Below are 461,373 nucleotides of genomic sequence, written 5' to 3'. Positions count from 1 at the left end.
AAGCGGCATTTCCTATAAAGATTGCGGATAGCATCAATGCAATAAGTATCCAACGAATAGCTTTATTTGCAAACTGAGACTTCACTATTTCACTCAATCCTTGTTGCGTTACCAGTCCTAATCGCGCAGACATTTCCTGTAAAACAACACAAGCTACAATCGATAATACCAAAGCCCAAAGCAAGGTAAAACCAAATTGTACTCCAGCCATTGTGCAGACTGTAACGGTACCCGGGCCAATAAATGCAGCAGTTACTAAAGTACCTGGACCTATTTTAGGAAGCCATTTGATCATATAATTATAAATTAGAATGTTAGTAGAACAATGAACATTCGCTGAGAACATTCATCTATGTTTTTAGTGCTATGTTACTAGTCTATTTTTGAAGCGCGTAAATGGCAAAAGACCCAAGCCAATGACCTCCTTCATAACTATCTCCAACAAGGTTTGGTAATGAGTAGTTGACATGCTTATTTGCAATATTCACAAGATGTTCATACTCTGGATATTGATTTGCTAAACCATACAAAACCCATGCTCTACTAAAATTAAGTCCATCTAAGTGTACAAGTTTACCATCTGTTCTATCCGAAACCTCTCCTACTGGAATATCAAAATCCTTGTTTTTAAGTTGCGGCATAAAATCTTGAACCCAAGCATCAAAAGATGATTTGGATAAAATCTTTCTCATAATATCAACTTCTTCTAAACAAGGAGACAAAAAATCATATCCACTAGGTTCCCAACTTATCGGACAAGAGGTATCGTTTGTGTAAAACTCTTTTGCTCTTTTGGTTATAGCTTCTTTTAAAGATTGATGGTCTAAAGCAACCGCAAAATCGTATGCAAATGATAATCCAAAAGCAGTATTCGTATGCTCTCCTACTCGTATTGAGTATTTTAGTTTTGGTAGAAAATCGATGTATCGCTGGATAATAAGATCAGTAAGCGGTTGTAAATTCGTTTCTAATTCTTTAGCGACAGGATCATCCCATGAATGAATTTCTTCTGCTAATTTTAGCAACCATGCCCAACCATATGTTCGTTCATAAGAAGTATTGTGTTTCCCTTCAAAATAGACAACTTCTGCTTCAATATTCTTTTTAGAAATATTGGCTAAGAGCCTTGTTTTAATATCTGCAGCGTTTTCGAAATCTGGGAAGGATTTTAGCAACTTTACCAAGGACCAATGCCCATGCACCGAAGAATGCCAATCAAAACATCCGTAAAAAGCAGGATGCAATGCACTAGGTTCTCCGATATCTTCCTTACCGCCTAAGGTTTGCCCTAATTTATTTGGATATTCCGTATTGATACAAGCCAAAGGTAATTCTAATAAGGAAATCGCCTGTTTCTTGGTTAATTCTAAAGGTTTTTCAACAACTACTTTAATAGTATCCGATACTACCGTTATAGGTTCTTTTACGGTTTTTTCGGATGAAGATTCAGAGGGATTACAAGCTAATATTAGTATTGAAAAAAATACTACGATTAATCGATTCATGTGCCAATATTTTTAATTCTTGATACCCTGACTATTGGAATATATTCTGGTATCCAAAGACGATTGTTTTTAAAAATATTGATTTCCTCTTTTTAATCTATAGGATTGTTAATAACATGAATAAATAGTTCATAAACTATTAAAAATCACTTTATATAGTGATCATTTTACCTTCTTTTAAGTATTCTTTTTTCACACCCTCTAAAATAGTTTCTAAGAGAATTTCAGAATGTTTTGATGCGGCCGTCTTTAGACAAACATATTGTATCACATTCATAATGTTTGCTCCTGTAAGCGCATATTTTTTAGAAATCTCTTCGAGAGAAACATCATTGGCTAATGATACTTTATAAGGAAGGTTATTCTTCCACAATTCTAGTCGCTCTCTATAAGATGGATTCTCAAACTCTATAATAGATTGAAATCTCCTTGTGAACGCAGTATCGATATTATTTTTGAAATTAGTAGCTAGAATTACTAGACCAGGATGTGCTTCGATCCTCTGTAATAAATAGGATACTTCTTGGTTTGCATATTTATCATGAGCATCTCTAACATTAGTTCGTTTTCCGAAAATAGCATCTGCTTCATCAAAAAATAAAATCCATGATTTATTTTTAGCCTTATCAAAGAGTTTGGATAAGTTCTTTTCTGTTTCTCCGATGTATTTGGAGACTATCATGGAAAGATCTACACGATATACATCTGATCCAGTATACTTTCCTAACAAGGTTGCTGTAAGCGTCTTTCCTGTTCCTGGAGGTCCCGAAAACAAAATACGATAACCAGGTTTGATTCTGGATTTCATATCCCATTCATTTAGCACCATCTCATTAAAGTTAAGCCATGATTCAATCTCTTTTATTTGCTGTAAAGTTTTAGATTGTAATACTAAATCCGTCCATTCTAATTGAGTTTCTATTCTTTCAGCAGGAAAATCTTTACTCATCGTAGGTTTCAATATACTTCCTGTGGTAAATAGTGCTATATACTCTTCATCTAAAATCAAGCGCCCACTCATTCTGGGTTCTCCCATTGGAATGGAATCTAAATAAAGGACTCCTTCTTGTTTAAAAAGATGATCTTCGTGAAACATTTCAGTCAATGCTATCCTCTTTTGAATATCATTGCCTCCTAAAATAAACTGTACTGTTTCTCCAGTAGGGATGATACCTCTATGGTTTTTACCTTTTATTCCACCAAATTCTGGTAATTCTCCTCCATTTGGTAAAAAATCAGAAATGATAGACGTAAAAAAATTAGGCATAAGGTGAGGAACAACTGCCAGTAACAACGTGATTACCTCATCCTGTGATAATTGCTTAACTCTAGCAAACTCCGAAAATAACGAATCATCTGAAATGATCTCGTGAAACCTGGGAAAAACAGGAACATCATTTGTATAGCTATCTTTTAAACGATACGCTATTACTTCTCTTAAGTAAGACAACTTACTATCGAAATGTGCGGTGTTTTGAATTAATGTTTTTGTCATGTTTTTTTACACTAAAGGTTCTATTGAAAATACATCTATTTTAGATCTTCTAAAGCTTCTTGTTCTTTTCATTACTGCAACACCATTCCTAGAACCTTGGTGATTTGTATTTCCTTCTATAGTCTCAATAACATCATTATCTACATTAATGATCACTCCAGTATGCGTCCAATCCAATCTCGATTTTTGAATTAAGAAGATATCTCCTGGCTTTATAATCGTTGGATCTTGTCGAATCTTTTGATATCTGGATAACAATCCTTTTTCTAATCCTGTATTTCCAACAGTATCGCAACTGTATGTTAAGGGCATTAAGGTTTTAAAATTTTTACCCAAAGCACTTGCAGCCTGATCCAAAATTGCCTGTGCAAATCCCATACACCAAAACCATAAGGAACCATCATTTCCATCCATATAACTACGTACCCAAGGACCACTATTAGATTCTCCATTAATCGTTAACTCAAAAGGATGTTGATGTAAATGGTTTTCTGCAACTTCTACCATTAAATCTCGTAGGTTCGTGCTTAGTAATGGTTTTTCAAAAGCTTCTTTTAACCCAAAACACAACTTGCTAAACAATTCTTGGTCTACAATTCCAGTAGTTTCGAGATTATGGAATCTCTGGAAATTCTTCACTGCTCTTTCTGTTGCTGGACCAAAATCACCATCAATTTCTGTAGCGGTTCCACTTCCTGGATTAGGAATCGAAAACAGCGTTAGCCAAGATTGAATTTTCCTTACTTCTTTCCTACTATTGTCAACTCCTCTTCTTTTCTGAGTTGTTTTAATAACCAATTCTTTTTGATATGCTGTTTTTTTCATTGTAACACACTTTAGTGAATAATTGAGATTTAAACATTCAGATTTGGCTCGGTAATTTAGATCCTAAATTTACTTTTAATTAACTGATTTTAAATAGGGTTAAAAACTAATCTTTAGAGGGGTTTTTACCTGTGCTCTTTATGCCAGAACCTTTAACTAAAAGTTGTTACTCTTTGTCAGAACATTTATCATTGCCTAGAACACTTATTGCTCTTGCATACACTTTGGCTTTTAAAGCTGCTCTTCCTAAGAATTTTTCTTTTTCTTTTAATTTATTAATATCATTACCAGCGACCCAAGAGGATTCTGGCCCTTTTCCTTGAAATGATGGGTTCCCCTTAACATTTCCCGAAACAGCTACTCCACCTGCCATATGCATATATGCCGCAGAAAAAAGAAATGTAAATTCTGGATCTGAAGCTTTAGTAACATCTTTTTTAATAGCTTCGGATGCTCTATTAATTGTTTTTTTATCTTCTTCTGAAATTTTTTCATTTTCCAACAACGCATCGAGATATGCGAGCACTCTTACATAACCATCTCTATGTGTAGTATGAAATGCTCCTCTGCCTCTAAACTTTTCACCACCTCTATAATTAGCCATCCATTTGTTTTTAGTCTCTGTAAGACTCATAAGGTTATTGCTTTCTCCTGCTGCATGTGCAAGATATACTGCTTGAGCCTTGATAGTATCTATTCCTAATATCCTAAATGCATTATTAAGGTGATCAGCTACCTTATTATCTTTTAAAAATGAGAGATATTCCTCTTCACTTCTTAAGCACTGATTATTTTCAATTTCTTTACAAGTACGCCCTTGTTCATTCGTTTTTAACTGATCTAGAAGATCACCATCTTTAAAAATTGTGACCAAGTCAGTTTCAGAAATTACTTGACAAGGTTTTTCATCGTTTTCATTCCACTCGCTTGCACTTTTAAAAGTTTTATTTTTTTGGGTTAGAACTTCTATCATTTTCTTTGGAAGAATTCCATTTCCAATTGCCTTTACTATTAATCGAAAAATATTTATAATAGCATTCTTACCTCCTTGAGATGTTAAAGCATGAATCTGTTGCACTAATATATCTTTCCATTCTTCAAAAACTTCCTTTTCTTCTTCTGGAACTGTATAAGCGCTATTTTTGTCAATATTGTTAAAAATTACCTGAACCTCATAAGGCATATGGTTATTCCCTGAAAATGTATCTTCATACCATTCTTGATTTTCTTTTTCTTCTGCTTCTGTTTTGTTTTGGATTATTGGAGTTTTCAAAAAAGAAATTGGATTCATCTTTTGAGATGATGTATTATCGATTGTAACTTCTGATTCTACGGTTTCTTCTGGCCTATTAACATCTATTTTGGGCTGAATAAAAGTCCTGCCTTTTCCAAAAATTGATTGCTGACTGTTATATTTATGGGTTATATGTTGGTTTCTATCTTTGAACATATGCCTTGTTTATTTGGACCTTTTTTTTATAATTGGAACTGTAAACTCCAAATAGATTTTATTCAATTCTTCAGCTATTGGTTCTAATATGCTTATATTCTCCTTAGTCCAAGAAACAGCGACATCCTGAACTTTGTCCATTAAATCAATTAAATTTTCTAAATGTTCTTCTTGGGATATCTGGTCATTTTTAAGTAAAGCTTTCTTTTGAAGAATTTCATAAATTTCATTTTTATATTCATCACTAAAAAAATTGATCGCGTTGTAAAAGTCAATTTTATTTATTGGTGAACTTAAAAACCAATTAATTCCATTACACTCAATTTCATCAAATGTGACATAAACAAAGTACAACAAATGATATCCCTGATTAACACCATCTATAGGGGTATAATGCTCATTAAAAAATTTAAACAAGGTTAAATCTATTTCAATCCTTTCTAGTCCTGTAATATTGAAACTTTTTTTCATTATGTATTGCTTTCAATTGATTGAATTATTTGATAATTATATTGTGCGTTTAATGGTCTATTTCCACTAATTGCTTGCCTCAAAACAGATTCAGACCTACTCTCAATATTAAAAACAACCCCATTTATTGTAATTTCTTGACTATCTGAAAAATCTGCTGAAATTAATCTCGCCAAAGCACTGGCACTTATTCCTTTTTGATTTTTTAGAGCTGTTACTGCAGTGGTTGTGTAGGTGCTATTAATAGAATTCAAAATATCTATCTTACTTTGTAAACTTGTAATATCACTTTCATTAGATGAACTATTTTCGAATAACTGGATAGTTGCATTTTGATAAGCTTCATCGTTATTATTTAAAGCTCCTATTATTTGTTGTAAGTATTCGATAACATTAGCAATTGTTCTTTCGGTAGATTCAGAAAAATATCCATTAACCAAATCAGTTACTGTTGATTTACTCCTACCTCCATTAGTTAAGTAAGATTGATTACCACTGGATATTCCTAGTCCTGATAATTCGCCAGAAGCTTTATTCAATACGATTTTAATAGAATTTGGATCTCTTGCTATATCTAAAGATTCTTCAAAGGTAAAGGTTCTATTATCATGAATCTTTTCTCCTTCTGTAAACCCATCCCCTGTTTTCTCTAAATATCCTGCGTTTATTGTCAATTCAGTAGGGAAATTTCTATAAAGTTCATGATAATCACTTTGAGTTTCTTCTGATAAAGAAGTAAACTTTTCATGAGTAGCATAAATACTTGGTACTCCAGAATAGTATTCAGAAACGGTTACTTCAAAAAACATAATTTTCTCATCATTAATTTGATCAAGAATAGGTGTTTCTATTTCTGGCAAGTATCTATTTCGATTATCTCTGGTATGAGCAGGAACTAAATTCCAAAGTTCAGCAGGTCCATGCATCCCATCATGTAATAAGTGAAATCTAATCCAATACTGTGAATCCCATCTTCCCTCTTGCTCCCTAAAAATATAATCATATGCCCTAACTAGAGACCAACCTTGTATTTCAAGTCCTCCAGGAGTTTGTCCAGTAGTATTTCCTCTTACATTAGTAAGCGGATAAGCCCTGACACTGCCAGCTCTACTTCCATTCATTTGATGAGTAACATTAGTAGGAGGAGTTTCAACTTCTTTAGGTTCGCTATGAACATTCCTTTGTACATAGTTATAATTCCATGTATCACCTCCATCGGTAACAGATGTAATATCAATTATGGAAGCGTGATTAGTGTTCACATTATTTTTAATACCTTCTGCCTCTTCCGCGGTTACTTCTCCTTCATCTAATTCTCTTTCACTTTCTGTTCCAATTTCTGCCAAGGCTTCTGAAACCGGACCACTAGGCGTCTCTTCTTCAGCTTCTTCTTGATTACCATTTCTTCCCATCACTCTATCCAACAATGCCATACCGGTATCTACGGCTTTGTTTACCAACCAGGTTAATGCTTCATCAATTAACGCTCTTACAGATCCTATGATTTCTGCTATTCTAGCTCCAATGCCTCCTAATCCTACTTGATTTGCTAAAAAACCTATTACCACTGGCATGGATTGTCCCATAGTACGTTCCAAATAATCCGCAGCAGTAGCCACATTTCCTCGTGCGATATCTGCCACTCCATTTACGAAAGAGTTGATCACCTCTAGCATTTCTCTTAAATACTGAATAAAACTCTGAACCGCATTGAAGAAAGCAATTGCTCCATTCACTACTGCCATAATTCCAGTTGGATCTAGCATGCTTAATAATCTGGTCGTAACTTGGGTAATGATTCTGGTCATTACAAAGTTTTTCACTGCATCAATTACTACGTTCCACAGATTACTCAACTGTTCCTGAATCTTATCCCAAATTGCTGCGATTCCGCGTTCCTGTACATCTTTAATAAAAGTCCAAATTCCTTCCAGTGTATTAATTGCCCCACGTATTCTGGCTACTCGTTCTGGGCCGATGCGAGGATGTTCAGCTAGTTTTTCCCAAATACGTTCCATAGAAAGCCCTAAGACCTCCAATACCCAACTGATAACACCTTGTAATGAAAAATCTGTCAATTCCGGTATTCCAGCATCTCTTAATTCTCGCATTAACCATCCCATTACTCCATTGATCAAATGAGTAACGATGTTATCAAAGAACTTTACAAACCCTTCCTTAATCGCTCTCAGTATATTCTTAAGGAATCCAATAGGGTCTCTTTTGATATCTTCGATAGCCTGTAAGGATCTGGTAATGATATTTCCAATTAAATCGAACGGGAAATTCATGATTTCCAAAATCCCTACGATTACAATTCGAACTATCTCTGCCACAAAAGCAATAAGTCTACCGATAGGTTCTCCGAATCGTTCTATAATCCTAACAAACGCATCTATAGGATTTAAAAGATCATCTATGGTGAAAGAATTCCAAAGATCCGTAAATAACTGAACGATATACTGTGGAGTCATGTTTAGGGTATCTACTGCCGCTTGGATTTCTCCAACAATTCTGGCAATAGCTCCTGTTTCTTCCATTTGAGCATATTGTGCCTCGCCTCCTTCCATCAGACTCATAAAACCACGGATAAGGTTTGGCACTGTTCTAGGAACATGTTCATCAGTGAAAGGATCTTTACCTATAATAACTTTTACCAATGAGAATCCTCTGGTTTCATTGGCTACAGAAGAAAGCCAACTCAACAATGCTTTCTTAATAAGCTTTAATACTTCGATTGCTACTGTAGATGCGAATGCCCATACTCTTTCCAAGAATCCTGTAACTCTTCCTGATAAAGCAGTAAGGTTTGCCGAAATCTCTGTCAGGTTTGCAGGACGAATAGCCTCCCAAGCAGCATTGATCAATCCTCTTAACTCTCCTAACAAAGACATAAAAGTTCCTACCTGCGTATCTAACCAATCGGCAGTTTCTTGTAAGGTGCCTCGCTCTCGCATTTGCTCTAGCTCCGTTTCCTTACCAATGAGCATTAGAAAGTCTTCTAAAATTTCTACAGTGGTAGCCGTTACTTCCTCATCTCTTAATGGATCATAATGAATAATCTTTTTTATCAGAGACCAAGCTTGGTTTTCTGCTAAAATAGGTTCAGCCACATCAATCAAAGCTTCTTTAATCCAGTCTATGATTTGATCTACTAGCGAACTAGCAAAAGTGGTGACTCTATCCACCAAATCATTAAATTCTTCTCGTAATGCACCAATAAATGAAGTTGCAGAATTATTCTCCCAAGTTTCCTCTACCAGATCTAAAAGTGCTCGTGTAGTGAGGTTTAATTCACTTAACTTTCCTGTAACCCAATCAAAAACTCTCTGAAGAATTGCATACTCCTGTAACTTATCGAAAATTGCTACTCCAAATGGTACTAAACCTATGAGCCCTCTTAAAAGGTTTGTCGGTGTGGGTTCTACTCGCTCTCCTCGTAAAGGGTCGTATTGTATAATCACCGTAAACAACAAATAACCAGGTAGGTTACGCGCGTTATCCAATATCCAATCCGGTATCCAATCTAAGAATGATCCTTGAACCATTTTGGGAGCAGATGTTACTTCTACTGGCTTTTTTCTAACCGTAGATGCTCCTTGTTGTACTGTATGCGTCAATTCGTGCGCAAGTAAATGCTTTCCAGAATTGGAAGAAGTATCAAATTTACCTTCATTGAAATAAATATCATTACCATGTGTAAAAGCTTGCGCTCCCAAATCCTGACTCATTTGTTTTGCATTCGAATCAGTATGCACTCGTACATTATTGAAATCTCTACCAAAACCTGACTCCATTTGGGTCTTGGTATCTTTTGGCAATGGTGCCCCACTTCCTTTGGAGCTATGTAATCTAGATTCTATTGAGCTATCTGTTACTGATGCAGCTTGGGATTTCAGCTGTACCAATTGTACATCTTCTTCTTCCTCCTCTTTTTCCTGAATCTCCTCTTCCTGTTTCTGAAGTTCTGTTACGACATTAGTACCTTCTGCTTTTGGCTGTATCTGATTTTCTGGCAGTTCTCTGCTTTGGATTTCTTCTTCTGATTGTCGCTGAACCAAAGGAGTTACGGTATCGCCTAAAGATTTTTGTTGAACCTCATTATCCGTCAGTTCTTGTTTCTGAACATCCTCTTCTTGTTGTTTTTGTACTTGCGGAACTGGACTAAAAAAAGAACTACTTTGATCATTCCCTTTAGCAACAACTGTATCAGCAACTCTATCTGCTTCTATTTCATACTTATCACCAGGCTTACCAATATTCAACTTTGGTTGAATAAAAGCATTATTCGCCTTATCCTTTTGGAAAAGAGAAGTATTGCTAGATTTAGCGCTGGTAGTATTTCTAGTTGCCGTTGTAAACATGTTACTCTATACAGATATCTACTGTTATATCGATGTTTTAGTTTTTGACCTTTAAATTCCCCAAAGCTTTTCTTTTTATGATTTCTTTGGTTCCTACTAGTTCTTTATCAACTTTTAACTCATTTATCTTAGCATTTAAAGCATTGGTATCTATATCATTGCTGTTCATATTCTGAATTCGTGCTAACTGTTTTAACTGCTTTGCCTGAGCAGTAATTTTTGATTTTTGAGAAGCATTGACCGATGGATCTTTAGTTATTGACGTACTTTCTGAATCGGTTCTCTCTTTTCTCTCTTTCTCTATTTTAATAGCCTTATTAGCATATTGCACAGCTTCTTTACTGTTCCCTAACAACAATTTTGCTTTGCTAATCTCTATAATATCTTCTGGAGAATGAGCTCGCTCTTCGAGTTTTTCAGTGAGCTTTTCTAAGTTTTGTTTTGCAATAGTATCTTCAGGATTATTAATGTATTCTTCCTGATACTTCGAAAATGCAATTTTATCTGATGAGATTGTTATTTCTTTTACACTTGGATATCCTATCATTAAAATAGGAATTGGAAAGAACAGTAGTAATTTTTTAATCTCTTCTTTTTTGATAATATAATACACCAATCCAGCACTTAGAATCAGGAATAAAAAAACACCTAGTAACAACAGTACCAGTTCATAGAGATATAAATCATTTAATAATGCTTTCATGATGGTTAGTTTCAATTATTATTAAAAAAGTTACTTTACGAAAGAGCTTGATCTCATGGTTTTAATTTCCTCTGGAGTAAGTTTTTTGGGATTTGAAGCTGTGGAATGCATTAAATATGTATTATCCGGAACGACATGTGTTCCTCTGTTTAGCAGTACATGTCCCATTTCATGAGATACAGTATTATTTGTTCCTACGTTACTAACTACTACTCCTAAAAGTCCTGTTCCTGTGGCTGGCCAAAAAGCTTCTCCTAAACTACCTGCACTCAATTCTTTCACAAAAAACAAGGTGATTTCTCCAGATTTTTGATTTAAAGGCAACAATGCTTTTTCTTCATTGGTAGGACTCGTAGGGTTGGGATATTCATCTAAAACCAAATCATTACCAATAATCAGTTTTGATATAAAAGTTGGTAAACTGATTTCTTTTCCTTTCTTTACTTTAATATTGGCTTGATGATAGACCTCATTATTTGCATAATTAATAGCGCTTGAAACGTTTCCACTACTACCTTTTACATGAACCACATTCAGCGTTACAGTCTTTTGTTTAGGTTTCTTTTTCTTAGGTGTTGATGGTGGAACAGTATTAGGAATCGTGACTACTGCTCTTCTGTTAGGACCGAGAGATTTTGAAAATTGATTGGTCTCACCATTGGCAAAAGTTTTGATATTTGCCATTGGAATTCCTTGGGATCCATCTGACGGATTCATTAACTCTTCTGCAACCTTTTCTGCTCTATCGCAGGAAAGTCCCCAATTAAATGTTGGTTTCCCATCGATACTAGCAAAACCATCAATTCGAATAATATCTTTACCTCCAGAAGCATGCCAATTCATTGCCAGATTTGATAACATTGCTTTATCTGATTCTGTTAAATTACTACTTCCTACGCCATGATTAATGCTCATTTGCATTCCAAACGCACCATCATTAGCAACACTACACCCCATTCCTGATGGTGCATCTTTAGGATCATTCTCCAATTTATGCTTCTTTTGAATTTTCTTATTTACCATTCCACTTTGCTGAACGGTATGCGTTAGTTCGTGTGCTAAAAGATGTTTCCCTTCTTTAGAATCGGGATTGTATTTACCTTTATTAAAATACACATCATTTCCATGCGTAAATGCTTGTGCTCCCAATTCCTGACTGAGCTGAACTGCATTTGTATCTGTATGAATAGTTACATTACTAAAATCCGCACCAAAACCTGCTTCCATTTCATTTTTGGTATCTCCAGACATTCTATTTCCTCTGCCTTTACTAGATTTCAATCTTGCTTCTATCGAAGCGTTGGTCTTTACACCTGAAGAAACAGCATTCGGATTTGACTTCGCTTGTACGGATTCTTCCTCTTCCATCTTTTGTACACTTTCTTCACTTTCGCAATCATCACATTTGGACTGTACGGTTTCCTCCTCTTCCATTTTCTGAATAGCATCTTCTTCCTCTTTTTGTTGTACCGTTTCCTCTTCTTCCATCTTCTGAACAGATTCCTCCTCCTCTTTTTGTTGCACTGCTTCTTCCTCTTCCATCTTCTGAACGGTTCCTTCATTTCTATCTTTAAACATACTTCTTTGAACTAAAGGAGTTATTGTACTGGCTAAAGGTTTTTGTTGCACTTCTTCTTCCGAGCCCTTTTTCTGAATAGCCCCTTCTGTTTTGGAAGAAGGTTTATTTACTACTTGATCTGCCATTTTATCTGCTTCTACTTCGTACTTATCACCTGGCTGTCCTACCTTTAGTTTTGGCTGAATAAAAGCTTGTGATCCTTGATGCTGAACTCCTGGTTTTTTCTTTCGCTGTAATCTCATGCCGTATCTATTTATTACTTTATATCTAATTGTGTATTCTATTCGAAAACTTATAAAATCGTTCGACCTTTAGTTCTTTCTGCTTTTAAATTCACTTCGACAAGCTATGATTGAAACATTGTTTATATAACTATTATTCAATTCTATAGCTACTACTTCCCTGAAGGGAAGGTTGGGACGGGTGTTTTTCAACATCCTCCTCAATCCTCCTTCAAAGGAGGAAGTTTTGCCTAACCTTGAAAACAGATTTTGATTAACCTATTTATAGTACATATCTTAACTATCTTGTTTATGTTTTCACCATTCCACAAAAATCAGTTGATCGAACCATGGTAGTTTAATCATATTTAGATTCCATGGAAGTTTTTCTAATAGTAGGTCTTGAGTTTTACGCTCAATAATGATTCGATGTTTACCAGACTCTTGATCTAATAGTAACTTACCATCCCTTTTAATAAAGTTTTCTCTCAACCCATCTGCAGAAGTGTTCTTTAGCACCTGCCAATTTTGGATAACTGAATTCAGTAATTTTTCGCTTTCTTCTTTAAAACTTTTGGAGAGCTTTATATGCTTCCGAATTGGTTTATCTAATGGGTAGCCACATAGAAACTTTTCTAATGTTAAGTCTGTTTCCATCGGTTCTTCTTCTTTGGTAGCCAGATAGTGCAATAAATGGATTGCCAATTCTACTTTTTCTGGAACTATTGTCCCTACTTTATCTAAAAGTCCCAAAGCACAAAACAAGATTTTTAGATAAGGATGAAGCAAGACCAAACCTGCATTATGTATGTAAATAGCAAGATCTTCTATTTCATCTATTTCTTCTTCTGTATACTGAAATATTTGATCTTCGGCGATATCAATATTTTGTAAATTATTATCTACCTCGATGGCTAGTTGTTCATCTAATAATTCTTCGACAAAAGATTGTATTGCTTTTCGTGAACCAGCTTGTTTTTCTTTCACAAAGGTTGATAACTCCTTCGTAATTTCGACGATTAATTTCTTTAGCACCTTGTTGTTTATATTCTTTTTGAATTTATCATCGATGTGCTTTTCAATGTTCTTAGGCGAAAGTTTAAATACCTTATTTGCTTCTAGTGCTAATTTGATTTGTTTAGTACATACTTTCTCAATTATGCTTTGCAGTTCTGATAGTTTGATTTCTTCAGGAAGTAGATCCTTTTTTGTAAAATCTTTTAATCTTAAGTGTTTTTTGAAAAATTGAGAAACCTCTTTTTGAATAGTATTTTTTATAACAAAGTGATCAAACTTTTTAAATTCTTCGAGAAGTAACCTATTATTTTTATGCTTCTGAAACCTTATGATTGAATCCCAGAAATGTTCTCTCGTCTTTTGGTTTGTTAATGTTTTAGGAAAGGGAATATTATTTTTCCCACTACTGAAAATACTAATCAAAACCTCATCCGAAAATTGATATATCAATCTTTTTCGAACATTTGAATTTCCTATCTTTTCTAAAAGTTCCTTCTTAAAATTCTTCCTGGAAATGAGTGTATTTATCAATAATGGATCTTCTAATTTCTTTTCTGAATCCCACCAAGGATTTCTTCCTGTTTTTAAAAAATGGAAAAATGCATCTACATCACTTTTCTCTTTGGTAGTTCGTAAGAATGGAGCATCTTTTGTATTTAAAAACGCTTTATCATCCATATTCCCCAATTTTTTTTGAAATGCCTTGACAACATCCAACTGGAGTTGTACTTGATCTTTTACATTAGCACAATCAATATCTAGTCTAAGTGTATCGAATCGTAAGATTTGATCCCCAAATGTTTGTACACTATTAAAATAAGAGGTAATCGTAGGCAATAAACTATCTTTTAAAAACACATCTAGATGATCTTTGAGGTAATATGCCGTTTTAGTATCGGCCGTATTTACCTCAAAGAGTACTCTATTTATGATATGCTTGCTATTACCCATTACTTATAAAAGTTCTAATTGTTCTTTGATTCTCTCTTCTAAAAGAGGTTTGTCCGATACTTTTTCTAATGTGATTTCTAAAAATTCTTTTAATCTTCCATCAGTGTCTACAATCATTTGATTATTTCTAAACTCTTCTAATGCCCTTGTAATAGATGCCAATACCTCTTCTAATTCTCCTCTGAATTCTACGATTTGATCATTGGATTGACAGCATAAGATAGCATAGAACAATTGTATTTGTAGCCTGAAAATGTTGGTTAAAGCGTTAAATTCGAAACTATCTTGTTCTTCTATTCTTTTTAAAATTGCTTCTGCAGTTGCCGTAATTAGAGGGCCAAAACCGTTCCCTAGTTGATCATTGAACTTGCCTGTAATAAATGCATCCATATCCTCTACTACAGTTTTGTAAAGTGTGGATGTAGGCTCAAAAATGTTGACTCTTATTTCTTCGGATAAATCACTAAACTGTGGTAATTCTTCGAATCCTTTTTGGATAGTTCCTTTTGCATCAATTACACAATCTGTATCGATTACTTCTACTTCAAACTGAATATCATGAGAAACATCATGACTACATTTTCCATTAGTAATTGTTAATGTAACAGTTACTAAATTCTGATCATTTACCGGTAGTTTAAACTCGTGTCTTGGGTTTTCGTCTGTTCGGTTATCAGGCAATGTATTGTCTCCAAAATCCCAGAAATAAGTAACACCCGCAGGAAGGTTAACTCCTTGCACAGTAAAGTTTACTGAGGCTATCGTATTATCATTAGAATACCGTGGTTCAGAATTTTCAAAATCAAACTCTGGTCTTCTAAACACTGTGATTTTAGCATCTGTAATTTGATCATTTACTGTAAACGCTATTTCATTACCTAACAATTCTTCTGTCACTTGACTAGCATCAAAGAAGAATCGACCATCTATCTGTACTACTCCTCCATTTTGGCTTTCATCAACGCTTGCAGCCACAATTCCATCTGCCGGTACTACTTCAAAAGGAATTGGAGCAGTTTCATTATGTAGACAAATATGATCCACAGGTAATCGAAGTGAAACAGGTTGTTTAGGAATAATAAATGCTGTTGGAGCACAATCGGAACAACACATGTAGGGTAATGAAAAATCTGCTACCACTGTATTTTCTGTAACATTAGAAATTGGAACGGAAAAAAGGTCGTTTAGTCCTGTGAGATTAGCTACACTTAGTTCTGGAAGTATTGGATTTAGTGCTAAACTATTCGTATTTATATTCGTAAGCGGGTTTAACGTGATAGGATTATTTATAGTAGAAAAACTAAGTGGTGTAACTGCATTTGTCACAGGTGCTAAGGATAAAAACGTATTATTGGCTATTGATAATCCTTGTGTTTTGGTTCTCCCTCTGTATACCATTACAAAAGTTCCTCCTGGTTTTACACCTGCCTTATGCTCTAATCCAGAATTTTTTTCTACAAATTTTGACAATAGTTTTTGGGAAAGAACTTCTTCTTTGCGCTTTTGAATTTCATCTAGTAGTATTTCTATTTTCTCTGCTGCACAACAATTAATTGACAATTGATTTAACAACAATGCATATTGCTGTTCAAAACCTGTTCTTTGATAGTTTGATGCTTGCGAGTATAATAATCCTGTAGTTCTCTTTTTATAGGCTTCTACTTTTTCGCATAGACTCTCAATGGTGATCTTGTAATCATTAATTCGCTGCGGTTCCATTTCCTCTACACTGTTAGGAATATATCTAGTAGCTACTTTTGTATGCGCTAATATCTCTGCTGGCTGATCTATTGCTACTTCTTTTATTTCTGTTTCCCAAGCAGAAATAACAGGATCCTCCGCTATATCTTTTTTAATTACTGCGATAATATCCTCTGCAGAGCCTTCTGGTTTTTCTTTAAATGCTTTATCTATAAATTTTCCTAAAACATCTTCTTCTTTGATAATATTTTCCTCTACAACGGTATCTACATTATATACTGTTTCGAAACCTCCTATATTTGCAAAATTAGTCTCCAGAGCCAATGTATTTATAGAAGCAGTTCTACTAGTATCAAGTGCGATCGGAGCTAAAAAAGAACGCTCTTCAGCTACAAGTCCAGTATTATTGGTTTCAAAACTATTTACTCTGTAGTATTTATGTTTTCCTTTATCTTGTAAACTAAACCCTGAGAAAAATCTAGCCACACTTGCATTCAAACAATTTTGTTCCGCTCTCCAGGCTTTCAATACTGCATTAAGGTCTTCGAATTGGCATTTATAATCCGATAAATCTAAACTTTCTAAGGCTTCGTCAATACTTAACACTTTTATATCAAACGCTAACCCTTTTTCGGTTTTTATAGTATCTAGATCCTTTATTGCAGTGCGATAATCCTTTCCTAAATGACCTTCAATTCTATAGAAATCGTTTGTGTCAATATTATAATCTAAAGGGTTTTGAATAGCATCATTACTGGATAGATTCGAACTCCGATATCCTAAATTCTGATCTTCCTGGAATTTCTGGGTTTTTGTATAATTCCAATTTTGAATAAGGTTTTTAGAAGCACTGAAATAATAAGGTATTGATCTTTTGCTTAAATCTTCATCATAGTCTCTTGATGGTGTCACTTTTATTGCAGTAAAAGCGGATGGTGTAATTCGATACTCTTCTAACATATAGTGCATACGCAGAATTAGGTTTCGTATTTCTAACCATTTTTCTTTACCATTGGTAATAATTGATGAAGGGTAAAAACTATGTCTACATTCGAGATAACTTTCTTCAGAAACTAATTCACCTAATAAAAGATGCTTCGGAAATGCGTTTCTATTCGGACAACAAACCCATCTTAAATCGAATAATAAACATTTAATTTCTGCATAAGTACTTATCAAATCTTTTAAAAGGTCATATCTATATTGAATATCTATAGGAATATCATTTATACTAAAATCAAATAAACCATCTATATTATCAATAATACCTTTGATGCTATTTACTTCTAAAGAATCCGTATCTAATAAAGTTCTAAAATCCGTAAATAGACGAGTAATGGCTGTTTTTAAATCTGTTATGATAGAAGTACTTTTAATTACATCGTAATAGCTTTTCTTTAATCGGTAATAATTTGTTGTATTAGAGTTTTGAGAAATAACAGTATTACCAGAATTGTCTACTATGTATTGGTTTGTTAGGATAACACGTTTTACCGCTAATTCTGGAAGATTTATAAACTTCTTTGTGGTACTATGTTTGTTAAAGATTGGATCATTAGATTGATTACTAATTGTTTTTGCATCATTTTTAGATACTAATAAGATTCTAATGTTGGCAACTTGTTCTTGGCCTTGAGTATCGCAATCGGTAGAAGTACATGGCGTTTCTTCTTTTGCAAAATTTTCTAGATACAGCACAACCACTTTGTCGTTTATATCTTCTAATTCACTCAAGGCAAGGGATTCTGTAGTTTCTGATTCTTCTGTGGTGATCAGTTCATGGATGGTACTGATAGTATCAAATTTGCTATAATTAGCTTCACTATCTTCAAAAACTTTGATATGTGTATATGTCTTAGAAAGATACTTTAGCAAATCTCCATCTGTGGTTACTGCACATCCATCCGAAATGATTATAGAACTATTTTCTTCATACGAAACATCTAAACCACAGACGATTCCTACTCCACTTAAACAAATACGAGTAAGTCGATTTTGATCTTCGAAATATTCTATAATAGTATTTAATTGTTCTGCTGTCAATACCTGATCATCAACAAAAGATCGATATTGTGTTGTAATTTCTTCTAATCGTATTGTTGCCATGATTTTTCTTCTTTTTTAAAGATTCCCTATGTTGGTTCTTCCTAATATTATTTTGTTTCCTGTTTCTTCTGTTTCATCATTATCACAATCGTGTAATCTTCCTGTTTGATAAATTGTATTGGCCTTATTCATAGCTTCTATCAATTCATTTAAAGTAGCTCTATACTTCTCGATATCTGATTTGCTTTCTATAGTGGTATCACAATGTAATTGCTCTAAGAAGCTCTTATATTTGGTTTGAAGGTGTAGTATGTCATTTTCTTCATCTGGTACTAATCCTAAGGGATGTCCAATCCAACATATTTTGGCCAAAACATGGGCAGGTAGTTCTTCTCTAATCAATTGCTCGGCAAATCTTCTAAAATCTTTATCCCCAAATCTCTTCGTCCATCCTGGAAGTATGATCGAAACCCTAAAGGAGTATGGATCGAAAGGGCTGCATGACTTGCAATCTGTATCTATGCATACTGGCATAAAATTTTCTGGACTGGCATCGGGTTCTAATCCTGAAGGATCTTCAACATCAAATTGATCTAAATTATTCTTATCTGGTCTAAGCAGGATATGTTCTATGATATACATTCCTTCATCTGCGGTTACCTCTTTTATTAGTGTAATTAGAGCATCTCTCGCAGCTATCCCTTCTTCTTTAGTGTCTGTAAAAGCTATTCTTCTTGCAATAATCCAATCTTCATTCTCTGGATCATTGATATCAGGATTAATTAGGTTGAAATATGTCTGAGTACCATCTTCGGTTAACTTAAAGTTGTAATTATCTGGATTTTTAGCATAGTGATATGCTAAGAAAAGTTCTTTAAAAGCATCCTCTAAACTATGATAATGCTTACTGGAGGAAAGCAACACCTGACTTTCATTTTTAATCCTCCATCTGTATTCTGTTACACCATCATCATCGAGTTCTTCATAAACTTCTAAAAATTCGGAAGCTAAATCTCTTCTACTATGATTTACAATTCCAAGTAATTTTGCTATTCTTTGTTGAACACCTGAAACATTCACCGTATCCCAAATACCATTATAGTTTATCGTAGATTCTGGATTACAGTAGTTAAATCCCAATCCTCTTGCGCAACTGATTTCTTTATAATTTTGTAAAAAACTAAGCTTTGCCCTCAAAATTTCATCATTGGCAATATCATTATCGCCATAAATTAATTTCATCATAAAAGCGTAGTCACTAAATCGTTCGGCGAATCGACTAATCAAGTGATCTAATAATTGATTCCTTCGTTCATAGAACACCTCTTTTCCTGTTTTTTCTTCGTGCAGATCATTTATGATCTCCAGAAGATCAGATTCATAGTTCGAGTAATCCCCTACTATCATTTTAATATCAGTAACATCTTCAACTTTTTGTGCATAATAGGTTTGCCTATTCTTGAGTTCTTCTGCTTCCGTAAGTATTACATTATCCACATATAGTTTTTTCAGATGTTCATCCACGGATAACAAATCTTTTACTTTGGATAGATGCTGAAAATAATTGGCCAATATCTGATCAAAGAACAACAAATATGCTTTTAGTTGATTTGCTTTGGCCTTTCTTGGTTTTTTAGCATTTCCTGGAAGTCCAAATGGAGAAATCCCATAGGCATCAGGAAAATCATTCTGAATAGTTGTGTAACTTTCTGGCGCCATGTATTTCCCTAATGGCATTGCTACATCTTCTATCTCAACATCTTCATATTTGGCTTTTTCCTGTGCTTTTAGTTTAGCTAAGTGGGTCACTACTTTTTCTTTATTAATTCCTATTGGTAATAGTCCCTTGGTGAAATTAAAAGTACTTTTATCGCATCGTACTGGTTTATGCCAATCCTTAATACAAATATTCCATGCACCTTCTAACCCCAAAGTTTCTCCACAATTACTAATTGAGATATCCTTAATTACATGAACCCCTTCGATATTCATGATGAGCTGAATGATATCAGATAATCGAACATCCTTTCGAAGATCTGCTTTGATTAGTTCTTCTTTATCAATAAAACCACCTTTACCATTTTCTAAATGGGTGCATCCACTTGAAAAAGGAATAGGTCCTTCAAAAATTTGATCTGTTGTATATCCTTTATCAAACATTTGCTGTAAAGAATAAAAATTAACGGTTGGAGAAAAATAGAGGTCTATGGCTTGATAAATTAGTGCTAGTATATATTCTTCATCAGCACCTGGATCCAAATCTATATATGCACAGATCGCAATAGGATGTTCTTCTACAATAGAAACATCTACTACATCTTCGCAAAGATTTCTGTTCTGATGATATATGTCTTTTACTAAAGAAATAATAGTAGTTGGATCTTCAACTTCTTCTTCCAGATCAATAATTACATCATTAAGACCTTTTAATTTAAATGGTGCTGGAAAAGTTTGGTTTTCATCAAAAGGAGTATAGGATAATTGAGCCGGATGTTCTTTACAGTTGACATATATAAATTCTTCGTGCTGTTTTATCCATGCATTTTTTACACCATCAATATGAATAAAAAGATTGCGGTAATCTAAAGCTGTTATTGGTTTTGTAGGTAAAATATGTATAGCAGATAAGAACTGTTCGTGCATTTTTGCCATATTGTTGTCCTTAGACGCTAAAAGATTTTCTATAGGCATTTCGATACGTTGCGATAAATCTGTTATGGCATACGACAGCATTTCTAAAATAGTAATCCCAGGATCATGTACATTATAATCCGTCCATAGCTTACTCCCGATTTTCTCTATATAGTCTACTCCAATTTCTCGCAAGTATTCATAATCCAAATCATTTTTGGTGCTTACATTTTTGGGTATGGATATCGTTTCTTTCACGAGTTTTACTTTTTAATAATTAATTCTTTCTCCTACTTTTACTGTATTCTAAAAATCATCATCTTTATACTTTACATTCTTCTGAAGGACTCACTACACTTACAACGTGCTTTGTATATTCTACAGAAGTCAGAATCACTTTCGCACTTGATGGTACTACTTTCTTTGTTTGATTAAATATTTTTTTTCCGGTAGACGCGTCAATCCCTGTTTCTTGCAATAATTTAAAGTCAGTTATGTAGTCTACATATGATAACTTCTCGATATAATTAATTACCATGCTTTGATGTAGGGTAATCCCAAAATCAATTACCGAAGTTTCCTCAAAAGCCCAAGGAGCTAAAAGCTTAGCAATATCTTTTTGTAATTGGATACTATAAAAACTCTCATCTTTACCTTCGTAAAACTTCGCTTTTAAATTGACCTTAACTTCTTCGTATACTGGATTAATTACCTGAGCCGCAACATGGAGCGTATTCAGATTATTTATAAATCCCTGAATAGCATTACGTTTTGCTTTACTGATTCTCGGTTTATAAGGATCATATACATTTTGGTTAATGATATTCGGTATGACCACCAAGGTTACATCGCCAGGAGACAAAAAAGACGTTAAAGATGTATGATTTAAACAATTAACCTTATAGATGTCTGGAAATTCTTGTAATACCAGATTTTCGTAATCCCATATAGTAATAGCTCTTTGTTTATGTCTAAGGCGTTCACTAATTCTGCGATAAAAATCTTTATCAGTTTCTTCTGGTTTGCCATCAAAAGAACCATAATTCTGGGTAACTCCTTTTACATTTGCTAGCCGTTCTACTAACTTAGAGATTGTTCCTTCAGGAATACCATATCGTAAATGATTCAGATTATTATTGTTATTTTGAAATTGTGCTAAAACAGCTTGCGTCTTAATATCTATAAGCTGACTTACGGTATCAAAATCTCTTGGATTCTCTACTTTAACCCAGAATAATCCTGTTGGTAATTTTGTATTTTCTTTTGTAGCTTCTTTTGGAATCGAAAACTTTACTATTCCTGATTTTAGAAAATTATCCGTGTTGTTAGATATTATGTAATCTGTATTTAAAGACAGCCATTCATTATTGCATAATATAGACCATTCTAGTTTTTCTCCATCAGCAAAATCATTTGCTGTTTCAGGGTTTTCACTACCTTCTAAGGTTTGTACTAATAAGGAAACGTTTTGTAGATTTTTCGCATTTTCAATCCCTATAAACAAGCATCCTTTTTTATAAGCTGGTAATAATTTGATTTCTGGATTGGCAATAGCTAGTACAGATGCTTTTTTTAAATCTTCACTTTCTTCCGATATACCAAAAGGGTGTTCATGGAATAGCTGAACATTTGCATCCGTCGTGCTTGCTTGTGCGGCATATCCAACTTTTATTGTTTCTATCTGTGGAGTATACGGCGCATTTGGAATTAATGTGTCAGTAGCATTTTCTTTGGATAATGCCACAGAAAAAATCTTAGGGAACAGATCATGCAGAAATGATTGATTGAGAATAAGTTTGACAAAACCTTTTTTTATGGAAGCTGAAAACTTTTCTTTAGTAGGTATCTTTGATTGAAATGGAAGTCCTCCTTTTTGAAATTTTGGTAATGGATCCATAAGAAAATCCAAAAAACCACCTTTTTCACTTCCCACTTCAGCAGTACGGGTAATTGCTATAGTACTTTTATTGCGATCAGTTTCGCTAAAAAGTAAATGATCCAGATCTTTTGATTCCCAAACCCCATTCTCTAGAACTTGTATTTCTGAAGTAAAATAGTTTTCATTAGCTACAATAGCTTCTAAATTATCATCATTTACTAATCCTCCACTAGAATTTAAAGCTAACGTATATCTATCTTTACTAATTCTTTCTATAAACTCTGTTCTGTAAGCAATATAATTTTCGACCAAATTGGGTTTATCTTTCCAAGAGAAATCAATATTTATTTCTGTCCAATTTTTATCTAATGCTTCGGGAAGGCCAATAAAAAAATTAGATCCTTTTTTGGGTTGAGGACCAAAAGGATAAAAAGGTTTGGAAGCATCTAAAACCCCTAAATCATTTTCAATAGTTATATCCTGAATGGAATCTACAGAGACATCAATAGAGATATTATTTACCTTAGTAGCAGAAAATATATTTTGAAAGGTATTTCCAATGGTATTCGTAATACTATTTTTTATTAAAAATCTGGCTACTGGATCTGTAGTTGTATAGGGTTCCAAAAGCACTTCCTGGTCATACTCAACAATAGACTCTAGTCCTTCATTAAGTATAACCACTAGTTTTAGTTCCCCAGAAGCTATAGTAGATTCTGCAACATTAATCTCTCCTTCGATCCATTCTTTTTCTCCACTAAAAAAAATGGCTAATGCTTCTGGAATATCCGAAGTATTTATTCCTACTGCGCTAAACGCACCTAAACTTATAGTAAACGTTATTGTCCTTTTTCCTTCTTTTAGCAATAGAACAGGAGACGCGACTCCAAAACCAGTTTTTGCAAAAGGAAGATTCGGATAAGTTGCAGCATCTTGTGTTGGTCCTAATGTATCTGTGGGATATCCAAAAGGCCACCATCGTATCTGATCATCTGGAAAATCTTCTCCTAATCCATCGTATGAATTTGCAATCAAAGCATTTCTAACACCAACTCCTTCTTCATAGAATACATTACGTAGTGAAGAAACGGATGCCTCATTGACCACAATTTCTTCTTGTGCATAATATTCGCGCTTTATACCATCTTCATCTTTTCCTCCATCTAACTTAGTGTCTTTATCTATTTTAACCTCTGTAGCATTTTTAGCTAGTTCAAACAATACGTGCACTTTATCTTCTACAGCTGCCTTATTGCTCAATTTTAGAACTTCTTTATAATAAAAATCAAGATGTTTTTTAGACAAACTATTAAGTCGTTCTTGCGAAAAGCTAGTGAGCTTCAAAAAAGCTGCAAATAAAGAGAGATGTGGTTGAATACTTTTCTCAATTGAGATTTCAGCTTCTTCTAGTTTTGTAAGTCTTTCTACGAAACTTGCTATTTCTTCTTCTTTTACAAAAAAGTTACTCCAGTCACCCGAAACGGTATTACTTTCTGTATCAAAATATTGTACTTTTTGTGAGAACCTATATGCAAATCGCATCCAATCATCGATACTCAAATCGTGTAATTGTATACTTTCTGGATCTAATGCATCAATACAACGTTGACTTTGAGAAGTACCATTCCTCATCAATAATAGATCGTTATGTTCGCAACTGCTGCTCATTGTATTGTCTTTTTATTTTTGCTTAAATATTAGTACCCTCTTGTTTATAGAATGGAAACACCAAATTATTTCTAGCATTGGTTGCTCTAATTCGGTAATCGATATTGATTAATAATTCTCCATCCAATTCGTTGGTTTGATCAATCTGTATCTTCTCTGCATCTATTCTTGGTTCGTAGTAGAGAATGGCATTTTTTATCAACTCTCTTACAAAAGTTTTTAATGTGAGATTTAGAGGTTTAAATAAAAGTTCATCGAGATTGCATCCATAATTCGGAACCATTACGCGTTCTCCTAAACGAGTAGATAGTAAAACTTCTAGACTACTTTTAATATCACTTTCATCAGAAAGCATTGCTACTTTTCCGGACTCGTTACCTTCCTTTACAAATTCTGGTGGAAATCCCCATCCTGTTCCTAAAAATGATGTATTTGTATCCATAATCATCCTCCTATTATTACTGTTGGCAATCCCATCACTATGGTTCCTCCATGAGCTGTACTATCACCCATTCTTGCTGCTGGCATTCCTCCTATCATTACGGTTCCGGATCCCATAATGATTGTATCTGGCGGGCCTACACAAGTTGCCATATCTCCGACTCTTGCAGCTGGTAAACCTCCAATGAGCACTGTTGGTTCTCCTGCTGGAAGTATTGGACCTCCCACATGGGGAACTACTCCGGTTACCATAGGACATACATGCATATCTGTTATTCTTGCTGCTGGTGGCATTGTATTTTCTTTTTTTAGTTGTTAATTATTGGTTTATAGTTTCTGTCCCAAGAATTTGCTATCAAGCTCTTCTTTTCATTCTCTATATATTTCTCTAATTTATCTGTACTAAAGAACCTTTTAAGGTTGCGGTAGCACTCGACGACATTTCTACTCCTGCCGACCCTTCCGCTTTAAATTGTGCGTTGGCTTTAATATTTACATTGGTTCCTTCGATATTTACATCTCCAGAAGCTGTAAGATTGATATCGCTCGCACTTTCAATCGCGATACCAGAGCTATCGACCGTAATAATGTTAGAATTATCATCCTCCACTACTATGGATCCCGCATCTTCATCTAGCACTATTTTTTTACCTGCCGGAGTTTCAATACTTATGGATTTTTTATCATCATCAAAAAGTACTTTCATTTCACTTCTAGTAATAAATCCTTTTTCATGATTATCATCACTGGCTGTTATAGGAGCAGGCTTTGCACTGCTATTAAGCATTCCTAATACTACTCCATCATTAGGATCATCATTGATAAAACCTACAATTACCTCATCTGAGATTTCAGGAAGAAAGAATGCTCCTCTATTTTCTCCTGCATCTAAAGATGCAACACGACACCATATCCCTTGTTCTTCATTATTTATAATGGGTAACTGTACTAATATTCTATTTTCTCCATCAGGATCTTCTTCTAACTGACTCACAATTCCTATTTGGAGTCCACAGATTCCTGATAATAATCCAGAAGCTGGTAATGGATTAATATCATAGATTTCAGAAAACCATTTGGGGTTTATTCCAAATTGCGCATCTACTGTCCAATTACCTTCGGAAATATGATGACTTATTCCTGTAACATACACGTTGCCATTAAATCGATCACCTACTCCCTGAAGTTTTAAAATAGTACCAGGTTTAACAGCTGGGATTCCTTGAAATTTGACTCTTCCTCTTATCTTAGATAATTGCTGAAACATCCACTTTGCATCACTCCAATCTTGCATTTCGGTTGTAGAAAGTGATCCTCCATGTCTCAATTCTAGATTTTCCAATCCTATTATTGATGAAAGATCTGACGGTTCTAAATTTCCATTAAGAGAAACTGATGGATCTGCAGCCTCAATCTCCACAAGTTCCTGATCAGCATAATTCCAACTATACGAAGTAACCTTATCAATTTGATGTCTGGCATCAATCTCTGCATCTAGATCGAGCATTGTAGCTCCATAAGTTACCGTTTCTATTTCAGCACTAGAGAAGTCAGGTTTCTTAACACTTAATTTACCATCATCGACAAAGCATAACTTACCATTTGCTTGTGCTCGACTTACTATAAAATCCCAATCTGAAATATGGTATTGCACCAATTCTTTATGCTCATAATTTGTAGCTTCTACCTCTTTATCAATACCATATGCTCCAATAATTTCTTCGATAATATCACTATCTTTATTGTCATAGAAATAATTGCTTTTTCTACCAATCGTTAGCTTAACCGCTTCGTCTTTACATTCTACAATCAAATAAGAACCATTTGCCCTTATTTTGATATTATGTTTAATGATGATTCCTTTAAAAACCGTTTCTTCATCTGAATGATACCCAGCAGTAATTTCGATTTCTGCACCTGGAATTAGTAGTTCCTCATTACTTAGTTCAAAATCCTGTTTTGCAGGTTCTCCGTCGATCAAAATAATTTTAGCCGTAGGGATTCTATTCACTTCCTTTTCAATAGAAATCGTCTTTACCTGATATTTTTTAGACAGTTCATTTCCTCCCACCAAAAGTTTATGAGTGATCAGATCCGCACTTTTAGAGGTTTGTATTACACTTCCTTGCGCCATGATTATGAAATTTTTTCTATTGGTGGAAAAAAGAGTTCTGTTCCTACTTCCAGTTTTCTAAAAGATGTTAGTTCATTTACCTTCGCTACTTCGAGATAATATCTAGAATCTCCATAAATACGATGCGACATCAGTGGCAATGTATCCCCTTCCTTTACTAAGCGCACATGCGTTAGATCAGGAGACTGATTATTTTCTCTTGCCACTCTTAAGTCGTCTTCTACAAATCCTTGAAATTTTGCTTTGGCAACCGCTCGAATCGGAGTTCCGTCTGATTTAAAAAGCTTGAACTCTATGCTCATTTCAGTGAGTTTCCCTTTAAACAAAAGGGTTCCCCAATATATCATTACATAATTAGGAGCATGTTCTTCTCCATTATAATCTAGGATTACTTTTTTAAACTTTTCAATATCATCAATAACCCCTTCACCATTGTCTTTGAAAACAGTATTACCAGAACTTTCATTAGGATTATTACCATAATGAACAATGACCCCTGTTCTATCAAATAAAAACTCTAACTCCAGATCTTCTGGAAGTTTTTTATTGAATCTTGGAGAAAGATCACTTGTACCTGCCGCTTGATCTTCATTTTGTTCAATCTTATAATTAAACGTATACTTCTCTGGATTAATCAGAGTTGTAAACTCCCCATCTGCTACCTCATCGTTAAACTGAGGATCGCTATACGCTTTTACCCTAAGTTTTGTTAATTCTCCTGTACTCATGACTAACGATCTGTTTGTTTAGCAATTATTTCCATAATTTGTTCTACACACTCAGCAATAATGATATCCTTATCAGCTTTAGTACTTTTAGCTGCTTTGCCTTCAGATTTTTTTGCATCATTATCTACATTGATCTTAATATGCAATTCTTTAATTTCTATTGCTCCCATTTGTATTTATGTTATGGTATTGTAATAGTTATATACTAGTTCAATCGTCTCGATAACCACTTTGCTTTCTTCTGCATTAAAATCTCCGATGGACCATTTTATAGGGTATGCATGCACTATATTCCAGGATATCAGCGGTTCGTGTTTTTCGTTTAGTAACTTGACGATTAGATCTATTGGCTCAAAATCAAAGTTCTCCACAGCTTTTTTACACCAATTCACCACCTCTGAGTTTACTAGAAGTCCTCTTTTTAAAACCAGATTAGGGTATTTAGTTCTTACTGGAATTTTATGCTTAAACCTATTTTCTCCACCTTCGGTAACTTCTTCAGTTTCTATATCCACTGTTAATCCGGAGACAGACTGAAAATGATAGTCTTTTTCACCGGTAGACAAACCGGTGAATTCTACACTAAAATGAAAGCCTACTGGTGGATAATAGGTAGCCATTAGGATGCTAGTTTAAGACTATTAATTACAAACTCTGCGGATTCTATTGCGATCTCATTTCCATCTGCTTTTAGGTCCGTAGATTGCAGTTTAGACAACCATGCATCTGCAGCTTCCCAAGTGAGTATTGGCTCATGCTTTTCATCTAACATGCTAATGGTAAGGTCGCTTCTAAACTTCTCTTCTCCTTCTTGGAAGAAGACGTTTTTCTTCCACATTTCATAGAACTGTCCTTTAGTGGAGGCGAAAGTTCCTCTCTTGATAGCGATATTTGCAAACTTGGTCATTCCAGGTTGTTTCTTCTTGAAATAATCATTGTCTGCTCCTCCTCTATATTCTATAACTTCAGTTTCAAAATCTAAACCAGATACTTCTGTACAATTCAGTTCGGTGTCTCCACCGATAGTTACTTTAAAATGGAACTTTGGTAATGGATATTCTGCCATGATTTCTATGTTTTAAAATTTTATATTAGTTAAGGGTTATTATGCTTCTTGCATTTTATGAGAGAATCTAAGAATTATGAATTCTGCTGGTCGTACTACTGCCATTCCAATTTCTATGATCATTTTACCATCTAAAACATCATTAGCAGTCATGGTTTCTCCTAAACCAACATTTACGTAGAATGCTTTATCAGGAGTAGGTCCCGCGAGAGCTCCTGCTCTCCATTGCAGTGTTAAGAAATTATTTATCATTGCTTTTACGCGAACCCATGTATTTCTGTCATTTGGTTCAAAAACAAATTGCTCTGTAGCTTTCTTAATGGATTCTTCTGCCATGTTAAAAAACCTTCTTACCGGCACATATCTCCATTCTTTATCATTTCCTGCCAATGTTCTTGATCCCCAAACTAAGGTTCCTTTTCCTGTAAATGTTCTGATTGCATTTATTGATTTTCCCGCAGTAGTATCAACATTAAGTCTATCTTGGATATCATTGGTGATTTTTTGACTAGGCTTCACTGTATATTTTACAGAAACATTTGCTGGTGCTTTCCATACTCCACGATCATTATCCACTCTTGCATATATTCCAGCCATTGCAGATGATGGTGGTAATTCTAACGGAAGGTTATTGATAGCTGTTTTAATATTATTATATGTGGCACTATCCATATCTTTTATAGCACTCAACTTAAAACCATCTAAGTTTCCACTATCTGGATCCACGGCTTGTGCATTTGTAATTGCAGTTATTACTGGAGGTGTTATTAAGGCTTCCACAGCGTCTATGGTTGCATCTACTGTAGCTAAGGCTAAAACGGCATTAGCAGATTCTGTTTTTACTGCTGTTCCGTTTGCAGCCTCTTGAATAGTAGTTAGATGAGTACCTAAGGAAGTGATCAATGTCGCTATCGTTGAACTATCTTCTACAACTACTGCTAAAGCATCTGCAGCGGCGGTTGCGGCAGCGGAAACGACAGCGTCTTCGTTAGAGTTGGCTGCAGCCATACGAGCATTACTAACTATGGTATTTGTGTCTTCTACAATAGCGGATAAACTCTCTATGATCGGCGTGAGTGCATTCGTTATCGTTGATGAATTTGCTAGCGCATCACCAGCTGTCATTGCTTGTAAAGCTGTATCTTCTGTAGTAAGAGTTGTTACCAAACCTGTCATTGCAGCTTGCGCATCAGCGATATTCGTCAATAAATCGTTGGTATCACTTAAAAGTACTGGTTGATTGGTATTATGAGTGATTTCTAAAGCATCTTCATCATAATGATAATCCAAAATTGTTTTTAAATATGGAAAATACACTGCTCCATATTTCTTTTCATCAATATCCGAAGTGATCAAATTTCTCACTCCTTCTGGTTCATTCATTTCAACATCTTCATCATCTGTATAGGTGTCTATGATGCTAAATCTATCCTGCATTTTTTTACACTGCGCTAATGCATTATTATACAGGTTATAGAAATCTGCTTCATTAGCAAGTGAAGTTGCATCTGGAAACAATAATAATGTTGGTTCATCTTCTTTTTCTAGTGTATTTAAACCGTCAGTAAGGTCATTAAACTGTACTGGAGTTGATGAATTATTTGCAATTGCATCTGCATACGTATTTACAGAAACCACATAACACGGTCCTCCTCCATTAGCAAAATACATTTGCATGGCATAATACATTAAAAAAGGTGATTTTTCATCTTCTACAGGTTCTGTAACTGTAATGGATTTTTCTCCATCGACTTCGGTAATGGTAATTCCTAAAGCGGTTTCTTTTTTTGGAAACCCAAAGTGCACCTCGTATTCCAACATAGAGGTAATTCTCTTTGGATCCATATGTAGCGTCTCTGTAAGATCTTCTTCTTTCTCTTTTGCTTTCTCAGTATACCCTATAAAAGCTGGAATAGCTGTTTCTACTTGGGCTACCGAAGGAGGAAACTTTACAATTTCCTCTATATAGACCCCTGGTGTTTTGTACGTAGTTGCCATAATTTTAATTGTTTATTAAATAAAAATTTCAGAATATGTTGTTGTTATATTTGTATTTTCGTCTGTGACTTGTTTTATCATATTTGCAGTGGGATTTGGAAACATGTATTTATCAATATCCACTGGTAATACTCCAGAAAAGTCCGTATTGGGATCAATTTCTATAAAGCCATTTTTAGTCAATGGTTTTACCGAAGAAGTTTCCAATTCATTATCATCTGATTTTTTAATATACTTCCAGATTGTTTTTCTATTATCGAAATGAATTTTAAATGCTGGGAAGGGATCCAATAAAAAACTTTTACTCTCGTTAGGATCACTCGTATCGATTTCTACTACATCCATAGTATTATCTCCAATCATTTTTAACTCTATAATTCCCAATAAACCTTTCCCTGTCTCTTTTTGTATAGATTGCTCAATAATTAGTTTACCTTCATCAGTTATTAGGTCATCTTGATCTAATTCGGCAATTAAGTCCAATCGCTTATTGATTTCAGCATTTATATTTGCCTGTTGAATATCAAACCATAACTGTTGTGTACTTTCTTCAGTTATCAAAAAATCTTCTGTAACTAAATCATTAGAAATATTCGTTGGGATATAAGAGAACGGATTCGCTTCTGTTGCTGGTTTTCTATTCGAGAAATAATAGAGCTGATTATTCTCTTCAATTAATTCTGTATAATTATCAAATAAATAGTCCTTTTTGTATAAGAAAAATGTTAGTGTAAGTTCACTATTCAGGAAACTACTTGATTTTAATTTATTAGTATCTTCTAAAACATTGCTTAACACCTTAAAACCTCTGGACTCTTTAATTAAAATCAGTTTATGATTCTTCATTATTCTATAAGTAGCAAGAGATGGAATCACATCAATAGCATCCAAAAAGTTATACTTTTTCAATTGCTGTTCCTTCTCATCATCATTCATGGACTGAAATGTAACATCTCCATCATCCAGAAAATAGGAATGAAGTAGCTCTACAGAAAAGAGAGTATCGTATAAAATTCTAAACGCCATCTAATTATGATTTAAACTTCCATTAATTTCCGTTATCAATGCGCCTTCAGCCTGAGTAACATCTCTTTCTATTTCGAGTACACTTATTTTATATATCACCGAAGGGTACTGTTTTCCTCCCAGTGTTCCCCAAATGAAATTCATCTCTTCAAAAGATGGGCTAAAAAGTTCTACAGTGAATTTGAAATCCTTGATCTGATCCATTCCATCTAATGCTCTATCAAAATTTGTATTACTTTGAGTAAAAATCCTTTTAGACTGAAAGAATTCTATAACTTTTGATAGACTCTTTAATGACTCTGTATAATCACTTCTATTTGCTGAGAACATGACGTATAGATTCAAATGGACTTTGTTGTTTTTATAAATAACTTTGGCCCCTTCTATTTGATGATTAAGGATATTCTTAAGTGTTGCTTCTTCTTCGGTATGAAGTAATGATAGAATTACATTATTATTAGTACTGGAATTCTCATTTGCTTCTGAATCTATAAAAGCAATATTCTCTAGAGAAACTGGTTTTTCATCAATCTCTACATTAAAGAAATTATTGATTTCTTCAGTAATTATCTGTAATACCTCGAATATCATAGGTTTATATTAGTCTATTAGTAATATGGTTTTAAAGCTTAAGCTATTCATCTCCAACTCAGGGATGTTTTTAAACTTTACATAAATCAGGTAATCAATGATAAATAGGGGTAGTAATTCTTAATCTGTAAAAGGGAAATATGTGTCTGATTAAGATGATATAAAATTATGTTTTAGAAACATTAATTCACATAGCTAAAACACGGATTCTACATAGGAAAACAACTTTAAAACATAGGGGTAAATACCCCAAAGCATGATATTTAGTTACATCATATAATTCTCGAGTATTCTTTTGACTAGCAGTATTTTTAATATATATCGGTGCTAAGCAAGAACGCAAAGCTCTATCCCCTGAATTCAGTGAGAACATTTTCACTAAATGAAGTGTAGCTAAGCACATAGTATTTATAAATCTTTGTATTGTAAAAATTAAAACTCTTTTATCATGAGAACTGCATTTTTAAAATATACATTCATTGTTACAATTATTTTCATCTCAAAAACACAGTCACAAGAATTAGTTCTTTCCTCTACTACAAACACTTCTAACATATCAGAAAATATAGGTACGAATGGAAACACAAAGAAGACATTACACTATAGTAATGGTACTATTAAAGAAATACGAGAAACCAAAAATGATGTATTACATGGACTTTGGAAGTTTTTCTTTAGTAATGGGGAGTTAAAAAAAGAAGGTGCCTTTTCACAAGGCAAATCTATAGGTACCTGGAAAATTTACAATAAGAAAGGACAATTAATCTTTATTGAAAACTATAAAAACGGAAATGAGCATGGAACTTGGAAAGCATTTTTTCCTAACGGAAATGTAAAAATAGAAGGAGAATTTGTTTCTGGCAAAAGACAAGGACCTTGGAAAGTTTATACAGAAAATGGAGTACTTAAAAAACTGATAACTTTTGAAGATGATATTGAAAAAGGTGAAATTGAATTGAATGATCCGTCTAAGGATTTAAACTTCTTTTCGGTTCAACAATCTATTGGAAATTATTAAGTCCAATTTAAAATTCACACATTATGTTTACACTTACTTTACTATTCATGCTATCGATCATTATTGTTGGATATTATAAGTCATACTGGTCAAAAATTCAGAAACATTATGAATGTATCAACTATGAAAACTATGCATTGATCAAAGAATCTCCTTTCTCTGAGGAATGTAGTAACTACGAGATCTTAAAAAAAGAGAATCAAATCTGGTTTAAAAACGATGGGTATTCACTGTTTTATATTCAGTTAGTTTCTTTGGATTCTAAGAATGTTGAGCTTATTGGACTTGATGGGTATGGGATGAGAAATATGGAATTTAAAAAGTATGTATGTAAACTGATACAGAAGATAAAAATTAAACACAATACGGTATAAAATAAAATAAGGGATAAAATAAATTTTATCCCTTATCTAATTAATTTTTCTAATCTAAAAATTACATTTTTACATCAGATAGTTTTACTTCTTTTGCTTCTTTATCTAACATAATTACTTCATCAAAACCAGCATTTTTGAATTGTTCAAACTGCGTTGCTGCATCTCCAATTACCAAATACGCCATTTTAGATTCATCTAAATACTTATTTGCTAATGCCTTATGCTGCTCTAGTGTCATTCCTTCGATAATAGCTTCTTCTTTAGCAATGTAATCAGGAGCAAGATCATATCTTCCCATTTCCTGTAACATTCCTAATAACGCTCCTTGCGTTTCAAACCTACGTGCATTTGATTTAATCAATGCGTTTTTAGTAAAAGCAAGATCTTCTTCGGAAATACCTTTTTTGTATTTCTCGATTTCATCTTTAAAGATTTTTACCGATTCAAAAGTAGTATTGGTACGAACACTAGAAGATGCTGTAAAAGTACCTGGAATTTTACTACCTCTAAACCCAGACCTAGCTCCGTATGTATATCCTTTTTCTTCTCTTAGAATAAGATTTACATTTCCAGAAAAAGATCCTCCTAATTTATAATTCATAACAGTTGCTGGGAAATAATCCTCATCCGTACGAGCCATTGATAAATTTCCTATGTTAATAACAGACTGTTTTGCATTAGGTATATCTACAAAGTACAATGATGCTTTATCTCTATTGTTTACAATCTCATATTCTGGAATTGTTACTTCTTTACTTGCCCATTTGCTTTCTAAATTTTTAAGTGCTTCAAGAGCTTTGCCTTGACCTAAATCACCAACTATCTGAAACTTACTCACAGAAGGTGAAAAATTATTGTTATAAAACTGTTTTAAATCATCAATAGTAATAGATTCTACAGATGCTACAGTTCCGCTTGTTGGATACGCAAACATATGCTTATCTCCATACAATACTTTATTGTATACATTTCTTGCCACTACGTTAGGGTTAGCAGAAGACCTTTTTATATCATTAATAGTTTTAGTCTTGATTCTTGCAAATTCCTCTTCATCCCATCTTGGTTGTAGTAGAATTTCTTCTACAAGATTCATTGTTTTATCTAGATTTCTTACCAACGTATTTCCGCTAACAACTATTGCTTCTCGTGTTGTATACATATTGATTGAAGCTCCTAACAATTCGATTTCTTCCTCTAATTGTTCTGGAGTTTTAGTAGCGGTACCTTCCATCATAATATCCGTCATTAAATTCGCTACTCCAACTTTATCAAAAGAATCAAGCAAATGTCCTCCAGAAATTACTAAACTGAAATTAACCAAAGGCAATTCGTTTTGTTCTATTCCGTATACCTTCATTCCATTAGATAAAGTTGTATTCCAAGAAGAAGGGATATTTAGTTTTGGAGAATCTCCTTCTTTTGGTGCCACAGATCTATCAAAAGCAGAAGGTGTTTTTTGTATCTCCTCTTTCGAATCTACTACAGCTGTTTCAACATTTTCTTTGATCTCTTCTTCGACTACTGCAGCTACTTCAGAATCTTTTGCTGCTAAATCTGTTTTACCTTTAGGAACAAAACTAGTAATTACATAAGGCTTATCTTTAATATAGGTATTATATACTCTAAGCACATCTTCTTTAGTAACCGCTTTTATATTTTCGATATCTTGGGTAATAAACCCTGGATCTCCAGCAAATACATTATACTGTGCTAATTGAAAAGACTTACCAAGTACACTACTGATCCCATTATAGAATTGCGTTTCTAAACCTGCTTTAATTCTTTCGATATCTGTTTCTGTAATTCCCTCTTCTTCAAATTTCTTGAAAGCTTCAAAAACTCCAGCTTCAATATCCGCAAGGCTTTTTCCATCATTTGCAGTAATATTCACTCTGAATTTACCTGCTATTTCCATGGATCTATTCCAAGCATTTGTATCAGATGTTAATTCTTTTTCTTTTACAAGCACTTTATACAATGGTGCTTTTTTTCCTTCTGATAATAGCTCTCCTAAAAAGTCCAACGCATATGCATCTTTTGTATACTGCTCTACCGTTGGCCAAACCATATTAAGCTGGGCCGTAGTTGCAAAGTTATCCTCGTGCATAAATCTTTTTGTTTCGGACAACGTAACATTCTGAACTTTTAATTTTTCTACTGGCTGTCTTTTTTTAATTTCTCCGAAGTACTTTTCGATCATTGCTTTAGCCTCTGCAGTCTCAAAATCTCCTGCCAATACTAACGTTGCATTATTCGGTCCGTAATACTTATCATAGAATTCTTTTACATCCTCTACAGTTGCATTTTGAAGATCTACCAATTCACCAATTACCTGCCAGTTATAAGGATGTCCTTCTGGGAAAATATTCTTGTCAATTACCCAGTTTGTGTGCCCATAAGGATTGTTATCTACACGCTGTCTTTTCTCGTTCTGTACTACTTCCTGCTGATTATTAAAAGCACTTTCAGTAACTGTATTAATTAAGAACCCCATTCTATCAGACTCTAACCACATTACTGTTTCCATAGCATTTTTTGGTACGACTTCGTAATAAATTGTACCATCTTGCCAAGTACCACCATTAAGGGTTCCTCCTACATCTTGGATTTTTTTAAAAAATTGATCTTGCGGAACGTTTTCTGATTCCTGGAATAACATATGCTCAAACAAGTGAGCAAAACCTGTTCTTCCTTTCTTTTCACGATTAGATCCTACACCATATTGAATGGCTACAGAAACAATAGGATCTGATTTATCCTGATGCAAAACGACTTGAAGACCGTTTTCTAATTCGTACTTTTCGAAATCGATAGATAATTTACCAACTTCTTCGCTTTCTGATTGAGTTTCAGTCGTTTCTTTTTTACAAGAAATAACTGAAACAAATAAAAAGGACATTACCACAATAAAAGTCCTAGATATTCGAGTTTTCATGATGTATTATTTAGATTAAGCTTTAAAAGTACTTTAAGCAAGTGAGTATTCCCTTTGTTGGATTATTAAAAAAAAGTTAAAAAGGCTGTATTCCTTATAATTAGAACTCTTAAATGAGATGTTTTTTATGAATTCTTCAAGATATAGCCAAAAATTGGTTTAATCTTTAGGATGTTCTCATCTTTATCTTAAAAAAAGACCTCTAACCATTTAAAAATAGTAAGAGGTCTTTTGCCAGTTTAAGTTCTGATATAACTAGTATATCAAGGTTATCTTTTGATCATTTTCTTAATCACTTTTTTCTGATTATTCTCAATCATAACAAAGTATGCTCCAGAAGCTAATGAAGAAGTGGTAATTTCGATTCTTTTTGATGTTATATTTTGAATATTTACATAGTCATTTAATCTTCTTCCTCTAATATCAACGATATTAATGACTGGATTTACGAAATCAAAAGAATTATCTATAAACAATTTCCCATCTACTGGATTCGGATACATTTGGATGGTATCAATATTTATATCTTCTACACTAAGTGTTGCAGGCTGCACATCTAGAGTAAAATTAATTAATTGATTTGGAGTACCACAGTTCGCACCAAAAGTAACCTCTACGGTCCAATCACCATCCTCATTTCCATCTAACTCGATGTTAGCAAAATTAATAGTATCGGTATTATACGTCTGTCCTCCTGGAGCTGTCCATATCACAGAAGCATTATTACTAGACGCTGGTATCGTTAATTCTATGTCTAAAGTTTCGATAACAGATACCGTGTCTCCATCGCTAAAAGATGTAACAGTTCCTCCATCAATAGTATACTGACTATCACCATCCGTTAAATCTGGTACTTCGGACGTAACATTTACCGACACTGGTGTTCTTATAGATTCACATCTTCCTCCTTTTGAGGTAAAATTCCATTCGTAAAAAAAGTAATAAAAATCTAATGCATTAAATGAGTTTCCTATTATCGAAACAATATTAGAAGGAGAAGTATATGGATAGTTAACTCCGTTTCCTGTTGGAGTTCTTCTAAGCAATACCAAATCGCTAGAAACAGATATCACATTATTGTCTCCTTTGGGTACATTTAGATTAACAGTTACAAGTGATTCGCCTTCTGGTATATCAACTGTAGCCGATGCCACCAAATCACCAGAACTATTCGCCACCTGGATAGTTCTTTCTCCTGCCTGCATTGCAGATACCGTAAAAGACTCGATGATAACATCATCCGAAGTATTAAAAATAATTCCTGGAGAATTTGTATAATCAGTCGCTGTATTAACGCCTGGAGATGTAGTTTGTTCAGTTACGATCTTGCCAGAAACTCCAGAAACATAATATGTTGTAGTGGCTGTAATTGGCGAAGTAGTAAAAGAACTACCTGTAGCAATTTCAGTTCCTCCTGTGGCAGAAGTATACCATTTAAAATCTGAACTTCCCGATGCAGTGAGCACTGCTGTATCATCTGCACAAACATTCACATCTGATGCAATTGGCTCTAATGCTTCCTCTACATCCAATGTAAATGAATAATCAATAGCTCCACAAGTATTTGTCGAGTTAATTGTTACGATATACTCTCCTGCTTGATTTAATGAAATATCGTTAAACGTAATCGAAGAATCTGTACTTGAATAACCATTTGGTCCTACCCAACTAAATGTAGGATTATCACCTGTTAATACTTCTAAATTTAGTGCTACTGATTGTCCGGTGCATAATCCTTGTGCGGATCCTTGTTCAAATGCCCCATTATCCACAGAAAGCTCTTGTTCTGCAGTAATTGTTAAACAGCTAGGAAGTGAAGACCTCCAAATCCCTCGACCGTAAGTTGCTGCAGTAATAGAATTATCAGAAATATTTATTTCTAAATCATTAACTATTGTAGTTGGAAGATTATTCATAAAAGGTGTCCAAGAACCATTAGTAACACTTCTAAAAACCCCAATACTAGTAGCTACATAAATAGCATCTTGAGATTCTCCGGCTTGATGTACAATATCATTTATGAAAAAATATCTATCAGTAACTGGTAAATTAGAGGATATATTACTAAAATTAATACCTCCATCTATTGATTTTTGTACTCCAGAAGCTGTAGTAATCCATACGATATTAGGGTTGGTATTATGAATTGCAATTCCTCTGATATTACTCCCAAAAGTAAACACATCCGTAACAGTTGTTCCGGAATCTTCAGTTTTTTTAAGTGTACTTCCGACTGCTATATACATAATAGTGTTATCGGAAGGTGCTATTTCCATTTGATCCGCAGAACTTCCCAGACTTGCTAGCTGCACCCATCCGTTCTCTGTAGCATTTAATCTATATAGATTATCATAACCTGCAAATAACTCTCCATTACTATTCATTGCCAAAGGTGTAACCCAATTTCCACTAGATCCGTCAGGTTGAGCTACACTTCCTGAACTACTACTCCCTGCATTATTAGACATATAAAGACCACCTCCGTTTTGGATAAAACCATAATACTTATCATCATTGGTTGGATCTATAGCAGTATCCATTCCATCTGCTCCGTAATAATTCAACCAGTTACCATTCCCATTATTGTATGCATGTCCTCCATTATCTTGAAGTCCTCCAACCATTTTATTAGGGTCATTTTGAGAGATTGCAACCTTATAAAATTGACTTGCTTGAATACCTCCGGTGTGATCTGTAAAATTATCACCTCCATTTGTCGATGAATAGATTCCTCCATCGGAACATACGAATACTGTTCCTCCAAAAGATCTAATCATATGAATATCTGCATGAGTATACGACGGATCACCTGGAAGAAACCATTCATTTAATTTTGAAAAATTGGTGCCTCCATCATTCGATCTCCAGACATTTAAACAACCAACAAATACTTCTTCAGCATTCGTTTGAGACACTCCCAATGCCAAATCAAACCAAGCTTGGCTACTTTCGATAACATCTGTTGTCGTATTTCTTTCTACAAATGATTCTCCACTATCTTCAGAACGGTAAACTCCTTTAAATGTCAAATCTTCATTAACACTTAAAATATATACATAAGTATTATTTGCAGGTGTTACTTCTATTACTAATCTACCATTCGATGTTGGAACTCCACTTGTTATCGGGTTAAAAGAGTTTCCCCCATCTGTAGATTTGTAGTATTCATTTGTCGTTACCGCATAGATAGTATCAGGGTCTCCCGGTTTTAATTTTACATCCTTTATGTTTCCCGAAAGTGTTCTATTCCATGAAACACCTGAATCATTTGTCTTGTAAACCCCTTGATTTGTGGCTACCCATAAAATAGAAGAATTTGTCGGGTGCATATAAATTTCATTCATTGAACTTGGAGTATTATCCGGCCCTAAACCAGTTGGGTTCCATGTTTGCCCTCCATCTGTAGATTTAAAAACCCCTGCACTTTGAGTATCATTACCATCATCATCTCCTGTTGCGATATAGATGATATCAGAATTAGAGTAATCAACAGCTATTCCAGAAACTCCTATTTGTGGTAAGTTATCAGTTAAAGGAACCCACGTTCCACCTGAGTTAATAGATTTCCATAAACCACCGGCTGGGGTTCCTACATACCATGTATTTGTATCGTTAGGATCCACAACGATTACATTAGTTCTTGCTTGTCCAGATGACCAAGAACCTGTATTTGTATGAGTAAACGGCCCAATTGCTTCCCAATTACTTAAATCTACCGAAGCAAACTTATTTTCTATTTCGTTTCTATGCTCCCATGCAATCCATTTATCTTTTGCCGTCGGTAAATATCCTTCTTGGTCTACAATATCTTCCCATATATATTCCCATCTCTTGAAGGGTTTATAACCACTTCCTTTTTTATTCTTGTCGTGAGTTTTCCAATACTCATTAAAAGATCGTTGAATTTCTTGAAAAGTTGGCTTAACATCTTTACTTTTTTTACTTTGGTTCAAAGTACTCATCCAGGGAGCATCTGCATTATATTGTGCCGTTAAAACCCCTACTGATAATAACGCGAAAAAGAGATAAAAATACTTCATTGTTGATTAAAATTTTAGTGATTGATTAAAATGATACATATTATAATTGTGTAAAAAATAAAGTTCCTTTTATATTAACAGATATATTTATGATTACCCTACTCATACAAGTTATAAATAACATATAAATCTATATTTGTTTTTTATCCTAACCATCCTTCTCTATCCAAACTTCTATATTGGATCGCTTCGGAGATGCTATTTTAATTCAAAATACATCTACTTGTTAACTTGTATTAGTTTTTTTAACTTTTTAAAATAATCGCAATTTGAATATTTTGCAATCAGAGAAAGAATATTAGTTCATAACTTTTTAAAAAAGAGAATAATTCCCCTTTAAATTTTATTATAAACATATTACTTTAGATTCCTACTTTAATAAAATTAATAAGTAAATGGGATTTTTTTCAAACTTCAAAAATAACTTTACAAACAATAAAAAATTTAGAATTTTGACTATACTATCAGCTATCTTCGCTATCCTCTCAATAATAACTGGGTTCTGGGCAAATTCAATAAAAGAAAATCTGGATCATAAGGACCAAATGGAACGAGACAATAAAACCGATAAAATATTAGAATCCAACATTAAGACTGAATTTAATACCAGTAGCGCTAGGTTTTTCCAAGAAAATAATGATTTTGAAAAATATAGTAATTTTTTTAAATATGGTTTTGTTGTATATCATCAGAGTTTAGACTTTGACAAACCGTTTAAAAAGGCTTATGGTAGCAAAATTCATGTAGAATATATTGAGTATTCAAATTCGAAAATATTAAAACCGAAAAATAAAAATAAAAGATATAAATTACAGACAGATAGTAAATATAAGAAAGTTGCTGGGAATAGAAACCTTTCCAACAACACCTTTGTTTCTTACATAGACGTTGGTGTAGAAGCCGTTGGAAATATTCAATTGTTGAATGGCTTTGGTAATTATGGTCAACCTGATTATAATTTTTGTGATTACTTTGTATTGCTAAGCCCAGAACCACCTTTTACGTTTGCAATAGGACCTCAGGATTGTAATATTTTGAAGAAGATACGTAATTAGACCTAGATAATTTACATAATTAATTTTTGTATTACCTGTCTTCTTTTGACTTATCGCTAAGTTCATGTAATCTAAAAAGTCGTTCTCTAAATTAAAATTCTTTATGGTTTTTCCAATAGATCGTGTCATTATCTGCATCTGCCATAAATACCTTAGCTCTTATTGAATCTTTTAATTCTAGCTTTTTAGGTTTTGTTGTATTTGAATATGGATAAAGATTAAATAAATAGAATCAGTTAGTTTTCTATAGTTTAGGAAACTAGAATATTTATAAGCCTGTTGACCACCGTAAATTATTAGTGCAGAATCGCTTTGAAAGAAATAATATTATCGTACAAAGAATTCCCACTCACATCATTGTACATAAACCCTTTACCAACAATATCCTTTGTGCTTTACTTCCTTGAAATATAAATAGCATTATTACTAAACTAATATTTTGCAGAGATCACTGGTTTTTTCTTAATATAGGCTTTATGTAATCAACATTAAAAAAGGGATTTTCCCTAAGCTATTTTATTGACATAATTTAGAAATCATCCTAACCATCCTTCTCTATCCAAACTTCTATATTGGATCGCTTCAGAAATATGAGACCCTTTAATACATTCTGAACCTTCTAAATCTGCTATGGTTCTAGAGACCTTAAGAATTCTATCATAGGCTCTTGCCGATAGATTCAATCGTTCCATAGCTGTTTTGAGTAATTCTTTAGATGCAATATCTAACTGACAATATGATCGTAATTGTTTTACATTCATCTGGGCATTATAATGGATGTTTTTCTGGTCTCTAAAGCGTCTGGTTTGAATATCTCTTGCTTTTATTACTCTTTTTCTTATCTCCACACTACTCTCACCTTTTCTATCTTCGCTTAACTTATCAAAAGGTACAGGAGTAACTTCTATATGTATATCGATACGATCTAATAAGGGTCCAGATATCTTACTGAGATATCTTTGCATCTCGGCAGGAGATGAGGTTACAGGTGCGTCAGGGTCATTAAAATATCCACCAGGACTAGGATTCATGCTTGCCACTAACATAAAACTTGATGGATAGGTAACTGTAAATTTGGCTCTAGAAATGGTTACTTCTCTATCTTCTAAGGGTTGGCGCATCACTTCCAAAACTTCTCTTTTAAATTCTGGGAGTTCATCTAAAAACAAAACTCCATTATGGGATAATGAAATTTCTCCCGGTTGTGGATAACTACCTCCTCCTACCAGAGCGACATTGGATATCGTATGATGCGGGCTACGAAAAGGCCTTTGCGCCATTAAACCAACATTATCTTTTATTCTTCCGACTACACTATGAATTTTTGTAGTTTCCAACGCTTCCTGAAGTGACATCGGAGGTAAAATACTAGGTAATCTTTTACTAAGCATTGTTTTTCCGCTTCCTGGAGGTCCTACCAAAATAATATTATGACCACCTGCGGCAGCAATTTCCATACATCTTTTTATACTTTCTTGTCCTTTAACATCTGCAAAATCATACTCTGGGTTATCCAATTCTTTATAAAATTCTGTTCGTGTATCTACAAATGTTTGCTCTAATGTTCCAGCTCCATCAAAAAAATCAATAACTTCTTTAATATTTTCTACACCAAAAACCTGTAGATTATCTACAATAGCTGCTTCCTTAGCATTTTGTTTGGGTAAAATAAACCCTTTAAAGCCTTCCTCTCTGGCTTTTATTGCAATGGGCAATGCTCCTTTTATGGGTTGAAGACTTCCATCCAAAGAAAGCTCTCCCATAATAAGATATTCGGATATATCAATCCCTTTAATTTGAGAACTAGCAGCTAAAATCCCAATAGCTAATGTTAGATCATATGCAGATCCTTCTTTTCGTAAGTCGGCAGGAGCCATATTAATCGTAATTTTTTTTCCAGGGAGTTTATAGTGATTATTCTGAAGTGCAGCTGCAATACGAAAACTACTTTCTTTAATTGCATTATCTGGGAGTCCTACCAAATGATAACCAATTCCTTTGTCTATATTAACTTCTACAGTAATAGTTGTTGCTTCTACACCAAAAACAGCGCTTCCGAAAACCTTAATAAGCATATTCTCTTATTTTAATGGGAGTTATAGCCTCCCATAGAGTACAATTCTTATTAGTTTGTGTCTTTAGTGTAATAAATGTTACCCTAGAACATGATTTTTTTTAAAAAAATATTCTGGGAAAGTAAAAAGATTTAATATATCTAATTCATCTTGTAGGAGAGTTATCAAAAGAGAAAATATTACACTTTTGATTCCTACACGAAAAGGATATAGCAAAATTCTCTAAAACCAAAATCTTATTTGGACAAGGATTAATTAACGTATTAAAAATACTTTCACGAAAGTAAAAGTGACGATTGTATAAAAAACAAATAGGACTATTTCTAGGCGGTATTTTTCTATTATTCTCTTTAGCATCTCGGTTTGGTTTACATTCTTAGTTAAGTTCATATATAAAACAGTTAGCATACCAATTACCCTAAAATTAATAACAAAAAAATCCCAATCTTGGTTAGTTATTGGGATTTATCAAAAACAATAATTTTGATTGTAGCAAATTATTAATAGTCAATATTCTTATATATCCAACTATCTTTTCACTAATACTCATCAAATAACATAACAAACAATTTAAATCATTGCTTCCTGATGAGACAGAAACAATTTTTCATTTAAAAACCTAAGGGTTGGTATTTTATCTTTGGTTTCTACAAGAATTGAAATATTATTATTACTACCACCATAAGAAATCATTCTTACGGGTATATAATTTAATATTTCAAAAAGCTTGTGAGAATTTTTATCATTAATAACAGACTCTCCAACTACACAAATAATACTGTGATTTTGTTCTACTGTTATTTCGGCATAGTTTTCTATTTCCTTTACAATCTCGTCTATGTATGTAGTATCATCAATAGTTAAAGAAATTGCTATCTCCGAAGTTGTAATCATGTCTATAGAAGTATGGTAATTGTCAAATACTTCGAATATTCTTCTTAAATATCCATGAGCCATTAACATTCGGTTCGATTTGATCTTAATCGCAGTAATACCATCTTTTGCAGAAATCGCTTTTAAGCCTTTTCTGTAGGTTTTATTGGATATTACAGTTCCTGAAGCTTCTGGATCAAAAGTGTTCTTGAGTAAAACAGGAATGTTCTTATCTACTACAGGTGAGACAGTTTGAGGATGTAATATTTTAGCACCGAAGTAAGCCAATTCTGCCGCTTCATTATAAGTAAGATGCGAAATTGGATTTGTTCCTTCTACGTATCTTGGATCATTATTATGTAATCCGTCTATGTCTGTCCAAATCTGAACTTCTTTGACATTTAGTGCAGCTCCAATAATCGTAGCCGTGTAATCACTACCTCCGCGTTTTAGTGTACTTATTTGCCCTAAATGATCTCTACATACAAAACCTTGTGTAATATAGATTTCATGAGACTCTTCGGAACTTAACACTTGTTCTAATTTTTGAGAAACTTTAGAAATATTAGGATTATCTACGTTATCCACATACATAAATTCCTTTGCTGCTATCAGTCTATTTGCAACTCCTTTTGTAGAAAGAAAGTTTGAAAAAATATACGTCAATAAAGTTTCTCCAAAAGTCAAAACTTTCGCGTTTAAAACTTCTGTATATTCTTGGTTAGATAACTCTAACATTTCAGTAATCATTAAAGAAACCCTATCCTTCATCTCACTTCTTAAACCAGCATCTTCAATTAATGCATCAATAACATCTAAATGCTTGTTTTCTAATCTGTGTAAGTTTCGGGTAACTGCTTCAGCATCTTTTAATTTTATATAAGAAACTAAATTCACCAATTGATCCGTTACACCAGACATTGCTGAACATACTACGATCTTCTTATCATTGTCTCTAGAAAGAATTTGCTTTACTCTATGTAAGTTCTCTACAGATCCAACAGATGTTCCTCCAAACTTTAAAATCTTCATTGCATATAATTTTTTCAATGCATAATTAAACAATAGTTTATACAGAATAAATATTTTAATAAAAAAAGTCTATATTTACACATTGTGTTAAATATCTAACAAAATGAAAACAATAACAGATTGTGTACATAATATTCTTAGACATCAACCTTTTTTAGAAGATGCTCTCTCCAGAGATATTATTAATTTTAGTTCTTTAGCTACTGACTTACTACCGCAAGTAGAAAAAGAAATGAGAAAACCAGTAAAAGCAGGATCTATCGTAATGGCCTTGCGCAGATATCATCCCAAAAGAATTAAAAACTCGGAAAACCTTGGAAATCTAGGTGATATTGTTGTAAGATCTGGTATTACTGAGTATGCTTTTCTGAATTCCAATACGATACTTACCAGTCAATCAAATCTTTTGAATACTGTAAAAGATATGACCAAAACATATTTTACCTATTCCAGCAATTTTCAAGAAAGTAATATTTTAGTTTCATCTTCTCTAAAAGAAATTGTAGAAGATCACTTTAAAGATGAAACTTGCATTTCTGTAAAAGATGATTTATCATCAATGTCGATTGCTCTTCCGGATGACAGTTCCAAATCAATTGGTCTTTATTTCTATATATTTAAGCTTTTAGCATATGAGGGTATTCCAATTTTTGAAATCATATCTACCTCAAACTATTTTACATTATTCCTCGAAAAAGAATTTGTAAATGATGCCTTTTTATTAATGAATGAAATAAAAGAAAGGTAATTTCTATATGGACTTCAAGAATAAAAGAAAATCATATTTGATTCTCTCCTAACATATAAACATTGGGTTATTTTTCTTTTTTAATATTATATTAAATCGTATCCTAAATTTGGTTAAATGAATATATTTAACGGATTTTTACATATTATTTAATTTGGGGTGCTAGATGTTTAAAAAAATTAAGAAAAACATTGTTTTCTGGGTATTATTATGCTGTTTTGGAAGTATTGCACAACAAATTGATTCTTCTTCACAAGCATCAATCTATAATCGGCAAAACGATGTTGTATTACCTTTTGAGATTCAACAATTTATTCTGGAAGAAGATTCATTAGCACTTGTATCTAAGTTTATAAGAAATACTTATAAGATAAACCAAGACACTCTTTGCGCAATAAAAGGATATCAACTTTTCTTGAAACGTGGCATTAGCGAGAAAAATCTAAAAATTCAGCATTCTTGTCATTCAAGACTTGGCTTTATTTATTACAATCTATCAGAATATCAACAATCGATTTCTTATTATTATCAAGCACTTAAAACTGCAAAAAACCAAAGACATACAAAAAACATCATCAACAATAACAGCCAATTAGGTAGTATATTTTTTGATTTAGGAGATCTTGATAATGCATCAATTTTTTATACAAACGCTAAAGAATTGATAAAAAAATCAGATACTTTTTATAGCCCGGCGAAAAAGACAGAGAAACAATTAACTTTAGTTTTAAACATTGCTAATGTAAAAACCAGATTAAAGCGTTATGAAGAAGCTTTATTTGAAATAGAAAACGCTAAGGTTTTATTGGCTAAATTAAGTAAAGAAAAAATGGGAAAATATAAAAACGCTCATTTGTCTATGTTACTTAATAAAAGTTTCTGTGAACTTGAATTAGATCAGTTCGACAAGTCCGAGAAAACTATTGAAGAAGGCATAAACTTAGCTAAACAATACAAGTTTAAAAGTTTTATAGGAGACTTCTATGTCAATAAAGGTCTTTTATATTATAAGAAAGATGAATTAGAAAAGGCAAAGCAATATTTTGAAAAAGGCTTATCTATTTTCAATACCTATGAGAGCAAAAAGTTCTCTAATTACCTCATGGCAAACTACAATTTAGCTAAATGTCTTTTTGATCTAAAAAAAGAAAAAGAAGCATTAAAACTTTTAGAGAGTAATTTTGAGCAAGTTAATGGTATTTCTAATGTTCATAATATAGATAAGATGTATGAGCTTGCTATTCATATAGCCGAAAACTCAAACGACACTATAAAACAATTAATGCTCAGAAAAAATCTAAACAAGATCCAGAAAATAAAGACGAATGATCAACTAAAAGCTCGTGACATTATTCAAAAAAACGATTTCCAAACACATAAGAACCAGATAAACACATTTAAAACTAAAAACAAACAAAACACTACTATAAAAAATTTCTTTATTTCCATTAGTGTTGTTCTAATTATAACTTTAGTCATTTCTTTTCTGTTATATCGAAAAAATGCAATTTCAAATAAAAAAAGGTTCGAAGAAATTTTATTGAAACTTCATGAAACTGAAATACGAAAAGAAGAGAAAACCAAATCTAAAGTCCTAGAACCAGAATTATCTATAAAAGATGATCAGGTAATTGAAATATTGCAAAAACTAGAGAAATTAGAAAACTCTGATTTTTTTATACAAAAAGATTGTAATTTATATAGTACCGCAAAAAAAATTGGTACTAATACTTCTTATCTATCGAAAGCTCTTAATGAATACAAAAAACAATCTTTTGTAGAATACTTAAATAATTTACGGATTGACTACGTGCTAAAACGACTAAAAAATGATTCTAAATTTAGAGCCTATACGATTACTGCTATTTCGGAAGAAATAGGATATAAAAGTCCAAACACATTTACCAAAGCCTTTAGAAAAAAAACCAATCTTACACCTTCCTATTATATTAAACAATTTAATAAAGAGGAAGGTATGGATACCTCAAATTCATAAATTTGAGGTGCTAAGCTATATAATAGCTCTTTTCATAAGCTATTTTTGCATTAAAACTATCTCATGCAAAAAATCTTTTACCTCCTATTATGTTTACTTTTTTCGAAAACTATTATTTCTCAGGAAATTGATTATTATATTCCAATAGCAATTACTATCTCAGATAATCCAGATCTTTTAGATTCTCAAAAACAGATTTTCCAATTGTCATTTGAAGAAGAAATTCCCGAAACATTTTTTACCGATGATATTGTTACCTTTGATTTAAACATTTACAATCAATCTTCATATCCAAGACCTCGCTTGAAGATTGAATACGCACCTTGTTATGAATGCGATCAAAGAAGAGGTGGCTCATTACGTCCGATTATCATAGAACCTTGTGACGAAGTGGTTATTCTAAGTGGAGATGACGATTGCGATTCATTTCATCACCACCTTTTTCGAGGAGAAACTCTAAACTTAAAACAATTAGGTTTTAACGATTTACAATTAAATCTTTCTTATTTCGACCAAAGAGAATCACAATTTATAACAGTAGCACAGAAAACTGAATTGTTCCAGGTATTACCGATCCCTCCCGACCTAAAAGTAACACAAAAATACGCTCATATCACTTCGGGATCATCCAATAATAATATAAAATTGAGTGCTACAACCCTAATAAAAAACACTAGTAAAGTTTCTACTAATGAAACAAGTATCATTAATTATTATGCTTCAAAAGATGCTGTTTTTGATCCTTCCGACATATTACTTACTAAAAGACAAATTCCCGAAATGAAAGGTAATCAAGAAATTACCGTAAGCATTGGACAACAAATTTTTCTTCCACCATACTATAATGACATACCTAATAGTTTTTGTTATCTCATAGCCCTTATAGACCCTGAAAATTTGATACTGGAAAAAGATGAAACTAACAATATGGATTCTTTTCGTTTATGTTCTGAAAGTGATGACTATCATGGAAATCAAATACTAGTATATCCCAATCCAATAGAATCTTATGTATATGTAGAGAGCAAAAGCATGGATATAAACGAGGTAATTACATTAGAAGTTTATAACACCGAAGGAATTTTAATATACAATTCTACTTTACTACCTTTTCATTCTGAGAAAGAGAAAAACATCTATAGGTCAGAAAATCCTAATCTATCCAGAGGTTTATATCACTATCGTTTTCAAATAGGTAAGAACATTATACACAAAACTTTAGTTAAAAAATAAAGTAAACTATTTGAAATATTTTCATAAGAACAAATGATAACACAAGAGATGTAAATTTATAAATCTGCGTATACTGTCTTTCGTTATTAGTAAATCCACTCTTAGTTTAGCAATCGAAACGACGTCGATTCTTTTTTAATTCATCTTAAATCATTTTACAATATGAAAAAATTAAAAATTAAAATTTTAATGGTGATCGTCGCTGGTCTTTTATTTTCTTGTGAGGAAAACGAAACCGCAGAGGATCTACAACTCCTTGAATTGGATCACGATGTTATGATTACAACAAAAGGAGTGTTAGATTCTGAAGAAAGTCAATCGAAAAACTTCCGGGGATTCGAATTTAATTCAGGTACACTCTTTAGTAATGGATTACAAAGAACCTTAGATTTTTCTAGCAGAACCGTTGCACATACCACACAATGGGTTGATTTAACGATTTCTACAACGGTAAATATTGAAAGTTTAGACAGATCTGAACGAAATTCTAATATTGTTGCCACGGGAAGATCTGATATTCGATTAGATGGCGTTGGACAAGGATTAAGTCTTTTATATCGTAAACAAGGGATTTTTGGTAAAACAAAAGTTACTCCTTTTACCTCCGCTAGATTTCATTCTAATGTAGTATCAAGTCAAAATATTTATGCTGAAGATGGTCCTATGCAGTTAACCGTGCATGCAAATGAATTTGGATGGATGTGGATACGAATAAAACAAAACAATATAGAAAAGCATAGTGCATTATATCGTTTTACACCACCGTCCAATCCAAATAGTACTTTCTCTGGAGGAAGTATTCGTCTAAGTCGATTCGCCATTTCTGGTGGTAGCAATAATGAATTCGCTATTGCATCTTCCAGTTACAATGGTTATGCTGGTTGGTTTGAAGAACAATAAACTAAATCCATAACATTCTACAAAAAACAAAAGCCCTGATTTCTCAGGGCTTTTATTAATATTTTCTTTTAGTATGTTACCAAATACTCACTCTTTTTTCTGGAGCTAAATACATACTATCTCCTTCTTTAATATCAAAAGCATCATAAAACGCTTGTACATTTAATAAAGGTTGTATTGCTCTGGTAGTTCCTGGTGAATGAGGGTCTGTTTTAATTTGAGTCCTTAGAGCATCTTCTCTAATCTTTGTTCTCCATACAGTAGCCCAAGACATAAAGAATCTTTGTTCTGGAGTAAACCCATCAATATCTTCGGGTCTTCCATTTTCTTCTAAGTGCATTTGTAAACCATCATAAGCACCTAAAACACCTCCTAAATCACCAATATTCTCACCAAGTGTAAATTTACCATTGATAAAAACACTATCTAAAACTTCGATAGCGCTATATTGTTCCGCTAGAGCAGATCCTCGCTCTGTAAACTTTTTAAGGTCACCGTCTGTCCACCAATTTGAAAGGTTTCCTTCGGCATCAAAGCGAGCACCAGAATCGTCAAAGGCATGTGATATCTCATGACCAATTACAGCTCCGATCCCTCCATAATTTACCGCTTCATCAGCTGTATAATTATAAAAAGGTGGTTGTAATATTGCTGCTGGGAAAACAATTTCATTAAACAATGGATTGAAATAAGCATTTACTGTTTGCGGAGACATTCCCCATTCTGATTTATCTACAGGCTCTCCAATTTCTTCAATATTCTTTTTGAAACTCCATTTAGAAACTGCAATCATATTTTCGAAATAAGAATTTCCATCTTTTACATCTAATGTAGAGTAGTCTTCCCACTCATCAGGATATCCTATTTTGACTGTAAACTTATCCAATTTCTGAATAGCTTTTGTTTTTGTGCTGTCACTCATCCAGTCTAGAACTTCAATTCTTTTTTGATACGCTTTAATAACATTAGCGATCATTTTTTCGGCCTTAGCTTTTGCCTCTGGCGGGAACTTTTCATCTACATATAATTGACCTATAGCCTCCCCTACTGAACCATTTACTCTGGCCAAAGCTCTTTCTTCTAATGGTCTTTGTTTTATTGCTCCATTTAACGTTTTACTATAAAAGTCCCAATTTGCCTTTTCAATCTCTGTAGAAAGAGAACCTGCAGCGTTATTAAAAGTAGACCAACGCATCACAGTCTTAAGATCTCCGATGCTAGTGTTAGCAAGAACATCTTGCAATGCTACCATATACTTAGGCTGCATAACGATCACAGAATCTAAGTCTTTTTTTACCTCTAAATCCTTCATTAATTTATTCCAATCAATAGCAGGAGTCATTTCTGTTAATTGCTCCATAGATCTAGGATTGTTAAAGTTTCTTGTATCTCTACTTTCCACTTTATCCAAACGAGGTTCGGCCAATTTGGTTTCAATTAATAATATCGTTTCAGCATTTTTACGTGCTTGCTTTTCAGTTTCACCAATATATTGTAACATTCTGGTGATATGATCTAAATATTGTCCTCTTATTTCTTTAGATTTTTCATCTTGATCTAGATAATAATCGCGATCAGGAAGCCCTAAACCTCCTGTAGATATATAAGGAGCATTAACGGTACTATTACTCAAATTTGGAAACGACACTAAACCAGCGAACGGCGCTGAAACAGCAGTTTCTGAAGCTAATACTGTTTGCAGATCTTTTAAATTCTTAATTGCTGCAATTTTATCTAAAGTGGGTTTCAATGGGGTGATACCAGCTTTATCTCTTGCAATTGTATCCATAATAGATTCATAAATCAATATTGCTTTGTATTGATCTGTCCCTGCCGCATATTTTCCGCTAGCTTTTGCTTTAGCTAAAATATCCAATACATCGTAATCAGTTTTTTTCCTTAAAACTCCGAAACCTCCCCATCTGGTTCTATCTTCTGGGATTTCAGTGTTCTTCATCCAATTTCCATTTACATAGTTATAGAAATCTTCTTTTGGGCTCACAGAAGTATCCATGTTATCTAAGACAATCCCTGGAATCTTTTCTACTTTTGCAGTAGTTTCTTTTTGCCCTTCTTCTTCTTTTTTGGATTCATTCTTGCAACTGACGAAAGCAATTGAGAGTGCAACCAAAAAATACACTTTTCTCATTTTTGTATACATTTTATTAGCGAATTAAGTTTAGTTATTCAAAATATGACGTAAAAATTGAGGATTTGTTACTTATTTTGAATCTGGCAAGTTAGATAAATTGCAAAAATGAAGGAAATTCTTTACAAAATTTAACGAACTATAACAAACACCAAAAAACACAAGACACTGATTTACAACAAAAAACAATTAAACATTACCAAAGCATTAACTTTATATTAACATTTTAGTAATTTATCTTTCGTTTTCAAATTAACTGATCGTCCGTTAGAAAACAGATTTTAATAATCTAGAATCAAAATCGAAAGGTTCGATTTCTATTAATTTTACTAGATCAAAGTTTGGATGTAATGGATTAATCAATAGATTTTGCTCTCTTGGTACAATGATACTTGGTACTTTTAGGCCCAAATATTTATTCTCTGATATCCAATTCATAGCAAAATGTTGAATACCTGTAGATGGCGGTATTTTATTCCAATCCTTTGGTAACTCCTTTATATCGATAGTAGACACCAACTCGTCAGGTACCTCTATAGTGGCTAAAGACATATTATCTGGAAAGTAAGCAGCAGGAAGGTGAGCCAATACTTCTAAGACAGAAAGTGAAGAGCTTGTACTCGTATACAAAACTGCAACACCTTTAGGATTCCATCTACCTCCAACTGTTTTAGCTCCTATTCCGGTAAGGTCACGAATGTATTTTTGTTTCGCAATTCTATATACTAACATTATGCAAAAATTCCATGCTCAATACGAATTAATTCTTCGTTTAATAACTGAAATCCAAATGTAGTATCAAGCAATTCTTTTGGTCTTTTAGTAGCTAATGCAACATTCGGAAGTTCCATCCATCTTTTAAAACGTTCTAAATCTCCAAAGATACTCTCTCCTCTTGCATAAAGTTTTGCCAATTGTAATGCTTTTGCACTAGCTTCTGTGCTAAGTTTCTTTTTTAATTCGTATCGTTGTATGGTACGTTCAGAAACATGTAGGACATGCGCAAGCTCACTAAGATCAAAATCTATAGTTTTAGCAAGATGTAACAATGCTCTTTTATCTATTCCGTTTCGAGATAATTCTATAAAATCGTATACATTTCGTAAAGGGATATTAATATTTAAATATCTTAACAACCCCTGACTTTCTAGACTATCATAATCTAAAGGTGATACCGCGCTCATACATTACATTTTTTACATGACAAAAGTACGAAAAAAAATGACAAATGACTTATTTATTTTAAAATTATATCCAAATCCGATTTAATTGTATCTAATCTAGCCTCCATAGATCTAATTGCTATTTTGGATAAGTACCTTCCTAAAGGCAACACAGGTTTTATCTTTTCTTCATTTTTACGTTTAGAAATAGAATCTTCCAAATTTGTAGATGGTATTATTTCCGTTGGTTTCAACTCTACAATATGATCATCTCCTAATTTTTCCATTATTTCACGCGTATGACCATATCTTACATTCTGTAAGGTCGTTAAAGGTGCTGTTAACTGACTACTTGTTTTTGCTATTTTACGCTCTTCGCTATTAGTAATTAAGACATGCTTCATTTTTACTTTTTCAATCAACTCTGGAAAAGAATCTCTTAGGACTTTGGCAAGCACTTCTTCAATACCTTTTGATACTCTACCACCTATATTATCATAATATCCAGCATCTGCATACTGATCAGATGTTATTATATCCGTTCGGTCTTTTTTTCTTACCTCACCTACTGGAGTAACAAAAGGAAAACTTGCATTAATCCTCATAGCAGTTGAAAGATCTATAGATCCATTTGGATAACTAGATTGTACAGTATTAATAAAATCATTCATCCCCTCTAATGATCTTAGATGAGCATACGTTACTGGACTAATTATATTATAATTTCCAGTTTGCGTATGTGTTGTATTAATCAATAGTAAAGGTGGAATCTTAGGATCTGATATTTTCCTATTTTTAGAAATTACACCTTTATAAAAAGATAAAAATTCTTTGTTAAGAATTAGGTCCCCTTTTTCATCTGAAAAAAATTGCCCATGAGCTCGAATCCATTGATCTTCTAATAATTGTCCTCTATTTTTAAAATTAAATAAGCTAGTTACCTCTTTAAACAAATCTCTTCCTAATAATGACAATAATGCGGTAGAGAGGTAATTATCCTTATATATCACACTTGCTTTATAATTCAAATTAGGATTCTCAATATCAGATTGAATTTTAAAATCCGCCTTACGATTTGACATACTAGCATTACGAGCTTCAGCAAAAAACATAGCATTCCCAACACTTCCTCCAGAAGCCCCTGTTAACGAAAGTAAATTCCTATCAAAATAAGCCCCTTCTGATTTCTCGTATAAATAACTATGGGTTAGAAATGACCAAAGTCCTGCTCTCGAACCTCCTCCTTCTGCTGATACCATAATAATTGGAAACTTATTATCGGTATTTAAAATATCATCCTTCCTACTTTTTAGCCAATGATAAATATACGTATCTAACGAAACCCTATCTACAGTGGTTTTCTTTATTTCTAGTTGATAATGATCCGAGTTATCTGTAAAAAACCTTGAAGAAAAAATACAGATAATAGTAATAATAGATAAAAGAGGTAATCTAATCTTTTTTCCAAGTAAAATTAAAACAAAACAAATCATAAAAAGACTCAAAAGCGATAAAACCATTATCGATAAAGGATTTACTCTGGTAGCCCATTTTGGATAAAAATTGAAAATAAAGAAAGAGATTAATATCAAAAAGCCACCTACTAAGATAGTTCCATAGAATAACTTCTTTGGAAAACTTTTAAGGAATTTATAACTATTAAAAGACAAAGAAAAAAACAATAAAGTCAAGGCAGAATTAGCAAGAAATAATTTCCCCAGATCCTTTTCTGCCTGAGTATTTAGAGTCCCTAAAGAAATAATTAAAATCATTAGTCCAATAGAAATACAAAAAAATACAATTGTCGTATTTGCTATTTTATTGAGAAAATTCTTCAATAAAGTATATAACCTTGGTTCTGATAATAGTAACAATAGGAAAATTACTGATAGCAACATACTTGTTGAATCCAAAAACTTGGTATATGTATTTTCTAATCCAAATAATTCCATCGCATTAAGAATACTTAATGCAGATATCGCCAATAATAAAATCCCAAGAATCCTAGGCAATGTTTTTCTCATATGAATTCTTGTAGTATAAGAGTAACTAGCAGATTCACTCCTATCCTGAAATTTATAATGCTGATTAGGAATAAAACCTATAAGATTACGGATAGAAATATCCTTATAATTATGGTAGTAAAAATATTTAGGAATATTCCATATAATAAATGCCGAAATTGAGAGTAAACTAAAATATAAAGGAACTTCTAGCAAAAAGGTTTCTGTTTGGTTTAAAATCAGCAACAGATCTACCGTTTGAGGAAAATGCCATAACGCAAGGTATAGAAATCCTATAAAAATAATACTAATGATATTATTTGCTGATTCTCTAATTAGGCTTTTAAACCAGATACTAAAAGCTTGGAAATATAACAAAAGTTGGTTTTTCATCTTATTCAAATGTAGAACTAAAAATTCTGAAATTTCCCCTTATCTTAAAAATTACCTTTAAATTTTAAAATCACCTCTTCACTTTCCTAAATAGCTAAAAAAGTAATAAACTAACACTCAATATGTTAATAAAAATATAAATTTTAACATTTGTTAAAACACCTGTGTTTACAGGCTAAATGAGATTTTTTATAAAAACTAGGCTTCCGAAATCAATATTTTAGTTATAAAAATTACGGTTTTCACATAAAAAGTTGTATCTTGTCGTTAAATAAGTGTTTTACAACGATAAAAATACGTCATAAGTGAGATAATTCTTACTTTTTTAATTGCAGTTTAACCCAAAAAACTGAACCTTATGAAAAGAATATTACCCCTAGTTACCCTACTTTTTGCAAGTGTGGCATTTGCAAATGTAAAAATTGACATTTCGTACAAATTAATGTCAGTTACAGAGAACACCGTTATCAACGGATTAGACGAAAACACAGAAGAAGGTGTAATCTTTATTACAGAGAGTTTGCATATTGAAAATGGTGTACGAATTAAAATTAGAAATGCGTGCTTAATTATATTAGGAGACATTTCAGGAAACGGAATATTAGATGTTGATGAATCAGCAACTGTAACCTTAGAAGGAGAAAAGAAAGGAAGAATCACTTTCATAGATAGATTTCTAGCCGATTCTACTTGTCAGCAGAGTACAGGTCTAGAAACATTTAAAGATATTAAAGATGTACCTCTTGGTCTTACTTACAGTCTTTACACTTTAACAGGAAGGCTATTAGATAACGGAATAATAGATGAATACATCCATAACTATAGAGATCCAAAAACCTATTTTATTAAGGTGGAAGGATATAAACTAAGAAAAATAGTTTTTAAAGGTTAAATCAATCATAAAAAAGTAAGGTTTTATGATAGCACGGTCCTTTGGGCCGTGCTTTTTTTATTTTATCTCTATTATTTAAAATTTAGGTTTACTACACACAAAGCAATACTTTTACAGAAAATATTTGCATATGATTTCTGTAACTGAAGCACTATCTATAGTCTCTAATGTAAGTTATACTCCCAAAAAAACTACTGTTTTATTAAAAGATGCTGATGGTCTTGTTCTTAGTGATGATGTTGTTTCTCCTATAAACATGCCTCCTTTTCGACAATCAGCAATGGATGGATATGCCTTATCATTGCATGATAACAACTCATATGAAGTAGTAGGTGAAGTACCCGCTGGCAGTAGTATTGATTACTCTTTATCTCCTGGACAAGGAGTACGGATTTTTACTGGAGCCAGAGTACCTAATGATGCTGAAACCGTAATAATGCAGGAAAAAGTACACAGATCCGAGAATCATATATCGATCGAAGATCAGGTGCCAAGAAATAGCAATATAAGACCTATCGGAGAACAAATCAAAGAAGGAGAAGTTGCTTTAAAAAAGGGAACACAATTAACTCCTGCTGGTATCGGCTATCTAGCAGGATTAGGAATCACCGAAGTACAAGTTTTTAATCCACCAAGTATCGCTATAATAACAACCGGTAATGAATTAGTCACTCCTGGACTTCCCTTACAAGAAGGTCAAATCTATGAAAGTAATTCTGTGCAATTAGAAGTAGCACTGAAACGGTTGAATGTCAAAAAAATTCAGAACTACACTGTACAGGATGATTATGATAGTACGAAAAACACCGTAAAAGAGGCGATCACAAATCATGAAATAGTTCTAATAAGTGGAGGAATTTCTGTAGGGGATTATGACTTTGTAAAAGATGTATTAGCCGAGTTAGAAATAGAAGAATTATTTTACAAGATTAAACAAAAACCTGGTAAGCCTCTATTTTTTGGTCGTAATTCAGATACTTTAGTATATGCACTACCTGGTAATCCTGCTTCTTCCCTAACCTGCTTCTACATATATGTGCTCCCTACAATTAGAAAAATAATGGGGATAGCATCTGAAGGATTAAAAAGAACAACCAAAGCCATTACAAAGGATTTTAGTAAAAAAGGAGACAGAGCACAATTTCTGAAAGCAAAAGTCTCTGGTAAAGCTGTCGAAATTCTTGAAGGGCAGAGTTCCGCTATGCTATTAACATATGCAATAGCCAACGCGTTGGTCTATATTCCTGAAAATATGAATACAATTTCTAAAGGTGATTCAGTGGAAACAATTATTTTACCTAAATAGAATTCTTATCGTTTTTGAGATAAAAAGCTGTTATTATTCAATAGTTTGACTGAAATCCTATCTATTTTGAGAAAATCATAAAAATTTCTGAAAGTATCTTTTCTTCATTTTTTTCGTTATATCTTGCAGGAAACAACGGTGGAGATGTATCAAATAAAAAGTAGAATCTGGATAGAAGGTAAAGAAGGAGTTTTCCTTGGAGAAGGAAGAATAAAAATCTTGAAAGCTATCGCTTCTGAAGGTTCTGTTTCTAAAGCTGCTAAATCTTTAGGTATGTCTTATAAAAAGGCCTGGAACTTAGTAGATTCTATTAATAAAAATGCTTCAACTCCAGTTATCAAAACCAATACTGGCGGTAGTGGCGGTGGTGGAACGGAAATTACGGAGTATGGATTAAAAATGATCCTTGCTTTTGAAAACATTAATAAGAATTGTTGGGATTTTCTAGATGAGCAACTAAAATCATTACAGCTATGAATTTGTCCAAGGATACAGATATCACTGGAATTATATTAGCTGGTGGTAAAAGCAGGCGCATGGGAGAAGAAAAAGGCTTGAAACTTCACTTAGGAAAACCTTTCATTTCTTACATCATCAGAGCCTTAGAAACTATTACCAATAAGATATTCATCATTACGAAAAACGAGGATTATGAAGTATTTGGATATCCTTGTATTTCGGATGACTTTCCTAATTTAGGACCTGTAGGAGGCATCTATACAGGTTTAAAGAATACTTTAACTTCTCAAAATCTCATTTTGAGTTGTGATATTCCTTTTATCACTCCGTCTGTTTTACAAGAGCTGGTTTTAAAAAGTGATTCGGATTATGATGTCATTACTTATGAAAAGACACCCTTGGTGTCCTTATATAAATCCACTGTATTACCTATTTTTTTAGAAAGTATCCGGCAAAACCGTTTAAGTCTCTTTAGAACCATGGCAGCACTAAAGGTTAAAAACATACAAATAAGGAATGATATAAGACCATTTTTAGAAAATATAAATACGCAACAACAATATCAAGAAGCTATACAATGGAATTAAAAATTTTATATTTTGGAATGATAGCTGAAGCTACGAATTGTAATGAAGAAGAGATTTCTTTGCAATCGGGAAGTACTGTGGAACAACTAATTCATAAGCTAAATAACAAATACGATAAGTTGAAGGATCTATCCTTCAATATAGCTATTAATAAAGAAATTTCAGATCATTCTACACTACTTAATTCCAGTTCCGAAATCGCACTACTACCCCCTTTTGCTGGTGGCTAATTTGATAAAATTATAAGAATATTGATTAAAACCAACGGTACATTCCATTAAAAAAAGAACAAAAATACTAATGAAAAAGAGAAAAACTGTATTTGTAGAAGGACCAATTAGTCCCAGTTTTATTGCTAATTCTATAGAAAAACATCAAACAAAAACTACTATTGGTGCACACGATATTTTTCTGGGTCAGGTACGTGCTGATGAGATAGAAGGTAAAGTGGTACAAGCAATTGATTATACTGCTTATCAAGAAATGGCAGAAAACAAGTTCCACGAAATTAGAGAAGCTACCTTTGATAAATTTGATCTTACTTGTATGCATATTTACCATAGTCTGGGAAAAGTAAAAGCAGGAGAAATATGTCTTTTCGTTTTTGTTTCGGCGCCACATAGAAAAGTAACATTTCAAGCATTAGAATACTTAGTAGATACTATAAAAAAAGAAGTACCAATATTTGGAAAAGAAATTTTTGAAGATGAAACTCATACCTGGAAAGTTAATAGTTAAAAATGGTAGATATTACACATAAAAATAACACCCTAAGAATTGCAACAGCCCAAGCTATTGTAAACGTTGGTAGTACAAAAACAATAGAAGCCATTATATCCAAATCTATTCCTAAGGGAGATGTTTTTGAAATGGCTAAAACTGCTGGTTTATTTGCTGTAAAAAAAACAAGTGATATTATACCTGACTGTCATCCACTACCTATTGAATATACTGGTGTAGATTACAAAGTAAATAACCTTGAGATTGTTATTGAAATGACAGTTAAAACTATCTACAAAACTGGTGTCGAAGTTGAGGCAATGCATGGTGCGTCTGTGGTGGCTCTTACTATGTATGATATGCTTAAACCGGTAGATAAAAACGTAGAAATCAAAGAAATTAAGCTTCTTAGTAAAAAAGGAGGAAAATCTAGTTATAAGGATAATGGAGAACCTTATACTGCAGGAGTTGTAGTATGTTCGGATTCTATTTCTGCTGGTGAAAAAGAAGACAAAGCTGGTAAAGCTATTATTCAGAAACTAGAAGAATGTGGAGTGACTGTAGAAAAATATATTATCATCCCAGATGAAAAAGATGAAATACAAAAACAAGTAAAAGAATTGCACAATGCTGGTAATGACCTTATCATCTTTACTGGTGGCACGGGGTTATCTCCAAGAGATGTTACACCTGAAGCTATCAGCCCGTTAATAGAAAGAAGAATTCCAGGAATCGAAGAAGCGATTAGAAACTACGGTCAAAATCGTATGCCTTACGCTATGCTTTCTAGAAGTGTTGCTGGAGTTATTGGAGAAGCGATTGTGCTAGCATTACCAGGCTCTACTAATGGAGCAAAAGAATCAATGGAAGCTATATTTCCTGCCCTTTTGCATACTTTCCGTGTATTGAAAGGCGCTAAACACTATGGAAATTAACAAAGAAGATTTGAATACAAATAATAAGAACATATTAACAGATAATTTTGGGCGTAAGCATACATACCTCAGAATTTCACTAACAGAAAAGTGTAATCTAAGATGCACTTATTGTATGCCTGCCAATGGAATTCCGCTAACACCCCAAAAACATTTAATGACCTCAGATGAGATTTATGAAATTGCAAAAGGGTTTGTTGATTTTGGTGTTACGAAAATAAGATTAACTGGTGGTGAACCCATGGTTAGAAAGGATTTTCCGCTCATATTAGAACGCCTAGCAAGTTTACCTGTAGAAATTGGAATTACCACAAATGGCGTATTAGCAGATCGTTTTATTCCTCTTTTGAAAGAAAATAATATTAAAACTATAACTATTAGTATCGATTCTTTGCAAAAGAATAAATTTGAGAAAATAACAAGACGAAATGAATTTGACAAAGTCTGGAATACCATACAGTTGTTTCATAACGAAGGCTTTGCAATAAAACTAAACGTTGTTCTTATTAAGAATTTCAATGACGATGAGATTATAGATTTCATTAATCTTACAAAAGATCAAAATATTACTGTACGCTTTATAGAGTTTATGCCGTTTGATGGGAATCAATGGAACATGGAGAAATTAGTGTCTCTTCAGGAAATTTTAGATAGAGTACATTACACCTTTCCATTACAACTCTCTAGATTAGAAGATCTTCCAAATGATACTTCCAAAAATTATAAGATCAATAATTACCAAGGTCAATTTGCTATCATTAGTTCTGTAACTAATCCTTTTTGTGATACTTGTAATCGTATTCGCCTCACGGCAGATGGGAAATTGAAAAATTGCTTGTTTTCTGGAAATGAATTCTCCTTATTACAGCCCCTAAGAGATAAAAAGCCTCTAGCTCCAATAATTCAAAATGCTTTACAACATAAATTTAAGTCTCGAGGTGGAATGGACACCTCAGAAAAACTAGAAAACCCTGCATTACACACCCAAAATAGAAGTATGATTAGTATTGGCGGTTAAGTCCCTATCAATCAATATTTTCATCCATTTACAAAAAAACCACTATATTTAACCACATATCCCATTAAGGCCCCAAACTATCCTTATCGGATGATTAACTAACATAAGATTGTCGTTAATAAACCATCTATGAATCAAAAATCGTGGTTAAAATCTGAAGCAGCTAAATATGCTCTTTACGGAGTATTGTTTGGATGCGTATTTCCGATACTTGCAACTTCTATTGATATTGTAAAATTGGGGCAAGAATTTTCTTGGGAAGCTATTATTTTTGTACAGAAAAATTACCCTATTCACTATATTATAGATACGGCTCCATTTTTTCTTGGACTATTTGCCATGTTCGGTGGTCGTAATTTAGATAAATTAAAAGAAAAAAATAAACAGATTCTACAAGCCTCTAAATTCAAACAAGATTTTTTAGCAAACATGAGTCATGAAATCAGAACTCCTATGGTCGGAGTTATTGGAATGATTGATTTGCTTTTTAAAAATACTTCATTAAATGATTTACAAAAGGAATATGTGACTACCATACACCAGTCTTCTCTAAATCTTCTGGATATATTAAATCAGATTCTTGACCTATCCAAAATGGAAGCAGGAAAGTTTACCCTTTCACCGAAAGCCATTAACTTTAAAAAATTAGTTAATCAAAATGTTGATTTGTTTTTAGCCAATAGTAAGGCTAAAGGAATCAATATAGTGTCAGAATATTCGGATGAACTACCTGAGCAAATTTATGCAGATGATAAAAGACTTACACAAGTTATCTCTAACTTAATAGGTAATGCAGTAAAATTCACCAATGAAGGAACGATTAGAGTAAAATCTTCTTTGGTAAACAAAAAGAATGATGATCTTACCATAAAGATAGAAGTTATAGATTCTGGAATTGGAATTAGTAAACGTGATCAGGTATCCCTTTTTAAAAGATTTAGTCAAGTACATAATAATGAACTACTTGTTGGAGAAGGAACTGGTTTAGGGCTTACTATCAGTAAAAAACTTGTTGACTTACTTAATGGAAAACTTGGAGTAAGTAGTGAATTAGGAAAAGGAAGTAATTTTTGGTTCACCTTTAAAACAAAAGTATCAGAAGCTATTATTCCAGATGTAGAAAAGGCTTTTGATAAGAGTAAAGATCAAAAATTTAATCTTCATATTTTATTAGTAGAGGATTCTGACACTAATATACTTGTATCCAAACAAATATTGAAATATCTCGGTTGTACTGCTGATGTTGCTAAAACGGGACGAAAAGCCTTGGAGATGTTTGAAGAAGACACCTATGATCTTATATTAATGGATATTAATCTACCCGAATTGGATGGGGTAGAAACCTGTAAATTAATAAGACAAGGATATAAAAAAGTACCACCAGTGATCGCTATTACTTCTAATGCCTTGCCAGGAGACGCCGAACGCTTTATAGCAAAAGGTTTGGATGATTATATCACAAAACCGTTTACTACAGAAATATTAAATATAAAACTCAAAAATTGGTTCGGAGATCATAGTGGATATCACTAGAATTCTTATTTTATTTTTTTAATTCTTTTTTTGAAATGAAAACCAACTGTTTCCGTCTAACCCGAAAATATCGATGTTTTCGAAAAGCTCATAAAGATCTTAAAAATATATAATTGGCTCATTTTTAACTATTATAGTCAAAATCTCATTGGTAATTTTAGTATATTGTATAATTCGCATTCTACCTCCAATACTAAAGAATGAAATTATTAACTGAATAAATTTGTTATGAATAAAAAAAATACTTTTTTAAGCAAAAAGCATCTTTTCTATTTGCTTAGTTTATTTTTAATAGTAGGACATACCCATCAGCTTCAAGCGTTTAGTTTTTTTCAAGATACAGGGATTCAAGCGGGTAATACTTATGATGAATATAAAGGAATTGTAGTAGACCAACAATCTAATGATGTTTTGGTATCAGCTACCATTTCATTAAATGGAACTAACATATCTACAATTACGAATGCTGAAGGTGAATTTTTATTAAAAGTTCCAAAGAACAGCTCGAGTACAAATATTACTGTTTCGTTTTTAGGTTATAAAGACAAAATAGTTTCTCTTTCTTCATTAAAAGGAAATAACGCTAAAATTAAGTTAACTGCTACCATAACAGAATTAACAGCAGTAAACATTGATCCTAGGGATCCTGAAGCTCTTATAAAAGCAGTTATGAAAAAACGTGGTACAAATTATCAAAATGATAACACCATTATGACCGCATTTTATAGAGAAACCATCAAAAAACGTAGAAAATATGTATCCCTTTCTGAAGCCGTAGTAGATGTCTATAAAAAACCCTATTCCTCGGATAAAAATGATGTAATTAAACTATACAAAGCAAGAAAAAGTGCAGATTACAAAAAGCTAGATACACTTACCCTTAAGCTTCAAGGAGGACCATCCAGTACTTTATTTATTGATGTAATGAAAAACCCTGATCTTCTTTTTACAGAGGATATATTAAATATATATGATTTCACTTTTGGAAATTCTACCAATATCAATGATCGCTATATTTATGTATTAGACTTTAAACAAAAGCCTTACATAAAAGATCTTTACTATTATGGAAAGCTATATATTGATTCTGAAACCTTGGCATTAACCAAAGCTGAATTTAGCTTGAATCTTGAAGACAGAGAAGAGGCCAGTAAACTTTTTGTTAGAAAAAAACCATCGAGAGCCAAAGTATACCCAACAGTTGCTACTTATAATATGAATTATAGAGAGAAAAACGGTAAATGGTACTACGGTTATGGAAAAATTGATTTAGTATTTAAGGTAAACTGGAAAAAGAGATTATTTAACTCTACCTATAAGTTAAATATAGAAATGGCTGTTACAGATTGGAAAAAGAACCCAGATAATGAAAACCTTAAATTTAAGGATCGTTTAAAATCTTCTGTTGTTATTAGTGATGAAGCCTCCGGATTTTCGGATCCAGAATTTTGGGGAGAGTACAACGTGATTGAACCAGAAAAGTCAATTGAATCTGCTATCAAAAAAATCAAAAAGCAGCTACGAAAGCTAAATTAAATTTCGCTTTAAAGTTATAATAAAAACAGGTGCTAATAAAGTACCTGTTTTTTTTATGCTGTACTATAAATATTCACAAAACAGATTTATTATTTTTACACGATAGGAAAACAAAATGTCACATCTTTTTTAAAGAAGTGTCTTTAAACGTAGTATACACAAAATTTATCATATGAATCATATTGGGTACATGGTATCTTTTATTCTAATATCTACCTCGCTTTTTGCTCAAAAAAAAATAACATTAACCAAAGCAAAAGAGGACTTTAAAATATTCCAAAATATTCTTAAAAAAGGTCATCCAAGTTTGTATGATTATATCGATGAAGTAACATTTGATTCTTTAGTAGATAACACACAAGATTCATTCTCTGAAGAGATTACAGATATCGAATTATTTAAGAAGATGCAGTATATAACAGATCAGGTAAAAGATGGTCATTTAATGCTATTTGCACCAAATACGGTAAAAAGCACTCAGTATTATTTTCCTGTGATTATAAAAATTATTCAGTCAGATTTTTACGTAGACACAGATGATTTTGGAATTCCTATAGGTTCCAAAATAACCCATATTAATGATATCTCTACTGTTAAAATTTTAGACGATTTAAAAAAATATGCTCCTAGTGACGGTCATAATCTAACTAGAAAATATAGGGATATTGAATTAAAATTTGGCTTATTCTATATCTATGAATATGGATTACAGAAAGAGTATACCATCAAATATATAGAACCAAACGGGATTGAAAAAGTTATCACGCTTCCTGCAGAGTCTTTTGTAAATGTGAAACATAGAAATATTAACAGAAGCTCTTATTTCTCTAACTATCATGATGCTAAGGATAAAGTAGCTTTTTTCTCTAAACATATTAATAATAAAGAACCTTTTGTTTATTACAAAAAAGATTTAAAAACTGCTGTTCTCGTTGTCAATTCTTTTGGAGTAGACATTAGTGCTTTCAAATCTCGTTTAATAAAACTCTTTAAAGAGATCAATAAGAAAAAAATAAAGCATTTAATTATTGACATACGCCAGAATGATGGAGGTTTCCGACCTAATTCAGTGCATCTATTTTCTTTAGTTACCAATAAACTATTCAAACAAAGAACTAGTACGTTTGTTTCCTCTTTAGAAATACCTGAAAAATCTTATGCTACCAGAACATTTGGTGAAAAAGAATTCTTAAAAGACAAGTTTTATCATCACCCTACTTCAGATGGTTGGAAATTAGATTTTGATGATCTAGAAACTATAATGGTACCAGATAAAAATAGATTTAAAGGTAAAACCTATGTTCTTGCAAGCGGTACTACCTTTTCGGCTGGTTCTGCGTTAGCTCTTTTAGCTAAAAATGATCCCGATATACTTTTGGTTGGAGAAGAAACAGGAGGTGGTTATTATTCCCATATTGGTCAATTCCCAGTTTATTATGAACTACCTAATTCCAAAATAATGATGATAATGTCTATGGAAAAAATAAAACATTACGTTAAAGATAAAAATGTTCCTAATGGTTCTGGAGTAATACCTGATAGAGCGATATCAATTTCTGTAGATGACTTAATAAAAGGGAAAGATGCTCAGCTAGATTATATTTTGAGATTGATAAAAGGCTAGAGAACCACTATTCTTCATCAAGTAAAGAATCTAATAATTGATTATAATCGTATTGTAAATCCTCATGTAGTGTAGTTATAACCTTTCGTATACTTGCTATTTGTCTACTAAAAATACCTGAAAGAACTTTATTGTTAAAAATAGAAGGTTGAATTTGTTTTAGCTCGGTACAGAAATGAATCATTATCTCAACTTCTGTATCTTTCTTACCGGAATATCTTATATATTTCTTACTGTTCCTTAATATCTTACGTACACTTTTTTTAATGTAATAATAATTCTTAGTATTAATAAGATCGAATTCATTGGATATTTCTTTTTGTACTTCTAAAATGTAATTTCTTTCATCTGAAGCTTCATAAAGTAAATAAGTCAATAGTTCTTTGTTTTCCTTTTTAAATTTGGACAAACGTAAACATAGTGCTACTAGTTCTTGTGGAGAAGAATTCTCTAATTCTATTTTAAGTTCTCTTACAGTAGCTGCTTTCATGGGTAACAAAAAAGGTATTTGCGAACTTAGTTATAAAAATTAGATATATTTATAAATGGTGCATAGATATTTATAAAAAACAGGAATAGTATTTGATGAAAGCATACCTATGAAATCACTATAAAATCTTTAACAACAGAACATGAATAAATTTTTCTTAATAGTACTATTACTTTCTTTTGGAGTGAGCTTGAATTCTTGCGCTGACGAACCTAAAACACCTTATCAAATACCAAAAAATGCCATAGAATTAGTTTCCGGAACCTCTGGTAAAACATGGAAAATTGCTAAACGATATAATGATGGAACTCGAATGAATATGGCTGGTTGTTTTCTAACCTACAGGAATACTTATTTCCCTAATATGACCGTTAAAGATAACAACGACACTCAAAAAGACTGTGGACCTTCGTTAAAGGCAGATTGGGAGATCATTCAAAATAAAAAAGGACATTACTTTATTAAGGTAACCAGTGATCAACTTCCAGAACTCCTGAATACAGACAAAAATTATAAATTCTTTCAAATAACATATCTTTCTAAAGACAGCTTAGAGCTTAAATACAGACATGCTCAATTTTCGGGTCAGGTAAGATCTATTACAGATCTATATGTTCAGGAAGATATAGACGTTCCCAATAGAGATTTCCATAATAAATAAGAAAAAGAGATCGACTATTAAACCACCTCTAAGGTCATTTTCTCAAAATCTTCTTTTGGAGCATCACATAACGGACATTGATATGTTTCAGGAAGTTCTGAGAAATTCGTACCTGACGAAATTCCTGATACCATATCTCCGATAGATGGGTCATAAATAGTCTGACAATGCTTACATTGATAAACCTCTATTTCTGTTTTTTCTTTTTTAGCAGGACTTCCTGTATAACTTTCATTATCTCCTTCTCCTAAGTTTTGAAAATAGGTTTTGGTTAGCTCTAATAAAATCCCTGGTAGATCCATTTGATCTATATCTTGTGCGTACACAATATACTTTCTGGTATTAGGATCAAAGTTCTTAGCATATAAAACATTGTACGTAGGTCTAATCACAAAATCTTTTACAGCATCTGGAGTTTTATTTTCTTCAATAACAACTGAAGTAAAATATCTTTTTTGTTTTCTACGTATACTTATAGCAAAAGTCATCCCGTAGGTACTAATATCGTTTTGATCAAAATTCATGACCAAAAATTTCTTTAGATCTAATGCTTTCTGACTTCCTACTGGTAAATGCCAATTTAACTCTAGAGCAGAATGCCTTACATTTATACCAAATTGTCCTAAAAGCTTTTCTAATGCCAACTTACATTCTTTTGGAATTCCTTTGATAATAAATGACTTCCACGGAGTTAAACATATTTTCCCGATGCGATATTCTATACAAAATTCGCATAACGCTTTCAAAAACTTGAGATCATATTTATTGTTTCTCCAATACAATCCCAACCAATACTGATTGATCCCCATTTTATTCATCCCTTCATAATAAGGAAATGGCTTAAAACCGACACCTAAAGGCTTTTCTATGGTTCTATTATTAGTATCAATACTTTCATTTAAAAACTGGAATAACTCATCTACATTATTGACCTTTTTATAAATCTTTTCAATTTCTTCAGCTACTTTCGCTATATCCCAAGTATAGATCAATACTGGATAATAAACCTCTTCCCATCCTGGTAATTTCAAAAACAAATACCAATAATCTTCATGTATAGAAGCAATAAAGTTAAGATCTCCAGAAAACAACGAAACCATCTGTTGCTGAGGATCCGAGATATTAATTTTTAGTGTTGGTTTGTATCTAAATTGCTCTAAAATATAGAGATAGGTAGTACCTCGAAGCCAAACGGTAGAATTAAATATATCAATAGACACGTATGAGCAACTTATATTTTGCTCTACTTCTGGTGCAAAAAAATCTGGTTTAAAAGATTCTTTTTCCTCGACTAATCTTCCATTTTGATCTTTGGAAGGGAAAATAATATCCTGTCTAGATCCAAAATGAAAGGTATCTAATCCTAAATCCTCTGCATACAGGATAATTCGTTGCAATTCACTTGGTGATAAAATTCCACCTTTTATATTTACTCTATGCATAAAATCTTCCATACTAAGCTAACTGCATTACATTATTCAATACTTCTTTTACTTCTGGTTTACAACTACCACATCCTAATCCTGCTCCTGTTTTCGTACATAGTTCAGAGAAGTCCTCACATCCTCCTTTTATTGCCTCTTCTAAATTACCTTCTCCAACCTGACTACAAGAACAGATCAATTTACCTAGTACAGGTTCATCTGGTTGCGAAGATCGAAGTAACTCTTCTCTTTTTTCGGAGAGTTCGATTTTTTCTTCGATGAGCCTTTTAAAATCAGCAAACTCACTTTTATCTCCCATCAAAATAGCTCCTACTAACCAGTCATTTTTAACAATACATTTTTTATAAAACCTTTTACCAACATCCATAAATATCACTTCTTCATACGATGGATCATCTTTTGGCATATCTATATTACCAATACTACACAAGTCTAAATCTTCGAACTTCAAAATATTCATAAACACGGATCCTCTGTAAATTGCGCTAAAATCTCCTAACAGGTATTTAGCTACAATATCTGCTTGCTGCTCCGCAGCCGCGGTAATTCCGAACAAATTCCCTTCGAATTCCGCAATCTCACCAACCGCAAAAATATTAGGATCATTTGATTGCAAATATTGATTTACTAATATTCCGCGTCTGCAATCTATACCAACAGCTTTGGCTAAATCTATATTCGGAATAGTACCTATAGAGTATACTACTGCATTACAACTAAATGATTTACCAGATTTCAGATTTACCAATAAGGCTCCAGAATCCTGATTGAAGACTGTATCCACTTCGTTATCAAAATGAATTTGAATACCTTTTTCTCTTACATCTTCAGCTAGCAAACGACTGGCTATTATATCTAACTGCCGTTCCATTAATCTACTACCTCTCTGTATAATTGTAATTTTGACATCCTTTTTTCTTAGGGCTGCAGCTAATTCAAGTCCTAATAAGCCTCCTCCTACAATAGTAACGTGTTGCTCATTTTCTGGCAATCCACTATCATCAAGATATTTTTTTAATTTGTCTGCATCTCCTCTATCCCTCATAGTAAACCTTCCTGGCAAGTGAATTGGGACTTCTTTAGGTACAAATGCTCTACTTCCTGTAGCCATCAAAACGATATCATAATTGTGTTTATCACCTTTACTATCAATTAAGTATTTCTCTTCTCTATTAATTTCGGTAATTGGATTACTTGTAGACAAGGTTACATTGAGAGATTCCATGCTCCCTTCTCTCATTTTTTGTAATTGCTCCCATGTCAACTCTTCACTTACATATTCTGGAAGTAACACACGATTATAGAAAGGATACGGTTCCTTGGAAAAAACTATGATATCGTCTTCTTTATTATGCTCTCTATATGTTTGAATAAAACGATATGCTGCAGTACCAGCTCCGATAATGCAAATTTTCTGCTTTTCCTTTACAAATTTAGACACCTGTACTGCGGAAAATTTAAAATCCGGCTCCTTTGAGATGGGATCTATAATACTGGTAGTCAAATTATTTGCTCTACCAAAATCATTCCCTAATACTTTCCCCCAATGCATAGGAAGAAATACAACTCCTTTTCCAATCGTATCACTTACTTTTACTTTTACCTGAACCTTACCACGTTTGCTCTCAACCACTGCTATATCACCATCCTTTATATTCCGAAGAAAAGCATCTACCTGATTGATCTCTAAAAAAGGATGAGGAATATGCGTTAAGAGTCTATTTACTTTTCCTGTTTTAGTCCTCGTATGCCATTGATCACGAACTCTTCCTGTTGTTAATATTAAAGGATGTCTTTCGGTTAACAATTCTGAAGTCGGTTTTGTAAATCTGGGCACTACAAATTTTGCATTTCCTGTATCGGTATAAAACTTTTTATTTTCAAAAAGACGTGCAGTTCCTGAGTGATTACTTTCTGGTACGGGCCATTGAAAACTACCTTCATTTTTTAATCTTTCATAGCTCAACCCAGTAATATCAATATTAGTACCCTTAGTCAACTGACAGTGTTCTTTATACACTTCTTCTGCAGAAGTATAATCAAACCCTCTATATCCCATTCGTTGAGCAAACTTCCAAAGAATTTCGGCATCAGGCAATGCTTCACCAGGAGGATCTACAACTTTGTTTAAATATGTAATACGACGTTCACTATTAGTCATGGTACCTTCTTTCTCTGCCCAACCTGCCGCTGGTAGAATGAGATCAGCATATTCTAAGGTTTCGGAGCGATATGATATATCTTGGACTACGACGAATTTTGCATTTTTTAGTGCTTTTTCTACTTTGTTCACATTAGGAAGACTTACCAATGGGTTTGTACAGATTACCCATACTGCTTTCAATTTGCCGCTTTCTAAAGCATCAAACATTTCTGTAGCTGTTAATCCAGGTTTTCCAGAAATTTCTTTTCCTCCCCAAAAATTAGCAACTTCTGTTCTATGTTCTTGATTAGCTAAATCCTTATGTGCTGCAAGTAAATTAGCCATACCTCCTACTTCTCTACCACCCATTGCATTAGGTTGACCAGTTAGTGAAAATGGCCCTGATCCTGGTTTGCCGATATGCCCCGTAAGTAATGACAGATTTAATAATGCGTTATTCTTATTAACACCAATTGAGCTTTGATTTAATCCCATAGCCCATAGCGTAATAAATCCCTTGGCATTACTAATATAAGAAGCAGCTTTTTTAATATCGGCAACCGTTACTCCGCATATTTTTGCAGCCTCCGTTAAAGAGGTCGACTGCAAAGATTCTTTTAATTGATCAAAATTATCGGTGTGATTCGCTATAAAACTTTTGTCTATCTTTCTACGATCGATTAATCTTTTAGCTATAGCATTATATAAGACAACATCGGTACCAGGGATAATTTGCAAGTGTAAATCAGCGATATCACAAGACTGTGTTTTTCTTGGATCTACTACTATAATTTTAGTATTAGGATTCTTCTCTTTATGAGCTTCAATTCTTCTAAATAAAATTGGATGACACCAAGCGGGATTGGCTCCAGCTATCATAAAACAATCTGCCAGTTCTATATCTTCATAGGCAATAGGTACACTATCTTCTCCAAGTGCTTGTTTATATCCAACTACTGCAGAGCTCATGCATAACCTCGAATTCGTATCAATATTATTGGTTCCTATAAACCCTTTGGTCAGTTTATTTACCAAATAATACTCTTCAGTAAGACATTGTCCAGAAACATAAAAGCCTACACTATCGGGCCCGTATTTATCTATAATGGTGTTAAAAACCGCCACCGCTCTGTCTAAAGCTTTATCCCATGATACTCGCTGAAGTTCATGCCCTTTGCTCCATCGCATCTGAGGATATAAGATTCTGTCGCTTTTATCCTGAACTACATGATGTAGATTCATCCCTTTAGAGCATAACATACCTCTATTTACCGGATGATCCGGATCTCCTTCTACATTAATTACACCCTTCGCATCTTTCTTTGCTATTATTCCACAACCAACACCACAATACGAACAAGTAGTTTTATACGATTTAAAAGCCATAAAGAGTTTTCGTTAAAATTATATAGAAACACAAAATTAAGTATTATTACTTAAATTAAAATCAGAATTGACATCTATATATAGGAATACACTTGTTAATTATGGAATCCATAAAAGATGACTGATAAAAAATGATATTTAAAAAAAAGTGGTTCATTGATTCAGCAATTTTCAACACAAAACTTTGTTTTCATAACATTTAAAGGTTGTTAAAGCATAAAAAAACAAAAATCACCTAAGAAAAAATATTGTATTTCTGAAATCATAAATTATCGATTTTACAAAAAAAACACTGAATATTACGATTATAACAAAACTACAATTTATACGTATTAACACTTATTTTTACACAAGTCTCATTTTGTAAAACACAAATTAGATAATTCTTAATAAAATAAGTTAAAATATTAATAATTAATTACTTTTAAACTAATTATAAACAAAATAAACACCTAAATATATAATTTACTGAATTATACTCATTTGCATTTATTCCTTAGTTCAGATATATTTGAAAATAATTAAGTATTAATACTTAATAGCATCGTCTAAAATTTCACTTAAAAAATGTAATCATGGAAAAAAGCACAATTGAATTGGTACAAACCTCGTTTAGTAAAGTCGCTCCAATAGCAGAGACAGCTGCAGAAATTTTTTACAATAAATTATTCGAACTAGATCCTGAACTAAAGAAGATATTCCCAGCGAATGACGCAGAAGCGATGAAAGGTCAAGGAAACAAACTCATGACCATGCTATCTTCAGCTGTAGCAGGATTAACTAATTTAGATAGACTTATACCTATTTTACAAGATTTAGGAAAAAGACACGTAGACTACAAAGTAGAATCTTCTCATTACGATACTGTAGGAGCAGCACTACTTAGCACACTATCTGTTGGCCTTGGAGATGACTTTACTCCAGAAGTAGAAGCAGCTTGGGCAGAAACATATGGAGTTATGGCATCAGTTATGAAAACTGCAGCATACGGAGAAGTAGCGTAGCCTTACAATAGAAATTACCAACATTAAAACACAACACAATGAATCATCTAAAAACAAAGGGAATCTTTTTCTCAATGATAAGCTCTATCGTATTTTTAACGCAATCATGCGGTGGAGTTCCTGAAGAGACTTCTTCAGAAAACGGACCTTCAGATAAAGTATTTGCAGTCGCAGATATCCTTACCTTGGTTGCCGAAGAAAATGATATTACCAGAACACTATACACTAAAGGAATTGTAGGTGCAGGTAAAAAGCAAGGTTTAAAATTTGACGAGGATTGGCAAGACGATGAAGTTGAAGCTGGACCTCTTCCTGCATTATTCTTACGAGGAATCTCTTCAGACATTAGAAAAAGTGATGTTCCTCTAGGGTTATATCTAGGCTCTGATTTTCCGATCAACGCGTCTAATAAGTTTCATGGGAAACAAGCAGAGCTTTTCAAAAAAATTAAAGCAGATCAAAAACCACAACATTTTTACGAAGAAGATCAAAAACTTTATACCTCTATGTTTGCTGATCTTGCTGTGGCAGCACCATGCGTAAACTGTCATAATGATCATAAAAGCACTACAAAAACAGATTGGAAATTAGGTGACGTTATGGGCGCAACGACCTGGCAATATCCTTCAGATTCCCTATCTTATAAGGAAGCAATAGGAGTTATTAACGCCTACAGAAATGGAACAAAAGCGATTTATAACGCATATTTAGAAGAAATAGCAGCCTTTAAAGTTGACAGCACAAAACCTCAAATTGGGAACCAATGGCCTTCTAAAGGTTTTTACCTTCCTACAGCAGAAGTTTTCATCGATAGTGTAAGAAAATTAGCTTCTTATCATAGTCTTGAAAAACTATTATTAGCCGATACAGACAAAAATAAAATAACCAAAGGTTTAGCTGCCAATTAAAAAATATCGTAAACACAGTGAAGAAATCATATAGCTTCGTATTAATTGGGTTTGTTTTATTTGCTCTTTATATACTTCAGTTTGCGCTAGATATAAAGTGGCAATGGCTTTATGAACTTCAACTAAATGAACGATATAAACGCTGGTCCGGAGTATTTGTTGGAGCTTTTATAGTTTTCCAATGGATACTCACCTTGACCAGAACATCAAAAAAACTGATGAAACACTCCATCCGTTTTAGTTTATTACATAAATGGATTGGTGTATTATCTCCGATATTCTTTTATATACACGCGTTAGAATTTGGCTATGGATATCTTGCCTTACTTTCTTATATTTTTTTCATAAATATGATACTAGGCACTATTAACCTTGATATTATAAAAAGCCAAAAAGAGTGGATTTTCAAATCCTGGATGGTTACACATGTTCTCTTATCCGTCGTTATTACGTTTTTAGTAGTTTTTCATGTGGGCGTTGTATTCTATTATGAATAATAAAATAAGATCTTATGCAATTAACTGTAAAAGAAATAATTCACGAAACCGATGATGCAGTAAGTGTGATCCTTAACAAAGGAGGTTTCTTCAATAAAATAAAATATAAAGCTGGTCAATTTCTCACTGTCAAAATCCCTATTAAAAATAAAATTGAAAAAAGAGCCTATTCCTTTAGTAGCAGTCCATTTACAGACAAGTTCCTGAGAATTACTGTTAAGAAAGTTCAAAAGGGTTTAGTATCTAATTATATATGCGAACAATTGTCCGCAGGACAAAAAATAGAGATCGAAAAACCAGCTGGAAGTTTTTTTATAGAACCAGACAAAAATGCAAAACATCATTATGTGTTTTTTGCAGGAGGAAGTGGTATCACCCCAATTTTCTCTATTATCAAAACAGTAATAGAAAAAGAACCTTTATCGAATATCTTATTAATTTACGCTAATAAAAATGAAGAGTCTATCATTTTCAAAAAAGCATTAGAAGATCTTAGCGAGAATCATCCAAAACGTCTAAAGGTTGAGCATATACTAGAAAAAAGCACTTCTGATCAACCAAATTACCATCAAGATCTTCTTAATGAAGAACTAATTACAGAAATTATTCACAATCATGACCTGACTTATAATTTAGGAAAATATATGATGTGTGGACCTCAAGGTTTTATGGATAAAGCCAAGGAAATATTAGCACAACACGGAATCCAAAGAAATCAAATTAAACTCGAAGCTTTTAACGCTAATTTCATTACATCGAGTAACGCAAAAGACCTTATTAGCAACGTAATTATATATGACGAAAAAAAGAAACACGAAATAAGTGTTGCTGGAGACAAAACCATATTACAAGCAGCCTTGTCAGAAAACATACTACTCCCTTATTCCTGCAGATCAGGCATGTGCAGTAGCTGTAAAGCAAAATGCATCAAAGGAGAAGTAAAGATGATCGACGGTCATTTGTTATCAGACGAAGAAGTCGCTAATGGCGATATATTAACCTGCATAAGCTTTCCAAAAAGCAATAATGTAAGCATCAGCTTCATAAAGGATTAATTAATTTATGTTCAAAAAAAATCCATTAAGAAAAAGACAACGAATTGGCTCTTTAATAGGAATCGCAATCGGAATTATAATTTACATTGTCCTACCTTTAAAACAATCAGAAGAATACCTGAGCTTAGGACCTATGAATACTGGTCATGAAGGATTATCATGTAATGCATGTCATACCGATGCAAAAGGAAACCTAGTACAGCAGTTACAATCCAACATCTCCTACACTTTTGGAATGCGCAAAACCATGGCCGATTTTGGCACCGAAAATGTAGACAACAAAAAATGCATGGAGTGTCATGATCGACCAAATGATCGCCATCCAACTCATAGATTTCTAGAACCTCGATTTAAAGAAGCTATTGCAAATATTAATGCTACTGAATGTGAAACCTGCCATAGAGAACATAACGAAACAAGAGTTGTTCTTGCAGATGCTACGTTTTGCGTAAACTGTCATTATGACCTAGAAGTAAAAAACGACCCTATTGATGTACCACATGACAAATTAATAGCTAATAAGGAATGGAGCACTTGTCTTCAATGCCACGACTTTCATGGAAATCACATTTATAAGGTTGCCGAAAAAATCAAAGACACCATACCTCTAAATCAGATTCAAGCCTACCTAAAAGGAGGGATAGATCCATTTTCTGACAAGAAAAAACACCTTCCTCTAAGTGAAGAAGAATGGCAGAAAATGAAGAAGAAATACACAACGAAATAAATTGACATTGTACTAGTAACCATAAAAACACAGAAGATGAACTTCTCCAATTTTATTAAACAGGTATCAATTTTAGCATTATTAATTTCATTAATTTCTTGCAAAGGCGAACCTAAAGAGGAATGCGATATTCCAGAAAATATAACCTATAACGAACATATCGCTTCCATAATCGAAATTCAATGTTTTAAATGCCATGCCTCTGATGTGTACAAAGAAAAAGCATCTAGAGTGAAGATTTTTGATTACCCAAGTTTAAAAAAGATGGGAGAAAGTGGACAACTTGTTGGTTCGATTACTCATGCTCAAGGCTATATCGCTATGCCCTACAGAAAAGAAACAAAAATCGACAGTTGTACTATAGAAACTATCAAAGCTTGGGTTAACCTAGGAATGCAGGAATAACAAAGTACTATCCTTTATTACCAACAAATGATAGCACTTAAAAAAAATAAATATTGAACCATCTTTTAAAGATACTTTTCTCGAACCGCACAAGTGCGCTACTACTTCTTGTATTTGCTATTTCGATGGCAACAGCTACTTTCATAGAAAATGACTACAGTACAGAAACAGCTAAAGCCGTAGTATACAATGCAAAATGGTTTGAAATTCTTGTTTTACTACTTGCTATTAACTTTATTGGAAATATTTCAAAATACAATCTTTTTAGCCTAGAAAAAGCTCCAATTTTCATCTTTCATATTGCTTTTATCATCATCATTTTAGGAGCAGGAGTCACTCGGTATAGAGGTTACGAAGCTTTAATAACAATTAAAGAAGAAACCGCTAGTGACCGTATGATTTCGATTGATAGCCATTTACAAATTAAAGCAAGTAACGACACCTTTGATCAAAGCTACATTAGCAAACCAATACACATGAGTGAAATTGGCTTCAACAACATAAATAATAATTACGTTTTTGATAATAAAAAAGTGAATATAAAACTTCAAGAATATATTCCCAGAGCGCATTATGTAGTTAAAGACAGTACTTCAGGAGCAACATACTTGCATATCGTAATTGCAGACAAAGAAGAGCGGAAAGATTTTTATGTAAAAAAAGGTGATCGCACTAGTATTTATGGGATCCCCATCTCTTTCGAAAACGAGAACAAACAACCTGAGGATATTTTTATTACTAAGAAAAATGATATTTGGAAAGCTTCTTTTCCTAAAGAAACTGACTATTTCTCCATGACACTAAACAAAGCAAGTTCGTATCCAAAAGACAGTTTAGTCCCGTTACAGTTTAAAGCGCTTAGCGAAATCAATAAAATCCCTTTAGTCTTTAACGAAGTAATAGAAAACAAATATCTAACAGTTGAGTCCAAGGAAAGAACTGCTGACAAGAAAAATCCTGAATCTGCTATTAAATTATTAATCACATCAGATGAAAAACAACTAGAAACTACAATATTTGGCGGTCCAGGCTATATGAATCCACACCAGACTGTTTTCATAAATGGTATTCATCTAAATATTAGATACGGATCCAAACCCATACAACTTCCATTTTCTATATACCTCAAAGATTTTATTTTGGAACGCTATCCTGGATCAGACAGCCCATCGGCTTTTTATAGCAACCTACAGATTCAAGAAAAAAACAACATGTTTGACTATACCATTTTCATGAATAATGTTCTAAATCATAAAGGTTTTAGATTCTTTCAATCTGCTTACTTACCTGATGAAAGCGGAACCATTTTGTCTGTTAATCATGACTACTGGGGAACACTAATCACCTATATCGGATATAGCCTACTAGGATTGGGAATGCTACTTAGTTTATGCTGGAGAACATCATACTTTGGATTTATATTAAAACTACTACGTGAAAAATAAGTTTATCTATAGCATTATACTTTTTTTATTTGTCGCTACACCATCACTATCTGGGCAGCAACTGCACAATCTAACGACATACGAGCTGATTGAGAGACAACTTATCAATGAAATTCACGCTGAAAAAATTGCCAAAATCCAAATCCAAGATTTCCAAGGCAGAATAAAGCCAATCAGCACATTATCCCTAGAATTATTAAGAAAAACCTATGGTAAAAGTAGGTTTACATATCTAGATAAGGAACATAATAAAAAAAAGCTCTCCCCTACTCAAGTATTTATTGGCATGCAATACAAACCAGATTCATGGCAATTATTAGAACTCATAAAAATTGAAAAAAAAGCAATACATGAATTAAACCATTTGATTGAAATTAACAATTCGGGACACAGCAGTGTTTCTCAATTCTTTGATTTTCAAGGAAACTACAAACTAAAACATTTAGTTAACAAAGCTTACTCCAAAGCACCTGGAAAACGTTCTGCTTTTGATAAAGACATTATCAAAATTGACGAACGTGTAAACATCATCTGGGGGATTTTTAATGGCCAATTCTTAAAAATTTTTCCAGACAAAAACGATTCAAATCAAAAATGGCTCTGCCCAATAGATACAGATAGCAACTTTCAAAAAGAAGATCAACTTTTCTTTGATAAAATCATACCTACCTACTTTGAAAATCTTTCTAATGCTATCAAAACTAATGATTGGACAAAACCTGACAAAACGATTGAACTTATAAAGCAATTTCAGGAAGAGAATGGAGCTTCAATCATCCTATCAGAAAACAAGATAAATACTGAAATTTGGTTTAACAACAACCCAATATTTTTATGGTGCCTTATAGGATATTCCTTACTAGGGACTCTCCTAATAATTTTAAGTTTCTGGCAAATATTCAAAGATCAAAACAAATTCCTTAAAAAACTTGTCAAAATTATACTGATTGCCATATTTATAATTTTTATAACACACGGTTCGGGAATCATAATTAGATGGTACATTTCTAATCATGCTCCTTGGAGCAATGGTTATGAAGCTACTATTTTTATAGCATGGATTGGAATGTTAGCTGGATTTATTTTTCAAAAAAACAGTTCTTTTGCACCTGCAGCATCTTCTATCCTTGCGATTTGTTTGATAGGAATAGCCCACGGAAGTTTGATGAATCCAGAAATCACCAACTTAGTTCCTGTACTTAAATCTTATTGGTTACTCATACACGTTGCGGTAATAACCGCCAGTTATGGTTTTCTCGCACTAGGATCATTACTTTCATTAATCACCCTTTTGATCATGTGCTTTCAAGTTTTTTGGAATACCACTAATGCAGAAAAAACCATCCACAGACTCACCAACACAAATCAACTTACTAGTACAATTGGTCTATACATGCTAACTATAGGCACTTTTTTAGGAGGCATCTGGGCAAATGAATCCTGGGGAAGATACTGGGGATGGGACCCTAAAGAAACTTGGGCTTTGATTAGTATTATTATCTATTCCTTCGTCTTACATCTTAGAATTATTTTCCAAAAAAAATACATCTACATTTTTAATGTTTGTAACCTATTTGCACTTAGTAGCTTAATTATGACATTCTTTGGGGTAAATTATTATTTATCAGGTCTTCATTCCTACGCCAAAGGAGATCCATTCCCTATTCCTTATTGGATATATATTATCATCCCAATAGCATTGCTAATCTCCATAATACCCATTTATAGGAAACGATTTAATTAGAATAAAAAAAGCCGGTCATGATTCCTCATAACCGGCAACACAAGAAACACTTAAAGCTACTAGATCTTTAAGGTTTCAAACACTAAATTTTTATGGATTAAGTCCAATCAATATTATTTTTTAATGTAATCTTTTTGACATAGATGTATAATGGTATCCCTGCTTTAAAAGTGTATTATAAAAATACTTAAAAAAATAAACTTTGCCTATAATAACATTAGTTTTACACCCCAATATTACTTAAACAAAGTTTATTTATTGTACTTTTTCACAAAAAGTTGTGAACTATAACGTTAAAGCTTACGCAGCTTTTTCTATTCTTCTAAGCAAACCGATTTCTATATATTCCGTAATCTTGTCTGCCATTTCTATTTTTTTAGTATCAATTGGCATCCAACCATCAATTTTAATCATATCATTAGGATTACTACTAAAAAACATCTCATATTCATACTCCTCTGCATCTTTTGCAAGACCATAGACATGTGGACTATTTTTTACTTTATCGGTAATTCTATTTTTAACGATTTCGATCTTAGACGCAAAATTCAAATTTTCTGTTTCTCCATTTACTTCCACATCTAAAAACTCTGTAATAGCCTCTGTGATTAATTCATTTACATTCATAATTCATTTTGTTTTTGGGTTCATAATTTATTTAAAGCTAGCCAATCAGCAATATATCTTTATAACAACAGAATCAACTTAAGGAACTCCCTATCTTTCTAAGAAGACCTATTTCTATATACTCCTCTATTTTATCTGCTTTTTCAATTCTATCCGTATCTATCGGAATCCATCCATCAATTTTAATCATATCATTAGGATTACTACTAAAAAACATTTCGTACTCATATCCTTTCAATCCATTCACCATACCATAAGAATCTGGACTATTTTTCACCTTATTCGTAATACGTTTCTTTACTATTTCTATTTTAGACGAAAAATCAAGATTCCCAGTATCTCTATGCACTTCTACATCTAAAAATTCAGTAATTGACGCAGTAATTAATTCTTCAATATTCATATTCTTCTTTTATTTTCAAAAAAATCTAAATTAACCCCCTTTTTTTAAGGGTTAAATTAAAAATTAAATATATTTCTATGTTTATACCCCCTTAAAAACAATACAAATCTATATATAAAACACATATAAAAACAATTTAACCCCTAAAAAAATAGGGTTAAACACAAATAATTATGTTTTAACAAAAAAAAACCGTGATAAATTATCTTTTTGATAATTTAAGATCCAAAAAAATTAATGGAATAGTATTAATTATAATCCTAAAAAACCTATTCATTGTTTGCGAAATACTCATAAAATAAAAAACCTCGTACTATTTCCTATATATCAGGAATAGTACGAGGTTTAAAAAATAGTATCTATTTTCTAACTTCTAATGCTCTAAGAAATCAATCAAATGCTCTCTGTATTTATAATAATCTGGATGTTCTAAAACATCTTTTCTTAAACGTGGACGTTCAAAATCAATTTCTAAGATATCTCCTACTTTAGCTCTTGGCCCACTGGTCATCATAATTACTCTATCCGCCAAAAATATAGATTCATCAACATCATGTGTAATCATAATTGCAGTTATTTTTTCTTGATTCCAAACTTCTATAAGGACATCCTGCAACTCACCTCTTGTCAGAGAATCTAGCATTCCAAAGGGCTCATCTAATAGTAAAACCTTAGGCTTTAAAGCAAAAGCTCTAGCGATTCCGACTCTCTGTTGCATTCCCTGAGATAATTCTTTTGCCTTTTTGTACATAGCATCTTCTAATCCCACCTTAGACAGATAATACTTTACAATATCATCTCTATCCTTTTTCGTGCCATGAGCAAAAACCTGCTTAACTCCTAGCATCACATTATCATATGCTGTCATCCATGGCAATAAACTAGGCGATTGAAAAATAACACCTCTATCTGGACCTGGCCCTCTTACCGTTTCATTATTAGCTATTATTGTACCTCTAGAAATAGGATTTAAACCTGCTATCATTGTCAATAAGGTGGATTTTCCACAACCTGAATGACCAATAATAGAAATAAACTCTTCATGTTTTACTTTTAAATCCAGATCATCAAGTACAACATAATCTCCTTTTGGAGTAGGATAAATCTTCGTTAATTGAGATATATCTAACATATACTTATCCTCAAACAACCCATTATCAGATCTTCTAATTCCTAACTTTTCAACTGTCTCCATGCTTCATCTGTTTTTATTAACTAAAACTTAATCTTCTAAAAGGTTTTGGCTTGATTACTGGTTTTATATCTGGCAACACATAATCAGCACTTTTCTTAGAAGCTCTTTGCTCTCCAATTTGAATCAAATATTCCATAATACCATTACGAAGCTTTTTGTACTCTTCATTATGATTAAGAGCCGTTTTATCTCTTGGACGCTCCAGATTTATTTTATATTCTGGCCCCAACGTTGCCTTTGGACCAGGTTTCAAGGGAATGATCCTATCTGCCATCAATATTCCTTCATCGACATCATTAGTAATTAACAATGCTGTTTTTTTGTCCTTATTCCAGATATTCAAAATTTCTTTTTGAAGATTCCCTCTCGTTAAAGCATCCAAAGCACTCAATGGCTCATCCATTAGTATTACCTCTGGACTCATGGACAACGCTCTAGTAACAGAAACCCTTTGTCGCATTCCCCCAGAAAGTTCTTTTGGAAGTTTGCCTATCGCTGGGGAAAGATTTACCATTTCCACATAATCTTCCACACGCTTATTTCGGTCTTTTCTAGACATTTTTTTAAACGCCTCTTTTACCGCCATCCCAACATTATTTCTAACGTTCAACCAAGGTAATAAAGAATAATTCTGAAAAATAACACCTCTTTCGTGGCTAGGTCCTGTCACAGGCTTACCTTTAAATAACACCTCTCCTTCATCAGGCATTAATAAACCTGATATTAGATTTATTAATGTTGTTTTTCCACTGCCTGTAAAACCAACAATAGCAACAAATTCACCTTCTTCTATCTCTAAATTAATATTAGATAATACTTCTGTACAATCCTTTCCAGTACCAAATGACTTAGAAACATTTCTTAATTCTATGTATGCCATACTATATCTTTTAAGCAGCAGCTTCTTCTGTAAAAGTTACAAATTTCTGTACTGTAAACATTAATCTATCTAATAAGAATCCAATGATTCCGATCACAAACATTGCGGCTATTATTTTAGCATTTGAATCATTTGCACCATTCTGAAATTCTTCCCATACAAAAGTTCCTAAACCAGGACTTTGAGAAAGTAATTCAATTGCGATCAATACCATCCATGCAACAGAAACAGTTATTCTAAGACCTGTAAATATCAAAGGAAAAGACGAAGGCAAAACAATTTTAAATACTTTTTGCCCTACTCCCAAGTTTAAAACCTTAGCAACATTTATATAGTCTTTATCCACCGTTGAAACTCCTAAAGTAGTATTCACCAATGTTGCCCACATCGCACATAACCCAACTGCTATAAAAGAAATAATAAAAGACACATCTCCATTATAACTCAAAGTCATAGTTTTTACGATCATATACACCAATAGAAACCAAACCACTGGAGAAACAGGCTTAAATATCTGAATCAACCAATTAAACGAAGATCTTAACGTACTACTTAGCCCCAATATAATTCCTACAGGAACTGCTAAAAATAATGCTAAAAAGAATCCAGCAAACACTGTTTTCAAACTTGTGAATATCTGATCTACAAATGATGGTCTTCCTGTGTATTTTATCGGATCTAATCCTTGTTCTTCTCGCTTCGCATTCGTAGCTGCTACTTTTTCTTTAAAAGCTGCTTTCTTTGCTGTTATACTTCTATGATCTGCCAATAATGTTTTAAACGCATCCAAAACCGCACCTGGAGATGGTAAGGAATTAATAGAAGACTCTCCAGATTCAATTCTCTGTAACTCTAGAGTAACTCCAGCATCACCAGACGCTTCTTGAGCTCTTTCTATTTTAAAATCTTTTTCTACATTATATAAATAAGTAGCTCCGGCATGCCATAAAATCAAAAACAATCCTACCGACAAAACAGGTAAGAAAACTTTTTTTAACAAAGCAATTAAATTCTTCTTGGTTTCCTCTCCTGCCGCTAATCTAATAGCTGGTTCAAAAAACCCTAATCCTACAAAATTCAGAATATGAATAGATCTATCTTTCATGTCATTTAATTTATTGCTCCCCAACTACTATCTTCAGATTATGCTTTGTGTCAGAGATTACTTGATTGTTTCTTATTATTCAACTTACTTTTTCTGAGAGAAGGAGAAATAAAAGAGAAAACTCTCTTTTATTTCTCTATGCTTGAAACACCTTCTACATTTTCTTTATTTCCAATACCGAAACTATTAATGTATCCAATAGGATCTTTCGCATCGAACTTATTACCATCTATAAAATCTGTAGTAGCTGGCTTATACCCATCTGTTTTTGGTAATTCAGAAGCCTCTAAATGCCCTTCTGCTACTAATAAATTAGCTGCTTTAGTCCAAATGTCAGGACGATAAATATCTTTAATTGTTTTATCATACCACTCTGCTGGCTTACTTTCTGGAATTTGCCCCCAACGTCTCATTTGAGTTAAAAACCATATACCATCAGAATAGAATGGATATGTTGCATCATATCTATAGAACACATTAAAATCTGGCATCTCTCTTTTATCGCCTTTTTCAAATTCAAATGTTCCTGTCATAGAATTTGCTAAAACTGCCTCATCAGCACCAACATATTCTGGCATTGACAATATTTTTACCGCTTCTTTTCTATTACCTGGAGTATCTAACCATTTACCCGCTCTTATCAAAGCCTTTGTTACAGCTGTCGCAGTGTTAGGATACTGTTCAACGAATTTTTTAGTCATTACAAACACCTTTTCCGGATTATTTTTCCAGATATCGTAATTTGTAGTTACCGGTACTCCAATACCTTTAAATACCGCTTGCTGATTCCATGGCTCTCCTACACAATACCCATATATTGTACCTGCCTCTAAAGTAGCTGGCATTTGTGGTGGTGGTGTTACAGATAAAAGAACTTCAGCATCTATCTGACCCTGAATATTATCTTTCGAATACATACCAGGATTAATTCCAGCAGCAGCTAACCAATAACGTATTTCATAATTATGAGTAGAAACTGGAAATACCATCCCCATTTTAAAAGCTTTTCCTTCATTCTTATAAGACTCTATAACAGGTTTTAAAGCTTCGGCAGAAATAGGATGTATTGGTTTTCCATCTTCACCCTTAGGCACATTTGGTTTCATCTTAGACCAAACATCGTTAGAAACGGTGATTCCATTTCCATTTAAATCCATGGAAAAAGGTGTCACCAACTCCGCTTGTCTTCCAAAACCAGCACCAGCTGCAATTGGCTGACCTGCTAACATATGAGATCCGTCTAATTGCCCGTCGATCACACGATCTAATACATTTTTCCAGTTAGACTGAGCCTCTACTGATACAAAAAGCCCTTCATCCTCGAAAAAACCTTTTTCTTTTGCAATTGCTAAAGGCGCCATATCCGTTAACTTTATAAAACCAAACGTTAATTGAGGTTTCTCTATAGTTAATTTAGATGATTCTTCTTTGGCCTCTTCCCCACTTGAAGCGATTTCTTTCTTCTTTTCTCCTCCACAGGACAACATAACCAATGCAGTTAAGAAGATCCCTATTTTAAAATTCATTGTTTTCATAATTTGATTTTTGAAATTCAGCTAATAGAATACAACAAAATTAAGTATTAATACTTACTAAAAAAGTTTTAAGGAAAAAAAATACGTATTTATTGCGTTAATTACGTATTTCTCAAATTAGGTAGTTGTAGATTGAATTATTGATAATCTGAATAGGTCAAAAATTGAAATATGAACTCTCTTTAAAACTATTAAAATTGTAATGTTTTGAATATCAATATATTAACTGTATTACAGTATTTTTAATACGGTTTATCCATATTTAGAAAGAATCCCGTTTTACACAAAAAAAACTACGTACCAAATATTTGGTATTCTCAAAAAAAAATAAGTATTTTCGTACTAAATTACTTCAAAAACGTAAACATTTTCTTCTTAGTTTGTAAGTATTAATTTACCCAAGTTCATACCATACTATAGCACTAAAAAGTATAATTTCTTAAAAAATTATTTATGAAAAAAAGAACTATTAAAACCTTGCCCGTCATTTTTATTTTCTTAATAACGTGCGTCACAATAAATGCTCAATCTAATAGCTTTGGATCTATAACTTATGCCAAAGCGATTAATGTATCAGGAAAACAACGTATGTTATCACAGAAAATTTCGAAAGCATACTTATTAATGGCCAAAGGAATCAGCGATCCTTCTATTAAAAAAGAATTAAACTCGAGCAAATTTATATTTGAGAAACAACTTCAAATACTTACCACAAATGCTACAAGCTCCTCTACAAAGTTATCGCTAAAAAAAGTACAAACTTTATGGAATGATTTTAAGGCTATTATTATGAGCCCTCCAGATGTGCAAAACTCTTTGCGTATTGTAAAAACAAACACAGCTTTGCTAAAAGCCTGTAATGACGTCGTTATTAGTATAGAAAACAGTTATAATTATAATAATCAGTTTTTTCAAAATAAGAATAAGGATTTTGCAAAAACTATCAATATTTCAGGAAGACAACGTATGTTATCACAAAGACTATGTCTTTATTATACTGCTGCAACCATGTTTAAAGGCGAAGGTCCTGAATTTAAGAAAATACTTAGTGAAACTTACCAAAAATTCGATACTACCATTGGAGAATTACTTATAAGTAGTTATAACAGCACAGAGATCGAAGAAGAGTTAGGAGTTGTAATGTCGTATTGGGAAAAGTTTCAAACAAATCAAAGAGGATTACTTAACGGTGAATTCCCTTTACAAGAAATGTTTGCGACCACAAACCAGTTAACAAAGTCCTTTAATAAAATTACAGGTTTATACGAAGGAATAGCAAACAATTAGTGGATTAGCTTCTTAAAGTCAGGGAATCATATCAAATTCTCTGGCTTTTTTGCTAAGTTCCAATACATTTTTAACCCCCATTTTTTTCATCAGATTAAAACGATGAACTTCTGTTGTTCGTTTACTAATTTCTAATTCCGAAGCGATATCCTTGTTAGTCATACCAGAAACAGCCAATTTCAAAATTTGATTTTCTCTTTTTGTTAAATCAAAAGGGTTGTTCTTCGCTTGCTTCACCTTTACATCCGACTTTTCCTCTATTTGATCTGCTTTTTTAGCACTACCTTTATTAAGCAAGTTCTTTACTAATATAGAAGAAACATCACCGCTAAAATACTTATTTCCTTTACTAACAGTAGATAAAGCTTTCAAAAACTCTTCTTTTCCTGCGTCTTTTAGCAAATAACCATCTGCACCAGCATTGATCGATTGCAAAATATACTCATCCGAGTCATGCATAGACAACATAATGGATTTAGAAGCTACAGATAATTCAGTTAGCTTCTCTACAGTTTCTATCCCAGACATTTCAGGCATTCTAATATCACAAATTACAATATCTGGATTTAGAGATTGTACCAAATCTATTGCATCCTTACCATTAGAGGCCTCTCCGATAACCTTATATTGTTCTTCATCTTCTAAAAGAGAACGAATTCCATCTCTAACCAAAAAATGATCATCCACTAATACAATACTTACCATTTTAACTCAATACTTAATTTATGATTACTATAATTTACGTATCAATACGCCCTTCTATGAGTCAAAGATATGAATAATTCAAAAAAGGCTTCTAGAAATTGACAATCTTTGAAATAAAAATAAGTATTTTTATCTAAAAAACACAAAGAATATACGTATTAATACTTAGTTTTGAAAAGTTCAATTAATATATCAGCTAATAGGATTAATTGAAAAAACTTAGCAATGGTGTGAACAATTTATAACACACATTAAACAAAAACTTAAGAGATGAAAAACAAATTATTCTTTACCATACTATTACCGGTGATGGTATTTAAGGGAGAAGCGCAAGAGTTAAGTGTAGATGCTATGGTTCGACCTCGATTCGAATATCGTCATGGTTTTCAAGATGTTGCACCAGAAGATGTGGAAGGATCTGCCTTCGTATCACAACGTTCTGCCTTATTGGTTAAATATAGCGATTCCAAAATCACAACTTTTTTAGATTTACAAGGTACAAGTGTATGGGGTGATAGACCTCAACTTTCTACTGCTGATGACCAAGGAAATGGTGGATTTAGAGTAAACCGTGCCTGGGCATTACTTTCTCTCGGTGGCGGATGGTCAACAAAAGTAGGACGTCAATTCTTAAGCTATGACGATCAGAGAATTTTAGGGGCTCTTGGATGGGCTGATCAACAAAGAACTCACGATGCAGCTTTGATACGTTACAAAAACTCTGGCTTAAAACTAGATGTTGGTTTTGCGTTTAACCAAAACGGAATTAGTAATTTCGGTAATGTTTTCCAACCTTCAGGTGCTGGACAACCTGTGTTTCAGTATAAATCATTACAGTTTTTACACTTAAACAATAAATTCAGTGAATCATTTTCAGGAAGTTTTCTTTTCTTAAATAATCAGTTTCAAGCTCTTGACGGAACCGGAGCTGCTATAGACCGATTTATTTCCCGACATACCACTGGGGTTTACAGTAAGTACAAAAAAGGTGCATTTGGTTTAGACGGTAGTTTTTATTATCAGTTTGGAGATTTTACAGAAACAGTGAGTATTGGCGCTTACCAAGCGATGTTAAATTTAACCTATAAACCGGGTAAAACTTTATTTGGAATAGGAGCCGAAATTCTAAGTGGTAACGATCCTGATACTGCAGATAAAACGGAAGCATTTTTTCCGCTTTTCGGAACAAATCACAAGTTTAACGGTTTTCAAGACTTCTTCTACGTAGGTCGTCATGCAAACAATGGTGGATTATTAGATCTTAATGTTAAAGCTGTATTTAAACTAGGTGAAAAATCAACATTACTAACCAAAGCACATTATTTTTCAGGTTTAGAAGATGCTGCATTTAATGGAGCTTCATATGAAGCTGGCTCATATGGTACATCAGTAGATTTAGTGTTTACGCAAAAAATTACTTCATACGCTAAATTAAACATAGGGTATTCACAGTCTTTTCTTAATGAAGATTTTGCCAATGCAAGAGCTGGTGGAGAAGCTGATAGTATACAAAATTGGGGATGGGTAATGTTAACGGTAAACCCAAACTTATTTAAATGGAATAAATCAAAAGAATAAATCAACCGATTTTAGTTTATTTATGAAAACCTGCAATTATATTTTGCAGGTTTTTTTATGCATTATTTCGAATTTCTCAATGACAAACATATATAATTACGTAATTCTTATTAATTAAATACGTATTAATACTTAATTTTGAATTTTAAATACGTAACTAATGAAGAAGGTTGTAGTAATAGGTAACGGAATGGTAGGTTATAAGTTTTGCGAAAAGTTTGTAGCCTCAGAAAAGTTTAATGATTATAAGTTAATCGTATTTGGGGAAGAACCAAGACAAGCTTATGACAGAGTACATTTAAGTGAATTTTACGATGGTAAAACTGCTGAAGATCTAAGTATGTCAACAGCCAGTTGGTATGAAGAAAACAACATAGATCTTCATATTTCAGAAATGATTACTGAGATTAATAGAGAACAAAAAACAGTAGCCAATCATCGTGGTGACACTTATTCCTATGACTATCTTGTATTAGCTACTGGATCTTCCGCTTTCGTTCCTCCGATTGAAGGTGTTGATAAAGAAGGTGTTTTTGTATATCGAACAATTGAAGATTTAGAAGCTACAGAAGCCTACGCAAAAAAATTAAAAGCTCAAGGCAAAACAGAAGCTGCAGTTCTTGGTGGAGGATTATTAGGCTTAGAAGCTGCCAATGCAGTAAAAAACCTTGGACTAAATGCACATGTGGTAGAATTTGCTCCTAGATTAATGCCAAGACAATTGGATAAAGGAGCAAGTGATATGCTACAAGCTAAAATAGAAAGCTTAGGGTTACAAGTACATCTATCGAAACAAACAAAGTTTATACAAGGTGCAAAAGCGATTGAAGGACTACAATATATAGATGATACCGAATTAAAAGTAGATATGTTAGTCGTTTCTGCTGGTATAAGACCTCGTGATGAAGTTGCAAAAGAAGCTGGATTAGAAGTAGGAACTAGAGGAGGCATCGTAGTAAACCAGCAAATGCAGACTTCGGATGAATCTATTTATGCCATAGGAGAATGCGCCTTATTAAATAGTATGATTTATGGATTGGTAGCTCCTGGTTATGACATGGCAGAAATTGCTGTTGATCAAATTACTGGCGGCACTCGTGAAATGCCCGAGTATATTGATATGTCTACTCAATTAAAATTGATTGGTACCGAGGTTGCTAGTTTTGGAGACGCACTAAATGAAGCAAAAAAAGAAGTAGATGAGATTACTTATGAAAATAAACGCAAAGGAGTTTACAAGAAAATCAACGTATCTAAAGATGGCACTAAACTATTAGGCGGTATTTTAGTTGGAGATTCTTCAGATTATAATTCTCTTTTCCAAATTTATATTAATGGCTTAAAACTTCCTGAAGAGCCAGAAGATCTTATCCTAGGAAGCAGAGGTGCTGATGGAGGTGCTCTTTTAGGCGATGTAATGGATCTACCAGATGATGCACAGATTTGTTCCTGTGAGAGTGTTACTAAAGGACAAATATGTGGCGCCATAGAAAGTGGTGAAGCTAATGATCTTGGAGAAGTAATTTCATGTACAAAAGCTGGAACAGGATGTGGTGGATGTAAACCAATGGTAAAAGATTTAGTAAATGCTACTCTAACTTCATTAGGAAAAGAAGTAAAAGACAACATCTGCGAGCATTTTGATTATAACAGACAAGAACTGTATGATATTATTAAAGTAAAAGGTTATAGAACTTATGATGAAGTACTGGATACCTATGGTAAAGGTGATGGATGTGAAGTGTGTAAACCTGTAATTGCCTCTATCATGGCGAGTTTATACGCAGACACTGCTAATGAAGAAATAGCAATTCAAGACTCTAATGATCGTTTTCTAGCAAATATTCAACGAAATGGAACATATTCTGTAGTACCTAGAATTCCTGGAGGAGAAATCACTCCAGAAAAACTTATTGTTCTTGGAGAAGTAGGAAAAAAATACGATTTGTATACAAAAATAACGGGTGGTCAACGAGTGGACTTTTTCGGAGCTAGATTGGATCAATTACCGTTAATCTGGAAAGATTTAATAGATCATGGTTTTGAAAGTGGGCATGCATACGGTAAATCTCTTCGAACGGTAAAAAGTTGTGTTGGATCTACTTGGTGCAGATACGGAATGGATGAAAGTGTGAGCTTTGCTATAGAATTAGAAGAACGTTATAAAGGATTACGATCTCCTCACAAAATAAAAGGAGGTGTATCTGGATGCATTAGAGAATGTGCTGAAGCAAGATGTAAAGATTTTGGTGTCATCGCAGTAGAAGGAGGATGGAATTTATACGTTTGTGGAAACGGTGGAGCGAATCCTAGACACGCAGAATTATTAGCAGAGCAAATAGATAATGAAACTGTAATCAAATACATCGACAGATTTTTGATGTATTACATCAGAACTGCAGCTCCGCTTGAAAGAACAGCAAAGTGGTTAGATAATTTAGAAGGTGGGATTGAGTATTTAAAAGAAGTTGTTGTAGACGATAAACTACAATTAGCGGAAGAGCTTGAAAATGAAATGGCAAAGCTGGTTGATTCTTTCCAATGTGAATGGACTCAAGCCATACAGGATGAAGAAATCATGAAACGTTTCAATCATTTTGTAAATAGTGACGATACCGATGATAACTTGGTATTCGTTCCATTAAGAGATCAAAAAATGCCACAACATTGGAAGTAGACTATCCAGGAAATGAGTCTAACAAGTATGTAAAATAGTAAGAGTATGGAAGAAATTTTAGAAATATACAAGACTACTAGTTTAGAGAGTGTAAAAGTTTGGTTTGAAGCAGCTAAAGTAGAAGATTTTCCAAAAAATGGAGGTGCTTGCGTTAAATACAAAGGAAAACAGATTGCTGTCTTTAATTTTGAAAGAAAAAATGCATGGTACGCGTGTCAAAATGTGTGTCCTCACAAAATGGAAATGGTTCTAAGTAGAGGAATGATTGGAGATCACTCAGGAATACCGAAAGTTGCTTGCCCGATGCATAAAAAAACATTTTCTTTAGAAAGTGGTGAAAATTTAAATGGGGATTTAGCTGCTATTGCTACATACCCTGTTAAGGTAGAAGACGGAACCGTATTTATCGGTTTTGAAGAATAATCAATATTATATTCCTTATAAAAGCCTTACATTAGCAAGTATTCTAATCATAGTTTACTTTTATGCCAACCACAAAATTAGACCAAGTTTTTTCGCTTATCGATAAATTAAATGCTCAAGATCCGAATACTGAAAATGTTAATAAGGAACAGGTAGCAAAAGAGTTAATTTATGGACAAAGAATGAGTGCTACACTTTCTAAGTTTGAAAAGACCCCTTCTGAAGCATTACAAATAGCAGCTAGAGCTCAACATATATGTCGCTGGGAAATACCACGAAACCAGTATCCAATGGACCGTGTTGGCTATTTAAAATGGAGAGAAGAACTGAAAAAGTTTCATGCAGCTAAGACTTCTGAAATCATGTCAGAAGTTGGGTATGATCAAGAAATGATAGATAGAGTTTCATTTTTAATACAGAAAAAGAAACTTAAAAAAGATGAGGGAACCCAAATCTTAGAAGATGTAATTTGTTTGGTTTTTTTAGAGTTCTACTATACCGACTTTTTCGAAAAGCATTCTGACGAAAAAGTTATCGATATATTGCAAAAAACATGGAGAAAAATGTCTGAACGAGGACAGGAAGCGGCATTGCAATTATCGTATACCGAAAAAGGACTGGAATTGATACAAAAAGCGATCGGTTAATTTTGTTAAATTGAATAAATTAGAGTCACTAGATCTTCAAACGTTTAATCGCCTTAGTAAAATTTATATTATTGCGCTAGGCGCTATTGCTATTTTCACTATCGGAGGTCAGTTCTTTATTCAACGATATCTTAATTCTCAGATTGATGATTCTAAAATCATAAATATTTCTGGTAGACAAAGAATGTTAAGCCAAAAGCTTACTAAAGAACTATTACTACTTAGTAACGCTACCAATTCTATATCAAAAAAAAGATATTTGAATGACCTAGAAGCAACCATTAGTCTTTGGAAAACATCCCACGAGAGATTAAGACGCTATAATGATTCGATTCCTAAAGGTAAAAATGATAGTACCGAAATCAAGCGGATGTTCTTGGTTTTACAACCCTATTTCGAAACTATTTATGAAAATAGTTTGCAAATAGTTTCATTAGCCCGAAATGATTCCATTAACAATGAAATACTAACCCCATATCTAAATAGTGTTATCTTCAACGAACCTCTTTTCCTGAAACAAATGGATGCTATTGTATTTAGGTATGAAAAAGATGCACAAGAAAAAATTTCAAGCCTTAAACGGATAGAATATTTACTATTTGGATTGATTATTTTAATATTAGTCTTTGAGTTTTTCCTTTTATTTAGACCTGTAGCACTAAGTATTAAAAAGACCATATTTGATCTTCTGATCTCACAAAAAGACGCTACTGATATGGCAAAAAATGCTGAGAAACTGAGGAAAATTCAAAATGAAAATGTACAAGAACTTATTTCTTTAACCAAAGCATTAGATCAAACATTGCTTTACGCTAGAGTAAATGAACAAGGATTTATTAAAAATTTAGGAGAGCGTTTTCGAAAAGTTCTAAATGTAGATCAAAAAGTAGATCAAAAAAACCTTGTTGAACTTATGAAATTAAGTGAATTACAGACCAATAGACTTTTGCTTCTTATTGCACAAAACAAAGGTGGTGTTTTTAATGAAGAATTTGAATTTACTACAAGTGAAGGTCAAAAAATGTGGTTGGACATTTCTATCCTTAATGTATTTAAGGAATCTGGTAATAGTGAAAGGTTGGTTCTTTGTTCTGATATTTCTAAAAGAAAAGAAGCTCAATTAGAAATTAAAAGGTTAACAGATTTAGAATATCGCCAAAAAGAGGAATTACAAAAATCAAATGCCAGTCAGATAGTAGAAGCGCAAGAAGAGGAAAGAAAACGAATTGCCAAAGAAATTCATGATAGTATTGGCCAAATGCTTACTGCATTAAAATTTAATATAGAATCGATTAACACGGAGAATGTAGAGAAAACAAATCAAAAAATTGAAGGATTAAAAAAATTATCCAAAGATTTGATTCTTGGGATTAGAACTGCCACCTTTAATCTTACACCTCCAGAATTAAAAGATTATGGTATTAGTATTGCCCTTCAGAAAATGGCAAAAGAATTAACCAAACTAACCAGCAAAAATATCATTCTCCAAGACACATCTGACACAGATATTCGTTTTGATTCGTTAGTCGAAACCAATTTATATAGGGTTACACAAGAAGCCGTAAATAATGCTATTAAATATGCTAATTCTGAATACATACTCATTAAAATAAATAGCTCAGAATCCGTTTTAAGTATAAGTATTGAAGATAATGGTAAAGGTTTTGATCTAAGTAAAATTCCGGATAAGCCAAAAAACAATGCCGAAGGTGGAATGGGTCTATTTTTTATGAAAGAGCGAATGAACTATATAAATGGCCGAATATTTATAAGTAGTACACCCGAAAAAGGAACAAGAATTACCTTAAATTACAATTTTAATAAATAAAATATATACTTTTACCCAGAATTATTCCCCAAAAAAGAAAAGTGAAAACAACAAAGGAAAACATAAAGTATTTAATGAACTGGGATTCCAAAAGAATTTGGAAGGAAGAGACCATTAGCAAAAAGTTTATTAAATATCTTAAAGAAAAAGAGGTTGAAAAACTAATTTCGGACAACAAAACACAACTAGGAATTATTTCCGAAAGGGATGTAATAGATTGGATTGATCAAGAAGAGAATGACAGTTTTTGGCACAATGAAATGAAAAAACACATCTGCGAAAAAATAATCAAAGATGATGATGATTATTTTGTAGGTTGTGATTACGAGGATTTTGAAGGGTCTTACTTTTTTGTAGCTAGCTTATGGAAAATGGAAAAAGGAGAAAATCTGATAATTTTAGAACATTACCATTAACTTCTCCTTCTTTTAATTTTCTTCAAGGTAACGTTATCTTACCTATACGTTATTTGGATTTTTCTGAATCACATCATTTCGGTAATAATCTATAATACCGTCAATTGGTCTTCTTACGATATTACCAACCGTTAAATGATAAGGCCATACTGCTGCTCGGATAATATCCTCACTGAAATGTGCAATAGATCCAATGAAGTGTACTGGTACATTTTGTGCTTCAGGGAAACATAAAACCCTAGTTTCTACAAATTCCTGAATTCCTTCTGTAATAATTTTATAAAAGTATCCGTTACGTTCACTTGTAAAAATAAACTCTGCAAATGATGCTAGATAGGTATTAGGATTTTCCTTTTTATATAAATTTTCTTTTATAGTATCAGAGGAAAGGTCGAAACGTTTTTCAAACTCTCCTGCCACCTCCGGAGGCATCCTTTTATAATAATAATCTCTTATCAGCCGTTTTCCAAAATAGTTCCCACTAGCTTCATCCATTAAAATATACCCTAACGAATCTACGGCCATGTGTATATTATCACCATCGAAATAACAGCTGTTAGAACCTGTTCCTAAAATACACACAATACCAGGTTCTGTAGTTGCAGCATACACGGCTGCTACCATATCTTCTCTAACAATGACATCTGCATTGACAAAAAAGTTTTCAAACACTTTTTTTAGCATCGCAGCTGGTTTCTCCGTACCACATCCTGCTCCATAAAAGTGAACTGCCTCAATTGTTGTACTATGTTCGGTTAACTCGGCATTAGCCCGAACTCGCTTTTCTAACAAAGACTTTTCAAATACAGCAGGATTTAATCCTTCTGTACGCGTTTTAAACACGATTTCCCCTACATCATCAAGGAGAATCCAATCGCACTTAGTAGAACCACCGTCAGCTATTAAAATCATTTAAAAAAAAATTTGTTGTGTGTGTATGTATATCTAAGAAAAAAGCCCCAATAACATTCCGAAATCAGGGCAATATCATATATTACTCCTTATAGATTTCCTACGTATGATGAAAGATCAACTAATTTAGATGAGTATCCATATTCATTATCATACCAAGATACCAACTTAAAGAAATTGTCGTTTAAAGCAATTCCTGCTCCCGCATCGAAAGTAGAAGTATGATCTTCTCCAACAAAATCTTGTGATACTACATCCTCATCTGTATATGCTAGTACACCTTTCAATTCGTTTTCTGAAGCCTTTTTCACAACTGCCTTAAGTTCATCATAAGATACAGATTTCTTAGTTCTTACAGTAAGATCTACCACAGAAACATCAGCCGTTGGAACTCTGAACGCCATTCCTGTAAGCTTTCCATTTAACTCTGGAATAACTTTACCTACCGCTTTTGCAGCTCCTGTTGATGAAGGAATAATGTTATTTAGGGAAGATCTTCCTAATCTAAAGTTCTTTTTAGATGGAGCATCTACCACTGCCTGTGTAGCTGTAGCTGCATGCACTGTAGTCATTAATCCTTCTTCTATACCAAAGTTATCATTGATTACTTTAGCTAAAGGAGCTAAACAATTTGTTGTACAAGATGCATTAGAAACAATAGTATCTGTTGGCTTAACATCTTTATGATTTACTCCCATTACAAACATTGGTGCATCAGCAGAAGGTGCAGAAATCACTACCTTTTTAGCTCCTGCTTTTAAATGAGCATCCGCTTTATCTAAAGTGGTGAAAATACCTGTACAATCCATTACTACTTCTACTCCAGCTTCGTCCCACTTTAAATCTTCAGGGTTTCTTTCTGCAGTAACACGAATTGCTTTACCATCTACCACTAACTTCCCATCTTCTACTGCTATAGTTCCATCATACTTTCCGTGAACGGAATCGTACTCTAACAAATAAGCCAGGTGGTTTACATCTAACAAATCGTTAATAGCTACTATTTCTACATTCTCGCGTTTAGAAGCAATTCTAAAGGCAATTCTTCCAATTCTACCGAAACCGTTAATTCCAATTTTTAACGTACTCATACTTAATAATTTAGTTGTTTTTGATTTAAAACGTGGTTATATTTAAACTGAAGTTATATCAGCTACTTTTATTAATCTATCGTGTTTATGTGTTCTTTTTCCCAAAGCTGTGGTAAGCGGTACGATTGTAACCTGCTTGTGTACAATTCCGATCATTACCTGACTTTTTCCCTCTAATAAAGTTTCTACGGCGCCTACTCCTAATTTGCTTGCCAAAACTCGATCATAACAGCTTGGTGCACCACCTCTTTGTATATGACCAAGTACTGAAACTCTAACTTCATAATCTTCCAAATTTTCTTCTACATATTCTCCTAATTCGAAAATATTCTTTCCGGACTTATCTCCTTCAGCAACTACTATGATACTAGATGTCTTTCCTGTTTTTTTACTTTTTCTAAGGGACTCTATAAGTCTATCAATCCCCATATCTTCTTCAGGAATTAGTATTTCCTCTGCTCCTGCTCCAATTCCTGCATTTAGAGCAATATCTCCTGCATCTCTTCCCATAACTTCGATCAAAAATAATCTGTTATGCGAACTTGCCGTATCTCGTATTTTATCAATTGCTTCTACAACCGTATTTAGTGCAGTATCATATCCAATGGTATAATCTGTTCCATTAATATCATTATCTATAGTACCTGGAATACCTACTACCGGAAAATTGAATTCTTCTGATAATTTTAAAGCTCCGGTAAAACTTCCATCACCTCCTATTACTATAAGAGCATCTATATTGTTTTTGATAAGATTATCATGGGCTTTTTTTCTACCTTCTTCTGTCCTGAAGTCATTGGAACGTGCTGATTTTAGAAAAGTTCCTCCTTTATTTATAATATTTCTTACTGAACGCGCATTTAGTTTTTCCATTTCGTTATGTATAAGACCTTCATAACCTTTATACACACCAAAACATTCAACCTCATAATAACTACATGCACGAACAACTGCTCTAATAGCAGCGTTCATACCTGGAGCATCTCCTCCAGAAGTTAGAACCGCAATATTTTTCACTTTTTCCATCATTGAAGCCAAATCTATTGTTATTGATCACAATAACCTAATTTGCCTAAAATCTAAAACGTTTTCGGTTAATAAATTCAGTAATTGCTGACAAAAAAGGTACGGTTTTAACATATTTATATCTAAAATGTTAAGGAATAAGTAAAATTTCAAAATTGTATAAACATGAGTATATTTCCTTTATAATTCATACAAAATCAAAAAACGGCTTACATTCATAAACCGTTCCTTAAAATTTTAAACTTAAAATTATAAACTTTATAAAATTTTTACTTCACAAATTGTTTAGTAACTATTCCATCTTGAGAGGTATAGGTTTTTAATAAGTAATTCCCTTTTGGAAACTTCTTAATATCAATTGTATTAGAATGATATGTTCCTAATAATTGAAAGTTTAAATTATAAATTTCATGTTTTTCAATTCTTCCTTTATATTCTACATTAAGAATATTACTACTAGGATTTGGAAATATTTTAAGATTATTCCCTGGAGTAGTATCTACCGCACCTGCATTATTATCTTTAGGTAAGATATCACCATCTTTTCCAAAAGCACCAGAAAAAATAGTATTTACTGCACTACTATCTAACCTAGATGGTGAGCAATCTTGCATTTCTATAGCAGTCCAACGAATCACCCAATCTCTATCCTGAGCTGTACTTGCTCTTAAAGGATTAGGAAAATTAAGAGATCCGACAGTAGGCAAATCAGATGGAGCATCTGTCCATCGCAAATATACTCTAAAACCAGTTGGTGTTGTATTATAAATTGAAGGAACCCCAGAAATATACCAATGAAACCCTTTGTTACTTATGGATTCCAAGGTTACTAAATAATGAGGTGTCGTAGTAAAACCACAAGATTTCGTATCTACATCTACATAGATTCCCGTCGTGTTGTAATCAACCCAATCATTTGGAGATGTTACCCCTTGACCAATTTTAATTTGCGCATTGATCACCGAAAAATTAAAAGCGAAAAAGCAAATGAATAAAAGTGTTTTAAGAGTTTTCATAATTAAAATGAAGTTTAATGGTTAGAAATAATTGATTTAGCTAAATCTGAATCTCTAAATTATAGAAATACTGCTTCATTTTATTGTGGAAATACCTTTTAATTAAGGAAAAATTCCCTTAATTAATCATAAAATAACATAACTCAATAAAAAAGATCAATTTATAATCTTCATTTCAAATTCATCTTTCCAAAGTATCCTAGATTACAATTTAGAAACTTTAACGCCATCATAATTTAAAAAAACAAAAAAGCAGTGTTTTAGAAACACTGCTTTTACAATTCCTTTTATCTAGCTTAACTACTCAATTAAAATTAAGTATTGCCATGGATCTAAGTCATATTCTTGTCCTTTGGCACCCATTATAGATTCACCAGAAAGATATTCTTTAAACTCTCCTTCATATTCTGCGGTAAATTTCACAGGTTCTTTTGTCATGTTCGCCACAAAAATCACTTTATGATTTTCCTTTTCACGTTTAAACGCTAAAACTTTATCATCAGCAGAAGTTTTTATTCTTTCATAAGAAGCAGCACTTTTTCCTCCGTGTAATGCTATATTCTCATTTTTTAGCTTACCTAGTTTTTCGTATAATGGATAAAACACTCCCTTCTTTTTAATAATGGTATCCTTTTCAAAGAATAACAAACGTTTATCCATATCATATTCTTGTCCAGAATATATTAATGGCATTCCCGGTGTTACATAGGATAGTGCTGCAAATAGTTCTTTAGCATCTCCCATTCTTTCCTGTACGGTACCATTCCACGAGTTTTCATCATGATTAGAAGTAAAATTCATTAATATATCATCTGCAGCATACATAGAATCAACTTGTTTCATTCTCTTATCCCAAGCTGCTACTGTATTCTCTCCTTTTGCGATATGATTCATTACATGATGTGTATCCCATCCATATCCCATATCGAATGCGTTCTCCATCAATTCTGGTTCCCATCCTTCGGCTAACATAAATACTGGTTTTATTTTCTTTAGTTCAGCTACGGTAGATTCCCAAAAATCAACAGGGACCATTCCTGCTACATCACAACGAAAACCATCTACTCCTTCTTCTTTCAACCAATATTGCATAGCTTTTAACATTTCTGCTCTCATCTCCTGATTATCGTAATTAAGATCTGCTACATCTGTCCAATCGGTTCCTACCGTATGTGTTATTTCACCTTTATCATCTTTAGTATAAAATTCTGGATGTTCTTTTAACCAAACATGATCCCAACCAGTATGATTAGCAACCCAATCCAATATTACATAGATACCATTATCATGAGCAGTCTTTACTAAATCTCTAAAATCTTCTAAAGTTCCAAATTCAGGATTTACTTTTGTGTAATCCGAAATAGCATAATAGCTTCCTAATGGACCTTTACTTTTGGTAGTTGATATTGGATATATTGGCATAACCCATAATACTTTTACTCCAAGATTTTTTAATGTTGGAATGTCTTTAGTAAAAGCTTTAAAAGATCCTTCTTCTGAATACTGTCGTATGTTAGCTTCATATATAACAGCATTCTCCATCATTGCATTACTTATTGGTGCTAGTTCCTCTTTTACTTCCTCAGTAATAGTTTCCGTGACCTCTGCGACGGTTTCTTCCTTTTTTGTCTTTCCGCAAGAAGTTACAATACCCGCTAATAAAAGACCTAAGATTATTCTTTTCATTTGTTCTAGTTTGATTTTGATTTATTATTGTAATGTAAGTATCATGGATGTTCTAGAAGGTATCTCTATAGTTTCCGTCAAATCAATAGTATTATCCGTAATAATATCTTTCCCTACTTTGTGATTTTCTAAACCTTCTTTAAATCTTGTAACATCTAGCTTTTGATCTTCAGAATTATTATTAATAATCACCATAACACGTTCCTTTTCGGTATACCTAAAATAAACATACACGTTGTCAAAAGGGATATATTGTAAGAGTTCCCCTTTGTGAATAGCTTCGCTATTTTTTCTCCAATTCAATACCTTTTTCGTAAAGACATGAAAGGCTTCTTCATCCTTAGTTCTACCAGCCGTCTTCTGTTTTTCTCCTTCAGACACAAAAGCACTTCTTTTATCATCTGGCCAACCTCCAGGGAAGTCTCTACGAATATCACCATCTCCTTTTTTATCTCGGTTTCCTAACATGCCTATCTCGTCTCCATAATAGATCTGAGGGATACCTCTGGTAGTAAAAATAAGACTCATGGCCATCTTGTACTTACTAATATCACTCTGATATATTTCATTGATTCTATTCGTATCATGATTACCTGCAAAAAGTAGAATGTTATTAATATCGGGATACAAAAAGTCATTTGTGAAATTTTCATATGCTCGTATCATCCCTTTATCCCAAGAATTTCCTTCTTCGTGAAACATAACCATAATGGCATCATGCAAAGTAAAATCCATTACTGATGGAAGGTGAGAATTGAAGTTGTCGATAGCTCCTATTTTACTATCCTTTTGCCAATACGCCATTTGTGCCTGATCATGCATCCATACCTCACCAACAATATTAAAATTTGGATATTCATCCATAATTGCTTTCGTCCATTTAGCAATTCCTTCTTTATCATTATACGAATAAGTATCTACTCTAAATCCATCTAAATCTGCATATTCTATCCACCAAATGGCATTCTGTGTAATATACTGAAGAAGCAATGGATTACTCTGATTCATATCTGGCATAGTGGTATCGAACCACCCATCCATGCATCCTTTAGCATCTACTCTAGACGCATTTGTATCGAATTGAGTAGTCATTCTATAGTTACTTCTTCTAAACCCTTCTGGCCACTGGTGAATCCAATCTTTTGAAGGTAAATCTTTGATCATCCAATGTTTTGAACCCCAATGATTCGTAACATAATCCATAATTAGCTTCATATCTAATTTATGCATCTCAGTTGCTAATCTTTTATAGTCGTCATTTGTACCATATCTAGGATCAATTTTATAAAGATCACTCTGTGCATAGGTGTGATATGAATATACAGGCTCATTATCTTCTAATAAAGGCGTACTCCAAATCGCTGTAGCACCAAGCTCATTGAGGTAATCCAAATGATCAATAATTCCCTGGATATCTCCTCCATGTCTTCCTCCAGGTTTAGACCGATCTGCCTTTTCTACCGTATCTTTATGTGAATCATTAGACGGGTTTCCATTTGCAAATCGATCTGGCATGATCAAATACATAACATCACTACTATCAAATCCTTTTCGGTTAGCAGAATCTTCTCTTCTTTGTTTTAACTCATACGACTGTGAGAAAACAATCTTCTTGTTTTTTGTAAAATCTAAAATTACTTCACCTGGCTTTACTCCTTTAGTTTCGATGGTAACAAAAAGATAATTAGGATTCTCTGTTTTGGTAACATCAGTAATAGTTACTGTTTTGCTCTCAACATCATGTTCTGCTATATTTTTACCATAGCACATTAGCTGTAATTGACTAGATTTCATATCGCTCCACCAAAATGGAGGTTCTATTTTTTCTATTTGCCCGAAGGTTAATGAAACGATTAACCCAAAGAGCATGGTTAGTATGTTCTTCATGGTTTAATTTTTGATTTGTATTATTTAATTAGGTTTATCCTAATCTTAATAAAGAATTGAATTAAATACCCCAAAAACTTTCGCTTTTGGGGTATCACTAATTCATTTAAAAAATGAGTTAAACACTCATTAAACTATTTGGAGAAATGGTAAACTCCTTACCATCCACATATATTAACAGATCTTTTTCTCCTTCAAGATTAAAGGTAGTACCGTCTTGAGAAACGTTTACTTTTAAGATACTTCCTCTAAAATTAACATTAAAAGTATATCCTTTCCATTCTTTTGGAATTCTAGGCGCAAAAGATAATGTGTCATTTTTAACTCTTAGACCACCAAAACCTTCAACGATACTCATCCAGGTACCAGCCATGCTTGTAATATGTAATCCTTCTTCTACTTCTTTATTGTAGTCATCAAGATCTAATCTTGATGTTCTAAGATAAAATGTATAAGCTTGATCCATTCTATCTAAAGCTGCTGCTTGTATACTATGAACACAAGGTGAAAGTGAAGATTCATGCACTGTAAAAGGTTCGTAGAAATCAAAATGACGTTCTAACTCCTCTTTGGTAAAATGATCTTCAAACATATAAAAACCTTGCAACGTATCCGCTTGCTTGATATAAGGAGATCTTAAGATTCTATCCCAACTCCATTTTTGGTTAATAGGACGTTGAGAGTTATCCAGATTTTCAACGGTAATTAACTCTTTATCCAAGAAACCATCTTGCTGAAGATATACTTGATGTTTTTCTGAATATGGGAAATACATTTTTTCTGCCACTTCTAGCATTTGATCAATTTCTTTTTGATCAAGCTTTGTTTTGGCAATAATCCTATCGTAATCAGCTTTATAATCTGACTTTACCTTTTCGATATTTTCTACACAATACTCAATACACCATTTCGCTAAGTAATTCGTATACCAATTGTTATTGATATTATTTTCATATTCATTTGGTCCTGTTACTCCAAGAATGACATATTTTTCTTTATCTGTAGAAAATGTTGCTCTCTGATGCCAAAATCTTGCTACCCCGATCATCACTTCCAGTCCCATTTCGGGAATATAACTGTAATCACCTGTATAACGAAGATAGTTATAGATTGCAAATGTCATCGCTCCATTTCTATGAATCTCTTCGAAAGTGATCTCCCATTCGTTATGGCACTCTTCTCCATTCATAGTAACCATTGGATACAAAGCAGCTCCATTAGTGAAACCTAACTTTTCTGCATTTTCTATAGCTTTTTCTAGGTGATTATATCTATACTTCAGTAAGCTACGGGCAACTTGCTGATTTTTTGTAGCCATGTAAAACGGAATACAGTATGCTTCAGTATCCCAGTAGGTACTTCCTCCATACTTTTCTCCAGTAAATCCTTTTGGACCAATATTTAAACGAGCATCTTTTCCAAGATACGTTTGGTTTAGTTGAAAAATATTAAAACGTATTCCTTGCTGCGCTTTTACATCTCCATCTATGACAATATCTGCCATTTCCCATATACGAGACCAAGCTTTCTTTTGTAAATCCAAAAGTGCATCAAACCCTGATTCTGAAGCTTGCTTAAGTACTGCTGCACTAGCAGAAGCAATATCTTCTTTCTTATGATTCAGAGATACCGTATACCCACCGAACTTACATAAAACAGCAGTTTTTCCTTGTTTAGCGGTTACTGCATACCCTAAACTAGCTAGGGTTTTATTAGTTTCTACAACTGGGTAAACATCCTGTAACTCTCCGTCTAAAAACAACTGATTTAACATTCCTGTACAAACATGAAATTCTGTTTTCATTGTTTTAGATGAGATAAAAGCAGCATTCCCTTTATGTGATACTTCATAAGTATCCCAAAACTTATCATCCCAGTTACTATCTTCATTAGTAATTCCAGCATCTATATAGGGCTTAAAACTTACAACAGCTTCCTCATTTAAAGGTGTAACTTCATACTTGATCGCTCCTACTTCATCTAAATCCAGACTAAGGAAACGAGTTGATTTTACCGATACTTCTGTATTATTTCTAAGAATGGCTTTAAAAGAACGTTGATACCAACCTTCTTTCATATTTAATTCTCTTCGGAAATCCGATACTACTTTACACCTATGAAGATCCAGTTTTTCTCCATTGATTTCTACATCAATTCCGATCCAATTCGGAGCATTTAAAACTTTAGCAAAATACTCTGGGTATCCATTTTTCCACCAACCAACTCGGGTTTTATCAGGATAATATACTCCTGCAATGTAACTTCCCTGAAAAGTAGGGCCTGTATACGTCTCTTCAAAATTTGCACGTTGCCCCATGGCTCCGTTACCAATACTAAAAAGACTTTCTGAGGATTTAACTCTTTCTACATCAAATCCTTCTTCAATTATCGACCAGTTATCTGGTTTAATATAATCCTGATTCATCGGTTCTCTTTTTTAATTTTTAGTTGTTTGAAAAACTACCCAAGTATTTATGATCCCAAGGAAATTTCTCAAATTATTCTCATTATTTTTCGGTTGTAACTAATTGGTTAATGAATTCTTCTTTTATTTCAGTAAAATCTTTAAATACATAATCTGCTTCGTGTAAGACCTTTGGATCTCCAATACCAATACTTATCATATTGGCAATATTAGCTGCTTGAATACCTGCAACAGAATCTTCAAAAACAACACAATTTTTAGGTGCTACTCCTAACTTTTGTGCTCCAATCAAAAATACTTCAGGATCTGGCTTTGCTTTGGTTACATCGGTACCATCCACAATAGCATGAAATTTCTCTTTTAATAATACCTTATCAAGAATCACTCTTGCATTTTTACTGGCAGAACCCAGAGCTATAGCTTGTTCTTCGGTTAAAAGATATTCTAAAACTCTAGGAACATCAGGCAGAATTTCAGAGGTATCCATCGTTTCGATATAATTTAGATACTCCTCATTCTTTTTAGCCATTAAGGTCGTAAACTCTTCTTCTGAAATTGTTTTATTTCCCCATTCTAAAATTTTCTCTAAGGATTTTATTCGGCTAACTCCTTTCAATTGTTCATTCTGTTCTTCAGAAAAAGATATACCTAGTGTATTGGCTAAATTTTGCCATGCCAGAAAATGGTATTTTGCAGTGTCAACAATGACACCATCTAGATCAAATATGAATGCTTTTTTCGTCATTCTTTTTAACTTTTTGTATTAATTAAAGTATCGTCAACATCTTTTACTCTGATAACTAATAGTGCTGCAATTATAAAAGACACACCACTAATTACTAAAGCATAAATTGGATTTCCTCCATAAAAATATTTAACTACAGGTCCTCCTATAATTGCGTTTATAATCTGAGGCAGTACAATAAAGAAGTTAAATATCCCCATATAAACTCCCATTTTTTTCGCAGGAATAGAACCCGCTAGTATTGCATAAGGCATTGCCAGAATACTTGCCCAAGCAATTCCAATACCAACCATAGAAAGTATCAACCAATCTTCGTTTGGAGCTAGATAAATGGAAATAAGACCTAAGCCACCGATTATCAAAGATACAGCATGAGTTAGTTTTCTACCTATTTTTAACGCTATGTATGGTAAAAAGAATGCGAACACTGCGGAAACAGCATTATAAACCCCAAATAATACTCCAACCCAATCTCCAGCATTTTGATAAGCCTCACTGCTATGATCACTAAGTGGTAAATCATAGATATGATGTGCTATAGCAGGTGTGGAAAAAACCCACATTCCAAAAAGACCAAACCAAGAAAAAAACTGAACACCGCTCAATTGTTTCATAGTCAATGGCATTTTTCTAAAATCCGAAAAAATGTTCATTAAGGAAGATTGTTCTTCCTCTAAACCTTCTTCATCATTTTCAAATGCTGCTAATTCTTCTGGAGAATATTCTTTTGTAGTAAAAACAGTTAATAGTATACTTCCTATTAATACTGCTGCCCCAATAATAAAAGATAAAAGTAGATGAAAAGGAACTTCTCCGATTTGTGCTTCATTGGAAATACCTAACCAGTTTGCCATTACATATGGTAACCAAGATCCTATAACTGCGCCAATACCAATTAAAATAGTTTGAACGCTAAAACCAAGAGTTCGCTGATCGGATGGAAGATTATCGGCAACAAGAGCCCGGAAAGGCTCCATAGCAACATTAAAAGAAGCATCCATGATCATTAACATCCCGGCACCAACCCATAATGAAGGTAAGAACGCGGTGAACATATCTGCATTAGGCATTAGCAGCAACCCTATAGACGCAAGAATTGCTCCTGTAAGGAAAAAAGGCCTTCTTCGACCTAAACGTGTCCATGTTTTATCACTGTAATACCCGATGATAGGTTGCACAATCAACCCTGTTAAAGGTGCTACAACCCAAAACCATGATAATTCATGAACATCAGCTCCGAAAATCTGAAGTATCCTACTGGCATTTGCATTTTGTAAAGCAAAACCCATTTGTATTCCTAAGAAACCGAAACTCATGTTCCATATTTCCCAGAAACTTAGCTTACGCTTGTTCATTAAGTAAATCTTTAATAATTACTATGATAAGCGCGTACACTTATCAAAACTTATGTTAGTAGAAAGTGAAAATATAAGTTTTGATAGAGGTCAAATATATTATATTATTTTAAATAAAATAATTTTAGTGTGTTATTTTTTTGTTGATTGTCTTTGGATTAAGCTAGTATCTATAATAACGGTTTTATATTCTTCAGGAACGTCTTCTTCTCCTTCTAGCTTATCGATAAGCAACTTCGCGGCTCTAATTCCCATCTCTTCTCCATGCTGACTAATAGTCGTTAAACTTGGAATAAAATGTTTAGACAAAATACCATCGGTGAATCCAACTATAGAAACGTCATCTGGGACTTTTTTACCTTGTTCGTGTAAAACTCTTGCAGCTGTAACCGCAAATAATTCATTCACAGCAAAAATTGCATCTACCTCTTTATCTTTCAAAAAGCTAGATATTTCAGATTCGCAGTTATCGATATCTTCTATCTTTAAGATATAATCCTCTCTAGCAGTAATATCGTATGCTCGAAGCGCTCTTAAATATCCGTTAGTTCTAAGTTTACCAACACTGATATAATCCACAGTTGTAATAATTGCAATTTTTTTACATCCCAAAGAAAGTAGATGATTTGTAGCTGTTTGTGCTCCCTTTCCATCATCAATAATCACCTTATCACAAACGAGTTCGTCTATAATTCTATCAAAAAGTACCACCGGCATTCCTTGACTCATGGTCTCCTCGATGTGATGATAATCCTTCTTTTGTTGTGTTTCCTTCGCCACAGATAAAATAAATCCATCTGCACTACCACTGGCTAGCATTTCTAAATTGATCACTTCTTTGTCAAAGGAATTATTAGACGAACAAATGATTACATTGTACCCTTTTTCATTTGCAACCTTTTCTACTCCTCCAATAACAGTGGTAAAAAAATGGTGAACAATCTCTGGAATAATCACTCCTATAGTCTTGGTTTTTCGGTTTTTAAGACTCAGCGCAATGTTGTTAGGTTTGTAATTATACAACTTAGCGAAAGCTTTTACCTTTTGTCTAGTATCGAGACTAATTTCTACGCTATCTTTTAATGCTTTTGACACTGTAGAGATGGATACATCGAGCTCTTTTGCTATTTGTTTTAACGTAACTTTTTGCTTCATTTCCCTTGAATTTTTATTAAAAGCTAAATTTTAATGCGAAAATATGCGATATGATCACAATTACCCTTAAAATTTTAACAGAATTTTAAAAGTTATCCACACGCAAACGTTTTCGTAAGGTTACGGCTACACCGTACCTGAAATTTAACACAGATTTTACATACATTGGTTCTCAGAAAGTGAAAATATAAGGCTAAAAACAATTAAAAACTAATTTAATATTATATGAAAACATTTACTAAAAGCGCATTGTTTTTATTGTGGTTGATACCAATGAGCTTTTTTGCACAGTCGACAGTCACCGGTACTGTAACTGATGCTGGAAATGGTCAACCGATTCCCGGTGTGAATATCATAATTAAGGGGACAACAAATGGGACATCATCCGATTTTGATGGTAACTATTCCCTTAAAGGTGTAAACAATGGAGATATTATTGAATTCTCTTACGTTGGTTTTATTGCACAAGAATTTACATATTCTGGAAACAATAGAATTGATGTTGTTTTACAAGAAGACGCTGCTGAACTAGAACAAGTAGTAGTTATTGGTTATGGTGCTGCTAGAAAAAAAGATTTAACCGGTTCCGTAAGTACTGTAACTGCCGATGACTTTAATAAAGGGAACATTGTATCTCCAGAAAATTTATTAAATGGTCGTGTTGCTGGTGTTAATATTAATGCAGGTGGTGCTCCTGGATCTGGTGCAGCTATCAGAATTCGTGGAGGTGGTTCTCTTGCTGCTTCCAATGATCCATTGATTGTAATTGACGGGTTACCTGTTAATAACAATGTAGTTGGAGGTTCGCAATCAATCCTTTCTTCGATAAACCCTAACAACATTAAATCTTTCACCGTACTAAAAGATGCATCTGCAGCTGCTATTTATGGTAATAGAGCATCTGCGGGAGTTATCATCATCGAAACTATAAAAGGAAGTAAGGGGTTTCAGGTAGATTATAATTTTCAATCAGGTATTTACACAATTCCTAATACAATAGATGTTTTTTCAGCTAATGAATTTCGCGATGTTGTCAGAGAACAAGCTTTAGTGAATAATAATATCGATCCTACTTTATTAGGAAATGCAAATACTGACTGGCAAAAAGAAATATATAGAAATGCAGTATCGACGGATAACAACATTTCTATAAGAGGTTCTTTGTTTGATGTTTTGCCTGTTAGATTATCATTAGGACATCTTGATCAAGGAGGACTACGATTAACTAGTGAATTTGAAAGAAGTACCGCAGCTTTAGTACTTAATCCCACTTTTTTAAATGGAAACCTAAAGTTCAACTTAAATGCAAATGCTACTTTTGAAAAAAGAAGATTTGCTAATGGTGTTGAAGGAGCAGCTCTTGCTTTTGATCCAACACAACCTGTGATAGATCCCAACTCTCCCTTTGGTGGTTTTTTTGAATATGATAGCATAAATCCAGATGGTTCATTCAATGACGTTCTTGCTGTTTCTAACCCAGTAGCTTCGCTATTGCAAAGAAATAACCGTAGTCAAGTAGACCGTTACTTTGGAAATTTCAAAGTAGATTATTCTTTTTGGTTTTTACCAGAACTAACAGCTACAGTAAATGTAGGTTTTGATGAGCAGAATGGTGATGGTTTCAATGAACTATCAAGACAGAATAGCAGCGGACAACTATCTTCTGATGGTACTTTAGATGGTTCTAGAACTGAATTTGAAAGTTATAGAAGAAATACGTTATTTGATTCTTACTTAAATTATAAGAAAGATTTTGGAGGTTTCAATTTAGACCTAACTGGAGGATACTCTTATCAAAACTTTAGAGTTGAAGATTCTAATACTGGTGAACTAAGAGGTGATAACGAGTCTAATCAAGCCATTAGAGCATTTGATCCAGATCTAGTGTTAGTAGCTTTTTTCGGTAGAGCAAATCTTTCTGTAAATGACAAGTATTTATTAACACTATCATACAGAAGAGATGGAACATCAAGATTTAGTGAAGATAACAGATGGGGTAATTTTCCATCAGCTGCATTTGCATGGAATATTTCCGACGAAAACTTCTTAGCGGATTCCCAAACATTGAGCAATTTAAAACTGCGTTTAGGATATGGTGTTACTGGTCAGGAGAATATCGGAGCAGGACAATTTAACAAATTACCATATATAGCACAATATCAATTAAGTCAAAACACTTCTCAGTATATATTTGGAGATGCTTCTATAACTGTTGCTAATCCATCTCTAAGAAATGAAGAATTAAAATGGGAAGTTGCTACTCAATACAACATTGGTTTAGACTTTGGATTATTCAATGATAGAATCAACGGATCTGTAGATGTTTACCGTAGAGAAACGGAAGATCTATTTATTAGTGGTAGTTTACCAGATGGTGCTAACTTTGGAAATATTGGGCAGCAGAATCTTGGAGAATTATTAACGGAAGGTATAGAACTAAATCTTAATGCAGATATTGTAAGGAATGAAAACTTTTCATGGAATATCAATTATAACGCTGCGATGATTGACCAAGAAGTTCAAAAGCTTGTGGGTGGCGAAGATCAACTAGTTGGTGCTTCTGTTGGAGGTACAGGTGGTAATGTTCAACTACACAGAGAAGGTTTCGCTCCTTTTTCATTTTTGGTATTCAAACAATTATATGACGAAAATGGTGCTCCTATAGAAGGTGCATATGCTGATTTAAATGGTGATAACATTATCAACAGTGATGATAGATATATTTATCGAAATCGTGATGCTGATGTAACAATGGGATTCCAATCCAATATGACTTACAAGGGATTTGATTTTTCATTTAATCTTAGAGCGAGCCTTGGTAATTATGTATTTAACGCAGTAGAAAACTTGGCAACATACAATGCTATAAATAACAATGGAACACTAGCTAATATAAACACGTCGGTATTAGACACTAATTTTAATGTTTTCGGAGACACATTCCAATCAGACATTTATGTGGAAAATGCTTCCTTTTTAAAAATGGATAATATCACTTTAGGATATACCTTTAATAAGTTCTTTGGAGATACGTCTTCAATACGATTATGGGGTGGTATTCAAAACGTATTTATATTGACTGAATATTCGGGATTAGATCCTGAAATCTTTTCTGGGATCGATCAAACTATCTTCCCTCGCGCAAGAACCTTCTTAATGGGAGCTAATGTAAAATTTTAATTTATTGTTATGAAAACGAATATAAAAACTAATTATTTCAAGTATTTAATGATGGTGATGGGAGTCATAATCTTAAATTCTTGTACAAGTGATTTAGATCAAGATCCAAGAGATGACAGAGTTTTTATTGATGAAGAATTCTATTCTGAACCTGGAGCTTATGAGCAAGCTATCGCAGGAGTATATGGAAACTTCTCTCTTACAGGATTAACAGGCCCTACTTCTTCTAACATTGGAGGACTGGATGCGGGTACGAGTCAATATGGTCGTGGTATTATGAACATGCAAATATTTAGTACAGATGAAATTGTATGGACCTATATTAACGATGAAAGTGGATTTATAGATGATTTACAAACTTCTACTTGGACAGGAGCGAATACTATTCTTCGTGGATTCTTTAGTAGAGCGATGTATTCAGTTGCATTATCCAATGAGTTCTTACGCCAAACTACTGATGATAAGTTAAATTCGAGAGGAGTTAATGGTGAATTAAGAACAGAAATAGCTGCTTACAGAGCAGAAGCGCGACTAATAAGAGCATTGGCTTATTATCATCTAATGGATTCTTACGGAAGAGCTCCGCTATACACTGAAAACGATGCAGTGGGAAATACTCAAGGACCTGAAATGAATCGTCAGGAATTGTTTGACCTTATAGAAACTGAATTACTAGCTATAGAACCTGAGCTTGCGGACCCTAGACAAAATCAATATGGAAGAGCTGATAAAGGAGTAGCTTGGGCAATACTTGCCAAAATTTATTTGAACGCAGAAGTTTATATTGGAAGCAATAGATATAGTGATTGTATCACTTATTGTGAAAGAATTATAAACGGAGGGTACACTTTAGCGAATACGTATAAAGATCTTTTTAGAGGTGATAATGATACAAATCAGGCAGCTAACGAGATTATTTTTCCTTTAATTGCCGATGGTCAATTTGTACAAAATTTTGGTCCTACAACGGTAATGACAAATGGTGCTGTAGGAAGTATTGAGCAAAATGGAGAAAACCTTGGTGTATCCGCCGGAGGTTGGGGTGGCGCTATTAGAATATCACCTCAATTTGCTGAGAAATTTGATGATGCTGCTTTTACAAGCGACGAACGAAATACCATCTTAAAAGAAGACAGAACAGCAGAAATTACCAATATTACAGATCCTAGTACAGGTTTCGTTTTAGAAAAATATACGAACGTAACGACTGGAGGTGACACCGGAACAGATGCTAATAATACATTCTCAGATGTTGATTTTCCTCTTTTTAGATTAGCTGATTTTTATCTAATGTATGCAGAAGCCAATCTTCGTGGAGGAGGAGGCGATGAAAACATTGCTTTAGGTTATATCAATGATCTTAGAAATAGAAGTAATTCAGCTACTGTTTCTTTAGCTGATGTTGATCTTGATTTTATCATCGATGAAAGAGCAAGAGAATTATATTGGGAAGGACATAGAAGACAAGACCTGATACGTTTTGGACTTTTCTCCGGAGGAAGCTATAACTGGGCTCTTAAAGGAAATTCTCAGAATGGAATCTCAATTCCTGCATTCAGAGACCTATTCCCTATTCCAGATGCGGCAAGAGCTGCCAACCAAAATTTAGGCCAGAATCCTGGTTATTAATTATTAAACTCAATTCTTAAAAATAAAAGCAAAATGAAAAAAGTACTAATATTAATTCTAGCATTTGTTGGTGTTATTACCTTCAATGCATGTACCGACGATGACGCGCTTGTATTTACAGCACAAGACCCTGTTGAAGCTATAACTTTTGTAAATTCTTTTTCATCAGAATATGTTTTAACAGCTGAAACTTTTGACAACACAGCAGAAAGATTTGTATGGCAATCTCCTGATTTTGGAGTTGAGACCGCTATCAGTTATGAACTTCAAGGATCAGCGATGTCTTCATTTGATACTTTTGAATCCCTTGGAACTACGTCTGCGAATGATATTGCAATAACAGTAAAGCAGTTATTTGATCTTGCTGCAATCGCGGGAATAGATAATGATCCAGAAACAACTCAAGTCGACGGAGACGGAAACCCAGTTCTTGATGGTGATGGGAACCCATTACCAAACAATGCAGGTGAACTATTCTTTAGATTAGTAGCATCAGTAGGTACGACAACAGATGGTCCTTCTACGATTTCTGATGTATTACCCTTAGCTGTATTCTTGCCTGAGCCTACTGGTGAAGAACCAGTTGTTTTGTTAAGAGAATTATTTTTAGTTGGAAACGCAACCGCAGCAGACTGGAATAATAACAATAATAACACTCCATTAACTAGAGATCCAGGAAATGAAAATTCTTATAGCTTTACTGGATATTTTGTAGCTAACGAGTTTAAATTGCTTGAGACTAAAGGGCAATGGCAACCACAATGGGGATTAGATGGTGGATCTTTTACAAGTAGTGATATTCTTGGTGGAGATCCAGGATCTTTTGTAGTTCCTGCAACTGGATATTACACATTAACTGTTTCTGTAGACCCAGATAATTTATCTCATACATTTGATCCTTTTGATGCAAGTACTTCTCCAACATATGCTACAATTGGTGTTATTGGTAATGCCACTAACAGCGCTGACGATGATGGTGACGGAACTCCTGATGGATGGCAAAGTGATATGGACTTAACTCAGTCAAGTTTTGATCCGCATATTTGGTATGTTAACGGGATAACTCTAGAAGTTGGAGAGATCAAATTTAGAGCAGATGATGATTGGGCTGTAAATTGGGGTAACAATACCGAACTTACAGGTTTTGGTACCATGGGTGGACCAAACATTCCAGTATCTAGAGAAGGTGTATACGATATTTGGTTTAACGATCTTAACGGAAGTTATGTACTTATTCCAATAGTAGAATAATATATCCTTAGTTATCAAAAAGGCTGTTTAATAACAGCCTTTTTGTATTCTAAATAAAAATATATAGTCATGAAAAAATTTACTTTATTATTCCTATTCTTTCTAGGATTGACCTTAGCTCATGCGCAACAACAAAATGCTACCTTTACAATTGACCCGGCTGCTTTTAATGAAGATGATGAGATTACCATTACAGTTTCAGGAATCGATCTTAGCCTTTGGGGAAATGGTGATCTCTATTTATGGGCTTGGTATTTTGATCTTAATGATGATTTTGCAGGTAATGCTCCGAATAATGGAGATTGGACCGACTCTTCAAATGCTACAACTCCGCAAGTATTTACAGCCAACGGAGACGGAACCTATTCTATTACCTTAACTCCTACTACTTTTTACGGCGCTACAGGAATAGGAAGAATTGGAATGTTAGCTAAGGCTCAAGATGGAACCGGCGACAATAAAACTCAGGATAATCTTGTAGAAGTAGGAATTTTTCAACTTACTTTAAATACACCAACTGATGCTGTAAGTATTATTGATAACGGTAGTGATTTAGCAATTTCTGCTACCACTACAATTAATGCTGATTTTGAACTATTTGCTAACGGAATGTCGGTAGATACACAAACTGGGATTACAAACTACACCAACAACTATACAATCACAGAAGGTGTTGATTTTGAACTTATAGCTACAGAAACTGGAACGTCTAATTCCCTAACCGAAACATTCTCTGCAATTACAACGCCTGTAGTCACAGAATCTCCAGTTCCAACTGGAATGGAAGATGGATTAAACTTGAATGGCACCTCTGCAACATTCGTTCTTTTTGCACCAGGAAAAGATTATGTACATATTAAAGGTAATTTTAATGGTAATGACTGGAGTTTAGACAACACCTATTTATTAAATAAAGATAGTGCACAAGATAGATTCTGGATTACTATAGATATGCCGAATAACTCAGATATACTTTATCAGTATGTTGTAGATGCATCAATTTCGGTTGCTGACCCCTACTCTACTTTGATTCTATCTGAATTTAATGATGTTTTTATTGACAATGCTACTTTCCCTGATTTACCAAGCTATCCTACGGGGAAAACAAATGATGCGGTTTCATGGTTTAAAACTGGTGAAACCGAATATGTATGGCAAACTACGGACTTTCAGAGACCAGAAGTAACGGATTTAGTTATTTATGAATTGTTAATTCGTGATTTCGACAATTTACATACTTTCGACGCCGTAAAAAATAGACTAGACTATTTACAAGACTTAGGAATTAATGCCATAGAATTAATGCCTGTTTCAGAATTTGATGGAAACATAAGTTGGGGATACAACCCTTCTTTCCATATGGCTTTAGATAAATATTATGGTACACCAACTTCCTTTAAACAATTTGTAGATGAATGCCATGCTAGAGGAATTGCTGTAATTCTGGATGTAGTGTATAATCATGCTACTGGTCAAAACCCGTATTATAGAATGTGGAATGATTGTAATGGTTGTTACAATGGTCAAGCTACGGCAGAAAATCCAATATTTAGACAAACAGATTCCAACCCTACATTTTCTTTCTTTAATGATATTGATCATGAATCTTCTGCCACAGAGGAATACATAGATCGATTAAATGAATTTTGGTTAACCGAGTATAATGTAGATGGATTTAGATTCGACTTTACAAAAGGATTTACAAATACCATTGGAGATGGAGGTTCATTCGATCAAAGTCGTATAAATATCCTAACAAGAATGAATACTGCCATTCAATCAGTAGATCCAAATGCTTATGTTATTCTTGAGCATTTTGCACCTAATACAGAAGAAACTATACTTATTAACGAAGGAATGTTAGTATGGGGGAATCATAATTTCAACTACAACCAAGCAACAATGGGATATGGAGATTCTAATTTTCAATCAGTTTCCTATTTATCTCGTGGTTGGACGACACCGTCTAATATAAGTTATATGGAAAGTCATGACGAAGAGCGTTTAATGTACAAAAACATTCAGTTTGGTAATGCTACAAATGCTCCAACCTATGATGTAACAGAATTATCTACCGCATTAGATCGCGTAGAGTTAGCAGGTGCATTCTATTTTACAATACCAGGACCGAAAATGATTTGGCAATTCGGGGAATTAGGATATGAATTTAGTATCAACCGCTGTCAGGATGGAAGTAATAGTGATAATTGTAGAACTGATCCAAAACCAATTCGTTGGGATTACTTTGACGTTGCAGATAGAAAAGACGTATATGATTTGTATACCAAACTTATTCAGTTAAAGTTAAATGAAGATATTTTTAAAACAGATGACTTCACTTTATCTGTAGCTTCTCCAACATCCAAGAAAATTCAACTAACTAATAATTCTGCCACTGGAGATGAGATTAAATATGTAACGATTATTGGTAATTTCGGAGTAAATACACTTTCTATCAATCCAACCTTTCAAGAAACTGGTACTTGGTATGATTTATTAGATGATACAGGTGCAAGTATTGAAGTAACCGACGTAAATGCTACGATTAGCTTGGAGCCAGGAGAATTTAAAGTATATGCTAACGAACAAAGAAGCTTAAGTACTCCTGATATTGATAATATTACCAGTTTCAATGCTTATCCTAACCCTGCAAAAACGGCCTTTAGTATTAATGAATCCGTGCAAAAGGTATTTGTGTATAATATCACAGGAGCACTTGCTAAAAAGTTTGAAGGTAATTTTGAAGCTGGAAGTAGTTTTGAAATAGGAGATCTGGCTAGAGGACTCTATCTAGTACAAATCCAGAATGAAAAAGGAATAGCCACCACCAAGTTGAGTTTGCGCTAAGACGTATAACGCGCATGTATTTTTAAAAAGGAGTGTCACATAAGCACTCCTTTTTTTATTTGATTCTAACCATCCAAAACCAAAAATTTCTTCACTAAATTAATTTTATCAGCTAATGTCTTTATATCAATCATATATAGCTTATGATTGATATTCGAATCAGCAAACATTGCGAAATTAAAATATAACAAAACACCACCACAATAAATGTGATTCTCTTCAAAATCGTGTTAAAAATTGATAAAAACCACAACTTATTAACGCTACAACGTTTAAGTAGATTTTCTTCTAGTAACATTCTCTTCCTTTTATGCACTAGATAATAATAGTATACTATCAATAATTATTAATTTTTAATCTTTTGAAAGCTTAAACTATACGACCCTAATTTTAAAGGTATTAGTGAAAAACGTTTTCTCTATTTGAGAAAACACTATGATTTGTTAAATAAAACCTCTTGGAATGAAAAAACTAAAACTAAATTCATTTTAAATAAAACAGTAACCTATCATGAAGATGAAAATGATGATATTATACTATATTACAAATCTCCACAAGATCAAAAAATCACTACGATCACAATAGAAGATTGGGACTTTTTTATTTTTTATTTTGAAGAACCTACTACAATTAAAGAAGTTGCATCAGAAGCATTTTTGGATGAAGGTATATCCTCTCAAATGACTAAAGAACAATTAGAAGAAAAACTATATTCCATGGTTATGGATCGTTGCATGTATAATGAGATTCTAACGTTTTACGAAGACCAAAAATAAAAACTTTAAAATGAAGAGTTTAACGATCAACTAATAGCTTTTGATAATGTTTCATTAAGAGATCAATCTTAAAACTATATCGCTCTAAAACCCTACAAAACAATTATAAGCCATAGAATTACAAATTTCAACATAAAAATACTCTCTATGATCTTGAAAAAACATTCATACTTAAAACACCTGAATCCGAACACATTAAAGTGTCTCAACTATAACGAAAACCTACAATTACACTCGTACAATATTAAAAAATCATTTTAGGTGGGTAACAAATCCTAGGTTAAATAAACTAATATATAGACGCAATTTAGGAACTAAGATGAGTTTGATAGCAAAATCGAAAAGATTTACTTTTCTTTGTAGCGCAACTCATCACTCATAATTAAAACGTTTAATGCCAAAATTTCCCTTTTACAAACAAGCCGAATCAAAAGATTGTGGACCTACTTGTATAAAAATTATAGCTAAACATTACGGAAAAGTATTGAATACTCAGAAGCTTAGATCTCTTAGTGAAACCACTAGAGAAGGGAGTTCATTACTTGGACTAAGTGAAGCGGTAGAGAGTATTGGATTTAGATCCTTGGGTGTAAAGCTATCTTTAAATCAATTGTTGGAGGTTCCTTTACCATGCATAGTACATTGGAATAAGGTTCATTACGTGGTGGTTTACAAAGTGAAATCTACCAAAAAAAATGGGATGAAAATTTATGTGTCAGATCCCGCACATGGACTGATTACCTATACGCAAGAAGAGTTTATCAAAGCATGGATTGGTAATAATGCTGATCAAACTACAGAAGAAGGTGTTGCATTATTGGTAGAACCTACACCAAAATTTTACAGTGATAACATCGATGAGGAAGACGAAGAATTCGGATTCAAATTCATTTCAAAATACGTTTTTAAGTATAAAAAATTCATCTTCCAACTAATACTTGGATTAACAGCTGGGAGTTTGCTTCAATTAATAACTCCATTTCTTACACAAAGTATCGTTGATGTCGGTATCAAAAACGAAGATATTAATTTTGTATACCTGGTATTAATTGCACAATTATCCTTATTTATTGGTCGTACATTGATTGATGTTCTGAGAAGTTGGATCTTGCTGCATCTAAGTACGAGAATTAATATCTCGTTAATTTCTGATTTCTTCATAAAATTAATGAATCTACCTATCTCCTACTTTGATGTAAAAATGACAGGAGATTTATTACAAAGAATTAACGATCATAAAAGGATAGAACAAATACTTACCATGTCTTCGCTGAATGTGTTGTTTTCTATGGTAAACCTAATTGTATTTAGTATTGTTCTTATCTATTATAGCTTTTCTATATTCGCTGTTTTTGCTGTGGGTAGTGCTATCTATTTTGCTTGGATACTTATTTTCTTCAAAAAACGTAAAAAATTAGACTATAAACGTTTCTCTCAGATTAGTGAAGAACAAAGTAAGGTGATCGAATTGGTGAATGGTATGCAAGAAATAAAATTGCATAATGCCGAAAAAAGAAAACGATGGAATTGGGAATTTGTACAAGCTAAATTATTTAAAATATCTATTGAAAACCTAGCTTTAGAGCAATACCAAAGTGTTGGTTCAGCATTTATTAATGAGCTAAAAAATATACTAATTACAATTCTTTCTGCTGTTCTTGTTATTGATGGGGATATTACATTAGGTATGATGCTAGCCATTACTTCTATTGTAGGACAATTAAACGCTCCTATTACCCAATTGATCAATTTCTTAAGAGAATTACAAGACGCACAAATTTCTTTAGAGCGTTTGGGTGAAATTCATAATAAAGAAGATGAAGAAAAATCTGGTGATGAAAAGATAAGAGAAGTACCTGAAAATTCTGGTTTTGAAATCAAAAAATTAAGTTTTAGATATGTTGGTTCCGATAAGCCTGTGCTACAAAATTTGGATTTATCAATTCCTGCCAATAAAATTACTGCAGTTGTAGGTGTTAGTGGTAGTGGTAAAACTACGCTAATGAAACTTCTTCTAAAATTTTATGAACCAGATGAAGGTCAAATCTTTATAGGTACTCATGATTTAAATAACGTATCACAAAAAGCCTGGAGAGATCAATTTGGTGTTGTGATGCAAGAAGGATATATTTTTAATGATACTATTGCCAACAATATTGCCGTTGGCGAAGATTATGTAGATAAGAAAAAATTAGCACACGCAGTAGATGTGGCAAATATCAAAGAGTTTGTAGAGTCGTTGCCACTATCATACAATACTAAAATTGGCATGGAAGGTGTTGGTCTCAGCACTGGACAAAAACAGCGTTTATTTATAGCAAGGGCTGTGTATAAAAACCCAAAATTCTTATTCTTTGATGAAGCTACATCCGCATTAGATGCCAATAATGAAAAGGTGATCATGGAAAAACTAGATACGTTTTTTAAGAATAAAACGGTGATGGTGATAGCGCATAGATTAAGTACCGTTAAAAATGCAGATCAAATCGTAGTATTAGACAAAGGAGAAATTATTGAAGTAGGAAATCATGAGTCTTTAATTAAAGAAAAAGGAAGCTATTATAATTTAGTTAAGAATCAATTAGAATTAGGAAAATAATTTCTAATTAAGAATTACGAATTAAAAACTTAATGAAAAAAGAAAATATTATTCAACAAAAAAGTTACGAATTCGCCCTATTATGTATTGACTTATTTAGGAAGTTAACAAAAGAGCGACATGAATATATTTTGTCTAAACAGTTTCTAAGGAGTGGTACATCGATAGGAGCTAATGTAGAAGAAGCGATAGGTGGGCGAAGTACTAAAGATTTTTTATCCAAATTATCCATCTCTTATAAAGAAGCTCGAGAAACTCATTACTGGTTAAGATTATTAAGAGATAGTAATTATGTCAATGTGGAAGAAAGTAAAAATTTAATAGATAAATGTGAAGAATTACTTAGAATTATTGGTTCAATACAAAAAACTACCAAACTCAAAATTCGTAATTAATAATTTATAATTTTGAAATTATAACAGCATGCCAGATAATTTAGATGACATACAATTAAGGAGTGAAGAAGTTCAGGAAATTCTAACACGTGTTCCGCATTGGATGATTCGATGGGGAAACCTTCTGATTCTAACACTAATATTACTTTTACTTTTTCTTTCTTGGATGCTAAAATATCCTGATACCATTCCTGCACAAGCAGTTATTACAACCGATGTTCCTTTGCAAAAAGAGCAGGCAAATGTAAGTGAGAAAATAGAGGCGATATTCGTTAAAGAAGGTGATACCGTTCCAGAAAAAACTCCTTTGGCTATTTTAAGAAATACAGCAAACTATCTTGACGTTTTTAGTCTTAAAAGAGTTGTTGATACGATCAAAATCAATAATCAACAAATTAAATTTCCTTTTGAAAAAATGCCACCATTATTAGAACTCGGTGACATTCAGACTAGTTATGCTACTTTCGAAAACAACTATATCGAATACACTCTAAACAAGGAACTAAAACCGTTTTCTGGTGAAAACTTAGCAAATCAGATATCTCTGTCCGAACTTTACCGAAGGCAAGAAAGCATTTTAAATCAAAAAAGAGTTGAGCAAAGAACTTTAAGTTTAAGAAAAAAGACTTTTGATAGGCAACAAGAGTTGTTTGATAAAGGAAGTATATCTCTCCAAGAATATGAACAATCAAAGATTGAATACTCACAATTTGAGAATAATTATAAAAACTATACCAATCAACTTTCCCAAATAAAAGAGCAAATCAGTACAGTACAAAAAAACTCGAAAGGAACAGAATTTAATCAACAACGAGAAGAAATCAATCTACGAAATAAAGTAATACAGTCTTTTGACCAGTTAAAGAGGAGCATTAAAGATTGGGAACTTCGCTATTTATTGCAATCAGATATAGAAGGTAGAGTTTCTTTTTCCAATTATCGATTTGAAAATGAAAATGTAACTGCAGGAGATATTGTATTTATAGTAATCCCAATTCAGGACTCATTATCTTATGTTGCTAAAATAAAAGCCCCTACTCAAAATTCTGGTAAAATTAAAATTGGCCAAAAAGCCAATATTAAACTAGAAAATTTTCCGGATGATGAATTTGGTATGCTACAAGGTAAAGTAGATTATATATCCATGTTACCAGATAAAGATGGATTATATCTTATCGATGTAAAACTGCCTAAAGAGTTAGTTACCACTTATAATAAAAAAATTCCTTTCCAACAGGAAATGCGTGGTTCTGTAGAAATAATAACAGAAGATCTACGGCTAATAGAACGTTTCTTTTATCAGTTTAGAAGTTTAATGGATAAATAAGATTAGGCCGCTTTGGGTAGTGTGATACAAAAAACACTTCCCTTTCCTAAAACACTTTCCACTTGTATCTTACCTCTATTAAGTTCTATAAGCTCTTTACAGATTCTGAGTCCTAGGCCTGTTCCACTTTCATTACCAGTTCCTTTGGTAGTAAATGTATCTTCGGCAAATAATTTATGAAGATTAGATGGGTCAATACCTACACCAGTGTCTTCGAAACAAATCTCGTAATGATCCTCTTTCTCTATAGAAACTAATGCTATTGAATCACCAGGGTTACAGAACTTAATAGCATTTGCAATCAAATTCTGCGCAACAATACCAAACATATCTTTATCTGCATAAATTCTTGTAGGATTTAATTTATTGATCAATTTGATATCCTTTTTCTCTGCTTTGGGAGTAAAAAAAGTAAACTTATCTTCTATCACCTCATTAATATCAAAACTAACTGGTTTTGCATTAAGTTCTTTCATTTGCGATTTCGACCAATTCAAAAGATTATTTAAAAGAATAGACGTTTGATGCGTTCTATTAGCCAAAATTGGAATGATCTCGTTAAACTCCTGGTTGGAAATCGCATTATCTTTTAAAAGATTTAGACTTCCATCTAAACCTAGAATTTCATTTTTTAAATCATGAGAGATGATAGAAAACAACTTATTTTTTGTTTCGTTAGAATGGTTTAATTGAGAGATTAATTTCTTGCGATCTCTTCTTGTTTTAAAAATTATTATCAGGAAAGCCAAAACAGCAATTAAAACTGAAATCAATCCTAATGCAAACGTCTTGTACTTAAATAACTTTGCTTCATTATCTCTTTCTTTTCTTTCATTTTCATCGATCATTTTTAAATGTTCGATTTCTGCTTTATGCCTTTTCTCTGCTCTTTGTATTTTCTCTGCAGAAATTTTAATTCTCTTTTTTTCAGAAAGTTCTTGAGACTTTTTTTGCCAAGCAAGGACTTTATAGATATTACCTTGAACGGAGTCTAATTTGGCAGCTATTTTATAATTGGCCAATAAATGCTCCGTTGGATCTATATCTTTTATGGACAAAAACTCTTCTCTGGCATTATTTAATAGCACTTCTGCTTCTTGATAACGTTTTGTTTCTAGCGCTATTTTTGCCATTTGTTGTTTCGAAATTATTAAAGGTATCGTTAATGCGAAATGCTTAGTTCTAGAGCCTATGCTTAAAACGGTATCGTAGTACTTCTCTGAAGTAGTATATTCTTTTTCATGAAGTGCTATTTTCGCAAGAATATAGTAGGAATAGATTGTGTACACTGGTAAACTATCATTCTTGTTAATATCTAAGGCTACATCGACTATATTTTTTGCCTTTTCTGGCATTTTATTATTGATATATAGAAACGATAAATTATTCATAAAGAGACCAATTCCCTTTTTATCTTTTATCTTTTCCATTTGAGCAATAGCCTTATTGTAATATTGCTCTGCCAATTCAAAGTCTTCTAGTTTGGCATATAAATCGCCTAAATAATTATTCACGGTAGCGATACCATTCTTATCGTTTACTTCTGTGTAATATGTCTGAGATTCTAGTAAGTGTTCCGCTGCAACAGTTAAATTATCACTATAATACTCTAAAAAATAAAGATTTTTATAGGCTTTCGCTAAACGTCCTTTATCTTTTAATTTCTTTAGAATTTTTATCGCCTCTTTATAACTTTGCCCCGCATAATAATATTCATTTTGTTGGCTATATGCTTCTCCTTGATCGATAAAAGCATCACTTAAAACCACTGAATCTTTGTACTTATGTGCTGCGGATATCACTTGTTTTGAAAGAAAAAGTGCACTATCTATTTGCTTAACAGCTACTAAATGATTAAGAAATTGTTGAGCTTTATGAAGTTCTTCTGTTCCCTCTATATGACCTTGATACCACAAATGATTATTGATATCATCCTGTCCACGAAGCACAAAAACACAGCTCAAAAAAGCTATTAAATGGGTAATATGTTTATAATAGATATTCAATATACTATTTGTATATGTCTAAAAAAGACAGATATTAGCCCCTTTGGTAATTGAGATAACAAGATAGATCTTTACCTTATATCAAGAATATAAGTATTAGGCAGCTTTAGGTAATTGCACACAAAAAGTACTTCCTTTTCCCGGTATACTTTCTACCTCTATTCTGCCTCTATTAAGTTCTATTAGTTCTTTACAGATTCGGAGTCCAAGACCAGTTCCTGTTTCATTCTCCGTTCCATTAGTTGTAAAAGTATCTTCTGCAAATAGCTTATTTAAATTTTCTGGATCAATACCTACTCCCGTATCTTCAAAACAAATCTCATAAAAGTCCTCTTTTTCTCTCGCTGTCAATGCAATAGAATCTCCAGAATTACAAAATTTAATGGCATTAGCAATTAAGTTTTGCGCTACAATACCAAACATGTCTTTATCCGCAAAAATTTTGGCTGATCCCAACTGATTAATCAACTGAATATCTTTTTTCTCTGCTTTAGGTCTAAAAAATGTGAACTTATTACTGATAACTTCTGTAATATCAAAAGTTGTTGGTTTAGGATTCAATTCTTTCATTTGCGATTTCGACCAATTCAACAGATTATTCAACAAAATAGATGTTTGGTGTGTTCTATTAGCTAATAATGGTACAATTTCTTTAAATTCTTCCGTAGAAATTACATCTTCCTTCATTAAATTTAAACTACTTTCCAAGCCGTGTATTTCATTTTTCAAATCGTGTGATATAATCGAAAACAGTTTGTTTTTAACCTGATTAGACTCATTAAGTTCTTTGATATACCTTTTCCTTTCTTTTCTGGTTTTAATTATCAAGATCATAAACACTAGAATTACTGCTATCACCGCTAGACTAATAAATGTCATTAATCTATACTTGAATAATTGTTCTTTGGTTTGTTGCTCTCTTTTTTCCTTTTCGTCCTGTAATCTAAGCTGTTCTAACTGTGCTTCATATCTAGACTTTGTATTCTCTACTTTTTTGGTCGTTAGATCATTCATACGCTTATCAGAAAGTTCCTGATATTTCTTTTGCCAAGCAATGGCTCCTAGCAGATTTCCTCTTGTAGAATCTAGTTTAAAAGAATATTTGTAATTCTTAAGAATTAGAGAAGTAACATTAGATTTTATAAGGTCTTCTCTTGCTACTTTTAAATATTCTTCCGCTTTTTTGAACTCGTTTTGTTCTAAAGCTATGATTCCTAACTGTTGTTTTGCATTATGAACAATAAGCTTAAAATTAGCTTGTGTTCCAACGCATTGCGTCGTATCATAGAATTTTTTGGCTTTTTCATATTCTTTACCATACATGGCTACCTTTGCCATAATACTATAAGACTGTGCAGTATGTCTTAGATCATTTTCTGCTTTATTAATCTGTAGTGCCTCTTTTAATAGTACCTTAGCTTCTTCTAATTTCCCGCCTTCGGTATGAAGTAGAGCTAAGTTATTAATCGTTAAACCAACACCTTTAAGTTTAAGTCTTCTAGCCATCTTCATGGATTTAAGATAAAACTTCTCAGCATTCGGGATATCATTTAACTCTTTATAAATAATTGCTAGGTTATTATATACTGCAGTAAGTCCAATACTATCCTTTAGTTGTTCTCTCTGTAATTTAGCATCTAACAGATGATTAGCAGCCTCTTCAATATTACCTTTATTACGTTCTATGATATACCTATCATTACTTACCATGGCTAACCCATTCTTATCTTCAATTTTTTGAAAATTGAATGTTGCTTTTTCAAAGCTTTCATTAGATTCCAGATATCTATTTAATTCATTATTTAGTACTCCTTTTAATCTATATACTAAACCTAATCCTCTGGTATATTCGATATCATTTGCAATATCAATCAATTGATTGGCTAAAGGTTCTGCTATATCAAGACGATCTTCATTAACAAATTGCTGAAGCTTATTTACTTTATCATTGAAAGACAAAGAATCTTTTAATGTCTTAATTTTGGAAAGATCAATTCCAGTAAGTTCTTTTTGCGAAAAGCAAAAAAAACTTGTGAAACAGAAAACTAATACGGTAAAGGTTGCTTTATTCATACTATTTACTTTGGGGCTTAAATCAGATGAAATGCTACTTATTTTCAACAAAATACACAAAAAAAAGTCAAACAACAAAATAATGTAGTCTTATTCTTACATATTTTTATAGTTTTACCGTAAAAAGGAAACGATTATATAAAAAAAACAGCCTTTCCTGATCAGAAAGGCTGTTTTCAAAAATCTATGCTATTTTAGATTTATTACGAGTTTTCTTGAAGTGTATTGGTATTCTTTTTAGAGGTTATCCACTCATTAACCAGCTCTTCCAAAATGGTAAGTGGTACAGCACCATTTGTGAGTAAGACATCATGAAACTCTCTAATATCGAAATTATCATTCCCCAATGCTGTTCTTGCATTCTCTCTTAATTCCAGAATCTTATTCATTCCTATCTTGTATGCTGTAGCCTGACCAGGCATTACAATATGTCGTTCTACCATTTTAACGGCGTCACTCTCTGCATTCGGAGTATTATCGGTATAATATTTTATACCTTCTTCTCTTGTCCATTTCTTAGCATGTATTCCTGTATCTACAACTAATCTACAAGCTCTCCACAGCTCCATAGCTAATCTACCGAAATCTGAATATGGATCATTATACAGTCCTATCTCTTTTGGCAAGAACTCATTATAAAGTCCCCAACCTTCTATGTAAGCAGTATATCCGCCAAATTTTCTAAACTTCGGAATATCCTGTAACTCTTGCGCTATTGAAATCTGCATATGATGTCCTGGAATACCTTCATGATATGCTAGTGCTTCCATTTGATATATCGGCATAGCTTCCATATCATACAGATTTGCATAATATGTCCCAGGTCTGGAACCATCTGGAGTACCTCTCTGATAAAAGGCTTTTCCGGCACTTTTTTCTCTAAAAGGTTCCACAGCTTTTACAACGATATCAGCTTTAGGTTTTGTGATAAAGAGTTCATCTAATCTAGATTTCATATTATCTATTAATCCAACTGCTCTTTCCAAGTATTTAGCCTTACCTTCTTTATCGTTAGGATAGTAGAATTTCTCATCCTCCTTCATATACTTAAAAAAATCTTGTAAGGAACCTTCATACTTAACCTGTGTCATGATATCCTTCATTTCCTTATGTATTCTAGCAACCTCATCTAATCCTAATTGATGAATTTCATCGGCAGTCATATTAGTGGTGGTAGTCCGCTTTAATGCATTATTGTAAAACGCACTCCCTTTTGGAAATTTCCAAGCTCCATCATCTACCGTAGCCCTTTGCTGTTGATCTTCTAAAAGCGCAATTAATTTATCATAAGCAGATTTTACATCTTCTTTTAATGCTTTTTCTGCTTCAGCTATTAAAACCGTCTTATCTTCTTCTGCTATTTCTATTTTACCTACTTTACCTTTAAAATCTGAGAGTAAGGTGCTCTCTTTATTAGATTCATCGAAAGGCATTCCGGTAATTAAATTACGACAGTCGTTTAACACTTTTGCAAAAACAAACTTTGGTGGAACAATACCATTCTTCTCTCTGATCTTGATATTCTCTATTTGTTGTGCAAATAACTCATCCATTCCCTTAAGTCGGGAAATATAAGCTTCTGCATCACTCTTACTCTCTATTTGATGCATATTGATCAGAAATGCAGGGATTTCTGCTTGCATGCCATGCATTTGATTCACTGGATAATCATAAAACCTATATTGAAAATCATCTATAGCATTTTTTAGATCTTGTTTCATCAAACGATAACTCAAACTCGTAGATTTATTTAAAGCTGTAACATCTACCGAATCATTAAGGTATCTAAGTCTTCTTTTTGCTTTTTCAAGATCGTGTACCAATTTCTTAGAAGAAACATCATCCCACTTTCCATAATCGTCCGTTTTCAATCCTAAATACGTTTGCATCATTGGAGATTCTGCTACTTCTTCCTGAAATTGTGCCTCAAACCAATCATTTAGTTTTTGAGAATGTATTTCTATCTTTTGCTCATTAGAGATTTCGGATACAACCTTATTACCTTCGTCTTTACAACTAAAAGTTATTAATAAGAAGGAACAAGATAACAAAGTGAATTTTGTTCTGTTCATTTTCCTGGGGGATATTTGGATGGTTACTAATTTACTTCAAAATAGAAAATTCTATGGAAGAATCATCATATACGGTATGAGTTTGTTTTTTAAAATCTGATGATTTCGCTTTAAATATATTAGGAACATACGTTTGAGGATTTAAGTCAATGAACGGAAACCAAGTACTCTGTACCTGAATCTGAATTTTATGACCCTTTAAAAACGTGTGATGTATATCCTGAAGTTTTATAGAAACATCTGTTTTTTTGTTAGGAGTAAAAGCTTCTGGTTTACTAAAGCTATTTCTAAATCTTCCTCTTAGCACTTCACTTCTTACCATCATATGATAATTAGACATTTTAAGATACTTTTGAGTCTCTTCTGTGTCTTCTGCATCTGGAGGATATACATCTATAATTTTCACTACCCAATCCGCGGCAGTTCCCGTAGTTGCTACTTTTAATTTAGCTAAAATCTCTCCTGACAATGTCATATCGTCTGTAAGTACAGGTGTTTCATAAACTAATACATCAGGTCTTCTTGCTGCAAATCTCTGATCATCTGTCATATATTTTCTAGGTGTAAAAACCATTTTGATATCTTCTGTATACGGTACAGGCTTTTTAGGATCACTGATAAACTCTTGTGCTCCATTACCTTTATTTTCGGTTAATCCATTATTATTTAGATATAAAACTTTCTTTTCTATATTTTTTGGTGGCCAACTATCATAGGTATTCCATTCTTTTTTACCGGTATCAAAAATCTGAATCTCAGTTAAACCACTATTTTCATCACCAGCTCCTTTAAGAAAATGATTAAAGAATTTTGTCTCTATATTTTGTTGAAAGTTTAACGATATATCATCGCCGAAATATACATTTCCTATTGCTTGTCTCTTTTTATTTCGCGCCCAATCTCCATGACTCCACGGCCCAAAAACCATAATGTTATAATTGCTACTATTTTTCTCGATTTTCTCATACGTTTCAAACGGACCGTATAAGTCTTCTGCATCAAATAATCCACCAACTACCATAACTGCCGGTTTTATATCCTTAAGATGCTGAATAATGCCTCTTTTTTGCCAAAACTCATCGTAATTCGGATGTTCTTTTAATTGCGTCCAAAAAACATTGTCTTCTTTATAGTATTGATCTAATGTACTCAGTGGGCCTGCATCTAAGAAGAACTGATATTGATCTTTGCTATTCAGTTCTGGGAATGTATACCAACTTTCTTTTACTGGCTCTGTTTTTTCGTAACCAAACACTGCAGTTGCTCTCCAATAACTTAACAAATAAGCACCGTTATGATGAAAATCATCAAAGAAGAAATCTCCTATACAAGCTTGTGGAGATACTGCTTTTAGCGCTGGATGCGAATCTAATAATGAATATGTAGCATAAAAACCAGGATATGAAATTCCCCATATACCTACTTTTCCATTATTATTTTCAACATTTTTCACTAGCCAATCAATAGTATCATAGGTATCACTAGCTTCATCAAATTCCTTATCCTTCTTATTTGGAATATAAGCTCTCATGTTATCATAAACACCTTCACTCATCCATCTACCTCTTACATCTTGATAAACGATAATATTGCCCTCTTTCATCAAAAACTCATTAGGACTAATCTTAGATCTAAATTCATTTTCTCCATAAGGTCTAGAGCTATAAGGAGTTCTTTGCATAAGAATTGGATACTTCTTACTAGTATCCTTAGGAGAATAAATAGTCGTATGAAGTTTAGTCCCATCTCTCATTACGATATCTACTTCCTTTTTGGTATAATGATCTTTAACCTGATATTCCTCTTCTTCGTTAGTTACGGTCTGTTCCGTGGTTTTTTCAGCCTTCTTAGAATCATTTTGTTCGGTACAAGAAGTAATAAAAAATAAAAAACTTAAAATAAATAATAATGGTATTCTAGTTGATCGCATATGCTTGAGTTTAGTTGAAGCTGGAAGATAAAAAATTGGAATGCTGGCAAACCTCTATTTAAGGAGATTTTAACAATCAATGTTAATATATAAACTAATGAGCCTCCAGTTATTACTGAAGGCTCATCTACTAAGAACTTACTTTATCCCCAAATACAGTGTTCTTAGTTATTCTACTGTGGTTGGATATTAATCTCTATGATATTATATCCTCCTCTTGGATCACCTGTCCAAGTTACTCCTGGTGGACTACTAATAACTCCTTTTCCGAATTGTACATCTTCTAAATCTGATACTCTTCTTACAATATTATTAGCATCATCGTTTCCTGTATTAGGTCCTGATTGATTCATTACTTGATCCGTTCCAAAACCTACTGGTTGATCTACTTCTGTTCCAGCATCGTATAGATACGTTTTGGTACTCAAATCTGTTCCAGAATATGGTGTTACGCCATCTTCTAAGAATAAAGGTAAACCAGCATTGTTATAACTTACTACCCAATCGTTTGATTTTACAAACATGGTTCCAAAACCGAATTTATAATCCTGACCTCTTGGAACTTCTATTGTAAAAGTTTGAGATCCTCCAGGCATGATCGGTCCAGATTCATTACTTAATGCTACTGGAATTCCAAAGTCCTTCATATAATTGTATGCTATTGATCTATCTCCATCTTCAGCTATTTCTTCTAAACCATTATCTACACTTGTAGCTTCTCCTTGGACAAACCAGGGATCTCTATTTGTATTAAATGCATAGATGAAAGCTGGAGAGAAAGGTGTTAGTGATGAGGAAAGTCGTAAAGGTGTCCCTTGAGATCCAGTTTCTGTAAACCAATTATATAACACACCTGGCATACCATCTTCTGCAATACCTTCCAGTCCAACACCTCTATCTTCTTCACCAATTGTAAATAACGGTTCTGGTTGTGCATGTAATACTACTATTCCTGGTGTGATTACAAAACCATTATCCGAACTTGGATCAATAGAAGAATTGGGAGTATTGATAGCTGTAATCGTTAATGTAAATGTACCTGCAGAATTACCATCTCCATTGGTATAATCCAAAATAGCAGTCATATAAATATCTCCTGTATCTCTACCATCAACTAATCTAACTAGAGGATTTGCATCCGCTGGCCCTACATTAGCTCCCGCTGGAGGAAAAGTGGCTGGATCATTATCTGCTTCAGTACCTAAATCATATAATGATAGTTGACTTGCTATATCTACACCATTTAATGCCTGACCATTAGGAAACAAGTCTATCCCATTAAGATCTGTTGGTGCTAAAAACCAATCATTACTATTACCCATCATAGTCACTGGTGTAAACTTAGTTCCTGAAACTGCTTGGAATGAAACTTGATATTGTGCTCCATTAGTGGTTAGAGGTCCTGGAGTGGATGCTCCTACTGGAGTTGTAAATGTATGTACATTCAAATAATTAATAGTATTTGTAATGGTTACAGAAAATGTTGTTGTTTCAATCACAGTTGCATTTCCTAATCCAAATGTTGGATTTACTCTTTCTTCCCAGTCACTTGCAGCATCTCCTTCTCCATCATATGCAATACTATAACTTGGTAATCGTACTTCTGGTACAAAATCTCCTGCGGTCCAAATACCTGCAGAAACGGCTACATTTTCTCTAGCACTTCCCGCAGCTCCCCATTGAACGAAATCCATAATAGCATCTGCACTGGTAAAAGAACTATTAGCATATAAACCTAATCCTTCGCTATTGGTTAACTCATCCCAATTTACCACCACGAATTCTCCTGGATCTAAATTTGTATCTCCACTAGTAATGGAGGCATTTTGCATTTGAAGATACTGTCCAGGTCCAAGACATAACCAGTAGGAAGAAATATCAACAGCGACGGTTCCATTATTCCATAATTCAATCAATTTATCTTCTGCATAATTTACTTCATTTATTACTATAGAACGTACACTATTATCAGGAATTGTAAGGATATTTTCTGCGCCAAAGGTTATTGTAGATGTTTCTGCCCAGTTAGAAGATCCGTTTCCTTCTCCATCAAATACAATACTGTTATCTGGATTGGAAACAGTGGGTATAAAATCACCCGCTGTCCAAATACCAGCAGCAACAGCAACATTTTCTCTAGCCGTTCCACCAGCTCCATACTGCACAAAATCTATTAGTGCATCAGCATCTGTAAACGCATTAGACGAGTATAATCCTAAACCACCTGAATTATCTGGAAGCTCGTAAGATAATACTAAATACCCTCCTGCAGGAATATTTATGGTACCACTTTCTGGTGTAAGAGCACCAATTTGTTCATAGGTTCCAGGACCAAGACATAACCAATAGTCACTTAAATCCGCTTCTTGATTTCCTTGATTAAAGATTTCTATCAAGTCTGTTCCTTGATAACGAATCTCATTAAAAACAACCTGAATGTTCTCGTCATCAGTTTCTCCGTCTGGTGGAATTACAATATCATCATCTTCACTACAAGAGATGAAAGTAAATAATCCAATAATTAAATAGATAAAATTTCTTTTCATGATATATATTTTTTTGTTCATCAATCTGAAGCAAATATATAATCACATCAAAGTGGATAACGGTGATAAAAGTCACTGTTAAACGTTAAATAAATGTTATTTAATAGTCTGTAAATCAATTATTTAACAAATAAAAACACCAACACCAAAACATCGCTATTTGCGATGTTTTGGTGTTGGTGTTTTAAAGAACGATTTTTAGTTTTGACAATAAATACCTTTTGTCAATTCTATATGTCGTTTATGTTGTACCAATATATTTTGAGCTTGTAGTTTCTTAGTTATTCTAGAAACCACTTCTCTTGATGTTCCTAAATCGGCAGCAATTTCTTTATGAGACATTAGGATCATATTGCAATTCTGAAACTTTGCCTTTTCGTTTAAATAATTTATCAAGCGTTCTTCGATTTTATAACATACAACTTGTTTTGTGGTATGCAGCAAATCCTCATAATTACGCTGGAAATCTTTTAAAATAATTTGTGTAAAAGATGGGTATTGCACAAACCATTCTTTCACCTTATTTATTGGAATACAAAGAACGGTAGTATCTTCTTCTGTTTTTGCAGAAAAACGAACCGCCTCCTGACTAAACAAGTGATTAAAACTTAAGATACAACAGTGATTAGGATGTATGTAGTACAACAGAAATTCCACTTCATCTTCTTCTGCATACATCTTTATCAAACCATCTAGGATGATTGGCAAAAAATTGAGATAACTTCCTTGTCGTACTACATACTCTCCTTTGGGAATACTTTTAAAATGCCCGAAAGACATTATTTGCTCTTCGAGCTCTTTTTCTATAAAGGGGAAACACTGAGATAAGTTAATATTTTCCATAGACTGTTAGTTACTCTTCGTTCTACAATAAAGTCGGTAACTAACAGTATCCTTACAATATTCTTATAATAATTATTTATAATACTATAAGGAATCTATTTTTTTGAAAAATTTGCAATTCCCTCCTGTAACCATTTTAGGTATTCATTTTCATCTGGGGTGTAGCCTACAGGCTTATTAAGATTAGATTCTTCATGATCAATCAAAACATAATAAGGCTGTGCATTTGCTTTATACTTTGTAATCTGAAAGTCGCTCCATTTATTACCAACAGTTTTGATTTTTTTACCAGTAGTTTCAGAAACATACTGCTCTGATTTTGAAAGTTCTTTCTTATAATCTACATACAAGGAAATTAATACAATATCATTTTTTAGGGTTTTCAAAACTGATGGTTCCGACCAAACATATTCTTCCATTTTCCTGCAATTCACACAAGCATATCCAGTGAAATCGATTAATACAGGTTTATTCACTTTCTTAGCATATGCCAAGCCTGTTTCATAATCCGTAAATGAAATAATATCGTGTTCTCCATATTTTGCTCCTTCGGGTAATTCGGAAGTTGAGGCGCCTGCACTAGAAGTACCTCCAAAACCTCTTGGTGATTCACTATAAGTCTGTGGTGGTGGAAAACCACTAACAATTTTTAATGGTGCTCCCCACAGCCCTGGAATTAAATAAATGGTAAATGCCAAGGTTAATAATGCTATTGATAATCTACCTACCGATATATGTTCTGATGGAGAATCATGAGGAAGTTTAATTTTACCTAATAGATATAATGATAATGTTCCAAAAACTGCAATCCAAATTGCTAAGAACACCTCTCTTTGTAACCATCCTAGTTGTAGCACCAAATCCGCATTGGATAAAAATTTGAAAGCAAATGCTATTTCCAAGAACCCAAGAAATACTTTTACCGTATTTAACCAACCTCCACTCTTAGGAAGTGAATTTAACCAACCAGGAAACATTGCAAAAAGTGCAAAAGGTAATGCAATTGCTAAAGAGAATCCTAACATTCCGATTACAGGAGCCATTCCTCCTTGTGACGCTGCTTGTACTAATAAGGTTCCAACAATTGGCCCTGTACAGCTAAACGAAACAATTGCCAAAGCTAAGGCCATAAAAAATATACCTAAAAAACCTCCTTTATCGGCTTGCTGATCAACTTTATTTGCCCATGAATTTGGTAACATGATCTCGAAAGCTCCTAAAAATGACAATCCAAAAACAATCAATAACACAAAGAAAATTAGATTAAACCAAATATTGGTAGATAATGCATTTAACGCATCTGCTCCAAAAATTGCAGTTACTACAGATCCTAATCCAACATATATTACGATTATAAACAATCCATAGAAAATAGCGTTTCTAATCCCCGAAGCTCGGGTTTTACTTTGTTTGGTAAAGAAGCTTACTGTCATTGGAATCATTGGAAATACACAAGGAGTAAGAAGTGCTGCAAAACCAGATAAAAAAGCTAAAATAAAAGTTGCCCACAATCCTTTTTGTTCCTTTTCCTCTTCAATAGGTTTATCATTTTCATTTTTATGGGTTGATTTAGTATCACTTCCAAATGCTGTTTCCGCACCTGAAATTTTTCCAGAGATATTTAAATCAAACTCCACTACGTCAGGTGCCAAACATCTTTCATCATCACAAATCCCAAAGAACACCTCGGCTTTTACTGATTCTAGAGAAGGGTCTAAGCGTTTTATTTTTTGCGTAAACAACACCTTATCTTCAAAGTATTTGATCTCCATTTCAAATACCTTATCATATTTCTGGATACCTTCTGGCTCAGTAGTCTCTCCTATTAGCTCATATTTTTTGTCTTCATTATAAAAGGTAAACTCGGTAGCCGTTGGAGGTATACCATCTGTTTCTACTACCCTCTGTGAATAAATATGCCAACCTTTATCTAATTTAGCTTCGAACTTTAAGACATAAATATCCTCGGATTCTTGTTCTACATTGCTTTTCCACTTGATAGGTTCAAAAATTTTAGAAATATCAGACGTATTTGAATTTGCATTACCTTCATTAGACAAAGCTAAATCAAACTCCACTACGTCCGGTGCCAAACATCTTTCGTCATCACAAATCCCAAAGAACACCTCAGCTTTTACTGATTCTAGAGAAGGGTCTAAGCGTTTTATTTTTTGCGTAAACAACACCTTATCTTCAAAGTATTTGATATCCATTTCAAATACCTTATCATATTTCTGAATACCTTCTGGCTCAGTAGTTTCTCCTATTAGTTCATACTTTTTGTCTTCATTATAAAAGGTAAACTCTGTAGCCGTTGGAGCGATATCATCCGTTTCTACTTCCTTCTGCGAATATATATGCCAACCTTTATCTAGTTTGGCTTCGAACTGTAATACATAAATATCCTCGGATTCTTTAATAACATTACTATTCCATTTTATAGGTTCAAATATTTGGGAAAATAAAGTTGTTGAAAATAATAATGCTGTAAATAGTAGTAAAATATTCCTCATTTAGGTAATTGTTACTTTTAGTAATTGTTTCGTTTCGGGGTTTATTTTAAATCTGTTATCCGCTCTATAATTAATCACCCATACAATTTCTTCTCCAGAACATAATAACCAGACTCTTTCTTTGGCTAGTAAAGATAATTTTTCATCCTTAAAATACTTACTCAACTTCTTTTTACCTTTCATGCCTAAAGGGTAAAAATAGTCGCCTTCTTTCCATTTTCTTACAATTAAGGGATACTTTAACTTTTCTTTATCTACAAAAATAGTCTTCAAATCCGTATCGCAAAGCTCTGAAACTTCTTTTAAATGAATCATTCCAGATGGAATCATAATCCTATTTTCTTCTTCAGGAATATGATATACTCGATCCGGAACATCTTCAATAATTGGACAAAGCAACAAATATTCTCTATTTTTCACCAAACGATGGGTTGAAGAAAAAATTTGTTTCCCCGATTGCGCATTTAACATTCGGATTATATCATCCCAAGCAGTAAAACCATATTCCTTTAACAAAAAGTACAAGTACTTTTTAGGGTTATCATATTTCTGAAGTTTATGTATGGCAATCTTAATTGTATCCAATTCTCCATATTCAAAAACTTCTTTTCGAATACGATACATTTGACTCCTTATAAAATCCTGCGCATGCTTTAGATAATCTAATGTGTTTTCAAAATTGTTTAAAAAACTTGGATTAATAGAAATAAGTTCTGGGATTACATTATGTCTTAATTTATTCCTCAGATATTTGGTATCACTATTACTACTGTCTTCTCTCCATTCTATTTCATTTTTGGTAGCAAATTCCATGATTTGATTTCTAGAAAATGGTAAAAGTGGTCTTACATAATTTCTATTAATTTCAGGAATACCCGTAAGTCCATCAATTCCCGTACCTCGAGATAGATTTATTAAGAAAGTCTCTAGATTATCATCTTTATGATGTGCAGTTAGTACATAATCGTATTTATGAGCGCTTAACAAGGTTTCAAACCACTGATACCGTAGCTCTCTGGCAGCCATTTGAATAGATAACTTATTGTCTTGTGCATATTTTCCTGTTTCAAAGTTGGTCACAAAAAAAGGTACCTGGAATTTCTCAGCTATTGTAGACACAAAATTTTCATCTCCATCGCTCTCCATTCCTCTTAAACCAAAATTGCAGTGAGCAATTCCAATTTCAAAATTATTTACATGACATAGATAAGCTAATACTATACTATCTAATCCCCCACTACAGGCAATAAGTAACTTACTTTTTTGTAGAAAAGGTAATCGATTTTTGATATGATCTTTGAATTTTTGTTTCAAGTATTTATATAGTTGTTTTTGATTTTTAGACCGAATACTTTCGAGATGAGCGTTTTACATATTTTAAAATAACAACCTGCATATTAATATCAAATATACGATTTTGAAAAGGTTCAACAACCCTTATTAAACACTTCTTTAACTACTGAAATTCAGAGTTTTAACACATTTTGACGTAGCTTTTTATTATTTTTAAGGAACTCTTAAATACACAAATCATGAATAGAATTGACGAAATGCCCAAATATTATGAAGATACTCGTACGGAAGAGTTCGGTAAAAAATTATTAGCTGTAGTACCTCATCTTCATCCATACGTTAAACATCGCATATATATTGCAGAAAGCACTGGAATTTTACCAAGAAACATGTACTGCTCTAGTGGTCTTATAGACGATGCTATTGTAAAACTATATCATGATGATCATTTAGATATTGCAATGGACAAACTATCTCTGGAGTTGCAGTTGTTTAGGATTGCAGATCATTTAATAGATGAGTTATATCAGAAAGAAGGTTGGCACCAAAGATCTATTAGTACTAATTACTTTTTAAAAGAGGAATTGAATAAGTTAGAGGAATACTATACCTCTGCGGGTGATAATGAACTAATAATGACTGATGAGCTTAATGACATTTCGTATCATCAAAACCAGGAAAACAAGCAGCTATTCATTTATGACGATACAGATTCTGCAATTTTAAAGCTAATTGCATCAGAAGATTCTTCGGAGAATAAGAAGCAAAAATTACTCGGTAAATTTTATAGCTGGTTACCTCTAGAAACCTCCAAGATAATTGACCTATTCGTTTTTGGAAAACTCAATTTCGAGGAAATAGCAAGAATAAAAGATATGACTGCCAATGAGGTTAAAGAAGTCATCATTGACGTAAGGAAAAGTTTTAGAAAAAACCTTATTTAAATAGTTGTCTTACCAATATGTTATATGCCTTCTAGCACTTCGCGCATTGCTTTTGCTTTTACCAAGCACTCTTCATATTCTTTATCGGGATCCGATTTTGCAGTAATGGCACCACCAACAGTATAAGAAATATATTGATTTTCTTCGTTGTATAAGATACTCCTTATTACCACATTAAAATCAAAATCGTTATCTGGTGTAAAATAACCAACTGCACCACTATACAAACCTCTTTTAGACTCTTCTAATGCCTCGATAATTTTCATTGCCGATATTTTTGGAGCGCCTGTCATACTTCCCATGGGAAAAGAGGTTCTTATAACATCAACTGCAGAAGTGGTATTATCAATTTCTGAAACTACAGTAGAAATCATTTGATGTACCTGTGGGAAAGTATATATTTTACAGAGTTCTTCTACTTTTACCGAACCTTTAACAGCAGTTCTGGATAGATCATTTCTTACCAAATCTACAATCATCACATTCTCAGAACGTTCTTTGGGATCATTCTGAAGTATTTGTATCAGTTCTTGATCCTGTTCCTGATCTTGTGAACGTTTTGCAGTACCTTTTATAGGCTGTGATATAATTTTATTGCCACTTTTTCTTAAATAACGCTCTGGAGAGGCCGAAAGCAAGTATTGATGATTTCTCTTAAAAAAAGTAGCAAATGGTGGTTTAGAAATTTGATTGAGATGATGATACGTCTCTAATGGAGCAATACAACTATTTTCGGCAAAAAACTCCTGACAAAAATTTGCTTCATAGATATCTCCACGATGAATATGCTGAAGCATTTGTTCGATTTTTTGTCGGTATACATCTTTAGTGATTCTTAAACTAATTTTAATCTTCCCACAAGGGTTATCCTCATCAGATACTTTAATGGTAGTTGGAAATGTATCGATTAGTTTTCTATCCTCTTCTATTTCATCATCTACCATTCTTAGATACTGAACTTCTAATTCATTTCCTTTTAGTAAGAATATCTTTTTAGGTTGAAAAAAATATAAATCAGGAAATTCTAAGTTATCAGGATTCTTTGAGACTAAATTCTCTGTATCATTTTTTAAGTCATAGGATAAATAACCAAAAATCCAATCTGCTGTTTGCTCCTGATATTCTTTTAACGTATCGAAGCAGGAATAATAGTCTGTGTTAATAGAGGTAAAAGCATCTATCGCTAGTATTGCATCATAACTAGAATACTGTTGGATATAGTTATTAGAATCTAACCATATAATTTCATCAAATTGTTGCGCCCATTGTAATAGTTTATTCTTAAACTGTGATGGATTATCTAATGTATATGTCTTGGTAGTTCGCACTAATTATTTATCTGATGCGCAAAAGTACTTAGAACTTCTTTTAATCCCAACAAAAGTGTTTCATCCTTAATTGTCTTTTCTTCTGTAGAAAAATTAGCGTGAAAAGAAGGAAAACTAAAACTTTCTATAATCTCTCCTCCAAACCTAGGAAATACATTCTTTGCATATTCTAATGCTGTTAAACCACCTCGTTGTCCGGGAGAAGTGCTCATAAGCAATATTTTTTTACCTGCTAAAAAATTACGATCTATTCTAGATAACCAATCGATAATATTCTTAAAAAATGCACTTAAGCTACCATTGTGTTCATTTACAGAAATAATAAGTGCGTCTGCTTCTGAGATCTCCTGCTTTATCCCTAGAGCCATCCCTGGAAAACCATTTTCTCTTTCCTCGTCTTCACTATACATTGGTATTGGATAGTTAACCAATTTCATTATTTTGATTTTATGCTCGGAAATTTCAGAAGAAACATATTCGATAAGTTGTTGATTAATTGAGGTACTGCTGTTGGAACCAGCAAAAGCAAGAATATTTTTCATCTATTGATTTGTATTATGTTTGGATTCAAAAATAACCAAAATCAATAGCCTTACAAAACCCTTAAAACAAACCAATACAAAAATAATAACCGATAAAACTGAATAAAAAAAGATTACCTATCCTAAGCTTATCAATTCTTAGAACAGGTAATCTTGTGAATAAAAACACGATGCTTATTTTATCAGTATATTATAAAACTACCAACATATCTGGTTGATTGGTCTCCTAGAATAATATATCTATATACTCCAGGACTTAAATTTTTAGGTCTAAAGGTGATTGTTTTGGCTGCGTTCACCGGAATTTCTCGTTCTTCTTGCACTATCTTCCCCAATACATCTATCACGGATATTTTAACATTACCTGTTAAGGTTTCAGGTACTCTAATCGATGTCGAAATACGGAATGGATTCGGGTAGTTCATAACACCATTTGCTACTTCTTCTTCTATCTCATGATCTTCTACACCCAGTACTTCTGCATTGGTAAATACTACATCACTAATATTGATATTAAATGATTCGAAATCCTTATAATTTCCCTGTACAGAAAACACAATGCTTCTTACATCTGTTATCTCAGCACCAACACCTTGGCCATTCACAAACTGAGAGAAAGTAATCGTTTGCACTCCGCTTCCAGAATCAGACTTAATTGTATATCGCATCCTATCATTCCAATCTACAAGATCTTTGGTTACTAAAACTACTTCAATATCATTGTTCGTACTCATATCGAATTGCAATGCATCATACGATGTAACATCTAGCGTACGGTCTCCACCCAAAATATTTCTAAAAATATTCATAGTTTCTTTTACCTCTCCACTAACTGATATAGCTCTTTCTACATTATAATCTTCAGTATTGTCTGAATTATTGTTAGCTGTTTTAATATTAAATTCATTGATGTTAGCACCATCGGCATTATAATCTAATCCCCAAGGACCATCAGCAAGATACAGAGCATCCGTTTTGTCATTAACCATTATTGAGAATCCTATATCAAATAAATGTCCCGTTTCTATAGTAATACGCTCCTCATATGATCCGGACAAGGAAACAGAAGTTGTCATTAATTCTTCATTCGATAATTCTGTTACTCTTTTATTTCCTCTAAAATCAAATGTAGATGCCTGATTCTTATTAATGATATCTAATACTAATTTTCCATCTTTATAAAATCCTTTTTGAACAAATACCTCAGGAATACTCGCTGGGATAAAGGTTTCTCCCAGTCCTTTTTCTAATTGAAGTTTATCCAATATAGAATTAGCAATATTGACAACCTGAGGAATTGAGCCTCCCCAAATCTGGAAATTTAAAAAGTCTCCTTCTGGATATTGATCAATATTCCAAAGACTATAAAGCTCATTCTGATATTCGCCTAAGCGAACTGAAAAATGCAATGCTTGTTCTAATTCGCCAGAAGCTCTGCGTATTTTAGTATTTACCAATTCGAAATTTCGAACATTAATGGTTCTTATATCTTCTAATGTAGAACCATTTAATCGATCACAAATAGTTTTAGAGTGATCATATACAGATCCTTCTGTAGATGTTGCTAATCCTACACCTACTCTACTTTCTTCTAAATAATAATCGATAGAAAAGACAGAAGAGGCATTTGTAATTCCTATTAAATCATCTGGTGTAGATACATAAGAACTTTCCACTCCAGTTACTCCTGTTTCTGGGAAATATTTACTTAAATCTGTACCATTTTTGGCTGTTTTATAAGAACGTCCTTTCTTAAATTTTTTCTGTAATTCCTTTTTATTGTAAACTTCATTTGTTTTTGATCTGGTAAAATTTCTTTTAGCTATTAAACTAGCTAAATCTCCATTACTTTCCAGACCACCATCATTACCGGAAGACACTTCCCCTTCTTCTTCTAACTCTGGAATGTTATTCGTTTTAATAGATGAATATTGACCCGTTGTAATACAAAACAGTAAGTCGTTAAAATCATTATCTGTTTCAGAATAATCTCTTCTTATATCTTCAAAACCTAAAATAATTACCTCTTTAGATGTATCTTTTAGTAGTACATTATGTGGTTGTAATGATTCATCACACTCTGGATTAAACTCTGATTGAGAATACAATTGCCATAAACCTTCATTTAGCGCATTGGTATTCCATGCATCTGTTAACAACACCCATCCAATACCTGTATTGGCGGAGAAAGTTCCTAAATCAACAGTATTTCCCATCTCTAATCCGCCACCACTTCCAGAGGCTGAAGCATTAGGAATTATTACTGTAATATCTTCTGGATCAGGCGCTTTAGTTAATGGTGCATTAATATCATATGTATAATAACCTAAAACATTGTTATTATCAGTATTTTCACTTATAAAGGTTATTGCTACATTGGTAGATTGCTGTATAATAAGGTCTGTATCATATCCTCCATAGATATAATTTGGATTTCTACTAGGTACTGAATTTGCCTCTGGTAATGCATTATCAATTTTCGTTAAAATATCTGTATCAACATTGATATCCGCTACTAAATAATCTGGCACTCCAAAAACATCATATGTTCCCTTATATTGATATCTTTCTCCGATGCTTGCAATAGGATAGCTCGTTGGATTTTGTGATCCATTAGAAGAATCAAAAACAGTATCGGTGATATCAAAATTATCATCTAATCCATCTTGATCAGCATCATTATTAGCCAAGACTGTATCTGCGGTACCATCACTATTAGTATCATAGGCATCTACAGTATCTAAAATTCCGTCATTATTAGAATCGGTATCTAAAAAGTCTGGTGTATCGGTATTATCCGTATTTTGATACCCTTGTGGAGTACCACCCTGATCAGGATCGAAAGCGTCATCCATTCCATCTCTATCCTGATCTAATCCTGATAAACCTATAAAATTTTGACTGTTCTGACCCTCAACAAGATCAATAATTCCATCTTGATCAGAATCAATATCGTATGGGTCATAGATTAGATCACCATCAGCATCATCTGGATAAAAAACAACACCTGTTTGATCTACATCTACGATATCCGCAATACCATCCAAATCAGAATCCTGATAACTAGCATCCTGACTATTAAATTGACCATCTCCATTAGTATCATAACTTCCCAAACCAGCTTCTACAATATCAAAAATACCGTCGTTATCACTATCTAAATCCAATACATTTGGGATCCCATCTCTATCAATATCAAATGCTATCGAAACACCTCCATTACAGGTACTTCCAAAATCTGAATCTAAATAATTAAAAATATTATCTCCATCATCATCTCCGTAAGGATCAATTCCCCCTCCTTCTACTACATCAGGAATTCCGTCTCCGTCAGTATCTTTGTCAAAAGGATCCAATACCTCATCTCCATCGGCATCGATCGGAGAAACACCAGCTGCACATTTAAATCCATCATTTTGATTGGTTACTTCTGTATTATTAAGCAATGTTGCATATGGAGAAGCTCCTTCGTAATCATTTACTAAATGTAACCCACCTTTATTACTAGACACATATAGTCTGTTGCTTGTATCCGTATAGCAAGCTCCAAATGTATCATTAGGTAAATCAGTAACATCTTTAGAACTAAATACTGGAGTCGAAGAAGATAAATCCCATTTATAGACATCTCCTTTACTTCCACCATATAGATGCCCATTAATGAATACAATATCTGCACATGTATTAGGAGATGCTTGATTAGCTACTACGATCTCAAAAGTAGGTGCGCTAGAACCGTCATAGGTGTGAAGATTAATAATTTTATGGAAACTCTGTCGACCAAGATTATTCTGAAATACCCAAAGATTACCTTGATCATCCACATCTGCCGCGTAACCTCCACCAAATTCTACTCCTCCGTTAGGAGCTACTGCACCAAGATCTAAAACCTGATCCATTCCAATTCTTAATAAATGTCGGTCGCTACTTCGTATCGCATATAAAAAATCATCTACAACATTATATCCTCCAGCATTATAACTGGGTGTAGTATGTAAAGGATCAGAATAGGTTCCTGTTACCGGATCATAGGATCTAAGAGATCCTGAAATTACTTGATAAAATTTCGCCTCATTACAATCAAAAGGTTGTTGACCATAGGCAAAATTCATCAAAACACATGAGAATATGAATAGTACTATTTTTTTCATCGAATCGGGGATTGATATGCTCTAAACTCCTCATGCTTATTAATCATAAGATAAGGAGTGTAGATGCTTGAATTTGTTTGGTTATTTTGTTTTAAGTAGTTTCTGAAAGGGTTATAAACGAACCCTCTATTTTATAAGGAGACAAAGTAGTTATTTAGCCATAGACATTTGATTTTGTGTTATATATACTGGTTCTGCAACAGTAGTTTTCTTTCTTTTCTTGAAGCTGAAGTAATTAGCCCAAATAAATAATAAATTAAGCGGGATAAGGATCGAATCTCTAAAAGTTATTTTGGATCCTTCAACTTCTACCCAATTATCTAGCGGTTCCTCACTAATAGTGTTCATCAAATCTTTTACACCAACTTGTTTTTTTAATCTTAAAAAGATCTCTATATCAAACAACCACTTACTAATGAACTTTTTGTTGTAGATATTTCCTATAATCTCTTTCTTGAAAACTTTGGCACCACACTGCGTATCTTTAATAGGTAATTGCAGAATAAACTGTATGAAAAAACCCACGAAAGTAGATAATAAACTTCTAACCATACTTCTTTTAATTCCATCAGAATCACCTCCTTTTCTGGATCCAAAAACCATGGTTAAGTTTTGTTGACTATTTAGTTTTTTCGTTAGATTATCAAGTTCTTCCAGAGAAGTGGATAAATCAGCATCTAAGAATGCTATGTTATCAATAAAAGGAAGAGAATTAAGAAAATTAGCGCCTGTTTGTACTGCGGTAGCTTTTCCTTGATTTTGTTCTAAATCAATTACATAGATTTTCTCTTTGTTAGTTTCTTTAAGTTGATGAAGCATATATGAAGTGTTGTCGGTGCTTCCATCATTTACAAAACATAAGTAATAATTTTCATTGTTTTTTAAAAAGTTGCAAAATTTCTCTTTTTCTAGCCTATAGTACTCATTATAAGCAGGGATAATAATTCCAGTTTTAATCATCGTATTTTTAGATTTTAAAACTCCATAAGTGATTTTACTAATAAAAACTTATAAAGTAAAAGAGAACCGTTGTTGTTTAAAATTGATATAAATGTTCTCTATTTAGTTCATACTTTCTTCTGGGGCTTCCTGAAGATTAAATTACTTTTTTACTGATATTGAGCTCTGATTACCAGCACATTGTAAAAGTACTTCAAACACGAATTAGTTGAATACGGAAAAACCACAATTAAATTACGTTCTGTTAAAAAAATGTGCGTTTTATCCGATTTTTATGCTTTTAATACATTTTTTAACTCTCTTTAACAAAAAAAAAGAGGTATTGTACTACAAGTTAAGCGGAATTTACTAGTAATAATTTTACTATTTTAACAAAATTTAGGGGAAAAAACCCTTTTTTATTATCGAATAATTGAGGGAAAAATCCACTTTTTGATCATTTTAACCCAAAAAAGCGTTTTTCATGGAACTAAATATTCCAAAAATGATCATTTATATTACTCGAAAAACTTTAAATTTTATAAAAGATGTCCTTTAACACATTCACATTTGAAAACGCATTATAATAACAGAAAACAGCTAACTTATTTATTAGAAGTAAAATAGAAAGTTTTCAAGCTAATTAGCTTCTTAATTTTGAATTAGAAATAAGTATACTATACGGTAGCATAAAAAAATCCAATCACTGTACTAGTGATTGGATTTTGTCGGGGTGGCAGGATTCGAACCTGCGACCTCCGCGTCCCAAACGCGGCGCGATAACCGGGCTACGCTACACCCCGATAAGGTTATCCTTTTTGCGGGTGCAAATATAAAGAAACTCTTTTATTAAAACCTACTATTTTTTGAGATTTTATTTCAGAATTCTTTTTAATTGCAATGATAAAAGGTATCCCAATTTATTATAACACTCTCTTATTCTTTCTATATCACCAAATTCTCCGTAAGCGTAATTACCTATAACCTTTGGCGCCTGAGTAGCATACACTTCAGAATCCGATTCTGAAGTCTTCACAAACCTTAATGTAGTTTCTAATTTACCTTCTTCTCTTCCCACACTAGCAGATCCTCCATAACCCGTATATATCCAATCCGCTTCTATGATCAACGTATAATTCGTTTCTTGATCAGTCGTGACAAATTCCAAATCACTATAGGTTTTTAATCTCTCATTCAATCCTACTATAAAAGCATCTCTCCAAGTTTCTTTTTTAGCTATCTGATAGGTTTGAAACCATTTCTCACCGTTAGTAGGATCTTTTTTTCCATACTTTTTCTTCATGTTTTCTATGAATTCCTTCTCAGGATGACGACTATAAATAATAAGATCCTCCGGAAACGTAAGTTTTACCGCTACCTTAGTTTCATTTTTTAGAAACACTAACTTCTTTTTATCAATCTTAATTCGTTGAGCAAACGAAAGACTGCTCATACCTATTAGTAACAGGAAAATTGTTTTTTTAAGCATCCAATAAATATTTTAATAATTTTTCCATTTTTCATCCCGCTACAATTATAAGTTATTTTTAAGAACTCCTCCATAATTTGTTTCCGATATTTGATCAAAAATTGATCCTTTGAAAAAAACACTTGTTCTTCTCTTCTTTTGCTGCATTAACTTTTTACATTCTCAATTTAATATCTCTGGTATCATTAGAGATGAAACATCGTTGACACCTATTAATAATGTAACTATACTAGATCTTAAAACTGGAAAACAACACTTTTCTAATGAAAAAGGAAAATTTGATATACTTAGTAATGGAACCTTAAAATTTTCTCATCCTGGATATGAATCCAAACAGATAACTATTTCTAAAAATGCTACTATCGTTATTTCCTTAGCTCCAAAAGTCAACAAATTACAGGAGGTATTTATAAATAGTTTATCAATTCCATTACAACAAAAAAATGCAACAGAAGCCATTAGTATAATAAATCAACAACAAATTAATAGAGGTAATAATCTTGAACTACATCCTATTCTTAATAAAGTTCCTGGTGTATTTATGCAACACGGAACGTTAAATACTAATAGAATAACAATAAGAGGTATTGGCGCTAGAAATCTTTTCGGTACTGCTAATATTAGAACGTATTTTGGCGACATCCCATTAACGGATGGCAATGGAGAATCAGCAATTGAAGATTTGGAATTGGGAGCAATTTCAAGAATTGATATACGTAAAGGTCCTTCATCCAGTAGTTATGGTGTTGGCTTAGGAGGTACCATCTTACTGCATCCAGATTTTTCATTAAATACTCCGCTAGAATCTTCTATTTCTAGTACTATTGGCAGTTATGGTTTACAAAGAAACGTTTCCACTGTAAAAGTTGGTGGAAAGCTATACAACTTGAATGTTATTTATAGCAACAATAGATCCGATGGTTATCGTGAAAACAATACCTATCATAGAAATACACTTACTGTTACCTCTTCTTTAGAAGCTGGAAAAAAGAATCATCTTTCTCTCATGGCAAGTTATATAGATTTAAAAGCTGGAATTCCCAGTTCTTTAGATGAGGAAACATTCCGAACTAATCCAAGACAAGCAGCTTTTACTTGGGGAAGATCGCAAGCTTTCGAAGATGTTGCTTATGGAATCTTAGGTGTTAATTGGACGCATGACTATCATACTTCCCTTTCACATCATACCAGTATATTTTCTTCTTTTAGAAATAATTTCGAACCAAGACCTTTTAATATTCTAAAAGAAAAATCAAATACATTTGGGATTCGAACTCGTATTGTTGGTGATTCAAAAATCATTAGAAAAAATTTGAACTGGACTATTGGAGGTGAACTATTCTTTGACAATTACAATAGTAAAACATTCGAAAACCTATATGAAGACTTCCCTATTGGAACCGGAAGCGTATTAGGCGAACAACTCTCTGATCTAGATGAAAAAAGAAATTATTATAATCTTTTCCTAGAATCTAACTTGGAGTTCACTCCCAAACTGACCTTTAATTTAGGGGTTCATTTGAATCAAACGTTTTTTGAAGTTGAAGACTTGTTTACAAACAATGAGGATAGCTCTGGAGATTTTGATTTCGATCCTATTTTATCTCCGAAAATAGGTGCTAATTATGAGCTAAATAATAGCGTTATCATTTTTGGTAATATTGCACATGGTTTTTCTACACCTACAAGCGCAGAAACCTTATTGCCCGATGGAGAATTTAATGCAAATATAAAACCTGAGATAGGCTGGAATTATGAAATAGGAACTCGATACCAATTATTTGACAATAAATTATATGGTACTTTTTCTATCTATTCATTACGAGTAAGAGACTTATTGGTTTCTCGCAGAACGGAAGAAGATAATTTTTTTGCTATTAATGCAGGTAAAACAACGCATAACGGTATAGAAGGATCAATAAATTATCAACTATACCAATCCAAACAAAAGCAGTTGCTTTTTTCTTTGAATGGCACCATTAATGATTTCCAGTTTGATGAATTCATAGATCTTGATAATGATTTCTCCGGGAATGATCTAACAGGAGTACCTTCGCATGTATTGAATATTGGATTAGATTATTTCACAAAAAAAGGCATCTATGGTAATCTTAATTTCCAACAAGTTGGACAGATACCTGCTAATGATGCTAATACCGTTTATAGTGATAGTTATGAATTACTTAATGGTAAAATAGGATATCAAAATCAGATTGGATCACACATTTTTTATGATATTTTTTTAGGAGCTAATAATATCTTGGATAATATTTACACAGCACAATTACAAATTAATGCTCGCGGATTTGGTGGTAATGCTCCTAGATATTTTTATCCGGGATTACCTTTTAATATGTATGGTGGCATTAACATAAAATATAGATTATAAATAAAAAATATTTGTACTTTTCTATCGTAAACACAAGACATTATAATGAGAAACTTTTTAATACTTAAAACCGTTATTCTATCCGCTCTTCTCTCTTGTGCTCAAGAAAAGAAAAATGATATTACAATTGATCCTGACCCAAATAATTATACGACTGAGATTATAGTTCCTGATTTAGAAATTCCATGGGGAATGGTCTGGCTTCCTGATGGCAGTATGCTTATAACCGAAAAAAAAGGAGAACTGATTCATTATAAAGATGGCATTAAAAAAACTATTGGCAATATTCCCGAAGTATATAATAGAAATCAAGGTGGATTATTAGACATAGAAACCCACCCACAGTATAGCAAAAATGGATGGTTATATATTACATATTCTTCTAAAGAAGGTTCTGAAAAAGGTGGAAACACAGCGTTAATAAGAGCAAAACTGCAAAATGATCAACTAACGTCTATAGAAACTTTATACAAAGGTGCTCCTAATACCACTCGTGGTCACCATTTTGGATCCAGAATAGAATTTGACGATGATGGATATGTATACTTTAGTATTGGAGATCGTGGTAATAGAGATGAGAATCCTCAAGACATTACTAGAGATGGTGGAAAAATATATCGATTAAAAGATAATGGCAGCATTCCAAATGATAACCCTTTTGTAAACGACCAAACATCAAAAAAGGCTATATTTTCTTTTGGACACAGAAATCCACAAGGAATGGCAATTCATCCTACCACCGGAAAAATTTGGGTTCATGAACATGGCCCAAGAGGAGGTGATGAAATTAACATCATAGAAAAAGGTTTAAATTATGGATGGCCAGTAATTACCTATGGAATTAATTACAGCGGAACTTCTATAACAGATATTACGAGTAAAGAAGGTATGGAACAACCTGTATACTATTGGGTTCCTTCTATCGCACCAAGTGGAATGGACTTTGTAACGAGTGACATATATCCCGATTGGAAAAATGATCTATTAGTAGGATCTCTTAAATTTCAATATCTAGAACTGGTAGAACTAGACAAAAACAAAGTAATTGGCAGAAAAAAATTACTTGATGGTATAGGTCGTGTACGTAATGTACGTCAAGGTCCTGACGGATATATTTATGTAGCAGTTGAAAATAAAGGAATTGTGAAAATAGTTCCTAAGTAATATCTGATATTTTTCACATGAAAAAACGAATCAAACAAATCATAATTTTAGAAATAGTTTCGCTCATCTGTTGTATTTCGTTACTAGCGAAACAGCATAAGAATGTTGAAGAGTATAATATAATTCCAGATACTCAGGAAACAGATCTTTCCAAAAGTATCGAACGAGGAGAAGAAATATATACTGATTTTTGTATGCAATGTCACTTACCAGATGGAAAAGGTACTCCAAAAGTTTTTCCACCATTAGCTGGTTCGGATTGGTTAACAAACAAAAGAGAACAAAGTATTCATTCTATAAAATATGGTCTAAACGGGCCTATAACTGTGAATGGGGAAACATACAATAGCGCTATGACTTCATTAGGTTTGGACGATGAAGAAATTGCGGATGTTATGAACTATATTATGAATAGCTGGGGAAACAAACAAAGCAAAATGGTTACTGTAGAAGAAGTAAAATCTGTTAAACGATAAATGAACACTGTTTATTTCTGAATTTCCATTTTTCAAAAACCACGGATAACAATACTCCTAAAGTTTACGTTACTATCTTTGTATATTATAAAAACTTATTTCTAAGTTTTTATGGGTAAAGAATGGTAAAATACGAATAGATGAAATCTTCTTTATTTTTTGTACTACTTTTTATAAGCATTAGTGCTTACAATCAAGATATAGAAGATCTTTCTCCTAATCGATATAGATTTAAGTACAAGTCTCAAGTTTTTAAGGGAACACGGCTACAGATAACCGAACAACTTCGAACTATTAAAAACGGACCTAAGTTTTCTGGCATACCCGAAGAAATACAAACTGGAATTAACAAGCTTTTTAAGGACGCTAAAAGCCAAGCTTTTCCTAGAGTTTATAAAAGAAAAGCGATTGTATTTCTAGATGCCCTGTACGATTATGAAGCGTTTGTTATTATGTATAACGGGGCACTTTATGATGTAGTGGAGAAACTAAAAAGAGATATGAAAAAAATTGATTTCAAACTCGAAAGACAATTCATAAAAGCAAAAACCGCAGTAGATCGCATAAAAAAAACAGACTCCACCAATATAAAAGAAATAGAATTTTTAAGCAGTGAACGACAGAAAAGTTTGATTAGATTAGCGAGTCACAGATGGATGAAAAAAAAGTTCGATACTTATAAAGGAATTAATATTGTTGAAAATCCAGATGAATTAATTACTGAATTTAAAAAAGCGCAAGCCGGATATGTATTCTCTGTTTACAAAAAGAAGAGTGTGGATCAAATTAAACGATATCTGGAAAATGAAATTATCGATTTCTATTACAAAAAAGCTATCGTAGAAATCAATCCAGAAAAATTGGATCTTCAATATATCAACAAATACAACTAAAAGAGTCCATCACAAACAAATTAAATAATTTCAGAAATTTTGGCTTATGTAAATCCATATATCGGTCAAAATATTAATCAAAATGTTCTATTTTGCAGTCGCAAATGTCTACAAACTTTCTAACATATAAAGTAATTGGACTCATGTCTGGCACATCCTTAGACGGATTAGATATTGCTTATTGTCACTTTACAAAAAACACAAAAGGATGGTCTTTTTCTGTAGAAAAAACATCTGATGTTTCCTATTCTCCGGAACTCAAACAAAAACTCAAGAATTCTATCCACTTAAATCCTGTTGAGCTTTTGGCTTTTCACAATGAATATGGCACATGGTTAGGTAAACAAGTAAAGACATTTACAGAGCGTTATGACTTAGATCCAGATTTTATTGCTAGTCATGGACATACGGTTTTTCACCAGCCAGAAATTGGACTCACCTATCAAATGGGTTCTGGGCAACATATTGCCAATGCTAGTGAGCAAAAAGTAATTTGTGATTTCAGGACAAATGACGTAGCACTCGGTGGCCAAGGAGCTCCTTTAGTACCAATCGGAGATTTATTATTATTTCATGAATATGATTTCTGTTTAAATCTTGGAGGAATTGCCAATATTTCTTTTGAATTACACCAGAAAAGAATCGCATATGATATTTCTCCAGCGAATATGTTATTAAATCATATTTGCGGAACCATTCAGTTGGAGTATGATGATAAAGGAAATCTATCCAGAAATGGATCTTTAAACGAAGAATTACTAAAATCACTAAACGAATTAGATTATTACAAAAAGTCGTATCCTAAATCCCTTGGTTTTGAATGGTTTCAAGAAAAAATGCTTCCCATTATTAAAAACACTCAGGACACCACCGAAAATTTACTACATACATCGATACACCATATAGCCGAACAAATTGCCAATGCTGTCAAACAAACCAATAAACAAGGTTCAACACTTCTGATCACGGGTGGAGGTGCTAAAAATGATTTTTTAATAGAAACTTTAGAAAACAAAACTCATAGCTTTTGTAAAGTAATTACTCCTACCGAAGCTATTATTGATTTTAAAGAAGCCTTAATTTTTGCATTTATGGGAGTATTACGAGAACGAAATGAGGCGAATTGCTTAAGTTCGGTAACAGGCGCAAAAACAAATTCATCTTCTGGAGTAATTTACAATCCGTCATAAAACGAAATTCAGGTTTCGGATAAATCCAAAAAAACTCTACAAGTTAAACGTATAATAACTCAATAACTATTTCTAAATTTGCAAAAAAATATTGGGAATGTTAATTATTGGTATTGCAGGAGGAACTGGTTGTGGAAAAACAACCGTGGTAAAACAAATTGTCAACGAACTACCTGAAAATGAAGTTTGTGTAATCTCTCAAGATTCTTATTATAAGGATACTAGTCACCTTAGATACGAAGAAAGAACTAAAATAAACTTTGATCATCCGCAATCTATAGACTTCGATTTATTAGGAGAACATCTTACAGCTTTAAGAAAAGGAGAAACGATAGAACAACCCGTATATTCCTTTGTAGAACATAATAGAACTAAAGACACGGTTCTTACAAAACCAAGCAAAGTAATCATCGTAGAAGGGATTTTAATTCTTACCAATCCTAAAATTCGCGAGATGTTCGATATCAAAATATATGTTCAAACTGATAGTGATGAACGATTGATAAGACGTTTAAAAAGAGATATTGCAGAAAGAGGTCGTGATATGGAAGAAGTTCTAGACAGATATCAAAACACCTTAAAACCTATGCATCAACAGTTTATTGACCCAACTAAAGAATTTGCGGATCTAATTATCCCAAATAATAATTACAACAACGTTGCTATAGATATTGTGAGAACAATAGTAAAAGAACGCTTGAATTAACTTTTGTACCTTTATAACCAATTAATGATTTAATCCAAATTGAAGCTAAAGCAATATTTCGAAAAGCTTAGGAACACTCCTGCATTAATACCTGTATTTGCCATATTTTTTAATAAATATGTGTTGATTGTTTTGGTATTTGTGATTTGGATATTGTTTTTGGATACCAATTCATGGTTAATCCATCGCGAATTAGACCAAGAAATCAAAGAATTAAAAGAAAATAAAGAATATTACAAAAAGGAAATTGTCAAAGATCAAAAGGATATAAAAATTCTGAAAGATAGTACCGAACTTGAAAAATTCGCAAGAGAAGAGTACTTCATGAAGAAAGACAATGAAGAAATTTATATTATTGAATATGAAGACAGTATCCCTAAAAAAAAGAAAGATGACTAAAACTTTGTTTGAACAATTTGATCAAGTTTCTGCAAAAGAATGGAAACAGAAAATTCAGTTCGATCTTAAAGGAGCAGACTATAATGAGGCACTGATTTATAAATCATATGAAGGAATTGATGTTAAACCTTTCTACAATGAAGAAGATATCAGTCACATTTCAATCGATAATTTAAATCCATCCACTTGGAAAAATTCTCTAAAAATTGAGGTTCAAGATGCTACCGATGGAAATACCAGTGCTCTTGAAGCTATAAAGAAAGGTGCGGAAACAATCTATTTTGTTATTCTTTCAGAAAAAATAGATCCTAATATATTATTAGCCAATATTAAATCTGATATAGGGATTTATATTGAAACTGCCTTTTTATCCAGCACATATATTGAAAGGTTAAATGCAATTGTCAGCGAATCGGCACTTGATATTTTTGTTCTTACGGATATTATTGGAAACCTAAGTAAAACGGGGAACTGGTATACAAACCTAAAAGAAGATCATGATGTATTAGAAAAGGTTTTAGAAAAAGGAGCTTCATTAAAAAGTTGTATCAGCGTTGATTTAAGTACTTTTCAAAATGCTGGAGCTACAATGATTCAACAGTTAGCTTATGGATTAGCACATGTAAATGAGTACTTAAATTATTTTCAAGATAAAAGCCTTAACCCTTTTAACAATACACCTGTTATTTTTAAAGTAGCTGTAGGTGGAAATTACTTTTTCGAAATAGCGAAAATACGGGCATTACGAGTTTTATGGGATTCTTTAGCAGGAGAATATAATATGTTAAAAAAATGTTATATATTCGCACATCCTTCACACAGAAATAAAACGATTTTAGATTATAATGTTAATATGCTTCGTACTGCAACAGAATGCATGAGCGCTGTTTTAGGTGGAGCGGATGTTATACACAATGTAAGATATGATGAAATCTATAATCTAGAAAATGATTTTGGTACAAGAATTGCACTAAATCAATTATTGATTTTGAAAAGCGAAAGTTATTTTGATATTGTAAATAATCCTTCATCAGGTTCTTATTATATCGAAAGTTTAACAAATCAATTAGCCGAAAAAGCACTTGCTTTGTTTAAGAATATCGAAGAAGGCGGAGGCTATTTGATTCAATTAAAAGCTGGAACTATTCAGAAGAAAATAAAAGAAAGTGCAGATAAAGAACAGGAGCTTTTTGATAAAGAGGAAATTGTTTTGACTGGAGCAAATACATTTAAAAATCCAGATGAAATCATGCCCCCTTTACAAAAAGAAGTGTTTAAAGAAAAAAACGTAAGAAAAACATTAATAAACCCCATTATTAGCAGGAGATTGTGTGAAAAAATTGAGAAAAACCTAATATAACGCTAATAATTGAGAATTTATTGTTAACTTTCGTGTATATTAACAGTTAAGCAGTAAACAATTAACAAAACTAAATCTTAATCGATGCCCCAAATGATTAGATCTAGAATCGCTATAATAGCATTTTTATTTTTTACGGTTATAAGTCACGCTCAAAGCAGTATCAATTGTTTAACTGTTGATTCCAGTGGTTTGTACAGCAAAGCCTTTAATTCTTTTGAAAAGGATTTGTTCGAACATTACAACTTCGGTAATGATTCCATCAAAACGTATCGAACATTTTTAGCAGAAGTAGCTAGTCTTTCATTAGATCTTAGAAAACTACCGTCTAACAACTCAATACAATTAGCGCGTACATTTAAAAAGAAATCGAGTGACCCTAATTCTATCTGGGTAAAACTAAGCGAATACGAAAATCAGGAAGCTACAAAAAAAACATCTCCAAGCACAACTACAAATCAAGGAGAAGAAGAAATTTTAATCTTTAATTATAGAGGAGGATTGATCCAATGTCTAAAAAATAATAGTAATAGCGATGACTTTCAAAACATCATAAGCACCCTAGAGCAAGATGGAAATGTAAGTACTTCACTTATTGCACAACGAATTTATTATATCCCAGATGACCGGTTCAAAGCCGATGAAATAAAGAAATTCATTGCTTTTGATATTTACTATTCCATACTCATGGTAATAGAAAAAGCATTCGGTTAATTTTTTTGATAAATTTCTTTATAAACCATCAATTAATTTCGCATTTTTCAAAATAGATCATTAATAAAACCGTAATTTTACATTTTTATTAATGGTTATTCTTTAATAAATAGAAAAGTATATTTTCTCAAATGTATTTTGTCAATTTCTATTTTATGTAATACAATTGGATGTGTTACTTTACTGGCGAGCCATACGAATGGTTAAATCAATCACTCTTTTGGAAATACATTTTGATGAATATGTTGAAAAAATGAAATTTTAAAATGGCAAGGAAGAATATTCAAAACATTACTATAAATAAAGAACCTTCTCAACAGAATTCTCATATTAGCAATCCCTCTTTCACTACTGCCGAGGGGATTTCAATAAAACCTACGTATCACAAAGAAGATATTGAAGAACTATCCCATCTCGACTTTGCAGCAGGAATTCCTCCATATTTACGCGGTCCATATTCTACTATGTATGTTAGAAGACCATGGACGATACGCCAGTATGCTGGATTTTCTACCGCTGAAGAAAGTAATGCGTTTTATAGAAGAAACCTAGCAGCAGGACAAAAAGGATTATCTGTTGCTTTTGATTTAGCTACACATCGTGGTTATGACAGTGATCATGAAAGAGTGTTTGGTGATGTTGGAATGGCAGGAGTAGCCATTGATACAGTAGAAGACATGAAAGTGCTTTTTGATCAAATCCCATTGGATAAAATGTCTGTATCCATGACTATGAATGGTGCCGTACTTCCTATTATGGCTTTCTATATTGTTGCCGCAGAAGAACAAGGGGTCGATCAAAAGTTATTATCAGGAACTATTCAAAATGATATTTTGAAGGAGTTTATGGTTCGAAACACCTATATATATCCACCTACACCATCGATGAGAATCATAAGTGATATTTTTAAATATTGCTCTAAAAACATGCCTAAATTTAATCCAATAAGTATTTCTGGTTACCATATGCAAGAAGCAGGAGCTACATGTGATATTGAACTTGCCTATACCCTAGCAGATGGATTGGAATACGTTCGGAAAGGAATTGAAGCTGGATTAGATGTAGACTCTTTTGCTCCTAGACTGTCCTTCTTTTGGGCAATCGGAATGAACCATTTCATGGAAATTGCAAAAATGCGTGCAGCTCGCATGCTTTGGGCTAAGTTAATTAAACAATTTAACCCACAAAATCCAAAATCTTTAATGTTAAGAACTCACTGTCAAACAAGTGGTTGGAGCCTTACAGCACAAGATCCTTTTAATAACGTTGCCAGAACCTGTATAGAAGCTAGTGCCGCTGCTTTTGGTGGAACACAAAGCCTTCATACAAATGCATTAGATGAAGCTATAGCATTACCTACAGATTTCTCGGCTAGAATTGCAAGAAATACACAAATATATCTACAAAAAGAAACGCAAATAAACAGAACTGTAGATCCATGGGCGGGAAGTTATTACGTAGAATCTTTGACCAATGAGATTGCAGAAAAAGCTTGGAAACTTATTGAAGAAGTAGAAGAACTTGGAGGAATGACTAAAGCCATAGAAGCAGGAATTCCTAAAATGCGTATCGAAGAAGCTGCGGCGCGCAAACAAGCTAAAATAGATAGTCAGCAAGATGTAATTGTTGGAGTAAACAAATACCAACTGGAAGAAGAAGAACATATTGCTACACTGAAAGTTGACAATAATGCTGTAAGAAACCAGCAAATAGAAGGTCTAAACAAGGTAAAAGAATCAAGAAACGAAAACGCTGTACAAGAAGCACTACATCAACTAGCGCTTGCTGCCAAAGATGACAACGAAAATTTATTAGCTTTAGCTGTAAATGCAGCTAGACTGAGAGCCACTTTGGGAGAAATTAGTGACGCATTAGAAAAAAAATTTGGAAGATATAAAGCCGAAATAAAATCGTTTACAGGAGTGTATGCTAAGGAAATAAAAAATGATGAGTCTTTTAATAAAGCAAGACAACTTGCTAATCAATTCTCTGAATTAGAAGGAAGAAGACCCAGAATTATGATTGCAAAAATGGGGCAAGATGGCCATGATCGTGGTGCTAAAGTGGTAGCAACCAGTTATGCAGATGTTGGTTTTGATGTAGACATAGGACCCTTATTCCAAACTCCAGCTGAAGCTGCTAAACAAGCTGTGGAAAATGATGTGCATATTGTTGGGGTTTCTTCTTTAGCAGGTGGACATAAAACATTAGTTCCACAAATTATTGATGAATTGAAAAACCATGGACGAGAAGATATAATGGTAATAGTTGGAGGAGTAATTCCGCCAGATGACTATGATTTCTTATTTCAAGAAGGAGCTGTTGCTATCTTTGGACCAGGAACCAAAATTAGTGATGCAGCAATTACCATTCTCGATATACTAATTTCTACTTTCGAGTAATTTTATTTGAAAAATCAAATACAAACTACTACAATTAATAACTTAATTTTAAAAGAACCACGATGTGGTTTTGAAAATTAAAAATATGGTATACTATGCCATATTAATATGAAGTTTTACGAAGTAAAATAGGGTTAAAAACTATTTTAAAAATAATTATTTATTTATTAAATAAAATAGTTCAAAGTTCGTTCTATAAACAAAGTTTATCGAATTATTCCCCATTTTATTGATAAGATGAAAAAGAAACTTAACCTTTTCATAAGAAGAGTATCTGTTATTATTAATGACGAAAACAGGAAAAGTATTTCCCGCATCCTAAAAGAGTCACTACATTTCTGGATTGTTAAGAAAGAAATACCTTATTTCTATTTTGGAAAATTCTTATATCGAAAAGATGTTTCAAACTATAAAGACTATTTAAGTAGCAAGGAAGTTGATAAAATAACATTATCCAAAAAGCTTCATCGGATTCAATTTTCTAAACTCTTAAGAAACAAGCTTTCATTTGCCCTATTTATGGAAGAGAACAATTTCCCTGTTCCTCAGTTAGTGAGCTATAATCATAAGAATCAATTTTACCTTAATTCAAAACCAACTAAAATTGATTCTGAAGAAAAACTACTTCAATTTTTCGAGTCTCAATTCAACCTAAATGAAATCAACGGATTATTTCTTAAATCTACCACAGGAATGGGAGGAAAAGGATGCTTTCTTATAAATAGAAACAACCTCCACAATCAGGTAACAAAATACTATAAGGAAATAGTTAATGATGATTTCGTTCACCAAAAAATAATCGTACAACATCCAAAAATCAATATGATATATCAGCATAGTATAAATACTATTCGTTTCACAACTTATATTGACAAAAATGGAGAAAAGCACATCCTATCTGCTTTTATGAGATTTGGAAGCGGAGGTAGTTTCATAGATAACAGCAGTGCAGGCGGAATATGTGTTTCGGTAGATCTAAAAGAAGGTAAACTAAAAGGAAAAAGCCATCAACTGATGAAACATGGAGGAAAGCAGTTAATAAAACATCCTGACTCCAATATCATATTTAATGATTTTCAAATCCCCTATTTTGAAGAATCGAAGGAGTTAGTATTAACAGCAATTACACTCATCCCTGATCGTATCATTGGTTGGGATATTGCCATAGGAAAAAAAGGACCAATATTAGTAGAAGGAAATGACAATAATTCTTTGATTACACCAGACATTATCTATGGAGGATATCTAAAAAATCCAATATTTAAAGAAATTTTAGAAGAAGCTTAATATTATTTTCTTAAAAAATCTCCTACCCCATTCTAACTGCCAATATTATTATGTTAAACAACCTACGTAACATTTTATTCTGGACCATTGACACGCTAACTGGAAGTAAAAAAAAGTCAAATTTTCAGGATATACAATCTTTACTAGAAAACGTTAATTCTACAACATCCACTAAAAGAAAAAAAGAATATTTAGACGCTATTCTGCAACATGCTATCGGTACTGTACCCTATTACAAAAACACAAAACCACTGATCACTGCATTTCCTGTAATAAACAAAAATATCTTTAGAGAGAATTTCAAAGCATTCCAATCCGAATCTTTTCAAAATGAGAAAAAGAGAACTGTTTCTACAAGTGGTTCTACCGGAACTCCATTTACTGTTCACCAGGACATATCAAAAATCATCCGTAACACTTCTGATAATCTATACTTTTGGGAGAAAGCTGGATATAATATTGGAGACAAATTATTCTTTTTTAGATTATGGAATGCTTTCGAAAAGAAAAAATCCTTTATCAACTTTGCTCAAAACGTTGTACCTATAGATGTTTTTGATCTTACACCTCCTTTTATAGAAAATCTTTTAAAAAATATACAAAAAGGAAAAGGTAATATATGCTTGTTGGGATATGTATCTGCTTTTGAAAAAATATGCAAACATTTGGATAGCACAAATCCAAACTTTCGTTCTAATGCTGTAAAATCTATTATTGCTATATCAGAAAAACTTAACGAATACACAAAGGAATCTACACGCAAATATTTCGGTATAACTCCTATTTCCAGATATTCTAATATAGAAAACGGCATTATTGCACAACAGCCGAAGGATAAAGATTATTTTGTTATTAACGAAGCTAGTTATTACATAGAAATACTAAACCTAGAAAATGACGAACAACAACAAAATGGAGCACTTGGAAGAATTGTAATTACAGATCTTTTTAATAAATACAATCCAATGATTCGTTATGACACTGGAGACTTAGGAATGATAGAAGAGATTGATAACAAAAAAGTGCTTACTCAAATAACTGGAAGAAAAATTGACGCAATTACCAATACAAATGGTGAAATCATCACATTTAATATCGTGCTCATCGTAAACAAATATTTACAGCTAGCTCAATGCCAATTAATTCAAACAAACCAAAAACATTATATACTAAAGCTAAATGCACTACAAAATTTTGAAAGAGAAAATGAACTTATAGCTGATTTCAAAAACTATTTAGGTAACGATGCTGTTATAAAAGTGGAATATGTCTCCGAGATTCCTCTGCTAGCCTCTGGAAAAAGAAGAGTAATGGTAAACCAAATGATGTAATAACACTAATACCAAAGTGTAAAAAAAAGAGTAGTTAGTATTTTGATATAAATACTCCCCTATTTTTAAATAGTACAGCTTCAATGATAGCAACCAAATTTTACAATAAAAGTATTTAAGATCTATCAAAGGTTTGCTCCTTTATTTATGATATATTTGTTTAAACTGTATTTAAATTAGGATGTTTGTATATTTAAAGTATTATGCATGCATAATACTTTAAATATAAATTGTAACTTTCAGCAAAATTCTGATATAATAATTCAAAGATATATGAGCTATACTGATAAAATGCTTCGAGATGGAGCGCTAGAAGGAAAAAATATTGTTGTTACCGGTGGTGGTAGTGGACTTGGAAAATCTATGACCAAATATTTTATGGAACTAGGAGCTAAAGTTGCTATCACATCACGTAATTTAGAAAAATTACAAGGAACAGCAAAAGAGCTCGAAGCAGAGACGGGTGGAACTTGTCTACCACTACAATGTGATGTAAGACATTATGATCAAGTAGAAAACATGAAAAATCAGGTTATTGAAGCTTTTGGAACCGTAGACATTCTTTTAAACAATGCTGCCGGAAACTTCATCTCTCCTACAGAGCGTCTTTCAGCTAATGCTTTTGACACTATCATAGATATTGTTTTAAAAGGAACTAAAAACTGTACGCTTGCCTTTGGTAAACACTGGATTGACACAAAATATGAGAATACTAATGTACTGAACATTGTTACTACGTATGCTTGGACAGGATCTGCATATGTTGTACCAAGTGCAACCGCCAAAGCTGGAGTTCTTGCTATGACAAGATCTCTGGCAGTAGAATGGGCAAAATACGGAATGAGATTTAATGCTATTGCACCAGGCCCCTTCCCAACCAAAGGTGCTTGGGACCGATTATTACCAGGTGACATGAAAGATAAATTTGATTTATCAAAAAAGGTACCTTTACAGCGTCTAGGAGAACATCAAGAATTAGCAAACTTAGCTGCCTATTTAGTTTCTGATTTCTCGGCTTATGTAAATGGTGAAGTAATCACGTTAGATGGTGGTGAATGGTTGAAAGGTGCGGGTCAATTTAACTTATTAGATCAAGTTCCTGAACAAATGTGGGATATGCTAGAAGCAGCAATTCGTGCTAAAAAGAACAAATAAACTGCAGCAACGATTTTAAAATCTGATATAAACTGGATACCATGAAAATGATATCCAGTTTTTTTATTTACAAAAGAGGGTAACAAATGGACTTGTAATGACACTTACTTATGGAATTATATAACTTTCATCCTGCTTTAAATCGGAGAAAAATATAATTCATCCACTCTAACTGGAAATAGGTATCGCTAAAACATTCAACTAAAAAAATAGTTGAATTGTAAAAGTTTTCCTATTTTTAGGCGGTTACTAAAACTAATTAATTCATATTTTACAAATCATCTATGACTAGAAAAAAAATCTTTAATGTATTCTTAGGAGTCTTTCTATGGTGTTTACCGCTCTTAGGAATAGCTCAAACAACGGCAGATAAAGAATTAAAAACCTCTGCTCAACTTAAGAACAACGCCAAAATTCCAGTTGATCCTGATGTGAAAGTTGGGAAATTAGAAAATGGTCTAACCTACTATATACGAAACAACGGAAAACCAGAAGATAAAGTAGAATTGAGACTTGTTGTAAATGCAGGTTCCATTTTAGAAAATGAAAAGCAGTTAGGATTGGCCCATTTTATGGAGCACATGAATTTTAACGGCACTAAAAACTTCAAAAAAAATGATCTAGTAGATTATCTACAAACCATTGGAGTGAAATTTGGCGCAGACCTAAATGCATATACCAGTTTTGATCAAACAGTTTATATCTTGCCAATTCCAAGTGATGATCCAGAAAAACTAGAAAAAGGATTTCAAATTATCGAGGATTGGGCTCACAATGCTGAGCTTACAGAAGAAGGCATCGATGGAGAAAGAGGTGTAGTTTTAGAAGAATATCGATTAGGAAAAGGAGCGGAAGAACGTATGCTTCAGCAATACTTGCCAATTATCGCTTATAATTCTAAATATTCCGAACGTTTACCAATCGGTACTAAAAAGGTGCTAGAAAATTTTAAATATGAAGATGTAAGAAGTTTTTATAGAGATTGGTATAGGCCAGATTTAATGGCAGTTGTTGCTGTAGGAGATCTAGATGTTGCGACATTAGAGAAAAAAATTAAAGATCATTTTGGTGGAATTAAAATGCCTGAAAATCCTCCAAAAAGAGAAGTATTTGATACTCCTAACCACGAAGAAACGCTAATAGCTGTTGCTTCTGACAAAGAAGCCTCTAATTCTATTGTTAGAATCATGTATAAAGATAAGGAGTTAAGCACTCCAATGTCTAGTGAAATTGATTATAGAAATCAATTGATTAAATCCATCTTTAGTCAAATGATGAATAATCGTTTAGATGAATTACGTAACACTCCTAATCCCCCTTTTGTATTTGCTTTTAGTAGTCATAGTGGAACTTTTGCTCGTAACCGCAAAGCCTACCAATCCTTCGCCATGACTCCAGAAACGGGACAATTAAATGCGCTAAAGGTTATTTTGCAGGAAAATAAACGCGTTCAAGAATATGGATTTAAGCAAGGAGAGTTAGAACGTGCTAAAAAAGATATCGTTGCTCGTTGGGAAAAACAGTTTAAAGACAGAGATAAAAGAGAATCAGGCAGAATTGTGGGAGAGTATATAAACAACTTTTTGGTACAGGAACCTATTCCTGGAATCGAATGGGAATATAAGTATACGATGGAGCAGCTACCTACAATTACATTAAAGGAGGCAAATAGTCTTATTAAAAATTTCATACATGATGACAATCGTGCTGTTGTCATGACAGGTCCTGAAAAAGAAGGACTAAAGAAAGTTACTAAGGAAGAAATATTAAGCCTTCTTGAAGAGGTGAAAAATACTCCTATAGAAGATTATAAAGACAAAAAGGTTAGAGAAAATTTATTAGAAAAAATACCTGCACCAGGCAAAGTAGTCTCTTCAGATTACAATAAGGAATTAGATGTGACTACATTAACGCTAAATAATGGTGCTAAAATCATCTATAAAAAAACAGATTTTAAAAATGATGAAATTCTGTTTTCTGCATTTAGTTACGGAGGAAGCTCTTTATTCTCTACAGAAGATTATCTTCAAATCGCTCATGGATTAGGAAGTATTGCTCAAACAGGATTAGGAGGGTTATCCCTAAATGATATGAATAAGGTGATGGCTGGTAAAATAGCGAGAGTACGCCCTTATATTAGCTCATTATCCGAAGGTTTTAACGGATCAACAACACCAAAAGATTTAGAAACCTTATTCCAACAAGTACATTTATACTTTACGGATGTAAATAAAGATGAAAAAGCTTTTAGATCGGATCAAGCAAAAACAAAAGGTTTCTTAGCAAATTACTTGTCTAATCCTCAAAACTATTTCAGAGAAGAATTTGGAAAGTTCCAATTTGGAAAAAATCCAAGGTATATAGGATTTCCAACTGCAGAAAAACTAGATGCTACAAATTACGATTTAGCCTATCAAAAATATAAAGAACGATTTGCTGGAGCTGGAGGTTTCAATTTCTATTTCGTCGGAAACATTGATGAAGAAAAGTTAAAGTCATATGCAGAGAAATACATAGGAAGTTTACCAGACACTGGAAAAGAAGAAACCTATAAAACAAGTGATTTTAGACCTCTTTCTGGTGCACACGAAAAAACAATCTATAAAGGAACTGATCCGAAAAGTATGGTAAACATTATTTGGAGAGGAGAAACACCTTATAACAAATCGGAAAGTCTTTCTATTGCTGCCTTAGGAGAAATTCTTAGCATAAAATTAATTGAAAAACTTCGTGAAGAAGAAGGTGGAGTTTATGGTGTTGGTGCCAGAGGTAATATGTACAAAATAGGACCTTCTGGTGGATATAGTGGATATCGTTTTTCTATATCTTTCCCTTGTGGGCCTGAAAACGTAAAAAAACTTACAGATGCTGCCATAGCAGAAGTTAAAAAGATCATTAATGATGGACCAACTGAAAAGGACCTAGCGAAAATCAAAGAATCTAGATTATTGGATTATAAAGAAAGTAGCAAACAAAATTCTTTTTGGCTGTCTAACTTACAAAATGCGGATTACAATAAAATCCCATTTGAAAGTAAAGAAAGTTATACAGAGGCCGTTGAGAAATTAACAGTAAAAGATATTCAGGATGTTGCTAAAAAATATGTAGATGCTGGATATATCTTGGGAGTATTGATGCCCGAAAAGAAGTAAATACCTAATACAGCATATATTAAAGGTCATCAGACAAAACTGATGGCCTTTTTCTTTTTCTATTTCTTTATAAAAACATCAATTTTTGAAGTAACAAAATCAACAATAGTGACACTAAAAGGAAATGATAAACAAAACAACATGAAAAATACTATTGTAATAGTAACTATTCTCTTAATGAGTTCAATGATTTTTGGTCAAAATGAGTTTGAACCAGGAATAATCCAACTTAAAAATGGTCAAGAAAAAAAAGGATTAATTCAATTTCTAAATGAAACCAATACAAATAAAGTTTTTTATAAAGAATCAGTAGATAGTGAGCTAACACAATTCACACCTAACCAAATTAATTCTTACAAACTTGATAATGTAAATAAAAAAGTAATCTCCGAAAAGCTAGGTTTAAAAGCAATCTTTATGGAGGTAATAATCGAAGGAAAAGCAAACCTTTTGCTTTATAAAGACGAAAATAGAGATAATAGGTATTTTCTAAAATCTGAAAAGTCTGGTTTAAAGGAATTAGATATCATAACCAGAAATGAAGGAGATCTACAAAAAGGACAGTTCCAACTCAAACGATACGTAGGAATATTAAACTTTGAGTTTAATGATTGCACAGAAATGAATGGTAAAACAAATCAAATAAGATTAACATTAAGTAGTTTATCCAAAGCATTTACAACATACAATAACTGTGTAAGTGAAGTGTCTTTCATATCTGAAAGACTAAACAGAACTGACTATCACACCATTTTTATTGAAGCAGGGATAAATTTCACATCGATTAGAGAAAAAGGAGATCGTGTCCGCGGAAAAGACTTCGAAAACTCTTTTTCCCCTACTATTGGTCTTACCTATGTCTATACTCCCACTATATTTAATTCTAGAACATCCTTATCCGCTGGAATTTCATACAATTCTGTAAATTCCGAAACTGCTTATTTCAGAAATAATGACGTTCTTATTGGTAATTACAGAACTACAAAAATAAATCCTAAAACAATAAATATTAAGCTTGGAATACACTACAATCTAAACAAGTCCAAGAGAAAATTAAATCCTAGTCTGGGGATATTCTATATAAATAGTAGATTACTAAATAAAGACAGTGCTTATCTAAGAATTGATAATGAAGGTGTTGAAGAATATTTATATAAAGATTTCGAAATACCTATTTCTAGTGCTTCCTCAGGATTTGCAATAGAATTTAGTACTTCATATGCTCTAACATCAAAAAATAATATCCTTATCAAGTTAGGTTATGAAAGAATTGGAGATTTCTTAGACTATTTTGGAGCGTCATATGCTACTAATACTTTTTATGTAAAAACTGGATATAGTTTCGATCTATAAACTTTGATTAATCGCTTATATAGAAGGCCGTTCCAAAAGACGGTCTTTTTTTATTAAACACTGTTAACATTTTTCATTTTTATAATGTATAATTAATTGTATTTTTATCGCTTAAAATCCAAATCTCCCCCTATGGGTAAAATAATAGCGATTGCCAATCAAAAGGGTGGTGTTGGTAAAACAACCACCTCTGTAAATTTAGCAGCTTCTCTAGGAGTACTAGAGAAAAAAGTGTTACTAATAGACGCCGATCCACAAGCGAATGCTACATCTGGATTAGGGTTAGATGTTGAAAGTATCGAAAAAGGAACCTATCAAATCCTCGAACATACTATCAATCCTTCTGAAGCTGTATTAGAAACCACTTCTCCAAATGTAGATATTATACCAGCTCATATCGATCTGGTTGCTATTGAAATTGAATTGGTGGATAAGGATGAAAGAGAATATATGCTTAAAAAAGCTGTAAATGACTTAAAGTCGGAATATGATTATATTTTAATTGATTGCGCTCCTTCATTAGGTCTTTTAACGCTAAATGCACTTACAGCTTCAGATTCGGTAATTATTCCTATCCAATGTGAATATTTTGCGCTTGAGGGATTAGGTAAATTATTAAACACGATTAAAAGTGTTCAAAAAATTCATAATGAACAACTTGATATCGAAGGATTGTTATTAACCATGTATGATTCTAGATTACGTTTATCTAATCAAGTAGTTGAAGAAGTACAGAAGCATTTCAATGAAATGGTGTTTAAAACAATCATTCAGAGAAATATACGTTTAAGTGAAGCCCCTAGTTATGGTGAGAGTATAATTAATTATGATGCTGCTAGTAAAGGAGCTAGTAATTATTTAAGTTTGGCGCACGAGATTATAAAGAAAAATAGTTAAGGATTTATGGCGAAGGCAACGAAAAAACAGGCTTTAGGAAGAGGATTATCAGCTTTATTGAAAGATCCTGAAAATGATATAAAATCAGCAGATGATAAAAATGCTGATAAAGTTGTTGGAAATATTATAGAATTAGATTTGGGAAGTATTGATGTAAATCCTTTCCAACCACGTACAAGTTTTAATGACGAAACACTTCAGGAGCTAGCTACCTCTATTAAAGAAATTGGTGTAATTCAACCAATAACAGTTCGTAAGTTAGATTTCGACAAATACCAATTAGTCAGTGGTGAAAGACGTTTTCGTGCTTCTAAATTAGTAGGATTAAAAACAATACCAGCTTACATTCGTATTGCCGACGATCAGGAATCTCTTACCATGGCACTGGTTGAAAACATTCAGCGTCAGGATTTAGATCCCATAGAGATTGCATTATCATATCAAAGATTAATAGATGAAATTAAGCTAACTCAAGAACAATTAAGTGATCGTGTAGGTAAAAAGAGATCAACTATTGCTAATTACCTAAGACTATTAAAATTAGATCCTATTGTACAAACAGGAATTAGAGATGGGTTTATCTCAATGGGTCACGGAAGGGCTTTAATAAATGTAGAAAGCAAACAACAACAATTAGATATCTACGAAAAAATTATTGGAGATTCTTTATCAGTCCGTAACACTGAAAAATTAGTTAGGTCTTTAAACAACAAGGAAGAAAAACCTGCTACTGAAAAAACTGAACAAAAGGCGCCTCAATATATCCTAAAAGGAATTAAAGATTTTTCCGAATATTTTGGAGCTAAAATAGATGTTAAAGTTTCCAGTAACGGACGAGGGAAATTAATCATCCCGTTTTCTTCTGAAGAAGATTTTAAACGCCTAAAGAAACTTATTGATAGTGAAAATTAAATCCATTTATATCGTTTTATTCCTATGCTTTTGTATTCATAGCGTTTTCGCTCAAGAGAAAGATGAAAATGAAAATGAAGAGTTGAAAGTCGTTACTGAAGAAGTTGCCGTTAAAAAAAAGAGAAAGCGAAATAAAAAAATCAAACCTTACGAACCTCTTGCTCCAGCAAGAGCTGCTTTTTATTCTGCTGTATTACCAGGGCTAGGTCAAGCATATACAGGAAAGTATTGGAAAATTCCTATTGTTTATGGAGCCTTAGGAGCTGGCATCTACTTTTACACCTTTAATAATGAACAGTATCTAGAAGCCCGAGATTTTTATAAAGGAAGGCTAGCAGGAATCCCTGACGATCCAAACAATAGATTAAGTGTCCTAACCGATGAGCAGTTAATTGATCGACAACGTAGGTTTAGAAGGGATCAAGAATTATCAATATTAATTACCGCAGGTCTGTATGTATTAAACATTATAGATGCTAATGTAACTGCGCATTTGCAACAATTCAATGTTTCAAAAGACCTAACTTTTCAACCCAAAATAAATATTAACGAATTTGATTACACACCTAGTTACGGAATGTCATTAAATTATAGTTTTTAGATTTTAATTAGAATACAACCACCAAAAATATGAATATTGCTCTTTTAGGATATGGTAAGATGGGGAAAACCATTGAAAAAATTGCGACCGAAAGAGGTCATAACATTGTACTTACCGTAGACAAAGATGATACCGAGTATGATATATCTGTTGCTGATATCGCTATTGATTTTAGCATACCTTCAGCTGCTGTTGATAATATCACCAAATGTTTCACAGCTGGTGTTCCGATCGTTTCTGGAACTACCGGATGGTTAGATCATTATGATGAAATTATCAGCTTATGTAAAGAAAAAAATGGAGGCTTTATTTACGCCTCTAATTATAGTCTTGGAGTAAATCTATTTTTTGAATTGAATAAAAAACTTGCCAAGATGATGCATCCTATAGAAGGATACAATATTCATATGGAAGAAATTCATCATACCCAAAAGCTTGATGCACCAAGTGGTACTGCAATAACATTAGCAGAAGGAATCATAGAAAATAGTGCTAAAACTAATTGGCAATTAGACCAAGGTGATGACCAAACGATTCCTATCGTTGCAAAAAGAATAGAAAATGTTCCAGGAACTCATACTGTAACCTACACATCAGCCGTTGATGATATTGAAATTAAACACACCGCTCATAATCGTCAGGGATTTGCTTTAGGTGCTGTAATTGCAGCAGAATGGCTTGTCGGTAAAATGGGCGTTTATGGAATGAAAGACGTTTTAGGAATATAACTAAACTAACAAAAAGTGTAACACTTTTTGTGTTACTTATACTTATACTAAAAAAACACATAGAATGACACTATCGGAATGGTTTATTTTTTTCCTTGCTATCCAAGTAATACACTTCTTGGGAACTTGGAAATTATATGTTAAAGCAGGAAGGAAAGCTTGGGAAGCAGGTGTACCTGTTTACAACGCTGTGGTACTAATGAAAATAATTAATCGTCCTTGGTGGTGGGTAATTTTATTGTTTATTCCTGTAATTAATGTAATTATGCTACCTGTTATCTGGGTAGAAACTATTAGGAGTTTTGGAAAAAATACTACCGCAGATACGATATTGGTAATAGTTACTTTAGGATTCTACATCTATTATGTGAATTATATGCTCGATGTAACTCACATTCCAGATAGAGACTTGAAACCCAAAACAGGAACGGGAGAATGGATTAGCTCTATTCTTTTTGCGGTTGTAGCAGCAACACTAGTACACACCTATTTCATGCAACCCTATACCATACCAACTGGCTCTTTAGAAAGAACTTTATTAGTAGGAGACTTCTTATTCGTAAGTAAATTTCATTACGGTGCCAGAACACCTATGACATCGGTTTCATTTCCTATGGTGCATGATACGATACCCTTAGTCAAAACTAAATCCTACAATAGTGATATTCAATATCCATATTTTAGACTACCAGGTTTTCAGAAAATTAAACGTAATGATATTGTAGTATTCAGCTGGCCAGTAGACACAGTGCGATTCTTTAGAGACCCTTCTGGAATTCATGTTTATAAACCTATCGATAAAAAGTCTAATTACGTAAAACGGTGTGTAGGCGTGCCTGGGGATTCGTTATCTGTAGTAGATGGATATGTGCATATAAATGGAATACAAACCGAATTACCTGATCGAGCGGATATTCAGTTTACATATTCCTTTAAGAAAAAAGGAGGTGATTTTACCCAAGATGTGTTATATGATCGTTATAAAATAAAACCTGGTGAAATTGGTTTTGACGGAGATTTGCAGCGCCCTTTTGTATTCTTGACAGAGGAAAATGCTGAAAAGTTCAAAAATAAGCCAGGAGTTTCTGAATTAAAAAGAAGAATACAACCTAAAGGAGAAAAAGATCCTGGTATCTTCCCTAATAATGGAAAAGTAAACTGGAATAACGATAACTTCGGTCCTATTTATATTCCTGAAGAGGGAAAAACGGTAAAGATAGACCTAAATAGTTTTTCATTATATCGAAGAATTATAGAAGTTTATGAAGGTTCTGAAATGGGAATTGAGAACAAACTAACCGTAAAAGGATCTCAAATACTACTTAACGGAAATCCTATTGATAGTTACACCTTTAAACAAGATTACTATTGGATGATGGGAGATAATCGTCATAATAGTGAAGATAGTAGAGTTTGGGGATATGTCCCTGCAAATCATGTGGTAGGGAAACCAGTATTCGTATGGATGAGCTGGGATAGTAATGCGAAAGGATTTTTAAATAAAATAAGATGGAAACGCTTATTTACTACTGTAGGTGGTAATGGCGAACCAGTATCTTATTTCTATTATTTCTTAATTGCATTAGTGGGTTGGATTGGATTTAGTCAGTATAGAAAAAGAAAAAAAGCATCGTAATTACTATTTATATAACTACTGACTATTTATTAAAAAACTTAAGTTCACAATCTTGAAAACTGTTCTACTACATCCCATGTATTTTGGATCTATTGCACAGTATGCTGCCATGGCTCAAAATGATACTGTTATTTTTGAAGACTATGATAACTACCAAAAACAAACGTATCGCAATAGAACGTATATTTATGGAGCAAATGGTAAACTACTATTAACCATACCGATCAAACACACTGGCAAACACAGTAATGGTAAACAATTGTATAGAGATGTAAGAATAGAAAATGAATTTCAATGGCAGTCACTGCATTGGAAATCCATACAAACAGCATATAGAACCTCTCCTTTTTTCGAGTATTATGAAGATGAACTGATCCCTCTTTTTGAAAAAAAGAAAGATTACCTTTTAGATTTCAATTATGAGTGCATGGAAGCAGTTAACGATTGTTTACAATTAGAAGCAGACTATTCTAAAACTAAAGCTTTTCTAAAAGAATATGGTGACGACTTAAACGACCAGAGGACTCTTGTCAATGCCAAAAAAGACAAGCATCATGCATTATTATCATATATCCAGGTGTTTTCAGAAAAACATGGATTTATCTCTAATCTTTCTATTTTGGATTTATTATTTAATGAAGGTACCAATGCTATTACATATTTAGAAAATCAAATGATTTATTGATGTATCGTTTTATGATACATTATGGTTTTCATTTCATCATCCCTTTTGGGATTGCTTTTGTTTTTTATCCTCAAAAATGGAAGTCAGTGTATCTTATTTTTCTTTCTGCAATGCTCATAGACCTTGATCATTTAGCAGCAAACCCCATTTTTGATCCTAATCGATGTAGTGTTGGTTTTCATTTTTTGCATAATATATACGCTATAATTTTCTACGCTATTTTACTATTTTTCAAAAGAACTAGAATCTTTGGTATTGCTTTATTATGGCATATTATTACAGATTTAGTTGATTGCCAGATGATATAAAGTTATAATTAGAAAATATTTTTTAATTTTAATACAGAATACATTGTAACCAATTTTATAATCCCCCTTATATCTATGAATAAATTTTTACTCGTTGTTACCATCTTATTTTTTATTTCTTGTGGAAACAAAAAAAAAGAAGCTGATGAAAACTCTTCAAAATCTGATGCTACAGCAGCAACAAATGCACTTCCTATTGAAAAATATGCTTCGATAGCCATTGATACTTTTTTAGTAAGAAAATTACCTAAGAAAGAGATGAATGCTAAGTTTAATACAAACAGACAAATTCAATTAGGTATTTCTAATGAACTATATCAAGCATATTCTTATAATGATAAATCTGGAGTATACTATTTTCTTCTAACCGATCATGTTAAAAATGTAAATGAGAAAAACGATACTCTGTATGATAATATTTACGCTATGAGCGTTCGAGTGGATAATAACAAATTTAAAAAGAGATCTACAATAAAAGGAGAAATTGATGATCAATGGGAAACTTCTATCGGTTTCTGGAATCAATACTCGCAATTGTTTGATTATGACGGAGACGGATCAGTGGACCCAATCATTGTGTACGGTACGACAACTGATAACAACTATGTGGATGGTAGAGTACGGATTTTAGCATATCACAACAAAAGTAGAATAACGATCAAACATCAAAATAGTGAAATTGCGGATGGTCGAATTACAAAGATTAATAAGAAACTTTATACATTTCCAGCGCCTATACAAGAAGCTGTAAAAGAAACTATGAGAAATATGGTTAAAAACGGTCATGCTGTATTTGCAGATGGCTGGGAGAAAAGTATGGAGAATCAGGCTATCCGTTTAGGAAACTAGCACTTAAATTTGGCAGTTTTTTTATTCCTGTATTAAAATATTATGCTGATTTAATTGACTTTACAATGCTATACTATTTATGCGTCCGTAAGATATCCTTGCCAGGCCATAATAAAAAAATATAGTGGATAATAAATACCACAAATAACAAAGAAGATACCAAACTTAAGATCATCCTCTAAAATATTGTGAGTTAAAAAAACTGTAATAACCGTTATTAATGCTATTGACTTAAATAATGTTCTAGCAACATAATCTAAGTCTAAAAAAAATCTTGATAAGATATTAAATAGCACTGCAATTATAATCGCCCAACTAAAAGACCACTCATATTTTGGGTAAAAACTATGAATCATTGGAAACACAAATAACAAAAATGATAAAAGTAAAAAGGTAACTGCATTCATTTTTTCTGAAAGACTTAGAAACCTTCTTCTATCTTTTTTAAGATAAAATAATAACCCATGTATAGGGTCTAAAAAATACCCATAAATGCTCCCAACAATTAGTATAGACAAAGCTGGTGCAAAATGTAAAATACTATAATCGTTATTTATTAATAAAAACAGAGTAATACCACCTAAAAAAAGAAGAAATAATGATGCTATTGACCACTTATTAGGACCTTTACAATAATCATCTATTTTCTGAAAAAAATTATAAAATCTATGCTCAAGAACTTCAATATGAAATAAAAACTTCAAAACATCTCTATCCGCAGGATCCTTTCTAAGCGCTTCTATGATGTGCTCTTTGGAGGCCTTGAGATTACCAAGTCTTAAGTTTACAACTGCCGCCGCTCGATGAGTACCTTCATCATCAGGAGAAATCTCCAGTGAACTTCTTATAGCTCTTATGGTTTCACCTCTTTTGTATTTTTTTCTAGATAAAAGTTTTGCTTTTAAATTAAGCGTATCTGAATTTCTTGGCTCTATTTTAAGTGATTGCTTCACTACTTCAAAAGATGCGTCCAGTCTATTAAGTCTCATTAAAATATATGCCTTTTCATTAAGCAGTAATACTTCAGTAGGAGTTAATCTTAAACCTTCATCTATGAATTGAAGCGCTAGAGTATAATCTTTTTTTCGTATTAAAATACTTGATTTTAGATAATATCCATAATATTGATCAGGTTCACTACTTATTAGTTCTTCTGCTATAGAATGTGCCTGTTCATTTTTTTCGAGATTATAATAAGAAAGTCCTATGAGGTACTTAGCAATATAAGCATCAGGCAATATCTGAAGGGTAGCTTTAAAAAAATCTATAGCTTCCTCATATCTACCTAAATCAAATAATATTTTTCCTTTCTTTAATGGATTCAAAAGTTATTTCTTAAGAAAATTTCCTATCCAACTATAGCCTACCAAACCAAAAATAGAAATCATCATTGGAACTGTAATAGATTCTGTAAAAAGAGAGCCCACTGTACCAGAAAATAAAATAGCAAATCCTATTAAATAACTAATATATCTAGAAGATTTTTTTTCAATCAAAGCCGACATAGATATCGGAATTACCGAGCAAACCGATGAAATACCAAATAAAAACCAATATTCATCCTTGGATATAAAGAATATCAAAAAACTAATAACACTCAAACCGGATAAGATTGCAAACAGTATTCCTGATACTCTATCTTTAGTTTCTAACAAATATTTGCCGTTAGGATTCAACAGTAATATTGCATTTGATAAGGGGCCTATGATCCATCCACCAAGTGCAAATAACAAATAAGGCACAATAACAAAATATGCTACATACGGATATTCCGTTTTACTTAATAAAAATACAACTACCCGATAAGCAATATAAAGCCCGATAATAAAAGCCCATTGATTGCCTTCTTTCATATTCGACACCCAGAAAGCATACTTCAGAAAAAGCCTATACACAAAGTTTTTAGCTTTTATAGATTCTAACATACCATCTTTTGCATATCTGGAGTTAGGATCATTCTTTAGTGATTCTTTAAAATGATGCATCGCTTTTTTATGATCACCTTGCTCTAAGTGTACCCAACCAATACTTGCATGAGAAAAACTTCCTTCTGGATCCTGATGTAACGTATTCTCTACTGTTTCCTGAGCCTCTTCTTTTCTATTTAGTTTCACTAAAATCTGCGCTCTAACATTAAGACACAAAACATTATTAGGATGTAAAGCTAAACCTTCGTTTGCACAATCTAGACTTTTTGAATAGTCTTTTGATTCCAAAAGCATTAGTCCTTTATAGCCAAAATAATCGGGATTATAAGGATCCAAGGAGATAGCCTCGTTAATTGCTTGTAACGCCTGTTCTTTTTTTTCCTGATGCCATGTTATGACGGCTTTATTATAAAACAATTCATCCTCATTTGGATACTGTGATATCAAAAGCTCATTTAGCTTCTCTCCTTTATCAAAATCATCTAATTCTAAATAGCACCTTACAAGTAAACTTTTCGCCCAATAATTATCTGGATCCGATTGTAAGCCTTCTTGTAGCGATTGTAATGCTTTATCGAACTTCCCTATTTGAAAAAGTTGAGAACCTCTTTCAAAAAAAACATTCTCCATTTACTTTCTTATTTTTAGGTACGATAATATTTCGTCATACAAGCCAGAATCGTTCGCGTATAGCGCATAATTCTTAGAGGTAGTAAACCATTCTTTGGTACTAGGCTTTACGCTTTTTATTGCTTTTAACAAATCCTTCGTACTAATTGGTTTAGGAATACCATCACTAAAGGATTGCATCAATTTTTCTTCTATCGCCACATCTATAGAAGCTTGGATATCGGCTCCTGAAAAATCCTTAGCTGCTTTAGCCAAAGCTTTATAATCGATACTTTCTACAGGCTTATCCTTAAGCATGATCTCATAAATTGCAATTTTTGCAGCATGATCAGGTGGCGCTACAAAGATTATTCGATCAAATCTTCCTGGACGTCTGAATGCTGGATCTAAATGCCATGGAGTATTGGTAGCTCCTAATACCAAAATTCCGTCATTATCACTATCAATACCATCTAGTTCTGCCAAAAATTGATTGATTACATTTCTACCCGCAGATTTATTCATATCACTCCTGTTGGCACCAAGAGCATCTATTTCATCAATAAAAATCACACAAGGTTTATTACTTCTTGCAGTTTCAAATATTTCATGAAGGTTTTGTTCACTACTACCCACCCACATATCCAAAATATCATTTATCCCTATACTGATAAAATTAGCATTTATCTCGCCAGCAGTCGCTCGGGCTAGATGTGTTTTACCACAACCTGGAGGACCATACAGAAGAATACCTCCTCCTATCTTTTTTCCATAGGCTTTGTATAGTTCTTTATGTTCTAAAGGTTTAATTATTTTCAGAGAAATCTGTTCTTTAACATCATTCATGCCTCCGACATCCAAAAAATTGACTGTTGGCTTTTTTAGAAACTTGATTGCGTCTTCATCTACCAATGTATCTTCCTTATCATTTACAGTTTGCATTCTTAATACACCATCAAAGTCCGCATTTTTATATGATGTGTCAAAAATAAGAATCTGCTGATAGGTCTCTTTGGCTTCGTTAATATTACCATCTTCCAACTGGCAGTAACACAACAACTCTAAATATTCTATATTTGAAGAATCTAACTCAATAAGTTCCTCCAAAATAATCTCTGCAGGAGCTGTCTTTTTAAGTCTAAAATAACATTTGGATAGCCCAAACTTTGCATCGATAGAATTTCCGTCCAATTTAAGAACCTCCAAGTACTGTTCTTCGGATTTTTGGTATTCACTTCTATCGAAATAGGATTTTGCTATTCTTAACCTAAGAGGAATATTATCTGGGGAAAAAGAAAGTGCTTCCAAAAGATCATCTATAAAATCATTACTCATAGTACGTATTATTTCTCCTATTTTTTTGTTTTAATATCAAAATTAAAGTTTAATCTTTGAATAGATTGGATAATGGTCTGAAAGTTCTACATCATAACTTTTAAAACTGATCACTTCTGCGTCATCTGGCACTAGAATAAAATCAATTCTAGCAGGAAATAACTCGAAGTTAAATGTTTTTCCAAACCCTCTACCAGCTTCCTTAAAAGTATCTTGCAAATCTTCAGATTTGATCTTGTCATAAATATAGGAATAAGCAGTATTATTAAAATCACCCATCACAATATTTCTGTAAGGAGATGATTTTAAATGTGCAATTAACTGCTCTGTTTGACTTTGCTGCTTTTTAAAGGACGTTTGAATTCGTTTTAATAATTTTTGAGAGTCTGCTTTTGTAAGATCATCGGTCTTAGAACTAATACCATGAGATTGCAAATGAACATTGTAAACTCTTACCGTATCCGTTGGAGTGATTACATCCGCAAAAATCACATTATTAGCAGTATTCTCGAAATTTAAAGATCCTTTTTTTGCGAAAGGATATTTAGAAAATATAACCAATGCTAATTCTTGACTTCGATGATGAAAGTAATCGTATTTATAGGGATATTGCTTAAAATCTATGTTTGGATTGTTATAAAACTCCTGTACACAAAAAATATCTGGATTCTCTTTTTTAATAAACTCGGAAATATCTTTAGGAATCTCTTCAGAATCTATCCATTTAAATCTATTAAACACATGAACATTAAAGGTTAATAACGAAAGTGTATCCTTGGTATCTTCGGCTAAGCTTTTACCTCTTAATCTATATAAGGAAGTAACATGCGAAATCCCTAACAATAAAACTATTAATGATAACAACATCTTACGTTTAAACAATATTGCCCAATATAAAAAGAACAATACGTTAACCACTATTAAAATAGGTACTGCTAAGCTTAGAACAGATAATAAGGGAAAGGTCTGTGGGGATACATAAGGAAGTAAATAAGACATTAGCAGAGCGAAAGCCACCAAAGAATTAATAAAGAATATAATCTTATTAACTACCTTTCTCATAATTAATCTTTCCCTGCTTTAAACAAGAAATCTTTTTCTTGTTTAGTAAGGCTATCATAACCGCTTTTGCTTATTTTATCAAGTATAGCATCTATTTCTGCCTGATTAGGGTTTTTGTTTTTTGATGATGAATTTGTTACCTGTGTTTTAGATTTTTTTGGCTTTTTAGCTTTATGTACTGTCTTTAAGGGACTTTTCTTTTTAGGTTTAAACATGGAAACTACGGCATCCATAAATTTTTCAAAACCACTACCAATATCATTCCCTTTTTTTAGCTGAATAGCATATAGATATCCAAATAAAGCTCCTCCAAGATGTGCTATATGTCCTCCTGCATTACCAGCTGGTATTTGAATAATATCTAGAACCACAAAAAATGCTGCAATCCACCAAAATTTTACACTACCAATAAACATTAAACGAACGGACATATGAGGTATATAACTCGCTACAGCTATTAATATTGCCATTACCGAGGCAGATGCTCCTAATAACACAGAACTACCAACTTCGGAGAATACAGGAAATACATTATAAGATAACATATATAGTAATGCTCCGAAAATTGCTCCAAGAAAATAGACAGTTAAAACCCTCTTTTCTGTAAGGTACGACACAAAATATCTTCCAGAAAAATATAAAATAATCATATTAGATGCTAGGTGCCAAAATCCACTATGCAGGAAAGCGTAGGTAACAATAGACCAGGGTTTTAGCACAAACTCTCCTAATTCTTTAGGAAAAACAAACCAGTCCATTATAAAACCACTGGACGCTTCGAAGAGATACGCAAATGTATTAATAAGGTAAAAACCAACAAATACGATTACATTAATAACTATCAACTTTTCAACTATTGAAAAGTTCCTAAATTTCAATTTTAAATCGTCTATCTGTGACATTAGTTCCAACGATTTTGATTAAACGAATTCTTTTTCCAATACCACATTGTGATGAATCCAATTACTGCTCCTCCAATGTGAGCCCAATGTGCAATGTTTGTTGCACCATATACACTTTGACCAGTAATTCCTCCGAAAAGATCCAAAACAAAATACCCTGCAACCAAATACTTTGCCTTTATCGGAACCGGAATAAACATTAGATACAGTGGTAAGTTTGGAAACAAAACTGCAAATGCAGCAATGACTCCAGCGATAGCTCCGGAAGCTCCCACCATTAAACTATGATACGCTCCAAACATATCTGAAACATTTTCTTCTGTTGTATATTTTAACACCGCAGTATTATATCTTCCAGAATCCAAGAAACCAATAATTTCTTCATTTGAAAAACCAGCTTCTATAAAACTTTGATATGCTGGCTGAAAATTAAAGTAATAAAATGCCAACTGAAGTAGCATCGCTCCTAATCCCGCAGAAAAGTACAGAAATAAGAACTTTCTTTGCCCAATTGCATTCTCCATATGACTTCCAAACATGTATAACATAAACATATTAAAAAGAATATGCGCAAATGTTTCTTGACTGTGCATAAACATATGAGTAGCAATCTGCCATATCTGAAAATTGCCGTTTTTTGGAAACCATAAGGCGAATAGTTTGTATGCAGCATCACCTAATGTAAGAGATCCTATAAAAAAGATCACATTAATAATCAATAAGGCTTTAACTGTATCTGTAATTCTTCCCATCTACTCTTAAAATTTTTTATCTATATCATCTACTGTTAACGTGATGAAGGTTGGCTTGTTATCGGGTGTAATTGTTGGTTCGGTGCAAGCAAAAAGACTATTTACAATATATTGCTGTTGTTCTTTAGGAAGCGCTATTCCTGTTTTAACAGCAATACTTCCAGAAATTGATCTGACCAAAAGATCGGTTAATGAAAAACCACTATCTGGCACTTCCTGTTCTATATCATTAATTAGCTTTTCTAATAATACCGAAACTTCACTCTCAGTGGTTGCAGTAGGTATACCAGAAATAGACACATCCGTATCTGTAATTTCGCCAAATACAAAACCTGTATTTTCTAAATGCTCTTGTACTTCTTTTAAAATTTGCATCTCTTGCTTAGAAAAAGACAACTTTAAAGGAAATAGTAATTGTTGACTAACTGCACTTGCCATGGTGATGTTTCGCAACACCTCTTCATACAGCACTCTATAATGTGCTCGATTCTGATGTATGATGACCATACCACTTTTGATGGTCGTAACAATATACTTTCTTCTTAACTGATAGGTAATATGATGCTCTAACTCTGCCTCCTGATCTGCATTAAATAAAGCGCCAGTGACTTCAGAACTTTCAAATTCTATAGAGGTGAAATCATTCTCTAAAGGTTTCGAAGAAGTCTCTGGAGTTTCCAAACCAGCATATAAATTCTCCCAACTTCCAGCAGATTCTTTCTTAAAACTTGTATAACTTTTAGAAGAAGGCGATGAACTTTCTTTAGGATCATCCTTAAACGGATTAAAACTTCTATCAACCTCTATAGTTGGTGTCTTTATCATCTTACTTTTATACTCATATGGAGTATCCATAGAAGCATCTCTATTAAAATCTAATATTGGTGCTACATTAAACTGTCCCAAACTATGTTTTATCGTAGAACGTAACATAGCATACAATGCATGCTCATCATCGAACTTAATTTCCGTCTTTGTAGGATGAATATTAATATCTATAGATTTAGGATCTACAGTAAGATATATAAAATAACTTGGGTGTGTTTTTTCTTTTAGCAAACCTTCGAATGCGGAATTCACACCATGGTTAAGGTAAGCGCTTTTAATAAAACGATTATTTACAAAGAAAAACTGTTCTCCTCTCGTACGTTTGGCAAATTCAGGTTTACACACAAAACCAGTAATTCTCACCAAATCCGTTTCTTCCTCTACAGGAACTAATTTTTCATTCGTTTTCGCTCCAAAAATATGTACGATTCGCTGTCGATAATTTGCAACAGGCAAACTAAAAACCTCACTACCATTGTGGTACATATCAAACTTAATATCTGCATGCACCATAGCTACCCTATGAAATTCATCGATAATATGACGTAACTCTACAGCATTTGACTTTAGAAAATTACGTCTTGCTGGAATATTGTAGAACAGATTCTTAACACTTATAGAAGTTCCTTTAGGAGTTACACATACTTCTTGTGACACTACTTCGCTTCCTTCTATTTTTATTTCCGTTCCTACCTCATCTTTTTCTTGCTTGGTTTTTAACTCCACATGAGCGATAGCCGCTATAGAAGCTAATGCTTCTCCTCTAAACCCTTTGGTATTTAACTGAAAAAGATCTTCAGCATTTTTTATTTTGGAAGTAGCATGACGCTCAAAACTTAATCTGGCATCGGTTACACTCATTCCCATACCATCATCAATCACTTGGATGAGCGTTTTTCCAGCTTCTTTAATAATTAGTTTGATATGTGAAGCCTTTGCATCAATAGCATTTTCTAATAATTCTTTGACTACAGAGGCTGGTCGTTGCACTACTTCTCCCGCAGCTATTTGGTTTGCTACGTGATCCGGTAATAGTTGGATAATATCTGACATTTATTGTCCGGCAGTAAATATGGATAAATCAAAATCAATTATATATAAAAAAATGAAAGTCAACACTAAGGCAATAAGAATTACTCGTTTATTAAATTCTCTATTTCCTCTATTACGACTTGCTTTTCTATCTTCACTCCATTGAGAACCAAAATCAATAGCATTTCGTGTATCGCGATATTTAGTAATTCTATTTTCGAAATCATAGATATTTCCTTCACTCTTACCCTTATAATATCTAGGAGTATAGTTATATCTTCGATTCGTTTTTCTTTTAGGGATACTTAATTTCACGTGTTGCTCCTTTCTTTTTATATTATCCAAATATACTTAAAATGCATAGCAATCTAAAGCTTTTAGCATTACAATAACATCGAATATATCAAATAGCAACTATAGTGCCGCTTTTAAAATTTTGATAAGAATATTAAAAATCAGCAATGAAATGATGTGTTAGAATTTTGCGTCTTTACGCAATTGAGCCATTTTTATAGCAGCAATAGCAGCTTCGGTTCCTTTATTACCGTGCTTACCTCCAGATCTATCTATGGACTGCTGCATCGTATTATCGGTTAAAATACAAAAGATAACTGGAATATCACTCTGTATATTTAGGTCTTTGATTCCTTGGGTAACGCCATCACATACAAAATCAAAATGTTTTGTTTCTCCTTGGATAACGCTTCCGATCGCAATCACAGCATCCAACATATCATAGGATTGCTGCATTTTTTTACAGCCGTAAATCAGTTCAAAACTACCAGGCACATTCCATCGAACAATATTTTCTTTGATGGCACCACAATCAATTAGTGCATCAAAAGCTCCTTGGAAAAGACCTTCTGTAATTGTTTCATTCCATTCTGAAACAACAATCCCAAACCGAAAATTTTTCGCGTTTGGGATTGTAGCTTTATCGTATTGCGATAAATTTTTATTTTCTGTAGCCATATTAAGTTGACTGTTTATTGTTATCGGTTGATAGTTTTAAAATTTAATCCTAGAACTAAAAACCGTCAATTACAAACTACTTAAGCATTCCTTGAGCTCTTCCTAAATGAACATCAGCTTGATTCGCTTCTACACTCTTAGAAAATTCTTCTTTGATTCTTTCTAAATAAGTAATTGCCACATCAGGCTTTCCTAAAGAAATAGCGGTAACCGCTGATTTCAATAAAAACTTTGGAGTTGTAAAGTCATTTGTTTTAGCATTCGCAGCTTTTTCGTAATAAGATAAAGCTTCACCCATTTGATCTAATTGAGCAAAAGCATCACCAATTCCTCCTAAAGCAAGAGGTCCTAGCATTTCATCATCACTCTTAAACTTATCTAAATGATCAATTGCTTCTTGATACTTATTCATATTAAGGTATGAAAATCCAGCGTAGTAATTCGCTAAATTAGCGGCTTTAGTACCACCATAATTTTCAATGATTTCTAAAAATCCATATTTACCTTCTCCTCCGTTTAAGGCTAATGTATATAAAGAGTCACTTACAGTAGTGTTACCGTTTACGGCGTCATCAAAATACTGTTGTGCTTTAAACATCTCGTTAGATGCTTCTAATTCTTTTGGTTCCTGTACGTACTTTTGATATCCTAAATATCCTAATACGACAACAGCGATAGCCCCAACAATGATAAATATATATTTTTGATTGGCAGCAACCCATTCTTCAGTTCGGGAAGCACCTTCATCAAGCGTATTGAATACCTCAGCAGTTGTAGAGTGATCTTCTATTTGCTCTACTTCTTCTGCTTTATTTTTTGGTTTGTATCCTCGTTTCTTATAAGTTGCCATAAATATTATTTAATGAAGGGCAAAAATAAAATTTTTATTCATAATTAAAAGCGAAAATATTTGTTATTTTTTAATATTTTGCACTTCTTATTTGAGAATTTCAAAAAAGTCACTACTTGCTGACGATCAGTGGTTTATGATTCTAAAATCCCTTTCTTTAATCAATTATAAAAATTTTGAATCCGTTAATTTCGATTTTGACACTAAGATTAATTGCTTAGTTGGACATAATGGAGTTGGAAAAACGAATATCTTAGATGCCATCTATCATTTATCGTTTGGTAAAAGCTATTTTAATCCAATAACGAGTCAAAACATTAAACATGGAACGGATTTTTTTATGGTCGAAGGTTTATATGAAAAATTGGATCGGGAAGAAAAAGTAATCGTTAGTGCAAAAAAAGGTCAAAAAAAAGTAATCAAGAGAAATGGAAAGGCTTATGATACATTTAGCGAGCACATCGGTTTCTTACCATTAGTAATTATCTCTCCTGCAGATCGAGATCTTATTACCGAAGGTAGCGATACGCGTCGTAAATTTATCGATGGTGTTATATCACAAAGTGACACCACATATTTATCAGTATTACTTAAATACTCTAAGGTCGTTTCTCAACGAAACTCTCTGTTAAAATATTTCGCCGCTAACAATACCTTTGATCCTACTACACTAGAAATTTATAATCAGCAACTCGATGAATTAGGAAGTGTGATTTACAACAAACGGACTGAGTTTTTGGAAACGTTCATCCCCATTTTTATCAACAGATATGAAGCTATTAGCTCGGGAAAAGAAGCTGTATCTTTAAGATATCAAAGTAAATTAGCAGAAAACAATTTACTTACTCTCTTAGAACAACATCTTTCTAAAGATAGAATGTTACAATACACAAGTGTAGGAGTTCATAAGGATGATTTGATTTTTGAGATAGAGGGACATCCTATTAAGAAATTTGGTAGTCAAGGACAACAGAAATCATTTTTGATCGCTCTAAAATTAGCCCAATTTGATTTCATTAAAAAGCAAAGCAAAGTAAACCCTCTACTCCTATTGGATGATATTTTTGATAAACTAGACGAAAAAAGAGTTGAACATATCATTCAATTAGTAGATGACCAAAATTTCGGACAACTATTTATCAGCGATACGCATGCGGATCGTACCGAAAATGTGGTAAAAAAAATATCGCAATCTTATAAAATAATAAAGTTAGAATCTTAATTTAAACTAACAGAATCAATGACGAAGAACAGCATATACCTATTAATCCTAATATTTGTTTCCTGTGCAAAACAGGATCCAGAAGAAACAATATCCAACATTTCTGGGTATTGGGAAATTGAAAAGGTCATTACTGCAGAAGGTATAGAAAAACAATACAATTTTAGTCAGATGGTTGACTTTTTTGAAGTAAAAGATAAAAAGGGCATAAGAAAAAAAGTGCAACCGCAATTAAATGGTAATTTTATTACCACAAAAGATAGCGAGTCCTTTATTATAACTGTAGAAAACGATAGTATTTGGATGCATTACAAAACTCCATTATCTGAGTGGAAAGAAGCCTTGCTTTCAGCAAAAAACGATCAAATGATTATCCAGAATGAAGCCGGAAATCGTTATTTTTACAAACCCTATACAAAGATTGAATTGTAATGAGCAGAAGACAGAATGACCATCTTAGGATTAGTGATGTACTTAAGGAGTTTGTTAGTGAAAATAGACTTCAGAAAGGATTAGATAAGGTAGAAGTAAAAGATGTTTGGGAGCAAATTATGGGACCTGCTATTACAAAATATACACTCGAAATTAGGCTAGATCGAGAAACCCTATATGTTGAACTTACTTCTTCCGTTCTTAGAGAAGAATTAAGCTATGGAAAAGAAAAGATCATTACCAACCTTAATGAAGCTTTGGGACGTTCATTAATTAAAAAACTAGTTCTCAGATAACTAAAACTACGTTTAGCATAAAGTATTGTTAAACTATCATTTTTTACCTTTTAGACAAGAAACAAATTCCCCATTTATTGCATTAATATTTAGTATTAATTAAATAAATCATTTTATGATGTTACAAAGCATTTTGAATTTAAAAGGAATCACTGTACTTAAAAAGGAGCACAAAAAGGTAATTAGCGGAGGTATTAATTATGAAAATTGTGATAAACCAGAAACATGGTTCTATGACATGTCTGCTGAATGTGAAGCATATTATGGCGGATAACTGGTCAATTCAATAACTAACAGGTAAACAGAGGTTCTCTTTTCGAGTTACTTCTGTTTACGCTTTAGATCATAATTCCATTCTTTCGAATACTAAGATTATTCATCTCTATTCTTGCTAACACTATTTTTACAGAATTTAACAAAGTAATACTAATTTAATGCTAATCTATCTCTGACGTATTCTATTTTCGTCTTTCCGTGTGGTGCAGGTTTTCCGTTTTCATCTAGATATACCATAGTGATATTATCCACTTGAATAATTGTTTTGCGAGTCAATTTATTACGTACCTCACATTTTAGCACTAATGAAGATCTTCCAAATTTTACAACATCCATTCCTATTTCTACAATATCTCCTTGCAAAGCAGAACTCACAAAATTAATTTCCGACATGTACTTGGTAACTACTCGATTACTTTCTAATTGAATCACTGCATATAAAGCAGCTTCCTCATCGATCCACTCTAATAATCTTCCTCCAAATAGAGTGTTATTTGGATTTAGATCGCCCGGTTTTACGATCTTTCTTGTATGATATCTCATTTCCTTTACTTTTGGACAAAGTTACGGAAAGTGCTTCCAATAAATGCTCATAAACCCCTTATCCACAAAGAATTATCTATTTAAGAATTTGCGAATGTAATTCTTACAACATCTTAAATTTTGGTCTTATATTTTTGCTATTTTGATATCCCTTTTTGCAAAAAAATCTTTACTGAACTACTATTTCTTCACAGAATTGTGTTCCTTGAGGGCAAGTTTCCGTTTCAGCTCTAATACATACGACATATGTTCCAGGATCAAATTGAAAGAAGAATATATTGTCACCTGTTGGACCACCGTCTTGTTCTATTATTTCACCATCGATTTCCCATTGATAATTAACGGTCCCAATATCCTGAAAATCCGCAGTAAAATTATAACCAGTGGTATTCCCTTCTTGTTCGAAACTAAAAAATAAATTAGGACAAATTGGATCCACAAGAATTTCCCTACATTCCTCAGCGCCATTTGGGCATGATGGTGTAGTGGTTTTTATACATACCTGATGTACTCCAGGAGTTAATTCTGTAACAAAAACATTATCTCCATTACCACCGCCATCTTGTTCCGCTACTTCATTGTCTACAAACCATTCGTAAGTTAACTCTTCGATACCTGTAAAACTAGCGGTGAAATTATACTGTAATGTACCTTGCTCTTGTTCAAAACTAAAATTTAAATCCGGGCAAAACTCAGCGACTTCTATATTTTTACAAATCTCAATTCCTTCTGGACATTCTGGTGTTTCTGCTTTAATACAAACGACATAAGTACCTGGACCATCAAAATCTCGTAATAAGAGATTATCGCCCTGCACATTTGGCCCATCTATCTCTATAAATTGTCCATCTATAAACCATTCATAGGTACCTATCGTTTCTATATCAGGAAAACTTGCTTCAAATCTATAGCCTAGATTAAATGTATCTGTAAGTTCGGATGTGAAATCTAATTGAGGACAACGAGTTTCACAAGTGCTAATAATTCTATAATAGCCAAAATACGTATCAATAGTGGTACTTTCTAAATTAGCTCCTACTAAAAGAGTAATAGGAAATTTGAAATTAGGTTGATATAGAGCTCCTTGACTTTGATAAAAAGCTTGAAATGCTTCATCAGACGATATTTCTATTTCAACACCTCCGTTATCAAACATTGTGATTGGATAATCAAACTTGAAACAACTATTAAAAAACTGGTCAAAATCATCTCTTACAGTATCAAACTCACATTCTGACAAAACATTAAACAGTGAAGCTTCATTACTTAAACTAACGGTTACATCTGTATTTTTGAACACAATAGAAACAGGAAATTGTAAACCAGTTATATTAAAATTTGGTCCTTGGCTAGCAATTACATCCACTAATCCGTCATAGCTATCTATGGTGATAGTTGAATCCGTATTATAACCCAGCGTAATAGGATAGACAAATCGGAAACACTGTTCATTTTCTGATAGAAACGAATTGTCGGAACCAAAATTAGTAAGCACCGTAACCAAGGAAGTACTGGATACTACGTTATTATTGTTTTCTTCAGGAAAAAAAGAATCATCATTTACACATCCTGATAACAATACAGCGAAGCTTATTAGCAATAACCTTAAACTATATGTATGAATTTTTCTCAAAATATTTCTCTTTATATAAAGTAAAACGCCTGAAAATCAGTATACCCTACCTCAATTTAAATAAAAATTATTTAGTTCATTGGATTCACAATCTAACACATCTGGTTGGTATATACAAAATTCCCTGGAAGAATGATCTTACTTCCAGGGAATCAACCTAATTAATCCAACCTAACTGACTTAACTATTCTATGACGATTGTTTTACAAAATATAGTTCCGTTTGGACAATCTGGAGTTTCTGCTATAATACATATCTCGTATGTTCCTGATCCAAATTGGTAGTATAAATAATTATCTCTTTCATTACTATCTACAATCTCTCTATCTACAACATCTCCGTTGATAGTCCATTCGTATGAAATATCACTCATTCCTTCGAACTCTGCTCTAAAATTATATCCAGGTGTATCTCCTTCTTGATCTACTGTGAAAAATAAATTTGGGCAGCTGGTTCCAGTTTCTTCTATTTCGATTACTTTACAGAAGGTTACTCCTTGTGGACAATTTGGCGTTTCTACTGCCGCACAAACCTCATAACTTCCTGGAGCAAATTGATAGTAAAATGGTTCATCATGACTCTGAGTTGTACCAACAAACTCATTATTAACCGACCAACTCATTGGATACTCTTCTATTCCGTCAAATGCTCCTGGATAGAAATAGTATGCAGGATTATCTCCATCTTGTTCGGCTTCGAAAAACAACTCTGGACAAACAGCATCACCTTCAATTTCAATAACTTTACAATATGATGTTCCTTGTGGACATTCTGGAGTTTCTGTTTTTAAACATACTTCATATCTTCCTGGTGCAAATTGGTAATAGAATCTATTATTATCTCCATTATTAGAATCTTCTACAAATTCTCCATTGATATACCAACCTAACCATTCAATCTGATCAGCTCCTTCAAACTCTACCTGAAAATAATATGCTGGATTATCTCCATCTTGCTCTGCAATGAAGAATAGTTCTGGACATCTTTCGTCTACTTCCTGAACCTCAATTACTTTACAATAAGAAGTTCCTTCTGGACAATCTGGCGTTTCTGTTTTGATACATACTTCATAAGTTCCAACTTCCTCAAAATCCCAGAATAGATAGTTATCTGCATTTTGACCATCTGTTACTACTACTTCTCCATTGATAAACCATTCGAAACGAGTTTCTTCAATACCAGGGAAATCTGCAATAAACTTATAGCTATTAGGTCTATCCAATTGTCTTGTTTCGAAGAATAAATCCGGACAAGGGTTTGTTTCATCGATGTCTACCTCAATCTCTTTACAAACCTCGATAGGACAAGCATCACTAGCTACTCTTACACAAACAGTATATGTTCCTTCTTCAAACTGATATTCAAAAATCTGACTTGCTATATCATCTAAGTTTCCACTTGCTACATCTTCTCCATCGATAGACCAAGTAAGCTCTACATCCTGGATGCCATCTAATTGTGCGGCAAAACGATAAACAGCACTGCCAGCAACATTATCTACATTAATTGTTACATCTGGACAATTTTCTAGTTCTTCAATTTCTTCACAAGAGGTAAATCCCACAAGTAGTGTAAAAATCATTACACACCAAATACTAAGTTTTTTCATTGTTGTAATTTTAGGGGTTATTTTATATTAATTATTTAGAAGCTTTTACTTGCTTTACAATAATGAAACGCAGCACAAAACCAATACCCTACCCCTTACTTTAAAAAAAGTTAAAAATTTGTCATAAAAATCTTAAAAACCACCCTAAAGCCCTATTAATATTGGATATTAAAGTATCTACGAATAAAAAAAAAGAGACCGTAAAAACGGTCTCTTCCTACAAATAAGTGATTATTTATTCAACTGACTGAACTTAATAAACCATCACTTCGCATATGAATTAAAGCCCCTGAAAATCAATCTCAACACATTCTTGTAAGCTTCCACATTCAGAAGATTCTGCTTTATAACAAATCTCATATCTTCCTGGCTGCTGAAGGTGATCTTGAAGTATTAAGAAATGTCCTGTGGCAGTAGTTGGTGTAACTTGATTACCATCAATCTCCCAAACTACAGAGTTATCATCTAAACCAAATAAAATTACTCCTTTTGCATTCACAAATTCTGCAGAATTTGTAGTCACATATTCTAATTTAAAAATAGTACAATCTACAGGCTGAGGCTCTGGAATTACAACATCTCTACAGAACTCTGTTCCGTTAGGACAGTCATTTGTTTCTGCTTTGATACAAACTCTGTAAGTACCTGGATTGTATGAAGACAAATCAAGTTTATCATCTCTATCTTGACTTTGTAGATCCTCTGTTTCTACCAATACTCCATCTACAAACCATTCATATACCGCTAATTGATCTATTCCTGCAAAGCTTGCAAACATAAATGGTCCTTCTTCTATAAAAGAAAGGTCAGGACAGCCATCATCTCCACCGCCATTATTATCATCTGTTACTTGAGCTGACACGCATGCTTCGATTCCTTGAGCACAATCATTAGATTCAAACTTTACACATACTTCATAAGAACCTGGATTGTAATCACTAAGATCTAAAGTAATTGTAGTTCCTTGGATTTGAAGATCTTCTGCTGCTAAAGGCTCATTATTAACAAACCAATTAAATGATTCGATATCATCTGTTCCTGAGATAGAAGCAACTACGATACTTCCTTCTGAGCTTAAAGTTAGATCAGGGCATGATCCTTGTCCATCTCCATCACCTTCTATTGTGATCTCCTCACAATATTCTGTGCTTGTACAAGTAGGGCTTTCAGAAATTAAACATACAGTATAAGTTCCTTCTTCTAAATTTTCTAAAGAGAACTTATTATCTCCTTGATTACTTGTTCCTTCGTTTTCGATGATCTCACCGTTTTCTAGATTTTCACCTGTCACCTTCCATGCATAAAACTCTAAAGTGTCTATTCCTTCAAAATCTGCAAATAAATACTCTCCATCTCTAGTAAATTTTAGATCTGGACATCCATCCATCTCTTCTTCAATGGTAATTTCTCTACAAAATTCCGTTCCTTCAGGACAATCTGGTGTTTCCACTTTAATACAAACATTATAGGTACCTGGATTATAAGAAGAGAGGTCTAAAGTATTATCTCTTTCATTTTGCTGACTTTCGGTCTCTACCAATTCTCCATCAACAAACCATTCGTATGTATCAAGATCTTCAATTCCTTCAAAATCAGCAACTAGTTTTTTCCCATCCTGTCCAAAAGATAACTGAGGACATTCAGTGTTTTGATTATCATCTTCTTGTTCACAAGAAGAAAATGCAATCATAAGCCCAAACATAAGTAAGCTAAAAATTCTAAGATTTTTCATGTTAATTTTTTAAGTAAATAATAAGTTATGCTCAATTGAGATGTTTGTTATAACACTAGTAAAACGCCCAATACCAAAACTACCCCACCCCTCTTTTTTTGTTTTTTTTAAAATTTCTTTTTTTTGATACCAGAAAAAAATCTAGTTTTGACAACAAATGAATCCCCAAATGTCTGATAGTAAAAACTCTACTTGTGACGAACAAGCCTTTGATCATTTTTTCAAAAGTCACGCAAAACTTTTGAGAAGTTATCTGTATTATAAGTTTGGTGATTTAGATCAGGCAGAAGATATTGTTCAAGATGCTTTTATTAAATTATGGAACAATTGTGCTAAAGTACCTTTAGACAAAGCAAAAAGTTATGTTTATACTGTAGCCACCAACCTAGGAATTAGTATTGCTAGGCATCAACAAGTAAAGTTTAAACATCAGAATTATATAACTCAGCGTAAAACTGATGTTACTAATGAGTCTCCGGAATTTGTGATGTTAGAAAAGGAATATATGGAGAAACTGAAGAATGCTATCGCTGATTTACCAGAAAGACAAAGAGAAGTTTTCCTTTTAAGTAGAATTGATAAAAAAACTTATAGAGAAATTGCTGAGTTATCTAATGTTTCCGTTAAGGCTATTGAAAAATTAATGCACAAAGCTTTATTAAGTTTAAGAAAAAAGATTGGTGACATCTAAATTATAAATGAGGTAAATTGTTAAAAATTAAAAAAAATTAATAGCAAGGGGTAGGGTAATTAATAAATAGAACGTTTTTTATATATAAAGGCAGATTATGTTAGATAATAAAAATGATGATATATTCTTATCCAGATGGATTAACGGAGAGCTTTCTCCAGAGGAACTTCGTGAGTTCCAATCCCATCCAGAATATAAGCACTACGCAAAGATAAAAGCGGGTGCTGACGCCTTAGATTTATCTGAATATGATATCGATACAGCACTGAATACTATCAAATCTGGAAAACAAACTTCTATTGAAAGTAATCAAAAGCCTGTTATCAAATTTTGGCCTTATGCCGCTGTTGCAGCATCAATTGCAATTATTTTTGGTCTTTTCTTTTTCAATACCAATGATTCTATAAGTAGTTCCTATGGAGAACAGTTAGCAGTAACCTTACCAGATGGTTCTGAAATAATTTTAAACGCAAAATCAGAAGTTAGTTTTGATAAAAATGACTGGGAAAACAATAGGACTGTTTCTTTAGACGGTGAAGCCTATTTTAAAGTTAAAAAAGGAAGCACTTTTACAGTAAATACAGAAAACGGCAACGTAACAGTTTTGGGAACCGAGTTTAGTGTAGATTCACAAGCCTCCCTTTTTAAAGCTGTATGTTTTGAAGGAAAAGTGCGCGTCCAAAGTGGTGAAGAACAAATAATTCTTACAGCAGGAAAAGGATACAGAAAAATTGCGAAATCTGCATCCGAAAATTGGGTTTTTGAAGCATTAGAACCTTCTTGGATTAACAATATTAGTTCATTTAGAAGCGTACCGGTAAAATATGTTTTTAAAGAATTAGAAGAACAATATAATATCAACATCGAAACAAAACAGTTAGATACATCTATCATTTACACAGGAACTTTTCCTAACAATGATATCGATGTTGCTCTTAAAACGGTTTTTAGTACCTTAGGTTTGCAATACCAACTATTGCAAGACAATAAAACCGTGGTATTAGACAATTAAGAGCATGACCAGACTTTTTTATGTTTACATACTTTTATTAGGTATATCAGCTTTTTCGCAAGAAAAAGCTTCTTACATTATTGATGCGGATAACGTAGACCTTTCGGCTGCACTACTTTTATTAGAAGAACAATATCAAGTAAAATTCTCTTACTTAGATGCTATTCTAACACAAAAGAAAGTCTCCTTTAGAACTACAAAAGACACTACTATAGAAGAAGTGATCGGTCGATTAGAAAAGCAAACGCAATTAAAGTTTGAAATTACAGGGAATAATTTTATCACTGTGCGGACTTATTCCAAAAAAGACGCACACTCTATATGCGGATATATATTTGATGAAAACAACGAACCTTTAGAAAAGATACGGGTATTTGTAAAGGCCTCCAGAACAAATATTACTACCGATGAAAAAGGGTACTTCGAAAGTACTGAAGTCCCTTTTAATACACCAGTACTTATAAGTGCTCCAGGATTTCGGCAAAAAGTAATTAATTCATCAGAGTTTATTCGCCAAGATTGTAATACCATTTATCTGATCCATGCCATTGAAACATTGGATGAAGTTATTATTCAGGAATATCTTACTAAGGGAATTACCCAGGATAAAAGAGTAATTAATATAGATCTTAAAGATATTGAGATTTTACCTGGTTTAACAGAACCCGATATTTTACAGAGCATCCAACAAACGCCAGGTGTTAATAGCCCTTTTGAAACAGCTTCTGGAATATATGTTCGTGGAAGCGCTCCTAATCAAAATTTAGTACTTTGGAACGGTATAAAAACCTATCATCAGGGACATTTTTTCGGGATGTTATCCGCATTCAATCCATATGTAGTAAAAGAGGTTGATTTTTCTAAAAGTGGAGTTAGTGCAAAATATGGAGATAGAATTTCTGGGATTATAGATATTAAAACTGAGGATAAGGTAGCTGAACGCTTTTCGGGTGGTGCAGGTTTTAATATGATTAATGCTGATGCCGTCATTCATACTCCTATTATAAAAGATAAAGTTTCGTTACAAGTATCTGGAAGAAGGTCTTACACAGATGTTTTCGAAACATTTACGTATAAACAGTTTGCAGACAGAGTCTTTCAGAATACCACAATTGCTGAGACTGTAGAGCTAAACGATGCTAAAAATGATTTTTTCTATGCGGATTACAATGCAAATCTGATCGCGAAGCTTTCTGAGGTTGATAAAATTGAGGCAAACGCTATTTATAGTAAAAATGATCTGGATTTTAAGAGGAGTGATACTTCGATGTCGTTTAATGATAATTTAGTCACCGAAAACGAGGGATACAATATTAGTTGGAAACACCAATGGAGCCCTAATTTAGGTATGAAAGCAAGTAGTTATTTTACCAGTTACTTGCTGAATTATGAATTCATAACTAGAGATTCTGGAAGCATAACAGAAACTGAAAGTAAAAAGAATAGTGTTAAAGATTTGGGCGCAGCACTTGACTTTTCATATAACATATCGGATTATCAAAAACTTTTAGGAGGTTATCAGTATGCTAATAATAAAATTAGGTATGCTTTTGTTACTACTACGCCCACTTATGAGTTAATTTTAGATCAGGATAATCGTTCACTAAATACACACAGTATTTATGGCGAGTACAAATACGAGATTCCAAATAGCTTTTATCTTTCTGCTGGTCTTCGATTCAACAATTACTCGGAATTAGAAAAATCCTTTGTGGAACCCAGAATTTTCTTGCAAAAAAATCTCTCAAAATTCTGGGAAATAAATGCAACTGCCGAATATAGAAGTCAAGCGGCAAGTCAAATCAGAGAGTCTGTTGTTAGTGATTTGTCCTTAGAAAATCAGGTGTGGACTTTAGCCAATAAAGAACAGTTTCCTATTATTACCAGTTATCAATTTACCTTAGGAAGCAGTTTTAAAAAGAATAAATGGTATTTTGATGTTGATGGATATTATAAACAAATTGATGATATAACTTCTCTAACCGCTGGTTTTATAAACCCTATTGATAATACCTATCATAATGGTGAAAGTACCGTTTATGGAATCGATGTGTTCTTAAAGAAGCATTTTAATAATTACAAAACCTGGGTAAGTTATTCCTATATAAATACTACAAATAAGTTTGATGATATCAATAATAATGAGTCTTTTCCTGGCAATTGGAATATCGAGCATACTATAAAATGGTCTCACTTTTATAAAATCAATAACTTTCAGTTTTCGTTAGGCTGGTTATGGCATACTGGAAAGGCTTTCACCAATGTAGACGGAGTTGACGAAAGCGGAGAGCTCGTAGTATTAGATTTCGGAGAAATCAATGGAAATAATTTACCGATCTATCATCGACTTGATTTTTCCGCGATCTACGATTTCAAACTAAAATCAACTTCACCCATCAATTACAGACTTGGACTTTCTATCTTAAACCTTTATGATAGAGAAAACCTGTTAAACAGAGAGTTTAGAACCACTAATTCTCTTGACAACCGTTTTATTAATGATGACATTACCTCTTTAGGAATCACACCTAACCTAAGTTTTAGAATTCTTTGGTAGTATTTATAAGTGCTCCTTAAAAAACAATCTAAGTTTTTCCGTTTGGTCTTCATTAAGAATCTTTAAAATCATATCTATCCAATCAGTTTCCATATTTCCTGGATTCCAAAACTCATCATAATCTAGATCCATAAACCAAATCTCTTTAAACTGATATTCTTCTTCTAATTTTTGTAGAAACAGATCAAAGTTTGATTTTATATACTCTAAAAAGTTTTCTTCTAAGAACTCTTCAAATTGTTCAGATCCATGTTGACCACAAACACTACAAGCTCTAGCTATTGCTAATGATAGGGTTTCTTCGCAAACTCCATATTTTTCGATAATAGTATTGATATCTCCATATTGATCTACTTCATGATCCATATCATTCGTACGAAGAAAATTTATATAATTTTCGATATATTTTTTATCATATAAAGCCAATAAAGAGGCTGCTGTACTACCCACAGGAGTTTCACTATCTCTCCAGAATCGTGCATCATTTTCTTTATAGTAGGATCTATCTATAAACTGCCATAATTTATTGTGGAGAGCTTCAAATGAGACTGCCTTTTCTATCAGTTCATCAAAATAGGAATAAGCACTTTTGGCAAGAATCAATTCATCTTTTTCGTCATAAAATTGATATTCAAACTCATATACATAGGTATATTCTTCCAAAATTTTATTTCTAGATTCTTCTAGTAGAGATAAAACTAGATCTAAAATTTGTTCCACATCATTTTCCGATAGGTTATCCGTTGGAATTTCTGAGGAATCAATTATTTTACTTAATTCCAATGATTCTGTATTCGTATTACTTGCACGAACATTTAATACAATTTTAGAAATAATACTCATTCAAAAGAGATTTTATAATTAGACTTCAATAGTAAATAATATATAAGATTTAGAAATCACGGGATTCAGTGAAAATAGAATCCCCAGAGTTGTCTTATATAATTATCAAAAGAATGAATGACCTTTACATATTTTGATTCGATAGACACCAAAAATATCTTTTAAAGCTTCATAGCTTGGAGATTTTCAATAAATAACATCAATCACTTTTAAGTTATTTTAGTAGGAAAGATATTTATTAGAACAATAAATACGCTATTTTTAGAGTTCGTTTTGGGGAAGAAATAAAGAATAATCGCTTTACACAAGTGTTTCATAGCTTCATCCCGGAATGAGAAAACCCTATTATTTTTTTTAGTTAATTTTTTTAAATGTTCCCGTTGTCTAAGTTTAGTTTTCTACTAATTTTATGTAGTATCTGTTTCGTAACTCATGCTCAGATTGAAACAAATAAAAAATCTAAAGACATAGATTATGATTATCAACTATTAGAAAAAGCTAGAGATTATTCCAATACAGAAGGAGAAGACAAAAGAAAAGCTTTTCTAATTAGCCATGAAGTTTTAACCAGAACGCAAAATGAATATCATAAGGTTTTAGCTTATAAAAATTTAAGTCATTATCATTATTACTCTTACACCTCTGACTCTGCCATATTTTACGCAAAAAAAGGAGTTGCACTAACTGAGAAAAGACAAGACTCTATTGGAGTATCATTAACTAACTGGTTTCACTTAATTCTTTCTAATGCTTCCAGAGATAAAGGTTTACTTGATGATAGTAAAAAATGGGCCCTAAAAGGTTTAGAAACTGTAAAGTTGATTGATGATCCAGAAATTGAACAAAAACTGCTTCTAAATCTAGGAATTACCTACAGAATGAAAGGTGATTTTGATAAGGCTTTAGAAATTTATAATGCTATGATCCTTGATAATGAAAACCCAAATCCCGACTTATATGTTTCTATAGCCATTTGTCATTTGGATATGGGTAATTTTGAAAAAGCACTTTTCTATCAAAATAAAGCCTTACATATTTATAGCCAAGAAACTCACCACAGAAGTATTGCTATAACCTTACTTAATATCGGAAGTATCTATCTAGATATGTATGAGGATCAAACAGCATTAAGTTATTTCGAAAAATCCCTTAAAATAGCAGAAGAATATACGTATCCTTTGATAATGCTCAATAATAAGATCAACATTGGAGAAATTTTTATAGCGAAAAAGCAATATAATAAGGCATCAAAAAATTACCAAGATGTGCTGGAACTGGCTGAGGATAGAGAATATTTCCAACAACAGATATTAGCATATCAAAAGCTGAAAGAGATTGCTACACTCCAGAAGAACTATGAACGTGCCTTGGAATATACAGAAAAGGAATACAGACTTAATGACTCGGTAAATCAGCTACAAAAAGATGAAGAACTTTCTAGACTAGAAGTTCAATACGAAACTCTTAAGAAAGAGAACGAAATATCTATCTTAAAAAAAGACAAAGAGCTAAGAGAATTAGAAATAAATAGACAACAATCACAAAAAAACACCATACTCATTGCATTCATCATTGTCGTAATTCTCTTAATAGGATTATTTGTGCTTTACTATCAAAAACTGAAAAGTCAAAACTTATTGAATAAAAACCAAAAAGAATTGGCAGAACAAAAGGTAGAAGCTTTGATTAAAAACCATGGGTTAAGACTTATTCAAAATTCTATCAATGTTCAGTTCAAAGAAAGAAAGAGAATTGCTCAGACACTTCATGATAGAATAGGAGGAAATTTGGCTGCTATCAAACTACAGGTTAGCTCAATTAAAAATAATTCTTCTGGTCTGAAGCAAGTATATAAACAAATTGAGGACACATATCAAGAAGTTAGAGTGCTTTCGCATGATCTTATTCCAAAAAAAATTGCAGATAGTAATTTCACAGAACTATTAGGCGAATACACAGATAAAATTAGCACATCCAGTAATTTAATCATAGATATTTCTACGTATAAAGAAGATTATATTAATCAAATGGATGTGAGATTTCATAATGAATTATTCTCCATTTTTCAGGAACTCATCACCAATACTCTTAAACATGCTAATGCTGATAAGATTGGAATTCAAATTAATCCTATTGGTGATCAGGTAAGTATTATTTTTGAGGATAATGGCAAAGGATTTGACCTTTCTAAAAAACCATTTGGAATAGGCTTAACAAATATCAAAAGTCGCATACAAGAACTATCAGGCACTTTACATATCGATTCTTTGATAAAAAGAGGAACTATTGTTACGATTGAAATTCCTTTTATGAATCAACAAAAAATAATGAACCAAAACCACCTATAGTATAGTTCTAACATGAAGTCTAAATCTGTAGAATTCTACAACTTTAACTTTATAAGTTGTTATATAAAAAAACCATCCTGAAAGTATCAGAATGGTTTCTAGTATATCGATTAATTCTATGCTTCTTAGAACTGCTCTCTTCCTGAGAAATGAAAAGCTCCTTCGATAGCAGCATTCTCGTCACTATCACTACCATGTACAGCATTTTCACTGATAGAAGTAGCATATTTTTTACGAATAGTACCCTCTGCAGCTTCTTCTGGATTTGTAGCTCCGATTAAGGTTCTAAAATCTTCTACTGCGTTTTCTTTTTCAAGAATTGCTGCTACAATTGGACCGCTTGTCATATACTCCACTAACTCTCCATAAAAAGGACGCTCACTATGCACAGCATAAAAAGCTTTTGCATCGTCAGTAGTTAATTGCGTTAATTTCATTGCTACAATTCTGAAGCCAGAAGCAGTTATTTGTTCAAGGATCGCACCGATGTATCCTTTTCTTACCGCATCCGGTTTAAGCATTGTAAAAGTTCTATTTGTTGCCATTTTTAAAATTTTGTTTTTATATCATTTTCAAAAAAAAAGAAAATGTTGCTTTTTTAAATTTCGGCTATATAGCCAATTATAAAATTTTGTGCAAAAGTATATATAATACCTTCAAAAACAAGAAATATTCTCAGAAAGTAAGAACTTTATCCTACTCCATCATAAAAACAATTAATCCAATAGGTACTGTTGTTGTATTTCTTGTAGCACTTTATTATTCTTTCCTCTCATCTGCATGGTAATTACCTTTGTTTCGAAATTAAATTTTAAGATACCAAAACTAGGTGTATGAATAACATCTCCTACTCTAAATTGATTAGGTTCTCCATTAAAACCCAAATATGAATGAGTAAGTCCACTAGATGTAAAATCGACAAGAGGATATTCTAAATCTGATAATTCCTTTTTTGAAAATTCTGATATGTGACGATCGCCAGATAACAGTACACAATTTTTAACTTTTAGCGCTACTATTAATTGTTCTAACCTAGTTACTTCATTTGGAAAATTAGCCCAACACTCCCAACCGTGTTCACCAGACAAAAACTGGATACTACTTACAATGACATGGAAATCAACTTTTGTAGTCTTCAATTCTTCTTCTAACCACTTCCATTGCTTTTCTCCTAATACTGTCCCTTTATTATCATCATGCGGGATATAACGTTTTTTACCTGTTGGGTCTTTTAATAGCGGAGATCGGAAATATCTCGTATCCAAAACAATAACCTTCACACTCCCATTAGACGTTTTAAAAGTTTTGGAAGTATATATTCCCTCTTGATTTCTCCTCTCATCTTCTTTTTCAACTTCTAAAAAATCTAAAAACAACTGTTGACTTTCGCGTTTCATTTTCCACTCTGCTCCTACATCATTTTTCCCATAATCATGATCATCCCAAGTAGCCATGATAGGTACATTATTTTTTAATAGTTGATAATCAAGATTACTGTTTTGAAGTTTGTAATCATTTTTAATTTTAGACATATCTTCAGAATCTCCATAGATATTATCTCCACCCCAAATAAACAAATCTGGTTTATTCTTTAAAATTTCACTCCAAAAAGGTTGTGGTAAACTTTGTTTATTACAACTACCAAAAGCAATCACAAAATCTTCTTTTGTTTTTTCTTCATTAATTTGGCTATAACCACTACTTATGGTATACAGAGAAAAAAAGACAGAATATAGTACGTATTTCATTGTGTAAAGAGTTAACGTATGGTAAAAGTAAGTATTCCATTATTACCATATTATTAATAAATAGTATCTTCGCAGACCTATGAACACAAGTGAATTTAAGGAAGTAAAAGTACTCTTAAGTACTTCCAAAAACATCGTAATCATTCCGCATAAAAACCCAGATGGAGACGCTATTGGATCAACACTAGCTCTCTATCACTATTTGTCTGGTTTGGGACATAATGCTACTGTAATTACACCGAATGATTATCCAAATTTTCTAAAATGGATTCCAGGTGAGTCTACCATTATTAAATACGATAGTGATACCGAAGTCGCAACCGAAAAGATAAAAGAAGCTGATATCATTTTCACTTTAGATTTCAACCATTTTTCGAGAACTGGTAATATGGAAAGCTTGCTAAAAACAACCGATACTACGTATATCATGATAGATCATCACCAGCAACCAGATGATTATGCTGTCTATACCTACAGTGATGTTATGATGAGTTCTACTTGTCAAATGATCTATCACTTTATCGATAATCTAGGAGATGTAAACAAAATTACTGCCGATATTGCGACTTGTATTTACATCGGTATCATGACTGATACAGGTTCTTTTCGTTTTCGATCAACTACCAGTACAACTCATAAAATAATTGCTGATTTAATAGATCGTGGAGCTAACAATACTGAAATCCATGAACTAATTTATGATAGTAACACCTATTCTAGATTACAATTAAGAGGGGTAGCTTTAAAAAATTTAAAAGTGTTACCAGAATATAAAGCGGCCTACATTACACTATCTCAAAAGGAATTAGATGATCACAATTTCAAAAAAGGAGATACGGAAGGATTTGTAAACATGGGGCTATCCATAGAAGGCATCAAACTCGCTTTAATTTTTATAGAAAATAAAGGTGAAAACATCATAAAGATCTCTCTTCGTTCTAAAGGTGATTTTTCTGTCAATGAATTTTCAAGAAATCACTTTGAAGGTGGTGGTCATCATAATGCTGCTGGTGGAAAAAGTAATCTCTCACTTCAAGACACGGTTGAGAAATTTATTAGTATCTTACCGTCTTATAAAAATGCCCTAAATTCATGAGACATTTTTTTCTTTTAGCAAGCTTATTCGCCTTATTTTTCTCTTGTAAAGCTCCAGAAGCCAGAAAGCCTATTAGTATTTCTTCAGGATCTTTTATCAATGAATCTATTAACAGGAACAAGGAACTTATAGCAGGAGAAGAAGCAAAAATTCAAAAAATAATCCAACAAGATACTTCTCGTAATTATATCACATCAGATGGTGGTTTTTGGTATTACTATGAGAAAAAGGATACCATATCAACACTTACTGCTAAATTTGGTGATATTGTAAACTTCACCTACGACATAAAAGATTTGGATGGAGAAATTATTTATAGTCAAAAAGAGTTGGATACTGTAAATTATGCTATCGATCAAGAAGATCTTTTTTTTGGATTAAGAGAAGGATTAAAACTCATGAAAGAAGGAGAAACTGTTGTTTTCTTGTTTCCTTCTTATCAAGCATATGGATATTATGGGGATGATCATAAGATTGGGACAAATATTCCGTTAGTATCCAGAGTAACTCTCAACAAAATCACAAAACAGTCAACAAAAGAAAATTAAACCTTAACTAAAAAAATGAAAAAATTAAGTCTTTTATTTTTAGCGATTGTCGCTTTAACTCTAACTAGTTGCAAAGAAAAATATCCAGAACTTGGGGATGGTATCTATGCAGAAATCATAACAAATAAAGGTACAGCCGTTGCAAAATTATACTACGATGCTACGCCAATGACAGTAGCTAATTTTGTATCCCTTGCAGAAGGAACCAATACTATGGTAGATAGCCTTTACAAAGGAAAAAAATATTACAACGGAATCATTTTCCACAGAGTGATTAAAGATTTCATGATCCAAACAGGAGATCCACTAGGAACAGGTACTGGTGATCCAGGATATAAATTCCCAGATGAGATCGTAGATTCTTTAACACATAAGTCTAAAGGAATCTTATCGATGGCCAACTCTGGCCCTGCTACCAACGGAAGTCAATTTTTTATTACATTAAAAGAAACTCCTTGGTTAAATGGAAAACACACCGTTTTTGGGGAAATCGTTTCAGGACAAGATATCGTAGATAGCATTGGGGTTGTAGAAACAAAAAGACCTGGAGACAAACCTGTTTCTGAAGTAAGAATGGAACAAGTTAATATCATCAGAAAAGGTAAAGATGCAAAAGCATTTGATACAAAGGCAGAACTCGAAGACAAACTGAAAGTGCTAGAAGAAGAAAAATTAGCAAAAGAACGTTTGATCAAAGAAAATAGTAAAAAAGCTGCTGCGAAATACGAGGGATTAAAGGAGAAAGCAACTAAATTAGAAAGTGGTTTAGAAATATTGTTTTTAAAAGAAGGTGATGGTGTTCAACCAAAACCAACAGACGTTGTAAAATTATATTACGCTGGTTTCTTTACAGACGGAAGAGTATTTGATACTAATATGATTGATATAGACAAAGAAATGGGAACATACGACCCAAAGAGTCGTAGAGCACAACACCCTATGGGATATGCTCCTATAGAAATGCCTTATTCTCCTGAAGCTCAAATGATCGCTGGTTTCAAAGAAGGTGTTCAACAAATGAAAGTTGGAGATAGAGCTGTAATATTTATTCCTTCTCATTTAGGATACGGAGAAAGAGGAAGAGCTCCAATCCCTCCTAATACAGATTTAATTTTTGAACTTGAAATAGAAAGCATTGTAGATAAAACTGAAGCTCCTCAAGCTCATTCTAAAGATGACGGTCACGGTCACTAGAATTTAATAAAATGTAAAAAAAATCCCATATCAAATGATATGGGATTTTTTAATTTTAATAGTAGACATGCTATTATTTTTCAGGAATACTTTCTAAAATCTGCTTTACAAAATTCCAATATTTCTGTGCAGAAGAAATACTCGCTCTTTCATCTGGAGAATGCGCTCCTAAAATAGTAGGCCCAAAAGAAATCATATCCATATCTGGATAATTTTGTCCCAGAATACCACATTCCAAACCGGCATGACAAGCTGCAATATGTGCTTTTTCTCCATTTATTTTTTGATACAGTTCATCCATAACCTTTAAAATGGCAGAATCCATATTTGGTGCCCATCCCGGATAATCTCCATCGGTAGTTACTTCACACCCTATCAATTCAAAAGTAGCTCTTAGTTTATTAACCATATCTAATTTCGAAGACTCTACACTACTTCTGGTTAAACATTCGATTTTAATAGCCTCACTACCAATAGTTACTTTTGCAATATTATTGGATGTTTCTACCAAATCTGGTATTGATAAACTCATCGCATACACTCCATTATGTGCAGCATATAAAGATTTTAAAACACCTTCCTGAACACCTAATTCCATTACGCTATTTGGAGCCTCTACTTGTTCTAATTCTATAGATAAATTGGGATCCACTAATGATAGTTCCTTTTGTATCGTAGCAATTAAAGCAGATGTTTCAAATTGAAAAGCTTCCGAATGTATCGTATCTACAACCACAGTAGCAAAACTTTCTCTAGGAATTGCATTACGAAGACTTCCTCCTTTTATTTCATGAATTCTGAGTCCAAAATTTTCAAAACCATCAAATAGTAATCTATTCATAATTTTATTGGCATTTCCTAAGCCTTTATGAATATCCATTCCTGAGTGTCCTCCATTTAAACCGGTAACCGAAATTCTAAAAGCGGTAGTTCCATCTGGCGTAACCTCTTCCTTGTATGTTCTTTCTGCAGTAACATCAATTCCACCTGCGCAACCTACTCCTATTTCATCATCTTCTTCTGTATCTAGGTTTAAAAGAATATCACCTTGTAACCAATTCGGCTGTAATCCCATGGCACCCGTCATTCCAGTTTCTTCATCGATGGTAAATAATGCTTCTATAGGTGGATGTACAATATTCTTTGATTCTAAAATAGCCATAATAGTAGCTACACCTAATCCATTATCTGCTCCTAAGGTTGTTCCTTTTGCACGCACCCAATCGCCATCTACATACATTTCGATTCCTTGTGTATCAAAATCAAAAACAGTATCAGCATTTTTTTGGTGTACCATATCTAGGTGTGATTGCATCACCACAGTTTTCCGATTCTCCATTCCTGGTGTAGCAGGTTTTTTTATCAAAACATTCCCAACCTTATCTATTTCTACAACAAGCCCTAGAGACTCTCCGAACGTTTTCATAAACTCGATCACGCGTTCTTCTTTTTTAGAAGGTCTTGGAACGGCATTTAGATCCGCAAATTTATTCCAAAGCTCTTTTGGCTCCAGGTTTCTTATTTCTAAATTCATGTGTATTCTGTGTTTTTTGACAAATGTACATTATGATAATCTTAATTCAAATGCTTTATGAAATGTTGTAGATTTACAACCTGATATTTATAATTCATGCAATCAAAAACAAAATTATATCTTACTCTACTGTTACCCGTACAGTTTATCCTTCTTAAAATCCTTTCCTTTTTTCCTGAGTTTATTGATCGATTTTACAGCAATGGATTGTATGTTTATATATCAAAGGCTTTACGATTTACCTTTGGTTGGATTCCCTTTTCTTTTGGAGACATCGGATATAGCATTTTGATTATACTCCTAATCCGCTTTTTGTTTAAAAGAGTTTTTAGAAAAAAAGTACAATGGAAAACTGTTCTTTTAGATGTGGGTGCTACCCTATCCGTAGTATACGCTGCTTTTCACTTATTATGGGGAATCAACTATTACAGATTACCCATGCATGCGATTTTAGGCATCGAAGATCAATATACGGAAGCTGAACTTTTATCTGTATCAGAAAAACTAATTAAACGAGCCAATACTATTCATAAACGCTTAGAGCCTAATGATTCATTATCCATTGTAATGCCATACAGCAAAGCTGAAATATTTGAAAAAACCATTCCAGCATATGAGCAAATCAACGAAGTTGTTCCAAACTTGAAATATTCGCCAAAGAGTATTAAAAAATCATTACTAAGTGTTCCCCTAACATATATGGGATTTAGCGGTTACCTTAATCCAATAACCAATGAAGCACAAGTGAATGGTTTGATCCTAGATTATAAATCTCCAACTACTAGCTGTCATGAAGAAGCTCACCAACTGGGGTTTGCTAAAGAAAATGAAGCAAATTTTCTTGCGGCTTTAACTACTATGAACTATGATGATCCTTATTTTAACTATAGTGGAACTACTTTTGCTTTAAAATTTTGTCTGAATGATCTGTACTTACGAGACGAACAGAAAGCATTTTGTCTTATCGAAAAATTAAGACCTGGAATCCGAAAAAATTATCAAGAGGTGAATGAATTTTGGCTGCAATACCAAAACCCTCTAGAACCTATTTTTAAAAGTACTTATGACAGCTATCTAAAGGCAAACAATCAACCTAAAGGGATTGACACCTATAGCTATGTAGTTGCCTTGTTAGTAAACTATTACAAGGACAAATTATAGTTTTCAATATTACTTAATGAGATTACATATATCCTTTAACTGTTAAAATAATACTAATTAGTAAGGTCTTTCCGCAGTAACGGTTACTTTTAGACCAATTCATTATTACGCAAACTCTATGAAACAACTATTTTTATCACTCTTGGTGATATTGATGGGGTCGATTCTTCATGCTCAAGAATACTTCCCAAAAAATGACGGTGTAAAAACATCTAATTCTAATTATACGGTGTTTACTAATGCGACTATTCACACTTCTCCAGAATCCGAGATACAAAATGGTATGCTTATCATCCAGAAAGGAAAGATTGCTCAAGTAGGTTCAGGATTATCTATTCCGAAAAATAGTATTGTGATCGATCTAAAAGGAAAGCATATCTATGCGTCTTTTATTGATCCTTTTACCAACTTTGGAATCCAAAAACCAAAAAGACAAGGGAATCCTTTTGGCGGTAGTCCTCAATACGATGCTACTAGAGAGGGATATTATTGGAATGATCATATCCGCCCTGAGACAAATCCGTTGCACGAATTTAAATATGATAAAAAGAAAGCTGATGAGTTTATAAAAGCAGGTTTTGGAACTGTAAATACTCATATGCCTGATGGAATTATCCGAGGAACTGGATTATTAGTAGCTCTTAATAATGAAGGAACTGAAGGAGATCGATTGTTAAGTGATGCTTCTTCTCAATTACTTTCTTTTTCAAAAAGTAATAAAAGTAAACAGATATACCCTACCTCGTTAATGGGATCTATGGCTTTGCTTAGACAAGTATATTTAGATGCAAAATGGTATGCTAATAATAATGTTGACTATAAAGATTTATCCATAGAGGCATTAAATAACAATAAAAGCCTCCCACAGATTTTTGAAGCTGGTAGTAGAATCAATGGTTTTAGAGCAGATAAAATCGGAGATGAATTTAACATACAATATATAATTGTTGGTGGTGGTGATGAATATGCTCGAATAGACAAAGTAAAAGCTACGAATGCCAAATATATTATTCCTCTTGATTTTCCGGATGCCTATGATGTATCGGATCCGTATATGGCAAATCTAGTAAGTCTGGGCGATATGCGTCATTGGAACCAAGCGCCTTCCAATCCATCTGTTCTGCAAAAAAATGGAGTTCAGTTTTCGTTAACTACCCATAAACTAAAAAAGATCGGTGATCTCTCTACAAGATTAGAAAAAGCACTGAAACATGGATTAGATAAAAAAACCGCGTTAGCAGCTTTAACTACAATTCCTGCTCAAATTTTAGGAAAAGAAAATGTACTAGGAACGCTTAAAAAAGGAGCTCATGCCAATTTTTTAATTACTAGTAAGGAACTATTTTCTAAGGACAATATTATTTATGAAAACTGGGTACAAGGTCATAAAAATATTGTGAATGATATGAACACTACAGATATTACAGGTTCATATGAATTATCGGTAGCTGGAAAGACTTATGATGTTTCCATAACTGGAAAACCTACAAAACCAAAGGCAGAAGTTAAACTCGGAGAAACAAAACTGGGAAGTAAAATTACCTATACCAATGATTGGGTAACGCTGACTTTTACAGATGCTGACACTAGTAAAACCCAATATACCCGTATTGTTGGTGCCATTAATAAAAATCCAAAATTTTGGACTGGAAAAGCAGTACTTCCTAATGGTAGCGAAACATCTTTTACTGCAAAGCAAAAACCAGAAGAAGCTAAAGAAGCTTCTAAAAAGAAACCTGAAGCTACTAAAGAAGCTCCAAAAGTAGTATCTGTTACCTATCCTAACATTGCATACGGTAATGCAGCATTGCCAAAGTCTGAAAATATACTTTTCAAAAACGCTACTGTTTGGACCAATGAAAGCGAAGGGATTCTAAAAGAAACAGATGTTCTCATTAAAAATGGAAAGATTGCTGCCATTGGTAAAAACCTAAATGCAGGAAATGCTAAAGTTATCGATGCTACAGGAAAGCATCTTACCAGTGGTATTGTAGATGAGCATTCTCACATTGCTGCAGCAGCTATTAACGAAGCTGGACATAACTCTACAGCAGAAGTAACCATAGAAGATGTGGTATCACCAGATGATATCAATATCTACAGAAACCTCGCTGGTGGCGTAACCTCTATACAAATATTACACGGATCCGCAAACCCAATTGGTGGTAGATCCGCTATCATTAAACTAAAATGGGGAGAAAGTGCAGAAAACCTGATTTACAGCAACACTCCTAAATTTATAAAATTTGCACTTGGTGAAAATGTAAAACAAAGTAACTGGGGAGATGCAGAACGAGTTCGTTTCCCTCAAACACGTATGGGTGTAGAGCAATTATACATCGATTATTTTACTCGTGCTAAACGATATGAGCAACAAAAAAATAGCGGAAAACCATATCGTAAGGATATCGAAATGGAAACCCTATTAGAGATTCTTAATGGAAAACGTTTTATCAGTTGCCACTCCTATGTACAAAGTGAAATCAATATGTTGATGAAAGTAGCTGAAAAATTTAATTTCAGAATCAACACCTTTACCCACATTCTCGAAGGCTATAAAGTGGCAGATAAGATGGCGACACATGGTGTTGCAGGATCTACTTTCTCCGATTGGTGGGCGTATAAGTATGAAGTAAATGACGCAATTCCGTACAATGCTACGATTATGCATAATCAAGGAGTTCTGGTAGCCATTAATAGTGATGATGGCGAAATGTCGAGACGTTTAAACCAAGAAGCTGCTAAATCTGTAAAATACGGAGGTGTTAGCGAAGAAGAAGCTTGGAAGTTTGTAACATTAAATCCCGCGAAGATGTTACATATCGATGATAGAGTAGGAAGTATTAAAGTAGGAAAAGATGCTGATGTAGTTTTATGGACCGATCACCCACTTTCTATCTATGCCAAGGCTGAAAAAACATTGATCGAAGGAGCTACTTATTTCGATTTGGAAAAAGATAAAGCCATGCGCAGATCTATAGCTAATGAAAGAAATGAGTTATCTACCATGTTATTGCAAGCAAAAAATAGTGGATTAAAGACACAACCACCTAAGAAAAAGGAAAAACAACATTTTCACTGCGATACTGTGGAACACATTCACTAAACACCGATTACAAAATGAAAAACTTATCATATATATTCTTGTTGTTAATCGTTGCATTTGGAAATGTAACTGCACAACAAACTCCGGCAAAAAGTCAAACCGAAGCAATTACGATTACTGGAGCTACCGCTCATATTGGTAATGGAGAAGTGATTACCAATAGTATCATTATTTTCGAAAATGGTAAAATTACAAATGTTGGTACCAATGGTAGTATTGCTACCAAAGGAAAAGTAATTGATGCTACTGGTAAGCATGTATATCCAGGATTTATAGCACCGAATTCTACTCTAGGATTGGTAGAAATTGGAGCCGTGCGTGCTACCGATGATGATAGCGAGATTGGAGGTTTTAATCCTCATATCAGAAGTATTATTGCCTATAATGCAGAAAGTAAGATTGTAGAAAGTATGCGTCCTAATGGTGTATTGATTGCCCAAACAACACCACGTGGCGGATGGATTTCTGGTACTTCTTCTATTGTACAATTAGATGCCTGGAACTGGGAAGATGCCGCTATTAAAACAGATGATGGGATCCATATGAATTGGCCAAATCCTTTTACCAGAGGTAGATGGTGGCTAGGAGAAGATCCTGGTTTTAAACCCAATAAAAAATACCAGGAGCAAGTAACTACACTTACCGATTTTGTTACTCAGGCAAAAGCAACTATAAAATCCAAGATAGGAAACGAAAACTTACCTCATCTGGCAATGCAAAGAATATTTGACGGAACACAAACCTTATTTGTACACGTTGGTACCGAAAAAGCTATTTTAGATGTACTACGTTTTGCAAAACAACAGCAACTGCAAAAAGTAGTAATTGTTGGAGGAGATGAAGCCTACAAAGTAGCAAGCCAACTAAAACAGCAAAACATTCCTGTACTATTGACCAGAACACATTCCACACCAAATTATGAAGATGACGACTATGATTTACCGTATAAAAATGCTAAGCTATTAGTTGATGCAGGTGTATTAGTAGCATTGCAGAATAGTGGTCAGATGGAACGTGCCAATGCACGTAACCTTCCTTTCCAGGCTGGAACTGTTGCTGCTCATGGATTAGAAAAAGAAAAAGCAGTGCAGTTAATTACGGGTAATAGTGCCAAAATTTTAGGAATTGATGATATAACAGGAACGTTGGAAGTAGGTAAAGATGCTACTTTATTTATCAGCACTGGCGATGCTTTGGATATGCGTACCAACCAATTAGAAAAAGCGTTTATCCAAGGAAGAGATGTTAGCTTAGAAAGCCACCAAACCAAACTATGGAAACGCTATAGTGGTAAGTATAGCAGATAAATATGCAATAGAACATTAAAAAAGAGGCACTTAATTGTGCCTCTTTTTTAAATACCCATCTTCGTCATGCTGAATTCACTCTTATATTTGAGTGCGACAGTGACTCTTACGGATTCATAAATTTCATCTTCTCCTCTGGATCTCCAAAATGTTTTTACTCCTTCTTTAACCAACCAAGATAGCGATGGTGTATAGGTTGGTCTCGGAACTAAATGCATTGCAGCTGATGCTTCTAAGGCTTCTGCATACATTTCTGCTGCCAAATCCCCCAAACTATCGGTTACATCATACTCTGAAATCGTATTTCTAGGATAAAAAAAGTTTAAGATTTCCATGACCATTTGGTCATCGCTTATAGAACTCATATAATTAAGGTATCAAGAGATTAAAATAATTTGTTTGTTATATTATTACTACAAATTTTGCAAATCTCTACCCTAAATCATACCCAGTATTCAGTGAAAACCAACTCCCTGAATGTATGTAAATTAAGAGCTAAACTCTTTCATATCTTCTAAAGCACTGATAAGCATGTTTACGTGATTAAGTGTACAACTTTCTCCCATAATCCCTATTCTCCATATTTTACCCGCAAAAGCTCCTAATCCTCCTCCAACTTCGATATTATAATCATCTAATAGTTTCCTACGAATCATTGCTTCATCATTACCTTCGGGTAAATAAACTGCATTTAGATTCGGAAGTCTGTAAGATTCTTCGACCAAATAGTTAAACCCTAAGTTTTCCAATTTTGTTTTCAACACTTGATGTACTTCTTGATGTCTTTTCCATCGATTCTCCAAACCTTCTTCCAAAACAATCCTAAGTGCTTCTCTTAATGCATATACAGAAGAAACAGGAGCTGTATGATGATAGGCTCTTTTGGCACCACCCCAATAATTTTTAACCATACTTAAATCTAAAAACCAACTTTGTACTTTGGTTTTTCGATTTTCTAAAGCTTTGACAGCTTTATCTGAAAAACTAACAGGCGATAATCCTGGAGGCGCACTCAAATTTTTCTGTGTCCCGGTATAAATTGCATCAATATTCCAATCATCTACTTTCAATTCCATACCACAGTATGAAGTTACGGCATCCACCATCAATAATCCACCTGCATTATGAACCAAGTCACTAATTTCTTTCAAAGGCTGTAACACTCCGGTAGAAGTCTCCGCATGAACTAGCGCTACTAGTTTTGGTTGTTTACATACATCTAAAGCTTTTTTGATATCATCAGGTGAAACCGCCGTTCCCCATGGAACTTCTACTTTATGTACAGTAGCTCCACACCTTTCCGCAATGTCTGCCATTCTTCCTCCAAAAACTCCATTGATACAGATAATAGCTTCATCTCCTGGTTCTAATAAATTTACCAAACACGTTTCCATACCCGCACTTCCTGGAGCAGATACTACAAATGTCATATGGTTTTTAGTCATAAAAGTATCTTGTACCATCGTTTTGACTTCATCCATGATTGTCACAAACTCAGGATCCAAATGACCAATTAGCGGTGTTGACATCGCTTTAAGTACTCTTGGATGTGCGTCTGAAGGTCCAGGACCCATCAAAATCCTATTACTTGTGGTAAGTTCTTTATACATAAAATTAGTTTTGCGTGTGTTACTATATCGTTTTCGTAAATCGAATTAGATAAAGGATATAAAATTAGTTAATTCTAATAATTGTATTAAAACCTACACATAGACATCTTGTTAAAAACCTTTCGATTATTATATATTTTATAATTACTAGCAGTAATTAATTCCAAAAATTATCAAATTATAAAAATCTCCTTTACATTTTTATCAAAAAAAGTTCTTTCTATCAAAAAAAACTCTGTCAGTATATTCCTAACAGAGTTTATTATAATGTTTCTTAAGAATTAAATTCTCAGAAATTATTCTTTTGGTTTACTAAACAGAGAAGTATCTAATTTTTCTTCGCTTGCAATTGCATTTACAAAAGCTCTTTCACTTTTTACTTCTCCCACTACACCTTCTTCGTAAACTCTCCATTTTAGGGTCTTTGGTAATAACAGTCCATTAACGTCTGTCCAATCCGAATATTCTATGAGACTTACTTTTTCACTACTTTCTTTACTAAAGAAAGTTACTGTGTACCCTAAATATTTCATTTGGTGAGATGCTGCATCATAATAGATAAAGTAATTGTCCTTCGGAGAGTCTCCTACTCCATCGCCATAAGAAATCTTATAACCCGGATATGTCTTATCTTCTACTTTTAGATCTTCTACTTTTTCATAAGAAATACCATCATCGCCTAATACAAATGGCATAGCATAGAAGTAAAACATCAAATTATGATAAAATCGAGGGTTTCCTTTAAAATAAGTAGAGTCCTGTTCTATCCAAGCTTCATTTCCATCAAAACCTAAAGCAAATTTATTTGTTTCTATGCGTGCGTGTCTGGTCTTAAGATCCGTAGTGTGTTTCTCATTCCCCTCTGGCTTAGAAAGTTCAAAAATTAAAGTGTTTTGTTTATCAAAAGCTTGAATTCCCCCATGAGCTTCGAATACTGCTGCAATATCTTTTGGAAAATCTCCAGATCGATCAGGAACGACCTCTTCTACTTTCTCCTCGACGATAACTTTTTTTTCTTCTTTTGGAGCTTCTTTACAAGAAAATAAAACTCCAAGTGCTAGTAAAAATACTATTGTTTTTTTCATTTTTTGAGTGTAAGGTTATTATTTAAGAAGTTGTAGTCGGTTTTTAAAATCAACCTTACAATAATCATCCGTGTTATTTCTACTTTTTTAAAATCTTACCCATTTCATATGTATGATTCTTATCAGAAAAAGTATACGTTCTCGAATTATATTTAAATGTTTTTGCATCGGCTCCTTCCATAATCTTTCCCAGAAAAAAAACATAATTCTTATCTTTTGTATACCCATGCTTTACCTCCTCGAAAGTAGTTACATCTGCATTTTCAATTACATCTCCTCGGTAGTAAACATTTGTATCTATTTTAATAAGTTCTACATCTTCAAAAAAAGCAATACTTTCGGGATCTTTAAAAGGAATTGACACCACTTGATCAAACCTTCCTGTATCCTTATACCCCACATAAAAATATACGTTTCTATTATCTCGGATATAATAATTCGTTAAAGAAACGATTTCATTAATATTCGCTTCTTCAATCTTTCGTAATGGATCGCCATAAGAATAATAATACACTCCATTATAATCTTTGCAAAAATGACTATTGATCTCCTGAAAAGATGCAACATCCAAAGAATCTTTTTTTGTATAATTTTGATATACAAAATTTTTATCCTTTGCAAAATCAAAACTTATCTGAGTAAACGTATTTGCATCTGCGCCTTCCAAGATCTTCAGCGCTTTTTTATCTTCTTGTCCGATATGATAGTAATTATCGTTTAAAATATATACATGATCTTTATCCATAGGGGTATACCCTAATTGCACTCGAAAAGATGCAAGATCTATATCATTATTAATTGCTTTTGATTTAAAATATGCGTGATTTTTATCTTTGGCATAATCTCTTCCCAGCACTTGAAATGAAGCCATATCTACCTGCATTTCATCTTTTCCAAGCTCGAACCAATTACCCATAGGGCTATAAATAATTCCTTCGTTATCTCTAGTATAGTAATAAGAATCAGACAATTCTTTGTTTACCTCTTTACCAAAAGGATTAAAAAAACGATATACTCCATAAATACAGAGCGCTCCTATTGTAACAAATACAACCGCAATTATCATGATTACTTTTTTTACCATAAAGTTAAAATTCTAAAAAGCACTATTTTAAGTTCATTTTTCTTCTATTAAATTACTAAAATAAATTACTCTTAAAAACTAACGCCTACTAATTTTTTTCTCCAGACTTCCCAGATCTGTTGCTATTTTGATAAGATATACTCCAGATTCTAGAAAAGAAATATCAAAACGATTCTGTTCTGTTTCAAAAACTTTTTGACCAAGAAGATTATATACATCAATATGGTTCACTTTAGTATTTACAACTATTTCCCCATTGGTGGGATTAGGATAGACTGCAATTCTAAATGCATCAAATTCCTGGGTACTAAGTAGATCATCCTTTAGTACAGTACTAGTAACGTAAGTTCCTCGATTCCCTGTAGGATCAATCAAACGTACACGTAGAGTGATAGTTCCCTCCAATAAACTGCTCAAATCGATACCTGAAACTGTTTCATTACTTTGAGAAATAGTTCCGGAACCATTTATAGTATCAATATTTCCATCACCTGAACTACTAAAACTATACATATAAGAAGTTCCTATTTCGGCATTAATAAAAGTAAAGCTTACGTTAGTTTCATTTGACGGCTCAATTAAACTCTGATCAATACTAACACTATATCCTAAAGGCGAAATAACATCCACTGAAAACACTCTAGTATTTCCTGATCTATTGCCATTATCGTCATTCCCTGTCGCTCCTACTGCAACAAGACTTCCATCAGAATTTAATGCTACTGAAGAACCTGCTCCATCCAATGCTCTTTCACCTCTGATTTCTGAACCAATTCTTCTCCATTGAGTATCTTCATCATCCCATTTATATAATCTTACATATCCGGCACCACTACCTGCTCCATTATTATCAGAAGGTGCTCCAATAGCTAAAATATTTCCTTCGGCATTAATAGTCAGAGAATGTCCAGATTGGCTATATCGATCACCTATAATTTCTGAACCTTTCTGTACCCAACTACCATTTCCATCCCATTCAAAAACTCTTACCTGACCGTAGTAATCTCCAGGATTTCCAGACGCGTCATGAAATTCGGCTCCCATAGCTATAATTGTTCCTGAAGCATTCAAAGCTAGTTTATTTCCAAAAGCATCTCCAGGCTCTTCTCCATCAAGATCTTGCCCAAGTTGTACCCAATTAGTATTGTTTGTCCATTGAAACACTCTAGCATGTCCAGCACGATTACCATTGCCGTCATTCCCTTGCGCTCCAATAGCAATGATGGTTCCATCTCCATTAATACTAATAGAACCAGCAGCATCGCCTTCGGATTCTCCATAAATATCTGCACCTAATTGCACCCAATTATTGGTATTATCCAATCTATAGACTCTTGCTCTACCTGCATTTACTGTATTTACTACATCTGTCCATGCTCCAACAACCAATGTGGTACCATCTTGACTAAACTTGACATTTCTAATAGTTTCATCACCTGCTTCCTCATCGATATCTTGCCCTAACTGTATCCAAGTATTACTACTTCGCTCAAATACTCTAACTTGACCAGAATTTGATCCTCCAATAGCAACTCTAGTTCCATCGCCACTTAAACTTATGGATCTTCCTGATTTGAAACCTGCTTCCTCTCCATCAATATCATCTCCTATTTGTGTCCATACATCATTTACATTTTCGAAAACACGCACCTGACCCGAATTAGAACCATTACCGTCATTATCTGTTGCTCCAACCGCTAATATATTCCCATTAGAACTCAATGAAACTGATCTACCAGAAGTATCGCTAGCTGCTTCTCCATCCACATCTTGCCCTACTTGGGTTTGTGCTACTACCTGAGTTATAAAACTGTTGATTACTAATGTAATTCCTAGAATATAATTTGAAAATAATCTTTTTTTCATTGTGTTAATTCTTTTATTCTCCTCTAAAAAACATGTACAGACAATACAATACTGTACATTACAGGGATAAAACTAATAACACTACATAGGTCGTCATACACTGTATTCAGTGAAAATGTAATAACGAAAAAAATCAGTACAATGTTTAGAAAAAATAAAAATCAGGTTTTCTGTTTCTTTTTCTTAGCTGCTGGAAAGAGTACATTATTAAGAATCAAACGATATCCAGGAGAGTTAGGATGTAATTCTAATTCCGTTTTCGGATCACCCACTCTATGTTGGTAATCCTCTGGATCATGTCCACCGTAGAACGTAAAAAATCCTTTCCCCTTGATTCCATGGATATATCTGGCCTCATTATTTGTTTTGTTTTCTCCGAGAATAAGTACATTGGATTTTATTTCTGTAGGATCGTAGGCAGTAGTTTGCCCCATAAATCCTTTAACTAGCGCTGTATGATTTTGACAAAGCATTGTAGGTATCGGATCCCATTTTGCTGAAAAATCCATTAATGTAAAATAATCTGTTCGCTTAGGAATACGTCTTTTCCTAGTCATATCTATGGAGGAAAACTCATATACATTAGGACTTCTTTCTAGAGTAAAATCTCTAAAAGCAAAAGTTTTAGAAAAGTCAATTTTTGCTTGATACCCCGGCTCGCTAGGGTCTCCATCAAACATAGGTTCGCAAATATCAACCCCTTCTGCTGCTATAGCTATTTCAAAACTATCGGTGGCACTACACATTGCAAACATAAAACCACCACCAACAACGTAATCTCTTATCTTTAATGCTACCGCTAACTTTTCTTCTGAAACCTTATCATACCCTAAATCTGCTGCTAACTTCTCTGCAGCAGCTTTTTCTTTGATATACCAAGGATGTGCTCTATAGGTAGCATAAAATTTACCATACTGACCTGTAAAGTCTTCATGATGTAAATGTAACCAATCATATAAGATCAAGTTATCTTCTAAAACTTCTTTATCATAGACCGTTTCATAAGGAATTTCAGCAAAAGTCAATACCATAGTTACCGCATCATCCCAAGGTTGATTTCCTTTTGGAGAATATACAGCAATCTTAGGTGCTTTTTCTAAGACTACAGCTTCCATATTCTTGGAAGGGCTGCTGATTTCTTCTAAAATCTCTTCTGTTTTTGTATTACTTAATACTTCATAAGAAACTCCTCTTATGGTACATTCTTTTTTGATATCTTCTGTATCGGGTAATAAAAAAGAACCGCCTCTGTAATTAAGTAACCATTTTACTTTTAAATCTTTACTAAGAGTCCAATAAGTAATACCATAGGCCTTTAGGTGGTTTTGCTGACTTTCAGCATCCATAGGAATCAATACATAAGAAGCATATGATTGAAAAGTAAAAAAGAATAAAAAACTGTAAACTAATAGCTTACAATTCATTTTAGAAAGGTACATCGTCATCATCATTAGAGTCATTTATGCTACTCCCAAAAGCTTCGTCGGCGCTTGGAAGATGACTTGTACTAAAAGGATCATCTTCTTCTTTACCGTCATTCATTTTAGAATGGAACTCAAAAGGAGTACTAAAATCATCTAAGTTATCAAATTTACCTAAGTGACCAATGAATTTTAACCTAATATTTTCTAAACCACCATTACGGTGTTTTGCTACAATGAACTCTCCTTGTCCTTGTGTAGGTGATCTTTCTTCATCATCCCACTCATCGATTTTATAATATTCTGGTCTAAATATAAAGGCAACAATATCAGCATCCTGCTCAATCGCTCCAGATTCCCTCAAGTCACTTAAAAGCGGTCGTTTACTACCGCCACGGGTTTCCACAGCACGAGATAACTGCGAAAGTGCAATCACAGGGATATTCAATTCTTTTGCCAAAGCTTTCAGGTTTCGAGAAATGGTAGAGATTTCCTGTTCACGGTTACCGTTTTTTCCACTCCCACCAGCTGTCATTAACTGCAAGTAATCGATGATGATCATTTTAATACCATGCTGAGAAGACAATCGTCTTGCCTTTGCCCTTAAATCAAAAATCGAAAGTGATGGTGTATCATCAATAAAAAGTGGTGCTTTTTCTAAGTCTTTTACTTTTACATTTAACTGTTCCCATTCATGCTTTTCTAACTTACCAGTTCTAAGTTTTTCTGAAGAAAGTCCAGTTTCCGAAGAGATCAAACGTGTTATAAGCTGTACAGATGACATCTCCAAAGAAAAGAATGCTACCGGAGTATTAGCTCCAACGGCCATATTACGTGCCATCGATAAGGTTAACGCTGTTTTACCCATACCAGGACGTGCAGCAACGATTATTAAATCACTTGGTTGCCATCCAGAAGTAAGCTTATCTAGCTTATCGAAACCAGAAGGAACACCACTCATTCCCTCTTTATTAGAAATCTCTTGAATTTTTTTCTTAGCCTGAATTACCAAACTCTGAGCACTTTCTGTAGATCTTTTGATATTCCCTTGGGTAACTTCATATAATCTGGATTCTGCCATATCCAAAAGATCAAAAACATCTGTAGTCTCATCATAAGACTCTTCGATTATTTCATTTGATATTTTAATCAAACTTCTTTGAATATATTTTTGCAAAATTATACGAGCATGAAACTCGATATGTGCCGAAGAGGCTACCTTTTGAGTGAGTTGAATAAGATAAAATTCCCCTCCTGCTAATTCTAATTTTCCATCCTTCTTTAATTGACTCGAAACCGTTAATAAGTCGATTGGTTCAGAATTTTCGAATAGTTTAAAGACTGCTTCAAAAATATATTTATGCGATTCTTTATAGAATACTTCTGGATTTAGGATATCGATAATTTCATCAACTCCTTTCTTATCAATCATCATCGCTCCAAGCACAACTTCTTCTAAATCAACTGCTTGAGGAGGTATTTTTCCTTTTTCCAGCGATATAACGTTCCCCCGACCGTAATTAGATTGCTGAGTTTGCTGTACTTTTTCCATAACCACGAATGTAAAAAAATTGTAAAGAGATGGACCTTTTACAAAGGTAATGAATGTCCACCAGTCATCAACAATTGAACTGTTAATAACTTAATTATATTGTTAATAAACACAAAAAAATCCGAAGTCAAAAACTTCAGATTTTTTTGTCAAGTGATTTAATAGGGGTTAGCCTTTAAAGACTCCCATATTAGCATATTTATCCATACGCTTTTCTACCAATTCTTCTGGTGATAAGTTTTTCATCTCCTCTAAAGATGATATTATTTTATCGCGTACTGCCTTAAAAGTTTCTTCTCTATTGCTATGAGCTCCTCCAAGAGGCTCTCTAACTATTTCATCAACCACTTTCAGTTTTACACTATCTTTAGCGGTTAATTTTAAGGCTTCTGCTGCAATTTCTTTTTGTTCCCAGCTTCTCCACAATATAGAAGAACAGTTCTCTGGAGAAATAACAGAATACCAAGAATTTTCTAGCATCAATACTTTGTCTCCTACTCCAATTCCTAAAGCTCCTCCACTAGCACCTTCGCCAATAATTATAACAATAATAGGAACTTTGAGTCGTGTCATTTCCAAGATATTTCTTGCAATTGCTTCTCCTTGCCCTCTTTCTTCTGCTTCTAAACCAGGATATGCACCTGGAGTATCAATGAAGCTTACAACAGGAATACCAAATTTCTCTGCACTTTTCATCAAACGCAAAGCCTTTCTGTACCCTTCTGGATTTGCCATACCAAAGTTTCTATATTGTCTCGTTTTGGTATTAAATCCTTTTTGTTGACCAATAAACATAAAACTTTGATCGCCAATTTTACCTAAACCACCAATCATCGCTTTGTCGTCCTTTACAGTTCGATCACCATGTAGTTCCAAGAAGGAATCTCCACATATCGCATTGATATAATCTAGGGTATAAGGCCTAGAAGGGTGTCTGGACAACTGTACTCTTTGCCAAGCAGTAAGATTCTTGTAAATTTCCTTTTTAGTCTCATTTAACTTCTTTTCAATTTGCTTGCACGTATCAGTAACATCTACATCACTTTCTTCTCCAATAGCGCAGGCTTTTTGAAATTGTTCTTCGAGTTCTTTTATGGGGAGTTCAAATTCTAAATATTCCATATCAAGAATATATTTTGTTTTTTTAACTAGGGTTAGCAGACAAATATAAAACAATACTTCCTAAACTAGTATTAAGACTTTTGTATTTTTATTTTTTTTAGATTCTTAAAAATTCCATTTAGCACCACAGTCCCCAAAATTATTAGTGCTCCGTAGTAAAATCCTGGATTCATTTTTTCTGCATCACCAAAAATTAGATACGCTAGTACAATACCATAGACAGGCTCCAAATTAATGGTTAACATAACAGTATATGGACTTAAATACTTCATTACTTGCACCGAACCAATAAAGGCATATGCAGTACATACAGAAGCTAATATGATAAGATATATCCAATCTGAAGTAGATAGTTGAAAGAATGATCTAGAAAATCCTTCTCCTTCCGTTCCCAAAAAAGAAATAGCAAAAAGATAGATTGTTATAAATCCAACACCACTTAACAATTCATAAAACGAGATCATGGATGGTGAATATTGCTGCGCTATTTTTCCATTAATTAATGAAAATACTGACGATAAGAATGCAGAACAGATTGCATACATAATTCCAAGGACATAATCTCCTTCTACATTAAATATGATGTACAATCCGCAAATCACCATCAATCCAAAAACCACTTCATACCAGATCAACTTTCTCTTATAAAATATTGGTTCTAAAATTGAAGTAAAAAAGGCACCAGTAGATAATACTGCCAATGTAATGGAAACATTAGATGCTTTTATGGCTGCAAAAAATGTGATCCAATGTAATGCAATAATAACACCTGCAATACCTAAAACCATAAAGAGTTTTTTTGATATCTTAAGTGAAACTTTCCTGAAAAGAATAAATAGATAAATAAAACCTGAAGCCATTAACATTCTATACCAAACCAGCGGTAAAGCCTCAATGGTAATTAGTTCGCCCAGTATTGCGGTAAATCCCCAGACGAAAACAATAAAATGAAAATGTAAATAATTTTGAAGTTTAGCGTTTGGCATTATACAATAAATAGATTGCTAATATTCCGAAAGAAACGTTTGGAAACCACACTGCTACTAGAGGTGGAAAATCCGATTGATTTGCCAAGGTTCCAAGAACTTTATCAAAAAAGATAAACACAAAAGCTAATGAAATTCCTACCGCTAGATTTATTCCCATTCCTCCTCTTCTTTTCATAGAAGAAACTGCTACCCCAATGACAGTTAATATAAATGCCGAAACAGGAATACTCCATCTTTTGTAGGCCACTACTTTATATCTATTGATATCCGAAGAACCTCTTTTAGTCTCTTTTTCAATAAACTTACTTAACTCCATATAGTTAAGCGTTTCTGCCACATAAGTTACCGGTGTAAATTCATCTATATTAAAAGGTAACACAGTATCTTTTTTTCTCGCCTTTTCGATAATGTCTTCGTTCTCAAGAATAGTTCGTTTCACAAAATCCCTTAATTCATATATACTATCTTTCTCGATGTAAGTAATGGTTCTGGCAGAAATTTTTGTGACTAATTTATTACCATCAAAATATTCTAAAGTAAAATTGGTCGCTTTTTTCTTAAGAGGTTTAAAGTCATTAGCATACAAAAATATACTATCATTTAACTGTCGATATACATTTCGGGTTTCCTGAACTTTTTTACCTTTCTTTAAATAAGAATATTTGAATTCGTTAAATCCTTGACTCGCTTTTGGTGCTAAAAAAAGTCCCATCGCTAATGCTCCTAAACAAATGAGAATTGCTCCAATCATATATGGTCTAAGAAATCTCCAAAATGATACTCCAGAACTTAAAAAAGCAATAATTTCTGTTTTGTTAGCCAGTTTGGAAGTAAACCAGATTACTGATAAAAAAACGAATAAAGGAAATAAAAGGTTAGCGAAGTAAACGGTAAAATCAAGATAATAAGAAACCACCGCAGCGAATGGCACCTTATGCTCCAACATATTATCGATTTTCTCAGAAAGATCCACAATAATTCCAATAGGAATGAACAGTAGGATCATTGTAAAAAATGTTCCTAAATATCTTTTAAGTATGTACCAGTCTAATATTTTCAAACTACAATCTTTTATCCATTTGTTTTACCATCATATTTTTCCATGTATAAAAATCGCCAGCTAAGATATGTTTTCTAGCCTCACGAACCAACCATAAATAAAATCCTAAATTATGAATTGTAGCAATTTGCCTTCCTAACATTTCGTTTACCGTGAATAGGTGTCTTAAATATGCTTTGGAATATTCTGTATCTACATAGGTAATTCCCATTTCATCTATCGGAGAAAAATCATCTTCCCACTTTTTATTCTTAATATTTATGGTGCCATGCGCTGTAAACAACATTCCATTTCTTCCGTTTCGAGTTGGCATTACACAATCAAACATATCTATACCTAGTGCAATATTTTCTAAAATATTTATAGGAGTACCTACTCCCATTAAATATCTAGGCTTATCCTCTGGTAATATTTCTGTTACTACTTCTGTCATAGCATACATTTCTTCCGCTGGCTCTCCAACAGATAAACCTCCAATTGCATTTCCTTCAGCTCCAGCATTAGCGATATACTCGGCAGACTGTCTTCTTAGATCTTTATACGTACTTCCTTGCACGATAGGAAAAAAAGTCTGATCATATCCATATTTAACTGGAACTTTTTCCAGATGTTGCATACATCGATCTAACCACCTGTGTGTCATATGCATACTTCTTTTTGCATAATTGTAATCACAAGGATATGGAGTACATTCATCAAAAGCCATTATGATATCTGCCCCTATGGTTCGTTGAATTTCCATAACATTTTCGGGAGTAAAAACATGATAAGAACCATCAATATGTGATTTAAACTTTACCCCTTCTTCTTTAATTTTGCGATTCGCTGATAATGAATACACCTGATATCCTCCACTATCCGTCAGAATATTTCTATCCCAATTCATAAATTTATGCAGACCACCTGCTTTCTCAAGAATAGGTGTTTGTGGTCTTAAGTATAAATGATACGTGTTTCCTAAAATAATATCTGGATTGATATCATTTTTCAATTCTCGTTGATGCACTCCTTTTACTGTAGCTACGGTACCAACAGGCATAAAAATTGGAGTTTCAATTACTCCGTGATCTGTTGTTACTTTTCCTGCTCTTGCTTTGCTTTGTGGATCTGTTGATAATAGGTCGAATTGCATAATTTCTATTTCGTAGAGCGCAAAGATAACTAACTAAAACTACTTTGATAAAGTCTCATTTTCGAAAAGTTTTCGTTATTAACAATAGGATCTTAATTAAAAGCTGCATCCACATTTTGCTACAGTACTCAAAACCTGTATTTTTGCGCCTTAATCATAAAGCTAATCAGCATAGCAATGCCAAAAACACAACAATTAGAAGATTTTGTGACTCAGGTTCGTAGAGACATTTTACGACAAGTTCACAAAGTAAACTCAGGGCACCCAGGTGGTTCTTTGGGATGTACAGAATTCTTTGTAGCTCTTTACCAAGAAATTCTTGACAGAAAAGACGGTTTCGATATGGATGGAATAGGAGAAGATCTTTTTTTCTTATCAAACGGACATATTTCGCCTGTATATTACAGTGTATTAGCTCGCAGTGGATATTTTCCAGTAGAAGAGCTAAATACATTTAGATTAATCGATAGTAGGCTTCAAGGACATCCAACTACTCACGAAGGACTTCCAGGTATCCGAATTGCATCAGGATCTCTTGGTCAAGGAATGTCTGTAGCTATAGGTGCTGCACAAGCCAAAAAACTAAACAATGACGATCATATTGTCTATAGTCTTCATGGTGATGGTGAATTACAAGAAGGTCAAATTTGGGAAGCTGCCATGTATGCTGCTGGAAAAAAAGTAGACAATTTAGTTTCTACTATTGATTTAAATGGTCAGCAAATTGATGGATCTACTGATGATGTATTAGCCTTAGGAAGTCTTAAAGCTAAATTTGAGGCTTTTGGATGGGATGTTATGGAAATTAAAGAAGGAAATAATATCACAGCTGTAGTAGATGGCTTAAAAGAAGCAAAAAGTAGAACAGGCAAAGGTAAACCTGTTTGCGTACTAATGCATACTGTGATGGGTAATGGTGTTGATTTTATGATGCATACACATGCCTGGCATGGAAAAGCTCCAAATGATGAACAATTAGAAATTGGTTTAGCACAAAATCCTGAAACTTTAGGAGACTATTAAGATATAAGTGATTTTATACTGAATCACTCAAAAAAACTATTCATGAAAAAATATATAGATACAGGAAAAAAAGACACTCGATCAGGTTTTGGAGCGGGGCTTGAAGTACTTGGAAAAACAAATGAGAATGTTGTTGCATTGTGTGCAGATCTTATTGGTTCTCTAAAAATGGATGCATTTATAGCTAACAATCCGGATCGTTTTTTTCAGATTGGAATTGCAGAGGCTAATATGATGGGAATTGCTGCTGGATTAACTATAGGAGGAAAGATTCCTTTTACAGGAACATTTGCTAATTTTTCTACAGGTCGTGTATACGACCAAATAAGACAATCTATTGCTTATAGTGGAAAAAATGTAAAAATCTGTGCATCTCACGCAGGATTGACACTTGGAGAAGATGGTGCTACACATCAGATTTTGGAAGATATAGGTTTAATGAAAATGCTACCAGGAATGGTAGTAATTAATCCATGTGATTATAACCAAACTAAAGCCGCTACCATAGCGATTGCAGAATATGAAGGACCTGTATACTTACGTTTTGGAAGACCAAAAGTTGCTAATTTCACTCCAGAAGATCAAAAATTTGAAATAGGAAAAGCAGTACACTTACAAGAAGGTAATGACGTTACGATAGTTGCTACTGGTCATTTAGTATGGGAATCTTTGTTAGCAGCCGAAACATTAGAAGCAAAAGGAATCAGTGTGGAAGTAATTAATATCCATACCATTAAACCTCTTGATGACGCAGCGATATTAAATTCTGTAAAAAAGACAGGTTGTATTGTAACTGCAGAAGAGCACAACTACCTTGGCGGACTTGGAGAAAGTGTTTCTAGAGTACTAGCTCAGAATTATCCAGTTCCTCAGGAGTTTATTGCTACTAACGACACCTTTGGAGAAAGTGGTACTCCTGATCAACTAATGGCTAAGTATGGATTAAATGCAGAAGCTATTGTAAATGCAGTTGAAAAAGTAATTAAAAGAAAATAGAGAATATATTTTCTTCCATAATTCATAATAAAAAGCCTTCCATCAAAAATGGAAGGCTTTTTGATTACTATTAAGAATAATACGTTTCTATTTTCGTTATACTAGAAACACTGACCGCAACCAAAAAAATAGTTAGTTATTTATTCATCTTTTAAAACTCATTTAAAATGAAAAATGTATTAGTGTTATTAATTCTTTTTAGTTCATTTACAATTATTGGTCAGGACAAAGGATTAAATTTTGGGGTAAAAGCAGGTCTCAACTACGGAGATAACGGTAAGATTGAATTCACAGATCTTACCAATGCAGGGGATAATTTACTTTCCGAAAACGCAGATGATCGTGTTGGTTATCATATCGGTGTATTTCTAAGAGGCGATATTACCGATAATTTTTACCTAAAACCAGAGCTACAGTATACACAAAACAATAGCTCGTATTCGTTTAACAATCGCGAACTAGATTATGATCTAAAAAAATTAGATTTACCCATTCTAGCTGGAGTATATCTATTAGGCCCATTACATGTTTTTGGTGGTCCTTCTTTGCAATATATCATAGACAACAACCTCGAAGATGTTCGTTTAAGCAATGTTAAGAATGAATTTACGGTAGGTGTTCAATTTGGAGTAGGTTTACAAATAAGACGCCTTAATATTGATCTTAGATACGAAAGAGGTATTTCTGAAAATCAAGCGCAATCTATTGATGAAAATACTGGGCAAACCATTAGAGTAGACTCTAGACCTAATCAATTTATACTTAGTTTGGCATTAGATCTTTAATTAATTAAAAAACGAAATAAGAATAAAAAAACTCCGGTTAGTACCGGAGTTTTTTTATTTAATCTTCTCTTGAAGCTGTATCATCTGTATCTAGATAGTTTGGAATTCCATCTCCATCAGTATCATCATTCGTTGGATCTCCATCTCCTATATCATTTGTCGGATCTCCATCTCCATCTCTATCCACAGTTAAGTCTGTATCAGGCTCCAAATCTTCGTCGATAGTTAAAGTACCATCACCGTCGTCATCTGGATCTAAATAGTTAGGAAACCCATTACTATCTGTATCATCATCCGTATCAAACACCAATCTGTCTCCATCCAAATCTTCTAAATAAGAGGGAACACCGTCATTATCATGGTCTGCTTCAACACTTCCGTATAACTGCACATGAAAGATAAGTGGTGCGTATTGCGGTATTCCATTTTGAGGTTCAGCAAAATATGCTAACCCAGAGGGCATGATAACCGTAAAATTACCGAAATCCATGCCATAACTAACTGTTCCATCGCTATTTTCTGTAAAACCAGAAGCACCTTTAAAATCAGTAATCGCCTCTCTAAAACCATCAACCACTGAAACTAGATCAAACCATAAGGGATTTACAGCACTATCAAAAACTCTTCTGTTCGGATTGTTATTATCCACAGGATCATTGGCATCTATTACACCATCACCATCAGAGTCTGGTTCACCTGGATTATTATCAACATCACTATCGTCTGCAATTCCATCTCCATCGCTATCTGTCTTCGTTTCGGTTTCATCTACCATGTCTGGTTCTCCATCTCCATCTGCATCTACATCTCCATCATTTGGAATACCATCTCCATCATCATCTTCATAGTCGTAAAACACCTCTCCTCGATAGGTCACAAAAGTGGAATCCGCAAATCTAGTTTGTCTTTGTTCAGCATTTCCAGCATTATGACTCATGATATACAATGTATAATCAACATCATTTCTAGTGACAGTTTTGGTTTGCAACAGTCCTGAATCCCATATGGAGGTTTCAGCACTATTCGCTCCTGCTATCGTATCAAACTGAATAACCTGGTAATCTGGATTAAACTCATTATCTACAAATCTAAAAAAGTGGGTTTTTAAATAATCTTCGATAATTGGTGCCTCATCTGCTTCCTGTTCTGCTTCATCCCTTGGTGGTACTGCAATAATACCATCATCATCGTCATTATTACATGCATATAAAGCTGCCATAACAACACCTATGGCTAGAATATATCTTTTTATACTCATCTGATTGCTTTTTTGAAGGCGCAAGATACAATTTTCTTGTACTTTTGCTCAACTATTATTAGAGATAAACGCATTTTTTAATCATTTTTTATGCGAGTTGATAAATATTTATGGTGTATCAGGTATTATAAGACACGTAGCATAGCTACAAAAGCTTGTAAAGAAGGAAAAGTTCGTGTAAATGGAGATCTTATAAAACCATCTAGAGAAATATATCCTACAGATAAAATTACTGTCCGCAAGAACCAAGTAAATTATGAACTTATCGTTTTAGACACACCAAAAAGCCGACTAGGTGCTAAACTAGTCGACATATATCGTAAAGACGTTACTCCAGAAGAAGCGTTGCAAAAATTAGACCTTTTAAACTATTCTAAAGATTATTATCGCAAAAAGGGAATGGGTAGACCTACTAAGAAAGATCGAAGAGATATTGATGATTGGTTTGAAGGACCATCAGATAACGATAGCGAAGAATGAAATTAGACGCAGCTTTTTGGACTCAGAAATATGAACAAAATCAGACTGGATGGGATATAGGCTACGTCTCTACTCCTATCGCAACATATGCTGACCAGTTAAAAAACAAAGATTTAAAAATACTAATTCCAGGATGTGGAAATGCCTATGAAGCCATTTACTTGCACTCCAAAGGTTTCAAAAATGTATATATAGTAGATTTTGTAAAAGAAACATTAAATCAATTTCAAAGAAACAATCCCACCTTTCCTAAAAAACATATCATACACAATGATTTTTTTGAGATTGAAGGTAAATTCGATCTGATTATAGAACAAACATTTTTCTGTGCGTTAGTGCCCAAACAAAGAAGAGAATACGTTTCTAAAATGAGGTCATTACTAAAAAACAAGGGGGAATTGGTGGGAGTTTTATTTAATCGTGTTTTTGAACAATCTGGTCCTCCTTTTGGCGGAACCAAGCAAGAATACACTTCTTTGTTTTCTTCACAATTCAAAATTACAACCCTAGAAAATTGTTATAATTCTATTCTTCCTAGAAAGGGTAGCGAACTGTTTTTTATATTTGAAGTCTAATTAGGCAAAATAATAGAATATATCCTTATGCAAACCAAAAACAATATTATCCTAACTCACGAACAAATTCAGCATAAGATAAAGCGAATCGCTTATCAAATTTATGAGACTAATGTTAGTGAAAAAGAAATTGTAATTGCTGGGATAGCAGAGAACGGCTATATTTTTGCACAACGATTAAAGTCTCTGTTGGAAGAAATCTCTGATATCCACGTAGTACTATGTAAGGTTACTATGGATAAATCAGCTCCTCAAAATACAGTAGAGACTTCACTTTCTCCTTCTGAATATACAAACAAAGCGTTAGTTCTGGCAGATGATGTTCTTAATTCTGGTACAGCTTTGGTCTATGGAGTAAAACATTTTTTAGATGTTCCACTAACCAGATTTAAAACAGCAGTCTTGGTAAATAGAAACCATAAAAAGTATCCAATTAAAGCTGACTTTAAAGGAATTTCTTTATCTACATCATTGAATGAACACGTTAATGTTACTTTTGGAGACAATGATATAGCAACCTTAGAATAATGTTGACTCTATCTCTTCTGCTATTTGATCAACCATTTTCGCATCTGTAGAAACTATATGAGCTGCCTGATTATAATAAAACGAACGTTCAAACAGATGTTTTCTAATAAAATCCTTTAGATCCTCTTTTGTAGCTATATGTGCTATTAAAGGTCTCTTCTCTTTTTCTGTAAATAAACGATCTACTAATTCTTCTAGCGAAGTCTTCAAATAGACACTTTTATTCTGATCATTGCCTTTTAGAAGCTCCATATTACCAGCAAAACAAGGAGTACCTCCTCCAAGCGAAATAATATGATTTGTGTGCGTTTCTAATAGCTTTTTTAAATACTGATGCTCTCTTTTTCTAAAATAAATCTCTCCATGATCCGCAAAAATCTGAGTAATCGTTTTATTTTCCTGATCCTCTATATAATCATCCAAATCAATACTATTTATTTTTAATTGATCAGCTAAAGCTTTGGCAATAGATGATTTACCGCATCCCATATATCCTAATAAGACGATATTCATGAACAAAATTTTAGGTTATTTACGCCTTTAAAAAAGGGCATTTAAAATAAAATGTAAATTTATATTAAATTCTTCTTGAAAAATAAATTAATGATAGTATATTTGCACCCGCATTCAGGAAAAGAATGTAATGACCGGGTAGCTCAGTTGGTAGAGCATCTCCCTTTTAAGGAGAGGGTCCTGGGTTCGAGCCCCAGCCCGGTCACAAGAAAGATTAGATCATTTCTTTTATAAATAATTCTAATCTTAAGTTCTTAAAAAAATAATGATATTACCGTATCAATGACCGGGTAGCTCAGTTGGTAGAGCATCTCCCTTTTAAGGAGAGGGTCCTGGGTTCGAGCCCCAGCCCGGTCACTAAAAAGTATTGCAATCTCTTGTGATACTTTTTTAGTTTTATACTATATTGTGATCTATAATGCCCAGGTGCTGGAATTGGTAGACAGGCATGGTTGAGGGCCATGTGTCCATTAGGGCGTGCGGGTTCGACTCCCGCTCTGGGCACTTTTTTTCTTCCGAAATAGAACACTAACACATTCCCTTGATTTACTATCCCAACTTTTTTATCTAAAAAAATTAGCGAAACTGATTTAAATCCGAGCACTCGTAACAAACAGTAATTTAAATTACTTCAATAACCTACCCTAAACATAAATATTACTATAAACATAGTTTTATTACTAAATTTATAGTTTTATTACTAAAAATATAGTTATATTTGCTCTATGAAGGATTTAACAAAAGCAGAAGAACAGGTTATGAAATACCTTTGGAAACTAGAAAAAGCTTTCCTAAAAGATATCGTAGAACAATTTCCAGAACCAAAACCAGCTTATACCACAATATCTACCGTAATAAGAACTCTGGTTACTAAAAAATTCATCAGCTTTAACGTATACGGAAGAATTAAAGAATATTATCCTCTCATAAGTAAGGAGCAATATTTTAAAAGCCACTTTAAGGGAGTGGTAAAGAATTTTTTTAGTGGTTCTGTAAGTAAATTTGCTTTGTTTTTCACAAAAGATGAGGACCTAAATGTTTCAGAATTAGAGGAAATGAAACAAATGATAGAAGACAAAATTGAACTATTAAAAAAGCAAAATGACTAGCCTTATCATCTATCTTATACAGTCAAGTTTTTGTTTTACGGTATTGCATATTTCTTATCACTTATTTTTTAGAAAGCTAACATTCCATAATATTAATAGAATCATACTGCTATCTATTATTCCGTTATCATTAGGTATTCCTTTACTAAGTCATATACATTTTGAAACTATTCCAGAAGCAATCATCATACCGCATTTAGAAGAATATGTGTCTTTCGAACATATCATCCTAGAAGAAAATTATGAAAAAAACACTTTTACGCTCCAAAACAGTAGTATCCTATTGGTCTTAACTACCTTATATCTCTTTGGAGCTGTTTTTTGTGTCTTAAAATTATTATTATCCATAATTAAACTATTTCAACTAAAACAAAAGTCTAAAACACTTTTACATAAAAACTACTCAATAATTCTTACTAACGCTTCACACATATTCTCCAGTTTCAAATGGATTTTTATCCCTAAAGATCAAATTCAAACTATCGAAACACCAGTTCTTGAACATGAAAAAGCTCATATCATGCTGTACCATACATTTGATTTAATACTTACGGAACTATATCTAGCCATATTTTGGTTCAACCCTTTTACTTATGTATTCAGAAAAACATTACAATCCGTTCACGAATTTCAGGCAGACAAATATGTGGTAGGTAATCAAGTAAAAAAATCCGAATACCTAGAATTATTAATCAAAAATTTAGGAAGTACACGCAATTCAAAATTACACAGTTATTTTAATCATTCATTAATCAAAAAACGAATAGACATGATCACAAAAACCAATTCCAATCCAAAAAAAATCATCCGATACATTTTACTTACGCCTGTTTTATTTATACTGCTAACAGCTTTTATAAAACCAGAATTAGACACAACGAATGTATTAGAACAAATTATCACAGAAGAGATAATTGTAGAAATACCTCCTTCCATCTTTCCCGTTAAAAACGGATCCAAAGATCATATTACGGCCGTTTATGGTAAAAAGTTTGATCATCCACAACGGAAGAAAAACAAGATCCACAAAGGGATTGACATTAGAGCAAAAATCGGAACACCCATTGTGGCTACAGCAAATGGAACAGTAAAAGTTGCGAAGAAAGAAGAGAATTGGGGTAATTTGATAGTAATTTCACATTCCGACGGTTTCGAAACCTGGTATGCACACCTAGATAGTTTTGATGTAAAAGAAAATCAGCAAGTACGTGTTGGAGACATTATAGGAAAAAGTGGTAACACTGGACTATCTACAGGACCTCATCTTCATTACGAAGTACGTCATCACGGAAAAAATGTAGACCCAATGGATTACATAGAAAAGTAATTAAAAGCGTTGATCCGGCAAAAGTAAAAACTCTTGCCGGATTTATTTTAAAAAAGGTTAAATACAAAATTATGAATCTATAACCTGCGAAATAATCATTAAGACCATTATACTTAAATCTTTAAAAAAAACTGTTTTACAAACAATTAGACATTATTTTTTTTTAAAAACAGTCCTCGATAATAATAATTTTGCTGATATATTTTTTTCAGTAACCTATTGCGAATAATGCATTTCATATCTTTTTTTAACAATAATCGTTAATAATTTAACAAGGACAATTTACAAAGTAGCTAGATTTTTGTTTAAATTTGTTTAACTATTTTGATGAAAAGGTGAACAACATAAAGCAAAATTTTAGTATTAAAGATCTGGAAAATTTATGCGGAGTAAAAGCGCATACCATAAGAATATGGGAAAAAAGATACAACTTATTATCTCCAGACCGAACTGAGACTAACATTCGTACATATAGTTTAAAAAGCTTACAGAAACTTCTTAATGTTACATATTTAGTAAACAGCGGATATAAAATATCTCGAGTTTCTAAATTAAATAATGAAGAGATTGATGAATATGTGAGACGCATAGTTTCTGATACTAGCACTAAAAATCAAGCCATCAACTCTCTTAAAATAGCGATGCTTAATTATGATTTACAGTTGTTTTTAGGTACGTATGAACAATTATCGGAGAAAAGAACTTTCCGTCAAATATTTACAGATGTTTTCATACCGTTATTGACGGAAATAGGTTTGTTATGGCAAACAAATACTATCAGTCCATCTCATGAGCATTTCATTACTAATTTGATAAAACAGAAACTACTTATCAATATTGAGAAATTACAATATTCTAAAGCTACTCAAACTGATAAAGCATTTATATTGTTTTTACCAGAAAATGAAATTCATGAATTAGGTTTATTGTATATCAATTATGAAATTCTACTTAAGGGATATAAAGCTATCTACTTGGGACCAAGTATTCCTTTAGATAGTCTACCTAACATGCTAACTTTTCACGAAAATACCACATTTCTCTCCTATTTTACTGTAAGACCAGAGAAAGATAAAATTGAAGATTACGTTAAAAAATTCAATGAAGTGGTTTGCACAAAAAGAGAAAGTGAATTTTGGATGTTAGGTAAACAAACCATGCACATATCGAAAACTAGTGCTCCCAACCATCGTTATTTTTCATCCATAAACGATTTAATTAAAGAATTATAATCTACCAAATAAACCAACCAATATGACGCCAAAAGTAGTAATAATAGGCTCTGGCTTTTCCTCTCTTTCCGCATCTTGCTATTTGGCACAATTGGGATATGAAGTTTCTATTTATGAAAAAAATGATACTGTTGGTGGTAGAGCACGTCAATTAAAAAAAGAAGGTTTTACATTCGATATAGGCCCTTCTTGGTATTGGATGCCCGATGTTTTTGAAAAATTTTTTAATGATTTTAATACTTCAGCATCCGATTTTTACAAATTGGATAAACTAGATCCAGCATATCAGGTGTTTTTTGAAGATGGAAAAAGTATTTCTATAGAAGATACTCTTGATAAAATATACGCAGCTTTCGAAAAAGAAGAAAAAGGAAGTGCAGCGAAGCTGAAAAAATTTATTGATGCAGCCAGAAGCAATTATGATATTGCGATAAAAAACTTGGTATATCGACCTGGTGTTTCACCAATAGAATTAGTAACCAAAGAAACAATTAAGAAAGTAGGTCAGTTTTTTAGTACTATTTCTAAGGAAGTAAGAAAAGAATTTACTAATAAGAAACTAATTCAAATTTTAGAATTTCCAGTTTTATTTCTAGGTGCAAAACCTAGTGACACTCCTGCTTTTTATAGTTTTATGAACTATGCTGATTTTGGATTAGGAACTTGGCATCCAAAAGGCGGAATGTACCAGGTTATATTGGGAATGAAAAAACTAGCCGAATCACTAGGTGTTACTATTCATACAAACACTCCAGTAAGCAAAATATTAGTAGAAAATGGTAAGACTACTGGTGTAGTTGTTAATGCTTCGACCATCGAAGCAGATATAGTTCTATGTGGAGCAGATTACCATCATGGAGAAACACTTCTTGATGAAAAATATAGACAGTATTCAGAAAAGTACTGGGAGCGAAAGACTTTTGCACCTTCTTCTCTACTCTTTTATGTAGGGTTTGACAAAAAACTAAATAATATCGAGCATCATAATTTGTTTTTTGATACTGATTTTGATGTTCATGCCAAAGATATTTATGATGATCCTAAATGGCCAGAAAACCCGTTATTTTATGCGAACTTCACTTCGGTATCTGACAGTGGTACAGCTCCAGAAGGAATGGAAAATGGTTTTTTCTTAATTCCATTAGCACCAGGAATAGAAGATACGGAAGCTTTAAGAGAAAAATACTTTAATAAAATTATAACACGTTTTGAAAATTTAACGAAACAAAGTGTTCAAAATAATATTATCTTTAAAGAGTCCTTTTGTGTAAAGGACTTTATAAAAGAATATAACTCATACAAAGGAAATGCTTATGGTATGGCAAACACCCTATTGCAGACCGCATTTCTTAGACCTAAGTTGAAAAGTAAAAAAGTTCAGAATTTATTTTTTACAGGACAACTAACTGTTCCCGGACCAGGAGTACCGCCATCACTAATTTCTGGTAAACTAGTAGCAGGATTGATAGAATCACAATGTAAAGTTTCCAGACAACCCAAATTACAGGTTGTATGATAACCACATTTCGCACTTCATCTTATCATTATGAATAGACCTAACATTAATTTTTTCTTATCTAAAAATTAAACTAAAACTACCTTCTATGAAAGCTTTATTTGACTCCGTTTCTTACAGTTGCAGTAAGCTAGTTACGAACTCTTACAGCACATCTTTCTCTTTAGCTTCTAAAATGTTATCAGACTCCATCCGACAGGATATCTATAACATCTATGGCTTTGTAAGATTTGCCGATGAAATTGTAGATAGTTTTCATGATTATGATAAAGAGACTTTATTTAACGATTTTGAAAAGGAAATGTATAAAGCTATCCAAAACAAAATAAGCTTAAATCCTATTCTTAATTCATTCCAGAAAACTGTTCACGAATACAATATCGAACCGGAATTATATGAAGCCTTTATGAAGAGTATGCGTTTAGACTTACATAAAACAGATTATTTAACAACTTCTGAGTACGAAGAATATATTTACGGTTCTGCCGATGTAGTTGGACTTATGTGCTTAAAAGTTTTCGTAAAAGGAGATCAACAAAAATACGATGAACTTAAAAAAAGTGCGATGCACCTAGGTTCAGCCTTCCAGAAAGTAAACTTTTTAAGAGACTTAAAAGCAGATTTTGAAGAATTAAGTCGTACATACTTCCCAAACACAGATTTAACAAGATTAGATGAAATTTCGAAATCCAGAATCATCGAAGAAATCCAAGAAGACTTTGACAAAGGTTTTGAAGGTATTATGAAATTACCTGTAGAGGCCAAATTTGGTGTATACACAGCTTACATCTACTATAAAAAACTACTAAACAAATTAGAATCTACTCCATCGGTAGAAATAAAAAATACTCGAATAAGAGTTCCTAATTATCAAAAATTTGGATTATTAGCTAAATCTTACTTTGATTATAGAATGAACCTAATTTAATAGTATTTTTGATCAAACCTATTTATAATTTGTAATGAATATTCTAATCTGGATATTAATTTTTGTTAGTACGTTTTGCGCAATGGAATTTATGGCCTGGTTTACTCATAAATACGTTATGCATGGATTTTTATGGTCCCTACACAAAGATCACCACCATAAAGATCATAATAGCTGGTGGGAACGTAATGATTTGTTCTTTGTTTTTTATGCTGTTATTAGCATGTCATGTATTATGTTGCACGATCCAGTTACTTTTTGGATGGGAAAACCCATTGGTTTTGGTATTTTAGCCTATGGTATTGCATATTTTTTCGTACACGATATTTTTATTCATCAACGATTCAAAATGTTTCGTAATGCTAACCATTGGTACGCGAGAGGCGTACGAAGAGCCCATAAAATACATCACAAGCACTTAGGAAAAGACAAAGGAGAATGCTTTGGAATGTTATTTGTGCCTTTTAAATATTTTAAAAAATAATTATTCCGATAAAAGTTGATCAATCGTTGCTCTAACTTTTTCAGTATTCCAATCTGCAGCCCCAACCTTGTGAATAATAATATTTCCCTTTTTATCAATAAGGTATGTCCCTGGTATTGGCTTATGCACAAAAGGCTCTGGATGCGCGGATAACGATCGGTAAATCGGATAATTATAATCCTTATCACTCATAAATTTATTCAGTTCGGGATCATCATCTTCGGTAAGAAAAACAAAAACCACTTTATCTTTATAATCGTTATATAGCTTTTGAAGAGAAGGCATCTCTGCGATACAAGGAGGACACCATGTTGCCCAGTAATTTAATAATATCACTTTTCCTTCTGCACTATTAAAGTTCATAGATTGAGTATTTACACCATGTAATTTCCAATCAAAAGATGCTACTTGTGCGCGATCCTCTACCGCAACTAAACTAGGACTAAAAGAAAATATTCTGGTAAGAAAAATTTGCATCATTCCTCTCGTATTAGGAATAAAAAACAGTAATAATATGACTACAAAAATTAAGTTGGATATTTTCTTTTTATCAAATTTCATAAGATATAATGTGTGCTATTTTTTAGGATTGGTCTTAGATAAACCGTTTCCTTACAAAAGTATATAAATTAATAAAGCGCAGCCAGAGACCGCGCTTTAAAACTAACAAAAAAACAACAATGAACTATTGTGTTACGCTTCTTAAGAGAAGAGATGCAACGTTAAGTTCACATTATCTTCGATACTGTATTTTTCTTTTTCTGAATACCTTTAGTTTCTCGTTACCGTTATTGAGTTTGATAAATCAAAGTCTCCCATAACGTTAGCTGCATTCATTCCCATCTCTAATCCAGTTACTGTTCCATTATATCTTGCGTACCAGATTAAACATACTCCAACTCCTGCTGCATCAAAATCTACTCCTTCTACTTGTGCTAATGTTGATGGGAGTCCTAATATATTTCCTTGATCATCTGTGATAATCCAAGTGCTATTATCTCCAAAAGCATTCGTATCATCTAATGTAATTCCAGATACTGTATCTGGCATTCCATCCACAGTAAATGTGTAAGGTCCTCCTGAAATAGATCCCGCATTGACTACCTGATTACGTACTACTGTGATCGCATTAGAAAGATCAAAATCACCCATAACATCATTGGCATTCATTCCCATTTCTAATCCCGTTACTGTGCCATTATATCTCGCGTACCAAATCAAACAAGTACCAGCTCCTGCTTCATCAAAATCTACTCCTTCTACCGCCATTAATGTTGGTGGTAATCCTAAAATATTTCCTTGATCATCAGTAATAATCCATGTACTATTGTCACCGAAAGCATTAGAAGCATCTAGAGTAATTCCAGAGACCATATCTGGTTCTCCGTCCACATCAAATTCATATGGACCACCAGAAAGCGTTCCTGCATTTACTACTTGGTTACGAACTACGGTAATCGCATTAGAAAGATCAAAATCTCCTGTTACGTCATTAGCATTCATTCCCATTTCTAATCCTGTTACTGTACCATTATATCTTGCATACCAAATTAAACAAGTACCAGCTCCTGCTTCGTCGAAATCCACTCCTTCTACTGCCATTAATGTTGGTGGTAATCCTAAAATATTTCCTTGGTCATCTGTAATAATCCAAGTACTATTATCTCCAAAAGCATTAGAATCATCTAAGGTAATTCCGGATACCATATCTGGTTCTCCATCTACATCAAATTCGTAAGGTCCTCCAGAAAGTGTTCCTGCATTTACCACCTGGTTACGAACAACTGTGATCGCATTAGAGAGGTCAAAATCACCTGTTACATCGTTAGCATTCATCCCCATTTCTAATCCAGAGATATCTCCTTCATATCTCGCATACCAGATCAAGCAAGTTCCAGCTCCTGCACCATCAAAATCTACTCCTTCTACAGCAGTTAATGTTGGTGGTAACCCAAGAATATTTCCAAGATCATCCGTAATAATCCAAGTACTTCCTGATCCGAAAGCATTAGTGTCATCTAAAGTTATTCCAGATACCATATCCGCTTCTCCATCCACGTCAAATTCAAATGGACCACCTTCTATAGATCCAGCGTTTGCTACTTGATTACGAATTACGGTAATAGAGTTTGAAAGATCAAAATCTCCAGTAACGTCATTGGCATTCATTCCCATCTCTAATCCAGAGATTTCGCCATTGTACCTAGCATACCATATCAAACATGTTCCAGCACCAGCACTATCAAAATTCACTCCTTCTACAGCTGTTAATGTAGGCGGTAAACCTAGAATAAGTCCTTGATCATCTGTAACGATCCAAGTACTTCCTGTTCCAAAGGCGTTTGTATCATCTAAGGTGATTCCGGATACCATATCTGGTTCTCCATCTACATCAAATTCAAACGGTCCCCCAGAAATTTCTCCAGCGTTTGCTACTTGTATAGTGTCATCATCCTCATTACAGGAAACTGCGATCAATCCAACCGCTAGCATACCTATTATCAGTTTTTTAAACATTGCTTTTGTTTTATAATTATTATTACTGTAAAAGTAAATTCATAAAACATTTTAAAATGTTAGGTAGCTAACATTAAGCAACAATTTTTAAACGGATTTCCTTTCTATTAAAATCAATTCTATTAGATTCTTTTAATTCATTCATAAGAATGTTTAAAGTGGGCCTAGAAGTACCTATAAGATTAGCTATATCTCTTTGTGTATAAGGATGATGAATAACAGTATCTCCTGTATCAGGACAACAATAACCAAAATCTTCCTTAAGCTCATTTAAGAACTCTAATAACCTTGTTTTGGTATCCTTAAATAGAAGAAGCTGCAAACGTCTTTCTAAACGTTTAAATCGCAATCCGATAAACTTATATATTTTCAAACTAAATGTTTGATTGTCTCGCATTAAATCATGCATTGTTTGCACACCAATAGGACAAATAGAAGTAGTATTATCTATGGATTGAGCAAATTCTGTTCTTCGATCTTCTCCTAAAATAGCTTTTTCCCCAAAAAGCTCTCCTCGAGTCAAAATTGCTTTTACGACTTCATTTCCATCTTCGGAGTAGTATCCGATTTTTACTTTCCCTTTTTCAATTAGATACACTTTGTTAGCAGAGTCTTCTTCAAAATAGATATAATCACTTTTTTTGTAGGCGTCGAAATCGTGATCTTTCTTGTAATTTTTAAATTTATGAGGACATAATACCTTAAAGAGATTGGCATCCTCAAAAAACCAAATTGCACTCATGATGTTGTGTTTTTATAAGTTAGTTACGTATCAAAGCATTGATATTAAAATAGACGTCGTAATCCAAAATCAATCCTTACAAAAAATTAACAAAATATATCGTGCTAAAACTGTCTGTTCTCCTTATTAATATAACAGCTCTTTGGAATAAAACCCTAAACTTATCCATAAAAAACTCCCAATATATTTTTTGGGAGTTTATTAGTTGAAATCTATTTTTACTGCTTTATTCGCTCTCTTATCGTAGAAAGGTTATCATCCATAATCAACTTACCATCTTTAAAAACAGTTTTTAGTAATCCTTGTTTTTCCTCTTCTAAAGAACATTGATCTTTTAGATGAATTCGACCTTCAGACTCATACAACTGCACCAAGCCTTTTGCAGATTTTTTAGTACCGTCATCAGTAATAGGGTCTTTAAAAATTTCTCTTCCCTCTCCGTTTACTTCTACGTAGGTTGCTTTCATGGCAAAACCAAAAGTATCTCTAGTATTATATTGATACGTAAAACTTCCAATTCCGAGAACTACATTAGTAGAAGCAAACCCTTTTTCTTTAAGACGTTCACAAATCTGGGTAGCCCTATCTATTGTAATACTATCTCCATAAATCGCTCCTATTTTAGGATTCAATACCTTATACCCTTGTGCATTAATGGTACCTCCAAACTCATCCCATAGCAACTCGACAACTCCTTTTGCAACAACTTCATTTTCATGTTCACATCCGCAAATAATATCTACAGGATCTCCAGAATCAGGACGAATAACTAGTTTACCATCTCGATTTAATATCTCGTCTTTTAGCTCAGGTAGATATTCTGTGAGAACTTTCCATAAATCCCAGGTATCTGAAACTACTGATAATATTCCTGTAGGATATGTTTTTAAAAGTCTTCTAAAAGTTCCGATTTCATCGTCTTTACTTCCAGCGCACATTACACTATGTTCAGTTGCATTTACACTACCTATAACTAATTCTTTTGTTACATCTGTATTGTAATATAATTCATAAGCTTTAGCGACTGGTAAGGTATCACTTCCTGAAAAGGAAAGAGCATGCCCCATCCCACTGATAATAGCAGATTCAGTACCAGACATTCCACGCATTGAAAAATCGTGTCCTTGCCACGTTATAAACTCTAAATTTTCTTTATCGGTTTCTGTAGCATACTTGCTAAGAATCTTTTGATATTGCTTTGCTATAGTCGCAGACGTACAAGGTTGCCAAATAATGCTAGAAAGTAATGTTTCCAAATAATTCGTTAACCAAAAAAATTCAGGTTTGGTATTTACCAAGGTGAACATAGGAACGCGAATTGGTACTTCAGTACCTTCTGGCAATGCTTTTATTTCTATTGGTAAATATCCTAAATCGTGAAGCTCACCGATGTGCGAAACATCGTAGTCAACACCTAAATAATTATCTACATATTTTTTATATTCTGAAACAACATCTTCCTTAGGTAAATCGAAAAAATTCTCATTAAATCGTTTAATAAGATATTCTTTTATAAAATATTGTAGTCCGAAAAAAACGACATGATCAATCCCTTCAATTCTACTTTTTCTTGGAGTCCAATTAGAATACACTAAAGTAGTTCCTGCTGGATATTGTTCTTTGTGACCTAATTTATAACCGTCTGTCAATAATAGTGGATTCATATTTTATTTATTTTGCGTTAATTATACGCAAATATAGTTTTTAATTTTAAAACACCGAAATATTTAGTGATATTTTTATAAATATCAAGTGACAAATCATGTAGTTAACGATTATTTTCTAAATACGTTTTGAATATATGTTGAAAATCAAGTAAGCTTACTTTTTTATGCTCTAATATATCACCCTTTCCGTATTTTTCGTAATACATATCTCCTTTATTCTCAAAAAATCGAATTCCCTTTATAACTTCAGCGTTTTCATCAGTATGTATATAACCTTTGTATATTTCAGGTTCTTCTGGCCTTACTTCTTCCTTCGACATTTGAACAACATATAAGTCTATAAAATCTTCAAAAAATGTTTCTATATTCTTTGTACGAAACATGTCAGGATTACTAAAATACATACTATTTATATCCATTAGATTCATCCCATTTCCTATCTTTTCAAATTCTTTATAGCCGTAACCATAGGTATTCCCTTCCTGATCGTATATAAAAAATGTAGTATCAGAAAGCAGTTTTTGTGGTTCTCCGATGACAAAATAATATAATCCTATTGTTTCTTGGTTTAGTTCTTGTTTGGTTATCCAGGTATTATCTTCTCTGTATAGCTGTAGTTCCAGATTTTCTCCTGACATTTCCATAGTTGGTGACTTTATATATATCCGATTATCATCTAAAATGATATGAATTCTTTGATAAAAGTGCATTGCAAAAACATCCACAAATAAAGCAATGGTTTTAGCATTTTTTATTTTTCTTGTCAATAAACCTGACTTTATTTCTTCATAACGATACCCATCAACTATTTTTTCATTTTCATAGGTTGATTTTATATTTAGTTTTGGTTTATACCGATTTTTAAGATACATATTGTATGCTTCCTCAGTCATTTCTTCAGTAGCTTCCATTTCTTCAGATTCCTCATTTAATGCCATTTGATAAATATCTAATGAATATTGAAATTTGGGTTTTCCTTTTTCGTAATAATCCACCCTTGGAAACTCTGAATCTCCTTTGGAAAAATATCCTTCGTACGGTATTCCATCCTTGTAAATACCTTTATACTTATCCTGAGGTTTATCAACGATTATAAAGGAATCATATTCTATGAAATCTTCCATATGTTGTGCATTTATACTATTAGATATAATAATACTTAGAAACCATACCAAAGTACCCTTTATAGCCTTTTTATCTGCGGTATTTACTAAGCCCTTCATGATTATCATATATTCTATTTTTTTGAAAGGATAAAAGTCTTTATTATTTTAATTTAGAACTACCCTGTTTTCAGTTAAACTTATATTTTTCATAAGCTAATAACCACAAGAAGTGACTACTAAATATATTTTGAAACTATGTTAACTTTTTTACAACCGCCCTACTTTTGAAGAATTTCTTACACTTATTGGTCAACCATTAATTTCGTGTTAAAAAAGTTAATTTAGACTTAAATAGAAAAAGTTCATATTCTACAATTCCTTCAAATAAACCATAAAAATCAGATAAATAGCACTTTTTTTAGTATCAAAAAACACTTCACATTAGAAACACATCAAGACTTAGAAAAACCTTACAATTCGCAACAGAAACAACTTACACACTAAAATCTTTCCTACGAACGTTTTTAATTATGCATAAGAGAATATGATGGAATACGTCCCTTTTATTCTACATATTCTTGTTTTAGAAATCTGATTTACCAATGTGCCTATTTTGGTGAATATCTCAGATTTAGAACTGGATTTACTGTCGTTGGATATGCAGCATACATGATTTTTTTGACTAGAACTTGGTATTTACCCCTTTCAAAAGAGGCAAATACTTAATTACTCATAAAACAAACTTAAACCAATGATATCTCTTTATTTCCGCTCCGATTGATTGAAGTTTTCACCGACAAAACTCAACATTATCTTAAAACCACTCCTATTCATGAAAACCTTTACCCTAAAGTTAGCTATTACTATTAGCTTTTTACTTTGTTTTTCTTCTATATATAGTCAAGCTCCTGGATGTCCTAATTTAGATGCTGGACCAGATCAAAGCACGGATTGCACAAATCTTTGTGTAGAGCTTTCCGCAAATTTTTTAGAAACCGGACTTACCACTAGCTACGAAGTATCATCGGTTCCTTATGCGCCTCCATTTCCTTTTACAGGACTTGCCAATCCTATAAGTCTTGGTGTAGATGATATTTGGTCAGGTGTTATCGATTTACCTTTTAATTTTTGTTTTTTTGGAGATACTTATAATCAGATTCAAGTTGGTTCAAATGGTGTGATACGACTTGAAGTGGATGCTTTAGACCAAAGTAATGAATGGCAATTTAATGAGGATTTACCCGAAAACTTGAATCCAACTCTGGGCGAAGCTAATATTTTTGGAGTAGCTCATGATATTGATCCCTCTATAACCAGTACTTCTCCAGAAATTGGATGGGAATTATTAGGAACTTCTCCTTGTAGAACTTTAGTTGTTTCCTACTCTTCCGTAGCTCATTTTAGCCCTAGTTGTAATAGCTTAACCTCTACTTTCCAGATGGTACTTTATGAAACTACCAATGTTATCGAAGTATATGTAGAGGATAAACCTTTTTGTACATCATGGAATAGTGGAAATGCAGTCATTGGAATACAAAATAATCCAGGAACTGTGGCTTTTGTTCCTCCTGGTAGAAATACCTCCGATGGTCCTTTTGACATTAGTAACGAAGCATGGAGATTTACTCCAAATGGGGATCCTAATTATGAAATTTCTTGGTTTGATTCTTCAGGAATGGAAATTGGTGATACCTCTACTATCAGTGTTTGTCCAAACACGGATACTACCTATACTGCTGAGATTGTATATACCAATTGTGATGGTGAGCAAATAACTTTAACAGATGATGTGACCGTTACTGGAACCGATTCTCCGAATGCTGGCGAGGATGGATCTTTAGATATTTGCCCAACTAGTCCACCAATGGATTTATATACGCAACTTACTGGAATTACTCCTACAACTGGCGGTACTTGGACACCACCAATGGCAAGTGGAACTGGAGTTTTTGATCCTTCTGTAGATCCTCCTGGTATCTATACATATACCGTTACCGGAACGAACTGCCCTGATGATTCAGCCAATGTAACTGTAATATTAATTAGTGCGCCGAATGCAGGAGAGTCTGAAACATTAGATATATGCGAAACAGATGCTCCCATTGATCTCTTTACTATTCTTGGAGGAACACCAGATACCGGAGGAACTTGGTCTCCAACACTTAGTAGTGGTACCGGTGTATTTACTCCTGGAACGGACCCTGATGGAATTTATACCTATACCATCGATTCTGGAAATGGATGTGGTAATGACAGTGCAACAGTTACCGTGCAAGCTGTCCCCTTACCTACCATCTCTGCAGTTACTACGCAATGTAGTAATGGCACTTATGAAATTACCTATCAAACAGGAGCTAATATTTCGGTTACTGCCTCTGCAGGAACCGTAGATATGACGAATAATATCATTTTCGATATCCCATTTGATACAGAGGTTGTTATCACTATTACCTCCTCAATTGTAAGTACTTGTTCGATCACAGAAACTGTGATGGCACCAGACTGTTTTTGTCCACAAGTAGTATTCGATACTCCTTCACCTATATGTATTGATGAGACTGGAGAGCCTGTTGATGGAGAATCGTTTCCAATTTTAGAAACAAATCTGGATCCTTCTCTTTTTTCCTTTGTTTGGAACTTAGATGGAATAATTATTCCTACTGCCACCGCTTCCTCATTAATTACTGAAAATCCTGGAGAATATTTGGTTGAATATACGAGTAGTACCGGTGGTACTTGTGCTGGAGAAGCTTCTGTAACGGTTAATTTTACTGAAGGACCTAAGTCGTTATCTCTTAGTCTCACCAATGGCCTTTTTTCTAGTGAAAACGGTATTCTTGCAACGGTAACAGGTGGTAGTGGTCCTTATGAATTCTCTTTGGATAATGGATTTTATCAGGACAGCAACCTTTTTTCTAATGTTTCTTTGGGTACTCACACAGTAACTGTTAGAAATACAGATGGATGTGGCGAACTTACAGCTACTATTCTGGTTATAGGTTTTCCAGCTTTTTTTACTCCAAACAATGACGGTTTTAATGATTTCTGGAATGTTATTTCTGATAATACCGTACCGGATATGGATTTATTTATTTTTGATCGATATGGAAGATTGCTTGCTCAAATAGACCCTAATGGACAAGGATGGGATGGAATATACAATGGCATACCTATGCCAGGAACCGATTATTGGTTCGTAGCGGAACTGAAAGATGGATCCGAAACCTATAGAAGTCATTTTACTTTAAGGAGATAACGAGCTAATTACGTCCTTTTTCGTCTGGGTATAGGGTTGGTAATGAATCGCTCTGCCAGAATTCTTTGGTATCGATATCCAAAATGGTAAGTTTTCCTGTAAATGCTGCTCCTGTATCTATATTCCATAGATTATATGCTTTAATCGGAGTATCTCTTTTATAATCTGTTGTGGGCGTATGTCCGATATAAATTTCTTTATAGTGATTGAATCGTTTTGGACTTGTTAACACATCATCTAATGTCTTTTCGTCGACTTTATCAGCCAACAATGCTGCTTCCCATAAGGTTCTATCCCAATAATAATTGGATTCATATTCTTCTCGACCTACCCCATGCATTGAGGTAAAACCTGCATGTAGGAACAATCTATTTTGATCATCAATATGATAATTCTTTAGGGCTTTTAAAAAGAAGTTTTTATGTTCAAAATTCGCTAAGTGGCCAGATCTGATATAACTCTGTATGGTTTCTTCTCCCCCATTAGCGAGCCAAACAGGGTTTGTTGCTCCTTTCTGCAACCACAAACCACACCAAAGATCATGATTCCCTCTTATGAATACACATTCATTAGTATTAGATAATTCTATCAGTTTATGAATCGTTTCTGCAGATTGACTCCAACCATCTACATAATCTCCTAAAAAAATCAATGTATCTTCTTTTGTTACGTTGGCACGTTCTAAAACTTGAAGCAATGCTTTATAACCTCCGTGTATATCTCCAATTACAAGTGTTCTCATTCTTCTAGCTTATACATTATATCGGTTCTAAGTACATATTTCTCTCCGGATAGAATTGGTTTTCCTTCATGTCGTAAAGGATGATGAAACAATAAAGCATCTCCGATCTCAGGGTGGATGGTAATACCATTTTCAAAATGAGTTTCTCCTCCTTCGAAATCCTGATTAAGATATATCAAAAATGAAAAGAAGCTACATTCCTTCTCATTACGTTTATAACTACCATCTCTGTGCATTTTAAAACGTTGCCCTTCTTCATATTTATAGATACGAAACATTTCATTAAGTCCACACGCCTTGTACTTCCCTAAAGTTGAAACCACTTGAGACTCCATCTTTTTCCATAATTGATCCGCCAATAACTGATCTTTGAATAAGATTCGTTGATTATTACGAATTCCTTTCATTTTTACTTGCCTTCCATCTATAGCCACTTTTGCTTCTTCAAAAGAAACCTGTTCTCCTTTCTCTATAAAATGATCACATTTTTCTTTGCTTAAAAATTCTTTAATTAGATATATTTCTGGATGTAGTACTTCTTTAATCATTTATTTCGATTTTAAGACCTATGAGGTTTGGAAAACCTGATAGGTCTCATTACTTTCAAGTCTTAAACTCAATATATTCTGGAGGTACGGTATCCGTTAACCAAACTCCATTATCTGATTGATAGAATTCGATTCCATTTCTATGCATTTCTCCTGATCGCACTGATAATATGATAGGAAATCCTCTTCTTGCACCTACACGTGTAGCAGTTTCTCTTTCTTCACTCAAATGAACATGATGTCGACTCATTTTTAGTAAACCTTGTTTTTTAATGGCTTCTCTAAATTTACCTACCGTTCCATGATATAAGAATTCTGGTGGTTCTATGGGAGTATACTCCAAATCTACCTTAATCGAATGCCCTTGATTCGCTCTGATTTTGGTTTCATCATCATTAAAAGCAAATCGTTTTTTATCATTCGTTTCAACAACTTCTTTTAATATTTCTGGAGTAAGTTGATGACGATCTTTATTCGCTTTTTCTAGTAACTCATTTACATCTGCCCATCCATTTTCATCTAGTACTAACCCTATTTTTCCAGGATTATGCCTAAGGATAAGGCTTAAGAATTTACTTATTTGTTTATTATTTGTTTTCATGTGTTCTAATCATTCCTTTTAATTCTTCATTTTCAGGATGGACATATTTCTTTCCAAAATATGCTTTTGTTATCCTAATTTCTCCTACTATATGGTTATTAAATTCCTGTAATTCTTCTGCGGGAACCCATAATTCGTTATGAATCGGTCCTCCTACATTTTCAATCTTATATTTTGAAATAAATTCCGCATTCATATCAAATGCTGTTACAAAACCTGAATATCCAGAACCTTCATCATCCAAATTCCATTTAGTAGCGATTTCTATAGCATACGCTTCGTTCATCACAGGATAAAAGATAGGTTGCCAATTCAATCTTGGTGGAAACTGCTTCCAGTTACTATGATGAATTAGCTCTAATTCTTTTAATCCAACGGGTCTGTATAAAGTTTTTGTTTTCATTTTTCTGTTGTTCTTATTTTCTTTGCCTAAAAACCCTTCGACAAGCTCAGGATGACAACATTAGCTATAGGATTATTTATAAAAAAAGCTAGTTCACTTCTAGAACTTTCTGATATATTTTAAAATTCAACTCATCGTAGCACACAAATAGTACTTCTTTCATATGTGTCAGATTCGGGTCATTTGTTACCGTATGAATAGCTATATTGGCGGCCAATTCTTTTGGAAACTCATAAATTCCTGTACTGATATTTGGAAAAGCAATCGTTTTACAATTATGCTCTACTGCCAATCGAAGTGAATTACTATAACATTTAGATAAAGTCTCTTCTTTATCTTTTCCTCCATTATTCCAAACTGGTCCAACAGTATGAATAACATACTTCGCAGTAAGATTACCAGCAGTAGTAATAACTGCTTCTCCTGGATTACATTTTCCTTGTGCTGCTCTGATTTTTCTACAAGCTTCTAAAATCTCTGCTCCTCCTTTTCTATGTATAGCTCCGTCTACACCTCCACCTCCTAATAAAGAAGTATTGGCTGCGTTGACAATTGCATCTACTTCAAAAGTTGTAATATCCGCTTGTAGTACTTTTAGTTTCATTTCTAAATAGGTATTTGTCTTTTTTCTCTATAGTCCACTAGCGTTCTTCTATAGTCAGTTAGCTTAGCTCTAAATTCTACTACTGTATTTGTGTTTTTTATATATTCATAATAGGTATTCTTCTTCATCACATTTTCTAACTTAAAACTCCAGTAAATAGTCATTAATGGATTGATCCATAATTCGCTTCCTTTGGTTCTTGATGTTCTGTGATAATCTCCATAATTTCCTTCTAAAGCACTTATAATTGAATTGGAAACAATGCTTTCCATTCCTTTCATTTTACTATCTACAAAATCAATAGCTTCTTTATATTTTTGACCTTCAACCATAGAATTTAATACCTGAAAAGACCCCAAATAAGCCTGTTCTCTATCTAATTCTGCTAAATTTTCTAGAAATCTGTAATGTGAAACTCCATGATAATGATCCACACCAAATCCTACACTCAATAATAATTTCTTATCAACTTTGGTCTGAAATACTGCTGCCATAGAACAAATATCTTCTTGAGGAGTCCCTAATCCTTCTTCATCTCCAAACATTAAACAATCAGTTCCTCCATCTACAAGAATTACAGTATCTATTTCATGTTTATCTACTAAAAACTGATAAGCATCTTTTAAGGGTTGTACTGCAGTTCTTTCAAACGCATAGATATCCACCAAATTTCCTTGTAGATGAAACCATAACTTTAAATATTTCTCCGGAAAATATCTTGGGAAAGCGTAAATCTGATCTCCTGGACTTATCTTGTAACAAAATGGAAATACTGATTCTGACGAAGTATCATTTAATCTGGTAAATGAATAATTAGCAATCGTTACTTTTTTACCTTGTTTTATTAAACTAAAGTACAGTGGTATTGCTGCATAAATATCAAAACCACCACCCATTCCTGCTAAAAGAATATTATTACTTCCTTCTATTTCCTGAAAAAAAGGTATTTTATCTAAAGTATACATAGCTTTATTCGTTTAAATTTTTATTAAACCTTTCTATTAAATCCTCTATATCTTCAAATCTAGCTAATTGAAATTTCCAGGTTTCTGGTATTGCATCATATCCAAAGTATATTCCTGCTAAACCACCTGTGATTGCTGATGTAGTATCGGTATCTTCTCCTAAATTGATTGCTTTCAAAACTGCTTCTTCAAATGAATTTGATGTTAATAAACACCAAAAGCTAGCCTCAAGAGATCTTAACACATATCCAGTACCTTTAATATTAAACCGATCTTGCTTTGAGATATCCTCTTCCAATATTCTTGAGAAAAGGGTGATCTCTTTTGGATTGAAATCATTTTGCTTAGCAAAATCTAGTACGGGTTGCTTTATATTTTCATATGCTTCAAACTTATCAAGTCCATTTAGCAGTAATAAAGCATACTCAACATAAATAAAACATGAAAAAATCGAGCGCAAATGTCCATGTGTAATGGATGAAACTCTTTTTATCACATCATATCTTATCTCAATATCTTCTTCCTTCTTTAAATAATAAGCTAACGGTAAAATTCTCATTAAAGATCCATTTCCATTAGAGTATTCATCTAATCCACCGCATAAATCAGGTGTCATTCCTCTTTTATATTGATAAATCGCATTTTTAGTTGTAATCCCAATATCAAAAACAAAACCTCTAGGTGTCCATAAGTTCTCATAGAACCAAGCCGCAGACTTGGATGCAATATCTTCCAAATCATATCCATTACATAAACTATCCATTAGACAAAATGTTAACGAGCTATCATCTGACCAAGTTCCTGGCGGTTGATTATGCGTACCATAACCAATCATATCGCGTGCAGGTCTCTTATCCATTTGATCCCGATCCAAAAATTCATAGGGTACTCCCAGCGCATCACCAACAGCTATTCCAAATATTCCTCCTTTTATATGTTCTAACATTGTTTTCATTTCTATTTATTTTTACCTAATTCCAATGTTCTGTTGTATACTTTCAGATACTGCATACACTTTCTCATCCGGAACTAGTCTTTTCGCTTCTTTATATTTTCCCTTTTTAATCAGATCTTTTATTTTCCGTGTCAAGGGAGTCAAATCCACTATTTCCTGGATCCATTCCTCATTATACTCTTTGATTAGATCTCTACCAATTCCAACTTGTATGGATCGTATGTCCATTTTGGCTCCTTTCAGTGTTCTTTCAGGATCCCATTGAATATGAACTTTTGCATTTTCAAATGCTTGCTTCCATACCGATCCGTTTTTATAAATGGCTTTATCCGGATCCGTCAACACCCCTAATGACAATGCTTTCTCCCAACCTGCTCTTGTTATTTTTATGGCAAGAATATATTCCTGATTGGATTTTGTTCCCCAATTACTTCTAGCCATTAACCATAAATAGGAAGGTTTTATCCAAGTCATTCTATGAAAAGAAAATGGAGCTTCGAACTTATTATTCTGAATTGCAGGTAAGGCAATCGCTTTACTATATGCCTGATACACTGTAATTATTTCTCTATCATAGTTTGCTCGTATTTCCTGAACTCTTCCCATCTTCAATTCTTTATTTCAATTTCAAATACTTGTTTAATTCCTCATTCTCAAAAAGCATAGGTTTTTCCAAAGGCGTCACTAATTGCTCTAAATCTCCTGATTTTACAAATTCATATTGTTCTTTAACAAAGTCTGAAATATCCTCGATCTCTAGAATATCATCTTTGGCAAAGGATCTTATAAATTCCTTTCTTAATCCTATTTGGATAGCTCTTCTTTCTAATTTGGCTCCATATGGATTATGGTCAGGGTCCCATTGCAGTCGAACATTGGATTTTGCTACATCTTTTTGCCATAGTTCATACGATTCATATAGATCAGGTTTAAAAGATGAATACACAGCATTCTCTAAATACTTCTCAAAAGCTGTTCTTTTTAAATGAAGTGCTAAGACTACTTCCTGCCCTTCTTTAGTTCCCCAACCATTGCGATACATCATCCAAAGAAAATTAGGTTTTATCCATGTCATTCTTTCCAGACTGAAAGCGCCTCCAAAGAATTGATTTTGCACGGCAAAATTTCCTATTTCAGGTCTATAAGATTGATACACTATAATTTTCTCATCGTCATACTGTGCCATAATATGATACCCTTCTTGTGGCCAGTACGGTTCTTGTTCTTTATATTTTTTTAATTCAAGTTTCATTTTATCTATTATTATTTTCTTTTTTCCATTGCCGAAAAAAGAAACAAAAAAGTCTAGTCTTATGAAATTTCAACTAAAAACATCGTTCTCTTCTCTAAACTAAATTAAAACCTTTTTGAGTTACTTGAACTTTAAGTTTTCATAGGAAAACAAGTTTTTAAATTTATATTCTGATGCCACAAAAATTTAATTTTACGCTGCGTTCACTTCGTTTTTTACGTTGAAATTTCAATAGGACGAATTATTATTCTACTTTAACTTTCTTTATTTAATTCATCTCTTACCTCCATCAGTGCAAAACCTAGTAGGTTTTGTCCTCTCCATAAATTGGGGTTTTGCGCTTTTTCATTAGCTTGTCCCATTCCAATTCCCCATATTCTATCTCTTGGACTTGCTTCTATAATGATTCTGTTCTTTGTATCCAGTAAAAATTGTTTCATTTCTTCATTCTGAGAAAACTTATGGAAGTTTCCTTCTTTCACAATCTCATATTTATGCTGATTCCAAATCTCTGGATCAAAATTTTTCACTTTTCTACCAAATTGTTTAGCTTCCATAGGATGATTACAGTCAATGATTTTTTGTAACATCGTCTCATCATTAAACAAAATGGCTTTCTTAGCCATCATCCAATGTTCTGCTGTTTTATAGCGTACTCCTTCTACCTCAAAAGCATTATTCCACCACTGACTAAAACAGCTTTTACCGATACTACCATCTTTATTAGGAGTATGTCCCCAAAAGAATAGATACTTCAGGCTTTTCCCTTTATTAAATTGTTCCTGTATATTTTGTATCGTATACTTCATTGTATTCTTTTTTTTATTTCACGAACCAATTCGTTTAAACTCATTACTTGTTGTACTCCATATCGTTCACAAACGATATCTACATTTCCTTTTCTCCAAAATCCATCAGGACAACAAACGATTAACTTTCCACTTTTGGCAAACAATCCTAATTCCAATAAGGTAATAGGAGACTTTGTATTTTTATCAAAGTACATTATGATCATATTCGATTTTTCTAATGCTTCTAACTCCCAGTTTACCTGTTTATTAAATACTGGATCATCGATAGTCTGTTTCCAACTTTGATCCCAACTATCCCTTCTTGGGTTAAGTAAGGTTACTTTTTGATTAGATAATTCTTGAATCACTATGTCTTGCCATCGTTTGGCAACACCAACTTCGATACTTCCTGCTAAAAAAACGCTGAAGTTTTTATCAAGTTCTATTGTAGATGGTGCTGTGATTAGGTTCATGGTTATATTATATTTTACTTTATTCTTTTTTTCATTGTCAAACCCTTCGACAAGCTCAGGATGACTGTTTGATATTAGCTTCAATTATTTAACCACTGGAAACTGAACTACTCCATCTTCATCGACATCCTTGAAAGAATTGGTGGTAAAAACTGTATCAAAAGATTTCTTTAGTTCTTCAAAACCTCTACTAAAAATCCCATGACTTACAATCAAACCTAATTTTCCTGCATTCTTTTCTTTTAAAGCAGTTGCCAATCCTAAAAATGTTCCTCCTCCATCACAGATATCGTCGACAATTACACAATGCTTTCCTTTTAAATCTTCCTCATATACTCTAAATCCAGATAACTTTCCTGTTTTTACATCTCTCTTCTTTGAACATTCTATCACTTCTATGCCTCCTAAATACTCAGATACTTTATAGATCTTTTTTAAAGCACCTCCATCTGGCGAAATCAATAACACCTCTTCATCAATATGATTCAAACACTGTTTTACAAACTCATAATTCTGAATCACATTTACATTATCCAATAATGCTGATGTCACTTCTGAATGTGGGTCAAAGACCATTACTTCACTATAATTCTGAGCATTTATGATATCTGCATACACCTTTACACTCAATGCTTCACCAGAAACCATCACTCGATCTTGTCTTGCTGCTGGGAAATAAGGAATCAACACCTTGATCTCTTTTACATCCATTCTTCGTAATGCATCTGTAGCTACCAATAACAATCCTAGATCATTAAATGAGTTTAACCGATGAGTGATAGTTATCGCATTACCTATATTCTTTTCTGAGATTTTGATATGTGGTTCTCCTCCATTAAAAACAAATGCATTAAACTCAATTGACTTTCCAAAAGGTGTAAACGATGGATCTAAATGTAAAAACTTCATAATTGTGTTATTTTTACGCAAATTTAGAATAGAAAAATATATCTACAAAATATTTTGCGTAAAAATTACAATAAAAAGGGTTTTTGATGCATTTTAAATTATACCAATTATCAACCCTTCCATTTTTCTAAAGTAAATTTACTTTAGAAAAAACACCTTCCCTTCAAAGGGAAGGAACATAAGTAATCATTAAAAACTGTTGGATTATTTAATATCGAAAAGGAAACCTTCTTCTTTTAGTTTGAAGTATTGTTTTTGATTGAATTTAAAGAGGTTTGCAGGTCTTCCTCTTCCTTCGGATACTTTTTCGGCTAATTCTTCTAAGATTCCAAAACTTAAAATTTTCTTACGAAAGTTTCTACGATCGATTTGTTTATCCAAGATGGTCATGTAGAGTTTTTCAAGATCCGAAAACAAAAATTTATCCGCCAGCAAATCAAAACCTATGGGTTCATAGGTAAGTTTATTTTGTAATCGCTTTTTAGCCATATTAAGGATAGTAGCATGATCAAAAGCCAATTCAGGTAGCTCATTGATATCAAACCAAGCAACATCACTAGCATCTGTATCTGCTTTGATCGTATGATGTTCTGGTTTTACTAACCCAAAGTAGGTTACGCTGACCACTCTATTTCTAGGGTCTCTCCCTGGTTTTCCAAAAGAGTATAATTGCTCCAAATAGTCTACGGTAGCATTGGTTTCTTCTTTTAATTCTCGTTCTACTGCTTCTTCTAAGCTTTCATTTTCAAGAACCAAACCACCCGGCAAAGCCCACGAATCTTTAAAGGGTTCTATATTTCTTTTTATTAATAACACATGTAATGTTTTGTCTTTATATCCAAAGACTACTGCATCTACCGCTACTTTAATATTTTGGCGTATCATATACGCAAATTTATAAAATTACTACCCTTTATAAAATAAAAACTCCCGAAGAATCATCTTCAGGAGTATTATTTAATCCTATTTGATTATATGTTTAAGCGTTCTGCTTCTTAATCAAATTCAACGCTGATCCTTCTTTAAACCATTCGATTTGAGCATTATTATACGTATGGTTTACTTCGATTATATCTTTGGACCCATCTGTATGTACAAACTCTAGACTTAATGTCTTTTCTGGTGCAAACTCATGTAAATCTAAGAAGTTAATGGTATCATCTTCTTGGATTTTATCATAATCACTTTCATTTACAAAAGTAAGTCCTAACATTCCTTGCTTTTTCAGGTTGGTTTCGTGAATACGAGCAAATGATTTTACAATAACAGCTACAACACCTAAATGTCTTGGCTCCATTGCTGCATGCTCACGTGAAGAACCTTCTCCATAGTTATGATCTCCAACCACAATCGTTGGAACACCTGCTGCTTTATAGGCTCTTTGTACCGTAGGCACTCCATCATATTCTCCTGTTAATTGGTTTTTTACAAAGTTTGTCTTTTTATTATAAGCGTTTACAGCTCCAATCAAACAGTTATTAGATATATTATCTAAATGTCCTCTATAGCGTAACCAAGGTCCAGCCATTGAAATATGATCAGTAGTACACTTCCCAAAGGCCTTGATCAATAGCTTAGCTCCTTTGATTTGATCGCCAATAGGTTCAAAAGGAGTTAGCAATTCTAAACGTTCTGAATTTGGATCCACAACCACTTCTACTCCACTACCATCAGCAACTGGTTCTAAATATCCATTTTCTTCTACTTCGAACCCTTTTGGTGGCAATTCCCATCCAGTTGGTTCATCTAGCATAACTTCTTCTCCATTTTCATTGATTAGCTTATCAGTAAGAGGATTAAAGTCTAAGCGACCTGCAATTGCAATAGCTGCTGTCAGCTCTGGAGAAGCTACAAAAGCGTGTGTATTCGGATTTCCATCAGCACGCTTTGCAAAATTTCTATTGAAAGAATGGACAATACTATTTTTAGGAGCGTTCTTTGGATCTTCATATCTCCCCCATTGCCCAATACAAGGTCCGCAAGCATTTGTAAAGATTTTAGCATCCAATTTTTCAAAAACACTAAGAATCCCATCTCTTTCGGCAGTAAAACGAACTTGCTCAGAACCTGGATTAATTCCAAATTCTGCTTTTGTTTTTAATCCTTTATCTAATGCTTGTTGTGCAATGGAAGAGGCTCTTGATAAATCTTCGTAAGAAGAGTTTGTACAAGAACCAATCAATCCCCATTCTACTTTTAGCGGCCAATCATTGGCTGTTGCTTTCTCTGTCATTGAAGAACCTATTTCGGTAGATAAGTCTGGTGTAAAAGGTCCATTAAGCAATGGTCCCAATTCGGAAAGATTGATATCTATCACCTGATCAAAATATTGTTCAGGGTTTGCATATACTTCTGGATCTGCAGTAAGGTATTCTTTCACTTCATTGGCAGCATCAGCAACATCTGCTCTATCGGTAGCTCTTAAGTAACGTTCCATAGACTCATCGTATCCAAAGGTAGAAGTGGTAGCACCTATCTCTGCACCCATATTACAGATAGTTCCTTTACCTGTACAAGACATTGCCGTTGCACCAGGTCCGAAATATTCTACAATAGCTCCTGTTCCTCCTTTTACAGTAAGAATTTCTGCTACTTTTAGAATTACATCTTTTGGAGCTGTCCATCCTGATAATTTACCTGTTAAGCGTACTCCGATTAGCTTTGGAAATTTAAGTTCCCAAGGCATTCCTGCCATTACATCTACAGCATCTGCTCCTCCAACACCTATGGCTACCATTCCTAATCCTCCTGCATTTACAGTATGAGAATCTGTACCAATCATCATTCCCCCAGGAAACGCATAATTTTCTAATACTACCTGATGAATAATTCCTGCTCCTGGTTTCCAAAAACCGATACCATATTTATTAGATACAGACTCTAAAAAGTTGAAAACCTCGTTACTATTATTTAAAGCGGTTTGTAAATCTACTGTTGCTCCTACTTTTGCCTGAATCAAATGATCACAATGTACCGTAGTTGGCACAGCCACCTTTTTCTTTCCAGCTTGCATGAACTGTAATAATGCCATCTGTGCAGTTGCGTCCTGACATGCTATACGGTCTGGTGCAAAATCCACATAATCTTTACCTCTGGTAAAGGCACTTTTAGCTTTACCATCCCAAAGATGCGAATACAAAATTTTCTCTGCTAATGTTAATGGTTTACCCGTTACCTCACGGGCAGCGTCTACTCTTTCAGCAACTTGAGCATACACCTTTTTAATCATATTAATATCGAATGCCATAAGACTAATATATATTTCCGTTAATTTTAAATTAGGTATTGAAAGATACGAAATATAGCAGGACTACGAAATGGTATTATGAAAATAGAATGATTATAAAAAGAGTATTTAATCTACTGAAGAATTCTAGTTAAAAAATTAACTTAATGATACCATAACAGCAAATCATTTGTCATAAAAAAAGCCTTACTATTTTCATAATAAGGCTTTTGTTATATTCACGAATAGCTATTAAACCACTAATTGTTTTTGAGAAGGTTTGAACTTCGTTAATACAATTCCTTTAACAGCTGCTTGATATTCTTCTAATGTTGGAGTTCTTCCTAAAATTGAAGATAACACTACTACTGGTGTTGATGATAATAAAGACTCTCCTTTTTTCTCTTTTGAATCTCTAACAACACGACCTTGGAACAAACGTGTAGATGTTGCCATTACCGTATCGCCTGGTTCTGCTTTCTCCTGATTACCCATACACAAGTTACATCCTGGACGCTCTAAATACAATACATTTTCATATTTGGTACGTGCTGCAGCTTTCGGCGCAGCATCATCAAATACAAAACCTGAATATTTAGCTAATACATCCCAATCTCCTTCTGCTTTTAACTCATCTACGATATTGTAGGTTGGAGGCGCAACTACTAATGGAGCATTAAATTTAACCTCACCTTGTTGTGCTTCTATATTTTTTAGCATCTGTGCTAAAATCTTCATATCACCTTTGTGAATCATACAAGATCCTACAAAGCCTAAATCAACCTTCTTTGTTCCACCATAAAACGATAGCGGCTGGATATTATCATGTGTATAACGCTTGGAAACATCTTCATTATTAACATCTGGATCTGCAATCATTGGTTCAACGATCTTATCTAAGTCAATAACTACTTCTGCATAATATTTAGCATCAGCATCTGGTCTTAAGGCTGGTCTATTTCCTGATTCAATTTCTGCAATACGATTGTTCGCCTTGTCCACTAAACCTTGTAATACTTGCTTATCATTATCCATTCCCTTGTCAATCATAATTTGAATACGATCTCTAGAGATTACTAATGATTCGATTAACGTTTCATCTTCAGAAATACAGATAGATGCTTTCGCTTTCATTTCAGCTGTCCAATCCGTAAATGTGAAGGCTTGATCAGAAGTAAGTGTACCAATATGTACCTCGATAATTCTTCCTTGGAAAACATTTTCACCTTCAAATTGATCTAGCATTTGTTGTTGCGTAGCGTGCACTACATCACGGAAATCCATATAAGGAACCATATCGCCTTTAAATGTCACTTTCACCGACTCAGGAATCGGCATGGTAGCCTCTCCTGTTGCTAATGCTAAGGCCACTGTTCCTGAATCCGCTCCAAAAGCAACTCCTTTTGCCATTCTTGTATGAGAATCACCACCAATGATTACATCCCAATCATCTACAGCGATATCATTTAATACCTTATGTATCACATCGGTCATTGCATGATATACTCCTTTTGGATCACGCCCTGTAATGAGACCAAAGTCATTCATAAACTTCATTAATCTTGGAATATTAGCCTTTGACTTATCATCCCATACAGAAGCTGTATGACATCCTGATTGGTATCCAGCATCTACAATAGGTGAGATGACAGTAGCAGCCATCATTTCTAACTCTTGAGAAGTCATTAAACCTGTAGTATCCTGAGATCCAACAATATTTACTTCTACACGAGTATTAGATCCTGCATGTAACGTAACTCCTGGAGTATTTCCTACAGCATTTCTATTAAAAATCTTTTCTACAGCGGTTAACCCTTGCCCTTCTATAGAAATCTCTTTAGAAGGCGCATATACTTGAGGCACCTCAATACCCAAAGCTTTACATGCAAAAGTTTGTAATTTTTTACCAAAAACAACAGCATAAGAACCTCCTGCTTTGATAAACTCCATTTTCTGAGGAGTTAACGCAGTAGAAATATCTTTTAATTCTGTACCTCCGTTATATAATTTCTTTTCTTTTGTATTGATGGTTAAAACTGTACCTGTTTTAACAGAATATACTTCTTTTAAGATTGGATCACCCTCTTCATCTACAATGGTGTTTCCATTTTCATCTTTTTGCTTTACCCAATTTTTAAGATCGATACCAATACCTCCTGTTACACCAACAGTAGTTAAGAAAATTGGAGCAATACCATTGGTTCCTGCAATTACCGGAGCGATATTAATAAATGGTACATATGGACTTGAAGGAATACCTGTCCATAATGCCACGTTATTTACACCTGACATACGAGAAGATCCAACTCCCATCGTTCCTTTTTCGGCAATTAACATGACACGCTTATCTGGATGTTGCTTTTGTAATGCTAATAGTTCATTTTGCATATCTTTATTGTGCTCGAACATAGATTGTCCGTGTAATTCACGATCCGATCTAGAATGCGCATCTGCACCAGGAGATAGTAAATCCGTAGAAATATCTCCAACTCCAGCTATATATGTTACAACTTCTATTTTCTCCTCTACTTCAGGTAATTTTGTAAAGAATTCTGCTTTTGCATAACTTTCTATAATGTCTTTAGCAATTGTGCTTCCTAATTTCATGGCCTCCTCTAAACGCTCTGTATCAGCTTCATACAAGAATACTTGAGTTTTTAGAACTTTAGCCGCTTCATCTGCAATTGATGCATCAGATCCTAATGCTAAATCTAAAAGAACTTCTACAGAAGGACCTCCTTTCATATGAGATAATTGCTCAAAGGCAAAAGCAGGTGAAATTTCTTCAACCACCGTTTCGCCCAGAATAATTTCTTTAAGAAATTTTGCTTTTACACCAGCGGCACTTGTAGTACCTGGTAATGTGTTATAAATAAAAAACTTTAGAGAATCTTCTCGATGAGAATTATCTTTATCCTTGATTTGCGAAATAATCTCGCTTAATAACTCAGCTCCATCAATTGGTTTTGGATGTAAACCTTGAGATTTTCTTTCTTCAATCTCTTTGATGTAATCATTATAAGTGTTCATACAATTTAAAATAGAATTCTTTCCTGGTTTAATCTAAAATGCTAAGGATATAAATAAAATTCTCTTGTTACTGCTAAAAAGTATCACAATTTTGATTCTTTGATAGCATCTTTAAAAACTGTATACTCCGCAGAGAAATAGATACGATCCTTACATTTTATGTTTACTTTATCACCTGTTTTTAACTATAAAAGCTAAACACAAAAATTATATCGATTCATTAAAAACGAATGCTACTAGTTTATAAAGAAAACCCTTTGCTGTAGATTTTTCATTATACTTTTCGTACTCGCGAAACTAAATCTTAAATCGCTAAAATTTATGTAATGACAAGTCCGACGAAAATACAAATTTTAAAGGATTTTTATGAAATGAAAAGCTCCAATGATATTTTTTTTACATTATTAAAAAAAATATAGCATCTATTTATGTAAATCATTAATTATACTGGGGTTAAAATAGCAATCAACTAAAAAAATATCTAATATTTTACACGTCATTTTATAGAATTACGAAAACGTTATAGTTAGTTGACAAATAATCGCTCCTAAAACCATCAATTTTGTCTTAAAAACACAAAAAAAGTGAAGTTATACCAACTTCACTTTTTTACTCTTGCACTTTATCGACTATTGATCATCATTTTTATGTTCCTTTCTATGGCGACCTTTTCTTCCTCTTTTTCCTCTCTTCTTTTTCATTTTCTTGTAGGTCTCTAACTGCTCTTTATTTAATGTCGCTTCAAACTTACTTTTAGCTTCTTTCATTTCTTTCTTCTGAGACTCTTTTAATGCTTTTTGCTTGTCCGTTAAAGTAGGGGTCAAAGCTTTATGCTTTCCTTTTCTAGAAAGATCTTCATTCTCTACAATTGCTATTTGCTCTTCGTTAAAGGTTGCTCTCATAGCTTTTCTATGTCCTATATGCATTTCTTTCTGCTGTTCTAATTGCATCTTCTGATCCTCTGATAAACTTTCATGGAATTCTTTTCTCAATTCTCTATGTTGTCTATGACCTTCTCTTCTATCTGTTACTTCTTCTGATTGTGCTTTGGCTACAAAAATTCCCAAAAACAAAATCATGCAGGTTACAATATTCTTCATCTATCTATTTTTTTTATTAAACTAAATTATTTCGAACGTTCACTACTTAGACTATTTATATAAGAAAAGGTTTAAAAAATATTTTAGAAATTTCGATTTGTAAGTAAATTCTTTATGTATAGTAAAAGTCTATGCTTTCTAAATAGAAGATATATCTTTATTTTCTCTTTACTTTTTAGCAAAACACGAGCATGTTTCTATACAAAGACTTAAATTGAATTAAAAAAAAGTTAAAAAAAGGGAATATTCCCCTATACCTTTTATTTTCGCACCTTCAAATTGAAAAAATTAGGAAATGGTTTTTCCCCAAGTATCCATTCCCGTAAAATTCAATTGTTCATAATAGCAAAAAGCCCGTTACCTGCTTAACGGGCTTTTTAATATCTTCTAATGATATCTTTATAAAATTAGATTGAAGTGAATAGCTAAAACTTGAAATCAAATTCATTTTTTCTACGGGAATTACCGTATTTCCAAGTTAAAAAATCCTTCACCTCCCTATCATAATTTACTATACTATCTTGAAAAATATATTTTGGCAGAAAACAACCACTAATTTATTTAAACCTAAAATGATATTTTTTTTCAGTTGTACTTGAAAAAATTCTGAAATTTTGTTTCAATTCATCTAATGAGAAACTAACTATCCACTAAAACACTATCAATTCTATTGGAAAAGTTCTGAAAGGTTTTAGCGATGTACACTGCCCTCTTTATTTTCAGTAGTGGGTCCTGTAATTAACAATGTAGGCTTACCTTCTCAAATATTTTTATATGCTGTACTATTAGAGAGAACATCTCCATACAATTTGCAATTCGTCTCATTGCAATATTGTTGAGCATGGACACGAATCGATAATAATAATGATAACGGAGTTATTTTATTTATTGGTCGAACAATTTGTAGTTAACGATCTAAAATAAACTTCTTATAATATCTTCAATACTTACTCCCTCGGCTTCTGCCTTGTAGTTCTTAATCATACGATGGCGCAATATCCCCATAGCTACCGCTTGCACATCTTCCATATCTGGAGAAAATTTTCCTCTAACCGCCGCATTTGCTTTTGCTGCTAATATAAGATTCTGAGAAGCTCTTGGTCCTGCTCCCCAATCAATATAACTTTTTACTAAATCAGTTGCAGTATCTTCTTTTGGTCTTGTTTTTGAAACCATTTTTACCGCATACTCTACTACATTATCAGCAACAGGTATACGTCTGATTAACTGTTGGAAATCTATAATCTCTGGCGAAGTAAATAAAGGGTTGATAGTTACCTTGGCGTCACTCGTTGTACTTTTAACAACCTCTACTTCTTCCTGAAAACTTGGATATTTTAATTCTATCGCGAACATAAATCTATCCAATTGCGCTTCTGGAAGCGGATAAGTCCCTTCTTGCTCTATAGGATTCTGTGTTGCTAATACAAAATATGGTAAATCTAATTTATAATGATGTCCTGCCACGGTTACCGCTCTTTCCTGCATTGCCTCTAGAAGAGCAGCTTGCGTTTTTGGTGGTGTTCTATTGATCTCATCAGCAAGTATAATATTAGAAAATACTGGTCCTTTAATAAATTTAAAATGCCTAGACTCATCCAAAATTTCACTTCCCAAGATATCACTTGGCATAAGATCTGGGGTAAACTGAATTCTCTTAAAATCTAATCCTAGAGCTTTTGAGATAGTATTAACCATCAAAGTTTTTGCCAGTCCTGGCACTCCTATTAAAAGGGCATGACCTCCAGAAAATATCGAAATAAGAATCTGATCGATTACTTCTTCTTGGCCAATAATAACTTTTGCAATTTCTTTTTTGAGTTCGGTATGTTTGCTTACCAGTTTTTCTACTGCTGCAACGTCAGACATATTATTTTTCTTTTTTTAACCAGTTACCGCTAAACTCACAGTCTCTGTAATCGCCATTAATTTTTATGTAGGTATCATTAATTTTTTCATCCTGCCATTCTCGTATGGCTTCAATTTGCTTTTTTCTAAGTGCTAATTCTTGAATCTTAAGATAATCCTTAGCATAATCTGCTATATGTTCATCATAACGATTTAAAACCGTTATTAATTTAAACTTTTTACGACCTTGACGATCTTGATCAGGAATCACCAATGAAACCTCATTAGTTTTTAGTTTTGATACTTGATCGTACAATATAGGATCAATTTTGGTAAGTTCAAAACGAGTATCTCCTGTTGTTGGATTTAATAATTGTCCTCCATCTTCTTTCGTTTCTTTTTCATCACTAAATTTTCTTGCAGCTTCTTTAAAGCCAATTGATCCAGATACTACTGCTGTTCTAACAGAGTCTACTAATTTCTGAGCTACTTCTACACTTTCTCTGGTTACATCTGGTATTAATAAAATATGTCTAACATCAATCTCTTCACCTCTGATCTTATCTAACTGGATAATATGCCAACCAAAATCAGTTTTAAAAGGTTCACTCACTTCGCCTACTTGTAAACTAAATGCAACATCCTTAAATTCTTTTGCGAAAGGGGTCTGTCTATTTAAAGTATATTTCCCTCCTTTAGATTTTGACCCAGGATCTTGTGAATATAATACCGCTTTTGTAGCAAAACTACTTCCGTTTTCTACAATATCAGTTCTAAATTGTTTTAATCTGTCGATTACCTTCTGTTCTTCTTCATCAGGAATTTGTGGTTCTATTACGATCTGCGCAAGCTCTAATTCTGTACCGAACAAAGGTCTTTCTTCTTCTGGAATTTCATCAAAAAACTCTCTTACTTCTTCTGGAGTAATCTCAATACCTTCCACGATCTTAGATCGCATTTGCTCTGCCAATCTATTTCCTTTATTAATTTCAAAAAGTTCTTTTCTAAAATCGGCTTCGCTTTCTTTTTTATAGAACTTCAATACTTTATCGAGAGTACCTAATTCTCTTGTCATATAATTTAACTGCTGATCTACCATGGAATTCACCTCTGCATCAGTTACAATAACACTGTCTTGCACTGCATGATGCGCATACAATTTATTCTCGAATAAACTTCCGGCTAATTCACAGCGACTTACATCTGCAGCAGATACTCCTTCACTTAGTAGTTGCTGATATGCAATGGTGATATCACTTTCTAATATTACATACTCACCAATAACGGCAGCCACACCATCGATTTTAATTTTCTGAAAAGACTTATCAGATGTATCTTCTTGAGCTATTTCTTCTTTTTTCTCGTCTTCAATAATCTCCTGCGAATAAATCTTTATGCCTGTACTTGACATCAGTAGTACTGATAGACAAATAACGTTTTTAATTATAGATTTCAAATTGTTTGTTTTTAATAGCATCTTTCGTAATGTCCTTTTCTAATTTTTTTATCAACTCCCTCTTTCTTTTATTGAGTATAATCTGTCGTATTGTTGGTTTTATATATTCTAAAGGTGCTGTTTCTTTTTTGGTAAGCACTTCTTTCATTTTGATCATATATACTCCCAACGAGTCGCGCAATTGCACATATTTACCGTTTTTTAAAATCTTATTCCTATCCTGATTTTTAAGAACCGGTATTTTATTCAATACCTGATCAAACTGAACCCAAATAGAATCATTAAATGAAGATGTAACAAACTCTAACTTTTTATCTAGCAATTCATCTCGATCTTCATCATTAAAACGATTAAAACGTGTTTGCGTTGCAACAATATTATTATAATCAGGTGGCAAATGTAAGTAACGTAATTTTACTAACTCTTCATTGAGCACAAAATTTTCTATATTTTCTGAATAATAAGACGCCATATCGTCATCTGTAACCTCCATATTAATAGATTTATTGATGACAGCATCTTTGTAAGCGTTAATATATAATGTACTCTTATAGTCCTCTACAAGATTATCGAATTCTTGTAATTCACTCTCTGTTAAATTTCTTTTGGACTGATCTATGAATAACTGTCTTGTAGCCCAAATATTGATATAATTATTTATAATATTGGTACTATCTTCTTTTGAAGTATCCTTGGGAACAAGATCTTTTATATCATCTTTATAAAGGTAGGTTTCATTAACTCGGGCCACCACTTCTCTGTTTGTGGAGTGGTCTATTTTACCACAACACACAAAGGCTAGAAGTATTATGATGATCGAAGGATATCGCATTTTAGATTGACAGTTCTTTTTTAATTTTCTTAAGAGTTTTCTCATTTAGCTCTACTGAATATTTTCCTCTTAATTCATTTAACCACTGCTTTTCTAAATCTTCCTGAAAATCATTAATTACTTTTCCTTTTGTTTCTTCGAAAGTCTTAATTCTGGATGGTATAACTTCCATAACTTTAATTAGTGTAATGTAATTATCCTCTGTTGTACTTATTATTTCTCCAGATTTTCCAGAAAATTTACCTGCTAAATCATCTACATCTTTTTCTACTATTTGTTCGGTAAATAAGACCTTATTGGTTTCTGAAGTATTTACTTCTTTTTTGATAACATTTACATCTTTTCCTTTTTTCAAGAGTTTTTCTACTTTAGTAATGAGTTCTTTATTAGCGGAAGAAGCTTTCATTATTTTATAACTCTCATTCTGGATATAGTCGTTCTTTCTCGAATCATAATACTTCTGTAAGCCAAGAGAATCGGTTTTAGCAGCATTCCATATTTTAGTTTCCATTAAGTCGAATAACAATAACCCATCTCTATATTCAGAAATCACATTAGCAAAATCCTGATTATCTTGCTCTAAATTCTCTTCATAATATTGAAGTAACATAGCAGATTCATAATCTTCATATATTCTGTCTACTAAAACGGCTACTTCTTTCGTATTCGACTTACGGGTACCTTTATTTTGTATAAACTTCGCAAAATCCAAATAGGTAAAATTTTGATCTCCTATTTTAAACAAGTTCTTTTTTAGGTTAGCATCATCTTCTGAGAAATTCCATTTTTCATTAAAAATAGTGGATGGAACTATTTTTTTAAAATAGCTTAATGCTTTCTCATTTTTCTCTAAACCATATTTTTCTTTAAGCGAATTGATAAATGATTCTGTAATTAGTTTAGATCGGCTATCTTTTTTAACTCTTTGTGTAAGTTCTCCTTTTAACTCTTCGAATGTCTTAGGTGGATGTTTCTCTATTAACTTAACAATATGCCAACCATATTTTGTTTTTACAGGTTCTGATAATTCTCCTTTTTCTTTTAAACCAAAAGCAACCTTTTCGAAACTCTCTGAATTTAGCGCTCCTTGCCCAAATCTATTGATCTTACCACCATTTATTGCAGTATTACGATCATCACTATATTGTTTTGCCAAAGATTCAAAAGACGCTTTTTCATTTAGTTGCGCTTGTATTTCTTTAATTCTTTTTGCCGCTTGTTCTTCGGTTTTATCTTTATTAAATGCGACCATAATATGAGCAACCGTTACTTCTCCTAATGATTTTTCCTTATTATTTACTTTAACGATATGGTAACCAAAACGAGTTCTAAAAGGCTCAGACACCTTTCCTACTTCTGTTGTAAACGCAGCATCTTCAAAAGGATAAACCATTCGGAATGCAGAAAACCATCCTAAATCGCCTCCATTTTTCTTAACCGAAGGATCTTGACTATAGGCAACTGCTACTTTCTTAAAATCTTCACCGCTTATAACCTTATTTCTTGCTTCAGTTATTTTTTCATAAGCTGCTAACGTATCTTTTGGAAGTGCGTCTGGTCTAACCTGTACCAGAATATGACTAGCATTTACTCTTTGTTGTAAACGATCATAAGCTTCTTTTACCAGCGCATCGGATACTTTGGTATCTGTTAAATAACTTGCTGAGAGCTGTTTTTTATACCCTGCTAATTCTTTGACATAAGATTCTTTTTTATCAAGACCTTGGGATCTTGCTTCCTCTAGCTTTAGCTTATAATTGATAAATAACTCCAAGTATTCATCAACATCTTTTTGGGATTCATCTTTTACTAAATCGATATTCTTTAGATATACTCTTTTAAACTCTGATCTGTAGACCGGTGAGTTATTAATTGTTAGAAGTACTTGATCTTTCTCTTGGCCATATAGTAACGTACTGAAAATTACTCCTAAAAAAAGTATGATAGATTTTTTGTGCATAGTTCTTAAAAATAAAGTCCCCAATCGGACAAAAATAACAATATTAACGTGTTTTACAAGCTATTTGTAGTAACGTATATGATGCTTATATCGTATGAAAACCATTCAAAAAATTAATAATTCCTGATATCCGTGGTAGCTTTCAACTATTATACTAAAATAACGATCAAAAAATACACATCCAAACTGATTCATTCTTTATCCAAAACTTATGGTTTATCCATCTAGAAACTTCATCTATTCTAGTGTAATTATTTTCATATTCATGTAGTATCTTCGCAACAAAATGTAACGGAATTATCTACTAGCAAACAATAACTTTTATCTTTTGGAAAGAAAATTAAAACTTATATGGGATTTTAGAGGTCCTAGTGCTCAAAAGACCGCGGAGCACCATGTCATCCATTTAAAGGAATATATTTCTATAGAAAAACTCTCTCTTAATATCACAGGTTTTCAGGAGATTAACGAATTTCATAGTATCGCTTTCATGGTTGTTACTGATTCTGAAATGAAACAAGTCAGAGATGCACTAAAACCTCATCGTGGACAGCTTTATCAGAAGTAGATTTTTAAAAAATATTTGTCTTGGCACGTATATTGCCTTAGACCTTATATATTTGCAAAACTTTAAAAAACAAGAATTAAAAATATCACAATGAAAAACATATTATTTCCAGTCCTTTTATTATTTATAAGCATTCAGGCATTCGCTCAATCAAAAGTAGGTACTATTGATAGTGATTTTATTCTTTCTAAAATGCCTGAGCTTACTAAAGTACAGGAAGATTTAAAGGCATATAATGCTAAATTAGAAGCAGACCTTAAGGTAAAAGCCGATGAATATCAAGCAAAAGTAAAGGCGTACCAGGAAGGTGTGGCTACTATGACCGAACCTATGAAGAAGACAAAGCAAGAAGAAATTATCGCTTTAGAAAATGATATTGCTAAATTTCGTCAAAATGGAGCACAACTAGTTCAATTAGAACAAAACAAATTGTTACAACCTTTGTATACAAAAATAGGTAAGGCTTTGGAAGAAGTTGCTAAAGCAGAAGGATACACTCAAGTATTAACAATTACTAGTAGTGGATTAGCATATGTAGATCCAAAGTTTGATCTTACGAAAACAGTAATGACTAAATTAGGTATTCCGATTCAATAGTGTATTGAAAATCTATAAAAAAAGGCTTCGATTTTGATGATCGAAGCCTTTTTTTATCATTATTTTTCTAAAAAGTTTTTATCTACTATAATTCGGAGCTTCTTTAGTAATCGTTACATCATGTGGATGACTCTCATGAATTCCGCTTGCGGTAATTTTCACAAAACGTCCTGTATTCTGCAGCGTTTCAATATCCTTAGATCCGCAATACCCCATACCAGCGCGTAGTCCTCCTACAAATTGGTGAATACTTTCGAAAAGTTCCCCTTTATATGCAACTCTTCCTACAATTCCTTCTGGAACTAATTTTTTGATATCATCTTCAACATCTTGGAAATAACGATCTTTTGATCCTTTTTTCATCGCTTCTACAGATCCCATTCCACGATACGACTTGAATTTTCTTCCTTCGTAGATAATAGTTTCTCCAGGAGATTCTTTAGTACCAGCTAACAAAGAACCTAACATTACGGTATCGGCTCCTGCTGCAATTGCTTTTGGAATATCACCTGTATATCTTATTCCTCCATCTGCTATAACAGGAACTCCAGATCCTTTTATTGCTGCAGCCACTTCTAACACAGCAGAAAATTGTGGAAATCCAACACCTGCTACCACTCGAGTAGTACAAATTGACCCTGGTCCAATCCCTACCTTTACTGCATCAGCACCAGCTTCTACTAAATATTTTGCTGCCTCGCCAGTAGCTATATTACCAACAATTACATCTAAATCAGGAAAATTCTTTTTTACATCTTTCAAAACAGACACCACGCCTTTGGTATGGCCATGAGCAGTATCTATTACTACAGCATCTACACCTGCTTTTACCAATGCTTCCGCACGTTCTACAGCATCACCTGTTACTCCAATTGCTGCCGCTACTCTAAGACGTCCAAAACCATCTTTATTTGCAATAGGCTTTAATGTTAATTTAGTAATATCTCTAAAAGTGATTAATCCTACTAAGGTATTATCATCATTAACTACAGGTAATTTTTCTATCTTATTGTCCTGTAAGATAACCTCAGCTTCCTGAAGAGAAGTTCCCTCTCCTACCGTAACCAAGTTTTTACTGGTCATCACCTCAGAAATAGGCCTTTCATCATTTTTTTCAAAACGTAAATCCCTGTTGGTCACGATTCCTAATAACTTATTATCAGCATCTACAATAGGAATACCGCCAATACTGTGCTCGCGCATATTATTTTTAGCGTCGATAACTTTAGCATTCAAAGGCAAAGTAACAGGATCTATAATCATTCCACTTTCTGCTCTTTTCACCTTACGAACTTTCATGGCTTGCTCCTGAATAGTCATATTCTTATGAAGCACTCCAATTCCACCTTCTTGAGCCATGGCAATGGCCATTCGGCTTTCAGTTACTGTATCCATAGCAGCAGAAACTATTGGAATATTGATCGTAATATTTCTAGTAAACTTTGTTTGAATATTTACTTCTCGGGGCAGTATTTCCGAAAAGGCAGGGACTAAAAGTACATCGTCATATGTAAGTCCTTCGCCAACGATTTTGGATTCGTGTGCTGTCATAGCAATTAAGATTTAATTGCGTGCAAATATAAGCCTTTTTTAAAGGAATCCTATAAAACTGGTAATGTAAAATATTTCTTTGAGCATCATGGTTGTTTTTTATCAATCTAAATGATTTACCTAAATACCTCTAAAAATCTGCAAAACCAGCTTAAACACTGGATTTAAATATTTTAACACTTCGTAAAAACAATAATTTCGAAAAAAAACGTTTGTATAAGAGTCGTTATTTAACATTATTTTAATATTTAAATAGTATATTTAGAAAAGCTTTCCCCAAAGCTACCTAACCCCAAAAAAAAGCCTATGAAAATTAGTTTATACCTACTATTGATATGCCTATGTATGCATACGGCAAAAGCGCAGTTTACGGAATTACCTATAGCAGACCTTGCTGATCTTACTATTACTAACGATCAAGTAGAACAGAATAAACCAAAAAGAAATTTATTTACCAAAAGGATCATCCCTTTTACCTTAATTGCTTCAGGACTTTTATTAACGACAAGTGATTTTGAAGAATCATTGCAAAGGGACATCAGAGGATATACCGGAGATGACTTTTATTTGAATATAGATGATTATACCAGGTATGCTCCCATAGTTCAGATGTATGCTGCAGATATTTTTGGTGTAGAAGCTAGAAACCATTGGTTTGATCAAACAAAAAATTTATTAATTTCTACCTTAGTTACGAGTGCTGCTACCACCATTCTAAAAAAAGAAGTTGACAAGGCAAGACCTGGAGATCCTTCGCAATTAAACTCATTTCCATCAGGACATACCTCTATGGCTTTTGTATCTGCTGCGGTTTTATACGAGGAATTCATAGATTCTAGTCCATTATTAGCTTATAGTGGTTACCTTTTTGCTGTTACTACCGGTAGTTTACGAATGATGAATAATAAACACTATTTATCTGATGTATTAGTCGGTGCGGGTATAGGAATTTTAACCACTAGATTAGTATATCATTATGAACATTTATTTTCTTGGAATCCTTTTAAGAAAACAGATGATATGGCTCTGGTACCGCAATTTACAGGTGATGGTGTTGGGGTTTATTTTTCAAAATCTTTTTAAAAAGATTAAATCCCTTCAGCATAGGCAAAATTTTCTTCTGTATTTACCTTAAGGTAGTCTAGCTTTAGATTTGTAATCTGCCTAAGATGTAAATAATCATGTGCTAGCCAATTTGCTAAAAATTGATAAGCTGTCATCTCACCGAACTCAGGATGAATTGTTATATTATCCCACTTTGGATTCTGTAAAGTACTTAGCCAATTAATGGAAATACTTCGTTCCCGTAAAAAATCACTTAATACAGCATTATATTCTTTATTAATATAATCTCTTTGTTGCACCCATCCTTCTGGATCAATTGGAATAAATTCATTTTCTGGAGTTTCTAATATATGTTGGGTTCTTGCTCTGAAATCCTCTCGTTCTTCATCATATAAATGGCATACAATTTCTAATAAACACCAGCGATTTGGTCTATCTTTCCACAAATATGCTTCCCTAGAAACCTTTTTAAGAAATACTTCAAAAACCTGTTGATTTCTATATAACTCGTCAATGATTAATTGATACTTATACATAATGATTAGTAAATATTTATTTGTTTGTATGCTTTGTAAAATTAACTAATTACTTCATCAATGAATCTATTCTGCTACATGCTTTTTTTGTAAAAAATTACCTGCCTAATGTATAGGAAATACTTTAAAACCTGTATTCTCTTTCCATTTACAATCCACTCATAAAAAAGCTCTTATATATTGGGTTCTATAGATAGTCCTGAAACAAATTGAATTTTAAAAAAGGGTAAGATACCCCTTTAAAATTAGCTTTTTTCCTCTTTTTACAGATTTTATTAGTTACTACTTTTGATACATATAGTAAGAGTTATATTTTTTTGAATTAGCCAAAATCAAAATATAGCGAAAAGCCTAAAAATGGTATCTATAAAACTCTCTTTTGGATATGGGGCCAGTTAGAATAGAGAGTAAGAAAAAAATGTAATTGTGTACAAATCTAACATCAGTGGAAGTATCCAAAATTTAATAGTATATCTTTTTTAGGCTTTTCTTACATCAGAACCTACTATCTCAAGGACGAATACATAAAAGCTGCCTCAAAATACATCTGAGACAGCTCATGTAAGCATCAAAATATATAGTCTTTACAACTGCTAAATTGTTCTTCTATCCAATCTTACATAATCCACGAACATGTAGGTATTCCAGAAAACATTAATTTGAGAATTATTAAAAATTCCAAATCTTGCATCTGATCCTATATTTAGATTAAGGATAATATTGTGATCTCTAAAATTCTGTAATCTCAGATCATTATCTACACTATTTGTATAATTCGCTTTTAGACTTCCGTCTACATAGATTTTTACCGTAATGTTTCCATTTTTATTAATCCACCGTTGTTCGTAAGTATGCCATCCTTCGCTTACATTATATTCTCTTGTTGCATTGGTTCCAAGTTGGTTCTGACCAACATTGCTACCATAAAACAAATTACTACCAAAATCTGCACGATTACCAAAGGAATACCCTTCCATAATATCTATTTCTCCACGTGTAGGCCAATTGGTTTCATTCACTGTCCAAAATGCAGGCCATACACCATAAGTATCGGCAAACCCTTTATAATTATTACCTTCTCTAGCAATGAGCTTAATACTAGCTCGTAATCGATATTCTTGATTATTTCCTGGATGAAAATCGAAATAAGACTTTACGTGTCCAGACTCATAACGATTACTATTTACTCGATAGGCTTGTAGACGAAGACAACTTCTACCATCTAGGCTTGCAATTTCGGAATTCCAATTCCTATAATGACAGATACTAGAATTATAATCCGTTCGATTATGTGTTCTTTGCCACTTATTTAAATTCCCATTACTATTGAAGTTATCTGTAAACTGTCTTACCCAAGGTCCAGCTTTTCCTTCAATTATATTCTCTGTAGCATCTGTGGTATTTACACCTTCTTCGCTTAACTCATCTTCAGTCTCACAACCAAACGCAAATAATAGTAAGAGCAAAAAGTTTAGAAAGTTGATTTGTGTTCTCATAATATGATATTTAGTTAAAAAGAATGCAACTAAATTAGAAACATAATTACGAATACCTTAACAAAACAAATTAAACAATATTAAATCATCAAATAAATTGTTTGTTTTTTGCCAATATAAAAAAACATTACATTCACTTCATATTAGATTTTATAAGGGATTACAGGAAAATCAGAAACGCAAACGTTTTCGTTGATTATTTGGGTAAAATGGTAATGAAAAATTAAAACTTAAGAAGCTTTTAAGATGATTTGAGGGAAATAATTTTATGATTTGAATATTTATACTTGTATAAAATGATAATTAGCGTTTTGTATTATTATTTTGAAAGATAAATCACACAGATTCTAACGAAAATTTTCGTAATATCAAGCTATCAACTTTTGAATTTTATCTGCTACTGATCCGCTTTCTGCAATTCTCATGATGCCCAAAATCACTCGAACAGTCCAACCTGGATTGGTAATAATAAATGCTTTCTCTTTTATTTTTTGGTCTCTGTAAATAATTCTCTGATCGAAAGTTTCTTCAGAAGTCATTGCTAATTCCTTAGCAAATTCCCATGCACCGTCTCTAGCCAACTCCATACTAAAATCAATTAGAAAATTATCTATATTGCCAAAGAGCTTAAGTATTTTTCTAAACGTTGGCCATATTTCTGATAGGTCTTTTTCAACTTCTATAACTAATGATGATAGGATCTCGTTTATTTTATCAAAATCCCCTTTAAGATCATTAATATTTTTCCCCTTAGAAATTTCGGCAGCAGCGATACCCAAATCCAAATTTATATGCGCATTAATACCGACTAGCAAGTGTTGTATTACAATAGGCCAATAATCTTGGGATACTTCAAAAGCTATTTCCCAGGAATCGGTTACCTCTTCTAACCTCAGATAAGAGAAATAAGCATCAATATATCTTTTGGCAAAGACTACATCTAATAATTCCATTCTCGCTCCATCATCAAAAAAACCAGTTTCAATCCCTTCTTTCACTCTAATAGTAACTCTTCTATACAATGCTGCAAAATACCCTAAAGGGTCATTTTTTGTCTTTGATATTGCTATAATATCATCTAAATTGATGATAACATCTTCGATAGTATGTATTGGTTTCAAGATTTTGCTAGATTACTGTGGTTCTATAGGTACATATACATTTCAATAAATTTAAGAATTCGATTTTAATACCGTGTAATTTTCAGTAAATTTAATAGCTAGTTGACTCACCATGAAAAAGATAATAACAACCATAGTTATTTTATGTATTTATGGTTTTACGAATGCACAGACTAATCCTACTTTTTATGGTTTAAAATCGCATTATGGTTTTATCATTGCTCATTCTCCTGAATTAAAACCAATTTCACAAACCAACCCATATGGAATTCAATTAGAATATAGTTGGTTAAAGACTAGTGACAAAGCATGGAAAACTTGCTTTTGTTATGGCAGATCTGGTTTTTCTTTTGCTTATTTTAATTATAACAATCCTGATATTCTTGGCAGTTCTTACAACCTTATTTATTTTGTAGAACCCTATTTCACCTATAAAGGATCTTTACGTTTTTCGTTAAGAGGGTCGGTTGGAGCTACCTATCTTGATACCATTTTTGATGAAGAAACAAATCCTGACAATGTACTATTTAGTACAAACTTGAGTTTTTTTCTTGCTTTATCACTTAACCTTAATTATCATATTAATAATAAATATGCGATCAACCTATCAGCTAACTATAATCATATTTCTAATGGAGGACAAAAACAACCTAATAAAGGAATGAATTTCCCCACCTTTTCTATTGGAATTGATAGAATTATTAATGACACTCCTTTAAAAAGAAAATCCGAATCATTGCGATCTTATGAAACCTCCTTAGATTACTATATAGGTTCGTTTGCAAGTCTTAGATCTTCCGATAGAGAAGCTGAGGCTTCTAATCATCTTTTAATCGGATTAACTGGCGGAATTCTAAAACCTTTATCAGGCATTAACGGACTCAATGCTGGAGTAGAGCTTTGGTATGACTTTTCTGATCGAGAAATCGCTAAACAAAGAGGAATTGATGATTCTGCTTTTTCTTCTGCCATTACTGCAGGACATCAATTTTCTATTGGTAGCTTTTACTTTTTACAATCTTTTGGTTTTTACTTGACACGTCCAAAAAACATACAAGGCAACTGGCTATATCAGCGATACTCCTTTTGGTACAGTATTGGAAAATCCAAACGTTGGACCTTGGGAGCATCTTTAATCGCCTATGGAAAAGTTGCTGATCACATGGATGGTCGCTTAATTTACATTCTCAATTAACAATATTTATGATGTAGCAGCTCCATCTATCATTTTCTTTTTTAAACCAACGATCTCTGATAATATCCTTATCTCTTTTTTAATGTTTTTTCGGATTGTAATTATCAAAATAACAGCTCCAACTATATATGAACCGTCGATCAAAATCATTTGCCATTTTTCGAAGTACAAACTAAACTCTGGACTAATCATATAAAAACCAATCGTATACAACGCTACGATAACTATCGTTACAGGTCCATGAATTTGTCTCCTAAACTTATAGAACGCTATAGTATCCTCTGTAGCATGTAATGCATGATCTAACATGTTTATTTTTTTGGATTTGGATACACTGATAAATTCAATAATTATTCTTATCAATAGTCCACCTATCATCAAACTTACCCCTATTCTACTAAGCACCTTTTCTACAGGAGCTACAAAATAGAAAAATGCTGTAATCCCTAACAATACAATGGAAAGTACCACAATATTCCCATAATGAAATTTTGTACTCCAAGTCTTCTTTTTTCGAATTATTGATAATACTTCTTCTATACTATTTTCCTTAGCATCATTTTCGATACTATTTTTATCTTTTTGCCATTGATTCTGCAAGGCTTCAAATTCATTCTCCATGTTCTAATATTTTTTTCAATCTTTTTTTAATTCTATGGATCTTTACTCGAACGTTTGTTGGTTGGATTCCCATTATTTCTGATATACTATCATAATCCTGACCATCCAGTACCATCATAATGAGTAAACGATCTATTTCTACTAATTTCCCAATAGCTATATATAAACTCTTGCTTTTGGTTGGATCAATTTCATGAGGCTCTGCAGGAATTGCATGTAACATTTGATCAATTGCCACTTTCTTAGACTTCTTTTCTTTTCGTATATGTTGTAAACAGGTATTTACTGTAATTCGATATATCCAGGTTCTATAGGAAGACTTTCCTCTAAAATCATCTAAAGAGTTCCAAATATTGATACATACTTCTTGCGAAAGATCCTTAGCCAAATCCATATCCCCTTTCATGTACCCTAAACACATTTGCAAAATCATAGGATAAGAATCTTTGTATATATCTTCGAAAAGTTGCTGCTTTTTACTCATTACCTAAAAATGCATTTACCTTTTGATAGAATACTTCTGGCTGATCAAACATAATAAAGTGTTTACTATCTGCTATCATTTCTATTTTTTTATTAGACAAAGTAGCGTATTGCTTGTTGTAGTTCGACTCTGCTACTTCAATTGTTGGGAAAGCTGCCCCAATAATCAATGTTTCAGCAGTTACTTTATCTAGCACCGTTCGTAAATCCAGTTTTAAAAGATCAGTATACCCATATACGTATGTTTTTCGGTCGGCTTTCAGTATCCAATTTAATAAAACATCAACTTTATCTTTTTTATTGGTCATATTCTGGGCCATCATCGTAGCAGTTTGCTTAAACTGATCTTCATTCATGCTTAGCATTTGGTTATTATACGGACTATCATATTGGATTTGATCCACTGAAACGCCTGGCATCATCAATTCTCTCATACAAGGAATAGAATCTACCAGGATTAAACTTTTTATATCATTTGGAATAGCTGCGGCGATATCAATTGCCAAATTACCTCCCATACTATGACCTATAATAATTACATTTTTTAACTGTTTTTTCTCTATGTAATCAACTAACTCTTTCTTAATAGTAAGGTACCAAGGCATCTCGATAGGAGCGTTTCCATCAAATCCTGCGTAAGATATCAAATGATGTTCATGAGTGCCTTTTAGATTGAACACTGTTTCCTCCCAAATAGATCCAGGATTTGTAAAACCTGGTAAATATAGTACAGGTGCTCCTGAACCAGATACTTGCACCGTTATTGCTGGAGCCTGACTAAATGTGATATGAACTAACATACATAGAACTAAAGTGATTTTAAAATTTCTCATGATTTTCTTTTTTAATTTTCTCTTTGATGCAATTCTCTTCTAATTGTTACACCTAGTCCGAAAAAAATATCAGTACTAATAAAAAAAATCTTGAAACCCTCTTAAACAGGTATCTCCTATTAAATCTAATTGTCATAGCTTCTATATAATTCGCTTCTCTATTAGGCTATTTATATACGCAATTATTTTAAGAAAAGGTAGGGTATCTAGATGATCGAGCGTTTAATAATAAAAGAAAGGACTATGAGATTTTTACACACGCACTTTAGATTTAGTTTTAAAATTATGATGAATTTTATTAAAGAATTGCCTTCCTCTTGTGGCTATGCCATAAGAAGATAACATTTCTTATCTCATATAGAAATAAGGGAAAGCAAACAAATTGGAAAAATTGCATAATTATTTAAAAAGCCTATCTAGTATGATAGGCTTTTTTATGCATAAAAGGTAACAAATTGGTATTGTTTTTGATCTTTAAGTAGCATGAGCCCTTCTTTATGTAAAGGGTTATTTGAAATAACAACAAAAAAAATTAACTTTAGTGATCACGGGAAAATCACATAATTGAACGCACTAATCATGAAAAAAATTCTAATCTTACTCATACTATCAGGAATATTTCATTCTGGTATGAATGCTCAAACACCTGTAGAAGGTGGATATATCGAGTTAACAAAAAAAGAATATGATGACTTATTAAACCCTGAAGAGGAAAACGAACTTCACGGTAAATATTACGTAAGAGAATTTAAAGACAAAAAACTAATAGGTATCCATAAAATCGAATATCAAAAAGGAAAGAAACATGGAGAATGGGTTCATTTTTTAATATTTAGAAAAAAAGGAACTTTAGATCTGTCTACTATAGAAAATTATGAGGATAATGTAAGAAATGGATATTATTATAATTCTGATAATGGTTTCACTTTTACAGAAGAAGGATATTACGAAAAAGGCTTAAAAGAAGGTTTATGGAATGTCTCAAAAGGAGGATCTAAAGAGAAGATCAATTATAAAAACGGCAAAAAACATGGAGATTATTGGAGACAGGATGCTTCTGGTGTTATTGTAAAAGGAGAATATAAGAAAGGTAAAAAATTAGATAATTGGACAATTGAAGATCTTGCGGCTAACACGAGAACAGAAGAACAACCACAAGTTTTGTCGCAAGCTCCTGACACTCCTACTGTTTCTGGAGGACTTCAAAAAATTGAAGGAACGATTGAGAAACCTGATGGATCTATAGTACCCATTGCCGTAGTAAAACTACAAATATCAGACTCTTCTTGCGCTTACGCATTTACTGATTACGAAGGAAAGTTTACTATAGAAATAAATACTAGTAAAATTTCGGACAACAGCTATTTTGAAATAGTAATTGACGGATTTCCGAAAAAAGTACTACCCTACTCTGACTTTTCGAATCAAAATACAATTACTCTAGAAAAAGGAAGAAAAAAAATTACCTATGAAGAATATAGAAGTTATTATGAATCTATGAAAGATTGCCAATAATTTTTCATAGAAATATTTAGTTCAACATTTTACCTATTTTGCTCTTTAATAGTTGTTTTTCTGGTGCAGATTGGGTGAGTTTCATTGCATTTTGATAATATTTGACTGCAATATTTGGTTGTATCAACTGTTGATAAATATCTCCCAGAGTTGCATGGTAGAGGTAATATTTTTCCAATAATTTCTGATCTTTAATGGATTTTATGGCATTTAGCGCTTCTTCTGCTCCATACAATTCTAAGATAACCAAGCATCGATTAAGAGAAACAATTGGATCGTTCTTAATCTTTAATAAAAGATCGTAATACTTTAATATTTCTTTCCAGTCCGTAGTTTCATAGCTCTCAGCTATACAATGCTTATAAGCAATTGCTGCTTCTAAATGATAGGTAGATAAAGATTCCCCAAAAGCAGATTTATTTAAATATCGGCTTCCTTGCGCAATTAATTCTTCATTCCATATGGTTCTATCTTGATCAGAAAGTAAAATCAATTCTCCTTGATCACTAAGTCGGCTATCTAATCGTGCTGTATGAAAAAGCATTAATGCCATTAAAGCATAAACTTCGGGTAATTGTGTGAGTTCAGTATCCAGCAAAGACTTACATAACCATAGGGCCTGAGAGATGATATCTTTTCTGATTAATTGATCATGATGCGTAGAATTATACCCTTCATTAAATATTAGATAAATCGTATTTAACACCACTGTGGTTTTAGAGTTAATCTCTTCGGATGAAGGAATCTCAGGACGTATTTGATGTTTCCTAAAATGCTCTTTTGTGCGATATATTCTCTTAGAAATGGTATCTTCTGATGTAAGAAAAGATTTTGCAACTTCTTTAGTACTAAATCCGCAAAGAGATTTTAATATAAACGTGATTTGATTTTCTGGAGAAATATCTGGGTGACAACAAGCATACATCATTGCTAAGAAATCATCTTTTATATATTCCTCTTTCCAAAAATTATCCATCGTACTACTTATAGTATATTCCGAGGTCAATAGCTTTCTTTCTGGATCAGAAAAATCAATAGTTTTACTATGCTTTTTTCTTCTAATAATATCAATAGCCTTATTTCGGGCAGTCCTATATAACCAAGCTTTTGGATTGTCTGGTATTCCTCTAAACTTCCAAGTCTCTAGAGCACTTACCAAGGCATCTTGCACAACATCTTCTGCAATTTCCAAATTCTCTATACCAAAAATCTTTACTAAAACAGCAACCATCTTTCCAGACTCCTGTCTGAAAAGATGGTTTAAAGTATCATGTATGTTTTCTTTCGATTTCAAAAAACAACGAATATTATCCAACTGGAGCTATTTCGCGCACTTCGACACTACAATCATACTCAAAACTTGGACATCCTTTTGCGATTTCTGTAGCTTCGGCAAGGGATTCGGCTTTAATTAATAGATATCCACCTACCAATTCCTTTCCTTCGGCAAATGGGCGATCAGTAAATGCTTTTTTACTACCTGTTAAAGTATTTCCTTCGTTGACTAAAGGTTGCCCACCTACTAATCTTTCTTCTCTAGCAAGTCCAGCCATCCATTTTTGCCAGTGCTCCATATTTTTTTGCATCTCATTAGGTGATGCAGATTGATATCCTTCCTGACCTCCTCTTATAAGCATTAAAAACTCTTTCATCTGTTCTTGTTTTATTTTTCTTCAATTGTCTAATGGAATTCGCTAATGTTGATTTTACTGGGTGTTCCCAAAATGCTATGGCTCATTTCATATCTGATCTCTTTTAAGCTTCGTCTGGCCAAACTTCTCTTACTTCTACCGAGGATTCCCATTGTAACCCAGGACAACCTTTTGCCATTTCGGTTGCTTCTTCCATCGATGCAGCCTTTACTACAATATAACCTCCTATTATTTCTTTGGCTTCCACAAGAAATCTATCAGTTACTTTTGTACCTCCTGGATGAATGGTTTTTACTGCAGGATATAAACGCTCTCCTCCAACATATTTTTCTTGTTCGGAAATTTTTCCGATCCACTCCATCCATTCGCCCATATGGGCATTTTGTTCTTCTTCAGTTTTGGAATCCCAAACTTCATCTCCACCTTTAAAAAGGAACACAAATTGTTTCATAATTTTATTTATTTATGGTTTATATGGTGCTATGACGAAATGATTAGAAGTATTTGGACATTTTTTTCAAAAAAAAAATATATTTTTTTGAAAACTTCCCTGAACCGCTACTAAAATCCTTTACTTCTTTTTCATCATCATTAGTGTGAAACTACCTAATATGAGAATAATTACCAACATAATTCCCCAAAGCCAAGCCTTATTTGTAAAGAGAGGCTCCACCTTCTTTTCAGATATTTTTGGAATACTTTTTTCTTCACCTAAGCCTAAACTTTTTAAATCAATAGGAATTTTTTCGGTCATATACTTGAGATCATAGGATGGTATATTGGAAGATTTATTTCCATAAGTAAGATAGTATGTTGCTGGAGTAGTAAATCTAGCAATTAATTCATGACTTACTCCCAATATCTCGACAGCTTGAATATCCAAAGGTTGATTATCATAATTACTGATTGTAATTCGTAATCGCTGTCCAATCTCACTTCTAAAATCAAATTCGTTTTCTTCTATGGAGTTAATTACTCCAGAAGTTAACTTGCCGTAACGATATCTCCAACCATTTTCAATTTTTGTGCTATCAGAAATATATTCCAGTCTAACAGGTCTGTAGTAGTCAAAAGTATTATTCACTTTTATTTTCACCTTATTTACAGGTACTGGAGTGTCTAGCGCAATATCAATTACCGTTGTTTTATTTTCTTTCTCCTCTTTTATTTCTAAAGACTTATTTCTGTACACATTGTAATCACCCGTCTTTGTTTCTTTAAAATTTATCTGAGCACCGGCAATTTTAGGAAAATCATCTCCTTTAACCAATATCCTATAGTATTGGTATTTTGAATTCGAGAACTTTACAGTGGTAAAACTATAAGAAGTTAATTCATTATTTATTGATAAAACACGATAATCATCTACTATAGTAAACCAAGACTTTAAATCTTGACTTCCTTCAACCGATAATCTTGTATCAAAATTAGTTTGATCAAAATCTAAATGTATCTGGTTAATCATCTGATCTAATGGCACTTTATAAGTAACAAAAGTTCCATTGACAGTTGTAGCCGTATTTAATATTTCAAAATCAACTTTCTTATGAATAGTTTTAGGTTCATTCTTCTTCAAGATATAAGGAGCTTCAATAGTATCTTTTGAAGCGGTAATACCATAAATTCTAATATCAGAAAGGTTCGAAGAAAGATTAGCATACATTTCATCTTGTATCATAACGGAATGCCAATCCTCAGAAACTCCTAACAACTCTCGTTTATAGTTATACTTACCTATCTGCGCATAAAGCTGAACACAGGAGAAAACTAATATACCTAGAACTAAACTAATCTTTAACCTCATCAGTAATTATATGTTTGTATTTATTGTATAAGAAAGAAATGATCAACAACAGAATCCCTAAGGATACAAAGACAATCGTTTTAGAAATCGTATTTAGATGTGCGATATCGTATAAGAATAGTTTAACAAGAGTGATTCCGAATAATATAAATGCCATTACACGCATATGCTTTATTTTCTTCCAGAACCCCATAACTATAAGGAATAAAGAGTATATCCCCCAAAGTATACTTAATCCTAACTTATCAGAAGATGTATATCCAGCTATATCTAACCAATGAATTAGTTCGCTACTCAAAATCCAAATGATCGTGATTTGTAGAACAACATCTATCAAAACTATCAATGACGTATTTAAGAACCGTTGTCTAGCGTATGTATATAAAGCCCACATTAGTATGGCACAGAAAACTAATGAGATATAACGAATTCCTATATTAAACGAACTCGCTTCTCCAGATTCCAGCAATGATGGATCCAGATAAACATCCCTTAGTTCACTAAGCAGGTATAATCCAGAAGTAAGAAACATTAATAGTGCAAACAAGTTAAGCGCAATATTAATGTAACCAAAGATCATGTTTTTAAGCTTTGTGATATTTAGAAATGATATGATAGAAAGAAAAGCTAGCGTATAGTTTATAAGCCAAACTCCCATGAAATCTTGTTTATCGTATGCTAAAGTCTCGTAATAATCTATAATCTCTAGGAAAAATGTCATATACACAACAAATAAAAACATTGCAGAAACCCATAGAGAAATCAACTGATACCAAGTTTTATATTTTAACCATGGAAAAGGATATGAATCATTGCGATGCAGAAAAAGTATGTACCCAAAAGAAGCTGCACACAATAAAGATGTAAGTACAGAAATATTAAAAATAGGTGTAGTTATAATTTCAGTATTATCGTATGAATATTCTGCATAATACCTCCACCAATCTTGTAACAAACTAAAAAAAGTAAGAGCAATAACAGGATATGCTAATTTTTCATAAACCGGCACTTTTTTAGTTCTACCTATCCAGAAAAGCAATACCGCTTCAGTTGCCCATAATAAAGTCACCCAATTTCCATCTAACTGTACAGGAAAAGCGATACTAATGAAAACCAATACTAAACCAGAAACAAAATAAAACAGATTTCGATCTGCTAATTTTAATCTGTAGATCATCACACTCACTACAAAATGTATAAGCGCATTTCCAATCGTAAACAATCCTAATAACTCTTTACCAACCTCATGATCACTCAGTATGGAACAACCTATTCCATAAAAAATAAAGGCGTTAGCCAATTGTAGTAATACATCTGTAGTACCGAATTTTTCTTTTCTATTCAATTTATACAAAAGGAATATGAGATAGAAGATGATAAAAAATACGAATAAGAATGTAAACGCTAATGCGAAATGAATGCTGGTTTCATACTTCACTGCATACCAGCTAAAATATATCAACCAAGTAAGTAAAAAGGAAGAATAATAAAGAGACTTCCAATATTTTTTAAAAGAAAGTATTAAGATTCCAATATTGATAATAGTCACATAACTAAATAGAATGGCAACCCTTCCTGATCCATCACTTAGCAAAAAAGGTACTGCATAGGCACCAACCAAACCAATATGGGCGATTACTTGTCTGTTATATTGTATAGCTGAGAATACTGTAAAAATTGTGAATAATACCATTAGGGCAAACGCAAACAATTGTGGAATAAGATCATATAGACTATAAGCCAAAAACGTTATGAAATACAGTATTGTCATAGCACCACTTACTAAAACAGCACTAAAGTTTTCATACTTTCTTTTGAGTTTCATTCCAATAGCGATCAAAGCTATACCTGTACAATACCCTAATATAATTCGTGTAAGCGGACTGATAAGATCATTCTCTATAGAATATTTGCCTCCTATAGCCACACCTATGATAAGAATAATAACTCCGATCTTACTAATGAGATTTTCTCCCACAAATTTTTCCCAATTTGATTTTTCTTTAGGTTTACTAATCGGATTTAGTACACTTTTAGGTTGTGGTGCTGATAAAGGTGCTGACTTTTTTTCCTTTATACTTTCAGAAATATTTTGAGGTCGACTTTCTAACGGTTGTACTTGACTTAAGTTTTTGCTATCGGATGTAGCTATTTGTTTTGCTCGATCTTCAGCATTTTTAAGATCTAGAATTTCCTGTTTAAGATTCAGTATTTCTCTTCGAAATTCTTCCTGCTTTCTGGACAGTATCGCTAGCTTCTGAAGCAATTCATTTATATACTTTTGATTATCAGCCATTGTTGTTTAGATATAAAATGAGTATTGAATAACAATATTCATTATAGAAATATAGGTAAAAAAAAGAGGAATCATAAAAACATGATCCATCTACTATTCGGTTTTAATCAAAAATATAGTAAAATAGGATCCAATTACTCCCTGAAAAAAGGGAATCTAAAAAAATGGTTTCTAGTGGAATACAAAATCAAAAACCAGTGGTAAACAAATTTCTCGCTCCTCGTATACCACATTTCTGATATTTATGATAGGATTGCGCTGCTCGTTCATCTATTTGCTTACCAGATTCATTGAGAATCCATCCATCGATAGCAGCTTTTAGAGTATATGCTTCGGGAGCCATTAAATGAGTAGTCCACAAAATAGGATTTGCTTTTGCCTTTTTAATCTCAGGAGAAAAATAAGCCTTGCTAAAACAGGCAAGGATGATTACATCTTTTTTGCTAGTACTAGATGAATCTTCATAATCGATTGAAACATCAAAATCCATTAAGCCATCGTGACCTACATATGCTAAAAGATCAGCATTTCCTCCAAAATGTAAGGTACGACTATTCTCTTCTATTTCTAATGGTGATTGGCCGTTTGATGATTTTAGAAAATCTTCTATAGTAGTTTTTATTTTCGCACCATCATAGGCATCCGCTAATAAATAGACATCTTTTGTAGCATGCTTGAATAATAATCTTTCTAAAATATTAGCATCCTTAGCTGTTATTTTTCTAATTAATGTCCAATCCTTGGTTTTTACTTTAAAAAAAGTCTTAACACCATAACCCGCTCCCCAATATAAATTATTTTTAGGGTCCTGTCCATTTCCTATACGTTCTGGAACTGGCACAATACCCTGATTAGCATTATCACACAAAGCTACAAATACATGAATGGTTTTGGTCTGACCATAACATATAACAGACATTAATAAGCATACAATAATACCTGTAATCCTCATTGTTTAATACTTAAAATAAGTGCTACATTACTTTTTTCTATGTCGGTAAGTTTATCAGCTGCGTCTTTATTTGTAGGCATATACCAAGATTTAGACTCAAAATAGTCTTGCCATTTCTTCTTGGTAAACATGTATCCATGAGATGCAAAAATCTCGTTTTTAATAATCGCTAATTCTTCTTCTGTTTTAAAATCAAGCTCTTCTTTTTTAAATATGCGATGCGAAAATATGTAATTCTCTCTTTCAATTGCCTTAATGTCTGTATAAGGCTTTGAAAAGCTACCATCTTTTTTTATAGGTTGAAACTCTAACCACTCTTTGAGACCAACTTGTTTTCCATCTCCGATACAATCCAACTTTTCTCTTGTTTCTTTAAATACTAATAAGTCATCTGATACAAAAACAGAAGTTCTAGCGTCATTGAAAGAACAGTCAGCAACAGCTCTTTCATAAGCAATGGTAGCTATACGCTTTCCTTCTGGAGTAAATGATGTTAAAGATGATTGTTCACAATTGGTTCCTATATTACATTTTAAAACTGTAGATACAATAATATATGATTTTGTATGCACAACCACATTTCCAGTTAAGAGATTACTTGCTCTCTCTGTAGGTTTGAAATCGAAATATTGTAAAGCTAAATCTTGGGGAATATTCTTTTGAGGTTCTGAAAAACTTTCGATCAATTTACTAAACTGACTTTCTTGTCCGTTTATTGATATCGAAAAAAACAAACCTAATAAAACTAAATACTTGATCATGAATATCTTTATTAAATATAGTATTAAGTTCTATAGATTGGGAGCTATACAAATCTAAAAAAGATTACTAAGAACTATTCCTTTAAATTCAATTTTTAACGATTCTTAAAGATTAAAGAAATACGCCTCCTAGAAATAATGAAAAGAACAACTTTCTTTTTAAAATTCATAATACAAAAAAACACGCAAATAGCGTGCTTATTAATACTAATGTGTTTTTGTATTTGTAGCGATTATTGTTCCGTATTACTATCTGTTATAGCTTAGGACACCTTTTACAATTTGTCTTTCCTTTCTTCTTATATTTCTTACAACATTTTTTCTTCTTACCACCACAACTTACTTCACAATTCAATGAGGCACATGGCGAATATAAAGATGGAATTCCTGAACTTTGCACTACTTACTAATTTTTATTGAATCTAAATAAAGTACAAAAATATAAAAAAAAGACTCTTAGGAAAAGAATCTTTAATTTTTGTTTATTAAGTTATTAACAATCAGTAATATTACTACTCTTCTTGCTTATCACCAATTTGAAAAGTATTGATATCTCTATCGAACAAATAATGTCCAGACTTATCTTCTCCTATAATTTTTAATTTATCTAGAAGAGTTCTTGCTATAGCTTCTTCCTCTAATTGTTCTGCCACATACCATTGCATAAAATTATGTACGTTATAGTCCTTATGCTCTAAGCATTGAAAGATAACATTATTAATTTGCGCGGTCACAAACTCTTCACTTTCAAGAAAAATTTCGAATAACTCTCTTAATGATTTAAAATCATCTCTTGGTTTTTCTATAGCGGGAATTACAGCTTGTCCATTTCTCTCATTAATAAACTTTACCAATTTTGTCATATGTACTCGCTCTTCTTCTGATTGCGTATAAAAGAAGTCCGCAATGCCATTATATCCATTTACATCTGCCCAACATGCCATAGACAGATATTGAGCAGAAGCGGTAGCCTCATAACGCACTTGATCATTTAATGATTTCTCTATTTCTGGTATCATATCTTTTATTCTGATATTTTTAAGACTTTAAAACACTTAACTTATGGTTTTCTATAATCATACAAGTATTAAAAGTCTATTTTGTTTTTAAATTAATTATTAAAAGTACATAATTAAAATGCCTTTCAATAGTTTTTATATTCCTTTACCATTAATTTAAGTAAATTGATAGAACAAAGTTTAAGCTCTAGTATACCTGGTAATAGTTTCTTTATGAGCTGGAAATTCTTGTATTAATTTGTTTCTTTCGGCCAATTCAAAATCTTCGAAATCAAATCCTGGCGAAACCGTACAACCCACAAAAGAATAATGATTATTTTCTTTCACACTAGACGCAAACCAACAACCTGCTGGAACTACTAACTGAGGCTTCTCTCCTTCATCAAGATTCATTCCCACAGCATGACATGTATATAATCCGTTAGCATCAATAACATGTACGTATAGAGAACTACCTCCGTAAAAATGCCACATTTCATCTTGTTGTATACGGTGAAAAGCGGAAAAATTCTCTGATGTTAATAAGAAATAAATCCCTGTACAATAGTTACGAGCTCCAGAAAATTTATCTTCTAAAGCATTTTTTGGAATTACTCCATCACTACGATATGTTTCTTTATAAAATCCTCCTTCAGGATGAGGTTTCATATCTAGTTTAGCTACAATATTTCTTATGTCATCATTCATAGGTTTCTGTAAAGTAAAAAGAAGCGATCCAATGCATTGGATCGCTTCTTTTTATTGTAAACTATTTAGTATAATATTTATGCTAATACAGCCTGAACTTTATCAGCTGCTTCTTGGAATAATACAGCACTCTGTACATCCAATCCACTATTATCTATTAATTCTTTTGCGATATCTGCATTGGTTCCTTGTAAACGAACAATAATTGGAACATTGATTCCGTCACCCATATTTTTATAAGCGTCTACTACACCTTGTGCTACTCTATCACAACGAACAATTCCTCCAAAGATATTGATCAATATTGCTTTTACATTAGGATCTTTAAGAATAATTCTAAAAGCTTCTTCTACACGCTTGGCATCTGCTGTACCTCCAACGTCTAAGAAATTAGCAGGTTCTCCACCAGCTTGCTTGATCAAATCCATAGTAGCCATTGCAAGTCCTGCACCATTTACCATACAACCTACATTACCGTCTAGATCCACGTAGTTTAGACCAACTTCGTTAGCTTCTACTTCTATTGGATTCTCTTCGCGGATGTCACGCATGTCTACGTAGTTCTTGTGACGATATAAAGCATTATCATCGATAGTAACTTTTGCGTCTACCGCCATGATTTTATCATCACTCGTCTTTAATACTGGATTAATTTCGAATAATGAAGAATCTGATTTTACATAAGCAGTATACAAAGCCATCACAAATTTTGTCATTTCCTTAAACGCAGCACCACTTAATCCAAGATTAAAAGCTACACGTCTAGCCTGAAATGGCAATAATCCAACAGCAGGATCTATTTCTTCTGTAAATATTAAATGAGGAGTTTTTTCTGCAACAGTTTCGATATCCATTCCACCTTCGGTAGAATACATAATCATATTTCTTCCTGTAGTACGATTTAGTAATACAGACATGTAAAACTCATCTGGTTCACTATCACCTGGATAATACACATCTTCTGCAATCAATACTTGATGTACTTTTTTTCCTTCTGCAGAAGTTTGCGGTGTAATTAAGTTCATTCCGATGATTTGACCTGCTATTTCTTCTACTTCCTGAAGATTTTTAGCAAGTTTTACACCTCCACCTTTTCCTCTACCTCCAGCGTGTACTTGAGCTTTTATTACGTGCCAACCAGTACCTGTTTCAGCAGTTAATTGTTTTGCAGCAGCTACTGCTTCTTTAGCATTTTGTGCAACAATACCACGCTGGATACGCACTCCAAAGCTACTTAATATCTCTTTACCCTGATATTCGTGTAAGTTCATAGTCTTATTTTTTACCTTTTCTATAGGAGTCCCAAAAATAGGAAAAGTGAAGATACTGTGCCAATCTTTTCTAGTAAAAATAGTTATATAGAAACTGGTATTATGTTATCTCGAAAATTCTTCGAAAACGAATTTAGATTTCTTTAAAGTTTAAAATCATCAAAATCCAATGGATCAAAATTCTTAAAATGCCCATTCATTTTAATGACTTCTTTGGCTCTATTCATTTCTCTAACAACAGGAATTGTAACTTTAAGATGCCCTATTAAATAATTAAGGCGTTCAAACTCGCTTCTGAGCTTTAATAAATGATATTCTTGATGTAGCGCCAAACCGACTTTATGAGCTACTTGATAACTTACAAATGGAATATTAAAAATTGGAGGTTTTTCTATGGTAAGTTCTATATATAAGATTGCAATATTCTTTAATAATTCTTCTTGTAACTCTTCTACTCCGTTTTCATTATCCTCCATATACTCTACCTCACCACCAGCATATAACTTACCCGGTAATTGAGGGTAAAAACTTTTAATCCTAAAAACTCTTGTACCAGTACAAACAACATCACTTGCTCCATTCGGGTATCTTTTTTCTACCTTTTGTAATGTTACTTCAGTACCATATTCTAGTTTTTTATCTATAAAAGTGGGTACACCAAAAGAAATTCCATCTTCTTCGCAATCTGCAATCAATTGTTGATATCGTTGTTCGAAGATATGAAGTGGTAAACGCTCTCCTGGATATACGACTAATTGTAAAGGAAAGAGTGCTAGCATTTTTTCTTTTAAAAATACTAAATAAACAACTAGCTTGTGTATAATATCTGTTCAAAAATCGAAAATTCGTTATTTAGCATCGTTTTTTTTTAGGTTTACATAATTTTATACTAATTACGCGCCGCCTAGAGATAATCTCTAGTAAAAATGGTAATTTCGTAAGCCAAATTAAAGTAAAATGGAAAACACAAATTTATTAGCAATCGCAAAAGAGTTTGGGAGTCCAGTATATGTGTATGACTCCGAAAAAATTGTTTCACAGTATGAGCGTCTTACTAATGCTTTTAAACAGGTGAAACATTTGAAACTTAACTATGCAGTCAAAGCGTTATCTAATATTGCGATACTAAAGTTAATGAATTCATTAGGCGCTGGATTAGACACAGTATCAATTCAAGAAGTAAAACTTGGACTTGCAGCTGGTGTAGCTCCTGCTAACATCATATTTACTCCAAACGGAGTGTCTTTAGAGGAAATTGAACAAGTTTCTTCGATGGGAGTTCAGATTAACATCGATAACTTATCCATTTTAGAACAATTCGGAACGAAACATCCAGATGTACCTGTTTGCATTCGTATTAATCCACATGTAATGGCAGGTGGGAATAGTAAAATTTCTGTTGGTCATATCGATAGTAAATTTGGAATTTCGATACATCAAATTCCTCATATCCTAAGAATTGTAGAGAATACTGGCATGAATATTAACGGTATCCACATGCATACGGGTAGTGATATTTTAGATATTGACGTTTTTCTTTATGCTAGCGAGATCTTATTTGAAACTGCTAAGCACTTTAAAAATCTGGATTTTATAGATTTTGGAAGTGGTTTTAAAGTGCCTTACAAAGAAGGTGATATCGAAACTAATATAGAAGAGTTTGGTAAGAAACTAACCAAACGTTTTAATTCTTTCTGTAAGGAATATGGAAAAGAATTAATACTAGGTTTTGAGCCTGGTAAATTCCTGGTAAGTGAGTCTGGTTATTTTCTTGCTGAAGTAAATGTTGTAAAGCAGACAACCTCAACAGTTTTTGCAGGTATTGATAGCGGTTTTAATCACTTAATCAGACCGATGTTTTATAACTCTTATCACGAAATCATAAATATCTCAAACCCTGATGGAAGGGAGCGTTTTTACTCTGTAGTAGGTTACATCTGTGAGACAGATACGTTTGCAACAAATAGGAGAATTCCAGAAATTACCGAAGGAGATGTTATTGCCTTTAAAAACGCAGGAGCTTATTGCTTCTCTATGGCTAGTAATTATAATTCTCGTTTTAGACCTGCAGAAGTACTTTGGCATAATAACAAAGCACATTTGATTCGTAAGCGAGAGACTTTTGAAGATTTAACTAGAAACCAAGTTGATGTTGATATTTTTGAAAAGGTAACAGAATCAGCTTCATAAACTTAGATTATTTTATAGAACAAAAGAAAGGGACGTATTTTTAGAAATATGTCCCTTTTTTATTTGTGAGTTTACTGTAGAAATTAAAACTTCTCGGAAGATCCAAAAATTTTTCCTTTAATATTCGGGAATGCTTTTTTTAACTTTTCTATTTCGCTTCTAGGACAAAATCGACTCACTTCAATCTCTTTTAGATTTGTACACTTAAGCAAGGGATCTAGATTATTGATTTTTTCGTTATCACGAATATTAAACTTTTCTAGTTTCTTAAGATAACCTACAGGTTCCAGATTATCGAATGTGTCATAATATCCAGATATAGCAAGTTCTTTCAGATCCGTAAGGTCTTTTAAAAACTCGATACTTTCTAAATCAGCCTGAATTAATTCTAAGGCTTCTAGATTAGGAAGATTTTTTAATAATTCATAATTATCAAACCGTGTAAACCTTATAGCTGATAGTTTTTTCAACTGAACTGATTTATTAAATATTGCCAAATCAATCTTAGGAAGTTTAGGACTACCATTAATAAAATAAACATCCTCTATATTGGTTAATTTTCCCAATGCATTTAGACTTTTCACTTTACTCTTTTCTGAGCGCGATATACTCAATATTTTTATCCATTTCAATTTTTCACAGATGATATCAAAATCTTCTTGAGTCATTTTTTCGAGAACTAGAGAAATCACCTTATTCTCCTTATCACTTTCTGCATTGACTGCTTCAATTGTAGTTAGATTAACACCTTTAATTTCTATAGTAGTTCCAAAAGCCCCCATATAAGTGGTCATTAAAACTTCTCCAGGTTCTAATTTCTTTGGTGATTTTTGGGTAGAAGCAGCTTTTCTAGATATAAAGTTTTTAGCTTTAGCGTTTAAAAAACCAACTCCTGAAGAAAAGAATGCTACTTTAACTCTTAGATTATGAGAAACATCTTTCTTAGATGTATATAACAACTCATCATTTATTTTATAACTGATAGTTGCACCTACTTTTTCTATTTTGACAATATCACCCTTTTTACATTTTCTACCTGTTTCAAGGACAACTTTATCTCCTTCGACAATAATTGCTTTTCCAGATTTAAATCTTATACCGTACGTTACTTTTTCCCAATTAGCTATTTTAGTAACCTTGGTTAAACCAATAATTTTAGATTGTTTAGGTTTCTGTAGCACAGCAGTCATCCATCCATCACTATTTAATCCTAATACCTTATTAGAGGTAGCTCCAGCATCCCACAATAAACCTCCTTCGAATTTAGAGATATACTTATTTTTTACGGTAACATTTTTTTTGTTTACCCAAGTAATAGATTTTTGCCCATAAAGTATAGCACATTGAGCAAAAAAACACACTATTAAAAAAGCAAAACCCTGATGCTTTTGTTTAAGAATCATAATTATATTTTTAAGGTAAATTACAACTTAAAAATTAAATTTATTCAGCTTAAAAAGAAGTGTATTTAACTTTAACGAATGTTTAATCAGATGAAATCAAATTTCAGATCACATTTTTTGAATGTTTCTGACTAGGTATTCGAGTCCATTTAGCTTCAATTCATAAACTGTTTGCATTTGCGCTCCCAGTGTTCCTTTAGGGAATCCTTTATTATGATACCAAACGATGTAGTATTCTGGCAAATCAATGAGATATCGATCTTTATATTTACCAAAAGGCATTTTGGTATGCGCCAGTTTAATTAAAAAGTCTTTTTGAGTTTGAGAATTCATTAAAGAGATAACATAGGGTATTTATTTAGAATAAGCTCTATAATACCACATTAGGTTTTTAACCTTCTTTTCCCATTTTTCTTGATTCACTTTATTTTTAGAATGTTCGGTTTCGATATCATAGAGTTCTTGCATATTAATCCTCATACGCTCGACTCTTTTGTACATTTTATTTAAATCTTTACGAACATTCTTTCCAGGCTTATATTCCTTTAATTTTTTGCGCATAATTCTGGCATGCAACTCCGAAATATCAAAATGCAGTTGTTCATGCTCTAGTAAGTATTTAGTTAACTGCCCTCTCTTTACCCATGATAATGATGGATAACAGAAACTGTCCACTTCATATTTTAATTCAATCTTCCCATAATCCTTACTTATAGACCATTGATAAGTTATTCCGGTATTTACACTAGCATCAAAACTACTGTTCATTTTAGGTTCTCCCCTAAAATCCGACCATTCCAACTTACTTTTTTCCGCATAAGAAAAACGCTCTACATATCCATGACTAGCAAAAAATAAAACTAAGAGAATAGTAAAAAATTTACCCATAATTGCAATAATTATGCCCGGCTAAAGTTGTTATTTTTCCACAAAAACACCCAAAAATACAATACGGGGCTAAGTATTGCATATGTATGTTTAAATAGATTCTTATTTGTTTTCAGATATAAAATCTTATATCTATCCCAATTGAAACAATTTATCTAAATTTTGTGTAAACTTTGATTTATCAAAATTGCCATAATCACTATATCAATTTCCGTACCACGACTAAAATTAACTGTAAGTTTAATCAAAGTTTAGGTGCAAAGTATCATCTACGTTTTAACAATACTTTGTAAATAGCATCTAAAAATAAAAAAAATGATTCTAAAAACCTCTAGAAAATTAATTATTGATCAAATAATTTTTATTCGATAACCGTTAATTTTAATTCATCATCAAATTTAATGATGTAAGAAGCCTTATTATAATAGCCTCCTAAAAGCTTTTTCGCATAATTAAATTTATTTTCAACATACTCCGTAGTTCCTTCAAAAGTAGCTGCGTGATATAAATCATCCGCAGATCCCAATCGCATCAAAATATCATACGTAATATCAAAACCGCGTACAGTATATTTACTAGGAATAGTTCCGAATTCTTTCTTATACCTAGCTACGAAAGGAGTCATTGATGTCTCATCGTAATTATCATATTCCTTATCAATAGAAGGATAATGTAAATGTAAATTTGATAAATATTCATTCTTTACACTATCATCATCAAAAGCATTATTTTTATCTGTTGTGAATAATGTAACCTTATGACTTTCTACTTTTGCATTTAATAAAGTTGTAACATTACTAATCATAGCTACATCATCAGATTCAATAAAAACCCAATTTGGTTTATTTTTAGCTAATGCTTTATTTAGATGCACTTCATACACATAATTACCTTCCTCTATTCTAGCTATTTTTGCATCTGGAAACTTGGCTACTAATTTGTCCTTGATTTCTTGATGCTTAGGCTTCATTGGTTCTCCTTTCTTCTTTCCTTGCTGCACGATAATAACAATATTTTTATCAGTAGAATCTTTGGCTACATAATTTATCATTTTATCCTGAAGCATTACATCTGTCGGAATAGTTTGAAAGAAATTACTGTATAATTTTGATTCTCTATTAGAAATAGGAGAGATAACAGGTGTTTCATACTTTTTTAACTCAGCAGCTACCGCTTCTACATTTGCTTGATATAATGGTCCTATTACAACATCTAATTCATCGAAGTTATTTTGATCAATCAATCGTTTGATATGCACAGTATTCTTATTTCTTTGCGTATCATACACTGTTGCATCAATACTTAGACCTTTCGTTTTAGCAGAATCTATGGCCATTTGTACCCCTTTATAAAAGTCCAAGGCAACTCTGGTTCCTCTAGCATCTCTGGTTTTCAAGAAATCCTCCGTCTGTTGTCTTGCTTCCAGATCTAAGGTATCCAGTCCAAAAGGTAGCATTATAGCAATCTTTTTAGCCTTAAAGTTAGACAACATATTCTCCAATGGAACAATTTTTTTCTCTGGAAAATCTATCGCTAATGAATCTGCAGTATCTTTTTTAGGTAATGTTAAAACCATTCCTATTTTTAGACCATCCCTTGCATAAGGATTTAAACTAAACAGAGAATCCGAAGAAATTTGTGCTCGTCTTAGAACACTATAAAATCCTTCTTTAGGCTTTACTTCATACAATTCAAATTTATCCTCGTCGATAACCTCTCCTAAAGGTACAAATATCGTAGTAGGAACTAAAATTTCCATTCCAATAGGAAAATTTGGATCCATTTCGGGATTTAGCTGATTTAGCTCACCAACGGTAATACCATGTCTTCTTGCTATACTATATCGTGTATCTTTGGGCTTAACAATATATTTAGTAGTAGTAGAAACTCTAGAACCTAAACTATCTTTTGGAATTTCTCTAGAAACCGTAGTTTGTTCTGCAAACACAGGAATTCTTAGTTTATCTCTTTTACGAATTTGCTCTGAATACAATCGCTTATTATGCTTTTTAATATCATCTATAGTAATATCGTATTTCTGAGCAATCCCAAATAAGGTTTCTTTTCTTCTAACCTTATGAGTTTTAAATCTAATTATTTGTTTTATCTCTTCTAAAGGTTGTATGCTATCTAAAACAGGATCACTTACTTCAGTTGAAGTTTCGGTATCCTCTTTTTTCTTTAAAACAGCAACTCTTAGAATTTGACCTAGATTAATCCCGTTTACTGCATCTGGATTCAAATTATAAATAGCTTCTTGAGTTGTGTTATATTTTTGGGATAAATTAAATACTGTATCTCCTTCCCCAACAATATGAATCTGATATTCCTGATCGTCAACAACTGGAATTGCTAGAATTTGTCCTTCTTTAATACCCTCTTTTGCAGTTGGGTTTATCTTATAAATTGCTTCTGGAGTTGTATTATATCTTTTTGCAATTCTATATACATTTTCTCCTTGAACAACTTTGTGACTTTTATACTGTTGAGAAAAACCAACAGTGGTTATAAAAATCATAAAAAAGAACAACAATACTTTTTTCATTCGATTTATTTTTAATGAACCTAATCCCCAAAGGATCTATTATATTACTCCCACTCGATAGTCGCTGGCGGTTTAGAGCTAATATCATATACTACTCTATTAACGCCTTTTACCTTATTTATTATCTCATTTGAGGTTTTTTGCAAAAACTCATAGGGCAAATTAACCCAATCTGCAGTCATACCATCTGTACTTTCTACGGCTCTAAGTGCCACACATTTTTCATATGTTCTTTCATCTCCCATTACTCCAACACTCTGTACTGGCAATAAAATTGCTCCAGCTTGCCAAACTTTATCATAAAGTCCGTTTTCTTTTAAACCATTTATAAAAATAGCATCTACTTCTTGCAAAATACTAACTTTTTCTGGAGTTATGTCTCCTAATATTCTAATTGCTAATCCAGGTCCAGGAAATGGATGTCGTCCTAGGAGTTCTGGATCAAGTCCCATAGAACCTCCCACTCTTCTTACTTCATCTTTAAACAACATTTTTAGAGGCTCTACAACTTTTAGTTTCATAAAATCTGGCAATCCTCCAACATTATGATGAGATTTGATCGTTGCTGATGGTCCTCCATTTACAGATACAGACTCTATAACATCTGGGTAAATCGTCCCTTGTGCCAACCACTTAGCATCTTCTATCTGGTTTGCTTCATCATCAAATACTTCAATAAAAACTCTTCCTATTATTTTTCGTTTTCCTTCTGGATCACTTTCACCTGCTAGAGCTTCCAAAAAACGTGCCGAAGCATCTACTCCTTTTACATTAAGCCCCATTCCTTCGTATTGTTGCAATACAGACGCAAACTCATTTTTACGAAGTAGACCGTTATTTACAAAAATACAGTGAAGATTACTTCCGATAGCTTTATGCAATAATACAGCAGCAACCGTAGAGTCTACTCCACCACTTAATCCGAGAACTACCTTATCATCCCCTAATTTCTCTTTTAATTCGTTTACTGTTGTATCTACGAACGAGTTGGGTGTCCAATCTGGTTGAATTTTTGCAATCCCTATCAGAAAATTATCTAATAACTGTTTACCATCAGTAGAATGATATACTTCTGGATGGAACTGAATAGCATAAGTTTCTTCATTTTCAATTTTATAAGCTGCATTAGCTACATCTCCTGTACTCGCTAACAAAACAGCCCCTGTAGGTAATGATTTTATAGTATCACTATGACTCATCCATACTTGCGACCCTACTGAAATTCCGTTAAAAAATTCCTCTCCATCCTTAATGAATGACAAGTTAGCTCTTCCATATTCTCGTGTATTAGAAGGTGCTACTTCTCCTCCACTAAAGTGAGCTAAGTACTGAGCTCCATAGCACACTGCTAATAAAGGTTTTTTTCCTCTTATCTCCGATAAATCGGGATGTGGAGCATCTTCTCCTCTTACAGAAAAGGGAGATCCTGAAAGGACTACTGCTTTAAAATCTGATAAATTTTCTGGTAATTTATTATACGGGTGGATTTCACAATAAATATTTAGTTCTCTAACTCTTCTAGCAATTAGTTGAGTATACTGTGATCCGAAATCTAAAATGAGTACGTTATTTTGCATAGGCAAAAATAAAATTAAATTACAACCTCCGAAATCCTATTTGATATAATTTTCAACTTCCTGTATTATTTTATAAAGACCTCGTTAATTGATTAAAAAAATAACGACATAGTTAGTATATTTATAGAAAAACTATGAAATCTTCAATCTTATACTGCATTTTTTGTTGTATTGTTTTTATTAACTGCACATCATGCAAAAGTGGGCTGGATACTAGAGGAAAAGCAAATTACGTTAGTAGTATCGATGCAACTTCCTTTAAAGCAATCCCTTTATCACCCGGTAATCTTATTAGCACTATAAAAGTAAACGACAAAGAATCCGAATGGAAATATGATTTAACAATTCCAGAAATTCAAGAAGGAGAAAAAGTACCTTTATTTATTGTTCTCCATGGAGGTGTAGGCAGTAAAAACTACACAAAATTTAGTAATTGCCTTGTAACTCCTGGTTTGCAAGATGCAGGAGGTTTTGTTTTTAGTCCTTCTGGTGCTTGGCGTACCTGGACATTGGATTACCTGGAAAAAAGAATCTTGGATTTTATAGATTTGGCTAAAGAAAATTGGCCTATTGATCCAAACAAAATAGTACTGGTAGGATATAGTAATGGTGCCATCGCTGGCTGGCAGTATGCCAACGATTACAAAGATATCTTTTCGGCAATGATTTTAATGGGATCGAACTGCAAAGTAGAAGAGAAATTAGAGATTCCTATATATGTAATTCAAGGAACTGAGGATAAATTCTTCCCTATCAAAAAGGTTCGAAAAAGAATAACAGAGGCAAAGGCACTTGGGTGCAATATCACCTTTGTAGAGGCAGAAGGGAATACTCACATCAAAGCCTGTGAATACAAAGACATCCTGAAAACCAGTATTCCATGGTTACAGAATGAGGTCTGGAATTAATTTATTTAGATGATATTCTAATTCCTTTTTACAAATTTAAAAGTGCTTTGTTCATTATTAGATATGAGACTTCCTATATATAAACCGCTAGCTAATTTTTCGAGGTTAATATCTGTATAGGGAACTTCTGCAGGAATTTCACTTTTATAAACAAGCTTTCCATTTACATTATAAATCATTAATGATTTAGAACTAAGCATTCCTGAAGTAGAAAGTCGCATAACGTCTTGAACTGGGTTTGGGGCAATCTGAAGGGGTATTTTTTGCTCTGGATTACCAACACTTAACGTATTGCCAATAACATATTTAATACCTTCCTCTACATGCTTTATAAAATTTGTGTTGTTTGTATAATCACTCGAATTGTGCCCTAAAGCTGTATAAAAAGACCTTCCTCCTGCATATTCTTTATACCAGGAAATGGGTCTCGCCTCATCATAATCATTAGAACCTGTAGATTCAACCATTAATACATCTATATTACCATTAAACAGCTGCCCTCCATTATTCTTCCAGTAATAATATTCCTCCGATTTATTCCAAATATCACCAACGTTTCCAATAAAATCTACAGATGGATGGGAATTTACAATAGTCATATCTGCATTAAAATTATTACTGGTATGATTAGGGCCGGATTGTACAATACCACCAACGAGCTCATTATAAAAAGGCCAGCTTCGATCTCTGTATGTATCAGTAGCCGCATGAATCCCCAGGAAACCACCACCGGAGGCTATAAAATTTTCAAAAGCTTCCCGTTGAGAAGCATTCAATAAATTATTACCACTCGTATTGCACCAAATAACGGCTGCATATTGAGACAGATTAGCATCTGTAAAAGCATTTGCATCATCAGTATCATCAGTTATCCACAAACCATTATCATTTCCTAGATCTCGAATCATTGTAATTCCAGCACCAATTGAGGGATGTGTAAAACCATTAGTTTTAGTAAACACTAATACCTTTTCCTGAGCAAAAAGGTTCATAGTTAATATCAACAATAAGGCTGTAAAAAGAGTATATAATTTCATGACGATTGGAGTTTGTTATCATAACGTTATTATCTAATTAAAATTATTTAATCCGTAATATTACCCCTAATCTAATTAAGGTTTTGCGTTTATAAATGATATAACACATATGTATTAAAAAGTAAGACCTCAAAACAAACCACTATGAAAAACTGTTATGCACAACACTAGTATTCTATTTACCAGGCACTCTTTTCTATCTACTTTTTTAATCATATCAAATTAAGCTAAAAGCCAACAGCTGTGTTCAATAAGAATCTTAATTTTAAGATTACATTACCTATGTGTTAACGACCATCAAGTTTTTGAACAATAAATTATTTTTGCCCCTCTTTTAACCTCCATACCCTAGATAATGAAGTTTTTTGATGCAAGAAGCATACTCTGTTTAGTGATATTAGTTTATACTAATGCTTCAGCACAAAATCAAAAAATAGTAGATAGCCTATATCGAATAACAAAGAATAAAAACACTCCCGACACCACTTTAATCAAAGCCTTTAATGATATTGGAATACAATACGCTACTTCGAATTCATTTTTAGCTAAAAAACAAATTAGAGCAGCTTTAAAAATAGCTCAAAATATTAACAAACCGCGAGGGATGGCTGGTTCTTACAACTGTCTTGGGGTAGTATATTATTATCAAAAAGAATATGATTCTGCATTAGTTCATTTTGAGAAAGCCTTGAAAATCAACCAAGAAATAGGGCATTCTTGGGGGCAAGCTTCTGCATTTCACCAAATTGGTGTAGTTCATAATCATTTAAATCAATACTATGATGCTATTGAAAGCTTCAACGCAGCTGGCAACATATTCATATCATTAAATGATTCTATCTCTTATATAAAATCCATTGAAAATACAGGGGTTTCATACAGTCTCATGAAATACCAAAAGAAAGCGTTAGAATATTATATAAAAGCAAATCAACTATATGAAAAATTAAAAAATAAGTCAGGTGTCGCCCGTACCTACTTTAAGATTAGCAATATATTAATAAAACAAGAAGAGTACGATAAAGCATTGAAATACTTAGAGGAATCACTACCTGTTATAAGAGAAACTGGAAACAAAACCCATTTAAGTGCAACTCTAAGAAATATAGGAATTAGTTATAATGGCTTGGGTAATCATACTAAAGCATTAAGTTACCTCCAAAAATCTTTATCATTTAGAATAGAAAGTCCAAAAACGATTGCGTTAATAGAATCGGATATTGGTAACACTTATTACCATATGAAACGCTACAACAAAGGACTTCTACACCTAAAACGAGCATTACAAAACTTCAGCAATAAAGGGGATCATATTCAAAAAGCAAGCACTCAAAATTATATTGCGAAATCATTATTAGAACTAAATCAACTAGACTCTGCCAATTATTATGCAGAAAAATCACTACGATCTGCAAAGATAGCTTTAGACCTCAACGCTGAAAAAGAAGCAAATAAAACGCTAGCATTATTAGCAGAAAAATCGAACAATAGTGTAGCTGCTTATCAATACTACAAAAACCTATCAAAAATTAAGGACTCGTTAGATTCCATAGAAAAAAAGGCGCAAGCTAGAGTACTAGAAACTCAATTTCAAACAAACAAAAAGGAACTTAAAATTCATGAATTAGAGAAAGAAAATGAATATGCAAAATCCAAAAATCTATTATTGACCTTGAGTCTTGGAATTGGAGTCTTAACACTTGGAATTTTCGTATTCTTTTTTAGAAAAAAATTTAAACTTAGTTGTCTCGAAAAAGCATTGTTAAACAAAGAATTAGATACTAAGAACAAGGAGCTAACCACCAACTCTCTTCGTCTTGTAAAAAAGAATAAAGTTTTAGAACACTTAAAAGAAGAGGTAGAAGTAATGAGATTTGCTGAAGATCAAAATGCACAATACAATTATCAAAAAGTACTTCAGATTATAAACTTCGATTTTAAAGATGATCATCATTGGGATCACTTCAAAAAGCATTTTGAACAAATTCATAAAGATTTCTACAGCAAAATTAAAAACCAGTACCCTAATGTTACCACCAATGAATTACGTCTTATGGCCCTGCTTAAAATGAACCTATCCTCTAAAGAAATTGCCACCATTCTAAATATAACACAAGAAGGTGTTCGAAAAGCACGGTATCGATTACGTAAAAAACTGGAAATTCCAAGCAATAATGTTCTAATTGACATGATTCTAAACTTATAATATAAAATTAAGTTTATCTATTAAACTTATTACATTGCGCACGATTTCTTAGAAAAAAGGAAATGATAGCAGAATTTACCATCAACCCCTGTAATAAAGAAAATATAAAAACCATAGTTGATGGACTTAATTCATATAATCTTAGCAAAGTAGCTGCTCTTTCAGAGATTTGGACTCCTTTGGAGTTTGTAACTACAAATTCAGACGGAGAAGAAATAGGTGGAATTTTAGGAGGTATTGGATACTGGAATGGATTAGAAATTAAAATACTATGGGTAAAAGAATCTTATAGAAAAAATGGAATTGGATCTCGATTACTAGCCCATGTAGAACATCTCGCTAAAACAAAAGGTGTAAAAACCGCTATGGTGGATACTTTTGACTTCCAAGCTGAAGGTTTTTACCTAAAAAATGGGTACCAGCCAATAGGAGAAATTAATAACTTTCCCGAGGGACACAGACGAATATATTTCTCAAAAGATCTAAGTTCTTAGATAAAAGTTTCTAATCAGCATAATTTTCTAAAACGAAATCTCCCCAATTAGCTATCGATTGAATTAATGGTGTTAAAGTTTTACCAAAATCTGTTAAGGAATATTCTACCTTCAATGGAGGTTTAGAAGTATATACTTTTCTATGAATTAACCCGTCTTCTTCTAGTGCTTTTAACTGAAGACTTAAAGTACGCTCCGTAACTGTTGGCATCTCCTTTCGTAACTCACTATATCTAAGCGTACCATCGAGCAAATGAAACAATATTACTGTTTTCCACTTTCCTCCTATGATCCCCATAGTTAAGCTGGCACAACAAGGATACTCTTTACCCTTAAATTTTAACATTTTTGGTGCAGATTCTTTCATTTTCTTATACTATCATTTTTGACCGTTATTGCAAAGGTATTAAACTATAGTTAGTTTTGCTACTATAATTTTTATAGTAATAAAATGGATATAAAGAAAATACTTAATTGGAGGTACTCAACTAAGAGTTTTGACCCAAACAAAAAAATTTCTGATGATAATTTTGAACAATTAAAAGCGCTACTAAGATATAGTCCATCTAGTACCAATATTCAACCTTGGCATTTTGTAATTGCCAATACGGAAGAAGGAAAAAGCAGAATTGCTAAAGGAGCACAAGGCTTTTTTCATTTTAATGAACCAAAAATCTTAAAGGCTTCCCACGTTGTTCTATTTTGTTCTAAAACTAGTGCTGATGAAGAATATATGCAGCACCTATTGAAGCAAGAAGATCAAAATAAACGATTTCCGAATGATGAGATTAAACAAAATGTATACAACGCTAGAAATATTTTTGCTGATATTCATCGCTACGATGTGAAAGATTTTCAGCATTGGCTAGAAAAACAAGTATATCTAAATATCGGTAATTTTTTACTTGGAGCAGCAACGCTAGGTATAGATGCTCTTCCTATGGAAGGTGTAGACCTAAAAGCATTGGACGAAGAATTCGATTTACGTAAAAAAGGGTTTACTTCGGTAGCAGTGGTAGCTTTAGGTTATCGCGATGAGTCAGACTTTAACATTCCGAACAAAACTCCAAAATCTAGATTACCAGAAGAGGAAATCATCACCCTATTAAACTAACATAAAAAATAAAATCATGGCATATTATTCTGTACTAGATGTAACACCAACCAATAATGAATGGGTTTCTGATTATGTTTCCGTGTCTGGAGATATTGTAAAAAAACATGGTGGAAAATATTTAGCAAGAACAACTTCCCACGAACAAATAGAGGGACAAGCACAAAATGCAGCACTTAGGATCATTTTAGAATGGCCTTCTAAAGAAGCAGCTACTAACTTTATGAAAGATCCTGAGTATGCTCCTCATCTAGAAGCCAGAACATCTGGTGCTATAAGCCATCATTTTCTCATAGAAGCAAAAGATGATTTAGCTTAGTATAAAAACGATTTAAATAAAAAAAGATGACAACACAAAAACTTACCATTGTTGCAAAAATTCTTGCAAAGGAAGAGAAAAGAGATTTAGTAAAAACTGAATTACTAAAACTTATAGATATTACCCGAGCAGAAAAAGGTTGTATCAACTACGACTTACATCAGGATAATGAAAATGAAAACTTATTTCTGTTTTATGAGAACTGGGAAAGCAGAGAATTATGGCAGCAACATATGAATAATTCTCATCTAGCTTCATACATGGAAGCCACTGATGGAGCGGTAGAAGATTTTACCCTACATGAAATGACTTTAATTAGATAATACATGCTATACTTAAGAAGTATTTTCTTGAAAACAAGCTTGATTAAAGCAATAGAGTTAATGTTTTTCACATAACCGCACTGATAAAAAAGCACCTGGTTTTATCTTTAATAAATAGAAGGTATGTGTTTTATTACTCATAAAAACAAGGTTTTTTTAAACTTCTTTTTTTCATCTAGTAAACTCATAGCTTTTTCCAAGAAATAATAATTTAAATTCATATTAAAATGATCTATTCACATTTCTTTTTTCGGAAGTTTCATAAGAAATCAATTTTATTTTTTATTTCCTCAATAATATTATTATCGGTATCCTGTAAGCAGGAAAATAATTCCATGGAGGAGACTACAAAGATTGAATCAAAGCCTAAGAATATTACCAAACACATTAATAAAGTTCTTTTAAGTTCAGAAATTATCTGGGAAAAGTTAAATCCAGCTCGTGGTGATCAAAGTCCTCAGGCAGGAACTATTTGGGGCGATCGAAAAGAGGAAGTACCTACTGGATTTCTTGCTAAATTCGTAGATGGTTTTTCATCTCCTCCGCATATTCATAACGCTACGTATAGAGCAGTAGTTATTAAAGGGAGTATACATAACGACGACCCTAAGGCAGAAAATATGTGGATGAAAACTGGTAGTTTCTGGACACAACCTAAGGGAGAAGCTCATATTACTTCTGCAAAAGGAACTGAGAATATCGCTTTGGTAGAAATTGATAAGGGACCTTACCTTGTAAAACCAATAGAAGAAGCCTTTGACAGTGGTGAACGGCCTATAAATATTGATATTACGAATATAGTTTGGTTAGATCATCATCAATCTGATTGGATCTCTTCTTCTAGTAATGCAAAAATTAGCTTTTTATGGGATCGTAAATCCGAAGATCATATGAGAGGTATTTTTATAAAACTACCCGAAAACTTTAATGGACAAATAGAAAGTAATGGTTCTGTTTTGCATTCGGTACTTATTAAGGGAGAACTGAATTACGTAATGCCCAGCAGTAATGAAACAAAAGTTCTGGACACTGGAAGTTACTTTGGATCAACGGATAAAGCCATTCATACTCTTAACAACAAAAACAACCAAGAGGTACTTCTTTATATAAAAACCAATGGAAGTATTAAAGTTATAGGAGTCTAACATATATGTAAAACACAAAGAAGGTCTTGCAAAGCAAATTTCAAAATAAATCATTCTTATGAAAACCATATTTATCACAGGTAGTACAGACGGAATTGGAAAATTAACAGCTATCGAACTAGCCAAACAAGGACATAGCGTTTTTGTACATGGCAGAAACAAACAAAAACTAGAAAATACAATTCTAGAAATTCAAGAAAGTACAGGTAATAAAAATACAAATGGGTTTTTAGCAGATCTTTCCAATTTAGATAGTGTAGAAAAAATGGTGCTTGAAATTGAGAAAGAAGTATCACATATTGATGTATTGATAAATAATGCTGGGGTTTTTAAAAGTAAAATATCACATAATGAAAATGGCATAGACATTAGATTTGTAGTAAATTACCTTGCTCCTTTTCTCCTTACCAAAAAACTAATTCCACTTTTACAAAAAGGTACTTCGCCAAGAATCATCAATCTTAGTTCTGCCGCGCAATCATCCGTTCAACTTGAAGCGCTATCCAATTCTCTAGCATTATCGGAACAAGAAGCTTATGCAGAAAGTAAGCTTGCATTGACTATGTGGAGTTTCCATCTTGCCAAGGAATACAGTGATATTAATATCATCGCGGTAAATCCAGGTTCATTACTTAATACTCGTATGGTTCAGGAAGCATATGGAACCCATTGGGCTCCTCCAGAGAAAGGTGTAAATATCTTATGTAGTCTAGCTATTTCTGATGAGCACAGCAATAGTTCTGGTAAATATTTTGATAATGATAAAGGTATTTTCTCGCAAGCGCATCCTGATGCATATGACTCCAATAAAATCAAAGAATTAATAGCAATTACCAATTCAATTTTATCATAGAAATATGAAGTCATTACAAAAAATAGCTTCCAAAAATAAGTTAAGTTTAGGACTCGTATTTCCACTAGAATCGTATCAGGGAGCAATAGCAAAAATGGAAAACCAAGAAAAACTTGCAAAAAGAGCTGAAGAACTTGGTTTTAAAGCGCTATGGTTCCGTGATGTTCCATTTCATGATCCTTCTTTTGGTGATGCAGGACAATTATATGATCCTTGGATCTATATGACTCACATGATGAATCAAACTAAAGATATTATGCTCGCTACAGGAAGTATAATTCTTCCCTTGCGACATCCAATTCATACAGCAAAATCCATCCAAAGTTTACAACACCTATCTAAAAGAAGAATTATTATTGGGGCTGCATCAGGAGATCGTCCTATAGAATATCCAGCATTCAACTATAAACTACATGAAAAGAGCGAACTTTTTCGTGATAGTTTTCAATATATAAAAGCATTACAAAATGATTTCCCATTACATCAATCTAGATATTATGGTGTAATTGATGGCAGAATTGACTTACTTCCAAAATCAGAGTATACGACTCCAATGCTGGTAACCGGTCATTCCGGACAGTCTCTAGATTGGATTGCAAAAAATGCAGATGGTTGGCTATACTATCCGAGAGATTTTGCTTTCTTACAACGTACTATGTCTGATTGGTTAAACGCTTTAGAAAAAAACGAACAACCTTGGAAACCTTATATGCAATCTCTATATATTGATTTATTAGAAGATCCTGAAGCAACTCCAAAGGGAATTCATTTGGGATTCCAATCAGGAATATCTTACGCTATAGAACATCTAAAAACTTTAGAATCCTCTGGAGTTAATCATGTAATTATTAATCTAAAATACGGATCTAGGCCTGCGAGTGATGTAATAGAAGAGCTAGGAGAAAGTTTAGTTCCCAATTTTAAATAAGAATATGATAAGCAACCTAATTTGTTATCACTGCAAACTCTCCTTTTAAAGGATCTAAATATTTCAATAACATTGGAATTAGTTCCTCTCCATATTCTAAATACATTTCAGAAAAATTTGTAGTACGTTCTTGCAAACTCTGGTTAGGAAATAATTCATTTTGAATATTAGTTAATCTACCTACATGGTCTTTTAACTTTAATCGCTGAGCTTTTAGCAATCTCTTTTCTAACATATCCAATCCCTTAAGTTGTTTTACTTCTTGCGCTTTTACAGCATTCTTGAAGGTAACATCCGTTTGCTCTGCTAACTCATACATTGCTTTAAACTGCTCTTTTAAATGATTACGTTGCGGATCAAAATTGATATCTATATTAGATATCTGTCGTACTTTTCTATTAATGAGCTCATGTTGTTTTAAAAATAATTCTGTGGTGGTTACAGCTAATTTTTCAATTTTCGCAGATTGTTTTGCTGTTTGCATTAATACAGAATTACGCAACAATAACATCGGGAATGGAATCTGAACATTATCAAAATAATCCTTGAGCTCTAACCAATATGCTAGTTCTCCGCCACCACCTATATAACATAAGTTTGGTAAAATAACTTCTTGATACAGTGGTCGCATCATCACATTGGGACTAAACTGTTCTGGAGTATCCCGAAGCTTTTGTAATATTTCATTCTTACTCCAAACGATATCAGTATCATTTACATAATAACTCCCTTCCTTTTCAATAACTCTTTCTCGAATACCTTCAGAGAGGTAAAACAAATTAATTTCGCGTGGGTTTACCTGTATTTTATATCCTTTTGCAGCTAACTTTTCAGCTTTTGGTAAAACATTTTTGTAAGAAACTTGTTCTTCTAGTTCTTTTTGCACAAAAGGAATAAATAATCGTTTCAATTCTTTATCATCTCCATCTACAATAACTAATCCATATTCTCCAAATAATTCATTTGCCAAATATCTAGTTGCATCCGCCAAATTATGATGATTTAAATATGCTTCCTGAAATAAAGACCTCAACTTTTCTGCATTCCGGCCAGATCCTAATTCGGCCGAAAATATTTCAAAAACTTTATCCAAACCTTCAGTTTCAAAAACTCCAACAGCTCCTCCGTCTGGTCGATTCCATTGAATCTTTTTTCCTTTGAAATTAAAATAATTAATCTCATCAAAATCATGATCTTCAGTGGCCATCCAATATACTGGCACGAAGTCATAATTAGGATATCTTTCTTTTAAAGTAATCGATAGATTAATTGTAGAAACTATTTTATATAAGAAATATAAAGGACCTGTAAACAGGTTTAATTGATGTCCAGTAGTAACTGTAAATGTATTGTGATTAGATAGCTTATCTAAATTCTCTTTAGTACTCGAAGTCACTTTAAAGTCTTCATATTGAGCAATTAAAGATTGTTGTAAAACAGAACGATTTTGATCAGAAAATGACTGTTGTTTTTCTAAAATCTGCGCCTCGAAACTTTCTAATTTAGGAAATCTATGATAAAACTCTTTTAGCTCGGCTTTTTCGTCTAAGTAATCACAAATAAATGAAGAAAAGTAATTTGTTTTTCTAAACGGAATACAGTCACTTGGCATAGGGTGTTCTTTTTTGATCGATAAATATACAAGAGATTGTTATTGCATGGATTATTTTATATTTTTTTTAATAGTAAAAGCAGAATTTACCAGAACACATTACTTTTGAAAACAGAAATATTAAGAATAAGGATATCTTAAATACTAAATTTTAGTTAATACAATATATATCCTAAATTTAAGGCGGTATTTTACCAAAATTAAAAACTCATCAATGAAAAAAACACTCTTCACACTACTATTTATTGTTTCTTCTTGGGCATATGCTCAAAACACACTTCAATCGCCAGCGCAATTTCTTGGTTATGAAATTGGAAGTCAATTTACACGTCATGCAGAGGTTATTAATTATTTCAAGCATGTTGCTGACAACTCTGATTTGGTTACTTATCATAAGTATGGAAAGACTAATGAGAGAAGACCTCTAACCTATGCTATCGTAACTAGCAAAGAGAATCAATCAAACATAGAAAACATAAGATTAGACCATCTTAAAAATACTGGAATTGTTAGTGGTAATAGTACGCCAAAAGTTGCGATAGTTTGGTTGAGTTATAATGTACATGGAAATGAAGCTTCAAGCACAGAAGCTGCTATGACAACTATTTATGAATTAATAACCACAAAAAAAGATTGGCTACAAAATACAGTGGTTATTATAGATCCTTGTGTAAATCCAGATGGTAGAGATCGATATGCTAATTGGTACAATCAAGTAAAAGCAACACCATATAATACGGATCAAAATGCTACTGAACATAATGAACCTTGGCCAGGCGGAAGACCAAATCACTATCTTTTTGATTTGAATAGAGATTGGGCATGGGCTACACAGGTAGAATCTTACAGCAGACTAACTGCTTATAACAAATGGATGCCTCATGTTCATGTAGATTTCCATGAACAAGGAATTAATGAACCTTATTATTTTGCTCCAGCAGCAGAACCGTTCCATGAGATCATAACTCCATGGCAGCGTGATTTCCAGACTCAGATAGGAAAAAATCATGCGAAATATTTTGATGCAGAAGGTTGGTTGTTTTTTACAAGGGAACGTTTTGACCTATTATATCCTAGTTATGGTGATACCTATCCTACTTTTATGGGAGCAATAGGAATGACTTACGAGCAAGCTGGGCATGGTCGTGCCGGTTTAGGGATCCAAACCGATGAAGGATATGTTCTTACTTTAAAAGATCGTGCACTACATCATACTACTACTGGATTATCTACGGTAGAAATATCTTCCAAAAATGCGGAGAAATTAAACACTGAATTTAAAAAATTCTTTAATAATGCCGCACTTAAATATAAAAGTTATGTATTGAATGGAACTGCCGATAAGATCAAGGCTTTAACTGAGTTATTGGACAAACATGAGATCAAATATGGGTATACAAATAGTGCGAAAATATCTGGTTTTAATTTTAGAGAAAATAAACAAGGTAGTATAGATGCAAAAGGTGCTTTGGTCGTAAGTACGGATCAACCAAAAGGTAAAATGGTAAAAGTATTATTTGAGCCAGATGCAAAGTTAAATGATCCTCTTACTTATGATATTACCGCTTGGAGCATCCCGCATGCTTATGGTTTAGAAGCTATCGCTTCTACTTCATTAATACCAGCAAATGCAACAAAATCTTCTGTGAAGGCTAATAATACTGCTAATACCTCTGGTGCTGGATATATTTCTAAATGGAATAGTATGGACGATGCTGCTTTCCTAGCAGAACTATTAAGAAATAAGATAAAAGTTAGATTCAGTGAGAAAGACTTCACTAACAATGGTGTACAATTTAAAAAAGGAAGTCTTATCATTACTAAAAGTGATAATCGTAAAACAAAAGATTATGACAAGACGGTGATAGATATTGCTAGCAAACATAATAGAAAGTTACACGCTGCAGCAACCAGCTTTGCTAATAATGGAGTAGACTTTGGATCACCAGATGTAAAACTAATTAACAATCAACGTATAGCTGTATTAAAAGGAAATTACACCTCATCATTAAGTTATGGTGAGATTTGGCATTTCTTTGAAAAACAGCTTCAATATCCCATTACCTCTATTGATACTGATTATTTTAAAAGAGTAGATTTAAGCAAATATGATGTGCTAATACTACCTAATGGCTATTACGGTGGTTATTTAGATGAAAGCGCTCTAAACAAACTAAAAAGTTGGATTAGAAGTGGAGGAAAAGTAATTGCAATTGCCAATGCAGTGAGTGCTTTTGCAAATAAAGACGGATTTGATCTTAAGCACAATAAACCAAAAGAAAAGAAAAAAGATTCTTTAGGAAATCTAATTCCTTATGATAAACGTGAGCGAGAAAGCGTAAAAAACTTTATAACAGGAAGTATCTATAAAACCAAAGTTGATCCATCGCACCCATTAGCGTTTGGATATAGCGACACTTATTTCAGTCTTAAGTTAGGAAGTAGTTCTTATAAATTTCTCCAAAACGGATATAATGTTGCCTATATGCAAGAGCCTACAAGTGTTTCTGGGTTTTCTGGGAAAGATGCATTAAAAGGACTTAAAAATTCATTAGTTTTTGGAGAGGCTAGAATGGGAAGCGGAAGTATTGTTTATTTAGTAGACAATCCTTTGTTTAGATCCTTTTGGCAAAATGGAAAACTATTTTTTGTAAATGCTATATTCCTAACTAACAATAATAAGTTTAGAATTTAGCATAAACGACTTACTCAATATATTCAATTTATGAATGCTCAACACATCGCAAAAATATTTAAGTTATTGATCTGTTCCCTGATCATAACAACTAGTTGTAATAAAAAGAAAGAAAGTGTGGAAAATTTACAACCTGAAACTACTGATACAGAAAATACTTTATTAAAAGAATGGACAGGACCTTATGGAGGAGTTCCCGCCTTTGACAAAATGAAAATTTCAGATATCAAACCAGCTTTAGAAAAAGGAATAAAACTAAATCTGTCAGATATTGATGCTATCACTGCAAACCAAGAAAGTCCAACTTTTGAGAATACAATCGTACCATTCGAAAAGTCTGGCAAAGAACTTAATAGAGTTTTTACTTACTATGGTATTTTAAGTAGTAATCTATCCTCTCCTGAATTTAGAGAAATTCAGAAGGAAATGGCTCCAAAATTATCAGATTTTCGATCTAAAATCTCACAAAACAAGATATTATTCCAACGAATAAAATCAGTATACGATAATTCACAAAAGGAACCATTAGAAGACGATCAACAAAGAGTAGTACAATTAATTTATGAGCAATTTGCTATGAATGGAGCTGAATTGGATGAAGAAAAAAAGAAAAGGTACGCTGCCATTAACAAAGAATTATCAGAGTTATACACCAACTTTTCTAATAACATTTTAGCAGACGAAGAAGGTTATGTAACCTACCTATCCAAAGATCAATTAGGAGGATTATCCGACCCCTTAATTAAAGCTTATGAAAAAGCTGCTAATGATAGAGGAAAGCAAAACATGTATGCGGTTACGAATACCAGATCTTCAATGGATCCTTTTCTAAAATATTCTACCGAAAGAAAGTTACGAGAGCAGGTTTGGAAAAATTATTATTCTCGTGGTGATAATGGAGATGAAAAAGATAACAATGAGAATATTGCAAAAATATTACAGCTTCGAAAAGAGCGTGTTGGATTGTTAGGGTATGATAACTATGCAGATTGGAGATTACAAAACCGTATGGCAAAAAACCCCGAAAATGCAATGAAGCTAATGAACGAGGTATGGCCGGCTGCCATTGCACGCGTAAAAGAAGAAGTATCAGACATGCAAGCCATTGCTAATAACAATAAAGATGATATTACCATAGAACCTTGGGACTATAGATATTATGCAGAAAAAGTAAGAAAGCAAAAATATGATCTTGATTCTGATGAAGTAAAACAATATCTACAATTAGACAAACTCAGGGAAGCGATGTTCTTTGTGGCAGGAGAATTATTCAATTACAAGTTCACTCCAGTTGCTGAAGGAAGCGTTCCTGTTTTCCATGAAGATGTGCATGTTTGGGAGGTAAACGATAAATCCTCTGGAGAGCATATTGGCCTGTGGTATTTAGACCCTTTTGCAAGAACAGGAAAACGTTCTGGAGCTTGGGCTACAACTTATAGAAGTCATACCACCTTTGATGGTAAAAAAACTGTTTTAGCCTCTAATAACTCTAATTTTGTTAAACCTGCTCCTGGAGAACCTGTCTTAGTTTCTTGGGACGATGCAGAAACATTTTTTCATGAGTTCGGTCATGCACTACACTTTTTCTCTTCTGAAGTGAGATATCCTACATTAAACGGTGGTGTGCGTGATTACACAGAATTTCAGTCACAATTATTGGAGCGTTGGTTAGCTACAGATAAAGTTATCAATACATATTTAGTGCATTTTAAGACTGGCGAGCCTATGCCAAAAGAACTAGTTGAAAAAGTTAAAAAAGCAGCTACCTTTAATCAAGGTTTTGCCACTACCGAATATCTAGCTTCCGCTTTGATGGATATGAAATTTCACTTAGCTGACCCAACTAATATTGATGTAGATGCGTTCGAAAAAGAAACTTTATCCGAACTAAAAATGCCTAAAGAACTGGTAATGCGTCATCGTACTCCTCATTTTGGACATGTATTTTCTGGAGAAGGATATGCTACAGCCTATTATGGATATATGTGGGCAGATGTTCTCACAGCCGATGCCGCTGAGGCATTTGCAGAAGCTCCTGATGGCTTTTATGATAAAGATCTGGCAGCTAAACTGGTAAAATATCTTTTTGCTCCTCGTAACGCTATGGATCCTGCAGAAGCTTATAAGCTATTTCGTGGTAGAGAAGCTAACATAGAAGCGCTAATGAGGGATCGTGGATTTCCAGTCAGCGGAAATTAAAATTAGTATTTTTAATTGAGACTCATAAAAAACTGAAAGATGATGAAAGAATCAAAGACTACAACTAGAAGAAAATTCATTAAAGGATCATCAATATTGGCAGCAGGTATTGCTACTACTCCATTGATGAGTTTTACAAATGAAGCAGTTCTTCCGGACGCCACTGATAACATCTACTTAGTTGGTCCTCAGAAAGGGTACTCTCCTCAGATTGGCACTCTATTATCTACTATGACCATGATGAGAGCTTGGGTTATCAGAACCGTAAAAGATCTTACCATAGAACAATTAGATTTTCAAATAGATGAACAATCTAATTCTATTGGTGCTATGTTATTACATCTAGCAGCTACAGAAAGATACTATCAACTTAATACTTTTGATGAAATTCCTTGGGGTAAATGGGATGAGGACATTAAAAAAGAATGGGATATCGCAAGTGGTTTAGGTAAAAAAGGAAGAGAAATAATTAAAGGAAATCCTATTAATTATTATCTCCAAACGCTTAAAGAAATAAGAGAGGTCACCAAAAAAGAATTTGCAAAAAGAGATGATACATGGATCATGAAATCCGAATCTTTTTTTAGTAATCAACCAACTAATAATTATGCAAAATGGTTTCATGTATGTGAACATGAATCTAATCATAGAGGACAGATAAAGTTTATTATAAAAAGGCTTCCTACCTAATTAAATAAATGGAAAAAAATGTGCAATTACAACCCGAAAAAATCATCGATACTATTTCATTATTAGAAAAACGTATTCGTGATAGATTTCCTAATTCAGGTTTAGAAAAAGTATGCCACAACTTTTTACACGTAGCACTAGATAGTAAACAGAATATAGAATGGATCTCTAAACCAAATATATCCTTAAGAATTTTTGCATATCTGGTTATTCTTGTAGGATTAGGTGGATTGGTATATAGCGTTACCTATATTAATTGGGAAATTCAAAACACGACTTTAGGTAATATTGTTTCCTTATCTGAAGCTATATTTAATGATATTATTTTGATAGGAGCGGCAATTTTCTTTTTGATTTCCTTAGAATCTAAGTTAAAAACCAAAAGAGCGTTAAAAGCACTCAATGAATTAAGAGGAATTGCTCATGTTATCGATATGCATCAACTCACTAAAGATCCTAACCTAACCGATAGCGATAATACCTCCACTGAGAATTCTCCAAAAAGGACTTTAACAAGGTTTGAGCTACAGAGGTATTTAGACTATTGCTCAGAAGCGACAGCATTAGTAGGAAAAGTAGCAGCTTTGTACTCACAGAGTCTTCCAGAAGAAACAGTAGTACATGCTGCAAATGAAATAGAAATTTTAACGACTGGATTGAGTAGAAAAATATGGCAAAAGCTTATTATTTTAAATGATTCAACTCCAAAAAAAAATAAACAAGCGTAAATTCATCAATTATGAAAACAACTAAATCTTTATTATGGGTTTTTATATGTACAACCCTTATCGTTTCTTGCAAAAAAGACACTCCTGTTACCGAAGATAAGGTTGCTAAAGAAACAAAAGAATTTAAAGTAGATTTCGAGAAATTTACTTTGGATAATGGATTACAGGTTATCTTTCATGTTGATCGTTCTGATCCCGTAGTTGCAGTAGCGTTAACAGCACACGTTGGTTCAGCTAGAGAAATAGAAGGAAGAACAGGTTTCGCACACTTGTTTGAACACTTGTTATTTCTAGAGTCAGAAAACCTTGGAAAAGGAGGATTGGACAAAATGAGTGCAAGAATTGGAGGTTCTGGAGCTAATGGATCTACCAGTAGGGATAGAACAAATTATTTCCAAACAGTTCCGAAAGATGCGCTAGAAAAAATGATCTGGGCAGAAGCAGATAAATTAGGGTTCTTTATCAATACCGTTACTGATCCTGTGCTAGCCAAAGAAAAACAAGTTGTAAAAAATGAAAAACGACAAAGCATTGACAATCGTCCTTACGGACATGTTTCCTATGTCATAGGTAAAAACCTTTTCCCAAAAGGACATCCATATAACTGGCAAGTAATTGGTTCGTTAGAAGATCTTCAAAATGCAACTTTACAAGATGTGAAAGACTTCTATAACAAGTGGTATGTTCCTAATAATGTAACCCTTACTATAGCCGGAGATTTTGATACAGCCCAAGCAAAAGAATGGGTTCACAAATATTTTGATGAGATTAAACGTGGAGAAGACATTACTCCCTTAAAAAAACAACCTGTAACACTTTCAGAAACTAAAAAACTATATTACGAGGATAATTTTGCTAGACTTCCTCAATTAACAATGACTTGGCCTGCAGTACATCAATATCATCCAGATTCTTATGCATTACAAGTGTTATCAAGCTATTTATCCGAAGGAAAGAAAGCACCTTTTAATGAGATAATAATCGATGACAAGCAATTGGCTCCGAATGTCACTATGTTTCATTTTGGTTCGGAATTGGCTGGTGAATTTAGATTACAAATACGAGGGTTCGAAAAAGTAAACTTGAATGATATCGACAAGGCTGTACAAGAAGCTTTCACAAAATTTGAAGCAGAAGGAATCTCACAGAAAGATTTAGATCGAATTAAAGCTGGACAAGAGACCAACTTTTACAATGGTTTATCTAGTGTGTTAGGAAAAGGGTTTCAACTAGCACAATATGAAATTTTTGCAGGAGATCCTGGATTTATAAATCAGGATGTAAAAAACATACTTGCTGTTACTACCGATGATGTAATGCGAGTATATAACCAATATATAAAAGGAAAACACTTTGTAGCAACAAGTTTTGTTCCTATTGGACAAACTGACCTAATTCTTACAAACTCTACACTTGCAGAAATAGTGGAAGAAAAAATAGTAGAAGGAGCAGAAGAAAATTTTGATGCTAGCATAGCAGCTACTTACGAAAAGACTCCGTCTAGTTTTGATCGATCTCAGGAACCACCTTATGGAGAAACACCTAAAGTAACAATTCCTGAAGTTTGGGAAGATAATCTGAACTCTGGACTCAAAGTATATGGAATTCAAAACGATGAAGTTCCTTTGGTTCAGTTTAGAATAGATATTAAAGGTGGTTTATTACTAGAACAAGCAGATAAAGTAGGTGTTTCGAACATGCTTGCTCGATTAATGATGAAAGGAACTAAAAACAAAACCACTGAACAATTAGAAAATGAAATAGAAAGTCTTGGAGCGATAATAAATATGTATGCTACTGATCAAAATATTAGTATTAGCGGTAGTACTTTATCTAAAAACTACGATAAAACCATAAAATTAGTTCAGGAGATTATTCTCGAACCGAGATGGGATAAAAAAGAATTTGAACTCATAAAACAAGACATCAGCAGCCAATTGCAACAGCAAAAAGCAAGTCCGAGAAGTATCGCTACTAATGAATTTGCAAAACTAATCTATGGTAAAGATCATATTCTCTCCTATAATAATTTAGGATCAGAAAAGACAATTAAAGAAATTACAGTAGAAGATCTAAAAAGTTATTACAATTCCAATATTTCTCCATCGGTTACAAAAATTCATCTAGCGGGAGATATTTCTAAAGATCAAGTAAGCGCTTCGTTATCAGAATTGAATAAAAACTGGGATGTTAAAGAAGTGGTATTTCCAGAGCTAAATACTCCAACTGCTCCAGAAAGGTCTCGCGTTTACTTTTATGATGTGCCAGGAGCTAAACAATCCATGATACGTTTTGGATATCCGGCAATGGCTGCCACAGATAAAGATTTTTATCCTGCTACAATTATGAACTACCGACTTGGTGGCGGTGGATTCGCGTCTCAACTTACACAACAATTAAGAGAAGGAAAAGGGTATACCTATGGAATAGGATCTCGATTTTCTGGAACTACAATTCCCGGATCTTTTTCAATTTCTAGTGGAGTACGTTCTAATGTTACCTATGAATCTAGTAGTTTGGTAAAAGAGATTTTAGAAAACTATGGTAAAGATTACAATGAAAATGATCTGGAAATAACAAAAAGCTCACTTATAAAAAGTAATGCAAGAGCATTCGAAACCCTAGGTGCCAAATTAAATATGCTTACTAATATAAGTACTTTAGGATATGCTAAAGACTATATAACTAAACGAGAAGATATTGTAAATGAAATGACAGTAGATCAGATTAAATCATTAGCTAATCAATATCTTGATCCTAATAAAATGATATACTTAGTTGTTGGAGATGCAAAAACACAGCTAAAGAAATTAGAAGAACTTGGATATGGAACGCCTATACTGTTGAATGAAAAAAATAAAAAAGTAAAAGATTAAGATAATAACCAAAAAAGGTAAAGTACCAACAAAATCAGATAGTACAGTAAGAGCTTAAATAAAATATCTTAATGAGATAACTATAGTATAACTATATAAATAATGAATATTGAATCTTTTTATGGTACGCTTCTTTTAGAATTCAATAAATATGCATTGATCAAAAGGCATTTGTCCAAAATGGCAGATCGAATGTTAGAAGGTATTATAGCTCAAGAAAATATTATTTATACAGAAATAAACAATTATCATCCTAAATATTTAGGCATATCAATAGAGGAATTAAAAACAATCAATTTCACCATTGATGATTGTAGATCAACCATTGCTAATGAATATGGTTTTCAAAACTGGAAAACAGTTTCACAATCAAATATCCGTTACGATGTAGTTTTTGAAAAAGCAGTAAACCAACTCATCAATGGAGATTTTGATGCTTTAAAGCGCACAATACATGCTCATCCACATATAATATCTAAAAGATCTAATTATGGACATCAGGCAACTTTGCTACACTATACCGCTAGTAACGGTGTAGAAATGTGGAGGCAGAAAGCACCAAAAAACCTCCCGATGATTACTGACTTTTTAATAAACAAAGGCGCTAATGTAAACGCTAAGATGAAAGTTTATGGTGGCTACTACGATACCTTAAGTTTATTAAAATCTAGTATTCATCCATTTAATGCTGGTATTGCAGCCGAAATGATTATTATTTTAGAAAAGGCCAAGTAAACGTTAAAATAAAACTTCAATCTGATTCTTAAGTTAATATTACTCTTTCTACCTGGTCAAATCAATGTGTTAAAAGTCAATTTTTAAGTAAAAAAGTTTAATGATTGACGTTTTCATGAATGAATAAGATATAAAATCCAATATATTCCTATCTACGATTAAAGTATTTTATCAAACTCTTAATTAACGACTCGATAATAAGGGAATAAATTATCTAAGTAGAGTTCTGAAAAAATTCATATATTTTAAATAATTATCACTTATTAACCTATTTTAATAATAATTATTCAATATTAACGTATTTTAAGGGTCTTATATTATCAAATTGTTAATTGCTGGAGTTTTTCATTTTTACCTGATTCTTAATAGAAACATCAAAAAACTGAACATAATTCACCATTTCGTTTCAAACTGATGATGAATTTTAAAATTATATTCATTTTTATTAGAAACTAGACACTGGAATTTTACCGAAATCCCCATGAATAAAGGGCTGTTAAGATAATTTTATGATTTCGGATTAGATTTTTGAATACATTTGCCCCGGTTTTTAAAAAAGCAGATAACAACATATCACAAAACATAAAAAACTTTTATTAAAATGATTAAAAAATTCCCATTTCTAGTTATGATAGCTTTAGCAATAACATCATGTGAAAGCTCATCCGTAGAAGACGAAGTATTCAATGTAGATACTGAAATAGAAGTATCTGAAGATGAAGATGTCGAGATCATCGATGTTCATGAAGACAATACATACGGTTTAGGAAACTAAAATAAAATATCCTCAAAATAAATTTAAACAAAACAGACATGAAAAAAATCGCATTTTTATTAGTATTAGCTTCAATTTTTGTTGCTTGTGAAAACGAATCATTCGAAGACGCAGTATTTAACGAAGATACTACAACTGACACGGAAGAAACAACTGACGGAGAGCAAGACGGAGAAGAAATTACTGTTGGAAACCAATAATTAAAAGGTTCTCTTTTATAATAGAATTAACCAAAATATAGAAGTACAATTACTTCAGCAGGGAAAGCATTATAGCTTTCCCTTTTTTATTTTATAGATATCAAATAAAAGAATTCTTAGACAGAATAATTATCTTAAATAACACATAAACCTAAACAAAAAGAAAAGTAAAACCTGTATATTAAACGGTAATTTCTATTTGAAAAATTGAATTCAATTAAAACATACCAGCTAAACGACACCCAAAATGATCAAATAACCTTTGACATAAAGAAAATGGAGGATATTTATGATCATAAAAATGGTTTAGTTGATGCTCCCCACAGACATGATTTTTATATTATCCTATTAGTTTTTAAAGCAAAAGGAACCCATGTTATTGATTTTAATGAATTTTTGTTAGAAAATAATCAAGCATTTTTCTTGAGTCCGGGACAAGTTCATCAAATGATTGAGCTTGAAAAATCATTTGGCTGGGTGATTACTTTTTCGAGGCAATTCATGATAAAAAATAATATTGATTATCGATTCATAGAAGACATTAATTTATTCCAGGATTATGGATACACTCCGCCCCTTTCATTAAATAAAATCCAATTTGAACAGTTAAACCGGTATACTCAAGAAATTTTTGAAACCTTTAATTCTGAGTCTAAATTTAGGTTAGCTGCAATCGGTGCATGGATAAAGTTATTCTTAATCTATAGCAACAATATTTGTAGTACCCATCCAAAAGACCCACAGCAATTACAAACAGGATCACTAATTTTAACATCGTATAAAGAATTAGTAGAAAAACAGTTTGCTTCGTGGCATAAAGTACAGCAATACGCAGAAGCATTACACGTAACTCCAGATCATCTTAACAGAACTATAAAATCACTAATCGGAAAAACCGCCAAAGAATATTTACAATCTAGAATTATTATTGAGGCAAAACGGCTTTTGACTTTTTCAGAAAACTCCGCAAAGGAAATCGGTTATGGATTGGGATTCACCGAACCCGCTAATTTTAGTAATTTCTTTAAAAAGTGCACAGGTCATTCTCCTACAACTTTTAGGAAGAATAGATAAGATCGGATTTTTACAAGGTTCTTACGTATTCTCATATTCTAATTACATCCTTAAAAGATGAAATTTGTGTAGAATATAAAATGAAAGGATATATTATGAAAACGATCATGCATAAATCAGAAACAAGAGGAACAGCTAATTTAGGGTGGTTAAACTCTCATCATTCTTTTAGTTTTGGAAACTACTACAATCCAGAAAGGATGAGCTTTGGAGCTTTAAGAGTTCTTAATGATGATATTGTATCTGCCGGAATGGGGTTTGGAAAACATCCACACGATAATATGGAGATCATATCTATTCCTTTAGAAGGAGCTTTAGAGCATAAAGACAGCATGGGAAATACTACCGTTATCAAAAAAGGAGATATACAAGTCATGAGTGCCGGAACAGGAGTATTTCATAGTGAGTACAATAAGAACTCCGATAAAGAAGTGAAATTTTTACAAATTTGGATTACCCCTAACCAAAGAAATGTAACTCCGAGATACGACCAAATTACCCTAAATGATGAGGATTTAAAAGACAATTTATACCAAATCTTGTCTCCTAACGATGATGATGATGGTGTATGGATACATCAAAATGCTTGGTTCCATATTGGTCAATTTAAAGAACAGCATATCGAAAATTACACATTGAAAAATAACAAAAATGGAGTTTATATTTTTGTTCTTGAAGGTAATATTACCGTAGGAAAACAGGAGTTAGAAAAAAGAGATGGATTAGGTATATGGGATACAAATGAAATTAAAATTGAATCTAAAAGTGCTTCTAAAATATTAGTAATGGAAGTACCAATCACACACTAAATTATAAAGTTATGCAACTAATACAAAATCTAGAATGGCGATATGCCACGAAAAAGTTTGATCCCGAAAAAAAAGTTTCAAAATCAGACTTAGAAAATATCAAAAAAGCAATTTCTTTAGCTGCCTCCTCTTACGGACTACAAGCTTATAAGGTATTGATCATTGAAGATCCAGAAGTTCGAAAAAAATTACAACCAGAATCTTGGGGACAATCACAAATTGTAGACGCTTCTCAACTTATTGTTTTTTGTAATTATACAAATGTAGATAACCAAGTAATCGATGATTATTTAAAACTAAAAGCAGACATCCAGAATTTAAATCTAGAGGATCTAAAAGGTTATGGAGACTTTATGAAATCGAAAATCACCGAATTACCTGATGAGATAATGAAAGCTTGGACAGCTAAGCAAACTTATATAGGTCTTGGTAATTTATTGGTAGCTTGTGCAGAGTTAAAAATCGATGCTTGTCCTATGGAAGGTTTTAGTCCAGAAGGATATGATAATATTCTAAATCTATCGGAGAAAGGGTTATCTGCTGCCGTAATTGCCACCATAGGATATCGTTCTGAAGAAGATATGACCCAACATAGTAAGAAAGTTCGAAAACCAATACAAGAACTATTCGAAACTATATAATCTTGTGATGATTATACATTAATTCGAAACGAGGTTTACATTTAGTTGTAAGCCTTATTTTGTTTATAAGACAAAGGGGTTCTATTCTTAGCTAAGCCATTTTAGGCAAATGATAAATTCAACATGGAATTAGAAAAGAAGTAATGATCATATAAAAATGAGGTTCGAATATTATCAAATTGTTAATTATGCATTTTTTTAAAGTAAAAGCTGTATTGAACTTATTCTAACAAAAAACCAAAAACAATACACCAATATCAACATTTTCAACACTTTATTGCGGATATCTTACCACTGATAATCAATAGATTGCAAAAAATCGACTTTAATTTTTTGTTACGAACACTGAAACTCTTCCTCTAAGCTGAAATTCAACAATTTATGTTTCTTTTTTAAATACTTTTGCGCTCGAAATAAAATTAAATTAAAAATAAAGCGTTTACTATAAAACTTTGTCCCTTAATAAAATAAAGACATAAAGTTCTCTTTAGATTTGAATTAGCCAAGAAAATATTAAAGAGCATTTACGCAACAAAATCGAGGATAGAAATTATCCTCGATTTTTTTTATCTTTAAGTGACACTCTTCAAAAGCTCTTGGGAATGTTAAAACAAATAGTTTCTATATTCTTCCTATTATCATTTTCGCTAATTTCTTCTCAGAAGAGTATTGATCATAAGTATGCTGAGTTCAATTTTTGGATTGGAGAATGGAATGTATACAAGCATAACACTGACACAATAGTTGGAAAAAGTAAAATAGAAGCAATTATTGATAACAAGGTTATCAAAGAAACCTATCATGCTACAACATCCAAGTTTAAGGGAACCAGTTTAAATAAATATAACCCTAGAACGGATCAATGGGAACAATTTTGGGTAGATAATTCTGGGCTAACACTCCATATTACTGGAAATCTAAACGATGGTAAGATGATTTTAGAAAACACAATCAACTTACAAAAAAATAACACCCTATCTAATAAAATAACTTGGCAACAAAATGACGACAAAACGGTTCGACAAATATGGAGTCAAAGTAAAGATAAAGGTAAGACGTGGAAAGTTATATTTGATGGAGACTACAAACCGATAGAAAATGACTAAACTACCACTTCTCCATACAAATCAAAATCCTCAGCATCATATATCTTAACAGTCGTATATTCCCCTGTTTTTAAATAAAACTTAGAAGCATCTATTAATACTTCGTTATCTACATCTGGAGAATCAAATTCTGTTCTACCAACAAAATACTTCCCTTCTTTTCTATCGATAACTACTTTAAACTCTTGTCCTATTTTTTCCTGATTAAGCTCCCAAGAAATTTGAGATTGAATCTCCATAATTTCATTAGCACGATCCATTTTCACCTCTTCAGGAACATCATCTTCCAAGTTATATGCATGGGTATTTTCTTCATGAGAATACGTAAAACAACCTAGTCGTTCAAAACGCATTTCTTTTACCCAATCTCGCAACGTTTCGAAATCTTCTTGTGTTTCTCCTGGATATCCTACGATTAAAGTCGTTCTGATAGCCATATCAGGTACCGCTGCTCTAAACTCTTTAAGTAATTTAGTTGTTTTCGCTTTGGTAGTACCTCTTCGCATAGATTTCAGAATTGGATCTGCAATGTGCTGTAGCGGAATATCAATATAATTACATATTTTAGGTTCTTCTCTCATTACTTCCAAAACTTCCATTGGAAAACCTGTAGGAAATGCATAATGTAAGCGAATCCATTCTATACCATCTACGTTGACTAAAGCCCGTAGTAAATCTGCTAACTTCCTTTCTTTATAAAGATCCAACCCATAATACGTAAGATCTTGTGCTATTAGGACTAGTTCTTTTACACCATCGGCCGCAAGTTTTTCTGCTTCGGTTACTAATTCCTCTATAGGAGTGGATTTGTGCTTACCTCTCATTAAAGGAATTGCACAAAAAGAACAAGGACGATCACATCCTTCTGCTATTTTTAAATAAGCATAATTTTTAGGCGTTGTTGTTAATCTCTCTCCAATTAATTCATGCTTATAATCCGCTCCCAAGGCTTTTAATAAGCCAGGAAGTTCAGTAGTGCCAAAATATTGATCTACATCAGGAATCTCTTCTTCTAAATCAGGTTTATATCTTTCTGATAAACAACCGGTAACAAAAACTTTATCAACAATACCTTGATCTTTTTTCTGTACATACTCTAAAATAGTGTTTACAGATTCCTCTTTTGCATTAGCAATAAAACCACATGTATTGATGACCACTACGTTTCCTTCTTCTTCATGAACAACTTCTTTGTTATTTGCCTTAAGTTGTCCCATAAGAACTTCGCTATCATACACATTCTTACTACAACCTAATGTCACTACATTGATCTTATTCTTCTTTAAAGTCTTTGTTCTCATATCGTTTGAATCAATCTAACCGGTTCTATTAAAGGTGTGCAAAGATACAATGAATAACTAAAGTTTAGTATATAATTGCGACAACTCTCTTCTGAAAACAATAAATAATTTAAACCTTTTGTATATTGTAGCGTCTAAATCTACATATATAACCAAAATACGCTATGAAGAAAAAGATATCCCCTATCCTTTTTCTGGTATTTTCTTGTATTTTTTCTTGTTCAAGTGATTCGGAAGAAATGTCCATTGAAAATCCAGATCCTAATCCAGATCAAGTTTCTTTATATTTCCCACCTATTGATTTTGAAGAATGGGAAACGGTATCCATATCAGATCTTGGCTGGAATTCCGATGCTGAAACAGATCTTTACAATTTCCTTGAAGAAAAAAACACAAAGGCTTTTATTATTCTAAAAGATGGTAAGATAGTAATAGAACAGTATTTTAATGGTGCCACAGCTACAGATAATAACCCTTGGTACTCAGCTGGAAAAACCCTGACTTCGTTTATGATAGGATTAGCACAGCAAGAAGGATTATTAAACATAGAACAATCGTCTAATACCTACTTGGGTGATCAATGGGCAACAATTACATCTGATCAAGAAAATAATATCACTGTAAAGAACCACCTAACCATGACTACTGGTTTAGACTATAATGTAGCCAATCAAAATTGTACCGATCCTAACTGTTTAACATATCTAAATGAAGCTGGATCCTTTTGGTACTATCATAATGCTGCTTATACACTATTATCGGATATTATTACAGGCGCTACAGGAATGGAATACACGGACTATTTTGATACTAAAATCAAAAACAATATAGGAATGAACGGCACATGGCTGAGTCTTGGGTATGCTAATGTTTATTACAGTACGGCCAGAAGCATGGCTCGTTTTGGCCTATTAAACTTAAATAAAGGAACTTGGGAAAACACTCCTATTCTTACAGATCTAGCTTATTTTACGGAAATGACAAATAGCTCACAAAATCTTAACCCTTCGTACGGATACCTATGGTGGCTCAACGGAAAATCTAGTTTTCGTGCACCTTCATTCGAAACCGAATTTCCGGGAGAGCTTATGCCAGATGCTCCAGATGATCTTTTTGCTGGTTTAGGAAAAGACGATCAAAAACTATATGTAGTACCTAGTCAGAATCTTGTAATTGTTCGTATGGGAGATGATACAGGAGAAGCACTACTAGGCCCTTCTAGTTTTGATAATGATTTATGGATTAAAATTAATAAACTAATGAATTAATTGTACTTTATTGGAGCTCGACGTTCTTTGGAAATTTGTTCATACGCAAATGCCAATGCTAACAGTTTATGTTCAGAAAATGACTTTGCAATAAAAGTTAAACTCTTAGGTTCTCCTTTATCAGTATATCCCATCGGAACCGTTATAGCAGGATATTTGGCCACAGCAGCATATCCTGCATGATAATTATTTATAGATAAAATCGCATCCAAATTATGAGTATCTATATGTGTATCGAAATAACTTCTAGAAACACTTTGTAAATTCTCCTTGATCGTTTTCAACTCTTTCGTTGTAGTACTATCACTCACAATTCCCTCTAACAATGCTTGACCATATGGCATTCTTATCAATGAGTCTTGTAAATTAAATGCAACAATATCTTCGATAGTTTTCGTCGCAATATTATCGCTTGCATACTTAGCTATATATTGTGGTAGATCGTTTTTCATGTCGATATTTAAAATCGTCAAGAAACCAGGAAGTGGTGTATTCTCAGGTTCTAACTCCACTATTTCTGCTCCTGAATTTTTAATTTTCTCTACTGCTTTAGTATAGAGGGAATCTGTAAGATAGGATTTCAAAACACCAAACTTTTTTCCTGCTAAGTTGGTATTTGTAATTTTTGGCAAGGAAACTGTTTTTGCCTTAATAGAAGCACTATCTGTAGTATCCTTACCTACGAGTGCATTGTATAAAATCACATTATCAATCACTGATTTTGTCATTGGACCTGGAGTATCTAATGTACTGGAAATAGGCACAATTCCACTTCTACTAAAAACTCCAATCGTAGGCTTTAATCCTACTACCGAGTTTTGACTCGATGGCGATAATATAGAACCACTAGTCTCTGTTCCAATAGCTGCTACACAAAAATTAGCCGCAACTGTAACCCCACTTCCCGAACTGGAACCACCTGATTCAAAAATCATTCTTCCATATGGATTCATTGTTTGCCCGCCAATTGCACTATATCCTACTGGACAACCAGAACAGAAAAAATACGCCCACTCACTTAGATTTGCCTTACCCAGTAACAAAGCTTTTTTTTCTAACAAACGATTAGCGATAAAAGCGTTTTCAGCATTATTGTTTTGTAAAGCAACAGCACCTGCTGTTGTAGGCATACCTCTGGCATTGATATTATCCTTCAGCAAAATTGGCATACCATAAACAGAGTGAATATCTATATTAGATGTATCCGTTTTATCTAATTCTCTTGCTTGCTCAACGACCAAAGGATTAAGTGCAATAATACCATTGAGAGAAAGCTGATTATCAATTTCATATTTTCTAATTCGGTACAAGTAAAAAAGTACTAATTTCTCATAAGTAAGCTTTCCTTGTTTTATACTTGTTTGTAAAGAAGGAATATCCTTCTCTAAAATAAGAGGTTTTAAAGCATTATAATCTTCTTCAGAAAAATAATCCAATTCCGATTCTAACGGCCTCCAAATCTGGTTTTTATCTAAAACTTTGGAGTTAACCAGTTTTAGATGCATACGTGACTGTTCTAAATCAAGCGTTGCCTTTATATCTTCAGATTCATCATAAGGTTGCCATGTTACCCTAGGTTGTTTAGTAATTACTTCTAGATTAGTTTCTTTTTTACAAGAAGAAAAAAGAGAAATTGTGATAAGAAGACTTATTATTCTATACATCATGAGTTTGTGTGTTTACGGAAATATCCTCTCAAAATAACAAAAAGGGACATTGTAATCTATAACAATGTCCCTTTTAACTATTTTGTAACAGAACTTTAGAAAGATGCTCTAAAAGTAGCATTGGGCGTGATTCCTAGTGCTGAGTTCATAACCTCCTGAACATTCCCTTCATTAATAGTATAATAAGAACTGATAGTATTATTAATGTCGGAGAAATTCCAAACGGAAATACCAGCATGACAATCTACTTTTTGTGATAATTTAAAGTCATAGGTAGCAGATATATCAAATCTCATATATGCTGGTAATCTATCACTATTTGCTGGATTATAATTAATTTCATCATCCACTATTTCATTTGCAAAAACAGGTATTGTAGTTGGCAAACCTGAATGCCAATTAAGGCCTGATGATATTTTAAGATCTTTATACGTGTAAGCTACTCCAAAAGTTATGGAATGAGTTATATCAATATTATTAGGAAATTTATTTTCTTGAAAATCTGGAAAAGTGTAATTATTATCAACGAACGAGTAACCTAACCAAGAACTTAGATTGTGAAATCTTTTATTGACTAAAATATCTAAGCCAGTTACCGTATAATCGCCTGTTGCTTGAGTAAACTCGTATTGATTCTGAAATCCTTGACTTCTAGCTGTGATTCCTTCTACCAGCTTATAGTAAGCTTCTGAACTCACTAACCACCCTTTTTGATTATAGCTTACACCTAACGATGCCTGTTTACTAGTAACTACAGGGATGTCATCATCATTTGAAAGAATCCAACGTCTTTTTTCAATTCCTAAAAAATCATTCTGAAAATTAATAATTTGAGAAGTATTTTGATGTTTAAATTCTCCCAGAATCTCTAAATTGAAATAATCAAAAATTCTTTGATTATAGCTAATTCTAGGCTCAACAAAATGTTTCTTAAATTTTTCATTATATGTATACCTAACTCCTAACATCAAAGAATTTTTAAGTTCGGATGCCTGATATTCAGCTTGTGAGAAAACACTATGATTACGGATAACTCTAATTTGATTTCGCCTGAATATAGGATCATCTACATCATTTAGATTAGAAACACCTGTTTCTATAAATTGATATCCATTTTGCCATTTAATATTATTTCTAAACCTGTAATTGGCGATTATTTTAGCACCAGTTTCTGAGACTATATTCTCTTGTAAAAATCTTTGCTGGTTAGGAATGTTTACATTCACTGCTTCTAATTGATAATCTGTTTCATAAACTTGTAGGGTAGTATCAAAGTTCGGATTCCAATTTCTTTGATACCAAAGTCCTCCTGCGAAACTATTCTGTATCAAACTACTTTGTCTCGAAATATCTACTTCATTAAGGACATCATTTTCTGTAAAAACTAACTCATTAGAAATTCCCAAAAAATTTAATCTAATTTTATCTTTGTTTGATATTTGCCAATTCCACCTCAGATTTACATCATAAAAATCAAATCCGATATCGGTTTCATTAACCCTACCTATCTCACTATCTTGCGAAATCCTTTCAAAATATTTTTCATAGGTAGGAGTTTCAATAAAATCGTTTAATGCTTTTCTGGCGGAGAGTTGTAGTGACGACTTTTTACCTATTGGAATATCCGTAAAAATATCAGCGTTGATAAGATTTAAACCTATTGTAGTTTTAAATTCTTTGTTGATTGTATCATCTGTATTGATTAAAATAGTTCCAGATACACCATCTTGCAATGTTGCTGCACTTCCATTTTTAATAACTGTCGCGTTATTGGTAATAGAAGGATTAAAAATTGAGATCAGTCCAAAAAAATGACCTGATTGATACATTTTAATTCCATCCCAAAGAATAAGGTTTTGATCATTAGTTCCTCCTCTAATATTGATATTAGATACCGTTTCATCAGTGCTTTGAATTCCAGGTAACGCCTGAATGGTCTGTAACACATCCGTTTCTATCAAACCCGGCAGAATACCAAACTTATCGTAATCAATACGAAAAACACCTTGATCCGTTTTATCAATACCTTTAACCAAATAATTTTTTATTGTAATTTCACCTAGCGTTTCGGTTTTAGGAATCAAAAATACCGTAGCGCATTCATCATTTTTTTCAAGATTAAAAACTTTATTAATTATCTGAAATCCTAGGTGCTCGATTACAACTTCTTCCTCGCTTCCAACTTCTAACCTAAAAAATCCATTTTGATCGGTAACAACTCCTAACTTTTCTGTTCTTACTGTAGCTCCAACCAAAGGTTCTTTAGTCATATAATCTTTTATATACCCACAGACGAATAAACTTTCCGTTCTTTTATTAATCACAATAAAATTGTCATTAATCACCGTAAAAGTTAATCCGGTTTGTTGTTGCAAAGACGCTAATATTTCCTCTAACAAAAGGTTTTCTGGGGTATCATTGACAAAGATATCCTTTATCGTATCGTCGGCATAAGTAAACTGGTAAGAAAACTGTGTTTCTAGTTTTTCTAAAACTTCTAATAAAGGTTTTTGATTGTTTTTTTGCTCATTTTGAGCATTTGCTGGAACCAAAAATAAAATACTGCATACTAATAAAAGTAATACAATACTACTCTTCTTTTTTACGTAAAGTGATGTTCTTGTTGGTATCAATAGTATAGTTCAAATCTAAAGGTAAAGTTATAGATTTTAAACCATCTTGCATATTATTATGAACAAAACCTCCAGTAAAAAAGCGTTTTGTATCAATATTTTCAGCATTGACAGTAACATCATACTGCCTCTCAAACTCTTTAATTACCTGGTAGAATGGAACACTTTTAAAACTGCTAACATTGTTTAACCATTGGGGACGATTAAAATCAACAGTTTCAAAAGTTGTTATTCCATCTACAATACGCAAAGTACTCCCCGCTGGTAGGTTTCGGGAGTCTTTTGCATGTTTTACATTCACAAGACCTTCATAACAGATCACTTCAAAAAAGTTAGCTCTGTTTTTTACACTAAACTGGGTTCCCAGAACAGTAATCTTGCCTTTTTCCGTTACTACATCAAAAGCAGAACCTTTCTTTACTTTGAAAAAAGCTTCTCCTTTTAAATGCACTTCTCTTTTATCTTTCCATTCATTTTTGTTAAAAACAATTTCCGATTTAGCATTCAGGACTACTTCAGAATTATCCGGAAGTGCTAGCGAATGCTTTTCACTGGCTAATGTGGAAAAAGTTTGATCATTGTTAAGAAAGAAAAAGTAAGAAACACCCAACACTATCGTAATTGTTGCTGCGATTTTAAACAACATTTTGTAATCAAAAGATTTTCTAGAAGTAGTATTCTCATTGTTTCCCTTACTAGAATACAATTCCTCCATATTAGCTTCTTTAGAAACATCAGGTGCTTTAAAATACTGTGCCCCTTCAATTATTTTGGAATGCATTGCGTAATCATCCATTTTTTTGAAGGTCTCCAGTTCAGCTTCCGTAAGTTCGTCTGCTAACCACTTTCGTACTAAATGTTCTTTATTTGTTTTCATATCTTCTTACATATAGATAACAACTAACTTTTAAAAACTCCTTTTTAAAAATCTATTTTTTTTTATTTAAACCCCTCTAATTCGCTTTTCAATTTGTTGTAAGCCGCATAAATCCTATTTTCTGCTGCCTTTCTAGTGATCCCCAACATCTCTGCAATCTCAGCGTGTTTTTTTCCTTCTACCTTATTTAATAAAAAAGCGGTTCGCTGATCTTCGGTTAATCTACTTAAAGCATTTTGGTATCTTTTTAGGAATTGTTGCTGTTCTAAAATAAATTCTGGGGATTCATTAGTATAGTCTTTAGGTTTCACCTCCTGATGTTTTAAAACCACTTTCTGATGCTTTATTGCATTTAACATCATATTTTTTGCCACTTTAAACAAAAAGCCTCGAGCTTTTTCTGGAGTTACTTCCTTACAATGAGACAATAACTTAACAAACACTTCTTGCATAGTATCTTTAGGTCCTAAACTCTCACCATATCTATAATAAAGAAAATTATATATGTCTTGCTTATATTTCCTATAAATCATAGAAAACATCTTTTCATCACAGACATCTTCATTTAGTTTTTGTGGCATTTTTAAAGATGATTTGGAAGTAAAAGTAAAAAAAACAAAAAAAATAAAGGAGTTTTTAAAAGTTAGTTGTTCTAGAATATAAAAGGAGTAATTCTTTTAAACCCAAACTAACATGAAAACACAAATCAGACTTTTATTACTTTCACTCACAACTTCTGTATTTTTTATCACTACATCTTGTAGAACAGAACTTAATGAAGAAATTGGTGCTCCACAGGAGCAAACATTAACTGCGAACTCTAAAATTGCAGACCTAATCCTAAAAACGGCAATGAACGACGGCTCTGGAGACAACATCCTAGACGGTTCTAGTTGTTTTGATATCTCATTACCAGTAACTGTGGTTGTTAACGGAACTGAATTGACACTGAATACTGAAGATGACTTTGAAGAAATTGAAGCAATTTTTGATCAATCTTCTGATGACATGGATACCTTAGAATTCATATTTCCTATCACTCTTATTGCTAGTGACTTTTCTGAAACTATTGTAGAAAATCAAGATCAGTTAGATGCACTAATAGAAGCTTGTGAAGAAGACCAAGAAGAAGATGATGATGATATCGAATGTATAGATTTTCAGTACCCCTTATCCGTATCTGTTTTTAACGAAAATAGTGAGGTATTGGAAACAATTACCTTTACTAATGATGAGGAATTACATGATTTCATTAAAGACCTAGATGAGGATGACATCGTAAATATTAGTTTTCCTATTACTGTGATTCTTTCTGATAACACAGAAATAACAATAAACAATCTAGACGAGTTAGAAGAAGCAATTGAAGAAGCTATTGATGACTGTGATGAAAATGATTTAGGAGAGGAAAGGTTTATTGACGTAATTACCAGTGAACTTTTAGAAGTTCAAAAATATAAGGATAACCAAAGTAATGAAACAAATAATTACCGTGATTACATTTTTGATTTTTCTGAAGATGGTACTGTACTAGTAACTTTAGAAGATAACGACGGAGATGACACAAACAATGTAACCACAGAAGGTACTTGGTCGGTGCGAACTAGAGTGGATGGAGGACTTAATACTACCTTAGATTTTGGTACGGAAGCTCCATTAAACAAACTCAATAACAGTTGGAACGTTAAAAAAATCCAGGAAAAAAGAATAATGCTTGATGAGCGCGAAGGCGAAGGAATTAGCAAAGACGAATTATTCTTTCAACAAATCTAAAAAAACTTAAACCCTAAAATAATTAATCCGATCATGAAAAACTCACTAAAAATTTTACTTAACTCAATATTACCTATAAGTTCTTTTGTAATACTTACACTAGCAGCAGCAAGTTGCGAAAATGAAAGTTTTACTTCTGCGGATACTAACCAGATCACAACAGGTGACAATATTAAAATGCTTACAGTATCCAATGATGGCGAAATACTTCCTTTTACGACTAATTTAATGGCTGGACAACATCATGTAGCAGGAACAATTTCTGTTACATCAGATGGGGTAAACGTATTTGTCACCTACAGTACTAACTGTGGAAATGATGATAATGAAGAAGAAACTGAGGAAGAAAGTATTACTAGCAACGTTTCTAAGAATAGTCAAGGTAGTTGGACATTAAAAGCAACTCATCTATATGTAGGGAACTGCGAAGACCTACCAACAACAAATAAAGGTAATCCAAAAATTGGAAAGTTCCCATACAAGACAGAACATGGAGAAGGTGTAAATGAGTTTACTTACACAATACCGTTATCAGACATTGGAGAATGTTTTTGTTTAGCGGCACATGCCGAAGTTGACTGTGGCGAGTGCGACGACAATGATGAGGACGATAATGATAATGATGATGAAGATACTATCATTAACAACGAATCAAAATCATCAGATTCTAACGACGACGATAACTATTGTGGAGAAGAAACTGCATGGGCAGAAGGAAACAATTTCCCAGGAAACAGCTGGGCAATGTATACCGAGTTTTGTATCGAGACTGACAATGGCGATGAATAAAAAACTATAACGTCCACAGCCTCTATACCATACTCTTAACTAATTAAAACCGTATTATAAATCCAATATCTATGTCTAAATTAAAATTAATAGAAAAGCATAAAATACTCATCTGTGGAGGTTTTATCATTGCTTATTGCATAGTATTAGTAATCATCTCATCTAAACTGGCTATATAATCAAGTTTTATAAGAGATGTATTAAAAAAAGTAAATATTGAATATACAGATTGTATTTTCAATTAAAAAGAAACCTCTACGAATAGAACATTTTTTTCATACGTAGGAACACATTAAATCTATTTTAGTAGAGGTTAATTATATCTTTATTTTGGTAAAAAAGGAGTTTTTCGAAAGAATACTCCTTTTTTTATAAACCTGATATATATCCAAATTTTCGCCAATTAAACACCCTAATTATAATGGATGTTTTAAAAAGCTAGCTCTACTAGTTTTTTAAAATATTACTTAAAGAAGGAATCTACAAATTCATATTTGTTAAATACCTGAAGATCTTCTATTCCTTCTCCTACTCCAATATATTTTACAAGGATTTGAAACTGATCACTAATACCGATTACTACACCACCTTTGGCGGTGCCATCTAATTTAGTAATCGCTAATGAAGTAACTTAGGTTGCAGCTGTAAACTGTTTTGCTTGTTCAAAAGCATTTTATCCTGTAAAACCAGCAATACATCACGAGTTTGTGTGTTAACGGAAATATCTTCTCAAAATAACAAAAAGGGATATTGTTACACAATAACCCTTCTATTCAATACAACTAACTAATTTTATTCCTAAAAAATCAATAATTAAATAATAAAGTAAGTTTAATTACATTTGAAATTATAATAAAACACAATATCTCTAATATCATTTATTGTGTAGATACCATCCTCTATTTTCGTAACAATATCTTTGCAATCAGCAAAAAAGGAAATGGATGTTTCTTTGAAGTTTTTAGAAAACTCTGATCCATAAGACATATCAATAACATCTTCATCTGTTTTAGAAATATAAAAATCCTCTATTTCTGTACGAGTAGTTTGCGGTATGCCATTGTCATTACCAAAGACTCCTGAATTTGTCCCGTTACTATACTTTATATCGTATCCTTTAGTAACAATTCGATAAAGCTTAATCTCTCCATCACTTACTAACTGCAAGGGTTTAAAGGTTTCAGTTCCTTTAATTTTTTTATAATAAAAATGATATCTTCCACTTCCAGGTTTGGTTAGTGTAATTTTAGTGAGATCTTCCCAATTATAAATGATCGGTTTATCTTTTTTAGTCTCCTTAAATTTTACTTTATCCTTACCCTTGAATTTTGCAAAACCAATTTGTTCCGAACCATCTTTAAAATAAAGTTTTGCTTCCGTCTTTTGTGCACTTACAATACTAATCCACAAAAAAAGTAGTAAGAACTGGAATAGTCTAAAAAAACTAACTCTTTTGGTCATGCAAAATTACTTAAAGAAAGAATCTACAAATTCATATTTATTAAATACTTGTAGATCTTCTATTCCTTCTCCTACTCCAATATATTTTACAGGGATCTGAAACTGATCACTAATACCGATCACTACACCACCCTTAGCAGTACCGTCTAGTTTAGTAACAGCCAATGAAGTAACTTCGGTTGCAGCGGTAAATTGTTTTGCCTGTTCAAAAGCATTTTGCCCTGTAGAACCATCTAAAACCAGTAATACGTCATGCGGCGCGTCTCCTACCACCTTTTGCATCACACGCTTTACTTTGGTTAGCTCGTTCATCAGGTTTATTTTATTATGCAATCGCCCTGCTGTATCAATAATAATAACATCTGCATCCTGATTTACTCCAGACTGCAATGTATCAAATGCAACAGACGCAGGATCACTCCCCATATCTTGCTTTACAATTGGAACATTTACTCGATCCGCCCATACCTGCAACTGATCGATGGCCGCAGCTCTAAAGGTATCAGCAGCACCTAAAACTACTTTTAATCCTTTTTTATTAAACTGATACGCAAGTTTACCAATGGTAGTGGTTTTTCCCACACCATTAACTCCTACCACCATTAACACATATGGCTTTTTAACTTCTGGGATTTCAAAATCCGATGCTTCTCCCGAATTAGTTTCGGAAAGTAAGCCTGCAATTTCTTCTCTAAGAATTTTATTTAATTCTTCTGTTCCTAAATATTTATCCTTAGCAACTCTGTTTTCAATTCTTTCGATTACTTTAATAGTCGTTTTTACACCAACATCACTAGTAACCAAAACTTCTTCCAAATTATCTAAGACATCATCATCTACTTTAGACTTCCCAGCTACAGCTTTACTTAATTTAGAAAAAAAACTAGTTTTAGATTTTTCTAACCCTTTATCTAGGGTTTCTTTTTTCTCTGAAGAGAATATTTTTTTAAACAAACTCATGTGTTGTATTCAGAATACTATAAATTTAAAAATATAACTATACCACAAACTTCTATAAATATAAAAAGAAAGAGCCATTCCAATAAAATTGAAACGGCTTCTTTTTAAAATATTTTCTTACAAATTACTTTTTCTTGAAAAAGTCATTTACTGCATCAGGTGCCATAATTGACTCTACAAAAGTATAAGCTCCTGTTTTTGGAGATTTAACCATCTTAATAGCTTTGGTTAATCTCTTAGATCCTGTCTGTAACGATGCTACTGATTTCTTTGCCATGTTATTATTTTATTTCTTTATGAACAGTCATTCTCTTAAGAATTGGATTAAATTTCTTTATTTCCATTCTATCAGGAGTGTTCTTTTTATTTTTTGTTGTAATATACCTTGAAGTACCTGGCTGACCAGAAGCTTTATGCTCTGTACATTCTAAGATTACCTGAACTCTATTACCTTTCTTTGCCATTGTAATATTTTTTTAAAAGCTGATTTATTTTGTTAAGAAACCTTTAGCTCTTGCTTCTTTTAAAACAGCAGCAATACCGTTCTTATTTATATTTTTCAAAGCTGAAGTAGACACTTTAAGTGTTACCCATCTATCTTCTTCAGGAATATAAAAACGCTTTTTAATTAAATTCGCGTTGAATTTACGTTTTGTTTTATTCATAGCGTGAGAAACGTTATTTCCCACCATTGCTTTTTTACCTGTAAGCTCGCAAACTCTTGACATCTCTTCGTAATTTTGGTATTATTTCAAAACAGGGTGCAAATTAACGAATTATTTACCGAACCACCAATAATACTATTATGTTTTTTTTCTCTTTTTTTAAATTTCATTCTCATCGCTCCGTAAACTCTTAAAAAGAGCTCAAATTTAATACTATTTTTAGAGTTCATCACCTTTTAATTTGTATCACCTTCAATACTCAAAATTAAAAACGGGGGTTTTTACGTATATAGTAAATCGCCAATAGCTATTACTTTTACACCAGTTAGTTTTCATAACTGTAACTAACTACTTGATATGGGGTAATTGAGTAGTAAACAAGCGGATCTTAGGATCCGCTTTTTTTTTGTTTCATGATTAGAAATACAAAACACAATCAATTAAAAATAAGTTTTTATCATCTTGTATTGTATCTTTAGTCATTAATATGATTTAAATCATCATGCACGACTCACTAAAAGATAGACTGCTACAAAAACACATAGTCAACGGAGTTGGAGTATTTTACTACTACGATAACTTTATGGTATCAGAAATTGATCAAGGCGCTAAAATTGAATTAGATATTGTTTTAAAGATATCTGATGAATTCACAAAAAAATATTACTCATTCGATAATCCTTTTGTCTATATCGCTAATAGAATACATTCATACTCTCTGCAGCCCACAGTTCATTTTGAAGCTAAAAAACATCTACCATATGTAAAAGGATATGCGGTAGTAACCTACGACGCTATTAACACAAAAATTGCAACTCTAGAACAATCCTTTCTTGAGGTGCCCACTAAAGTTTTTGACAATTTAGAAGATGCGGTACATTGGAGCGATCAACTTATAGCTAAAAGATAATTTTTCCCCAGCATCTTCTTATTTAGTAAATCTACATCAAGAGCTATTCAAAATTATTAATTCTTTAAATAAATTGTATATTTATTAACAATAAAGTATCTTTCTTGTGTAATTGGAAACTACACCCTAGAACATGACTTACGATTTTAACAGAAAGCTTATTCATAAGCATGAACTTGATATTGGTATATTTTATTTTTATAAAAACCATATCATTTCAGAAATAAAAGAAGGAGTAACACTAACTTTTGAAAATTGTTCAGCTCTATTTGATCTATTACAATCCTATTACGGAACTACGATTCCTTTTGTATACATATCTAATAGAAAGAATTCTTTTTCCTTTGTGCCTACTGGTCATTTTAAATCTTCCAAACTCTTTCCTAATTTTATTGGGTACGGTGTCGTAACATATAATTCCATCAACACCAAAATAGCAACATTAGAGCAATCTTTCCTTGATAATGAGACAGCCATCTTTGACAACCTAAATGATGCATTGCAATGGAAAGAAACACTCATCCAACCATTAATTGATAGTAATTAAGCAATACTAAAGTATTTTCTTTTGCTATATGTAGGCAAGAATACCATCTGATCATCCTCCTTAAAGTTATCACAATGTAAAACAACTATAAGGTTTGAAATCCTTAAAGACATCACAAAATACTGACTAACAAGTAATTAAACACAAGATCTTTCGACAGATGTATGACTAACAAGAAAATAAAGTCATGAGAACTCAATCCAAAGATCTTTTAATAGAAAAATTCAACCACACATTAGGAACATATTACTTCTATGAAAAATACATCATTGCAGAAATTAACGAAGGGGTTACTATTACCCTAAGTAAGCTTCAGGATTTAATGCCAATTATACAAAAGCATTATGGTGATGGGAAACCGTTTACCTATATATCTAACAGAATTCATTCGCACTCTATTATTCCTACTGATTATTTAGATTGCCCGTTTACCTACATGGAAAATTTTAGAGGATATGGTGTAGTAATCTACAATGAGGTGAATGAAATATCTACAGAAATCGAGAAGCATTTTGCAAAAAAACCTTTTTACAATTTCCGAAATCTAGAGGATGCAATACTCTGGAGTAAAAAAGAAGTTTTGAATAGATAACTCTAATCTAATTCCTTCAACATTAATTCCAAAGCCTTATTTACAGCTTTGCCAATCGTTCGTTCTCTTAGATTACTGAATACAAATTTTTCTGAAAAAGTTTTATCTGGCGTAGAAATAGCAATAAAAACAGTACCAACTTCGACATCACCATCTCCTTTGGCAGGACCAGCATTTCCGGTTGTGGCAATACTGTAATCGGCTTTAAATTTATTTTTAACACCTATTGCCATTGCTTCAGCAACTTGATTACTGGTAACAGTATACTTATCGATTAAAGTCTGACTAACTCCCAAAATATCAGATTTCGAATGTGTAGCGTACGTTACGGCTGCGCCTTTAAAAAAAGCTGAAGCACCAGCACCAGCTGTTAACGATTGAGCAATTCTACCACCCGTACAACTTTCTGCTACCGCAAGGTATTTACCTTTTGCAACCAGTTTTTTACCAATCAGACTTTCAATAGAATCTTCACTTTCATACCCTACAATAATATCACCGATTAACTTATGTAAGCTCTTAATATTCTCTTCTATAGCATTTGATAATACTTGTTCATCAACCCCACGAGCAGAAAGACGTAGTCGTACTCTGCCTAGATTAGGAAGGTATGCTAACTTTATAAAAGAAGGTAAATCATCCTCCCATTGCTCTATCTTTTTTGCTATAGCACTTTCACCCATACCATAAGTAAGGACTGTTTTATGCAGAATAAAAGGCCTATCGAATTTCTCCTGAAGTTTAGGCAACACATGATCCTTCATAAGATTTTTCATCTCAAAAGGAACTCCTGGCATGGATACAAATACTGTATCATCCTTTTCCAACCACATTCCTGGCGCCGTTCCATAACTATTCATCAGTACAGTTGAAGTACTCGGAACAAGTGCTTGCATTCTATTAATATCAGTTACCGGAGTATTGATATACTTAGCAAAAAGCTCTTCAATATGAAGAAGCACTTTATCATCTTGAACTAGCTTATCACCAAAGTACTCGCAAATAGTATGTTTTGTGATATCATCTTTGGTAGGCCCTAAACCACCTGTAATTAAAACAACATCTACTCTATTTTTAGCAGCTTCAAAAGCATTAAGAATATGTTGCTTATCATCTTGAATTGAAGTAATTTGATATACATCAATTCCAATTTTATTTAATTCTTTACCAATAAAAGCTGAATTGGAATCTATTACTTGGCCTATGAGGATTTCATCGCCAATAGTTATTATTTCTGCAAGCATAGTTATTGAAAATCAGCTTTCAGATCATTAATCGCATTATTCACCGTAGTAACGATATGATTTAAAATAGTCTCAATTTCAGATTTTTCCATACCAGACTTAGACCAAGCCTCTACCTGTTTTATTTCTTTTAGAAGATCAATCCCGAATAATTGAAGGTTAGGTTTCATCTTATGTGCAAATTGATATGCAGTTTTCGGATCATTATCTTTAACTGCTTGTCCCATACCTTCCAAATCTGGTGGTATTTCCTCTAAAAATGTTTGCACTAATACTGTTATAAATTCATCATCTCCACCAGATAACTCATTTACACTTTCTAAGCTGTAACCTTTGCTCATGTATTTAAATCTTATTGATTATAATTATCGTGTTTTCTTAAAATCAGTTAATCATATATAGCTTTGTTGCCCTTTAAAATCAACTCGTGTTCTTGTAAAGATAATATCTCCATTCTTTAAAGTAAAATATTTCATTGATTATTCTGAAATCAAATCACAAACCATAAAGAATCATTTCCCCTTTACACCCAAATAATATACTTTATCTAGATATGAAAAACAACATTTTACCCTAAACTAAAACAATCTTTATAATTAGTTAAAACAATTTGTTAGTCATAACTAACTTTATATATTTGCTAAATCTAATAAAAATCGCATTAATCAAAAAAATGAAACCCTTTTTATTTCTTTTAATCCTACTAAAAACCTCATTAATCCTAAGTCAAACAGGAAGCTTAAAAGGAGTAGTTGTTAATGACAAAACTCCTATTCCATATGCTACAATTGAAATATCTGGTTCTTCATTTAATACCGTAGTTTATTCTGATGAGAATGGTCTTTTCGAAATAAAACAAATACCTTTTGGAAATTATTCTATAACCACTAGCTTACTTGGATTCCAAACGTCGTCAGAAACTATCACTATAGATTCCAATAATCAATCCAAAACAATCTCACTTATCGAGGATCGATTAAATCTTGATCAAGTCGTAGTAAGCGCTACTAGGAATCGAGTTAATAAACAGAAAGCTCCTGTAGTTGTGAATGTATTGAGTCCAAAACTTCTAGAAGCCACTCAATCTATATCTATATCAGAAGGATTAAATTTCTCTCCAGGAGTACGTGTAGAAAACAATTGTCAAAACTGTGGTTTTACTCAAGTAAGACTAAATGGTTTAGATGGTAGCTACACACAAGTACTTATTAACAGTAGAGCGGTATTTAGCGCATTAAATAGTGTTTATGGACTAGAACAAATACCAACCAATATTGTCGATCGTATTGAAGTAATTAGAAGTGGAGGATCCGCATTATATGGCTCAAATGCCATTGCTGGAACTATTAATATCATCACCAAAGATCCTATACTGAACACTTGGGAAGTTGGAACCTATTTAGGACTAATAAACGGTGATACTCCAGATCGTACTCTAAATTTTAACTCTTCTCTAGTAAGTGATGATTTAATGTCTGGGATTACGGTTTTCGGACTCTATAGAGATCGAGAAGAATTTGATGCAAATGGAGATGGTTTTACAGAATTAACCACGCTTCAAAACACCACATTTGGCCTAAAAACTTTTCTAAAAACAAATGAAAGAAGTAAGATTTCACTAGATCTAACAACTATTCAAGAATATAGACGTGGTGGTGATCGGCTTGATCTTGCGCCTCATTTTACAGATATCACAGAAGAACTAGATCACAATACATTTATTGGCGGTATTACTTATGAGGTGCAAAACAAAAAAGAAACAAACAACTTTTCTATTTACAGCTCTGGTCAATACACAGAAAGAGACAGTTACTATGGCGGATTAGGAGGCTCTAGAACAAGGCAGGACAGTATTCTTGCATTGAACTCGTATGGAACAACAAAAGATATTGCCTTGCTTACCGGTGTTCAGTTTACTCAAAATTTGAAAAACAATGATATTATTACAGCAGGTGTAGAATACAACATAAGCGATACTGAAGATATCATTACCGGATATAACCGATTGATCGATCAACAGGTTCATACGATAGGTTCTTACGCTCAATACGAATGGAAACCTAACGACAAGTTAACCGCTTTGATCGGCACAAGATTAGATCATGTAGATGTGGATGGTAATTATAATATCGGTGGAATTTCTAGAAACGTGTCTATCGATAGAACTGTGCTTAGCCCTCGTATAACCATATCTTACAGCATCCTTAATTCTTTAAAATTTAGAGGCGGTTATGCTCGCGGATTTAGAGCACCTCAGGCTTTTAATGAAGACCTACACATTTCATCTGTTGGAGGAGAACCGCAGTTCGTGATACTATCAGAGGATTTGGATACAGAATTTTCAAATGCTTTTACTGCTTCTTTAAACTACTCTAAAAATTTCAATAAAATCCAAACGGACTTTCTACTAGAAGGGTTCTTTACAGATCTTAGAGACCCCTTTACACTAGTAAGTACTGGTGCTGTATTAGAAAACGGATCTATACTAGAAGAAGTAAGAAATGGGACTGGAGCAAAAGTATTTGGAACAAATTTTGAAATAGGGATATCTCCATCAAAAAAATGGCAATTTCAATTCGGAGGAACCATTCAGAAGTCAGCATATGATGAAGATCAAATTCTTTTTGAAACAGATGGTTCTGTTACAGGAGAAACAGATGTAGCGGTAGATGAATTTGTAAGAAACCCTAACTCATATGGTTATCTTAACGCTTCTTGGATTCCGAGCAAAAAATTTAACATGGATATTACTGGAACGTATACCGGGAAAATGACTGTACCTAGAGTTGTTAGTGAATCTGGATTTTTAAACTTGGTTGATACAGATTCATTTTTAGATATGAACTTAAAAGCTGAGTATCATACTGATGTTTCTGAAAATTTTCAGTTGACTTTTAGTGGAGGAGTAAAAAATATATTCAACAGCTATCAAGATGATTTTGACATCGGACCATTAAGGGATTCAGATTATATCTACGGCCCAGGAAACCCTAGAACATTTTTTATCGGAATTAAATTTGGAAAACTTCACTAATTATGAGACTTAGCATCGTACTTACTTTTTTATTTATGATCCTAATGAACTATGAAACAATAGCTCAAGAAAAAGAGACAATTAATTGGATTACCTTTGAACAACTAGATGATTCTTTAAATACAAGACCTAAAAAAGTGCTTATCAACTTCTATACGGATTGGTGTTCATACTGCAAAAAAATGGATAGAGTTTCATTTACAAAGCCTGAAATAATTCAGAAAATAAATGAAGAATATTATGCCGTAAAAATGAATGCAGAAAGTACAGACACTATTGCATTTGACGGAGCTACATTTACAAATAAAAACAATCTAACACAGAGAAATGCCATTCATGAAATTCCTACTCTTTTGGCTTCTAGAAAAAATACTACTTTTTCCTTACCTGCTATTATATTTTTAGATGAAACGTTTAAGATACGAAAGCGATATTTTGAGTATCTAAGTCCCAAAAAATTACAAGCTGCATTGTAACTTACAAGTAATCCTGAAATTACTTCACTTTTATGGAAAACATTTCTTGATCCTCGATAAAACCGGTTAAATTATCATTGGTTTTCACGGATCCTACTCCTGCTGGAGTACCTGTAAAAATGATATCTCCAATCTTCAAAGTAAAAAATTGAGATACATATGCTATCAACTCATCAATTTTCCAAAGCATTAATTTAGTATTACCATCTTGAACAATTGTATCATTTTTCTCTAGACGGAAATTAATATTGTCTACATCAGAAAAATTTTCTTTAGATACCCATTGCCCAATAACTGCTGCCCCATCAAAAGCTTTTGCTTTTTCCCAAGGCAATCCTTTCGCCTTTAGTTGACTCTGCAAATCTCTGGCAGTAAAATCAATTCCCAGACTTATTTCATCATAATATTTATGCGCAAACTTCTTGTCGATATACTTTCCTAACTTCTTAATCTTTACAAGGACTTCTACTTCATGATGAATATCATTTGAGAAATCTGGAATAAAAAAAGGTTGTTTTTTTAAAAGAATAGAGGTGTCTGGTTTCAAAAAAACTACAGGATCTGTTGGTTTTTCATTTTCCAACTCCTCAATATGGTCTGTATAATTACGACCTATACAAATAAGCTTCATAAATTGATTTGGTTATTATAATTTAAGACTATTATTTAGTTTACGTAGTCGTACAGCGGTAAGCACTTTCTTTGTATACAATGGAAAATCAGCATTTTGCAACCATCCAAAATAACCAGGCTCATCTTCCATTACTTTTTCTACCAATTTACCTTTGTGCTTTCCAAAAGAGAATATTTCTCTTCCTTCTTTGTCATATGCGATAAAACCTGCAAAATCTGCAAATTGTTTTCTAGCACTGAATTCTGCTAAAAACTTTGTATCATTTTCTAATTCGGGATACCTATCTAATTGTGCTTTTAAAACCTCATAAGTAGCATTCGTATCAGCTTCAGCAGAGTGTGCATCCTTTAACTCCTTATCACAGTAAAACTTATAAGCTGCTTCTAAAGTTCGTTTTTCCATTTTATGAAAAATAGTTTGCACATCGACGGCAACAGTATTTTTCATATCAAAATCTACATCTGCTCGTAGTAACTCTTCTGCCAACAAAGGAATATCAAAACGATTAGAGTTAAAACCTCCTAGATCACAACCTTTTATCATATCACTAACCTTACTCGCTAACTGTTTAAAGGTAGGTTCATTAGCTACTTTCTCATCTGTAATCCCATGAACTTCTGTAGTTTCAGGAGGAATTGGCATTTCAGGATTCACTAACCAAGTTTTACTCTCCTTATTACCATTAGGAAAAACTTTGAGGATAGAAATTTCGACAATTCGATCTTTAGATATGTTTATACCGGTCGTTTCCAGATCAAAAAAACAGATCGGTTTCTTTAATTTAAGCTCCATAAATTGATTGTGTACTTCAAAGATAATAGGTATAAATTATAATCTATAGCAGTCTTGTTTTTTTAACATTTATTATTGCATTAGACGACCTTTACAAAAACATTATCCGCAAATTTACGTGTTACCGTTTCTATTGTATCATTAAACTGAATACGAATAGATTTATCGAATTCTCGTACTTCAAGAACTTTTATTTCGCTACTTAGCGCTAATCCAATTTCTGAAACAAATCGCAAGAAATTTACCGAACCATCATTTACAGCAACAAGTTGACAAACATCTCCTTCTATTAATGATGATAAGGTTATTTTTGGAATAACCTTATACTCCCCTTTTGCATTCGGAATTAACTCTCCATGGGGGTCCTTCTCCGGGAAATCCATAAAACGATCGAGCTCGTCTATTAGCTTGTATGATTTTATATGCTCTAATTGCTCAGCTACTTCATGTACCTCATCCCAACTAAAATTAAGATAATTATACAAAAAGGTTTCCCATAGTCTATGCTTTCGTATTAACCTAACTGCGATTGCGCGCCCTTCATCAGTAAGCTCTAGTTTTCCATATTTTTCACTAACAACATAATTCTTAGTTTTTAACTTTTTAATCATATTATTAGTAGAAGCAGGTGAAACCTTAAGATATTCCGCTAATTGATTATTACCTACCTTTTCTGAATTATCTTCTATTAACAACTGAAAAAGAGCTTTTAAGTAATCCTCTTCGCTTTTTGTTAAATTATTCAAATTTGCTTTGTTAGTCATGACTAACTTTTTTAGTTTTGCGTATATAATTAAACAAAAATACTAAACCTAATACAATTAAAGGAGCTACTAGCCCATTCCTTTTCTTGATAGGAAAGTTTTTTCTTTTTAAACTTAGTATTTATTAGCTATCAAATGTCTTGCATTGATAACAACTCAAAATTAGAAAAATGACAAAACATATTGCAGTTCTTCTTATCCTAATATTCACTACTTTTTCTTGTAAAAAAGAGAATAAAAAAAACAATTCAACACTACAAGTAGTGACTACGACTACCATGATTACGGATCTAGTAAAAAATATTGGAAAAGATGTAATCTCTGTAGAAGGACTTATGGGATCTGGAGTAGATCCACACTTGTATAAAGCGAGCGAAGGTGATGTAAATAAATTAGTTAATGCTGATGCTATATTTTACAATGGTTTACATCTTGAAGGAAAACTAGTAGAGGTATTTGAAAAAATGGGTAATCAAAACACCAAAACTATTGCCTTAGGAGAAATTTTAGATAAAAACACTTTGATAGGGTCTGATTATTTTGCGTCCAACTATGATCCGCATATTTGGTTTAGTATAGATCGCTGGAAACAAGTTACTTCTTTTGCTATTCAAAAATTGAAAGAATTAGACCCAAAAAATGCTGAAACTTTTGAGACTAACGGAAAGGCTTATTTAAAACAACTAGATCAATTAGCTGAGAATATCAAAAACACCGTTGATTCTTTACCAGAAGAAAAAAGGATACTGGTTACAGCTCATGATGCTTTTAGTTATTTCGGAAAGGAGTATAAATTTAATGTAGTAGGATTACAAGGCTTATCTACAGCTACAGAAGCAGGAGTTCAGGATGTCCAAAGATTAGCAAATTTTATCATTGAGAATAAAGTGAAAGCTATTTTTGTTGAAAGCTCTGTTCCTAAGAGAACTATTGAAGCATTACAAGCAGCGGTAACATCCAAAGATCATGAAGTATCTATTGGCGGAACCTTATACTCCGATGCCTTAGGAACAGCCGGCACGAAAGAAGGAACCTATATAGGAATGTTTGAACACAATGTAAATACCATTGTAAATGCCTTGAAATAATGGAAGAAAAAATTGCCGTACAAATAGATGACCTAACAGTAGCCTATAATTATAAACCTGTTTTATGGGATATTGACTTGGCAATACCTGAAGGAGTTCTTATGGCTATTGTAGGCCCCAACGGTGCAGGAAAATCCACATTAATAAAATCTGTTTTAGATATTATAAAACCTATTGCAGGAAGTGTAAAAATATACGACAAACCCTATCAAAAACAACGATCCTTAGTTGCATATGTCCCGCAAAAAGGAAGTGTTGATTGGGATTTTCCTACAACTGCTTTAGATGTAGTAATGATGGGTACTTATGGAAGTTTAGGATGGATAAAAAGACCTGGGCAGAAGCAAAAAAAAGCAGCCCTAGAAGCACTGGAAAAAGTAGGGATGTTAGCTTTTAAAAGTAGACAGATTAGCCAACTTTCTGGAGGACAGCAACAACGCATATTTTTAGCTAGAGCACTTGTTCAGAATGCCTCGATTTATTTTATGGATGAACCTTTTCAAGGAGTTGACGCCACAACAGAAAAAGCAATTATAAATATTCTTAAAGAACTAAGAAAAGCAGGAAAAACAGTAATTGTAGTTCATCATGATTTACAAACCGTTCCGGAATATTTTGACTGGGTGACTTTTTTAAATGTAAAGAAAATAGCTACTGGACCTGTCAAAGATATTTTTAACGACGACAACCTTACAAAAACCTATGGAATTAATTACAAGGTTAGCGTACAGCAGTAACACCTAATTTGTTTGAAGCAATGAGTACATAAAATGGATATTTTAGAATATATAGAACTTGTTTTTACAGACTACACCTTAAGAACGATTACTTTAGGCACTGCAGTTTTAGGAGCAATTTGCGGAATGCTTGGAAGTTTTGCTGTGTTGCGAAAACAAAGCTTATTAGGAGATGCCATTTCACATGCTGCTTTACCAGGTATAGCTTTAGCATTCTTAATTGTAGGAACTAAAAATAGTAATGCATTTTTGATCGGCGCCTTAATCAGTGGATTAATTGGTAGTTTTTGGATTCGAGGTATTATCAAAAAAACGCATCTAAAATCCGACACTGCCTTGGGATTAATTCTTTCTCTCTTTTTCGGTTTTGGAATGTTGTTACTTACTTTTATACAAAAGTTACCTAATGCTAATCAAGCAGGATTAGAAAACTATCTTTTTGGTCAAGCTGCTACATTGTTAGCAAATGATGTATGGATAATGTCTTTAATTACAGGGATTTGCCTTGTTGTTCTATTGCTTTTCTGGAAAGAACTTAAATTATCTCTTTTTGATCCAGATTATACCAAAACATTAGGTTTTGACATTAAATTTCTGGATATTTTAATTACTACCTTTATCGTAGTTGCAATTGTTTTAGGATTACAAACCGTAGGTGTAGTGCTCATGAGCGCAATGATTCTAGCTCCAGCCGCTGCCGCCAGACAATGGACCAATAGCCTCTCGATTATGGTAATTCTTGCCGCCATTTTTGGAGCCTCATCAGGTGTAATCGGGACAGCAATAAGCGCTAGTCATAATAACTTATCCACAGGACCTGTAATAGTGCTTGTAGCAGCAGTATTTGTATTAGTTTCATTTATATTTTCTCCTGGAAGAGGTCTTTTATTTAGAGAAATCCGATTTAGAAAAAACAGAAATGATCTGGAATTACACAAAACCTTATCTTTCATGTATAATATCGCAAAAGACCATGAAGACATATCACATCCTCATGCGATTAAAATATTGAATAACTTTCAGGGATTTACTAAAAGATCATTACAAAAACTTGAGAACAAAAACCTTGTGAAAATTGAAGGAAATATGTGGTCTCTAACAACCTCTGGGTATGAAACTGCCGCTAATCTTTATAACCAAATAACACCAATGAGCGATGAGTAGCGCCCAGATCGAAATACAGTTAATTGCTTGTTTGGTTGCTATTGCCTGTGCAATTCCTGGAACATTTTTAGTTTTACGTAAAATGGCATTGATTACAGATGCAATAAGCCATTCTATATTACCTGGTATTGTTATCGGTTTTTTTATCACTCACGATTTATCTTCTCCTTTACTAATATTTTTGGCTGCATTAAGTGGCGTTCTCACAGTAGTTTTAGTGGAATTTATTCAAAAGACAGGTTTAGTTAAAGAAGATACAGCCATTGGCTTAGTTTTTCCGGCATTATTTAGTATCGGAGTGATCATGATAGCACAAAATGCAAACGACGTGCATTTAGATATAGATGCTGTTCTTTTGGGTGAACTTGCCTTTGCCCCTTTTGATAGACTAATTATTCAGGGAATGGATATGGGACCTAAATCTCTCTGGATTATTGGCACCATCCTCTTCAGCACTGTCCTCTTACTTTTTGCTTTTTTCAAAGAATTAAAAGTGAGCACATTTGATGCTGGACTAGCTGCAGCCCTTGGATTATCTCCTGTGGTCATGCATTATGGATTAATGACTGTAGCATCCATAACTACAGTTGGAGCTTTTGATGCTGTCGGAGCGATTTTGGTAATAGCGTTTATGATTGCTCCTGCCGCAACAGCATACCTACTTACAAATGACTTAAAAAAAATGATATTGCTAGCCTGTATTTTTGGTATAACCGCAGCAATTTCTGGGTATTGGTTAGCACATGGTTTAGATGCTTCTATTTCTGGTTCTATGACTACTATACTTGGTATCTTATTTTTAATGGTTTACCTATTCGCTCCAAATCGAGGATATTTCTCTGTCCTATATCGGCAGCGACAACAACGAATTGAAGTCTCTTTACTAACTTTTCTGTTACATCTAGGAAACCATATTGACGATGAAAACGAAAGACATGTGAAACATCTTAATGATCATATTAACTGGCAAAAAGTACGATCAAAATCAGTTTTAGATTTAGCGCTAAAAAACAATATGATTACGATTAAAAATGACATTGTTTCCTTAACGGAAAAAGGCCAACATTTTACGAAAGAGGCTATTGATTATATTATCACAAATAAGAATTCAGAGATTGAAAAAATGAAAGATCGATTTTTCTTATTTAGAGGTTAAAGAATTAATTTTTAAGAATAAGAAAACCAACACTTTTTTGAATGCGTTTGAAACTCTAAACCTTAAAGGTAATTACCTCAGTAAATAATTGATCATGCTGCAATTCAATGATTCTATACCCAAATGAATTATTATGAATTTTTACAATATCAGGATCTTTTTCTACCTGATAAGATACTGCTGGTGTGATATATTGACGAACATTCTTGTAGAAACGATCATCTTCCATATGATAGTGACCAGAAAAGATAAAAACCTCATTAGGAATTTGATGCAATACCGATAGAATTTTTTCTCTTCCTTCGAGAAAAAATTTTTTATCCGTAAATGTAGGAACAGATAGAATAGGATGATGAACAAATAATAAGATCTTTTTTGAGGTAATTGATTCTTTTCGAAACCGATCTAGCTGTTCCTGATCTACTATTTCTTTACTCGAATCTAAGAATATACATTTAAAGAAATCTGTTTCTATATTATAAAAAGGAGTGTCAATCCCAACAACTTGTTGTTCTTTCCAATAAGGGAATATCGTAGAAAAGCTATCATGATTTCCCAACGAAATGAACCAATCATATGGTTCTAACAGTTTAAAAAACCAAGATAAAGAATCTCTTTCTCCTATATCTCCACCTATGACAATTTGTGTAATACCTCTTTTGGATATATCCTTAAGGACTTTTTCCCAGTTTTTTCTGGCATCTACACCCACAGTTTTAGGAAACTGCTCATCTAAGTGCACATCAGTTATATAGGCAAACTTTTTAATCACACTTAACACTCAGCACTTTGCCCTCTTTTTTTGCTTTTTGATCCATAGCAGCACCTATTGCTAAACCAATAGACATTCCTAGTGGCATACCAAAGCTCATCCCAAAAATCAAACCGTTTGATTTATCAGATCCAAAAACGAGTCCAAAAACCATCCCCAAACTCATTCCTAATGACATTCCTATACTCATACAAATCGTCATATAATGTTCACTGGAAATCAATGAGAGTTGTTCTTTAACATATTGGATAAACTCAGAAAGTTTCTTTTTAAAATATTGTTTTCTTTCTTCTCTTTTAACTTCGACAACTATATCTTCTAGGGCATTGTGTATGCCATTTAATTGTTCATCAGAAAGATCTCTAGATGCTAATTGCAACAATACATTTACAAACTTCTTATATATTTTCACTTCAGATGTATCTTCTGTTTCAGTTATAAGATTCTTAAAAAACCTCACTGCTTCATTAATATCCATACTATAAAATTTAGCGTTAAAAACTACTTTCTAAATAATTAGTGCATTTTATAGCGCTTTTGTTACACATTACTCATTAAATAACATAACAACACCTATCTATTCTGGAAAATAATTATCTTATCTGCATATGATATAGAAAAACAACCCTAAGCCGAACAGTCGCAATCATCAATTAAAACAAGACTCCATTTATCATCTGCCGTAATAAAATACATAGTTTTGATAATGTTTTTGTGTTTTAAAATATCTACCTTAATTTTTTCACTTTCATGATATTTTTCAGGAATATCAATTTGTCCAGCAGTATCTTTTTCCATATCGTAAAAGTAAGGGAATTCATCTATTTTACTGTAATACACTCCATCTTCGTCTTTATTATCATCACAAAAACCATCTTTAGGCGATTGATTTTTGAATAATGTAAGAGGATCTATCGGAAGAAATACAGGTATATAAGATTCAAAGCTATCCAATACGCAGGTTGAACCTGGATTAAAAAGTCGATGTACACCTATTTCTTTTTTTACAAACTGAGTCACTTTAGATGATTTATCTCTAATAAGAATATTTATATCCTTATTAAAAAAAGAGATCTCTAAAAAGTATTTTAAAAAAGGCTGAAAATTGTGTAAAGAAGCTTTTTGTTTTATCGAGGTTTGCGAACCGAAAACCCATCCTTTTTTACCATTAAAATCTATGTAATACCAAAAATCTCTCCTACCTCTGATTACTTGTGCATCTGATTTTTGTAGAACCACACAAACATCTCCTTCATTTAGTTTCATGACAACTTTGCCTGTTTTAGGTTTCTCACGAACCCAGATATCTTTGCCTTCTATAAGCAACGTCTCTTGCCCCAAAAGTATATTAGCACTGAGCATAAGTGTTAATACCAGAAACATGGGTTGATTTACTTTCCTCAGAATGCTGTTTCTCATCACGATTATTATCTCTACTATTAGGAAAACAAATTTGAACAAAATCCAATTGTAGTACCACACCGTTTTCAGTGAAATAAAAAAAACCACACTTCTTTCAGCATGGTTTTTCAGGATTAGTCAACTCTTTAATTAAACCAAAATAATTTCTACAATTACAATAAGGTTAATTTTTAATAAATTTTACTGTTTCTTCTTTTGCATTAGATTTTATTTTCGCAAAATACAGCCCTTTTGGAATAGAACTTACATTAACACCTTCCGAAACTAAATAAGACGTATTCAATATTCTTTTTCCTTGCACATCATATATTTCAATCTTTTGATTTTTGGAATACAAGTTATCTACATACAAATTATCTTTTACTGGATTTGGATATATCTGCACAGAGTTTTGAACTGAAAAATCACTTATACTTAGAGTTTGATCCTGAAAAGTAACAATTCTTTGATTTCCTAAAGTCCCATAAAATGTATCATCTAAATTAACGATCCCTAACATAGCGGCTGGATAACCTGATAAAACTGTAGTAAAATTAGAAATAGGAAGCACTGCATCTTTTAAATTCAATCTTATAAGCAAATGACCTCCTGCAGCTTCTACAGAAGCATACATAAAATCATCAACCACATGCATCTTCTGAATTGTCCCGTCAGAAAAATCAGTATCCACTACTAATTCCTGACTCAAATTAGAGGCGGATAAATCTATTTTGTATATAGCATTTCTCACTCCAGAACCATCTGTATCACTAGCATAATATAACTCGTTATTATAAAACGTTAGATCTCCCATATTACTGGTTGCATCTGTGTAAATAGAAGTATAACTAGTTGGTCCCAAGTTTAAGTCGATAGTATGAAGAGATCCATTGGTGGCTTTGTATAGCATATTATTATTTAATGTTAAGCCATCTGAAATACCAGTAGCAGAAAAGGTTTCCGATACCATTGGTATTGATGCATCAAGATCTATTTTTCTGACTTCGGAAAAACTACCAGCATAAATATCATTATTCTGTTCATCATATATCATTTTCCACGGACCTTGTGCTACTGTCCAACCAGTAGCTACTGTTTCTGGAACAGGATCGCTATCGGTAAGATCTATTCTAGAAACCTCTCCTGTATTAAATTCTCCTACATATAATATATTATCTACCAACACTATCGATATTGGAAAATCACCATCGTACACATCTGTATATACCGTTTGGGCTTTTAATATGTTTACTATGAGAATAAATGTAAATAAAATAGTACGTTTCATTATTTATCGTTTTTTGATGTTTTATGGCAAATATAAAAGAGAATATGAATTATTGACAATAAAAAACCACATCTATAAATGATGTGGTTTTTTTACATTCTTCTAAAAATGCTTCTACTCTAAAACTCTCTATTTGCATCAAAAGCTTCTAAATAGTCTTTAACTCTTTGTACAAACTGCCCTCCTAATGCTCCGTTTACTACTCTATGATCATATGAGTGAGATAAAAACATTTTATAACGGATACCAATAAAATCTCCATCAGGTGTTTCAATTACTGCAGGCACTTTTCGAATTGCTCCTAATGCTAAAATAGCTACTTGAGGTTGATTAATAATCGGAGTTCCCATAATACTACCAAAAGTACCTACGTTGGTTACTGTATAAGTCCCATCTTGAATATCATCTGGCTTTAATGCATTGTTTCTTGCACGATTCGCTAAGTCGTTTACAGCTTTGGTCATCCCTACCAGATTCAACTGATCTGCATTTTTAATAACTGGTACGATAAGATTTCCATCTGGTAAGGCAGCCGCCATTCCTAAATTAATATTCTTCTTTTTGATAATAGAATCTCCTGAAACTGAAATATTAATTAATGGGAAATCCCGAATTGCCTTAGCAACGGCTTCCATAAATATAGGAGTAAACGTTAGTTTTTCTCCTTCCCTCTTCATAAAGTCACCTTTTACTTTATTTCTCCAATTCCAAATATTTGTAACATCAGCTTCTATAAACGACTGTACATGCGCTGAAGTTTGTACAGATGCTACCATATGATGAGAAATCAATTTACCCATTCTGGTCATCTCGATAATTTCATCATCTCCACTAGCCACCACTGGAGTTGCTTTTGGAGTTTCTTTCTTTGGAGCTGGAGCAACTTCTTTGGCAACTTCAGTTTTAGGTGCTGCAACTACAGGAGTTGTTTTTCCAGCTTTTCGATCTTCAACATATTGTAAAATATCATTCTTCGTTACCCTACCATCTTTACCAGTTCCCGAAATACTTTCTAATTCTGCCACCGAAATACCTTCTGCAGAAGCTATATTTTTTACCAATGGCGAATAAAACTTTGAACTTTCGGAATAGTCTGTTGTTGTATTTGTGGTAACTGCTTCTTTAACTTCAGCAATATCATTTTCTATAACCGCTGCCGCTGCTTCTGGAGCTGCGACTTCTTGAGGAGTTTCTGCTGGAGACACATCAACACTACCTTCTCCCTCTGTCTCTATAATGGCAATTGTTTGACCAACTTTTACTACATCATCAACTTCGAAAAGTTTTTCAACCAATACTCCTTCTACTTCACAAGGCACTTCACTATCCACTTTATCCGTTGCAATCTCCAATACTGCATCGTCCATTTCGATAGTATCACCAACCTCTTTTAACCAAGTTGTTATCGTTGCTTCTGCAACACTTTCACCCATCTTCGGAAGTTTAAGCTCAAATTTTGCCATATTCTTAATCAAAGGTATTTATTAGTTATATTTTTTGCGAAATTAATAAAATTAAAGCTCTTAGATTATTTTTTCTTTATTAAAATTTATTTAAAAAGTGATTACCTCTCCTTTTCCATCACTAAAATCACTTCCTAACATAAAATCACATCCTTTGGGAATGATCTTAAAGGTTATATTCAAATTCTTTAATTGCTGCATTTCTTCAATAATCTCTCCAAAGCTTACAAAATCATTGTCAAAGATAAGTTCGTTATTACTATATCCCAAATCACGAGCGGATTCCAAAGAAGTAAATTGCACTTCTTTTTGCAAAGCGTTTATAAGTCGCACTCTTATCTCATTATTTTCAGATACCAAATAATAGCCTTCGGTTATTTTATTTTCTCTATGATAATTTTTAAAAGATTCCACTATCGAAGTAAGCCTAATCCCAACTGAAACCATCGTATCCAACAGCCAATTACTCTTGAAGTGTTTTCGATAAAATAATCTCATCGCTCCGTAAAAATGTCTTATATATTCTGCATTTCGATCTGTACTTTCACCTTTGTAATGAATCACAGGGATCGAACCTAAATAATAATTTTCTAATCCCTTTCTTCTAATTTTATAGGAAAGATCAATATCCTCTCCATACATAAAATAATCCTCATCAAAGCCATATACAGATTCATAGACACTTTTCTTAACAAAGATAAATGCTCCTACGAGTATATCTACATCACCAATATCCGTTTCAGAAATATGATTAGCATAATAATTTTTAACCTTACCAAACTTAATTCCAAACAGGTGTTTAAACGACGTCAAAGGGGAAGGCACATTACGTTTACTCTCTGGTAAAAAACTACCATTACCATCAAGTAACCTGGGCCCCACCATTCCCATATGAAACAGTTTCTCTGACATTGAAAGAATATTAGAAAATGTATCTTCAGCAACTACCGTATCTGGATTAAGAATACATAAATATTCTCCCTTTGCTAGCGCAGCGCCTTGATTATTTGCTTTAGCAAAGCCTACATTTTCTTTGTTTTCTAAAAGTATAATATCTGGAAAACGTTCTTTTATAATTTCACAACTATTATCTGGAGAGTTATTATCTATAACAATAATTTCAGCATCTAAATTTTTTGTAGCCTCCTGTACACTAAGAATGCAGAGCTCCAAAAAATAACGTACGTTGTAGTTAAGAATGACGACTGATAGTTTCAGGGGATAGTTTTTTAATTAGGTAATATTTTTCAAGAACTTTTCAAAGCATTTTCGAAAGGAATTCGATTTATGATACTTCTTCCTAACGTAACCTCATCTGCATATTCTAGTTCATCATTTACACCAATTCCCCGAGCAATCGTAGCAATTTTAACTTCCACACCCTCTAATTGTTTATAAATGTAAAAATTCGTAGTATCCCCTTCCATAGTCGCACTAAGTGCAAAAATCAATTCATTGACCTGTTCGTTTTTAACCTTTTCGATTAAAGTATGAATTTTTAGATCCTGAGGACCAATCCCATCCATTGGACTAATTTTTCCTCCTAAAACGTGATATACCCCTCTATATTGTCCAGTATTTTCTATTGCCATAACATCTCTAATATCTTCCACCACACAAACGATATCTTGTCTCCTATTAGGATTGCTACAGATATCGCATATCTCAATATCACTTATACTATGACAGTTTTTACAAAACTTTACATCTTCCCTTAAAGTACCCAATGCTTTTACCAATTGTTGTGTTTGATTATTAGGTTGCCTTAAAAGATGTAAAACTAATCGTAATGCAGTTCTTTTACCAATTCCTGGCAACTGAGACATTTCATAAACTGCGTTCTCCAATAATTTTGATGAAAACTCCATAGCGATACAAATGTAATAAAATAGTCTTTGAGTTTGTTTATTTCTATACTATATAGAATATATCTTAAATTTTATTACGATATTATATTAACAGCTCAGCATTGAATTACCCTAACACTTATAAATTCCAATACTAAAATACTCATCGCTATTCATTACTTTTACCACAAAACATCAAACCATGCTTGAATCACTTTCCGAAGAAACCCAATTGGTATTGCTTGTTATTGGAATTGCAGTATTATTTTTCGTTGTTCGCTGGAATTCTGCCAGAAACAAAAGAAAATTATACCAACGAGACGGTAGAGATTTTAGGAAAAATTATTTTAAGAAGAAAAAGAAATGAGTTTTCCATGGTTTTGGATCGCAGTAGGTATTGGAGCAATATTTGTTTAACTGAATATCAAAAAAGCTAAGCGAGATATTTCGAATTATAAAGAGGAAAATCAAGAAAAAACAAATGAAAATATACACAAAGACAGGAGATAAAGGTACTACAGCGCTTTTTGGTGGTACTAGAGTTCCAAAACATCATATTCGTATTGACAGTTATGGCACTGTAGATGAACTAAATTCTCATATAGGACTTATCAGAGATCAGAAAATTGATGAACTTAGTAAAAATATATTGGTAAAAATTCAGGATAGGTTATTTACCGTAGGAGCTGTTTTAGCTACCGATCCCGAAAAAGCTATTTTAAAGAGCGGAAAGAAAAGACTAAATATCCCTACTATTTCTTCTGAAGACATTACGCTTTTAGAAACAGAAATGGATCGTATGAATGAATCTTTACCGCCAATGACACATTTTGTTTTACCTGGAGGACACCAAACCGTGTCATTCTGTCACATTGCACGCTGTGTATGTAGAAGAGCTGAGCGTTTAGCAACTGCTTTATATGAAATATCACCTTTTGAAGAGACTACTTTACAATACTTAAACCGACTATCTGACTATCTATTTGTACTGGCACGAAAGTTGTCACACGATTTACAAGCAGAAGAGATAAAATGGATTCCTCAAAAAGATTCTTAAATGCTCTACAGCTTTAAAAATAAATTAAGGGTAATACCCAAAAAATCACGTTCTTATAATTATTGTTTAAATAATTAATTTTTTACTTGACTTTTTAAACTAAAAAATTATTTTTGCAAAAAAATTAATACCAGCAGCATATGTATTGGACTTTAGAATTAGCATCTTATTTAAGTGATGCACCTTGGCCAGCAACCAAAGATGAGTTAATTGACTATGCAATTCGTACGGGAGCACCGCTGGAGGTTGTGGAAAACCTACAATCAATTGAAGATGAAGGAGATTCGTATGATTCTATAGAAGAGATATGGCCAGATTATCCTACCGACGAAGATTATCTTTGGAATGAGGATGAATATTAAAAAAATATTTAAATAGTACTAAAAGTCTCGCAAGAGGCTTTTTTTTTGCGTAAATTACGCCCTTCTCTAGGCTTACCAAAGCCCAGTGAAGCATTGTATAATATTGCCTGTAAGGCACAGAGATTACCACAAATTCAACAAACCGAAATAGTATCTAAAATACTATTAGATTATGTAACAAATTGAATCTTATTGTATATCTCAAAATAAACACATAACCATAAATCAATCATGGGAGTTTTAGATTCTGTATTAAAAGTATTCGTTGGAGATAAATCCAAAAAAGATATAAAAGAAATTCAACCAAAAGTTGAATTAATAAAAAAAGCAGCAGCAGGCATAGCTTCTCTTTCCGACAATGAACTACGCGAAAAAACTGTAGAGTTCAAAAAGTTTATTAACGATGCACGTGCGGATATCAATACTAAAATAGACTCTCTAAAAGAAGAAGCGGATGCTACAGAAGATATCGATAGAAAAGAAGATATTTATGGAGAGATTGATAAACTAAAGAAAGATGCTTACGAAGCTACTGAAAAAGCATTGAATACCATTTTGCCAGAGGCATTTGCTGTGGTTAAAGAAACTGCTAAAAGATTCGCAGAAAATGAAACGATAACCGTTGAAGCAACTGCATACGACAGAGAACTATCAGGAACTAGAGATCATGTCACCTTAGACGGAGATCAAGCTATCTGGTCTACTAGTTGGGATGCTGCCGGTAAAGAAGTGAAATGGGATATGATTCACTATGATGTGCAGTTAATTGGTGGTATCGCTTTACATGAAGGAAAAGTCGCAGAAATGCAAACTGGAGAAGGTAAAACGTTAGTAGCTACCTTACCAGTATACTTAAATGCATTGTCTGGTAATGGTGTACACTTAGTAACGGTAAATGATTACCTAGCACGACGTGATAGTGAATGGATGGCACCGATTTTTCAATTTCATGGATTAACTGTAGACTGTATTGATAATCACAGACCAAATTCTGCAGAACGAAGAGCTGCTTACAATGCTGATATTACTTACGGAACAAATAATGAGTTTGGTTTTGATTACCTAAGAGATAACATGTCTCACGCACCAGAAGATTTAGTACAAAGACCACATAATTATGCTATTATTGATGAGGTAGATTCTGTATTAATCGATGATGCTCGTACTCCTTTAATTATTTCTGGACCTATTCCAAAAGGAGATATTCACGAATTTAACGAACTAAAACCAAAAATCGCAGATATTGTTTCTGTACAACAAAAATATTTAACGTCTGTTCTAGCCGAAGCTAAAAAGTTAATCAAGGAAGGTAACACAAAAGATGGTGGTTTTAAACTTTTACAAGTTTATAGAGGGATTCCTAAAAACAAAGCTTTAATCAAATTCTTAAGTGAAGAAGGAGTAAAAATGCTACTTCAAAAAACTGAGAATTTCTATATGCAAGACAACAATCGCGAGATGCACAAAATTGATGCGGATTTATACTACGTGATTGAGGAAAAAAACAACCAAATAGATCTTACCGATAAAGGTGTTGAATATCTTTCTGGTAAGGATGATCCAGATTTCTTCGTACTTCCGCAGATCGGAATGGAAATCGCTAAAATAGAAAACCTTGGTCTCTCTAAAGAAGAGGAAGCTGAAAAGAAAGAAGATCTGTTTAGAGACTACAGCGTAAAAAGCGAGCGTATTCATACTTTACGGCAATTATTAAAAGCATATTCATTATTCGAAAAAGATGTAGAATATGTGGTTATGGATAACAAAGTAAAAATCGTAGATGAGCAGACTGGTCGTATCATGGATGGTCGTCGATATAGCGATGGATTACATCAGGCAATAGAAGCCAAAGAAAATGTAAAAATTGAAGATGCTACACAAACTTTTGCTACAGTTACTTTACAGAACTACTTTAGAATGTATGGTAAGCTATCTGGTATGACGGGAACGGCTGTTACAGAAGCAGGAGAACTTTGGGAAATCTACAAACTTGATGTAGTAGAAATTCCAACAAACCGACCAATTGCAAGAAAAGACAAAGAAGACTTAGTATATAAAACAAAACGTGAGAAATATAACGCAGTGATTGATGAAGTTACTGAGTTAGCAAAAGCAGGAAGGCCAGTGTTAATTGGTACTACTTCTGTAGAAATTTCTGAATTACTAGGTAGAATGCTTACAATTCGTAAAGTACCCCACAATGTATTAAATGCGAAACTTCACAAAAAAGAAGCTGACATTGTTGCAGAAGCAGGAAATCCTGGAGTAGTTACTATCGCTACAAATATGGCTGGTCGTGGAACGGATATTAAATTAACTGACGATGTAAAAGCTGCTGGAGGTTTAGCAATTATTGGTACGGAACGCCATGACTCTAGACGAGTAGACAGACAGTTACGTGGTCGTGCTGGTCGTCAGGGAGATCCAGGAAGCTCTCAGTTTTATGTGTCTCTAGAGGACAATCTAATGCGTTTATTCGGTTCTGAACGTATCGCAAAGATGATGGATAGAATGGGATTAAAAGAAGGTGAAGTAATCCAACATTCTATGATTTCTAAATCTATTGAGAGAGCACAGAAAAAAGTAGAGGAAAATAACTTTGGTGTACGTAAGAGATTATTAGAATATGATGATGTAATGAACGCTCAGCGTGAAGTAGTATACAAACGACGTTACCACGCCTTATTTGGAGAGCGCTTAAGAGTAGATCTTGCCAATATGATTTATGATACTGCAGAGGTGATTACAGAATCTAACAAGAATGCTCAAGATTATAAGAACTTTGAATTTGAACTGATACGTTATTTTTCTATGAGTAGCCCTATAAGTGCTAACGAATTTGAAAAAATGGATACCCAGAAGATTGCTGGAGAAGTTTACAAAGCAGCTTATGAACACTATCAGGATAAGATGAAGCGTAATGCGGAAGCAGCTTATCCAGTGATCAAACAAGTATATGAAGACCCATCAAGCAATTATGAACGTATTTTAGTTCCTTTTACAGATGGCGTTAAAAGTCTAAACGTTGCTACCAATCTAGAAAAAGCATATGAAAGTGAAGGAAAACAACTAATAACAGACTTTGAAAAGAATATTACTTTAGCCATTATCGATGATGCTTGGAAAACACATCTTCGTAAGATGGATGAATTAAAACAAAGTGTTCAGTTGGCAGTACACGAACAAAAAGATCCTTTGTTAATCTACAAGTTCGAAGCTTTTGAGTTGTTTAAGGCGATGATTGAAGATGTAAATAAAGATGTGATTTCATTCTTATTCAAAGGAGAATTACCAACTGGTAATACACAAGATATTTCTGAAGCTCGACAGGTACGTAAAAAGGAAAAATTAGAAACTTCTAAAGAAGAAATTCCTAATATGGATGAACGTGCTGCGCAAAATAGAGCAGCAGGACAAACTCAACAACGTCCACAAGTAACAGAAACTATCACTCGCGACCAACCAAAAATAGGACGTAATGATAAAGTTACTATCAAACACGTGATGAGTGGAGAAAATAAGACCGTAAAATACAAACAAGCAATCCCATTAATCGAAAAAGGAGAATGGGTACTTGTGAATGAATAAGTAAGTATTAAACAATAAAGAAAAAAACTCCCTTAGAAATGATATCTAAAGGAGTTTTTTTTTGAAGCTAATTTCTAAGCCAAAGATTTTTTATACATCGTAAAAAATAAAAACGGAAGGTATCCCACTGCAAAAATAAGTCCTCCTGCCAGTAATAACACCTCTGCTCCCATCCAATGCATTACTTTAAATAGACCCGCCAAACCAACGACAACGGCTGAAACGCAACCAAGAATGATTTTTAATCGTTCTGATAGATTTTTTGCGATTGTTACTTTATACTTATCTATAGTTACCATAGGAACAAAAATTAATAACAATACTAAAAAACCTGTCATCAATAACATGTTAGCACCTGGGTACCATAGTAGTTTAAATACGATCCCTGTTGTTAACATCAGTGATCCAATAAATCCAATTAAATACATCAGTTTTTTCATCATAATAATTCGTTTTGAGTTTAATAAAAAAAATGTTTTCTTTTCTAAATCAATCAATCCATTCGGTGCCAGATCAAACACTGCATCCTTTAATGACTGATCGAATGTTTTTCCTGCTCTAAGATCACTCTCTACTACACAGCATAGATGATCAAGAATATCATCTCTGAGAGATACCAACCTAAAGTCTTGCTTGTCTACAAATTCTTCGATTCTTTTTTCCTGCTCTTCATCTAATCTCATATGACATCTAGTTTTGGAAAAATTACCTTATTCAGGGTCTCCATAAAGTCCTTTAACTCCTCGAGATAGTTCACTTTTTCTTCTTCTCCTTTAGTGGTTAACAAGTAATACTTTCGTACTCTTTTACCCACATATTCTTCCTCACAAGACAATAGACCATCTTTTCGCATTTTTTGAAGTGCTGGATACAAAGACCCATCTTTCAACAATATTTTACCATCAGACCTTTCCTTTACCTGTTGAAAAATCTCATACCCGTACATTCTTCCTTTTTCTGATAAAAGATTAAGAATGATTACCGACAATGTTCCTTTTAAAAGTTCTTTTGAATACATAGTTCAAATATACATAAAAAAACAATACATCATAATTCTATGTATTTTTTTTATGTTTTGGAAATATTTATAGTAGATCATTCCGCAACCATCTGGGCAATTTTGAATCTTATAACAAACAATCAATCATGAAAAAACTATTTTCCTTACTTGTACTATCAGTAATTACAATTTCTTGCAATAATGACGATGAGTATACTGAAATCACCAAGATTAAGGTACATCATTATATGGATACTGGTTTTGTTAGCTTTTTTGGAGATCTTGGGGTGATTAACTTAATTCAAGAAGGAGATCAGATAGGAGAAGAAGAATTTCAAAACAGCTATCAAGGAATTAGAGGCTTTGAGTATGAATTAGGCTTCACACACGAATTAATGGTCAGTAAAACACATATATCAGATCCTCCTCAGGATGGTTCTAGTATACGAATGGACTTACTTAAGGTTTTGTCTAAAACACCTGCTTCTATGGAAACAGAATTTAAAATTCAAATGACTCTTAATTCTAATATAGATACTTTTTTCAATTGGGTAGAAGTAGATCAGGAAAACAACTTTTATTTAACCAACTCCAATATTTCAATAAACTGCGGGGATTTATGTTCAGAGTTATTAAACCATATTAACAATCAAGAACAAATAACTGGGGTGTTTACACATGGAGAAGAAGACTCCTACATCTTAAAAGAAATAATAAACGAATAACAAGCTAAAAACCTTTATAAAAAATCAAAGCGGACTGAAAATCAATCCGCTTTAATTAATGGATCCTAGATCCTGTTTCCCCCCACTTTTACAGATTTTTACAAATCTGTAAGTGTATTTTGACTTTCTATAAACTTTTCAACGATTACAGAAGCTCCTTTACTATTTTCTAAAACATATAATCCTACAGGTAATTGACTTAAATCGATTACGTTAGTAGTTTTTGACAATACGTGTACCGTATCTTTTACTTCGAATAACTTTAATTTATCCCCATCTTCAAAATCTATCACTTCAATAACATCACCATTTCTTTCAATAGCTAATAAGTTGTCATTCTTATTTACATATGTATTGATAAATTCCTCTTCTACATTTACATCCTCTTCAGCCACTAATTCACTATCAGCCTCCACTACAAAATCTTCTTCTATAGAAACAACTGCTCCATCTATAATAAGTTCTTCTTCCTGACGGTCAATGATTACAGACTTTCCTTCGTTATTCTCTAACACATAAGATCCTATTGGTAATTGACTTAAATCAATAAAAGAGTATGATTTAGATAAAATATGATCACCAGACTCTAATTCAAATAATTTAAGCTTGTCTCCGTCTTCGAAATTAAGAACTTCGATCGTCATACCATCCTGCTGAACAGTAAGCTTATTATCTTCGTTTGCAAAAATCGTTAGTGATAAAAATAGACTGAATATTAGGGCTGTAACTTTCATTTTATTTGGGGGCTTTAAAGTTAAGTTATTACGGCTTTACCATACAAGTATAGTTCAAAATATCTGTGCCACCAACTAGAAATCAGACTTTTAGATCAAATAGCTCGAATTTTCGTTCAAATACAAAAATATTGTTAAAAAAAATACAAATAACTGATTTTCAATATTTTAAAAATAAAAAAACAAAATAAAGCTGTTTAACGACATTGTTTAATCGTTTAAAAACACAAATTTCTTCCTACAAATCATCATAGATTTAAAAAAATGAAAAAATAATTAACAAAGCATTCACATACTTTTCAGGTAGTTTATTGGCCAAATCGAAATCAAAACTGTGAATTATCTTTATCTAGAAGTCTTAGATCTTTAATAACAAATTAGGGTCAGGACAATTCTCTAGATAGAAGTCTAGATCTATTTTATTAGATACGCCTGGATAATCACCCTTCTTATCCTGAATATCTTTTATAATTTGAAAATGTAAATGAGGGGCATAGTCACCATTAACTTCTGCAGATCCCAATTGTGCAATCACTTCTCCTTGTTTAAAACTTTGACCGATAGTGAGCTCTTCTATCGATTTTTCACTTAAGTGACCATACAACGTATAAAAGGTAATAGATTGAATCGTATGCTCTAAAATAATCGTTGGACCATAGTCACCAAAGTTTTGATTATTCTTAAAACTGTGAACCTTTCCTTCTAAAGGAGCTAACACATCTGTACCAGCATCACACCAAACATCTAATCCCAAATGAATATTTCTTTCGGTTTCAGGATCTTGTTGATTAAAATGTTCGCTCCTGTTATAAATCCCTCTTTTTTCATTATACCCACCAAAAGCAACTAATGCATTGCGTGTCTTTAAATATTCATTTATATATATATCGAATGCATTAGAAGAAGAAACGTCTATTACCTTTAGAGATGGATTGTCTAATGATAAATCTATCGCAGCATAGTCTTTTTTGGAAAACTTCGTATTAACTACTGGAATGAAATTTTGTGAAAGTGTGTTTATAAATTTAGAAAATGAAGTTTCAATCATGATTAGTTTTTTGTGTTTTTGGTGTTTTATGAATCCAATTTTTAGGTAATTGTTTTAGCAATGCTTTCCTAAACTTGTGATAATCGACTGTTATGGTATGCCTGGGAGTATCAATTTGTCTGTAATGTGGATGTGTAATTTCTTTTTTACATAGCTTACTGATATTCGAAGGCATTTTCCATGTTCCTGTTAAATAGTTAGCTAGTAATTTACTTTGTAATTCTGATCCAGGCCAGATACACCCTAAAGGTTGAAACATTCCTACAAAAAACAAATTATGATACGTTTCATGAAACATCTTTAGATATAAGGGAACAGCTCCTGAACTATAATCAATAAATGAAGAATCAAAAAACGGATGCTTTAATATATATCCTGTACAAGAAATAATAGTATCAAAATCTTCTTTAGTTCCATCTTTAAAAGATACTGTTTGCCCATCTATCCTATCAATATCTACTTTTGGATGCACTTTTCCATGTCTTAATTTATATAAAAGCTCATCATTAATTGTTGGATGTGTTTCTCCGAATTTAGTTTTAACTTCTTGTAGCCCATACAATTTATTACTACCAAGCATTATTTTGAGCAAGATATCATTAAACCAACTTCTGATCCTAACTGGAAGCCAAGCTGACCTTGCTCCCACAACGTCTGAAGGCAACCCAAAAAAGAACTTAGGAATAATACGATAACCTCTTCGCCAGCTAATAGCAGTAGTTTTACTTACTCTACTTGTTTCTACTGCTACATCGCAGGCCGAATTACCACCGCCAATAACAAGAACTCTTTTGTTTGTAAAAGGAGTAGCCTTTTTATAAGCATGAGAATGGATAAAATCACCAGAAAACTTTCCTGGATAATCTGGAATTCTAGGAACAGAATGATGCCCGTTACAAACTACTAAATCTGTAAACTTTTCTAATCGCTCTTTTCCGTTTTGAACAATCGAAATATTCCATTGCGTTTCATTTATTCTTTTACAATGCTTTACTTCAGTTTCAAATTCTATAAAAGGATACAAATTAAAATGTTTGGCATACGCCTGAAAATATCTTCTTAATTCATCATGTGAGGGATAATCCGCTACTGTGGCATCAAAATCATCAAAAGTAAAATCTTCGTATTGTGATAAGGTCTTAGAGCTAATGATATGAGTAGTCTCGAAAACACTAGAATGACTTATATTCTCAGAAAAGATCCAATTACCACCCACATCCAGATTGCGATCATATACTACAACCTCAAGATCTTTGTCCTTTAAATTTTTTAGCGCTGTTATTCCGCTAGGACCTGCGCCAATAATACATATTCTTCTTTTCATACTTTAAGCTAACTAAAGCGTAGGTAAAATAAAGAATGTATTGATTTTTAAAAAATATTTTTGGTTTGCAACACTAAAAAATCCTAAACAGAATACGATTTATCCATTCTTCTTTTGATTACGGTGATTTGTATAGCCAATAAAATAGCTAGGAAAATGATTCCGTACATTGTAGTGTTATGGAATTTGAAGCCTGAAAATGGATTTTCTATTTTAGGTAAACTTATTAAAGACCCACTTATATTATCCAAAAGAGAATTTCCTTCAGAAAAATACAGAATAATTGCCAACATACTGAATACTATTATGCCGATGTACATCCAAGCTTTTTTGGAAATTAGCGGTTGATACACCAAAGGTTCATGTACTGGAATAGTTTTTACTTCTTGCATTACATTTTGCAAAAAATCCATGGATGGAGATTCGTTTCCAGCTTCCTTTACTAATCTTCCTATGTCATTATATTGCTCTTCCATTTCTAGTATTCATTTCTGGTGAAACATAATATCTAAGTATCGAATATAACTTTTTTCTACTTCGATACAGTTTTATTTTAATATTTTCTTCGGTTAAGCCTACAATTTCTTTTATTTCTTTTACACTTTTTTCTTCAAAATAGTATAACGTTACAATCGCAGCCTCCTCTTCTGGCAGTTTAAGAATGCTATCGGCTATTATTTTCTTCTTTTCTTTGATTTGCAAATAATTTAATGCGTCATTCACCATTCCTATTTCTCCTTCGCTAATCTCTTCGATTAACTCTGTAGATACAAACCGTTTTTTTACCTTAATCGCATCAAGGCTTTTTCGATATGCTATAGTATAAAGCCAAGTAGAAAACTTTGATTCTCCACGATAATTAACTAATGATTTGTAAGCTTTCACGAAAGTATCTTGCGCTATTTCTTCTGCCTCTTCTTTATTCTTAACCATTCTATACACCACTGTATATACCAAACTTTGATAACGTTGCACCAGTATTCCATAGGAATTTGCATCTCCTTCTAATACTTGTTTGATATAATATTGATCTGATTGATGGTTCATTTATTCATAAGACGAATAAGAATCTTTTTCGGTTACAAAAAATATACAAAATATTTTTTTCTTATTTTTTTGTAACCATAGTTTAGGAAGTACCGTCATAGTGAAAAACGAACAGTTAAGTTAAATTTATTAAATCTAAAAATTATGAGTTTTATTGAAGCACTAATACCACTATCTATATTTGGATGTATTTTTGGTATTTTCTATTTATTTATAGCTGCTAGAAACAAAGAACGCATGTCATTAATCGAAAAAGGAGCCGATGCTTCTATTTTCTATAGCAGTAAAGAAAAAAGAGTAACTCCTGTTTGGAAAGTCTTTATTCTTAATTTTTCATTATTATTAATGGGTATAGGATCAGGAATCTTTATTGCTGGTATTTTACATTACGCTTTGGGAGTTCATGGAGAAGTTGCATATCCTGGTACGATATTCTTTATGGCAGGTGTAGGATTGTTCACTGGTTTTACGATGACAAAAAACCTAGATAAAAAAGAAAATTAAAATAATCATAAATTATAAAGACCTATCATTTCTGATAGGTCTTCCCCAAATTCTACTTATTCTATATAAATAAAGTAAATCTTAATTATAAGCTACGATATCGGTATAATCCATCTCCATATCATATTTCTCAATGATGATAGACTGACCTCTATCGTTTTCTAAAATATATTTTCCAACTGATAATTGAGTTAAATCAACCTTTTTAGTTGTTTTTGTTAATACATGAATTTTATCAACCATCTCAAATAATTTGATGGTATCTCCTTCTACAAAATCCAAAACAGTAAACACATCACCTTCTCGTGAAACTGCTAAAGGATTTACTTCAGAGCGATAATAGATATCTTCTAATTCCTCCTCTACTGTAATTTCGGTCGCAGCCATTCGTTCACTATCTCTTTCAACCATATATTCAGTACCAAGTTCTTCTATAACAATTTCTTCGTCTGTTCTTTCAATCACAACAGATTTTCCTTCATTATTTTCTAATAAGTACTTTCCTAAAGGCAATAAACTTAAATCAACCTGACCTCTTGTTTTAGACAAAATATGATCTCCAGTTTCAACTTCAAACAACTTTATTTTATCTCCTTCTTTAAAATCTACTACAACTACAATAAATCCATCCTTAGTAATTTGTAAACTATCTTCGTTAGACGCGTTTACATTACTAAAGAAAAAGAATGATAAAATAATTACAAAAGCCCTCATTGTCTGGAAATTTAACGGTAAACTTTTTACGTGATTACCATACAATAATATCGTTTAATTACCGTTAATCGAAAAATTTGAGCAACTTTTAGATCAAATGATTTCGATTTTCGATCAATGACACAAAACTGCATTTTTATGTAAGTTTTAATATTTAAATAATTGAAAATCAATTATTTAAATATTTTCAATCTGTAAGAATCATAGATTAAATACATATTATATAGTTAAAAAGACGATTACACATATCTTTATTGTTATAGATTTCTTAAAAAATTATTAATAATTCAATCTTAGTGTAAATTAATTTAACATTACATTAAGTAAATTTACACATACTGAATTGCTGTATTTTGATAACCAATTATTTAGAATAATCGAACAGATTATACTATTTTTTAACGATCAACGCTTGTTTATTATCGTTTATTAACAGATTTCTTCCCTTTAAAAATTATCAAACAACAGATTCCTGTAGTTTTTATGGTTGATAATTTATGCCTAATTAAAAAAGCCCTGCCAATTTATATTAGCAGAGCTTTTAAACAATTAACACATTATAATAAAATTATTGTAGTATGATATCGCTATATTTAGAATTAATAGTGATTACTTTATCGGTATCTCTCGTCTTATTAAACCCATTTACAAATACATTCCCAAAATTTCTTCGCGCATTTACTTCCATTGTTTTGGGCAATGAAATTCTACTTTGCACTCCGCTATATGCAATATTAAAGGCAGCTTCAGGTAATTTTAATTTAAAGTCACTGTTCTCAACTGCTAGATCCAAAGTTGAAAAAGATTCTGAAAGGTTCGCAATTGTAATTGCTCCAAAACTACCAGATATGGCAGCGTTATCTTCTAACTCCTGAATAAATAAATTACTCGAATCTGCATTAACTCTAAGATTTTTGGCTTTTTGAATTCTACAATTCTTCACATAGTTTACCGCTAATCTTCCATTATTCCATTGTTTGATAGCTATAGGAGAATAAGATGTTCTAATAAAGGTTCGATCTCCATCTATTATATCTCCTTGTAAACTGGTATGAGATAATGAAGCTATCATGTTCGTTGTCTTTTCAGCCAATTGCACATTTCCATGTCTGATATTCAGTTTCAATAATGCTGCTTTAGGCATTTTAACCTTTACTATTCTATGTACTGTCCCCGAAGAATTATTCATTCTAGAACTATATCTATACACGGTTACATTTGAGCCATTACGTTGTGTAATTTCTAAATCTCCAGAGAATTGAGAAGCCCATGCTTGCATTCTTCTGGCAAACTCTTCTCCTGCCCAATCTTGAGAATTCAAGTTGGAATTCGGTTGAATCTGTTGTGCGTTTTTGTTTAGTTCATTTGTCCAATCTTTGACAACACTCTCATAATTATCTCCAAACTTTTCTTTTATTTGATCTCCCCATTGCTGAATATATTTCTCTTCATTTTCTTTAAACTTGTTCGTATCGAAATTCATACTTGCTAAGTTTTCAGAAAGAGCGCTAGGCATTGGATTGTTTTCTATGTTTTTCAGAATAGGTTTTAACATATCTGAAATTACTGGTTCCAACCTACTAAACTCTGGTTGGTCTGCAGTGTTATTATTGGAAGATATATTTCCTGACCAGAAGTTCCCTGTCAATGAATTAATCTTAATCTCTCTACTATTACCTAAAGCTTCTATCTTCCAGTTTTGAAGAAAACGTTCTTTATTGGTATCATTAATATCATCTCCTTCAATGTATGCCTCGACTTCAACAGAGTTTTTATTCCAGCCTTCGAAAACAATTTCTGTATGGCTAGTATTTAATTGGATAGTAACATCCTCATTTACTACAAACTTTTCACTAAGCTTTTGTAGTCTTTCCTGAGCAAACACACCAGAAAAACATGTTACGCTAAGTGCAACAATATTAAGCTTGTATATCAATGTAATTTTCATTCTCAATTTTTTCTAATTCTTTTAGTTTGTCTTTTAGTCTATTTAAGAGAGATAATCTAAGTGTCAAATTTTCTATCATTGCCTCGGCACTTTGTACGTTAGGACCTACTTCTATCAATTCCTTATTAAGATCCAGATACTCCGTATTTAATTTTTCTAATCTTTTCATAAAACTTTCTACTAAGTCTCTATTAGTATCATCTACATTAATTTGAGATAATTGAAATTTTATTCCTGTTAGTAAATAATTCTCTGTTTTTTCATACTCAGGGAACATCTCGGCTAATGACGATGTCTGCTTGCTCAAAACCACGGTGGCATTTTTTACTTCCGAATTATCAGCATTTACAATCTGAGTATTATTACCTCCGTTTTTTCCAAACTCATTGAACGCTAGCATCGAGACTGATAAGATCACAACTACGCTTGCAGCAATTCTTAACCAACCATAGTTAAACTTTCTTGCTTTTTTAGGAAGTTCTTCTTCTAATCTAGCTAAAAAACGATCCTGATGACCTTCTGTTAAACGTTCAGAAGGAATCCGATTATCTTGCTTAAGCAATTCTCTAATATCCTGTCCCATCTCTTAAATGTTTTAGTTGATCCTGAAGTTGCTTCTTTCCTCTATGCACTAAAGTTCTAGAAGCAACTGGGGTAATATCTAATATCTCACTTATCTCTTTATGATCGTATCCCTCTATTAAAAATAGCATTACGGCATACTTATATTTTTCTGGCAATCTTTCAATTGCGTTTTTCACTTCCTCTACAGTAGTTCCATCAGAAACAGACCAATCATCCTGTTCTTCTACTGTAGACATCACTTGTTCATTGATAGCAACCATATTCATTTTTTTCGCCTTCAGCATATCAATACTTTTGTTAATCACTATTCTTTTTAGCCACGCACCAAAGGTTACATCACCTGTAAACTGATGTAATTTCATAAAGGCCTTTATAAAAGACTCCTGCATAGCTTCTTCTGCCTCGAAAGGATCTTTAAGAAATCGTAAAGCAACATAATACATACCATCACAGTATTTATTATAAAGCTTCATCTGCGCTTTACGGTTGTTAGCTCTACACTGTTCTATTAGCTCGCTCTGTAACAAACTTACTTGAATTTTGGTTAGTGATTACTTCTTTAAAACTGTTCTAATTACTATTCTCTTCTAAAGACGAGATCACTGATTAATATGTTGCAAAATTAAAGATAAAAAAACGAAAAAAATCAAAAGGACTGATTTTCAAAACATTAATAAAAAAATAAAATTCTAGTAAGTTTTTAAAGAAATCAAAGACTACTCTAACAACAACATCATTTTAATCACAAATCATCAAAAAAATGTATAACTCTATTAATTACAACTACACAAACTCAAATGAATTAGAAAGTGTGATGAATCTTATGAAGAGTAATGTTGATCATACCAATGCAATAATTAAGCAGATTGATAATTTTTTAGAATCAAAACCGCTACCGAAGTCAGTTCTAGATCTTTTGGTTAGTCAAAGAAATGCATATGCAGTAAACGCTATGAATTTTATGAAGGTAATGAAAGGAATATAGTATCTAGTACTTCGCCGCTATCTCTTTAAATTGTTTACTCATATTCCACTTTATAATAGTAGTAGACGTTAGAATTCCACTTCCCATTGCACCACCTACACCTACCAATGTGATATCTTGCCCAGTTAGATACAATCCATTAATATGAGTTCGAGGTCTTAAAACTTTTGTCTTATACCGTTCTGGAGCATGTGTAACTCCATAAATCTCTCCTTCTTTATAGTTACTAAACTTTCGGGTCGAAACTGGAGTCGAAACCTCTGCATGAATAATATGTTGTTCTAATTGTGGAAATAACTCAAATAACAATCGTAATCCTTTATCTTTAAAATCTTCTTTAATCTGATCATATGCATCACCACGATTTAGCCAGGGCTTATCTTCATAGCTCTTAAAATCCGGATACCATGCGCGTCCAATCAACTGAATAGTTGCTTGATCTGGATGCTCTTTTGACCAGGCACTATCTTTTGCGGAAGGGAATGAGATATAAGCAAAGGATAATTTATCGTTAGAAAGATTATTTTTATCATTTAGAATCTGATCAGTATCCTTATTTTCATACCACCATATGTTATATTTAGGAAGCTTCAGATCAAGATCACTTTTGTTCAATCCTACATATAAACATAAATGACAGGTAGAAGCTTGTACGTTTTTAAAATGGATGTGCTTTTTATTAATTGCTGATGGATCTAATAAATGTAAAAAAGTATTACGAGCACCTGCGTTACTTATTACTTTTTTACAAGGATACTCTTTTCCATTAATCAATAGTCCTTTTACTGCTTTTCCTTTTGTAATGATCTTTTCTACATTGGCTTTAATATACACAGGAACCCCTAAAGATTCTAAATTTTCTATAATGGTCTCATGAATTCTATTAGCACCTCCTCTTGGATAATAACCTCCTTCCATAAAATGATTTATCACAATACAATGCGAAGCAAAACTACTTTCCTTTGGCGACAATCCATAGTTACCACATTGTGCACATAAGGCCGCAATTAATTCTTGATTATCTGTTATACTACTGAGTACTTCATAGGTAGTTTTACTAGAAATCGGACGTTGAATTCTTCTAAACAAAGGACCTAGACTAATACTTAATAGACTAGGGAAAGCTTTTTGCGCAAAATATAAAAGATTTTTTTTAGTAGACTTCTCTAACAATTGCAGATATTTATCAATTGCCGACTTATCATTTGGAAAATATTCATGAAATCTTTTTCTGAAATTTTCCTTCCCAGCAACAAATTCAAACTTACGATCTCCTATATATGCAACATCATACGGATCTCCCATGGCATCCCATTCCAGTTTGTTGTCGGATAAATAATTAAATATCCTACGCAATCCAGAATTTTCTTCCATATTCCCAACATAGTGAACACCTACATCCCAAACTAATCCTTTTCTTCTTTTGAAGGTATGAGTAAAACCACCTGGTGTATAATGCTGTTCTAATACCACAACTTTCTTACCTGCTTTTGCCAAAAAAACTGCAGTTGTTAACCCACCAACACCAGAACCAACAATTACATAAGTATCATTGGTAAACTCAATATCTTCAGTAAATTTTTTATAGGATTTTTCTACCATATATATGAAGTAAGGAATCAAAAGTAAGAAATATATGTATTTGCATATATAAAAAGAGGTATCTTTAAAATTAAAAAAGTGTATGTCTATATTTCAGAAAAGATCATTCATTTTATTAATTGGAATTATCAGTCTCTCTGTAATCATTGTGTTTATTCTTAAACTCAATACCAAAAAGCACAGTCCAGAAGATACCATCACACACATTAGTAAGGATAATACTTTTACTGTATTCTATAACCGCCCCTTCAAAAAGGGAAGGGTAATTTTTGGAGATCTAGTACCATTTGATCAAGTTTGGAGAACGGGCGCGAATGAAGCCACTACTTTTACTACGGATAAAAACATACTTGTAGATGGTTCTGAATTAGAAGCAGGAACCTATACCCTATGGACAATACCAGGAAAAGAATCTTGGAAAGTTATTTTTAATAAAGATCAATACAAATGGGGAGTGGATCTAATCAATGGAGAACCAGCAAGAAATCCAGAAGAAGATGTATTGACTATAGAGGTGCCAATACAACATTTACTAAATATAGTAGAGCAATTTTCTATTTATTTTCAGGAAGCAAACAACTTTACTATTATGTTTTTGGCTTGGGATCAAACTAGTATAGCTATACCTATAAAATCTGAGTAATTGCATATCTTTAGATTACTTTAGAAATACTACAATTAACTGAAATGAATTCATACATTTGTTACTTTGCCGCTTTTTAATTGAGATCAAATGGAACATCGTGATAAGTCTTCGAAACTACCCCATAGCACTAATAAAAGTGCCATTGATCGATTTAGAAAACTACAACAAAAAGAGATTTCAATTTCCGATATTTTTGAAGGGATCATTACACAAAACACTGCTGCTCTTAGTAAAGGTATTACCTTAGTAGAAAGCACCCAACAAAAGCATAGTGCAAAAACGCAAGAACTGATTGAAAAATGTCTTCCACATTCCAATAAATCAATTAGAATTGGTATTACAGGAGTTCCAGGAGTTGGAAAAAGCACATTTATAGAAGCACTAGGGAATGTTCTTATTGAAAAAGGTAAGAAAGTAGCTGTATTAGCTGTGGATCCAAGCAGTACTATTTCTGGTGGCAGTATTTTAGGAGATAAAACAAGAATGGAATCTTTGGTCAGATCCAAAGAAGCGTTTATAAGACCCTCTCCTTCTGGAAATTCATTAGGTGGTGTAGCTCAGAAAACACGAGAATCCATTATTTTATGCGAAGCTGCTGGATATGATGTGATTATTATTGAGACGGTTGGGGTTGGGCAAAGCGAAACAGCCGTGCATAGTATGGTTGATTTCTTTTTATTATTAAAACTTGCAGGAGCTGGAGATGAATTGCAAGGCATCAAACGAGGTATTATCGAAATGGCTGATGCTATTGTTATTAACAAGGCTGATGGAGATAATGTAAAACGCGCCAGAGAGGCCAAAAATCAATTTAAAAAAGCTTTACACCTCTATCCCATTGGAGAAAATGCCTGGACTCCTCATGTACTTACTTGTAGTGCATTAACAAAAAACGGCATAGAAGAAGTTTGGGAGTTAGTTCTAAACTATTTAGAAATTTCTGCTAGTAATGGATATTTCGAAAAAAATCGAACCGAACAAAATAAGTTTTGGCTACTGCAAACTATTGAAGAGCAACTAAAAAGTTCTTTTTATAATCACCCAGAAATTAAAAAGGCTTTATCTGATCAGTTGGATGCTATACAAAAGCACCAGATTACTCCTTTTACTGCGGCCAAATATTTATTGAACAAGCATAAAAACTCCTAATACTCATAAAATCCTTAGAACTAGATAAGTTAATCATCAAGATCTACCTCTCCTACTTGTTCTTTTGTCACTGATGTTGGAATTTCAGAATCGGAAGTATTTTCCTCATAATCTTGCATAACTCCTGCTAAACGCTCACTAATTTTCACTAAATAAATAGTGTCAATGGTTTTTACTTCTACCGCTTCTATGGTATCATTATGATGGTTTTTGAAAGATATTATATCTTTATCTGAATAGCCATCCGGAAACTTTTCTACTAAAAGATTTACAATATCTTTATTTAGCTTTTTGTAGTCAACAATTACTCTTTTCATAGTCTATAAGAATTAGTTGGTTATGGTACTACTGAATATCTTATCCTATTTCATATCAAAAAACTTAAACAACTGTCAGCTAAGTATTTCACATGAATTTCTCTCACTATATTAATGTGTAAATGACTATTACAAGTTAAAATAAAAAAATTAAAATCTTTGCAAATAATCTTCAAAAAAATGGGGTGTTTTCCTCAAACTTTCAATTTATAAAAATTAAAACCTGTACATTTAGAAAAATAATTTAAAAAAGTAACACTAATATTACTTCTGATGTCTAAGTATACTTCGAGTAGTTTATTAAAAATCTCATTAGGCATTCTTTTATTTTTTTCCTTCTTTCTTTACATATTCACTGAGGAAGTCTATACACAAATTGAAACTACTTCGATTTTCATAAGAAAATGGTTTGGTGGTTTTTATTTATGGTTAGGGCTAGGAACAGTTTTACTCTTACTAGTGTTAGCAATCTCACGATGGGGCAAACGTCGTTTAGGGCAGGAGCAAGACAGACCACAATTTTCTAGACTTGCTTGGATATCCATGTTATATAGTGCGGGAATGGGATCTGGGATATTATTAAGAGCGGTTCAGGAACCTGTATTTATGAGATGCTATGCTCCTATTTACACTAACAATACGTTAGAAACCATAGCGTTAGAGTATACCTTTTATCAATGGGGTTTTACGGCATGGGCGTTTTATGCAGTTTTTGCGATTGTTATTGGATATTATCTTTTTGTGAGATCCAAAAAAGTACTGTCTAGTAGCGCTTTTAGTTCATTAGAAAGCATCATCGTTTCCAAAAACACTCAAAACTTGGTGTTTAAGGGGATTGATATTCTTGCAATATTAACGACCGTATTTGGACTAGTAGCGGCGATTGGATTAGGAACCACTCAAATAAAAGGAGGACTTGATCATTTATTACAGACAAATTTTGATTCTAAAATTACAATCCTCTTACTAATCATAATTTCTGGTTTGGCATTCATATCGGTTTTTAAGGGCGTAAACAGAGGAATAAAGGTGATTTCCACTTGGAATATCTATATTACTTTTGCTTTGTTGGTTTTTGTTTTTACTCAGAGCGATATCGTATCGATTCTCTCTCAATTCTGTTATTCGCTTTTCCATTATATAGTTGATTTCATTCCCTTAAGTATTGCATATGGAGTTTATGATCCTGGAGAAAGCTTCCTAACAGATTGGACCTATTATTATTGGGCCTTTTGGCTTGCTTGGGCTCCTTTTACTGGTATTTTTATTGCCAGAATTTCTAGAGGAAGAACACTACGAGAATTAATCATAGGTGTTTTGCTTGTACCGTCATTAGGAACTTTCTTCTGGTTTACCGTATTTGGTGAATCTGCATTTCAAATAGTAGACAATCTTGATTTCTATCAGGGAGAGTTTGACAATGTATTTAGTTCTATTTTTGTTTTTTTTGAAAATTATCCTTTTCAAGGATTTATCAATACAACTGTTATACTGCTACTTATTAGTTTTTTAGTTACATCCTTAGACTCAGCAGTCTTTGTACTCAGCATGTTTACTGATCAGGGCAAACAAAATCCTTCTAAAAAACATCGTTTATTATGGAGTATTGTACTTACTATATTTGCTATTGGCATCATACTATTAGGAAATGCCAAAGAAGACATTAACGTCTTGACCGCAATGCAAAAGCTACTAATTATTACTTCGCTCCCTTTTTCGTTATTAATGGTTATAATGATCCTATTGTTCTTTATAGATTTTAGAAAGTCTAAAATCGACTAAAATTAATATGTGATATTATTTAATCGGTAAAAATTGTGGTGAAATATACTAATACCTGTTTTTCTGCGTAATGATACATACATAAATATACCAACTTAAAACTTTACTTATGAAAACCTACGTAACACTCATATATAACCTTGCATTTATCTGTATGTTCAACTTAAATGCACAAAACTGTAATGATACAGTTCATACAGGAGAAGGTACTTACTACGATGGTGTTGATGGAGGTATTTTTGGAAATTGTTCTTTGCCTGTAGCAACAGGAGATTATATGCATTGCGCACTAAATACAATTGACTACGACAGCAGTAATGCATGTGGAGCTTGCATCGAAGTAACTGGAGCAAAAGGCAGCGTACAACTAAAAGTTGTAGACCGATGCCCAGAATGTGCTGAAGGCGATGTGGATATGACAGAACAGGCTTTTGGTATGATAGCAGACATTGTAGATGGAAGAGTACAAATATCGTGGAAATTTGTGCCTTGCAATATTGCGAATAACGAATCTATAAAAGTTAATTTTAAGGAAGGTTCCAGTATATATTGGACAGCAATACAATTTAGAGATATTAGGCATGCTATCTCCAAAATGGAATATCAATTACCTGATAATACCTGGAAATCGGTAAACCGTGAGTTATTCAATTTCTTTATTGAAACGGATGGTATTGCTTCTCCCATGAATTTAAGAATCACCTCTGTTTTAGGAGAAGAATTAACCTTTGAAAATATTCCGATAGACTTAAACGTAGATTATAATACTGGACAACAATTTTCTACTCCATCAGAATGCACAGAAGCACTATCTGTAGATGACCTTGAGACAACCAAACTTTCTTTTTATCCAAATCCTGCTTCTGAAATATTATATTTCACTAATAATTCTAGACCTTGGGTACTTTCTGATAGTAATGGTAAAAAAATAAAAGAAGGAAACGCTAATTCTATAAACACTTCTTCATTACAATCTGGCTTATACTTTTTGTCTATCGAAAATAAAAAGCCTCAAAAAATAATTATAAAATAGGCGTGTTATTGGGTACCGTATTTTGCTACTAAAAATGTATGTAGTTTATATGCTCCAAGTCCTAGTAGAATACCTATAGCCATTCCTGTTATAATATCACCAGGATAGTGTACTCCAATATAAATCCTACTATAGCTTACTATAACAGACCAAAGCACCATAAAAGGAAAGATGTATTTAAGCCTTTTCTGTAATGCTAATCCAGTAAAAAATGCAATTCCCATCGTTGTAGAAGCATGTGCCGAAAAATACCCATGTCTCCCACATCTTTCAGCAATAAACCTTGTAAACTCACCAACACCTTCTATTTGACATGGTCTTGGTCTCATAAAGATCACATTTTTAAACAAGTTAGATAATTGGTCCGATACGGTAATTAAAGCTGCAACTACAACTAGTGTAATAATAGTTCCACGAAGACCAAAATATTTATAAAAGAAATATAGCAATATCAAAACCAAAGGGGCTTGATTTATTTTTTCGGTCATAAATAACCAAAATCCATCCCAAAGCGGCGTGCCTAAGTTGTTCAGATATAAAAAAAGATCTTTATCTAGTTGTATGATTTCATCCATAGGAACAGTTGGTTATTTATTTGATAAATATATGATTTTATAATCCTATTCTTCGTATCGTTCGATCTCACGATCATAAAAATCATTAGCAGCCTGGAATAAATTCTCAGCTTCGCTCTCAAGTTCTTTCTCATCGCTTTTATCAAATTCTTCGAACCATTCGACCTCATCGTTTTCTAAATTGATCACAAACCTTGGAAACTCCGTATGGATTACAAAGATGGCATCAGGATAATCGGTATTATCACCTAATAAGAATTTTGGAAGACTCATATACACTTAAATTATATTCAGCAAAGCTACAAAGTTTACAGATAAAGTAACAAAAACAAAAAGAGGTAAATCTATAAATTAGAATTTACCTCTTTTTAAATATCTTTCTAATGCCTATTATTCGATAATAATTTGTACTCTAGCATTGGATCCCAACTCATTATTATCAACTCCTTCTTCTTCTCTAGGCTGGGAATTACTAACACCCTCATAAGTTATTAAAGTCTCATCGATGCCATTGGCTATTAAATAGTCTTTTACAAAACCTGCACGAGCAGATGATAGGATCTCATTTTCGAATTCAATTTCCGAATCATTGGCATGACCTACTATTTTTATGCTATTAAACTTGAATACTTTTAAATACTGTAAGTACGAATCTAAAGCAGCTTTGATTTCCTCATATACTTCACTCTCTCCGATTAGATATTCGATATCGGAGAAATCTAATGCCATATCACAAATAGCATCTACATTAACTCCTCGTACATCTTGCATCTCTCTTAGCTCCACATCATCAATGTAATAATATGCATCACTGAATGTACTTCCAGATCTTAATGATTTCCCATTTGGATTGTCGGAAAAATATCCAATTGAGATATATTTTTCAGTTCCTTTTGCTTTATATACTCCACATACCTTTGTCCAATTTTGTGTATCACAAATCATCTCCGAGGACTCTATATGTAGCTTATATTCTGATGTTTCTGTAAATCTTGGCATTCTAGCAGTAAAATAAGATCCAATAGATGATGTACAAGAATTAGTGATATCACCTTCTCCCAAGGAAACATACATATGAAAATAATAATATTTACCAGCTTTTAAAGGACTTTTTAATTTAGTTACTATAGATTCTTTAGTATTATTACTAGTTATATATAAACCTACTTTACCCTCACCTGATCTTGGCTCCTGAGGACCAAACTGATCAAGAAAACCAGGAGCTTTGTGAGTAAATTTCATTTCGCTAACTGCCGGATGATGCGCATCTGGTGTATTTGTTAAGGTTTTCCAATCTGAAAGAATACCAAAGTTTCTCATGGCGTGCTTCATCTTTTTTACTGAAGGATTGGTTTCTTCAAAACTTGGATTAGGAATTAAATTTTGGGCTATTGCATTAGAAGTAACACTAATCATAGCAATGGTAATCAATAAAAGGTAAAGGTTAGATTTTGGGCTGTTCATCTCTTTTCTTTTCAGGTTTAGATATATTCGAAATATAGTTAAATATTTCTTAATATGAAATATACTTTGACAAGTAACAAAAACTAGTCCAAAAAAAGAAACGAACCAAAACTATCTATATTGTAAGTGACAAAAAAGATTCCAAAACTGCTATGAATTATCCTTTTTAATTACCAAATCTTTACTCAAATAATGAAAACGAGCATAAAGTAATAAAGCCGATGTTGTTAGACCTGCCAATAGGCCAATCCAAATTCCTACACTTTTATATTCTGTATACAACCCAAGATAAAAACTAACTGGAAAACCAATCACCCAATAAGCAAAAAATGTAATAGCTGTTGGTATTGTTACATCTTGTAATCCTCTCAATGCTCCTAGTACTGCTACTTGGATTCCATCAGATATTTGAAACAAAGCAGCAATCAATAAAAGCTTTGCGGCAATAGTCATTACTTCTGTATTATCCACAAGGTTTTCCATATCATCTACATCCAAGTAAATTTCTGGTAGCATATTATTAAAAATAATAAAACACAAGGCAAAAATAATCTCGATAAAAAATGTGAGTAGAAAGATCGAAAAAGCAATTCTTCTTAACTCTCTATATTGTTGCAGTCCTTTTTGATTACCTACTCGTACCATGGCTGCGACACTTAGTCCCATAGCGACCATAAAAGTCATAGCAGACAGGTTTAGTGCTATCTGATTTGCTGCTTGTGGATTTTTACCTAATATCCCAGAAATCCAAATCGCGGATGTAAAAATTCCCACTTCAAAAAACATCTGTAACGCAGAAGGAAACCCTAACGTAAGTATCTTTTTGAGCATATTACTTTGAAGAACAAAGAGCTTAATATTAGTAACATAAGCTTTAGATTTTTCTCTTCTTTTTAAAAAGAACCATAAAAAAACAACCATTATCAATCTGGAGACCAAAGTCCCTATGGCTGCACCAACGATACCCATTTGCGGTAAACCAAATTTTCCAAATATTAATAAGTAGTTTAAAAATACATTTACAATATTGGCGATTAATGTAGCATACATCGGATACTTGGTCATGGATAATCCATCAGAAAATTGTTTGAATGCCTGAAAAATAATTAAGGGTATTAATGAAACTGCTACTAAATCTAAATAGGGAATCGCCAATTCTACAACCTCTACAGGTTGTTCCATGTAATACATTAAGGGTTTGGCAACAAGAATTCCTAAAAACAGGATAATTCCAAGAGTAGTACATAAAAATAGTCCATGCTTAAAGGCGAGCTTTCCACTTGCAAAATTGTTCTCACCATCAGCCTCGGCAATTAACGGAGTAATAGCAGTGGAAAATCCTATTCCAAGAGACATTGCTATAAACATAAAACTATTACCTAAAGATACAGCTGCCAATTCCGCAGTACCTAATTGACCTACCATGATATTATCTATCAATCCCACAAAAGTATGTCCAAGCATACCTAACATAACTGGAGCTGCTAACCGAAGGTTATAGTTAAACTCTTTTGTGTATTGTTGCAACATGAATACAATTTAAAGTTGTCAAAGATAAGGAGATTCCTTTTTGGAATATTGTATGATTAACGGAACTTTAAGCACAAAAAAAAGGTGCTTTCTCAAGCACCTTTTTCTTTATCAAACTGTTGTAGTTTTACAAATTAGTTCTTCATAAATTTAGAAGTGACTGTACTTCCGTTAGTGCTTGTTAAACTGATAAAGTACATTCCCGAAGACAAATCCAATGTTGGTATTGAAATTTGATTTGCAGTAACATCAGACACTTTCACAGACTTTACTGTGGCACCAGTAATTCCAGAAATAACAATTGTCGAATTTTGAATTTTAGATAAATCTCCAGAAAGATACAGCTCATTCTTTACTGGATTAGGATATAATTGAAATCCTAATGTTTCAAGTTCATCTACGGATAATGATCTCGACGGTTCGATACCCCAAGCCAAAACTCCATCTGCATAAATTGGTACTCTCTCAGATTCTATTAGTGTACTACTTAGACCATCATAAGAAAAATCGTTGGTAGGATCCCAAGAGCTTTCCGCAGCATTATTAGGCACCGATACTCTTACCTGAATTTCTTTTCTATGTTCTCCTTGACCACCTGGGAAAGGCATTTGGTCACTATCGATCGCAACCTCTACATAATAAATATTGTTATCTGGATCCCAAGCTTGCAATCCACCTGTTGCTCCACCATTTCCTCTTCCTGTGATTTCATAATCCTCTGGAGCGTATCCCGCATTAATTCCTTCCGTGATATCGATAAAATATCTAGCTGTTAGACTTCCTGGAACTCGAGCTGGCCAAGCCGATCTATTATTTAACCAAATTGCTAATTCTGTAAACCTCCCAGATTCGCTATTGATTTTAGTTTCATTTAAAAACTCTACTCCAGAGTCTTCTTCTGTTGGGAAATTTGGTAATTCTGATCCTCCGAAATCCATGACCATTTTTGCTAATACACCCTGGTAACAAGCATTGTAATCACAAGCTACCTCATTTGCCTGAAAATCTGAACGATTCTCAACAAATACATCATCAGGGTTTCCAGGTCCTCCCATTAATGCACCCCACAAAGTGTGTCTAGATTCCTCTGGGATAGACTCGCTTCGAGTCCAACTAGAATGTTGACCTCTATGGTGTGGCTTAGTTGGTGGATTTACTCCAAATCCAGTTACTAAACTTCGGTTGTTTGGATTATCTCCCAAAGCATACTTTACCTGACTTACAGCAAAGTCATAATAGTCTTGATTATTAGGAGTACTTACATTATTCACAAAGATCAAAGCTGTTAATGCTGCATTCATAGAGTGACGTAGTGATCCCCATTGCGTTAAATGCGCCTGACCTCCTGGAGAATACGTGATTCCATTACCATTATCAATCCAAAATTGTAAATGTCTTTCTGTATTATCAATATATTGTTGCTTACCCGTAAGTTCTGCTAACAATACCATATTACCATATCTTTTATCGTCCCATACAAGACTCCATAGATAATCAGGTTCTCCATAGGTAGCTTCTGCTTTTTGCAGGTATGTATTATCTCCTGTTGCTTTATACAACCAAAGTGCTCCCCAAGTTAATTCATCTTCGTATCCGCCAGAAGAATAGGTTCCTACAGCAGGAATACCACCTTCTTCGGTATATTTACCTTTATATGTTTCACCAAATTCATATAAATCTTTGGCGTGCTGTAACAATGTAGCACTGTAGGTTGGATCACTGTCTTTAAAAATTATACTAGCAGAAGCTAATGCAGCAGCTGTTTCACAAACTACTTCCGTTCCTGGATGACTCGTATCTAGTTTAAAGGATTCTCTTTGTCCATATTGTGGATGAACATCTATCATTTCTGCTGGCATCCAGAAACTATGATCCTGTCCTTTTTTAGAAACCTGAGCATAAAACTCAAATTTTGTTGGGTGACATTTAATAAAGTAATCGGTTACCCACTTAATATTTCTTTTAAAATGTTCTGTTTGATTTACCGCGTCATATCCATCTTTGTATTCTAAAAACCCCCAGTTTAATGCAGTAACTGAAAATGCCATAGGAAATCCAAATTTTATATGATCTCCAGCATCGAACCATCCACCAGTAAGATCTAATCCTACATCTTGACCATCATTTACTCCAGCATCACTTCTCCAACTTACCCTATTCCAATCAGGCAATACTCCAGATTGTTGGGATTCATAAAATAAAATTGATTTCTGTAATGCTTCTCCGTAATTAAATTGCGCGACGACTTGTGTTCCTTGTAATCCCAAAAAGATTACCAATAAGCTTAGTAAGTTTTTTTTCATGTTTTGAATGATTTGTGTTTATATAATTTGTGTGGTTTGATAAGTCATTATTAACTCCTTTTTTAGCCTTTATATTATATTTTTTTTGATTTGTTAAGAGAGTGATAAGATCTTTTTTAGTTTTTGAAAAAAAATCCTACAAGAACATTTTTTATGTTATTCTAAAATTAAGAAGAGAAACTGCCTTTAATGAAAAAGACAGTTTCTCCTGGCTGAGTTTGTGTTAGAACTCTATTGATAGTTATTCAATATTTGTTTTTGGTTACCTAAACTATTGTTTAATTATTTTTATAGACTTGATATTCTTATTTGTCTTTCCTGCTTCTAAAATATTAACGATATAATATCCAGATGACAAACTACTCACGTCCATAAAATTCTCTCCTTCTTTCATTAATTTCTCTTTTACTAATAATCCTTGAACATTAAAGACCTTAATCGTCTTTCCTGTCATTTCTTGAGAAAAATTAATGCTATTGATTACAGGATTTGGATATAGTGATACAATTTCATTTGCATCATTATTATCACGGTTGACAGTATATGTAATTACTAATTGTGGTTTGCTAACAGATCCATTCTCTTTGGAAGCAAATGCAAAATCATTTCCTGAAAGTGCACTCACGATTAACGAAAGTCTATTCCCTGAAATTTGAGCAGTCTTTAGAGGTACTGTTTTCGTAGCTCCAATTTGGAAATTAGCGTTTAATGAACCTAATTGTGTTCCTTTTCCTGGCTTATTTGAATTGGATAAATTAGCTTCAGTCCAGTTGTTACTATTTCCTTTATTGATTGCAATGTTACCATTTCCTGGGTCAGAAAATATGGTGAATTTTAGGTCAGCCTTTGTAATTGTTCCGTTAATGGAAGAAAGATCAAACATTAGGAATCCGGTTCTCTTATTTGATTCTATGCGAACCATACTATTATTATATCGAGTAGATCCTTGCATATACGCATCATGTATCGGACTTAGTGTTATCGTTTGCTCAACAGGTTGAATTTTTGTAGTTACAACTTTATCGATATTATACAAATAACCAGCACCTCCCTTAAACGATAATCTTAAGGTTTTTTCACCTGAAGAAAGAGAAACTGTTGTGGAATATTTCTTATAGTCATGCCATTGTCCATTAACCGGGATATTTACCGAACCTACTAAATTCCCCGATTCTAAAATATCAACTTTACCACCAGTTCCTTGACTAGAAGCATAAACATCTACAGTATATTGGCTAGTTCCATTTACTTTTACTTTATAGGTCGTAAAATCATTATTCCTTATGTATCCTAAATTCTTACCAGAATTAGTACCTGGAGTATTTTCTATTCTTACGCTACCTGATTTAGCTTCAAAATCTTCCACTTCAAAAGAACCTGGTATCGCAATTGCATCAGTTGGTGGAGTGGAATCATCTTTAACAGTAATTGTAATTGGCTGAGAAGTTTTTACAGCACCATCATTATCCGTGGCTTTTGCTGTTATAGTGTAACTTCCTGCTGTATTAATAACAGTTGTTGTTTCATAGGGAGCAACCTGCTCTGTCGCTGTTAAACCATTATTTATAAAAAATTCCACTTTGGAGATAGATCCATCACTATCGGATGCATTCGCTTTTAGAGGTATCGTTTGACCCACCTGATAACTTGCTCCATTTGTTGGTGCCGTAACATTAACTGTTGGAGGAGTATTAGGATTTGTATCGTCTACTAATCGATAAGAACGTACCCAATCATAGTAGGTAGTACGATTTTCTAGAGAATCATTCATTCCATCCTGACCATTTTTTGGTGGATTCCAATCGTAAGTCTCAACTACCATGCGTAAATACATTGGAAGATTAAAATCTGCTGGTGGCTTTATTTGCCCAACAAACTGACCATCTAGATAAAATAAAATCTCACTTTTGCTTTTCCACCAAACTCCATAAGTATGATAATTCTTCCAAGAAGCTTCTCCTAATGGAGCTTTGTTTCCTTGCTGTCCAACAGGTGTATTATTACAATTGGTATTTCTACTATGTGTATTGGAATTCATATTGGTGATCATATTATTCACCCAATTGGCTCCATTAGAATTAACACCAACCGTCTCTGTAATATCTAACTCTGTTACACGAAGATTACATCCACTACCTTCATTTCGTTGATTAATAAGCCAAAAGGTAGATGACATAAAGGTTTTATTACCTTTCATTCGGGTTTCGTAATATCCGTATGTATTTTTTGTTAAGGATCTAACAAGACCTCCATTATGAGTCCAACCGTTGAATGGATTGGTCTTTTTAGAAGCAGAAATCTTAAGATTCCCACTACCAACAGAAACTGAAGATGTTTCAAATCTGGCCGGTTTTCTACCTTCCCATTGAGGACTATTTATTGCCCATTTATTAGTATTTAATGAAGAACCATTAAATTCATCAGACATGATGTCTATTTTTTCCCATTTCTTTCCATTTGGAGGTGTTGGTTGCGCAAAAACACTTACTGTTAGCATACATAACAATAAGAATATGATTGATTTGTTATTTTTTTCCATGATTAAAATCGTTTTATTTTTAGATCAAAACTCAATCTTGTTCAGATTGCATAACAAGAGAATATCTAAATGTTTTGAGGTAAAAAATTTAAAACCTTTTACCATTTATACTGATAATACATTAGAGGAAAAGGCGGTCCCAAAATGACCGCCTATTTCCCTATTATTCTCTTTAATTCTATTTTGATCTAATAAAAGATGAAAGAATTTGATTAACGTTTTAATACTTTCTTAGCAGAAAGAATCTTATTCGTTTTACCTGCTTCTAAGATATTTATGATGTAATATCCAGATGACAAGTTGCTCATATCAACAGTATTTTGACCATCCGTTAATGCTACTTCTTTTACAAGAACACCTACGGTATTAAATACTTTGATTGTCTTTCCTGCAGTAGAACCAGAAATATTGATTACATCTACAACTGGATTTGGATATAATGTAATATCATCTTCTACCTGTCCATCATCTCTATTTGTAGTATATGTAATTACTAACTGAGGTTTCGATACAGATCCATTTTCTTTAGATGCAAAAGCAAAATCATTTCCAGAAAGCGCATCAATAATCAACGAAAGTCTATTTCCTGATATCTGTCCAGTTTTTAGTGGAATCGTCTTTGTGCTACCTTCTGGGAAATTAGCATTTAGAGATCCTAACTGAGTTCCTTTTCCAGGCTTGTTTGAATTTGACAAATTACCTTCTGTCCAGTTATTGCTGTTTCCTTTAGTTATACTAATGTTTCCATTTCCAGGATCAGAATATACAGTGAACTTAAGATCTGCTTTGGTAATGGTTCCGTTGATAGAAGAAAGGTCAAACATTAAATATCCTGTTCTCTTATTTGATTCTACACGAACCATATCGTTATTGAATCTTGTTGATCCTTGCATGTATGCATCATGTATTGGAGTAAGCGTTACGGTTTGCTCTACTGGTTGTATTTTTGTCGCAACCACTTTATCTACATTAAACAGATATCCTGCTCCTCCTTTGAATACGAATCTCAATTCTTTTTCTCCCGAAGAAAGAGACACTGAAGTAGAATACTTCTTGTAATCGTGCCATTGCCCATTAACTGGTATTGATACAGATCCTACAACTGTTCCTGCTTCAAGAATATCCACAGTACCACCTGTTCCTTTACTAGAAGCATAGAAATCAAGAGTGTATTCGCTAGTTGTATCCACATTCACGTTGTATGATACGAAATCTCCATTATTAATAAACCCTAGGTTTTTACCAGTACTATTTGGAGTATTTTCTATTCGTACACTTCCTGATTTTAATTCGAAATCTTCTGCTTCAAAAGAACCAGGAATATCGATTGCATTAGTTGGTGGAGTAGAATCATCTTTAACAGTAATAGTTACTGGAGAAGACGTCTTTGTTGCTCCATCATTATCAGTAGCTTTTGCAGTAATTGTATAACTACCAGCAGTATTGATGGTTGTTGATGTTTCATAAGGCGCAACTTGCTCTGTAGCTGTTAAGTTGTTATTGATATAAAACTCAACTTTTGCAATAGATCCATCACTATCAGAAGCATTGGCCACTAATGGAATTGTTTGACCTATATCGTAGCTTGCTCCATTGGCAGGAGACGTGACAGAAACTTGAGGAGCTGTATTTTGATCCTGACAATCTGTATAGAATACCTCTGGTCCTGCACCTGACGGCTTATTATATGCTTTTGATAACACAAATTTATCCATTTCGAAACCATCTTCTCTCATAGAGAAAGAGATTGTATGCACTCCTGCAGAAGGAATGTCTAAATAGATCTTTTGTGCTTCTCCACAGTGATTTGCATTGGTTCTTTGCTTGCTTTCCCAAGTCCATTGGTTTTTACCAGCACACCATTGCATTCTGGCACCTGATGATGGCCAGTTTCCATTTAATCCTACATGAATTCCATTATCTTCGGATCCAGTAGAATGTGCTCTAACCCACACAAAATATCTTCCTGCACTTGTAAACTTAACTTTGTAATCGATGATCGCTACTTGTCCAGGAGTATTAGAAAAACTTACTCCATTTACTAATGGATCACTATGAGTTACTCGCGTATCTGGTAAGATTTCTAAGTATCCGCCTCCACTAGCTCCATTAGAGTGATCCGGATCTGGGTCTGGTGTAGGAGTTGAAGCTCCACTACCATCTAATACATACCATTTTCTATCAGCTACTTTAGTTTGGCTTTCAAACTTCTCCGCTTCTACGGCTACAATTCCATTTTGTTCCGTTGGGATACAGTTATCTCCATCGCCACCGCCGTCTCCGCCGTCGCCTCCATCACCTCCGTTGTCGGTACAAGTGAAGTTTAAAGCTGTCCATCTTCCTCTAGAATATGCAGTACTATTACCTTCTGGTATGGTACCATTGGTATGAGAGTTAAATTCTACTCTAATTTTATCACCTTTAGTAACCTGAATACCTGTAAAAGTTGTACCTGATGCAGTATAATCCGTGCTGGTTGTTGGGTTTACAAATTCACCAATACGTGTTCCATTAACAGAAACTCTGTATGTTGATTCTCCATCAATTTCTGTAAGTGTAGCTAAATTGATATCATAAGTTCCTGATTCTCCATTAAAAGTTGCTTCTGCAGCAGCAAACTTATCTTTGTATTGTGCAGCATTAATTGCTAAAGCATTTCGGGCATTATCTTTATAGGCAGGTGAAAAACCAGCAACCGAAAGTGTAGGGAAATCTGTAATTGCTTGCATAGAAATTGTACCACAATTTCCTCCTCCATTATTATCACCATCTTTACTGGTTACTAATGCTACCCAGTCATTATTATCTGGAGCAACTAAATTGTTTCCTAGTGTTTGTTTAGCGGATAAATTCCCACCAGAACGTGGGTTGTACCATTGTACATCATATTTATTATTACCTCCTGGTAAATTTAATCCTGTAGATCCACCATCAGGTCTATAAACCGCATATACACTTCCTGCCTTAGCAAATACGTAATCATTACTATCTGATGTTACTCCATCAGAACTTACCATATTTACCATATTAGATTGTAGGTAACGATTAAAGAAATTAAGAGCGTAACCTCCTTCTTTATATTTATTACCTCTTTTTCTATGGTCATTACCATTAATATCACCATCATCATTGGTATAACCGCTATAATATTCTACTCCTGTTCCTCCTGCCATTAAAGTAGCCCAAAGGATTCTATGTCTTACTTCTTTGTCAGAAATTCTAACTCCCGTAGATGCTGGTCCTTGCTCATCATTTGCAACCACCCATTTCTTACCAGAGTTTCTGGATTTTTCAAGCCATCTTCTTACGTCATTATGAACATTGTTCTTCCCTGTCTGAATAGAAGCTCCTGTTAAATCAGAGTTGTTTCCTAATAATGGATTATATCGTTGATCTTGCTGATTTGGATATGTATGAATCACAATATTGTGATCATACGGATCAATATTCTTGATATAGGTAGCAGTCGCTTTTGCAACTTGATCTTTTAACGTTGTTTCTTCTGTTAAGTTCCAGTTTAATGCCAAATGATGGCTAAATCTAGCAATTAATTCTCGATAGTATAATTTTCTTTCTCTACCGAAATTATCACCATCCATTTTATTATCATTTTCTGTCTCCATGGTTTTAAAGTGCAGATATACTCCTTTTTTATCGGCATACTCCATCACTTTTTCCCACTGAGCCATTTTAGATACATCAAATCTATCGTGGTGTACTTTATTCCACTGCTGTGCTCTGGAAGTATTTCCGTACTCTTGCTCAGAAACTTTTAGTACATGAGGAAAAACTGCTCCACCATCACCTGAAGTATTCCAGGTTAGGAAAGAAACAACATTAGCTCCTTCGCTAGAAAGGTAATTGATCATACCTAAGATTTCGGTTCCTTTACCATTTCCCCAAGTATATGCAGAAGCATCAGCGGCTACATAATCTCTTTGGTGTGGTTGCCAAGTTTTATTTCCTATTTTATTAAGGTTGTTGTTATAACTTGGTGTAGCATCAAAATCAACATAATTGAACGCATTTTCCGGTGAATCTGCTCCTGCCTTTACGAACCAAGGTCCGTTAGGGCTACCTGGATTTGATCCAACATGCTTTAAGTAATGTTCTCCAATGTATTTTAGTCTTCCAAGATCTTTACTTCTAAAGTCTCTTCCAGACTTGTTTGATTCTGCTACATTAAAAGATCCAGTATCTCCATTCATAAATCCTGCATTAGAACCTCCTCCATTAATAGCTACATTAGAACCAGATTTAAAGGAAGCTGACCAATTCCATGTACCTGTTCTATCAGGAGCAAAATGTACTCTCCACTTATTTCCTGAATTACAACCATTATTTTCTGCATTACCACAAGCTGCAAAATATCCTGGTACTGTATAACTGGCATTACTGCCTTGATGTGTAAATGTTACATCCAAACGATAATCTGAAAATGGATTGGGACTTGCTGTTTCGGACGTATTAGGTCCGTTAAATGTCAAGGTGACTTTATGCCACCGTTTTAATTCTCCTTCTGGGGTTTGTCCTTGGACTAAAAATCCTAAGAATAACAATGCTAAGAAAGCATTAAACTTGGTTAATTTCATAATTTTAAATTGTTTTTTGCGTGTGTAGTTTTTAAATATGTATGAGTTTATGTAAGACCTCAAAGAACGGATTTTATTGCGTTAAATTCCAATGCTAAAATCCACATAACCATCCAGTTAACAGCTTTTAACACGTATTAAACGTTTTAAAAAGTTCTTGAGTTAAAGGGCCAAAAATTTCTGTTTTTTTTAAGAATTTATTAAACGATATTTCGCGAATAGAATTCGTTAACTTTTGTCTAGAATTCGATAGTTAATCCTTGTGTTATTCTATTCTATTTTTACCTAAAATGAGTGCTTGAGTATCATAATCCTACTAAATTGAATTAGTTTTTTAACTTTTATTTAACTTATTTGTTTATTGTTTACAAAATATTTTAAGAATTTAAAAAGGGGCATTTAGAAGGATTCATTTCACCCACTATTATAGGTTCTGAAATTATTTTAGTTGATCTATTCTTTTACAAATTGTGTTTTACTCTTTCCAAAGACAGATAAGATATAAACTCCAGATTCCATGTCTGAAATGGATATCAATTCATCTACAGAAGTAAGTGTCGCTTTCTTAATTGTTTTACCAGTGATATCATAAATGGTAACAATATCATTAGCCTCAACTCCTAGAATAGCAATCGATTCTTTGGATGGATTTGGATATACCGCTAATAATGAATTATCTGTTGTCGGATCCTGTCTGTTTCCGATAGAGAGAATTTTCCATTTTTGGTTTGCATTGGTACTATTATAATTCCAGATAATAGCGTTTGCTCCAACTGCTCCTCCGGCTCTATCCAAACCTCTCGACAAACAATGCATTGGTTTTATCCCATAAATATCATTACCATTGGTAACAATTTTCCATTTCTTATGTGAATCTACATCATCGGTCCATGTGGCAACATTGGTTCCATTTTCGCAACGAGCATAAGGAACTTCTAAATATCTGTTAGTCCCCACGTTTCTAATGGTATATGAATTATCACTCACATGCTTGATCTCCCATTTCTGATCATCAAAATTTGCTGGTTTATGCATTCTGGCAATATGACTTTCTAAGGCACGAGCTAATAATCTTTCATTATTCTGAGGAGATTCTATATGATAAATACCATTTGGAATCAACTGAGTAAAACGAGCATTTACTGTTACATTATTTATCTGATCTCTAGCAATAGCATCTTGCCAAGATGAATTTAATGGTCTAATATGAACTTTATAAACGTATCCACTTCCAGGTGCAGGTAAACTAGGTAGATTAACAGTAATTGTTTTTGTACCTGAACCTTTGGCAACTTGCTCATTTTGCTGTGCAATCCAACCTGTAGATGACCAAAACTCTACGATGATATCTCTGGTAGTAGAAGCTTCATAATTAATATCAAATGAATATGAAGTAGCCTGTGCAATAGTAGTTGGTGCATTACTAAAAGAAACCTTATCTGCAAATGTTTGGTTCGCAACGGTTACATTTTCTACCTGATCTCTATTGATAGCTTCTTGCCAAGTAGTTCCTACTGGTCTTATATGTGCTTTGTAGATATATCCAGTACCTGGAGTTGGTGCAGAGGCTAAATCAACGGTAACATTTGCCGTGCCTGTACCTGCATTCACTGTAACCATCTGCTGACCTAACCAGCCAGTTGATGACCAAAATTCTACCACAATTTCTCTATTCGTGGAAGCACTATAATTCACTTTAAAATCGTAGGAAGTTTGTGGTTGAATAGTTGTTGCTGGATTTACAAAAGTAACCTCATCAGGAGTAGTACTAACATTACAATCTTCTCCTGGTAGCCCATAGCATCCATTTCCTGTAGGACCTAAATCTGAATTCCAGTTGATTCCTGTTCTAAATGGTGGTACACCAAATTCATAAGCTCCTACATCAGGCTTGTTTCCTTGATAACCATCTGTATATCCACTAATTACTCTTCCGTAATCAATTGCTTGAGCTCCTGATTTTAAAGTATAATCATTATTATTATAGTTTTTAAAAGAATTTCTGCTTACTAAGTTATTCTGCTTATCGGACTGAGGCTCCCAAGTACTTTCAGTTTCTTGATTTCCATCTTGATCTGTGGCTTCTTTATCTGTAATGTTATTCCAAACTTTTACATTACTGAATTGAGTGCCTGGTTTGTGCCATGCTCCCATGGTTGCAGAACCTTTAGCAAAGGTGTTATTGAAAATATTGAGGTTTGTACCATCCCAATTAATCTGTATATTGGTCCATTTAGTGTTCCATACAACATTATGGTGGACATCCCAATTTTTAGAATCATTATCCAAATAAATTCCTGCTCCTTTAAATCTACCAGTTCGAGCTTTAGAGTCATGAAAAGTATTATGATGAATAGATGATTTAGCAGCTCTTGCATTGGTTGTATAAAGTAATCCTCCATCATCTGCTATAAAGTTATTAAGACTAATATCATTATATGCAAACTCTCCACCATCAACATATGCTTGAATTACATCTTTACCTGCTCTAGTTAGGGTATTGTTTCTATATTTTCCTCGTTTTGCTCCACGAGTATTAAGCACACAATCATAGTTTCCTAAATAATTAAAATCATGAACATAAGAATTCAAGAGTCTATTATCATCCCCTTTATCATAAACTCCGTTTCCTGCTCCCCAAGCAATTTCGCATTTTTCGATAAGGTTTCTATTACCTGTGATCAGAACACTTTGTCGTCTTGAGTCAAACCCATTGATAACACCTAAAGTATGATTACCATAAAAACTTGAAACCGCGTACAACTTATTATTATTACCACTAATATCAATGGAACCGCCAAAAACAGCTATTCCTTCAATGTGAATGTAATTTTTATTTAGATTTATAGTTTGTGTTCTTCTTCTAAAACGAATAGAATTGTTTGCTGGTGCTCCTCCACCTTCAATTTGAACATAAAGTGTTTTATTTTTTTTATCATAAAACCACTCATTTTTATAATCCAAAGCCTCTTTTATCCCTTGAAGAAAAAACTCTCCTTTTTTGATACCGTGTCCAGTATATCCAGGATTATGTCTTAATTGAATCCAGTTTTGTGCTCTTTGTAATTTAAAATCCACTCTACTAGAAGAGGAATTGGTAACATAATCTGTCCAGGCTAAAAATCCTGCTCCACCATAAAAGTGAATCGAACCTCCATTTTCCCATTTACCAGCATGAGGAATACTTGTAGCATGCCCATTGGATTGACTTCCATTATAATTTAACCAAGTTTTTCCACCACCTGCGGCACCTCTATTACAAGCAGGTAAATAATCACGCTCGAATAGGTTTTGGGTTACATTGTTGGGCCATCTAGCAAGATCCATCAGTTGACCCTTATGTAGCGCCATGTTATCTTGTCCTAAATCCCAAGACACTTGTGCCTTATAGATCTTTCCTTGGTCTTTCGTCCAATTATTAACAGCTTGCATTGCTGTTATGATTACCTTTTCTCCTGTCTTGGATCTGTATATTATTGGATTTCCTGCCGTTCCAGATCGTGCAGGTTGTAACAATTCTTCATACGTTCCTCCTCCAATGATCACCACATCTCCTGCTTGAGCAACCGAAGAAGCTTTTGCAATCGTCTTATATGGTTTAGTTTGGGTTCCGGGATTATTATCGTTCCCATTCTTGGCAACATAAATATTCTTAGCACATAACGATGACGCTAGCGTTAAGAATAATATCAAAACATATTTTTGCAATATGAATTGAAGTTTTTGGTTAGTTTTCATGGTTTTTGAGTAGTTTTTGGTTTTTAAATGTATAAACTACATTTAAAAGTTGTTTTTCTATTTTATTAATCGCTAGGATTCAAAAAGAATTCGTTGGATATTTTGAGACCATTATATAATTTAGGACTATATCAAGATTTTTTTTGCTCTGGATATAGATAATTTCCCCTAAAAATTTTGATCTAAAATATCAATCAGTTTAGTTCGCGAACATCACCTTATACGTTTACCAAATTATTGATAAACGTATAAGGAGTGTTTTCTTTTAATTAGATAGTTCTCAGAGTTTCTTACTCTTTTACAAATTGTGTTTTACTTTTTCCAAAGACAGATAATATATAGACTCCAGATTCCATGTCTGAAATTGATATCAATTCATCTACAGAAGTTAGTTTCGCTCTCTTAATTGTTTTACCAGTGATATCATAAATGGTAACAATATCATTAGCCTCAACTCCTAGGATAGCAATTGATTCTTTGGATGGATTTGGATATACTGTTAATAATGAATTATCTGATGTAGGATCTTGTCTGTTTCCTACCGATAGAATTTCCCACTTTTGATTTGCATTGGTACTACTGTAATTCCAAATAATAGCATTTGCTCCAACTGCTCCTCCGGCTCTATCCAAACCTCTCGATAAACAATGCATTGGTTTTATCCCATAAATATCATTTCCATTGGTAACAATTTTCCATTTCTTATGAGAATCCAAATCATTGATCCAGGTGGCAACATTACTTCCATTTTCACAACGAGCATAAGGAACTTCTAGATATCTATTAGTTCCTACATTTCTAATGGTATATGAGTTATTACTCACATGTTTAATCTCCCATTTCTGATCATCAAAATTTGCTGGCTTATGCATTCTGGCACTATGGCTTTCTAAGGCACGAGCTAATAATCTTTCATTATTCTGAGGAGATTCAATATGGTAAATACCATTTGGGATTAACTGCGTAAAAAGCTTAGTAATCGTAATATCATTTGTCTGGTCAGCAGCTAATGCATCTTGCCAACCGGTTCCTACAGGTCTAATATGAACCTTAAATAAATATCCTGGGCCAGGTTGTGGCATATTCGGAAGATCGATTGTAATTGCTTTAGATCCATTTCCAGCTGCTACTACTTCCTCTTGCGCTGCAATCCATCCTGTAGCTGACCAAAAAGACATTACAATTTCTCTATTAGAAGAAGCCGCATAGTTTACATCTAAAGTATAAGAAGTGGCTTGTACCATACTATTCGGAGAATTACTAAAAGATATTTTATCTTCAAATATTTGGCCTTGCACAATCACATTATTAATCTGATCTGTATCAATTGCCTCTTGCCAACTAGCTCCTACAGGTCTAATATCTGCTTTATAAACATATCCAGAACCTGGGATTGGTGCTATTGGTAAATCGACCGTTATAGTTATACTATCAGAACCACTACCCACGGTAACTCTTTTCTGACCTAACCATTCGGTAGCAGACCAAAATTGAACCACGATATCTCTATTGGTATCTGCATTGTATTGCACTTCAAAATCATAGGAAGTTTGAGAAGCAATTGTAGTGGAAGGATTGATAAATGCTATTTGATCATTAGCTACATCTCCTTCTCCTGTATCTTCTATTGCATCAATTCCTGCGGTCCATCTCGTTCCTCCTCGTTCGTAAGCTCCAATATCTGGTGCAGAACCTTTATAAGCTTTTTCGAATCCTGCAATTACTCTTCCACTATTTACTACAGATCCATTAGATTTTGGCATAAAATTTAGACCATTTGCATTCTCAAATGGAGAAGTAGCATTTATAATATTATTCTTGTAATCAAATCCTGGCGCTTCATGCCATCCTTCTTTATTCGAATAATTATTATAAACTCTATTATTACTTTGTGGATAACCATTTACCCATGAACCCATTGCTTCTCCTGCATTCCAGATAGTGTTATGAAAAAAGTCTAAATGTTCATTATTCCAGTTTACCTGATAACCAGTCCAAGATACATTCCATACTACATTATGATGGACAACATATCCTTTACTATTATTGTCTAGGTAAATCCCTGCAGCTTTATTTCCAGCATATGAAGGTGGTTTTGAATCATGAAACCAATTATGATGGATTTCTGTTCCTTTTCGTCTATCGTCACCAACCGTATAAAAAACTCCTGAATCAGCATTAATTAACTGCGCTCTCGATACATCGTTATAAGCAACTTCGCAATTATCTCCACTAACATACATTCCATCTCGTCCTGAATTGGTTATTTTATTCTTTAAGACTTTTACATTATTTGCTCTCGTTCTAATTGGTGTTGCATGAATTCCTAAATAATCGATATTAGAAATCGTATTTTTCTCGATAATAGAATTATGAGCATTTGCCCAACTCTGAACCGAAATTCCATTTGCAGAACTATGATTAACAGTACAATTTCTTATAATGGTATTTGGTCCCAACACTTCAATTGAGGATTCACCTACTCCTGCACTCGTACTATTTATGTTGTCAAAACCTTCGCTACCATGGATTACTTTATTATTCTCAAAGATATTAGAACGTCCATTGATCTTTACACTTCCACCAAAGAACTCAATACCTTGAATTTTCACATAATCTCCTTTTATTTCAGCAATAAATTTACGAGTAGCATACTCTACAGTATTATTAGCAGGTTTTTTACCATTAGCTGGCTGAAAATAAAGCGTTTTAGTAGAAGTATCATAATACCATTCTCTGGCATAATCTAAGGCTTCTAACTTATTAAACAGATACAATTGTCCTCTATGTCCATTTCTTACAATTGTCGGGTTATGAGGATTGAATGGCCATTTATTAATATTCACTCCTGCATGTTCAATTCTATTTCCGGTACTACGAGTAATTCTTCTCGTCCAACTTGTACCAGAATGTCCTCCTATATAATACACTAATCCGCCTGTCCAATCGAAGTTTGGTACCCCTGAAACACTGAAATAATTACTACCTCCATTATCAACAAACTTACAATCTACCGTAAATCTATTATTATCAACATTATTTGGCCATCGAGCCAAATCCATATATTGTTGATTATGGTACACATTCCTAAACCTTTCTTCAATGGTCATGTTAACAGAAGCTTTATAAATATTACCTGCATGTAATTGCCATCCATTTATAAACTTTGTTGCCTTGATTTTTACATTTTCTCCATCTGCAGCTTTAAAGGTGATATAATTATTTGGTGTTCCTTTTTTATTAATTACTAAAGGCTCTGTATACACTCCTCCTTTGATAATACAAACGTCACCAGCTTTCATTACTGAAACTGCTTTAGCAAAAGTTTTGAAAGGACTACCTAAAGAACCATTATTACTATCATTCCCGTTAGTTGCGACATAATAGTCTTTGGCAAGTAAACTCTGGGTAAAAACTACCCAGAGAAAGCCAATTAAAAATTTAATTTTCATGGTTTGATTATTATAAATTAATTTAATTAGCTTATTTACTCTTTTACAAATTGTATTTTACTTTTTCCGAAAACAGATAAGATATAAACTCCAGATTCCATGTCTGAAATAGATATCAATTCATCTACAGAAGTTAGTTTCGCTTTCTTAATTGTTTTACCGGTGATATCATAAATAGTGACAATATCATTAGCCTCAACTCCTAAAATAGCAATCGATTCTTTGGATGGATTTGGATATACTGCTAATAATGAATCATCTGATGTAGGATCCTGTCTGTTTCCAACAGATAAAATCTTCCACTTTTGATTTGCATTGGTACTACTATAATTCCAGATAATAGCGTTTGCTCCAACTGCTCCTCCGGATCTATCCAAACCTCTCGACAAACAATGCATTGGTTTTATCCCATAAATACCGTTGCCATTCGTAACGATTTTCCATTTTTTATGTGAATCTACATCATCGGTCCATGTGGCAACATTAGTTCCATTTTCGCAACGAGCATAAGGAACTTCTAAATATCTATTAGTCCCCACGTTTCTAATGGTATATGAATTATCACTCACATGCTTAATATCCCATTTCTGATCATCAAAATTTGCTGGCTTATGCATTCTGGCACTATGGCTTTCTAAGGCACGAGCTAATAATCTTTCATTATTCTGAGGAGATTCTATATGATAAATACCATTTGAAATTAACTGAGTAAAACGAGCATTTACCGTAACATTATTTACCTGATCTCTAGCGATAGCATCTTGCCAAGATGAATTTAATGGCCTGATATGAACTTTATAAACATATCCGCTTCCTGCTGCAGGTAAACTAGGTAGATTAACAGTAATTGTTTTTGTACCTGAACCTTTGGCAACTTGCTCATTTTGTTGTGCAATCCAACCTGTAGATGACCAGAACTCTACGATGATATCTCTGGTAGTAGAAGCTTCATAATTAATATCAAATGAATATGAAGTAGCTTGTACAATAGTAGTTGGTGCATTATTAAAGGAAACCTTATCTGCAAATGTTTGGTTCGCAACAGTTACATTTTCTACCTGATCTCTATTGATAGCTTCTTGCCAAGTAGTTCCTACTGGTCTTATATGTGCCTTGTAGATATATCCGGTACCTGGACTTGGTGCAGAGGCTAAATCAACGGTAACATTTGCTGTGCCTGTACCTGCATTCACCGTAACCATCTGCTGACCTAACCAGCCAGTTGATGACCAAAATTCTACCACAATTTCTCTATTCGTGGAAGCACTATAATTCACTTTAAAATCGTAGGAAGTTTGTGGTTGAATAGTCGTTGCTGGATTTACAAAAGTAACCTCATCTGGAGTAGTACTAACATTACAATCTTCTCCTGGTAGCCCATAGCATCCATTTCCTGTAGGACCTAAATCTGCATTCCAGTTGATTCCAGGAACCCATTTTGTTCCTCCATATTCATATGCCCCGGCATCTGGTGCAGATCCAACAAAACCATCTGTTATACCAGATATTCTTCTACCAGCATTTACGGCTGGAGAGTTTGACCTTAACGTAAAATCATTTCCGTTGTAGTTCGTATATCCTAATTTAGTAATTACATTATTTTGTTTATCCGCATCTCTTTCAAAAGTACCTTCGTCTTCCTGTGTAGAAGGGTCATCTTCAGTTCTAACATCGGCAATATTATTCCAAACTTTTACATTTGAAAATGCTGTTCCTGGCTTATGCCAAGCTCCCATTGCTCCTCCTTCTGTCTTAACTAAAGTATTATTAAAAATATCTATGTCTTTACCATTCCAATTAATCTGGACTCCAGTCCACTCTACATTCCATACTACATTATGATGTACTGAAAATGCTTCTGCATCATTATCTAAATATATGGCTGCAGCTTTTCTTAATTTCCCTCTACCTTCACTATCATGAAACCAATTATGATGAATCTCTCCATAATGCGGTCCACCCACCGTGTACAGTAAAGCACAATCATCATTAATTAAGTTTGATCTGTATACATCATTATAGGCAAACTCACTTCTATTATTAAAGAATTGAATACCATCTCTTCCGGCTCTAAAAATTGTGTTTCCTTTGAAAAGTGTATTTTTTCCACCTCTAGCATTTATAGGTGCATCATAAGATCCGATATAATTAAAATCATGAATTCTAGAATTAAGAATTCTATTTTTATCACCACTTACCTTAATACCATTGGCAGCTCCAAAAGCTATCTCACAACGCTCTATAGTATTATTATTTCCCTCCATCAAAACGCTTTGTTTATTGGCGGAAAAACCTTTTTGAACTCCTTGTGTATGATTCCCATAGAAAGAAGAAACACCATAAATCACATTATTGTTTGAATTTCTAGGCATATTAATCGATCCTCCAAAAACAGCGAGGTTTCTGATATGAATAAAACTTCTACCACTTAGATCTACGGTTGTTGTTCTTCTTCTCATTTGTACAACTCCATTAACTGGTGCTCGCCCACCTGGCATTTGCACAAATAGTTCCTTTGTTTGCTTATTAAACCACCATTCGTTTTGATAATCTAAAGCTCCTTTTACTCCTTCTAAATAGAAATCTCCTTTATCAGCTGGAGCATGAAACGTTCTAATCCAAGCAGGATTTTTATCAAGTGTAAAATTCACCCTTCCTGAAGAACTACTATTAATAAATGCTTTCCAAGCGATCCACCCTGATCCAGGTTTATCCCCATAAAAGAAAACAGATCCTCCTGACCAATTAATATTAGGAATTTGTGAAGAGGTTAAAAAAGCTCCGTTAACGACATTGCTTCCACTACCTCCATCATTTCTACGAGAATTTAATGTAAAAGGATCTCCATCTGTATTATTAGGCCATCTAGCTAAATCCATTGCTGTATTACCATTTAGAACAAAGTTTTCTTGTCCCAAATCCCAATTTATTTTGGTTTTGTAAATAGCTCCATTGTCTTTTTGCCAACCGCTAAGCGCCTGCATTGCACTGATGATCACCTTTTCTCCTTGTTTTGAAGTATATGTAATCGGTTGACCCGCTTGCCCTGATCTTGCTGGTCTTATGACTTCTTCATAGGTACCCCCTCCAATAACAATAACATCGCCTGGTTGCGCAACTGAAGATGCTTTTGAAATAGTTTTATAGGGTTTGGCTTGTGTTCCGGGATTAGAATCATTCCCGTTTTTCGATACGTAAATGTTTTTAGCATTTACAGAAGATACGATGGCGATTAAAAACACCAAAACATACCTCCTTAAGAGAGTTTTAAAATTTTTCATGACTGTTAGTTGAGTTTAGTTGCCCGAAAGTTAGCTCTACTCTAGCTTTCCGACGTTATAGTTTTAGTAATCGTATTGTTTATTAAAGAATTCGTTAAGTATTTCAGGAAAAATTATGACAAGAGAAAACAATCTTAGGAAGCTTTTAATTGTCCCTATTCTTTATCATTCTTTCCTGAAATACCTGATATCTGAGTTATCTGTTTACAAAAATTTTCTTTAGAATGGTTTGATTGCTTTCTGTATCTTTTATTTCAAGAATATAAACTCCTTGATGCAATCCTTGAAATGAGATAGACACTTGCTTTTGTTGCTCTTTTAGTTTTTCTGTTTTGATGACGTTTCCAACAAAATCAGTCAGCTTATATTCTGGATTTTTAAGAGATTCAAGACCTGAAAGGTTGACAAGATCCTTTGTTGGATTTGGAAATACCTTAATCTCATCAAAAATTCTTGATGCCACCAAAGAAGAGGATGGTTCTACACCCCAAACCAAGTTATTATTGCTATATAGGGTTATATTTTGATTTGATTCGTACGCTGTTCCAGCAGATTGATATGAATAATCATCTGATTCATTAAAGGCACTCCAGTTTGCTTTGGCAAAACGAGTTTGAATAGGTCCTGAATTTTGAGAAGGATCTAATACTCCAGCACCGATATCAAAAGTAATTTCTAAATAATCCATACCTCTATCCTGACCAAAAGTACCATTCACAAGATTAGTTCCTAGTTGTGCCCAATCACACCAAAAATTAAGATCATTATTATCTTCTGAAGTAAACCAATATCTAATGCTCAGCTCTTCATAAGATACCGATTGGCCTCCATTATTTACTATTCTGAGATGTGGATTGATCATATTATCCGTTGCATTTCCTCTCCCTCCATCAATATATTCTAGTACTAAACCACCACTAGGTGCATCAGTAACAGAAATTTCTAGCGATTTTGTAGCTGTTTGTCCAACACCATTATCGATCGTTAATGAAACTAGGTATGTTCCAATGCTATCAAATGTATGTGTAATACTAACTCCATTTCCAGTAGTACCGTCTCCAAAATCCCAAGTGTATGAAAGTGGATTCCCTAATGGGTCAGAAGATGCTGATGCGTCGAAACTTACTACCAAAGGAGCAGACCCTGATTGATTATCCGCTGTAAAGTCAACAATAAGACTTCCATCAGAAACGGTTATTGATTTAGTAATCATATCCTCTAATTTCCCATCACTTACGGTAAGCTTGACTTCATAGACTCCTGGATTTATAAATTCATAATCGGTAGTAATTCCAGTAGCTGTATCACCATTTCCAAAATCCCATGAATACGTTAATACATCATTATCAGAATCGGAAGACCCAGACGCATCAAAACTTACCAATAATGGGGCAATTCCAAGATCAACATCTGATGTAAATTGAGCTATAGGAGCCTGATTAGCATCTTGTACTTCTATTGTTATTGCAGTACTATTAGAGTTTCCATCGGGATCAGTTACGGTAAGTGTTACTAATTGATCTCCTATTTGTGTAAATTCATAAGATGTAGTCACTCCAACCGCAGTATCTCCATTTCCAAAATCCCAAGCATACGATAGTGTGTCACCATTAGGATCACTAGAAGCTGAGGCATCAAAATCTACTAACAATGGTACAAAACCTGAAACTGGTGTTGCCATTACTCTTGCTACGGGAGCATTACTTCCGCCAGGTTCGATCCCGCTAACTAACTTTCCATTGAGATATAATGCTACTTGATCCCAAGGCGCAAACTCTTTTTTGGTTCCGTCATACGAGTAATCATTAGATTGATCCGTATCTGACCAATTACTATTGGCTATTTTGGGTTCCATTCTACCAGAACCATCACTTCTTCCTAGCATACCTGCTGCTGGATCAAAAGTAATCTCCAAATAATGATTATTCCCTTCGGTATTTACGATTTGTCCCTTTACATTATTACTACCGATCATTGCATAATCCACAAAGAAATTCAGCGGTAAATCCGTTTCTGTTTCAAACCAATAGCGAATACTTAGATCAGCGTATGCAACATCTTCTGAAGAATTATTAAAAATTCTAAAATGTGGTTTGATAATATTGGTAACTGCTCCTTCTGAAGCATCCTTATACTCCAATGTTAGAATGCCATCTCCACCAATTTGAATGTTTCTCGGAGTTGATGTTTTGGTAATACCGTTAATTCCTGTAGCTACAGATGTAATTTGATAATTTCCATCTGGCAATCCAGTTACATCTAATTCATAAGGAGCTGTAGTATCCTCACCTACTAATTCTCCATTACTAAAAAATTCTACCTTAAGAACATTATTACTTTCATTTAATAAGTTGGCTTCTATATGAACCGTACTTCCTGAAACGTATTTATCACCAGATTTTGGAGACATTAATGATAAATAAATAGCTTCTCCTCCAGACATTGCTTCCATTTTTAGGGAATGCTCTTTATAAATAGCCACTTCTACATCTCCTTCAAAAACTCCGAATTTATCCCTTGGTGTATTGTTATCTGGAAACCACCAAAACGCACTAGCACCAATCTTTTTTTGTTCAATGAATCCATACATTTCTTCCCACCATTCGTATCGCTCTTGAATTTCAACATTAAATTCTCCGATGTATAATGGTTTCTTTAGAATTTGATGAGATTCATCAGCCCAATCACAGACTAGTTTTAAGGTTTCTTCTAATGTAAAATTAGACCAACTTTCTCTAATGTAGGGATGTGCAGAAGCAAAATCTATATAGGGCGATTGATGAATTTTGATAAAATCATTTCCTTCATCTCCACCAAATCCATATCGAGTTCCATGTGCTTCTAAACCAGTACTTAATAAATGATTGGAGTCAATAGCTTTGATAAAAGCTCCCATATCATCTACCCAAGCTCTTAATACATCAGAAGTTACATCATCTCCAAATCCTTGATATCTTGGTTCATTCATCAACTCCCAAGCGAGAATTGTAGGATCATTTCTATATTCTACACCGTCATAGTGATTAACACGAGTAAGAAAATATTCTACATAATCCTTATACCCTTGAATAGCAGAGGCATTTGTAAAGAACTGTCCTTGATCATGCGTTCCAGCTCCTTCTACCTCGATACCTTCCCATTTGAGTCGATCTTTGATGCCTCCGTAATCATTCCAGTAATTTTCTAAAGCCACGATCAGTTTAATACCATTTGCTTCTGCAGATTTGATCACATAATCAAATAGTGAAAATTGTCCTTCACTGTAGACTCCTTTTTGAGGTTCGAATCCATGCCAATCCTCGTGGCTAAAACCCCATAGTCGTACTACTCTCACTCCATTTTCATATAACCTTCGCATATGTTCATCAATGCGATCTTTGTCCATAAATTGCGTTTCGATATCACCGCTAGAAGAACCATAAGTAAAAAAGTCATATACATTGGCCCCAGAAAAATAATAGGGTCTTCCGTCTAGCATAAATTTCTCACCATCCGTGTAGACAAAGTCTGATGATGGCATTCTTTGCGAAAACGATTCCATACCAAAAAATAGTAAGCATAGAAATGTTATTGTGCTAATGTTAGTTTTCATCTTAAAATAGATTAGTTGAGTTTTTAAATTTGTTGTTTTTTGAATTGTATCTTTTGTACTCCAACTATCAACACAGCATCACTTAATCACAAGACATTCCCCTTTTTAGTCCTGGATCAACGATCACTTTTACTTCTTTAATCTGATGTTTTAGATAACTGTTGGATGCCTATGAAGAATTTGACACCCAACAGTTTCACATTTATTTGGCAATCTGTTTAATTATTGTTTTTCTGTCTACTTGAATCTGAATAAAATACATACCTGACTGAACTGAAGTCATATCAAGTTTCATTTCTTTTATATTGTCTTGAACATATCTAGATGATATTGTTTTTCCACTAATATCAACCACACGAATGAAGGCATCTTTAAAACTGTAATTACTATCTAATATTAGATAATCTGTTACCGGATTTGGAAAAGCAGTTACACTTAAAGATTGTTCTGACAATGAAGGATCATTTTCTTTATTTTGACAGTCGGGAATGTCGCTCTGATTCGTAAAATAAATGGTATATTCTCCACTTTTAGAGACCAGAACAAAATTATCTCCATCCATGGTTACCAGATAAGCACCATCAAAATTTGATATTCCAGTTCCAGACAAAACAATATCAGGCCCCACTTGCCCAAATGTTTGGCTGGTAATAGCAGCTTTCAAATCTATCCACCATCCTGGATTTCCATTATTTGTGCTCATAGAAAGTTGCCATAATCCATTATTTTGTAAATCCCAATTGACTGTAAAATTGTTTACGTTACTCAAATCTGGACCATTCTGACCTAGCACATAAACTTTATCATAGGAAATATTAGCTAAGGTTGGTAATGCGGTACTCATTGGTGCTCCAAAACTACAATCATTACCAGATGATGGTTGGGTAATGGTAATAGTTTGTGCTACGCTATCTGACAAAGAACCATCACTCACCGTCAATGTAATTGTATATACCCCTTCTATAGTATATGTATGATTTACAGTTTCACCATTTCCCGTAGTACCATCGCCAAAATCCCATACATATTCTAAAGCATCTCCATTTGCATCTGAAGATGCTGATGCATCCATAGCTACGATCAATGGAGCTATTCCTGTAGTTACAGAAGTATCAAAACTTGCCTCAGGAGCTACATTTCCTTCCAAAACAGTAATTGTCGTTGGTATCGATGTATCTGATTGTACTCCATCACTAATGGTTAAAGTAGCAGCATAAGATCCAGCTAAAGTATAAGTATGCGAAGGGGTTTCTAAATTACTAGTATTGCCATCTCCAAAATCCCATAAATAATCAATGCTAGATCCTGAAGGGAAAACAGAACTTGAAGCATCAAAACTGACTAGTAACGGAACATCTCCAGAAACTGGCGTAGCCGTAAAATTAGCTTCCAATCCAGGTAAGGTACTTTGTACTTCTATTGTCTGAGTATCGGTATCTGTCTTTCCATTGCCATCATCTACTGTAAGTACCACTTGATAGGTTCCAACCTGTTGATATGTATATGAAGTAGTTACTCCTGTAGCTGTATCACCATTTCCGAAATCCCAATTGTAAGTAAGCACATCACCATCTGGATCAGTAGAATTACTGGCATCAAAACTAATAGCTAACGGAGCTTCTCCAGAACTAACATTGTTCGTTATCAATGCATTCGGGCTTCTATTGGTATTGTCTCCCGAAATTGGTTCTAATCCCCAAACTAATACTCCTTGATAGTACAATGTTACGAGTACATGTGGTTTTAACGAAGTTTTAGAACCATCGTAGGAGAAATCATTACTCTGATTATGTGTTTGGAATCCTGCATGATGTAATCTGGTTTGTATCTGTCCAGACTTACCATTTGCATTTATATTACCTGATGATGAAGAGAAACCTACTTCTACATAATGCTCACCATCCTGAACTCCAAAAGTACCATTAACACCGGTAGGTTGTGAATAGTCAATATTAAAGTTCATCGGAATATCATGTTCTGGAGTAAACCAATATCTTATTTTGAAATCATCTAACGAAACACTTTGATTAGATTCATTTACAATTTGGAATACTGGTTTTAATTCTACAGTAGCAACTCCTGAACTATTATCACGATATTCCACACTGAAATCTGTATCTGGTAAATCTCCAAATCTTTCATCTACAGTAATCGTAATCTCCGTAGGATCTCCAACTATTTCTCCATCCGCAGCAGCTCTTACTAGTTTTATTGTATGTTCTCCTTCAGTAAGATTTGAAACCGCAATTGGTGCAACTGTATACAAGGAACCTTGTTCTACATTATCAATAAAATATTTAATATGCTGACTATTTGGAGTAATATCCCATAGGAATGTGGTAAACTCTATTTCAAAATCCGGACCTACCAATCCACCATTAGAAGGAGATTGTATCATAACCGTAGGGTCTTGAGGTAACTGATCTTTGGTGACAATTACCGTAATTGTTTCTCCCAGATCTGTAACTGAGTTATCACTACGTTCCATTTGCAAGGTTAATTCATGAGGACCTTCCGATAAAGCTGTTCCATCTGTATGAGGACCTTCGGCATCAATCAATCCTCTGTCCTGACCATCTATTTTAAATCGAAGTTTATATTGCTGTGAAGGTAATTCCCAACCTTCTGTTTCAAAATTGATGGTTATTGGAGCATTCACCATTTGCCCATCTACTAGAGATGTAAAGAAGATATCTGGCAATGGTCCAATTGGAGTAGTAGCATCACCACCATGTAATGTCCAGATAACCGCAGCATCAAACATTTTAAGCCCTTGCTCGGTTAGTAAATGCATAAACTGATCTCTTAATGGAAAGGCTGTTCTTCTGGATGGAATTGAAATGCTGGCTTCGTATCCAAACAAAATTGGTTGCGTTCCTGCTTTTGCCACAATAATAGCTTCATCAGATGGGTTCCCGAATGGTAAACTCTGAGTGATTCCATATAAAGCGGTTTGAGCATCAGCACCAGCTGCCATTGGATGATCTGTATCTGCAATGGTAACCTTAGAAAATCCTTCAGAAGTAATTCCAAAACCAGAATTTAATGATCCTGAAGTCATTCTTAGTTTTCCATACATAAAAGGATTCCATGTCATTAATGGCACACGTGCACCTTCCAGATCATTCCCTAGTTCTCTAGGATCTACGGAAGAGGAAATTAATACTAAATCAAAAGGATTAGCAGATTGAGGACTGGTAGCTTCTTCATCAGAGAATAACGTAATTGCAAATCCTAACTTTTGTTCCAATCTGGATTTTATACGTTGATCTTCATTAGAAAGATTATCCTTATCTCCTACTACAAACATCACTTTGATCGTATTCTTGTAGTTTACTTCAATTTCTGGTGTAATCGAAGCTGTTTTGCCCGCATTATAGAAAACCTTTGCTGTTATTCTATACGTTTTCCAAATCACAGGGTTCCAATCCATTTCATAAGGCGAGGTTGCTACACTTCCTATTAAATCATCATCTATATAATATTCGATTTTAGAAACATCCGTAATATTGGTATTTACAGCTAGTCTTACAGCATCCGAAGTATCAATTTGAGCTCCATCAACTGGAGAAGATATTTCTAATAGTTGAGTTCCTGCTATCGCGGACTCTGAACCATCTATCTGCTTGATATATGCTTCTAGTTGATCAATTTCACTAGCACTCAATGTAGATACCGCTCCGTGTGCGTCATTTGGATTATAGGTCGTTAGTACATCTCTAATTGTTGGAGCAGACCCATCATGAAGATATGGCGCAGTAGCCCAAACATCTTTTAACGTTGGAACGTCTATCCCTAGCAATGATTTTTCTAAACGATTCCCGCTTGTAGGAATAATAGTCCCTACATCGTGTAATTTTCCGGATGGACTATCTGTAAAATTATCTCCACCATGACATGACATACATTGCAGATCTGCGAAAATTGATTTTCCAGCTACTGCATCGGCGGTCAAGGAACCATCTTGATTTCGGTATGGACTTGGGTCAAATTGATTCAAAGATTCAATATACGCTGCTAAAGCATCTAAATCAGGAGATTTACCAGCTTTTGGACTTCCTAAAGTTAATGCTGTAGTACCTTCATTAAAAGTAGCATTATCGATAAATCCTTGTCCTTTGAAATGAAAACGAATATCATTCTCAAAATCTTGAATCTCATCAAAGTTGGCACTCCAATGTACTCTTCCATGACCAGTTCCTGCTCGACCAACTAAAGAAATAGTGTTACGAAGCCCTTCTCCACGATCTGTAAAATCCCAGATTCTTCCATCTTGGGTTCCATCAATATGACAACTAGCACAACTTACATAACCATCTGTTCCCATTCTAATATCAGCGGCATCATAGAATATCTGTTTTCCTTTAAGAACCTCAGCACTTAATGATTCTTGAGTAACCGTATGTATTGTTGCTATTTCTTCTAAGAGTGTTGTTCCTTGTGTAACCATTTGATCTGCATCAAATACAGTAACCGTCCGATCCATAAAGTTCTTCACAAATAATCGATTCGTAGTTTGATCAAACACCATTCCCTGAGGTGCTTTACCTACATCTTTTTTATTTAGTTCTAAACCAGTTTTAGGATCAATAACTACGATTCGGTTATTACCTTGCATCGTGATAAAAAGATAATTTCCTGTAGGACTAAACAATGCCGAAGAAGGCTGACCATGATTATCAATATCTAGCCTATTCTGAAGGATCTCGGTTCCGGTTGTTAGATTTAGAGGTGATATTGCAGTTCGTACCACATTATCAAAAGTTAATGTTTTTCCATCTCTAGCCAAACCTCGTAATGTATTATCTTTTTTTGCTACAGACCAAGCTGTATTGTTATCTGGATGAATACTGATTCCAGCAATATAATTAGGCAATCCTCTACCTTCATTACCGTTATCCACTGTAAAATCATCCAATGCTAACCCAATGGTATTTTGAAGAGTAAAAGTAGATAGATCTACTTCCCATATTTGACCTTCCTGATCTGGTGATATAAATCTTGTTACTAATAGCTTTTTACCATCACCTGTTATAGCAAGTGCTCTTGGCGTATTTCCTATAGCAATTGAAGATGTAAGAGTATTTGTGGCAGCGCTAACCTCTATCAATTCTCCTGATCCAAAAGCAGAAACAAAACCACGAGTGCCATCTGGAGTAAATACAATACCGTAAGGTCTAGATCCTCTATCTAAAGCTATTTTCTTTATAAGAATACCTTGATTATTTAGAATATAGAGTTCATCCGAATCTCTACAGGTGATCCAAGCATTATCATTAGTATCCAATGCTATATTTACTGGATCTTCTCCTACAGTAACTTCGTCGATAATGGAAAAATTATCAGCATTTATAAGTGTAACTGAATTATTATCTGGGTTGACAGACCATACAATTCTATTATCCTCATCCACTATAATTGGACTTGATTGCTTTGGTCCACTGTCAGCTATATTATTAGTCACCACTATTGACTGAGATGCTACTGCAAATCCACCATTATTATCAGAAACCTGTACCTGAACAGTGTAGTTTCCTGCTTCGGTAAAAATGTGATTCGAAGTATTACCAATCCAATCTGTTTTTGGAGAACCATCACCAAAATCCCATCGGTAGTTCAATGAATTACCGTCAGGATCTGTGGCATTTACGGTAAACTCTAAATTAGTACCCACAATTATTGGTGATGGAATATTCAATTCTATATTAGTAACTTCTGGAGATTGGTTAGAAGAATCTCCTCCTGTAGTAAAATAAAATGTGTATTCTTCCATTCCATTACCAACAGCATCTTTTATTCCGTCTTCTACAAACTTTACTTCATACGTAGTATTAGGTAATAACTTTTCTTTTGGGGCATAATTAATAACTTGATAAGAGGTAGTTGTTATATCTCCTTTAATCGGCTGACCACCTAACGGACTTACCTGAATTGTTTGATCATTAAGGGTAAGATCATTTAGAGTTTCGTTAATTACAAAACCAATAGTTGTGGTAATAGGTTGATTAATTGCTCCCGCTACTGGAAAATGATATCCAACAGAAGGGGCTTTAGTATCTAATCCGTCTTGATGGGCGAAAATCGATGTCTTATCATCTCCACTAGCTACCAAAATATGCCCGATTGGCATCCATTGATTGTCTATAAACTGTAGCGTTTCATCACTAGAAGGAGGTATAAACTCTTGTTCAATTTCCATTGTTTCAAAATTGAACTTCACTCCTCTGTCAAATCTTCCAGAAAAACCATATTCATCCTGAAAAATCATGTATCTCCCTAAAGTAATCTGATCAGAATGCAAGCTAAATCCTCTTTTTACATTTGTAGGATCACTAATATCAAAACCTACTAATGCATCAGGACCTTGGTTCCCACTCATAAAAACTAGATAGTTTCTCCAAAGCTGAATTCCGGTACTATATTGTTCATGCGGAATATCTCCACCAAAAGATCCTAAAAACTTAATATCATCAGGATTTCCAAAATCGAAAACACTAATATCACCAGTTTGAGGAGCGTAAAAGACATAATTCCCTACACGCACTACTACATCTGGTAGTGAGACCGAAACAGGTATATCATCTACCTGCACTCCTGATCTCATGTCGAATACTCGACTGCCATTAATTGTATGCGGAAATGTTTCTAAATTATCATAGTTAGACTGTCCATCTTCTACGGTATATAAAATATCCGAAGAAGTAACAGGCTTACGATCTAACATATCAGAAAGATCCAGATATTTATAGCCAGTACCTTCTACTTCTGGCACAGAATATTCTCTATAAAAAAGATCGCCATCTAGTTTCCACCACCGATGTCCATTATTTGCTGCATCACTAAATTGAACTCTTTTTGGAGCCGTAGGATTAGAGATGTCCCAAACTCCTGTTCCAGCTTGGCCATTAATCATTAAATAATTGCGGTGGTAGGTATTAATTCTATCCCCTTCCGGAAAGTTGGCCAGAAAAGTTCCTGCAGGCCAGGTTTGTGTTGTCATTTCCGGACCGGCAGTACCATCATACATCATATTGAATGAAGATAGTGCTACCAGACCAGATAAAATGAGAACTCCTATTGTGTAAAAAAGCGTCTTACGTACATTTTTAAAATACGCGAGCCATCCACACTTATTTTTTGGTGTTGGTCCCATAATAAGTTGTGAGTTTTTTGAATTGTTTTGTTGTACTTTTTATTTAAAAAAGCTGTTTTTGAATGCTATAAAAAAGGAAAGAGACTAAAGAGTTAAGGAAGGTAATAATCTCTTTCCTTTGATGATTTTATTATTGTTTTATAATCTGTTTTGTGATTGTTTCTTTTTGGTTTCTGATTTTCAAAAAGTAAATCCCTGATTTTAAATCCACTAGATCTACTTCAATAAAATTCGCATTCATGTCTTTGTTTAAAGAAACTTTTTTCAGCACTTTACCTGTTACATCAACAATATCTACCTGATTGGTTTTAAGAATACTGTTTGATGATATCATTAACTTATCAGAGACAGGATTTGGATAAGCTTTGATTTCAATACTAGTATTCTCTTCAGGTTTTCTTAATTGATCTGTACAATTAGGTGCCGTATCACTATTACTAAAATAAATGGTGTAGGTTTTATCCTGAGCTACTAGAGCAAAATTTTGACCATCTTGTGTTGCGTAATACGCCCCATCAAGATTTGCAAATCCAGTTCCAGAAAGTGTTATACTTGGCTGTGCTGAATTAAAATTTTGACTAGTTACATTGTTTTTAAGATCATTCCACCAACTTGGAACTCCATTATTGGTATTCATAGAGAATTGCCATAATCCATTATTTTGTAGATCCCAGTTGATTGTAAAATTAGTCACATTGCTTAAGTCTGGACCTCCAGATCCTAATACGTAAATATTAGAATAAGAATTATTAGCAATGGTTGGCAGAGGATTTGCTAATGGAGCACCAAATGTACAATCGCCTCCATTACCTGATCCTGTTATGGTTATCGTTAATTGATCCGTATCCGAAATTCCATCAGTGTTTGTTACTGTTAAGATAGCAATGTAATCCCCTGCTGTTGTGTAATCATGACTTACAATAGACCCTGTACCAGAAGTACCATCACCAAAATCCCAGTTGTATGATAAACTGCTTCCATCTGATGAAGTAGAACCTGATCCATCAAAAGTAATTGTCGCAGGAGCTATTCCAGAATTACTATCTACCGAAATACTTGCTGTAATTACTGGAGTAGTATCATCATTTACAGTTATAGTTTTACTAGTTGTATCATTCAAAGAACCATCACTAACTGTTAAACTTACCTGATAGCTGCCAGGTGTGTCAAAAACATGTGAAATGCTAACACCAGTAGCTGTGGTTCCATCCCCAAAATTCCAAGAATACGATAGTGTATCACCATCGGGATCTGAAGATTGAGAAGCATCAAATTGTACTGTTAATGGTGCATTACCAGAACTAAGATCATTTGTAAAACTAGCAGAAGGTGGTAAATTACCTGTGCCCCCAATAACATTTGGAATAAATGGTGCGAAGTGTGGTCGAAGCACATCCATTTTCCATTCATTTACACTAGTCCAATCATCTTGTAATATTCCACCCGTATCTCCAGAATTTGGGTTCATCGTCCAAAAAGTCCATGAATATATACTTCCCATAAAATCAACCCATTCTGTAAACCAGGTAAAAGCTACCCCTCCGAAGGCATCTTGATCTTTAATTCCAAACTCTCCAATAAATAATGGAGATGTTTCTTCTTCGTATAAATAATGAAAATTTTCCGTCCATATTGGTGGCATATTTTGAGGAAATGAAGCTGCTTCAAACCAATCTTGAGGTGCCACTTCTGGTCCATATTCATGAGCAGAATACATCAATTTCGAAGGGTTTGATAATTGTACAGGATATTGTCTTGCTCCCATTAATTGTCCTCCCCACCAATAGGAATTTCCTTCAAACTCACCAACGCCTTCTACAATGATTAACACATTAGGATTTACTTCCAAAATCGCATTTCCACATCGTTCTGCAGCTTTATTCCAATCGGTAGCTGGATTGCTATTACCCCAAGAAGATCCATGAGGCTCATTATTTAAATCCATACCCACCACAGCCGAATAGTTTTTATAACGTTCAGCCATGAATAGCCAATCATTGATCCATCTTTGTTCTGAATATTCATTGGTATACCAAAGATCTTCTATTAAGTATCCATCTGCTGCTCTGGAATGATTATCTAATACAATTTTAATATCATTATCCTGACACCATTGCACCAAAATATCCATGAGTTCTATTGGTTTGGTGATTTGTGATTCTTCCTCATTCATAGGAGAAATTCCAGTATAGGCATCAGTTCCATAAGAATTGATGCTAATCGTAGAACTTGGGTTTAGCATTTCATTAGACCAGGGTACTCTAATAGTATTGAATCCTAAATCTTTGATTTGCTGGAGTACGCTTTTCATATCACGACTCCAAATTCCATGTGGAAAATAGGTTTGTGTTTCAAAACCGAACCAATTTACCCCAGTAAGTCTTACTTCCTTTCCTGTGGAATCAAATAATTTATTCCCAGAAACCGAAAGCCAGTTTTGTTGTTGTGCATAGACACCTGACACATTGCCCAAAAGCAATAGCAGTGCTATGGTATAGTTTATAAATTGTCTCATTTGTAGTTAGTTTTTTTATTGTTTTTGATCTAAGATGAAACTTGATCATCTAGAGTTTTTTAGAACACGGAGTGATACTTATTCGTAACATCTTATTTTACTATTGATAAAAGTTAAGTGGCTGATTTTATCAGTAAATTTTAATATTCTAAAATATCTTTATTGATTATGTATTTAGATTTTAGAAGTGAAGATATAGTGATAACCAATTTCTTCATCAAATTGATTAAAATAAATAGCTATCACTATATCTTCTTCTTTTATAAGGGCAAAAAAAGTAGAGAGAGGCATATACTACCTCTCTCGTTTTGGACTTTAATTTTTAATAATTTTATCTCTGAATTTATCTCCTGAAATGATATCATAAATTTCTAAGATATACATTCCAGTAGGTAATTCATTTACTGAAAGTCTAGTAGACTTTTGTTTATTCACTAGCGATTCTGTTCTTACCACGTTTCCAGCAATATCAATTATTCTAACTCTCGTATTTTTCATATCAAAATTAGTTGTGATATTGATAAACTCTGAGGCTGGATTTGGAGTCGCTGTTACTTTAAGCACTTCTTCTGGAGCCTTAGTTCCTGGTTCTTGATCTGAAAAGAAGAATCCAAACTCAGCATTAGCCAAAGCAACTTCTATCTGAGCCCAACTTCTATGGTAACGTTGTGTATATTCTTCTCCAGCATTATAAGCTGTTTGAAGTCTATCAAATTCAGGATCATTTTTATAATCAGATCTTATATCCAAGAATGAAACACCTGGTTCGATCACATCGCCATTAGGCATCGTTCCTGTAAAACCATTTGGAACATATACTTCTTGCTCGAAGATTCTTGCGAAATCACCTCTATCTTCAGGAGAAGATACTCCTTTATCATCTCTATAGGTATTCCACATTCTATCAAGTACTTCTTTAGCAAGGTCTCTAGCGTCTGTGTCAAAAGTAGCATGTTTCTGAGTAGCTGCAGCATAATAAATTAATGCCTTAGCCATAGAAGCTGCAACTCCCAGATCTTTTCCATAATCCGTAACGGTAACACTTAAATTATTGTTACTTCCTGGACTATCAGCGTCCCAAGTATCAGGCTCTCCAGTCCACTCTAGTGTAGCCGGAATTTCGAAATCATCCGTACCGATAAGTTTTACTTCGCTTTTTACCCATGCTACCCATTTATCCATTAAGTTTTTGGCCATTGGATCATTGGTAATATAGTAATACTCAGCTACTCTTTCCATAGACCAAGCTTGCCATCCGAACCAAGTTCCACTTCCTGGATCATGATATACCGGATCTTTGTCGTACGCCATTCCGTAGAATGTAGATTTACCTGAAGGATACGCACTATAATCACCGTTCCAGCTGTTAGTAGCTCCACCAGCGATAGCTCCTTCTTTAGACTGTAACCAAGTATAGAACTCCATTTGTCTAGTTAAACTTTCATTCCAGTCTCTTTCTCCATTTTGAGATTGAGGTTTTAGTTCATTCACTTGCGTCAATGCGTACGCAGCCATTGGATTTTGATATCCAAAATGGCAATGACTAGAACTTATTCTAAATGCCCACTGCGAAGCAGGATCTGCCGAACCACCCCAAGACATGTACCACGACATTAAGTAATGTGCACTGTCATATCCAGACCCCGCTCCACTAGAAGCACTTTGTACTCCTAAGGGCTTAAAATATTTATCAAACATGGCTATTCTCAAATAATCTCCCATTTTGGTAGCTTTATCTAAATCTAAGCTTCCTAAACTAGCTCCTTGTTCTTTGGCATATAATTGTGCCCAAAACATTGCTTGTACTGCTCTAGCATCTGCATCTGGAGCACTTGTATATCTCCATTGTTGCGCATAATTCTGATCTTCTACAAATAATGGTAAGAAACCATCTGATCCACCCCAATCGAATGACTCCCAAGACGGATGTGGTATTGTTTCATATACAGATTCTTGCTCTCCTCTTTGGAATGTATTTATATAAGATGGTGTACTTACTCCATCTCCTCGATTACCATATCCATAAAAATTATCATTATCCAATAACCAATGCATTTGGTATACATCTGGTCCATAGGTTGCTGTTAAATCTGCAGAAACAGGATCAACTCCTACAGGCGCGTTAAACTCTAACGGAGCTGGATAATCACTTGGCAATGGGAATTCTGCTGCAAATGCTGCTGGAGAAGAAGGGTTATAAGCTACATTAGTTGGTTGGTCGGCTGTTGTAGGAATAATAAACTGTTCTATCTTGTCCCATACGTTACTTAATGGTGCCCAATCTTTTGTTATTCTTCCGTTCATAACCTCTAACCATAGCCAATAGGAATACAATTCACTTGTAGATTCATGACCATAATCTGGTGCCTCCACAATTAATGTTTCTATAGAATGATGTGGAGAACCATCTGCACTAAAGTATCCGTTAGCCGGATCATAGAACTCATTTCGTAACTCTATAAATCTGTTGATATACGCATTATCTGAAGGAGGAGTAATGATAATATCACCATCCGTAACATTAATGGTAATAACAGCTTGGTCCGTTCCTCCATTTCCATCATCTACTACCAAGGTTACTGAATACGTTCCAATAGCAGTAAATGTATTTTCAACTGTTACTCCATTGGCTGTATTTCCATCACCAAAATCCCATGTATAGCTTAATGCATCTCCATCTGCATCAGAAGAAACCGAAGCATCAAAAGTTACTAGCAATGGTGCATCACCCGAAATAGGAGTTGCTGAAATATCTGCAACAGGGTCAGTATTACCTCCACTATTGTCACAATCTGGAGCGATAGCAGAATTACTAAAGTATATCGTAAATCCTCCTGTTTTAGAAACCATTACAAAATCAGTTTCATTAATAGTAACCCAATAGTCTCCATCCAATCCAGCAATTCCTGTTCCTGCTAAGCTTGCTTCAGGATTTGCAGCGCTAAAGTTATAAGTCAAATTACCTCTAAGATCTACATACCAATTTGGTTGCCCATCATTTGTGTTCATAGCAAATACATACAATCCTGTATTTTGTAAATCCCAATTAATTGAGAATTCTCTAAAATTGCTTAAGCTTGGACCTCCTGTTCCTAGTACATGAACATGAGAATATCTGTTATCAATACTTGGTAAAGCTGTAGAAATTGGTGTTTCGAAAGAACAATCATTTCCATTTGAAGCTGGATTTCTAGTGACAGTAATTGAATTCGAAAGATCAAAATCACCTACAAGATCCGCTGCATTATTACCCACAGCTGCTCCTTGTAATCCGTCTTCGAAACTTAAATGCCAAATTAAGCAAACTCCTGTACCAGCTCCATCAAAATCTACTCCTTCAACATCTGCTAATGTTGGTGGTAATCCTAAAATATTGTTTAGATCATCGGTGATTAGCCAAGTACTATTCGTTCCTTCAGCTCCAGCTAAAGTTATTCCAGATACATTATCCGCGATACCATCACCAACTGTAAAAGTAAATGGTCCTCCAGTAATTGTTCCTCCATCAACAACTGGCGTAGCCACTGGATTTCTAGTTACGGTAATTGAATTCGAAAGGTCAAAATCACCTACAAGATCCGCTGCATTATTACCCACAGCTGCTCCTTGTAATCCGTCTTCGAAACTTAAATGCCATATTAAACAAACTCCTGTACCAGCACCATCAAAATCTACTCCTTCTACATCTGCTAATGTTGCTGGTAATCCTAAAATATTGTTTAGATCATCGGTGATTACCCAAGTACTATTGGTTCCTTCAGCTCCAGCTAAAGTTATTCCAGATACATTATCCGCAATACCATCTCCAACGGTAAATGTAAATGGTCCTCCTGTAATTGTTCCTCCGTCAACTACAATTGGAGTAACGGTACCACATTGTGGTTCTACATCAGAGTTTGTAAAGTAAATTGTATATCCTGCAGTTTTAGAAACCATTACAAAACTTCCTTCGTCAATTGTCACCCAATAAGCACCATCAAAACCTGGGATTCCAGTACCTGCAAGAACAGCATCAGGACTAGCCGAATTAAAGGTCTGAGTAAGATTGTCTCTAAGATCGATATACCAATTTGGTTGTCCATCTGTTGTATTCATTGCGAATTCATACAATCCATTATTCTGCAAGTCCCAATTGATAGAGAACTCCCTAAAATTACTTAAACTTGGACCACCTTCACCTAAGACAAATACATTGTTATATCTATCATTAATATTTTGTAGTGGTGTTGCAATTGGCGTATCAAAAGCACAACTCGTACTTCCATCAGTAACATTAATCGTTTGCGTAGCAACATCTGTGTCTCCTGCTGCATTTGTTACTGTGAGCGTCACTGTAACCTGACCTATTTGTGTGTAAGTAGTAGACGTGCTTACTGTAGAAGCGGTCTGTCCATTACCTAAATCCCAACTATATGCTAAGCTACCACCTGTTGGGTCTACGGATCCTGAAGCATCAAAAGTAACATCTAGAGGAGCAATTCCCGAATCTGTGCTTACTGTAAAAGAAGCAATCGGACTGCCGTCTGTAACAGTTATGGTAATTGTTTTACTATCTTCTTTACTTCCATCACTAACAGTTAGTTTCGCTTCATACTCTCCAATGGCTGCATATTCATGTGTAATGGTTACACCAGCTCCAGATTCTCCATCTCCAAAATCCCATATATAGGTTAGTGAATCTCCGTTCTCATCTGTAGATGCAGATGCATCAAAATTAACAGATACAGGTGCAACACCAGATGTTGGTGTAGCTGTAAAATCTGCTACAGGAGCAATATTACCATCTAATACAGTAATGGTTCTAGTAAATTCCGAAGATGTATTTTGTCCATCACTAACGGTTAATGTCACTAAATATGAACCTATTGCTGTATAAGTAATAAGTGGATCTACTACTGATGAAGTCTGTCCATTTCCGAAATCCCAGTTGTATGTTAACGCATCTCCGTTAGGATCCGAAGAAGAAGAAGCATCAAACGAAACCTCTAACGGTGCAGTTCCGGATTCTGGAGTAGCAGTAAAAGAAGCAGTTGGTATTTCTCCACCATTTGGTTCTTTTCCTCCAACCAATACTCCATCTGCATAGATTGGTACGTTATCAGAAATTTTTAAAGTATTATTTAGTCCTTGATACGAAAAATCATTGGACGCATCCCATGCACTTTCTGGTGCACTAGTAGGAAGAGAAATTCTTAATTGTATTTCGCTTCTATACTCTCCCTGACCTCCTGGGAATGGCATCTGATCTTGATCCACCTCTATTTCTGCATAGTAAATATTACTTGCAGCATCCCATTCTTGTAGACCGTTAATTGTTGTTCCTCCAGCTCCTCTAGCCGTTAGTTCATAATCACTAGCAGCATATCCAGCTGCGATACCTTCTGAAATATCTACGAAGTAGCGAGCTTTAAGAGTATTCGGAACTCTTGCTGGCCATCCAGAACGGTTGTTAAGCCAGATTGCAACCTCTGTAAATTTTGCTTGATCGTTATTGAGTTTAACTTCGTTTGCAAACTCTAATCCTGGAGTTTCCGGTTGTGGAAAATTAGGTAATGGTGATCCACCAAATTCCATAACCATTCTTGCTAAAACTCCCTGATAACAAGCATTGTAATCAGTTGCTACTTCATTAGCCTGAAAATCATCTCTATCTTCTTCGAAAAAGTCATCTGGTTTAGCAGGTCCTCCCATTAATGCACCGTACATTGTATGTCGAGACTCAACAGGATTAGCACTACTTCTTGACCAGCTCGAATGCTGTCCTCTGTGATGCGGTTTTGTTGGAGGGTTTACACCGAAACCTGTTACCAGACTTCTATTATTAGGATTATCCCCCAATGCATAATTCACCTGATTAATCGCAAAGTTTTTGTATTGGCTGCTTTTTGGAGTATTTACATTATCACTGTATATTAATGCTGTTAACGAAGCATTCATGGCATGACGTAAAGATCCCCACTGTGTTAAGTGAGCCTGACCTCCCGGAGAATAGTTTACTCCTCCATTACCTTCTTGCCACCAATCTAAATGACGCTCGGCATCCGTTTTGTAAATGTCTTTTCCAGTAATAATGGATAATAAAACCATATTACCATATGACTTGTCTTCCCAAACCAAACTCCATAAAAAATCTGGCTGTGTATATTCTGCTTCTGCTTTATCCAGATATTTCTGGTCTCCAGTTGCTTTATATAACCAAAGTGCACCCCAAGTTAATTCATCCTGAAAGTTTCCAGATGTATAAGTCCCCACTGCCGGGATATTTCCTTCTGAAGTATATAATCCTCTATAAGTATCTCCAAACTCATATAACTCAATTGCATGACTTAATAAGGTCGCACTATATGCTGGATCACTATCCTTAAATATAATACTTGCAGATGCCAAGGCTGCTGCAGTCTCGCAAGCTACTTCTGTACCAGGATTAGCCGTTGTTAATGCGTATGATTTTCGTTGTCCATACATAGGATGCACATCAACCATCTCGGCTGGCATCCAAAAATTATGGTCCTGTGATTTACTATCCGCTACTTGGGCATAAAATACATTAGGAGAAGGATGACATTTAATAAAGTAATCTGTAACCCATTTAATGTTTCTTTTGAAATGCTCAGTTTGATTAGCAGCATCGTACCCATCTTTATATTCTAGAAACCCCCAGTTAAGTGCAGTGACTGAAAATGCCATTGGGAAACCAAATTTTACATGATCTCCTGCATCATTCCATCCTCCAGTTAGATCGAGTCCTACATCTGCTCCATCATTGATTCCAGAATCAGACCTCCAACTTATTCTATTCCAGTCAGGTAAGACCCCAGATTGTTGGGTTTCATAAAAAAGCAAAGATTTTTGCAATGCTTCTCCGTAATTAAATTGTGCGGATAAGTGTGTGCAAAATAAACACAATAGGAATACTGTGCCCATTTTAATTAAATTTTTCATTGTAAGTGTAGTTTTAAGAATTGTGTTTTTAGATTAGGTTTTAAGTTTTTTGTTACCATTACCGAAACGACAAAACTAGCTGTGAAATCAATTTTCTTTTGGGACTAATTAGTAATTGATATGGTTTAGAAAGAATTTGTTGGTTTTAATGTAATACTCGATAGAATTGGTTAACCAATTTTAAAATTTAAAATTATTCTACCTGAATATTATAGGTTCTTAATATCCGATTAGTCTAAAATCATTCTGAGAATTCAGCTATAGAATGTACGCTTCGTTTTTGAGATCAGAAGTATCCTATTAGATACAATAGCGCTTGAGATAATAGTATCTCTTTGGTTGTGAGTTTGTGCATAGTTAGTTTAGTTTAAGTTCAATGTCATTAAAATTGTATCATTGATTTTTTAGGGAAAATATATGACACAATGTGTGTTATTTTAAATCATTCCGTTTATCGATGTTTTATTTTATCAGATTTGGTTTTCGTTTTTTTATTATTAACATCCGATTACCATCATAACGATACTCAAAGTTATAACAAGTCTGATGTAAAAGTACGAGCATTGATACCTTTACTACCTCTTAACACGTCTTCATATAAACATAGACAGTATTCATAGACAGTTCTATAGCATACGGTTTTAGGGGAAAAAAGAAATATGAGCTATTTGATTCTTAACTAAAAAAAAAAAGAAAAAAAACACTTTGTTAAGAAGATACTAAGAAATTTAGGCAAAAATAATTTTTAAAAAATCAATTTTTTATAAAAAAAAATAACTATCTCAATGGTAAAACCATAAACCTATTTAACAAAAAAACAATTTTACACGTGTTTTCCTATAAAAATCTTCTTAAAATCGTTAATTTTTTAAACAAGAAATAACTTACAGTATATTGGAATTTTGAAAAAATGGTTAGATCAAAAACATAAGATTTTCACATTATTACGTCCAATTAATTGAAATATTCCCCTTTCTACATGTGTTTTATTGAACAAAAACATACTAACACAGAATTATACGCTACAGGAATATTATGATAGCAAATTGATCATAAAGATAGGATGCTACTTAAATGAATTAGAATATTATTAGAAATGAATCCCCTAGCCAATCGGTAACATTACTAAAATCTTCTCTTATTTTTTAAAGAATAAAAAAGTACAAGTCAATTACGCTTTAAAACACTGAGAATTAAAGGTAAGTTAAGCCAAAACATTTATTATTTATTTTACTCCGTATTTATCGAATAGATAAACTAGACTTGCCATGGTAGCAGCTCCAAGTTCTAATTCTCTTTTGTTTATGGCATCAAACGTATCATTTTTAGCATGATGATAATCGAAGTATCTTTGGGAATCCGGACGTAAGCCAGCTAAAACAATTCCATCCTTCTTTAATGGTCCAATATCTGCTCCACTTCCACCTTTTGCAAAATAATGTATCAAATAAGGTTCAAAAAGTGGTTTCCAACTTTGAATCTGAGTATAATTATCCATATTACAATCAAATGAAAAACCTCTGGGAGTAAAACCTCCAGCATCACTTTCCAGCGCAAAAACATGATTTTCTCCTTTAGTCTCTGCTACCTTAGCATATTTTTTACCTCCTCGTAATCCATTTTCTTCGTTCATAAATAAAACTACTCTAATAGATCTCTTGGGTTTATATCCTGTTTCTTTGAATAAACGTAATACTTCCATAGATTGCACCACACCAGCACCATCATCATGTGAACCATCTCCTAAATCCCATGAATCCAAATGACCACCTACAACCATATATTCATTTGGAAATTCACTTCCGGTAATTTCTCCAATTACATTAAAAGATTCAACATCCTTCCATGTTCTACAGTTCATATTAAACAAAAACTTGATTTTTGGATTTAGTGTTAACATTGAATGCAATAATTCAGCACCATTTGTACTTATAGCAGCAGCCGGTATTTTCTCTAAGTCCGTTAAATTACCGTAACTCATCGTTCCTGTATGAGGAAAATCATCTAATCTTAGATTTAAAGAACGAACAATTACTCCGACCGCTCCAAATTTAGCAGCTTCAGCAGCTCCAGAATATCTCTGATCAACACATCCTCCATAGGCTTCAAAAGTATTGATTAAATCTGCCTGCATCGGACGATTATAGAAAACGATTTTTCCTTCTATTTTATCAGTCCCTAATTTTCGAAGATCTTCTAACCCTTGTACTTCCACAATTTCTGCTTTCACACCTCCTATTGGAGTTGGTACAGAACCTCCCAGAGCACAAATAGGTACATTAGTAGTCTGACCTGGTTGTGTTTCGATATAAGCAAACTCGGTAACACCTCTTGTCCATTTTGGAACCATTACGGACTGCAGCCATACCTTATCTAAGCCTATTTCTTTTAGTTCAGCTTCTGTCCATTCCACCGCTTTCTGTGCATTTAAAGATCCTGATAATCTTGGGCCAATTTGATTAGACAAATAATCCAGCCAAGAATAACTCTTACCTTTTAATAATGATGAGTTATAAAAATTTTTAATGGTTATGGAATCTTCTTTATTAACTTTCTCTTGTCCGTAGGACATATAGAAAAAAAATGCGCAAAGTATAAGGACTATCTTTTTCACTGAGGTATTTTATATAAATTATTTAACTTTCTAAATGATCAACTATTCGTTTTCTAACTGTTCTTTATATAATGATAAATTGGATTTTGTTTCATCGTCCAATTCTGGTTCTTTAATATCTTCAAACTTCGTAAGGGTATCGTACAATGTTTTTGCTACAATATATCGCGCAGTTGGTTTATCATCTGCAGGAATTATATACCAAGGAGCATGTGGAAGAGATGTTTTATTAATTGCATCTTGATAGCAAGACTGATATTGATCCCAAAGTTTTCTTTCTTTAAGATCTCCAGCAGAAAACTTCCAGTTTTTTTCCTTCTTTTCTAGCCTTCTAAGTAATCTATTTTTTTGTTCGTCCTTTGACAAGTGTAAATAAAATTTATAAATCAAGGTGCCATTTTCGGCAATATGCTTTTCAAAGTTTCTAATTTGCTCAAATCTCTTTTCCCAAAATGCATCATCAATATCATCTACCGAGTTAACATTTGGAAGTTTTTCACTCATAATATATTCTGGATGTACTCGGGTTACCAATACATTCTCGTAGTGCGTCCTATTAAAGACTGAAAACTTACCTCGTTGTGGCAAGGCTATATAATGCCTCCATAAATAATCATGACCTAGTTCCAGTTCTGTAGGGACTTTAAAACTATGAACTACAATACCTCTGGTATTAAAATCTTTAAAAACTTCGCGAATAAGACTGTCTTTACCAGCAGTATCCATCCCTTGTAAACATATTAGGATGGCATATTTATCATGTGCATAAATGGTATCTTGAAAGTCCCCTAACTTTTTCCGAACCTCTTCTAATTCTTTTTCTATTTTCTTTTTATCCGCTCCAAGATCAAATGTAGTAGGAACGTTAGACAATTCTATTGATTGAGAAACTTTAAAATCTTCGTGATTGATCGTATTCATAGTATGATTTGTATTATCTTTTGTAAGATACTAAAGTTTTGGATTGTTGAAAAAAGAAAAGTCGTAAGTACTAGAATAGATAGATAAGAAGTGCCTCCAATTGATAATTTAACGTCAAACTAAACGCAGGTTATCTGGCATCGAAATCATAGCTAAATCCGATAAGAAATGTATCGTATCTTCTGCCGAGACTTTTAATGTTTAATTCTGCAAAAATATGTACCGGAATTGATATTTGGTGCAAAGCTCTAAGCTTTATCTGAGCTCCATGATTAAAATCTCCACTTCTAAATGCTATTAACGCATCATCTTCAATTTCTTCGAAAATACTAGAATCATTACCAATATAGCCGAAACCTGCTGTTATTGTGGTTGGGTACCAATTAAACAGAATCAAATTTACTCCAATTGCCAATTCATTATACCCTTCTACCTCATCACTAGCACCAATAGAAAACAATCTATTATATTCTCCCATATAAGTGGTAAAGCAATTAGGAGCATATTCCAAACGGGCTCCCAATCCGACCTCTTCTACAGAACCGAAACTTTTGATAGCAACCAAACCATAATTAATGGCACTGGGTTCGTATTGCGCATTTGATAAAAAGCTAGCAAATAGTAAAATGATAAAAAGAACTCTCTTCATTAGGGGCAAATATATTAGAGATAAGTCGCAAGATAATGATTCTCCTTACTTTGCAGCAAAAAGTTTAACATCTTCCTCACTTACTTCGTTTCCTCCTAAAATAATAAGTCGTTCAACAACATTTCTTAGCTCTCTTATATTACCCGTCCAATCATATTGTTGTAATTGCTTAATAGCTTTATCCGAAAATGTTTTTACCGGAGAACCTTGTTCACCTGCTATCTTCTTGGTAAAGTAATCTACCAAAAGCGGAATATCTTCTCTTCTATCATTTAGTGCAGGAACTTTCACAAGGATAACAGCCAAACGATGGTAGAGATCTTCTCTAAACTTGTTATCTGCAATTTCTTTTTTCAGGTCCTTATTAGTTGCAGCAACTACTCTTACATCTACTTTAATGTCTTTATCACTACCTACACGCTGAATTTTATTTTCTTGTAAAGCTCTCAATACTTTTGCTTGTGCAGAAAGGCTCATATCACCAATTTCATCTAAAAAGATGGTACCTCCATTTGCTGCTTCAAATTTACCAGCTCTATCTTTATTAGCCGAAGTAAATGCACCTTTTACATGACCAAATAATTCACTCTCGATAAGTTCACCAGGAATTGCCGCACAATTAACTTCGATCATTTGTCCTTTAGAACGATCACTTTTTTGATGTATCCAATGTGCTACGAGTTCTTTACCAGTTCCATTTGGGCCTGTAATCAACACTCTAGCATCGGTAGCAGCGACTTTTTCGATCATATTTTTGATGTCTGTAATAGCAGGAGATTCTCCTATCATTTCATAATTCTTAGACACCTTTTTCTTAAGCATTTTATTTTCTACTACCAGTTCCTTTCTATCCAATGCGTTACGAACTGTGTTAAGTAGTCTATTTAAATCTGGCGGTTTAGAAATATAATCGAAAGCTCCTAAACGCATAGTATTCACCGCTGTGTCCAAATCTCCATGACCAGAAATCATTACCATTGGTACTTCTGGTTTTATTTTTTTTGCAGCTTCCAATACCTCTACTCCATCCATTTTAGGCATTTTGATATCACATAATACCAAATCATAATCATCACTTTTGATCATATCAATACCTGCTAATCCATCTTCTGCCTCAAAAACTTCATATTTATCATTTTCTTCAGATAATATTTTCACAAGTACTCTTCTGATTGCAGCTTCGTCTTCTATAACTAATATTTTCGCCATTATAATTTTAATTTAATTCCTCCTCGCATATAGAACGTATTTCTATCATTGAGAACTAATACATTTTCTTGATTTTTATCTCTAAGGCGGATTTCGTTACTTAATGTATATCCACCATATGCAAACAACAATAAATGTTCCGTAAAATAATACTCATAACCCAAAGCACTATTTATAAGTAACATCGAAGCATTTTCCGCAAGTTTTGCATCTCCATTTTCATCTATAAACGCTCTGTTATTCTGTATGTTACCATAAAAACGATCCAAACCTATAAATGCCTGTAACGTATTCTTATCATTAAAAAAATATTTAATACTTGTCTTAGGCGTACCTAACGAATAGGACCAATTAGGATGAAAACGTTTTGAATAGTTAATGATTGGTAATGGAAAATTAATGCTCGCCGGAGAGGCGTACCTAAGACCAAGCACCAATCTAGAAGAATTTATTGCTTTTTTATCTCCATAGCTCTTCACAAAATAGACAGAACCTACATATCTAAAATCGTCACTATCGACACCCGAAGCTTCTAAATTAGAAGAAATTCGGGTTCCTAATTTTGCTCCAAATCTCCAATCATTCTTCATTTTAAAGGTATATCCTAGCTCAAATCCAAATGTATGAAACTCCTGTAGACCTTGAGTATCTACAATAATATCGTCCTTAAGTTGTAGATTATTCAATCGATACTGAAAGGCCAGTACTAAGTACGTACCTTTTTCATTCATTTGAATAGGGTAATTCCCTGAAACCCTTAGACTATTGTAACTATTATCACTTTTGGACTGAGGTATGTATGCATATTCTACTCTAGCCAGATTTGTATCTTGTGATTGCACTATTTGAATAGCACAACAGATCAAAATAAAGGGCACAAGTAGTCTTTTATAATTCATTTTTTACCTCATAAAACTTTATATTACTCTTTGCTAGGGTTTAAGATCGTTACTTCTCGTTGTGGGAATGGAATACTTATATTGTTTTCTCTAAACAAACGATCAATTTCGAATCTTATTTCACTTTTAGGAACGGCAGCCTGAAAACTATCATTCATTGTAAAAATAAGCTTAAAATTTAAAGAGCTATCTCCGAAGTTAGTAAATAAAACTAGTGGTTCTGGATATTGCAAAATCTTATCATTTTCGACTGCGATTTTTAGCAGTAATTCTTTTACCAAATTGACATCGCTTCCATAAGCGACTCCAATATCTACCGATTCTCTAGTGATTTTACCATTTTGTGTCCAATTATATAATGTAGACGTAAGATACTTGTGATTCGGAATAATCAGCACCTTGTTATCTATGGTTACTGCCCTTGTAGTTCGTAGTTTGATATCTTCTACTCTCCCTACTTTACCTTCTAATTCAATAATATCACCGACGTGAACTGTTTGATCAATCAGAATAAAAATACCCGATATTACATCCTGAATTAATGTTTGCAATGCTAAACCAACTCCTACTAGTAACGCTGCCGAAGCTGCAAAAATAGCCGTAATGTTTAAACCAATACTATCTAGAGTGATCAGAATAACAATGACATAAATAAAATACTTGGAAAACGAAAAAACCGATTCAAATTTTAATTTATCTTCTTTTCTCAGTTTCCTGGTAACAATTTTCCGAATAAGTCTTAATGATACTGTAGTAACAACAAGGATCAAGATTACAAAGAGTAACAGACCTACTGTAAGTATAATTGAATGGTCATCTGGACCAATATGAATGATTTCATAATCCAGAAACTTCTTGATGTTTCCCCAAACATCTTCCTGAATTACTTCTTTAACTTGATCTGTTATTTCCTCTTGTATCATACTAATACTTCAACCATTTAAATAACTCCTTATAGCTTGGTTTTTTACCATACATCAAAATACCTATTCTATATATTTTACCAGCAAACCATACCATAAAAATAATACTTCCAATTAATAACGAGATGGACACTAGTATTTGCCACCAAGGAACTCCAAAAGGAATTCGCATTAACATAACTATCGGAGAAGTTAATGGAATCATAGAAAAAACCGTTGAAACTGTTCCATGAGGATTTTCTATAACCGCAAAAAAGCCGACATAAATACCCAACATAAGCGGCAATATGATTGGCAACATAAATTGCTGAGAATCAGTTTCACTATCTACCGCTGCTCCGATTGCTGCATATATAGAACTATATAGGAAATACCCTCCTACAAAGTATATAAAGAATGACAAGACTAAGGTAGCTAGAGGTAGTTTTAAAATATCTTGAATTAATAACTGAATCTCTTCTTGATTACTTGCTTCTAACGCTACCGAAGGATCAACTCCTGCTGGTTGAGGATCAATTCCGAATAATGAAGTCGCTACTATTAATAATATCCCACCTAATAATACCCAAATCAAAAATTGTAATATTCCGGCAAAAGAAGTTCCTAAAATTTTACCTAGCATTAATTGCATAGGCTTTACAGAAGATATGATTATTTCTATAATCCTATTTGTTTTCTCCTCTATCACAGATCTCATTACCATATTTCCATAAATGATAATGAACATCATTAATAAATACCCTGCCAAACCTCCAAAAGCCATTTTTACATAATTAGACATTTTAGAAGTCTTCTCTCCAGAAAAGTTTTCTATCTGTATATTTATTTTTGCTTTCGATCTCTCTATAACCGCCAAGTTAAGACCTTCATTCTTATAATTTTGTTCCGTTAGTTTATTGGAAATGATTCTTTCTATCTTATTTAAAACAGAAAAATTAGGAGACTCCTCAGCATAGAACTGAATAGACTTGGCCAAATCATCATTAGAAGTCTTGTTTGGAATATATAGAAGACCATACAGTTTTTTAGATATCACCGAATCTTTAGCTACATCAAGATCAAAACTGCTATAATCCAAATAAGTTACCTCTTTTGTATTTTCAAAATCATCTATAAACAACTTGGTTTCATCTACTATTACAACCTCTTTTACTTCATCACTATTTAACGTTGTTAACCATCCAATTAGTCCGACCATTCCCACAACAATCAATGGACTTAAAAAGGTCATTACTACAAAGGTTCTATTTCTAACTCGAGATATAAATTCTCTTTTAATAATCAACTGTAAATTACTACTCATTTTCTGTGATGGTTTTAATGAATATTTCGTTTACGCTTGGTATTACCTCATTAAATCTAACTACTTGGGCTCTTTCTGTTAAAAAACTTAAAAGTTCATTCGGTGCAACTTGTTTATCCAATGAAATTTTAAGTTTTAATTGTTCATCTATAGCTTTGAAATTAGCAAGTTCAGTATTAAACTTGTTCTGTAAAGTTTTTTCTAACTCCAACATATTATCCGATAACAACCCAACTTCAAAAGTATTTGATTTATACGCTTTCTTAATATCTGAAACTTTACCTTCTAATATTTTGTTAGACTTGTGAATCAAAGCAATATGATCACATAATTCTTCGACACTTTCCATTCTATGGGTAGAAAAAATCACCGTTGCTCCTTCATCCCGTAGTTGAAGAATCTCATCTTTAATTACGTTTGCATTTATAGGATCAAATCCACTAAACGGTTCGTCAAAAATTAATAGTTTTGGTCTGTGCAAGACAGTTACTATAAACTGTACTTTCTGCGCCATTCCTTTAGACAATTCCTGTATTTTCTTATTCCACCAATGAGAAATATCAAATTTATCGAACCAATACTTTAATCGTTCTTTTGCTTCCTTTTTACTTAATCCTTTTAATTGAGCAAGATATAGTGCTTGCTCTCCAACTTTCATTGATTTATACAATCCTCGTTCTTCTGGCAGATACCCAATATCTTTAATATGATGAGATTGCAAAGGGTCTCCATCTAAAAACACCTTTCCTGTATCCGGAAGTGTTATTTGATTGATGATTCTAATAAGTGTGGTTTTACCAGCTCCATTAGGTCCTAGCAAACCAAAAATACTTCCTTTAGGTACGGTAACAGAAACGTTATTAAGAGCTATAAAATCTCCAAATCGTTTTGATGCTTCTTGTACCTCTAAAAGATTAGACATATAAATAATTTGATTTGTGTAAAAGAATTAAAAAACTATGCTAATTAAGTCAAAATATTGATGAAATGAAATAAATCTCCTACATAAACCAATTATACACCTACATATTGTTTAATGCAATCTAATCATGGCTTATAAAAGGTAAAATCATGATGCTTCTTTCATCTAAAAACAAAACCCACCCTAAATACAAGTATTAAGGATGGGAAAAAAATTGCTATGAAAAAGAAAAATTATCACTAAATGCGCTAGTGATGTCTCAAATATACAAATTTTTATTAAACAAAAATTAGCATATCGAAATGATTCTTCTCTTATTTTTTTGAATTTCCTTTTTAAGAAAACATATCTTTAACTTTTTCGAAAAATGACTTGTCTTTACTATCAGGACTTGGTTTAAAGTGATCATCCTGTGCCATTTTTTCGAAAAACTCTCTTTGTTCTTTATTAAGGGTCTTAGGAGTCCATACATTTACATGTACTAAGAGATCACCTTTTCCATAGCCATTTATACTTGGAATACCTTTTCCTCTAAGACGTAATATTTTACCACTCTGCACTCCTTCTTCGATTTTAATACGAACTTTTCCTGAAACTGTATCAATTTCTCTAGACGCTCCTAGGGCAGCTTCTGAAAAACTGATGTAAAGATCGTAGTGAAGATTATCACCTTCACGTTGTAATTGTGGATGTTCCAGTTCTTCGATTGCTACTAATAAATCTCCGGCGATACCATTTCCTGGAGCTTCATTTCCTTTACCTGACACCTTAAGCTGCATTCCATCTTCCACTCCAGCAGGAATTTTAATACTCACAGTTTCTTCAGATACTTTAAGACCTTGACCATCTGCATCTGCAGGCCTGTGGTCTATAATCTGTCCAGATCCACCACAAGTAGAACAGGTAGTAGAAGTTTGCATTCTACCTAATATCGTATTGGTAATTCTTGTAACTTGACCGCTACCATTACATGTAGAACAAGTTTTATAGGTAACTCCTGGTGCTTGAATTTTTCGTTTTACCTTGATCTTTTTCTCTACACCATTGGCAATTTCTTCTAAAGTAAGTTTAACTCTAATACGAAGATTACTTCCTTTTACTCGGCGTTGTCTTCCGCCGCCACCACCGAAACCACCGAAGCCGCCAAAACCTCCGCCACCGAAAATATCTCCGAACTGACTGAATATATCATCCATATTCATTCCGCCACCTCCGAAGCCACCTCCGCCTTCAAAAGCTTGGTGTCCGAATTGATCATATCGCGCTTTCTTATCAGGATCACTTAAAACTTCATACGCCTCGGCAGCTTTCTTGAATTTTTCTTCTGCCGTAGCATCTCCAGGGTTTTTATCCGGATGATATTCTATAGCTTTTTTACGGTATGCCTTCTTTATCTCAGCTTCCGTAGCATTCTTACTAATACCTAAAATATCATAAAAATCTTCTTTCATCTCTCTATTATTGTCCGGTTACCACCTTAGGAAAACGAATTACCTTATCTCCTAACTTATATCCTTTTTCTATAACATCTACAATTTTTCCTTTGAGCTCATCACTTGGAGCAGGAATTTGTGTAATTGCCTCATGATCATCCGCATTAAAAGCATCTCCAGCAGCTACTTCTACCTCTGTTAGTCCTTTACCTTTTAAGGTTTCCTTTAATTTATTATGTATTAACTCGACACCTTTTAAAAGATCTTTGTCTTCAGACTTTTCAATTTCCTTCATGGCACGATCAAAATCATCAAGTACTGGCAACATCGATTGCATTATATCCTGACCAGCAGTTTTAAATAACTCCACTCGCTCTTTGGAAGTACGTTTTTTATAATTTTCAAACTCAGCAAAAAGTCTTAAAAATTTATCTTTTTCTTTTTCAAGATCCTCTTTTAATTGAGTTTCTACATCTTTTTCTTCTACTTCTTCCACTTCAGTTTCCTCTATTGTTGTGTCAAGTACCTCTTCTACCTGATCTTTTACCTCTTCTGTATTTTTATTTTTCTTACTCATGTAACTAGTACCTTTTATAAGTTTATTTTCTGAAGATGCAAAAGTACTGCCATTTTTGAATTAATGTCATAATGTCACAGGAATATTTTAGTATATATTTAAGAGTATTCATTTTCGAAAAAAATAATTTTGATGTTTAAAACTATAAACTAACATTATTATGAAAACTAAATTAGTGAATCTACTTGCAATTGCTGCAATTATTGTTTCTGCAATGTCTTGTAAAGGAGAGAAAAAAAATGAAACTGAAGCTACTGCTGCTGAAGAAGTAAAAGAAGCTCCAGCAGAAGCTATCACTTTTGTCGTAGATAACGCCGCTAGTACTATTGATTGGGTGGGAAAAAAACCTACCGAAAATCATACCGGTACCATTAGTATCGCAAAAGGAAAAGTAAAAACACAGGATGGAAAAATTCAAAGTGGTTCTTTTGTAATCGATATGACTTCTATCAATGTAACTGATTTAGAAGGAAAGCAAAAAGCTGGATTAGAAGGTCACCTTAAAGGTGAAGGTGAAGGAAAAGAAGATCACTTTTTTAATGTAGCTAAATTCCCTAATGCTTCTTTTGAAGTTACTGGTATCACTGAAAAAGATGGTAAATCTATGATCGAAGGAAATTTAACTATTAAAGGTATTAAGAAAAATATTTCTTTTCCAGCAACCACTACTGTAGAAGGAGACACAATGACCTTAAACAGTGAAGTATTTACTATTAATCGTACTGATTGGGGTGTAAATTACGGTTCTAAATCTGTTTTCGAAAACCTAGGAGACAAGTTTATCTTAGATGATATAGAATTAAAAGTAAGCTTAAAAGCAAACAAAGCTTAATATTGGACATTCCAACATGATAATAAAATAAAGGCTAACATTTAGTTTATGTTAGCCTTTATTTTTTATCTGCTATTTCCCTTAAATAAAAAAAGTCAGAAGCTGTGTAAAAAGACTTCTTGAAATTAATATTTAGATTAAATCTTCTACGGCGTGCGTAATATTATCATACGTAAAACTAAAACCAGTCTTCATTATTTTATCACAGCATACTCGCTGGCTTCCAAATAGCAATACATGCATTTCTCCTAGAACAAGTTTCATTACAAAACGTGGAATACCTGGTAATACTATTTTCTTGTCCAATCTATTGGCAATAGTGTGTGTTAACTTATGATTGGAAACTGGATTCGGAGCCACAGCATTGTACAATCCATATATTTCTTCTTCTACAGCATATAGAAACAATCGGGCTAAGTCTTCCACGTGTATCCAGCTTTGCCATTGTTTTCCGTTTCCGAAAACAGCTCCTATTCCTTGTTTAATTGGTTTTACTATCTTCGGAAAAGCACCTCCTTTAGATGATAGCACAAGTCCGATTCTTAGCAACGTTACTTCGACATCCAAGGTTTCAAAATCCAAAACTGCAGATTCCCATTTTTGTACTACCTCTCCTAAAAAACCTGTATCCACTTCTTCAGAATCCTCCATATAATAATTCTGAAAAGAATCCGGATAGATGCCAATAGCACTTGCCGATACAATTTGACGAACAGAATGCTTTATCTTTTGTAAAGAATCAATAAGTAAAGAAGTAGTGACGGTACGGCTATCTAGTATTTCTTGCTTATAGCTTTTTGTCCAGCGCTTAGCCACTGTAGCACCAACTAAATGTATAATTACCTCGACATCTTTAAAACAATCAAGATCTATTTCTCCTGCACTCGGATTCCAATAATATCCTTTATAATTATGCTGAGATGTAAGTTTACTTTTACTTGTTGTTAGGTAATGTACATCCATATTTGATTGATGACATAACTTTACAATTTCCTGACCAACCAGTCCAGTAGCACCCGTAATTAAAACTTTCACACGTTTAAATTTTAGTAATTATTTTATAAACTATTCATTATAAAATGAAGAACATCTCTTATCAATCTGTTCTCTTTTTAAGAATTTTAAATATTCTCTAGGGCGAAGTAATTTTTAAGTTTCTTAATGTTTATTATATTAATTTTAGTCACTTTGAAATCAATAAGATCAAAGATGTCGTTTACGACACAAGACAGATATCTTCAAAAAAGACTCATTACTACTATTATGAATTGCAAAATAGTATGTGATTTTAACAAAACCTATCCCTTTATTATAGGTTTAACAAAGTAGTTAAAACCTTCTTATTTCTATGAAAAACTTGGTATTTATAAAATTTTTGAAGCTCTTAGCATTTCTCTTTTACCTGGAGGACCTGGAAGTCGTTCTACAGTAAAACCAACTTCTTGCATTGCTCTTCTTACACTTCCTTTTGCAGCATAAGTCACTAGTATTCCATTAGGCAATAAGGCTTTATACATTTTCTTGAAAATGGTTACATCCCACAAATCAGGCTGTACTCTTGCCCCAAATGCATCAAAATAAATCAAGTCAAAAGCATCTTTATCTTCAATATCTTCGAATAGCTGTTGACGTTTTATTAGAAAAAAAGAATCAGAAATTGAGTTCATCTTTTCCCAAGATGATTGATGCAAACTATCAAAAATAGCCTGGTAATCTTCAGCGTTAAGTTCATTCACATAATTAAGGAGTTGTATTTCTTCTTCCAATACTGGATACGCCTCCACTCCTGTATACTGAATTTGTTGTCCTTTCTTTAATGCCTCTAAATATGTAATAAACGCATTAAGTCCAGTTCCAAAACCTATTTCCAGAATTTTCAATTCAGAAAACTGCCTAGAAGCCAGAAGATGATCAAATCCACTCTTTATAAACACATGTTTTGCTTCACTAATAGCACCATGTTTAGAATGATAGTGTTCATCCAATTCTGGAAAGTGGATGGTCGTTGAGCCATCTGAAGTTTTAATAATCTCTCTCTTGAGTTTTTTCTCCATTATTGTTTTACCAAAACGCCATCTGCCATAAAAGAATAGGTCTTTTTAGGACTAGTTATTGCAGCAATTTCGGCTTCGGATTTTCCGGCATCGGATGCTAAATGTTTTAATTCTTCTACCGAAGTTTCCGAAACATATGCTCTTCCTTGTACAATGATGGTATCATTTTCTATATCTTTCGGTACAAAAAAACCATAGTCTTTAAACTTCACCATAGTTTCCTGATCATTGGTTAAGGCTACTTTCATCCAGCATCCTTTTGCTTTACACACATCATTTACGGTACTCGAAAAAGCAATATCAATAGTATCACCTTCTTTAAGGTTCTCATATTTTTTGGTTATTGCGTTTTTATATAAAACAGTATTAGAAGAAACTTCTCCTCCAAAAGTATTGTACTCGCTTATTTTTATATCCTGCATTGCAAAAGATTCTTTTTCGTTTTGAACCGAATTACAAGCTACTAAACATGATAATCCTGCAAAAAATAGTGCGATTTTTTTCATAATGTGTTATTATTAATAATGTTTAGCAAAATTAAACATTTTTAAAATTCTTAATTTATAAGAAAAGGGTATTTTTGTTTAAAATTTGAACTACTGTAAGAATCATCATAAGTTTCGGACTTATCATAATGTATACTAATAGTAGTTTTTTATCAAACTTTCACAACCTTATAAATAATTATCGGATGAGAAATGCAGTTCCGCAGGAGATTGAAATCACCAAAGTACAAGAATCAAAAATTGGACAAGTAGATTTTAAAAACTTAGCTTTTGGTAAAGTTTTTACAGATCACATGTTTATTTGCGATTATGTCAACGGCGAGTGGCAAACACCAAAAATAGTCCCATACGGACCCCTAACACTAGATCCTTCTGCGCGTGTATTTCATTACGGACAAGCTGTTTTCGAAGGAATGAAAGCTTATAAGGACGATAATGGAGATACTTTTTTGTTTAGACCAGATGAAAATTTTAAAAGAATTAACAAGTCTGCAGAACGATTAGCAATGCCAGAATTTCCTGAGGAATACTTTTTTGATGGATTACATACTTTATTACGTTTAGATAACGAGTGGATACAACCAGGTTTTGGGAACTCGTTATATATTCGCCCGTTTGTGATTGCTACACAACCTAGTGTTTCTGCTTCGGAAGCTGATGAATATCGATTTATGATCATTTGTTCTCCAGCTCAATCTTATTACAGTGGAGATGTAAGTGTTTTAGTAGCTGAGAAATTTAGCCGTTCTGCAAATGGAGGATTCGGATATGCCAAAGCAGCTGGAAATTATGCTGGACAGTTCTACCCAACTAAATTAGCTAAAGAACAAGGATATCAGCAAATTATCTGGACAGATTCTAATACACATGAATATGTAGAAGAAGCAGGTACTATGAATGTATTCTTTAGAATAAACGACACCTTATTAACAGCTCCAACGAGTGATAGAATTCTTGATGGGATTACTCGTAAAAGTTTGATTGCATTAGCAGAAAAACAAGGATATAATGTAGATGTAAGACCTATAAAAGTTAGTGAAATCGTAGAAGCTTTTAAAAATGGAAGCTTAAAAGAAATATTTGGTGCTGGTACTGCTGCTGTTGTAAGCCCCGTAAAAGCTTTTGGTTATAAAGGAGAACATTACGAACTAGAAAAACAAGAAAACTCATATGCTTCTTATTTCAAGAAAGCATTAATGGATATTCAGTATAACCAAGCTGAAGATCCATTTGGATGGAGAGCAAAGGTGTAATCAGTAAATTACAATTAAAGAATTACGAATTTAGATATTAAGAAAATGCCTTAGATGAATTTCTAAGGCATTTTTTGATTTAGTTTTTATCTATCTAAAATCTCTTTAATATTTGGTTTAAAATAATTAGGCCCTTTGAGTACTTTACCATCTTCTCGATAGATAGGTTTCCCATCTTCTCCTAATTTACTCATGTTACTACGTTGAATCTCCTCAAAGACCTCTTCTATTTTGTGCTGCATACCGTGTTCTATAATCGTACCACATAAAATATACAACATATCGCCCAACGCATCTGCCACTTCTACCAAATCGTTATTTTGAGCCGCCTCAAAATATTCTTCATTCTCTTCCTTCATTAAATTAAAACGAAGCGTATTTTTCGCTTCTCCTAAATCTGCAATAGGTTCGTTTTTATATCCAATTTCAAATGCTGTATGAAATTCTTGTACAGCGGCAATTTTATCTTTCATGTATTTATACTGTTGTTTTAGAAGTTATTTAGAACCTACCATTAATCATCTGCTTTGTGTCAAAATTTTGTTAGGGTGTATTTCAAATGATTCTTCTATAAGTTATCTTTGCGGTAAAAATAACAATTTATGTTTAGTACTGGTCAGTTGATTTTTGCAGGATGTTTTGTAGTTGCTTTTATTGTTTTGATGATTATTAGCTATCGAAAAGACTTACAACTACATCGCAAATATTACAAAGGCAGTATTTTTATTCTCATCGGTTTTATTATCTTTATTTTGCTGCTTTTTGCGTTAAAAACGTATTTAAGACCAGAATAACAAACTATACCCCTAGTTTTCAATTAAATAGTAATTTTTATCATCTAGGATCATTTGATCACTAGTAAATCCTTTTTGGTATTTTTCTAAAAAATTTTAGAAAAATACCGGGTATTGGGTATGGGAATAACTGTGGGGTTTAAAGAGATTTGGAATGACTAAATAACTAAAAATGAGACAAGCATATTGTAATCTACTATTCTTACTCTTCATTATTCATAGTAGTTTTAGCATAGAGTTATCTAAATGGACAGTATTGATATACTTAAATCCAGATTATAGTGATTTAGCTTCATATGCACTTGATGATTTCGAAGAAATGGCTAAAATAGGAAGTAATAGCAATCTCAATATCATTATGCAAATGGGGAGGAGTGATTATTATGATGACAATTATTATGAACATCCAAACGACACAAGATATGATGCTTTGAGGTTTAAGATTGAAAAGAACATGAAACCTTTCCCTGAAAATGCAGTAGAAAAGTTAACGGAGTCAAGTATGGCATCAAAAACAGCATTTTACGAATTTATTAAATGGGGTAAAGAAAAATATCCGGCAGAAAAGTATTTTTTAATTTTTTGGGATCATGGTAATGTATGGAAACTTCCTTTAAAAAAATCGTTAAAGGATAGCATCTTATTGAATAAATTTTACAATCAATATGAACATCAATTAACAAAGAAAAATCTTAAAGTTGAAGAACTTTATAATTCAAAAATTGAGTCGACAATAAAAAAAAGAAAATATTATTCAAAATTATTAAAAAGGCAATTAAAGAGAATAGGTAAAAAATCTCGAAGCCTTAACACTAAACTTCCCAAGAACCTTCAAATTGACAATCCTTTTTTAATCGAAATTGACAAGTATTATGACGAGTACTCAAAACACTTTGGATTTAATAATAACATTTCATCTACATCCCGCGAAATAAGACACTTTCGAAAAATTTTAAAAAAAACAACTATTAGTCTTGACTCACTTAATCTACAAAAGAGAAAGCTTACATTAATAGACTCTTTACTAGAAACAAACAAGACTAGAATAAAAAAATTTTCTGAATTTAGTAAAGATATTATTCGAACTAATATTTTGAACCCAATAATACTGGATAAAAAAACTGAAAGTGTTTTATCTTTAGAAGACTTAAAAGATCTACAAAATCACAAAATTGATATTATCGGTTTTGATGCTTGTGCTTTAGGCAGTTTGGAAGTAGCTTTTTCCGTAAAGACATTATCAAAATATATGATTGCCAGTCAAGAAACCATTGATGGAAGTGGATGGAATTATCATAAAATATTTAAAAATTTTATTAATAATCCGGACATTGATCCTGAAATACTTTCTGTTAAGCTGATTAAAAACTTTGAATCAACTGAAAACAAAACAATATCCTCTTTAGATCTTGGAAAAACCGATAAATTAATTGCTTCTTTAAATGAAATCTCTAATTTATTAATTCAAGAGATCAAAAAAGATAATGAGCCTCTTAGTCTAATAATAAAAAAGGTTAGGACAAAATGTAAAGCATACAGTCCTGGAGAATGTGAAGGCTTTATTGATATATTTACATTTCTTGATTATCTCGCAAAAGACACCTATTTAATAAACAATTATCCCATTTTGATCGAAAAAATTCATGAAACTAAAAAGGTCATTCAAGATGAACTAGTTCTAGAAACATATAGCCTTGATGAATATTCTAATTCTAATATTCCTACATATGGATCTAATGGAATTTCATTTTATTTCCCAAGAAAAAAAGTAATTAACAAAAGGTATATCGTTAATAATCAAAGACATTTATCAATTGTAAAGCAAAGTAAATGGGATGATTTTCTATTATTATACAAAAGTAAAAATCATATCCCTGCTAGCTGTGAATTAGATTAAACTTAATAATAAAACAAGACAAGAACATGAAACACCTATCTCAAACAACATTTTTACTCCTAATAATAATAAGCTGTTTCTCCTGCAAAAAAATGACTAAATTACCTACTTCTAAAGTAATACAATATGAGAGTCTAGAAAATGACACTATCCAACCTCATCAAGCTTTAACATTTAGCTCTTCATTTATTATTAATGAAGTGGATGATAGGTGGCAATCGATTGCTTCCAGTCAAAATTACGGAACCAATTATGGAATTTTTGCAAAAATCAACGCACAGCAATCCGACCTCGGAGAAAAATATTTTAGCATTAAAAACATTGAATTTAAAACTATAAATTACAAACCCACCATATCTGTTGGAATTGATACCGTTGTAGTAAAAAAAAGAGGATCAAAAACCTTAAAAATCCAAGTCTATATGAAAGGATTAGTTAACCCTAAAAAAACTTTTGATTGGATCTCAACTGACTCTACAAAAATAGATTTACCAAAGGAAAACTCTATAATAAGAGGTGAAAGAATTCTTCAACCCTTATTTATTGTGAATAAAACAGATGTTGACATCACAAAGAAGAACAAACAATATTTTAAAAGAGTTCTTAATAAAAGAACCGAAGATACTTTATACAGCGAATCAAGCAATAAAGATGGGACAATTTTTGACTCAGAATTTTTCTACAAAGATGGCCATCATCTAGTAGCTAAATACGATTATGATATGGATTCAGATAGAAGAGGAGTTATTATAAAAGACCCAGGACCAAGATGTAGAGAATATAATCATAAAATCATATTTTCTGAGTAATGAAAAATATTAACTATTTAATTTTTATTTTTTGCTTAATCCCAAATTTTTATGCTTATTCAAATAAAAAATTAGATAGCTTTTTTGAGCAATTAAAAAATCATAATTACAATGTAGCAAGAAACATAGCTCAAGAGTTAAGTGATGAGCCGTACGGCCCATCGCTTAATTTACTTTTATCTACTATATCTAAAAAAGAAATTCATAAAAAGAATGTGATCATAACCAAAAATGAAGCTTTAGAAACAAGATTTATTAAACATTTATTGATTGGTTATAACAACACTCTTCAAGAAAAACAATCCAGTTTAAAAGCCTATATAAATTTCTCTAAAGCCCTAAAGATCAGTAAGGCTTTTAATAGCACAGAACTAAAGAAAGTAGCATTGATAGCCATTTTAGAGTTGTTTAAGAGAGAAATCTTTATAGGTGGAAAGCAATATCTTCCGTATTTAGAAGAGTTTATTGAGCTTAAAACCGATTTAACTGATGAAGTATTAATTATTCTATACAGACTTACTTTTTTTTCAAAGGGTGATGCCAAATTATCGATTCATGACTTATATAACCAATCGTTTTACCAATTAGACTCTATATTCAAAGTCTTACCTAAAAATCATAACTTCCGACCTATTTATTATTTTGAAAAGGGAATATTTAATAAAATTAATAAGGATTATTCAAAATCAATTTATTTTTTTAATAAGACGATAAGCTTATCAAAACAAAAAGATTTTTTAAAAAACTTAGAATGTTCAGCAAATTGGCAAATAGCAGACGTCAATATGAAAATGAATAAAATTGATACGGCGAAAGAAATCATTAGAAACCCTAATGGTTGTAGACAAAGGTTAAAGGATTCCTTTTATGATTATCGATTATTCTCTAGAATATTAGCGAAAGAAAAAAAGTTTGATTCGGCATACCAATTCTTAAATGAATCTCTAAAGATTGAATATGAATTAGGTTATAAAAATAATACTCTTGAATCTTCAATTCTAACCGTTCAAAATCAAACCGATAAATTAAAAATTGATAAGATTGAATTAAATAATAAGAGACAAAACAACCAGAACATAGCAATTGGATTAGGCGGTTCTCTTTTTTTGGGAAGTATTATTGCAATTCTTGTATATCGTAACACCAAACGCAAACAACGAATCGCTGAACAACAGCGAGAAATCGAAATTCAAAAAACCGAAAAACTACTTAAAGAACAAGAACTAACGACTATCGATGCCATGATTTCTGGACAAGAAAAAGAACGGCAGCGCTTAGCGAATGATTTACACGATAATTTAGGAAGTACACTTGCCACAGTAAAACTTCATTTCGATCATTTAAAAAACAATAGAAACAATCCTAATATAGAAAATGTAGAAGAACTTTACAGTAAAACCAATAATTTGCTAGACGAAGCATATCAAAAAGTACGAACTATTGCTCATGAAAAAAATAGTGGAGTTATGGCAAATCAGGGATTGCTTCCGGCAATTAAAAAGTTAGCCGCAAAAGCTTCCAATGGAGATCAGCTGCAAATAGAAGTACAAGATTATGGATTAGAGGAACGCTTAGATAATGCCTTGGAAATTTCAATTTTTAGAATGATTCAGGAATTGATTACCAATACCATTAAGCATGCCAATGCCACAGAAATTAATATTTCTCTTACCAACCATGATTCTTTATTAAATATTATCGTGGAGGATAACGGAAAAGGATTCAATGCCAAAGTGTTACCAGAAAAAGATGGAATGGGATTAAAAAGTATCGAGAAACGTATTGAACATCTGGAAGGAACTTTCGAAATTGACTCCACTATAGGAAAAGGAACAAACATCATCATAAACATACCCATATGATCACAGTAGCTATTGCAGAAGATCACCAATCATTAATAGATGGTATTGATTTATTATTAAAATATGAAGAAGGAATCAGTATTGTTGGTATGGCTAATGATGGCGAAGAATTATTATCCATTGTAAGAAGAAAACAACCTAAAGTCGTACTAATGGATATTCGGATGCCGAAAGTGGATGGTATTGCCGCAACTAAAATCATCAAAAAAGAATTACCGCACACCAAAATTATAGCCTTCTCCATGTTTGATCAAGAAGATGCCGTAAGACAAATGGTAACAGCAGGCGCTTCTGGATATTTATTAAAAAATTCCCCTTTAGAAGAAGTACTTACTGCCATATATGAAGTGACTAAAGGAAACACCTATTATGATGCATCTATAGACCCTTCTTTTTTCTCAGAAGACACTACTCAACAGGTAAAAAAACAAGTACTATCTAAAAGCGAACGAGAAATCCTTACACTAATCGGACAGGGAAAAACCTCATCCGAAATCGCTGCTATTCGTTTTAATTCTGTATCCACTGTAGAAACGCACCGAAAAAATATCATCCGTAAACTTGGACTCAAAGGAAAAGGAGAATTATTACGCTATGCTATCGAGAAAAAATATGATTTCTAAGGTCTAAGACCTATTGAAAACTGAACAAAATACCCTTTTATGGGTATTTTTTCCCGTGATATTTCGGAATAATTTTAGGAATCATTAACTCCTAATTATTTCAAATCATGAGAACAAAATACATTGTAACCATCGCAATATTATGCTATAATTTCATTACGATAGCACAGAGCGCCGAAGAAGAAATATCACAACTAGCAGATCAAAACAAAAGTTCATCTGAATTCATAGAACTATTAAAAAACAATTACAATATTGAGAAAAATGAGTACTTCGGAATTTTCAAATTAGTGGATACAACAGGAATCGAATTATATCAATCTGATGTCTCAGTAACATCTGAAATAAATTCAGAAACTATAGATATTAAAAAAGTCATTATCGAAATTAAAGATGGTGAAATGTTCAATATCAAAGTTTTCCCTACAAACGATCAAACTTTGTTTTTTTATAACAAATCCCCAACTAATATCTATAGCTTTAATTCTTATAAAAACAAAACTAAACTTTGGAGTAATAAAAAGGAAGGCGTATACATAAAACTCATAGACTTTATCACTTATGATTATCAAAACGGCAAACGATACATCATAGAAAATGAATTAATCAATCTTTCTTCTCACAAAGACTCCACACAACATAAAATTTTTATAAATAATAATTTAAAATCCATCATAGATTTTAGGGTTTATACAGATTTTTTAGGGTTAATAGATGAATCGTCTAATGGTATTGTAAGCTTCGAAGGCAATAGCACATTTTTTCTCAACCCATTTAATCTTGGACGCTTTCACTATTTATTTAAAAAATTTAAAGCAGGAGTTAGCTATTCTAGATTCGACAATGATGATAGAGAAGTTAATCTTCCTGTCATAAATTCCTTAGATCTTATACAAAAATCATTTTTAACTGCAGAAACTGAAATAGATATTTATGAGGTCCGGTTAGGTAAAAAATTTCCTTATAAAATTCTAGCGAAAGCGAAAGGAAGTCTTAGACTCACTGAAACTTCTGAAGAAAACTCAGAAGACTTAGAAAACACTACCACTTTAGGGTTGGGATACGGCACAGAATTGCAAGTTGAACGGTTTTCTAATTTTGGAATAAACGCTTCTATATATTTCAACAGATATCAGAATAACAATATAGTGGAAAACAATATTGTCAATTTCGATACTTTTAGTATTCATTCTGAAGTATACTTTTTTGTACCACAAAGTGATAACGCATTTTTTTTAAGAATGAAATATGAAGAAGGTCGAAGGGACCTGAATGCTAGTGCTAACTTTTTTAATATTCAGTTTGGTTATAAAGCCGAAATAAATTTCGCAAAGAATGATTAACGATAAAAAACGAAGTAGCGACAACATCAAAATACCCTATTACGGGTATTTTTTTGTGTTTGTTCGAAAGGTAGTTTTGGTATAAACAAAAAACACCTTTTCAAATGAAAAATTTTTATGCACTTACACTTATTGGAATACTATTTTGCTACAGCTGTAGCGAAGACAACGGAGATTCCGGAAATTCTGGTATTTCTGATCCTGCTCAAATTGCTAACCTAATGAATGACAATTTGATATTACCTGCCGGATCATTTACCGTTGATCCTAGCACTGTTGGAATTGATGAATCTATTACCATAGGAACTGGATCCTCTAGTATCGTTCCCATTGCTTCTGGGCAATCTATGACAAATGCAATTTCTTTTAACGCTCCCAATGGCAATGTCAATGCTGTAGGTATGCGTTTTGGAACCACGGGTCCTATTTATTTTGTTCCAATCAATACTAATGGAGCTACAGCAGGTACAGGAAACTTTGATTTTTTAATTAATCAAGGAATTTGTGCCGATCTTTCGCAAGTATGTCATGATATCAAATGTTATGAATTTGCCCAAACATCCGCCGGAAATATTTCTCGAGCAAATATTAGGGATGTAGCTATGCTCTGCGGAAATTGCGATGAACCATCTTGTCAAGGTTTGGTAGATGCATCGGATTGCGGCGGACTTGCTGGTCAGGATGGAAGTCCTAGATTTAATCTTACCTGGTCAGGGAGTTCCGATCTAGATCTTTATGTAAGAGACCCTAACGGCGAAACATTATCTTTTAACAATCCACAATCAAATTCGGGTGGAGCTTTAGATGTAGACTGCACCGGAAACTGTGCCGGTGGAAATTCAGAAAACATTACATGGGCTAATGGCGGTCCTTCTGGAACTTATCAGTTCTACGTAAATATTTTTAGCGGAAGTACTACTTCTTATACAATTACAGTTAGAGACAATGGTAGTACTGTAAATACATTTAATGGAACCATCAGCAGTGGAAACTCCAATACGCTAAGCTATACTAAAAACTGATTTGTTGGGGTATTTATAACCAACATCTCCAGAAAATACCTCTAACTGGGTATTTTTTGATGAGTTCTTGGTTTTTAATTTCAACCCAAACTTTAAAATATGTTATTATGACTAAATTGAAACTTTCTGATTTCGAAATCGAAAATGCTTCTAAAAGCTACAATTTTAGAAGGACATTTTACTCAGCTCTCGTAGTATCATCACTCGCCGTAGCAACATCTTGTACCTCGGACAGTGCTGTATGTACAGATAGTAATAGTGGTGATGCAGTTGCTGCAGGAGTTAATTGTGTTGATTCTGATTAATTTAATCATTCAACTCTTAGAGTTATGCCACTATAAAATACCCTTAATTGGGTATTTTTTCATTTCATATTCCAATGTAATTTTATCATAAGACTAAACACAATGTTATGATAAAATCTACAATCTCTAGAGTTATATTGATAAATAGAAAGCGTAGGAAATTGCTGATCAAAATAATTCAGATATTATTACTCATTTGTATGATTCCACTTCACTCCTGCTCTTTTCATTTTACAATGAATATTTAAACACTAGTTAATTACTTATCCATAAAAGCCAATACAATGAATTTACAAGAAATATTATATCCTATCACACCCGATGTTTTCTTTAAAGATTATTACGAAAAAAAACATCTAATTATTAAGAATAGAAGCAAACGCTTTTTTGATGATTTGTTATCAGTAAATGATCTTGACACTATATTATTTTCATTAACTAATCATCATCCTGATTTCCGATTAGCTGATCATTCTAAAACTGAAAAACCAGATCCTAAAGAATACACAATTAAGGGATCCGATATTATAGATCCCCTAAAATTTTCTAACGCTTTTGAAAATGGAAGTACCTTAGTAATGTCTGGATTACAAAATAAAATTTATAGTTTGCGAAAACTGACCAATGAGTTAGAAACTTTTTTTAAACATCGTATTCAAACCAATGTTTACCTAACACCAAAAAAGTCACAAGGTTTTTCTACTCATTATGATACGCATGATGTATTTATTTTTCAATTTGAAGGCTCTAAACATTGGCGTATTTATGATGAGCCAGTTCCGTTGGCAGATAAAACAACTCCTTTTGATAAGGAAACGTTTGTTCCTGGTAAAGTAATCGATGAATTTACTCTTGAAAAGGGTGATGTATTATACATCCCAAGAGGTATTGTTCACGATGCTTATTGTACCGATGAAAATTCTGGGCATATTACTACCGGAATTGATGGCAAAACATGGGCAGAACATCTGGCAGAGGTTCTTATAGAAAAATCTAAAAACAACCTACCGTTAAGAAAATTCACGAAATTTCATTTGACAGATGAGAAAGAAAAAAGTAAAGAGCTTGAAGAAATAAAACAGGTTGTTACAGCTCTAATAGAAAATCTACAACATGACGAAGAGATTTTAGATGATTTCTACAGTAGACAAAAAGCCATTGCGCAAGGACAATTGAATCAAATGATAAACATTGATCAGATTAATGAAAATTCAACCATTAAAATCCGTGAAAAAAATAAATTTAGAATAACATCTCTAGATACTAAAATTAATGTGAAATTCTATGATCTCAAATTATCCATGCCTATACAATGTGAACCATTTCTGGATAGATTGATTGCCGAAGATCATCCTTTACCTATTCATAAAATTGACTGTAACCTTGATAATGAAAGTAAAGTTTTAGTAACAAAACAATTATCTAAAATTGGAGTACTTGATATTGCTTCTTAAAATGTAGCATTAAAAAACGCCTTCTGATTCTGATCAGAAGGCGTTTTATTTTATACCAAATGTTTTTTACTAATTTACTTCTGGTAAGAATCCAAATGACTTACTATATTCTAACATTTGTGTTACAAAATCCTTAGGCTGTGTAACATTTATTTTAGTAATTTCTCCATTTTCATCCATTTGAGGTACTAAAACAGGATTTACAAAACCACTGTAAGGAGCGGATGTAAATTGCTCATTTCTTTTTAGAACTTCTGCATGAATTGCTTGATCAACTTTTACTCCGTAACCTTCTACTAACTCCTCGGCAGCTTTGAAATCACCCTCAGACTTAATACGTTGTGTTTCACGAAGCAAACGTCCAAAAATTTCACGCAGCTTAGCATAATCATTAATATTATAATATGTTTTCCCGTCTTTACTTACTTTTTCTATAACATTGTCCTTAGTTCCTTGCTCATAAGCCCAAGCACTTACCCATTGACGGTTACGCATATGTGCTTCTTCTACATCATCACCCAAATTAAGACGTATTAATTGCGTCATAAGTCCATTACGGATATAGCCATCATATGCTGCTTTTCCAACTTTTTCCCAGTCTTCGACTAATCCCAGCTCTTGTAGTTTAGGATCCATTAGATAATATAGTCCTACTAAATCTGCTCTTCCTTCTTCCATAGTTGAAGCATAGTTTTTCAGAGTTTCCTTAGTTTCTCCAACACCAGGGTTTAATTGACCAGATGCATGCCCTACCACCTCATGTAAAGCAGTATGTAATTTATCTGCTAATTGTCCGTATTTTTCTTCTAACTCATATTCTTCATCATCATGCACAAACTCTTTAAGACGTCCTGATCCTCCAGCATTGTTATAGGCATTAATTATATTTCCTAAGGAAACAGATTTAGATCCAACTGCAGCTCTAATCCAATTGGCATTCGGAAGATTCACTCCAATTGGAGTACTTGGTGACGCATCTCCAGCTTCTCCTGCTACTGTAACCACCTTATAAGTTACACCAACAACACTGTCTTTTTTATGTTCTTCCATCAATGGAGAATTATCCTCAAACCATTGTGCATTCTCAGATAAAACTGCCATTTTTTTTGACATATCGAAATCCTTTATCTGAACAATAGTTTCATAAGACCCTCTATATCCAAGAGGATCATTATACACTTCTATAAAACTATTGATGTAGTCGATATTTCCTTCAGTAGCTGCTGTCCAAGCTACATTATAATCATCCCAGATTTGTAAATCTCCAGTCTTGTAATACTCGATTAGTAATCCAAGCGCATCACCTTGTGCCTGATTTTCTGCTACTTCTTTTGCTTTTTCTAACCACTTGATAATTTCATCAATTGCTGCACCATACAAACCACCAGATTTATAAACCCTTTCTTTTAATTCTCCATTTTCTTTTACCAATTGAGAATTTAAACCATAAGACAGAGGCTTTTTAGGATCAGGCGATTTCATTTTTCCATAAAAAGAAGTAACATCCTCATTAGTAACACCTGGACCATAAAAATTAACAGCAGATAATGCTACGTTATCTATACCTTTTGCCTGATTCACTTTTTTAGCATCACTATCATCAAAAATAACTGTAAGCGCATCCTCACTCAACTCTGTTTTTGTTGCTTCCAGAAGAGTAGTTAAATATTCCTTACTAAACTCAGGTTTTATTTTATCATTACTATAGTGATGGTGGATACCATTAGAAAACCAAACTCTTTTTAAATATGTTTCGAAAGAGATCCAATCTTTGCTAGTTTTATCTCCATTATAAGAAGTATATACATTTTCAAGTGCCTTACGAATCTTTAAATTATGACGATAGTTTTGATCCCACATAATATCTCTACCACTCAATCCTGCTTGTGTAAGATAGTATACTAATTTCTGTTCCTTTAATGTAAGATTCTCCCATCCAGGGATCTGATATCTTAAAATCTTAAGGTCGGCAAATTGCTCAACAACATAATCGAACTTCTCCTCTTCAGCTTCTTGCTCGGAAGTTTGTTCGGCTTCTTGTTGATTGATCTGATCCTGAATGCTTGGATCATTTTTACATCCAATTAGCAATAAGCTAATTAGCATAAAATACATTATACGTTTAATTATCATTTGTTTATGTTTATTGTTTCCAGCAAATGTAACGAAATAAAAAAAATCACATTTTTAAGTCACCTACAAAGAACATTTCTATACTTCATTTAGACAATAAAAAAGCATAACACCCTGAAAACCTACACACTAAAAACCATTTTAAAAATTGATTATCTTAGCTACTCAAATTTTCTAAACTAACTAACATGAAAATCATAAAATATTTATTTTTTCTTCTTCTTATTGTTGTTGTTGGTGGTGGGGCTTACGTAGCAATGATAGATGGCAAATTTCAATTAGAAGAAAGTAAAGTAATTAATTCTCCTAATGAATTACTTTTTGACACGGTTAATGACTTCAAAACATGGGAACAGTGGAATCCTTGGATGACTGATTCTGATGATCTAATTATTGAATATTCCAATCAAACTAGTGGTGTAGGAGCTTCTTATAGTTGGAAAAGCGAATCGCAAGAAGATGGAGGGATGAAAACTGTAAAATCAGCTCCTTTTTCTAGTATAGATCAAAAGTTAACAATGGTACTACCTGTGGTTGATCAAATTACCAATGATGTTTATTGGAAATTTGAAAAATTGGAAAACAAAAAAACCAAAGTGACTTGGGGAATAAAAGGAGAACAAGGTTTTATGGAAAAGCTATTTTGGATGACTAGAGATAGTACGGTATCCGAAAGTTTAAGACCTATGTATAAAAAAGGCTTAGAAAAACTAGATACCTACACTCAGAAAAAAATGGAAGAATATTCTATTAATGTTGATGGTATAACAGAACACAGAGGCGGTTTTTATATGTATAACGCAACAGCATCTTCGATAGCTGAAATTCCAGAAAAATCAGCACAGATGTTATCTTCGGTTTTGGCATATGTGCGACAGAATAATTTACCGCAAACAGGAATGCCTCTTACTGTATTTAATGAATATAATGAAGCCTTAGGAACTGCTATTTATTCTTCAGGAGTTCCGGTAAGAGAAGAAGTAATTACGCCGGCTGATAGTAATATCTTATGTGGGTCACTCCCACGCCAAAAGGTTGTAAAAGCTACTTTAAAAGGAGATTATAAGAATTTAAAAGAAGCATGGGAAGCTGCCAACCAGTATGTACAGAAAAGCGGTTTAGTTCCATCAACTGAATCTCCGGCTTTTGAAGTTTACAGATCAGGTCCAGATTTACAACCTAATCCGGCGGAATGGATAACGGAAATATATATTCCTGTTCTATAAACCCTTTTGACAAAACAGTAAAGGAAAAGTCTAATATTATATAAATGAAACAGATACTGCTCGTGTTTATAGGAGGAGGTACTGGTAGTGTAGCCAGGTTTCTTATTAGTAAATACCTAAATAATGAAACTAACGGAATACCCTATGGGACTTTTACAGCTAATATATTAGGTAGTTTTCTAATCGGTATTATACTTGGGCTTGCTCTAAAGAACAATGTATTATCACAAAATACTGTTCTATTAATTGCCACTGGTTTCTGTGGAGGGTTTACAACATTTTCCACTTTTGCATATGAAAATCATATGCTTCTACGATCCGGAGACTTTGTGAATTTCGCAGTGTATACGCTTGGTTCTTTTGTGATAGGGTTTCTTTTAGTATTTTTAGGTATGTGGATCGTAAAATAACAACTACAATTCTATCAATAATATAAATTTAAAGTATCATTTTTAAATAATAACCAACACCATTATAACCAATGAAAAAAATAGAAGCAATCATTCGTAAATCAAGATTTAAAGAAGTAAGAGATGCCTTGCATGATATAGAGGTAAACTTTTTTACTTATTGGGATGTTACGGGTGTTGGTAATGAAAAAAAAGGGCATTTATATAGAGGTATTAGCTATAGTACTTCTGATATCCAAAGAAGATATCTATCGGTAGTTGTCTCAGATGAATTTGCAGAAAAGACAATACAGACAATAATTGATGCTGCAAAAACCGGAGAAATCGGAGATGGAAAGGTATTCATTTCGGAAATACAAAATACCTACAGAATTCGAACTGGCGAGCATGGTAATCAAGCTTTGAATTAAGAAAATCCTGACTAATAAAAAGAGCTTATCAGAACTTGATAAGCTCTTTTTTTATTATATCCTCATTAACTTTTATATAACTTAATTTAACAATTAGTGAAGATTATTTACTTATTTAACATCTTTACAAAAAACTACACTTTCAAATTCTTAAAAAATCGACCTACAAACGATAATGTCTAATTTTTTAGGGGCATAAAATAGTAAAAACGTAAAAATAGGGATGGATACCCCTTTTTTTATTGGGATAAATTTGTTTTAACATAGTTTTACAGCTCCAATTAAAAACAAATTAATACCAATTAATGTTTATTATGAAAACAAAAACCGTAACAACACTTTTTAAAAAAGTATGTCTTTTTTCTCTAGCGCTTATTAGTTTTTCTGCAATCGCGCAGGAAGAAGAAAAAAAATGGTTCGATAATTTTTCTGTTAATGGATCTGTAGATGGATATTTCAGATATAATTTTGGGGCACAAAACGACAATTCTACAGCACCTGCGACTTCTTTTGCTAATCAATCTGGATTTGCATTAGGTATGGCTAATTTAATCGTGGGTTATGAAGGTGAGAAAGTAGGATTTGTAGCAGATCTTGTTTTTGGTCCTAGAGGAACAGATGCGACTTTTGCCTCTGGTTTTTTTGATGCTGGTGGAAACAGAGTCGGGGATGCCACTGCGAACGTTATTAACCAATTATATGCATACTGGAACGTAACTAAAAAATTCAAACTTACTTTTGGTAACTTTAATACTTTTCTTGGGTATGAAGTAATTTCTCCAACTGGAAATTTCAACTACTCTACTTCCTACATGTTCTCTTATGGTCCATTCTCTCACACTGGGTTAAAAGCCGATTTTGCTTTAAGCGACAAGTGGTCTGCGATGGTAGCCATTATGAACCCTACGGATTTTACAGAAAATAACCCTTTTGACACATACATTTTTGGAGCACAAGTAGGTTATGCTGTAGATAACGGAAGTGCATATCTTAACTTTAGATATGGAAACGAAGGCGAACCAGGATTAGTAGGTCCTACTTTTCAAGTTGATCTAACAACAGGATGGGATCTTTCTGAGAAATTTTATTTAGGAGTTAATACCACTTATTTAACTACGGAAGATCAAGGAGATGCTGATGCATCAGGATTCTACGGAGTTGCTTTATATCCACAAGTAAAAGCTACTGATAATTTCAGCATTGGATTAAGAGGTGAATATTTTTCAGTATTTAACGGTGGTTTAGTTGATGTAGTAGGTTTAGATGGAGAAGGTGATGGTAGCGTTATTGCTGCTACGCTTACAGGAAGTTATGATATTGGAGACCTAACTCTTAAGCCTGAATTAAGATTAGATTCTACATCTGAAGATTTCTTCACTGACAATGATGGAGACGCAACAAAAAGCCTTTCTTCTTTTGTTCTCGGAGCAATCTATAAGTTTTAATATATTATAGTTTAATATATTGTTTGTTTATGCAAAAAGCACTCTAATATCAGAGTGCTTTTTTATTCGATAAATATTAAGTCATTAAGGTTTCAAAATTGCACCATCCATATCTGTGTCAATATTACCACCAGTGCCAGGTTGTTTAACCAATAAATTAGCTGTTCGACTATATCTAAAAACATGATTAAAAGTATTATTTCTAGCTATAGTTGACACAAAAACATTGTCTCCAGAACAACCAATATCTACAAATTTCTTAAAATTCATATTATCAATTGAAGCTACTGCAGTATACTGCCCATTAACAATAGTAACTATTGAATTGGAGTTTATGATCCATGGAATACCTTGACTATCCACACTTATTCTTGAACCTGAAACAGGTTCTTTAGCCCATACATTATTTCTTATTCTTCTAAAAACTGAGGTCGTTCGAGTATTAGTTGCAATACAATAAACGTTTCCTCCACCTTCAGCAATATCCAACTTTGTATATCGTGAGAATTTTCCAGTTCCAAAAATAAATGATTCTAATGTAGTTAAAATTTCACCATCTCGAGAAATATCTACAGAAGGTCTCAGAGTATTTCTATATCTGTTTTGTAAAACTCCGTTCCTATAAATTTCTAAAAACCTACCATTTCTTCTTGCGTAGCATAAATCACCTCTATCATTTGCTCCCACATCATAAGAACCTGAATTACCAACTGATCTAATTGCAACAGGATACATATCCCTTAACACCTCGATATCTGTTTGAGACAAATTATTCCTATTTATATTGTAAAAAGTTCCATCTCTCCTGGTAATTGTAGCTTCATTTGGGTTGCAATTACAATCTCCATTAGGAAAACAAGCGTTTGCAAAAAAACAAGGACCATAAAGCATTATAGAATTAAAATCAAAAGCTCCATAATTTAGTGCCGGTTTCACATCAAATTGACTTCTCCTACCATTTTGTATGTTTCCATAATTTAGTCTTAATGAGCTATCTCTATCCGGTCGGGATTGTTCATGCCATATCCCTAAGGCATGTAATATTTCATGAATAATATTCCCTCTAGAACACCCATTTGATAATGTTATGTTTTGTCTTCCCCCTTGTTTTCCTAGTTTAGAAGAACATCCTTCTCCAAAAACAAATGCTATATAATCACCTTCTCTCCTCTCATTAAAAACTAAATTGGTTCTATTTTGAATTTGATCAATTGCCCATTCTATATCAGCTCTCCTATTTGGTATTTCGATAGTATAATTTACTACACTGTTATTCCATCTTCCAGCAAGAGTTCCTGGAGCAGATTTAGAACTAAAATCAGAACTGTTAATGTTCTGCATAAGTTTAATTTGAGTATCGTTAAGAACAATATCTCCCTCAAACACATTAATTCCTTCTATTTTTTCAAATGAAAATATTGTCCCATCTCCTCTATCATAAGAAATTACCTTTCCCGATTGATTAGGAAAAGCAAACTCAGTCGCTACGTAATCTTCATTCAAAAAAATAGTTTTGTCATTATCTAAAGAGTCATCATTTTTACAACTAACTAAAAAAAGTGAGACTGCTAAAAACAGTAAAATACTATTATTCATAATTTAGGTTTTAAAGTTAATAAATACCTTATTAAGTGCCTTAAAACAAAATTATGTTACTACTCTTTTTTTAATTTAACTTTTCATTAACCTACTTATTCTCTTCGACGGCACTATACTTTTTGACTCCAACTGGAATTTCTAGATCTAAATGATTTTCTTCTGGAGGAATAGGGCAAGAATATCTAGCGCTGTAAGCACAATAAGGATTATATGCTGTATTAAAATCGATTATAATTATATCACCTTCTGGAATAGTAAGATCTATAAAACGTCCTCCATCATACGAACTATCACCATTCGTTAAATCTGTAAAAGGTAAAAAAAGATAATTTTCGTACTCAGGTTGTGTTTTTAATCCTTGATTTTGATAAATATTAAGCTTTTGCTTTTTGTCTTCTAAAACAAATTGAGCTTCACCATATTTCACATAAATTGGTTCTCTATTCGTTGTAGTCTTCATAATAAAAGGAGTTTCATAGGGTGTCCTTACAAACTTTGCTTTTATGCTGTAGTTTGTATCAATTTTGAAGAACTCTAATGCCTTAAATGTTTTAAAATCCTTTGGTGTTAATGGCGATTTTTCTTCTGAAGCGAACTTCTTATTTAACCCCTCTTGAAAAGCTAGTATTTTTTTTATTGCTGTAGAATCTTGAGCCACTAAATGGCTAAAGCATAGCATTAGTAAAAAAGATAATCTGTACACTGTCCCCTTATTTTTTGCAAAAGTACAAAGCATTCACAATAAACAAGTTAATATTCTCTAAAATTGTATCCAGTTTTTCGACAAAAAGCTACTTTTACGGGTTCTAAACAAACCAACTAACCATATTTTGAAAAAACTGTTCCTAAATTATATAGATACCTTCTCTGGATTATCCAAAGAAGTCTGGTGGTTAGCCTTGATAACACTGATCAATAGAATGGGAGCTATGGTCATCCCATTTTTGTCTTTATACCTTTCTGATGATTTATGTTTTACACTACAAGAGATTGGATGGGTTATGAGTTGTTATGGTTTAGGTTCTCTATTAGGTGCCTGGATTGGAGGGAAATTAAGTGATCGAATTGGTTATTACAAAGTAATTTTAGGATCTCTGCTGCTGACTGGTATTTCTTTCTTTGTTGTGCAGTATTTCTCAAGCTTTTTGAGTATTTGTATTAGTTTTTTTATTTTAATTACGGTTGCAGATGCCGCGAGACCTGCATTTTTCGTAGCGCTTAGTGCATATAGTAAACCAGAAAACAAAACTCGATCATTAACATTTATAAGACTTGCGATAAACCTTGGATTTTCTATGGCTCCAGCTCTTGGAGGGTTTTTAATAGTTACCTTAGGATATTCAGGACTGTTTTGGGTAGATGGAATTACCTGTATCATCGCAGGACTTATTATGATCAAAACTTTACATCCTAAAAAAGCCAAAGTAATTGATAAAGAAATTGTTGTAGACAACCCTACTCCCGCAGCAAGTGATGGAATTTATATGCTATTTCTAATAGCACTAACATTGTTTGGGTTTATTTTTGTTCAATATTTTTCTACCATACCTTTATACTATAAAGAAGTTCATTTTTTATCAGAAAAAAGTATAGGTCTGATACTTGCCATGAATGGAATTCTAATTTTCATTTTCGAAATGCCCTTAATAGCTTATTTAGAATCTACCTCATTATCCAAAATAAAAAATGTAATTCATGGATTTATTCTAACAGGTATAAGTTTCCTGTTATTAGTGATCACTCCTTGGGCTGGGATTGTTATTATTGGTATGATCATAGCTACTGTCGGTGAGATGATTTCATTTCCTTTTGGTAACGCTTTTGCTCTTGACCGTTCTAAAAAAGGGAAACAAGGAGATTATATGGGCTTCTATAGCATGTCATTTTCTTTAGCACATATATTGGGACATAATACAGGAATGCAATTCATTAATAATTTTGGTTATAATAATGCATGGTTATTTATGGGTAGTATTGCCGCTTTAGGAACGTTTTTATTGTTTATTGTGAAATATAAAATTGGAAAAGAAAAAACAGGACTGCATGAAAAAACTTAATTACCAATAAAACCAGTAGATTCAATATTTTTAAACCACAATATCATTAAAGAATACATAAAATATAATTTATTCCTATGAAGTACTTAATTCATATCTTGTTAATTATCATATTATTCAGTTGTAAAACGGACAGACCCGAACAATCTACATTGGATATGAAAGAACCCAAGGAAACTGCACTAAAACAAAAAACATTTCCAAAATTAGTAGCTAACAGATATAATGTAGGTTTTTTAATTATGGATGGCACCTACAACACGGAATTTACTGCTCCTTTTGATATTTTCCAGCATACGCAGTACCGAGAAAACATCAAACAAATGAATGTGTTTACGGTTGCTAATACCGATAAACCTATAACCACTTTTGAAGGTGTAAAAATTATTCCAGATTACAATTATATGCGAGATTCTATTCCAAGGATTGATATATTAGTAATTCCCAGTGCAGAACATCATCTCGATACAGATCTACAGGATACTACTATGATCAACTTTGTAAAAAAAATAGATAAAACAGCCATATACATGACGTCCCACTGTGACGGTGCTTTTGTACTAGCCAAAGCTGGATTATTAAAAGATAAAGTTTCAACTACCTTCCCAAGTGATATTGATAAAATGAAAAATATGTTTCCTGATCTGGATATCAGAAAAGATATTCTATTTGTACATGATGGAAAATATATAACTTCTGCTGGTGGTGCCAAAAGTTTTGAAGCTGCCTTGTATTTGTCCGAACATTTATACGGTGCGGAAATAGCAAAATCATTAGCCAAAGGATTGGTAATCGATTGGGATTTAGAAAAAATCCCTCATTTAGTTATTTCTAAGTAAGCTAAAAAGTGTAATAGAAAATATAAAAGCGCTTCCCTAGGGAAACGCTTTCATCAATTTTAGGGCTAATTACGTACTCTCTTTAGCTTCAAGATTTGGGGTCTTTCAGACTAATGTCCTCACACTTAATATACCCTGATGTATTCCAAACTAATATTTCAAACCTGTATCGTCATACAGCTTAAAAATGTTAATTCTGGCCATACACCGTTATGTTTTTAAGCTTATGTAAATATATTGTAAAAAAATTGTTAATACAAAATTTTCAACGATAAAAAACATAAATATTCGATGAAATACACAAAAACACATGGTTTTAAAGATTTTTAATATCTCCCCATTTATTTAAAACAGGGATATTTCTTCTTTTACTTCCTTTTTTTGCTTAAGACAGAATAGTTATAAAACAAAAGCGATCTAAAATAGATCGCTTTCTCTTATGGGTCAAATTATGTACTCTCTTTAGTTTTTAGATTTGGGGTCTTTAGACTAATGTCCTCACACTTAATTCATCCCAATGTGTATTCCAAATTAATATTTCAAATCCATATCGTCATATTTCTTGATATGTTAATTTGTATCATACACATCTTTAATATTTTACGTATTATAAAGATAAATGTTTTTCTACTTCAAAACCGTAATTATCTAAAAAGTTATTAACAAAAATACGATTAAATGTTTATTAAGTACGACGAAATGCACTTTTTACAATATTTTAAGCACTAATACGAATAGAATTTGGAGGAACCTAAGTACTTTTTAACAATCATATTGTACTCTTTAGAAATTCTAAGAGCTAAAGTTCCTTCTATAGCATATAAACTGTCCATTTCTTTATATCCCTGTTCCAGCATTTTTTCTAAATAGAATAATGCAGTTTGATTATCCTCATCTCTAGCGCTCAGAGAAATTATATTTTTGTAAGACTTAAAATCCTTTCTATTAATTATAGTACTTAATATATTTAAGAATATTTTTTTATCAATCTCCTTTTTAGTGTCTGACAATTCATTTTTGTAATTAGCTATTACATGAATCAAAAAATTTAGTATTCGTTCTTTCATTGCCTTGGCATACGGTTCATTATTACTAGAAAGTTTTTCTAATTCCTCCATTTTGTATTGCCACCAACCAAGGTTATCATA

Annotated in this window: 372 protein-coding genes, 4 tRNA genes and 1 pseudogene (2 of these 377 running past the window's edge); 162 read left to right on the top strand and 215 right to left on the bottom strand. The window is 33.2% G+C overall.

Features of this window, described 5'->3' with window-relative positions:
• The 23 genes from Q1A73_RS15380 to Q1A73_RS15270 form a co-directional block, all read right to left on the bottom strand.
• A protein-coding gene (locus tag Q1A73_RS15380) for an Nramp family divalent metal transporter (protein ID WP_299607240.1) crosses the window boundary here: on the bottom strand, nt 1–295 show its 5' portion. It extends 926 nt beyond the left edge of the window; the window shows 295 of its 1,221 coding nt (coding positions 1–295); its start codon is at nt 293–295; the stop codon falls past the left edge of the window.
• Between the two features lie 82 nt (nt 296–377).
• The gene (locus tag Q1A73_RS15375; RefSeq protein ID WP_299607161.1) at nt 378–1,505 is read right to left on the bottom strand and encodes a DUF2891 domain-containing protein; all 1,128 of its coding nucleotides are present in this window, start codon (nt 1,503–1,505) and stop codon (nt 378–380) included.
• Nucleotides 1,506–1,656: 151 nt separating this feature from the next.
• On the bottom strand, nt 1,657–3,000 hold the full coding sequence (locus tag Q1A73_RS15370) for an ATP-binding protein (protein ID WP_299607160.1): 1,344 nt from the start codon (nt 2,998–3,000) through the stop codon (nt 1,657–1,659).
• A gap of 6 nt (nt 3,001–3,006) precedes the next feature.
• Nucleotides 3,007–3,825 (bottom strand): peptidoglycan-binding protein, encoded by an 819-nt coding sequence (locus tag Q1A73_RS15365; protein ID WP_299607159.1) that lies wholly within the window; start codon nt 3,823–3,825, stop codon nt 3,007–3,009.
• Nucleotides 3,826–3,991: 166 nt separating this feature from the next.
• A complete protein-coding gene (locus tag Q1A73_RS15360) occupies nt 3,992–5,275 on the bottom strand; it encodes a hypothetical protein (protein ID WP_299607158.1) in 1,284 nt (427 codons plus the stop codon).
• 9 nt (nt 5,276–5,284) lie between these two features.
• A complete protein-coding gene (locus Q1A73_RS15355) occupies nt 5,285–5,746 on the bottom strand; it encodes a hypothetical protein (RefSeq protein ID WP_299607157.1) in 462 nt (153 codons plus the stop codon).
• Nucleotides 5,746–10,110 carry a DUF4157 domain-containing protein gene (locus tag Q1A73_RS15350; RefSeq protein ID WP_299607156.1) on the bottom strand — a complete coding sequence of 1,455 codons (4,365 nt, stop codon included), beginning with the start codon at nt 10,108–10,110 and terminating at the stop codon, nt 5,746–5,748. Before Q1A73_RS15350 ends, Q1A73_RS15355 begins: the two co-directional genes overlap by 1 nt.
• A 37-nt stretch (nt 10,111–10,147) precedes the next feature.
• Nucleotides 10,148–10,813, bottom strand: a complete 666-nt coding sequence (locus tag Q1A73_RS15345; protein WP_299607155.1) for a hypothetical protein — start codon at nt 10,811–10,813, stop codon at nt 10,148–10,150.
• A 30-nt stretch (nt 10,814–10,843) separates the two neighbouring features.
• Nucleotides 10,844–12,634, bottom strand: a complete 1,791-nt coding sequence (locus Q1A73_RS15340) for a DUF4157 domain-containing protein (protein ID WP_299607154.1) — start codon at nt 12,632–12,634, stop codon at nt 10,844–10,846.
• Nucleotides 12,635–12,931: 297 nt separating this feature from the next.
• The gene (locus Q1A73_RS15335) at nt 12,932–14,581 is read right to left on the bottom strand and encodes a contractile injection system tape measure protein (protein WP_299607152.1); all 1,650 of its coding nucleotides are present in this window, start codon (nt 14,579–14,581) and stop codon (nt 12,932–12,934) included.
• A 3-nt stretch (nt 14,582–14,584) separates the two neighbouring features.
• Nucleotides 14,585–18,388, bottom strand: a complete 3,804-nt coding sequence (locus Q1A73_RS15330) for a hypothetical protein (RefSeq protein ID WP_299607150.1) — start codon at nt 18,386–18,388, stop codon at nt 14,585–14,587.
• A 15-nt stretch (nt 18,389–18,403) separates the two neighbouring features.
• Entirely contained in the window at nt 18,404–21,217 is a 2,814-nt protein-coding gene (locus Q1A73_RS15325) for a hypothetical protein (RefSeq protein ID WP_299607148.1), read from the bottom strand.
• Nucleotides 21,218–21,281: 64 nt separating this feature from the next.
• Nucleotides 21,282–24,506: a baseplate J/gp47 family protein gene (locus Q1A73_RS15320; RefSeq protein WP_299607146.1), complete on the bottom strand. Its 3,225-nt coding sequence runs from the start codon at nt 24,504–24,506 to the stop codon at nt 21,282–21,284.
• A gap of 22 nt (nt 24,507–24,528) precedes the next feature.
• Nucleotides 24,529–24,948 (bottom strand): GPW/gp25 family protein, encoded by a 420-nt coding sequence (locus tag Q1A73_RS15315; RefSeq protein WP_299607144.1) that lies wholly within the window; start codon nt 24,946–24,948, stop codon nt 24,529–24,531.
• 2 nt (nt 24,949–24,950) lie between these two features.
• Nucleotides 24,951–25,241: a PAAR domain-containing protein gene (locus Q1A73_RS15310; protein WP_299607142.1), complete on the bottom strand. Its 291-nt coding sequence runs from the start codon at nt 25,239–25,241 to the stop codon at nt 24,951–24,953.
• A gap of 94 nt (nt 25,242–25,335) precedes the next feature.
• On the bottom strand, nt 25,336–27,081 hold the full coding sequence (gene vgrG, locus Q1A73_RS15305) for a type VI secretion system tip protein VgrG (protein ID WP_299607141.1): 1,746 nt from the start codon (nt 27,079–27,081) through the stop codon (nt 25,336–25,338).
• 2 nt (nt 27,082–27,083) lie between these two features.
• Nucleotides 27,084–27,809 (bottom strand): LysM peptidoglycan-binding domain-containing protein, encoded by a 726-nt coding sequence (locus tag Q1A73_RS15300; protein WP_299607140.1) that lies wholly within the window; start codon nt 27,807–27,809, stop codon nt 27,084–27,086.
• Nucleotides 27,810–27,811: 2 nt separating this feature from the next.
• Nucleotides 27,812–27,979: a DUF5908 family protein gene (locus Q1A73_RS15295; RefSeq protein WP_299607138.1), complete on the bottom strand. Its 168-nt coding sequence runs from the start codon at nt 27,977–27,979 to the stop codon at nt 27,812–27,814.
• A gap of 6 nt (nt 27,980–27,985) precedes the next feature.
• Nucleotides 27,986–28,429, bottom strand: a complete 444-nt coding sequence (locus Q1A73_RS15290) for a phage tail protein (RefSeq protein WP_299607136.1) — start codon at nt 28,427–28,429, stop codon at nt 27,986–27,988.
• Nucleotides 28,429–28,875: a phage tail protein gene (locus Q1A73_RS15285; RefSeq protein ID WP_299607134.1), complete on the bottom strand. Its 447-nt coding sequence runs from the start codon at nt 28,873–28,875 to the stop codon at nt 28,429–28,431. Before Q1A73_RS15285 ends, Q1A73_RS15290 begins: the two co-directional genes overlap by 1 nt.
• A gap of 39 nt (nt 28,876–28,914) precedes the next feature.
• Nucleotides 28,915–30,873: a phage tail sheath C-terminal domain-containing protein gene (locus Q1A73_RS15280; RefSeq protein WP_299607132.1), complete on the bottom strand. Its 1,959-nt coding sequence runs from the start codon at nt 30,871–30,873 to the stop codon at nt 28,915–28,917.
• A gap of 15 nt (nt 30,874–30,888) precedes the next feature.
• Nucleotides 30,889–31,899 (bottom strand): hypothetical protein, encoded by a 1,011-nt coding sequence (locus Q1A73_RS15275; protein ID WP_299607131.1) that lies wholly within the window; start codon nt 31,897–31,899, stop codon nt 30,889–30,891.
• Complete coding sequence (locus Q1A73_RS15270) at nt 31,900–32,490, bottom strand: DUF4255 domain-containing protein (protein ID WP_299607129.1); 591 nt, start codon at nt 32,488–32,490, stop codon at nt 31,900–31,902.
• Between the two features lie 448 nt (nt 32,491–32,938).
• Between Q1A73_RS15270 and Q1A73_RS15265 the strand changes: the two genes are divergently transcribed.
• Together Q1A73_RS15265 and Q1A73_RS15260 are read left to right on the top strand one after the other, a co-directional pair.
• Complete coding sequence (locus Q1A73_RS15265) at nt 32,939–33,508, top strand: hypothetical protein (protein ID WP_299607128.1); 570 nt, start codon at nt 32,939–32,941, stop codon at nt 33,506–33,508.
• Between the two features lie 23 nt (nt 33,509–33,531).
• Nucleotides 33,532–33,882, top strand: coding sequence for a hypothetical protein (locus Q1A73_RS15260; protein WP_299607127.1), 351 nt, complete (start codon nt 33,532–33,534; stop codon nt 33,880–33,882).
• Between the two features lie 61 nt (nt 33,883–33,943).
• On the opposite strand, the gene Q1A73_RS15255 is transcribed toward Q1A73_RS15260, so the two are convergent.
• Together Q1A73_RS15255 and Q1A73_RS15250 are read right to left on the bottom strand one after the other, a co-directional pair.
• Nucleotides 33,944–36,820 carry a pitrilysin family protein gene (locus Q1A73_RS15255; RefSeq protein WP_299607126.1) on the bottom strand — a complete coding sequence of 959 codons (2,877 nt, stop codon included), beginning with the start codon at nt 36,818–36,820 and terminating at the stop codon, nt 33,944–33,946.
• Nucleotides 36,821–37,089: 269 nt separating this feature from the next.
• A complete protein-coding gene (locus Q1A73_RS15250) occupies nt 37,090–40,860 on the bottom strand; it encodes a T9SS type A sorting domain-containing protein (protein WP_299607125.1) in 3,771 nt (1,256 codons plus the stop codon).
• Nucleotides 40,861–41,312: 452 nt separating this feature from the next.
• Between Q1A73_RS15250 and Q1A73_RS15245 the strand changes: the two genes are divergently transcribed.
• On the top strand, nt 41,313–41,915 hold the full coding sequence (locus Q1A73_RS15245) for a hypothetical protein (RefSeq protein WP_299607124.1): 603 nt from the start codon (nt 41,313–41,315) through the stop codon (nt 41,913–41,915).
• Between the two features lie 536 nt (nt 41,916–42,451).
• Here Q1A73_RS15245 and Q1A73_RS15240 read toward each other — a convergent pair.
• Nucleotides 42,452–43,990 carry a YifB family Mg chelatase-like AAA ATPase gene (locus tag Q1A73_RS15240; RefSeq protein ID WP_299607122.1) on the bottom strand — a complete coding sequence of 513 codons (1,539 nt, stop codon included), beginning with the start codon at nt 43,988–43,990 and terminating at the stop codon, nt 42,452–42,454.
• A gap of 570 nt (nt 43,991–44,560) precedes the next feature.
• Nucleotides 44,561–45,895, bottom strand: coding sequence for an aspartate kinase (locus Q1A73_RS15235; RefSeq protein WP_299607120.1), 1,335 nt, complete (start codon nt 45,893–45,895; stop codon nt 44,561–44,563).
• 103 nt (nt 45,896–45,998) lie between these two features.
• On the opposite strand from Q1A73_RS15235, the gene Q1A73_RS15230 reads away from it, so the two are divergent.
• The 4 genes from Q1A73_RS15230 to Q1A73_RS15215 all read left to right on the top strand — a co-directional run bounded on the left by Q1A73_RS15230 (nt 45,999) and on the right by Q1A73_RS15215 (nt 50,772).
• Nucleotides 45,999–46,643, top strand: coding sequence for a hypothetical protein (locus Q1A73_RS15230; protein WP_299607118.1), 645 nt, complete (start codon nt 45,999–46,001; stop codon nt 46,641–46,643).
• Nucleotides 46,644–46,809: 166 nt separating this feature from the next.
• The gene (locus Q1A73_RS15225) at nt 46,810–48,639 is read left to right on the top strand and encodes a helix-turn-helix domain-containing protein (RefSeq protein ID WP_299607116.1); all 1,830 of its coding nucleotides are present in this window, start codon (nt 46,810–46,812) and stop codon (nt 48,637–48,639) included.
• Nucleotides 48,640–48,702: 63 nt separating this feature from the next.
• The gene (locus Q1A73_RS15220; protein WP_299607114.1) at nt 48,703–49,872 is read left to right on the top strand and encodes a CARDB domain-containing protein; all 1,170 of its coding nucleotides are present in this window, start codon (nt 48,703–48,705) and stop codon (nt 49,870–49,872) included.
• Nucleotides 49,873–50,034: 162 nt separating this feature from the next.
• Nucleotides 50,035–50,772 carry a hypothetical protein gene (locus Q1A73_RS15215; protein WP_299607113.1) on the top strand — a complete coding sequence of 246 codons (738 nt, stop codon included), beginning with the start codon at nt 50,035–50,037 and terminating at the stop codon, nt 50,770–50,772.
• Between the two features lie 76 nt (nt 50,773–50,848).
• Here the strand turns inward: Q1A73_RS15215 and Q1A73_RS15210 are convergent, their stop codons facing one another.
• From Q1A73_RS15210 to Q1A73_RS15195, 4 genes are all read right to left on the bottom strand, one after another.
• On the bottom strand, nt 50,849–52,921 hold the full coding sequence (locus Q1A73_RS15210) for a M13 family metallopeptidase (protein WP_299607112.1): 2,073 nt from the start codon (nt 52,919–52,921) through the stop codon (nt 50,849–50,851).
• 267 nt (nt 52,922–53,188) lie between these two features.
• Nucleotides 53,189–53,653, bottom strand: a complete 465-nt coding sequence (locus tag Q1A73_RS15205) for an RES family NAD+ phosphorylase (protein ID WP_299607111.1) — start codon at nt 53,651–53,653, stop codon at nt 53,189–53,191.
• Nucleotides 53,653–54,105: an antitoxin Xre-like helix-turn-helix domain-containing protein gene (locus tag Q1A73_RS15200; RefSeq protein WP_299607110.1), complete on the bottom strand. Its 453-nt coding sequence runs from the start codon at nt 54,103–54,105 to the stop codon at nt 53,653–53,655. The genes Q1A73_RS15205 and Q1A73_RS15200 overlap by 1 nt, the downstream gene beginning before the upstream one ends.
• A gap of 53 nt (nt 54,106–54,158) precedes the next feature.
• Nucleotides 54,159–56,480: a hypothetical protein gene (locus Q1A73_RS15195; RefSeq protein WP_299607109.1), complete on the bottom strand. Its 2,322-nt coding sequence runs from the start codon at nt 56,478–56,480 to the stop codon at nt 54,159–54,161.
• Between the two features lie 358 nt (nt 56,481–56,838).
• Here Q1A73_RS15195 and Q1A73_RS15190 point away from each other — a divergent pair, with 358 nt between their 5' ends.
• The 11 genes from Q1A73_RS15190 (at nt 56,839) to Q1A73_RS15140 (ending at nt 67,090) form a co-directional block, all read left to right on the top strand.
• Entirely contained in the window at nt 56,839–57,372 is a 534-nt protein-coding gene (locus tag Q1A73_RS15190; protein ID WP_299607108.1) for a hypothetical protein, read from the top strand.
• A gap of 130 nt (nt 57,373–57,502) precedes the next feature.
• Nucleotides 57,503–58,678, top strand: coding sequence for a gephyrin-like molybdotransferase Glp (gene glp, locus Q1A73_RS15185; protein WP_299607106.1), 1,176 nt, complete (start codon nt 57,503–57,505; stop codon nt 58,676–58,678).
• A 144-nt stretch (nt 58,679–58,822) separates the two neighbouring features.
• Entirely contained in the window at nt 58,823–59,155 is a 333-nt protein-coding gene (locus Q1A73_RS15180) for a LysR family transcriptional regulator (RefSeq protein ID WP_299607104.1), read from the top strand.
• On the top strand, nt 59,152–59,724 hold the full coding sequence (locus Q1A73_RS15175) for a molybdenum cofactor guanylyltransferase (RefSeq protein ID WP_299607102.1): 573 nt from the start codon (nt 59,152–59,154) through the stop codon (nt 59,722–59,724). Before Q1A73_RS15180 ends, Q1A73_RS15175 begins: the two co-directional genes overlap by 4 nt.
• Nucleotides 59,715–59,954 carry a MoaD/ThiS family protein gene (locus tag Q1A73_RS15170; protein WP_299607096.1) on the top strand — a complete coding sequence of 80 codons (240 nt, stop codon included), beginning with the start codon at nt 59,715–59,717 and terminating at the stop codon, nt 59,952–59,954. The genes Q1A73_RS15175 and Q1A73_RS15170 overlap by 10 nt, the downstream gene beginning before the upstream one ends.
• Nucleotides 59,955–60,024: 70 nt before the next feature.
• Nucleotides 60,025–60,462, top strand: coding sequence for a molybdenum cofactor biosynthesis protein MoaE (locus Q1A73_RS15165; protein ID WP_299607095.1), 438 nt, complete (start codon nt 60,025–60,027; stop codon nt 60,460–60,462).
• 2 nt (nt 60,463–60,464) lie between these two features.
• Entirely contained in the window at nt 60,465–61,379 is a 915-nt protein-coding gene (gene moaCB / locus Q1A73_RS15160) for a bifunctional molybdenum cofactor biosynthesis protein MoaC/MoaB (RefSeq protein WP_299607093.1), read from the top strand.
• Complete coding sequence (gene moaA, locus Q1A73_RS15155) at nt 61,369–62,397, top strand: GTP 3',8-cyclase MoaA (protein WP_299607091.1); 1,029 nt, start codon at nt 61,369–61,371, stop codon at nt 62,395–62,397. The genes moaCB and moaA overlap by 11 nt, the downstream gene beginning before the upstream one ends.
• A gap of 129 nt (nt 62,398–62,526) precedes the next feature.
• A complete protein-coding gene (locus tag Q1A73_RS15150; protein WP_299607090.1) occupies nt 62,527–63,930 on the top strand; it encodes an ATP-binding protein in 1,404 nt (467 codons plus the stop codon).
• A gap of 228 nt (nt 63,931–64,158) precedes the next feature.
• Entirely contained in the window at nt 64,159–65,466 is a 1,308-nt protein-coding gene (locus Q1A73_RS15145; protein WP_299607088.1) for a carboxypeptidase-like regulatory domain-containing protein, read from the top strand.
• Nucleotides 65,467–65,638: 172 nt separating this feature from the next.
• Nucleotides 65,639–67,090: a S41 family peptidase gene (locus Q1A73_RS15140; RefSeq protein WP_299607086.1), complete on the top strand. Its 1,452-nt coding sequence runs from the start codon at nt 65,639–65,641 to the stop codon at nt 67,088–67,090.
• A gap of 7 nt (nt 67,091–67,097) precedes the next feature.
• Here the strand turns inward: Q1A73_RS15140 and Q1A73_RS15135 are convergent, their stop codons facing one another.
• The gene (locus tag Q1A73_RS15135; protein ID WP_299607084.1) at nt 67,098–67,580 is read right to left on the bottom strand and encodes a hypothetical protein; all 483 of its coding nucleotides are present in this window, start codon (nt 67,578–67,580) and stop codon (nt 67,098–67,100) included.
• A gap of 142 nt (nt 67,581–67,722) precedes the next feature.
• Here Q1A73_RS15135 and Q1A73_RS15130 point away from each other — a divergent pair, with 142 nt between their 5' ends.
• Nucleotides 67,723–68,241, top strand: coding sequence for a lipocalin family protein (locus Q1A73_RS15130; RefSeq protein WP_299607082.1), 519 nt, complete (start codon nt 67,723–67,725; stop codon nt 68,239–68,241).
• Between the two features lie 17 nt (nt 68,242–68,258).
• On the opposite strand, the gene Q1A73_RS15125 is transcribed toward Q1A73_RS15130, so the two are convergent.
• Nucleotides 68,259–69,695 carry a rubredoxin gene (locus Q1A73_RS15125; protein WP_299607081.1) on the bottom strand — a complete coding sequence of 479 codons (1,437 nt, stop codon included), beginning with the start codon at nt 69,693–69,695 and terminating at the stop codon, nt 68,259–68,261.
• A 1-nt stretch (nt 69,696) separates the two neighbouring features.
• The gene (locus Q1A73_RS15120; RefSeq protein WP_299607080.1) at nt 69,697–73,215 is read right to left on the bottom strand and encodes a nitrate reductase; all 3,519 of its coding nucleotides are present in this window, start codon (nt 73,213–73,215) and stop codon (nt 69,697–69,699) included.
• A 575-nt stretch (nt 73,216–73,790) separates the two neighbouring features.
• On the opposite strand from Q1A73_RS15120, the gene Q1A73_RS15115 reads away from it, so the two are divergent.
• The 8 genes from Q1A73_RS15115 to ccsA all read left to right on the top strand — a co-directional run bounded on the left by Q1A73_RS15115 (nt 73,791) and on the right by ccsA (nt 81,000).
• Nucleotides 73,791–74,219, top strand: a complete 429-nt coding sequence (locus Q1A73_RS15115) for a globin family protein (protein ID WP_299607079.1) — start codon at nt 73,791–73,793, stop codon at nt 74,217–74,219.
• Nucleotides 74,220–74,257: 38 nt separating this feature from the next.
• The gene (locus tag Q1A73_RS15110; protein WP_299607078.1) at nt 74,258–75,127 is read left to right on the top strand and encodes a DUF3365 domain-containing protein; all 870 of its coding nucleotides are present in this window, start codon (nt 74,258–74,260) and stop codon (nt 75,125–75,127) included.
• 17 nt (nt 75,128–75,144) lie between these two features.
• On the top strand, nt 75,145–75,624 hold the full coding sequence (locus tag Q1A73_RS15105) for a hypothetical protein (RefSeq protein WP_299607077.1): 480 nt from the start codon (nt 75,145–75,147) through the stop codon (nt 75,622–75,624).
• Between the two features lie 14 nt (nt 75,625–75,638).
• Nucleotides 75,639–76,679, top strand: a complete 1,041-nt coding sequence (locus tag Q1A73_RS15100) for a ferredoxin--NADP reductase (protein ID WP_299607076.1) — start codon at nt 75,639–75,641, stop codon at nt 76,677–76,679.
• A 7-nt stretch (nt 76,680–76,686) separates the two neighbouring features.
• Nucleotides 76,687–77,406, top strand: a complete 720-nt coding sequence (locus Q1A73_RS15095) for a cytochrome c3 family protein (RefSeq protein ID WP_299607075.1) — start codon at nt 76,687–76,689, stop codon at nt 77,404–77,406.
• A gap of 36 nt (nt 77,407–77,442) precedes the next feature.
• Complete coding sequence (locus Q1A73_RS15090) at nt 77,443–77,811, top strand: hypothetical protein (RefSeq protein WP_299607074.1); 369 nt, start codon at nt 77,443–77,445, stop codon at nt 77,809–77,811.
• Nucleotides 77,812–77,936: 125 nt separating this feature from the next.
• The gene (locus tag Q1A73_RS15085; protein WP_299607073.1) at nt 77,937–79,256 is read left to right on the top strand and encodes a cytochrome c biogenesis protein ResB; all 1,320 of its coding nucleotides are present in this window, start codon (nt 77,937–77,939) and stop codon (nt 79,254–79,256) included.
• A complete protein-coding gene (ccsA, locus tag Q1A73_RS15080; protein ID WP_299607072.1) occupies nt 79,246–81,000 on the top strand; it encodes a cytochrome c biogenesis protein CcsA in 1,755 nt (584 codons plus the stop codon). The genes Q1A73_RS15085 and ccsA overlap by 11 nt, the downstream gene beginning before the upstream one ends.
• Before the next feature lie 300 nt (nt 81,001–81,300).
• On the opposite strand, the gene Q1A73_RS15075 is transcribed toward ccsA, so the two are convergent.
• From Q1A73_RS15075 to Q1A73_RS15050, 6 genes are all read right to left on the bottom strand, one after another.
• Entirely contained in the window at nt 81,301–81,627 is a 327-nt protein-coding gene (locus Q1A73_RS15075) for a hypothetical protein (RefSeq protein WP_299607071.1), read from the bottom strand.
• A gap of 73 nt (nt 81,628–81,700) precedes the next feature.
• On the bottom strand, nt 81,701–82,030 hold the full coding sequence (locus Q1A73_RS15070) for a hypothetical protein (protein WP_299607070.1): 330 nt from the start codon (nt 82,028–82,030) through the stop codon (nt 81,701–81,703).
• 373 nt (nt 82,031–82,403) lie between these two features.
• On the bottom strand, nt 82,404–83,225 hold the full coding sequence (locus tag Q1A73_RS15065) for an ABC transporter ATP-binding protein (RefSeq protein ID WP_299607069.1): 822 nt from the start codon (nt 83,223–83,225) through the stop codon (nt 82,404–82,406).
• 16 nt (nt 83,226–83,241) lie between these two features.
• Nucleotides 83,242–84,105, bottom strand: coding sequence for an ABC transporter ATP-binding protein (locus Q1A73_RS15060; protein WP_299607068.1), 864 nt, complete (start codon nt 84,103–84,105; stop codon nt 83,242–83,244).
• 10 nt (nt 84,106–84,115) lie between these two features.
• Nucleotides 84,116–85,210 carry an ABC transporter permease subunit gene (locus tag Q1A73_RS15055; protein ID WP_299607067.1) on the bottom strand — a complete coding sequence of 365 codons (1,095 nt, stop codon included), beginning with the start codon at nt 85,208–85,210 and terminating at the stop codon, nt 84,116–84,118.
• A 128-nt stretch (nt 85,211–85,338) separates the two neighbouring features.
• Entirely contained in the window at nt 85,339–86,745 is a 1,407-nt protein-coding gene (locus Q1A73_RS15050) for a CmpA/NrtA family ABC transporter substrate-binding protein (RefSeq protein ID WP_299607066.1), read from the bottom strand.
• 453 nt (nt 86,746–87,198) lie between these two features.
• Between Q1A73_RS15050 and Q1A73_RS15045 the strand changes: the two genes are divergently transcribed.
• Complete coding sequence (locus Q1A73_RS15045; protein WP_299607065.1) at nt 87,199–88,032, top strand: type IV pili methyl-accepting chemotaxis transducer N-terminal domain-containing protein; 834 nt, start codon at nt 87,199–87,201, stop codon at nt 88,030–88,032.
• Nucleotides 88,033–88,050: 18 nt separating this feature from the next.
• Here the strand turns inward: Q1A73_RS15045 and Q1A73_RS15040 are convergent, their stop codons facing one another.
• The gene (locus Q1A73_RS15040; RefSeq protein ID WP_299607064.1) at nt 88,051–88,737 is read right to left on the bottom strand and encodes a response regulator transcription factor; all 687 of its coding nucleotides are present in this window, start codon (nt 88,735–88,737) and stop codon (nt 88,051–88,053) included.
• Nucleotides 88,738–89,007: 270 nt separating this feature from the next.
• On the opposite strand from Q1A73_RS15040, the gene Q1A73_RS15035 reads away from it, so the two are divergent.
• The 6 genes from Q1A73_RS15035 (at nt 89,008) to Q1A73_RS15010 (ending at nt 96,306) form a co-directional block, all read left to right on the top strand.
• A complete protein-coding gene (locus tag Q1A73_RS15035) occupies nt 89,008–90,315 on the top strand; it encodes a hypothetical protein (protein WP_299607063.1) in 1,308 nt (435 codons plus the stop codon).
• 160 nt (nt 90,316–90,475) lie between these two features.
• The gene (nirB, locus tag Q1A73_RS15030) at nt 90,476–92,992 is read left to right on the top strand and encodes a nitrite reductase large subunit NirB (protein ID WP_299607062.1); all 2,517 of its coding nucleotides are present in this window, start codon (nt 90,476–90,478) and stop codon (nt 92,990–92,992) included.
• Nucleotides 92,993–93,037: 45 nt separating this feature from the next.
• On the top strand, nt 93,038–93,415 hold the full coding sequence (nirD, locus tag Q1A73_RS15025; protein WP_299607061.1) for a nitrite reductase small subunit NirD: 378 nt from the start codon (nt 93,038–93,040) through the stop codon (nt 93,413–93,415).
• A 62-nt stretch (nt 93,416–93,477) separates the two neighbouring features.
• Nucleotides 93,478–94,062, top strand: a complete 585-nt coding sequence (locus tag Q1A73_RS15020; protein ID WP_299607060.1) for a DUF4202 domain-containing protein — start codon at nt 93,478–93,480, stop codon at nt 94,060–94,062.
• A 10-nt stretch (nt 94,063–94,072) separates the two neighbouring features.
• On the top strand, nt 94,073–95,890 hold the full coding sequence (locus tag Q1A73_RS15015) for an ATP-binding protein (RefSeq protein ID WP_299607059.1): 1,818 nt from the start codon (nt 94,073–94,075) through the stop codon (nt 95,888–95,890).
• Between the two features lie 41 nt (nt 95,891–95,931).
• Complete coding sequence (locus tag Q1A73_RS15010) at nt 95,932–96,306, top strand: hypothetical protein (RefSeq protein WP_299607058.1); 375 nt, start codon at nt 95,932–95,934, stop codon at nt 96,304–96,306.
• 42 nt (nt 96,307–96,348) lie between these two features.
• On the opposite strand, the gene Q1A73_RS15005 is transcribed toward Q1A73_RS15010, so the two are convergent.
• The 10 genes from Q1A73_RS15005 to Q1A73_RS14960 form a co-directional block, all read right to left on the bottom strand.
• Entirely contained in the window at nt 96,349–97,218 is an 870-nt protein-coding gene (locus Q1A73_RS15005) for a BadF/BadG/BcrA/BcrD ATPase family protein (RefSeq protein WP_299607057.1), read from the bottom strand.
• Nucleotides 97,219–97,307: 89 nt separating this feature from the next.
• Complete coding sequence (gap, locus tag Q1A73_RS15000) at nt 97,308–98,309, bottom strand: type I glyceraldehyde-3-phosphate dehydrogenase (protein WP_299607056.1); 1,002 nt, start codon at nt 98,307–98,309, stop codon at nt 97,308–97,310.
• Between the two features lie 42 nt (nt 98,310–98,351).
• Nucleotides 98,352–99,338, bottom strand: coding sequence for a 6-phosphofructokinase (gene pfkA / locus Q1A73_RS14995; protein WP_299607055.1), 987 nt, complete (start codon nt 99,336–99,338; stop codon nt 98,352–98,354).
• A gap of 266 nt (nt 99,339–99,604) precedes the next feature.
• The gene (locus Q1A73_RS14990; protein WP_299607054.1) at nt 99,605–100,351 is read right to left on the bottom strand and encodes a T9SS type A sorting domain-containing protein; all 747 of its coding nucleotides are present in this window, start codon (nt 100,349–100,351) and stop codon (nt 99,605–99,607) included.
• Nucleotides 100,352–100,651: 300 nt separating this feature from the next.
• A complete protein-coding gene (locus Q1A73_RS14985; protein ID WP_299607053.1) occupies nt 100,652–102,037 on the bottom strand; it encodes an alpha-amylase family glycosyl hydrolase in 1,386 nt (461 codons plus the stop codon).
• A gap of 24 nt (nt 102,038–102,061) precedes the next feature.
• Nucleotides 102,062–103,924 carry a glycoside hydrolase family 13 protein gene (locus Q1A73_RS14980; RefSeq protein ID WP_299607052.1) on the bottom strand — a complete coding sequence of 621 codons (1,863 nt, stop codon included), beginning with the start codon at nt 103,922–103,924 and terminating at the stop codon, nt 102,062–102,064.
• Nucleotides 103,925–104,042: 118 nt separating this feature from the next.
• Nucleotides 104,043–106,349: a glycoside hydrolase family 65 protein gene (locus Q1A73_RS14975; protein WP_299607051.1), complete on the bottom strand. Its 2,307-nt coding sequence runs from the start codon at nt 106,347–106,349 to the stop codon at nt 104,043–104,045.
• 82 nt (nt 106,350–106,431) lie between these two features.
• Nucleotides 106,432–107,094 carry a beta-phosphoglucomutase gene (gene pgmB / locus Q1A73_RS14970; RefSeq protein ID WP_299607050.1) on the bottom strand — a complete coding sequence of 221 codons (663 nt, stop codon included), beginning with the start codon at nt 107,092–107,094 and terminating at the stop codon, nt 106,432–106,434.
• 5 nt (nt 107,095–107,099) lie between these two features.
• A complete protein-coding gene (locus Q1A73_RS14965; protein ID WP_299607049.1) occupies nt 107,100–108,449 on the bottom strand; it encodes an MFS transporter in 1,350 nt (449 codons plus the stop codon).
• 132 nt (nt 108,450–108,581) lie between these two features.
• On the bottom strand, nt 108,582–109,604 hold the full coding sequence (locus Q1A73_RS14960) for a LacI family DNA-binding transcriptional regulator (protein WP_299607048.1): 1,023 nt from the start codon (nt 109,602–109,604) through the stop codon (nt 108,582–108,584).
• 225 nt (nt 109,605–109,829) lie between these two features.
• Here Q1A73_RS14960 and Q1A73_RS14955 point away from each other — a divergent pair, with 225 nt between their 5' ends.
• The 8 genes from Q1A73_RS14955 to Q1A73_RS14920 all read left to right on the top strand — a co-directional run bounded on the left by Q1A73_RS14955 (nt 109,830) and on the right by Q1A73_RS14920 (nt 123,608).
• Nucleotides 109,830–112,784, top strand: a complete 2,955-nt coding sequence (locus Q1A73_RS14955) for a SusC/RagA family TonB-linked outer membrane protein (protein WP_299607047.1) — start codon at nt 109,830–109,832, stop codon at nt 112,782–112,784.
• A 9-nt stretch (nt 112,785–112,793) separates the two neighbouring features.
• Nucleotides 112,794–114,413, top strand: coding sequence for a RagB/SusD family nutrient uptake outer membrane protein (locus tag Q1A73_RS14950; RefSeq protein WP_299607046.1), 1,620 nt, complete (start codon nt 112,794–112,796; stop codon nt 114,411–114,413).
• Between the two features lie 33 nt (nt 114,414–114,446).
• Nucleotides 114,447–115,664 (top strand): SusF/SusE family outer membrane protein, encoded by a 1,218-nt coding sequence (locus Q1A73_RS14945; protein WP_299607045.1) that lies wholly within the window; start codon nt 114,447–114,449, stop codon nt 115,662–115,664.
• 69 nt (nt 115,665–115,733) lie between these two features.
• Entirely contained in the window at nt 115,734–118,511 is a 2,778-nt protein-coding gene (locus Q1A73_RS14940) for an alpha-amylase family glycosyl hydrolase (RefSeq protein WP_299607044.1), read from the top strand.
• A gap of 422 nt (nt 118,512–118,933) precedes the next feature.
• Nucleotides 118,934–119,287: a hypothetical protein gene (locus tag Q1A73_RS14935; RefSeq protein ID WP_299607043.1), complete on the top strand. Its 354-nt coding sequence runs from the start codon at nt 118,934–118,936 to the stop codon at nt 119,285–119,287.
• Between the two features lie 394 nt (nt 119,288–119,681).
• The gene (locus Q1A73_RS14930; protein ID WP_299607042.1) at nt 119,682–121,886 is read left to right on the top strand and encodes a peptidase domain-containing ABC transporter; all 2,205 of its coding nucleotides are present in this window, start codon (nt 119,682–119,684) and stop codon (nt 121,884–121,886) included.
• A gap of 32 nt (nt 121,887–121,918) precedes the next feature.
• A complete protein-coding gene (locus Q1A73_RS14925; protein ID WP_299607041.1) occupies nt 121,919–122,281 on the top strand; it encodes a four helix bundle protein in 363 nt (120 codons plus the stop codon).
• A 28-nt stretch (nt 122,282–122,309) separates the two neighbouring features.
• Nucleotides 122,310–123,608: an HlyD family efflux transporter periplasmic adaptor subunit gene (locus Q1A73_RS14920; protein ID WP_299607040.1), complete on the top strand. Its 1,299-nt coding sequence runs from the start codon at nt 122,310–122,312 to the stop codon at nt 123,606–123,608.
• A 2-nt stretch (nt 123,609–123,610) separates the two neighbouring features.
• Here the strand turns inward: Q1A73_RS14920 and Q1A73_RS14915 are convergent, their stop codons facing one another.
• The 8 genes from Q1A73_RS14915 to tilS all read right to left on the bottom strand — a co-directional run bounded on the left by Q1A73_RS14915 (nt 123,611) and on the right by tilS (nt 138,905).
• The gene (locus Q1A73_RS14915) at nt 123,611–125,614 is read right to left on the bottom strand and encodes a tetratricopeptide repeat-containing sensor histidine kinase (RefSeq protein WP_299607039.1); all 2,004 of its coding nucleotides are present in this window, start codon (nt 125,612–125,614) and stop codon (nt 123,611–123,613) included.
• Between the two features lie 96 nt (nt 125,615–125,710).
• On the bottom strand, nt 125,711–127,687 hold the full coding sequence (locus Q1A73_RS14910; RefSeq protein WP_299607038.1) for an ATP-binding protein: 1,977 nt from the start codon (nt 127,685–127,687) through the stop codon (nt 125,711–125,713).
• Nucleotides 127,688–127,890: 203 nt separating this feature from the next.
• On the bottom strand, nt 127,891–129,759 hold the full coding sequence (locus Q1A73_RS14905) for a DUF885 family protein (protein ID WP_299607037.1): 1,869 nt from the start codon (nt 129,757–129,759) through the stop codon (nt 127,891–127,893).
• 31 nt (nt 129,760–129,790) lie between these two features.
• The gene (locus Q1A73_RS14900; protein ID WP_299607036.1) at nt 129,791–131,689 is read right to left on the bottom strand and encodes a CocE/NonD family hydrolase; all 1,899 of its coding nucleotides are present in this window, start codon (nt 131,687–131,689) and stop codon (nt 129,791–129,793) included.
• A 173-nt stretch (nt 131,690–131,862) separates the two neighbouring features.
• Complete coding sequence (locus Q1A73_RS14895) at nt 131,863–134,235, bottom strand: spondin domain-containing protein (protein WP_299607035.1); 2,373 nt, start codon at nt 134,233–134,235, stop codon at nt 131,863–131,865.
• A 198-nt stretch (nt 134,236–134,433) separates the two neighbouring features.
• The gene (locus Q1A73_RS14890) at nt 134,434–135,078 is read right to left on the bottom strand and encodes a Crp/Fnr family transcriptional regulator (RefSeq protein ID WP_299607034.1); all 645 of its coding nucleotides are present in this window, start codon (nt 135,076–135,078) and stop codon (nt 134,434–134,436) included.
• Between the two features lie 95 nt (nt 135,079–135,173).
• On the bottom strand, nt 135,174–137,591 hold the full coding sequence (locus Q1A73_RS14885; RefSeq protein WP_299607033.1) for a thioredoxin family protein: 2,418 nt from the start codon (nt 137,589–137,591) through the stop codon (nt 135,174–135,176).
• Nucleotides 137,592–138,905 (bottom strand): tRNA lysidine(34) synthetase TilS, encoded by a 1,314-nt coding sequence (gene tilS, locus Q1A73_RS14880; RefSeq protein ID WP_299607031.1) that lies wholly within the window; start codon nt 138,903–138,905, stop codon nt 137,592–137,594.
• Nucleotides 138,906–139,123: 218 nt separating this feature from the next.
• Here tilS and Q1A73_RS14875 point away from each other — a divergent pair, with 218 nt between their 5' ends.
• Entirely contained in the window at nt 139,124–139,828 is a 705-nt protein-coding gene (locus Q1A73_RS14875; RefSeq protein ID WP_299607030.1) for a hypothetical protein, read from the top strand.
• Nucleotides 139,829–139,848: 20 nt separating this feature from the next.
• On the opposite strand, the gene pabB is transcribed toward Q1A73_RS14875, so the two are convergent.
• The 6 genes from pabB to Q1A73_RS14845 all read right to left on the bottom strand — a co-directional run bounded on the left by pabB (nt 139,849) and on the right by Q1A73_RS14845 (nt 148,277).
• Nucleotides 139,849–141,156 carry an aminodeoxychorismate synthase component I gene (gene pabB, locus Q1A73_RS14870; protein WP_299607028.1) on the bottom strand — a complete coding sequence of 436 codons (1,308 nt, stop codon included), beginning with the start codon at nt 141,154–141,156 and terminating at the stop codon, nt 139,849–139,851.
• Nucleotides 141,156–141,698 carry an NAD(P)H-dependent oxidoreductase gene (locus Q1A73_RS14865; RefSeq protein WP_299607027.1) on the bottom strand — a complete coding sequence of 181 codons (543 nt, stop codon included), beginning with the start codon at nt 141,696–141,698 and terminating at the stop codon, nt 141,156–141,158. The genes pabB and Q1A73_RS14865 overlap by 1 nt, the downstream gene beginning before the upstream one ends.
• 182 nt (nt 141,699–141,880) lie before the next feature.
• Nucleotides 141,881–145,849 (bottom strand): DUF4114 domain-containing protein, encoded by a 3,969-nt coding sequence (locus tag Q1A73_RS14860; protein WP_299607026.1) that lies wholly within the window; start codon nt 145,847–145,849, stop codon nt 141,881–141,883.
• A 150-nt stretch (nt 145,850–145,999) separates the two neighbouring features.
• Nucleotides 146,000–146,809: a glycosyltransferase gene (locus Q1A73_RS14855; protein ID WP_299607024.1), complete on the bottom strand. Its 810-nt coding sequence runs from the start codon at nt 146,807–146,809 to the stop codon at nt 146,000–146,002.
• Between the two features lie 707 nt (nt 146,810–147,516).
• A tRNA-Pro gene (locus Q1A73_RS14850) sits at nt 147,517–147,591 on the bottom strand.
• A gap of 71 nt (nt 147,592–147,662) precedes the next feature.
• The gene (locus Q1A73_RS14845; RefSeq protein WP_299607023.1) at nt 147,663–148,277 is read right to left on the bottom strand and encodes a hypothetical protein; all 615 of its coding nucleotides are present in this window, start codon (nt 148,275–148,277) and stop codon (nt 147,663–147,665) included.
• A 109-nt stretch (nt 148,278–148,386) separates the two neighbouring features.
• On the opposite strand from Q1A73_RS14845, the gene Q1A73_RS14840 reads away from it, so the two are divergent.
• The 23 genes from Q1A73_RS14840 to Q1A73_RS14730 all read left to right on the top strand — a co-directional run bounded on the left by Q1A73_RS14840 (nt 148,387) and on the right by Q1A73_RS14730 (nt 174,864).
• Nucleotides 148,387–150,666, top strand: a complete 2,280-nt coding sequence (locus Q1A73_RS14840; protein ID WP_299607021.1) for a TonB-dependent receptor — start codon at nt 148,387–148,389, stop codon at nt 150,664–150,666.
• 45 nt (nt 150,667–150,711) lie between these two features.
• The gene (locus Q1A73_RS14835; protein WP_299607019.1) at nt 150,712–151,830 is read left to right on the top strand and encodes a PQQ-dependent sugar dehydrogenase; all 1,119 of its coding nucleotides are present in this window, start codon (nt 150,712–150,714) and stop codon (nt 151,828–151,830) included.
• 17 nt (nt 151,831–151,847) lie between these two features.
• Nucleotides 151,848–152,306, top strand: a complete 459-nt coding sequence (locus Q1A73_RS14830; RefSeq protein WP_299607017.1) for a cytochrome c — start codon at nt 151,848–151,850, stop codon at nt 152,304–152,306.
• A 140-nt stretch (nt 152,307–152,446) separates the two neighbouring features.
• Complete coding sequence (locus Q1A73_RS14825) at nt 152,447–153,199, top strand: hypothetical protein (RefSeq protein WP_299607015.1); 753 nt, start codon at nt 152,447–152,449, stop codon at nt 153,197–153,199.
• Nucleotides 153,200–153,291: 92 nt separating this feature from the next.
• Nucleotides 153,292–154,389 (top strand): anhydro-N-acetylmuramic acid kinase, encoded by a 1,098-nt coding sequence (locus Q1A73_RS14820; protein ID WP_366141462.1) that lies wholly within the window; start codon nt 153,292–153,294, stop codon nt 154,387–154,389.
• Nucleotides 154,390–154,486: 97 nt separating this feature from the next.
• Nucleotides 154,487–155,095: a uridine kinase gene (gene udk, locus Q1A73_RS14815; protein WP_299607013.1), complete on the top strand. Its 609-nt coding sequence runs from the start codon at nt 154,487–154,489 to the stop codon at nt 155,093–155,095.
• An 87-nt stretch (nt 155,096–155,182) separates the two neighbouring features.
• Complete coding sequence (locus tag Q1A73_RS14810) at nt 155,183–155,494, top strand: septum formation initiator family protein (protein WP_299607236.1); 312 nt, start codon at nt 155,183–155,185, stop codon at nt 155,492–155,494.
• Nucleotides 155,487–156,854 (top strand): methylmalonyl-CoA mutase subunit beta, encoded by a 1,368-nt coding sequence (locus tag Q1A73_RS14805; protein WP_299607011.1) that lies wholly within the window; start codon nt 155,487–155,489, stop codon nt 156,852–156,854. The genes Q1A73_RS14810 and Q1A73_RS14805 overlap by 8 nt, the downstream gene beginning before the upstream one ends.
• Nucleotides 156,855–156,947: 93 nt before the next feature.
• Nucleotides 156,948–157,568 (top strand): hypothetical protein, encoded by a 621-nt coding sequence (locus Q1A73_RS14800; RefSeq protein ID WP_299607009.1) that lies wholly within the window; start codon nt 156,948–156,950, stop codon nt 157,566–157,568.
• Between the two features lie 266 nt (nt 157,569–157,834).
• Nucleotides 157,835–159,970: a methylmalonyl-CoA mutase gene (gene scpA / locus Q1A73_RS14795; protein ID WP_299607008.1), complete on the top strand. Its 2,136-nt coding sequence runs from the start codon at nt 157,835–157,837 to the stop codon at nt 159,968–159,970.
• Nucleotides 159,971–160,207: 237 nt separating this feature from the next.
• Nucleotides 160,208–161,257: a sugar-transfer associated ATP-grasp domain-containing protein gene (locus tag Q1A73_RS14790; protein ID WP_299607007.1), complete on the top strand. Its 1,050-nt coding sequence runs from the start codon at nt 160,208–160,210 to the stop codon at nt 161,255–161,257.
• A 50-nt stretch (nt 161,258–161,307) separates the two neighbouring features.
• Nucleotides 161,308–162,588 carry a CoF synthetase gene (locus Q1A73_RS14785; RefSeq protein WP_299607005.1) on the top strand — a complete coding sequence of 427 codons (1,281 nt, stop codon included), beginning with the start codon at nt 161,308–161,310 and terminating at the stop codon, nt 162,586–162,588.
• A gap of 273 nt (nt 162,589–162,861) precedes the next feature.
• Nucleotides 162,862–163,743 (top strand): SDR family oxidoreductase, encoded by an 882-nt coding sequence (locus tag Q1A73_RS14780; RefSeq protein ID WP_299607004.1) that lies wholly within the window; start codon nt 162,862–162,864, stop codon nt 163,741–163,743.
• A 284-nt stretch (nt 163,744–164,027) separates the two neighbouring features.
• A complete protein-coding gene (locus Q1A73_RS14775; protein WP_299607002.1) occupies nt 164,028–166,895 on the top strand; it encodes a M16 family metallopeptidase in 2,868 nt (955 codons plus the stop codon).
• Between the two features lie 141 nt (nt 166,896–167,036).
• The gene (locus tag Q1A73_RS14770; protein ID WP_299607000.1) at nt 167,037–168,248 is read left to right on the top strand and encodes a hypothetical protein; all 1,212 of its coding nucleotides are present in this window, start codon (nt 167,037–167,039) and stop codon (nt 168,246–168,248) included.
• Between the two features lie 132 nt (nt 168,249–168,380).
• Nucleotides 168,381–169,145 (top strand): AAA family ATPase, encoded by a 765-nt coding sequence (locus Q1A73_RS14765; RefSeq protein WP_299606999.1) that lies wholly within the window; start codon nt 168,381–168,383, stop codon nt 169,143–169,145.
• 6 nt (nt 169,146–169,151) lie between these two features.
• Nucleotides 169,152–170,057, top strand: a complete 906-nt coding sequence (locus Q1A73_RS14760) for a ParB/RepB/Spo0J family partition protein (RefSeq protein WP_299606998.1) — start codon at nt 169,152–169,154, stop codon at nt 170,055–170,057.
• A complete protein-coding gene (locus Q1A73_RS14755) occupies nt 170,047–170,658 on the top strand; it encodes a DUF5683 domain-containing protein (protein WP_299606996.1) in 612 nt (203 codons plus the stop codon). The genes Q1A73_RS14760 and Q1A73_RS14755 overlap by 11 nt, the downstream gene beginning before the upstream one ends.
• A gap of 29 nt (nt 170,659–170,687) precedes the next feature.
• Nucleotides 170,688–171,386 carry a 4-hydroxy-tetrahydrodipicolinate reductase gene (gene dapB, locus Q1A73_RS14750; protein ID WP_299606994.1) on the top strand — a complete coding sequence of 233 codons (699 nt, stop codon included), beginning with the start codon at nt 170,688–170,690 and terminating at the stop codon, nt 171,384–171,386.
• 64 nt (nt 171,387–171,450) lie between these two features.
• Entirely contained in the window at nt 171,451–173,022 is a 1,572-nt protein-coding gene (gene lepB / locus Q1A73_RS14745) for a signal peptidase I (RefSeq protein WP_299606993.1), read from the top strand.
• Between the two features lie 52 nt (nt 173,023–173,074).
• The gene (locus Q1A73_RS14740) at nt 173,075–173,707 is read left to right on the top strand and encodes a WbqC family protein (protein WP_299606992.1); all 633 of its coding nucleotides are present in this window, start codon (nt 173,075–173,077) and stop codon (nt 173,705–173,707) included.
• Nucleotides 173,707–174,015 carry a DUF6122 family protein gene (locus tag Q1A73_RS14735; protein ID WP_299606990.1) on the top strand — a complete coding sequence of 103 codons (309 nt, stop codon included), beginning with the start codon at nt 173,707–173,709 and terminating at the stop codon, nt 174,013–174,015. The genes Q1A73_RS14740 and Q1A73_RS14735 overlap by 1 nt, the downstream gene beginning before the upstream one ends.
• 75 nt (nt 174,016–174,090) lie before the next feature.
• Nucleotides 174,091–174,864: a M949_RS01915 family surface polysaccharide biosynthesis protein gene (locus Q1A73_RS14730; protein ID WP_299606989.1), complete on the top strand. Its 774-nt coding sequence runs from the start codon at nt 174,091–174,093 to the stop codon at nt 174,862–174,864.
• A 77-nt stretch (nt 174,865–174,941) separates the two neighbouring features.
• On the opposite strand, the gene Q1A73_RS14725 is transcribed toward Q1A73_RS14730, so the two are convergent.
• The 10 genes from Q1A73_RS14725 to Q1A73_RS14680 form a co-directional block, all read right to left on the bottom strand.
• Nucleotides 174,942–176,189 carry a tetratricopeptide repeat protein gene (locus tag Q1A73_RS14725; RefSeq protein WP_299606988.1) on the bottom strand — a complete coding sequence of 416 codons (1,248 nt, stop codon included), beginning with the start codon at nt 176,187–176,189 and terminating at the stop codon, nt 174,942–174,944.
• Between the two features lie 3 nt (nt 176,190–176,192).
• A complete protein-coding gene (locus Q1A73_RS14720; RefSeq protein WP_299606987.1) occupies nt 176,193–177,422 on the bottom strand; it encodes a tetratricopeptide repeat protein in 1,230 nt (409 codons plus the stop codon).
• Nucleotides 177,423–178,736 carry an AAA family ATPase gene (locus tag Q1A73_RS14715; protein WP_299606986.1) on the bottom strand — a complete coding sequence of 438 codons (1,314 nt, stop codon included), beginning with the start codon at nt 178,734–178,736 and terminating at the stop codon, nt 177,423–177,425.
• Between the two features lie 42 nt (nt 178,737–178,778).
• Nucleotides 178,779–179,798: an endonuclease/exonuclease/phosphatase family protein gene (locus Q1A73_RS14710; RefSeq protein WP_299606984.1), complete on the bottom strand. Its 1,020-nt coding sequence runs from the start codon at nt 179,796–179,798 to the stop codon at nt 178,779–178,781.
• Nucleotides 179,799–179,800: 2 nt separating this feature from the next.
• Nucleotides 179,801–180,700, bottom strand: a complete 900-nt coding sequence (locus tag Q1A73_RS14705) for a rhomboid family intramembrane serine protease (protein ID WP_299606982.1) — start codon at nt 180,698–180,700, stop codon at nt 179,801–179,803.
• Nucleotides 180,700–181,452, bottom strand: a complete 753-nt coding sequence (locus tag Q1A73_RS14700; RefSeq protein ID WP_299606980.1) for a rhomboid family intramembrane serine protease — start codon at nt 181,450–181,452, stop codon at nt 180,700–180,702. The genes Q1A73_RS14705 and Q1A73_RS14700 overlap by 1 nt, the downstream gene beginning before the upstream one ends.
• Nucleotides 181,453–181,458: 6 nt before the next feature.
• On the bottom strand, nt 181,459–183,333 hold the full coding sequence (mutL, locus tag Q1A73_RS14695) for a DNA mismatch repair endonuclease MutL (RefSeq protein ID WP_299606978.1): 1,875 nt from the start codon (nt 183,331–183,333) through the stop codon (nt 181,459–181,461).
• Complete coding sequence (locus tag Q1A73_RS14690; protein ID WP_299606976.1) at nt 183,334–183,627, bottom strand: hypothetical protein; 294 nt, start codon at nt 183,625–183,627, stop codon at nt 183,334–183,336.
• Between the two features lie 159 nt (nt 183,628–183,786).
• Entirely contained in the window at nt 183,787–184,284 is a 498-nt protein-coding gene (gene ribH, locus Q1A73_RS14685) for a 6,7-dimethyl-8-ribityllumazine synthase (RefSeq protein WP_299606975.1), read from the bottom strand.
• A 76-nt stretch (nt 184,285–184,360) separates the two neighbouring features.
• Nucleotides 184,361–185,134, bottom strand: coding sequence for a tetratricopeptide repeat protein (locus Q1A73_RS14680; protein WP_299606974.1), 774 nt, complete (start codon nt 185,132–185,134; stop codon nt 184,361–184,363).
• Between the two features lie 136 nt (nt 185,135–185,270).
• Here Q1A73_RS14680 and Q1A73_RS14675 point away from each other — a divergent pair, with 136 nt between their 5' ends.
• From Q1A73_RS14675 to Q1A73_RS14660, 4 genes are all read left to right on the top strand, one after another.
• Nucleotides 185,271–186,356 carry a DNA replication/repair protein RecF gene (locus Q1A73_RS14675; RefSeq protein ID WP_299607234.1) on the top strand — a complete coding sequence of 362 codons (1,086 nt, stop codon included), beginning with the start codon at nt 185,271–185,273 and terminating at the stop codon, nt 186,354–186,356.
• An 18-nt stretch (nt 186,357–186,374) separates the two neighbouring features.
• Nucleotides 186,375–186,788 (top strand): hypothetical protein, encoded by a 414-nt coding sequence (locus Q1A73_RS14670; RefSeq protein WP_299606972.1) that lies wholly within the window; start codon nt 186,375–186,377, stop codon nt 186,786–186,788.
• On the top strand, nt 186,788–187,084 hold the full coding sequence (locus Q1A73_RS14665; protein ID WP_299606970.1) for a DUF721 domain-containing protein: 297 nt from the start codon (nt 186,788–186,790) through the stop codon (nt 187,082–187,084). Before Q1A73_RS14670 ends, Q1A73_RS14665 begins: the two co-directional genes overlap by 1 nt.
• Before the next feature lie 115 nt (nt 187,085–187,199).
• A complete protein-coding gene (locus tag Q1A73_RS14660) occupies nt 187,200–187,358 on the top strand; it encodes a hypothetical protein (RefSeq protein WP_299606969.1) in 159 nt (52 codons plus the stop codon).
• Nucleotides 187,359–187,510: 152 nt separating this feature from the next.
• Here Q1A73_RS14660 and Q1A73_RS14655 read toward each other — a convergent pair whose 3' ends face one another.
• The 4 genes from Q1A73_RS14655 to Q1A73_RS14640 form a co-directional block, all read right to left on the bottom strand.
• Complete coding sequence (locus Q1A73_RS14655; RefSeq protein ID WP_299606967.1) at nt 187,511–187,903, bottom strand: hotdog domain-containing protein; 393 nt, start codon at nt 187,901–187,903, stop codon at nt 187,511–187,513.
• Between the two features lie 169 nt (nt 187,904–188,072).
• Entirely contained in the window at nt 188,073–189,536 is a 1,464-nt protein-coding gene (locus Q1A73_RS14650; protein ID WP_299606966.1) for a hypothetical protein, read from the bottom strand.
• Nucleotides 189,537–189,720: 184 nt separating this feature from the next.
• On the bottom strand, nt 189,721–191,145 hold the full coding sequence (locus Q1A73_RS14645) for a hypothetical protein (RefSeq protein ID WP_299606964.1): 1,425 nt from the start codon (nt 191,143–191,145) through the stop codon (nt 189,721–189,723).
• A gap of 280 nt (nt 191,146–191,425) precedes the next feature.
• Nucleotides 191,426–192,877: a hypothetical protein gene (locus Q1A73_RS14640; RefSeq protein WP_299606963.1), complete on the bottom strand. Its 1,452-nt coding sequence runs from the start codon at nt 192,875–192,877 to the stop codon at nt 191,426–191,428.
• Between the two features lie 169 nt (nt 192,878–193,046).
• Here Q1A73_RS14640 and Q1A73_RS14635 point away from each other — a divergent pair, with 169 nt between their 5' ends.
• From Q1A73_RS14635 to Q1A73_RS14625, 3 genes are all read left to right on the top strand, one after another.
• Nucleotides 193,047–193,568, top strand: a complete 522-nt coding sequence (locus tag Q1A73_RS14635; RefSeq protein ID WP_299606961.1) for an RNA polymerase sigma-70 factor — start codon at nt 193,047–193,049, stop codon at nt 193,566–193,568.
• A 97-nt stretch (nt 193,569–193,665) separates the two neighbouring features.
• Nucleotides 193,666–194,580: a FecR family protein gene (locus Q1A73_RS14630; RefSeq protein WP_299606960.1), complete on the top strand. Its 915-nt coding sequence runs from the start codon at nt 193,666–193,668 to the stop codon at nt 194,578–194,580.
• 4 nt (nt 194,581–194,584) lie between these two features.
• Complete coding sequence (locus Q1A73_RS14625) at nt 194,585–197,137, top strand: TonB-dependent receptor (RefSeq protein WP_299606959.1); 2,553 nt, start codon at nt 194,585–194,587, stop codon at nt 197,135–197,137.
• Between the two features lie 3 nt (nt 197,138–197,140).
• Here Q1A73_RS14625 and Q1A73_RS14620 read toward each other — a convergent pair whose 3' ends face one another.
• Nucleotides 197,141–197,980: a hypothetical protein gene (locus tag Q1A73_RS14620; RefSeq protein ID WP_299606958.1), complete on the bottom strand. Its 840-nt coding sequence runs from the start codon at nt 197,978–197,980 to the stop codon at nt 197,141–197,143.
• A gap of 380 nt (nt 197,981–198,360) precedes the next feature.
• On the opposite strand from Q1A73_RS14620, the gene Q1A73_RS14615 reads away from it, so the two are divergent.
• On the top strand, nt 198,361–200,328 hold the full coding sequence (locus Q1A73_RS14615) for a tetratricopeptide repeat protein (protein WP_299606957.1): 1,968 nt from the start codon (nt 198,361–198,363) through the stop codon (nt 200,326–200,328).
• A 125-nt stretch (nt 200,329–200,453) separates the two neighbouring features.
• On the opposite strand, the gene Q1A73_RS14610 is transcribed toward Q1A73_RS14615, so the two are convergent.
• A complete protein-coding gene (locus Q1A73_RS14610) occupies nt 200,454–200,873 on the bottom strand; it encodes a nucleoside-diphosphate kinase (protein WP_219006915.1) in 420 nt (139 codons plus the stop codon).
• 171 nt (nt 200,874–201,044) lie between these two features.
• Nucleotides 201,045–202,076, bottom strand: a complete 1,032-nt coding sequence (locus Q1A73_RS14605) for an alkaline phosphatase D family protein (protein ID WP_299606953.1) — start codon at nt 202,074–202,076, stop codon at nt 201,045–201,047.
• Between the two features lie 79 nt (nt 202,077–202,155).
• Here Q1A73_RS14605 and Q1A73_RS14600 point away from each other — a divergent pair, with 79 nt between their 5' ends.
• From Q1A73_RS14600 to Q1A73_RS14590, 3 genes are read left to right on the top strand one after another with little or no spacing between them, the layout of a single operon-like run.
• A complete protein-coding gene (locus Q1A73_RS14600) occupies nt 202,156–203,172 on the top strand; it encodes a DHH family phosphoesterase (protein ID WP_299606951.1) in 1,017 nt (338 codons plus the stop codon).
• Complete coding sequence (gene gldI / locus Q1A73_RS14595; protein ID WP_299606949.1) at nt 203,169–203,720, top strand: gliding motility-associated peptidyl-prolyl isomerase GldI; 552 nt, start codon at nt 203,169–203,171, stop codon at nt 203,718–203,720. Before Q1A73_RS14600 ends, gldI begins: the two co-directional genes overlap by 4 nt.
• 15 nt (nt 203,721–203,735) lie before the next feature.
• Nucleotides 203,736–204,914 carry a peptidylprolyl isomerase gene (locus Q1A73_RS14590; protein ID WP_299606948.1) on the top strand — a complete coding sequence of 393 codons (1,179 nt, stop codon included), beginning with the start codon at nt 203,736–203,738 and terminating at the stop codon, nt 204,912–204,914.
• Between the two features lie 73 nt (nt 204,915–204,987).
• On the opposite strand, the gene Q1A73_RS14585 is transcribed toward Q1A73_RS14590, so the two are convergent.
• Nucleotides 204,988–206,448, bottom strand: a complete 1,461-nt coding sequence (locus Q1A73_RS14585; RefSeq protein WP_299606946.1) for an aminoacyl-histidine dipeptidase — start codon at nt 206,446–206,448, stop codon at nt 204,988–204,990.
• A 96-nt stretch (nt 206,449–206,544) separates the two neighbouring features.
• Here Q1A73_RS14585 and Q1A73_RS14580 point away from each other — a divergent pair, with 96 nt between their 5' ends.
• The 3 genes from Q1A73_RS14580 to Q1A73_RS14570 all read left to right on the top strand — a co-directional run bounded on the left by Q1A73_RS14580 (nt 206,545) and on the right by Q1A73_RS14570 (nt 212,022).
• Nucleotides 206,545–207,609, top strand: coding sequence for a DUF3810 domain-containing protein (locus tag Q1A73_RS14580; protein ID WP_299606944.1), 1,065 nt, complete (start codon nt 206,545–206,547; stop codon nt 207,607–207,609).
• A 118-nt stretch (nt 207,610–207,727) separates the two neighbouring features.
• Nucleotides 207,728–210,715, top strand: coding sequence for an amidohydrolase family protein (locus Q1A73_RS14575; protein ID WP_299606942.1), 2,988 nt, complete (start codon nt 207,728–207,730; stop codon nt 210,713–210,715).
• Between the two features lie 14 nt (nt 210,716–210,729).
• A complete protein-coding gene (locus Q1A73_RS14570) occupies nt 210,730–212,022 on the top strand; it encodes an amidohydrolase family protein (protein WP_299606940.1) in 1,293 nt (430 codons plus the stop codon).
• Between the two features lie 47 nt (nt 212,023–212,069).
• Here the strand turns inward: Q1A73_RS14570 and Q1A73_RS14565 are convergent, their stop codons facing one another.
• From Q1A73_RS14565 to tgt, 11 genes are all read right to left on the bottom strand, one after another.
• Nucleotides 212,070–212,387 (bottom strand): hypothetical protein, encoded by a 318-nt coding sequence (locus tag Q1A73_RS14565; protein ID WP_299606938.1) that lies wholly within the window; start codon nt 212,385–212,387, stop codon nt 212,070–212,072.
• 123 nt (nt 212,388–212,510) lie between these two features.
• Nucleotides 212,511–213,632: an alanine--glyoxylate aminotransferase family protein gene (locus Q1A73_RS14560; RefSeq protein ID WP_299606936.1), complete on the bottom strand. Its 1,122-nt coding sequence runs from the start codon at nt 213,630–213,632 to the stop codon at nt 212,511–212,513.
• Nucleotides 213,633–213,928: 296 nt separating this feature from the next.
• Nucleotides 213,929–214,717: a DUF6503 family protein gene (locus tag Q1A73_RS14555; protein ID WP_299606934.1), complete on the bottom strand. Its 789-nt coding sequence runs from the start codon at nt 214,715–214,717 to the stop codon at nt 213,929–213,931.
• Between the two features lie 79 nt (nt 214,718–214,796).
• The gene (locus Q1A73_RS14550; RefSeq protein ID WP_299606932.1) at nt 214,797–215,801 is read right to left on the bottom strand and encodes a DKNYY domain-containing protein; all 1,005 of its coding nucleotides are present in this window, start codon (nt 215,799–215,801) and stop codon (nt 214,797–214,799) included.
• A gap of 78 nt (nt 215,802–215,879) precedes the next feature.
• Entirely contained in the window at nt 215,880–217,667 is a 1,788-nt protein-coding gene (locus tag Q1A73_RS14545) for a T9SS type A sorting domain-containing protein (protein WP_299606930.1), read from the bottom strand.
• A 161-nt stretch (nt 217,668–217,828) separates the two neighbouring features.
• Complete coding sequence (locus tag Q1A73_RS14540; RefSeq protein ID WP_366141463.1) at nt 217,829–219,013, bottom strand: asparagine synthetase B; 1,185 nt, start codon at nt 219,011–219,013, stop codon at nt 217,829–217,831.
• 79 nt (nt 219,014–219,092) lie between these two features.
• Complete coding sequence (gene dnaB, locus Q1A73_RS14535; protein WP_299606928.1) at nt 219,093–220,640, bottom strand: replicative DNA helicase; 1,548 nt, start codon at nt 220,638–220,640, stop codon at nt 219,093–219,095.
• Nucleotides 220,641–220,808: 168 nt separating this feature from the next.
• Nucleotides 220,809–221,762, bottom strand: coding sequence for an acetyl-CoA carboxylase carboxyltransferase subunit alpha (locus tag Q1A73_RS14530; protein WP_299606927.1), 954 nt, complete (start codon nt 221,760–221,762; stop codon nt 220,809–220,811).
• Between the two features lie 71 nt (nt 221,763–221,833).
• Complete coding sequence (locus Q1A73_RS14525) at nt 221,834–222,748, bottom strand: EamA family transporter (RefSeq protein WP_299606926.1); 915 nt, start codon at nt 222,746–222,748, stop codon at nt 221,834–221,836.
• Complete coding sequence (locus tag Q1A73_RS14520) at nt 222,735–223,811, bottom strand: LptF/LptG family permease (protein WP_299606924.1); 1,077 nt, start codon at nt 223,809–223,811, stop codon at nt 222,735–222,737. The genes Q1A73_RS14525 and Q1A73_RS14520 overlap by 14 nt, the downstream gene beginning before the upstream one ends.
• Before the next feature lies 1 nt (nt 223,812).
• On the bottom strand, nt 223,813–224,943 hold the full coding sequence (gene tgt / locus Q1A73_RS14515; protein WP_299606923.1) for a tRNA guanosine(34) transglycosylase Tgt: 1,131 nt from the start codon (nt 224,941–224,943) through the stop codon (nt 223,813–223,815).
• Between the two features lie 177 nt (nt 224,944–225,120).
• On the opposite strand from tgt, the gene Q1A73_RS14510 reads away from it, so the two are divergent.
• The 3 genes from Q1A73_RS14510 to Q1A73_RS14500 all read left to right on the top strand — a co-directional run bounded on the left by Q1A73_RS14510 (nt 225,121) and on the right by Q1A73_RS14500 (nt 227,747).
• Entirely contained in the window at nt 225,121–225,966 is an 846-nt protein-coding gene (locus Q1A73_RS14510; protein ID WP_299606922.1) for a transketolase, read from the top strand.
• A gap of 42 nt (nt 225,967–226,008) precedes the next feature.
• Complete coding sequence (locus Q1A73_RS14505) at nt 226,009–226,962, top strand: transketolase C-terminal domain-containing protein (protein ID WP_299606921.1); 954 nt, start codon at nt 226,009–226,011, stop codon at nt 226,960–226,962.
• 167 nt (nt 226,963–227,129) lie between these two features.
• Nucleotides 227,130–227,747 (top strand): porin family protein, encoded by a 618-nt coding sequence (locus Q1A73_RS14500; protein ID WP_299606919.1) that lies wholly within the window; start codon nt 227,130–227,132, stop codon nt 227,745–227,747.
• A 58-nt stretch (nt 227,748–227,805) separates the two neighbouring features.
• Here the strand turns inward: Q1A73_RS14500 and Q1A73_RS14495 are convergent, their stop codons facing one another.
• Nucleotides 227,806–229,005, bottom strand: coding sequence for a hypothetical protein (locus tag Q1A73_RS14495; protein ID WP_299606917.1), 1,200 nt, complete (start codon nt 229,003–229,005; stop codon nt 227,806–227,808).
• 90 nt (nt 229,006–229,095) lie between these two features.
• Here Q1A73_RS14495 and Q1A73_RS14490 point away from each other — a divergent pair, with 90 nt between their 5' ends.
• From Q1A73_RS14490 to Q1A73_RS14480, 3 genes are read left to right on the top strand one after another with little or no spacing between them, the layout of a single operon-like run.
• Nucleotides 229,096–229,485, top strand: coding sequence for a S4 domain-containing protein (locus Q1A73_RS14490; protein WP_299606914.1), 390 nt, complete (start codon nt 229,096–229,098; stop codon nt 229,483–229,485).
• Nucleotides 229,482–230,060 carry a methyltransferase domain-containing protein gene (locus Q1A73_RS14485; RefSeq protein ID WP_299606912.1) on the top strand — a complete coding sequence of 193 codons (579 nt, stop codon included), beginning with the start codon at nt 229,482–229,484 and terminating at the stop codon, nt 230,058–230,060. The genes Q1A73_RS14490 and Q1A73_RS14485 overlap by 4 nt, the downstream gene beginning before the upstream one ends.
• 27 nt (nt 230,061–230,087) lie before the next feature.
• A complete protein-coding gene (locus Q1A73_RS14480; RefSeq protein ID WP_299606911.1) occupies nt 230,088–230,588 on the top strand; it encodes a phosphoribosyltransferase family protein in 501 nt (166 codons plus the stop codon).
• Here Q1A73_RS14480 and Q1A73_RS14475 read toward each other — a convergent pair.
• Nucleotides 230,580–231,101, bottom strand: a complete 522-nt coding sequence (locus Q1A73_RS14475) for a shikimate kinase (protein ID WP_299606910.1) — start codon at nt 231,099–231,101, stop codon at nt 230,580–230,582. The genes Q1A73_RS14480 and Q1A73_RS14475 overlap by 9 nt on opposite strands.
• A 132-nt stretch (nt 231,102–231,233) precedes the next feature.
• Here Q1A73_RS14475 and Q1A73_RS14470 point away from each other — a divergent pair.
• The 9 genes from Q1A73_RS14470 (at nt 231,234) to Q1A73_RS14430 (ending at nt 237,697) form a co-directional block, all read left to right on the top strand.
• A tRNA-Lys gene (locus Q1A73_RS14470) sits at nt 231,234–231,306 on the top strand.
• Nucleotides 231,307–231,385: 79 nt separating this feature from the next.
• A tRNA-Lys gene (locus Q1A73_RS14465) sits at nt 231,386–231,458 on the top strand.
• Between the two features lie 63 nt (nt 231,459–231,521).
• A tRNA-Leu gene (locus tag Q1A73_RS14460) sits at nt 231,522–231,605 on the top strand.
• 221 nt (nt 231,606–231,826) lie between these two features.
• Nucleotides 231,827–232,210: a BlaI/MecI/CopY family transcriptional regulator gene (locus tag Q1A73_RS14455; protein ID WP_299606908.1), complete on the top strand. Its 384-nt coding sequence runs from the start codon at nt 231,827–231,829 to the stop codon at nt 232,208–232,210.
• Entirely contained in the window at nt 232,203–233,537 is a 1,335-nt protein-coding gene (locus Q1A73_RS14450; protein WP_299606906.1) for a peptidoglycan DD-metalloendopeptidase family protein, read from the top strand. The genes Q1A73_RS14455 and Q1A73_RS14450 overlap by 8 nt, the downstream gene beginning before the upstream one ends.
• A gap of 335 nt (nt 233,538–233,872) precedes the next feature.
• Nucleotides 233,873–234,769 (top strand): MerR family transcriptional regulator, encoded by an 897-nt coding sequence (locus Q1A73_RS14445; protein ID WP_299606904.1) that lies wholly within the window; start codon nt 233,873–233,875, stop codon nt 234,767–234,769.
• Nucleotides 234,770–234,791: 22 nt separating this feature from the next.
• On the top strand, nt 234,792–236,285 hold the full coding sequence (crtI, locus tag Q1A73_RS14440; RefSeq protein ID WP_299606903.1) for a phytoene desaturase family protein: 1,494 nt from the start codon (nt 234,792–234,794) through the stop codon (nt 236,283–236,285).
• 88 nt (nt 236,286–236,373) lie between these two features.
• Nucleotides 236,374–237,213, top strand: a complete 840-nt coding sequence (locus tag Q1A73_RS14435) for a phytoene/squalene synthase family protein (RefSeq protein WP_299606901.1) — start codon at nt 236,374–236,376, stop codon at nt 237,211–237,213.
• Between the two features lie 34 nt (nt 237,214–237,247).
• Nucleotides 237,248–237,697, top strand: coding sequence for a beta-carotene hydroxylase (locus Q1A73_RS14430; RefSeq protein WP_299606899.1), 450 nt, complete (start codon nt 237,248–237,250; stop codon nt 237,695–237,697).
• On the opposite strand, the gene Q1A73_RS14425 is transcribed toward Q1A73_RS14430, so the two are convergent.
• From Q1A73_RS14425 to Q1A73_RS14405, 5 genes are all read right to left on the bottom strand, one after another.
• Nucleotides 237,698–238,258 carry a redoxin family protein gene (locus Q1A73_RS14425; protein ID WP_299606897.1) on the bottom strand — a complete coding sequence of 187 codons (561 nt, stop codon included), beginning with the start codon at nt 238,256–238,258 and terminating at the stop codon, nt 237,698–237,700.
• Nucleotides 238,259–238,468: 210 nt separating this feature from the next.
• Nucleotides 238,469–240,214, bottom strand: a complete 1,746-nt coding sequence (locus Q1A73_RS14420) for a hypothetical protein (RefSeq protein ID WP_299606896.1) — start codon at nt 240,212–240,214, stop codon at nt 238,469–238,471.
• A 73-nt stretch (nt 240,215–240,287) separates the two neighbouring features.
• The gene (locus Q1A73_RS14415; protein WP_299606895.1) at nt 240,288–240,956 is read right to left on the bottom strand and encodes a Crp/Fnr family transcriptional regulator; all 669 of its coding nucleotides are present in this window, start codon (nt 240,954–240,956) and stop codon (nt 240,288–240,290) included.
• 218 nt (nt 240,957–241,174) lie between these two features.
• Nucleotides 241,175–242,620, bottom strand: a complete 1,446-nt coding sequence (locus Q1A73_RS14410) for a nicotinate phosphoribosyltransferase (protein ID WP_299606894.1) — start codon at nt 242,618–242,620, stop codon at nt 241,175–241,177.
• A 104-nt stretch (nt 242,621–242,724) separates the two neighbouring features.
• Nucleotides 242,725–243,855: a hypothetical protein gene (locus Q1A73_RS14405; protein WP_299606893.1), complete on the bottom strand. Its 1,131-nt coding sequence runs from the start codon at nt 243,853–243,855 to the stop codon at nt 242,725–242,727.
• Between the two features lie 706 nt (nt 243,856–244,561).
• Here Q1A73_RS14405 and Q1A73_RS14400 point away from each other — a divergent pair.
• Nucleotides 244,562–246,985, top strand: a complete 2,424-nt coding sequence (locus Q1A73_RS14400) for a T9SS type B sorting domain-containing protein (protein ID WP_299606891.1) — start codon at nt 244,562–244,564, stop codon at nt 246,983–246,985.
• A 4-nt stretch (nt 246,986–246,989) separates the two neighbouring features.
• Here Q1A73_RS14400 and Q1A73_RS14395 read toward each other — a convergent pair whose 3' ends face one another.
• From Q1A73_RS14395 to Q1A73_RS14300, 20 genes are all read right to left on the bottom strand, one after another.
• Complete coding sequence (locus Q1A73_RS14395; protein WP_299606889.1) at nt 246,990–247,727, bottom strand: metallophosphoesterase family protein; 738 nt, start codon at nt 247,725–247,727, stop codon at nt 246,990–246,992.
• Nucleotides 247,724–248,275, bottom strand: a complete 552-nt coding sequence (locus tag Q1A73_RS14390; RefSeq protein WP_299606887.1) for a 2OG-Fe(II) oxygenase — start codon at nt 248,273–248,275, stop codon at nt 247,724–247,726. Before Q1A73_RS14390 ends, Q1A73_RS14395 begins: the two co-directional genes overlap by 4 nt.
• Before the next feature lie 55 nt (nt 248,276–248,330).
• Nucleotides 248,331–248,876: an RNA 2'-phosphotransferase gene (locus Q1A73_RS14385; RefSeq protein ID WP_299606885.1), complete on the bottom strand. Its 546-nt coding sequence runs from the start codon at nt 248,874–248,876 to the stop codon at nt 248,331–248,333.
• Nucleotides 248,863–249,279: an ADP-ribosylation/crystallin J1 gene (locus Q1A73_RS14380; protein WP_299606883.1), complete on the bottom strand. Its 417-nt coding sequence runs from the start codon at nt 249,277–249,279 to the stop codon at nt 248,863–248,865. The genes Q1A73_RS14385 and Q1A73_RS14380 overlap by 14 nt, the downstream gene beginning before the upstream one ends.
• An 88-nt stretch (nt 249,280–249,367) precedes the next feature.
• Nucleotides 249,368–249,883: an O-acetyl-ADP-ribose deacetylase gene (locus tag Q1A73_RS14375; protein ID WP_299606882.1), complete on the bottom strand. Its 516-nt coding sequence runs from the start codon at nt 249,881–249,883 to the stop codon at nt 249,368–249,370.
• A gap of 2 nt (nt 249,884–249,885) precedes the next feature.
• Nucleotides 249,886–250,848: a DUF1152 domain-containing protein gene (locus Q1A73_RS14370; RefSeq protein WP_299606880.1), complete on the bottom strand. Its 963-nt coding sequence runs from the start codon at nt 250,846–250,848 to the stop codon at nt 249,886–249,888.
• Nucleotides 250,849–250,852: 4 nt separating this feature from the next.
• Nucleotides 250,853–251,803 (bottom strand): ADP-ribosylglycohydrolase family protein, encoded by a 951-nt coding sequence (locus Q1A73_RS14365; protein ID WP_366141461.1) that lies wholly within the window; start codon nt 251,801–251,803, stop codon nt 250,853–250,855.
• 12 nt (nt 251,804–251,815) lie between these two features.
• Nucleotides 251,816–252,409: a DUF4291 domain-containing protein gene (locus Q1A73_RS14360; protein WP_299606879.1), complete on the bottom strand. Its 594-nt coding sequence runs from the start codon at nt 252,407–252,409 to the stop codon at nt 251,816–251,818.
• Between the two features lie 10 nt (nt 252,410–252,419).
• Nucleotides 252,420–253,055 (bottom strand): DUF4291 domain-containing protein, encoded by a 636-nt coding sequence (locus Q1A73_RS14355; protein ID WP_299606878.1) that lies wholly within the window; start codon nt 253,053–253,055, stop codon nt 252,420–252,422.
• A gap of 254 nt (nt 253,056–253,309) precedes the next feature.
• Nucleotides 253,310–253,864 carry an NADAR family protein gene (locus tag Q1A73_RS14350; protein ID WP_299606876.1) on the bottom strand — a complete coding sequence of 185 codons (555 nt, stop codon included), beginning with the start codon at nt 253,862–253,864 and terminating at the stop codon, nt 253,310–253,312.
• Nucleotides 253,861–254,403: a nucleoside 2-deoxyribosyltransferase domain-containing protein gene (locus tag Q1A73_RS14345; protein WP_299606874.1), complete on the bottom strand. Its 543-nt coding sequence runs from the start codon at nt 254,401–254,403 to the stop codon at nt 253,861–253,863. The genes Q1A73_RS14350 and Q1A73_RS14345 overlap by 4 nt, the downstream gene beginning before the upstream one ends.
• Nucleotides 254,404–255,228 (bottom strand): ribose-phosphate diphosphokinase, encoded by an 825-nt coding sequence (gene prs / locus Q1A73_RS14340; protein ID WP_299606873.1) that lies wholly within the window; start codon nt 255,226–255,228, stop codon nt 254,404–254,406.
• Between the two features lie 204 nt (nt 255,229–255,432).
• Nucleotides 255,433–256,113, bottom strand: a complete 681-nt coding sequence (locus Q1A73_RS14335) for an NUDIX domain-containing protein (RefSeq protein ID WP_299606872.1) — start codon at nt 256,111–256,113, stop codon at nt 255,433–255,435.
• Nucleotides 256,114–256,207: 94 nt separating this feature from the next.
• Nucleotides 256,208–258,475, bottom strand: coding sequence for an aconitate hydratase (locus tag Q1A73_RS14330; RefSeq protein ID WP_299606871.1), 2,268 nt, complete (start codon nt 258,473–258,475; stop codon nt 256,208–256,210).
• Nucleotides 258,476–258,706: 231 nt separating this feature from the next.
• Nucleotides 258,707–261,484 (bottom strand): bifunctional aconitate hydratase 2/2-methylisocitrate dehydratase, encoded by a 2,778-nt coding sequence (locus Q1A73_RS14325; RefSeq protein WP_299606869.1) that lies wholly within the window; start codon nt 261,482–261,484, stop codon nt 258,707–258,709.
• Nucleotides 261,485–262,113: 629 nt separating this feature from the next.
• Nucleotides 262,114–262,584 carry a hypothetical protein gene (locus tag Q1A73_RS14320; protein WP_299606867.1) on the bottom strand — a complete coding sequence of 157 codons (471 nt, stop codon included), beginning with the start codon at nt 262,582–262,584 and terminating at the stop codon, nt 262,114–262,116.
• 915 nt (nt 262,585–263,499) lie between these two features.
• A complete protein-coding gene (locus tag Q1A73_RS14315; protein ID WP_299606865.1) occupies nt 263,500–264,453 on the bottom strand; it encodes a MoxR family ATPase in 954 nt (317 codons plus the stop codon).
• Between the two features lies 1 nt (nt 264,454).
• On the bottom strand, nt 264,455–265,843 hold the full coding sequence (locus Q1A73_RS14310) for a peptidylprolyl isomerase (RefSeq protein ID WP_366141460.1): 1,389 nt from the start codon (nt 265,841–265,843) through the stop codon (nt 264,455–264,457).
• A gap of 28 nt (nt 265,844–265,871) precedes the next feature.
• Complete coding sequence (locus Q1A73_RS14305) at nt 265,872–266,765, bottom strand: peptidyl-prolyl cis-trans isomerase (RefSeq protein ID WP_299606861.1); 894 nt, start codon at nt 266,763–266,765, stop codon at nt 265,872–265,874.
• The gene (locus Q1A73_RS14300) at nt 266,722–268,680 is read right to left on the bottom strand and encodes a peptidylprolyl isomerase (RefSeq protein WP_299606860.1); all 1,959 of its coding nucleotides are present in this window, start codon (nt 268,678–268,680) and stop codon (nt 266,722–266,724) included. The genes Q1A73_RS14305 and Q1A73_RS14300 overlap by 44 nt, the downstream gene beginning before the upstream one ends.
• Nucleotides 268,681–269,008: 328 nt before the next feature.
• On the opposite strand from Q1A73_RS14300, the gene Q1A73_RS14295 reads away from it, so the two are divergent.
• The gene (locus Q1A73_RS14295) at nt 269,009–269,248 is read left to right on the top strand and encodes a hypothetical protein (RefSeq protein WP_299606859.1); all 240 of its coding nucleotides are present in this window, start codon (nt 269,009–269,011) and stop codon (nt 269,246–269,248) included.
• A gap of 90 nt (nt 269,249–269,338) precedes the next feature.
• Nucleotides 269,339–269,845 carry an OmpH family outer membrane protein gene (locus Q1A73_RS14290; RefSeq protein WP_299606857.1) on the top strand — a complete coding sequence of 169 codons (507 nt, stop codon included), beginning with the start codon at nt 269,339–269,341 and terminating at the stop codon, nt 269,843–269,845.
• Nucleotides 269,846–269,923: 78 nt separating this feature from the next.
• On the opposite strand, the gene guaB is transcribed toward Q1A73_RS14290, so the two are convergent.
• Entirely contained in the window at nt 269,924–271,396 is a 1,473-nt protein-coding gene (gene guaB / locus Q1A73_RS14285; RefSeq protein WP_299606855.1) for an IMP dehydrogenase, read from the bottom strand.
• Between the two features lie 306 nt (nt 271,397–271,702).
• Here guaB and Q1A73_RS14280 point away from each other — a divergent pair, with 306 nt between their 5' ends.
• Nucleotides 271,703–272,479, top strand: a complete 777-nt coding sequence (locus Q1A73_RS14280; protein WP_299606853.1) for a phosphatase PAP2 family protein — start codon at nt 271,703–271,705, stop codon at nt 272,477–272,479.
• Between the two features lie 5 nt (nt 272,480–272,484).
• Here the strand turns inward: Q1A73_RS14280 and Q1A73_RS14275 are convergent, their stop codons facing one another.
• The 3 genes from Q1A73_RS14275 to Q1A73_RS14265 form a co-directional block, all read right to left on the bottom strand.
• Nucleotides 272,485–272,997, bottom strand: coding sequence for a DinB family protein (locus Q1A73_RS14275; RefSeq protein WP_299606851.1), 513 nt, complete (start codon nt 272,995–272,997; stop codon nt 272,485–272,487).
• A 593-nt stretch (nt 272,998–273,590) separates the two neighbouring features.
• Nucleotides 273,591–274,493: a family 16 glycosylhydrolase gene (locus Q1A73_RS14270; protein WP_299606849.1), complete on the bottom strand. Its 903-nt coding sequence runs from the start codon at nt 274,491–274,493 to the stop codon at nt 273,591–273,593.
• 368 nt (nt 274,494–274,861) lie between these two features.
• A complete protein-coding gene (locus tag Q1A73_RS14265; protein WP_299606847.1) occupies nt 274,862–275,614 on the bottom strand; it encodes a DUF5995 family protein in 753 nt (250 codons plus the stop codon).
• Nucleotides 275,615–275,726: 112 nt separating this feature from the next.
• On the opposite strand from Q1A73_RS14265, the gene Q1A73_RS14260 reads away from it, so the two are divergent.
• Nucleotides 275,727–276,809 carry an acyloxyacyl hydrolase gene (locus Q1A73_RS14260; RefSeq protein ID WP_299606845.1) on the top strand — a complete coding sequence of 361 codons (1,083 nt, stop codon included), beginning with the start codon at nt 275,727–275,729 and terminating at the stop codon, nt 276,807–276,809.
• 6 nt (nt 276,810–276,815) lie between these two features.
• On the opposite strand, the gene Q1A73_RS14255 is transcribed toward Q1A73_RS14260, so the two are convergent.
• The 3 genes from Q1A73_RS14255 to Q1A73_RS14245 are packed head-to-tail and all read right to left on the bottom strand — an operon-like array spanning nt 276,816 to nt 278,746.
• A complete protein-coding gene (locus Q1A73_RS14255) occupies nt 276,816–277,430 on the bottom strand; it encodes a hypothetical protein (protein ID WP_299606843.1) in 615 nt (204 codons plus the stop codon).
• Complete coding sequence (locus Q1A73_RS14250; RefSeq protein WP_299606841.1) at nt 277,420–277,914, bottom strand: RNA polymerase sigma factor; 495 nt, start codon at nt 277,912–277,914, stop codon at nt 277,420–277,422. The genes Q1A73_RS14255 and Q1A73_RS14250 overlap by 11 nt, the downstream gene beginning before the upstream one ends.
• On the bottom strand, nt 277,907–278,746 hold the full coding sequence (locus Q1A73_RS14245; RefSeq protein ID WP_299606839.1) for an alpha/beta hydrolase: 840 nt from the start codon (nt 278,744–278,746) through the stop codon (nt 277,907–277,909). Before Q1A73_RS14245 ends, Q1A73_RS14250 begins: the two co-directional genes overlap by 8 nt.
• Before the next feature lie 579 nt (nt 278,747–279,325).
• Here Q1A73_RS14245 and Q1A73_RS14240 point away from each other — a divergent pair.
• Nucleotides 279,326–280,261 carry a hypothetical protein gene (locus Q1A73_RS14240; RefSeq protein ID WP_299606837.1) on the top strand — a complete coding sequence of 312 codons (936 nt, stop codon included), beginning with the start codon at nt 279,326–279,328 and terminating at the stop codon, nt 280,259–280,261.
• A 16-nt stretch (nt 280,262–280,277) separates the two neighbouring features.
• Here Q1A73_RS14240 and Q1A73_RS14235 read toward each other — a convergent pair whose 3' ends face one another.
• From Q1A73_RS14235 to Q1A73_RS14185, 11 genes are all read right to left on the bottom strand, one after another.
• Complete coding sequence (locus Q1A73_RS14235; RefSeq protein ID WP_299606835.1) at nt 280,278–281,555, bottom strand: sigma-70 family RNA polymerase sigma factor; 1,278 nt, start codon at nt 281,553–281,555, stop codon at nt 280,278–280,280.
• A gap of 13 nt (nt 281,556–281,568) precedes the next feature.
• Nucleotides 281,569–281,913 (bottom strand): YciI family protein, encoded by a 345-nt coding sequence (locus Q1A73_RS14230; RefSeq protein ID WP_299606833.1) that lies wholly within the window; start codon nt 281,911–281,913, stop codon nt 281,569–281,571.
• Nucleotides 281,914–282,016: 103 nt separating this feature from the next.
• On the bottom strand, nt 282,017–282,364 hold the full coding sequence (locus tag Q1A73_RS14225) for a YciI family protein (protein WP_299606831.1): 348 nt from the start codon (nt 282,362–282,364) through the stop codon (nt 282,017–282,019).
• 120 nt (nt 282,365–282,484) lie between these two features.
• On the bottom strand, nt 282,485–283,717 hold the full coding sequence (locus Q1A73_RS14220) for a DUF3999 family protein (RefSeq protein WP_299606829.1): 1,233 nt from the start codon (nt 283,715–283,717) through the stop codon (nt 282,485–282,487).
• Nucleotides 283,701–286,013, bottom strand: coding sequence for a DUF2339 domain-containing protein (locus Q1A73_RS14215; protein WP_299606828.1), 2,313 nt, complete (start codon nt 286,011–286,013; stop codon nt 283,701–283,703). Before Q1A73_RS14215 ends, Q1A73_RS14220 begins: the two co-directional genes overlap by 17 nt.
• 187 nt (nt 286,014–286,200) lie before the next feature.
• Nucleotides 286,201–286,965 (bottom strand): hypothetical protein, encoded by a 765-nt coding sequence (locus Q1A73_RS14210; RefSeq protein ID WP_299606826.1) that lies wholly within the window; start codon nt 286,963–286,965, stop codon nt 286,201–286,203.
• The gene (locus Q1A73_RS14205; RefSeq protein WP_299606824.1) at nt 286,962–287,726 is read right to left on the bottom strand and encodes a YARHG domain-containing protein; all 765 of its coding nucleotides are present in this window, start codon (nt 287,724–287,726) and stop codon (nt 286,962–286,964) included. The genes Q1A73_RS14210 and Q1A73_RS14205 overlap by 4 nt, the downstream gene beginning before the upstream one ends.
• Before the next feature lie 512 nt (nt 287,727–288,238).
• Nucleotides 288,239–288,745: a ferritin gene (locus Q1A73_RS14200; protein ID WP_299606822.1), complete on the bottom strand. Its 507-nt coding sequence runs from the start codon at nt 288,743–288,745 to the stop codon at nt 288,239–288,241.
• A 180-nt stretch (nt 288,746–288,925) separates the two neighbouring features.
• Entirely contained in the window at nt 288,926–289,432 is a 507-nt protein-coding gene (locus Q1A73_RS14195) for a cupin domain-containing protein (protein ID WP_299606820.1), read from the bottom strand.
• 77 nt (nt 289,433–289,509) lie between these two features.
• Nucleotides 289,510–290,703: an ADP-forming succinate--CoA ligase subunit beta gene (gene sucC, locus Q1A73_RS14190; protein ID WP_299606819.1), complete on the bottom strand. Its 1,194-nt coding sequence runs from the start codon at nt 290,701–290,703 to the stop codon at nt 289,510–289,512.
• A 143-nt stretch (nt 290,704–290,846) separates the two neighbouring features.
• Nucleotides 290,847–291,482 (bottom strand): LON peptidase substrate-binding domain-containing protein, encoded by a 636-nt coding sequence (locus Q1A73_RS14185; RefSeq protein ID WP_299606818.1) that lies wholly within the window; start codon nt 291,480–291,482, stop codon nt 290,847–290,849.
• A 178-nt stretch (nt 291,483–291,660) separates the two neighbouring features.
• On the opposite strand from Q1A73_RS14185, the gene lysA reads away from it, so the two are divergent.
• Nucleotides 291,661–292,893 carry a diaminopimelate decarboxylase gene (gene lysA / locus Q1A73_RS14180; RefSeq protein ID WP_299606817.1) on the top strand — a complete coding sequence of 411 codons (1,233 nt, stop codon included), beginning with the start codon at nt 291,661–291,663 and terminating at the stop codon, nt 292,891–292,893.
• An 83-nt stretch (nt 292,894–292,976) separates the two neighbouring features.
• Here the strand turns inward: lysA and Q1A73_RS14175 are convergent, their stop codons facing one another.
• The 5 genes from Q1A73_RS14175 to guaA all read right to left on the bottom strand — a co-directional run bounded on the left by Q1A73_RS14175 (nt 292,977) and on the right by guaA (nt 299,306).
• Nucleotides 292,977–294,296: a hypothetical protein gene (locus Q1A73_RS14175; protein WP_299606816.1), complete on the bottom strand. Its 1,320-nt coding sequence runs from the start codon at nt 294,294–294,296 to the stop codon at nt 292,977–292,979.
• A gap of 108 nt (nt 294,297–294,404) precedes the next feature.
• On the bottom strand, nt 294,405–294,629 hold the full coding sequence (locus Q1A73_RS14170; RefSeq protein WP_299606815.1) for a DUF3820 family protein: 225 nt from the start codon (nt 294,627–294,629) through the stop codon (nt 294,405–294,407).
• Between the two features lie 21 nt (nt 294,630–294,650).
• On the bottom strand, nt 294,651–295,184 hold the full coding sequence (locus Q1A73_RS14165) for a hypothetical protein (protein WP_299606814.1): 534 nt from the start codon (nt 295,182–295,184) through the stop codon (nt 294,651–294,653).
• A 361-nt stretch (nt 295,185–295,545) separates the two neighbouring features.
• Nucleotides 295,546–297,729 (bottom strand): LysM peptidoglycan-binding domain-containing protein, encoded by a 2,184-nt coding sequence (locus Q1A73_RS14160; protein ID WP_299606812.1) that lies wholly within the window; start codon nt 297,727–297,729, stop codon nt 295,546–295,548.
• Nucleotides 297,730–297,773: 44 nt separating this feature from the next.
• Nucleotides 297,774–299,306 (bottom strand): glutamine-hydrolyzing GMP synthase, encoded by a 1,533-nt coding sequence (gene guaA, locus Q1A73_RS14155; protein ID WP_299606810.1) that lies wholly within the window; start codon nt 299,304–299,306, stop codon nt 297,774–297,776.
• 134 nt (nt 299,307–299,440) lie between these two features.
• Between guaA and Q1A73_RS14150 the strand changes: the two genes are divergently transcribed.
• Nucleotides 299,441–300,214: a dienelactone hydrolase family protein gene (locus Q1A73_RS14150; protein WP_299606809.1), complete on the top strand. Its 774-nt coding sequence runs from the start codon at nt 299,441–299,443 to the stop codon at nt 300,212–300,214.
• Between the two features lie 17 nt (nt 300,215–300,231).
• Here the strand turns inward: Q1A73_RS14150 and Q1A73_RS14145 are convergent, their stop codons facing one another.
• Nucleotides 300,232–301,251, bottom strand: a complete 1,020-nt coding sequence (locus Q1A73_RS14145) for a ThuA domain-containing protein (protein WP_299606808.1) — start codon at nt 301,249–301,251, stop codon at nt 300,232–300,234.
• Nucleotides 301,252–301,606: 355 nt separating this feature from the next.
• On the opposite strand from Q1A73_RS14145, the gene Q1A73_RS14140 reads away from it, so the two are divergent.
• Both Q1A73_RS14140 and Q1A73_RS14135 read left to right on the top strand, forming a co-directional pair.
• A complete protein-coding gene (locus Q1A73_RS14140; protein WP_299606806.1) occupies nt 301,607–303,457 on the top strand; it encodes a tetratricopeptide repeat protein in 1,851 nt (616 codons plus the stop codon).
• Nucleotides 303,458–303,519: 62 nt separating this feature from the next.
• Complete coding sequence (locus Q1A73_RS14135; RefSeq protein WP_299606804.1) at nt 303,520–303,951, top strand: GNAT family N-acetyltransferase; 432 nt, start codon at nt 303,520–303,522, stop codon at nt 303,949–303,951.
• 10 nt (nt 303,952–303,961) lie between these two features.
• Here the strand turns inward: Q1A73_RS14135 and Q1A73_RS14130 are convergent, their stop codons facing one another.
• Nucleotides 303,962–304,297 carry a helix-turn-helix domain-containing protein gene (locus Q1A73_RS14130; RefSeq protein ID WP_299607231.1) on the bottom strand — a complete coding sequence of 112 codons (336 nt, stop codon included), beginning with the start codon at nt 304,295–304,297 and terminating at the stop codon, nt 303,962–303,964.
• A gap of 105 nt (nt 304,298–304,402) precedes the next feature.
• Between Q1A73_RS14130 and nfsB the strand changes: the two genes are divergently transcribed.
• From nfsB to Q1A73_RS14100, 6 genes are all read left to right on the top strand, one after another.
• A complete protein-coding gene (gene nfsB, locus Q1A73_RS14125; protein WP_299606801.1) occupies nt 304,403–305,065 on the top strand; it encodes an oxygen-insensitive NAD(P)H nitroreductase in 663 nt (220 codons plus the stop codon).
• A 16-nt stretch (nt 305,066–305,081) separates the two neighbouring features.
• Nucleotides 305,082–305,384 (top strand): DUF1330 domain-containing protein, encoded by a 303-nt coding sequence (locus Q1A73_RS14120; RefSeq protein WP_299606800.1) that lies wholly within the window; start codon nt 305,082–305,084, stop codon nt 305,382–305,384.
• Between the two features lie 26 nt (nt 305,385–305,410).
• A complete protein-coding gene (locus Q1A73_RS14115; protein WP_299606798.1) occupies nt 305,411–305,707 on the top strand; it encodes a putative quinol monooxygenase in 297 nt (98 codons plus the stop codon).
• A gap of 335 nt (nt 305,708–306,042) precedes the next feature.
• A complete protein-coding gene (locus Q1A73_RS14110; RefSeq protein ID WP_299606796.1) occupies nt 306,043–306,852 on the top strand; it encodes a DUF4437 domain-containing protein in 810 nt (269 codons plus the stop codon).
• A gap of 58 nt (nt 306,853–306,910) precedes the next feature.
• Nucleotides 306,911–307,705 carry an SDR family NAD(P)-dependent oxidoreductase gene (locus tag Q1A73_RS14105; protein ID WP_299606794.1) on the top strand — a complete coding sequence of 265 codons (795 nt, stop codon included), beginning with the start codon at nt 306,911–306,913 and terminating at the stop codon, nt 307,703–307,705.
• Nucleotides 307,706–307,709: 4 nt separating this feature from the next.
• The gene (locus Q1A73_RS14100) at nt 307,710–308,633 is read left to right on the top strand and encodes an LLM class oxidoreductase (protein WP_299606792.1); all 924 of its coding nucleotides are present in this window, start codon (nt 307,710–307,712) and stop codon (nt 308,631–308,633) included.
• Nucleotides 308,634–308,649: 16 nt separating this feature from the next.
• Here the strand turns inward: Q1A73_RS14100 and bshC are convergent, their stop codons facing one another.
• On the bottom strand, nt 308,650–310,245 hold the full coding sequence (bshC, locus tag Q1A73_RS14095; protein WP_299606790.1) for a bacillithiol biosynthesis cysteine-adding enzyme BshC: 1,596 nt from the start codon (nt 310,243–310,245) through the stop codon (nt 308,650–308,652).
• A 214-nt stretch (nt 310,246–310,459) separates the two neighbouring features.
• Between bshC and Q1A73_RS14090 the strand changes: the two genes are divergently transcribed.
• From Q1A73_RS14090 to Q1A73_RS14035, 12 genes are all read left to right on the top strand, one after another.
• Nucleotides 310,460–312,940: a M14 family metallopeptidase gene (locus Q1A73_RS14090; protein WP_299606788.1), complete on the top strand. Its 2,481-nt coding sequence runs from the start codon at nt 310,460–310,462 to the stop codon at nt 312,938–312,940.
• 30 nt (nt 312,941–312,970) lie between these two features.
• Nucleotides 312,971–315,139, top strand: a complete 2,169-nt coding sequence (locus Q1A73_RS14085) for a M3 family metallopeptidase (RefSeq protein WP_299606786.1) — start codon at nt 312,971–312,973, stop codon at nt 315,137–315,139.
• A 39-nt stretch (nt 315,140–315,178) separates the two neighbouring features.
• On the top strand, nt 315,179–315,829 hold the full coding sequence (locus Q1A73_RS14080) for a DinB family protein (protein WP_299606784.1): 651 nt from the start codon (nt 315,179–315,181) through the stop codon (nt 315,827–315,829).
• 8 nt (nt 315,830–315,837) lie between these two features.
• Nucleotides 315,838–316,557 (top strand): hypothetical protein, encoded by a 720-nt coding sequence (locus Q1A73_RS14075; RefSeq protein ID WP_299606783.1) that lies wholly within the window; start codon nt 315,838–315,840, stop codon nt 316,555–316,557.
• A gap of 11 nt (nt 316,558–316,568) precedes the next feature.
• Nucleotides 316,569–319,433 (top strand): pitrilysin family protein, encoded by a 2,865-nt coding sequence (locus Q1A73_RS14070; protein ID WP_299606782.1) that lies wholly within the window; start codon nt 316,569–316,571, stop codon nt 319,431–319,433.
• A 102-nt stretch (nt 319,434–319,535) separates the two neighbouring features.
• A complete protein-coding gene (locus tag Q1A73_RS14065) occupies nt 319,536–320,168 on the top strand; it encodes a hypothetical protein (RefSeq protein ID WP_299606781.1) in 633 nt (210 codons plus the stop codon).
• 628 nt (nt 320,169–320,796) lie between these two features.
• Nucleotides 320,797–320,943: a hypothetical protein gene (locus Q1A73_RS14060; protein WP_299606779.1), complete on the top strand. Its 147-nt coding sequence runs from the start codon at nt 320,797–320,799 to the stop codon at nt 320,941–320,943.
• A gap of 38 nt (nt 320,944–320,981) precedes the next feature.
• Nucleotides 320,982–321,143 (top strand): hypothetical protein, encoded by a 162-nt coding sequence (locus Q1A73_RS14055; protein WP_299606777.1) that lies wholly within the window; start codon nt 320,982–320,984, stop codon nt 321,141–321,143.
• Nucleotides 321,144–321,350: 207 nt separating this feature from the next.
• On the top strand, nt 321,351–322,217 hold the full coding sequence (locus Q1A73_RS14050; protein WP_299606775.1) for a helix-turn-helix domain-containing protein: 867 nt from the start codon (nt 321,351–321,353) through the stop codon (nt 322,215–322,217).
• A gap of 95 nt (nt 322,218–322,312) precedes the next feature.
• A complete protein-coding gene (locus Q1A73_RS14045; protein ID WP_299606773.1) occupies nt 322,313–323,026 on the top strand; it encodes a pirin family protein in 714 nt (237 codons plus the stop codon).
• 11 nt (nt 323,027–323,037) lie between these two features.
• Nucleotides 323,038–323,667: an NAD(P)H-dependent oxidoreductase gene (locus Q1A73_RS14040; RefSeq protein WP_299606771.1), complete on the top strand. Its 630-nt coding sequence runs from the start codon at nt 323,038–323,040 to the stop codon at nt 323,665–323,667.
• 602 nt (nt 323,668–324,269) lie between these two features.
• Nucleotides 324,270–324,773 (top strand): hypothetical protein, encoded by a 504-nt coding sequence (locus tag Q1A73_RS14035; protein WP_299606769.1) that lies wholly within the window; start codon nt 324,270–324,272, stop codon nt 324,771–324,773.
• Here the strand turns inward: Q1A73_RS14035 and rimO are convergent.
• Complete coding sequence (rimO, locus tag Q1A73_RS14030; RefSeq protein WP_299606767.1) at nt 324,770–326,074, bottom strand: 30S ribosomal protein S12 methylthiotransferase RimO; 1,305 nt, start codon at nt 326,072–326,074, stop codon at nt 324,770–324,772. The genes Q1A73_RS14035 and rimO overlap by 4 nt on opposite strands.
• Before the next feature lie 164 nt (nt 326,075–326,238).
• Here rimO and Q1A73_RS14025 point away from each other — a divergent pair, with 164 nt between their 5' ends.
• Nucleotides 326,239–327,342 carry a serine hydrolase domain-containing protein gene (locus Q1A73_RS14025; protein ID WP_299606765.1) on the top strand — a complete coding sequence of 368 codons (1,104 nt, stop codon included), beginning with the start codon at nt 326,239–326,241 and terminating at the stop codon, nt 327,340–327,342.
• Here the strand turns inward: Q1A73_RS14025 and Q1A73_RS14020 are convergent.
• The 4 genes from Q1A73_RS14020 to Q1A73_RS14005 form a co-directional block, all read right to left on the bottom strand.
• Nucleotides 327,339–329,009 (bottom strand): amidase family protein, encoded by a 1,671-nt coding sequence (locus Q1A73_RS14020; protein WP_366141459.1) that lies wholly within the window; start codon nt 329,007–329,009, stop codon nt 327,339–327,341. The two genes, Q1A73_RS14025 and Q1A73_RS14020, sit on opposite strands and share 4 nt — an antisense overlap.
• A gap of 95 nt (nt 329,010–329,104) precedes the next feature.
• The gene (locus Q1A73_RS14015; protein ID WP_299606763.1) at nt 329,105–331,642 is read right to left on the bottom strand and encodes a carboxypeptidase-like regulatory domain-containing protein; all 2,538 of its coding nucleotides are present in this window, start codon (nt 331,640–331,642) and stop codon (nt 329,105–329,107) included.
• Nucleotides 331,599–332,519, bottom strand: coding sequence for a FecR family protein (locus Q1A73_RS14010; protein ID WP_299606761.1), 921 nt, complete (start codon nt 332,517–332,519; stop codon nt 331,599–331,601). Before Q1A73_RS14010 ends, Q1A73_RS14015 begins: the two co-directional genes overlap by 44 nt.
• A gap of 62 nt (nt 332,520–332,581) precedes the next feature.
• Nucleotides 332,582–333,100 (bottom strand): sigma-70 family RNA polymerase sigma factor, encoded by a 519-nt coding sequence (locus tag Q1A73_RS14005; RefSeq protein WP_299606759.1) that lies wholly within the window; start codon nt 333,098–333,100, stop codon nt 332,582–332,584.
• A gap of 112 nt (nt 333,101–333,212) precedes the next feature.
• On the opposite strand from Q1A73_RS14005, the gene Q1A73_RS14000 reads away from it, so the two are divergent.
• A complete protein-coding gene (locus Q1A73_RS14000; protein WP_299606757.1) occupies nt 333,213–334,292 on the top strand; it encodes a hypothetical protein in 1,080 nt (359 codons plus the stop codon).
• Between the two features lie 33 nt (nt 334,293–334,325).
• The gene (locus Q1A73_RS13995; protein ID WP_299606755.1) at nt 334,326–335,081 is read left to right on the top strand and encodes a hypothetical protein; all 756 of its coding nucleotides are present in this window, start codon (nt 334,326–334,328) and stop codon (nt 335,079–335,081) included.
• Nucleotides 335,082–335,544: 463 nt separating this feature from the next.
• Here the strand turns inward: Q1A73_RS13995 and Q1A73_RS13990 are convergent.
• The 6 genes and pseudogenes from Q1A73_RS13990 to rpmB form a co-directional block, all read right to left on the bottom strand.
• Nucleotides 335,545–335,763: pseudogene (locus Q1A73_RS13990) on the bottom strand (signal recognition particle-docking protein FtsY); the annotation flags it as partial.
• 149 nt (nt 335,764–335,912) lie between these two features.
• Nucleotides 335,913–336,542, bottom strand: a complete 630-nt coding sequence (locus tag Q1A73_RS13985; protein ID WP_299606753.1) for a hypothetical protein — start codon at nt 336,540–336,542, stop codon at nt 335,913–335,915.
• Nucleotides 336,543–336,548: 6 nt separating this feature from the next.
• Nucleotides 336,549–337,502 carry a signal recognition particle-docking protein FtsY gene (gene ftsY, locus Q1A73_RS13980; protein WP_299606751.1) on the bottom strand — a complete coding sequence of 318 codons (954 nt, stop codon included), beginning with the start codon at nt 337,500–337,502 and terminating at the stop codon, nt 336,549–336,551.
• 124 nt (nt 337,503–337,626) lie between these two features.
• Entirely contained in the window at nt 337,627–337,779 is a 153-nt protein-coding gene (locus tag Q1A73_RS13975; protein ID WP_219007908.1) for a DUF4295 domain-containing protein, read from the bottom strand.
• A gap of 4 nt (nt 337,780–337,783) precedes the next feature.
• Nucleotides 337,784–337,966, bottom strand: a complete 183-nt coding sequence (gene rpmG / locus Q1A73_RS13970; protein WP_069675060.1) for a 50S ribosomal protein L33 — start codon at nt 337,964–337,966, stop codon at nt 337,784–337,786.
• A 24-nt stretch (nt 337,967–337,990) separates the two neighbouring features.
• Nucleotides 337,991–338,230, bottom strand: coding sequence for a 50S ribosomal protein L28 (gene rpmB, locus Q1A73_RS13965; protein WP_149623903.1), 240 nt, complete (start codon nt 338,228–338,230; stop codon nt 337,991–337,993).
• Between the two features lie 439 nt (nt 338,231–338,669).
• Between rpmB and Q1A73_RS13960 the strand changes: the two genes are divergently transcribed.
• The 3 genes from Q1A73_RS13960 (at nt 338,670) to Q1A73_RS13950 (ending at nt 340,216) form a co-directional block, all read left to right on the top strand.
• The gene (locus Q1A73_RS13960) at nt 338,670–339,077 is read left to right on the top strand and encodes an STAS/SEC14 domain-containing protein (protein ID WP_299606740.1); all 408 of its coding nucleotides are present in this window, start codon (nt 338,670–338,672) and stop codon (nt 339,075–339,077) included.
• A gap of 133 nt (nt 339,078–339,210) precedes the next feature.
• The gene (locus tag Q1A73_RS13955; protein WP_299606738.1) at nt 339,211–339,624 is read left to right on the top strand and encodes a hypothetical protein; all 414 of its coding nucleotides are present in this window, start codon (nt 339,211–339,213) and stop codon (nt 339,622–339,624) included.
• A gap of 187 nt (nt 339,625–339,811) precedes the next feature.
• Nucleotides 339,812–340,216, top strand: a complete 405-nt coding sequence (locus Q1A73_RS13950; protein ID WP_299606736.1) for a hypothetical protein — start codon at nt 339,812–339,814, stop codon at nt 340,214–340,216.
• A 2-nt stretch (nt 340,217–340,218) separates the two neighbouring features.
• Here Q1A73_RS13950 and Q1A73_RS13945 read toward each other — a convergent pair whose 3' ends face one another.
• On the bottom strand, nt 340,219–341,460 hold the full coding sequence (locus tag Q1A73_RS13945) for a CinA family nicotinamide mononucleotide deamidase-related protein (RefSeq protein WP_299606734.1): 1,242 nt from the start codon (nt 341,458–341,460) through the stop codon (nt 340,219–340,221).
• Nucleotides 341,461–341,462: 2 nt separating this feature from the next.
• Entirely contained in the window at nt 341,463–341,801 is a 339-nt protein-coding gene (locus tag Q1A73_RS13940) for an Hpt domain-containing protein (protein WP_299606732.1), read from the bottom strand.
• A 332-nt stretch (nt 341,802–342,133) separates the two neighbouring features.
• Here Q1A73_RS13940 and Q1A73_RS13935 point away from each other — a divergent pair, with 332 nt between their 5' ends.
• Both Q1A73_RS13935 and Q1A73_RS13930 read left to right on the top strand, forming a co-directional pair.
• On the top strand, nt 342,134–344,494 hold the full coding sequence (locus Q1A73_RS13935; protein ID WP_299606730.1) for a TonB-dependent receptor: 2,361 nt from the start codon (nt 342,134–342,136) through the stop codon (nt 344,492–344,494).
• A gap of 2 nt (nt 344,495–344,496) precedes the next feature.
• The gene (locus Q1A73_RS13930; protein ID WP_299606727.1) at nt 344,497–344,970 is read left to right on the top strand and encodes a thioredoxin family protein; all 474 of its coding nucleotides are present in this window, start codon (nt 344,497–344,499) and stop codon (nt 344,968–344,970) included.
• Between the two features lie 19 nt (nt 344,971–344,989).
• Here Q1A73_RS13930 and Q1A73_RS13925 read toward each other — a convergent pair whose 3' ends face one another.
• The 3 genes from Q1A73_RS13925 to Q1A73_RS13915 form a co-directional block, all read right to left on the bottom strand.
• Nucleotides 344,990–345,601 (bottom strand): fumarylacetoacetate hydrolase family protein, encoded by a 612-nt coding sequence (locus tag Q1A73_RS13925; RefSeq protein ID WP_299606725.1) that lies wholly within the window; start codon nt 345,599–345,601, stop codon nt 344,990–344,992.
• 15 nt (nt 345,602–345,616) lie between these two features.
• Complete coding sequence (locus Q1A73_RS13920) at nt 345,617–346,396, bottom strand: 3'-5' exonuclease (protein ID WP_299606722.1); 780 nt, start codon at nt 346,394–346,396, stop codon at nt 345,617–345,619.
• An 80-nt stretch (nt 346,397–346,476) separates the two neighbouring features.
• A complete protein-coding gene (locus tag Q1A73_RS13915) occupies nt 346,477–347,160 on the bottom strand; it encodes a metal-dependent transcriptional regulator (protein ID WP_299606720.1) in 684 nt (227 codons plus the stop codon).
• Between the two features lie 170 nt (nt 347,161–347,330).
• On the opposite strand from Q1A73_RS13915, the gene Q1A73_RS13910 reads away from it, so the two are divergent.
• The 4 genes from Q1A73_RS13910 to Q1A73_RS13895 are packed head-to-tail and all read left to right on the top strand — an operon-like array spanning nt 347,331 to nt 351,305.
• Entirely contained in the window at nt 347,331–348,248 is a 918-nt protein-coding gene (locus Q1A73_RS13910) for a zinc ABC transporter substrate-binding protein (RefSeq protein WP_299606717.1), read from the top strand.
• Nucleotides 348,248–348,985 (top strand): metal ABC transporter ATP-binding protein, encoded by a 738-nt coding sequence (locus Q1A73_RS13905; RefSeq protein WP_299606714.1) that lies wholly within the window; start codon nt 348,248–348,250, stop codon nt 348,983–348,985. Before Q1A73_RS13910 ends, Q1A73_RS13905 begins: the two co-directional genes overlap by 1 nt.
• 33 nt (nt 348,986–349,018) lie before the next feature.
• Nucleotides 349,019–350,149 (top strand): metal ABC transporter permease, encoded by a 1,131-nt coding sequence (locus tag Q1A73_RS13900; protein WP_299606711.1) that lies wholly within the window; start codon nt 349,019–349,021, stop codon nt 350,147–350,149.
• Nucleotides 350,142–351,305 carry an iron chelate uptake ABC transporter family permease subunit gene (locus Q1A73_RS13895; protein WP_299606709.1) on the top strand — a complete coding sequence of 388 codons (1,164 nt, stop codon included), beginning with the start codon at nt 350,142–350,144 and terminating at the stop codon, nt 351,303–351,305. Before Q1A73_RS13900 ends, Q1A73_RS13895 begins: the two co-directional genes overlap by 8 nt.
• Nucleotides 351,306–351,360: 55 nt before the next feature.
• On the opposite strand, the gene Q1A73_RS13890 is transcribed toward Q1A73_RS13895, so the two are convergent.
• The 7 genes from Q1A73_RS13890 to recR all read right to left on the bottom strand — a co-directional run bounded on the left by Q1A73_RS13890 (nt 351,361) and on the right by recR (nt 358,097).
• The gene (locus Q1A73_RS13890) at nt 351,361–352,077 is read right to left on the bottom strand and encodes a metallophosphoesterase (protein WP_299606706.1); all 717 of its coding nucleotides are present in this window, start codon (nt 352,075–352,077) and stop codon (nt 351,361–351,363) included.
• A complete protein-coding gene (locus tag Q1A73_RS13885) occupies nt 352,070–352,555 on the bottom strand; it encodes a hypothetical protein (protein WP_299606704.1) in 486 nt (161 codons plus the stop codon). Before Q1A73_RS13885 ends, Q1A73_RS13890 begins: the two co-directional genes overlap by 8 nt.
• A gap of 149 nt (nt 352,556–352,704) precedes the next feature.
• A complete protein-coding gene (locus Q1A73_RS13880; protein WP_299606701.1) occupies nt 352,705–353,496 on the bottom strand; it encodes an SH3 domain-containing protein in 792 nt (263 codons plus the stop codon).
• Between the two features lie 166 nt (nt 353,497–353,662).
• Nucleotides 353,663–354,766 carry a T9SS type A sorting domain-containing protein gene (locus Q1A73_RS13875; RefSeq protein ID WP_299606698.1) on the bottom strand — a complete coding sequence of 368 codons (1,104 nt, stop codon included), beginning with the start codon at nt 354,764–354,766 and terminating at the stop codon, nt 353,663–353,665.
• Between the two features lie 119 nt (nt 354,767–354,885).
• The gene (locus Q1A73_RS13870; protein ID WP_299606696.1) at nt 354,886–356,229 is read right to left on the bottom strand and encodes a dihydrolipoamide acetyltransferase family protein; all 1,344 of its coding nucleotides are present in this window, start codon (nt 356,227–356,229) and stop codon (nt 354,886–354,888) included.
• A gap of 90 nt (nt 356,230–356,319) precedes the next feature.
• The gene (locus Q1A73_RS13865; RefSeq protein ID WP_299607229.1) at nt 356,320–357,447 is read right to left on the bottom strand and encodes a glycosyltransferase family 2 protein; all 1,128 of its coding nucleotides are present in this window, start codon (nt 357,445–357,447) and stop codon (nt 356,320–356,322) included.
• 29 nt (nt 357,448–357,476) lie between these two features.
• Complete coding sequence (gene recR / locus Q1A73_RS13860) at nt 357,477–358,097, bottom strand: recombination mediator RecR (protein ID WP_299606693.1); 621 nt, start codon at nt 358,095–358,097, stop codon at nt 357,477–357,479.
• A 181-nt stretch (nt 358,098–358,278) separates the two neighbouring features.
• Between recR and Q1A73_RS13855 the strand changes: the two genes are divergently transcribed.
• From Q1A73_RS13855 to secA, 4 genes are all read left to right on the top strand, one after another.
• Complete coding sequence (locus tag Q1A73_RS13855; RefSeq protein WP_299606691.1) at nt 358,279–358,443, top strand: hypothetical protein; 165 nt, start codon at nt 358,279–358,281, stop codon at nt 358,441–358,443.
• Between the two features lie 114 nt (nt 358,444–358,557).
• Nucleotides 358,558–359,133, top strand: coding sequence for a cob(I)yrinic acid a,c-diamide adenosyltransferase (locus Q1A73_RS13850; RefSeq protein WP_299606689.1), 576 nt, complete (start codon nt 358,558–358,560; stop codon nt 359,131–359,133).
• A gap of 140 nt (nt 359,134–359,273) precedes the next feature.
• Nucleotides 359,274–359,495, top strand: coding sequence for a DUF2795 domain-containing protein (locus tag Q1A73_RS13845; RefSeq protein WP_006989959.1), 222 nt, complete (start codon nt 359,274–359,276; stop codon nt 359,493–359,495).
• Between the two features lie 231 nt (nt 359,496–359,726).
• The gene (gene secA / locus Q1A73_RS13840; RefSeq protein ID WP_299606686.1) at nt 359,727–363,083 is read left to right on the top strand and encodes a preprotein translocase subunit SecA; all 3,357 of its coding nucleotides are present in this window, start codon (nt 359,727–359,729) and stop codon (nt 363,081–363,083) included.
• Nucleotides 363,084–363,157: 74 nt separating this feature from the next.
• On the opposite strand, the gene Q1A73_RS13835 is transcribed toward secA, so the two are convergent.
• Nucleotides 363,158–363,766: a hypothetical protein gene (locus Q1A73_RS13835; protein WP_299606683.1), complete on the bottom strand. Its 609-nt coding sequence runs from the start codon at nt 363,764–363,766 to the stop codon at nt 363,158–363,160.
• A complete protein-coding gene (locus tag Q1A73_RS13830) occupies nt 363,763–364,101 on the bottom strand; it encodes a PadR family transcriptional regulator (protein WP_299606680.1) in 339 nt (112 codons plus the stop codon). The genes Q1A73_RS13835 and Q1A73_RS13830 overlap by 4 nt, the downstream gene beginning before the upstream one ends.
• Nucleotides 364,102–364,229: 128 nt before the next feature.
• Between Q1A73_RS13830 and Q1A73_RS13825 the strand changes: the two genes are divergently transcribed.
• The gene (locus Q1A73_RS13825; protein ID WP_299606677.1) at nt 364,230–364,808 is read left to right on the top strand and encodes a DUF4377 domain-containing protein; all 579 of its coding nucleotides are present in this window, start codon (nt 364,230–364,232) and stop codon (nt 364,806–364,808) included.
• Between the two features lie 98 nt (nt 364,809–364,906).
• Here the strand turns inward: Q1A73_RS13825 and Q1A73_RS13820 are convergent, their stop codons facing one another.
• The 5 genes from Q1A73_RS13820 to Q1A73_RS13800 form a co-directional block, all read right to left on the bottom strand.
• The gene (locus tag Q1A73_RS13820; protein WP_299606675.1) at nt 364,907–365,542 is read right to left on the bottom strand and encodes a hypothetical protein; all 636 of its coding nucleotides are present in this window, start codon (nt 365,540–365,542) and stop codon (nt 364,907–364,909) included.
• Between the two features lie 358 nt (nt 365,543–365,900).
• Nucleotides 365,901–366,590 carry a peptidoglycan DD-metalloendopeptidase family protein gene (locus tag Q1A73_RS13815; protein ID WP_299606672.1) on the bottom strand — a complete coding sequence of 230 codons (690 nt, stop codon included), beginning with the start codon at nt 366,588–366,590 and terminating at the stop codon, nt 365,901–365,903.
• On the bottom strand, nt 366,583–367,914 hold the full coding sequence (locus Q1A73_RS13810; protein WP_299606669.1) for an NAD(P)-binding domain-containing protein: 1,332 nt from the start codon (nt 367,912–367,914) through the stop codon (nt 366,583–366,585). Before Q1A73_RS13810 ends, Q1A73_RS13815 begins: the two co-directional genes overlap by 8 nt.
• An 83-nt stretch (nt 367,915–367,997) precedes the next feature.
• Nucleotides 367,998–368,390, bottom strand: coding sequence for a hypothetical protein (locus tag Q1A73_RS13805; RefSeq protein ID WP_299606667.1), 393 nt, complete (start codon nt 368,388–368,390; stop codon nt 367,998–368,000).
• Entirely contained in the window at nt 368,374–368,961 is a 588-nt protein-coding gene (locus Q1A73_RS13800) for an RNA polymerase sigma factor (protein ID WP_299606664.1), read from the bottom strand. Before Q1A73_RS13800 ends, Q1A73_RS13805 begins: the two co-directional genes overlap by 17 nt.
• Nucleotides 368,962–369,105: 144 nt before the next feature.
• On the opposite strand from Q1A73_RS13800, the gene Q1A73_RS13795 reads away from it, so the two are divergent.
• Nucleotides 369,106–369,465 (top strand): DUF6249 domain-containing protein, encoded by a 360-nt coding sequence (locus Q1A73_RS13795; protein WP_299606661.1) that lies wholly within the window; start codon nt 369,106–369,108, stop codon nt 369,463–369,465.
• A gap of 81 nt (nt 369,466–369,546) precedes the next feature.
• On the opposite strand, the gene Q1A73_RS13790 is transcribed toward Q1A73_RS13795, so the two are convergent.
• The 4 genes from Q1A73_RS13790 to Q1A73_RS13775 all read right to left on the bottom strand — a co-directional run bounded on the left by Q1A73_RS13790 (nt 369,547) and on the right by Q1A73_RS13775 (nt 373,239).
• Nucleotides 369,547–370,179, bottom strand: coding sequence for a hypothetical protein (locus Q1A73_RS13790; protein ID WP_299606658.1), 633 nt, complete (start codon nt 370,177–370,179; stop codon nt 369,547–369,549).
• Nucleotides 370,180–370,747: 568 nt separating this feature from the next.
• Nucleotides 370,748–372,127 (bottom strand): hypothetical protein, encoded by a 1,380-nt coding sequence (locus Q1A73_RS13785; protein ID WP_299606656.1) that lies wholly within the window; start codon nt 372,125–372,127, stop codon nt 370,748–370,750.
• Nucleotides 372,099–372,710, bottom strand: coding sequence for a hypothetical protein (locus Q1A73_RS13780; RefSeq protein ID WP_299606652.1), 612 nt, complete (start codon nt 372,708–372,710; stop codon nt 372,099–372,101). The genes Q1A73_RS13785 and Q1A73_RS13780 overlap by 29 nt, the downstream gene beginning before the upstream one ends.
• Entirely contained in the window at nt 372,694–373,239 is a 546-nt protein-coding gene (locus tag Q1A73_RS13775; RefSeq protein WP_299606651.1) for a sigma-70 family RNA polymerase sigma factor, read from the bottom strand. The genes Q1A73_RS13780 and Q1A73_RS13775 overlap by 17 nt, the downstream gene beginning before the upstream one ends.
• A gap of 233 nt (nt 373,240–373,472) precedes the next feature.
• Between Q1A73_RS13775 and Q1A73_RS13770 the strand changes: the two genes are divergently transcribed.
• Nucleotides 373,473–373,697, top strand: a complete 225-nt coding sequence (locus Q1A73_RS13770; RefSeq protein WP_299606649.1) for a hypothetical protein — start codon at nt 373,473–373,475, stop codon at nt 373,695–373,697.
• Nucleotides 373,698–373,700: 3 nt separating this feature from the next.
• Here Q1A73_RS13770 and Q1A73_RS13765 read toward each other — a convergent pair whose 3' ends face one another.
• A complete protein-coding gene (locus tag Q1A73_RS13765) occupies nt 373,701–375,299 on the bottom strand; it encodes an NAD(P)/FAD-dependent oxidoreductase (protein WP_299606647.1) in 1,599 nt (532 codons plus the stop codon).
• Between the two features lie 82 nt (nt 375,300–375,381).
• On the opposite strand from Q1A73_RS13765, the gene Q1A73_RS13760 reads away from it, so the two are divergent.
• Together Q1A73_RS13760 and meaB are read left to right on the top strand one after the other, a co-directional pair.
• Nucleotides 375,382–375,942 (top strand): DUF2911 domain-containing protein, encoded by a 561-nt coding sequence (locus tag Q1A73_RS13760; protein WP_299606644.1) that lies wholly within the window; start codon nt 375,382–375,384, stop codon nt 375,940–375,942.
• 90 nt (nt 375,943–376,032) lie between these two features.
• A complete protein-coding gene (gene meaB, locus Q1A73_RS13755; protein ID WP_299606642.1) occupies nt 376,033–377,094 on the top strand; it encodes a methylmalonyl Co-A mutase-associated GTPase MeaB in 1,062 nt (353 codons plus the stop codon).
• A 29-nt stretch (nt 377,095–377,123) separates the two neighbouring features.
• On the opposite strand, the gene Q1A73_RS13750 is transcribed toward meaB, so the two are convergent.
• Nucleotides 377,124–377,411 carry a hypothetical protein gene (locus Q1A73_RS13750; protein ID WP_299606640.1) on the bottom strand — a complete coding sequence of 96 codons (288 nt, stop codon included), beginning with the start codon at nt 377,409–377,411 and terminating at the stop codon, nt 377,124–377,126.
• Between the two features lie 273 nt (nt 377,412–377,684).
• Between Q1A73_RS13750 and Q1A73_RS13745 the strand changes: the two genes are divergently transcribed.
• Both Q1A73_RS13745 and Q1A73_RS13740 read left to right on the top strand, forming a co-directional pair.
• Nucleotides 377,685–379,193: a BCCT family transporter gene (locus Q1A73_RS13745; protein WP_299606637.1), complete on the top strand. Its 1,509-nt coding sequence runs from the start codon at nt 377,685–377,687 to the stop codon at nt 379,191–379,193.
• Nucleotides 379,194–379,302: 109 nt separating this feature from the next.
• Nucleotides 379,303–380,226: an expansin EXLX1 family cellulose-binding protein gene (locus Q1A73_RS13740; RefSeq protein ID WP_299606635.1), complete on the top strand. Its 924-nt coding sequence runs from the start codon at nt 379,303–379,305 to the stop codon at nt 380,224–380,226.
• 5 nt (nt 380,227–380,231) lie between these two features.
• On the opposite strand, the gene Q1A73_RS13735 is transcribed toward Q1A73_RS13740, so the two are convergent.
• From Q1A73_RS13735 to Q1A73_RS13620, 24 genes are all read right to left on the bottom strand, one after another.
• A complete protein-coding gene (locus tag Q1A73_RS13735) occupies nt 380,232–380,801 on the bottom strand; it encodes a phosphatase PAP2 family protein (protein ID WP_299606634.1) in 570 nt (189 codons plus the stop codon).
• 45 nt (nt 380,802–380,846) lie between these two features.
• Nucleotides 380,847–381,074 (bottom strand): hypothetical protein, encoded by a 228-nt coding sequence (locus tag Q1A73_RS13730; protein WP_299606632.1) that lies wholly within the window; start codon nt 381,072–381,074, stop codon nt 380,847–380,849.
• A gap of 117 nt (nt 381,075–381,191) precedes the next feature.
• Nucleotides 381,192–382,265: an OmpA family protein gene (locus Q1A73_RS13725; protein WP_299606631.1), complete on the bottom strand. Its 1,074-nt coding sequence runs from the start codon at nt 382,263–382,265 to the stop codon at nt 381,192–381,194.
• A 150-nt stretch (nt 382,266–382,415) separates the two neighbouring features.
• The gene (locus Q1A73_RS13720) at nt 382,416–383,795 is read right to left on the bottom strand and encodes an MATE family efflux transporter (RefSeq protein ID WP_299606629.1); all 1,380 of its coding nucleotides are present in this window, start codon (nt 383,793–383,795) and stop codon (nt 382,416–382,418) included.
• A 134-nt stretch (nt 383,796–383,929) separates the two neighbouring features.
• Nucleotides 383,930–386,098: a glycoside hydrolase family 9 protein gene (locus Q1A73_RS13715; RefSeq protein WP_299606626.1), complete on the bottom strand. Its 2,169-nt coding sequence runs from the start codon at nt 386,096–386,098 to the stop codon at nt 383,930–383,932.
• Nucleotides 386,099–386,369: 271 nt separating this feature from the next.
• Nucleotides 386,370–388,637: a carbohydrate-binding protein gene (locus Q1A73_RS13710; protein WP_299606625.1), complete on the bottom strand. Its 2,268-nt coding sequence runs from the start codon at nt 388,635–388,637 to the stop codon at nt 386,370–386,372.
• A 212-nt stretch (nt 388,638–388,849) separates the two neighbouring features.
• Nucleotides 388,850–393,229 carry a carbohydrate-binding protein gene (locus Q1A73_RS13705; protein WP_299606623.1) on the bottom strand — a complete coding sequence of 1,460 codons (4,380 nt, stop codon included), beginning with the start codon at nt 393,227–393,229 and terminating at the stop codon, nt 388,850–388,852.
• 453 nt (nt 393,230–393,682) lie between these two features.
• Nucleotides 393,683–396,967 (bottom strand): RICIN domain-containing protein, encoded by a 3,285-nt coding sequence (locus tag Q1A73_RS13700; RefSeq protein ID WP_299606621.1) that lies wholly within the window; start codon nt 396,965–396,967, stop codon nt 393,683–393,685.
• 290 nt (nt 396,968–397,257) lie between these two features.
• Nucleotides 397,258–400,419 carry an RICIN domain-containing protein gene (locus Q1A73_RS13695; protein WP_299606618.1) on the bottom strand — a complete coding sequence of 1,054 codons (3,162 nt, stop codon included), beginning with the start codon at nt 400,417–400,419 and terminating at the stop codon, nt 397,258–397,260.
• Nucleotides 400,420–400,454: 35 nt separating this feature from the next.
• Nucleotides 400,455–403,700, bottom strand: coding sequence for an RICIN domain-containing protein (locus tag Q1A73_RS13690; protein ID WP_299606616.1), 3,246 nt, complete (start codon nt 403,698–403,700; stop codon nt 400,455–400,457).
• A gap of 196 nt (nt 403,701–403,896) precedes the next feature.
• Nucleotides 403,897–407,292: a PKD domain-containing protein gene (locus tag Q1A73_RS13685; protein ID WP_299606614.1), complete on the bottom strand. Its 3,396-nt coding sequence runs from the start codon at nt 407,290–407,292 to the stop codon at nt 403,897–403,899.
• A gap of 202 nt (nt 407,293–407,494) precedes the next feature.
• Complete coding sequence (locus tag Q1A73_RS13680; protein WP_299606612.1) at nt 407,495–414,445, bottom strand: PKD domain-containing protein; 6,951 nt, start codon at nt 414,443–414,445, stop codon at nt 407,495–407,497.
• A gap of 130 nt (nt 414,446–414,575) precedes the next feature.
• On the bottom strand, nt 414,576–416,960 hold the full coding sequence (locus tag Q1A73_RS13675) for a cellulase family glycosylhydrolase (protein ID WP_299606609.1): 2,385 nt from the start codon (nt 416,958–416,960) through the stop codon (nt 414,576–414,578).
• Nucleotides 416,961–417,275: 315 nt separating this feature from the next.
• Nucleotides 417,276–423,902, bottom strand: a complete 6,627-nt coding sequence (locus Q1A73_RS13670) for a glycoside hydrolase family 48 protein (protein WP_299606607.1) — start codon at nt 423,900–423,902, stop codon at nt 417,276–417,278.
• 1,225 nt (nt 423,903–425,127) lie between these two features.
• Nucleotides 425,128–426,474 (bottom strand): M20/M25/M40 family metallo-hydrolase, encoded by a 1,347-nt coding sequence (locus tag Q1A73_RS13665; RefSeq protein WP_299607228.1) that lies wholly within the window; start codon nt 426,472–426,474, stop codon nt 425,128–425,130.
• A gap of 84 nt (nt 426,475–426,558) precedes the next feature.
• Nucleotides 426,559–427,437, bottom strand: a complete 879-nt coding sequence (locus Q1A73_RS13660) for a PPK2 family polyphosphate kinase (RefSeq protein WP_299606605.1) — start codon at nt 427,435–427,437, stop codon at nt 426,559–426,561.
• Nucleotides 427,438–427,567: 130 nt separating this feature from the next.
• A complete protein-coding gene (locus tag Q1A73_RS13655; protein ID WP_299606602.1) occupies nt 427,568–428,086 on the bottom strand; it encodes a hypothetical protein in 519 nt (172 codons plus the stop codon).
• A gap of 45 nt (nt 428,087–428,131) precedes the next feature.
• Nucleotides 428,132–429,295 carry a sigma-54 dependent transcriptional regulator gene (locus Q1A73_RS13650; RefSeq protein WP_299606599.1) on the bottom strand — a complete coding sequence of 388 codons (1,164 nt, stop codon included), beginning with the start codon at nt 429,293–429,295 and terminating at the stop codon, nt 428,132–428,134.
• Nucleotides 429,295–430,194 carry a DUF6268 family outer membrane beta-barrel protein gene (locus tag Q1A73_RS13645; RefSeq protein ID WP_299606597.1) on the bottom strand — a complete coding sequence of 300 codons (900 nt, stop codon included), beginning with the start codon at nt 430,192–430,194 and terminating at the stop codon, nt 429,295–429,297. The genes Q1A73_RS13650 and Q1A73_RS13645 overlap by 1 nt, the downstream gene beginning before the upstream one ends.
• Nucleotides 430,195–430,217: 23 nt before the next feature.
• Nucleotides 430,218–431,117, bottom strand: a complete 900-nt coding sequence (locus Q1A73_RS13640; RefSeq protein ID WP_299606594.1) for a mechanosensitive ion channel domain-containing protein — start codon at nt 431,115–431,117, stop codon at nt 430,218–430,220.
• Between the two features lies 1 nt (nt 431,118).
• Nucleotides 431,119–432,420: an ABC transporter permease gene (locus tag Q1A73_RS13635; RefSeq protein ID WP_299606591.1), complete on the bottom strand. Its 1,302-nt coding sequence runs from the start codon at nt 432,418–432,420 to the stop codon at nt 431,119–431,121.
• On the bottom strand, nt 432,413–433,342 hold the full coding sequence (locus Q1A73_RS13630; protein ID WP_299606588.1) for an ABC transporter ATP-binding protein: 930 nt from the start codon (nt 433,340–433,342) through the stop codon (nt 432,413–432,415). Before Q1A73_RS13630 ends, Q1A73_RS13635 begins: the two co-directional genes overlap by 8 nt.
• Before the next feature lie 335 nt (nt 433,343–433,677).
• Nucleotides 433,678–434,793, bottom strand: a complete 1,116-nt coding sequence (gene dnaJ, locus Q1A73_RS13625) for a molecular chaperone DnaJ (protein ID WP_299606587.1) — start codon at nt 434,791–434,793, stop codon at nt 433,678–433,680.
• 7 nt (nt 434,794–434,800) lie between these two features.
• Nucleotides 434,801–435,352, bottom strand: coding sequence for a nucleotide exchange factor GrpE (locus tag Q1A73_RS13620; protein WP_299606585.1), 552 nt, complete (start codon nt 435,350–435,352; stop codon nt 434,801–434,803).
• 160 nt (nt 435,353–435,512) lie between these two features.
• Here Q1A73_RS13620 and Q1A73_RS13615 point away from each other — a divergent pair, with 160 nt between their 5' ends.
• Nucleotides 435,513–436,184, top strand: coding sequence for a YceI family protein (locus Q1A73_RS13615; protein WP_299606583.1), 672 nt, complete (start codon nt 435,513–435,515; stop codon nt 436,182–436,184).
• Between the two features lie 132 nt (nt 436,185–436,316).
• Here the strand turns inward: Q1A73_RS13615 and Q1A73_RS13610 are convergent, their stop codons facing one another.
• The 3 genes from Q1A73_RS13610 to Q1A73_RS13600 form a co-directional block, all read right to left on the bottom strand.
• Entirely contained in the window at nt 436,317–437,219 is a 903-nt protein-coding gene (locus tag Q1A73_RS13610) for a TIGR01777 family oxidoreductase (protein ID WP_299606580.1), read from the bottom strand.
• A 329-nt stretch (nt 437,220–437,548) separates the two neighbouring features.
• Complete coding sequence (gene mnmD, locus Q1A73_RS13605) at nt 437,549–438,238, bottom strand: tRNA (5-methylaminomethyl-2-thiouridine)(34)-methyltransferase MnmD (protein WP_299606578.1); 690 nt, start codon at nt 438,236–438,238, stop codon at nt 437,549–437,551.
• Complete coding sequence (locus Q1A73_RS13600) at nt 438,238–438,744, bottom strand: DUF4920 domain-containing protein (protein ID WP_299606575.1); 507 nt, start codon at nt 438,742–438,744, stop codon at nt 438,238–438,240. The genes mnmD and Q1A73_RS13600 overlap by 1 nt, the downstream gene beginning before the upstream one ends.
• A 185-nt stretch (nt 438,745–438,929) precedes the next feature.
• On the opposite strand from Q1A73_RS13600, the gene Q1A73_RS13595 reads away from it, so the two are divergent.
• Nucleotides 438,930–439,997 (top strand): branched-chain amino acid aminotransferase, encoded by a 1,068-nt coding sequence (locus Q1A73_RS13595; RefSeq protein ID WP_299606573.1) that lies wholly within the window; start codon nt 438,930–438,932, stop codon nt 439,995–439,997.
• Between the two features lie 86 nt (nt 439,998–440,083).
• Here Q1A73_RS13595 and Q1A73_RS13590 read toward each other — a convergent pair whose 3' ends face one another.
• Nucleotides 440,084–440,470 carry a nucleoside triphosphate pyrophosphohydrolase family protein gene (locus tag Q1A73_RS13590; RefSeq protein WP_299606570.1) on the bottom strand — a complete coding sequence of 129 codons (387 nt, stop codon included), beginning with the start codon at nt 440,468–440,470 and terminating at the stop codon, nt 440,084–440,086.
• 493 nt (nt 440,471–440,963) lie between these two features.
• Here Q1A73_RS13590 and Q1A73_RS13580 point away from each other — a divergent pair, with 493 nt between their 5' ends.
• From Q1A73_RS13580 to Q1A73_RS13545, 8 genes are all read left to right on the top strand, one after another.
• A complete protein-coding gene (locus tag Q1A73_RS13580; RefSeq protein WP_299606564.1) occupies nt 440,964–442,688 on the top strand; it encodes a clostripain-related cysteine peptidase in 1,725 nt (574 codons plus the stop codon).
• A 92-nt stretch (nt 442,689–442,780) separates the two neighbouring features.
• Complete coding sequence (locus Q1A73_RS13575; RefSeq protein ID WP_299606561.1) at nt 442,781–443,497, top strand: hypothetical protein; 717 nt, start codon at nt 442,781–442,783, stop codon at nt 443,495–443,497.
• Nucleotides 443,497–445,359 carry a sensor histidine kinase gene (locus Q1A73_RS13570; protein WP_299606558.1) on the top strand — a complete coding sequence of 621 codons (1,863 nt, stop codon included), beginning with the start codon at nt 443,497–443,499 and terminating at the stop codon, nt 445,357–445,359. Before Q1A73_RS13575 ends, Q1A73_RS13570 begins: the two co-directional genes overlap by 1 nt.
• Complete coding sequence (locus Q1A73_RS13565) at nt 445,356–445,982, top strand: response regulator transcription factor (RefSeq protein WP_299606555.1); 627 nt, start codon at nt 445,356–445,358, stop codon at nt 445,980–445,982. Before Q1A73_RS13570 ends, Q1A73_RS13565 begins: the two co-directional genes overlap by 4 nt.
• 107 nt (nt 445,983–446,089) lie before the next feature.
• Entirely contained in the window at nt 446,090–447,325 is a 1,236-nt protein-coding gene (locus Q1A73_RS13560) for a hypothetical protein (protein ID WP_299606552.1), read from the top strand.
• 104 nt (nt 447,326–447,429) lie between these two features.
• Nucleotides 447,430–448,347 carry a hypothetical protein gene (locus Q1A73_RS13555; RefSeq protein WP_299606549.1) on the top strand — a complete coding sequence of 306 codons (918 nt, stop codon included), beginning with the start codon at nt 447,430–447,432 and terminating at the stop codon, nt 448,345–448,347.
• A gap of 107 nt (nt 448,348–448,454) precedes the next feature.
• Nucleotides 448,455–448,652 (top strand): hypothetical protein, encoded by a 198-nt coding sequence (locus Q1A73_RS13550; protein ID WP_299606546.1) that lies wholly within the window; start codon nt 448,455–448,457, stop codon nt 448,650–448,652.
• Nucleotides 448,653–448,936: 284 nt separating this feature from the next.
• Nucleotides 448,937–450,106, top strand: a complete 1,170-nt coding sequence (locus Q1A73_RS13545) for a cupin domain-containing protein (RefSeq protein WP_299606543.1) — start codon at nt 448,937–448,939, stop codon at nt 450,104–450,106.
• A gap of 69 nt (nt 450,107–450,175) precedes the next feature.
• Here the strand turns inward: Q1A73_RS13545 and Q1A73_RS13540 are convergent, their stop codons facing one another.
• Entirely contained in the window at nt 450,176–452,239 is a 2,064-nt protein-coding gene (locus Q1A73_RS13540) for a dihydrofolate reductase (protein ID WP_299606540.1), read from the bottom strand.
• A gap of 188 nt (nt 452,240–452,427) precedes the next feature.
• On the opposite strand from Q1A73_RS13540, the gene Q1A73_RS13535 reads away from it, so the two are divergent.
• From Q1A73_RS13535 to Q1A73_RS13520, 4 genes are all read left to right on the top strand, one after another.
• A complete protein-coding gene (locus tag Q1A73_RS13535) occupies nt 452,428–453,465 on the top strand; it encodes a GyrI-like domain-containing protein (RefSeq protein ID WP_299606537.1) in 1,038 nt (345 codons plus the stop codon).
• 44 nt (nt 453,466–453,509) lie between these two features.
• Entirely contained in the window at nt 453,510–453,875 is a 366-nt protein-coding gene (crcB, locus tag Q1A73_RS13530) for a fluoride efflux transporter CrcB (protein WP_299606534.1), read from the top strand.
• A gap of 71 nt (nt 453,876–453,946) precedes the next feature.
• A complete protein-coding gene (locus Q1A73_RS13525; RefSeq protein ID WP_299606531.1) occupies nt 453,947–454,285 on the top strand; it encodes a P-II family nitrogen regulator in 339 nt (112 codons plus the stop codon).
• 314 nt (nt 454,286–454,599) lie between these two features.
• Nucleotides 454,600–455,730 carry a porin gene (locus tag Q1A73_RS13520; protein WP_299606528.1) on the top strand — a complete coding sequence of 377 codons (1,131 nt, stop codon included), beginning with the start codon at nt 454,600–454,602 and terminating at the stop codon, nt 455,728–455,730.
• Between the two features lie 84 nt (nt 455,731–455,814).
• Here Q1A73_RS13520 and Q1A73_RS13515 read toward each other — a convergent pair whose 3' ends face one another.
• Both Q1A73_RS13515 and Q1A73_RS13510 read right to left on the bottom strand, forming a co-directional pair.
• The gene (locus Q1A73_RS13515; protein WP_299606525.1) at nt 455,815–457,326 is read right to left on the bottom strand and encodes a M12 family metallopeptidase; all 1,512 of its coding nucleotides are present in this window, start codon (nt 457,324–457,326) and stop codon (nt 455,815–455,817) included.
• A gap of 91 nt (nt 457,327–457,417) precedes the next feature.
• Nucleotides 457,418–458,032, bottom strand: a complete 615-nt coding sequence (locus Q1A73_RS13510) for a DUF1684 domain-containing protein (protein WP_299606522.1) — start codon at nt 458,030–458,032, stop codon at nt 457,418–457,420.
• Nucleotides 458,033–458,159: 127 nt separating this feature from the next.
• Between Q1A73_RS13510 and Q1A73_RS13505 the strand changes: the two genes are divergently transcribed.
• Together Q1A73_RS13505 and Q1A73_RS13500 are read left to right on the top strand one after the other, a co-directional pair.
• A complete protein-coding gene (locus Q1A73_RS13505; RefSeq protein ID WP_299606519.1) occupies nt 458,160–459,386 on the top strand; it encodes an MFS transporter in 1,227 nt (408 codons plus the stop codon).
• 77 nt (nt 459,387–459,463) lie between these two features.
• Nucleotides 459,464–460,225, top strand: a complete 762-nt coding sequence (locus Q1A73_RS13500) for a DJ-1/PfpI family protein (protein ID WP_299606517.1) — start codon at nt 459,464–459,466, stop codon at nt 460,223–460,225.
• Between the two features lie 725 nt (nt 460,226–460,950).
• On the opposite strand, the gene Q1A73_RS13495 is transcribed toward Q1A73_RS13500, so the two are convergent.
• Nucleotides 460,951–461,373: the 3' end of a hypothetical protein gene (locus Q1A73_RS13495; protein ID WP_299606515.1), read on the bottom strand. It continues 993 nt past the right edge of the window; the window shows 423 of its 1,416 coding nt (coding positions 994–1,416); its start codon lies beyond the right edge, outside the window — the gene reads right to left on this strand; the stop codon is at nt 460,951–460,953.

The sequence above is a fragment of the uncultured Aquimarina sp. genome (assembly GCF_947492115.1).
GTDB lineage: Bacteria > Bacteroidota > Bacteroidia > Flavobacteriales > Flavobacteriaceae > Aquimarina.
This window is presented reverse-complemented; position numbering and strand designations above follow the sequence as displayed.

Bases quoted from the DNA above. Each gene is read 5' to 3' on its own strand.
- Q1A73_RS15375 (WP_299607161.1), bottom strand. From the start codon at position 1,505: ATGAATCGATTAATCGTAGTATTTTTTTCAATACTAATATTAGCTTGT.
- Q1A73_RS15370 (WP_299607160.1), bottom strand. From the start codon at position 3,000: ATGACAAAAACATTAATTCAAAACACCGCACATTTCGATAGTAAGTTG.
- Q1A73_RS15365 (WP_299607159.1), bottom strand. From the start codon at position 3,825: ATGAAAAAAACAGCATATCAAAAAGAATTGGTTATTAAAACAACTCAG.
- Q1A73_RS15360 (WP_299607158.1), bottom strand. From the start codon at position 5,275: ATGTTCAAAGATAGAAACCAACATATAACCCATAAATATAACAGTCAG.
- Q1A73_RS15355 (WP_299607157.1), bottom strand. From the start codon at position 5,746: ATGAAAAAAAGTTTCAATATTACAGGACTAGAAAGGATTGAAATAGAT.
- Q1A73_RS15350 (WP_299607156.1), bottom strand. From the start codon at position 10,110: ATGTTTACAACGGCAACTAGAAATACTACCAGCGCTAAATCTAGCAAT.
- Q1A73_RS15345 (WP_299607155.1), bottom strand. From the start codon at position 10,813: ATGAAAGCATTATTAAATGATTTATATCTCTATGAACTGGTACTGTTG.
- Q1A73_RS15340 (WP_299607154.1), bottom strand. From the start codon at position 12,634: ATGAGATTACAGCGAAAGAAAAAACCAGGAGTTCAGCATCAAGGATCA.
- Q1A73_RS15335 (WP_299607152.1), bottom strand. From the start codon at position 14,581: ATGGGTAATAGCAAGCATATCATAAATAGAGTACTCTTTGAGGTAAAT.
- Q1A73_RS15330 (WP_299607150.1), bottom strand. From the start codon at position 18,388: ATGGCAACAATACGATTAGAAGAAATTACAACACAATATCGATCTTTT.
- Q1A73_RS15320 (WP_299607146.1), bottom strand. From the start codon at position 24,506: ATGAGCAGCAGTTGCGAACATAACGATCTATTATTGATGAGGAATGGT.
- Q1A73_RS15315 (WP_299607144.1), bottom strand. From the start codon at position 24,948: ATGGATACAAATACATCATTTTTAGGAACAGGATGGGGATTTCCACCA.
- Q1A73_RS15310 (WP_299607142.1), bottom strand. From the start codon at position 25,241: ATGCCACCAGCAGCAAGAATAACAGATATGCATGTATGTCCTATGGTA.
- vgrG (WP_299607141.1), bottom strand. From the start codon at position 27,081: ATGGCGCAAGGAAGTGTAATACAAACCTCTAAAAGTGCGGATCTGATC.
- Q1A73_RS15300 (WP_299607140.1), bottom strand. From the start codon at position 27,809: ATGAGTACAGGAGAATTAACAAAACTTAGGGTAAAAGCGTATAGCGAT.
- Q1A73_RS15295 (WP_299607138.1), bottom strand. From the start codon at position 27,979: ATGGGAGCAATAGAAATTAAAGAATTGCATATTAAGATCAATGTAGAT.
- Q1A73_RS15290 (WP_299607136.1), bottom strand. From the start codon at position 28,429: ATGGCTACCTATTATCCACCAGTAGGCTTTCATTTTAGTGTAGAATTC.
- Q1A73_RS15285 (WP_299607134.1), bottom strand. From the start codon at position 28,875: ATGGCAGAATATCCATTACCAAAGTTCCATTTTAAAGTAACTATCGGT.
- Q1A73_RS15280 (WP_299607132.1), bottom strand. From the start codon at position 30,873: ATGGCAACTACGTACAAAACACCAGGGGTCTATATAGAGGAAATTGTA.
- Q1A73_RS15275 (WP_299607131.1), bottom strand. From the start codon at position 31,899: ATGGCGTTTAGAATTTTATACGATACTCTCTTTTCTGTAGAGCTACTT.
- Q1A73_RS15270 (WP_299607129.1), bottom strand. From the start codon at position 32,490: ATGATATTCGAGGTATTACAGATAATTACTGAAGAAATCAATAATTTC.
- Q1A73_RS15265 (WP_299607128.1), top strand. From the start codon at position 32,939: ATGAGAACTGCATTTTTAAAATATACATTCATTGTTACAATTATTTTC.
- Q1A73_RS15260 (WP_299607127.1), top strand. From the start codon at position 33,532: ATGTTTACACTTACTTTACTATTCATGCTATCGATCATTATTGTTGGA.
- Q1A73_RS15255 (WP_299607126.1), bottom strand. From the start codon at position 36,820: ATGAAAACTCGAATATCTAGGACTTTTATTGTGGTAATGTCCTTTTTA.
- Q1A73_RS15250 (WP_299607125.1), bottom strand. From the start codon at position 40,860: ATGAAGTATTTTTATCTCTTTTTCGCGTTATTATCAGTAGGGGTTTTA.
- Q1A73_RS15240 (WP_299607122.1), bottom strand. From the start codon at position 43,990: ATGCTTATTAAGGTTTTCGGAAGCGCTGTTTTTGGTGTAGAAGCAACA.
- Q1A73_RS15235 (WP_299607120.1), bottom strand. From the start codon at position 45,895: ATGAAGATTTTAAAGTTTGGAGGAACATCTGTTGGATCTGTAGAGAAC.
- Q1A73_RS15230 (WP_299607118.1), top strand. From the start codon at position 45,999: ATGAAAACAATAACAGATTGTGTACATAATATTCTTAGACATCAACCT.
- Q1A73_RS15225 (WP_299607116.1), top strand. From the start codon at position 46,810: ATGTTTAAAAAAATTAAGAAAAACATTGTTTTCTGGGTATTATTATGC.
- Q1A73_RS15220 (WP_299607114.1), top strand. From the start codon at position 48,703: ATGCAAAAAATCTTTTACCTCCTATTATGTTTACTTTTTTCGAAAACT.
- Q1A73_RS15215 (WP_299607113.1), top strand. From the start codon at position 50,035: ATGAAAAAATTAAAAATTAAAATTTTAATGGTGATCGTCGCTGGTCTT.
- Q1A73_RS15210 (WP_299607112.1), bottom strand. From the start codon at position 52,921: ATGAGAAAAGTGTATTTTTTGGTTGCACTCTCAATTGCTTTCGTCAGT.
- Q1A73_RS15205 (WP_299607111.1), bottom strand. From the start codon at position 53,653: ATGTTAGTATATAGAATTGCGAAACAAAAATACATTCGTGACCTTACC.
- Q1A73_RS15200 (WP_299607110.1), bottom strand. From the start codon at position 54,105: ATGAGCGCGGTATCACCTTTAGATTATGATAGTCTAGAAAGTCAGGGG.
- Q1A73_RS15195 (WP_299607109.1), bottom strand. From the start codon at position 56,480: ATGAAAAACCAACTTTTGTTATATTTCCAAGCTTTTAGTATCTGGTTT.
- Q1A73_RS15190 (WP_299607108.1), top strand. From the start codon at position 56,839: ATGAAAAGAATATTACCCCTAGTTACCCTACTTTTTGCAAGTGTGGCA.
- glp (WP_299607106.1), top strand. From the start codon at position 57,503: ATGATTTCTGTAACTGAAGCACTATCTATAGTCTCTAATGTAAGTTAT.
- Q1A73_RS15180 (WP_299607104.1), top strand. From the start codon at position 58,823: ATGTATCAAATAAAAAGTAGAATCTGGATAGAAGGTAAAGAAGGAGTT.
- Q1A73_RS15175 (WP_299607102.1), top strand. From the start codon at position 59,152: ATGAATTTGTCCAAGGATACAGATATCACTGGAATTATATTAGCTGGT.
- Q1A73_RS15170 (WP_299607096.1), top strand. From the start codon at position 59,715: ATGGAATTAAAAATTTTATATTTTGGAATGATAGCTGAAGCTACGAAT.
- Q1A73_RS15165 (WP_299607095.1), top strand. From the start codon at position 60,025: ATGAAAAAGAGAAAAACTGTATTTGTAGAAGGACCAATTAGTCCCAGT.
- moaCB (WP_299607093.1), top strand. From the start codon at position 60,465: ATGGTAGATATTACACATAAAAATAACACCCTAAGAATTGCAACAGCC.
- moaA (WP_299607091.1), top strand. From the start codon at position 61,369: ATGGAAATTAACAAAGAAGATTTGAATACAAATAATAAGAACATATTA.
- Q1A73_RS15150 (WP_299607090.1), top strand. From the start codon at position 62,527: ATGAATCAAAAATCGTGGTTAAAATCTGAAGCAGCTAAATATGCTCTT.
- Q1A73_RS15145 (WP_299607088.1), top strand. From the start codon at position 64,159: ATGAATAAAAAAAATACTTTTTTAAGCAAAAAGCATCTTTTCTATTTG.
- Q1A73_RS15140 (WP_299607086.1), top strand. From the start codon at position 65,639: ATGAATCATATTGGGTACATGGTATCTTTTATTCTAATATCTACCTCG.
- Q1A73_RS15135 (WP_299607084.1), bottom strand. From the start codon at position 67,580: ATGAAAGCAGCTACTGTAAGAGAACTTAAAATAGAATTAGAGAATTCT.
- Q1A73_RS15130 (WP_299607082.1), top strand. From the start codon at position 67,723: ATGAATAAATTTTTCTTAATAGTACTATTACTTTCTTTTGGAGTGAGC.
- Q1A73_RS15125 (WP_299607081.1), bottom strand. From the start codon at position 69,695: ATGGAAGATTTTATGCATAGAGTAAATATAAAAGGTGGAATTTTATCA.
- Q1A73_RS15120 (WP_299607080.1), bottom strand. From the start codon at position 73,215: ATGGCTTTTAAATCGTATAAAACTACTTGTTCGTATTGTGGTGTTGGT.
- Q1A73_RS15115 (WP_299607079.1), top strand. From the start codon at position 73,791: ATGGAAAAAAGCACAATTGAATTGGTACAAACCTCGTTTAGTAAAGTC.
- Q1A73_RS15110 (WP_299607078.1), top strand. From the start codon at position 74,258: ATGAATCATCTAAAAACAAAGGGAATCTTTTTCTCAATGATAAGCTCT.
- Q1A73_RS15100 (WP_299607076.1), top strand. From the start codon at position 75,639: ATGCAATTAACTGTAAAAGAAATAATTCACGAAACCGATGATGCAGTA.
- Q1A73_RS15095 (WP_299607075.1), top strand. From the start codon at position 76,687: ATGTTCAAAAAAAATCCATTAAGAAAAAGACAACGAATTGGCTCTTTA.
- Q1A73_RS15090 (WP_299607074.1), top strand. From the start codon at position 77,443: ATGAACTTCTCCAATTTTATTAAACAGGTATCAATTTTAGCATTATTA.
- Q1A73_RS15085 (WP_299607073.1), top strand. From the start codon at position 77,937: ATGGCAACAGCTACTTTCATAGAAAATGACTACAGTACAGAAACAGCT.
- Q1A73_RS15075 (WP_299607071.1), bottom strand. From the start codon at position 81,627: ATGAATGTAAATGAATTAATCACAGAGGCTATTACAGAGTTTTTAGAT.
- Q1A73_RS15070 (WP_299607070.1), bottom strand. From the start codon at position 82,030: ATGAATATTGAAGAATTAATTACTGCGTCAATTACTGAATTTTTAGAT.
- Q1A73_RS15065 (WP_299607069.1), bottom strand. From the start codon at position 83,225: ATGGAGACAGTTGAAAAGTTAGGAATTAGAAGATCTGATAATGGGTTG.
- Q1A73_RS15060 (WP_299607068.1), bottom strand. From the start codon at position 84,105: ATGGCATACATAGAATTAAGAAATGTTTCTAAGTCATTTGGTACTGGA.
- Q1A73_RS15055 (WP_299607067.1), bottom strand. From the start codon at position 85,210: ATGAAAGATAGATCTATTCATATTCTGAATTTTGTAGGATTAGGGTTT.
- Q1A73_RS15050 (WP_299607066.1), bottom strand. From the start codon at position 86,745: ATGAAAACAATGAATTTTAAAATAGGGATCTTCTTAACTGCATTGGTT.
- Q1A73_RS15045 (WP_299607065.1), top strand. From the start codon at position 87,199: ATGAAAAAAAGAACTATTAAAACCTTGCCCGTCATTTTTATTTTCTTA.
- Q1A73_RS15040 (WP_299607064.1), bottom strand. From the start codon at position 88,737: ATGGTAAGTATTGTATTAGTGGATGATCATTTTTTGGTTAGAGATGGA.
- Q1A73_RS15035 (WP_299607063.1), top strand. From the start codon at position 89,008: ATGAAAAACAAATTATTCTTTACCATACTATTACCGGTGATGGTATTT.
- nirB (WP_299607062.1), top strand. From the start codon at position 90,476: ATGAAGAAGGTTGTAGTAATAGGTAACGGAATGGTAGGTTATAAGTTT.
- nirD (WP_299607061.1), top strand. From the start codon at position 93,038: ATGGAAGAAATTTTAGAAATATACAAGACTACTAGTTTAGAGAGTGTA.
- Q1A73_RS15020 (WP_299607060.1), top strand. From the start codon at position 93,478: ATGCCAACCACAAAATTAGACCAAGTTTTTTCGCTTATCGATAAATTA.
- Q1A73_RS15005 (WP_299607057.1), bottom strand. From the start codon at position 97,218: ATGATTTTAATAGCTGACGGTGGTTCTACTAAGTGCGATTGGATTCTC.
- gap (WP_299607056.1), bottom strand. From the start codon at position 98,309: ATGAGTACGTTAAAAATTGGAATTAACGGTTTCGGTAGAATTGGAAGA.
- pfkA (WP_299607055.1), bottom strand. From the start codon at position 99,338: ATGATGGAAAAAGTGAAAAATATTGCGGTTCTAACTTCTGGAGGAGAT.
- Q1A73_RS14990 (WP_299607054.1), bottom strand. From the start codon at position 100,351: ATGAAAACTCTTAAAACACTTTTATTCATTTGCTTTTTCGCTTTTAAT.
- Q1A73_RS14985 (WP_299607053.1), bottom strand. From the start codon at position 102,037: ATGAAAAGAATAATCTTAGGTCTTTTATTAGCGGGTATTGTAACTTCT.
- Q1A73_RS14980 (WP_299607052.1), bottom strand. From the start codon at position 103,924: ATGAAGAACATACTAACCATGCTCTTTGGGTTAATCGTTTCATTAACC.
- Q1A73_RS14975 (WP_299607051.1), bottom strand. From the start codon at position 106,349: ATGAATCAGGATTATATTAAACCAGATAACTGGTCGATAATTGAAGAA.
- pgmB (WP_299607050.1), bottom strand. From the start codon at position 107,094: ATGACGAAAAAAGCATTCATATTTGATCTAGATGGTGTCATTGTTGAC.
- Q1A73_RS14965 (WP_299607049.1), bottom strand. From the start codon at position 108,449: ATGAACAAGCGTAAGCTAAGTTTCTGGGAAATATGGAACATGAGTTTC.
- Q1A73_RS14960 (WP_299607048.1), bottom strand. From the start codon at position 109,604: ATGAAGCAAAAAGTTACGTTAAAACAAATAGCAAAAGAGCTCGATGTA.
- Q1A73_RS14955 (WP_299607047.1), top strand. From the start codon at position 109,830: ATGAAAACATTTACTAAAAGCGCATTGTTTTTATTGTGGTTGATACCA.
- Q1A73_RS14950 (WP_299607046.1), top strand. From the start codon at position 112,794: ATGAAAACGAATATAAAAACTAATTATTTCAAGTATTTAATGATGGTG.
- Q1A73_RS14945 (WP_299607045.1), top strand. From the start codon at position 114,447: ATGAAAAAAGTACTAATATTAATTCTAGCATTTGTTGGTGTTATTACC.
- Q1A73_RS14940 (WP_299607044.1), top strand. From the start codon at position 115,734: ATGAAAAAATTTACTTTATTATTCCTATTCTTTCTAGGATTGACCTTA.
- Q1A73_RS14930 (WP_299607042.1), top strand. From the start codon at position 119,682: ATGCCAAAATTTCCCTTTTACAAACAAGCCGAATCAAAAGATTGTGGA.
- Q1A73_RS14925 (WP_299607041.1), top strand. From the start codon at position 121,919: ATGAAAAAAGAAAATATTATTCAACAAAAAAGTTACGAATTCGCCCTA.
- Q1A73_RS14920 (WP_299607040.1), top strand. From the start codon at position 122,310: ATGCCAGATAATTTAGATGACATACAATTAAGGAGTGAAGAAGTTCAG.
- Q1A73_RS14910 (WP_299607038.1), bottom strand. From the start codon at position 127,687: ATGAATAAAGCAACCTTTACCGTATTAGTTTTCTGTTTCACAAGTTTT.
- Q1A73_RS14905 (WP_299607037.1), bottom strand. From the start codon at position 129,759: ATGAACAGAACAAAATTCACTTTGTTATCTTGTTCCTTCTTATTAATA.
- Q1A73_RS14900 (WP_299607036.1), bottom strand. From the start codon at position 131,689: ATGCGATCAACTAGAATACCATTATTATTTATTTTAAGTTTTTTATTT.
- Q1A73_RS14895 (WP_299607035.1), bottom strand. From the start codon at position 134,235: ATGAAAAGAAATTTTATCTATTTAATTATTGGATTATTTACTTTCATC.
- Q1A73_RS14890 (WP_299607034.1), bottom strand. From the start codon at position 135,078: ATGGAAAATATTAACTTATCTCAGTGTTTCCCCTTTATAGAAAAAGAG.
- Q1A73_RS14885 (WP_299607033.1), bottom strand. From the start codon at position 137,591: ATGAGGAATATTTTACTACTATTTACAGCATTATTATTTTCAACAACT.
- Q1A73_RS14875 (WP_299607030.1), top strand. From the start codon at position 139,124: ATGAATAGAATTGACGAAATGCCCAAATATTATGAAGATACTCGTACG.
- Q1A73_RS14865 (WP_299607027.1), bottom strand. From the start codon at position 141,698: ATGAAAAATATTCTTGCTTTTGCTGGTTCCAACAGCAGTACCTCAATT.
- Q1A73_RS14860 (WP_299607026.1), bottom strand. From the start codon at position 145,849: ATGAAAAAAATAGTACTATTCATATTCTCATGTGTTTTGATGAATTTT.
- Q1A73_RS14855 (WP_299607024.1), bottom strand. From the start codon at position 146,809: ATGATTAAAACTGGAATTATTATCCCTGCTTATAATGAGTACTATAGG.
- Q1A73_RS14845 (WP_299607023.1), bottom strand. From the start codon at position 148,277: ATGCTTAAAAAAACAATTTTCCTGTTACTAATAGGTATGAGCAGTCTT.
- Q1A73_RS14835 (WP_299607019.1), top strand. From the start codon at position 150,712: ATGAGAAACTTTTTAATACTTAAAACCGTTATTCTATCCGCTCTTCTC.
- Q1A73_RS14830 (WP_299607017.1), top strand. From the start codon at position 151,848: ATGAAAAAACGAATCAAACAAATCATAATTTTAGAAATAGTTTCGCTC.
- Q1A73_RS14825 (WP_299607015.1), top strand. From the start codon at position 152,447: ATGAAATCTTCTTTATTTTTTGTACTACTTTTTATAAGCATTAGTGCT.
- udk (WP_299607013.1), top strand. From the start codon at position 154,487: ATGTTAATTATTGGTATTGCAGGAGGAACTGGTTGTGGAAAAACAACC.
- Q1A73_RS14805 (WP_299607011.1), top strand. From the start codon at position 155,487: ATGACTAAAACTTTGTTTGAACAATTTGATCAAGTTTCTGCAAAAGAA.
- Q1A73_RS14800 (WP_299607009.1), top strand. From the start codon at position 156,948: ATGATTAGATCTAGAATCGCTATAATAGCATTTTTATTTTTTACGGTT.
- scpA (WP_299607008.1), top strand. From the start codon at position 157,835: ATGGCAAGGAAGAATATTCAAAACATTACTATAAATAAAGAACCTTCT.
- Q1A73_RS14790 (WP_299607007.1), top strand. From the start codon at position 160,208: ATGAAAAAGAAACTTAACCTTTTCATAAGAAGAGTATCTGTTATTATT.
- Q1A73_RS14785 (WP_299607005.1), top strand. From the start codon at position 161,308: ATGTTAAACAACCTACGTAACATTTTATTCTGGACCATTGACACGCTA.
- Q1A73_RS14780 (WP_299607004.1), top strand. From the start codon at position 162,862: ATGAGCTATACTGATAAAATGCTTCGAGATGGAGCGCTAGAAGGAAAA.
- Q1A73_RS14775 (WP_299607002.1), top strand. From the start codon at position 164,028: ATGACTAGAAAAAAAATCTTTAATGTATTCTTAGGAGTCTTTCTATGG.
- Q1A73_RS14770 (WP_299607000.1), top strand. From the start codon at position 167,037: ATGAAAAATACTATTGTAATAGTAACTATTCTCTTAATGAGTTCAATG.
- Q1A73_RS14765 (WP_299606999.1), top strand. From the start codon at position 168,381: ATGGGTAAAATAATAGCGATTGCCAATCAAAAGGGTGGTGTTGGTAAA.
- Q1A73_RS14760 (WP_299606998.1), top strand. From the start codon at position 169,152: ATGGCGAAGGCAACGAAAAAACAGGCTTTAGGAAGAGGATTATCAGCT.
- dapB (WP_299606994.1), top strand. From the start codon at position 170,688: ATGAATATTGCTCTTTTAGGATATGGTAAGATGGGGAAAACCATTGAA.
- lepB (WP_299606993.1), top strand. From the start codon at position 171,451: ATGACACTATCGGAATGGTTTATTTTTTTCCTTGCTATCCAAGTAATA.
- Q1A73_RS14735 (WP_299606990.1), top strand. From the start codon at position 173,707: ATGTATCGTTTTATGATACATTATGGTTTTCATTTCATCATCCCTTTT.
- Q1A73_RS14730 (WP_299606989.1), top strand. From the start codon at position 174,091: ATGAATAAATTTTTACTCGTTGTTACCATCTTATTTTTTATTTCTTGT.
- Q1A73_RS14720 (WP_299606987.1), bottom strand. From the start codon at position 177,422: ATGGAGAATGTTTTTTTTGAAAGAGGTTCTCAACTTTTTCAAATAGGG.
- Q1A73_RS14715 (WP_299606986.1), bottom strand. From the start codon at position 178,736: ATGAGTAATGATTTTATAGATGATCTTTTGGAAGCACTTTCTTTTTCC.
- Q1A73_RS14710 (WP_299606984.1), bottom strand. From the start codon at position 179,798: ATGAGAAAGGTAGTTAATAAGATTATATTCTTTATTAATTCTTTGGTG.
- Q1A73_RS14705 (WP_299606982.1), bottom strand. From the start codon at position 180,700: ATGTCACAGATAGACGATTTAAAATTGAAATTTAGGAACTTTTCAATA.
- Q1A73_RS14700 (WP_299606980.1), bottom strand. From the start codon at position 181,452: ATGGGAAGAATTACAGATACAGTTAAAGCCTTATTGATTATTAATGTG.
- mutL (WP_299606978.1), bottom strand. From the start codon at position 183,333: ATGTCAGATATTATCCAACTATTACCGGATCACGTAGCAAACCAAATA.
- ribH (WP_299606975.1), bottom strand. From the start codon at position 184,284: ATGGCTACAGAAAATAAAAATTTATCGCAATACGATAAAGCTACAATC.
- Q1A73_RS14680 (WP_299606974.1), bottom strand. From the start codon at position 185,134: ATGGCAACTTATAAGAAACGAGGATACAAACCAAAAAATAAAGCAGAA.
- Q1A73_RS14675 (WP_299607234.1), top strand. From the start codon at position 185,271: ATGATTCTAAAATCCCTTTCTTTAATCAATTATAAAAATTTTGAATCC.
- Q1A73_RS14670 (WP_299606972.1), top strand. From the start codon at position 186,375: ATGACGAAGAACAGCATATACCTATTAATCCTAATATTTGTTTCCTGT.
- Q1A73_RS14665 (WP_299606970.1), top strand. From the start codon at position 186,788: ATGAGCAGAAGACAGAATGACCATCTTAGGATTAGTGATGTACTTAAG.
- Q1A73_RS14660 (WP_299606969.1), top strand. From the start codon at position 187,200: ATGATGTTACAAAGCATTTTGAATTTAAAAGGAATCACTGTACTTAAA.
- Q1A73_RS14655 (WP_299606967.1), bottom strand. From the start codon at position 187,903: ATGAGATATCATACAAGAAAGATCGTAAAACCGGGCGATCTAAATCCA.
- Q1A73_RS14645 (WP_299606964.1), bottom strand. From the start codon at position 191,145: ATGAAAAAACTTAGTATTTGGTGTGTAATGATTTTTACACTACTTGTG.
- Q1A73_RS14640 (WP_299606963.1), bottom strand. From the start codon at position 192,877: ATGAAAAATCTTAGAATTTTTAGCTTACTTATGTTTGGGCTTATGATT.
- Q1A73_RS14635 (WP_299606961.1), top strand. From the start codon at position 193,047: ATGTCTGATAGTAAAAACTCTACTTGTGACGAACAAGCCTTTGATCAT.
- Q1A73_RS14630 (WP_299606960.1), top strand. From the start codon at position 193,666: ATGTTAGATAATAAAAATGATGATATATTCTTATCCAGATGGATTAAC.
- Q1A73_RS14625 (WP_299606959.1), top strand. From the start codon at position 194,585: ATGACCAGACTTTTTTATGTTTACATACTTTTATTAGGTATATCAGCT.
- Q1A73_RS14620 (WP_299606958.1), bottom strand. From the start codon at position 197,980: ATGAGTATTATTTCTAAAATTGTATTAAATGTTCGTGCAAGTAATACG.
- Q1A73_RS14610 (WP_219006915.1), bottom strand. From the start codon at position 200,873: ATGGCAACAAATAGAACTTTTACAATGCTTAAACCGGATGCGGTAAGA.
- Q1A73_RS14605 (WP_299606953.1), bottom strand. From the start codon at position 202,076: ATGAAATACGTACTATATTCTGTCTTTTTTTCTCTGTATACCATAAGT.
- Q1A73_RS14600 (WP_299606951.1), top strand. From the start codon at position 202,156: ATGAACACAAGTGAATTTAAGGAAGTAAAAGTACTCTTAAGTACTTCC.
- gldI (WP_299606949.1), top strand. From the start codon at position 203,169: ATGAGACATTTTTTTCTTTTAGCAAGCTTATTCGCCTTATTTTTCTCT.
- Q1A73_RS14590 (WP_299606948.1), top strand. From the start codon at position 203,736: ATGAAAAAATTAAGTCTTTTATTTTTAGCGATTGTCGCTTTAACTCTA.
- Q1A73_RS14585 (WP_299606946.1), bottom strand. From the start codon at position 206,448: ATGAATTTAGAAATAAGAAACCTGGAGCCAAAAGAGCTTTGGAATAAA.
- Q1A73_RS14580 (WP_299606944.1), top strand. From the start codon at position 206,545: ATGCAATCAAAAACAAAATTATATCTTACTCTACTGTTACCCGTACAG.
- Q1A73_RS14575 (WP_299606942.1), top strand. From the start codon at position 207,728: ATGAAACAACTATTTTTATCACTCTTGGTGATATTGATGGGGTCGATT.
- Q1A73_RS14570 (WP_299606940.1), top strand. From the start codon at position 210,730: ATGAAAAACTTATCATATATATTCTTGTTGTTAATCGTTGCATTTGGA.
- Q1A73_RS14565 (WP_299606938.1), bottom strand. From the start codon at position 212,387: ATGAGTTCTATAAGCGATGACCAAATGGTCATGGAAATCTTAAACTTT.
- Q1A73_RS14560 (WP_299606936.1), bottom strand. From the start codon at position 213,632: ATGTATAAAGAACTTACCACAAGTAATAGGATTTTGATGGGTCCTGGA.
- Q1A73_RS14555 (WP_299606934.1), bottom strand. From the start codon at position 214,717: ATGAAAAAAACAATAGTATTTTTACTAGCACTTGGAGTTTTATTTTCT.
- Q1A73_RS14550 (WP_299606932.1), bottom strand. From the start codon at position 215,801: ATGGTAAAAAAAGTAATCATGATAATTGCGGTTGTATTTGTTACAATA.
- Q1A73_RS14545 (WP_299606930.1), bottom strand. From the start codon at position 217,667: ATGAAAAAAAGATTATTTTCAAATTATATTCTAGGAATTACATTAGTA.
- Q1A73_RS14540 (WP_366141463.1), bottom strand. From the start codon at position 219,013: ATGGATGCTGAAAGTCAGCAAAACCACCTAAAGGCCTATGGTATTACT.
- dnaB (WP_299606928.1), bottom strand. From the start codon at position 220,640: ATGGAAAAAGTACAGCAAACTCAGCAATCTAATTACGGTCGGGGGAAC.
- Q1A73_RS14530 (WP_299606927.1), bottom strand. From the start codon at position 221,762: ATGGAATATTTAGAATTTGAACTCCCCATAAAAGAACTCGAAGAACAA.
- Q1A73_RS14525 (WP_299606926.1), bottom strand. From the start codon at position 222,748: ATGCCAAACGCTAAACTTCAAAATTATTTACATTTTCATTTTATTGTT.
- tgt (WP_299606923.1), bottom strand. From the start codon at position 224,943: ATGCAATTCGACCTATTATCAACAGATCCACAAAGCAAAGCAAGAGCA.
- Q1A73_RS14510 (WP_299606922.1), top strand. From the start codon at position 225,121: ATGCCAAAAACACAACAATTAGAAGATTTTGTGACTCAGGTTCGTAGA.
- Q1A73_RS14505 (WP_299606921.1), top strand. From the start codon at position 226,009: ATGAAAAAATATATAGATACAGGAAAAAAAGACACTCGATCAGGTTTT.
- Q1A73_RS14500 (WP_299606919.1), top strand. From the start codon at position 227,130: ATGAAAAATGTATTAGTGTTATTAATTCTTTTTAGTTCATTTACAATT.
- Q1A73_RS14495 (WP_299606917.1), bottom strand. From the start codon at position 229,005: ATGAGTATAAAAAGATATATTCTAGCCATAGGTGTTGTTATGGCAGCT.
- Q1A73_RS14490 (WP_299606914.1), top strand. From the start codon at position 229,096: ATGCGAGTTGATAAATATTTATGGTGTATCAGGTATTATAAGACACGT.
- Q1A73_RS14485 (WP_299606912.1), top strand. From the start codon at position 229,482: ATGAAATTAGACGCAGCTTTTTGGACTCAGAAATATGAACAAAATCAG.
- Q1A73_RS14480 (WP_299606911.1), top strand. From the start codon at position 230,088: ATGCAAACCAAAAACAATATTATCCTAACTCACGAACAAATTCAGCAT.
- Q1A73_RS14475 (WP_299606910.1), bottom strand. From the start codon at position 231,101: ATGAATATCGTCTTATTAGGATATATGGGATGCGGTAAATCATCTATT.
- Q1A73_RS14455 (WP_299606908.1), top strand. From the start codon at position 231,827: ATGAAGGATTTAACAAAAGCAGAAGAACAGGTTATGAAATACCTTTGG.
- Q1A73_RS14450 (WP_299606906.1), top strand. From the start codon at position 232,203: ATGACTAGCCTTATCATCTATCTTATACAGTCAAGTTTTTGTTTTACG.
- crtI (WP_299606903.1), top strand. From the start codon at position 234,792: ATGACGCCAAAAGTAGTAATAATAGGCTCTGGCTTTTCCTCTCTTTCC.
- Q1A73_RS14435 (WP_299606901.1), top strand. From the start codon at position 236,374: ATGAAAGCTTTATTTGACTCCGTTTCTTACAGTTGCAGTAAGCTAGTT.
- Q1A73_RS14430 (WP_299606899.1), top strand. From the start codon at position 237,248: ATGAATATTCTAATCTGGATATTAATTTTTGTTAGTACGTTTTGCGCA.
- Q1A73_RS14425 (WP_299606897.1), bottom strand. From the start codon at position 238,258: ATGAAATTTGATAAAAAGAAAATATCCAACTTAATTTTTGTAGTCATA.
- Q1A73_RS14420 (WP_299606896.1), bottom strand. From the start codon at position 240,214: ATGTTTAAAAAACTGATAATAGGTATGCTAGCGGTTGGATTGATCGCA.
- Q1A73_RS14415 (WP_299606895.1), bottom strand. From the start codon at position 240,956: ATGAGTGCAATTTGGTTTTTTGAGGATGCCAATCTCTTTAAGGTATTA.
- Q1A73_RS14410 (WP_299606894.1), bottom strand. From the start codon at position 242,620: ATGAATCCACTATTATTGACAGACGGTTATAAATTAGGTCACAAAGAA.
- Q1A73_RS14405 (WP_299606893.1), bottom strand. From the start codon at position 243,855: ATGATAATCATGAAGGGCTTAGTAAATACCGCAGATAAAAAGGCTATA.
- Q1A73_RS14400 (WP_299606891.1), top strand. From the start codon at position 244,562: ATGAAAACCTTTACCCTAAAGTTAGCTATTACTATTAGCTTTTTACTT.
- Q1A73_RS14395 (WP_299606889.1), bottom strand. From the start codon at position 247,727: ATGAGAACACTTGTAATTGGAGATATACACGGAGGTTATAAAGCATTG.
- Q1A73_RS14390 (WP_299606887.1), bottom strand. From the start codon at position 248,275: ATGATTAAAGAAGTACTACATCCAGAAATATATCTAATTAAAGAATTT.
- Q1A73_RS14385 (WP_299606885.1), bottom strand. From the start codon at position 248,876: ATGAAAACAAATAATAAACAAATAAGTAAATTCTTAAGCCTTATCCTT.
- Q1A73_RS14380 (WP_299606883.1), bottom strand. From the start codon at position 249,279: ATGAAAACAAAAACTTTATACAGACCCGTTGGATTAAAAGAATTAGAG.
- Q1A73_RS14375 (WP_299606882.1), bottom strand. From the start codon at position 249,883: ATGAAACTAAAAGTACTACAAGCGGATATTACAACTTTTGAAGTAGAT.
- Q1A73_RS14370 (WP_299606880.1), bottom strand. From the start codon at position 250,848: ATGTATACTTTAGATAAAATACCTTTTTTTCAGGAAATAGAAGGAAGT.
- Q1A73_RS14365 (WP_366141461.1), bottom strand. From the start codon at position 251,803: ATGAAAACAATGTTAGAACATATAAAAGGAGGAATATTTGGAATAGCT.
- Q1A73_RS14360 (WP_299606879.1), bottom strand. From the start codon at position 252,409: ATGGGAAGAGTTCAGGAAATACGAGCAAACTATGATAGAGAAATAATT.
- Q1A73_RS14355 (WP_299606878.1), bottom strand. From the start codon at position 253,055: ATGAAACTTGAATTAAAAAAATATAAAGAACAAGAACCGTACTGGCCA.
- Q1A73_RS14350 (WP_299606876.1), bottom strand. From the start codon at position 253,864: ATGAAGTATACGATACAAAATATACAGGAACAATTTAATAAAGGGAAA.
- prs (WP_299606873.1), bottom strand. From the start codon at position 255,228: ATGAAGTTTTTACATTTAGATCCATCGTTTACACCTTTTGGAAAGTCA.
- Q1A73_RS14335 (WP_299606872.1), bottom strand. From the start codon at position 256,113: ATGATACGCCAAAATATTAAAGTAGCGGTAGATGCAGTAGTCTTTGGA.
- Q1A73_RS14330 (WP_299606871.1), bottom strand. From the start codon at position 258,475: ATGGCATTCGATATTAATATGATTAAAAAGGTGTATGCTCAAGTTGCT.
- Q1A73_RS14325 (WP_299606869.1), bottom strand. From the start codon at position 261,484: ATGAACACTTATAATGATTACATCAAAGAGATTGAAGAAAGAAAATCT.
- Q1A73_RS14320 (WP_299606867.1), bottom strand. From the start codon at position 262,584: ATGAAGAATATTGTAACCTGCATGATTTTGTTTTTGGGAATTTTTGTA.
- Q1A73_RS14315 (WP_299606865.1), bottom strand. From the start codon at position 264,453: ATGTCTGACGTTGCAGCAGTAGAAAAACTGGTAAGCAAACATACCGAA.
- Q1A73_RS14310 (WP_366141460.1), bottom strand. From the start codon at position 265,843: ATGTCAAGTACAGGCATAAAGATTTATTCGCAGGAGATTATTGAAGAC.
- Q1A73_RS14305 (WP_299606861.1), bottom strand. From the start codon at position 266,765: ATGAGAAAACTCTTAAGAAAATTAAAAAAGAACTGTCAATCTAAAATG.
- Q1A73_RS14300 (WP_299606860.1), bottom strand. From the start codon at position 268,680: ATGCACAAAAAATCTATCATACTTTTTTTAGGAGTAATTTTCAGTACG.
- Q1A73_RS14290 (WP_299606857.1), top strand. From the start codon at position 269,339: ATGAAAAACATATTATTTCCAGTCCTTTTATTATTTATAAGCATTCAG.
- guaB (WP_299606855.1), bottom strand. From the start codon at position 271,396: ATGACAGCACACGAATCCAAAATCGTTGGCGAAGGACTTACATATGAC.
- Q1A73_RS14280 (WP_299606853.1), top strand. From the start codon at position 271,703: ATGAAAATTAGTTTATACCTACTATTGATATGCCTATGTATGCATACG.
- Q1A73_RS14275 (WP_299606851.1), bottom strand. From the start codon at position 272,997: ATGTATAAGTATCAATTAATCATTGACGAGTTATATAGAAATCAACAG.
- Q1A73_RS14270 (WP_299606849.1), bottom strand. From the start codon at position 274,493: ATGAGAACACAAATCAACTTTCTAAACTTTTTGCTCTTACTATTATTT.
- Q1A73_RS14260 (WP_299606845.1), top strand. From the start codon at position 275,727: ATGAAAAAGATAATAACAACCATAGTTATTTTATGTATTTATGGTTTT.
- Q1A73_RS14255 (WP_299606843.1), bottom strand. From the start codon at position 277,430: ATGGAGAATGAATTTGAAGCCTTGCAGAATCAATGGCAAAAAGATAAA.
- Q1A73_RS14250 (WP_299606841.1), bottom strand. From the start codon at position 277,914: ATGAGTAAAAAGCAGCAACTTTTCGAAGATATATACAAAGATTCTTAT.
- Q1A73_RS14245 (WP_299606839.1), bottom strand. From the start codon at position 278,746: ATGAGAAATTTTAAAATCACTTTAGTTCTATGTATGTTAGTTCATATC.
- Q1A73_RS14240 (WP_299606837.1), top strand. From the start codon at position 279,326: ATGAAAAAAATTCTAATCTTACTCATACTATCAGGAATATTTCATTCT.
- Q1A73_RS14230 (WP_299606833.1), bottom strand. From the start codon at position 281,913: ATGAAAGAGTTTTTAATGCTTATAAGAGGAGGTCAGGAAGGATATCAA.
- Q1A73_RS14225 (WP_299606831.1), bottom strand. From the start codon at position 282,364: ATGAAACAATTTGTGTTCCTTTTTAAAGGTGGAGATGAAGTTTGGGAT.
- Q1A73_RS14220 (WP_299606829.1), bottom strand. From the start codon at position 283,717: ATGAGGTTAAAGATTAGTTTAGTTCTAGGTATATTAGTTTTCTCCTGT.
- Q1A73_RS14215 (WP_299606828.1), bottom strand. From the start codon at position 286,013: ATGGCTGATAATCAAAAGTATATAAATGAATTGCTTCAGAAGCTAGCG.
- Q1A73_RS14210 (WP_299606826.1), bottom strand. From the start codon at position 286,965: ATGAGGATTACAGGTATTATTGTATGCTTATTAATGTCTGTTATATGT.
- Q1A73_RS14205 (WP_299606824.1), bottom strand. From the start codon at position 287,726: ATGATCAAGTATTTAGTTTTATTAGGTTTGTTTTTTTCGATATCAATA.
- Q1A73_RS14200 (WP_299606822.1), bottom strand. From the start codon at position 288,745: ATGATACCAGAAATAGAGAAATCATTAAATGATCAAGTGCGTTATGAG.
- Q1A73_RS14195 (WP_299606820.1), bottom strand. From the start codon at position 289,432: ATGAATGATGACATAAGAAATATTGTAGCTAAACTAGATATGAAACCT.
- sucC (WP_299606819.1), bottom strand. From the start codon at position 290,703: ATGAACTTACACGAATATCAGGGTAAAGAGATATTAAGTAGCTTTGGA.
- Q1A73_RS14185 (WP_299606818.1), bottom strand. From the start codon at position 291,482: ATGCTAGCACTCTTTCCTTTACAATTAGTCGTATATCCAGGAGAGCGT.
- lysA (WP_299606817.1), top strand. From the start codon at position 291,661: ATGGAAAACACAAATTTATTAGCAATCGCAAAAGAGTTTGGGAGTCCA.
- Q1A73_RS14175 (WP_299606816.1), bottom strand. From the start codon at position 294,296: ATGATTCTTAAACAAAAGCATCAGGGTTTTGCTTTTTTAATAGTGTGT.
- Q1A73_RS14170 (WP_299606815.1), bottom strand. From the start codon at position 294,629: ATGAATTCTCAAACTCAAAAAGACTTTTTAATTAAACTGGCGCATACC.
- Q1A73_RS14165 (WP_299606814.1), bottom strand. From the start codon at position 295,184: ATGGGTAAATTTTTTACTATTCTCTTAGTTTTATTTTTTGCTAGTCAT.
- Q1A73_RS14160 (WP_299606812.1), bottom strand. From the start codon at position 297,729: ATGAAAAAAGTATTGTTGTTCTTTTTTATGATTTTTATAACCACTGTT.
- guaA (WP_299606810.1), bottom strand. From the start codon at position 299,306: ATGCAAAATAACGTACTCATTTTAGATTTCGGATCACAGTATACTCAA.
- Q1A73_RS14150 (WP_299606809.1), top strand. From the start codon at position 299,441: ATGAAATCTTCAATCTTATACTGCATTTTTTGTTGTATTGTTTTTATT.
- Q1A73_RS14145 (WP_299606808.1), bottom strand. From the start codon at position 301,251: ATGAAATTATATACTCTTTTTACAGCCTTATTGTTGATATTAACTATG.
- Q1A73_RS14140 (WP_299606806.1), top strand. From the start codon at position 301,607: ATGAAGTTTTTTGATGCAAGAAGCATACTCTGTTTAGTGATATTAGTT.
- Q1A73_RS14135 (WP_299606804.1), top strand. From the start codon at position 303,520: ATGATAGCAGAATTTACCATCAACCCCTGTAATAAAGAAAATATAAAA.
- Q1A73_RS14130 (WP_299607231.1), bottom strand. From the start codon at position 304,297: ATGTTAAAATTTAAGGGTAAAGAGTATCCTTGTTGTGCCAGCTTAACT.
- nfsB (WP_299606801.1), top strand. From the start codon at position 304,403: ATGGATATAAAGAAAATACTTAATTGGAGGTACTCAACTAAGAGTTTT.
- Q1A73_RS14120 (WP_299606800.1), top strand. From the start codon at position 305,082: ATGGCATATTATTCTGTACTAGATGTAACACCAACCAATAATGAATGG.
- Q1A73_RS14115 (WP_299606798.1), top strand. From the start codon at position 305,411: ATGACAACACAAAAACTTACCATTGTTGCAAAAATTCTTGCAAAGGAA.
- Q1A73_RS14110 (WP_299606796.1), top strand. From the start codon at position 306,043: ATGGAGGAGACTACAAAGATTGAATCAAAGCCTAAGAATATTACCAAA.
- Q1A73_RS14105 (WP_299606794.1), top strand. From the start codon at position 306,911: ATGAAAACCATATTTATCACAGGTAGTACAGACGGAATTGGAAAATTA.
- Q1A73_RS14100 (WP_299606792.1), top strand. From the start codon at position 307,710: ATGAAGTCATTACAAAAAATAGCTTCCAAAAATAAGTTAAGTTTAGGA.
- bshC (WP_299606790.1), bottom strand. From the start codon at position 310,245: ATGCCAAGTGACTGTATTCCGTTTAGAAAAACAAATTACTTTTCTTCA.
- Q1A73_RS14090 (WP_299606788.1), top strand. From the start codon at position 310,460: ATGAAAAAAACACTCTTCACACTACTATTTATTGTTTCTTCTTGGGCA.
- Q1A73_RS14085 (WP_299606786.1), top strand. From the start codon at position 312,971: ATGAATGCTCAACACATCGCAAAAATATTTAAGTTATTGATCTGTTCC.
- Q1A73_RS14080 (WP_299606784.1), top strand. From the start codon at position 315,179: ATGATGAAAGAATCAAAGACTACAACTAGAAGAAAATTCATTAAAGGA.
- Q1A73_RS14075 (WP_299606783.1), top strand. From the start codon at position 315,838: ATGGAAAAAAATGTGCAATTACAACCCGAAAAAATCATCGATACTATT.
- Q1A73_RS14070 (WP_299606782.1), top strand. From the start codon at position 316,569: ATGAAAACAACTAAATCTTTATTATGGGTTTTTATATGTACAACCCTT.
- Q1A73_RS14065 (WP_299606781.1), top strand. From the start codon at position 319,536: ATGAATATTGAATCTTTTTATGGTACGCTTCTTTTAGAATTCAATAAA.
- Q1A73_RS14060 (WP_299606779.1), top strand. From the start codon at position 320,797: ATGATAGCTTTAGCAATAACATCATGTGAAAGCTCATCCGTAGAAGAC.
- Q1A73_RS14055 (WP_299606777.1), top strand. From the start codon at position 320,982: ATGAAAAAAATCGCATTTTTATTAGTATTAGCTTCAATTTTTGTTGCT.
- Q1A73_RS14045 (WP_299606773.1), top strand. From the start codon at position 322,313: ATGAAAACGATCATGCATAAATCAGAAACAAGAGGAACAGCTAATTTA.
- Q1A73_RS14040 (WP_299606771.1), top strand. From the start codon at position 323,038: ATGCAACTAATACAAAATCTAGAATGGCGATATGCCACGAAAAAGTTT.
- Q1A73_RS14035 (WP_299606769.1), top strand. From the start codon at position 324,270: ATGTTAAAACAAATAGTTTCTATATTCTTCCTATTATCATTTTCGCTA.
- rimO (WP_299606767.1), bottom strand. From the start codon at position 326,074: ATGAGAACAAAGACTTTAAAGAAGAATAAGATCAATGTAGTGACATTA.
- Q1A73_RS14025 (WP_299606765.1), top strand. From the start codon at position 326,239: ATGAAGAAAAAGATATCCCCTATCCTTTTTCTGGTATTTTCTTGTATT.
- Q1A73_RS14020 (WP_366141459.1), bottom strand. From the start codon at position 329,009: ATGATGTATAGAATAATAAGTCTTCTTATCACAATTTCTCTTTTTTCT.
- Q1A73_RS14010 (WP_299606761.1), bottom strand. From the start codon at position 332,519: ATGAAAACAAATAAAGAACATTTAGTACGAAAGTGGTTAGCAGACGAA.
- Q1A73_RS14005 (WP_299606759.1), bottom strand. From the start codon at position 333,100: ATGCCACAAAAACTAAATGAAGATGTCTGTGATGAAAAGATGTTTTCT.
- Q1A73_RS14000 (WP_299606757.1), top strand. From the start codon at position 333,213: ATGAAAACACAAATCAGACTTTTATTACTTTCACTCACAACTTCTGTA.
- Q1A73_RS13995 (WP_299606755.1), top strand. From the start codon at position 334,326: ATGAAAAACTCACTAAAAATTTTACTTAACTCAATATTACCTATAAGT.
- Q1A73_RS13985 (WP_299606753.1), bottom strand. From the start codon at position 336,542: ATGACCAAAAGAGTTAGTTTTTTTAGACTATTCCAGTTCTTACTACTT.
- ftsY (WP_299606751.1), bottom strand. From the start codon at position 337,502: ATGAGTTTGTTTAAAAAAATATTCTCTTCAGAGAAAAAAGAAACCCTA.
- Q1A73_RS13975 (WP_219007908.1), bottom strand. From the start codon at position 337,779: ATGGCAAAGAAATCAGTAGCATCGTTACAGACAGGATCTAAGAGATTA.
- rpmG (WP_069675060.1), bottom strand. From the start codon at position 337,966: ATGGCAAAGAAAGGTAATAGAGTTCAGGTAATCTTAGAATGTACAGAG.
- rpmB (WP_149623903.1), bottom strand. From the start codon at position 338,230: ATGTCAAGAGTTTGCGAGCTTACAGGTAAAAAAGCAATGGTGGGAAAT.
- Q1A73_RS13960 (WP_299606740.1), top strand. From the start codon at position 338,670: ATGCACGACTCACTAAAAGATAGACTGCTACAAAAACACATAGTCAAC.
- Q1A73_RS13955 (WP_299606738.1), top strand. From the start codon at position 339,211: ATGACTTACGATTTTAACAGAAAGCTTATTCATAAGCATGAACTTGAT.
- Q1A73_RS13950 (WP_299606736.1), top strand. From the start codon at position 339,812: ATGAGAACTCAATCCAAAGATCTTTTAATAGAAAAATTCAACCACACA.
- Q1A73_RS13945 (WP_299606734.1), bottom strand. From the start codon at position 341,460: ATGCTTGCAGAAATAATAACTATTGGCGATGAAATCCTCATAGGCCAA.
- Q1A73_RS13940 (WP_299606732.1), bottom strand. From the start codon at position 341,801: ATGAGCAAAGGTTACAGCTTAGAAAGTGTAAATGAGTTATCTGGTGGA.
- Q1A73_RS13935 (WP_299606730.1), top strand. From the start codon at position 342,134: ATGAAACCCTTTTTATTTCTTTTAATCCTACTAAAAACCTCATTAATC.
- Q1A73_RS13930 (WP_299606727.1), top strand. From the start codon at position 344,497: ATGAGACTTAGCATCGTACTTACTTTTTTATTTATGATCCTAATGAAC.
- Q1A73_RS13925 (WP_299606725.1), bottom strand. From the start codon at position 345,601: ATGAAGCTTATTTGTATAGGTCGTAATTATACAGACCATATTGAGGAG.
- Q1A73_RS13920 (WP_299606722.1), bottom strand. From the start codon at position 346,396: ATGGAGCTTAAATTAAAGAAACCGATCTGTTTTTTTGATCTGGAAACG.
- Q1A73_RS13915 (WP_299606720.1), bottom strand. From the start codon at position 347,160: ATGACTAACAAAGCAAATTTGAATAATTTAACAAAAAGCGAAGAGGAT.
- Q1A73_RS13910 (WP_299606717.1), top strand. From the start codon at position 347,331: ATGACAAAACATATTGCAGTTCTTCTTATCCTAATATTCACTACTTTT.
- Q1A73_RS13905 (WP_299606714.1), top strand. From the start codon at position 348,248: ATGGAAGAAAAAATTGCCGTACAAATAGATGACCTAACAGTAGCCTAT.
- Q1A73_RS13900 (WP_299606711.1), top strand. From the start codon at position 349,019: ATGGATATTTTAGAATATATAGAACTTGTTTTTACAGACTACACCTTA.
- Q1A73_RS13895 (WP_299606709.1), top strand. From the start codon at position 350,142: ATGAGTAGCGCCCAGATCGAAATACAGTTAATTGCTTGTTTGGTTGCT.
- Q1A73_RS13885 (WP_299606704.1), bottom strand. From the start codon at position 352,555: ATGGATATTAATGAAGCAGTGAGGTTTTTTAAGAATCTTATAACTGAA.
- Q1A73_RS13880 (WP_299606701.1), bottom strand. From the start codon at position 353,496: ATGAGAAACAGCATTCTGAGGAAAGTAAATCAACCCATGTTTCTGGTA.
- Q1A73_RS13875 (WP_299606698.1), bottom strand. From the start codon at position 354,766: ATGAAACGTACTATTTTATTTACATTTATTCTCATAGTAAACATATTA.
- Q1A73_RS13870 (WP_299606696.1), bottom strand. From the start codon at position 356,229: ATGGCAAAATTTGAGCTTAAACTTCCGAAGATGGGTGAAAGTGTTGCA.
- recR (WP_299606693.1), bottom strand. From the start codon at position 358,097: ATGGAGTTTTCATCAAAATTATTGGAGAACGCAGTTTATGAAATGTCT.
- Q1A73_RS13855 (WP_299606691.1), top strand. From the start codon at position 358,279: ATGCTTGAATCACTTTCCGAAGAAACCCAATTGGTATTGCTTGTTATT.
- Q1A73_RS13850 (WP_299606689.1), top strand. From the start codon at position 358,558: ATGAAAATATACACAAAGACAGGAGATAAAGGTACTACAGCGCTTTTT.
- Q1A73_RS13845 (WP_006989959.1), top strand. From the start codon at position 359,274: ATGTATTGGACTTTAGAATTAGCATCTTATTTAAGTGATGCACCTTGG.
- secA (WP_299606686.1), top strand. From the start codon at position 359,727: ATGGGAGTTTTAGATTCTGTATTAAAAGTATTCGTTGGAGATAAATCC.
- Q1A73_RS13835 (WP_299606683.1), bottom strand. From the start codon at position 363,766: ATGAGATTAGATGAAGAGCAGGAAAAAAGAATCGAAGAATTTGTAGAC.
- Q1A73_RS13830 (WP_299606680.1), bottom strand. From the start codon at position 364,101: ATGTATTCAAAAGAACTTTTAAAAGGAACATTGTCGGTAATCATTCTT.
- Q1A73_RS13825 (WP_299606677.1), top strand. From the start codon at position 364,230: ATGAAAAAACTATTTTCCTTACTTGTACTATCAGTAATTACAATTTCT.
- Q1A73_RS13820 (WP_299606675.1), bottom strand. From the start codon at position 365,542: ATGAAAGTTACAGCCCTAATATTCAGTCTATTTTTATCACTAACGATT.
- Q1A73_RS13815 (WP_299606672.1), bottom strand. From the start codon at position 366,590: ATGATTGAAACTTCATTTTCTAAATTTATAAACACACTTTCACAAAAT.
- Q1A73_RS13810 (WP_299606669.1), bottom strand. From the start codon at position 367,914: ATGAAAAGAAGAATATGTATTATTGGCGCAGGTCCTAGCGGAATAACA.
- Q1A73_RS13805 (WP_299606667.1), bottom strand. From the start codon at position 368,390: ATGGAAGAGCAATATAATGACATAGGAAGATTAGTAAAGGAAGCTGGA.
- Q1A73_RS13800 (WP_299606664.1), bottom strand. From the start codon at position 368,961: ATGAACCATCAATCAGATCAATATTATATCAAACAAGTATTAGAAGGA.
- Q1A73_RS13795 (WP_299606661.1), top strand. From the start codon at position 369,106: ATGAGTTTTATTGAAGCACTAATACCACTATCTATATTTGGATGTATT.
- Q1A73_RS13790 (WP_299606658.1), bottom strand. From the start codon at position 370,179: ATGAGGGCTTTTGTAATTATTTTATCATTCTTTTTCTTTAGTAATGTA.
- Q1A73_RS13785 (WP_299606656.1), bottom strand. From the start codon at position 372,127: ATGAAAATTACATTGATATACAAGCTTAATATTGTTGCACTTAGCGTA.
- Q1A73_RS13780 (WP_299606652.1), bottom strand. From the start codon at position 372,710: ATGGGACAGGATATTAGAGAATTGCTTAAGCAAGATAATCGGATTCCT.
- Q1A73_RS13770 (WP_299606649.1), top strand. From the start codon at position 373,473: ATGTATAACTCTATTAATTACAACTACACAAACTCAAATGAATTAGAA.
- Q1A73_RS13765 (WP_299606647.1), bottom strand. From the start codon at position 375,299: ATGGTAGAAAAATCCTATAAAAAATTTACTGAAGATATTGAGTTTACC.
- Q1A73_RS13760 (WP_299606644.1), top strand. From the start codon at position 375,382: ATGTCTATATTTCAGAAAAGATCATTCATTTTATTAATTGGAATTATC.
- meaB (WP_299606642.1), top strand. From the start codon at position 376,033: ATGGAACATCGTGATAAGTCTTCGAAACTACCCCATAGCACTAATAAA.
- Q1A73_RS13750 (WP_299606640.1), bottom strand. From the start codon at position 377,411: ATGAAAAGAGTAATTGTTGACTACAAAAAGCTAAATAAAGATATTGTA.
- Q1A73_RS13745 (WP_299606637.1), top strand. From the start codon at position 377,685: ATGTCTAAGTATACTTCGAGTAGTTTATTAAAAATCTCATTAGGCATT.
- Q1A73_RS13740 (WP_299606635.1), top strand. From the start codon at position 379,303: ATGAAAACCTACGTAACACTCATATATAACCTTGCATTTATCTGTATG.
- Q1A73_RS13735 (WP_299606634.1), bottom strand. From the start codon at position 380,801: ATGGATGAAATCATACAACTAGATAAAGATCTTTTTTTATATCTGAAC.
- Q1A73_RS13730 (WP_299606632.1), bottom strand. From the start codon at position 381,074: ATGAGTCTTCCAAAATTCTTATTAGGTGATAATACCGATTATCCTGAT.
- Q1A73_RS13725 (WP_299606631.1), bottom strand. From the start codon at position 382,265: ATGAACAGCCCAAAATCTAACCTTTACCTTTTATTGATTACCATTGCT.
- Q1A73_RS13720 (WP_299606629.1), bottom strand. From the start codon at position 383,795: ATGTTGCAACAATACACAAAAGAGTTTAACTATAACCTTCGGTTAGCA.
- Q1A73_RS13715 (WP_299606626.1), bottom strand. From the start codon at position 386,098: ATGAAAAAAAACTTACTAAGCTTATTGGTAATCTTTTTGGGATTACAA.
- Q1A73_RS13710 (WP_299606625.1), bottom strand. From the start codon at position 388,637: ATGGAAAAAAATAACAAATCAATCATATTCTTATTGTTATGTATGCTA.
- Q1A73_RS13705 (WP_299606623.1), bottom strand. From the start codon at position 393,229: ATGAAATTAACCAAGTTTAATGCTTTCTTAGCATTGTTATTCTTAGGA.
- Q1A73_RS13700 (WP_299606621.1), bottom strand. From the start codon at position 396,967: ATGAAAACTAACCAAAAACTTCAATTCATATTGCAAAAATATGTTTTG.
- Q1A73_RS13695 (WP_299606618.1), bottom strand. From the start codon at position 400,419: ATGAAAATTAAATTTTTAATTGGCTTTCTCTGGGTAGTTTTTACCCAG.
- Q1A73_RS13690 (WP_299606616.1), bottom strand. From the start codon at position 403,700: ATGAAAAATTTTAAAACTCTCTTAAGGAGGTATGTTTTGGTGTTTTTA.
- Q1A73_RS13685 (WP_299606614.1), bottom strand. From the start codon at position 407,292: ATGAAAACTAACATTAGCACAATAACATTTCTATGCTTACTATTTTTT.
- Q1A73_RS13680 (WP_299606612.1), bottom strand. From the start codon at position 414,445: ATGGGACCAACACCAAAAAATAAGTGTGGATGGCTCGCGTATTTTAAA.
- Q1A73_RS13675 (WP_299606609.1), bottom strand. From the start codon at position 416,960: ATGAGACAATTTATAAACTATACCATAGCACTGCTATTGCTTTTGGGC.
- Q1A73_RS13670 (WP_299606607.1), bottom strand. From the start codon at position 423,902: ATGAAAAATTTAATTAAAATGGGCACAGTATTCCTATTGTGTTTATTT.
- Q1A73_RS13665 (WP_299607228.1), bottom strand. From the start codon at position 426,474: ATGTCCTACGGACAAGAGAAAGTTAATAAAGAAGATTCCATAACCATT.
- Q1A73_RS13660 (WP_299606605.1), bottom strand. From the start codon at position 427,437: ATGAATACGATCAATCACGAAGATTTTAAAGTTTCTCAATCAATAGAA.
- Q1A73_RS13655 (WP_299606602.1), bottom strand. From the start codon at position 428,086: ATGAAGAGAGTTCTTTTTATCATTTTACTATTTGCTAGCTTTTTATCA.
- Q1A73_RS13650 (WP_299606599.1), bottom strand. From the start codon at position 429,295: ATGGCGAAAATATTAGTTATAGAAGACGAAGCTGCAATCAGAAGAGTA.
- Q1A73_RS13645 (WP_299606597.1), bottom strand. From the start codon at position 430,194: ATGAATTATAAAAGACTACTTGTGCCCTTTATTTTGATCTGTTGTGCT.
- Q1A73_RS13640 (WP_299606594.1), bottom strand. From the start codon at position 431,117: ATGATACAAGAGGAAATAACAGATCAAGTTAAAGAAGTAATTCAGGAA.
- Q1A73_RS13635 (WP_299606591.1), bottom strand. From the start codon at position 432,420: ATGAGTAGTAATTTACAGTTGATTATTAAAAGAGAATTTATATCTCGA.
- Q1A73_RS13630 (WP_299606588.1), bottom strand. From the start codon at position 433,342: ATGTCTAATCTTTTAGAGGTACAAGAAGCATCAAAACGATTTGGAGAT.
- dnaJ (WP_299606587.1), bottom strand. From the start codon at position 434,793: ATGAAAGAAGATTTTTATGATATTTTAGGTATTAGTAAGAATGCTACG.
- Q1A73_RS13620 (WP_299606585.1), bottom strand. From the start codon at position 435,352: ATGAGTAAGAAAAATAAAAATACAGAAGAGGTAAAAGATCAGGTAGAA.
- Q1A73_RS13615 (WP_299606583.1), top strand. From the start codon at position 435,513: ATGAAAACTAAATTAGTGAATCTACTTGCAATTGCTGCAATTATTGTT.
- mnmD (WP_299606578.1), bottom strand. From the start codon at position 438,238: ATGGAGAAAAAACTCAAGAGAGAGATTATTAAAACTTCAGATGGCTCA.
- Q1A73_RS13600 (WP_299606575.1), bottom strand. From the start codon at position 438,744: ATGAAAAAAATCGCACTATTTTTTGCAGGATTATCATGTTTAGTAGCT.
- Q1A73_RS13595 (WP_299606573.1), top strand. From the start codon at position 438,930: ATGAGAAATGCAGTTCCGCAGGAGATTGAAATCACCAAAGTACAAGAA.
- Q1A73_RS13590 (WP_299606570.1), bottom strand. From the start codon at position 440,470: ATGAAAGATAAAATTGCCGCTGTACAAGAATTTCATACAGCATTTGAA.
- Q1A73_RS13580 (WP_299606564.1), top strand. From the start codon at position 440,964: ATGAGACAAGCATATTGTAATCTACTATTCTTACTCTTCATTATTCAT.
- Q1A73_RS13575 (WP_299606561.1), top strand. From the start codon at position 442,781: ATGACTAAATTACCTACTTCTAAAGTAATACAATATGAGAGTCTAGAA.
- Q1A73_RS13570 (WP_299606558.1), top strand. From the start codon at position 443,497: ATGAAAAATATTAACTATTTAATTTTTATTTTTTGCTTAATCCCAAAT.
- Q1A73_RS13565 (WP_299606555.1), top strand. From the start codon at position 445,356: ATGATCACAGTAGCTATTGCAGAAGATCACCAATCATTAATAGATGGT.
- Q1A73_RS13560 (WP_299606552.1), top strand. From the start codon at position 446,090: ATGAGAACAAAATACATTGTAACCATCGCAATATTATGCTATAATTTC.
- Q1A73_RS13555 (WP_299606549.1), top strand. From the start codon at position 447,430: ATGAAAAATTTTTATGCACTTACACTTATTGGAATACTATTTTGCTAC.
- Q1A73_RS13550 (WP_299606546.1), top strand. From the start codon at position 448,455: ATGACTAAATTGAAACTTTCTGATTTCGAAATCGAAAATGCTTCTAAA.
- Q1A73_RS13545 (WP_299606543.1), top strand. From the start codon at position 448,937: ATGAATTTACAAGAAATATTATATCCTATCACACCCGATGTTTTCTTT.
- Q1A73_RS13540 (WP_299606540.1), bottom strand. From the start codon at position 452,239: ATGATAATTAAACGTATAATGTATTTTATGCTAATTAGCTTATTGCTA.
- Q1A73_RS13535 (WP_299606537.1), top strand. From the start codon at position 452,428: ATGAAAATCATAAAATATTTATTTTTTCTTCTTCTTATTGTTGTTGTT.
- crcB (WP_299606534.1), top strand. From the start codon at position 453,510: ATGAAACAGATACTGCTCGTGTTTATAGGAGGAGGTACTGGTAGTGTA.
- Q1A73_RS13525 (WP_299606531.1), top strand. From the start codon at position 453,947: ATGAAAAAAATAGAAGCAATCATTCGTAAATCAAGATTTAAAGAAGTA.
- Q1A73_RS13520 (WP_299606528.1), top strand. From the start codon at position 454,600: ATGAAAACAAAAACCGTAACAACACTTTTTAAAAAAGTATGTCTTTTT.
- Q1A73_RS13515 (WP_299606525.1), bottom strand. From the start codon at position 457,326: ATGAATAATAGTATTTTACTGTTTTTAGCAGTCTCACTTTTTTTAGTT.
- Q1A73_RS13500 (WP_299606517.1), top strand. From the start codon at position 459,464: ATGAAGTACTTAATTCATATCTTGTTAATTATCATATTATTCAGTTGT.